A 456,374-nucleotide genomic window follows, 5' to 3' on the forward strand; every position below is an offset into this window, starting at 1 on the left:
TCTTGAAGGCCGCGAGCCGGTCGGCAATCTCCCGGCCGATCCGGCCCAGCCCGACAACTCCGGCCACCCCGCCCGAAGCCTTGCGGTTCAGTGGGAAATTGGCCGTCTCCCAGTGGCCCTCCCTGACCCAGGCGCCCCCCTGTTCCATCCGGCGGCATTGCATCAGCAGCATCGTCACCGCAAGGTCCGCCACATCGTCATTCAGGACGCCAGGCGTGTTGGTCACCGTGATGCCCCGCGCCGTTGCCGCGGCCACATCTATGGCATCGTATCCGACGCCGAAATTGGCGATCACCCCCAGCCCCGGCAGCAGGTCCATTTCCGCCCCGCCAAAGGCCGTGTGCCCCATATAGGCCACCGCAGAGATGCCTGCGCGCATGGCGGGTTCCAACCCCGCCACCTCGGCGATGCCGCCCAGCATCAGGGCGCCGAATTCCTGCTGCAATGCCTGCCGGTCATTGTCGTTGTAAGGGCCGATTGCCAGGGTCTGGGTCATGATCGCTCCTGCTTGCTCTGAAGGCGCCGGGCCAGCGCTGCCGGACGGCAGCGTACCGCCCCGCATTTTGCGACCCACTCGGCCATTTCTGCGCCTGTTCAACGCGTGTGATTTGGTATACCAAAGTACAAAACCGTGGAAAAGACAACAGTTCTTCAGGGATTTCGGTCCATGACCAGCATGATCTTCGCCGACAGCCAGCCCCCCCTGCGGGCAGAGCCGGCCTTTGGTATCCTCGCCGGCGCGCAGGCGCTGAACCGGTTTCCCGACCAGGCCCGTGTGGCCAGCCTGACGGGCACGTCCGTTGGCTTCCGGGGCGAAGGTCATGTCCGCTTTTCCCATGCCACTTCCACGGAAAACAGTGTCGACCCAATCCAACGGATCCGAACGATCCTTTGACAGGAGCCTGCCCATGCACACCCGCGTCTGCCGCATCCATGCCGCCCGAGATATCCGGGTCGAAACCGATCCCCTGCCCGAGCCCGGCCCCGCCCAGGTGATCGTCGCCATGGCGGCGGCAGGCATCTGCGGCTCGGACCTGCATTATTACCACGACGGCGGCTTTGGCCCGATCCGGGTGCGCGAACCGATGATCCTCGGCCACGAGGGCGCGGGCGTGGTCGCCGCCCTTGGCCCGGGCGTGACCGGTCTGGCGGTGGGCGACCGCGTGGCCGTCAACCCCAGCCGCCCCTGCGGCACGTGCAGCTATTGCGTCGAGGGGCTGACGACCCATTGCCTCAACATGCGGTTCTACGGCTCTGCCATGCGCTTTCCCCATGAACAGGGCCTGTTTCGCGACAAGCTGCTGACCGATGCCGCGCAATGCCACAAGCTGTCCGATCATGTCACGATCTCCGAAGGGGCCTGCGCCGAGCCTCTGGCGGTGTGCCTGCATGCCCGTCACATGGCCGGAGAGGTCAGGGGCAAGCGCGTTCTGGTCACCGGATCGGGGCCCATCGGGGTGCTCTGCGCCGCCGTCGCCGCCGAGGCCGGAGCCGCGGAAATTGTGGTGACCGACCTTCAGGACGCCCCGCTGGAGGTAGCCCGCCGGATGGGCGCCACCCGCACGGTAAATATCGCGCGCGAGGTCGAGGCGATGGCCGCCTATGCGGTCGACAAGGGCCATTTCGATCTGGTCTTCGAATGCTCTGCCGCCGCACCGGCCATACATTCCGCCATTGCCGCCCTGCGCCCTCAGGGCACCTATGTGCAGGTGGGGGTTACCGGCGACGTGCCGCTGCCCGTCAACCTGATCGTCGGCAAGGAACTGTGCCTTCAGGGCACCCAGCGGTTCCGGGCCGAAGAGTTTGCCGAGGCGGTGCGGCTCATCTCCTCCCGGCGCATCGACCTGCGGGCGATGATTTCGGGCAGCTTCCCGCTGGAACAGGCGGAAGAGGCGTTTCGGATGGCCGCAGACCGCAGCCGCGCGGTCAAGGTTCACCTGACCTTTGCCGACAGCTAGGCCCCGCCGATGACCCGAGCAGAGCTGAGGCTGGGGTTGATCGGCACGGGCATCGCCCTGTCCCGGACCCCGGCCATGCATATGGCCGAGGGCCGCGCGCAGGGGATCGCCACCCGCTATGACCTGATCGACCCCGACCGGATGGAGACGCCGCCGCCGCTGACCAGCCTGCTGGACCGCGCCGAAACCGAAGGCTACGCGGGTCTGAACATCACCTATCCCTACAAGCAGGAGGTGCTGTCGCATCTGCATCACCTGTCGCCTGCCGCCGCGGCGATCGGGGCTGCGAACACGGTGGTGTTCCGCGACGGCCAGCGGTTCGGGCACAATAGCGACGCCTGGGGCTTTGCCGAAGCGATGCGCAAGACCATGCCCGATATCCGGCTGGACCGGGTGTTGCTGATCGGTGCTGGCGGCGCCGGATCGGCGGTGGCCCATGCGCTGACCTCGCTGGGGGTGGGGCAGTTGCTGATCACGGATCGCGACATGCCCCGGGCGCTGGCGCTGGCGGCTGCCACCGGGGCCGGCGCGCTGGCCGGCTCCGAGATCACCCCGAACATGGCCGACGGGGTGGTGAACGCGACCCCCGTGGGCATGGCCAAACTGCCCGGGATGCCGATGGATCCTGCCCTGCTGGCGCCTGCGCAATGGGTGGTCGATATCATCTACTTCCCGCTGGAAACCGCCTTTTTGCGGGCGGCGCGGGCGCGCGGGTGCCGGGTGACGAACGGGCGCGCGATGGCGGTCTATCAGGCCGTCCGGGCGTTCGAGCTGTTTACCGGGCAGGTCGCGCAAGCCGGGCGGATGCAGGCCGTATTCGACGCGTTCGATCGCTAGATCACGTCCTGTGCCGCCCGCCGGCGCTTTCGCGGTGCCAGATATACAGGCCCGAGGCGATGATGATCGCGCCGCCACCCAGGGTCCAGACCGTGGGCCAGGTATTGAACACGATCACGCCGGCCAGCGCCGCCCAGAAAATCTGGCTGTAGATCAGCGGCGCAAGGATCGAGGCATCGGCCCAGCGATGCGCGGTGGTCGCCGCAACATGGCCGCACAGCCCGAAGGCTCCGATGGTGCAGAGAACCAGCCAGTCCAGCCCGGCTTCCGGCCAGATCGCGACCCTCAGCGCAAACGGTGCCAGCACCAGCGTGGCCAGCCCGCTGGCCCAGATCTGCTGGGTTGCGGTGCTTTCGATCCCGGTCAGCAGACGGGTCATGACGAAATACATCGAGGCCATCCCCAGCCCTCCCAGGCTGTAGAACATGGCCGGGTGGAACGCGGCCGACCAGGGCTGAACCACGATCAGCACACCAAGGAACCCGGTGCAGACGGCAACGATCCGGCGGATGCCGACACGTTCGCCCAGGATCGGTATGGCCAGCAGGGTGATCACGATCGGCCCGGCAAAGGCGATGGTCGCGGTCACCGTTATCGGCAGGTATTTCAGGGCCTGAAAGTTCAGGACGGTACTGCCCAGCAGAAAGAACGAGCGCAGGATTTGCCGCCCCGGCGCCTGCGAGCGGAAGGTGGCCGTTCCCTCGGTCGGCAGGTAATAGGCCAGCCCATACAGGAAATGGCCCAGATAGCGCGCAAAGACGATCTGAAGCACCGGCACCCCTGCCCCCGCCAGCCACTTGGCCGAGGTGTCGATGCAGGTAAACAGCACCGCCGCCAGCGACATCAGCACAACACCCGCGGCAACGCGGTCTTCGCGTGGCTCGATCAACCGCGCCTCATACCGTCATGCCGCCGTCGATGGCCAGGCATTGCCCGGTCATATAGGCGCTCTCGTCAGAGGCCAGATAGACGACAAGCGCGGCGATCTCGTCCGCCTCGCCCAGGCGACCCATGGGTTGGCGGGCAACGAATTGCGTCATCGCCTGTTCATAATTGCCGGTGGCGTGCAGGCGGTCATGCAGCGAGGGGCTGTCGACCGTGCCCGGTGCGATGCAGTTGCAGCGGATGCCCTGCGCGACATATTCCGCCGCGACCGCCTTGGTCAGGCCGACCAGTGCGGCCTTGGAGGTGCCATAGATAAAACGGTTGGGCAGGCCGCGCAGATGCGACGCGACCGAGGCGATGCCGACGATGGCACCCCGGCGGCGGTCCAGCATGGCCGGCAGCGCCGCCTGTATCGCATGAAAATGCGCCCGCACGTTCAGGTTCATGGCAGCGTCGAAATCGTCGTCCGTGGCCTCGAGCGGGCTGCCCGAATGCACCACCCCGGTGCAGTTGACAAGGATATCGGGCGCAGCCTCGGTCACCGCCTGTTGCAGCGCCGCCTTGTCCAGCGCGTCCAGCGCAAAGGCGCGGGACACATCGAGCCCATCGAGCAGGTCGCCGTTCCGGTCGGTGGCGATCACCCGTGCCCCCTCGCGCACCAGGGCCTGGGCCGAGGCCCGACCGATCCCCTGACCCGCAGCGGTGACAAAGGCCGTCTTGCCTGTCAGTCTCATTTCTTTTCCTCTCCAAGGTGGCGCACCATCCAGTCGATCATCTGCGGCACCATCAGGCCGCCGTCGCCACCGTCACGGGCTTCGCGCAGGGTGGCATCAGCGGCGATCGACATGCGACTGAAAAGCCCCATCTCCGTCGCCATTTGCCGGTAATAGCCGACATCCTTGGCGGCGTTTGCGACCGTGAAGGCCAGGTCGATCCTGCCACCGTTGGCATAGGCATTGATGAAATCCATCATGCCGGAATGGTTCGGCCCGGCGGCCATGACATTGTAAAGCGCCTGCCGTTCGATCCCGGTGGCATCCGCGATCGCGAATGCTTCGGCCATGGCGCAGGCGGTGGTCATGGAATAGCAGTTGTTGATGAGCTTGATCGTGTGCCCATTGCCAAGCGCACCAAGATGGAAGACGTTTTCGCCCAGCGTATGAAGCACCGGTTTCACCCGGTCGAACGTCGCCTTGTCACCCGAACACATGATGTTGAGAAGCCCGTCCCTGGCATGGGCCGGCGTGCGCCCCAGCGGCGCGTCGAGATAGGTTGCGCCCTTGCCGGCAAGATCGCCGCCGATCCGCCGGGTCGATGCGGGCAGAGAGGTGCCGAAGTCGATCACCACCTGCCCCTCTCGCGTGCCCGCCAGAACGCCGTCATCCCCGTAGATGCGGCTTTCGACCTGGGCCGAGGTGCCCATGCACAACATGACGATATCACTCGCCTCTGCCACGGCGCGGGCATGGGCCGCCTCGGTAGCGCCCCGCGCAAGGGCCGCCTCTACCCCGGTGCGGTCGCGATTGCCCAGAACGGTCACGGCATGGCCTGCCTTTTGTAGGCATTCCACCATGGCCGCCCCCATCAGCCCGAGACCGATGAACCCGATATGTGCCTTGTCCATGTTGTTCTCCTTCATATGCCAGAGTAGTCGCCGGGCACCTCATGCGCCCTCACCGGCCGTCCAAGCTTGCCCGACAGGGCCGCGGCCAGTGTCATTTCCAGGGCCGCGTTCCCATCGGTACCGGTGCACAGGACATCATCCTGCGCGCCCTCCAGGACAGCGGCAAAGCGGTTGATCTGTTCCAGCAGCGGATCGACCCTGGCAAACCCGGCCCCGGCCGCGCGGGCCAGCGGTTTGGACCATTCGATCTCGCCGGGGGCCGAGCGGCCCCAACGGGTGAGCGACGGAAACTCCAGCGCGCCCGCTGTGCCGGTAATGCGGATGTAATCCTGCCCGGAGACCGCGATGGCGGGGTTCTCGGCACAGGCGGCCTCGAACGACCAGGGCGAGGCGCCCGCGTCAGAGATCAGAAACGACCCCAGCGCCCCATCGGCAAAGCGAAACGCAAGCGCGGCGGTATCGGGAACCACCAGACCGCGCCGGGCAGAGGAGGTCAGCGCTGAGACCTCGACCATGTCGCCCACCAGAAAACGCAAAAGGTCGATCTCGTGGCTGAGATTGGTCATCAGCGGCCCCGCCCCGGCCTGCCGCCGCCAGTCCTCGGCATAATAGCTGTCGTGCTTGCGCAGGGACCACAGGCCCTGCAGGCCGACGAGATCGCCGATCCCGCCCAGCGCCTCGCGCGCGGCGCGGGAAAACGGATGGCAGCGGCGATGGTGCCCCACATAAAGCGGCAGACCGGCGCGATCAGCCGCACCCAGCAGCACGCGGGCATCGTCCATCGTGCCCGCCGTCGGCTTTTCGACCAGAACCGCCCAGCCCCGGCTCAGCGCGGCCAGCCCGGTTGCAAGGTGGTCCGGCGTGGGCGTGGCAACGATTGCCGCCCGGGTTTCCCGCGGCACCTCCTCCAGCGTGGCAACCGCGACAAGGCCGCTTTCGGCCAGGGCGCGGCGGCGGGTTTCGACGGGCTCGACCACAGCGGTCAGGCGAATTTGGGGCGACCGCCGCGCCACCTCGACATGACGCATGCCGACACACCCGGCACCGATCACGCAAAGGGGCAGCGGCGCACTCACATCACCGCCCCGATCTGCCAGGGCACGAACTCGAAATCACCCAGCCCCTGCGCCTCGGACTTGCTCTGCTCGCCCGAGGCCACGCGCAACCACATCTCATAGATCTCGCGGCCCACCTGTTCCACCGTGGCGCCGCCCGACAGGATGCGGCCTGCATCGACATCCATGTCACCGCTCATGCGGGTATACATCTCGGAGTTCGTGGCCACTTTGATCGTCGGCGAGGGCTTGGACCCGAAGGCCGATCCGCGCCCGGTGGTGAACACCACCAGGGTGCAGCCCGAGGCGATCTGTCCGGTGACCGAAGCCGGATCATAGCCGGGGCTGTCCATGAAGGTGAAGCCACGGGCCGTCACCGGCTCGGCATAGCGGTAGACACCATTCAGCGGCGTGGTGCCGCCCTTGGCGACCGCGCCAAGGCTCTTTTCAAGGATCGTGGTCAGGCCGCCCTTCTTGTTGCCCGGGCTTGGGTTGTTGTCCATCGAACCCTTGTTGCGTGCGGTGTAATCCTCCCACCAGCGGATCAGGTCCACCAGCTTGTCCCCGGTTGCGCGGTCGGCGGCGCGGGCGGTCAGCAGGTGTTCGGCGCCGTAGATCTCGGGCGTTTCGGCAAGCACCCCGGTGCCGCCCTGGGCGACCAGCAGATCGCAGGCATGGCCCACGGCGGGATTGGCCGTCACGCCGGACCAGGCATCGGAGCCGCCGCATTGCAGGGCGACCATCAGCTCGGAGGCCGGGCATGGGGTGCGGCGGGCCTGATTGACCAGCGGCAGCATGGTCTCGATCTTCTCGATCCCCTTGTCCACGGTCTTGCGCAGCCCGCCCATGTCCTGGATGTTCATGGCCTGGAACAGCGGCCCCGGGCTCAGGCCATAGGCCTCGATCAGCCAGTCGATCTGCATCATCTCGCAGCCCAGACCCGCCATCAGAACGCCGCCGATGTTGGGGTTGCGCGCATAGCCCCACATGACACGCTGAAGCGCCTCGAAGCCTTCGCTGCCCTGCCCCGCCATGCCGCAACCGGTGCCGTGCACAAAGGCGACGACCCCATCGACATTTGGATACGCGGCCAGCCTGTCGGGCGTGAAATGGCCTGCGATCATCCGCGCGGCTGTGGCCGAACAGTTCACGCTGGTCAGGACCGCGATATAGTTGCGTGTACCCACCCGGCCCGAGGGGCGGACGTAGCCCATGAAACTGTCGAGCGTGGCCACCGGCGCCACCGGGCGCAGGTTGGTCGAGAACTCGTATTCCGCCTCGACGTTCCGGAACTCGAGGTTATGGGTATGCACATGCGCGCCCGGCCCGATATCCCCGGCCGCGTAGCCGATGACCTGCGCGTATTTCAGCACCGCCTCTCCTCTGGCGATGGCCCTTGCCGCCATCTTGTGACCGCGCGGGATCAGCTCTGCCGCGCCGTCCTCTCCCGGGGCAAGCTGGGCGATGGCGGTGACAACATTGTCGGCGTCGGACAAGCGGACTGTGCGCATGGGGCGGCTTTCGCGTTGGAGAGCGGCGAAGCTCGAACGGCGGTGATGGTAGAGGGGCCGAAGCAATGCGCTCCGGCCCCTGCAAAGACGTCAAAGGAACAGCGTGACGATGTTCGGCCAGATCAGCAGAACCGCCAGCGCGCAGAGCTGCAACATGATAAACGGCAGGAACCCCCGGAAGATCGCGGTCAGCGAGATATGCGGCGGAGCCACCGATTTTAAATAGAACGCCGCCGGTCCAAAGGGCGGGGACAGGAAACTGACCTGCATGTTCATGCAGAAGACCACGCCGAACCAGATCGCCACATGGCGCGGTTCCAACTCTCCCAGGAAGCCGATTTCCGCGACCGGGAGTTTCAGCACGATCGGCAGGAAGACCGGCATGATCAGCAGCACGATGCCGACCCAGTCCATGAACATGCCCATGATGAGGAAGATCACCATCATCACCAGGATCACCCCCATCGTGGGCAGTTCCGAGGTCACGATCAGATTGGCGACAAAGGTCGGCCCGCCCGCCAGCGTATAGGCCGCCGCCAGCGATGCCGCGCCAATGGTCACCCAGATGATGGTGCCGGTGGATTTGAGCGTGCGCATCAGGCTGTCCCAGACCACATCAACCGTCATCTCGCGCCGGATCAGGCCGATCACGAAAACCGCGATGGTTCCCATGGCGGCCGCCTCGGTGATCCCCGTGATCCCGCCATAGATCGAGCCCAGCACCACGCCCACGACAACGATCGGAGCGACCAGACCCTTGCCCATGTCCCAGCCGAGGCTGGTGCGCTCCTTGCCCAGAAGCCGCGAGACGACAAACCCGATCGCGGCCACCACAAGCAGCTTAGCGATCCGGACCCGCAGCACCTCCCACATGGTGGTGACCCCGTCATCGGACATCGTTCCGCCGCTGAAGGCAGAGATCAGCAGGAGAAGACCGACGAAGAACAGCGCTCCGTAGGTGGCGAACTTGGCCAGGAAGGCCAGGAACAGCAGCGCCTTGACCCGGCCCGGCGGATCGTCGGGATCGGGTTCGGGCAGCGGCGCCAGCGAAGGATTCAGGTTGGTGCGGACAATGATGTAGATGATGAAGAACGAGGCCAGCATGAAGCCCGGCAGGAAAGAGGCCGTGAACAGCGCCTTGATCGAGGTTTCCGTCACCAGCCCGTAGAAGATCAGCACGATCGAGGGCGGGATCATGGTGCCAAGGCTGCCACTGGCGCAGATGGTGCCGATGGCGAGGTTCTGGTTATAGCCCAGCCGCAGCATCTGCGGCAGTGCGATCAGGCCAAGAAGCACGACTTCGCCGCCGATGATCCCCGACATGGCGGCCATGATGACGGCCATGATCGAGGTCACGATGGCAATGCCGCCGCGCGTGCGGCTGAGCCAGATGTTGAGCGAGCTGTACATGTCGCGCGCGATGCCCGAACGTTCCAGCAGCGCGGCCATGAAGATGAACAGCGGCACCGAGATCAGCACGTAATTCGTCATCTGCCGGTACACGGCCTGGGCCAGAACCGACAACGGTCCGCTGCCGAAACGCCCGAATGACGCTTCGGGCCCGAATTTCATCACGATCACCGCAACCGCAAGGAACGCCGAGGCAAATCCAAGCGGCATGCCGATCGCCAGCAGAATGAACATGCCGATCAGCAATATGATCGAGATGGTGGCTACATCGCCGACCTTCATCCAGGCGAAGAGTTCCAGGAATTCCATGTCACTTCTCCAGCGTCTTGCGGATGTGTTCGATTTCTGTCTCGTCGATGTCGTCGAGAGGCGAGTGATGTTCGGGTGCCTTGTGCCAATCGGCGATCAGATTCGAGATAGCCTGCAAGGCCACCAGCACGATGATGATCAGAACCGCCGGTTTGACGATGCCCGGAATGGGCGGGTCCCAGGCGGTGCCAAAGGTCTCCATCCGCAAGAAGCGGCGTTCGGCATCGGCGTAATTGCCCCAGACCAGGGCAAAGGTGAAGACAACGATCAGCAGAACCGAGACCACGTCGGATGTCTTCTGCGCCCAGCGGGGCATGATGTCATAGATCACGTAGATGCGGATATGGCTGCGCTGCTGCATGGCATATTGGCCGGCAAACAGGAAAACGAAGCTTGCGATCCACAGCGACAGCTCGTTGGCCCAAAGCGTCGGGCGCGAAAACACGTAGCGCGAGACCACCTCGTAGAACATCACAAGCACCACAAAGGCGATCATGATCATCGCGGCGCGCGAGGTCACAAGCGACAGGATGTCGAAGAACCCGTTGGCCTCTTCCTCGATGGCGCCGCGAATATCGGACAGGTACAGCGACGCGCAGAAGACCGACATAGCCAGGCTGAGCAGCATCAGCCAGACCAGCGGACGCCCCGAGGGTCGGATCATCTCGTGCATGCCATAGGCATCTTCAAAGAACAGCCTGCCAAGGACCAGCCCCAGAAAAACCAGGCCGGTCACCGCCATACTGGCCAGCATCGCGACGTATATCGGGGCGCGAAACCGGCCCAGCCAAACGCCTTCCTTCTCCATCTCTCACTCCCCACGAGTCATCAGACCGTTGCCCGGTCAGATTTTTTTGGAAAATCGGCAGGTACTGCCACGTCGGGGCCCGCCCTGCCCTGCGTGGCGCGGCCCGTTTCCAGGCCGCGCCCATTGGGCATCAGTTCAGCAGGCCCAGCTGTGTGAGATAGGACTTGTGGCTCGCCAGAAGGGCGCCGGCCTCGGGCGAACGGGTGCCCCAGTCGTCCCAGGCGGCCTGAGCGGCCTTGCGGAACTCTGCACGGTCTTCTGCGGACCAGTTGTGCAGCGTCACGCCTTCGGCGCGCAGTTTCGCAGCCGCGGCGTTGTTGTTCAGCTCGTTGGACAGGGCGATCTGGAAGCCCAGCTTCTGCCACGCGGTGTCAACGATGCGGCGCTGCTGGTCGGTCAGGCCGTTCCAGACATCCAGATTGCAGGCCAGGTGATCCGACGGCATCGAGTGGAAGCCCGGATAAGTGGCGTGTTTGACGATGTCGTACAGGCCCAGGCCCACGTTGTTGTAAAGGCCCGAGGCGTCGGCGCCGTCGATGATCCCGGTTTCAAGCGCGGTGAAGATTTCGGTGAAATCCATGACGATGGGCGAGGCGCCGAGTTTCTCGAAGATCTCGGTTTCCATGCCCGGGGGCGAGCGGAACTTCCAGCCCTTCAGGTCTTCGAAGCCGCGGATTGGCTTGGACGAAGACAACGATTCCTGGCCGTAGATGGCCCAGCCGATCAACTGCATGTTCTGGGCATTGTACAGCTCTTGAGCGGCGGCATAGCCGTCACCGAAATAGAGCCACGAATACTGCTGCCACGGGGTATCGTAGCCCCCCATGATATCGCCGACGAACTGGAACGCCGGGTTCTTGCCGGTCTGATAAGCACCACCGGTGGCATCGCAATCCAGGATGCCGTTGATTGCAGCATCAAAGGTTTCCGTCGTCGCCACAACCGAGGAGGAATAGAACATCTCGATCGTGATATCGCCCCCCGACATGGTCTGAACGTCGTCAGCCCAGATCGCCAGCTGCTTTCCGGTCGGGTGCTCGGTCGCATAGTGCGTCTGCACCCGCAGCGTGACCGGATCGGCCAACGCAGTTGTTGCCGCCAGGGCTGCTGCGCCTGCCGCTACGTAGATGAATTTTAGGCTCATGGTTATTCTCCTCCCTTGGCGACGTTCTATGGCCGCCGTTTCTGGTTCCCGCGCAAGGCGCGCTGACAGAGATGGTATACCATCTGCAAGGACGCTAGCGAGCAATGTCTCGACAATCAACTTCTTTTTGGTATACCAAATTTGGAATACCCATCGCACCGCTCATGTGGAACATCCCTTGGCAACGGGCTACTAATGACCGGAAAAAGCGTCCGTGAGGTCCCAATGACTGAAGAAATCCTTGCCGAAAGCATCGCTCTGCGCCTGCGCAGAGATATCCTGCGGGGCAAGCTTGTACCGGGGACGTCCATCAAGGAACGCGACAACGCCGCCGAGATGGGGGTCAGCCGTACACCGATGCGCGAGGCGATTCGCATTCTCGCCAACGAGGGGCTCGTACAGCTGCGGCCCTCGCGAAGCCCGATCGTAACCCAGCTGAGCCTGAATGAAGTGGTGAGTTTCATCGAGGTTCTGAGCGCTCTTGAAATGTTGGCGGTTACCCTGGCCTGCGAACGCGCCACCAAGATCGATATCGCCCATGTCCGCGGGGCGGAACGCAAGCTGGCGACCCAATATGACAGGATCGACCAGGTCGAACGGTTCGAGTTGGACATGGATTTCCATATCGCCCTCACCCGCGCCTCGCATAACCAGGCGCTGTCCGACACCCATATGAGCTATCTTCGCAGGCTCTGGTATGCCCGCTTCCAGTCGGCCCGAAACCGCCACACCAAGGACCGCGTCCTGCAACAGCACGCCGCTCTGGTCGATGCGATCGAACGGCGCGATCCCACCATGGCCCAGACGGAGCTGTCCAGCCATCTCGAGAACCTGCGGATCAACGTCCATGCCTATTTCGAACGCGCCGAGCGCGAACAACTGCAACTGAAAAACTCTGCCTGACCAGGCAGGAAAGCCCCCCAATTTCAGAGAGGTTTGACCAACATGAAGCTCCTCCGTTTCGGCCCCGCTGGCGCCGAGAAAACCGGCATGCTCGACGCCGATGGCAATGTGCGCGACCTGTCGGCCCATGTGCCCGACCTGTCCGGCGCCGCAGTGTCGATCGAGGCATTGGACGCCCTGCGCGCGATCGACCCGGCCACCCTGCCGCTGGTCGCGGATCCGGGCCGGATCGGCGCCTGCCTGTCATCGGTGCCGAACTTCTTCTGCATCGGGTTGAACTATGCCAAACATGCCGCCGAAACCGGCGCGACCCCGCCGTCGGAACCGATCCTGTTTTCCAAGACCACGTCCTGCCTGTCTGGCCCGAACGATCCGGTCATCATCCCACGCAATTCGGTAAAGACCGACTGGGAGGTGGAGCTGGGCGTCATCATCGGCCGCAGCGCGCTTTATGTGGACGAGGCCGACGCGCTGGATTACGTGGCGGGCTATTGCACCATCAACGATGTTTCCGAACGCGCCTTTCAGGCGGAAATGGGCGGCCAGTGGATCAAGGGGAAATCGGCGCCCAGCTTTGGCCCCATCGGCCCCTGGCTGGTGACCGCCGACGAAGTGCCCGATCCGCAGGCGCTGGACCTGCGCCTGTCGCTCAACGGCAAGGTGGTGCAGGATTCCAATACCGACGACATGATCTTCTCGGTTGCCCAGATCGTCTCGTACATGAGCCGGTTCATGCAGCTGCAGCCGGGTGATATCATCGCCACCGGCACTCCCTCGGGTGTCGGGCTGGGAATGAAGCCGCCCCTTTTCCTGAAACCCGGCGACACCATGGAACTGTCTGTGCAGGGCCTGGGCAGCCAGCGTCAGGTCGCGGTGGCCGCGGACTAGAACAGAACGCCGGCCCGGGCCCCCTGCCCCGGGCCGGCGCCGCTACCGAAGTCCCCCGGTCGAGCTTTGCCAGATCAGACGCGCCATGACCCGGCTCAGGGGATCAGAACGAATGGCCGTCGATCGGCAAGCGGCGGGACCCGGGAACAGCCAGCTGCACCGGTGGAACGGTCTGCAAAACGGCAGGATCGCACCTGTCACCGGCTCAAGCGACGCGCGCGCGATACGGGCGCGGAAGTACAGGCAGGCCCAAGCCGCGGCCATGACACATCAGGAAGAAACAATCCTGATAGGTCATGGCCCCGCCGCTTACCCGTCTTCGGCCAGGGGCCAGAGGGCGCGCAGGCTAAGGCGGGCTGGAACCTCCCGCCCTTCGACCAGCACCGAATAGGCGCCGGTTTCCAGATCGCGCCGTCCTCCACCCTCGGGCGGTGACACCATGCACAGGCCAATTGCGGAGCCGGCCGCGGCACTAAAGGCTCCGCTGGTGACAAAGCCGACGACCGCCCCGCCCTGCAGCACCGGTTCGTTATGATGCAACAGCGGCGTGCCCTCGGTCAGCCGGATCGAGCAGAGGAACGGACCCTTGCCAGCGGCCTTGCGTGCCAGACAGGCGTCGCGGCCGATAAAGGGGACCGCCTTGTCCGGCTTGCAGACAAAACCCAGCCCCACCTGATGCGGCGCCTCGGTATAGGCCATGTCATGGCCCCAATGGGCAAACCCAGCCTCGATCCGCAGCGCGTTCAGTGCCTCGCCGCCGACCAGCCGCAACCCCTGCGGCGCGCCGCTCGCCATCAGCACGTCGAACACATGTTCGGCGAAATCGGGGGTGACGAAAATCTCCCACCCCAGATCGCCGGTATAGGACAGCCGCTGGGCAAAGACAGGGGCATGGCCGATATGGAACCGGGCGAGGCTGTTGAACGGGAACGCGGCATCGGAAAGGTCGATATCCGCCACGTCGGCCAGAATCTGGCGCGATTTCGGCCCGCAAAGCGACAGGACCGCATAGGCGCTGGTGGCATCGCGCAGCCGCACATCCTCGTCGGGCCGGATCAGGTTGCGCAGGTGGTCGCGGTCGCGCCGAGTATGCGAGATCGCACTCATCACCATGAAACTGTCGGGGCCATGGCGGGCCACGGTCACATCGCTTTCGATGCCGCCATGGTCGTTCAGCATCAGCGTATAGGCCACCCGTCCCACCGGCAGGGCCATGTCGTTGGTGCAGGCGCGTTGCAGAAACGCCTCGGCGTCGCGCCCCTCGACCATCAGCTTGCCCAGCATGGAATAGTCGATCAGCCCCGCCGCGCCGCGCACCGCGCGCTGTTCGGCCTGGGCATGGTCGAACCAGCCGGGGCGATAGAACGAATGGTCATAGACGGGCGTTTCGCCACCGGGGGCAAACCATCCCGGGCGCTCCCAGCCCTGCACCTCGCCGTAAGCGGCGCCATGCGCCTTCATCACGTGGTAGAAAGGCGTGCGGCGCAGGCCCCGCGCGGATTGCCGCTGCCGTCCGGGCCAGTGCATCGCATAGGTCAGAACCAGCGTTTCCGGGCAGCGGTCGCGCAGATAGGGGTCACGCGCCTGCCACTCCTCGATCCGGGCCGGGTCCATTTCGGACAGGTCCATGGGGGGATGGCCGGTCATGATCCAGTCGGCCACCGCCCGGCCCGCGCCCGACCCTGACTGGATGCCGGTCGAGTTGACCCCTGCCAGCACGAAATACCCCTTCAGATCAGGGGCTTCGCCCAGGGTGAAGCGGCCATCATGGGAATAGCTTTCCGGGCCGTTGAAGAAGGTGCGGATGCCGGTCTCTTGCAGGATGGGCACCCGGTTCATGGCCAGGTCCAGCACCTCGATCACGTCGTCTTCGACAAAGGGCAGGCTGTCGAATTCGAAACTGTCGGGGATGCCGCCGGTGGCCCAGGCCTTGGCGTGGAAATGGGCGAAACCGAACAGCAGCTTGCCCGCATCCTCTTTCCAATAGGTGCCATCGCAATACGAGCGCAGCACCGGCAAGTCGGCAGGCAGGTCCAGGATCGGCTCGGTGACCAGATAATAGTGCTCGCAGGCATGGAGCGGCACGCCGACACCGTTCTGGCGGCCCAGATCACGCGCCCACATGCCGCCGCAGTTGACCACGAAATCGGCCATGATGGTGCCGTGATCGCTGCGCACCCCGGTCACGCGACCATTGGCGGTCAGCACCTTTTCGACCTTCACGTTCTCGCGGATCGTAGCGCCGTATTTGCGCGCGCCCCGGGCCAGCGCCTGGGTCAGATCGACCGGGTTGGCCGACCCGTCCGAAGGCATGTGGATGCCGCCCAGCACGCCCTCGGCATTCATCAGCGGCCAGCGTTCGGCGATCTCGGCGGTCTGCATGTAATGCGCCTCGACCCCGAACAGGCGCGCAAAATCGGCCTTGCGTTTCAGCTCGGCCAGGCGTTCCTCGTTCACCGCGATCGAGATCGAGCCAGATTGCCGAAACCCCGGATTCTGGCCGGTTTCCCTCTCGATCTCCTGCAACAGCTCGACACCGTAACTGGCAAAGGCGGTGGTGGCATGACTGCCCTGCAATTGCCCGACCAGCCCCGCCGCGTGCCAGGTGGTGCCGCTGGTCAGCGTCTTGCGTTCCAGCAGCACAACATCGCTCCAGCCGCTCTTGGCCAGATGATAGGCCACCGAGCAGCCCATGATGCCGCCGCCGATGATGACGACGCGGGCCTTGTCGGGAAGCGAAGCTGTCATGTGGTTGATCCTGTCTTGAATTTCGGAAGGGGGCGCAGGTCAGCCGGCCGCGAACAGCCGGCCGGCGCCCTCTGGCGCGCCGTCAAGGCCCGCCAGCCGCATCAGATGCCAGGCCAGAACCTGGTTCGAGGCGATCACCGGCTTGCCAAGCCGCGCCTCGGCCTCGGCGATCACGTCGAGTGCGCGCAGGCTGGTGCAGGAGACGAACACACCCTCCACCTCGTCACGCGCGCCGATGGTCACGGCGGCGTCAAGGATGCTCTGCGCCGAGATCCGGGCGACGGTGAAATCGTCGGACTGGTTGAACGAGGCGACAGCGGCGGTCTGGAACCCGGCGGCGCGCAGATTGGCCTGCATTTCCAGCGTCACCTCGGGCGGATAGGGTGTCAGCAGCGCGATGCGGCGTAGACCCAGCGCCGACAGCGCCGCCTTGCAGGCGGTGATCGGGTTCGAGGTGCGGGCGCCGGGGTGCTCGGCGCGGATCATCTCGTCCACCCGCGCCTCGCCGATCATCGTGGCACCCGAGGTGCAGGCATAGCCGATGGCGTCAAAGTCAAAGGAGGCAGGCAACAGCGCCGCCGTGCGCGGCAGATCGACCTGCATCTGGCGCAGGGTCTCGGGCGAGACCTCCATCGCGTTGGGGATCCGCGCATGATAAAGCGCCACGCCCTCCCCCCCGAACAGGTGGGCGAACTCGTGTTCGATGGTCTGATCGGTCTGCAGGACAATCAGGCCGATCCGGGCCCGCTGGCCAAGTCCGGCATCGGTTTCGAAGGCAAGCGTTTCGATGACCGACGGAGGGGAGGACGCGGCGTTTTGCATGGCTACATCATCGCCCCGGCGCCGGCGCCATCCGACCCCTCTTGCTGGGCAAAGAAGGACGTCCCCTTGGGCACCGCCGGCAGTTCCATCTGATAGGCCGTGCAGCGCACCCGGCCCGAGGCCTCGCCGCGCACCAGTTCATGGGTGAACCGGCTGGGCAGGTGGTTGGGGCTCAGCTCGATCGCGTCCTCGGCATAATAGGTGGTGATGTAGAGCGTGCGCGGCTGGTCCGACAGGTTCGGCGCCGAGCCATGCAGCAGACTGGCATGCATCAGGCAGACGGACCCCGCCTTGCCGGTGCATTTGACGATCCTGTCGCGCTGGGCCTCGACGATCTCGTCATCGACCGCGCCGGTGAACACACCGTTGTGCCAATGCGAATGGATCGGCCCCTTGTGGCTGCCCGGGATCACCTCAAGCGGACCGTTTTCCAGCGTCACATCGTCGATGAACAAGAGGCAGGTGATCATGTCGTCATTGGTCATCGGCTCGAACGGGAAATCCTGGTGCCATTTCACCTGGGTCGCCGATCCCGGCAGTTTCGAGTTCACCTTGCCATGATGAAAGCGCACGCCGGGCCCGATCAGCTCGGCGCAGTAGTCCACCGTGCGGGCCTTGCGCATGGTGTCGGCAAAGACCTCCGAGACCTCTTCGGGCGACTGCACCCGGCGCAGGGCGGGCTTGTCGGCGCAGTGGCCCGGTTGCAGATCGAACCGCGCCCGACCGTCCAGCGTTTCGCCGTAATCCTCGGTGCGCGCGCGGCTTTCCTCAACCCAACCCGCGAACTCGGCCCTGAGCGCGGCCAGTTCACCTGGAGAAACCGCATCTTCGACGACCAGCACGCCGTCGCGCCAGAACGCGTCCTTTTGTTCCTGTGACAACAGTCCCATCGTCTTTCCTCCCGTGTTGGTCCCGGCGGCGCCGGGGTTGATCCTGTCGGCACGATTTCGGTGCCATCTGTCCGAAGGTCCGGCCAGAGCCGTATTCAGCCTCTGTTCAACCGGTTGTCTCTGGTATATACCAGATTGACTTGATGTAACGGCGAGTCTGCCCATTCAGTCAAGTGAAAAAATTTTCCTTGCCCGATCTGGTATATACCAAATACCTTTGATGAAAACCGCGGGAATCAGATGAACGACGCAACACCCGATCAGCTCCGGACAGGACCATCGCGCGAAACGCCGCGATTTCAGCAGATCGTTCAGGACATCAAGCGGCGGATCGCCGATGGCAGCCTGTCGGAACATGCCGCCCTGCCTTCGGAACGGCGCATCGCCGAAGAGACCGGTATCAGCCGGATGACCGCGCGGCGCGCGCTTGATGCGCTCGAGGCCGAGGGGCTGGTCTATAGCGCGGACCGGCGCGGGCGCTTCGTCTCGCCCAAGCGGGTCAGCTATGATGTCTCGAACCTGGTCAGCTTCGTGGCCGACGCTGAAAGCCGGGGCACCGCGCTGGGGATCGAGGTGATCCGGGCACAGGAGGGCAAGGCCGATCCCGCCCTGGCGGCGCGGCTGGAGCTGGAACCGGGTGCTGCGATCCATGAATACACCCGCCTGTTCCGCCAGGACGGGCACGCGATCTTTGTCGAGACCGAATATGTGGATGCCAGACGGTGCCCCGATTTCCTGTCTCACGACCTGCATCAATCGACCACCCGCCTGCTCGAGTCGCAATACGACCTGGTGGCGCGTACCGGGGATATCGTGATCCGGATGCGCGGCGCCCATCCCGAAGAGACGCATTTGCTGGGACTGGCACAAAGCCAGTCGGGGATCGAGCTGACACAGGTGATCCGGGACGCATCCGGGCGCCCCTTCTGTTTTGGCCGCCAGTTCTGGCGCGGCGAAATGGCGGAGTTTTCCGCCCGGGCCATCGTTGGAGGATCTATCCATGGCTGACAGTCCCATGCGCGGATTTACCCCCGCGGAATTTCAGGCCCGCACGACACGGGCGCAGGAGAGAATGGCCGCCCAGGGGCTGGACGGCCTGCTGCTGATGAGCGAGCCGGACCTGCGCTATTTCAGCGGTTTTCACACGCTGTTCTGGCAAAGCCCGACCCGGCCCTGGTTCCTCTTCGTGCCCGCCAGCGGCAAACCGATCGCGGTGATCCCCGAGATCGGCGCCGAGCTGATGCGGCGCGGCTGGCTTGACGATGTGCGCACCTGGCCCGCGCCACGACCCGAAGATGACGGGATCAGCCTGCTGACCGAGCTGCTGTCACCGCTGGCCGCGCGCGGCGCGCGGTTGGGCGTGATGAAGGGGCACGAGACGCTGCTCAGAATGCCGCTGGGCGATTGGGAACGCCTGCTGGCCGCCCTGCCCGGTCTTGAGATCGCCGACGCCACCGGCCTGGTGCAGGGGCTGCGCATGGTCAAGACCCCGGCCGAGATCGAGAAGCTGGCGCATATCTGCGCCATCGGCTCGGCCACGTTCGAAGCGGTGCCACAGTTCGTGTCCGAGGGGATGCCGCTGGACGCCGTGTTCCGCGAGTTCCGCCGCACCGCCATCGGGCTGGGCGCGGATGACGCGCCCTATGTGGTCGGGGCCGCCGATCAGGGTGGCTATGCGGATGTGATCTCGCCCCCGACGCAGCAGCCGCTGCGGGCGGGCGATGTGCTGATGCTGGACACAGGCTGCACCTGGGACGGGTATTTCTGCGATTTCGACCGCAACTGGGCGATTGGGCAGGCCGATGATGCCGCGCGGCGGGCCTATGACGTGCTGTGGCGCGCAACTCAGGCCGGCATCGACGCCGCCCGCCCCGGCGCCACCTGCCGCGACCTGTTCCAGGCCATGTCCGCGGTCATCGCCGAGCTGGATGACAGCGGCGGCGATATCGGCCGGCTGGGCCACGGGCTGGGCATGCAGCTGACCGAACAACCCTCGCACGCGGCCTTCGATACCACCGTGCTGCAGGAAAACATGGTGCTGACCATCGAACCCTCGCTCAGCTATGGCGACGGCCTGATGATGGTGCACGAAGAGAACATCGTGGTGACCGATGGCACCGCGCGCCTGCTGAGCACCCGAGCGGCCACCGAACTGGCAATCTTGCGGTGAGCGGACCGTTCGCCTCCGACCCTCGCGGCGTCGCCTGCTGCGGTCGCCCGGGGCGGAGTGGGCGCTTCAAGAATTCTGAAATATCTTTCAGTTGTTTCAAATTGCCTTGAAGCACCCCACTCACTAGCCTCGATGCGGGTGTAAGCGTCCCAAGACCCGCAACTGGACAAGGCCAGGGACGAAAAAAACAAAAATCACCAACAGGAGAAGACCATGAACAATCCTATGAATTTGGCCAGAAGCGTCATCGCTGTTGCTGCGATGACCTCGGCATCGGCGGCTTGGGCCGAATGCGGCGAGGTCTCGCTGACCGAGATGAACTGGCCCTCGTCCCAGATCATCACCCATACCGCCAAGTTCCTGATGGAACAGGGCTATGGCTGCACGGTCGAACTGGTGCCCTCGGCCACCGTGACCTCGGTCGCCTCGCTTGCCGAGAACGGCGAGCCCGACATCGTGACCGAGCTTTGGCTGAACTCGGCCGGCGAGGCCTATCTCAAGCTCGAAGCCGAAGGCAAGGTCGAGCGTCTGGCCGAGGTGTTCAATCCCGGTGGCCTCGAAGGCTGGTGGATTCCCACGTATCTGGCCGAGGCGAATCCCGAGCTGACAACCGTTGCCGGCATCCTGGCCAACCCCGATCTGGTCGGCGGCCGGTTCAACAACTGCCCGGTGGGCTGGGGCTGCCGGATTGTCAACGACAACCTGATCACCGCGCTGGGCATGCGCGACAAGATGGAAATCTTCGACCACGGTTCGGGTGAAACGCTGGCCACCTCGATCGCGGCGGCCTACGAGGACAAGACCCCCTGGTTCGGCTATTACTGGGCGCCCACCGCGGTTCTGGGCAAATACCCGATGACCCAGATCTCGATCGGCGATATCGACATGGATGTGCACCTGGCCAACCAGTCGGCCGAAAATGCCAATCCGGGCGTGTCCGACTTTCCGCCGGCGCCGGTGCTGACCGTCGCGACCTCGGCCCTGACCGAACGGGCGCCTGACGTGGCCGACCTGATGCGCAATGTCAGCTTTGACATCGAGGTCATGAACGCCGTTCTGGCCTGGAAAGACGACAATGGCGCCTCGGCAGAAGAGGCGGCGGTCTATTTCCTGAGCAACAATTCGGACGTCTGGGCAGGCTGGGTCAATGACGCCGCCCGCGAGAAGCTGGCCGCCCTGATCAAGTAAGCGGCACCTGCCGCCGGGCTGCCCCATGTGGCCCGGCGGTTCAGACACCGGCAAACGCGCACCCGACACCATGCGGGATATGTCCGAGACAACCTTGAAAGGGGCTCGTTCTCATGGCCACCTATGATTTTCTGTTCAACAGCCTCGGCTTGCGCGATTGGTGCGATGCCGGCAAGACCGGCGAAGCGACGCTGTCGATGGCCGATCTGCTGGCCAAGGCCGGCGGCAAGACCGAGACAAGCCTGTTCAACCTGCCCTTTCCCTCGCTTGACGAGCTGAACAGGGCCTGCGCCGCCTTTGCCAAATCGCGCGATGTGACCAAGGGGGTCGAAGAGGGGTTTCTGGCGGCAAAGGGCGTATTGCGCTTCGTGCTGGACCCGCTGACCCAACCGCTGAGCTGGATGCTGGAATTCGCGCTCGCCACATTCGAGGCGACACCCTGGTGGATCATGATGCCGCTGCTGGCGCTGGTGGTCTTCTTTGCCTCGCGCTCGATGCGCCTGGTCGGGTTCGTCATGGCCTGCCTGATGTTCCTGGCCTTTGTCGATCACTATGACCACGCCATGCAGACGCTGGCGATCATCTTTGTCTGCGCCTTTCTCTGCGTGCTGTTCGGGGTGCCCATCGGCATCGCCATGTCACGCAACGACCGGCTGCAACGCATGACCATCCCGATCCTGGACATGCTGCAGACCCTGCCCTCGTTCGTCTATCTGATCCCGCTGATCTTTCTCTTTTCGGTGACCGAGCCAAAGCTCTACGGCATCGCCATCATCCTTTACGCCATCGTGCCCGTCATCCGCCTGACCGATCTGGGGATCCGGCTGGTGGACAGGGACGTGATCGAGGCCGCCGACAGTTTCGGCATGACCGACCGGCAGAAGCTGTTTGGCGTGCAGATCCCGCTGGCCCTGCCCAACATCATGGCCGGGGTGAACCAGACCATCATGATGAGCCTTGCCATGGTCGTCATCGCCTCGTTGGTCTCGGCGCCGGGCCTGGGGGTTCTGGTCCTGCGCGGCATCCGCAACCTTGAACTGGGCGTCGGCCTTGTGTCCGGCCTGGGCATCGTGCTGCTGGCGGTGATCCTGGACCGGGTCACCAAGGCCGCGCTCAACCGCGTCAACGCCGCGCAACAGCACTGAGGGACACGGGTATGAGCGACAATATCAAGGTTTCGATCCGCAACCTCTACAAGATCTTCGGGGCCGATCCGAAAGCGGCGCTGAAACATGTGCTGGAGGGCATGTCCAAGGCCGATCTGCTGAAACAGCACCGCCATGTTCTGGGGCTGCGCGACATCAATGTCGACATGCGCGAGGGCGAGATCACCGTGATCATGGGCCTGTCGGGCTCGGGCAAGTCGACGCTGATCCGCCACCTCAACCGCCTGATCGAGCCCACCTCGGGCGAGGTGCGGGTCGATGACAAGGACGTGCTGGCCTATGACGAGGAACAGCTGCGCAACCTGCGCCGCGAGGTCATGTCGATGGTGTTCCAGAAATTCGCCCTGCTGCCGCACAAGACCGTGGCCGAGAACGCGGGCACCACGCTGAAGGTGCGCGGCGTGGCCAAGCGGGATTATCTGGTCGAGGCCGACAAATGGCTGGATCGGGTGGGGCTGCATGGCTATGGCAACCACTATCCGCACCAGCTGTCGGGCGGCATGCAGCAGCGGGTCGGGATCGCGCGCGCGCTGACCTCGAACTCGCCGATCATGCTGATGGACGAGGCGTTCTCGGCGCTCGATCCGCTGATCCGCACCGACATGCAGGACCTGTTGCTGGAGTTGCAGACCGAACTGCACAAGACCATTGTCTTCATCACCCATGACCTGGACGAGGCGCTGAAACTGGCCGACCATCTGGTGATCCTGAAGGATGGCTATGTTGTCCAGCAGGGCGAGCCGCAGCATATCCTGCTCAACCCGAACGATCCCTATATCGAGGACTTCGTCAGCGACATCAACCGCGCCCGGGTGCTGCGGGTGCGCTCGATCATGACACCGCTCGACGGCCAGCCGGTGCCGCCCGATGCACATGGCGAGGTCGATTATGACGATACGCTGGAAAGCATGATTGCCCGCTCGGGCGGCGACACCTCGCACCGCTATGTCGTGATACGGGACAGCGCGCCGGTCGGCACTCTCGACATGACGCATCTGGTCAAGGCGCTGGTGCCCCGCGTGGCAACCGAGGCAAGCGCGCGAAAGGCCTGACGCGCCGGTGGTTCGCCCTCCATCGGGCCTTGCGACGTGGCAGATGAAAAAAACCGCCCCGGATGACGGGGCGGTCTTGATGTCTTTTCTGGGTCGAAAACCCGGTGGCGGTTAGCCGACCAGTTCGATGCCCGAGAAGAAATAGGCGATCTCGACTGCAGCGGTTTCCGGCGCGTCCGAACCGTGGACCGAGTTTTCGCCGACCGACTCGGCAAACTCGGCGCGGATGGTGCCGGGTGCCGCGTCGGCGGGGTTGGTGGCGCCCATCACTTCGCGGTTCTTGGCAATGGCGTTCTCGCCTTCCAGCACCTGCACCACGACCGGGGCCGAGGACATGAATTCGCACAGTTCGTCATAGAACGGGCGCTCGGCATGCACTCCGTAGAAAACGCCGGCCTGTTCCTTGGTCATGTGGATGCGCTTCTGCGCCACGATGCGCAGGCCGGCTTCCTCGAACTTGGCGTTGATCTTGCCGGTCAGGTTGCGGCGGGTTGCATCGGGCTTGATGATCGAGAAGGTACGTTCCAGTGCCATCGGGGCTCTCCTTGAATCTGGCGGCGCGCCTCTCGCGCCGAATGTATCGCGCGCCGCCTAGCACGATGGGGCACGCAAGGAAAGTGCCATGATGGCAAATCCCGGGCCTGAGACCGGATTGCCGGGTCAGGTGTCGGGCAAAGGCTCGCGCAGGTCGACCCAGCGCACATAGAGTACCGCCAGAAGACCCAGGAAACTTGACCCGGACATCAACCCCAATACGGCAAAGGGGGCATTCTCGGCCGATACGACGATCCCCGTAACCGTGGTCAGGACTGCCCCCAATGCAACCGTCAGCGCCCCGGACAACCCTGCGGCGCTGGCGGCCAGCCGGGGCCGGACCGACATCAGGCCCGCCACGGCATTTGCGTTGGTCAGGCCGTTGCCAAAGCCGACCAACACCGCCGACCCGAAGAACACCCAGACCGAACCCGCACCCGTCAGGAACAGGATCAGCCCTATTGCCGGGCCAGTTGACGCAATGATCCGCCCCAGGAGGATCATCGTCGTAAGCCGGGTGCGCGCCGCAATGCGACCGGTGACAAAGTTGCCTACCATGAAACCGCCCGTGATGATGCCGATCCCCAATCCCAACAGGGCCGGACTCAGATCGAACCAGGCGGCCGCCACCAGGGGTGCACCCGTTATGAACGCGTAGAATCCGCCGATCGAAAAGGAAGCGCAAAGCGCGTAGCCCCAGAACCGGCGCGACCGAAAGAGATGCGGATATTGCTGCCATTGCGCCTTGAAGGTTACGGACCGCTCGGTATTGGTCTCGCCAAAATCGACCCAAAGCAGCGCAAGCATCACCGCGCCCAGGATCGAATAGAGCACAAACCCCGCGCGCCAGCCGAACAGCATATCCAACGCGCCCCCCAGCATGGGGCCAAGCATGGGGGCCAGCGCCATCGCCATGGCGACATACCCCAGTTTGCTTGCCGCCTCGTTGGGCGGGTACTGATCGCGGATGGAGGCGCTGGAAGAGATCGGACCGGCCACCACAGCCGCCTGCAACAAACGAAAGCCCAGAAAGACCCAGATCGACCCAGCCAGCACGCAGCCGATCGACGCGACCAGAAAGATCGCCATGGCGATCAGCAGGACGGGCCTGCGGCCGAACCGGTCCGACAGCGGGCCGATGATCAGTTGCAGGATCGCCGAAACGCCGAGGTAACCGGCAATCGCAAGGTTGATCAGCCCATAATCAACCTCGAAATCCTGCCCCATGTGCGCAAGCGACGGCAGAAACATGTTCAACGTCAGCACCGAAAGCGCGGTGAGCAGAACAAGCGTGATCAGATGCGGCGGGTTGGATGCGTGGCGCATGAGCGGGTCCGGCGGTTTGGACGGTAAATCCGCGCTATCACGGTCGCGTGCGCCTGACCATCCCAAGCCGCTGGCGGCCCCCTCACCTGTCTGTTATGAGCGCGCCCATGTTGAGGATCGAAAACATCACTTACGCGGTCGAGGGCCGGCCGCTGTTCGACGGTGCCAGCGCCGTCATTCCCGATGGCCACAAGGTCGGCCTGGTGGGCCGCAACGGCACCGGCAAAACCACGCTGTTCCGGCTGATCCGGGGCGAGCTGGCGCTGGAAACCGGCACCATCGCCCTGCCCCGCCGCGCCCGCATCGGCGGCGTCGCACAAGAGGCGCCCGCCTCGGACGTGTCGCTGATCGACACGGTGCTGGCCGCAGATACCGAGCGCGCCGCGCTGATGGCCGAGGCGGAAACCGCCACCGACCCGATCCGCATTGCCGAAGTGCAGACCCGGCTGGCCGATATCGACGCCTGGAGCGCGCCGGCGCGCGCCGCTTCGATCCTCAAGGGGCTGGGGTTCGACGATGACGAACAGCTCAAACCCTGCTCCGATTTCTCGGGCGGCTGGCGGATGCGGGTGGCGCTGGCGGCGGTGCTGTTTTCCCAGCCCGACCTGCTGCTGCTCGATGAACCGACCAACTATCTCGACCTCGAAGGGGCGCTGTGGCTAGAAAGCTATCTGGCGAAATACCCCCATACGGTGATCATCATCAGCCACGACCGCGGGTTGTTGAACCGCGCCGTGGGCGCGATCCTGCATCTGGAGGACCGCAAGCTGACCCTCTATCAGGGGCCCTATGAACAGTTCGCCCGCCAGCGCGCCGAAAACCTGGCCCAGGCCCAGGCGATGGCCAAGAAGCAGGAGGCGCGCCGCGCGCATCTGCAATCTTATGTCGACCGCTTCCGCTACAAGGCGGACAAGGCCAAACAGGCGCAATCCCGCCTCAAGGCGCTGGCCCGGATGCAGCCGATCAGCAGCCCCCAAGAGGCCGCATTGCGCGCCTTCACCTTTCCCAAACCGGAGGAGATGTCGCCGCCGATCATCCATCTCGAAGGCGGGGTGACAGGATATGGGCAGACCGAGGTCCTGAAACGGCTGAACCTGCGCATCGACCAGGACGACCGGATCGCGCTGTTGGGCAAGAACGGTCAGGGCAAATCCACCCTGTCGAAACTGCTCTCGGACCGGCTGCCGCTGATGGCGGGCCGGATGACCCGCTCGCCCAAGCTCAGGATCGGCTATTTCGCCCAGCATCAGGTCGACGAGCTGTATGTGGACGAAACCCCGCTCGACCACCTGCGCCGTCTGCGCCCGGGCGAGACGCCCGCCAAGTGGCGGGCGCGGCTGGCGGGCTTTGGCCTTGGCGCCGAGCAGGCGGAAACCGCGGTGGGGCGGCTCTCGGGCGGGCAAAAGGCGCGCCTCAGCCTGCTGATCGCCACCCTTGACGCGCCCCATATGCTGATCCTCGACGAGCCGACCAACCACCTTGATATCGAAAGCCGCGAAGCGCTGGTCGAGGCGCTGACCGATTATACCGGCGCGGTGATCCTGGTCAGCCACGACATGCACCTGCTGACCCTTGTCGCCGACCGGCTGTGGCTGGTTTCGGACGGGTCGGTAAAACCCTTCGAGGGCGATCTTGAGGCCTATCGCGACTTCCTTCTGGCGCGCGACAAGCCGGAATCCCCCAAACCGGCAGAGGCCAAGCCCAAACGCGCCAGCCGCGACACGGTGCTGGCGCTGCGGGCCGAGCTGCGCAAATGCGAGGAGCGGGTCGAGAAGCTGAGCGAGATGCACGACAAACTGGCCGCCAAACTGGCCGATCCCGCGCTTTATGCCGATGACAAGGTCTCTGATCTTGAGGTCTGGAACCGCAAATATGCGGAACTGAAGGACGCGATGGAGCGGGCCGAGACCCTGTGGATGGAGGCGCAGGAGAAGCTCGACGCGGTGCAGGCGACATGATCGTCCGTCAGGCAGGCCCGGCCGATGCAGCCGCAATGAGCGCGGTGTTGCACCCCATCCTGACCGGCTGGAACAGCGCGCGCAGCGGTGATGCGGAGACGGTCCTGACCCGCTACATCGACGATCCCGACCGGCTGAGCTGTGCCGTGGCCTGCGAGGGTGAACGCATCCTCGGTTTTCAGTCGCTGAAACTCGCACGCGCCGGGAATGTTTACGACTTGCCCGCCGGCTGGGGCATCATCGGCACCTACGTCGCGGGTGATGCCGGCCGCCGGGGCATCGGGCGGGCGCTGTTTACCGAAACACTGGCCGCAGCGCGGCGCGCCGGGCTGGCCCATATCGACGCCACCATCGGCGCGGACAACGCGCAGGGCCTTCCCTATTACTCCGCTCTGGGCTTTCAGACCTGGCGCGAACTTGACGGCGCCGTTGGCAAGCGGTTCGACCTGAGCGCAACCGAGCAGACGGAGGGGACATGATCGACACCGCCTTTCTGATCACCGCATTCACCACGCTTTTCGTGGTGATCGACCCGCCGGGCCAGACGCCGATCTTCATGGCGCTGACCCAGGGTATGGACAGCCGCACCAAACGCGCCATCGCGCTGCGCGCCTGCCTGACGGCGGCGGGGATCCTGGCGATGTTCGCGGCCTTTGGCGAGGCGGTGCTGGGTTTTGTCGGCATCTCGATGCCCGCCTTTCGGGTCGCGGGCGGCGTGCTCTTGTTCCTCACCGCGCTCGACATGCTGTTCGAGCGGCGCACCAAGCGGCGCGAGGACCGGGCCGAGGCCGAGGAACACGCCGACCCCTCGGTGTTTCCGCTGGGCATACCGTTGATCGCCGGTCCCGGCTCGATCGCCACCATGATCCTGCTGGCAGGCCAGCATCCGGGCGCCGAGGGGCTGGCCACGGTGATTGCGGTCATGCTGGCGGTGCTGGCGGTGGTGCTGTTCCTCTACCTGATCTCGGGTCTGTTGGGGCGGCTTCTGGGCAAGACCGGGCTGAACGTGGTGACCCGCCTCTTGGGCATGCTGCTGGCGGCGCTGGCGGTGCAGTTCATCCTCGACGGGCTCAGGGCCTTTGGCTTTGCCAGCTGACACCCCATATCGGTAAGGACCCGACAGGAAAGGCCGCCCATGGACGCAGACAACACCGCCCACCTGATCTATCTGTCGCTGCTTGGCGCGGCGCTTGTGTTCTGGTTCATCAGCCACAACCGCGCCAGCCTGGGCAAAACGCTGCAAATGGCGCTGGCCTGGGTGTTCATCTTCGTGGGCGTGATTGCGGTGGTGGGCCTGTGGGGCGATATTCGCAGCACCGTCGCCGGCACGCCGCGCATCTCGGTCAGCGAAAACCGGGTCGAAATCCCGCGCAGCCCGGATGGCCATTACTATGCCACCCTCATTATCGAGGACAAACCGCTGCGTTTTCTGGTCGATACCGGCGCCAGTCAGGTGGTGCTGAGCCATGCGGATGCCGAACGGTTGGGCATCGACACATCCGCGCTCAACTACTTCGGGCGCGCCTATACCGCCAATGGCGAGGTGCGCACCGCGCCGGTGAAACTGGGCCGGGTGCAGCTGGGCGGGTTCACCGACCAGGGCGTCACCGCCTGGGTGAACGAGGGCGAGATGAGTGAATCGCTTCTCGGCATGGACTACTTGCAACGCTTCCGCAGTATCGAGATCGCGGGCGGAACATTGGTGCTGGCGCGCTGAACGGTCGCGGGCAGGCGCTTGCGTGACGCATCCGGCGCTGCCCGGACGCGCCATTCATGTGCATTCTGACGCCACCCTGCCCTGACCGGAGCCACCCGTATGAGCCATTTTCCCTATGACCTCACCGCGCCCATCGGCTGCGCCGCCACCCTTGGGCTGATCGTTTTGCAGGCCGACGAGACGGTAGAGCAGGATTTCCAGCGCCTCTTCGCGGCCCCCGATCAGGCGCTTTATGTCACCCGCATCCCCTCGGGCGCGGATGTGACGCCCGAGACCCTGCGCCAGATGGAACGCGACCTGCCGCACTCGGCCAGCCTGCTGCCGCCCTCGGTGGCCTTCTCGACGGTGGGCTATGCCTGCACCTCGGGCGCGACCATGATCGGGCCGGACCGGGTGGCGGAGCTGATCCGGGGCGCCTGCGACACACAGGCCAGCACCGATCCGCTGACGGCGGCGCGCGCCGCCCTGCGCGCGTTGGGCATCACCCGGCTGGGCATCGTGTCACCCTATGTGGCCTCGGTCGCCGAACCGGTGCGCCAGGCGCTGGGTGCCGCAGGGGTCGAGACACCCGAAACGCTCAGCTTCGGCGAGGCGAGCGAGGCGCGGGTGGCGCGGATCGACCCGGCCTCGATCCGGGCAGCGGCGCTGGAGCTGGGCCGGCGCGGCGGTCTGGACGGGCTGTTCCTGAGCTGCACCAACCTGCGCACGCTGGATGTGATCGACGAGATCGAAACCGAACTGGGCCTGCCTGTGGTCAGTTCAAACCTGGCGCTAGCCTGGCATATGGCCTCGCAGGCCGGGCTGACCCTGCCCGACGCGCCGGGGCGGCTGATGCGGCAGCTGGCGGGCTGAGGCCCCGCGTCAGTCCCGATCAAAGGCCGCTAGCATCGCCGCGCGCAGCCGTGCCACATCCGCATCGACGGGCGCGGCGGGGTCGCAAACGAAGGGGGCCAGCACCTCGACCCGGATTGCCCCGCCTTGCGGCAGAACCCGACCCCGTGGCAGCAACCGATCCGAGTCGTGGATGACGATGGGCCGAATGGTGCGGCCGCTGGCGCGCGCCGCCAGCACTGCGCCCGCCTTGAACGGGCCCAGCGTCTCGCCGCCGGTGCGGGTGCCCTCGGGGAACAGTACCACCGAGCGGCGCGCCGGCATCTCGCGCACCGCCGCGCTCAGCGTCTCCATCGCCAGACTGCCGTTCTTGCGGTCGATCTCGACCAGCCCGGCACCGGTGAAACCCGTGCGCAGCAGCGGATGGCGGCACAGCTCTTTCTTGGCGGCAAAGGTGAACCATTTCGCGTCCGGCACCGCATCCATCAGCGCAAACCCGTCCAGATGGCTGCGGTGGTTGATCACGATGATGCTGTCGCGATCCTGCGCCAGCGCGGCGCGCTCGGCCTCGGTGATCTCGACCCGGATGCCCAGCAGCCACAACAGCCGCGAACAGGCGCGCTTGACCAGCCGCCAGTACCAGCCGCGAAACCCGCGCCGCCGCGCACAAAGCAGCGGCACAAAGGCGATGACCAGGAAATAGAGCGGCCCCAGCAGGATCAGCACCACAAGCTTGATCAGGCGGACCGGCGCGGAGGCGGTTGCCGCGTCGCGGGAAACGGGGGTCTGTGTCATCTGGCCCTGTCAACGGTTCAGGCCCCGGCGGGGCGTTTGGGCCATGACAATGGACTGCGTGCGTACCGGCGGGCCAGTGTCACAACCTGCACTGGGCGCTTTGGGCCGCGACGGGCACGACCCTGCCCCTATCGGCCAGATCCCCGCAGATATCAACGAAAAACCGCAACAGGCGGCCCGGCGCGCTCAGCCGCCCGCCTCGGCCTTCTTCTCCCAGCGGCCCGATTCCTCGGACCAGTATTGCGCCGCGCAGCCCGCCGCCGTCAGCGCCCGCCACTGGCCACGCGCGGCCTCGACCGCGGCCGGATCGGTTCCGTCGAACAGGATGCAGACCCGTTCCAGCGCCGCCACCTCTTCGGGCGTGACGGCGGCGCCGTCGACGCTCATCACGCAGCGCGCGCCATTGGGCGCATCCGCGCCGGTGGTCAGCAGCACCGGCTGGTCGGCGTCATGGGCGCCCCCCGCCAGCCCATGCGGCAGGAACCCGTCATCGGGCCCCAGCCACAGCTTTTCGTCCAGCCAGACAAGCCGCCCCGGATCACTCCCCCGCACCGCCACCCGCCAGCCCGCGCCCAGTGCCTTGGTCAATAGCACCGGCAGCGTCGCCTCCAGAGGGTTGCGGGTCAGGTGATAGAAATAGGCGGCCCCCATCGGATCACTCCGCCAGCCGGTCCACCAGACGGTTCAGCGCCAGCACACCCCAGCCGGTCGCGCCCTTGGGCGCCATGTCGGTCTCGGCGGTGACCGAGGCGACCCCGGCGATGTCGAGATGGATCCAGGGCGTACCCTCTTGCACGAAGCGGGCCAGGAACTGGGCCGCGGTGATCGACCCCGCCGGGCGCCCGCCCACGTTCTTCATATCCGCGATGCGCGATTTCAACATGTCGTCATAGGCCTTGCCCAGCGGCATCCGCCAGGCGCCTTCGCCTTCGTCGCCCGCCGATTTCAGGAAGGCGTTGCACAGTGTATCGTCATTCGAGAACACGCCCGCATTCTCATGCCCCAGCCCGATGATGATGGCGCCGGTCAGGGTGGCAAGGTCGATCATGCCCGTGGGTTTGAACCGCTCCTGCGCGTACCACATCACGTCGCACAGAACGAGCCGCCCCTCGGCATCGGTGTTGATGATCTCGACCGTGTCGCCCTTCATGGACTTCACCACATCCCCCGGGCGGGTGGCCCGGCCCGAGGGCATGTTTTCGACCAGACCGACCAGGCCCACCACATTGGCCTTGGCCTTGCGCAGGGCGAGCGCGCGCATGGTGCCCGCAACCACACCGGCGCCGCCCATGTCCATGGTCATGTCTTCCATCCCGGCGGCGGGTTTCAACGAGATACCACCAGTGTCGAACACCACGCCCTTGCCCACCAGCGCCAGCGGGGCGGCATCCTTGTCGCCGCCCTTCCAATGCATCACGACCACTTTCGAGGGGCTGTCGGACCCCTGCCCGACGCAGAGCAGCGTGCGCATGCCCAGCTCTTCAAGCTTGTCCTCCTCCAGCACCTCGACCTCAAGCCCCAGCGCCTCCATCTCCTTGAGGCGGTTGGCGAATTCCGTGGTGGTCAGCACATTGGCCGGTTCGTTGACCAGATCGCGGGTCATGTGCACGCCCTCGGCCAGCGCCGCCAGAGGCGCATAGGCCGCAGCAATCTCCTCGGCCTTGTTATGGGCGATGGTGACGCTGGCGTCGGTGGCCTCGGCGGCCTCTTCCTCGGGCTTGGATTTATGGGCGGTGAAGTCATAGGCGCGCAGGGCGATGCCCAGCGCCAGCTGCTCTGCGCGCACCTGCCCGCCCGCCATCAGCAACAGCGGCTTGCCGCCCGCCAGCTTGGCCAGCGCGGCGCCGCCCTTGCGGGCGGTCAGCGCATCGGCGCGGCGCGGCAGCACCAGCACGTCCAGCGCCTCGGCGGCCATCCCGGCAGGCCAGGCCAAAGACACCACCTGCCCCGGCTTCAGCTTGGCGAACCGGTCGCTTTCCACCAGCCGCGCCAGCGCCCCGCGCGTCAGCCGGTTGGCACGGCGGGCACCCGGATCGAGCTTGCCCTCGGGCGGCACGATCACCGCGACGCGTCCGGTCGCGGCGGCCATCGCGTCCAGGTCGGGCATCTCGAAACGGATCGGGGTGGGGCTGGTCATTCGGTCTCTCCTCAACATCTGTCCGCCTAGAGGTAGCCTGCCCACCGCATCTTGGCCAGATAGCAGTTTTCCCCGCCGATCAATTGCATTAAGGTCCGGCCCATTCGACTGACCGTTCCGGGGGGATCGCAGTGTCACGAACCGGCAGAGTGCCGCTGTTGCCGCGTTGTGCGCGCCTTGGCGCGACACGGCCGATTCCCACCGTGCCTGCCCATGACTGCCGGGGCGCCGCATGATTCTGGACCGTTATTTCGCCCGCCGCTTCATCCAGAGCTTTCTGGTGATCGGGCTGGTGTTTCTGGGGCTGGTGCTGCTGATCGACCTGATCGAACAGCTCCGCCGGTTCGAGGGGTTCGAGGTGAGCATGGGCCAGCTTGTCGGGCTGACCCTGCTGAACGCGCCCGCCGCGATCAGCGAGATCCTGCCGCTCCTCATGATCCTGTCGACCATCGTCCTTTTCGTCGGGCTGGCGCGCAGTTCCGAACTGGTGGTGACCCGTGCCATCGGCCGTTCGGGCATCCGCGCGCTGGTGGGCCCGGTGCTGGTCGCGCTGGTGATCGGGCTCTTGGCGGTGACCACGCTGAACCCGATCGTGGCCGCGACTGCCGTGCGATATCAGACACTTGCGGACACGTATCGTAATGGCGGCCCCTCGGTCCTGTCGCTCAGCGACGAGGGCTTGTGGCTGCGTCAGGGCGATGCCGGGGGCCAATCGGTGATCCATGCCACCGGATTTGGCGGCGACGGGGTGACGCTGTTTGACGTGACCATCCTGAGCTATGCGCCCGACGGTAGCGCCCAGCGGCGCACGATCGCCGAAAGCGCCCAGTTGCAAGACGGCAAGTGGTTGTTACAAAAGGCCAAGGTCTGGCCGCTCAAGGTCGGGCAGAACCCCGAGGCCAACGCCGTGTATCACGACCGCATCGAGATGCCCACTTCGCTGACGCAAGAGCGTATCCGCGACAGCCTGGGGCGGCGCGAGACCGTGTCGATCTATGACCTGCCCCAGACCATCGAACAGCTGCAACAGGCCGGCTTCTCGACCAAGCGGCACAAGGTCTGGCTGCAGGTCGAGCTGGCCCGGCCCCTGTTCCTGGTCTCGATGGTGCTGGTAGGGGCGGCCTTTACCATGCGCCATACGCGGTTCGGCGGCACCGGTCTGGCGGTGCTGTCGGCGGTGTTGCTGGGCTTTACCCTCTACTTCACCCGCAATTTCGCGCAGATCCTTGGCGAAAACGGGCAGATTCCGGTGGCCCTGGCCGCCTGGGCACCGCCGGTGGCCGCGATCATGCTGACCTTTGGCCTCTTGCTGCATGCGGAGGATGGCTGATGCGGGCGCTGCTTTCGACCCTGCTGTCCGGCGTGGCCTGTCTGCATCTGGCCGGAGCGGCCGCGGCCCAGACCCTGCCCGCCACCCCGGCCGAACAGACCGAGGCGCAGCCCGCCGTTCTTGTGGCCGACAGCGTCTTCATCACCCCCGAACGGCAGCTGATCGCCGAAGGCAATGTCGAGGCGTTCCAGGGCGATATCCGCCTGCGCGCGCGCAAAATCACCTTTGACCGGCAATCGGGGCAGCTGAACATCGAGGGCCCGATCCGCATCGACCAGGGCGGTCAGATCACGGTGCTGGCGGATGCCGCCGAGCTGGACAAGAACCTGCAGAACGGCCTGCTGACGGGCGCGCGGATGGTGTTCGACCAGCAGCTGCAACTGGCCGCGCTGCAGATGACGCGGGTCGGTGGGCGCTATACCCAGCTGTACAAGACCTCGGTCACCTCGTGCCACGTCTGCGAGAACGGCAAGCCTCCGCTCTGGCAGATCCGGGCGCAGAAGGTGATTCACGACCAGCTCGAACAGCAGCTCTATTTCGAGGGCGCGCAGTTCCGGGTGCTGGATGTGCCGGTCTTCTACTTTCCGGCCATGCGCCTGCCCGACCCGAACCTGAAACGCGCCACCGGTTTCCTGATCCCGTCGATCCGCACCACCTCGCAGCTGGGCACCGGGGTCAAGGTGCCGTATTTCTTTCGCCTCGGCGATCACCGCGACCTGACGCTTACCCCCTATGTCTCGTCCAAGACCAAGACACTGAACCTGCGCTATCGGCAGGCCTTTGCCCGTGGCCGGATCGAGATCGAAGGCGCCTATACCCGCGACGACCTGATCCGGGGCGAGGATCGCGGCTATGTCTTTGCCACCGGCCAGTTCGACCTGCGCGACGATTACAAGCTGAAGCTTGGGGTACAGACCGTCTCGGACAACGGCTATCTGGCCGATTACGGCCTGCCCGAATACGACCGGCTGCGCAGCGAAGTCTCGATCGAACGGTTCCGCCGCGACAGCGCCTTTCGCATCGGGCTGATCCACTACGAGACCCTGCGCGACAGCGAGATCGAGGCAGAGATCCCCACGGAGATCTTCGACATCAATGCCGAGAAACGGTATTTCCCGACCGGCCTTGGCGGCGAGGTGCGTCTGGCCTTTGACGGCCATGCGCATCAGCGCCAATCCTCGGCCAATGTTGTCGGGCGCGATATCGCGCGGGCGACGCTGGATGCGGAATGGCTGCGCAGCTGGACCTTTGCCAGCGGGCTGCGCGCCGATTGGCGCATGGGCGTTGCGGTCGACGATTACCGGGTCTGGGACGATACCAACTATGCCAGCGGCACCCTGCGCAGCGCCCCGCGCGCTGCGCTGACCCTGCGCTATCCGATGGTCTATCGCGGAGCAACCGGCACCCATTACCTGGAACCCATTGCACAACTGGGCTGGAGCGATGTGTCCGGCGCGCCACTCCCCAATGGCGAGAGCAATTTTGTCGAGTTCGATCAGGGCAACCTGCTAGCACTCTCGCGTTTTCCCGCCAACGATCAGCGCGAGGAAGGCAAGCGCGCGGTATTCGGTCTGAACTGGGCGCGTTTCTCGACCTCGGGCTGGCAGGCCTTTGCCACCATCGGCCAGGTGTTCCGCAGCACCTCGGACCCGCGCTTCTCGAAATCCTCGGGCCTGGGCGGCACCGCCTCGGACCTGCTGCTGGCTGGCCAGATCACCCTGCCCCAGGGTCTGGGCCTGACCGCGCGCGGGCTGCTTGACGGCTCGCTCAACTTTTCCAAGGTCGAGGTGCGCGGCAGCTGGACCGATGACCGCACCAGTGTCAGCGGCAGCTATCTGTGGCTGGGCCGGGACCTGGCCGAGAACCGGGCGCTGGCGGTGTCCGAGTTCTGGTTCGACGGCAGCTACAAGGTGAACCCCTATTGGACCGCCTCTGCCAATATCCGCTACGATATCGAGGATTCGCGTGCCACCCGTGCCGGCATCGGATTTGCCTACCAAAACGAATGTGTCACGGTTAACATTTCGGTCAATCGCCGCTACACCTCTTCGACAAGTGTTGAGCCTTCGACCGATTTCGGATTTACCATTGCCCTGAGCGGCTTTGCCGTGGAAAGCGCAAACAAAGAATACAGGCGATCATGCAGCAAAACCTGACCACCCTGTCCCGATGCCTGGCCCGTATGATGGGCGCCGCCGCGCTGACCCTGACGCTGGCCGGTGGCCCCGTTGCGGCGCAAAGCCTGTTCAGCCCGGCGATCCGCGTCAATCAGGGCGTGATCACCCATTTCGAGCTGGAACAGCGCATCCGCCTGATGGAGGTGCTGCGCATCCCCGGCGATCCGCAGAAAGACGCCCGCCGCTCCCTGATCGAGGAAGCGCTCAAGATGCAGGCGGTCGAAGAGGCCGGCATCGAGGTCGCCCCCGAGGACGTGCAGCTGGGCATCGACGATTTCGCCGCCCGCGCGCGGCTGTCCACGGACGAGTTCCTGGCGGCTCTGGCCAACGAGGGGGTCTCGGCCGAAACGGTGCGCGATTTCGTCAGCAAGCAGATGGCCTGGCGCGACTATGTCAGCGCCCGTTTCCTGGCCCGCGCCCGCCCCACCCCGGACGAGATCGACCGCGCGCTGGGTCTGGGCGGCGGCGGTGGCTTGCAGGTGCTGCTCTCCGAGATCATCATCCCGATCACCCCGCAGACCGTGGATCAGGTCGACGAGGTGGCCCAACAGATCGCCGCGCTGACCAGTTACGAGGCCTTCTCCAGCGCCGCGATCCAGGTCTCGGCAGCCGAAACGCGCGAGAATGGCGGCCGCATGCCCTGGATCCCGCTGGCACAACTGCCCCCGGCGCTGCAACCGGTGATCCTCGAGCTTGAGCCGGGCGAGATCTCCGACCCGATCACCCTGCCCAATGCGGTGGCGCTGTTCCAGATGCGCGGCCTGCGCGAGGCCGCCGTGGGCACGCCGCGCTATGCCGCGATCGACTATGCCGCCTATCGCATGGCGGGCGGGCGCAGCCCCGAGACGCTGAAGGCCGCAACCGAGCTGCGCCAGCGCGTCGATACCTGCGACGACCTCTATGGCGTGGCCAAGGGCCAGCCGGCCGAGGTGCTGGAGCGGATCAGCGCCAAACCCGCGGAGATCCCGCAGGATATCGCGCTGGAACTGGCCAAGCTGGACCCGGGCGAAACCTCGCTGGCGCTGACCCGCAACAATGGCCAGACCCTGTTGTTCCTGATGATGTGCACCCGCACCCGCGATCTGGGCGGCGATGCCTCGCGCGAGGATGTGGCCAACGCCCTGACCCAGCAGCGCCTGCAGACCCTGGCCGAAAGCCTGGTGGAACAGCTGCGCGCCGACGCCATCATCACCGAGGAATAGGGCCATGCGCCCCATCGCGCTCAGCTGCGGCGAGCCCGCGGGGATCGGCCCCGAGCTTGCCGCCGCCGCCTGGTCGGCGCTGCGCGCGGACTGCCCCTTTGTCTGGATCGGCGATCCGGCACATCTGCCCAGCGGCACCCCGGTGACGCTGCTTGACGATCCGGCCCGGGCCGTGGCGGCCTCGGACAGCGCTTTGCCGGTGCTGGCGCTGCCCTTTGCCGCTCCGACCCAGCCCGGCCGCCCCGATCCGCGCAACGCCGCCGGTGTGATCGCCGCGATCGAACGGGGCGTGGCGCTGGTGCAGTCGGGTGCCTGTTCGGCGCTCTGCACCGCGCCCATTCACAAGAAGGCGCTGATCGACGGCGCCGGCTTTGCCTATCCCGGCCATACCGAATTCCTCGCCGCGCTCGCGGGATGTGACCGGGTGGTGATGATGCTGGCCAGCGATCAGCTGCGTGTGGTGCCCGCCACCATCCATATCGCCCTGTCCGAGGTCCCTCGCGCCCTGACCCCGGCGCTGCTGCGCGAAACGATCGAGATCACCGCCGCCGGGCTGCGCGACCGGTTCGCCATCGCCCATCCCCGGATCGCCGTGGCCGGGCTGAACCCGCATGCGGGCGAAGGCGGCGCCATGGGGCACGAAGAGATCGACTGGATCGCGCGGCTGCTGCAGGAGATCACGGGAGATTTCACCCTGACCGGGCCGCATCCCGCCGACACCATGTTCCACGCCGCCGCCCGCGCCCGTTATGACGCGGCGGTGTGCATGTATCACGACCAGGCGCTGATCCCGATCAAGACGCTCGATTTCGACCGCGGGGTGAACGTGACGCTGGGCCTGCCCTTCGTCCGCACCTCGCCCGACCATGGCACCGCCTTCGACATCGCCGGCCAGGGCATCGCCAATCCCTCCAGCCTGATCGAGGCGCTGAAGCTGGCGCAGCGCATGGCGGCAAGCGGCTAACCCTTTTCCGCCAGAAATACCCCTGCGAGAGGCATAAATCTCTGGCACTCCCCCCACGGCTGCGACTACACCCGATCCATCATGAGCGCCATCGACACCCTGCCCCCGCTGCGCGAGGTCATCGCCAGCCACCAGCTCTCGGCCCGCAAGTCGCTGGGCCAGAATTTCCTGCTCGACCTCAACCTGACCGCCAAGATCGCGCGGCAGGCCGGGGATCTGTCCGAATGTGACGTGCTCGAGATCGGCCCCGGACCGGGCGGGCTGACCCGTGGCCTGTTGGCAGAAGGCGCGCGCCGGGTGCTGGCGATCGAGAAGGATGCGCGCTGCCTGCCCGCGCTCGCCGAGATCGCCGCAGCCTATTCGGGCCGGCTCGAGGTGATCAATGGGGATGCGCTCGAGATCGACCCGCTGGCACATATGACCCCGCCGATCCGCATCGCCGCCAACCTGCCCTATAATGTGGGCACAGAGCTGCTGGTGCGCTGGCTGACCCCACGCGACTGGCCGCCCTTCTGGCAAAGCCTGACGCTGATGTTCCAGCGCGAGGTGGCCGAGCGGATCGTGGCGAAGCCCGGCTCCAAGGCTTATGGCAGGCTGGCGCTGCTGGCGCAGTGGCGGGCCGAGGCGCGCATCGTGATGTCGCTGCCGCCCGAGGCCTTTACCCCGCCTCCCAAGGTCTCGAGCGCGGTGGTCCATCTGACCGCCCTGCCCGAACCGCGTTTTCCGGCCGATGCGGCCATTCTCAGCCGCGTGGTCGCGGCTGCCTTCAACCAGCGCCGCAAGATGCTGCGCGCCGCGCTCAAAGGCCAGGCCCCCGATATCGAGGACCGCCTGCTCGCCGCCGGTATCAAACCCACCGAACGGGCCGAGCAGGTCCCGCTCGAAGCCTTTTGCGCCCTGGCGCGGGAACTGGCACGCTGAAACAGGCGGCGACAGAATTTCCCCGAAATTCTGTCACAGAAAATGTTCCATTTTCTGGGCGTTTTCCTTGCAGGAAAACGCCTCCTCTCGCTCAAACCTAAAACGCAAAAAAACGCCGCCTCCGGCAAGGAAACGACGTTTCAGGAATCTGAAGAAGCCGTGTGGCCCTACTCAGCCGCTTCGGCGGGCCCGCCCGGCTGTGGATCGGGCGTCTCGCCTTCTCCGGCGGCGGGTTTGCGCGCGCGCGGGCGGCGCGGGGTCTTCTTCTTGGGTTGTTCACCGGCCTCATCGGATGCAGGCGCATCCTCTTCGGCCCGGGGCGCGCGGCGCTTGCGGCTTTCGCCCTTGCTTTCCGGCGTCTCGACCAGACCGCTGGCCTCCTCGCCGGCATCGCTGCCACCCAGGTCGAGCACATCGGGCTGCGGCGCGCTGGAAGGATCGGCCACGGGCGCCGGGGCAATGCTGTCGCGGTCCTGGCGTTCGGCGCGTTCGCGATCCCGCTCTGCCTGGCGCTCGCGATTCTGGCGCTCCTGCTCTTCGCGGCGGGCATCGATCTCGCGCTGAGCCTCGCTCAGGAGGCGCAGGTAATGCTCGGCATGTTGCTGAAAGTTCTCGGCAGCCACCCGGTCATTTGCCAGCTGGGCATCGCGCGCCAGCTGGTTGTACTTCTCGATGATCTGCTGCGGGGTGCCACGCACCTTGCCCTCGGGGCCCGAGCTGTCGAATACGCGATTGACGACATTGCCGCCAGAGGGCCGGTTGCGGTTGTTCTTCGACCGCGAACGGGATTTGGACGATCTCATATGTTTAACGTCAGCCTTGTTGGTCTTTGCCGATGAACCCGTTCGACGCCGCTTGCGGTTGGTATTGCCGGACATCGACTGTTTGGGCTTGCTGTCGGGGATGCGCCAGAAGGGGCATCAAGTGCCGCGACACCCCTGAGTAAACACGTCCCGGCCCGCCAGACAAGGGGTTATGAGTAAAAATATCGGGAATTTAAGTCAAACTGGCACATTTGCGCCTCACCCATCCGGGTTAGCGCGGCAGATGCGCAGCCACCACCCGGTCGCGCCCGTCGAGATCCGGAATCACCCGCAACCCGGACAGGCCCGCCGCCTGAAACAGGCGCGAGACCGCCTGCGCCTGGGTCGGACCGATCTCGACCAGCAGCCGGCCGCCGGGCAACAGGTAATCGGGCGCACCCGCAGCGATATGGCGATAGGCGCCCAGCCCGTCGCCGCCATCGGTCAGCGCCAGTTCCGGCTCGTGCCGGCGCACCTCGGGGGCCAGCGCCTCCATCTCGCTCAGCGCGATATAGGGCGGGTTGGAAACGATCAGATCGAACCGCCCCTCGACCGCCCCGAACCAGTCCGAGCGGCGGATATCTGCGCGCGCCTCGACACGGTGCAGCACCGCATTGGCGCTGGCCTGCAGACAGGCGGCCTCGCTCAGATCGACGCCCAGACCGGTGGCGCTGGGCCGTTCGGCCAGAAGCGTGACCAGGATCGCGCCCGATCCGACGCCCAGATCCAGCACATGTTCAAATGGCGCGTTCAGCGCCGCCTCGATCAGGGTCTCGGTCTCGGGGCGCGGGTCCAGCACCTCGCCCGAGACCTTGAAACGGCGGCCATAGAAATCGCGCTCGCCCACCAGATGCGAGACCGGCACCCGCACCGCGCGCAGCGAGATCAGCTGGTCATAGCGTTCGGCGATCTCGGGGGCCAGGTCCTCGGGCGCGATCAGGGTCACCCGGCTCGCCTCGATCCGGGCGGCATGGGCCAGAAGCAGCCGCGCATCTCGGGCCGGGTCGGCCACGCCGGCGGCACGCAGGCGCGCGGTGGCGGCAACCATTGCCTGGGCGGCGGTCTGCCCGCTCATTGCCCCATCTCGGCCAGCATCCGCGCCTGCCCGTCGGCGGCCAGCGCGTCGATCACCTCGTCCAGATCGCCCTGCATCACCGCGTCAAGCTTGTAGAGCGTCAGGTTGATCCGGTGATCGGTCATCCGCCCTTGCGGGAAATTGTAGGTGCGGATGCGTTCCGACCTGTCGCCCGTCCCCACCTGTGCCGAGCGGCTGGCCGAGCGTTCTCTGTCCAGCCGCTGGCGTTCCAGATCGTAGAGCCGGGTCTTGAGCACCTGCATGGCGATCTCGCGGTTGCGGTGCTGCGATTTCTCGGAACTGGTGACCACGATGCCGCTGGGCAGGTGGGTGATCCGCACCGCCGAATCGGTGGTGTTCACGTGCTGCCCGCCCGCACCCGAGGAGCGCATCGTGTCGATGCGGATATCGCCCGGGTCGATCTGGATATCCACATCCTGCGCCTCGGGCAGCACCGCCACCGTGGCGGCCGAGGTATGGATACGCCCGCCGCTCTCGGTCTCGGGCACGCGCTGCACCCGGTGCACGCCGCTTTCGTATTTCAGCCGGGCAAAGACATTCTCGCCGCTGATCCGCGCTACCACTTCCTTGATGCCGCCCAGTTCGGTTTCCTGCAGCTCGATCAGCTCCAGCTTCCAGCCGCGCGCCTCGGCATAGCGTTGGTACATGCGCAGTAGATCACCCGCAAACAGCGCTGCCTCGTCCCCCCCGGTGCCGGGACGGATTTCCAGCATTGCGGGGCGGGCATCGGCGGCGTCCTTGGGCAAGAGCGCCAGTTGCAGCGCCTGTTCCGCCTCGGGCAGGCGCGCCTTGAGCAGCGGCAGTTCTTCCTCGGCCAACGCCTTCATGTCCGGATCCGACAGCATCGCGCGCGCCTCGTCCATGTCGGCGCAGAGCTGCCGCCAGGCGGCGATCTGCTCGACCACCGGGCGCAGGTCGGAATATTCCTTGGCAAGCGCAGCGATATCGCTGCCCGAGGCACCGTCGGCCATGGCGGCCTCCAGATACTGGAATCGCTGGGTGATCTGGTCGAGGCGTTCTTCTGGGATCATTGCGGCGGTGTCCGATATCCAGGGGCTTTGGTCAAGGGGCGCGTCTGTGCTAGGTTTGTCGCCATGACACGACTGTTTGCTCTTTTGCTGCTGCTTGCCCCCCCTGCGCTGGCCGATGTTGTCGGCCCCGGCGGCAAGACCATCGACTGTTATTGCACCGACACATCCGGCACCCGGATCGAGCTGGGCGAGACCATCTGCCTGATGGTCGACGGTCGCATGTTCATGGCGCAATGCCAGATGTCGCTGAACGTGCCGATGTGGCGCGAGGTGCAGCAGGGTTGCCTGTCTTCAGGCCTAGTGCCCGAGCGACGTCAGCCATTGCTCAACACGCGCGCGGTTTACCCCAAGATCTGAGCGTCCGAACCGGTTGCGGGCATGGATCAGCAACAGATCGCCCTGTTGCAGGGCGGTGGTATAATCGGGAAAGCCAAAGACGCGGGTGCGGGTGACATAGGTCACCATCCCCTCGGCCACCGAACCGGCCAGCACCCGCGTGCGCGGCGCCGTGCGCGCGATGGCGTCGAACCGGGCCAGGCCGTCCGCCCCGGTTTCGACCCGGCGCAGGACACCGCCCCGCATGTCGCGGTCGGCACTGATCTGCGGCGCGCGGTGCCAGCGCGCCGGGTCCGAGGGGGCCAGCCGGATCCAGACCAGACCCAGCACGGCCAGCGCGATCATCCCCCAGATCAGCATCCGCACCGCTCAGCGCGCCTGCACGCCGGGCAGCACGCAGAGCAGTTCATAAAGCAGGTTGGCCGCGGTCAGCGCGGTATTGCCCGAGGTGTCATAGGGGGGCGACACCTCGACCAGATCGCAGCCGACGATCTTCAGCCCCCTCAGCGACTGGATCAGCTCCAGCGCCTGCGGCGTGGTCAGCCCGCCGATCTCGGGCGTGCCCGTGCCCGGTGCATAGGCGGGATCCAGACTGTCGATATCATAGGTGACATAGACCGGACGGTCGCCGATATCGCGGCGAATCTCGGTGCCCAGATTGACCAGCGACTTGTGCCACAGCTCCCAGGCCGGGAACTGCTGAAAGCCCCAGCCCTGCGCCTCGGTAAAATCGGTGGCGGCGTAGCCCGAGCCGCGAATGCCGATCTGATAGGTCTTGTCGGGCTGGATCAGCCCTTCCTCATAGGCGCGGCGGAACACGGTGCCGTGGGTTTCACGCTCGCCAAACATCTGGTCGTTCACATCCGCATGGGCATCTACATGCACCAGCGCCACCGGGCCATGTCTGGCCGCGATGGCGCGCAGGATCGGCAGGGTGATCGAATGGTCCCCTCCCATCGCCACCGGGATCACGTCATGGGTCAGGATCGCGTCATAGCTCTCCTTGATGATGCGGAGGCTGTCGGCCAGCGAAAACGTGTTGATCGCCAGATCGCCGATATCGGCGATCTGCAAACTGTCGAACGGCGCCGCGCCCGTCGCCATGTTATAGGGCCGGATCATCGCGCTTTCCGCCCGGATCTGTTTCGGCCCGAACCGTGTGCCCGAGCGCCACGAGGTGCCGATATCCATCGGAATCCCCAGAATGGCCACATCCAGCCCATCAAGGGCCTGCGCTTGCGGCAGCCGCATGAAGGTATTCGGCCCCGAGAACCGGGCCAGATCATTGCCGCCGATGGGCTGGTTGAAATCGCTCATGGGCGCCCTCCTGCTGTCCAGGTGCAAGCTTTCCCAGATTTCCACACAACTGACAATTGCTGAAACAGGGCGGCGCCCGGCCCGCTATCCGCCCTCAAGGCCGATGGCACGGTTGAGTTCGGCCCCGAGATTTGCCGCGCTGTAGATCGGGAACGGCACCCGCTGGGACAGGTCCAGATCGCGGCGCAGCCAGTCGTGATCCTCCAGCTGTTTCAGCGACACCGAAAGCGCCCGGTCGGTGATCGGGGACAGGTCGGACCGGATCGCGGAAAACCGCCTGGGCTGTCCGGTCAGCGCCAGGATCGGCACCGTCCAGCTGCGCCGCAACAAGGCGTCCTGTGCGGTTCCGGAGACGGTGCCAATCAGCCGGGCCGCCATCGCGGCGGCCTCCTGCCCGGTTGCGGTCAGCCGGAATTCGGGCCGCAGCGGATGCCCGTGGCCGGGGTTGCGCTCGAGCAGCCCAAGCTGCGCGAGATGCGCAAGGCTTGCCGCAAAGGCGGTCCGCCCCGCACCGGTCGCGGCCAGCAATGGCGCCTGCCGCCCTGGCACGCCCCGATTCAGGTGGGCAAGGATCGGCAGAGACCAGGCCCGCGCGGTCAGCTTGACAAGCAGATTTATGTCCATAAAGTATAGTTACTATATTTCACACAAAGGATAAACCCCATGCCCCTCGCCACATTGGACAACACGATTACACTGGCGCTGTCGGTCCGGGACCGCCACGCCAGCGCAAAATGGTATCGCGAGACATTGGGATTCGAACTCATCCACCACATCGACGAGGCGGGGTGGAGCGAGATGCACACCTTGACCCCGGGCGTGACCCTGGGTCTGGGCGAACAGGCGGAACCGGCGCCGGGCAACAGCGTACCGGTGTTCGGCGTTGCCGATATCGCCACCGCCCGCGCCGCGATGGAAGCGGCGGGCATCCGCTTTGACGGCCCGACCGAGACGATCGAGGGCATGGTGAGCACCGCCACCTTCTATGACCCTGACGGCAATGCACTGATGCTGGCGCAGGACCTGACACAGAGCGCCTGACCCGCCCCCACTCTGGCAGCAGGGGCGGACAGACCGTGTTTCAGCCTGCGGCAGCCCCCCCGAGCTTGTTCCACCCCAGCAGGCAGATGATCTGGGTCGCCACATGCGCGCCCGCGATGGCGGTGGCGCCCGAGGGGTCGAAGGGCGGAGAGACCTCGACCACGTCGCCGCCCTTGATGTTGATCCCGGCAATGTCGCGCAGGATGATCTGCGCCTGGGCCGAGCTGAGTCCGCCCCAGACCGGGGTGCCGGTGCCCGGCGCAAAGGCAGGATCCAGCGCGTCGATGTCGAAGGTCAGATAAACCGGGCTGTCGCCCAGAATGGCGCGCACCTTCTGCGCCACGGCGGCGGGACCGCTTTCATGCACCTCGCGCGCGTCGATGATGTTGACGCCCAGGGTGTCCTCGTTGGTGGTGCGGATGCCGATCTGGACCGAGCGCGCCGGATCCACGATCCCTGATTTCACCGCCTTGTAGAACATGGTGCCATGATCGACACGGGACATGTCGTCATCGGCCCAGGTGTCGGTATGGGCATCGAACTGCAACAGCGACATCGGCCCGTATTTCTCGGCATAGGCCTTGAGAATGGGGAAACTGATATAGTGATCGCCCCCCAGCGTGACCGAGGCCACATCGGCAGCCAGAATGGTGCGGATATGATCGCTGAGCGTGTCGGGAAAGGCCGGGATATTGGCATAGTCATAGGCCACGTCGCCATAATCGACGATGGCCAGTTCGCTGAGCGCATCGAAGGGCCAGCCATAGGGCGCATCGGGCGATTGCAGGGCGCTGGCCTCGCGGATGGCACGCGGGCCCAGCCGGGTGCCGGGCCGGTTGGTCACCGCCTGATCGAAGGGCACGCCCGTGACCGCGATATCGACGCCGGTCAGGTTCTTGGTATAGAGGCGGCGCAGAAAGGATGTTGCCCCGCCAAAGGTGTTTTCAAAGGACAACCCCTTGAGTTCCGGATTGGTGAACGCCTCGTCCACCTGTTTCTTTGCATCTTCCAGCGCCACTTTCACTTGCTCCTTGCTGGGTTCCCGGCGGGTTGGCGACGCGCATGAACGTCAAGCCACCGGCTGTGCCTTTTCCACGATCCTCGCGAAAAAGGACGCCCCCACCGGCGCGATCTCGTCGTTGAAATTGTATTTCGGATGGTGCAGCCCGGCGCTGTCGCCCTGGCCGATGAAAAGATAAGAGCCGGGCCGTTTCTCCAGCATATAGGAAAAATCCTCGGCCCCCATCTCGCGCCCGCCATCCCCTACCACATTGGCCGCGCCCGACACCTCGCGCGCCACCTCGGCGGCAAACTCGGTCTTGGCGGCATCGTTGATGGTGGCGGGATAGCCCACCTGGTAATCCAGCTCGGCCGTAACCCCGTACGAGGCCGCCTGCCCGGCCACGATCTCGCGCATCCGGCGCATCACCATTTTCTGCACCGCCGGGTCAAAGGTGCGCACGGTGCCATTCAGATAGGCGGTGTCGGGAATGACGTTGTTGACGGTGCCGGTGTGGATCTGGGTGACCGAGACCACCAGATCGTCGAGCGCGTAATGGTTGCGGCTGACGATGGTCTGGATCGCCTGCGCGATGCCACAGGCCGCCATCACCGGGTCGATCGTCTCATGCGGCATGGCGCCGTGACCACCCCGCCCCTGGATATGGATCTCGAACGTGTCGACCGCCGCCATCAGCGGCCCCGGTGCGGTATAGAACGACCCTTCGGCATGGCCCGGCGCATTGTGCAGCGCATAGACCTGGGCGATGTCGAACCGGTCGAGGATGCCCTCGCGCACCATGATATCGGCGCCGCCGCCCTCTTCCTCGGCGGGCTGAAAGATCAGCGCCACCCGACCACTGAAGTTCCGCGTCTCGGCCAGATAGCGCGCCGCGCCCAGCAGCATGGTCGTATGCCCGTCATGGCCGCAGGCATGCATCTTGCCCGGATGGGTCGAGGCATAGGCGAGCCCCGTTTCCTCGGGGATCGGCAGCGCGTCCATATCCGCGCGCAGGCCGATGGTCGGGCCATCGCCCTGCCCGTTGATGATCGCCACGATCCCGGTCTTGGCGATCCCCTCGTGCAGCTCGTCCACCCCGAACTCACGCAGCCGCTCGGCCACGAAGGCCGCCGTCTGGTGGCAGTCGAATTCCAGCTCGGGGATGGTGTGCAGATGCTGGCGCCAGGCGGTCATGTCGGCGGCGAAATCAGCGATGCGGTTGATGACGGGCATGGGGGTGGACTCCGGGGCCTTGCTGCGGGATGCATGCATCTGACACAGGAACAAGGAGCGCCGCAATGCCCGATGACACGCTGATCCACGACCAGTCGGCCGGAATCGAGCGCTTGCTGGAGATCATGCGCCGCCTGCGCGATCCCAAGACCGGCTGCCCCTGGGATATCGAACAGGATTTCGCCACCATCGCCCCCTACACGATCGAAGAGGCCTATGAGGTCGCCGACGCGATCGAACGCGGCGCCTGGGACGAGCTGAAGGGCGAGTTGGGCGATCTGCTGTTCCAGTCGGTGTTTCACGCCCAGATGGCCGCCGAGGCGGGTCATTTCACCTTTCAGGACGTGGTGCGCACCATGTCCAACAAGATGGTCACCCGCCACCCGCATGTGTTCGGCGACGAGACCCGCGACAAGTCCGCCGAACAGCAGACCCGCGACTGGGAGGCGATCAAGGCCACTGAGCGGGCAGAGAAGGCGCAGCAAGGCGCGCTCGACGGGGTGGCGCTGGGCCTGCCCGCGCTGTTGCGCGCCTTCAAGCTGCAAAAGCGCGCAGCGCGCGTGGGCTTCGACTGGGGCGATGTGGGCCCGGTGCTCGACAAGATTACCGAGGAAAGCCGCGAACTGGTCGAGGCACGCGACAGTCTCGATGCCGATGCCATCGAGGATGAATTCGGCGACCTGCTCTTTGTCCTTGTCAACCTCGGCCGCCATCTCGGCGTCGAACCCGAGGCTGCGCTGCGCCGCACCAACGCCAAGTTCACCCGCCGCTTTGCCCAGATCGAAACGCGTCTGGCCGCTCAGGGCAAGACCCCCGAGAACAGCACGCTGGACGAGATGGACGCGCTCTGGAATGAGGTCAAGGCCGAGGAAAAAGCCCGCCCCTGACCCTTCATTGCGCGGCAAATACTCCGGAGGAGCGCCGCCAGGCACGCGGGCAGCGCCCCTGTCCCCCTCTGGACAGAGGCGCGCCTACCTGTCACCACTTGCCCGACAAGACCGGAGACGCCCATGCCCCCCCGCAAGATCATCATCGACACCGACCCCGGCCAGGACGACGCGGTTGCCATCCTGCTGGCGCTGGCCAGCCCCGACGAGCTCGAGGTGCTGGGCATCACCGCCGTGGCCGGCAACGTGCCGCTGCCGCTCACCGCAAAAAACGCCCGTATCGTCTGCGAACTGGCGGGCCGCGCTGATGTCGCCGTCTACGCCGGGTGCGACGCGCCCATCGCGCGCAAGCTGGTCACCGCCGAACATGTGCATGGCAAGACCGGGCTTGACGGCCCCGACCTGCCCGACCCGGTGATGCCGCTGCAAGAGGCGCATGCCGTCGATTTCATCATCGACACCCTGCGCGCCCATGCTCCGGGCACGGTGACGCTCTGCCCGCTGGGCCCGCTCACCAATATCGCCACCGCATTCACCCGCGCGCCCGACATTGTCTCCCGCGTGCAGGAGATCGTGCTGATGGGCGGCGCCTATTTCGAGGTGGGCAACATCACCCCCGCCGCCGAATTCAACATCTATGTCGATCCCGAAGCCGCTGATATCGTGTTCAAATCCGGTGCGCCGATTGTGGTGATGCCGCTCGATGTCACCCACAAGGCGCTTGTCACCAAGGCGCGCAACGATGCCTTCCGCGCGCTCGGCACCCCCGCCGGCATCGCCGTCGCCCAGATGACCGATTTCTTCGAGCGCTTCGACAAGGAGAAATACGGCTCCGAAGGTGCCCCCCTGCACGACCCTTGTGTCACCGCCTATCTGCTCAACCCCGATCTGTTCTCGGGCCGTCACATCAATGTCGCCGTCGAAACCACCTCGGAACTGACCCTCGGCATGACCGTGGCCGACTGGTGGCGGGTGACCGAGCGGGCGCCCAACGCGCTCTTCATCGGCGATCTCGACGCCGAGGGCTTCTTCACGCTGCTGACCGACCGTCTGGCGCGCCTATGAGCGCCGCCCTGCACCTTGCCCGCCCCGAGGATCTCGACCGGCTGACTGCCATGGTCGGCGCCTTTCATGCCGAAGAGGGCTTGCAAGGGTCCGAGGAGGCCCGCCGCGACGCCCTGCGCCCGCTGCTCGAAGGCATTCCGCATGGCTGTGTCTATCTGATCGGTCCCGCCCGCGCACCGCTGGGCTATATCATCGTCACCTTCGGCTGGTCGGTCGAATTCGGCGGGCTCGACGGGTTCATCGACGAAATCTGGCTGCGCCCCGCGGTGCGCGGCCGCGGTATCGCCAGCGAAGTGCTCGGCCAGCTGCCCAAGGCCCTGGCGAGCGCCGGCATGAAGGCGCTGCATCTCGAGGTCGACCGCCGCAACGAAGCGGCCCAGCGCCTCTATGCGCGCGCCCGGTTCCAGCCGCGCCCCGATTACATGCTGATGAGCAAACGCCTCTGACAGGCGTTCTGCGCTCGCGCACCGAATTTTCCCCTGACCTGCGCATGACCCGCGCCGCTAGGCTGCGAATGCAACAGCATCAAACAGGGAAACATCATGGAACAGATCATCGCACAGCTCGTCGGTGGCGCGCTCGGAGGCACCGGGGGCGGCAAACTGATGCGTCAGGCGGATATGGGCAGCATGGGCAACGCAATCGCCGGCGCGCTGGGTGGATTGGGTGGCGGTCAGCTTCTGGGCGGCCTGATGGGCGCGGGTGGCGCTGATCTTGGCGCCCTGGCCGGCAATCTGGTCGGGGGCGGTGTCGCCGGACTGGTGGTTCAACTGGTCGTGGGGCTGATCGTCAAGCGCCTGCGCGGCTGACCCCGCCACCGGGCCCAAGTGCTGCGACCTTCTCGGCAAGGTCGATGAAATCACCCGCGATCACGTCCCAATCGCTCTGCGCGATCAGATCCCGCACCTGTCCCGGCCCATGCTCGGTTGGCCGGGGCACGAATGCGGTCCGCAGCCCCGCCGCCCGCGCCGCGATCAGATCGTCGTTATGGGCGGCCACCATCATCACCGCCTCGGGCGGCAGGCGCAGCGCCGCGCAAGAGGCTAGGTAGACCTCGGGCTGCGGCTTGTACCCGCGCGCGATATCAGCCCCCAGGATGCAGTCCCAGGGCAAGCCGGCATGGCGCGCCAGGCGGGTCATCAAGGCGATCGAGCCATTCGAACAGGGCGCGATGATCACCTCGCGCTTGAGCCGCGTCAGCCCCGCCACCACATCCGGCCAGGGATCGAGCTGTTCCCATGCCGCGTTCAGCAGCACGCGGTCGGGGATCTCGACCGCAAACGACCGCGCTACGGTGTCAAGGTTTTCCAGATGCAACTCGTCCAGCGCCACATAGCCCCGCGCGCCTTCCCGGACCCGCGCCATCGCCGGGTCGTACTGCGCGCGCCAGGCGGTCGCAAACGCCTCGGCCTCAACGCCGGGCACAGCGGCTGCAACCGCGCGCGACACGGAGCCGCGCCAGTCCACGCAGGTACCGAACACATCAAACAGACAGGCCTGGATCAAAGGTTTCATGCCCCTATCCTTGCGCCCGATCCCGAGGCTCATCAAGCCCTGACGGGCTTTCCTCGCCGATCAGCCCCTACCACTTCTTTCTGGTCGGAAATACTCCGGGGGAGCCGCCCGAAGGGTGGCGGGGGCAGCGCCCCCACCATTTTTTCGCGAAAAAATGGCCACAGAAAATCTGCGATTTTCTGGTCGCCCCGCCTCAGCCGCGCAGGATAGAACGGCCGGCATATTCGGCCACTTCGCCCAGCGCTTCCTCGATGCGGATCAGCTGGTTGTACTTGGCCAGCCGGTCCGAGCGCGCCAGCGAGCCGGTCTTGATCTGACCGCAATTGGTCGCCACCGCCAGATCGGCGATGGTGGCATCCTCGGTCTCGCCCGACCGGTGGCTCATCACATTGGTATAGCGCGCGCGATGGGCCATATCGACCGCCTTCAGCGTCTCGGTCAGCGAGCCGATCTGGTTCACCTTCACCAGCATCGAGTTGGCGCATCCCCTGGTGATCCCCTCGGCCAGGCGCGCCGGGTTGGTCACGAACAGGTCGTCGCCCACCAGCTGCACCTTGCCGCCCAGACGGTCGGTCAGCGCCTTCCAGCCGGCCCAGTCATCCTCGGCCATGCCATCCTCGATCGAGATGATCGGATAGTCGGCGACCAGAGCAGCCAGATAGTCGACATTCTCGTCGCTGGACAGGGTTTTGCCTTCTCCGGACAGCACATATTTGCCGTCCTTGAAGTATTCGGTCGCGGCGCAATCCAGCGCCAGATAGATATCCTCGCCCGGCTTGTAGCCAGCCTTTTCGATCGACTTCAGCACGAAATCCAGCGCTTCGCGGGTCGAGGCGATATTGGGCGCAAAACCGCCCTCATCCCCGATCCCCGTGCTCAGCCCGGCCGCCGACAGCTCTTTCTTCAGCGTGTGGAACACCTCGGCGCCCATGCGCACGGCGTCGCGGATGTCTTCCGCCGCCACCGGCATGATCATGAACTCCTGGATGTCGATCGGGTTGTCGGCATGCTCGCCGCCATTGATGATGTTCATCATCGGCACCGGCAGCACCCGGGCCGAAGTCCCGCCCACATAACGGTACAGCGGCTGCGCGGTGAAATCCGCCGCCGCCTTGGCCACCGCCAGCGACACGCCCAGGATGGCATTGGCGCCCAGGCGGCCCTTGTTCTCGGTCCCGTCCAGTTCGATCATCGCCGCGTCGATGGCGACCTGCTCGGTGGCGTCAAAGCCCACCAGCTCCTCGGCGATCTCGCCGTTGACCGCGGCCACCGCCTCCAGCACGCCCTTGCCCATGTAGCGGCTCTTGTCGCCATCGCGGCGCTCGACCGCCTCATAGGCGCCGGTCGAGGCGCCCGAGGGCACGGCAGCGCGGCCCATGGTGCCGTCTTCCAGAACCACGTCGACCTCGACGGTCGGATTGCCCCGGCTGTCCAGAATCTCGCGCGCGTGAATATCGATGATGGTGCTCATGAAATCGGTCCCCGACTCTGCAATTGGATTGCCGCTCTCATAGCAGCCGCGGGGCGAAAGTAAACCATGACTGCTATCGCTAACACGCGCAAAAACGCGCAGTTAGGGCTAACACATCCCTGTTTGCGCCAACAGCGTCCAGCCCGCGATCAGGCCGGCACCGCCGCCAGTTCCCGCGCCAGACGCCGTTCGCGCAGAAATGTATAAAGCCCCGAGCCGATGATCAGCGCCCCGCCCGCCAGGGTGGGCCAGTCGGGCCGTTCGCCAAAGACCAGCACTCCGGCAAGCAACGAGAACAACAGCCGCGTATAGCGGAACGGCGTCACGACCGAGGCCTCGCCCACCCGCATCGCGGTGACGATGCCGTAATAGCCCAGAACCCCGAACAGGATCGCGCCCGCATAGGGACCCCAATGGCCCGGCTCGACGGGGACCAGCGCGGTTCCCGAGACCAGCAGTATCCCGGCCCCTCCAAGGATCAACGCCAGATAAGCCTGAAACGACACCACCGCCGAGGCCACATGCGCGTCGATCCGCCGGGTGATCAGATCGCGCGCCGCCACGCTGATGACCGAGGCCACGACAAGAAGCTGCGCAGGCTGGAACCCGGCCATGCCGGGGCGGATGATCATCAGAACGCCGACAAAGCCGACCGTGATGGCGCTCCAGCGGCGCCAGCCCACCTGCTCGCCCAGAAACAGCGCCGCCCCCATCGTCACCACCAGCGGCATCGCCTGGAACACGGCCGCAACGGTGGACAGATCGACCAGCGACAGAGCGGTGGCAAAGGTCAGCGCGCTTACCGCCTCGGTCGCGGCGCGGATCAGCAACAAGGGGGACCAGGCGGCGCGGCTGAACACCCGCTTGCGGGTTGCGACCGCCATTGTCAGGAAGGCGGCCGAGCAGAACACACCCAACACCAGCAGGATCTGCCCGATCGGCACCGTGACGGACAGTTTCTTGATGAACATGTCCTCGATCGAAAAGGCCGCCATCGCGGCGACAACCAGCAGGATGCCGTTTACGTTGTTCATGGGTGCAAAGCCTCTCGCGGGCCGCAAGGGGCCGGGTCTGGGCGCAGCCAAAGCGCATGTAGGCCATCACGGCAAGCGCAAACACCGCCGATGTCATCAAAAGACGTGGATCATCCCATCGCCCACCGTGATGGAAAGGACGACCGTCCCCCTGCCTGCCCCTGTGCCAGAAGGCCTATCTGCGCTACGCTAACAGGTATCTGACGGCAGCCCAATGGATTGGATGTGACATGACGCGCCTTCTAGCAACCGCCGCCCTGTGCCTTGCAACCGCGACCGCTGCGGCGGCCTGCCCCTGGGCGGGGGGCAATTTTGAGTTCCGCGAACACGGTATCTATGGCGATTTCGCGGTCAATGCCGGCTGCACCGAGCTGGTCTGGGACCGGCTGAGCAACGCCCCCGAGACCACCGCGCTGACCCGAAGCAAACATGGCTGGGCAGGCAAGCTCGCCAAGGCCGACGTGGAACTGCTCGACAATGGCGAGAACCTGCGGGTAACCGGCACCGGCGGCGCCATGCGTCAGGTCCGGGCAAAACGCGCCGACTGAATCCGCGCCGCCCCACCCGTCTGATTTCGCGTGAAACATTCCGGGGGAGCCTACAAAATTCGTCGAATTTTGTAGGCCGGGGGCAGCGCCTCCCTTTCAGCGTCTCCGAGGTGCCTATCCCTTGCGGATCGGCACCCCGTAAAGCTCCAGCTTGTGCCCCTTGAGCCGGTAGCCCAGCTTCTCGGCGATCCGTTCCTGCAGCGCCTCGATCTCGGGGTCGCAGAACTCGATCACCTCGCCGGAATTCATGTCGATCAGGTGGTCGTGATGGTCGCGCTCGGCATCCTCGTAGCGCGCGCGCCCATCGCCGAATTCCAGCCGGTCGAGTATCCCCGCCTCCTCGAACAGTTTCACCGTCCGGTAGACCGTGGCGATCGAGATCGCCGAATCCATCTTCGAGGCGCGCGCATACAGCTCCTCGACATCGGGATGATCGTCGCTCTCCTCCAGAACCCGGGCGATGACCCGGCGCTGGCCGGTCATGCGCAGGCCCTTGGCCTCGCAACGGGCGATGATCGGTTGGGACATGGGCGCATCCTGTCTCGGCATTCGGGAATCCCGTTTACATGCTGATGCGCCACAGGGCCAGCGGCGATTGGCGCAGGGCGGTTGACTTTTGCCGCGCAAACCTCCACATGGGCGCTAACGCCATTGTCCTCTGCCGCGTGAGCAGACCAGATAAGACGTGCGGGGAAAACCCGCCCGGCCCGCAAAGGAAGGGCCGCAACAGGACAGGCGCAACCGTTCCCACATTCACGCATGGGGCAAACCGCTGGACCGATCCGGGGCATGAGGCTGCCGGATCCGAGGCTCCGCGGACCCGCTCGTGACGCCGTGCCATTTGGGGTGCGGCGCGAAAGGATTTTTGTGAGCGATTTTGACATGATGGGGCTCGATGACGCCCTGGTGAGCCGGCTGACCGCCATGGGCATCACCGAACCGACCCCGATTCAGGCCCGTGCCATCCCCGAGGCGCTGAACGGCCATGACGTGATGGGCCTGGCCCAGACCGGCACCGGCAAGACCGCCGCCTTTGGCGTGCCGCTGATCACCCTGCTCAGCCGGGTGGGCCGCAAACCGGCGCGCGGCACCGTGCGCGGACTGGTGCTGGCCCCTACCCGCGAACTGGCGCAACAGATCGCCGAAACGCTGAAGGCGCTGACCGAGGATACCCCGCTCAAGGTGGCGATCGTGGTGGGCGGCGTGTCCATCAACCCGCAGATCAAGCGGCTGGAACGCGGCATCGACATCCTCGTCGCCACCCCGGGCCGCCTGATGGACCTGATGGAACGCCGCGCCGTCGATCTGGGCAGCTGTTCCTTCCTGGTGCTGGACGAGGCCGACCAGATGCTCGACCTCGGCTTCATCCACTCGCTGCGCAAGATCGCGGCGGTGCTGCCGAAAGAGCGCCAGACCATGCTGTTCTCGGCCACCATGCCCAAGCTGATGAACGAGATCGCCCAGAGCTATCTCAACAGCCCGCGCCGGATCGAGGTCTCGCCCCCGGGCAAGGCCGCCGACAAGGTCACGCAAGTGGTGCATTTCATCGCCAAGGCGGCCAAGACCGATCTGCTGATCGAGCTTCTGGACAGCCACCGCGACGAGCGCGCCATCGTGTTCGGGCGCACCAAATGGGGCTGCGAGAAGCTGGCCAAGACGCTGGAAAAGGCCGGTTTTGCCACTGCCGCCGTGCATGGCAACAAAAGCCAGGGCCAGCGCGACCGCGCCATCGCCGCCTTCAAATCGGCCGATGTACGGGTGCTGGTGGCCACCGATGTGGCCGCGCGCGGGCTCGACATCCCCGACGTGAAACATGTCTACAACTACGAATTGCCCAATGTGCCCGATGCCTATGTGCACCGGATCGGCCGCACCGCGCGGGCGGGCAAGGACGGCGCCGCGGTGGCCTTCTGCGCCCCTGACGAGATGGAGGAATTGGCCGCCATCCAGAAGGTGATGAAGAGCGCGATCCCGATCGCCTCGGGGCGTCCCTGGCAGCCGATCGAAGATCCGGCCAAACCGGCGGCCCGCAAGGGCCCCGGCGGCGCTGCCGGCAAGCCCGGCGGCGGCGGAGCCCGCCGCAACCGGCGCGGCGGCCGTGGCCGCAGCACCGCGCGCAAGGCAGCCTGATCGCCCAGGGTGCCGCCCAATCGGCGGCACCGCCCCCCTCAGGCGCGCGGAATGTCAAAACCCGGCAGCGCCAGTTCAAAGCCTTCGAACCGGAACCCGGGCGAGACGGTGCAGCTGACCAGCGTGTATTCGCCGGTGCTGCGCGCGGCCTGCCACCAGCCCGGCGGCACGATCAGCTGTGGCGCGCCCGCGTCCAGATCGGGCGTCAGCAGGTGATCGCTGGCGGGGCCGGTCTCGGTCTCGCTCATCGACAGGACCAGCGGCGCACCGGCATGCCAGAGCCAGATCTCGGTGGCATCGACCCGGTGCCAATGGCTGCGCTCGCCCGATTTCAACAGAAAATAGATGCAGGTGCCGCTGGCGCGGCCCGGATTCTCGGCGATCCAGGTCTGCCGGTACCAGCCGCCCTCGGGGTGCGGTTCCAGCTCCAGTCGGCGGATGATGTCTTCGGCGTGCATATCTGCGGTCATGGGGTCCTCGGTTGGGGCTGGTCTTTTGGTCCGTCCAGCATATCTTGGCCCCATGACAATCGCGATCCCCTTCGACAACAGCTATGCCCGCCTGCCGGGCGGCTTCTATACCGCGCAGGCCCCCCAGCCGGTGCGCGCACCACGCCTGGTTGCCTTCAACGCCGATCTGGCCCGCCTTCTGGGCATCGCCCCCGGCGAGGTCGAGGAGATGGCGCAGGTCTTTGCCGGCAACGCCGTTCCGCAAGGCGCCGAGCCGCTGGCCCAGCTGTATTCCGGGCACCAGTTCGGCAATTACAACCCGCAACTGGGCGACGGGCGCGCGATCCTGTTGGGCGAGGTGCTGGGCAGCGACGGTATCCGCCGCGACATCCAGCTCAAAGGCGCGGGCCGCACGCCTTATTCGCGCGGCGGCGACGGGCGGGCCTGGCTGGGCCCGGTGCTGCGCGAATATGTGGTGAGCGAGGCGATGGCCGCGCTTGGCATCCCGACCACCCGCGCGCTGGCGGCGGTCGAAACCGGCGAGACAGTGCGGCGCGAGAGCGCCCTGCCCGGCGCGGTGCTGACACGGGTGGCGCAAAGCCATCTGCGGGTGGGCACGTTCCAGGTCTTTGCCGCACGCGGCGAGATCGCGCATCTGAAACGGCTGACGGATTACGCCATCGCCCGCCACTACCCGGATGCCCAGGGGCCGATGGGCCTGCTTGCGGCGGTGCGTGATGCCCAGGCGCGGCTGATCGCGCGCTGGATGGGGGTGGGCTTCATTCATGGGGTGATGAATACCGACAACAGCTCGATCGCGGGCGAGACCATCGACTATGGTCCCTGCGCCTTCATGGATACCTATCACCCCGACACGGTCTATTCCTCGATCGACCGCTACGGGCGCTATGCCTATTCCAACCAGCCCGATATCGCGGTCTGGAACCTGGCACAGCTGGCGACCGCGCTGATCCAGCAGGCCGAGGACAAAGAGGCCGTCGTCGAAGAGGCGACAGAGATCGTGCATGCCATGCCTGAACTGCTGGAGCGCGCCTGGCTGGAGGTCTTCGCCGCCAAGATCGGCATTGCCCGGCCCGGTGAAGGAGACAAGGCGCTGGTGAGCGAGCTGCTCACCCGCATGGCACGCGAACAGGCCGATTTCACCAACACCTTCCGCGCCCTGGGCGCCCCGAGGGCGCGTGACCAGTTCACCGACCCCACCGCCTATGACAGCTGGGCCGAGGACTGGCGGCAGCGCCTGACGCAAGAGGCCACGCCCGAGGCGGTGATACGCGCCGCCAATCCCGCCTTCATTCCGCGCAATCACCGGATCGAACAGATGATCACCGCGGCGGTCGAAGGCGACTATACCCTCTTCGAACGGCTCAACACCGTGCTGGCCCGCCCCTACGCGGATCAGCCCGATCATATCGACCTGACCCGCCCCCCAAGCGCAAGCGAGATCGTCCCCGCCACATTCTGCGGCACCTGATCCTTCACTTCGTTCAAAATACTCCGGGGGGCCTACAAAATTCGACGAATTTTGTAGGCGGGGGCTGCGCCCCCTTTTCTGCCCAGGTCAGCGCCGGTTGATCAGAACGATGCCAGCCGCCACCAGTCCCAGCGCCAGCCAGACCAAAGGCCCCACCTGCTCGCCCAACAGCAGCCAGCCCAGGATCACCGCCAGCACCGGCGACAGAAAGCTGAACGAGGCAACGCCGTTGGCCCGGTAAACGGCCAGCAGCCGGAACCAGATCAGGAAGCCCAGGCCCACCACGCCAACCGCCTGAAACAGCAGCCCGGCCCAATGCAGCAGCCCGGGCGTTCGCAGCGTCTCGCCCGTCAGCGGCGCCAGCACCAGCAGCAGCGGCGCCGAAATCACCAGCTGGCTCATCAGCTGCATCTCTGCCGGCACCCGCCCCAGCGGCGTCAGGCGCACCCCCAGCGCGATCGCCGCCCAGCACATGGCGGCAAACACGGCCAGCGCGTCGCCCAACAGGCTGACATGCGCGGCGTCGCGCTCGAGCAGTGCCAGCACCACCCCGCCCATGGCCAGCATCAGCCCCAGCACCCGCATGCCCGACAGCCGTTCGCCAGGCAGCAGAAAATGTCCGCCCAGCGCGAGCCAGACCGGCATCGAATAGAACAGGATCGAGACCCGCGAGACCGAGGTCAGATCAAGCGCGGCAAACAGCGCCATGAACTCGACGGTAAAAAGCAGCCCGGTGATCAGAGCGCCCATGAGGGCGGCGCGCGGAAACACGATGGGTTTGCGCAACAGGCGCATCCAGATCAGCACAAAGACCAGCCCCAGGGCCGAGCGCAGCCCGGCCTGGAACAGCGGGCCAAAGCCACCGCCAGTGACCTTGATCACCACCTGATTGAAGGCCAGCAGCGCGGCAATGCCAATCAGGGCGACGGCTCCGGCCGCGTCGACGGGGCGTTTCTCTTCCATCCGCCCACAGGAAGGCCGGGTCCTGCACATGTCAAGCAGATCCCGCGAACGGACCCTTGCACCGCGCCGCCCACTGCCCCATGACGGGGGGACAGGATCCATGACCCGAGCGATGATGCACTCTCAGACGCTGCGCCTTGCCAGCTACAATATCCAGAAATGCGTGGGCCTCGACCTGCGCCGCCAGCCGCGCCGCATCCTGCAGGTACTCGACGCGATGGGCGCCCGTATCGCGGTGCTGCAAGAGGCCGACAAGCGCCTGCCACCCCGTCCCGCCGCACTGCCGCATTTCGTGCTTGAAGAGGCCGGCTGGCAGGTAGTCGACCTGGGCGGCGCCGGGTCGCTGGGCTGGCACGGCAATGCGGTGATCTGGAAAGGCGCCGGCATCACCCAGCTTGCAAGCGCCCATCACGACCTGCCGGGATTCGAACCGCGCGGCGCGGTGCGGGTCGAGTTCGACACCCCGATCGGGCCGCTGCGGGTGCTGGGGCTGCATCTGGGCCTGCTCCCGGCATCGCGGCGGGACCAGATCGTGCATCTGGCGCATGACCTCGAGCGGCTGCCGCCGATGCCCACGGTCTGGGCCGGTGATTTCAATGAATGGTCGCGCCAGCCGGTGCTGGATCATCTGGCGCCGATGCTGCGCTTCCTTCCGGCCCGGCCCAGCTTTCCTGCGCCGCGGCCGCTGGGTGCGCTGGACCGGATCGCGCACAGCCCGGAGCTGAGCGCCGTGGCGCATGGCGTCTTTGCCGAGCGTCCCGCCCCCATCGCCTCGGATCATCTGCCGGTCTGGGCCGATCTCACGCGTCCGGTCTGACAGCCCTCAAACGGTACAAAAGCTTCTTTCTGGCAGGAACTACTCCGGGAGGGCTGAAAAAATTCGTCGAATTTTTTCAGCAGCGGCAACGTCCCCGTCAGGCCTCGTCCGGCAGGCTGACCATGCCGCCACCCACCAGCGCGCCCACGCCGGTGGTGCCGGGGCACGAGGTTGACAGGCCGCGCGCGACCCGCACCGCCAGATAGGCGAAGGCCTGCGCCTCCAGCATGTCACCATCGAGGCCAACGCATTCGACCGGTTCAACGGCACAATCCAGGGACACTTGCAGCATCTCCATCAGCACCGGGTTGTGCCGCCCGCCGCCGGTGACCAGTACGCGGGCGGGCGGGCGCGGACAATGCTCCATCCCTTGCGCCACCGCAGCCGCGCACATCCCTGTCAGCGTTGCCACCGCATCGCTGTCGCTGAGTTCCGACACCAACCCGATCATCTCGGCAAAATCGTTCCGGTCCAGAGACTTGGGTGGCATTCTTGAGAAATAGGGCTCGGCCAGGAACAGCTCCAGCGCGCCGGTCTCCACCGTGCCACCCCGCGCCACCGCGCCGCCCTCGTCCATCGGCAGCCCCAGCCGCGCCTGCATCAGATCGTTGACCGGGGCATTGGCCGGCCCGGTGTCAAAGGCCAGAAGCGCGCCGGGCACCTCGGGCCGCTCAAATGACGGGTCCACATAGGTCAGGTTGCCCACCCCGCCCAGGTTCAGGAAACACAAGGGCTCGGTCGCACCGATCCACTTGGCGCAGGCAAAGTGAAAGAACGGCGCCAAAGGCGCGCCTTCGCCGCCCAGCTGCACATCGTCGCTGCGGAAATCCCAGACCACCGGCCGCCGCAGGGCGGCGGCCAAAGCCGCACCATCGCCGACCTGCAAGGTGCCGCGCCCGCGCGGCTCATGCGCCAGGGTCTGTCCGTGAAAACCCACCAGATCGACGCCCTCGAACCCGGCCAGCGCCTGCGCATGGGCGCGCGTCACCAGATCGCCCGCCGCCTCCACCTCGGGTCCGGCCCAACGCCCCAGTCCGGCGCGCAACACCGCGCGTTCCTCGGGCGAATAGGCGCGGTAGCCCACCGGCCCGAACCCAAAAATCGCCAGACCGTCGGTCTCGACCACCGCCGCATCGACCCCGTCCAGCGACGTGCCAGACATTGCCCCCAGCGCCGTCACCGGCCCCTCTCGCCCGATGGCCCTCTTCATGGCCTTTTCCTTTGTTCAACTGCCGCCTATAAGTGCCCCGCAATCCAACCCCGAGGCAAGACATGACCTACCATCCCAAATCGGATTTCATCGCGGTGATGATGGAGCGCGGCTTTCTTGCCGACTGCACCGATTACCAGGGCCTCGACGAGGCGCTGATGAAGGGATGCCAGCCCGGCTATATCGGCTTTGACGCCACCGCCAAGTCGCTGCATGTGGGCAGCCTCATTCAGATCATGATGCTGCGCTGGCTGCAAAAGACCGGGCACAAGCCGATCACCCTGATGGGCGGCGGCACCACCAAGGTGGGCGATCCGTCCTTCCGCGCCGATGAACGCCCGCTGCTGACGCCCGCACAGATCGACGACAATATCGCCGGGATCCGCAAGGTATTTGCCGCCTATATCGACTATGACAGCGGCGCCGAGAACGCGGCGCTGATGCTCAACAACGAAGAATGGCTCGACGATCTGAACTATCTCGATTTCCTGCGCGACATCGGGCGGCATTTCTCGGTCAACCGGATGCTGTCGTTCGAGTCGGTGAAATCCCGCCTCGACCGCGAACAATCGCTCAGCTTCCTCGAATTCAACTACATGATCCTGCAAGCCTATGATTTCATGGAGCTCAACCGTCGCTATGGCTGCATCCTGCAAATGGGCGGCTCGGACCAGTGGGGCAATATCGTCAACGGCATCGACCTGACCCGCCGGGTGATCGACCACGAGGTCTATGGCCTCACCTCGCCCTTGCTGACCACGTCTGACGGCAAGAAGATGGGCAAGAGCCAGGACGGCGCCGTCTGGCTCAACCCCGATATGCGCTCGCCCTACGAGTTCTGGCAGTTCTGGCGCAACACCACCGATGCCGATGTTGGCCGCTTCCTGAAACTCTATACCGAGCTTCCGGTGGGCGAATGCGACCGTCTGGGCGCGCTGGCAGGCTCCGAGATCAACGCCGCCAAGGTGATTCTCGCCAACGAGGTGACCGCGTTGTGTCACGGGGCCGAGGCGGCAGCGACGGCCGAGGCCACTGCCCGCGAGGTGTTCGAAAAGGGCGGTATCGGCGACGACCTGCCCACGCTCACCCTCGGCGCGGCCGACCTGCCCGCATCAATCGTGCAGCTGATCGTCAAGACGGGCCTGGCCAAATCCGGCAAGGAGGCCAAACGCCTCATCGCCGAGGATGGCGCGCGCCTGAACGACGCGCCGCTGACCGATGCCGGGATGATGATCGAAGCGGGCGATCTGGCCGCTCCGATCAAGCTCAGCGCCGGCAAGAAACGCCACGCATTGGTGCAGCTGGGCTGAACCACACCACCTGCGCCCGCCCCTTCATTCCGCCGGAAACACTCCGGTGGGAGGCGCCGACAGGCGACGGGGGCAGCGCCCCCGCCCAGGGGCAGGGTTCAGAGCAGCAGAACCAGCCACGGCAGCCCAACCAGCAGCAGCGACAGCAGGCAGGCCACAAGAAAGGCCGCGGCCCGCGTGATCCGGGCACCGGGGAGTATCTGGCGATAGACCTGTTTCATACCTCCAGTTAACCGGGCTTTAGGTTTCCAGCCCGTTAATGGGCATATGTTCGATGCCGCTCTGCCAGATACCGTTCCGCTTCAGCAAAGCGCCGAGTTTGCCGCAGCACTGTCGCTCTGCGGTCGGCGGGCGCTGCGGCTTGAGGATGGGACGCTGCTGCTCTGCCGGCCTATCGCCGGGGTGCCGTTGCTGTTGGCCAGCCGGGCACGGCTGGTTCCCGACACCCTGCCCGCCTTGCTGGCGCGCGCGCGCCTGCACCGGCGCGCGATCCTGCTGAACCCGGACGCGCCCAGCGCTGAGCTTGCCCGCCTTGGCGCGGTGCCGCTGGTCACGCCTGCCCATGTGGCCGAGCTGGACCTGACCGGCGACCTGCGCGCGGGGCTGCACCAGAAATGGCGCAACCGCCTGCGCCATGGCGAAGGTCAGGAGCTGATCGTGACTCGCCAAACCCTGCCCCAGACCCCCGACCACTGGCTGTTTCGGGCCGAGGCCGCGCAACAGCGCGCGCGCGGCTATCGCACCTGGCCGACCGAAGTGACTCTCGCCTATGGCAGGGCCAATCCCGGTGCGGCCAAACTGTTTACCGCCCGTCAGGGCAAGACGCCGGTGGCGGCGCTGGTTGTGCTGCGCCATGGCTCTGGCGCCAGCTATCACATCGGCCACAGCACCCCGGCGGGACGCGCGCTCAGTGCCCATAACCTGCTGTTGTGGCGGGCGATGACCTGGCTTGCCGCCAAGGGGGTTCGCCACCTCGACCTGGGCCCGGTCGACACCGAGACAACCCCCGGCCTGGCACGGTTCAAACTTGGCACCGGTGCCCGCGCCCGCCCCCTTGGCGGCACCTGGGCCTGGTGGCCGCCCCTGGGTAAAACGCTGCGTCCGCTGGCCCGGCTCGACCACGCGCGCATGTTTCAAAGCTGGACAGACACCCCCGCCCCGGATTATTGAACAGGTGTTCATATCAGGGAGAGGCCCATGCAACTCGACACAACCGCAGCCGTGATCACCGGCGGTGCTTCCGGCCTGGGCGAGGCGACCGCCCGCTATTTCGCCGAGAAGGGCGCCCAGGTCACCATTCTGGACCGCGACAGCGCGCGCGGTGAGACGGTCGCCGACGAGATCGGCGGGCATTTCGCCCAGACCGACGTGACCAGCGAAGACTCGGTCGCCGCAGCCATCGCTCACGCCATGGAGAAGATGGGCAAGATCACCGCCGCGGTGAACTGCGCCGGGATCGCCTATGGGATCAAGACGGTGGGCAAGGAGGGCGCGCATCCGCTCGACGCCTTTCAGCGCACCATCGACATCAACCTGGTCGGCAGCTTCAACGTCGCCCGCCTGGCCGCTGTCGAGATGGCCAGGAACGAACCCGAGCCGGATGGCGCGCGCGGGGTGATCATCAACACCGCCTCGATTGCGGCCTTTGACGGGCAAAAGGGTCAGGTGGCCTATTCCGCCTCCAAGGGTGGCGTTGTGGGCATGACCCTGCCGATGGCGCGCGATCTGGCCTCGACCGGGATCCGGGTGATGACCATCGCCCCGGGTATCTTCCTGACGCCGATGCTGATGGGCCTGCCTGACGAGGTGCGCGCCGGTCTGGCCGCCGATGTGCCCAACCCCGCCCGCCTGGGAGACCCGCGCGAATATGGCCGTCTCGCCGGGTTCATCGTCGAAATGGGCTATCTCAACGGCGAGGTGATCCGGCTGGACGGCGCCCTGCGGATGCGCTGAGCCTTTGGCCTGTGGCCGGGGTTACCCGGCCTCGGCCTTTTCTTCCAGCGCCAGCCATTCCTCTTCGAGGGCAGAGAGTTTCTCTTGCCGCTGCACCAGCGCCTCGGTCGCTTTCTGGAACTTGACCGGCTCGCGGGTGTAAAGCTCGGGGTCGGCCATCAGCTCTTGCAGCTTGGCGATCTCGGCCTCAAGTCGGGCGATCTCAGCCGGCAAGGCCTCGAGCCGGTGCTTTTCCGAGAAGGTCAGGCCCGATTTCACCTTCATCTCTTGCTTTATCTTTGGCGCAGAAGGCTTTGATTTCACGTCTTCCTTCGGCGCATCTTCGCCCCGCTGGGCGCGATAGTCCGACCAGCCGCCAGCATAGACCACGGCGCGGCCGTCGCCTTCCATCGCAACTGTCGTCGTGGCAACACGGTCCAGGAAATCACGGTCGTGGCTGACCAGCAGCACGGTGCCGTCGTAATCGTCCAGAATCTCCTGCAGCAGGTCGAGCGTTTCCACATCCAGATCGTTGGTCGGTTCGTCCAGCACCAGCACGTTCGAGGGTTTCGCCATCAGACGCGCCAGCAACAGCCGCGCCTTCTCGCCCCCCGAGAGCGACTTCACCGCCGCCCGCGCCTGACGTTCGTCGAACAGGAAATCCTTGAGATAGGCCACCACATGTTTGGGCTGGCCGCGCACCATGACCTGATCGGCCTTGCCCGATACGCGCATCTCGGGGTCGCTCGTCAGACTGTCCCAAAGGCTCATCTCGGGGTCGAGCTGGGCGCGGGTCTGGTCAAACACCGCGACTTCCAGATTGGTGCCCAACCGCACGGTGCCGGTATCAGGGTCTACCTGCCCCAGCAGCATCTTGAGCACGGTGGTCTTGCCCACCCCATTGGGCCCGACAAAGGCGACCCGGTCGCCGCGCAACACGGTCAGGTCCAGCCCGCGCAGGATCGGCTTGCCATCAAACGCCTTGGTCAATCCCTTCGCCTCGATCACCTTGCGGCCCGATTTCGGACCCGCATCCAGCGACATCGCCGCCGTGCCCTGACGCTTGATCTGCGCGGCGCGTTCGGCCCGCAGCGCCTGCAACGCGCGCACCCGGCCCTGGTTGCGCTTGCGCCGGGCGCTGATGCCTTCGACCGCCCAGCGGCTTTCGGATTTGATCAGCCGGTTCAGCTTGTGTCGGGCGGTGTCCTCATCCTCCCAGATCTTGTCGCGCCAGGCTTCGAAATCCTCGAATCCACGCTCTTGCCGACGCACCATTCCCCTGTCGATCCATAGGGTTGCACGTGTCAGTGCACGCAGGAACGCACGGTCGTGCGAGATCAGCACAAAGGCGGCGCGGGTGGCCGACAGCTCGCGTTCGAGCCAGCCGATCGCCTCGATATCCAGATGGTTGGTCGGTTCGTCCAGCAACATCAGCTCGGGCGCCTCGGCCATCAGCTTGGCCAGCGCGGCGCGGCGCCGTTCGCCGCCCGAGGCGGTTTCGATCGCGCGGGCGGGGTCGAATTTCAGCCCCTCACCGGCGCGCTCGACCTTGTAAAGCTCGCCCGGCTCCAGCGCGCTCGCGGCATAATCGCCCAGCGTGGCGAACCCGGACATGGTCGGGTCCTGCTCCATATAGCCGACCGACTTGCCGGGCGGGATCACGATCTCGCCCGCGTCCGCTTCGACCAGCCCGGCCATCACCTTCATCAGGGTGGATTTGCCCGACCCGTTGCGCCCGACCAGCGCCACGCGGTCACCCGGTTGAACCACCAGGTCGAGATCGGAAAACACCGGTTCGCCGCCGAAAGTCAGCGAGATACCGGTCATCTGCAACAGAGGAATACGTGCCATGCCCGCCAGCTAAACCGCGCCCCGCATGGCGTCAACGCCCCTTGTGCGTCCTCTAGCCAGCCACCGCCCGCAACAGCCGCTTGCGCGCGGGCGGGATGGCGCCGATCTCAAGCCCGGTAAACACGTGCAGCGTGTTCATCTGCCGGTCAACCACCGCGTGATCGCTGACCCAGCCGCCCATCAGCAGATAGGTCCTGAGCAGCGGCGGCATCCGCAGCATCGCCTTTTTGGCGTCGGGCTTGCGCCGCAGGCGGGCGGCGAATCGGAACACATCGGGCGCCTTGACCCGGGGCAGCCAGCGCTTGGGCGCCAGGTGGCGGTGTTTCAGCATTGCAAAGGCGTCGAGATAGTCGGCCGTCTCGGTGCCCGCGAAAGAGGAGCAGCCAAACAGCATCTGCACCCCGGTTCGGTCGACAAATGTGGTCATCGCGCCCCAGGCCACCCGCAGGATATCGGCGTCGTGATGATCGGGATGGATGCAGAAACGGCCCATCTCGACCATGCGCCCCTCGAAACTCTGCAACCCCGTCAGTTCGTAGAATTGCGCCGAATAGCTGCGCCCGATCTCGGCGCCGCCCTCCATCGTCAGCATCCGGAAACAGCAGACCAGCATGTCGCCCTGACGCATGTCCTCGACCAGCACATGATCGCAAAGCGCGTCGAAATGGTCCCGGTCAGGTGTTGTCGTGCGAAAGGCCAATGTGCGCAGCGCCTGCGCAGCGGCAACATCCTCGGGGCCCCGCGCCAGTCGCGCGCGATAGCGGCCCTTGCTCAACAGTATGGCATCCGGCATCACGCGGCCCTCCACTGAACAGGTCAAACCTAGTGGGCCGACCCCTAGCACACAAGACGTGACGCCGGGGTGACAGGTCTTGCCGATCAGTTGATCACATTGGCGGGGTTGAAACTGCCCAGGTTGCCCAGCAGCTGGCGGATAAAGGTCTTGTCCTCGACGCTGGAGCTGGTCACGCGCCGTTCCAGCGGGATGACCCGCCCGTCTTCCAGCCCGTAGCGCTCGATATTGCGGACCACGCCGCGCTGATCGAAGCTGATCGCCACCAGCTCGCGCGAGACAACCTGCGGCGCGCGGGCGCCATAGTGGCGCATGCGGCTGGCCACATAGTAATAGCCGCTTTCGTTCAGCAGACCCGAAGAACTGGGCGTGCCAACCGCCTCGACAACGCTGTCGCGGGTATCGACGCCGACCTGGATCGCGGCCAGCTCCTCGGCGGTGGGCACATAGCCGTGATTGCGGTAGATGGCGGTACAGGCAGTGAGCACACCGGCAGTGAGGCCGATTGCCACAATACGGAACACCGGTTTCAGCAGCCCTGCGGTCTTTGACATTCCTGCCCCCTTGCCTTGGCCTCGCGCGCCTTTTATCCCGATTACAGAAACCTTTGCTCCGGTTCAACAGACGAAAGCTCTTCTATGTCAGACGAAACCGTGTTGCGGGTCGCCGATCTGCCACAAAACAGCGTTACCTCTTTCGATCTGCGCCCTGCCCCCGCGCAGCTGGCCGAGATCGCACAACAGCTGGGCCTGGACGGGCTGCGCAAGCTGCGCTTCAGCGGCACGCTAAGGGCCGAGGGCAAGCGCGACTGGCGGCTTGAGGCCGATTTGGGCGCCACCGTGATCCAGCCCTGCGTGGTGACGCTGGACCCGGTCACCACCCGCATCGACACCCCTCTGACCCGGCTGTTTCTTGCCGATTGGGCCGATCCTGACGAAGAAGAGGCCGAAATGGCCACCGAGGATGACGAGGCCGAACCGCTGCGTGACACGATCGACCTGAACGCGGTGATGTGCGAGGCGCTGGCGCTGAACCTGCCGGCCTATCCCCGCAAGGAGGGCGTCGAACTGGGCCAGGCGGGGTTCACCGAGCCGGGCAAACAGGCGATGACGGACGAGGAAACCCGCCCCTTTGCCGGGCTTGCGGCACTACGCGAAACCCTCAAAAAAGACTCATGACAAGGGCGTTGAAACCTGCCATAGGGAGCGGTCAGAAAAACCCCTTGAACGTGGCGAGAATCGCAGTATTTTCGCGCGCTCAATCGGATTTAGGGTTGGACAAGGCGGGGGCTGCGGCCTAAACGCTCGTCACGCCTTCTGGGAAACGAAGAATGAAACCGGCCTGCGGCGCTGCCTGCGGCCCTTAGTTAAGACAAAGGTTGAGACAATGGCTGTCCAACAGAACAAAGTATCCAAATCGCGTCGCAACATGCGCCGTGCGCATGACGCCCTGGTTGCTGCCAACCCGAACGAATGCGGCAATTGCGGCGAACTGAAGCGCCCGCACCACGTCTGCGCCGCCTGCGGCCATTACGATGACCGCGAGGTTGTTGCCCAGGCCGACGAGATCGAGCTGGACGAAGACGCGGCCTAAGCCCGATCTGGAGCAGGCCACGGCATGACGGCTCAGCCCGATCAGACCGGCAGTGCGTCCGGACAGATCATCATCTCGGTTGACGCCATGGGCGGGGACGCGGGTCCCTCGGTCGTGGTGGCAGGCATTGCGAAATCGGCAAAGAAGAATCCCCAGGTGGGGTTCATTCTGCACGGCCCCGAAGACACGCTGAAGAAGCTGGTCGCCAAGCGGCGCGTTCTGGACGGACGCGTCGTTTTTCGTGATTGCCCCGATGTGGTCACGATGGAGGACAAGCCCAGCCAGGTCGTGCGCAACGGCAAGAACACGTCGATGTGGTCGACGCTGGAATCGGTACGCAACGGCGAAGCCGCCGGCGCGGTCAGTTGCGGCAATACCGGGGCGCTGATGGCGCTCAGCATGCTGCGGCTGCGGCGCCTGCCGGGGGTGACCCGCCCGGCCATTGCGATTCTGTTCCCCTCGGGCAATCCGCAGGGCTTCAACGTGCTGCTGGACGCCGGCGCCGATATCCGCGCCGATGCCCGCGACCTGCTGCAATACGCGCTGATGGGCGCCTCTTATGCCCGTAACGGCATGAACCTCCTCCGCCCCCGTGTCGGCCTGCTGAATGTCGGCACCGAGGAACACAAGGGCAAAGCAGAGCTGAAAGAGGCGCAGGCGCTGATCGCCGAGTATGCCGAACGCGCCAATTACGAATTCGTAGGATTCGTCGAAGGCAGCGACATACCCGGCAAGCGCTGCGATGTGATCGTCACCGACGGTTTTACCGGCAATGTGGCGATCAAGACCGGCGAAGGCACCGCCCGCATGATCGGCTCGCTGCTGCGCGAGGCGTTCAAATACTCGCCGCTCTCGCGGCTGGCCTCGCTGCTGGCGGTTACCTCGTTGCGGCGGCTGAGCAAGCGGATCGACCCGCGCCGGGTCAATGGCGGCGTGTTCCTGGGGCTGAACGGCACCGTGATCAAATCGCATGGCAGCGCCGATGACACGGGCATCTCGGCGGCTGTCAAGCTCGCGTTCACTCTCGCCCAATCAGGTTTTGCCGAGCGGCTGGCCGCCCGGGTTGCATCCGCCGCCGCCCTTACCCAAGATGAAGCGGCCCCCACCGGGGCTCAGGCAGAAAAACAAGAAAGCAGGTAAATTCCATGGCAGGCCGCGCAGTTGTCAAAGGTGTCGGGCACTATCTTCCCGAACGGGTCGTTCCCAACGCGGCATTCGAGAAAACCCTGGATACCACCGACGAATGGATCCGCAGCCGGTCGGGCATCGAACGGCGCCATTTCGCCGCCGAGGGCGAGACCACCTCGGATCTGGCCACCCGCGCCGCCGAGGCCGCGCTGGCCGACGCGGGGATCAGCGCCGAGCAGATCGACGCCATCGTTCTGGCCACGTCGACCGCCGACCTGACCTTTCCCTCGGCGGCCACGATGGTGCAGGCGCGCCTGGGCATGACCAACGGCTATGCCTTTGATGTGCAAGCGGTTTGCGCCGGTTTCGTCTATGCGCTGAGCAATGCCAACGCGCTGATCGTGTCCGGTCAGGCCAAGCGGGTCCTGGTGATCGGTGCCGAAACCTTCAGCCGCATCATGGACTGGACCGACCGTTCGACCTGTGTGCTGTTCGGCGACGGCGCCGGCGCGCTGGTGCTGGAATATGAAGAGGGTGAGGGCACCCCGCAAGACCGGGGCATCCTGTCGGTCGACCTGAATTCCGACGGCCGCTACAAGGACCTTCTGTATGTCGACGGGGGCGTGTCGACCCAGACCACCGGCCATCTGCGCATGCAAGGCAACCAGGTGTTCCGCCACGCGGTCGAGAAGCTGGCCCAGACCGCCGAGACCGCGCTGGACAAGGCCGGGCTGAGCAGCGCCGATGTGGACTGGATCGTGCCGCATCAGGCCAATATCCGCATCATCCAGGGCACCGCCAAGAAGATGGGCCTGCCGATGGACAAGGTGGTGGTGACCGTGCAGGACCACGGCAACACCTCGGCCGCCTCGATCCCGCTGGCGCTGTCGGTGGGCAAGGCGCGCGGTCAGATCAAGACCGGCGATCTGGTCGTGACCGAGGCCATCGGCGGAGGTCTGGCCTGGGGTGCGGTGGTTCTGCGCTGGTAGCGGCCTATCTTTCCCTCTGCAATTCATTGATATTGACAGGGAATTTCCTGACCCCCTATGCTTTGTCAGCAACAGGGGGTCGGCATGAGTGACAAAACTCTCACACGGATGGATTTGAGCGAGGCGGTTTTCCGCGAAGTGGGCCTGTCGCGCAATGAAAGCGCGCAGCTGGTGGAAAGCATGTTGAACCACATGTCCGACGCGCTGGTGCGCGGCGAACAGGTCAAAATCTCGTCCTTTGGCACTTTCAGCGTACGGGACAAATCCGCCCGGGTCGGGCGCAATCCCAAGACCGGCGAGGAAGTCCCGATTCAGCCGCGCCGGGTCCTGACCTTTCGTCCCTCGCACCTGATGAAGGAGCGGGTTGCCGCCGGAAACCGCAAGTAAAGCAAGGGGTCCGATCTCATGAGCAAATCACCCGATGCCTTTCGCACCATCTCGGAAGTCGCGGAATGGCTGGGGGTGCAGGCCCATGTTCTGCGGTTCTGGGAAAGCAAGTTCAACCAGGTCAAACCGGTCAAGCGTGCCGGCGGGCGCCGCTATTACCGGCCCGCGGACATGCAGTTGCTGGGCGGCATCAAGAAGTTGCTGCATGACGATGGCATGACCATCAAGGGCGTGCAGAAACTGTTGCGCGAACAGGGCGTGGCCCATGTCGCCGAGCAGTCGCAGGATCTGGAGGATTCGGCCACCCCTGCCCCGGAAAGCGGCGGCAACGTGGTCCGGTTCAAGGCCCAGCCCGCCGATATCGACGAGGCATTGCAGTTCGACATGGACCTGGGCGAGCCTGTGCCGACCGAAGTTCTGCAAAAGATCGTCTCCGATTCGGCCCCAGCGCTTGCGGACGAGGATGACGACGATTCAGAAGGCGATGTCGAAATTCTGAGCGCACCCCGGCAAGAGACCGCCGAGACACCCGAACCCGCCCAAGCCGACATGGCCGAGGAGGAGGAGGTGCAAGCGCCCCGCCCGCTTGCCATCGAGGTGGCCGATATCCCCGCCGATGATGTCATCGAGGCGGAGCCCGGCCCGCTGAGCGCGCTGGCCGATATCCATGTGCTGCCGGTGGCGGCGCAATCGGGGATCCGCCCGCTTGCCGCCGAATTGCAGGCCTGGCTGGATCGTCAGGCGGGATAAGAAAAAAGGGTATGTTTTCCTCTTGCCCCTGCCGGGAAAACCGGTATGTACACCACAACGTCGGGCTATGGCGCAGCCTGGTAGCGCGTCCGTCTGGGGGACGGAAGGTCGCAGGTTCGAGTCCTGCTAGCCCGACCAAATCACACCGACGTAACAAAAAATTGGCAGACCAGGGCCTCTGGACCGCGGAGGGAACGGGATGACCGGCGTGTGCCCGAACCAGCAGATCGAGGCAATGATCGCAGGCGGAGAGATCCGTGCCGAACCGCCGGTTCTGCCTGAACAGATCCAGCCCGCCAGCCTGGATTTGCGTCTGGGCACCGTGGCTTATCGCGTGCGCGCCTCGTTTCTGGCGGGGGCTGGCCACAGCGTTGCCGACCGTCTGGCCGAATTCGAAATGCACCGGATCGACATCAGCCAGGGCGCTGTTCTGGAAAAGGGCTGCGTCTATCTGGTGCCGCTGATGGAATCGCTGGCCCTGCCCGCTCAGATCAACGCCGTCGCAAATGCCAAGAGCTCGACCGGGCGGTTGGACCTGTTGACCCGCACCATCACCGATGGCGGTACCGAGTTCGATCGCATTCCCGCAGGCTATACCGGACCGCTTTACGCCGAGATCTGCCCCCGCTCGTTTTCCGTGCTGGTGCGGCCCGGCATGCGGTTGAACCAGATCCGGTTCCGGCGCGGCCAGGCGGTGCTGGACGATACCGCCCTGCGCGCGCTGCACGCCGAGATGCCATTGGTCGATGGCCCGGCGGTGATTCAGGATGGGTTGGGCTTTTCGGTCGATCTGCGCCTGCCCGGCAGTGATCTGGTAGGTTATCGCGCCAAGCCGCATACCGGCGTGATCGACCTGGACCGGATCGGCGCCTATGATCCGGCGGAATACTGGGAGGAAGTGCGCAGCCGCGATGGCCGCATCATCCTCGATCCCGGTGCGTTTTACATCCTCGTGAGCCGCGAGGCGGTGCATATCCCGCCGCTTTATGCCGCCGAAATGGCCCCCTATCTGGCGATGGTGGGCGAGTTCCGGGTGCATTACGCGGGGTTCTTCGACCCCGGTTTCGGCCATGCGCAGGCCGGTGGCGCCGGCTCGCGCGGGGTGCTCGAGGTGCGCTGCCACGAGGCGCCCTTTGTGCTGGAACACGGGCAGATCGTCGGGCGTCTGGTCTATGAAAAGATGGCCGAACAGCCCACGCAGCTCTACGGCGCAGGCATCGCGTCGAATTACCAGGGTCAGGGCCTGAAACTGTCAAAGCACTTCAAGACCCCCGCGTAACCCACTGTCTTTACAGCTCTTGTTCGTTTCGCGCCGCGCGGCGCGCCTGACGCATTTCGCGGATCCGTTCGCGTTCGGGGTCGGGTTCATGCTGCTCTGGCGGCGGTGCCTTGCGCGACTTGCGCCCCATGTTCGACACCGCGTCAAAGCCCGCATTGACGCCGCCATTCACCGCCCGGCGTATCACCGTGCGGATGACCATGTCGATCAGCTGGTTCACGTTCATGAGTTTTTCCTCGTTGCTGCCCGTGCAGAGACATAGCATCAAATTTGGGAAATTTCAGGGCCTCGGGATCAATCTTCTTCAAAAAGCTCTGGTTGGCCCGTGTCCTCGTCGCCCTCGTCGCGCGCCTCGCCGATCGGCAAGGAGCCGGGCGGGGGCCGGTTTTCAAGCAGTCCGGCGGCGCGCAGCTCTTTCAGGCCCGGCAGGTCGCGGGCGCTTTCCAGCCCGAAATGATCCAGGAAATGCGGCGTCACCACAAAGGTGACCGGACGGCCCGGTGTCATCCGGCGGCGGCCCAGCCGGATCCACTCCATTTCCAGCAACTGGTCGATGGTGCCCCGGCTGACCGAGACGCCCCGGATCTCTTCGATCTCGGCCCGGGTCACCGGCTGGTGATAGGCGATGATCGCCAATGTCTCGATCGCCGCGCGCGACAGTTTGCGGGTTTCGACCGTTTCCTTCTGCATCAGGAAACCCAGGTCGGGCGCGGTGCGGATGGCCCAACCCTCGCCCACCTGTACAACCCGCACGCCGCGCCCCTCATAGCGTTTGCGCAGCATCTCGAGCGCCTGGGCCGGGTCGCTGCCATGGGGCATGCGCGCGGCCAGATCCCCCACGCCCACCGGATCGGGGCTGGCAAACAGCACGGCCTCGACCATGCGCTCCTGCTCTGCCATTGGCGGCGCCTCGAACAGGCTTTCGGTGCGGTCCTCGGGCGCGTCGTTCATGTATCTATGTCTTTCTTGCGCAGATGGATCGGGGCGAACAGCTCGCTTTGCCGGATTTCCAGATGCCCCTCCTTGACCAGCTGCAACGAGGCGGCAAAGGTCGCCGCCGTGGCCGAGCGGCGGCGCACCGGGTCCTTGCCCCAGCCTTCGGGCAGATAGCTGGCCATATCGGTCCAGCTGCCGGCAAACCCGATCAGCCCGCGCATCCGTTCCAGCGCCTGTTCCATCGTATAGACCTTGTCACGATCCATCACAAAGGGGCGGAATTCGTCGCGGGTGCGGATGCGGGCATAGGCCTGCATCAGGTCCAGCAGCGAGGCGGAATAGGTCACGGTGCGGATACGGGCGATATCCTCGCCCTTGCCCCGGCGGAAAAAGTCGCGCCCCAGCTGGTCGCGCCCCATCAGGCGCGCGGCGGAATCGCGCATCGCCTGCAAACGCTCAAGCTGAAAGGCCAGGTGTGCGGCCAGTTCCTCGCCCGAGGGGCCGTCCTCGTCCGGGTCGGGAGGCAAGAGCAGGCGCGATTTCAGAAAGGCGAGCCAGGCCGCCATCACCAGGTAATCTGCGGCCAGCTCGATGCGCAGCGCCTTGGCGCGCTCAACAAAGGCCAGGTATTGCCGCGCCAGTTCCAGCACCGAGATCTTGCGCAGATCCACCTTTTGCGTGCGCGACAGGGTCAGCAGCACGTCAAGCGGGCCCTCGAACCCGTCCACATCGACGATCAGCGCCTCGGCGGCCAGCCGTTCGGCAACCGTGGTCTGGTCTTCGCTGAAGAGGTTATCCGTCATACACCTGCCCGCCCATGACGCGAGATAGTTCCGCCTCGGCGGCGGGGATGTCAAGTTCCCCGGGTGGCTGACGCAGGGCCAGTGCCCGTTCGGCCCGCGCCTGGGCCTGGGCACTCATCCGGCCGGCGGCCCCGGCAGCGGCGGCGCGCTCGGCCAGGGTCTGGTTGCAGACAAGCGCCACATCGCATCCGGCGGCCAGCGCCCGGGCGGTCTTGTCGGCGATCGAGCCGGCCAGCGCCTTCATCGAGATATCGTCGGTCATGATCAGGCCCTGAAACCCGATCCGCTCGCGGATCAACGCCATCATCACCGGCGAGATGGTGGCGGGACGCGGGTCGATCCGGTCATAGACCAGATGCGCCGTCATCCCCATCGGCATGTCGTTGAGCGCCCGGAACGGTGCAAAGTCGGTGCCGTCCAGCGCCTCGGCCTCCAGCGCCACATGGGGCAGGTCATGGTGGCTGTCCAGCGTGGCGCGGCCATGGCCCGGCATATGTTTGACCACCGGCAGGACGCCGCCGTCCAGATGCCCCTGCGCCACCGCGCGGCCCAGCCGGGCCACGGTTTCCGGGTCAGAGCCGTAACAGCGGTTGCGCAGAAAGGGATGGGTTTCGTCGCGCGCCAGATCCAGCATCGGGGCGCAATTGCTGTCGATGCCTACCGCGCGCAGCTCATGCGCGATCAGCCGGGCGCGCAGATACATCGCACGCTCGGCCCCAGTGCCAGCGCGTGCCACGTGATCGAGCGGGGGGAGCCAGTTGCGCGCCAGCGGCGGGCGCAGGCGCTGCACCCGGCCGCCTTCCTGATCGACGGTGATCACACAATCGCGGCCCACCGCTTCGCGCATCTCTGCGCACAACGCGCGAACCTGATCGGCACTGTCGACATTGCGGGCAAACAGGATGAAGCCAAACGGATCGGCCTCGCGAAACAGGGCCTTTTCATCGGTGCTGAGCCGCAGCCCCTCGGCATCGAGGATGGTGGCGCCGAAGCTCACCGGGTGGTGACCGGGATGCAGTCGGCGCGTTCCGCCACCAGGACCGAGCAGAAATGACGGGCCTCGGCCAGATCGCCAAACCCAGCTGCGCGCAGACGATAGAAGGTGCGCCCGCCGCTGGAGGCCTCCTGGATCACGCGCTGCTTGCCGTCGAGATATTCGCCGAAGCGGCCATTCAGCCGGTCCCATTCAGCGCGCGCAATTTCGGGGCTGTCATAGGCGCCCAGCTGGGCCAGGCGGGTGCCGACCGGCAGGCTGGCCGGGTCGAGATCGACGGCGGTGGCGGCGCCAACGGCGGCGGTCACTGCCGCATTCATCGCATCGCGCGCCTCGGTTGCGGTCGGAACCGAGCGTTGCGGCCGGGTCTGGGGACGCAGCGAGCGGGCCACGCCGGGTTCGTCCACCAGTGCAAGCTGCGGATTCTCGGCCAGCAGGTCGGCGGGGTCGATGGCCTCCAGCGGTTCGGGCAGTTCGATCGAGGCGGTACGGCTGGTGCCTTCGTCCAGCAATGCGGTTTCGCGCTCGGCCAGGGGCGCGGCGCCTTCGGTCAGTTCCGCCACCAGCCGATCGATGTCACCATTGCGGAAGGCCTCGACCGCTTCGGGATCGGCGGCGTCAACCTCAAGCGAGGCCGGGATCGCACGCAGGTCTTCCATCGGCAGGTCGTCTTCGCTGAGCGAGACCGGGCGCGGCGCCAGAACCAGCCGATCGGCGGGCGGCGCGGCGCTGCCCGCGGCGGCGACAGTGTTGACGGAAAGCCCCTGATGATCGGCGGGGGTGCCACCGGGATTGTCGGGCTGGATGCGCATCGGCCCTTCGACCGCGCGCACCACGGGCACGCCGCTGACATCGCGCATCACCAGCTTGTAGCCCCAGATACCGACCCCGACCACCAGCACCAGAGAGCCGACGGCGCCGGCGATACTCATCGCGCGCGCCAGTCCAGGGCGGCCCGGCGCATGGCCGTAATCCTCGCCCGTGTCCTCGTCCGGGATCTCGTCCTCGACATCCAGCCCCATGCCGGGCATCTGATAGCTATACCGCACCTGGTTCGGGTTCACGTGACCCGCGTAATCGAAACTCGCCATATCCGCCTCACTGCCCTGTCGCGCAACACGTTGGTCGCGCGAAGGTTTTCTTGTTCCTGCCTCGGGCCGACGGTTCGGGCGGTGATGTTTCGAGTTACCGCATCTCCTCCGCCGGAGTGACACCAAGAATAGCAAGGCCAGCCGAAATCACAACCGCCACCGAACGGGCCAGTGCGATTTTTGCCTGGCTTGTGCCCTCATCGCCATCCTGGATGAACCTGAGTTCGCTCACGTCGTTGCCCCGGTTCCAGAGCGCGTGGAAATCTCCTGCAAGTTCATAGAGATAGAAGGCGATCCGGTGCGGTTCGTTGGTGCGCGCGGCAATCTCGACCAAGCGTGGCCATTCTGCCAGTTTGCGCATCACCGCCAGCTCTGCCTCGTGCCCAAGAAGGCCCAGATCGGCCGCGCGCAGCGCCGTATCCGAGGTATCGATCCCGGCCTCGGCCGCGCGCCGCAGCACCGAGGATACCCGCGCATGGGCGTATTGCACGTAGAAAACCGGGTTCTCGCGGCTCTGCTCCAGCACCTTGTCGAAATCGAAATCCAGCGGTGCATCGTTCTTGCGGGTCAGCATGACAAAGCGCGTCACATCCGCTCCCACCTGATCGACCACATCGCGCAGGGTGACAAAGTTGCCCGCCCGTTTCGACATCTTGAAGGGCTCGCCATTCTTCCACAGCTTGACCAGCTGGCACAGCTTGATGTCGAGCGGCACGCGCCCGTCGGACAGGGCCGAAACGGCGGCCTTCATCCGTTTGACATAGCCGCCATGATCGGCGCCGAACACATCAATAAGTGCGTCGAAGCCTCTGGAAACCTTGTCATAATGATAGGCGATGTCGGGGGCGAAATAGGTCCATGCACCGTCCGACTTCATGATCGGGCGGTCGACGTCATCGCCGTGTTCGGTGGATTTGAACAGGGTCTGTTCACGCGGCTCCCAATCCTCGGGCAGCTTGCCCTTGGGCGGCTCTAGCGTGCCGCGATAGATCAGCCCCTTGGCGCGCAGACTGTCGATCGCCGCCTCGATCCGGCCAGTGCCGTAAAGCGACTTTTCCGAATAGAACACGTCCATCTTGACCCCGAGCTGGGCCAGATCGGCACGGATCAGCTCCATCATCGCGTCGGTGGCGAAATCGCGGATCGCTTCCAGCCAGACCTCTTCGGGCTGGCCGACATAGGCGTCACCCACCTTGTCCTTGAGCGCCTGGCCGACCTCGACCAGGTATTCGCCGGGATAGGTGCCGTCGACGAATTCCACCGCCTGTCCATGCGCCTCGAGATAGCGCAGATAGACCGAGCGGGCGAGCACGTCGACCTGGGCGCCGCCGTCGTTGATGTAGTATTCGCGCGTCACCTGATAGCCGGCGTAATCCAGCAGGCTGGCCAGCGCGTCGCCGAATACCGCGCCCCTTGTGTGGCCCACATGCAGCGGGCCGGTGGGGTTGGCGCTGACATATTCCACGTTGACCTTCTTGCCCTGCCCCATGTCCGAGCGGCCATAGGCGGTGCCGTCCAACAGCACGGTGCCCACGACCCGCTGCCAGACAGGCGCGGCCAGGGTCAGGTTGAGAAAGCCGGGCCCGGCCACCTCGGCCTTGGCCACGCGCGCATCGGCGGCCAGCCGGGCGGCCAGCGTCTCGGCGATGTCGCGAGGTTTCTGGCCGGCGGGCTTGGCCAGCACCATGGCGGCATTGGTGGCCATGTCGCCATGGGCGGCATCGCGCGGCGGTTCAACCGCCACATTGGCGAAATCGAGGCCCTGGGGCAGCGCGCCCTCGGCCTGCATCTGTTCCAGCGCCTCCAGAACGAGGCCGCGCATCTCGGTAAAGAGGTTCATCTCGGCATCCTTTTGATTGACTGGCGGTTTACCACGCAAGGCGGCAAGGTCAATGCAGCCTGGTGCGCGCGTCAGTGCCGGATCGGATCGCGCCCGGTCAGCCGCGCGTGGTCCTGCAGAGCAAAGCGGTCGGTCATGCCCGAGACATAATCGGACACGATCCGCGCCAGCGCGGTCTCGTCCGGGGCGGCATCGATCTCGCCATGCCAGTGCCTGGGCATCTGCCGGGGATCACCCAGATAGATCGGAAAGAGTTCCTCGACCACCCGCGCCACCTGTTCGCGCACCACCATCACCGAGGGCGCGCGATACATGCGGGTGAACAGGAACGCCCGGATCTGACGCAGATCGGACCAGAGCGCATCCGAAAACCGGATCACCGGGCGGCCCAGATGGCGGATATCGGCGACACTCTCGGCCCCCGACCCGGCCAGCGCCGCGCGCGAGGTGTCGATCACATCGGCCACCATGACACCGAACACGCGCCGCAGCGCCTCGTGCCGGCGGCGATAGGCATCGGTATCGGGATAGGTGCGGTCGACCTCGGCGTAACAGTCGCCGACGATGGGAAGTTCGGCAATCTCGTCATCGCTGAACAGCCCGGCGCGCAACCCGTCATGCAGGTCGTGGTTGTTGTAGGCGATGTCGTCGGACAGGGCGGCGACCTGCGCCTCGGCGCTGGCATGGGTGTCCAGTTCCAGATCAAAGGTGGCATTGCACTCCGCCAGCGCCCAGGGCAGCGCACCCGTGACTGGGCCGTTATGCTTGGCAATCGCCTCAAGCGTTTCCCAGGTCAGGTTCAGCCCGTCAAAGGCGGCGTAATGCCGTTCCAGCCGGGTGACGATGCGAATGGCCTGTGCGTTGTGGTCGAAACCGCCATAGGGCGCCATCAGCGCATGCAGCGCATCCTCGCCGGTATGGCCAAAGGGCGTGTGGCCCAGGTCATGGGCCAACGCCACCGCCTCGGTCAGTTCCGGGTTCAGCCCCAGCGCGCCCGCGATGGTGCGCGCCACCTGCGCCACCTCGATCGAATGGGTCAGCCGGGTGCGATAGCTGTCACCCTCATGCTCGACAAAGACCTGGGTCTTGTGTTTCAACCTGCGAAAGGCGCTGGCATGGATGATCCGGTCACGGTCACGCTGGAAACAGGAGCGAAAGCCGCTTTCCTCTTCGGGCACCAGCCGCCCGCGCGCCCGGCCCGGATCCGAGGCAAACCCCGCTCTTTTCAATGCTCTCGTCCTTGTCGCCTGTCCCTGCCCCCTCTATATTGCAGGCGACACCGGAAAGAAACCGTGGAGACCGCAATGCGCCTGCCCCCCAAAGTGACTGACCGCGCCTTTGCCCGGCTGGCCGAGATCGGCGCCGCGGATCAGGGCCAGGCGCTGCGCGTCGCGGTCGAAGGCGGCGGCTGTTCCGGCTTTCAATACGAGATCGCGCTGGATGCGCCCAAGTCCGACGACCTGGTGCTTGAGGGTCAGGGTCAGCGGGTGGTGGTCGATGCGGTGTCGCTGCCGTTTCTGGAAAACGCCGTCATCGACTTCTCCGAAGAGCTGATCGGCGCGCGGTTTGTGATCGACAATCCGAATGCCACCGCCTCGTGCGGCTGCGGCACCTCGTTCTCGATCTGAGCCTCAGGGATCAGTGCGCAGGCTCAGCTCCTCCTGCTCGCGGGTGGTGGGGGTCATCTGATCCCAGATCAGATAGAGGCCCGAGACCATCACGATGGCGGCGCCCAGCCAGGTCATCGGCGCGGGCCATTCGCCAAAGGCCAGCGCGCCCAGCGCCACCATCCAGACAAATTGCAGGTTCAACAGCGGCGTGACCACATAGGCCGCCAGCAGCCTGAGCGCGATCACCAGCAGCCAGCGCGCCAGGAACAACAGCGCCGCATAGGCCCCGACCCAGGCCAGATCCAGCATCGGCATCGGCACCCAGACAAAGGGCAGCGCCGCCGCCATGCTGAGCCCCAGCGCCAGGTTCGGATAAAACACCTGCGCCAGCGCATTGCTTTCATACCGGCCGATATAACGCGACAGGATCAGCGAGAAGGTGCCCGTCACCACCCCGCCCAGCGCCCAGAGATGCCCGGCCCCGATGGCACCGATTCCACCCGGCATCAGGCAGAGCACGCCGACAAACCCCGCCACCAGCGCAGCCCAGGCCGCCGGGCGGGCATGTTCGTCCAGCATCAGCCCCGACATCAGCGCCGCCATGATCGGCATCAGCCCGATAAAGACAAAGACATCGGCAAAGGGCAGCAGCCGGAAGGTATGGAAGAAGCAGAGCGAGGCCACCACCGTGGCCAGCGCCCGCAGCGCCATGGCACGCGGGCAGACGGTTTTCAGCGCGCGCGCCCGATTGCGCCGGGCCGCCGCCAGGCTGATCGCCGCAACGATGAGACCCGAGATCGCATAAAGCTGCGGCGCCGCATATCCTTGGGCGATAAGCTTGGTGATCGCATCGGCCGACGAGATCACCGCCGTGTAGGCCAGAACCAGCCCGCCCCCTGTCAGCGCCGCCCTCATCCCGCCACCCGCAAGCGGGTGCTGCGGGCAAAGCCGGCAAAGAAGGCGTCAAATCTTGGGCTGCTGGCCTCGGCCTCGGTCAGGATGTCATGGCCGGTTTCGCTGAGCTGTGCCGCAATTTGCGGCCGCATCCGGTGCCAGTCGCCGCTGCGCGCCGCGCCCATCCGGTAGATACATTCGGAAATCTCGCGCAGCGGACCGCCCCAGTTCGCCGCCCGGTGAAACGAAACCGGGCCTTGCGCCACCGCCTGCGCGGGCGCACCGCGCCCTGCCGCCAGCCCGGCCCAGGCGCAGACCAGATATTCGTGATAATCGTCCTGCATCTCGGCCTGCGCTCCGTTGCGAAGGGTGAATCCCCCCGTTGCACCCGCCAGCCAGTTTTCCCAGATCGGCGAGGGCGTTGCCCCAGCATAGCGCATTGCGACGCAGATTTCCGCCAAAAGATCCGCGTTTTGCTCGAGATAGGCCAAAAGCCCGGCAAATTCGAGGCTGACAAGCGCCTCTGACGGCAGGTCCGGAACGCGCCGCCCGTATTCGGACAGGTAGAAAACGATATGGGTCAGCTCATAAGCCGCCTTCTTGTTGGGCAGTGCAAAGGTGTCCGAGCGGGCGATGAAATCATGCAGGCGCCCGGTCAGGCCGGTATCGCGCGACACCAGCGTCACGCTACGCCGCGCCAGCAGGCGGCGCGCCTCGGCGCGTTGCAGGTCGGACAGCTCGGCCTCGGGCAGGCCCTGCCCGGCCACCCATTCGGCCAGTTCGGCGCCGGTCTCTCCCGCCATCCCCAGATCCTCCAGATCCAGGCAGATCGACAGCAGGAACCGGTAGTATTGCGGGAAGAAGCGCAGCCGCTCGGGCAAATCCCGGTAGAACAACAGATGCGGCGCCAGGGCCTCGGCGTCCGGGGTCTGGCCGGTGCATTCCAGGATGTTCAGAAGTTCGGCATTTTCCTTGAGCCAGAACACATCATCGGCGAACCGGCGATGGCTGGCAAACCCTTCGATCAGCGCCGCGAGCCCTCGAAGGGGCCCGAAGCTTGGGCGCCGGGCGCTCAGCTGGATAACGTTCGACATGAGAAATCTCCCCTGTTTCGCGGCGTCCAACAAACGCCCGGCCTGTCCCTTGTGCGCGCTCAGCTGCCCGACGAGAACATCTGGGTGCCTTCGCCCAGCTTCACGGCAACGGCGCCGGTCTTCTGGCAGCTGGTCGAGAACATCTGCACACCCTCGCCGGTGGTGGTGTCGCGGCCCGAGGCCTCGCAGCTGGTCGAGAACATTTGCACGCCCTCGCCGGTCGTGGTGTCGCGGCCCGAGGCCTCGCAGCTGGTCGAGAACATTTGCACGCCCTCGCCGGTCGTGGTGTCGCGGCCCGACGCCTCGCAGCTGGTCGAGAACATCTGTGCACCCTCGCCCATCAAGGCACTGGCCGAGGCCATCGGCGCGGATCCGGACGAAAACAGCCCGGTCACATCGCCGTCCATCATGCTGGCACCGTCTTTGATTTCGCCTTGGATTTGGTTGATCTTGAGCATGGCAGTCATTGGTCTGTCCCCCAGAGTTGGTGTTGATGACCCCCTCACGGTTGCAGGACTGCCAGTGTTCGAAAAGCTTTTTTTCAATCATACGTTGCAAAATAATGAGTTATCCACATTAAGGAAATAGGGCAAAAATGTGCCATCTAATAAAATTGCAGCCCACGGAAATCATTGAAAAATTTTTATCCACAGGCCTGAAATCCGGCCAATTGGGGCGGAATTGAGGCAACCTGACAGCGAATCACGATGGCGAATTCGCCTGTTCTTTGCGATCTGGCAGCCCTGGCACCGCTTGCCCCCGCCGCGCGGATCGGGGATAGATCAATCCCAGGCCAGCGCAGGAGACCCGGACATGAAGATCGCCACGTTCAACATCAACGGGATCAAGGCCCGCGCCGAGGCGCTGCCTGCATGGCTGGACAGCGCGCAGCCCGATGTGGCGCTGTTGCAAGAAATCAAGTCGGTGGACGAAAGCTTTCCCCGCGAGATGTTCGAAGAACGCGGCTATAACGTGGAAACCCACGGGCAAAAGGGGTTCAACGGGGTGGCGATCCTGTCCAAACTGCCGCTCGAGGATGTCTCGCGCGGGTTGCCGGGCGACGACAGCGACGAGCAGGCGCGCTGGATCGAGGCCACGGTGGTGGGCAAACAGGCGCTGCGCCTGTGCGGGCTGTACCTGCCCAATGGCAATCCGGTGGAGCTGACCGAAAGCGGCGATCCGGTGCCGGGCGGCAAATACGACTACAAGCTGCGCTGGATGGAGCGGCTGCAAGCCCGCGCCACCGAGCTGATGGCGGCCGAGGAACCGGCGCTGATGGCGGGCGATTACAACATCATCCCGCAGGCCGAGGATGCCAAGCGCCCCGAGGCCTGGCGCGAGGACGCGCTGTTTCGCCCCGAAAGCCGCGCCGCCTTTCGCCGTATCCTGAACCTGGGATTTACCGAAGCCTTCCGCGCGCGGGTGCAGGGACCGGGGCATTACTCGTTCTGGGACTATCAGGCCGGCGCCTGGAACCGCAATGACGGTATCCGCATCGACCATTTCCTGCTGACCCCGCAGGCCGCCGACCTGATGCGCGATTGCGGCATCGACAAGGAGGTCCGTGGCAGAGACAAGCCCTCCGATCACGTGCCGGTCTGGGTCGAGCTGGATATCTGAGCCGCTGGGTGGGCCGGGGGCGCTGCCCCCGTCGCGCAGGCGCGACTCCCCCGAGGTATTTTGGAACAGAAGAAAAGAGGGGTCCGGTCTAGGCGCCCCGGGTCACGTCGTGACGGTAGAGCCAGTCGAACTGGCGCACCATGCGGGCGGGCGCCAGCCTGCCACCCAGCGACAGGGCCAGATGCGCCGGGCCGCGCAGGGGGGCGCGCAGGTGGTACTTCCAGGCATTGCCGTTGGCCGCGGCGATCACCCGGCGCGCGCGCGCCTGGCGGCGGTCCTGATAGGCGGCAAGCCCCAGCTCGATCCCCGGTGCCTTGCCCAGCTCATCGGCCAGCACCCAGGCGTCTTCGAGCGCCATATTGGCGCCCTGCGCCATGAAGGGAAGGGTCGGATGGGCGGCATCGCCGACAAGCGTGACCCGGCCCCTATGCCAGGTCTCGGCCACCGGGTGGCGGAACAGGCCCCAGAGACCCGGGGCGCGCACCTGCGCCAGCAGCGCCGCCGGCAGTCCGGTGAAATCGGCAAAAGCGGCGCGCAGATTGGCGGGATCGTCGGACTGGCTCCAGCTTTCGGCGGTCCAGTCGGCGCGCTCCTGCACCGCGACCAGGTTGACCAGGCTGCCGCCGCGCAGCGGGTAGCAGACCAGATGCCGGCCTGGCCCCATGAAGACCCGCGCCTCGTCCGGCAGGCCGACCGTGTTGGGCACGGTGGCGCGCCAGGCGATCTGGCCGGTGAAGAAGGGTTTTGCCGCCCCATTGAGCGCGGCGCGGGCGCGCGAATGCAGCCCGTCGGCGCCAACCACCAGATCGGCGGTCAGATGGGCGCCATTGCACATGTGCAGGACCGGCGGCGATCCGGGGTCGACACGGTCCACTTTCTGCAAAAGCCGGACATTGACCCCCGCCCGGCGCACCGCCCCGGCCAGCAGGTCGATCAGATCGGCCCGATGCACGAAGGCATAGCGCTGATCGCCCGCATGGCGCATCAGGTCGAGCCGCAGCACCTCGCCCGGACGGCGGTAATCCGACAGCACCACCGCGCGGCCCCGGACCGAAATCGCCTCGAAGGCCGGACCCAGCCCGAGCGCGCCCAGAACAGCCGCACCATTGGGGCTGACCTGGATCCCGGCGCCCACCTCGGCGATGGCATCGGCCTGTTCCAGCACCGTGACATCGGCGCCGCGCGCCTTGAGCGCCAGCGCCGCCGCCAGGCCGCCGATCCCGGCACCCACCACGATGATCCTGGTTCCGAACATTCCCATGCGCCCCCTTTAACGCAAAAACGCCGGGGCGAAAGGCCCCGGCGTTTCCGCTGATTGTCGCAGGCCGCGACGTCAATCGTCGCGATGGACCTTTTCGCGGCGCTCGTGACGCTCTTGCGCCTCGAGCGTCATGGTCGCGATCGGGCGCGCATCCAGCCGCTTGAGCGAGATCGGATCGCCGGTGACCTGGCAATAGCCGTATTCACCCTCGTCGATGCGGCGCAGCGCGGCGTCGATCTTGGCGACCAGCTTGCGCTGGCGGTCGCGGGTTCTGAGTTCCAGTGCGCGATCGGTCTCTTCGCTGGCGCGGTCGGCCACGTCGGGAATATTGCGCGTGCCGTCCTGCAACCCTTCGATCGTATCGCGGCTGCCCGCCATAAGCTCGTGTTTCCAGTTGATCAGCTTGCGGCGGAAATACTCAAGCTGACGGTCGTTCATGAATGGCTCGTCTTCGGCCGGGCTGTAGTCTTCCGGCAGAAAGGATTCCGGCTTCATCTGTGCTCCCTCGGTCTGGCCAACAACGTCCGTTTCGGTAATATGTTCAGACATTCGGCTCCCCCTTCTGCCGCAGCGTTTATCCGACGAGCCGGGGATTGTCACTACACAAAGACATATGACCGCGGCCAAATCCCGCCCGCCCCCGCAACGCGTCGCATCCCCCGAAAACTATGCGCAAACCCTTGAATTTCGGTGAATTCCCCTGGCTGGCGCCCCTGCTTGCCGCAACATGACGTTACGACATATGACCTGGGCGGGCGGGTTTTGTCAGCATGAAGAGTGGAAACAGGGTGTTTCCAGCCGCCACCGCGACGCCGCGGCGCGCCTTGCCAAAGGGGAAGACGCGCTTTACCTCGGGGTCAAGACCGACCGGATGAGGGGCCGAGATGACTGCACGTTTCCAGGGAACCGCCGAATATGTGGCGACCGACGATCTGACCATTGCGGTGAATGCCGCCGTGACACTGGAGCGGCCGCTGCTGGTCAAGGGCGAACCGGGTACCGGCAAGACCGAGCTGGCCCGTCAGGTCGCCGGTGCGCTGGGGCTGCGGATGATCGAGTGGAACGTGAAGTCCACCACCCGCGCGCAGCAGGGCCTGTATGAATATGACGCGGTCAGCCGCCTGCGCGACAGCCAGCTGGGCGAAGAGCGCGTGCATGATGTGGGCAACTACATCAAGAAGGGCAAGCTGTGGCAGGCCTTTGATTCCGACGAGAAGGTGGTGTTGCTGATCGACGAGATCGACAAGGCCGACATCGAGTTCCCCAACGACCTGTTGCAGGAGCTCGACAAGATGGAGTTCCATGTCTACGAGACCGGGCAGACCGTCCGGGCCCGGCAGCGCCCCATCGTCATCATCACCTCGAACAATGAAAAGGAACTGCCCGACGCGTTTCTGCGGCGCTGTTTCTTTCACTACATCCGCTTTCCCGACGAGGCCACCATGCGCCGCATCGTCGAGGTGCATCACCCCGGCATCAAGGAATCGCTGCTGACCGCCGCGCTGACCCAGTTCTACGAGATTCGCGAGACGCAGGGGCTGAAGAAGAAACCCTCGACCTCCGAGGTGATCGACTGGCTGAAACTGCTGCTGGCCGAGGATCTGAGCGCCGAGGATCTGCGCCGTGACGGCGCCAATGCGCTGCCGAAGCTGCATGGCGCGCTGCTGAAGAACGAGCAGGATGTGCACCTGTTCGAGCGGCTTGCCTTCATGGCGCGCGGCAAGCGCTGATTCCGGGCGATTGGCGACGGATTGAGGGCGGTTCAACGCGAGCCGCCCTTTTTGTTTCCAAAAAAGTGGTAAACAGGGCCTTAATTGCCTGACGCGCGCTTGCCCCGACGGGGTCGCAGATGCCACCATGACCCTATTGCAGCGGTAACCAATCACCGCGCATTGGATTGACAGGTCTGGTATCGTTGAGCAGCAGTAACAAAATGACAGTCACAAGCGCCTTATCCCGCACCATCTCCCGCCCGCTTGTCCGGGCACTTGCTCTGGTCTCGGGCCTTGGCCTTGCCGCCTGCGATACCGTCCCGCTCGAGGATACGCCGACCCGGGCGCAGACCCCCGGTCTGTCGCTGGAGCCGATGAAAAGCTTTGGCGCCACCCGCGTGCAGCCACCGCAACGCTCGAACGGCAATATCGCCGCCGATTTCCTCGCCCTGCATTTCCAGCTGGAAAGCGGGCGCGACCTGCCCGTGTTCACCCGGTTCGAAACCCCGATCACCGTGCGCGTGACCGGCTCGCCGCCCGCCAGCCTGCAACCGGATCTGACCCGGCTGCTGGGGCGTCTGCGCAGCGAGGCCGGGATCGACATCCGTCAGGTCAGCGAGGCCGGCGCCAGTATCACCATCGAGGCCGTCAGCCGCGAGGAGATTGGCCGCGCCCTGCCCCATGCGGCCTGTTTCGTGGTTCCCAACGTTTCAAGCCTGGCCGAGTTCCGCCGCGACCGCCGCAAGGACAAGACCAACTGGGCCAACCTGCGCAAACGCGAGCGGCTGGGTATCTTCGTGCCCTATGACAGCAGCCCGCAGGAACTGCGCGACTGCCTGCACGAGGAACTGGCACAGGCGATCGGTCCGCTCAACGACCTCTACAGCCTGCCGGATTCGGTGTTCAACGACGACAATATCCACACCATCCTGACCGGGTTCGACATGCTGGTGCTGCGCGCCACCTATGCGCCCGAACTGCGCAGCGGCATGAGCCGCGATCAGGTCACCGCGGTGCTGCCCGACCTGCTGGGCAGGCTCAATCCGCGCGGCGTCACCGTGGCGGCGCGGCCGGTGGTCACGACCCCGCGTGCCTGGATCGACCAGGTGCAGGCCGCCCTTGGCCCGGGCGTGGCCTTTCAGACCCGTCTGGATGCGGCCAACCGCGCCGCGCAGATGGCCCAGTCCTGGGGTTGGACCGATCAGCGCCGTGCCTTTGGCCATTACATGCTGGGGCGGATGCTGCAAACCGCCGATCCTGACCTTGCCCAGCGCCATTTCCTGACCGCGATGCAGGTGCTGCAATCGACACCGGGCACACGACTGCACCAGGCCTATGTGACCACCCAGACCGCCGCCTTTGCGATCTCGCGGGGTGATGGCGCCGGGGCGCTGGCCCAGCTGCGCCCGATGCGCGACGTCGCCGCCCAGGCCGAAAACGCCGCGTTGCTGGCCACCCTGATGATGCTCGAGGCCGAGGCGCTGACGCTGTTGGGCAAAACCGACGCGGCGCGCGACCTGCGGCTGGACAGTGTCGGCTGGGCGCGCTACGGGTTCGGCTCTGACTGGGCGGTTCGGGCCAAGATGCAGGAGATCGCGTCGCTGAACCCCCGCAACGCACTGGGCGGCTAAGGCGGGTAAGAACGCATGATTGTCATCGCAGCGGCGCTGTTTGGCGCCCTACTTGGCGGGCTGACCGCCAAGCGACGTAACGGCACAACCGCGGATATCGCGCAATATGCGGCGGGCTACGCGATTGCCTTCGCGCTCCTCGGGATGATAGCAACATTGGTGATCCACCGTCTGATGGTCTGAGCCGATGTTCCTGCCCTTCTTCGAGAATTTGCGCAAAGCCGGGGTGCCGGTGTCGCTGCGCGAATACCTGACCTTTCTCGAGGGCATGAAGAAGGGGCTGGCCACCTACGATGTCGAGGCCTTCTATTATCTGGCCCGCGTGTCGATGGTGAAGGACGAGCGCAATATCGACAAGTTCGACCGCGCCTTTGCCGCCAGTTTCAAGGGGCTTGAGGATATCACTTTTGAACAGGTGATGGAGGCCGTCGATATCCCCGCCGACTGGCTGGAGAAGATGGCCGAAAAGCATCTGTCGCCCGAGGAGAAGGCCGAGATCGAGGCGCTGGGCGGGTTCGACAAGCTGATGGAGACGCTGCGTGAGCGGCTCAAGGAACAAGAGGGCCGCCACCAGGGCGGCAACAAGTGGATCGGCACCGCCGGAACCTCGCCCTTTGGCGCCTATGGCTATAACCCCGAAGGGGTGCGCATCGGCCAGAAGGAAAGCCGCCACCAGCGCGCGGTCAAGGTCTGGGACAAGCGCGAATTCAAGAACCTCGATGACACGGTCGAACTGGGTACTCGCAACATCAAGGTGGCGCTGAAGCGCCTGCGCCGCTGGGCGCGTGAGGGCGCGGCGATGGAGCTGGACCTGGACGGCACCATCCGCGCCACAGCCGAACACGGCTATCTGGACGTCAAGGAACGCCCCGAACGGCACAACGCGGTCAAGGTGGTGCTGTTTCTCGACGTGGGCGGCTCGATGGACCCGCATGTGAAAGTGGTCGAAGAGCTGTTCTCGGCCGCACGGTCCGAGTTCAAGCATCTGGAATACTACTACTTCCACAATTGCCTGTACGAAGGCGTCTGGCGCGACAACCGCCGCCGCTGGGACGCGCAGATCCCCACCCATGAGGTGCTGCGCACCTATGGTCCCGATTACAAATGCATCTTCGTGGGCGATGCCTCGATGAGCCCTTACGAGATCGCCTATCCCGGCGGCGCCAACGAGCATTGGAACCAGGAGGCTGGTCAGGTCTGGCTGGCACGCGCGCGCGAGCAATGGGCCAGCAACCTCTGGATCAACCCGGTGCCCGAGAAATACTGGGACTATACCCATTCGATCGGCATGATCCGCGAGATTTTCGACGACCGGATGGTGCCGATGACCCTGTCGGGGCTGGAACAGGGCATGCGGGTGCTGACACGCTGAGCACAAGCGGCCAAGCGGTCAGCCCCGGCTGTTGCTTTGTTCGATCAGAACGCCACGCCCACGCAAACCGGCTCTCCGGTCTCGGTGGCGGACAGGCTGTAGCCTTCGGGACAGACCGGATTGCCCAGCTTGTCGAATGCGGGGGCTTCAAGGATCTGAACCGGCTCGGGTTCGGGTTCGGAACAGCCCATCAGTGGCAGGGCAAAGGCAATCAAAAGGGTCAATCTGGTCATCATCGCTCGTGGTTCCTTGCATCAAAGCGCGCGGCTGCATCGGGCCGCCAGTGGCACGCTAGGCGCGGGCACTTTGATGCAACAAGCCCCCCGGTTGGACCCGGACAAAACCGGCGGAAACCCTGTCTGCGGTGGAGGATACAAGGGCAGAACTCTGCCCAGAAAAGCACCCTGCCCACCGGGCCGGCCCGTGATCGGCGGCTTGCCGCTTGCCCCGGGCCCCGGAACGCCCCATATCTGAACCATGTTGCGCGTCACCCCGATCCTGCTGGCGGTTCTCTACGCCTTTGCCATGTACCATTTCTCGGCCTGGCGGACCCGGCGCGAGCTGGATGCCCGCTCGACCGAGCTGGCCGACCCGGCGCTGAAACGGCTGACCGACCGGCTGGCGGCGGCCCTGGGCGTAGCCCGCGTGCCGGTGCATATCTACGAGATCGACCCGGTCAACGGGCTGGCCGCACCCGACGGGCGCATCTTCATCACCCGCGGGTTCTATCGCAAATATCAAAGCGGCGAGGTCACCGGCGAAGAGCTGACCTCGGTCATCGCGCATGAGCTGGGGCATGTTGCGTTGGGCCATTCGCGGCGCCGGATGATCGACTTTTCCGGCCAGAACGCCATGCGCACCGCGCTGGCCATGCTGCTGGGCCGGTTCATCCCCTTCTTCGGGGTCTGGATCGCCAATATGCTGACCACCCTGCTTGCCGCGCGGCTGAGCCGGGCGGACGAGTACGAGGCCGACGCCTATGCCGCCGCCCTGCTGACCAAGGCGGGTATCGGCGTGGCGCCGCAAAAGGCGCTGTTTCACAAGCTGGACGCGCTGACCGAACAGCGCGCCGGGGTGGCGCCCGCATGGCTGCTCAGCCACCCCAAAACGGCCGAGCGCATCGCCGCGCTCGACCGGCTCGAAGCGCGCTGGCAGGCGCATTGACCCCGGACCCGACCCGCATGCTCTATTCCCTGCTCGACCTTGCCCCGGTGCCCGAGGGCAGCGACATTCCCGAGGCGCTGGCCAACAGCGCCGATCTGGCCGCCCATGCCGAGGCCTTGGGCTATCACCGCTACTGGCTGGCCGAGCATCACAACATGCCCGGCATCGCCAGCGCCGCAACCGCGGTGCTGATCGGCCATATCGCCAGCCGGACCAGCACCATGCGGATCGGCGCGGGCGGCATCATGCTGCCCAACCATGCGCCCTACATGGTGGCCGAAGCCTTTGGCACTCTGGCGTCGCTTTATGGCGACCGCATCGACCTGGGCCTTGGCCGGGCGCCGGGCACCGACATGGCCACCGCGCGCGCGCTGCGCCGGGGTCTGTCACAACAGGACAGTTTCCCGCAGGATGTGATCGAGCTGATCGGCTTTCTCGGCCCCGAGGATCCAGAGGCGCGGGTGCGCGCCTTTCCCGGCCAGAACACCCATGTGCCGGTCTGGATCCTGGGGTCCAGCCTCTATGGTGCGCAACTGGCCGCGCAGTTGGGCCTGCCTTACGCCTTTGCCTCGCATTTCGCGCCGCAGGCGCTGGAGGAAGCGCTGCAGGTCTATCGCCGCAGCTTCCGCCCCTCGGTCTATCTGGGCCAACCTCATGCGATGATGGCAATCAATGTCTTTGCCGCCGAAACCGATGCCGAGGGGGTGCGCCTGCGCACCACCATGCAACAGGCCTTTGCCCGCCTCAGGTTGGGGCGGCCCGGCAAGCTGCCGGCACCGGTTGACGATATCGCCGCCCATCTGGATCGCGCCACGCTGGCCGGGGTGAATGCCGCGCTCAGCGTCTCGGCAGTGGGCAGCCCCGAGACGGTGCGCGCCGATCTGACCCACGTCATCGACCGTTATCAACCCGACGAAGTGATCCTGACCGGGCAAATCCACGATCACACCGCGCGCAAACGCTCGTTCGAGATCGCGGCCGGGATCCTGCGCTCACTCTGAGCGGTGGTGTTCCAGCGCCTTGCCCAGCCGGGGCAATCGTGCCTTCTTCATCAGACTGCGCAGGGTCCATGTCTCGCCCGACAGGCGGTTGGCCTCGTCCAGCACTTTTTCAGCCATGCGCGCGAAACCCGCAGGGTCGTCATTGAAAAATTGCAAAAGGAACGCATCCGGGTCGATCCGTTCCAGCCCTTCCTCGGCCAGGATATTGCGCGGGAAATCGGCGCGGTTGAGGGTCACGATCACATCCGCCGACCCGGCGATGGCGGTGGCCAGCACATGGATATCCGCCGGATCGGGCAGCCACAGCCGCGCCTCGACACCGGGCGCGGGCGGCACCTCGGCCCTCGGCCAGGCGGCGCGGGTCAGGGCGATCTCGGCGCGCGCCTGCGCCTCGCCCGCCGGTCCCAGCTTGACCGCCGCGCGCGCCCATTCCTCAAGGATGCGGGCCGACCAGAGCGGGGTGAAATGCCCCAGCCGCGCCGCGCCCAGCAGCATCTCGCGCATGACCGTGGGATAGATCACGCAAGTGTCGAGCACCGCTTTCACAGCCGGAAGAACACCGCCTTGAGATAACCGCTCTCGGCCAGTTGCGGCAGCTGCGGATGATCCGGACCGGCAAAGCCGGTATGGATCAGCTGCGCGCTGCGCCCGGCGCGGCCGATGCCGCGCACGCTGGCCTCGCGGAACCGCGACAGATCGGCGGCATGCGAGCAGGAGCAGAGACCCAGATAGCCGCCCGGTCGCACCAGCGCCGCGGCCAGCCGCGCCACCCGTTCATACGCGCGCAACCCCGCGTCCAGCGCCTGTTTCGAGGGCGCAAAGGCGGGCGGATCGCAGATCACCACGTCGAATGTCTCACCTTCCTCGGCCAGCGCGGTCAGCACGTCGAACGCGTCGCCCTGCCGCGTCTCGAACCGCCCGGCCAGACCCGAGGCAAGCGCCCCCTGCTCGGCCAGCGCCAGCGCCGGGGCCGACCCGTCGACCGCCAGCGCGCTGCCCGCACCGCCGGCCAGCATCGCCAGCGCAAACCCGCCCACATGAGAGAACACGTCGAGCACCCGCGTGCCCTGCCCCGCCAGCCGCGCGGCAAAGGCATGGTTCGGACGCTGGTCGTAGAACAGGCCGGTTTTCTGGCCGCCGGTCAGATCGGCCATATAGGTGGCACCGTTCATCAGCACCGGCACCGGCGCCGTGGGGGCGGCCCCGGCCAGCACCGCGTTCTGATCGTCCAGCCCTTCCAGCGCGCGGGTGCGCCCCGAGGCGTTCTTCAGTACCGTGCTGACACCGGTCACCTTGATCAGCGCCGCGCTCAGCAGCTCCAAATGCGCCTCGGCCCAGGCGGCGTTGGGCTGGATCACACAAGCCTCACCGAACCGGTCGATGATCACCCCCGGGAACCCGTCGGCCTCGGCATGGACGAGCCGGTAGAAGGGCGCATCAAACAGGCGCTCGCGCAGCGCCAGCGCCCGGGTCAGCCGCGCCTCGAACCAGGCGGCGTTCAACTCGGCCTCGGGATCGCGATCCAGCATCCGCGCCAGGATGCGCGAGCCGGGATTGACCGCCACCAGCCCCAGGGGCGCGCGGTTGTCATCCTCGAGCACCGCGACCGTGCCCGGCGCGATCTTGCGGGTGCGGCGGTCGGTGACCACCTCGTTGTCGAACACCCAGGGCGCGCCGTGACGGATGGCACGGGCGTTTGCCTTGGGCTTCAGGCGGATGCGGGGACGGTCAAAAACGTCAGAGGGCGCTGTCATGAGCGCCCTCTTAATCTCATTCCCGGTGGCTGGGAAGTGTCAGAGGCGATTCATCACCTGGATGATGCCCAGCGAGGCGTTCTTGTAGCCTTCGGGGTTGGTCAGCTCCTGCCGGATCACCTCGGCCAGATGGCCCGTGATGCGAACCTTCTGGGTCTGGCCGCGGGCCTCGGCATTGATCGCCTGCTGGCCGCCAAAGGCCTCGAGATCGGCGCGGACTTCGCGCGGCGGCATCAGCTGCGCGCCGGTGGCCGGGTCCTTGAGGACGATGTCAAAGGTGATCGCATGCACACCACCGGTGGTATAGCGCGCCTTTTCTGTCAGTGCGTGAAAGCGTTTGACGACGATTTCCAGATCGGCCTTGACCGGACCGCTCAGCGGGCTGACGCCGCGCACCATCGCGTCCTGCACGATCTTCTGCACCTGGGCGTGACGGTCGCCGATCGGATCCTCGCGCCAGACGATGTCGCCGCGCGGCAGATAGCTGTTGCGCTCGGAAACCTTCAGCGAGCGCGGCACCAGCACGGTGACCGAGTTGATCGAGACCGGCGCCTGTCCAGCGGCCAGAGCCGGGTTGCCCGGATCCTGGGTGGCAGCGCGGGCAACGCTGTCGGTCTGCGGGATCATCACCTGACCAACCGCTGCGGCGGGCTGGACCCGGTATTCCGGCTGAAGCAGGTCATAACCCGCCGGGGCCGCAACCGAGGTGTTCGGCAATTGTTCGTAAGGGGCGTTCCGGGTGGGAACGTCGACTGCCGTGCAGGCTGCAACCGACAGGCCCAGACCGGCAAGCAGGATCATCCGCATGGTTTTCATGTCTCTTCTCCTTTTTCGGGTCTGCGGCTCCCACAGCCATGCCCGTTTGAGGAGAATTTGCCCGGCAATTTGGGCAACTTTGCGTCAAATTCGGTACGTTTCAGAGATTGTTTCCGAACCGCGATCACTCAGTTTCTGGGCCGGCTCCGCCAGCCGCCGCGCCGGCGGGGGGCCTGCTCGGCGGCCAGACCGTCCTGCATGACGGCGGTCATCGGGTGGTCGGGCGCCTCGGCTCCATAGCGGCCGTGCAGGTCCGCCAGCGACGCGCGCTGGTCGCTGCCTACCGGCAGGCTAAGCGCCCAGTCCAGAAAGATCGTGCGGCATTCGGGGGCTGTGATCCCCTCGATCCGATAGGCCTCGTAGATCAACCCCTTGGGGTCATGCGGGTCACCCGTCTTCGGCATCCTCTGTTCCTCCCACCGCCGCGCCGATCAGCGCCGCTGCTTCGGCATATGTCGTCTCCAGCGCCGCTTGCAGCGACGCCATATCCTGAAACCCGGTGCTGCGGCAGAGGAAGGCCGCGCCGCCCTCGCCGATCCGCTCCGCGTCGATCATCTCGCCCGACAGCAGCCGCGCCGCCGTCTGTACCGACCAGCATAGGTCATAGGCGCGAGTCAGCGACTGCGCATCCGCGACATTCAACCATCCGGCGGCGACCGCACCTTGCAGGCCCTGCGCCACGTCACGCGCGGCGCTGCCCGACAACAGCGCGCCGGTCTGGGCCACCAGTTCGATATCCAGCATCCGGCCCGGCCCGGTCTTGGCGTCCCACACCCCGGCGGGCTGTTTCGCCGCCGCCAGCCGGGCGCGCATCTCACCCACCTCGCGCAGCACCTTGTCGCGGTCGGCGGGGCGGTTCAGCAGTTCCTGGCGAAAGCGCTCGATATCTTCGCCCAGCGCGACCGAACCCGCCACCGGGCGGGCGCGGGTCAGCGCCAGATGTTCCCACACCCAGGCCTCGTTCAGCTGATATTCGGTAAAGCTGGTCCAGCTGGTCGCCACCGGCCCCTGGGTCCCCGAGGGGCGCAGGCGCATGTCGACCTCGTACAGCCTGCCCTGCGACATCGGCGCAGTCAGCGCGGTGATCAGCGCCTGCGTGAGCCGCGCGTAATAGGGCCGGGTCGCCAGCGGGCGCGGCCCGTCCGAACCTTCGGCGTCTTCGGGGTCATAGATCACGATCAGGTCAAGATCGGATTGCGCGTTGATCCGCCCTGCCCCCAGCGAGCCCATGCCCAGCACCGTGGCGCCACGCCCGGGCGGGTTGCCATGTTTGCGGGCGAACTGCGCCTCGACCACCGGGAACAGCGCCGAGATCACCGCCTCGGCCAGTTCGGCATATTGCGCACCGGCTCGGGCGCCGTCTATCAGCCCGCGCAGGTGATGCACGCCGATGCGGAAATGCCATTCCTTGGTCCAGCGCCGCGCCATGTCGAGCCGGGTTTCATAATCGTCCTCGGCGGCCAGACGCTCGGCCAGATCGGCGCGCAGCGCCGCCCCGCCCGGCCAGTCGTCAAAGAACGAACCACCGATCACCGCATCAAAGACCGAGGCGTTGCGCGACAGAAAGGTCGCCAGCGTGTGGCTGGTGCCGACGATATCGACCAGCAGGTCGATCAGTTGCGGATTGGCCTCGAACAGGGAGAACAGCTGCACCCCCGCCGGCAGCCCGGCCAGGAACCCATCGAGCGCCAGCAGCGCCTCGTCCGGTTTCGCGGTGCGCGCCAGCCGCGCCAGCAATTCGGGCTTCAGCCGTTCGAAGATGCGCCGCCCCCGTTGCGAGCGCAGCGCCGGATAGGTGGGCCAGCGCGACAGGACATTGTCGTCAAACACCACCTCTGCCGGCATGGCAGGCGCCGGGGCAGCGCCGGTATCGGGGGCAAAGAAATCCTCGGTCAGCCCGTGCACCTCGGTCAGGCGCCGGGTCAGATCGGCCCGCAGTTCGGTGGCGTCGATCCCCATCAGGCAGGCCACGCGGGCAATGCCCTCTTCGGTTTGCGGAATGCGGTGGGTCTGGGCGTCATGCACCATCTGGATGCGGTGTTCGACCTCGCGATGGGCGCGGTAGTGGCGGGTCAGCGCCTCGGCCACCTCGGAGGGCACCCAGCCCTTGGCCGCCAATGCCGCCAACCCCTCGACAGTGCCGCGCAGGCGCAGGTCACGGTCGCGCCCGCCCGCGATCAACTGCCGGGTCTGGGTAAAGAACTCGATCTCGCGGATACCGCCCCGGCCCAGCTTCATGTCATGGCCCGCAATGGTCAGGGCGCCGCCGGTGCCCTTGTTCTCGCGAATGCGCAGGCGCATGTCATGGGCGTCCTGAATGGCAGCGAAATCCAGATGGCGGCGCCAGACAAAGGGGCGCAGGGTTTCCAGGAACCGCGCCCCCGCCGCCAGATCGCCCGCGCAGGGCCGCGCCTTGATATAGGCGGCGCGCTCCCAGGTGCGGCCAAGGCTTTCGTAATAATGCTCTGCCGCCTCCATCGCCAGACAGACCGGGGTGACCGCCGGATCGGGGCGCAGCCGCAGATCGGTGCGGAACACATAGCCATCGGCGGTCTTGTCGCTGAGCGTGGCGCAGAAATTGCGGGTGGCGCGCACCATACCCTGACGCGCCTCGAAGAAATCGTCGGGGTCATAGCGGGTTTCGTCAAACAGCACGATCAGGTCGATGTCCGAGCTGTAGTTCAGCTCATGCGCGCCCATCTTGCCCATGGCCAGGATCACCATCCCGGCGGCGGTCTCCACATCCGCCTCGGTCTGGCCCGGCAGTTTGCCGCGCCGGATCAGGGCGGCGATCTCGGCCTTGGCGGCCAGATCGGCGGCCAGCGCACCGAAATCGGTCAGCAGCGCGGTCACCTTTTCCAGCGGCCAGGCGCCCGCCAGATCGGCGAGCGCGGTCAGCAGCGCCAGCCGCCGCTTGGCCCGGCGCAGCCCCGGTTTCAGCTGATCGGGCGGCAGCGCGCGGGCAGCGGCCAGTTCGGCCGCCACCGCGGCATCGGCATCGTTCAGCGCGGGCGCCAGCCAGGCGGCCTCGGCCCGCATCAGCCCCATCAGATAAGGGCTGGTGCCCCCCGTCCCGGCCACCAGATCGGCCAGATCGCCCCCCAGATCGGGCAGCAGGGCGCGCGCCTCTGCCCCCAGATCGGGATCATAGGCACGGGGGAGTCGGGTGATGGCAAGGCGTGTACTCATGCGCCAAATAGCGCAGCCGCCCCACCCGCCGTCAATGCGTCAAAACTTGACCTTTGCCCCCTGTCTCGGGCAGCTCTGGGGCATGAGCAAAAGCCTGAAACGGGTGCGCGCGGCGCTTGAGGCCGCAGAGATCACCACCGAAATCCGCGAGACCGGCAATGCCCGCACTGCCGAGGACGCCGCCGCCGCTGTCGGCTGCGCGCTCAACCAGATCGTCAAATCCATCATCTTTCAGGCGCGCGACGGCGATGCGTTGGCGCTGTTCCTGACCGCGGGCGGCAACCAGGTCGACCCGGATGCCGCCACCGCCCTGTTCGGCAAGCCGCTGGCGCGCGCCGATGCCGATACGGTGCGGCGGAAAACCGGATTTGCCATTGGCGGTGTCGCGCCGGTGGGGCATCTGTCGCCGCCCAGGTGCTTCCTGGACCCCGCGTTGATGGGGTTTCCGCTGGTCTGGGCCGCCGCCGGCACGCCGCGACATGTGTTTGCCATAGCACCTGATCGGTTACACAGCCTGACCGGGGCACGGATCGCGGATTTCGTGAAAGTCGGTTAGGGCCCTGCCCTAGATCAGCGTCAGCGCCTGGCTGAGCAGCACCGCCCAGCATCCGCCGCCCAGCAGCACACCGGGCAACAGCCACCACCCCGACTGCATCCGGTTCTCCCGCTGCAGCCTGTCGTGGCTCGATCTGTTTGCGCCAGATGTCGGCATTGGGTCAGGTATACTTTCTGATAGGGGTGTGAACCTAAAGGACAGGAAAACCTATTGATATTGGACAATCAAGACTGCAATTCCCGCAAGAAGCACGAAGAGCCCGGGAGAACCCGGGTAACACCTTTGAAAACAAAGCATTAAGCAGGGCACACCAGCACCGAAAATAACAGAGCCGCTGTCTTTCAAACTCCGCAAAAATCGGCCGGCATCGCAAAGACGGCTGCTTTCTTTGTGCTAGCCCTTTCATCTGACAAAAATCAATTTAGAAGATTGTTAAATAAGGGAAATTCATCCTTCCATGAAGTTGAAGCATCTGATTGGAAAGCTACCCCAGCAGAGGCACGGAGAAGCGGCTTCATGCAAATAAAAATCCGCATATCCAAAGGGTTACTTGTCAAGTGAGTGCATCAACCCAGCCCGAAAGCTGGAAGCGAGTTCGAGCGCTTCAATCTCAGCCATCATGACAGTCTCTTTCACCAATAGGGAATTTACCTACCGCGAATCACCTAGGGGTTGCATTGCCGACCCAGACGCCTCTCTTCCTGCGCAGGAGCCAGATACTGGCCGACGAAGTGATCGGACGTGTCACCGCCGACGGCGCCTGCGAAACGCGAAAATACCACGATGCCATTGCTGACCACGGCGCGCATGCGTTCGGGTATTCTTGCGAACCAGTGGCTGTCATGCCCGAACTCCCACCCCGCAGGAATGCAAAGCAATGGAAGACATCACCGCCGGGGCGGCTGCACGAAACGAAGCACAGTGTGCCTCGAACTACCTCGGCCGGACGCTGTGGCGACGAAGGAGCGGATATCACCGCCGAAGCCGCCTCGAAACCAGGATGCATTGCGTGAAACTGCTGGGCCAGCAGCTCATGGCACGGGACCTCGATCGGCAGGTGGCCGAGCTTCAGGTCCGGATCGCCGTCCCAAATCTCTACACCGCGCTCGGCATTCCCGTCACAGTGGCCTTGGGATAAGTCCGCCCGGGGAAAGGGGCAGTCCGGCCATCAGCCAATTTGGGCAACCGAGCCATCTGAGGAAAGCTTTGCCCCCATTACATGTAGGGAGTACGGGTACATAAGATCTGAACCACCCTACTCGACCCTTCTCCCTATTCGGCATAGCTTCAACGCCAAATCCCGGTGACAGGTGAGATCATGGATACGCTTCTTTTCATCAGTTTTTTGACGGCGACCTTGTTGGTTGTTGTGGCTCTGTTGCACAAAGCCTCTGATGTCCGAGGTTCCCCTTTCCCGGACGGAAATAGCCCACGACCTCTATGACAGGGATGCCAAGCGCAGTGTAGGCGTTCATGACGGCGATAGGGAACTGAACGTCCGCGACCTGCCGGTCAAAGTCTCGAGCCATGAGTCGCTGCCCCAGCAGTTTCATGCAGTGCATCTTGGTTTCGGCACGGCCTCGTCGGTGGTATCCGCTCCTGTTTCGCCAGATCGCGCGGCCGAGGTATTTCGCCGCCCGTGGGGCCTCGTTTCTGGCTACCTCACCCGTGGTGACGGTCTTCAACGGCTTCGCATTTTTTCGAGGTGGGATGACAGCATGAGCACCGCGCTCGGCGATGGCGTCATGGCATTTTCGGGTATCATAGGCACCGTCTGCGGTAACGCTCGCAATCTCCTCCTCGGCCGGGATCTGGCTGAGCAGGTCAGGCAGGACAGGGGCATCGCCGATATGGCTCCCGGTGATCTCGACGGCCCGAACCTCCAGCGTATGCTCGTCGATCCCGAGATGGATCTTTCGCCAGACGCGCCGTTTGGCGCCGCCGTGCTTGCGCGCGTGCCATGCGCCTTCGCCCTCGACCTTGATACCGGTGCTGTCGATCAGCAGATGCAGCGGCCCCTTGGAGCCACGATACGGAATGTTGACGGCCAAGGTCTTCCGGCGACGGGACAGGGTGCTGAAGTCTGGCACCGTCCAGTTCAGGCCGATTAGGCGCAGCAGGCTCTCGACGAACCCGGTCGTCTGACGCAACGCCATGCCGAACAGCACCTTCTTGAAAGGCAGGTCTGGATGGCAGCATCGCTATAGCTCTTCTGGCGACCTCGCCTGCCTGATGGCGCGGCCTCCCAGCTCATCTCGGGGTCGAACCAGATCGTCAGCGAGCCACGGCGCTTGAGCGCTTCATTGTAGGCCGGCCAGTTCTTGGTCTTGTAGGTCGGGGGGGTCTGCTCATATCGACCAGCTACCAAGCTGGATTCACGAGATAAATCCCTCACGGGATTTGTGCAACAAAGCCTCTAGCCAGTCGACCGCACTTCGATCTTTCGCCCATAGAGAATTGCACCGCTTTCGATGAACGGCGGCTTGTCCCGCCGCGCTGTAGCGACGTCCTTCGAGCCGCCGCAGTGATGATATCTCTGCGAGCGCGCGCATCAAGAATTTGACACTTCCATTACGGGCTCAGACCCCGGTTTCGCCGTCGCTGGCACAAACCTCGGTTTCCAGGACGCGAACGGTGGCGATTTACCAGCGACGCAGCCGGATCAAGGGCCTGCACAAATTTTGGCGATGGCGGGTTCCCTGGCGCCCGCTACAACACCCTTTCTGCATGAGCATTCGGCGGCAAAGAGCTCAACCTGTGAATCCAGATCTCCTGCTGCGTGCGCTCGCAGCGTGAAAACCACTACATGAGCGAGATACCTCATACCGCAACGCAGCCGAAGCAGCGGCCATTGATGCGCAGCGCAGCGAAGAAGTCTGTGGCAAGGAACAGAGTGCGGACTTGTCTGTCATTCATCTTTCGTACTTCGCTGACGCAGTAACGCTTCTTGCTTGCGGCATGTCTATCGCTGCAATGCAGCCCATGTTGCAGAAGCGATCATTCCAGTATGAATTTTACTAATCCTGCGCGGCTCGGTAGCGCGATCCAGAACGGTGTCAAAACACGAGAGTAAGGGATACGTGCCCATGACAAGTCGCGCGCCAAGAGCAGCTTCGATAGTATCAAGGCCAGCGCATCTCATCTCTCCCGATGGCCTGTGCCCACGCCCGGCCTCTCCAGCGTTCAGAGATTGGCGACGGAAACCGCCGGGCGGCGCGCGGGCCAGTCCGTCGCGTCTTCCAACTGGGCCGACAGGTTCAGCAGAATATCCTCCCGTGCCAGCGACGTGGCAATCTGCACACCGGCCGGCAGCCCCTCGACCAGGCCGGTGGGCACGGTGATCGCGGGTTGGCCTGTCACGTTGAAAGGCGCGGTCGCGTTGAAGCGGCTGAAGAGCTCATCATAGAACCGCCGCGCGCTCCAGCCGGGATGGTTCTGGTCCAGCACGCCCAGCGGAATGGGCGGTGCGGCAAAGGGCGGCAGGATCACGGCATCGTAGCCTGCAAAGAACGCGCCCATCTGGTGACCGGTCATGCCCATGATCTGCACCGCTTCCATAATGTCTACCGCTGACATGGCCTGGCCGTCCTGGATCCCCTTCAATGTGCAGGTTTCGTACACATCAGTGCTTGCCGGAATGCCAAAAGCTGTTGTGAGCGTCTTGGAAGCAGCGGCCAGCGTGGCCATCCAGAACCGGTAGTTTGCCGCATGGAATTGTTCGTGTTCCAGCGGGACGTGGTCAATTTCCTCAACCGTGTGGCCAAGGTCAGCCAGAAGTTTCCCAACACGAACGACCTCGGCCGACATGCCCGCATCAGTTGGGGCCGCGCCCTGAAACCCGGTTGGTGCAATGGCTACTCTGAGACCCTGCATCGGGGTTTTGATGCTGTCGCTGTAGGATGTCACGGGGTTCGCCAGAGGAATGAATGATCCCGCCTCGGGGCCTGCAACAAGATCCAGCAATGCTGCGGCATCCCGTGTCGTTCTGGTCACCGCGAATTCGATCCCGAGCCCCAGAATGGCAAGCTGCGCATCTGGGCCGAGCGGCGTGCGCCCTCGGCTGGGCTTCAGCCCGACGACCCCACAACAGGCTGCTGGGATACGAATGGAACCACCGCCATCATTGGCATGTGCCATAGGCACAACCCCAGCGGCCACGGCAGCCGCCGCGCCGCCGCTGGAACCGCCGGTGGTGCGGGACGGATCCCACGGGTTACGGCTGGGCCCCGTTGCAACCGACTCAGTGGTGGCGTTGAAGCCGAATTCCGGCGTCGTGGTGCGCCCCAGCGTGTTTAGCCCCGCCGCCTTGAAGCGCCGCATCAACTCGCCATCGTGCGGCGCAACATACACATCGTTGTCCAGCAGCCGTGTGCCCATCCCCTGCGGCACTCCCGCCGCCGTCATCATGATATCCTTGATCAGGAAGGGCACCCCGGCGAAGGCGCCCGAACCATCACCCGCTATGGGGGGGGCGATGGTGTCCACCATGAAATTCAGCTGTGGGTTCACGGCGGCAATGCCACGTCGTGCTGCGTCGGTCAGCTCGTCTGCCGAGACCTCTTTGCGGGCGACCAGATCGGCCAACCCTGTGGCGTCATAGGATGCGTATTCGCTCAGCTTCATGTTCGTTTCTCCCGTCTTTGGGTCGACTGTTGTCGTTGCGTGGCTTTAGTCCGACGCCCCTGCATGGCCCAGCATTTCGACCATCCGGTCGCGCATGATGAATTTCTGTGGTTTGCCGGTGATGGTCATCGGCAGTTCTGTTACGATGCGGACATGACGGGGCACCTTGAAATGGGCGATTTGCCCCCGGCAATAGGTGCGAACGTCTTCGGCGGAAATCTCGCACCCGGGCTTGGCGACGACCCAGGCGCAGACCTCTTCGCCCATCCGCGCATCGGGGATGCCAAAGACCTGCACCTCCTTGATGTCGGGATGGCCGAACAGGAATTCCTCGATCTCGCGCGGATAGATGTTCTCGCCGCCCCGGATGATCATGTCCTTGACCCGCCCGGTGATGGTGCAGAACCCATCCGCGTCCAACACCGCCAGGTCGCCGGTATGCATCCAGCCATCACGGATCGCCTCGGCGGTTCGTTCAGGATCGTCCCAATATCCCTGCATCACCGAATAGCCGCGCGTGCACAGCTCTCCCTGAACGCCTACGGGCACCGTATTACCGGTGTCATCGACGATCTTGACCTCCAGGTGGGGGTGGATCCGGCCTACGGTCTCGCACCGCTTTTCTGTGCTGTCGTCGACAAAGCTCTGAAAGGACACGGGCGAGGTTTCGGTCATGCCGTAGCAGATCGTCACCTCGCCCATGTGCATCCGGTCGTTGACCTGTTTCATCACGTCGACCGGACAGGGAGACCCCGCCATGATACCCGTACGCAGCGACGACAGATCGCGCGATGTTGTCGCCAGTTCCTGCAACATCGCCACGAACATTGTCGGTACGCCATAGAGCGCGGTGCAGCGTTCCGCCTCGACCGTGTCCAATGTCTGGGCCGGGTCAAAGGCTTCGCCCGGAAACACCATTGCCGCGCCTTTGCTGACCGCCCCCAGCACGCCCATCACCATGCCGAAACAGTGATAGAGCGGCACCGGGATCGCCAGCCGGTCCCGTTCGGACAAGTTGATCCGGTCGGTCACGAACCGCGCGTTATTGACGATGTTGCGATGCGTCAGCGTGGCCCCCTTGGGCTGGCCGGTCGTGCCCGATGTGAACTGGATGTTGATCGGATCGTCCGGGTTAAGTGTCTTGTCGATATCCGGCAGACGGGCACGGTGTTCGGCACCGCCCATTCGGGCAATTTCGCCAAACGCCCATTCACCGCATTGGCCCGCGTTTTCACCCATGACGATGACATGCCGCAGATCAGGAAGCCTTGCGGTCCGCAGCCCGCCTTTGTCGCAGGATGCCAGTTCCGGCGCGAGGGTGCGGATCATTTCCACGTAATCCGAAGCCTTGAACGCAGGCGCCAGCACCAGCGCCTTGCAGCCCACCTTGTTAAGGGCATATTCCAGTTCGCTCAGGCGATAGGCCGGGTTGATGTTGACCAGGATCACGCCGATCCTTGCGGTGGCGAATTGCGTGAGAACCCATTCAACCCGGTTGGGCGACCAGATGCCGAGACGGTCGCCCTTTTGCAGCCCAAGCGCCAGAAACCCGCAGGCAAGGTCATCCACCGCTTGCGCAAACGCGTCGTAGCTCAGCCGCGCACCCGCAAAGATCAGCGCGTCGTTTGCCCCGCCGCGCGCGACGGTCGTGTGAAGCAATTGCGGGATCGTGGCATTGGACAGGTCCGGCTGGCTTGCTCCCTGAACATGGGAAAGACCATCCTGCGCTGCCAAACCGGCGTTTACGTTTTGCTGGGCCATCTCCTAAGCCTCCCAAGTTATTTCGCCACCGCACAGCGTTAGCGCGGCACGGGCCGTGTCGATTTCTTCTGATGCAAGCGCCTCGAGATCCCGATCCATCACGACGATATCGGCCTGCATGCCTGGCGCGATCCGGCCCAGGCGGTGTTCGTCGAACCCCGCATAGGCGCCACCTGCCGTATAGCCATGCAGCGCCTCCGTCAGCGACAGGCGATTGTCGGGGCAGTCATCATCCCACCTGGGGCGGGTCATGGCCGCCCTGACGCCGCGCATCGGATTGATATCCGACACCGGCCAATCCGATGAAAAGGCAAGCGGGACACCGTCGCTCAATAGGGCACGGACCGGAAAGGCCTGCGGCCAGCGCCCCTGACCAGCCTTGGTGCGCCACGGCTCCAGCGGAAAATCCATAGCACCAGGCGGGTGCGGCGGCTGCATGGAGGCCACGACGCCCAGTTCGCGCAGGCGATGGGCATCGTCGGGATGCAAGAGTTCGATATGCTCGATCCGGTGACGGCTGTCGCGTGCGCCATTGGCCCTGCGCGCGGCCTCGTACCCATCCAGCACGCGCCGGACGGCAGCGTCGCCAATGGCATGCACACTGATCTGCAGCCCGCGCCTGTCGGCCTCGACCGCCGCGGCGGTGAAGGCTTCGGCTGAATGCAAGGCCTCGCCGCACCACCCGGTGCGGTCGGCATAGTCCCCGACCAGAAACGCCGTGCCGCTGTCGATCACCCCGTCCATGAACATCTTGATCCGCCCGGACCGCAGCCGGTCAGAGCGATAGGTCTCGTGCATCCAACTGGCTTCGTCCAGAGAGCTCAGCGGTTTTTCCGGGGTCAGGTGAAACGGCACTTCGGTGCGGCAGATCAGTTCGCCCCGGTCTTCGAGTTCACGCAGCAGGGCAAGCTGATAGAGGTTGCCGTCCATGTTGTGCAGGCTGGTGAAACCGAAAGAGGCGCAGTATTTCAGCCCTTCCTTTATCACGCGCAGATCGTCATCGCGTTGGGCTGCTGTCAACTCAACGCTCGGTTCCAGCCCCATCAACCCGAGGTTTTCCCGCCCGCCGGAGGACCGCAGTGACAGCACCGGATCAATCGCCGCCTGTTCGCGCAATTCGCCAGTGGCGGTACCGTCCGGCCCCATGACAATTTCGTTGCCTGTGGGCAAATCGCGCCCTTGCAATATGCCCGCGCGCTCCAGCGCCGCCGTGTTGGCCCAGGCGGTATGATGGTCCCCCGCAATCAGGATGAACGGGCGGTCGCTCAGGATGTCATCCAGCAATTGCCGGGTCGTAGCAATTCCGTCACCGAAAAGGTTGTAATCCGCCGCCTTGCAGATCAGCAACGCCGCATCGGGGTTGGCCGCCGCATAGGGATGCAGCCTTTCCCGCAGCGCCGCCGCCCCGCGCACAGTGTCGAGATGCAGCATCCGCAGGCCAGCAGCCCCCAGAAACAGGTGCAGATGCGCCTCGACCATGCCGGGCATCACCGTGTTGCCCTGCGCGTCGAAGCGGCGGGTATCGGGGCCAGCCAACTCGGCGATCTCGTCCCGCCCGCCCACCGCAAGGATCGCCCCGCCCCGCAGGGCGACGGCTTCGGCGCGCGGTGCGGCTGCATTCATGGTAAGCACGCGGCCGTTTTCAATGATGAAATCGGCAGTGGTCATACTGTCGACCCTTCTTCATTTTTCGAAGCCTTTCGGCCCAGCATTTGGCGAAACTGCCGCACTGACCCGGCCAGCCCCTTGGGCATCACCACGACAAAGACGATCAGCGCCACCCCGAGGATGAGATCACGCGCATCGCCCATGCCCTTGGAGAACTCGATGATCAACATCATCGTGCCCGCCCCAATGATCGGCCCCCAGGTCGACCCGACGCCGCCAACGACGACCATCGACAACACGAACAGCAGCGTCGAGAAATCGAACAGGCTGGGCCCGGCGGCACGGAAGTGCCCGGCATAGATCGCCCCGGCCAGCCCGGTCAGAAAGGCCGAGATGGCAAAGGCCGCGATCTGGTATTTCCGGCGGTCGATGCCGCGGCTGCTGGCATAACCCACATTGTCGCGGATGGCGCGAAAGGCCAGGCCCAGCCGCCCGTGGATGATCACGACGATGCCCAGGATCGTCACGGCAAAGGCCAGCAGGGCGACATAGTAATTCCCCAGGATCCAGTTGCCCCGAAGCAGTTTCCGGAACCCGAAATCTTCGAACTGTGAGAAACCCGCCGCCCCGCCGAACATTTGCTGGCAGGAGTTGCGGACCATCGTGAAACACTCGGTCTCGGTGATGATCAGAACATGAACCATCCCGACGATGGCATAGGTCAGCAAGGCCACATAGGCACCCGTCAGGCGCAGGCAGGCCAGCCCGATGAAAAACGCAAGGATCGCCGAAACGACAGCTGCCAAAGGCAGGGCCGCCCAGATCGAAACGCCGAGGTAGGATGTGCCCATCGCGACGGAATAGGCACCGGTGGCGAAGAACAGCATCTGGGCCAGTGAAAAGACGCCGGCATGCCCCATCAGCAGGTTCCAGTTCATCGCGACCATCGCCCAGAGAAAGAACAGGATAACCTCGCCCAAAAGGTATCGCTGTGTCATGACCAGCGGCAGCGCGGCAAAGCCCGCGACGATCAGCACCGACACCAGAAGATGCCGTTTCAAGGAATGTGACTGGTTCATAGGCGCACCACCCTTTCCCGGCCAAAGAGGCCCTGTGGCCGCCAGATCAAGAGGAGGATGACCAGCATCAGCATGGTCGGAAATCCGAACCGCACACCGAAGTAATACCCGATCGCGGCCTCCAGCAGCGCGAGGCCAAAGGCGCAGACACCCGCGCCCCAGACATTGCCCAGCCCGGCGACCACGCAGATCACGAAGGCCTTCAAGAGAGGGTCACCCCCCATTTGCGGCGAAAGCGTCGCCTGTGTCGAAATCATCAGCCCCGCGACCCCGGCCAGCATCCCCGCCAGTGCCATGACCTGCAAAAACACCGTATCGGCCTTGACCCCCATCAGCATCGCGGCTTCGCGGTTCATCGCCGTCGCCCGAATTGCCCGGCCAAAGCGGGTTTTCATGAGCAGCCAGGCCGTCCCCAGGATCAACGCCAAAGCCACCGCAACATTGGTCAGCGCCTGAAGCGTGATGCTCACGCCGCCAAGCTGGGCAATGCCCTCGACACGCACGACCTGCGGATAGGGATACCCGCCGTAGATCTTGAGAACTATGTCCTGCAGCACGATCCCAAGCCCTGCTGTTGCGACCATGACGTTCATTCCGAAATCCGGCGAGCCCAGCATGAAGCGCACGATCAGAAGATGCGTCAGCACACCGATCACCGCACCTGCGGCCATCGCGGCAACAAATCCCAGAACCAAGGGCAGTTGAAATGCATTCGCCGCCGAATAGGCAACATAAGCGCCCAGCGTCATGAACAGCCCATGGGCCATGTTGAACATGCCCAACGTGCCAAAGATCAGCGACAGCCCGACCGAGGCCAGCGCATACATCGCGCCCAGGGTCACGCCTGTAAAGAAAATCTGGATGAGCACATCCATGGGTCAATGCCCTCCAAGATAGGTCTTGAGAATGTCGCCCGAGTCCCGCGCCTCGGCGGCGCTGCCCTGCCACACCACATGACCGGCATCCATCAGGCAAAGCCGGTCCGCGAAATGCATGAGGCGGCTGGGGTTTTCCTCGACCACCAGAAACGCCTTGCCACGGGCGCGCAACTGGTCCAGCGCCGCATAGATCTGTTCGATCACCAGGGGCGCGAGGCCAAGCGACGGCTCGTCCAGCATGATCAGCCGCGCATCTGCCATCAGGCCGCGGCCGATCCCCACCATGCGTCGTTCGCCCCCCGAAAGGCCGCTGGCAAGCTGGTTGCGTCGGTCCTTGAGCTTGGGGAACAGCTGGTAGACATCGGCCAGCCGCTGGGCGATCTCGACCTTGTCCGACGCCAGATAGGCGCCCATCAGCAGGTTGTCTTCGACCGTCATCTCGGTAAACAGCTGATCGCCTTGCGGGACGTGAATCAGACCAGCCTCGACGCGCTTGTTCACCGCCATCCGGCCAGCGTCCTGTCCGTCGAATGTGATCTTGCCACTACGAAGGGGAAGGAAGCCGGAAAGCGTCCGCAACAGAGTTGTCTTGCCGTGCCCGTTGGGGCCGATCAACGCCAGCACGCCTTGCTGCGGAACCTCGATCGAGACACCATGAAGGACAGGCCGGTTCAAGTAGCCCGACACCAGGTTCTCGCAGGATAACAGCTGGGTCATGCCATGCCTCCAAGCCCGGCGCTGCCCAGGTAGACTTCGGCAACGGTCTTGTCATTGGCCAGCCCGCCAGGCGTTCCGTCATAGATGATGCGGCCCTGATGCATCATGACTGCGCGGTCCGCGACAGCGGTCAGGAAACGCATGACATGTTCAATGAACACCAGCGTCATGCCCCGCGATTTGAGCCCCAGCATCAAATCGATCAATTCGTCAATCTCGGGCGGCGTCAGGCCGCCAACGGGTTCGTCCAGCAACAGGATGTCCGGCTCGCCGATCAGGGCGGTGGCGATCATCAGTTTCTTGCGCGCGAGGATGGGTATGCCTGCCACAGGGTCTGACGCGATATCGGCCAGCCCGATCTCGTCCAGAAGCACCTGGGTGGCTTGCTTGTCGGCCCGCGCCGTAAGAAGCCACCCGCCGGCGCTGCGGCGTCCAAAGGCGCGCGCGGCCAACAGGTTTTCAAACACCGTCATGTTGTCGAACCCGGAATTCAGCTGGAATGTCCGCGCCATGCCAAGCCGGCACAGACGGTGCGGCGCAAGACCGGTAATATCCTGGTCCCGAAAGCGAATTGTGCCTTCGGTCGTGCGGGTCAGCCCGCTGATCAGGTCGAAAAAGGTTGTCTTGCCCGCACCGTTGGGGCCGCCGATGCCGATCACCTCGCCACGGTCGACGGTGAAATCCACCCCGTCGACGGCCGCAAGAGCTCCGTAGCGCTTAGTCACGCCACGGAGTTCGAGGAAGCCATGTGCATCTTCGGCCATCAAGACCTCAGCCCTTCATCCAGGGCGGCATCTTGAACCCGGCCTTCTTGTAGGGCGCCGGTGCGATCAGCACGCCATCCTCGGCCTTGTCGAAGATCTGGCTGAAGATATGCGGCATGCCGAGGCTCGGGTCGTTGGTTTCGGTCGGATAGCTCCAGGCCGATTGGGTGTCGGCATGAAAACGCATCGTTCCGACCGGCCCGCGAAAGATCAGCGACCGCAACCGGTCGGCAACCGCCTTGTTTTGCACATCGTCATAAGGCGCGCCGGGCCCACCGGCGAGAGCGGCAGCAATGGAATAGGCATAAAGCGCCGAATAGGTCTGGCAGCCGCTGGCGGTCGAGGACAGGTCGCCATACCTTTCCTTGTAGGCCTTGGCAAAGGCATCGCCCATTTCGTCCTGCAAGGTGCCAAGAACGGTCGCGTAGGTCACACCGACCGAGTTGTCCCCGGCAATGTCGCGGAACGCGGCCAGCGAAGCGCCGTATTGCAGATAGACAAGGCTGTTCGTCGGGTCGGTCATGAACTGGTTCATGAACAGCGCCTGATCCTGCGGATAGAAATGCGTGACGACGATCACCGCCGGGGGATCGGCGCGCAGCTTGGCCAGTGTCGGGCCCCAGTCGGATACCGGAATGGCCACCGTCTCAAACAGCGAGACATCATAGCCATATTCACCAGCCCCATCGCGGATGGCATTGGCGATGTTAACCGAATAGATGCCCGGCCCGGTGATGATCGCGATCTTGTTGTTGGGGCGGCTGAATTCGCCATTGTCCTCGATATCCTTGAGGAACTTGAGGAAGCCGCCGCCATAGAGCGTCTCGGGCGGATCGTACTGGAAGGTGCCCCAATACCGGTCGGGATCGGATTTCACCATCTCGTCATGCACGGCCACGGTGTTGGCATGCATTGCGATAACGCCGGCATCGGCGGCCACGTCATGCAGCGCGGTGCCGTTTTCCAGGTTATAGCCCGCGATCAGCGCGCTGGCGTTGTCCCGGTCGATCAGCCGCTGGGCGGACTGGATGACAACATCGACCCCCTTGCTCTGGGTGTCGGCAAAGACCAGCTCGATCGGCCGGCCGAGAATGCCGCCAACCGCGTTGATCTCGTCCGCCGCCATCTGGATGCCGCGCTGGAATTCGATCCCGTCCGCGGCAACGATCCCGGTCAGCGGCGCCGGACAGCCGATCACCACCGGATCGGACGATTGCGCCTGTGCCGCGCTGTTGAGCCCGGCCAGCATCGCGGCCGAACCCGTGGCCATGCCAGCGGATTTCAGAAACCCGCGCCGGGTTTGGGTATGTTGCAACTCTTTGGTCATTTTGACCTCCCTGGATGTATCAGCTTGAGAAATGCGCGTCTTTCGCGCGCTTGATTGCGGCGGCCTGATCGTTGCTCAGGGCCTGACCGCCATAATTCGCGATGAAGTCGGCATAGGGATCGGGCAGCGTATCGGATGCGCCGCTCAGTTCTTCGAGAACCGCCAATCCGCAATAGGGAACATAGACAGGCGAATACCCGCCTTCATGCGTCACCACGATACGCCCCTGGCAATGCTTGTCGGCCAGCGTCATCACCTGGCGCGTCATCCAGCGGAAATCCTCGGATGACAGCATGCAGACGCCCAGCGGATCGACGGCCGAGGCATCGTAACCGCAAGGCAAAACAATCAGTTCGGGCGCGAACGCATCAAGCGCCGGAATGACGATCTGTTCGAATGCTTCGCGGTAGGCGCCCGAACCCGAACCCGGCGGCAGCGGAACGTTGATGTTGCTGTTGCCTGCGCCCTTGACCCCGATACCGCCCGAATCCAGCGGAAACAGGTTGTCCTGATGAAGCGATATGGTCAGCACGCCGGGATCGTCGAGGAACACGGCCTCGGTTCCGTTTCCGTGATGCACATCCCAGTCCACGACCGCGATCCGCGTGAGGCCATAGGTCTTCTGGACATGGCGGATGCCCAGAGCCGCATTGGCCAAGAGACAGAACCCCATCGCCAAATCCGGAAGTGCGTGATGCCCGGGCGGACGGCACAGAACATAGGCATTCTCGGCAGCGCCGGTCATCACCGCATCCATCGCCACGATCACGCCGCCCACGGCAAGGCGCGCGATCTCAAGGCTTGCGGGGCCGGCCGGGGTCAACTCTCCGGCATCACCACCACCCCTCTCGCAGACCGAGGCCAGATGATCGATGTGGCTTTGCGGGTGAACCATGCGGATCACTTCATCCGCCGCCCGCTTCGGCCGGAGATGAGACAGGTGCTCCCAAAGCCCCGTCGCCTGAACAAGGTTCTGAAGACGGCGCTTGGTTTCGGGATTCTCGAAATGCTCTGCCGGTTGAACGGTCAGGCTCGGCACCATCGAGCCGCACCAGTTCTGGGTGTCGTGCCAGTAATACAGCTCCGATGCGACAAGGGCTGTCCGGCGCGAACAGGTTGTATTTTCGTGAAACATGACGTCCTCCCACCTTTAGGTTCCACCACGGGAGAAAACGCACAATACCACCAGAGTAGTATTGATACCAAATTTCCTGATGATACAGTGGTATAAGAACTGGAGGGCAGCACAATTCTGCAAGGAAATTCCAATGAGTACGAGTTTTTTGGCCAGTTGTGCACCGCTCGCTCGATCGACGATTTCGCAAGCGTCGTGGTGCCGTTCTGTCGCGATGTCTTTGCGGTTCAAAGTGTTCTGGCGATCCGTTTCCACCCCAGCGGACCCCCTGAGCCACTGTTCAAATGGGTTCTGGAAAACCACCTCGAAGCGTTATTCGACCGGGACTACACCCGGTTTGGCTACCTGCTTGACCCGTTCTACAAACTGGCCGTGGAAACAGAAAACTGGGTGGCATGCCCCTTGCGTGAAATCGCACCGGACCGGTTCGAGACGAGCGAGTATTTCTCGAACTATTTCGGGCCGATGGGATTAGTCGACGACATGGGTTTTGTCGCTCGCGTCGACGACGACACATCGGTGAACATGTCCATTGGCCGCCATGCCGGGAAACGCCGCTTTCGGGCCAGCGAAATCGCAAGGTTCCGGTCGTTGTCGACGGTACTGGTGCCAAGCCTGCTGTCGGTTCTGGGCAAGCCGACAAAACGCAACCCGGGCGTCCCAGCCACGCTGGAGCATCGCTTTTTGACGATTTCGCAAAACGGAGAAAACGAGATTTCTGACCGCGAAGCCGAAGTGGCAACACTTATCGTGCAGGGTCATTCCAGCCGCGCCATCGGCTACAAGCTCGGGATATCAAGTAACACGGTCAAGGTGCACCGGCGCAATCTTTACAAGAAACTGAACATTTCATCGCAAAGCGAACTGTTTGGGTTGTTGACCCAAAATGCCTGACTGAAAGTCAGGGAACTCGGTGAAGCGTTTCGAGATTGATTTCGAGGGCGAGTCGGCTCCGACAATCCTGCAATATCAAAAAGTTACGAGTTCCGTACAATATCATAAAACTTAACCTTCTTCGATGCACAAAACCGCCTGCCCAGGGAACGGGCTGTTCGGCAGATCAAATCGGATTACCCGGCAGGCATTGGTTAAAGGTAGGCAATACAGAAACGCTCTTTGATCAACGCAAGGTCATGTTTGCCGGGCTTGTTTTGCCGGGACGTTTCGGCCCATTTCCCCGGAGGAAGACAAGTTGATCAGCTTTGCCTGCGTTTCTCGGACATTCTTCATATTATGCGTAACGCCTCTTGAGCAATGCACCGTATCGCCGGGCCCAAGAGTGTAATGCGCATCACCGATTCTGACCTCAAGCTGTCCTTCGATGGTGTGAAAGGTCTGGTCTTCTTATTTGTGATAGTGATCGGGATTGAACGCGCCCGGGGCGATGACGCCGTTGCTGATGACACGTTCGGCGTTCGTCGCGTCCTTGCCAAGCACCATCCTGGTGAACTCGTCCCCGGCCACCGTGTGTTTTTTTTGTTCCAGCCGGTCACGACAGGTTGTTACTCGGTTTCCGGCCTGCGTGCTGTCATCGCTTCTTCTCCTTCGGTTCAGGATGCGACAGTTCGAATATCAACTCCGAGACGCGCCGCTGCGCGTTTGAATTCGGACCTTGCCACGGCGCGGCGGTGCACCTCGTCTGGCCCATCGGCAAGCCGAAGCGCGCGTTGCGCGGCATACATCCACGCCAGCGGCGTGTCCTCCGACACACCCGCGCCGCCAAAGGCTTGAATGGCATCGTCAATCACCCGCGCCGCCATGTTGGGCGCGGCGATCTTGATCATCGCGATTTCGTCCTTTGCGGCCTTGTTGCCGACGGCGCCCATCATCCAGGCCGCCTTGAGGCAGATCAGGCGGGTCATCTCGATCTCTAACCGCGCATTGGCAACGCGCTCTTCCCAGACCGAATGCATGCCGATGGCCTTGCCGAAGGCATTGCGCGTAAGCAGGCGCTCGGTCATCAGTTCAAGCGCGCGTTCTGCCGCCCCGATCGAGCGCATGCAGTGGTGAATGCGCCCGGGGCCGAGCCGCCCCTGAGCAATCTCGAACCCGCGGCCTTCTCCCAGAAGCACGTTTGAAACCGGCACGCGCACATCCTTGAGCGAGACTTCCATATGCCCGTGCGGCGCATCGTCATAGCCAAAGACCGGCAGATGCCGTTCGACCGTCACGCCGGGTGTGTCTGCCGGGACAAGCACCATGGATTGCTGGGAGTGAACCGAGGCTTCTGGATCGGTCTTGCCCATCACGATGAAGATCTTACAGCGCGGATCGCCCGCGCCCGACGACCACCACTTGCGCCCATTGATCACATACTCATCCCCCTCGCGGCGGATATTGCATTCGATGTTGGTGGCATCGGACGAGGCCACATCGGGCTCTGTCATGAGAAAGGCAGAGCGGATTTCGCCATCCAGCAGCGGACGCAGCCAGCGGGATTTCTGCTCCTCGGTTCCGTAAAGAAAGAGGGTTTCCATGTTGCCGCTGTCCGGTGCGTTGCAATTGAACACCTCGGGCGCAATATGGCTGCGGCCTGTCAGCTCGGCCAGTGGCGCGTAGTCCAGCACCGACAGACCGGCACCAAACTCGGCATCGGGGAGGAAGAGGTTCCACAGCCCCGCGCTGCGCGCCCTGGCCTTCAGCTCTTCGATGATCGGCGGCACGTGCCAGCGCGAGGGCGCGGCGCCGTGCTGCTCGTGATATACCGCTTCGGCAGGGTAGACATGCGCGTCCATGAAGGCGGCGAGACGCTCGTGAAACTCTTTCGCCTTGGCAGAAGGTGCAAAATCCATTGTGGTCCTCTTTCGTTTCCGGGCAGGACTCAGCCGCGCGCGGCCAGTTCGGCAAGTTGCATCCGGTCGACCTTATCGACAGGTGTACGCGGCATCGCGTCGATCACGCTGACACGTTTGGGCACTTTGAAATCGGCCAGCCGCGCCTTGCACCAGCCTGTGATGTCGTCACTGGTCAGCGGCGAGGCCAGTTCGACAAAGGCATGCCCTACCTGCCCCCATTGTTCGTCATCGACGCCAAGAACGGCTGCCGCACGGATGGCCGGGTGAGCCTCCAGTGCGATCTCGATCTCGCGCGGATAGACGTTGAAGCCGCCGGATTTGTACATCTCCTTGCTGCGCCCACAGAAGACGAGGTAGCCATCTTCACGGACCATGGCCAGATCGCCCGTATGCAGGAAGCCATCGGCAGTGAACGCCGCCGCGCTGGCCTCTGCATTACCGAGATAGCCCGCAAACGGGTGCGGGTGCCTGATCTGCACTTCACCCTCTTCGCCGTCAGGCAGGGGCTGGCCGCTCTCATCCGCGATCCTCAGCTCCAGCCGAGGATCGGGTTTGCCGGTGGTGTTGAGCAGGACCTCGACATCGCGTGTCGGCGGTGTGAAGACGATGGGGCCGTTGCTTTCGGTCATCCCGTATTGCTGGGAGAAGAGGGCATCCGTCGCATTCAACAGCTTACGCAAAACGGCCTCGTTGATCGGCCCTGCGCCCCAGCTGATCGCCTTGACCGAAGACAAGTCGGACGTTGCAAAATCCGGGTGCTCGACCAGCCGCGCCAACATCGCAGGCACCCCGCTTATGATCGCCAGCTTTTCCGCGAAAGCCGTCCTGAGCGTGACGCCGGGATCAAATTGCTCGGACAGGATCATCTTGCCGCCCGACGCCATGGCAACGCCGATACCGCTGGCCAGAGCGCCGATGTGGTTCACCGGCAGGTCAATCAGCTGCGTTGGCGCAGGCAGGTTGAAGCGATCAATGTGCAGCGTGTGCGAACGGAAAGCGAGACCGGCATGGGTGATGAGCGCCCCCTTCGGCTTGCCGGTTGAGCCCGAGGTATAGATCACCACCGACGGGCTGTCCGGCTCGAGCGTTTCGGTTGCCTCGCGCCACCGGCGCAGCACCTCGTCGTATGGCAGCTTCTCGGGGAGAGCCGCGGGCGCGAAGGCGGGCGCGAAGCGCAGAACGCTGAAACCAAGATCGGTCTCATGGCTGGCCAGATCGTCCTCAAGGTCGCGCTTGCCGATGCGGGTCATCGACATCAGCACCTTCACGCCTGCGTCCGCGAGGATTTGCGCCTGCTCGCGACGCTGATAGCGCGGGTTGATCCCCATCCACGTCGCCCCGATGAGCCAGCAGGCCAGCAGCGACAGGATTGCTTCTGGACGCGGTGGAAACAGAGCCGCAACCCGATCACCCTTCTGCACGCCCTTGGAACGCAGCACCTCGGCTAGGGCGGCTGCATGCCCAGCCATGTCGCCAAAGGAAATGCGATGCGCACCAAACACCAGCGCTTCCTTGTCGGCCCCGGCCTCCAGAAACGGCTTCAGGGCATGAAGAAGCGATCTTGGGGGTGTCATGGTCATCCTCGTTTGTATGGCTCTCAGCCCGATTGCGCAGAAAGAAGAGCGTCCAGATGCGTGTCGATGAAACCGGTCCAGACCTCGCCGCTTCGGAAGGTCGGGTTCGAGGTGATCGCGATCAGGAAATCGCGATTGGTCGCCAACCCCTCGACATGGGTCGCGCGCAAAGCCGCGTTGATACGTTCCAGTGCCTCGTCGCGACTCTCTCCCCAGGCGATGATCTTGGCGATCATCGGGTCATAGAAAGGGGTAATCGTATCCCCCTCACGCACGCCAGTGTCGACGCGGACGCCGTCCATCCCGTCAGGCAGGGAAAACCGCTCTAGTGTTCCGGGCGAAGGGAGGAACTTCTTGGCAGGGTTTTCCGCGTAAAGGCGGCACTCGACGGCGTGCCCGCTTGGCGCACGATCTGCCAGATCGTCATGGATGTCATCACCCGCAGCCAGCCGAAGCTGCGCCGCGACCAGATCGGTGCCCGTCACCATCTCGCTGACGGGATGCTCGACCTGAATGCGGGTGTTCATCTCCAGGAAGAAGAATTCGCCGGTGTCGGCATCCATCACGAACTCCACCGTGCCCGCGCCGCTGTAATTCACCGCGCTCGCCAGCGCGCAGGCAACCTCACCCATACGCGCCACGATCGCACGGTCGAGCCCCGGCGCGGGGCTTTCTTCGACCACCTTCTGAAAACGCCGCTGGAGCGAGCAATCGCGCTCGTGAAGATGTACGGCGCGGCCATCGCCAAAGCCGAAGACCTGTATCTCGATGTGCCGCGCACGGGCGATGAACCGCTCGAGAAAAACCGATCCGTCACCAAAGCTGCGCGCGGCGGCAGACTGGGTGCGCTCGGCGATCTTGCGCAGCTTGGCCGGATCGTCCACGCGCTGCATCCCGATGCCACCGCCGCCCGCCGTGGCCTTGACCAGCAGGGGAAAGCCGACTGTTGCCCCGGCCTCTTCCACCCCGTCCAGCGCGCCTTCGGCAAAGCTGTCTGAGCCGGGCAAGACAGGCACACCGGCCTTGATTGCAAGCGCCCTTGCGCGACCCTTGTCGCCCATGTCTGCGATGGTTTCCGGCGCAGGACCGATCCATGTCAGGCCGGAATTCACAACGGCGCGGGCAAACGACGCGCTTTCCGACAGGAAACCATAGCCCGGGTGAACCGCCCCTGCCCCCTTTGCCCGGGCGGCTTCGATCAGTGCGTCCTGCCTGAGATAGCTTTGTGCGGCGGGCGGCGGGCCGAGGCTCACGGCCTGATCGGCCATCTCGACATGCAGCGCCCCTGCATCGGCCTCGGAATAGACGGCGACCGTCTCGATCCCAAGCGATCGGGCCGCCCGGATGATACGGCAAGCAATTTCCCCTCGGTTGGCAATAAGCAATCGCTTCATGGCGTCCTCACATCCGGAAGGTGCGGCCCTTGGGGCCAAGCTGATCGGCGATCAGTTTCCACGAGTCGTCCAGCCAGTCATTGAGCAGCGCGCGGGTGTCGCGCGGGTCGATGATGTCGGGAATGCGGAACTTCTCAGCCGTCAGAAAGGGCGATTCCATGTGGAAAAAGTGACCTTCGATCTCGGCAAGCCGCGCGGCCCTGGCCTCAGGATCAAGCGCATCGAGCTCCTTCTTGAACGCCGCTTCGGCCCCGCCATCCACCGGGATCGAGCCCCAGCGGCCCGAGGGCCAGGCATAATGCAGGTTGATGCCCTGAACCCGGCCGAACGTGCTGCCTGCGAGCCCATAACAACGCCGGGTGATGATCGCACACCACGGCACCTGGCTTTGCTCGATGGCCATGCAGACCCGGACTGATCCTTTGACCGCACCGCTGCGCTCGGCCTCGGGCCCGACGATGGTGCCGGGCTGGTCGACCATATGCACGATGGGCAGATGGAACGTGTCACAGAGGTCGATGAAGGCTTCCATCTTGGCTGCCGAGGCCTTGGTCATCCCGCCGCCATATTGCATCGGATCGGTGGTGATCACGCCCACGGGGCGCCCGCCAAGCCGCGCGAAACAGGTGACGACCGACCGACCATAGCCCTTGGTCAGTTCAAAGACCGAGCCCCTGTCGAACACCATGTCGAGGATTTTGCGCGATTTGTAGACCTTGCGCTTGTCGCGCGGGATGATTTCGATCAGCTCTTCCTCGCGGCGCTCTTTTGGGTCGTCGCTTTCGATGACCGGCGGCATCTCATAGACGCTGGAGGGCAGATACGACAGGAACCGGCGCGCCATCTCGAAGGCCTCCGCCTCGCTTCTGGCCTCGTTGCCCATCACGCCGCTTTCGCGGGTGTGGATCTTCGAGCCGCCAAGGTCTTCCTTGTCGACCTTGACGCCCATGCCACGCTCGACCACCGGGGGGCCGCCGGCAAACACCTGGCTGGTGCCCTTGACCATGACCGAGTAATGCGCGGTGGCCGCCTTGATCGCGCCCAACCCGGCGCAGGGGCCAAGCGCCAGGCCGACAATGGGGATCGTCCCCATCATGCGAGCCAGATTCCATGTCGGGTAGGCGGGTAGCTTGGTCGCAGCGTTCTGGTCGAGGATCTTCACGCTGCCGCCAGCGCTTTCCACAAGACGGATCAGCGGCATGCGCATCGCTTCGGCGTAGTTCTCGGCATAGATCCACTTCTCGGACACGGTGGCCTCGGACGACCCGCCCCGAATGGTCCAGTCATCCCCGTCGATCGAGACCTTGCGCCCGTCGATCGTTCCCCTGCCGATCACCGCATTGGCCGGGGTCACATCAACAAGGTTGTGATCCTTGTCATAGGTGGCCTTCCCCGTGAGCGCGCCAAGCTCGCGGAAGCTGCCTTCGTCAACCAGCATGTCGATCCGTTCGCGCACGGTAAGGCGGCCCGCATCGTGCTGGCGCTTCACCGCCTCAGCGCCACCGAGCTCTTTGGCGATCTCGCGGCGCCTGTTGATCTCGTCAACTTCCTTCTGCCAGCTCATTATCGCTCCCTTCCGACCTGTCGATTTGGGTGTGCCTCAAGACTACACAAAATAAGATTGTTGACAATAAGAATGATTTGAAAAGAATAAAAGCACGCGTTGGCGCCCTCGACCCGCGCGTAGTTGGATCATGGAGGCAACCCGATGAGTGATGAAACGATTGAATCCGAGATCGCCGGCACGGTCTGGAAGATCGAGGTCAAGGTGGGAGACACCGTCGAGGAAGAAGACGTATTGATGATCCTCGAATCCATGAAGATGGAGATACCCGCCGAGGCCACGTGCGACGGTACCGTCGCCGAGATCCTGGTGAGCGAGGGGGATGGCATCACGGAGGGTCAAGCGCTTGTGCGGATAACGCCGACACAATAAACTCGTCCAGATTGCGCAATTCAGTCATAGGGACGAGTAGATGTATCAGCAGACTACAGCACTGCATCGCGCGATGCTTGCCTCGCTTCGGCCCTCTCTCGCAGGGGGCAGCGAGGCTTTGTCGATTTCCGAGCAGATCGCCATGCAACTGGCCGACGAGATCGTCAACGAGAAATACAGCCCAAATGACCGCTTGCAGGAGATCGGGATATCCGAGCGCTACAAGGTCAGCCGTGGCCCCGTGCGTGAAGCGCTGCGCATCCTGGAGAATGCAGGTCTTGTGACGATCGCGCCTCGGCGTGGCGCCATCGTCACGCAACTGTCGGCGGAAGAGGTCGCCGATGTGTTCGACATTCGCGCCGTCCTGTCCGGGCTGGGCGCGCGGCGGCTTGCCGAGACACGCAGCCAGGATGACATCAAGATGCTGGAGCGTCAGCTTTCCGTGCTCAAGAAGCTCGCGAAGAAGTCAGGTTCCACGGCGGCGGCGGACTACGTTCATGCGGTGGTCGAGTTTGGCCTTTCGATCAGCGAGGCATCGGGCAACACACGCCTGAACTCGATGGTCACGCTGCTGTTCCATCAAACGTTGCGGTATTCGCGCCTTGGCCTGTCCTCACCCGAGAGACGGGCACATTCCTGCGAGAATTGGGCCGAGCTGGTCGATCATATCGTGCATGGCCGCGGTGAAGACGCTGAGAAGACCGCGCGCCGCCTGGTTGACCAATCCAAGATTCACGCGATCCGTTTGCTGAAGGACGAGGCAAACGCAGCGACGGATCAGATCCGGTAGAACCGCGCGGCCGTACCAGTTAGCATCTGCTCGCGTTCTTCTTCGGAGAAATCCGAGATGATCTCGCCATAGGCGCGCCATAGCCGCCCGTAATCCGACATCAGTTTGTCGACCGGAAAATTGGAGCCGAACATGATGCGTCCGGGGCCAAAGGCCTCGATGCAATGCATCGCAAACGGGCGGATGCTGTCCGTCGTCCATGCGTTGTCGACCATGCCGAAACCGCTGATCTTCATCGACACGTTCGGCAGTTCGGCCAAACGCGTCACGGCTTTGCGCCAGCCCTCGAGGTTCGCCTCGTCCCGCTCGGCCGGCATGAGGGCGTGGTCGATCACGATATTCAGGTCGGACAGGCCCTTTGCAATGTCTGCAAGCGCCGCGGCCTGATGGTGGTAAATCTGGGCATCGAAGCTCAGCCCCATGTCGGACAGACGTCTCAACCCCGCGGCCCAATTCGGATCGGCCAGATAGTCTTGCGGCGCTCGGTTGAGCTTGGGGTCGTCGTGGCGGTTCAGCACCTGCCGCACACCACGAAACCGGGCGCTTTCAGCATGCGCTTCGAGCACATCCCCGACGTCAGACGCCGAGAGATCGGCATAGCCGACGATGGCATTCGGCAGGTTTCCTGACCCCTCTTCACGCGCGACCTGCTCCAGCCAGCGCGTTTCTGCCACCGGGTTGGAAAAGTCGAAATTGGCCTGGACATGCACCGATTTGACGATGGTCAGATCCGCGTCCTGCGCATCGGCCAGCAAATCGGCGGGCTTGTAGTTACGCATGATCGCCGCGGTGTCGCCCCAGCCACGGTCGCCATGGTCTTCGGTATACCAAGGATAGTTCGCGCCGTTCAGCTCGACATCCCACAGGTGATGATGTGCGTCGATGAATTGCATTGTGTCTCCAGAGAATGCGAGGCCCGCCGGGAGGAAGCGGGCCCCGTGTTGATCCGGCTTACAGCGCGCCTGCCTCTTCGAGAAGCCCGATCAGTTCGCTCAGGCCCTGCTCTTCGAGAATGCGGCGTGCGAGCGCCGGATCATAGGTACCTTTCACCGCAACCCAGGCCTCGACGGCACCCTTCGACCATTCGGCGAGTTCGGCTTCGGTCGGAACATAGACAGACACCTTGTCCTGCATCGCGGCGATGGCATCCTTCTGCCACGCCAGGTCATAGTTCAGCGCTTCTCTGGCGATGTCGGCGGCCACCTTGTCGACAGCTTCCTTCGCCCAATCGGGCAGCGCGTCATAACGCTGCTTGCTCATCATGACCGGGCGGCCGCTATAGGAGCTTTCCACGCGGGTAACGAATTTGGTCACCTCATAAAACTTGGCCGCCGAAACGAAGACGTCCTGCAAATACATGCCCTGCACCACGCCGGACTGCAGCCCCTCGTAGAGCGAGGCCCAGGCATAGGGAATGGGCACCGCGCCCCAGCCCTGCACCAGATTGAACTCGGTCGGGCTTTTGGTCACGCGGATCTTGAGTCCCTTGAGATCGGAGGGCACGCGAACCTCGCGCTCGGTATTGACCACGTTGCGGAAGCCGCCAGATGAAACCGTTGCCAGCACATGAATGCCCATTTCACCGGCTGCTTGTTTGGCCAGTTCATCGCTCAACCAGCCGCGCATGATGGTCTCGGCTTCCTGCTGCCCCTTGAACAGGTAAGGCAGGTTCAAGATGTCGAACGTCTTGCCGAACGCGCCCATGTTGCCGGCCGAAACCGTCGTCATGTCGATCTGGCCCAGACCCAATTGCTCCATGCACGCGGCTTCGCTGCAAAGCGCGCCGCGCTGGTGAACTTCCAGATCGATCCGGCCATCCGAATACTTCTCGAGGTTCGGTTCGATCACTTCGGTCAGAAGCTTGCCGAAGCCCCATGTCGGCTGGCCGGCAACGCCGAAGACCAGTTTGATTTCGGCCTCGGCGATGGCCGCGCCGGCGGTCAGGGCAGCCAGCGCGCCGCCCAGAAGCGTTGCTTTCATCTTTCCAAATTTCATTTCATCCTCCTTGTCTTTGGTTTGGCGCGCCCTGTGCGCGCAGCCTTATGGAAATTCCTGATCGTCCATGTGCGGGGCCTCATCCAAGGGACGGAACAGCGACAGGATCGACGCCACCAGAATGCCCACGCCCGTGATCGGCAGGATCATCAGCGGATAGGATTTCGGCAGGTTGCCCAACTCCCAATAGGAGCCGAGAATGCGCGAGGCGGCCTCGTATCCCTTTGTCAACAACAGCAATCCGAACCCGGCAAAGGCCACGGCCCAGAGCTTGCGGAACCAGCGCCCGTAGTGGGCCGGGATCAGCTGATAGAGCGCCTCCATGGCGATGTTGGAACGTTCGCGCACCGCGATGATCAGGCCCAGGAATACCATCCAGACATTGGCGAACATCGCCAGCGTATCGCCCCAGAACGGCGGGTTCAGGAACACGGTGCGCATGATGACGGTATAGGCGATGAAAGCCACCATCAGCACCAGCATCGCGCCGCAGATCACCGGCAGGATGCGCAGGATGATGAAATCCGCGCCGTCGGATATACGCTTCAGGACAGGCATCTCACAGGAACCCCAACAAGGCCGGAAGAAAGAGCGTCAGCGGCGCCAGAAAGAGCATCAGCAACAGCACCAGGATCTCGACCGCGAGGAACGGTAGCAGGGCCGCAGCGGATTGTTCGAGCCTGCACCCGGCGATGGCCGTGGCGGTGAAATAGCACACACCGACAGGCGGCGTGACCGTGCCCAGCAGGAAGCCGACCACCACCACCAATGCGGCCTGGACGGGTTCGTAGCCCGCGGTCTCGCAGGCGGCGACCAGCAGGGGGCCCAGCACGATGATATTCGCCGCGGCATCCATGATCATCCCCGCCAGAAGGATAAGCCCGAGCAGCATGAGCGCGAAGAAGAACGGCGTTTCGGCGAAGCCGAGCAGCCAGTTCTGAAGCATTTCCAGCGCGCCCAGACGGGCCAGCAACCATGTGAACGGACCCGCAGCCGCGATGATGACAAAGACGGATGCCGACATCCGGACCGTGCGGTTCAGGGCGCCAAGGAACGAGGCCAAGTCGAGATCACGATAGACCACCGTTCCCAGGATCAGCGCCACCAGCGCGGTGATCGCCCCGGCCTCGACCGAACTGAACCAGCCACCGAAGATGCCGACCACGAGAATGAGCGGCACGCAGAGCGCCAGCGACGCGCCCCAGGCCGCGCTCAGGAACGCGCGAAACGTGAAGGGCTCGTCACCGCGCTCATGATCCTTGGCCTTGGCGATGATCCAGGCGGTCAGCATCAGCAGCAGACCGATCAGGATACCGGGCAGGATGCCGCCCGCGAACAACGCGCCCACCGACAGGTTGACCGAACTGGCCAGAACGATCATCGCGATGCTGGGCGGGATGATCCCGCCAATCGTCGATCCGATGGCCGTGATCGCGGCGGCATAGGCGGGCGTGTAGCCCTTGCGCTTCATGTCAGGGATCATGATCGTGCCGATGGTCGCGGTGTCAGCAACCGCCGATCCGTTCATGCCTGCAAAGAACATGCTCGCCACGATATTGACCTGCGCCAGCCCGCCGCGCATCCGCCCCACGATCACGCGGCTCAGCCGCATGATCCGCTGGGTCACCGAAGAGCCATTCATCAACTCGCCCGTCAGCATGAAGAACGGCACCGCCACGAGCGGGAAGTGCGCTATGCCCTCGTACATCTGATGTGGAACGGTCAGCAGCGGCGCGGCGTCGGTCAGCAGGATGTATGTGGTCGGCATCAGTATCATCGCCAGCGCCACCGGGGCCCCGAGCAGCACAAGCACGACAAAACAGACCACGAGCAGAACAATTTCCATCTGGCCCCTTCCCTCCCGTTTCGACACGTCTCGCGATGTCTGCGCCTACCGCTTGCGGAGTGCCTTTGATGAGCCTAAAGTGGAAACATAAAGATTGTCAACAATATTGGCTGAAGCCCGACCTGCCGGAAACCAACACGAGGAAACATGATGAAAGCGCTGATGAGCAAGACCCCTGGAGGCCCCGACAGCCTCAGCCTGGAAAACATCGCAGAACCTGTTCCTGGCAAGGGAGAAGTGCGGATCGCCGTCAAGGCGGTCGGACTCAACTTCCCCGATCTGCTGATCATCCGAGACCTTTACCAGTTCAAGCCCCCCCGCCCCTTCGCCCCTGGCTCTGAGCTGTCCGGCATCGTCGAAAGCACTGGCGAAGGCGTCACGCAGCTGAAGGCCGGCGACCGGGTGCTGGCCTTCTCAGGCTGGGGCGGGTTGGCCGAGCAGGTCGTGGTTCCGGAAAGCAGGATCTCCAGGATTCCCGACCAGATGCCCTTCGAGGACGCCGCCGCCTTCATGATGACCTATGGCACCTCCTATCATGCGCTCAAGGATCGCGCGGGACTGGGCCTGGGACAAACGCTTCTCGTGCTTGGCGCATCGGGCGGCGTCGGGCTGGCCGCAGTAGAGCTGGGCAAGATCCTCGGCGCGCGCGTGCTGGCGGCGGCATCGTCCGAGGACAAGCTGCAAACCGCGCTTGATGCCGGGGCCGATGACGGTCTGGTCTATCCGCTGGGTGAGATCAACAAGAAAGAGCTTTCCACGCGCTTCAAGGAGCTGTGCGGCAAATCGGGCGCTGATGTCATCTATGATCCGGTCGGTGGCGACTACTCCGAACCCGCCCTGCGCGCGATCGCCTGGGAGGGACAGTTTCTGGTGGTCGGCTTCCCGGCGGGCATCGCCAAGCTGCCGATGAACCTGCCGCTGCTCAAGGCCTGTAGCGTCACCGGCGTTTTCTGGGGCGCCGCCGTCGAGCGCAATCCCGCGCAGCACGCCGAAGCAACGGCGGAGCTTTTCGACTTTTACCTGAAGGGCAAGGTGAAGCCAAAGGTCGAAGTGATGCAAGGGCTCGAGAACGCCGCAGCCGCGCTCGAGAAGCTGTCGCAGCGCAAGGTGCAGGGCAAGCTCGTCGTCAGTCTGGGCTGAGACGCGATGATGGTAAAGCCCCTGCACGAATTCGACCGCTCCGAGCTCGGCTCCTACCTTGCCGCGCATGTCGAGGGGTTCGACGCGCTGGACAAAATCGAGCGTTTTGGCGGCGGGCAATCCAACCCGACCTACAAGATCACCAGCGGTGCGCGCACTTTTGTTCTGCGCGCCAAGCCCCCGGGCAAGCTGCTGGCCTCGGCGCATCAGGTCGACCGCGAATACCGCGTGCTACGCGCCCTGTCCGATACACCTGTCCCGGTGCCACAGGTCTATCACCTGAGCGGAGAGACCAGCCCGCTGGGAACGATGTTCTACGTGATGGAAATGCTCGATGGGCAGATCTTCTGGGACCCTGCCCTGCCAGAGCTGGCGCGTGACCGGCGCGGCGCCGTCTACACGCAACTGTCCAGGACGCTCGCCGCCCTGCACGATGTCGCCCCGACGCAGATGGGCCTGCGGGACTTCGGTGCTCCAGGTGACTACTTCGCGCGCCAACTGGCACGCTGGACCAAACAATATCGTGCCAGCACCGACGCGGAGAATCCGCTCATCGAACAGCTCATCGAATGGCTTGCGGCGCATCAACCCGAAGATGATGGACAGGTCAGCATCGTGCATGGCGACTTCCGGATCGACAATCTCGTCTTCTCCAAAGACGCCTCCCGCGTGATCGGCATTCTTGACTGGGAACTCAGCACCCTTGGTCATCCGATCGCCGATCTGGCCTATTTCTGCATGTGCCTGCGCCTGCCTCAGTCAGGCCTCGTGAAGGGCCTCGGATCGGCAAATCGCGATGACTTTGGCCTGCCCACCGAAGAGAGCATTGTCGCGCAGTATTGCGTGCAGCGCGGGATCGAGCCGCCAGCGTTCTGGACTTTCGCGCTGGCATTTTCGTTGTTTCGTCTTATCGCCATTGCGACCGGCGTACTGAAGCGCGCCCAGCAAGGGAATGCATCAAACCCCAGGGGAGAAGCAGAAACGCGGCGTATCATTGAAACGTTGACCAAGCTCGCAGGCGACGTGATCGCAGGTTAGCGTTCTTGCGAAAATGTCAGGGCAGGACTGACCCCACTAGCCACATGCCAATGCTGTTACTCCGAAATGAAACGGCTTTCCATTTCGACTTCCTGTTGCCGCATGAGCTTCCAGGCTGTTTTCATGTGATCCGTCATGATGGCTCGGGCCTTGTCGGCCTCGCCATTGCGTAGGGCAGCGATCAGTTGCTGTTGGTGGTCGCGCCCCTGTTTCCAAAGCTCGATGTTGGGCGGAGAATAGAGGCGGCGGTAAACCGTCAGATCTGTCAGCAAGTTCACCATGAAGTCGATAACAAACCCGAGAAGTGGGTTTTGAGACTGATTTGCAAGGATAGCGTGAAACCGCAGAGATGCGACATGCTGATCGCGTTCCTCATCAAGCGTTGCCGCGGGTTCGACGTATTCGGCTGTTGTTTTCTCAAGCAGATCAAGAGTGCTTTGGGACAACTTGCCAGCAAGTGAGGCAGCCAGTTCCGGTTCCAGAGTCAGGCGAAGCTGGTAAATGTCGCCGATGGTCAGGTCCTTGAAATAGAAATAGTTGCCCAATAGAGCCTTGGCGCGCTGTTGGCTGACTTCGTGTACGAAGCTGCCGCCGCCGGGCCCGGTGCGGGTCTTGATCAGCCCTTGCGCCTCGAGAATGCGCATCGCCTCGCGGATCGTCCCTTTTGCCATGCCAAAGCGTTCAATCAGCTCGGCCTCGCCGGGAAGCCGATCACCGGCCTGCAACCCCTGCTCCACAACCCAATCCTTGATCGCTTCGGCGACCTGCACGGGGCGGCTGATCTTGGGTTCAGCCTTCGAGCGGGTGGTGGCAGGCGGCAAGTTGATCTTCTCCCATTTCAGTCAGCTTTGGCTCATCGGCGCGGCAAATTTCCGTGGCGCGGGGGCAGCGGCCCGCGAAGGCACAGCCCGGCGGCGGATTGAGCGGATCGGGCAGCTCCGATCCTTTCTGCTCGGGCGCGGTGAGCGGTTTTCCAACCACCGGCGCGCTGTCCGCGAGAAGCCTTGTATAAGGGTGTCGGGGCTTTGCAAAGATATTCTCGGCGCGGCCGATCTCGACCACGGCGCCAAAATACAAGACGACAATCCGATCACTGACGGCCTCGACGACGGCAAGGTCATGGGTGATGAAAAGATAGGTCAGCCCGAATTGCGCCTTCAGGTCCGCCAGCAGGTTCAGCACCTGCGCCTGCACCGACACATCCAGCGCAGAGACCGGCTCATCCAGAATGATGATCCGTGGATTGGCCGCCAGCGCCCGGGCGATACCGATCCGCTGCGCCTGCCCGCCGGAAAACTCGTGCGGGTAGCGGTCAAGAAACTCTTCGCGCAGGTTTACGCTAGCGAAAATCTCGCTGATGCGCCTGTCCCGCTCGGGTTTTGGCATCCCGTAGAGCCGCCTGAGTGGGGCCTCCATCACCTGACGTATCGTCTTGCGCGGGTTGAGTGAGCTTTGCGGGTCCTGGAACACATATTGGATCAGCTTTCCGAACTCTGCCGGATCGGCATTGTCCAGCGCGCGCCCCTCGATCTCTATCGAGCCTTCGCTCGGCTCCAAAAGCCCCACGAGCATCCGTGCCAAAGTGGATTTTCCGCAGCCGGATTCGCCGACCACGCCGAGCGTCTCGCCGGTGGCCACCTCAAAGCTCATGGGCCGCACCGCACGCACCCCGGGCGGGGCCGAACCGAAGATCGGCTTTTTCAAAGGGAAGGTCTTGGCGAGATTGGTGACTTTCAGCGCGGGCATCAGACGGCCACCTCCGGGTAGAGGCAGCGCACGGCGCGGGGCGCGGTGCCTTTCAGTGCAACATCCCCGGCGCGGCAGCTCTCCTGCGCCTTGTCGCAGCGCGGGGCAAAGGCGCAGCCCTCGGGCAGGTTGTCGACCACCGGCGGCAGGCCGGGAATGGCCGCCAGCTCGCGCCGCCCGCCGCCAAGCTCGGGCACACAGGCGATCAGGCGTTTGGTATAGGGGTGTGCCGGGGCTTCCAGCACGGCCTGCGTCGGCCCTTGCTCCACAATCCGCCCGGCATACATGACCGCCACCCGGTCACACAGCTGTGCCACGACCCCGAAGTCATGAGTGATGAAAATGATCGCCAATCCCCTGTCGCGGCGCAGGTCGTCGAGCAGCGACAGGATCTGCGCCTGCACGGTAACATCGAGCGCTGTCGTTGGCTCATCCGCGATGATCACATCGGGCTCATTGGCGAGCGCCATGGCGATGCCAACCCGTTGGCGCATGCCACCGGACATCTCATGTGGATAGTTGTCTACCCGAGACTCGGCATTCGGAATACGCACGTCTTTCAGGAGTTGGATCGCGCGCGCGCGTGCCTCGGCATTCGAAACCTTGTGATGCGACTGAATCGCCTCGGCCAGTTGTTGCCCGATGCGGTACAGCGGATGCAGGGTCGAGAGCGGGTCCTGGAAGATATAGGCCACCCGGTCGCCGCGCCTCTGGCGCAGGGTCTCATAGGGTGCACCGATCAGGTCTTCGCCCTGAAAACGCACCGCGCCCCCGGTGATCACGCCGGGCGGCGAGGCCACGAGGCCCATGACCGACAGCGCCGTGACGGATTTGCCCGAGCCGCTTTCGCCGATGACGCCCAGGCATTCCCCGGGCTTTACCGCCAGCGAGACGCCGCCCACGGCCCGATAGATGCGGTCGCCCACATGGAACTGAGTTTCAAGTTCCTGTATGGCCAGAAGATCGTCGGTTGCGGCGGGGATGTCGCCCTGGCGCTCGACAAGCGTGGTCGCCCGCGGCCGCGACAGCGCACCCGAGCGCAGCCGTGGGTCAAGCGCATCGCGCACCCCGTCGCCCAGCAGGTTGATCGACATGACGATCAGGAAGATCATAATGCCCGGCACGATCGAGGTATGCGGGTGCGAGATCATCGCTGACCGGGCTTCGCCCAGCATCGAGCCAAGATCGGCCTGCGGTGGTTGCGATCCGAGGCCGAGGAAGCTGAGGCCGGCGGTCTCCAGGATCATCCAGCCCACCGTGGTCGACATGGCGATGACGATGACCGGCAGGACATTCGGCAAAAGCTCGGTCAGAATGATCCGCGCGTGTCCCATGCCCGCCAGCCGCGCGGCGTCGATGAATTCGCGCCCCGCGAGGCCCACGGTAATACCGCGAATATTCCTGGCAAAAAAGGGCACGTTTACGGCGGCCACCGCAATCAGCGCGTTCATCAGCCCGGGGCCAAGGGCGGCCACAATGGCCAGCGCCAGCAGGATGTAGGGAAAGGCCATCAACATATCGACGATGCGCATGATGATGTTGTCCACGCGCCCGCCGAAATAGCCCGCGACGATGCCGATGGTCGATCCGATCGTGGCCGCGACAAGCGCCGCGGCAATCCCGACGGCAAGGCTCAGGCGGGTGCCATGGAGCAATCGGCTGAGCAGGTCGCGGCCCAGATGGTCGGTGCCCAGCAGGTGGCCCTCGGAGAACGGGCGCTTGAACCGATCGGCGGTGGCGGTCACATCCGGGTCCTGCAGCGGCAGGAAGGGCGTGAGCAGAACCAGCAGAAGGATCGCGCCGAGCACCACCGCCCCCATGGCGGCCAGACGGTTGCGGAACAGAAGCTTGAGAAAGAGGTTCATGTCTTGATCCTCGGATCAAGCAAGCTTTGCGCCACGTCCACCGCGATGTTGAACAGAACATAGCAGGCTGCCACAAAGACCACACCGCCCTGCACCAACAGAAGGTCACGTTTGAGGATCGCATCAACCAGCATGCGGCCCACGCCGGGCCATTGGAACACGATTTCGATATAGACCGCGCCCGACAGGACAAAGCCCGCCTGAATGCCAAGCACGGGGATGATCGACACCATCGCCGCACGCAAGGCATGGCCCATGATCACGCGCCGTTCGGGCACGCCCTTGGCGCGGGCGGTGCGGATGTAATCCTGCCGCAAGACCTCCAGCATGGCCGAACGCGCAAGTCGCGCGATGACACCTGTCGCAACCGCCGCCAGCGCAAGCGCGGGCATGATCAGGTGTTTGAGCAGATCGGGCAAGTCTCCGCCGCCATAGATCGCATACATGCCTGACACTGGCAGCCAGCGCAGGTTCACCGCGAAGAGAAGGATCATCATCATGCCAAGAAAAAAGGACGGCACCGAGATGCCGATAAGAACCACGAAGGTGATCGCCTTGTCGGCGAAGCCATACTGGCGCGCAGCGGAAACCACCCCGGCAAGGATTCCAAGCAGCGCGCACAGGACAAAAGCGGTGCCCGCCAGGATCATCGTGGCATTGAACCGTTCGAGGATTTCGTCAAGCACGGGCCGGTTGAGCGAGAAGGAACGCCCGAAATCGCCGGTCAGCATATTGCCGAGCCAGATGACGTAACGCTGGACCATTGGCTTGTCGAGGCCAAGATCGCGGTTCAGCTTTTCGACATTTTCAGGGGTGGCGTATGAGCCAAGGATCGCTGTTGCCGGATCGCCGGGAATGAGCGACATGATCAGGAAAACGATGATCGTGATGCCCAGAAGAACGGGTATGGCCGAGATCAGACGTTTGATTATGTAGCTGCCCATCTCTGCCCCCCGGTTGGTTTGTTTCCGGGGCCGGCAACAACCGGCCCCGGAACTACAGGCTTAGTTTTTCACGACGCCCTGCAGGTGCAACAGGAACGACGGCTCAAGGCCGAAATTCTCGACCCGGTCACTTGTCACGGCGTTCTGTTTCCAGTTGGCCACGAACACCCAGGGGGCATCTTCCTGCACGATGGTCTGCATCTCGCGGTATAGCCGTGCGCGCTCGTCCTGATCGGTCGCCGTACGGGCCGCTTCAAGCAGTTCATCCACCTTCGGGTTGGCGTAGTAGCCCGAGTTGAAGCCGCCCTTGTCGGGCCATGCTTCTGACCGAAGCGCCAGATAGGGCAGCGTGTCCGGATCGTTGGTCATCCATGCCATTTCGGCCATGTCCGCTTTACCCTCGAGCCCAGGGTTCACCTCGCCCAGGAACGTGTTCCATTCGTAGGTTTCGATCTTCACGTTCAGACCCACGGCCTGAAGATCGGCTTGAATGGCGGTGCCCATCGGCACCGGGTCAAGCATGCCCGAACCACCCTCGGTCACGAAAAAGGTCAGTTCCGCACCCTCGGCACCCGCCTCGGCGATGAGCGCCTTGGCTTTTTCAGGGTCATAGGGATAGGGATCAAGCGCCTCGTTGTAAGCCCAGGCAAAGGCTGGCGGTGTCGGACCTGCGGCAACGGTGGCCGTACCTTCCAGCACGTCGTTGACGATCGCTTCCTTGTTGATCGCATAGTTCGCAGCCTGGCGCACACGCTTGTCAGCAAACGGGCCTTCCTTGGCGTTCAGGATCAGGAACCACACATGCGGGCCGGCCTGTTCGGCGACGCTGAAGCCATCGCCCTGGAACTGACCCAGCGACGTGGGCGGCACTTCGACCATCATGTCGATGCCGCCTGCCAGCATCTCGGCTACGCGGGTGTTGGCGTCGGTGATCGGGCGAAAGACCACGGCCTGCGTGCCCGCCACTTCCCCCCAATAGGTGTCATTGCGCTCTACCACGACAGCTTCGTTCGAGCGCCATTCGGCAAACTTGAACGGTCCGGTGCCAGAGGGATTACGCCCGAACTCCTTGCCATGCGCTTCGACCGCTGTAGGCGAAACCATCAGGCCCGTGGGATAGGCGAGGTTCGACAGGAACGGCGCATATGGTGCGTTGAGCGTGAACTTCACCGTCATGTCGTCGACGGCTTCGGTCTTTTCGACCGCACCGAAGAAAAACGACAGCGGGAATGGCCCCGTGTCGTGGAATGGGTGATTCTCATCCAGCATCCGGTCGAAGTTGAATTTCACCGCCTCCGCGTTGAAGGGCGTTCCATCGTGGAAGCTGACACCCTCGCGCAGTGTAAAGGTGTATTCGGTGCCATCCTCGCTGATGTCCCAGCCCGTCGCCAGCGCCGGTTCCACTTCGAGAGTGCCGGATTTGTAGCGGGTCAATCCCTCATAAACATTCACAAGAATTCGAAAATCATTGACTGCGGTCACGGCTGCCGGGTCGAGCGATTTCGGCTCGGCGATCTGGCCGACGATCAACACTCCGGGGGGTGTCTGTGCGCTCGCCGATCCGCTCAGCCCGCCTGCGACAAGCGCCGCCCCAACAGCGGCCATCAGGCCGCGGCGGGACCAGGATAATGGTGTCATCTCATGTTCTCCCTGTTGATGTTCTGCGTTGATAATTATCATGATAAATTGCAATCGTCAATTTATCATGATAAATGAAGGGAGATTGGCTAAGGTGAGACATGACTTTTTCAATTCTTGCACATGACCCCGAAACCGGTGCCATCGGAGGCGCCGCAGCAACCGGCAGCCTTTGCGTCGGCGGCTGGGTGCTTCGCGGTGATCTGAACGCGGGCATGTCCGCAAGCCAGGGCGCGGCACCCTCCACCTTCTGGGGAGAAGAGGTGTTGCAACACCTGCGCGACGGATCGCACCCCGAAGACGCGGTAAACCATGTTACGTCCCAAGACAGCGGCCGCGCCTACCGGCAGCTTGCCGCGATGGACCTGCTTGGCAATGCGGCCGCTTTTACCGGTTCGGAAAATCAGGACATCAAAGGCAGTGTCACATTCGCCAGCGGCATCGCGTCAGGCAACATGCTGGGCGATAACTCTGTTCTTGGAGCGATGACCGAGGCCTTTGTCGCTTCGGACCTGACTTTCGAGCGCCGTCTGCTGGCAGCGCTCATAGCGGCCGAGGGTGCGGGAAGCGATTTCCGTGGTCTCTTGTCCGCCGCTATGCTGGTGCTGCATCCCGATCGCCCGCCCGTGACCTTGCGGATCGACTACCACCCCGACAACCCGATCGGCGCTTTGGAACAGCTCTATCAGAAAGCCACAACTGGCGACTATGCCGATTGGGCCAGGCAGGTGCCAGTTCTGTCAGACAAGGAGCGTATCCTTGACTGACTGGGGCGCACGGGCCCAGGCGTTGCTGAAAGACCTCGCGGCCTGCTCTGAAGCCGGTCCGGGCGTGACCCGCCTGCCATTTACACCCGAACATCGCGCGGCTTGCGATCTTCTCTGGACACATATGGAAGCGACGGGCCTGACCGTCACTCTCGACGACGCCGGAACTCTGGTCGGCAGGTACGAAGGCCCGCCGGACTCGAAGACCCTCTTGATGGGGTCTCATCAGGATTCGGTGCGGGAAGGCGGCGCTTATGACGGGATAATGGGAGTCGTGCTCCCTCTTTTGGCGCTTGCAAAACTGCGCGCGGAAGCGGTGCATCTGCCGTTTTCGGTCGAGGTGCTTGCCTTTGCGGATGAAGAGGGAGTCCGTTTTCCAACGGCATTGGTCGGATCACGTGCGCTGGCGGGAACCTTCGACCCGGCGGTACTGTCGATGCAGGATGCAAGGGGCGTCACCTTGCACGACGCGATGACCTCTTTTGGATTGAACCCCGACCGGATCGGCGCCCTGAGGCGCGACCCTGCTGACGTGATCGGGTTTGTTGAAACACATATCGAACAGGGCCCGGTTCTCGAACAGGCGGCGCAGGCCATTGGCGTCGTCACCGCGATCTGCGGGATCGAGCGCCACCAGATCGTGGTAACCGGGGAAACCGGCCACGCGGGCACGCTGCCCATGTCCGGACGTCGCGACGCGCTTGTCGCAGCCGCCGCCATCGTCACCGAAGTTGACCGGTTGGGGCAAACCATCCCCGACCTGCGCGCGACTGTCGGTGCGTTATCCGTCGAACCAAACGTCGTCAACGCCGTGCCGCGCCGCGTGACCCTGACCGCCGAATTCCGGTCGCCTGACGACGCGACCCGCCGCAATACCGGCGCAATGCTGCACCGGTATGCCCAGGAACTGGCAGCGCAAAAACAGCTGAAAATAAAGGCCGAAAGGACGTATTCCCAGGTTGCCCAGCCAAGCGACGGCGCGCTGTCCGCGCAATTGCTCCAAGCCGCCCGACAGGCCGAAGAACATGGCCCTCTTCTGCCATCTGGTGCGACCCATGACGCATCTGCCATGGCCGACCTTTGCCCGATCGCCATGTTGTTTGTCAGGTGCCGTGACGGGGTCAGCCACAAACCCGAAGAATTTGCTTCCGCGGATGACATGGGTTCGGCGATTGCAGCTCTTGCCGCTTTTTTGCGGACATTGAACCCTCAAACCGACTAGAGCCGGGACGTTTCTAAACTGTATCCCACTGCATGAAGCTACAGGACCAGGCCGGGTCATGTGGTCGGTCGACTTACCCAAAGTCTCGATCGCAGAATTCAATCTGCTGAGTAAGTTTATTTGGAACTCCACTGGAAATGACAAGATTGGTGGTCCGGTTCGGTGAAATGTGTGACATCACCGAAAGGATACCGCCGCAAGTGCACAGTATTGCTGCGAGAGCATTTGGGTGTCAGCACAGGACTGTTTCGTCCGCGACCTGTGAATCCGCCTTTTGATCTGTGCTCCGATCTGCGCGAATGGCCGATCTCACGCTTCTGTGGCGCCAGCAAGTCGAGGTCGCCAAGGCGATAATGAATAAACCACGGCTTCTTATCCTCGATGAAGCAACCTCGGCTTTGAGCGCCTCGGTCGTTGAAAGCGTTTTCGACCTCGTGCGCGAAGAGCACGACAAGGGCACGTCCGTTCTGCTCATCTCGCACCACTTCCATGAGATCGAAGCGCTTGAGGACCGGATTTCAGTCTTCCGCAACAGACAGCGTGTGGCGACCTTTCGGAAAGGTGCCCACGATTACAGTGAGATCATAGACATGATGGTCATCCGAACAAAAGGATGTTGCGCTGGCCTATATCCCCGAGGACCACAAGACCGAAGGGCTCATTCTGGATCAGAGTATTCAGGAAAACCTCGAACTGGCCGCGCTTGGCCGGCGTGTTCTGGATGCGACAGACCCCGGTCTTTATGCTGCATCGCTTTATCAGCTTGCTCTGAAACACGGCAGGCTTGATCTGCCGGTTTCATCCTTGTCGGGAGGCAACCGGCAGAAAGTCGTTCTGTCGAAATGGCTTGCGATCAAACCACGATGCCTGCTGCTGGCCGACCCGACCCGGGGGCTCGACGTCAAGACCAAGACCCAGATCTATTCCATCCTGTGTCAGTTGGCCGATCCGGACACGGTGATCCTGCTCCTGAGCATCGGCTACGAAGAACTCATCCAGCTTTGCGGTGAAACCCACGTATTTTCGACGGGGAAATCGTTGCCTCGCTCAGCGGTGACGACCTGACGCCTCAAAACATCTTCGCCGCCGCGGTGAACTTGGCCAAACCCGTTCGGGCCGCCCATGCTTGACTATGTAAGATCGAACCGCCGCGAGGTCGTGGCCGGCGTGGTGCTGATCATCCTTCTGACGACGTATTTGGCGACGCATCCGAGTGGCGCCTCGACCTATGTGATGACGATCTCGGCCAACCAATACGTGATCCTCGGGCTGGCTGCCAGCGCGCAGTTTTTCGCCGTCGTCTTGCGGGGGATCGACCTCTCGGTGGGGGCCCGCGATGGCGCTGACCAATTGTCTCGCTTCCTATTTGCTGGACGGCTCTGCCTTGGGCATAGCCTCAGGTATGGTGGCCGCCGTGGGCGCCGGTGCGCTCTGCGGGTTGCTCAATGGCGTCATCATCGCTTTTAGCCGCATTCAACCCATCGAGGTGACCTTGCCACGGCCTCGATCTTTGTCGCCATCGCGCTGCTGCTCAGACCAACACCGGGGGGAGCGGTCAATTATGGTCTTGCCGACGCCATGACATTGGATGTTCTCGGCATCGCCACCGCGATTGTCATTACAGTCGTTGCGGTTCTGGTGTTTTGGCTGGCTTTCCACCGCACGGGTCTTGGTCTTGGCCTGCATGCGCTTGGGTCGTCCGAGCAGGCCGCGTTTCAATCAGGCATCAATACCAAATTCATCCGCCTTTGCGGCTTTCACGCTGGCGGGACTTTTCGGCGGGTTTGCGGGGCTCTACTACAGTTTCGTCACCACCACGAGGGATGCCGGCATTGGGCCAGGTTTCACCCTAATTTCCATCGCGGCGGTTGTTCTTGGCGGCGAGCTCCTGCGCGCGCAACAAGCTGGAGGCGTTTTCGTGACATTGCTTGGGCTGGCCGTCCTGAACACCGGCGGCTTAAACCACAAGGGTGGATCCAGTACCCTCAAGATCACCATGGCCTCGGGCGATCTTTTGGGCCTCCCGGTCAGCTTCCTGATCTGGATCGCGATTTCGCTTGCGCGGCCATGGTTGCTGACCCGCACGCCCTTGGGGCGCTATCTACGCTCCATCGGTTACAACGAAAAGGCCACGTTCCTGTCGGTCATGCAGATCGGCAATGCCTTGCGCAACATCATATTCGGGGTCATCATTCTGGTCATGCTGTTGTTCCAGACATTGCGAAAAGAAGCCACGGCATGACCGAACCATGCTACGTAATGGTCGATCAGCGATTTGACGAATTCGTGGATACCGCGCGGGCACCCGAGCAGATTGTCCATGGTTTTGCCTGGACCGAAGGGCCGGTCTGGCTGGACGGCGCGCCGTTTTTCAACGACATCGCGAACAAGCGGATGATGCGCTGGACAAAACAGGCGTGCGCCGAGGTTGCACTCGACAACAGCGAGTTTGCCAACGGCAATACACTGGATGGTGCCGGCCAGGTGGTGTCCGGCGAACACGCTGGGCGCCGGGTGATCCGGCGGCCTGACCCGACAGACCCGAGCGCGGTCGAGGTCATCGCAGAGCGGTCCGAGGGCAAGCGCCTGAACTCCCCCAACGAGGTTGTCGTTCGTTCGGATGGTTCGGTCTGGTTCACTAATCCGCCCTACGGCATCAATTCCGATATCGAAGGTTACCCGGCCGAAAGCGAAATCGGGGGCTGTTTCGTGTTCTGCCCCGACCCCGACGGCACGCTGCACGCCGTCGCAACCGAATTCGACAAGCCGAACGAGCTGGCCTTTTCCCCCGACGAATGCCGCCTTTTTGTTGCCGATTCCGGGGCGATCCGGGGGGCTATCTTTCCGGGTATCGACGACGACCTGCCGCATCATGTCCGGGTCTTCGATGTGGATGGCGTGACACTTTCCAACGGTCGTGTCTTTGCCGTGGTCGCTCCGGGCGCGCCGGACGGGTTCCGCGTCGATCACGAGGGCTATGTCTGGACCTCGGCACTCGACGGCATCCATTGCCTGTCGCCTGAGGGTGCGTTGATTGGCAAGATCTGGCTACCTCGGCAAACATCCATCATCTGCTTCGGCGGCCCGCCCGGTCAGACGATGTTCATCACGTCCTCGGACAAGGTGTATCGGGTGGAAAGCACCCGGCGCGACGCCGCCCACGCCTTGCGAGACCGCGAAAGGAACGCAGAATGAGCATGAATATCGCCGTCTTCGGACTTGGCTCCATGGGATATGGCATGGCGCAGTCCTGCCTACGGGCCGGGATCGGCGTCCATGGGTTCGACGTTGTCGCCGAGCAGGTGGCGCGTTTTGTCAAAGAAGGCGGTTCGGCAGCTGCCTTTGCCGAGGTTGCCCGGTCGCTCGACGCGGTCGTCGTGGTGGTTTTGAATGCCGCCCAGGTCGAACAGGTCCTCTTCGGCGAGGACGGTGTGGTGACCCAGATGCGCGAAGGGGCGGTTGTGCTGGCCTGTGCGACGGTTCCGCCGGAATTCGCCAAGGAGATGGAGCGGCGCTGCGCAGAGAAGGACGTGCTCTACCTGGATGCGCCGATTTCGGGTGGCTCGCTCAAGGCCGCACAGGGCCGGCTTGGTATCATGGCGTCCGGATCCGCCGCCGCCTTTGCTGCCGCCGAGCCCGTTCTAGAGGCAACAGCGGAAACAGTCTTTCGCCTCGGCGATGCCGCCGGGGCCGGCTCGGCCATGAAGGCCGTCAATCAGTTGCTGGCTGGCGTCCATATTGCCGCCATGGCCGAGGCGCTGACCTTCGGGATGACCCAGGGCGTTGCCCCCGATACCTTTCTTGATGTCATCAGCAAATGCGCGGGCACATCCTGGATGCTGGAAAACCGCGCGCCCCATGTGATAGCCGGCGATTACGCCCCGCACAGCCAGGTGAACATCTGGCCCAAGGATCTGGGCATTGTCCTGGACGCGGCAAAGGCTGCAGGATTTGAGGCCCCCATCACCGAGACCGCGCTGGCGCGCTACCGGCAGGCCGTGGATATGGGGCTGGGCGGCGAAGACGATGCAGCGGTTGCCAAGGTGTACGCGGCGCAAGCCAAGCTGACATTGCCGGGGGCTCAATCATGAAGCTGGGATGCATCGGCGATGACTTCACCGGGTCCAGCGATCTGGCCAATACACTGGCCAAGCAGGGCATGCGCGTGGTGCAATATTCCGGTATCCCGTCGCGGGATGCTGATGCTGGCGTAGAAGCGGTTGTGGTGTCGCTGAAATCACGCTCCATCGACCCGGCAGAGGCGGTGGCGCAGTCTCTGAAGGCGCTGGACTGGCTGCGCGCGCAAGGCTGCTCGCAGTTCTTCTTCAAATACTGCTCAACCTTCGATTCAACGCCGCAAGGCAACATCGGGCCGGTGGCCGACGCCCTTGCCGAGGCGCTGAATGCGGATCGGGTCATCATATGCCCGGCCTTTCCCGGCACCGGGCGCTCGGTCTATCAGGGCCATCTTTTTGTGAACGACCGGCTTCTGAATGAGTCGGGCATGGAACATCATCCGCTGACGCCGATGACGGATGCCGACCTGCGGCGCTGGATGGCATCGCAGAGCAAATTCTCCATCGGACACGTAAGCGCGCAGGCGGTCTTCGCCGGGCCCCGAGCCATTACCGAGGCTCTGGACGCGGAACACGCCGCAGGCAAAAGGCACATCGTCGTCGATGCGATCCGCGACGCGGATCTCATGGCCATCGGCGCGGCCGCCACGGATCTCAAACTGGTGACAGGCGGATCGGGTGTTGCGCTTGGCCTGCCGCGCAATTTCGGCTGCACACCGGGCGTTCCGGAGTGGCGCGGGCAGCATGGCCCCGTGTTGGCGCTGTCGGGGTCCTGCTCGATGGCGACGCGCGCGCAGGTTGCCCGCCACGCGGCCAGATACCCGGTGCGCGACCTGCGCGCCGAAGACGTGATCGAAAACCGTGTTGCCCCTGCCGATGTGCTCGACTGGGCGCTCAAGGCGGATGGCGTGCCGCTGGTCTACAGCTCGGCCGATCCCGCACAGGTCAAAGCCGTTCAGGACCGTTTCGGTCGCGAAAGGGCCGCCGCCGCAATTGAGCATTTCTTTGCAGAGCTGGCGCGCCGCGCTGTTGACGCAGGCGTGACACGGATCATCACCGCAGGTGGCGAAACCTCGGGCGCAGTGGTCGAGGCGCTTGACCTCGAGGAACTGATCATCGGGCCCGAGATTGACCCCGGCGTGCCTGCGCTGCGTGCCGGTCCGGACCTTGTGGTCGCGCTCAAGTCGGGCAATTTCGGCGCGGAAGATTTTTTTGAGAAAGCTGCGGGGGTCCTTGGCGCATGAGTGAAACGAGGCTACGCGAGGACCTCTGCCGATTGGCCGCATCCCTTTTTGATCGCGGCCTGACGCATGGCGCGACCGGGAATATCTCGGCGCGGACCGAAGACGGCGGTCTGCTCGTTTCCCCGACCGGGACAAGTTTCGGGCGGCTGGACCCGGCGCGCCTGAGCCGGTTTGACGCCGGCGGCCGGCTGATCGAAGGCGACCCGCCGACCAAGGAGATGCCGCTGCATTCCGCGTTCTATGACACGCGCAGCACCGCCGGAGCGGTCGTTCATCTGCATTCCTGTCATTCGGTCGCCCTGTCGCTTCTGCCGGACATTGACGAGGACAGCTTTCTGCCTCCACTCACCCCCTATGCGATCATGCAACTGGGCCGCGTGAAGCTGTTGCCGTTCTTTGTCCCGGGCGACCCGGCGATGGGCGACGCGGTGCGCGGGCTTGCCGGAAAACGCTCTGCCGTGATGCTTGCCAATCATGGCCCGGTCGTCGCAGGCAAATCCGTCGAGGCGGCCTGTAACGCCATCGAGGAACTGGAGGCAACGGCGCGCCTTGCGCTGATGATGCGTGGCCTTCCGGCCCGTGCGCTGTCGTCCGAACAGATCTCGCGGGTTGTCAGCAAATTCGATGTGGAGTGGGATGAATGACCGCCTTTTCTGCCAATCTTGGATTTCTTTGGGTCGACCGGCCCCTACCGGACGCGATCCGTGCAGCGAAGGCGGCCGGGTTCGATGCGGTCGAGTGTCACTGGCCCTACGAAACCCGTGCCGAGGACGTGAAGGCGGCGCTGGACGAAACAGGCTTGCCAATGCTCGGCCTGAACACGATCCGTGGCAACCCGGGCGAAAACGGCCTTGCCGCGTTGCCGGGCCGTGAGGACGAGGCACACGCCGCCATTGATCAGGCGATCCGCTATGCCGATGCGGTGGGCGCGGGTGCGGTTCATGTCATGGCCGGTTTTGCCGCCGGCCCGCAGGCGCGTGCCATGTTCGAGCGTAATCTCGATTACGCGACATCGCGAACCGACCGCACGATCCTGATCGAACCGCTAAACAGGCACGACGCGCCGGGGTACTTCCTGCAGACCACCGGGCAAGCACAAGAGATCATCAAATCCGTCAGCGCGCCCAACCTGAAGCTGATGTTCGATTGCTACCATGTAGGCCGGACCGAAGGGGACATACTGACCCGCCTCACCGAGCTTTTGCCGTTGATCGGCCATATCCAATTCGCATCGGTTCCCGATCGGGGCGCACCGGATCATGGCGAGTTGAATTATGCCGAGATATTTTCGCATATATCAAAACTCGGATGGACGACGCCGCTTGGGGCTGAATTCAAGCCTCGCGAGACAGACGAGATCACGCGCTGGCTCACCTCGTTTCGATCGGGTGGTTAGGCTCTTGCCGGTGCATGCCGGGCATGGAGCCCTGATGCACAAGCGCTGAAAGATATGCCAAATGCCGCTGCAAGCTTTTCCGGAAGTGCCAGACGACCTCAAAGCCGCTATCGAAACCACCCGGTTGGCTTTCGACACGTTCTGAACCGGCGGCACCTGTTCGTCTCTGGTGCCCAATTCTCGTCGGGGAAGCGTTTGCGGGCTGTTAGATGATCGGCGAACGGTACCCGATGATCGCTCTTGATGTGGCCGGGCAAAAGTTGCACCGCACAAGGGTTTGCGGTCTTGCGGCAGCTCTCTGCGGCCTTGGCTCGGCAAAGCGAATGCGTGCCGTAGCCGAACGGTTCCAGTCCAATTGCCGACACGCGATCTCGAACAGTTCACCCATGCTGACGCGTTGAAACATGCGGCCTTTCGCAGAGAGGCGCCACAGGGCACGGCCCAGGTATGGCGACGCGTTGACCGCTTCGTTCCGGGCGATGGCGCCCGCGCTGGTGGGCTTGCAGGGTTGGGCGTTCTTGCGGGGCGCGATGACGGCGCGCGCTACACGCATCACTCAAGCTGGTGCGCTGCCTACATAGACCGGGGGCTGTCTGGTTCTGGAACATCATTGGTCGCGCGGACAAAGACCCGATTGTCAGCGACAGGAAGCGAACCGAACGCGCAATGCCTGGAAACAACGAATTTCCTCCACAGATATCCATGGCTCATGGCAGAGATTGACCGATCCTCTGCCATGCTGTGATGCGGCCCGCCGGAACCTGTTTTCGCTACAGTTGCAGGATTTGGACAAGGCCGAGCGGCCGATGAGCGGGCGGTTCTGACCTACCCTTTTTCCATTTGAATGGCCTCGGCAGATAACTGACGAAGCGTTCCAAATCAGCCGTCAACGGTTGTGGTGCGCCCATGTTCATCCTATGTATGCGCCATCTGAAATGGAGATTTCATGTCCCGGTAAGGAAGGGAGGCAGAGTGCCTCCCGGTGCACATAGAAGACCTGAAACAACCCCGTCGCTCTGAAGCCGACGGCCTGTTCTGATGTGCACATTCGTTTCTTACTATCAGCGCCCAAGCAAGGATTGGGCACGAGACATGAAAGTGGATACCCCCATGACACGGGATTACTCGAATTTCCTGCCGCAGCGTGCACGCGACGGCGGATCACAAGCCAGCCTCAGCCCTCTTCAGGCGCTGGGATGGCAACCATTCTTTGCCCAGCAAGTCAGCGTGGACGATATGATCGCGACACCCCCCGTTCGTGTTGTCGAAGTGCATCGCAGTGGGCTGCACGTTCTGGGTGACGACATTGATACGACCCTTCCGCCCAGGGCCGATGTAACTGTCGGGGACTGGCTGATGCTGGATCCTTCGCACCCGCGATCCAGTCGGGCGCTGGAGCGCACAAGCCTGATCAAGCGACGCGCGCCTGGCACCGACCGGCAGGAACAACTGATCGCGGCGAACATCGATACGGTCTTTATCGTCACCTCCTGCAATCAGGACTTCAAGGTGGCCCGACTGGAACGCTATGCCGCGCTTGCGTTCGAGGCACGGATCACGCCTGTCATCGTCGTCACCAAGACCGATCTTGTGACCGATGCGCAAAGCTATATCGACGCGGCCCGCGCGGTGTCGGAGATGATTGAGGTGGTCGCCCTTGATGCGCGCGGTTCAGCCCCGAAAGCGGATCTTGCGGCCTGGTGCAAGCCCGGCAAGACAGTGGCGTTCCTCGGCTCGTCCGGCGTTGGCAAATCGACGCTGGCCAATGCGTTGCTCGACAGCCAATTCATCGAGACCCAGACCATTCGCGAGGATGACGCAAAGGGGCGACATACGACAACGCGGCGCGAGCTTCATGCGATGCCCAATGGCTGTCTGATCCTGGACACTCCCGGCATGCGGGAATTGCAGCTCACCGATGCGGCGGACGGGATCAATGATCTCTTCGCCGATATCCAGGAGCTGGCCACGCAGTGTCGATTCAACGACTGTCAGCACGAGACCGAGCCGGGATGCGCTGTTCTGAAGGCCGTTGACGAGGGCGTTCTGGATGCCCGTCGGCTTGGCAGATGGCGCAAGCTGATGGCGGAGGACGCGTTCAACTCCGCAAGCCTTGCGGAACGCAGATCGCGCGACAAGGCGTTCGGAAAAATGGTGCGCGGCGTCAAGAAGATCAAAGATGTCAGGAGGTGAGACGATGACGCAGTCGAAAGCGGGACAGATCGTATGGCACGACCTTTTCACATCGGACAGGGCGCGTTCGATGGCATTCTACCAGCACGTCGCCAGCTGGACGTATCAGATCGAGCGGGCGACGGATTTTGCCTGGGGTGGCGGCGAGAAGGATTTCGTCCTTGCCCTCTCCGGGGACGAAGCGGGTGCGGGGTTCGCCGAGACGCCTTCGGGCCAGCAAAACGGCTGGATCGCTTACATCGAGGTTCCCGATGTGGACGCGGCGGTCAGCCGCGTCGTTACGCTCGGAGGCAAGATCGTTCGGGAGCCGTTCGAGGTTCCGGGCGTCGGGCGCAATGCGCTCGTGCGCGATCCACTCGGCGCAATCGTGGGGATTTCGCTGTCCCGGCACAGCTTCCCCGTGCCGCGCCGGCAGTTCGGCCCTGAGATGTATGTCAGCAACGGCAATGACTTTCCGCAGACGTTCTATGCCGACCTCTTCGGATGGCAGGTCTCTCCCGAGCGGGTCAAGGATCGTGTCGCCCTCCTCGGGCCCGGGGGTGATCTTGTTGCGACCCATCATGCCGCGACCTTGCCAGCCGGTTCAAACTCTGTTTGGGTCCCGTGCATCAAGGTCGCTTCAGTCTCCGATGCCTTCCGTGCGGCTGAAACCAAAGGCGCGCGTCCGGCTTCCTTGGAAGTGAATGAAACCGTTCAAGTCCATGATCCCATCCTGTGTGATCCAGACGGCGCGCCGTTTGTTCTCGGCGTCACTCAGACAACCACTTTCTAGCATCTCACCTCTTCGTCACGGTTGCCGCAGAACGGACATTGGTCCGCTCTGCGGCAACCGTTCCTCCAGGGTTCAGTGCTGACCTCGCACCGAACCGCGCCGGGTTTTCCGTTTGTTTCTGCCTTGGCTGGCGGGATGTCTCCGATAGGTTCCAGCAGGCGGCAAGTGTCGAACCAGTCGACCTGTCCGTCGTCAGAGCTGTTGGGCCAGTTAGCGGCCTGATCCAAGGGAGGGTCTGGCGCATCTGGTTGGTGTGATCATGCGGCGGGTTTACAATGAAGCAAGCGCCGGATTTCGATGGTCTTCCGTTTGATCCTTTCTCGGCTTTGCAGGATCGCGTGACTGCGTCCGAAGTAGAGGTCGGCCGGTGTGAGGTTCTGCAGGTTCTCGTGATGGCGTCGGAGGTTGTAGTTTCCAACGAAGACATCGATCCGTCGGTAAAAGGCTGCAAGCTTCGCATTCAGTAACCCGCGTGATCTGGCTCAGCCGGAGAGGATGCTGCCGATCAGGGGCGGATCGGACGGGCAAACTGCTTCGACGGCGACCACCCCGTCCCGGTTATGCCATCGGTCCGCGAACGCCGCGCTGCGAGTTAGAAAGCTTCCGAAGTACAGAGCTTCAAACAGGGTTCAATCGCTGCTCAAACGGGGGCGAACCGCACAAAAACCGTTTGCTGCAAATATCTCTGTCAAAGTTTGCAAGAATCCGTGTCCGCTATCAATCACTAAACCACTCAGGAGGGGCTGATCACTGGATCGCGCCCTTTCGCCGGATCGCACCGCTTAATGTAAATCTTTTTCACATTCCCTCTTGCATTGCCTGCGAGGCTGCCCCAAATGGGTAATGTGAAAGACATTCACATCACTGATCTGGAGACCCAAAATGACCATGATGACCGACCCCGTCGCCGCCCCGTCAAATCCGGGTTGGCTGCATCGAAGCGAAGCCTGGCTGGACAGCAAGGGCAAAGGCGCCTGGATCGCCGCCATGGTCCTTGGCTTCATCTTCTTCTGGCCCCTCGGCCTTGCCCTTCTCGCCTATATGATCTGGAGCAAACGCATGTTCAGCAAATCCTGCACCCGCCGCAAAGCCTGGAGCCATCACGGCATGCGGGCGATGTCGACCACCGGCAACAGCGCCTTTGACGCCTACAAGGCCGATACGCTGGCCCGCCTGGAACGCGAGCAGGCCGATTTCGAGGCCTTCCTGCACCGCCTGCGCGAGGCCAAGGACAAGGCCGAGTTCGACGATTTCATGGACGAGCGTGTCCGCAAGGCCCGCGATGACGAGCGCAGCAGCAAGGGTCGCGATGACGACAGCGACGACGCCTGAGCCCGACCGGCCGCCCCTTAGCGGGGCGGCCATCCCCTGCACACGGATCCTGCCCCGATGACCCACCTTCCCCATCCCGACCATCAGCCGGAATTCTATCAAAGCATCCCGGCCAAACGCTTTTTTGCCTGGGTGTTCGACACCTGCGTGATCCTGATGCTCAGCCTTGTGGTGGTGTTGCTCACTGCCTTTGTCGGCGCCTTTGTCTGGCCCCTGCTCTATCTGGTCGTGGGCTTTGTCTATCGCGTCGCCACCATCGCCGGCGGCTCGGCGACCTGGGGCATGCGCTTTGTCGGGATCGAGCTGCGCGATGCCTATGGCGCCCATCTGAACGGAGGCCAGGCGCTGGCCCATACCGCGGGCTATACCGTCAGCATGGCGCTGCCTCTGCTTCAGGTGATCTCGATCCTGATGATGTTGACCGGATCGCGCGCCCAGGGCCTGACCGATGCGGTGCTGGGCACCGTGGCGCTGAACCGGCGGGCTTACGCTTAACTCTTGTGACTTTGGTCACTTGGCGGGTCCCGGATGGGTTGTTATCATCCGCTTTCAGGAACAGACGGGACCCTCATGCGCCACACCCTGCCGATCGCGCCGCAATTCTATGTGACCGCTCCGCAACCCTGCCCCTATCTGGCGGGCAGGATGGAGCGGAAACTGTTTACCGCGTTGCAGGGCGAAGGTGCCGAGCGTCTGAACAATGCGCTGTCACAACAGGGGTTCCGCCGCTCGCAGAACGTACTTTACCGACCGTCCTGCGCCGATTGCGCCGCCTGCCTGTCGGCCCGGATCGACGTCTCGGCCTTTCGTGCCAGCCGCAGCCAGAAACGCGCAATGCGCCGCAACGCGCATCTGACCCGGCGCGCCACCTCACCCTGGGCCACCGACGAGCAATACGAACTGTTCCGCCGCTATCTGGACAGCCGCCATGCCGATGGCGGCATGGCCGACATGGACGTGTTCGAGTTCGCCGCGATGATCGAGGAGACCCCGATCCGCAGCCGGGTGATCGAATATGCCCATCGCGACACTCGTGCATTGATCGGGGTCAGCCTGACCGATGTGCTCGATGACGGGCTCAGCATGGTCTATTCCTTCTACGACCCCGATCTGCACCGGGACTCGCTGGGCACCCATATGATCCTCGATCACATCGCCATCGCGCGCGAGGCGGGGCTGCCCTATGTCTATCTCGGCTACTGGGTGCCCGGCAGTCCCAAGATGGGGTACAAGTCGCGGTTCTCAGGACTCGAAATCTATCTGGGCGGCCGCTGGCAGGCGATGACCGACCCAGAGGCGCATGACGCCATCCGCCATCCGCTGTCGACCGATCCGATCGCCGAACAGGTGGCCAATATCCAGCTGCCCGACCGCTGGCCCACCGGTGACTGAGCGGATGCGGCTGTTTGCGCTCTCTCTGGTCGTGCCGGATTACGACGCGGCCATCACCTTTTATTGCGGCGCGCTCGGTTTCCATCTGGATCAGGACGAGGATCAGGGCAACGGCAAGCGCTGGGTTCGGGTGTCTCCTCCCGGGGGCGGTGCCTCGCTGATCCTGGCTCGCGCCGTCAACCCGCGCCAGACCGCTGCCATCGGCAACCAGACCGGCGGGCGCGTCGGCTTCTTCCTGGAGACCGACGATTTCGCCCGTGACCATACTGCGATGCTGGCCAAGGGCGTCCAGTTCGAGGAAGCGCCCCGCCACGAACCCTATGGCATTGTGGCGGTCTGGCGTGACCCGTTTGCAAACCGCTGGGACCTGATCCAGTTCACCTGAGCGGCCCCTGCTCTTCCTCTTGCCCGAAACATCCCGGGGACGAATTGCCCCAGAGGGGCATGGAGGATGAACTGCCCCAGAGGGGCATGGGGGGATGAATTGCCCCGAAGGGGCAAGAAGGGGCAGCGCCCCTTGACCATCACTCAAAAAGCAAAGGGGGCCCAAAGGCCCCCTTTTCCGTTTGATAGCACCCCGGTCAGTTCGGAATCAGCGCCGGTACGATGGTCACGATCGAGGGGAAGCTCCACAAGATCGCGATCCCGACCACCTGGATGATCACGAAAGGCACGATACCGCGATAGATATGGCCCGTGGTCACCTCCTTCGGTGCCACCCCGCGCAGATAGAACAGGGCAAAGCCGAATGGCGGGGTCAGGAACGAGGTCTGCAGGTTCACCGCCACCATGATGGTGACCCATTTCGGATCGAAGGACCCGCCATAGATCACCGGCCCCACGATCGGGATCACGATATAGATGATCTCGAGGAAATCGAGCACGAAACCCAGGATGAACAGCACCAGCATCACGATCAGGAACACCGTGAACTCGTTGTCAAAGCTCTTCAGGAACTGCTGGATGTAATGCTCGCCACCAAAGCTGATCACCACCAGGTTCAGCAGCTGCGAGCCGATCAGGATGGTGAACACCATCGAGGTCACCTTGGCCGTCTCGCGCACGATGGGCGTCAGCACACCGCCTGCAAACAGAACCCAGCAGCCGAACAGCAGCCCGCCCAGCGCATAGATATAGGTGGCATAGGCAAAGATGAAGGCGATCCAGGTCTCGACGCTGACACCGTCCTGATTGATCCGCAGGTCGAAATTCACCCCGATCAGTAGGCAGATGATGATGGCGAAGGTCGACCAGATGATCACATTGCCCGTACGGCCCTCGTCCTTCAGCTTGCGATAGGCCGCCAGCATGATGGCCCCGCCCGCGCCCAGCGCCGCCGCCGGCGTGGGGTTGGTGATGCCGCCCAGGATCGAGCCCAGCACCGCGATGATCAGAACCAGCGGCGGGAACACCACCCGGATCAGATCATTGCCGGTACAGCGGATCGCCGCCGCCTTGCAGCCATAGAGCGCCAGCGCCAACGGCACGAGCAGGATCAGCACCGTCACCCCCGGAGAGGTCAGCGGCCCGATGAACAGGATATCGGCCAGCAACATCAGCACCAGGCCAAGCCCGCCCACCAGCAGCGGTTTCGGGTCGCGCGAGGGCGCGATGCCCCGGCCCACCACCAGCGTCAGCCCCAGCAGCACCGCGATCACCGCGACACCGGTGCCGATCGGCGCGGCATCGGCGATTTTGGTGGCGCGCGCCTCGGCGATCTCCTCCGCGCTCAGGCGGTGCGATTCCTGCACCCCGCCCGCGGCGTCGATCGACTCCTGCTCGGCCAAGGCCGCGTCCCAGGCTTCCTGCCCGTGCAGCGCGATCATCGAGGCCTTGCATTCAGGTCCCACATTGGTGCGCAGGCTGGCGCTCTTGGAACTGTCCGAGAAGGTCGAGACGGTCACGTCCTGACTGCCCACGACACCAAGGCTGCCCAGCAGCAACACCCCGGCGATCAGCGCCACCGGCGCGCCCAGCAGCCAGGTAAAGCCCTCGCCGCGGGTGATCGGCTCACCCGAGCCACCGCCCATTGCAACCGCCGGCGCCTTGTCGGGATTGAGCAACGCATAGCCAAAGGCATAAAGCGCATAGAGCAGCGCCAGCAGGATGCCCGGCAGCAGCGCCGCCTGGAACAGGGTGCCCACCGACACCACCGCAGGCTCGCCCAGGAAGGTCAGCGCGTCGGTACAGCCCGCCTCGATGGCGCGGGTTTCCTGCGCGGTCGAATAGAGGTCACCCGCGAGCGTCCCCAGCAGAACGATCACGATCGAAGGCGGAATGATCTGCCCCAGCGTTCCTGAGGCCGCGATCACACCGGTCGCCAGTTCCGGCGAGTAGTTGTTGCGCAGCATGGTGGGCAGGGCCAGAAGGCCCATGGTCACAACCGTTGCACCGACGATCCCGGTCGAGGCGGCCAGAAACGCACCCACGACCACGATCGACACAGCCAGACCGCCGGGCAGCGGGCCAAAGACACGCGCCATGGTGGTCAGCAGATCGTTGGCGATCTTCGAGCGTTCCAGGGTGATCCCCATCAGCACGAACATCAGCACCGCCAGCAGGGTCTCGATGGACTGGCCGGCCAGCACCCGCTCGTTCATCCGGTTGACGATGAAGGACACGTTGCGGTCCATCGCCGTTTCCCAGCCGCCCTTGAACACATGTTCGGCGATGCGGGGCAGTTCAGGGTATCTGAACACCGAGATCGCATCGGGTTTGACCCCGGCTCCGATCAGCTCTGCATAGGCCTGCGACGAGGTGTCGATGGCCTGGTGGATCAGCAGTCCCGCGCTGTCCAGCGCGGCGATGATGCCGAATGAGATGATGCCGGCGCCGCCGATGGCAAAGGCCACCGGAAATCCCGACAGGATGCCCCCGAAGAGGCAGAGAAAGACGATAATGAGGCCGACTTCGACGCCATCAAGACCGAATAGCATGTCCCCAGTTCCTATTCTTAATGCGTGCCTTCATAGGCCTCTTCGCCCTCGCCAAGACTATCCTTGTCGAGGAATTTACCCGCGCTGCCCTCGCCTTCTACGAATTCGAGCCAGGAGCGGTAGAAAAAGGCGACTGCGTGGATGAACACCATGGCGGCAAATGTGACCAGCAGGATCTTGAACAGGAAATACCCGTTGAACCCGTTGGGACTGAACCCGATGGTTTCCACGTTCCAGCGCAGCGCCCGGGACTTCATCAGCAGACGGTCAAGCTGGTCGCTGGCCGAAGGGTTCGGAACGATCAGGTGGCGCCACAGGAAGTACCAGCCGTAAAGCCAGGTCACCACCGCCATCGGCATCATGAAGAGAAGCGATCCGGCCATGTCCACCACCCGCTTGCCGCGATGGCTGAGGCCGGAATAGATCAGGTCGACGCGGACATGGCCGCCCTGCACAAAAGTGTAGGTGGCGCACAGGCAGACCACCATGGCGTTGTAAAGCTTCAGCTCTTCGGACCACCAACTGACGTCCAGCGTCACCGGGATGCCAAAGCCGAAGGACAGATCGGGTCGCGCAAACACGCGCTGCATGAACACGATGATGATCTGTTGCAGCACCATCAGCAGGCCCGCCCAGGCAAAGAAGCGCCCGGTTGTGTTGGCAAAGCCTTCGAGCAAACGCACCATCCCCCACATGAAGGGGCGGAAATACATGCCGATGGCCGTCAGGATCAGCACGAAGGTGAAGATCACGAAGAAGAATTCGACCGAGCCGCCATAATAGACAAAGCGCATGATCGAGGCCTTGTCGGACCAGTCCAGCCAGAGCTGCGGATGGGTCACCGCGTAGCCGAAATTATAGAATGCTTCGGCGATGTTCTGAAACAGCCAGATCAGACCGTTCCATAGGGCGCCGAAAAAGGAGAGACCGTTATCGTCCTGCATGATGTCCCCGATTCAGGAGTGCCGGATCGTCCTGCGGATCATCGCCGCAAGGTCCTGGCAAAGCGGAGGACCCCCGCCCGAAGGCGGGGGATCCGGTTTTCGCCGCGTGGCGGGATTAGCCCAGAACGCGGTCGCGCTGTGCGGTGTAGACGCCCGACGACATGTTCAGCCATGCCGACGAGGATTTCATCGACGCCATTGCGCTGTCGTGGATCTTCTTGAACAGCTCATCGCCCATGTTTTCGGCCATGACGTCCTGGCTGGCCTTGCCGAAGGCATCCCAGACGCTGTCGGGGAATTCCAGGACCTTGACGCCGCCGGCCTGCAGACGCTGCAGGGCCGAGCCGTTGTTGGACAGGAACTGGGCCAGGTTCCACTGGTGGCATTCGCCAGCCGCAACCTCGATGATCTTCTGATGCGCGGGGCTCAGGCTCTCGAACACTTCGCGGTTGGTTGCCACCGACAGACCCGCACCCGGCTCGTGGAAGCCGGCGGTGTAATAGGTCTTGGTGATTTCCTGGAAGCCGGCCTTTTCGTCCGCCCAGGGGCCGATCCACTCGGTGCCGTCGATGGCACCCGAGCTCAGCGCCTGATACACTTCCGAACCCGGAATGTTCTGCACGCTTGCGCCCAGCTTGCCCAGCGCCTTGCCGCCCAGACCCGGCATCCGGAACTTCAGACCGTTGAAATCTTCGGGGCCATTGATCTCTTTCGAGAACCAGCCGCCCGCCTGCGCGCCGGTGTTGCCCGCCAGGAAGGATTTCAGGCCGAAGATCTGGCCCAGTTCGTCATGCAGTTCGTGGCCACCGTCGTGATAGTACCAGTTCACCAGTTCCTGCGCGGTCATGCCGAACGGCACGGCGGTGAAGAACGCATAGCCCGGGTGCTGACCGACGAAGTAATAGTCGGCGCCGTGATACATGTCGGCCTGGCCCGAGGAGACGGCGTCGAACACTTCGAACGCGCCCACCAATTCGCCGGCGGCCTTCAGGTCCACGGTCAGGTTGCCATCGGACATGGCGGTGATGTTGTCGGCGACGCGCTGTGCCGAGTCATGCACACCGGCCAGACCGCGGCCCCAGGTGGTGACCATGGTCAGGGTCCGCTTGCCCTGCGCATAGGCCGGAGCGGCCAGAGCGGTGGTGGCGGCCGCGGCAGCGCCGCCCATGGCCGAGGTTTTCAGAAAAGAACGACGATCCATAAGAGTATTTCCTCCCCTTGCAAGTCATGGACGCCCGCCGGGTCATCCCGGTGGGCGGATCGTTTCCAGTGCCGCAAAGGTAACGAGCGATGATCCGCTCTGTGAATACCTATTACTACGTAGCGGCGCGGAAAAAATTGGCCAATGACCTTGAAATCCACTGTTTTTCAGGCACCGGGCGACCGCAAAAGCGTGGATCGGCCGGTCAGGACTTGATCGCATGCTTTGATTTTGCCGGCGGATTTGCGTATCGATTCGCCATGCACCGCCTGCGCAGCCTGATCCGACCCAACTATGCCCAGAAGATCTCTCTTCTGGCGACGCTGCCGCTGGTGTTGGCGGTGGCCGCCATCGCGGCGCTGGTGGCCTATCAGGCCCGCACCCTGGCCGAGCGCGAAATCCAGGCGCTGGAACGGCAGCTGTTGCAGGCCAAGAAGGCCGAGCTGCGCAACTATGTCACCCAGGCGCGCAACGGGTTTGCCCATATCTACGGCCCCGCCGCCCCTGACGACGCCGAGGCCAAGACCCGGGTCGCGCAGATGCTGGCGGCGATGATCTACGGTCAGGACGGCTTCTTTTTCGTCTACGACTACGAGGGCAAGAACCTGGTCAGCCCGCGCCAGACCGAATTCATCAACCGCAACTGGGAGGGGCTGACCGACAGCAAGGGCGTGCCGGTGGTGGACGAGTTCATCCGCCTCGCCCGGCAGGGCGCGGGCTGGCATTCCTTCATGTGGGAAAAACCCTCGACCGGGGAAGAGGCACAGATGGTGGCCTATGTGGTGGGCCTTCAGGACTGGCGCTGGGCGGTGGGCACCGGGGTGTTCATCGACGATGTGCTGGCCTCGGTCGCCGCCGCCCGGGCCGAGACCCAGGCCCGGGTGCGCCGCACCTTTCTCTATATCGGGGCCATCGCGCTGGCGGCGCTGCTGATCGTGTTCGGCTCGGGTATGGTGATCAATATCCGCGAGCGCCGCCTGGCCGATGCCAAGCTCAAGGAGCTGACCCAGCGGGTGTTCGACGCACAAGAGGAAGAGCGCGGCCGGGTAGCGCGCGAATTGCATGACGGCATCAGCCAGATCCTGGTCGGGGTGCGCTATGCGCTGGACAATGCCCGCCGACGGCTGGCGCGCGGCGACCACGAGGGGGCGGAACCGCCGCTGGACAAGGGGATCGACAATCTGGGCAGCGCGATTTCCGAGGTGCGCCGCATCAGCCGCGACCTGCGCCCCGGTGTACTCGACGATCTGGGACTGGGGCCCGCACTGAAATCGCTGACAGACGATTTCCGCGAACGCACCGGCATCGCCACCGATTTTACCACCGTGGTGTTTCGCAACCGACTGGACCAGAACAGCAAGATCGCGCTTTACCGCATCGCGCAGGAGGCGCTGACCAATATCGAGCGCCACTCCGGCGCCACCCATGTCTCGATCGACCTGCGCGGCCACAAGAAGGGCGCCACCATGCGCATCTCGGACAATGGCCGTGGCATCCGCTCGACCCCGGGCAGGCCCGGCCCCGGCCTGGGCCTGCGCAACATGCAGGAACGGATCGAACAGCTTGACGGCAACCTGCGCATCCTGTCATCACGCGGCGCGCAGTCGGGCACCGTGATCGAGGTCAGCCTGCCGCTGAGCCACCTGTTGCCGCCCCAGGAGGAGCCGGCGTCGAAAAGAAAGGCCCTGCCATGACCGACACCCCCGTCCGCGTGCTTATCGTCGACGATCACCCGATGGTGGCCGAAGGCATCCAGGCGATCCTGGAGAGCTATGACGACATTCAGGTGATCGGAACCGTGGGCGACGGGCGCGAGGCGGTCGGGCGCAGCCTGGCGCTACTGCCCGATGTCATCCTGATGGATCTGAACATGCCGGGCCTGGGCGGGCTGGGCGCCACCGAGATCATCCGCGAACAGATGCCCGACACCCGGATCCTGATCCTGTCGATGCATGACAGCCCCGAATACATCTCGACCGCGCTCAGCCATGGCGCCATGGGCTATGTCCTCAAGGACGTACCCACCGAAGAGATCAAGCAGGCCATCGACGCGGTGATGCGGGGCGAGCGCTACCTGTGCACCGGCGCCAAGGGCTCGCTGGAACCCAAGGAAGGCGAAGAGGCGCGCGAGGCGCTGACGGGGCGCGAACAGACCATTCTGCTGCAACTGGCACAGGGCAAGTCGAACAAGGAAGTGGCCATCGCGCTCGATATCTCGGTGCGCACGGTGGAAACCCACCGCAAGAACATCAAGCGCAAGCTGGGAATCTCGTCAACCGCCGGACTGACCCGCTATGCGCTGGAACATGGCGTGTTGCAGGGCACCGGCGGCGGGCTCTGATCCCGGGCCAGCAGGCCGGTCGTCAGCACCGCGCACAGGGTCCGCACCGCGTCCGGGTCCGGCGTCTTGCGGTCGAGTTGGCGCAGCCCCTGCCCTTCGAGCGTGTCCAGGATCATCAGCGCCAGCGCGCGGGTATCGTCCAGATGCCGGAACCGCCCCGTGGAAACGCCCCGCTCAAGACAGCCCATCAGCGCTGCTACCAGCTGATGACGGTTGCCGTCGAACACCTGTGATATGGTCGGGTTGCGCAGCGCCTCGGCCATGAGCTCGAGACCAAGCAAGGCGTTTTCCGGACGCGCGGCATAAGCGGCATAGGCCCATATGAACCGCTCCAGTGCCGCATATGGCTCTTCCGGATCCGACAGCATGTCCACAAACGCGGCAAGCTCGCGCCCCTCAAGCTCGGCGATGAAGGCCAGAACCGCCTCTTTTCCGGCGAAGTGATTGTAGAGATTGCCCAGGCTGACACCCGCTTGCCGGGCAATGTCGCGAATGCCTGTCTGATGGTACCCCCGCTCAAGAAAACAGGTCACCGCGGCGGTGACGATCTCGATCTTGCGCGGGTGCATCCGCCCTGCCGCGCCGGCCTCTTCTGTCTCCATCTTGACGCTCCTGTTGAGAACACCTAACTCAATGAACGATCGTTCATTCATAGCATCCGGGCCTTCGCAAGGGAAGAACCGGTCGTGGGCCGATCACGCGCAGTTGACCCAAACAGGATCCGGATCATGACAGCCCACAGCTCACGCCTCGCAGGTCTTGATCTGGCCCGCTATCTTGCCTTTGTCGGGATGGTGATCGTCAACTTCAAGATCGCCATGGGGGCCGAAGGCGGCGCCGGGCTGCTTGCCCAGCTGACCGGCGCGCTCGAAGGGCGCGCTGCCGCCACCTTTGTTGTGCTGGCCGGGATCGGGCTGGGCCTGTCCCATCAGCAGCATGCCGCCCAGACCACCGCAAGCACGGTGCGGCGAGCGCTGGTGCTGCTGGCGCTTGGGCTTTTGAACATGACGGTGTTCGAGGCGGATATCCTGCATTACTACGCCTTCTATTTCCTGTTCGGCGCCTTGCTGCTGCCGCTTGGCAGCGCCAGCCTGGCCGCCCTTGTGCTGGGCCTGAACGCCCTGTTCGTGGGGCTGTGTTTTACCCTTGATTACGACGCGGGCTGGGATTGGCAGACCTATACCTATACCGGCTTCTGGACGCCGACCGGCTTTCTGCGAAACCTGATGTTCAATGGCTGGCATCCGGTTGTGCCCTGGCTTGGCTTTCTGCTGTTCGGCATCCTGCTGAGCCGCATGCCCCTGGCCGAGCGCAGGACCCAGCGAGGACTGATCGCGGGCGGGTTTGTCGCCCTGGCCCTGGCCGAGGCGCTGAGCGCTCGGCTGGCGGTCGCGCTGGCGACACTGAACCCAGGTCTGGCGCTGCTGGCGGGGACCGAGCCGGTTCCGCCCGGCCCGCTCTATTCGATGGCGGGCATCGGCGCGGCCTGCATAGTGGTCGGGGCCTGCCTGATCGGGGCAGAGCTGGCACCGGGCAAGGCCCTGTTGCGCATTGTCGGACCAGCGGGGCGGCAGACGCTGACGCTTTATCTTGCGCATGTGCTGGTCGGGATGGGGGTGCTGGAGGCGATGGACCTGCTGGGCGGCCAGAGCGTAGCAGGCGCCACCGCCGCGGCCCTGCTGTTCTGCGCGGCGGCAACCGTCTATGCCCTGCTCTGGTCGCGCGCGTTCGGGCGCGGCCCCGTCGAAGCCCTGTTGCGACGGATCGCGGGCTAGCGGCGCGGCGCCTCACCGACTCGCCTTGAAAAAGCACCCTCCTGCCAGCCATGTCACCTGTGCCCTCTTCTGAAAATTTGCGGGATGCGACGTTTTGCGCAACATTCTTTCGCAAAACGGGGTCCGTAAACAGGATCCAGGCTCAATTGGCTGTTGACGCCCCCTGCCCTCGCCCATAATGTCCCCGCCAAGCATGAAGGAGCCGCAGGCAATGACCGCGCTAGTCGTAATCGTAGGAACCACGCGCATGGGCCGGTAACGGTAAGCCATAATCGAACCCATGCGCCTCCGAAAGTTCGGGGGCTTTTTTTATGCTGAATCGAGAAGACGCATGTCGCCAATGGAGCAAAGCAGATGACACGTGAGATGACCGGCGCAAAGATGGTGGTCCAGGCCCTCAAGGATCAGGGCGTGGATACGGTATTCGGCTATCCGGGCGGCGCCGTCCTGCCGATCTATGACGAGATCTTTCTGCAAAACGACATCCGCCACATCCTGGTGCGGCACGAACAGGGCGCAGTGCACGCGGCCGAAGGATATGCCCGCTCGACCGGCAAGCCCGGCGTTGTGCTGGTGACCTCGGGCCCCGGCGCCACCAACGCGGTGACCGGTCTGACCGATGCGCTTCTGGACTCGATCCCGCTGGTGGTGCTGACCGGACAGGTGCCGACCTTCATGATCGGCTCGGACGCCTTCCAGGAAGCCGACACCGTGGGTATCACCCGCCCCTGCACCAAGCATAACTGGCTGGTCAAGGAAACCGACAAGCTGGCCAAGACCATCCACGAGGGGTTCCACGTGGCCACCTCGGGGCGGCCCGGCCCGGTGCTGATCGACATCCCCAAGGACGTGCAGTTCGCAACCGGCCAGTACCAGGGCCCCAAGGGCCTGACATCCCATTACAACCCGCCCGTCAAGGGCGACATGGAGGAGATCACCGAGCTGGTCGCCGCCATCGAAAAGGCCAAGCGCCCGGTGTTCTATACCGGTGGTGGCGTGATCAACTCGGGTCCGGCGGCCAGCCAGCTGCTGCGCGAGCTGGTGGATGCGACCGGCTTTCCGATCACCTCGACCCTGATGGGTCTGGGCGCCTACCCGGCCTCGGGCAAGAACTGGCTGGGCATGCTGGGCATGCACGGGCTTTACGAGGCGAACATGGCCATGCATGGCTGTGACCTGATGATCAATATCGGCGCCCGGTTCGACGACCGGATCACCGGCCGCATCGACGCGTTCAGCCCGAAATCGAAGAAGGCCCATATCGACATCGACCCCAGCTCGATCAACAAGGTGATCCGGGTCGATATCCCCATCGTCGGCGATGTGGGTCATGTGCTGGAAGACATCCTGAAGGTCTGGAAAGCGCGCGGGCGCAAGACCAATGCCGAAGCAGTGCAGAAATGGCAGGCCCAGATCACCGAATGGCGCAAGGTGAGCTGCCTGACCTACAAGCCCTCGGAAAAGACCATCAAGCCGCAATACGCGCTGGAGCGTCTGGAGGCGCTGACCAAGGGGCGTGACCGCTATGTCTGTACCGAGGTCGGCCAGCACCAGATGTGGGCGGCGCAATACCTGGGCTTTGAGGACCCGAACCGTTGGATGACCTCCGGTGGCCTGGGCACCATGGGCTATGGCTTCCCCGCCTCGATCGGCGTGCAGATGGCGCATCCCGACGCTCTGGTGATCAACGTGGCGGGAGAGGCGTCGTGGCTGATGAACATGCAGGAAATGGGCACCGCCGTGCAGTACCGTCTGCCGGTGAAACAGTTCATCCTCAACAACGAACGTCTGGGCATGGTGCGCCAGTGGCAGGAACTGCTGCATGGCGAGCGCTATTCGCAATCCTGGTCCGAGGCGCTGCCCGATTTCGTGAAACTGGCCGAGGCTTTTGGCGCCAAGGGCATCCTGTGCAAGGACCCCGCCGATCTGGACGATGCGATCATGGAGATGCTGAACTATGACGGGCCGGTGATCTTCGATTGCCTTGTCGAAAAGCACGAGAACTGCTTCCCGATGATCCCGTCGGGCAAGGCGCATAACGAGATGCTGCTGGGCGATGCCGAGACCCAGGGCGTGATCCAGGCCGGCGGCGCGGTCCTCGTCTGACAAAATCCTGCGAATTTTGTCGGCCGCGCCCGATGGCGGCCGGCACCCTCCATTCTGAAAGGGACGCACATGTCTGCCCTACACATCAAGAAAGGCTCGTCGAGCCACTCCGCCTACAACCTGCGCCCGACATTCTCGGACGTGGCCGAGCGGCACACCATCGCCCTTCTGGTCGAGAACGAGCCGGGTGTCCTGGCGCGCGTCATCGGCCTGTTCTCGGGACGTGGCTACAACATCGAAAGCCTGACCGTCGCCGAGGTGGACCATACCGGCCACCTGAGCCGCATCACCATCGTGACCACCGGAACCCCGCAGGTGATCGAACAGATCAAGGCGCAGCTGGGCCGGATCGTCTCGGTCCGCGACGTGCATGACCTGACGGTCGAGGGCCGCTCGGTCGAGCGCGAACTGGCAATGCTCAAGGTGGTGGGCAGTGGCGACAAGCGGGTCGAAGCGCTGCGTCTGGCGGATATCTTCCGCGCCAATGTGGTCGACAGTACCCTGTCGAGCTTTGTCTTCGAAATCACCGGCGCACCGGAGAAGATCGACGCCTTCGCCGATCTGATGCGGCCGCTCGGCCTTGCCGAAATCGCACGCACAGGTGTCGCGGCACTGCTGCGCGGCGACTGATTGCCAGCTGGTCAGGCGTGGCAGGCTTCGCCGTTGGGCAGCCTGTCGCGCTTGCGCCCGGCAGGGCCCGAAAACGGGATCACCTTGGCAACGGGCCCTTCCGGGGCCGCGCCGCCAGTTCCCTCCGTTTCCGCCTCGCGCAGCAGATCGGGCAAGCCGCGATAGCTTCCCTGATCGATCAGGCGCGGATTGAATGCCAAACGCTGCTTGCGTTCGGTCACCAGATCGAACTGGACCCAATCCCCCACATCCAGACTGACCGGCGCCTGAGCGTCCGTCCGCCGGTAGAACGCGAGGTCCCCATGGTCCTCGCACCAGATGACCGCTTTTTGGTCATCGCTGTCGCTCCAGAGTACTACACCAAACATATCCCGTCCCAATGACTTGTTTTCTTTAGATTGAGCGAATTAACACGACTCAAACATGGTAAAATGCGTGTCTGGCTATTGCTTTTTGTGTCGGGACCGGTAGCCTCCTGACACTCTTTCGCGTCCATTATGACGCTAAATAGTGTCAATTTGTGTGTATCGACCGAAGGGACTCACCACTCAACCCTTCACGTTTCGGTCTAAATGAACAATTCTGTTTCGGGACCCTATGACAAAGACAACCAGGACACCGGCGGAACTCCGCAACATGTTCGGCGAAAACTTGCGCCGACTGTCCCGCCGTTACCCCTCCATCTCCGAACTGTCGCGACAGCTCGGGATCAACCGCACTCAATTCAACCGCTACTTGTCAGGAGAGAGCTTTCCCCGCCCCGATGTGCTGGATCGGATTTGCAACTTCTTCGATGTCGATGCCCGCATCCTGCTGGATCCGGTCGATGCCATCCCGGCATCCGACCAAATCCTGTCGGGGCCGGCGCTGGCAGAGTTTTTCGGCCCGGACGTCACCCGGCTGGACGAGGACGATTTTCCAAGCGGCTTCTACCGGTTCACCCGGCGCAGTTTCGTCAGCGAGCGCAAGTTCGTGCTGGGGCTGGTCTATGTGTTCCGCGAGAACAACGCGACCTATATCCGGGGCTACGAGGCGCTTGAGGCGATGCGCCAGCAGGACCTGCCCGACGATCCCCGCACCCGAGAGTTTCGTGGCTATGTCACCCGCGAGGATGACGGGGTGACACTGTTGATCTCGCGCCGCAATGCGATGACCTTCTCGTTCAACTACCTGTCGCGTGTGGCCTCGTTCGAAAACAATTTCTGGGTCGGCTATGTGTCGCGCTCGGTGCGCGAACCGGTCAGCGGCCACCGCATCACGCGGATGGTGTACGAGCATCTGGGCCGCGACAGGTCGGCAATCTGGAAAACCGCCCGGCAGGCCGGATTCATCGACGCGGAAGATCTGTTGCCCTTTCACCGGCGCCTGTTGCGCCCGGACGAACCGTTCCGCTGACACCTGGGGGTGCAGGGCCTGCCGACCGCGCGATCCTTTGCTCAGGTCCCCGCATCGTCGCGGGTGACCTGCCGGTAGAGATGCCAGGAGGCATGGCCCAGCCAGGGCAGCACAAGAAACAGGCCGAGAAATCCGGGCAGCATGGCAACAAAGGTCATCACCGCCAGGATCACAGCCCAGGCCAGCATCACCGCCGGGTTCGCGGTGACAAAGCCGAAACTGGCGATCATCGCGGTCACGAAATCCAGCTCGCGATCCAGCAGCATCGGGATCGACATCACCGTGATCATGTAAAGCAGCGCTGCAAAACCGGCGCCCACAACCGTGCCCATGGCCAGCATCATCAGCCCGTTGGGGCTGAGGAAGACCTCCATCGAGCTGGAAACATTGGTCATCGTCGACAGGCCCAGGAACAGGGCAAAGATCATGTGGCCCAGAAAGAACCAGAACATGAACACCAGCACCATGATGGCGCAGATCGAGGGCAGCTGACGGCGGCTTTGCAGGATCACGACGCCAAAAATCTCGGCAAAATCCAGCGGTTCGCCCTGCTCCAGCCGGTGCGACACCTCATAGAGGCCAACGGCTGCGAAGGGGCCGAGCAACGGAAAGCCGATCGCCGCCAGCACCAGCCAGAAGGTGGTGCCGGTCCAGATCGTGATCCAGGCCATCAACAGGCCTGACATCACATAAAAGCCCGAGAACAGCACCCCGAACAGCGGCGCGCGCAGATAGTCGCGCAGCCCCGCCGCCAGCGCCTGACGCAGCATGGCCATGTTGGCCGGATGCATCGGCGGCACACCAAAGGGTTTCTCGATCATGCCGGCACCTCCTGTCTCATCTTGCCTGTGCTCACATACCGGGGTGCCGCTGCGGCCAGGTCGTGGCCGCGTGATAGGCCTCTCCAAGCGCCAGCAGCGCCGCATCACCGCCGCGCGGCCCGAAGATCTGCACCCCCATCGGCAGCCCCGCATCGCCGAACCCCGCCGGCATCGCCAGGCTGGGCAGGCCGATCAGGCTGACCGGGGTCACCACCTGCATCCAGCGGTGATAGGTGTCCATCGCCTGCCCCGCGATCTCGGTCGGATAGGGCCGGTCCAGATCAAAGGGCCAGACCTGCGCCGAGGGCAGGATCAGCGCATCATAGCTTTCAAACAGCTCTGTCGCGCGCATGAACCAGGCCGAACGGGTCACGCTGGCGCGGTCCACCTCCATCGCCGACAGGGCGAGGCCCCGGTCCAGCTCCCATTGGGCGCTGTCCTTCAGCTGGGCACGTTTCTCGGACAGGGGCGCCAGACCGGCCCCGACGCTCCAGGAACGCAGGGTGATCCAGCTCTCCCACAGCGCCTCGGCGTCAAAGGGCGGCGGCACTTTCTCGACCGTACAGCCAAGGTCGGAGAAGATCTTCAACGCCGTCTCGCAAAGCGGCAGGATGCCCGGTTCGGTGGGGAAGGCCCCGCCCCAATCACCCAACCAGCCGAGGCGCAGACCCCGTGTCGCAGCCGGACGCAGCGGCGCGACCGGCGCGCTGTCAAAGCCGTGCGGCTGGCGCGGATCAGCGCCCGAGATCACATCGAGCAGGATCGCGATATCGGCCGGGCTGCGCCCCATCGGCCCCAGCGTCGCCAGCTGATGCAGAAAGGTGTCGCCCAGCGGCTCGGAGGGCACCCGCCCCCAGCTGGGCCGGAACCCGTAGACATTGCACCAGGCCGCCGGGTTGCGCAGGCTTCCCATCATGTCCGACCCATCCGCCAGCGCAGTCATGCCGGTGGCCAGCGCAACCGCCGCCCCGCCCGAGGAGCCGCCGCAGGTCAGGTTCGGGGCATAGGGGTTGCCGGTGGCGCCATAGACCGGGTTGAACGTGTGCGAACCCAGGCCGAACTCGGGCACATTGGTCTTGCCGATCAGGATCGCCCCCGCCGCGCGTATCCGCGCCGCGATCAGGTCGTCCCGCTCGGGCACGTGGTCGCGGAAGAGCGGCGAGCCATGGCTGCTGACGATCCCCGCCGTCTCGACCAGATCCTTGACCGCGATGGGCAGGCCATGCAGTGCGCCGCGCGCCTCGGGCGCCACCGCATCCGCCGCCCGCGCTTCGGCCAACAGCTCGTCGGTCGGGCGCAATGCCACGATGGCGTTCAGCTCGGGATTGACGGCGGCGATCCGCGCCAGCGTCGCCTCCATCACCGCCTCGGATGACAACTGCCGGCTACGCAGCGCCCCTAGAATATCACTGGCAGAAGAACGGATCACATCCATGCGGCGGCGCCTCCCTAGGCTGGTTTCGAACCGAGCCTAGCGACGCCGGGGCGGCATTTAAACCCACTGTTTGCATGTATCTTTTCTGCAACCGCCCGCTTCCCGGCTGGCCGGCCCTGCGATAGGATCGGCCCATGCGACTTGCCCATGTCTGCCTCATCGCCCGCGATGCCCCTGCCCTGGCCGAATTCTACTGTGCCGCGCTGGGCTGTTCGCCCCGGCGGCCCGCCACCCGGCTGAGCGGTGCCTGGGTCGGGCACGGCATCGGCCTGCCCGAGGCCGAGATCCTGTCGATCTGGCTGAACCTGCCCGGTGGCGATGCGCCCTTCCTCGAAATCCAGCACTTCGCTTCGACACGAGATCACGCGCAGCCCCAGCCTGACACGCCGGGCTTGCGCCATCTGGCCTTTGTAACCGCCGATATCGAGGCCACGGCCCGCGCCATCCTGGCCGCAGGCGGCAGCCAGCAGGGTAAGATCACCGATCTCGGCAGCGCCGAGCACCCCGGCCGCGCCCTGTACATGCGCGATCCCGAGGGCAATCTGATCGAGTTGGAACAGGGCTGAACCCGCCCCTTCATTTCGCAAGAAATAAACCGAGGGAGCCCAAAAAAATTCGACGAATTTTTTTGGCGGGGGCAGTGCCCCCTGCCCGGCCCGCCTCAGTCTTCGGACTGGGCGTCGGCGCGGCTTTTGCCGGAAACCTTCATGGCCAGCGTCGCCGCCATGAACCCGTCCAGAGCACCGTCGAGAACCCCCTTGGTATCGCTGGTCTCGTGTCCGGTGCGCAGGTCCTTGACCATCTGATAGGGCTGCAACACGTAGGACCGGATCTGGTTGCCCCAGCCGGCATCGCCCTTGGCCTCATGCGCGGCGTTGATCTCGGCGTTGCGGCGGTCCAGCTCCTGCTGGTAGAGCCGCGATTTCAGCGCCTTCATGGCGATGTCGCGGTTCTGGTGCTGCGATTTCTCGGAACTGGTCACCACGATGCCGGTCGGGATGTGCGTGATCCGCACCGCCGAGTCCGTCGTGTTCACGTGCTGCCCGCCCGCGCCGGATGACCGGTAGGTATCGATGCGGATATCGCTGGGGTTCACCTCGATCTCGATATTGTCGTCGACCACCGGATAGACCCAGACCGAGCTGAACGAGGTGTGCCGCTTGGCCGCCGCGTCATAGGGCGAAATCCGCACCAGCCGGTGCACGCCGCTTTCCGATTTCAGCCAGCCATAGGCGTTGTGGCCGGAAATCTTGTAGGCCGCCGATTTGATCCCGGCCTCGTCGCCCGCGCTCTCGGATTGCAGTTCGACCTTATAGCCCTTCTTCTCGGCCCAGCGCACATACATCCGCGCCAGCATCGAGGCCCAGTCGCAGCTCTCGGTCCCGCCGGCACCCGCGTTGATCTCCAGAAAGGTGTCATTGCCATCGGCCTCGCCGTCCAAGAGTGCTTCCAGCTCCTTCTCGGCGGCGCGCTCGCGCAGAGCCTTCAGCGCCGCCTCGGCATCCTTGATCACATCCTGGTCGTCTTCCATTTCGCCCAGTTCGATCAGCTCGATATTGTCGGCAAGATCGGTCTCGATCCCCTTGTAGATGTCCAGCGCATCGACCAGCGTCTGACGCTCGCGCATCAGTTTCTGCGCGTTTTCGGGATTGTCCCACAGGTTCGGATCCTCAACACGCGCGTTGAACTCCTCCAGCCGATGCTGCGCGGTCTCCTGATCCATCCGCTGTGCAAGCAGGCGCAGGGATTTCTGGATATCGGTGACAACGTTCTGGATTTCGGCGCGCATAAGGGACTGTCCTGCATTTCGTCTTGCCGGCGGGTGATACCTTAGGCCAGCGCCGTGGACAAGCGGCAACGGCGGCCTGGCGGCTTTGCCCGCGCCCGCCCAGATACCCTGAATTTGACATAAATCCGCGCCAACTCGGTCCAATCGGGGACAATTTTCTTAACCAGTACATTCAATGCTCGCTCGCAGGCCGCGATTTTTCGGGGTCACGCCAACAATTGGGATGTACGAATGCCGCAGGGATACCTTGTCACCTTGGGGGACGGGTCGCTTAACCCGAACGATGTGATTGGTGGTGGCCTGACCACCTTCAGCACCGACACCGCATTGGGTGCCGGGTCCTGGACCTGGTCCGGCACGGCCGGCGGCACCAGCTATTTCAACGAGGTCGAGCCGGGTTCGTATTACCTGTCCACCGATGGCAATGTCTATTTCGTACCCGATTACGGGCCGGTCGACAGCATCAGCTCGGCCAGCGCGACAACGGCACCTGCCTACAGCAGCAATGACGGCATCGTCTCTGGCACCGACGCGGGTGAGGTGATCGACGCGGGCTATACCGATACCGATGGCGACCAGATCGACAATGGCGGCCCCACGAGTGACACGGTCGACGCCGGCGGCGGCAACGATACCGTCAGCGCAGGCGGCGGCGCCGACAAGGTCATCGGCGGCGAGGGCGATGACAGCCTGATGGGCGGATCGGGCGGTGATACGCTGATCGGCGACGCCGATCCGTCAGCCCTTGCCCCCGATCCGGTGACCATCGACATCACCAACTATGCCGATACCGGCAGCGGCTTTACCGTCACCGCGCAAAACGTGGTCGGCGGCGCGCTGACCAGCGCCAGCAGCGCCAATATCGGCACCTACAGCGGCGGCTTCGGGGCCAGCGGCACCATTTCCGACAGCGACAGCGCGGTCTCGGCCCAGATCGGCTATGACAAGGCCTCGGGCCTGTCCGAGAATGTCACCATCACCTTTGACAACGGCGCCAGCGAGGCCTCGTTCGACTTCGCCCACCTCTATACTGCCGGTTATGCCGAGGTCGGGCATTGGGCGGTCTACAACGACGGTACCCTGGTGGCCGAGGGTGATTTCACCGAACAGGGTTCCGGCAGCGGCAGTGGCACCATCTCGATCTCGGGCGTCGGCAGTTTCGACACTCTGGTGCTGACCGCGAAACCGCAGACCGATGGGACCGACGGGTCGGACTATACCGTGACCGGCGTTACCTTTACCCCCCTGCCCGAAGAGGTCATCCCCGGCAACGACACACTGGATGGCGGCCTGGGCGACGACCTGCTGGACGGCGGCGGCGGCGATGACAGCCTGATCGGTGGTGCCGGGTCCGACAGCCTGACCGGTGGCGCCGGCAATGACACCCTGATCGCAGCCGAGGGCGACAGCGTGCTGGGCGGCAGCGGCGACGACCTGATCCAGATCACCGATCTGTCCGAGACCGGGTCCGGCACCATCACCATCGTCGGCGGCGATGACGGTCAGACCGATGGCGATACGCTGGATTTCCAGGGCAATCTCGACTGGGGTTCACTCAACATCACCAGCACCGACACGGTGACCGGCGCCATGAGCGGTTCGGCGCTGTTGGCCGACGGCACCGTGGTCAATTTCTCGGGCATCGAGAACATCATCTGCTTTGCCGCCGGCACCCGCATCGAGACCGACCGGGGTGGCCGCGCGATCGAGGATATCGCGGTGGGCGATCTGGTGCTGACCCGCGACAACGGCTTGCAACCGGTGCGCTGGACCGGGCGCCGCAGCGTTCCCGGCAAGGGACGGTTCGCCCCCATTCGCATCGCCAGCGGCAAGCTGGGCGCGCTGCGCGATCTCCTTGTCTCGCCACAGCACCGCCTGTTGCTGAGCGGCTATCAGGCATCGCTGCTGACCGGCCAGACCGAGGTGCTGGCCGCCGCTGTCCATCTGCGCGACGATCGCCATATTCGCCGCGCGCCCTGCCCGACGGTGACCTATGTCCACCTGATGTTCGACCGGCATGAGATCATCTATGCCGAAGGCGTCGCCTCGGAGAGTTTCTTTCCCGGCAGCCTGGGATTGGAGGCGCTGGCCGAACCGGCCCGCGATGAGCTGTTTGCGCTCTTCCCCGAATTGCGCAGCGGCTGTGGCGGTTTCGACGAAACCGCGCGGCTCTGCCTGCGCCAACACGAGGCCTCGGTTCTGGCACGCGCCTTGCTTCAGTAAAGCCCGCCGGAACTGACAGTGCCGAAATTCGCCTTGGGCCCCACCGTGGTGACCGCCCCGGTCGAGGTGCGCACCTGCTGGCCGGATTGCTGCACCTCTTCGAACAGCGGCAGGTTCGATCCCATGGCAAAGCCACCGTCATAGGTCAGACCAAAGATCGGCTCTTCGCCGTCGCGGAAGTACTCGGCCACTACATACTCGCCCGAAGCGTCATCGGGCAGACGCGCGCCGGTGAAACGGTCGATCTTGATGAAATGCCCGCCCGGCGGAATTTCGAAGGGGCCGCCGCCGAATTTCTTGACCGCCTCGGTCATGAAACTCTGGAACACCGGGCCGCACATGCCGCCCCCCGACGCCCCCCGGCCCAGCGGCTGCGGCCGGTCATAACCGATATAGCAGCCGGCCACGATATTCGATGTGAAGCCGATGAACCACACATCCTTGGCATCGTTGGTGGTGCCGGTCTTGCCCGCGGTGGGCACCGGCAGCTTGACCGTGCCACTGGCGGTGCCGCGCTCGACCACGCCGCGCATCATCGAGGTCAACTGATAGGCGGTGATCGCATTCATCACCCGCTCGCGGTTGGTCACGATGCGCGGGGCCTGATCCGGCTCCAGACGGTCCGACAGGCAATCAACGCAGTCACGCTGGTCGTGGCGATAGATGGTCTTGCCGAACCGGTCCTGGATCCGGTCAACCAGGGTCGGCTCCACCCGCTCGCCGCCATTGGCGAACATGGCATAGGCGGCCACCATCTTGTAAAGCGTGGTCTCTTCCGATCCCAGCGCGTTGGCCAGGAAGGGGCCCATGTGGTCATATACCCCGAACCGTTCGGCATAGCCCGCCACCACCGGCATCGACACCTCTTGCGCCAGTCGGATGGTCATCAGGTTCCGCGACCGTTCGATCCCGGTCCTGAGCGGTGTCGGTCCGTAGAACTTGTTGGACGCGTTCTTGGGTCGCCACAGGCCTTGGGGCGTATTCACCTCGATCGGCGCGTCAACCACGATGGTCGCCGGGCTGTAGCCGCTGTCCAGCGCCGCGGCATAGACAAATGGCTTGAAGCTCGACCCGGGTTGGCGCAGCGCCTGGGTGGCGCGGTTGAACACCGAGTCCTGATAGCTGAACCCGCCCTGCATCGCGAGCACCCGGCCGGTATTGACGTCCATCGCCATGAACCCGCCCTGCACCTCGGGCACCTGGCGCAGCGACCAGTCCTCGTCCGCCTTGCGCACCAGCACCACGTCGCCCAGCTTGAAATTATCCTTGAAGCTGCCCTTCATCCACTTGATGTCCGAGCGCGGCACACGCCCCTTGGCCGGGCCGTCCTCGACCCCGACGCTCAGGTCCTGTTCGCCCACGCCCAGCACCACCGCCGGATGCCAGCGCCCGCCCAGATCGACGTCGCGCGCCACCTCGGTCGCGGCCAGTTCAGCCCGCCAGACCTCTTCATCGCCCAGCTTGGCCGGTTCGATGCTCTTGCCGGTGCCGTGCCACTTGCCGCGCCCGCGATCGTACTTCTGCAGGGCCTCGCGCAGCGCCTTGGCCGCCTCCACCTGCATCTCCTCGTCGATCGAGGCGCGCACGGTGAAGCCGCCAGTAAAGAATTCTCCCTCGCCGAAATCCTCGCTCAGCTGGCGCCGGATCTCGTCGGTGAAATAATCGCGCGGCGGCAGGGCGGTGCGGAAACCTTCGAAATCGCCGTTCTGAACCGAGCGCAGCGGCATCTCGCGCTCGGCCTCATAAGTGGCCATGTCGATATAGCCGTTCTCGCGCATCTCGCGCAGCACATAGTTGCGCCGGTCCAGCAGCCGCTGGCGCTCGCGCACCGGGTGATAATCCGACGGCGCCTTGGGCATCGCAGCCAAGGTCGCGGCCTCATGCGGGGCCAGTTCCGCCAGGGTCTTGTTGAAATAGGTCTGCGCGGCCGCCGTCACACCATAGGAGTTCTGGCCGAGGAAGATCTCGTTCATGTACAGCTCGAGGATCTGTTCCTTGTTCAGCGTCTGCTCCAGCCTTGCGGCCAGGATGATCTCCTTGATCTTGCGCTCGGCCTTGCGGTCGCCCGACAAGAGGAAGTTCTTCATCACCTGCTGGGTGATGGTCGAGGCGCCGCGCACATTGCTCCCGCGCGAGCGCACCGCCTCGATCCCGGCAGCCGCGATCCCGCGCAGGTCATAGCCCTGGTGGGTATAGAAATTCTTGTCCTCGGCCGAAATGAAGGCCTGCTTGATCAGATCGGGGATTTCGTCCGCCGGGGTGAACAGGCGCCGTTCTTTGGCAAACTCGTCGATCAGCTGCCCCTCGCCCGAATAGATCCGGCTGATCGTCGGCGGCTTGTACTGGGCCAGCGATTCGTGGCTGGGCAGGTCGCGGCCATACATCCAGAACACGCCCCCGATGGTCAGCGCGACCATGAAAACACCCAAGGTGACGAGGCTGAAGATCGCCCCGAAGAAAGAGAGGATGAACCGGATCACTTAGGCTGCCTTTTTACCGCGGTGGCTTCTATATAGGCTTCTCGCGCGCCATGGTCAAAACGCCCGGCACAGTTTTGCCGCCACGTGCCGCTTTCTTCTGTTGAAAAATACCTCGGGGTCCGGGGCAGCGCCCCGGTTCCTCCCCCAAGGCACGCGCTATTGGCGGACCAGCCCGCGCCGTTCCAGATCGGCCTGGCGCCAGTTTTCCAGCCCGTTGCGGATGCCTGCCGCCATTGCGGCGCGCCACTTCGCGTCTTGCAGGTTCTTCAGATCGCGCGGACTCGACAGAAAGCCGATTTCGATCAGGACCGAGGGGATATCGGCGGCCTTCAGCACCGAGAACGACGCCCCGCGCAGGGGGCGGCGGTTCATCGGCCCGCCCTGCTGGGTCATGCCATCGACCAGCGCGCGCGCCAGCGCCTCGGTGCGCGGCCGGGTCTCCTGGCGCGCCAGATCCAGCAGCACATCGGTCACCCGGTCGTCGGTGGCGCTCAGATCGACGCCCGAGAGCAGGTCGTCGCGGTCGTGCCGCTCGGCCAGTTTGGCCGAGGCGATGTCCGAGGCCTCCTGCGCCAGCACATGCACGGTCGCGCCATGGGCCAGCCCCTCGCTCAGCGAATCCGCATGCAGCGAGATGAAGACATCCGCCCCCGCCTCATGGGCCAGCGCGATGCGCCGTTCCAGTGACACGAAATGATCGCCGTCGCGGGTCAGCACCACCTCGAACCCGCCCGAGCGCAGCAGTACCTCGCTGAGTTCGCGGGCAAAGCGCAGCATCAGGTGCTTTTCCACCACGCCCTCGATCTCGGCCCCCGGGTCGATGCCGCCATGGCCGGGGTCGAGCACCACCCGCAGCGGTGCATCCGCACCGCGCTCGGGCAGCGCCGGCAGGGCCTCGGGCGCGGGCAGGTCCCAGCGCGGGTCTTGCGGCGCACCGGCACTGGCGGCAAAGCTTTCGTCATCCGACGCGCGCAAGGCAACCTCCAGCCGGGCACCGCCGGTGGCCTCGTCCACCACCATCGCCACCTGATCAACTGCCAGCGGCGAAGCCAGTTCCAGCACCATCCGCGACCAGCCGGGCAGATAGGTGCCGAATTGCAGGGCGCTCACCAGATCGCTTTGATCGAGTGCCTCGGCACTCAGGCCGGTCCAGTCCACCTCCTGGAAATCCAGCACCAGCCGGCGCGGCGCATCCAGCGTGAACAGCCGATAGGGCACCCCCTGGCTCAGCCCCAGCACCAGCCGCAGCCCGCCGCGCGGCACCGTTTCGATGCGGCTTTCATCGGGCCGGATCCGGGCCAGGCCGCTGAAATCCTGCGCCAGGGCCGGCAGCGCCGCCCAGATCAGCGCCAAACAAAGGAAGATCCTGCTCATGGTTCTGCTTTCTCTCGCCCGTGATGATCACGATAGCGCGCTGCACAGCCCGTGCAAACCGTCATCCCCGGGCCTGCATGAAGGCTTCGAGCCGGTCCAGCCCTTCCTCGATATCCGCCGTGGCGCGCGCATAGGAAAAGCGCAATGTGCCCGCCCCGCGCTCGGGGTCGAAATCCAGCCCCGGCGTCACCGCCACACCCGCCTTTTCCAGGATCTCGGCGGCAAAGGCCCGGCTGTCATCGGTCAGATCCGAAACATCGGCATAGACATAGAATGCCCCGTCGGGCGGCGCGATACGGGTGAACCCGGCCTTGGGCAACCGCTCCAGCATCAGCTTGCGGTTTGCCTTGTAAACATCCAGATTGGCTTGCAATTCCGCGTCGCAATCCAGCGCCGCCAGTGCTGCGACCTGGCTGGCATGGGGGGCGCAGATGAACATATTCTGGGCGATCCGTTCGACCACGCGCACCTGATCCTCGGGCACCACCATCCAGCCCACGCGCCAACCGGTCATCGAGAAATACTTCGAGAACGAATTGATCACATAGCACTCGTCGGTCAGCTCCAGCGCGGTCACCGCCTTGGCCTCGTATTCGATGCCGTGATAGATTTCGTCGCTGATGAAACTGGCGCCCTGCGCCTGCGCCGCCTCGATCAGGGCACCCATGGCGGCATGGTCCAGCATGGTGCCGGTCGGGTTGGCCGGTGAGGCGACCATCAGCCCGGCCAGATCAAGCCCGGCAAAATCCGCAGGCACCGGTTGCAGCCGGTTTTCCGGCGCCGTGGGCAGATCAACCGGCACCAGCCCCAGCGCCCGCAGGATCTGGCGGTACGAGGGGTAGCCCGGCGCACCGATCCCCACCCGGTCGCCGCTGTCGAAAAGCGCGGTAAAGGCCAGCAGGAATCCGCCGGAGGATCCGGGCGTGATCACCACCCGACCGGGGTCCAGATCGACCCCGTACCACTCGCCATACAGCCGCGCGATGCGTTGGCGCAGCGCCGGCAGGCCCAGCGCCACGGTATAGCCCAAAGCGTCTGTTTCCAAGGACTTGGCCAATGCCTCGACCGCGCCCCTGGGGGCGCCGGTGCCCGGCTGGCCCACCTCCATGTGGATGATGCGGCGCCCGGCCTCTTCGGCACGGCGGGCGGCCTCCATCACATCCATCACGATAAAGGGATCGACGGCGGATCGGCTTGAGTTTTTCACGGCAATCTCCCAATGTGCGGCCATGGCTTTTGACCGCGTATCCCGGCTGGCGTCAATCCCGGCCCTGGTTCTGGTGACCGCGCTCTGGCTGGTCACGGCCGGTACCGCATCGGCCATCACCCTGTTGCGCGATCCCGATATCGAAAACGGGCTGGAGGAGCTGGCCTTTCCCATCCTGCGCGCCGCCGGGCTGAACCCGCGCCGGGTCAAGCTGTTGGTGGTGGATGACAGTTCGCTCAACGCTTTTGTGCTGGATCACAATGCCATCTTCATCCATTCCGGCCTGATCCAGAAGGTCGCCCGCGCCGATATCTTGCAAGCGGTGATCGCGCATGAGGCAGCCCATATCGCCAATGGCCATATCGCCCGACGGATCGGCAATTTCGAGAATGCACAGACCCTGTCCAAGCTGGGCCTGGCCCTGTCCCTGATCGCGGCGGCGGCCGGCAGCGGCGATGCGGCCGCCGGGATCGCCGCAGGCACGCAAAGCTCGGCCCTGCGCGGGTTTCTGAAACATACAAGGGCCGAGGAGTCGGCGGCGGACAACTCCGCCGCCAGCTATCTGCGCTGGTCCGACATATCGCTGCGCGGGCTGGTCGACCTGCACCGCACCTTTGCCGGGCAGGAATTGCTCAGCGTCGGGCGGCAGGACCCCTATATGCAGTCCCACCCGCTGACCCGCGACCGCATCCGCAATGCCGAGGCCTTCTTGCAATCCTATGGCGACAAGGCCCCCGGGAACCCCAATGCCGAATACTGGTTCGCGCGCGTGCGTGGCAAGCTTTCGGCCTTTTCGCGCAGCTCGAAATGGACATTGGGTCGCGCCGCCGAAGAGCAGCATCGCGACATCCGCCTGATGCGCGAGGCGATCGCCTGGCACCGCGACCGCAATCTGGCCCGCGCCCGCGCCGCCATCGACGGCGCCATCGCGCTGCGCCCCGAGGATCCTTACTATGTGGAACTCAAGGGCCAGATCCTGATGGAACACCGGCAGACCCAATCCGCCGTCGCCACCTATAAACAGGCGGTGGACCTTGCCCCCAACAACGCGCTGATCCTGGCGGGGTATGGTCGCGCGCTGCTGAGCGCCGGACAGGACCGCGCCGCGCTGGACGTGCTGGAACGCGCCCGCGCCCGCGAATATCGCGACCTGCGCATGTTGCGCGATCTGGCCGTTGCCTATGCCAAGCTTGGCAATGACGGCATGGCCTCGATGGTGACCGCCGAACGCTATGCACTTCAGGGTCGGCCCGAAGACGCCCTTATTCACGCCAAACGCGCTGTTGGCGCCCTGCCCACCGGATCCCCTGGTTGGCAACGGGCGCAGGATGTGCTGTTGGCATCGGAACGCTCAGTAAAAAGGAAGAGATGATGCTCCGCCATATTGCCCCGGCCGTGACGGCCCTGTCGCTGCTGTCGGCCCCGGTCCAGGCGCTGGATCTGTCCGACATGACCCCCGACCAGCGCGCCGCCTTTGGCGAGCAGGTCCGTGCCTATCTGCTGGAAAACCCCGAGGTGATCATCGAGGCGGTCAACCTGCTGGAACAGCGCAAGGCGCAGGAAGAGGCCCAGCAGGATCTGGAACTGGTGCAGGTCAATGCCGAAGAGCTCTTCAATGACGGCTATTCCTGGGTCGGCGGCAACCCCGACGGCGACATCACCCTTGTCGAGTTCATGGATTACCGTTGCGGCTATTGCCGCCGCGCTGTGCCCGAGGTGGACGAGCTGCTGAAGACCGACGGCAATATCCGCCTGATCATCAAGGAATTCCCGATCCTGGGCGAGGCCTCGCTGGCCTCGTCGCGCTTTGCCGTCGCCACCCTGATCGTGGCCGGACCGGATGCCTATAAACAGGTGCATGACGCGCTGCTCGACTTTACCGGCGAGGCCGACGAAGTGGCGCTGGGCCGTATCGGCGAAGGGTTGGGGCTCGACACCGACGCCATCCTGGCCGAGATGGAAAGCGAAGAGGTCACCCGGCGCCTGGCCGAAACAAGGGCGTTGGCGCAGCGGCTGAACATCTCGGGCACGCCGTCTTTTGTGATGGAAACCGAGATGCTGCGCGGCTTTCTGCCCGCCGATCAGATGCGGCAGATCGTCGACGCGCTGCGCGCCGAACGCAGCTGAGGCAGCAAGCGCGCACCAGCCGAACCAAAGAAACCCGGTCTAGACATTCGTGAATGTCTAGACCTGTCGCTCAATAGATGCCCAGCCTGTCAAGCAGCTGCAGGCTGAGAGCCATCCGCTGCGGCGCATCGTCAGGTGCGTTCATGTCGATGTTGAGCGCAAAGCTGTAGATACGCGCGCCCTGAGCGACCCAGCCGACGAACCAGCCAGTGTCCGGGTCCGGGGCGGTCGTCCAACCCTTCTTGCCGTGAAGCACCGCCCCGTTGCGCGTCTCGATCATCGAGATCTCGTGCACGATCCGTTGCGTCCGCTCTGAAAAGGGCAGCCTCATGCGCGCCAGATCGGCCATGAAGCGAGCCTGTTCCACGGCACTGATCCTGAGCGGTCCTTTCAGCCAGAAGTGTTCCACATCGTGACCAAGCTCGGCATTGCCATAGGACAGCGCCGTCAGCCATTGGGGATACCGCGACAGGCCGATCCGCCGCGCCAGATGTTGAAACACCGGCACATTGGACACCGCAAAGGCCTCGCCGATCGTCATGTCGTGTTCCCATGCGCTCACCGGCTGCGGGCTCCCTCCGTAAGGAAGCAGCTCGTTTTCGTCAGCAACCGCACCGAGTTCCAGCGCGATCAGGCTGTTGGCGAATTTGAAGGTCGATGCCGGTATGAACCGCTCATCGGCACGGTCGCGATTGACCACCTGCATTTGGTCCAAGGTGACATCGAACAGGACGAAGGTGCCGGAAAGACTGGCCTCTTCGAACACATCCATCAAATCGGCGCGCTCGACCACCGTCTGCGCCGAAGCCGCAGAGGCAAAAGCGAAGCCCGCAAAAACAAGAGAAAGAAGCAATTTCATCTGGGGGTCACCCTGTCGATTTCTCACATCATCGCGCGAGACGATCCAGCCGCGCCGCCTTACATGTTCCGCGCTGCGCCTGTCGATCGGCACGCTGGGGCTATGCCTCATGTATCAAATTGAGACAACCAGAAATGACCAATCCGGCGCCGCGAAATGCCCCGAAAATGCCCAGATCTTCGTGATGGGCGTCACCGGGTTGTTAACCTTTTTCGGGCTAGGCTCGGGGCATGGATATGACGACCCTTGCCCCCCTTGCGGGCCTGTTGCCCGCCGCCGGATTCTTTGCGCTGTGGTATCTCACTGCCCGCAGATTGCGCCTGTCGCAGTTCCACATCCGGCAACAGACGGACCGGATTAAGGACCTGCGCCGCACGCTTGAAGGTCTGGATCTGGAACTGTCGATGAAAGAAGCCCGGATCGCGCGTCTGTCGCGCGATCTGAGCCAATCAAGGAACCGGCCCGGCGCCCCAATGGCCCGCGCCGGATAAGCGAAACCTACTCCGCCGCTTCGGCGGCGGAGGCGGCGTCGAGCGCGGCGGCCTTTTTCTCGACCTCTTCGACGATATGGTCGATCATGCGCTCGTTGGACATCTTGTGGCTGGCCTTGCCCGCCAGATAGACCATGCCCGACCCGGCGCCACCGCCGGTAAAGCCGACATCGGTCATCAGCGCCTCGCCCGGGCCGTTCACCACGCAGCCGATGATCGACAGGCTCATCGGCGTCTTGATGTGCTCCAGCCGCTTTTCCAGCGCCTCGACCGTCTTGATCACGTCAAACCCCTGCCGCGCGCAGCTGGGGCACGAGATGATGTTGACGCCGCGATGGCGCAGACCCAGTGACTTGAGGATCTCGTAGCCGACCTTGACCTCTTCGACCGGATCGGCGCTGAGACTGACGCGGATCGTGTCGCCGATCCCCATCCACAGCAGGTTCCCCAACCCAATAGCCGATTTGATGGTGCCGCTGACCAGCCCGCCCGCCTCGGTGATGCCGAGGTGAATGGGCGCGTCGGTGGCCTCGGCGATGCCCTGATAGGCGGCGGCCGACAGGAACACGTCGCTGGCCTTCACGCTGATCTTGTACTCGTGGAAATCGTTGTCCTGCAGGATGCGGATATGCTCCAGCCCGCTTTCCACCATCGCCTCGGGGCACGGCTCGCCGTATTTCTCCAGCAGGTGCTTTTCCAGGCTGCCGGCGTTCACCCCGATACGGATCGAGCATCCATGATCGCGCGCGGCCCTGATCACCTCGCGCACCCGGTCCGGGCTGCCGATATTGCCGGGGTTGATGCGCAGACAGGCCGCACCCGCCTCGGCCGCCTCGATCCCGCGGCGATAGTGGAAATGGATATCGGCCACGATGGGCACCGGGCTTTCGCGCACGATCTCGCGCAGGGCCCGCGCGCTGGCCTCGTCCGGGACCGAGACCCGTACGATATCCGCCCCCGCCTCGGCCGCCGCCTGCACCTGGGCCACGGTGGCGGCCACATCGGTGGTCAGCGTGTTGGTCATGGTCTGGACCGAGATCGGCGCATCGCCCCCGACAGGCACATTGCCCACCATGATCTGGCGCGATTTGCGGCGATAGACATTGCGCCAGGGGCGCACGGGATTGTGGGACATGGGGCCAAACCTGTTCAGCGGGACGGGTTGCCCCCTAGATAGGCCCCCGCGCCGGTGGCGGCAAGCGGATCAGTCCGCCGCGGCCTGTTGGGGCTGGGTGTTCTGCGCCTCGGCCACCAGCAACTGGCGCAGGGCAAAGTTCTGTTCGGCTTCCAGGTCGGCGATCTCAAACCGCTCGAAGACGGCATCCATGGACAGTTGAACGTTCTTGGTGACGGTGCCGCGCGGACCCACGGGGCCAAAATGCGCGCCGTTCATGGCAAAGTAGACGGCGCCCGATTCGCCAACCCGCAGGGTCGGCGGCTCTTCGGTCAGCGGGATCTCATAGATGCTGCCCTGCTCGACCGTGCCCAGCGTGCCTTCGAAGATCACGCTGCCATCGGCAGCGGTGACCCGCATCCAGGCCGGGCTGACAGCAACGATCTTGAGCGTCGGTTCGAGGTCTTCGACGACCTGCGGCAACAGCGCCTCGACCGCGCGCTGGGTGGCGCTCAGCTGTATTTCGGGCAGTTCGGGGGCCTGGAAGTTGCCCACGGTGCGCGGGTCCAGCGTTGCGATCGGCGCATCGCGGGCCACCAGCACCGGAACATCCAGCGCCTGCGGGCGATAAAGCCGATCCAGCGCCTCGACCGAGGGGGGCGCCATCGCGGTTTCCAGCGTGCCACCGGCGCCATTCAGCGGATCGAGATCGGACAGCACCAGCGGCGCCTGTTCGACCGGCGCCACCTGCACCTGCTGCACTTCTTTCAGAACCGACCAGCCGCCATAACCGATGCCGCCGATCAGCGCGGCCAGCACCAGGATCGAGCCGATGGCACGCGGTTCGATCTGCGACAGAAGGGAGTCGCGGCCCGGTGCAAAGGGTGTGTTGGGCGCGATGAAGGGATCGTTGCTGACAGGACGACGCTGCGCTGGGATACCGGGTTTCTTGACGCTCGAGGCCTGGGCCGACATGCCATGCGCCACCTCGAACCCGCTTTCGGCGCAGAACTGGGCGAAACAGTCATCCGGGTTCATGCCCAGATAGCGGGCATAAGAACGGACATACCCGGCGATGAAACCGGGTGTGTCAAAGGCGGATGGGTCACAATTTTCGATGGCGGCGATATAGTTGGCCTTGATCCGAAGCTCGCGCTGCACATCAAGCAGCGACTTGCCCATGGTGGCGCGTTCGCCCCGCATGGTATCGCCCAGACGCAATTCGAAATCGTCGAAGCCGCGCGGCTTCTCCTCTTCTACGTCTGCCGACTTGCGCTGAGACCTGCGCCCGATCATCCTGCCGCCCCAAGTTAGCTGTCAGATATGCCTGACAGCGCCGGGAATCGTCCCCATAACGATTCGTCCGTGCCTGTTGTTACCTCAACCCTAACATAGGGCAAAGGATTTGCACACGGGCGCGTGACTTTACCCGGCCAGTTCGGCGCGATTCAGCGCACAATGGGACCAAAGCGCGTCCATTGCATGCACCAGCTTGTCGACCTCCTTGGGCCCGTGCACCGGCGAGGGGGTAAAGCGCAGACGCTCGGTTCCGCGCGGCACGGTGGGGAAGTTGATCGGCTGCACATAGATGCCGAAATCTTCCAGCAGCATGTCGCTCAGCTTCTTGGTGTGGACCGGGTCACCCACGATCACCGGCACGATATGGCTGCCGTGGTCGATCAGCGGCAGGCCCAGCCCCTTGAGCCGCAGTTTCAGGATGCGGGCCTGGGTCTGGTGCTGATCGCGCAATTCCTGCGCGCCTTTCAGATAGGCGACCGAGGCCGCCGCCCCCGCCGCAACCGCAGGCGGCAGCGAGGTGGTAAAGATGAAGCCCGGCGCATAAGAACGTATCGCATCGCACATTTTCGCGCTGGCGGCGATATAGCCGCCCATCACGCCATAGGCCTTGGCCAGGGTGCCGTTGATGATGTCGATGCGATGGGCAAGGTTGTCGCGCTCGGTCACGCCGCCACCGCGCGGACCATACATGCCGACCGCGTGCACCTCGTCGATATAGGTGAGCGCGCCGAATTCGTCGGCAAGGTCGCAGATGTCCGCGATCGGGCCGAAATCGCCATCCATCGAATAGACCGATTCAAAAACGATGAGCTTGGGAGCGGCCGGGTCGTCGGCGGCCAGCAGCTCGCGCAGATGCGCCACGTCGTTATGGCGGAAGATGCGCTTGGCGCCACCATTGCGGCGCACACCCTCGATCATCGAGGCATGGTTGAGCGCGTCGGAATAGATGATCAGGCCGGGGAACAGCTTGGGCAGGGTGCTCAGCGTCGCGTCATTGGCGATATAGGCCGAGGTGAAAAGCAGCGCCGCCTCCTTGCCGTGCAGATCGGCCAGCTCGGCTTCGAGCCGTTTGTGATAGACGGTGGTGCCCGAAATGTTGCGGGTGCCGCCCGAACCGGCGCCAGCGGCGACCAGCGCCTCTTGCATCGCGTCCAGTACGACCGGGTTCTGGCCCATGCCCAGGTAATCGTTGCCGCACCAGACGGTGATCTCTTTCTCGCTGCCGTCCGGACGGGTCCAGACCGCGTGCGGAAAATGGCCCTTGCGCCGTTCGATGTCGATGAAGGTGCGATAGCGGCCTTCGTCGTGAAGCTTCTGAATGGCGGCGTCGAGTTTAACCGAATAGTCCACCGGATCCTCCTTCGTATCGTGCGGCCGGGTTGCGGCAGGTCAGGGTCTGCGCCACATTCGCGTTCGTGAATGGATATCTGCGGCGCATCATTTTTTCAACTGTCTACATCCGGCCCCGATGTCGCAGCCTTGACTTGGGTCAATTAGACCGCCGCTTTTACGGGGACAAGGTGGGGAGCGCCCCGATAGGCGCAAAAAACGGCAAAAGGGTGCCGTAAACCTTGCGTGCGGTTTCCCATCGGGAACGGCGGCCACTGGACAGGGCGGGCGGGACTGCTAGGCTCCGCCCCGAATATCCCGCAAGACAAGGAACCGCCCGATGTCCCTCGACGACGTCCTCTCGCGTATCGACGCCGACCTGCCCGCCGCTATCGAGCGGCTGATGGAACTGCTGCGCATCCCCTCGATCTCGACCGATCCGGCCTATGCCGAGGCCTGTGATCAGGCCGCCGACTGGCTGGTGGCCGATCTGGCCGGGATCGGTATCGCCGCCGAAAAGCGCCCCACCCCGGGCCGCCCGATGGTGGTGGGTCATGTGGAGGCCGATCATGACGACGCCCCGCATGTGCTGTTTTATGGCCATTACGACGTGCAGCCGGTCGACCCGCTGAACCTGTGGACCAGCCCGCCCTTTGAACCGCAACTGGAAGACACCCCGAACGGGCGCGTGATCCGGGGCCGCGGGTCCTCGGACGACAAGGGCCAGTTGATGACCTTTGTCGAGGCCTGTCGCGCCTGGAAGGCGGTGCATGGCACCCTGCCCTGCCGCATCACTTTTTTCTTCGAGGGCGAGGAAGAAAGCGGCTCTCCCTCGCTGGTGCCCTTCCTTCAGGCCAATGCCGAAGAGTTGAAGGCCGATATCGCGCTGGTCTGCGACACCTCGATGGTATCGCGCGGGGTGCCCTCGATTGCCGCCCAGCTGCGCGGCATGCTCAAGGATGAGTTCACCATCACCGGGCCGCGCATCGACCTGCATTCGGGCCATTACGGCGGCCCCGGCCTGAACCCGCTGCGCGAGCTGTCGCGCATCGTGACCTCGTTCTATGACCAAGAGACGGGGCGCGTTGCGGTCGAAGGCTTTTACGAAGGCGTGCACGAGGTGCCAGCCGAGCAGCTGCGCCAATGGGAAAGCTGCGGCTTTGACGAGAGTGAGTATCTGAACTCGGTCGGCTATAGTCAGGCGCATGGCGAACAGGGCTATTCCACGCTGGAACAGCAATGGGCGCGCCCGACGCTTGAGGTCAACGGGCTGTGGGGCGGCTATAACGGCGCGGGGTCCAAGACGGTGATCCCGGCCCAGGCCCATTGCAAGATCACTTGCCGGCTGGTCGGCGATCAGGACCCCGACAAGCTGCGCGTCGCGATCCGCAAACATGTCGAGGCACAGCTCAGCCCCGATGCAGGGGTGATCTGGGACAACGATCTGGAAGGATCCAAAGCCTCGGTGATGAACATCGCCCGCCCCGAGATGGAGGCCGCCCGCGGCGCGCTGTCCGACGAATGGGGCCGCGAGGCGGTGTTCACCGGCATGGGCGGCTCGATCCCGGTGGTCGGCTTCTTCAAGTCGGTGCTGGGGCTCGATTCGATGCTGGTGGGCTATGCCAATGACGACGACGCCATCCATTCGCCAAACGAGAAATACGATGTGGAAAGCTTCCACAAGGGTATCCGCTCGTGGGCGCGGATCCTGGATGCGCTGACCCGCTGATCAGCGCGACACAACCCGTGGGGCCGGCTCAGGCGCAGTCGGCCCCGCCAAACCGGACGGGCAGCATGTAAAGCTCGTCATATTCGGGCCTGTGGAAATGCCACAGCCCGTCGCCGCGCTGCTCCCAGGTGGAATACATGATCTCGCGCACATGGCTGAGGTCAAAGCTTTCAACCACCGGGCGCCGCTCGAAGGCGCTGAACACCGCATCGTCGTCGCGCCCGTCGGCGAACCATTTCGGGTTGGTGCGCACGGTGCCGTCACCGGCCACCTCCTTCTGTTTCTCGATGAAGGCGTTGCGGCGGTTGAGCGTTTCGACATAAAGCCCATAGTCGCAATACTTCATATGGAACATGTAGAGGAAATCCGGCATGTTCAGCTTTTCGTATTCGGCGTAATGGCCGCCCCGCCCGATCTTGGCGGGGCGCGATACGATACAGGGCTTGGCATAGTGCAGCGCCACCTGCGCGTGGCGGCGCGGGCCCAGGATACCGCCGCCGATATCGTCCTTTTCGCGGTCGCGCAGATGCACGATCTCAAGCCCCATCGCGGTATAGACGGTTCGCCCCGGTGCATCGTCAAGCCAGGTGCGCAGGTTCATCCCCGTCGCCGGATCGACCACCACGAATTCATCCACGTCGCAGACCAGCACATGTTTGTACCATTGCCTGAGCGCGTTCTTGAGATGGTTCTTGGTGCGCCAATGCAGCATGGTGAACTGGCTTGTCTCGATCGCGGGCACCGGAAAGATGTTGCAGCCCTGCGCCAGCTCGCGCACCAGCGGCTCGTCCCCGTGGCTGATGATATAGAGGTTGTTGCGCCCGAAAAGCCCGCCGTAATACTGCACGAAGCGGGTCAGAAAATACGCGTCGTCCCGACAGATCGTCACAACCGCCGTGTTCGAGTCCACCTTCACCAGAAACACCCCTGCCCGTTTTCCAAGGCGATACAGGAAAGCGCGCCCCACAGGCAAGAGGCGGCGGCGCACAAGGCACCGATCACCACGGAAATCAACGTTCTGTGAAAGAAGTGGCGCGGTTGACGGGGCTCGAACCCGCGACCCCCGGCGTGACAGGCCGGTACTCTAACCAACTGAGCTACAACCGCGCATTTCCTGCCCTCCGGGCCGGTCCCGGAACCTCCGGGAGGGGATCATCAGTGGCGCGGTTGACGGGGCTCGAACCCGCGACCCCCGGCGTGACAGGCCGGTACTCTAACCAACTGAGCTACAACCGCACACTGTGATCTGTCGTTCCCTGCGGAACGTTGGGGTGTATTATGGCGCGGCTCGGGCATCGTCAAGCGGGTTTCTCACTTTTTTACCCACGCGCCTGAAATTTGTCGGCACCCGCCCGGGGGTGCGGGGCGGATACCCTTTCAGTTCAACCGCTTACCGCGTCATTGGCCGGCATCCCGCCGCGCTCAGCGCGTCGGCAGCGGGGTGAATTCGCCGTCATCGCCGGGCGGCAGACGGAACCGGCCATGGCGCCAATCCCCGGCCCGCCAGGCTTCTTTTGCCGCGTCGATCCGCTCTTTCGAGCTGGCCACGAAGTTCCACCAGATATGGCGCGGCCCGCCCAGCGTGGCACCGCCCAGCAACATCAACCGTGCCCCCTGCGCCCCGGCTTTCAGGCTCAGCCGGTCGCCGGGGCGGAACACCATCATCCGGCCCGCCTCAAAGCTCTGCCCCGCCACCTCGACCGACCCTTGGGTGACATAGACACCGCGGTCCTCGTGATTGTCGGGCAGCGGCAGGGCGGTGCCGGGCGCCAGCTGCGCGTCGGCATAGAACATTTCAGAGGTGGTGGCGACCGGCGCACTCGCCCCCCAGGCGTCGCCCAGCACCAGCCGCACCTGCTTGCCCTCAGCCTCGAGCAGCGGCAGCGCGCTGGCGGGGGTATGTTCGAAACTGGCGTCGGTCTCTTCCAGATGTTCGGGCAGCGCCACCCAGGTCTGAATCCCGAACATGCTGAGCGGCGCCTGCCGGGCCGGGCCGTCGGTGCGTTCGGAATGGGTGACCCCGTTGCCCGCCACCATCCAGTTGACCGCGCCCGGCTCGATCCACTGATCGGTGCCCAGGCTGTCGCGGTGATGCAGCCGCCCCTTGTAAAGATAGGTGACGGTGGCCAGCCCGATATGGGGATGCGGGCGCACGTCGATGCCCTGCCCGGTCAGAAACTCGACCGGGCCCATCTGGTCGAAGAAGATGAACGGCCCGACCATCTGGCGGCGTGGTGCCGGCAAGGCGCGGCGTACCTCGAACCCGCCCAGATCGCGGGCACGCGGTACAATCACCGTCTCGATCGAATCCACCCCGTCGCCCAGGGGGATATCGGCATCCAGCAAGGGGTTCCAGCTCATCTCGGGCCTCCGTTCGGTTGGGATGAGGCTAAGGTAGCAGCTGATGCAAAATGCACAATTCGGAGCAATCTGCGTCTTTATGTGCGTTATTGCACAATTTTAGGTGGGGCTGCGGAACAGGCGGGTGGACGAGAACATCGCCTCCAACTCCTCGATCCGCTCCTTGCTTTCTTCCCAGCGCGCGCCCTGCACTTCGGCGATCAGCGCCTCGACGATCAGTTGCAGCGCGATGGTGCTGTCCCAGCTCGACGGCGCCTCGACCAGCCCGTTGAAGGTCAGGTCCGCCACCCGCCCGATGGGCGAGCCCCACTGATCGGTGAACAGGATGACCGTCACCCCGCGCTCGCTCGCAATCTGGGCCAGTTTCTCCAGATGCGCCTCGTAACGGCGGATGTCGAAGATCACCAGGACCGAGCTCTGATCCATGTCCAGCAGGTACTGCGGCCAGACATTGGCCGAATTGCCCAGCATGGTGACATTGGGCCGGATGATCTGCATGTGGTTATACAGATAATCCGCGTTCGAGCGGGTGATGCGCCCGCCCACAACGTAAAGCGGACGTGACGTATCGGCCAGAATCGCTGCGGCGCGGTCGAACAGTGCGGTGTCGGTCCGCTCCAGCGTGTGGCGCATATTGGCCCAGACCACCTGTGCAAAGCGCATCAGAGGATGTTCGGCGCCCTCGTCCACCACCCAGCCATCACGTTTCGAGATCGGCTTCTTGATCTGCGCCGCCACTTCCTCGCGCAGCGCGTCCTGCAGCGCGGGAAACCCGTCAAAGCCCAGCTTGCGGGCCATGCGGATCACGGTGGGGGTCGAGACACCGGCGGCAACGGCCAGCTTGGTGATCGATTGCAGCCCCCCCATCGGATAATCCTGCAACAGGATCGAGGCCAACTGACGTTCGGACCGGGTCAGTTGCTCGGTCTCGTCCTGAATGCGTTGCTTGACCAGTTTCGATGTGCCGGGCACGGGCCGCCCTTTGTTCTAACGTTTTTTACAGGTTATCCGTTTCTGTAATCATGTCTACAGAAATTTTATTGACAGAGACACAGAGGTTGTAACCAATGTTACACATGTCAAGCGATGCCGAATCTCCTTTGCTCTCCCCTGTCGAAGGCCCGCCCGCGCGGGTGCTGAACGCCCGTGGTGCCGGGCGCGGCGTGCTGGTGTGCGAACATGCCAGCCGGTTCATCCCTGCCGCGCTGTCGGGTCTGGGCCTGTCGCCCGAGGCGGCCTGCTCGCATGCGGCCTGGGATATCGGCGCCATGGATCTGGCGGTAGAGCTGGCGGGCGCACTGGACGTGCCGCTGGTCTTTTCGCGGATCAGCCGGCTGGTCTATGACTGCAACCGCCCACCCGAACGCGCCGATGCCATGCCCGCGCAAAGCGAGATCTACACCATTCCCGGCAATGCGGATCTGACTCCTGCCCAGCGCGCCCAACGCGCCGATGCGGTCTATCATCCGTTCCGGCAGTTGTTGTCGGCAACGCTCGACACCCGCGCCGCGCCGCCGGTGCTGGTCACCCTGCACAGTTTCACCCCCGTCTATCAGGGCCGCACGCGCAGTGTCGAACTGGGCATCCTGCATGACAGCGACGACCGCGCCGCCCAGCTGCTGCTGACGGCCGCGCAGGGATCGGGCCTCAGGGCCGCGCTGAACGAGCCCTATTCCGCCACCGATGGCGTGACCCATACGCTGCGCGAACACGCCATCGCACGGGGCCTGCCCAATGTGATGATCGAGGTCAGGAACGACCTGATCGACACGCCCGCAGGCGTCAACCGCATCACCGGGCTGCTGGCCCCGATGCTGGCCGGGATGATCGACACCCTGGCTCCGTCAGAGGCAGAAGCATGATCGGAGGCATCCCGAAATGACCGCGCTGCGCGCCTATATCCGCATCGTCGACCGGATGAACCGCTGGATCGGGCGGCTGGTCATGTATGGCATCTTCGTGATGATGGCGATCCTGCTGTGGTCCAGCTTTTCCAAGGTCGGCAGCGATCTGGGCTTTGATATCAACCCCTCGCTCTGGACGCTGGAAATGGCGCAATTTGCCATGGTCGCCTATTACATCCTGGGCGGCCCCTATTCGATCCAGATGGGATCGAATGTGCGGATGGACCTGCTCTATGGCGAATGGTCGGACCGGCGCAAGGCCTGGACCGACGCGATCACCGTGCTGTTCCTGATCTTCTATCTCGGCGTGCTCCTTTATGGCGGCTATGACAGCCTCAGCTATTCCTTCCAGTATGGCGAGCGCAGCCCGACCGCCTGGCGCCCGGTGCTGTGGCCGATCAAGACCATCATGTGCGCGGGCCTCTTTCTGATGCTGCTGCAAGCCCTGTCCGAACTGGCCAAGGACATCCTGCGGATCCGTGGCGAACACATCCCGCGCGAGGTGATCTGAGATGTCCTATGAATTGATCGCCATCCTGATGTTTTCCACCATGATGGTGATGCTGATGACCGGCCAGCGCGTGTTCGGCGCCATCGGTTTTGTCGCGGTGCTGGCCTCGCTGCTGTTGTGGGGCGACCGGGGCGGGTATGACATCGGCTTTTCGGCGGCGATGAAGCTGATGAAATGGTATCCGCTGCTGACCCTGCCGATGTTCATCTTCATGGGCTACGTGCTGTCGGAATCCAAGATCGCCGACGATCTCTACAAGATGTTCCATGTCTGGATGGGCGGCCTTAACGGCGGGCTGGCCATCGGCACCATCGGGCTGATGGTGCTAATCTCGGCGATGAACGGGCTGTCGGTGGCGGGCATGGCCATCGGTGCCACCATCGCCCTGCCCGAGCTGTTGAAACGCGGCTACGACAAGAAGATGGTCACGGGGGTCATTCAGGCCGGGTCCAGTCTGGGGATCCTGGTGCCCCCTTCGGTGGTGCTGGTGCTTTACGCGATGATCGCGCGCCAGCCGGTGGGCCAGCTGTGGCTGGCGGGCGTGTTGCCGGGCCTGATGATGGCGGCCATGTTCATCCTCTATATCGCGATCCGCTGCCGGCTGAACCCGGCCCTTGGCCCGGCGCTGTCACCCGAGGAGCGTGACGTGCCGATGGGCGAGAAACTGCGCCTGTTGCGCGCGGGCCTGCTGCCGCTGGGTATCTTTGCCGCGATGATGGTGCCCTTTGTCAACGGCTGGACCTCATTGGTGGAAAGCTCGGCCATCGGCGCGCTGACGGCCTTTCTGGCCGCCGTGTTCAAGGGCCGGATGAACCGTCAGGTGTTCGAGACCTCGGTCCGCTCCACCTTGGGTATCTCGTGCATGTTCATGTGGATCATCCTGGCCGCACTTGCCTTTGGCGCGGTGTTCGATGGGCTGGGCGCGGTCAAGGCGATCGAGGATCTGTTCACCGAGCGGCTGGGGCTGAACCCCTGGGTCATCCTGATCCTGATGCAGCTCAGCTTCATCATCATGGGCACCTTTCTAGACGATACCGCGATGCTGGTGATCGTGGCGCCGCTGTACGTGCCGCTGGTGGGCGCGCTGGGGTTCGACCTGATCTGGTACGGCGTGCTTTATACGATCACCACCCAGATCGCCTATATGACGCCGCCGTTTGGCTATAACCTGTTCCTGATGCGGGCCATGGCGCCGCCCGAGATCACCCTGCGCGACATCTATGGCTCGATCCTGCCCTTCGTGCTGGTGATGACCCTGGCGCTGGCGATCATCATGATCTTTCCGCAGATCGCGCTGTGGCTGCCCGAGACTGTCTACAACAAGTGATCCCGGAATGAACCGGGGCATCCAATCCACCCTTTTGCAATTGGGAGAGAACCGATGACCACAAGACGCAAGTTTATCACCACCGCCGCCGTTGGCGCGGCGGCCGCGCCGCTCGCCACCCCGGCGCTGGCGCAATCGACGATCAAATGGCGCATGCAGACCTATGCGGGCCCGGCGCTGGCCGCCCATGTGATCGACCCCGCCATTGCCATGTTCAACAAGATCGCCGGCGACCGCATGCAGATCGAGCTGTTCTATGCCGATCAGCTGGTCCCGACGGGCGAGCTGTTCCGCGCTATGCAGCGCGGCACCATCGACGCGGTGCAGTCCGATGACGACTCGATGGCCTCGCCCACCGAGGTCACCGTGTTCGGCGGTTATTTCCCCTTTGCCTCGCGCTACTCGCTGGACGTGCCGGTGCTGTTCAACCAGTACGGGCTGAACGAGATCTGGGACGCGGAGTATTCCAAGGTCGGCGTCAAGCATATCAGCGCCGGCGCCTGGGACCCCTGCCATTTCGCCACCAAAGACCCGATCAACAGCCTGGCCGACTTGAACGGCAAACGCGTCTTTACCTTCCCCACCGCCGGCCGCTTCCTGGCACAGTTCGGCGTAGTGCCGGTCACCCTGCCGTGGGAAGATATCGAGGTCGCGGTGCAAACCGGCGAGCTTGATGGCATCGCCTGGTCGGGCATCACCGAGGATTACACGGTCGGCTGGGCCGATGTGACCAATTACTTCCTGACCAACAATATCTCGGGCGCCTGGGCCGGCAGCTTCTTTGCCAACATGGACCGCTGGAACGAACTGCCCGAGGATCTGCAAACCCTGTTCCGGGTCTGCTGCGATCAGTCGCATTACTATCGCCAGTGGTGGTATTGGGGCGGCGAGGCAAGCCTGCGCGTCAATGGCACCAAGATGCAGCTGACCTCGATCCCGGATGCCGAATGGGCGCAGGTCGAAGCGGCGGCAGTCAAGTTCTGGGACGAGATCGCGGCGGAATCCGAGACCAAGGCCAAGGTTGTCGAGATCTTCAAGAAGTATAACGCCGACATGGCCAAGGCCGGGCGGCCCTATCGCTACGGCTAAATCACAGACCCGGCCCGCCGCCCCTTGCGGCGGGCCGGTCTCCGCGACAGAATTTTCGACGAAAATTCTTGACCCCACCCAATCCAAAGGTCGTGACATGCTCACATTCGAAACGCTGAAAGCCCAGGTTGCCGCAGGCACCGTCGACACGGTTCTGGTCTGCCTGGTCGACATGCAGGGCCGCCTGATGGGCAAGCGGTTCCATGCACAGAACTTCCTCGACAGCGCCTATGAGGAAACCCATTGCTGCAACTACCTGCTGGCCACCGATCTGGAGATGGCCACGCCGGACGGCTATCGCGCCACCTCGTGGCAGGCCGGCTATGGCGATTACGTGATGAAGCCCGATCTGAGCACGCTGCGCCCCCTGCCCTGGCTCGAAGGTACGGTGATGGTGCTGTGCGACGTGCTGGATCACCACAGCCATGAACCGGTGCCACATTCGCCGCGCCAGGTCCTGAAGGCGCAGATCGCCCGCGCCGAGGCGCTGGGGCTGACGCCGATGATGGCGACCGAACTGGAATTCTTTCTGTTCGAGGGCACGTTCGACGAGATCCGCAAGACCGGCTATCGCAACCTGACCCCGATCTCGGGCTATAACGAGGATTACCACATCCTGCAGACCAGCAAGGAAGAGCATGTGATGCGCCCGCTGCGCAACCATCTCTTCGCCGCCGGCATCCCGGTCGAGAACACCAAGGGCGAGGCCGAGGCAGGCCAGGAAGAACTGAACATCCGCTATGCCGACGCGCTGGCCTGTGCCGATCACCACACGATCGCCAAACATGCCACCAAGGAGATCGCCCATCAGCATGGCCATGCCGCCAGCTTTCTGCCGAAATGGCACCATGACCGGGTCGGCAGCGCCAGCCATGTGCACCTGTCGCTGTGGCGCGGGTCGGAACCCGCCTTCTACGACAAGGATGCACCGCACGGGCTGAGCGAGCTGGGCCGCCAGTTCTGCGCCGGGATGATCCGCTATGCGCCCGACTACACCTTCTTCCTGGCGCCTTACGTGAACAGCTACAAACGCTTCATGAAGGGCACTTTTGCGCCCACCAAGACCGTCTGGTCGGTGGACAACCGCACCGCCGGGTTCCGCATGTGCGCCGAAGGCACCAAGGGTGTACGGATGGAATGCCGCATCGGCGGCTCGGACCTGAACCCCTATCTGGCGCAGGCGGCCCTGCTGGCGGCAGGCCTGCAAGGCATCGAGGAGAAGCTGGAGCTGGCGCCCCCCACCAGCGGCGATGTCTATGACAATGCCGAGGCGGGCGAGATCCCGCGCAGCCTGCGCGATGCGGTCGGCACGCTGGACGGCTCGGCCATGCTGCGCGCGGCGATGGGCGATTGGGTGATCGACCATTACACCCGCTGCGCCCAATGGGAGCAGGAGGAATTCGACCGCGTGGTGACCGATTGGGAAATCGCGCGCGGTTTCGAGAAAGCCTGAAGCGGTGGGCAAATGGGGGGCCAGCCCCCCCACGCCCCCCGGAGTATTTTGAACCAGAAAGAAGACAGGGGTGGCTTATGCCCCCCGAAACTGGAGTTCGGTCATGACAAGAACCGTGCAATGCATCTCGCCGATCGACGGATCGGTCTATCTGGAGCGGCCCGCGGCCACGCGTGAGGCGGCCATGGACGCCGCCGAGCGCGCCCGCGCCGCGCAAGCCGCTTGGGCAGCACGCCCCCTGGCCGAGCGCGTGGCGCTGGTGCTGGCGGCGGTGGCCGAGGTGGGCAAGACCACCGACCGCATGGCGGTGGAACTGGCCCATCAGATGGGCCGCCCGGTCCGCTATGGCGGCGAGTTCGGCGGTTTCAACGAGCGCGCCACCTATATGGCCCGGATCGCCGAAAGCGCGCTGGCGCCGCTGGTGGTCGAGGACAGCGACGCCTTTCTGCGCAAGATCGAGCGCGAGCCCTTTGGCGTGGTGCTGGTGGTGGCGCCCTGGAACTATCCCTATATGACCGCGATCAACACGGTCGCGCCCGCGCTGATGGCGGGCAATACGGTGATCCTGAAACATGCCGCCCAGACCCTGCAGGTGGGCGAGCGCATGGCTGAGGCATTCCATGCTGCGGGCATCCCCGAGGATGTGTTCCAGAACATCGTGCTGGACCATGACACCACCGCCGAGCTGATTTCTCGCCGCAAGGTCAATTTCGTCAATTTCACCGGCTCGGTCCGGGGCGGTCAGGCGATGGAACGCGCCGCCGCCGGCACCTTTATCCCCGTCTCGACCGAGCTGGGCGGCAAGGACCCGGGCTATGTCCGCGCCGATGCCGATCTGGATGCCGCTGTCGACACGCTGATCGACGGGGCCATGTTCAACTCGGGCCAGTGCTGTTGCGGGATCGAGCGGATCTATGTGCATACCAGCCTGTTCAACGCCTTTGTCGACAAGGCGGTGGCGCTGGTGAACAGCTACAAGCTGGGCAATCCGCTGGACCCCGAGACCACCATCGGGCCGATGGCCAATGTCCGCTTTGCCCAGGTGGCGCGCGACCAGATCGAGGATGCCATCGCCAAGGGCGCAACCGCCCATATCGAGCGGTTCGCACAGGATGACGGCGGCGCCTATCTGACGCCGCAGATCCTGACCAATGTCACCCATGACATGGAGATCATGCGCGAAGAGACATTCGGACCCGTCGTCGGCATCATGCCCGTCGCCGATGACGAAGAGGCGATTGCGCTGATGAACGACTGCCAGTTCGGGCTGACCGCCTCGATCTGGACCCGCGACACCGCCCGCGCCAACGAGATCGGCAGGCGGCTGGAAACCGGCACCGTGTTCATGAACCGCTGCGATTACCTTGACCCCGCGCTTTGCTGGACCGGCTGCAAGGATACCGGTCGCGGCGCAGGCCTGTCCGTGCTGGGCTTTCACGCCCTGACCCGTCCCAAATCCTATCACCTGAAGAAGGCTTGAAGCCCATGAAACTTGTTGGCAACTGGTCCTATCCCACCGCCATCCGCTTTGGCGCGGGGCGGATCGCCGAAATCGCCGAGGCCTGCAAGGCCGCCGGTATCTCCAAACCGCTGCTGGTCACCGACAAGGGGCTGGCCGCGATGGAAATCACCACCCGCACGCTCGACCTGATGGAGGCCGCGGGCCTGGGCCGGGCGATGTTTTCCGAGGTTGATCCCAACCCGACCGAGCGCAATGTCGAGGCCGGGTTGAAGGTCTATCGCGAGGGCGGCTATGACGGGGTGATCGCCTTTGGCGGCGGCTCGGGGCTCGATCTGGGCAAGACGCTGGCCTTCATGGCAGGCCAGACCCGCCCGCTCTGGGATTTCGAGGATATCGGCGACTGGTGGACCCGCGCCGACCCGGCAGGCATTCACCCGATCGTCGCCGTGCCCACCACCGCCGGGACCGGATCGGAAGTGGGCCGCGCGGGCGTGATCACCAATTCCGACAGCCATGAGAAAAAGATCATCTTCCACCCGCTGATGCTGCCCAAGGTGGTGATCTGCGACCCGGAACTGACCGTGGGCATGCCGAAATTCATCACCGCCGGTACCGGGCTTGATGCCTTTGCCCATTGCGTCGAGGCCTATTGCTCGCCCCATTACCACCCGATGAGCCAGGGCATCGCGCTGGAAGGCATGCGACTGGTCAAGGAATACCTGCCCCGCGCCTATGCCGATGGGTCCGACCTTGAGGCGCGCGCGCATATGATGTCGGCCGCCGCCATGGGCGCCACCGCGTTCCAGAAAGGGCTGGGCGCCATCCATGCGCTGTCGCACCCCATCGGCGCACATCACCACACCCACCACGGCACCACCAACGCGGTCTGCATGCCCGCCGTGCTGCAATTCAACCGCCCCGCTGTCGAGGGCGTGCTGGCACAGGCCGCCGCCTATCTGGGCATCGCGGGCGGGTTCGACGGGTTCGCGGCCTATGTCGACGAGTTGAATACCTCGCTCGGCATCCCGAAAACCCTGACAGACCTGGGCGTCAAGGATCCCAACCTCGACGTGCTGGTGCGCGACGCGCTGAACGATCCCTCGACCGGCGGCAACCCGGTAACGATGACGGCAGAGAACACCCGCCCGCTGCTGGAATCGCTGTTCTGATCCGCGCGCCGGGCGGGGTGCTTTGCCCCTGCCCGGCAGTACCGGACCTGACGCCAACAGGATTCCGCCCGCATAATCAAGGACCTTTACCTGATTCGGCGTGATGTATATGATTCCGCCAGAGAGCGCGCAAAGCGCCCGCGCACCCCTGCGCATCAGGCATAGGAGCAGCAGCATGAAACTCCGCGTGGCAGCGGCGGTACTGGCGGTCGGCCTGGCCCCAGCCAACCTTTCGGCACAGAGCCTTGTCGGCGCCAATGTCGACATCAACCACTATCAGTTCACCAGCAAGTCGAAGGGCGCGCGACAGGCGCTGCAAGGTTCGTTCGAACTGGGTCTGGGCAGTTCGGTCTCGACCCAGCTTGACGTCGGGTATTACAAGTTCGACCAGATCGGCGGCAGCGGCCGCAGCGCCACGCTGCATGGCATCTACCAGTTCGGCTATGGCGGCGCCGTGGGCGGGTTCTGGGGGACCGAGGATGGCGGCGGCATCGACCGCAACTTCTATGGGCTCGAAGCGGTCTATGATTTCTCTGCAATCCGGCTTGAGGGGTATTTCTCGCGCGGTCGTGTGCAGGGGGCCAATGCCACCCTGCTGGGCGGCAAGATCAGCAGCGATGTGGGCAGCGGCCCGCTGAGCCTGAACGCCAGCGTCGATTTCATGGACAACAAGAGCGGCGCCAACATGACCCGCATGGCCATCGGCGCCGATTACGGCCTGGGCAGCGGCGTCAACCTTTATGGCGAGATCGGAACCGGCAATGCCCGGGTGGCCAATTTCAGCAACAACGACGCCTTTGTCGGGGTCGGCCTGCGGTTTGACCTGGGTGAGCGTCCCGGCACCACGTTCGGGCGCCGCGCCCTGCTCGACCGCCTGCCCGGCCTCTGATCCGGTACAACCGCGCAAATGGCCCCTTCTGGAACACCCAGTGGGGGCCATTTTCTTTGGTAAGTCACATCAGGTACCTGACGCAACCGCATGCGACACAACGAAAAACCGCCGAGTTTTCACTCGGCGGCTCCGAATTCTGGTGGGTGATAAGAGATTTGAACTCCTGACATCTTCGATGTGAACGAAGCGCTCTACCACTGAGCTAATCACCCGTGAGGCAGGCTTTTAGCGTCACTCGGCAGCCTCTGCAAGAGGGTCCGCATCAAGTTTTTCGACTTCTTCCTCTGCCTGGGTGCTGCGGCGCAATTTGCAGATGATCACCTGCCCGTTGCCCTTGTCCGCCGAGCGGTTCACCTTGAGTTTGCCCAGCGGTTGCAGGTTCAGGTCGCGCTCTTGCGAGATCGCCTCGCCCAGGATCGCAAGCATCGCCTCGACAGCGGGTTTGACGAACTTCTTCTTCACGTCCGAGCGCGCAACGACCAGGTCGATCAACTCGCGCTTGCGCAACTCGTTGCCGCTGTCCTGGTCGTCGTCATCCTCGGCGCGCACCACTTCGGGCAGCGGCGTGTCCAGCGCTTCGGCGATGTCGACCGGCATCATCTCTGCCTCGGCCGGCTCGGCCTCTGTCGGGGCGGCCGCGGTCTTGGCCGCAGTCTTGGCGCCGGTGCTGCGGCGGGTGGTGGTTTTGCGCGTGGTGGTTGCCGTCCGTGTACTGCGTTTTGCCATTTGGTGCCCCGTTGTTTTGTTTTCGGCAGCTTAGCCAGTTGTTTCCGATCTGGCTACATTCACGCAAAAAATAGTTGAAAACAGGTGTCCGCATACAACAAAGGCGGGCTCTGGGCCCGCCTTTGCCGGTAATGTCTGCGCCGTTCAGTGCGCCGTGGCCGAGGCCCCGTCACCGCCCGGCAGTGCCGATTTGGCGGCGGCCGCCTCTTCCTCGGCCGCCTCGTCCCATTCGATCGCCTCGGGCTGGCGTACCAGCGCCTGTTTCAGCACCTCGGACACATGCGCGACGGGGATGATCGTCAGCCCCTCTTTCACATTGTCCGGGATCTCGGGCAGGTCCTTTTCGTTCTCTGCCGGGATAAGCACCGTCTTGACGCCACCGCGCAGGGCCGCCAGCAGCTTCTCCTTGAGCCCGCCGATGGCCAGCACGTTGCCGCGCAGGGTGACCTCGCCGGTCATGGCGATGTCCTTGCGGACGGGCGTCTGGGTCAGCACCGACACGATCGAGGTAACCATGGCGATACCGGCACTGGGGCCATCCTTGGGCGTCGCTCCCTCGGGCACGTGCACGTGGATGTCCCAGCGGTCCAGCCGGGGCGGTTTCACCCCGATGGCGGGCGCGATCGAGCGCACGTAAGAGGCCGCCGCGTCGATCGATTCCTTCATCACCTCGCCCAGCTTGCCGGTGGTCTTCATCCGGCCCTTGCCGGGCAGGCGCAATGCCTCGATCGACAGAAGATCGCCGCCGACGCTGGTCCAGGCAAGCCCGGTGACCACACCGATCTGGTCATCCTTCTCGGCAAGACCGAACTTGAACCGGCGCACACCCAGGAAATCCTCGAGATTCTCGGAGGTTACCGAGACTTTCTCGGCCTCTTTCTTGAGGATCTTGGTCAGCGCCTTGCGGCAAATCTTGGCCACTTCGCGTTCCAGGTTCCGCACTCCCGCCTCGCGGGTGTAATAGCGGATGATGTCGGTCAGCGCCCCATCGGACAGCTCGAACTCCTTGGCCCTCAGACCGTGGTTCTTGGTCTGCTTGGGCAGCAGGTGGCGCTTGGCGATCTCGCGCTTTTCAACCTCGGTATAGCCCGCCAGCGGGATGATCTCCATCCGGTCCAGCAGCGGCCCAGGCATGTTATAGCTGTTGGACGTAGTCAGGAACATCACGTTCGAGAGGTCGTATTCCACCTCGAGATAGTGGTCCATGAAGGTGTTGTTCTGTTCCGGATCCAGCACTTCGAGCATCGCGCTTGCCGGGTCGCCCCGGAAATCCTGACCCATCTTGTCGATCTCGTCGAGCAGGATGAGCGGATTGGTGGTCTTGGCCTTTTTCAGCGCCTGGATGATCTTGCCCGGCATCGAGCCGATATAGGTCCGGCGGTGACCGCGGATCTCGCTCTCGTCACGCACCCCGCCCAGCGAAATGCGGATGAACTCGCGCCCGGTCGCCCTTGCGACCGATTTGCCCAGCGAGGTCTTGCCCACGCCCGGAGGGCCGACAAGGCACAGGATCGGCCCCTTCAGCTTGGCCGAGCGCTGCTGCACCGCCAGATACTCGACGATGCGTTCCTTGACCTTTTCCAGACCGTAATGATCTGCATCCAGCACGCCCTCGGCGCGGCCGAGATCCTTTTTGACGCGGGATTTGACGCCCCACGGGATCGACAGCAGCCAGTCGAGATAATTGCGCACCACGGTGGCCTCGGCCGACATGGGTGACATGTTCTTGAGCTTTTTCAGCTCGGCCTCGGCCTTTTCGCGCGCCTCTTTCGACAGTTTGGTGGCGGCGATCTTGTCTTCCAGCTCGGCGATCTCGCCGGCACCTTCTTCGCCATCGCCCAGCTCGCGCTGGATCGCCTTCATCTGTTCGTTCAGATAATATTCGCGCTGGGTCTTCTCCATCTGGGATTTGACCCGGGTCTTGATCTTCTTCTCGACCTGCAGAACGCTCATCTCGCCCTGCATCAGGCCATAGACCTTCTCCAGCCGCTCGCTGACGGACAGGGTTTCCAGCAGGTCCTGTTTCTGACCCACCTCGATGCCCAGATGGCCCGCGACCAGATCGGCCAGCTTGGCCGGCTCGGTGGTTTCGCCGACAGCGGCCAGCGCCTCTTCGGGGATGTTCTTGCGCACCTTGGCATAGCGTTCGAATTCGTCACCCACGGTGCGGATCAGCGCCTGGGTGGTGGTCACGTCGCCGGGGATCTCGGTCAGGTATTCGGCGCGCGCTTCGAAGAAGACGTCGTTTTCCAGAAATCCGGTGATCTTGACCCGTGCCTGCCCCTCGACCAGCACCTTGACGGTGCCATCGGGCAGTTTCAGCAGCTGCAGCACATTGGCCAGCACGCCGGTGCGGTAGATGCCGTCGCTGTCGGGATCGTCGATCCCGGGGTCGACCTGGCTCGACAGCAGGATCTGCTTGTCTTCCTGCATCACCTCTTCCAGCGCCCGCACCGATTTCTCGCGGCCGACAAAAAGCGGCACGATCATATGCGGGAACACCACGATGTCGCGCAGCGGCAGGACGGGGTAAGAGGCGTTCAGAGGCTCTTGCATGCTCTATCCTTGTTCATTGGCAAGATGGCACCGGCCCCTGTTCTAGGCGACCCCCGGCCATCTCCTGTCTCGGGCTGATAAGGTGGGGTGAGTCCCCGTCCGTTTCAACCGGACCCGTAAATTGGTGCCGCGCACAATGACGCGACTGCCAGCGGACCGCAAGTCTGCAAAACCGCCGCCGAGGCGGATTCCTGCGGGACGGCGGGCGGGGCGATCTGCGCCAGGGCGCAGGAGCGCCGTATCGCCGTTCCCGCCCCAGCCCTCAGTGGCGCAGGAAACTGACCAGACGGCGGGCATGGGTCTCGGCCCCGTCACTGCCGCGCCCCTGCACGGTCAGCACACCGCCCAGCCGGTCCTCGTCCAGCAGTGCCAGCTGGACATGCAGCCACAGATGGGTGCCGTCCTCGTCGATCCGCTCCTGCTCGAATTCCAGCCGCAGCATCCCATCGGTGCCGCAATCGGGGGCAAGCCCCAGCCTGTCGAAATCCAAGTCCCGCTGGGCTCCATCAACGGGTACCGGCACGATCTGATTGTCGGCATCAGCCAAGCGCACCTCGGCCTCGCCAAACTGCGCCATGTTGGCAAAGACGGCGCCATCGCGATAGAGCATGGCCATCATCTCGTGCCCCATGGGCGGTATCGGCATCTTCATCTCGTTGGCGCCCATTTTCATCATCATCAGGCCGGGTCCGTTATGTACCCGCCAGGCCCCCTCCAGCAGCGGCGCCACGATCTCGGGGTAATCCTGCGCGCCCAGCGCGCAGCCATCCAGCTCGGCCGCGCCAGCCAATCCGCCCCAAATACACATCACCGCAGACATCAATCGCTTCACGGCAAACTCCTTTGTTTTCAAATCAATGCGGAGCGCAGCTAGCAATGTGTCCGATCCGGTTTCAAGTCCGGCAAACCCGACCTTTCGCCTTTGGCCGCCCCGTTGGGCAGCCAAAGGGAGCGGCCTGTTTCAGGCCGTCTGCAACACCGGGTAATCGGTATAGCCTTCGTCGCCGCCGCCGTAATAGGTGGCGGTATCGCCCATGTTCAGCGGCGCATCGGCCGCAAGCCGTTCGACCAGGTCGGGATTGGCGATATAGGGCCGGCCAAAGGCGACCAGATCCACCGCGCCCGTTTCGGTCCGCTCCAGCGCGCTGGCGCGGTCATAGCCGTTATTGCCCATATAGGCCCCGGTCCAGAGCTGGCGCAGATCGTCGAACGCGCCGTCGCGGGCTCCGCCGGTCTGGCCCTCGATCATGTGCAGATAGGCCAGCCCATAGCTGTCCAGCCGCTTGATCACCGGCGTATAGGTGGCGACCGGATCGCTCTCGGATATGCCGTTCACCGTGGTGAAGGGCGACAGCCGGATGCCGACATTGCCCGGCTCCCAGACCGTCAGCACCGCCTCCAGCACCTGAAACAGGAAACGGGCGCGGTTTTCAACCGATCCGCCATAGTCGTCCTGCCGCTGGTTGGCGCCATCCTTGAGGAACTGTTCGACCAGATAGCCATTGGCGGCATGGATCTCGACCCCGTCGAATCCCGCCTCGCGGGCGCTTTGGGCGGCATGGGCGTAGTCGGCAAGGACACGGGCGATCTCGTCCGTTTCAAGCGCGCGCGGGGTCGAGGTCGTCTCAAACCCGGCATGGGTGAATGTCTTGGCCTCTGCCGCAATCGCCGAAGGCGACACCGGCGCCTGCCCGTCCGGCAACAGCGAGCTGTGCGAGATGCGGCCCACATGCCAGAGCTGGATCACGATCTTGCCGCCCCTGGCATGAACGGCGTCGGTGACCTTGCGCCATGCGGCAACCTGTTCGGGGGTGTGGATGCCCGGCGTCTGGATATAGCCCTTGCCCTCGGCGCTGATCTGCGCGCCTTCGGTGATCAGCAGCCCGGCGCTGGCGCGCTGGGCATAATATTCCGCATGCCGGTCGAACACGGTTCCGGCGGTGTCATCGGCCCGGTTGCGGGTCAGCGGTGCCATAACGACCCGGTTCTTCAACGCGATATTGCCCGCCTTGAGGGGGGTAAAGAGTGTCTCGCTCATCGTGGGATCTCCTGTGCTGCTCCGGCGGCGGCGATGGGAGACGCAGCCGGTGCAGCCCGAGCTATGCCCTCGAGACCGATCCGCAAGGGCAGAGCACCCGGCCCCGTGAGGGCTGCGCGGAAGGAAATCTGCAGATGGCGCCGAAGCGCGGGCCTTTGTTTCTTGCCCGCGTAGGGCAAAACATTATCCCACCATAGGGACAAGAAACGGGATAACGTTTTCTTCACAACTCTGCCATGCCGCTGATGCATGGCCGCCGAGGGGCGCCCGCGCTCAGAGCGGCTCGATATCGCCCTGCGCCCGCCCGGCGTGGAACGCGGCCTCCCAGGCCTCGAACGTACCGCCTGCGATGGCCTCTCGCATGCCCTGCATGATCTCCTGGAAATAATGCAGGTTGTGCCAGGTCAGCAGCATCGAGCTGATGATCTCCTGACTGCGGAAGACGTGATGCAGATAGGCGCGGCTGTAATTGCGGCAGGCTGGGCAAGTGCAGGCCTCGTCCAGCGGGCGCGGGTCGTCCATGTGCCGCGCGTTCTTGATGTTGAGAACCCCGTGCCGGGTAAACACCTGCCCGGTGCGGCCCGAGCGGGAGGGCAAGACGCAATCCATCATGTCAATGCCCCGCTTGACCGCGCCGACGATATCATCGGGCTTGCCCACCCCCATCAGATAGCGCGGCTTGTCCTCGGGCAGAAAGCCCGGCGCATAGTCGAGACAGTCAAACATCGCCGCCTGCCCCTCGCCAACCGCGAGGCCGCCAACCGCATAGCCATCAAAGCCGACGCTCCTCAGCGCTTGCGCGCTTTCCTCGCGCAGGTCCTGCTCCAGCCCGCCCTGCATGATCCCGAACAGGGCATGCCCCGGACGATCGCCAAAGGCCTCGCGCGAGCGTTCGGCCCAGCGCATCGAAAGCCGCATGCTCTCGGCGATGCGGTCGCGGTCGGCCGGCAGTGCGGGGCATTCATCGAAACACATGACGATATCGCTGCCCAACAGGCGCTGGATCTCCATCGAGCGTTCCGGGGTCAGTTCGTGCTTGGACCCGTCGATATGGGATTTGAAGGTCACGCCCTTTTCGGTCAGCTTGCGCAACCCCGCCAGCGACATCACCTGAAAGCCGCCGCTATCGGTCAGGATCGGGCGGTCCCAGTTCATGAACCTGTGCAAGCCCCCCAGCCGGTCGATCCGCTCGGCGGTGGGCCGCAGCATCAGGTGATAGGTATTGCCCAAGAGAATATCGGCACCGGTGGCGCGCACGCTTTCGGGCATCATCGCCTTGACCGTCGCCGCCGTCCCCACCGGCATGAAGGCCGGTGTGCGCACCCCGCCGCGCGGCGTATGGATCACGCCGGTACGCGCCTTGCCATCGCTGGCATGCAGGTCAAAAGAGAAACGCTCGCTCATCTCATCCTCGCGGCTCGGGTCAACCGGGCAGGCTTTGCCCCAAGCGCGCCGGCAATGCAAGCGGCGCGCCCGATTTCCCCTTTGCGCGGCGAACCATACAGCCCATACCTGTATTGAATGACGGCAACACACGCCCCATATGTATACCATAGTACACAATAATCAGGGACACAGCATGACCGAAGACCAGATCATCGGCCTTCTCAGCCAGAACATCATCTATCTCGCCGCCGCGATCTTTATCATCGTGGTCATCCTCAAGGGTATCCGCATCGTGCCCCAATCCGAGAAATTCGTGGTCGAACGGTTCGGACGGCTGCATGCGGTGCTGGGGCCAGGCATCAACTTTATCGTGCCCTTCCTTGATGTGGTCCGGCACAAGATTTCGATCCTTGAGCGGCAATTGCCCACCGCCAGCCAGGACGCGATCACCAAGGATAACGTGCTGGTGCAGGTGGACACATCGGTGTTCTACCGGATCACCGAACCGGAAAAGACGGTCTATCGCATCCGCGACGTGGATGGCGCCATCTCGACCACCGTGGCCGGGATCGTGCGGGCCGAGATCGGCAAGATGGACCTGGACGAGGTGCAATCGAACCGGGCGCAACTGATCTCGACCATCAAATCCTCGGTCGAGGATGCGGTTGACGATTGGGGGATCGAGGTCACCCGGGCCGAAATCCTGGACGTGAACCTGGATCAGGCCACCCGCGACGCCATGCTGCAACAGCTGAACGCCGAGCGGGAACGCCGCGCTCAGGTGACCAAGGCCGAAGGCGCCAAGCGGGCGGTCGAACTGAATGCCGATGCCGAGCTTTACGCCGCCGAACAGACCGCCAAGGCCCGCCGCATCGAGGCCGAAGCCGAGGCCTATGCCACCGAGGTCGTGGCCCGCGCCATCGCCGCGCACGGGCTGGAGGCGGCGCAATACCAGGTGGCGCTGAAACAGGTCGAGGCGCTGAATGCGCTGGGTAATGGCGCCGGAAAACAGACCATTATCCTGCCCGCCAATGCGCTGGAGGCCTTTGGCGACGCGTTCAAACTGCTGAAAGGAGGCAAGTGATGTCGGATGCGCTCTGGTCGGTATGGTGGCTCTGGATCGCCGGTGCGCTGGCACTGGGTGTGGTCGAGATGCTGCTGCCGGGCTTCATCTTCCTGGGTTTTGCCATCGGCGCTGCACTGACTGGGCTGATGCTGCTGGCGGTGACCCCGTCGCTGCCGGTGCTGCTCTTGGTCTTCGCCGCGCTGTCACTGGCCGCATGGCTGCTGCTCAGACGCAGCTTTGCATTGCCCACGGGCCAGGTGAAAACCTTCAAGGACGATATCAACGGGTGAGGCGCAGGAGTTTTCCGGCACGGAAAACAAGCCGGAAAAATTCAATTTTTCCGGCCCCCACCCAGCAACAAGGGGTGCCCTGCCCTCTGGACGGCCCCGGCCCCATTCCCTATATAATCGCTCAGGAAACAAGCCGAGGCCCAGATGACCCACGCGACAGAACCCATGGAAGGCGCGCCGCTGATTGCGCCCTCTTCCGTCGACCACGACCTGTACGAGCCGGTGGTCGAGGCCTGCCGCACGGTCTATGACCCCGAGATCCCGGTCAATATCTTCGAACTGGGTCTGATCTATACCGTCGAGATTTCGGATGAGAACGAGGTCCGGGTGATCATGACCCTGACCGCACCCGGTTGCCCCGTGGCTGGCGAGATGCCCGGCTGGGTGGCGGCAGCGGTCGAAAGCGTGCCCGGCGTCAAATCGGTCGAGGTCGAAATGACCTGGGACCCGCCCTGGGGCATGGAGATGATGTCGGACGAGGCGCGGCTGGAACTGGGCTTCATGTGATCGGCGCAGGGCGGTTATCCACAGAAAACCGGCCCCTGTTACAAAACCTTTACCCGACCGTCATGCTGTGTTGATCCGCCTGTTACAGGCCTCGGCCAGCCTTGCCCGCGGCCGTGGTCCGGATCCCATCCACTCCCGGACCAGACATCATCACCGGCCTCGGGTCCTGCCCTACCCCCATCGTGGGATCCACACCAGAACGGGCCGCTCTTGCCCGAGAGCGGCCCCCTTTCTTTCAGCCACCCTTGAGCCAGGCCCCCAAGCGCCCTAGATTAGGGGCAACGCGCGACAATGGAGATTTTCATGTTCGGCATTCCCGGCAAGCAGGCGGTGACCATGACCCCCCGGGCGGCGACCCAGATCGCCCGCCTGATGGACAAGGGCGGCCATACCGGGCTGCGCATCGGCGTCAAGAAAGGCGGCTGTGCCGGCATGGAATACACCATGGATTATGTGGATCAGGCCGATCCGCATGACGAGGTGGTCGAGCAGGACGGCGCCCGCATCCTGATCGCACCGATGGCGCAGATGTTCCTGTTCGGCACCGAGATCGACTATGAGGTCTCGCTGCTGGAATCCGGCTTCAAGTTCAAGAACCCCAATGTGGTCGATGCCTGCGGCTGCGGGGAATCGATCAAGTTCGACGAGTCGCTCGCCAGCCGCTGATCCGGCCCGCGCCCCACACCCCGCCCGCCGCGATTGTCACGCCGCGCCACCGATGCTATCGGGGGCCGAGATTTCACAAACAGCGATTTTGGGAGAGAGCAATGCGGCGCAAACTTGCAGCAGGGAACTGGAAGATGAACGGCACCGGCGCCGCGCTCGACGCGCTGGAGGCAATTGCCGGGGCGCATTCCGCCGCCGCTGTTGATCTGCTGATCTGTCCGCCCGCCACGCTCCTTTACCGCGCTGCACAGGTCGCAGAAGGCAGCCGGGTGCGGATCGGCGGCCAGGATTGCCACGCCGTCACCGCAGGTGCCCATACCGGCGATATCAGCGCCATGATGCTAGCCGACGCCGGTGCCAGCGCCGTCATCCTTGGCCATTCCGAACGCCGCGCCGATCATGGCGAGACCGACGCGCAGGTCTGCGACAAGGCGCGCGCGGCGCTTGAGGCCGGGCTGATCGCCATCATCTGCATCGGCGAGACCCTGGCCCAGCGCGAGGCGGGCCAGACGCTCGACGTGGTCTGCGCGCAACTGGCCGGTTCGGTGCCCGACGGGATCGACGGCACCCGGGTCGTGGTCGCCTATGAGCCGGTCTGGGCCATCGGCACCGGGCTGGTGCCGACGCTGGAACAGATTGCCGAGGTTCACGACACCCTGCGCCAGCAGCTGATCGGGCGGTTCGGGTCGGAGACCGCCGAGGCGATCCGCCTGCTTTATGGCGGCTCGGTCAAGCCGGGCAACGCGGCCGAAATCTTTGCGGTTTCGAACGTGGATGGCGCGCTGGTCGGCGGCGCCAGCCTGACTGCCGCCGATTTCTCGCCCATCGTCAGCGCGCTGGAACAGGCGGCGGGCTGACACCGCCCTTTGCCCCTTGTCCGCGCCGGATGGTCAGGGGATCATGCGCGCATGACATCACAAATGCTCGTTGTGCGGCAGGCGTCGCATCAGGACCTGCCGCAATTGTTCGACCTCTACCGGCACCTCAACCCCGAGGATGTGCCGCCACCCGCGCCGGATGTGGCGCGGGACATCTTGAACCAACTGTGCCGCTACGAAGGCAGCGCCATCTTCCTGGGCGAGGTCACGGGCACCTTGGTCGCCTCCTGCACCCTGATCGTCATTCCCAACCTGATGCGGGGCGGCAGCCCCTATGGGCTGATCGAGAATGTGGTGACCCATGGCGATTTCAGAAAACGCGGATTCGGCAAGGCACTGCTTGATCATGCCTCGGCGGCGGCCTGGCAGGCGGGGTGCTACAAGCTTATGCTGCTGACCGGGTCGTCCCAGCCCGAGGTGCTGCGCTTCTATCAAGGCGCCGGGTTCGAACAGTCCAAAACCGGATTTCAGAAACGGCGCGTTCCGCCACGCCCCGAGGGGTGAGCTTCGGCCCCGCGCCCTCAGGCCCCAAGCATCAGCTTGAGGGCAAAGCCGATCAGAACCACCCCCGACACCTGCCGGAACCGGTCATATCGCGCCTGGGTCATGACAGATCGGCGCAGCAGCTGCGCCAGCGCCGAATAGGTGCCGAGCGACAGGATCGACAGGGCGCAATAGCTGGCGATCAGCAGCGCGGCCTGCGGCGCCAGGGGCTGCGCCGGGTCCAGAACCTGCGGAAACAGCGCGATGTAGAACAGCAGCGCCTTGGGATTGCTGGCCGCCAGCAGAAAGGCCTCGGCAAACAGTGCATGGGCGCGCACGGCGGGCCCGTCCGCCTCAGCTGACAGAATTTTTTCCCGCTTGACCAACAGCTTGACCCCAAGCCAGACCAGATAGGCGATGCCGATCCAGCGGAACGCCTGCCACCACAGAGGGGAGGCCATGGCAAAGGCGGTGATCCCCGCCGCGCAAAGCGTGCCGCCCAGCGCAAGGCCCAGCGCATTGCCCAGGATCGTCGGCACCACCCGCCGGGCACCCAGCTGAAGCGCCCGCCGCAGCGTGTTCAGGTTGGCAGGCCCCGGCGTGACGATATTGACCGCCGATACCATCGCAAATGTTGTCCAAAGCGCCCAGCTCATCCCCTTGCCTTCCGTGTTGAGGTCACCGCGTTCAAGTTAGCGACTTCCATCAACAAAGTTCTTTCTATATCAAAACTACATCGGCTTATTTCCCTCCATTACCGAGGTGGATTATCAAAATGACTTTCACCGAAGAACCCGCACTCGATCCCCTTGATCGCGCGATTCTGGCCGCTCTGGTGCAGGATGCGCGCAGCGGCTGGAGCGAGCTTGCCGCGCAGACGGGTGTCTCGGCTCCCACCATCCGCGAGCGGGTGCGGCGCCTGATCGACAGCGGCGTGATCCGGGGCTTTACCGCCGAAATCTCGCCCCAGGCGCTGGGATACCGGCTGGAGGCGGTGGTTCGGTTTCGCCCCCTGCCCGGTAAACGGCACATCCTGGAACAGCGGATTCAGGAAACCGATCGGATCGTGCAATGTGACAAGGTCACCGGCGAGGACGGCTTTGTCGCGCGCATCCTGCTGCGCGATATCGGCGAACTGGACCCGCTTCTGGAAACCTTTGCGCGGATGGCAACGACCCATACGTCCATCGTCAAGTCCAGCCCGGTCCGAATGCGACCGCCCGCCTTTTGAGCGGCGCAGGACAAGACTGGACCAAGACGCGCGCAGCTGCCTATCCTGCCGGTGACACATAAGGGGATCGCCATGACGGGCGCGAGCGAGCCGGGCCGATTGGGACAGCTTTACGCGACACACGCGGCGCGGTGGCACGCGTCGATCACCAGGCTCGGCTATCCCGATGCCTATGCGCGCCTGACCCGCTGCGACCTGCAGCGCCGCGCGGCCCCTGCCCGGCAGGTCCTGGATGCCGGGTGTGGCACCGGCGCTTTTGCCGAGGCCTATCTGTCGCAAAGCCGCGGGGCGAAGCCCGCCCTGACCGCCCTCGACCCCTCGCCCGAGATGCTGGATCAGGCCCGCAGCCGGCTTGCCCCATGGCAACCCGACTGCCGGCAGGGGCAGCTGGAGGATCTGACACGCCTGAGCGCCCGTTTCGACACCGTGCTGTGTGCCCATGTGGTCGAGCATGTGGCCGATCTGGGCGCGGCGCTGGAGCAATTGCGCGCGGCCCTTCTGCCGGGCGGCAGCCTGCTGCTCTCGGTCAGCAAGCCGCATTGGTGCACGGCGCTGCTGCGCTGGCGCTGGGGCCACCGCGCCTATCGTCCCGAACAGGTCTGTGCCGCCCTCGCCCATCACGGATTTGGCCAGATCGAGCCGGTTCGCTACGTCAAGGGGCCACCCTCGCGCACCAGCTGCGGCTATCGCGCGGTGCGGAAATGAAAAGGGCGGCCCCGAAGGGCCGCCCTTGCGCCGCGTCTGCGGCTGTTACTTGATGATGATCTCTGGCCCCATCAGCGCGTTGGGCAGCACCGTCGACAGCCAGGGAACATAGGTCACCAGGATCAGGAAGACGAACAGCACGGCCAGGAAGGGCAGCGCCGCGCGCACCACGCTCATCATCGGCATCCCCGCCACGCCCGAGGTCACGAACAGGTTCAGACCCACCGGCGGCGTGATCATCCCGATCTCCATGTTCACCACCATGATGATGCCCAGATGGATCGGATCGATCCCCAGTTCGATGGCGATCGGAAACACCAGCGGCGCCACGATGACCAGCAGGCCCGAGGGCTCCATGAACTGGCCGCCGATCAGCAGGATCACGTTGACCACGATCAGGAAGGTGATCGGACCCAGACCCGCCGACAGCATCGCATTGGCCACATGCTGGGGCACCTGCTCGTCGGTCAGCACATGTTTCAGGATCAGCGCGTTGGCGATCACGAACATCAGCGTCACGGTCAGCTTGCCCGCCTCGAACAGGGTGTTGCGGGTGTCCTTGTGAAAGAACGCCCCCACCAGTGCGAGCGGCCGGGTCAGCAGGCTCTTGCGCACGCCCCCGTTGTTCTCTGCCGCCAGCGGCCCCATGTCGCGATAGACGAAAGAGGCCACCAGGAAGGCATAGACCGAGGCCACCGCCGCCGCCTCTGTCGGGGTAAAGATCGCCTTGGTGATGCCGGGGATGCCGTAGATACCCACCATGATCACCACGATCAGCATTAGACCCCACAGCGCATCACGGAAACTGTCACCGATCTCGCCCCAGCCCGCCCAATCGCCCTTGGGCATGCCCTTGATCGTGGCCATGACATAGATCGCCACCATCAGCATGACACCGGCCAGAATGCCCGGAATGACGCCGGCCAGGAACATCCGGCCCACCGAGACCTCGACCGAGGCGGCATAGACCACCATCACGATCGAGGGCGGGATCAGGATGCCCAGCGTGCCCGCGTTACAGATCACACCAGCGGCGAATTCCTTGGTATATCCCGCCTGTTTCATCGCCGCGATGACGATGGACCCGATGGCCACCACCGTCGCCGGGGACGAACCTGACAGGGCGGCAAACATCATGCAAGCAAACACGCCCGAGATGGCAAGACCGCCGCGCAGATGGCCTACACAGGCGATGGCAAACCGGATGATCCGCTGCGCCACCCCGCCCGTGGTCATGAAGGACGAGGCGAGGATGAAGAAGGGGATCGCCAGCAGGGTGAAATGTCCCTCAAACGCCTGGAACAGCGTCTGCGCCACCGAGGCGAGCGAGCTGTCCGAGAAGATCAGCAGGAACAGGACCGAGCTGAAACCGAGCGCAACCGCGATGGGCACCCCGATCAGCAGGAACCCCACCACCATCACAAAGAGAAGCACCACGTCCATCAGTCATCCTTCCCCAGTTGCTCGCGAACTTCTTCCAGTTCGTCCTCGGCCTCGTGGCTGGCGATCATGCGGTCCTGGCCACCGGTCCAGATGCTGCGGGCCACTTGCAGGAACCGCCACAGCAGCAGCCCCATGCTGAGCGGCAGCACCAGATAGGGCACCAGCCGCGGCAGTTTCTCGTATTCGTCGCCCTCGTTGAACACGGTCTCCATCCAGCCCAGGATCGCCGGATGCGGGATGTCGTTGGTCTCGTACCAGCCCTTGGGCCGGAACTCGTCCTCGAACCCGGTCGGAAACACGCGCCCGGTGGTCTGCGGCAGGTTGGCGAAGTTGGACCAGTAGTCCCACGACCCCTTGAGCAGCAGCAGCGTGAACAGGATGCAGACGGTGATCGAGATCATCGCCATCACGCTGCGCCCCTTGGGCGACAGCATGTTGATGACCGCATCGACCCCCAGATGGGCGTTCTTCTTGACGGCATAGCTTGCCCCCAGCAGCACCAGCCAGCCGAACATGAACACCGTCAGTTCCAGCGCCCAGAGAATATTGTGATTGAACACGTAGCGTGCGACCACATTGGCAAAGGTAATCACCGTCATGCAGCCCAGCAGCACCGCGATGATCGTCTCTTCAATGCGATCCACCCAGCTTTCGCTTTTGTGCGGATGCATGTCCCTCGTCCCTTGTTTGTATGAAAAAGGGCGCGGACAGTCCTGCCCGCGCCCCGTCAGGCTACACCCTGATTACATCGAGGCGTTGATGGCCTGGGCGGCGTCGATCGACTCCTGGCCCACGTCGTCCACGAACTTGTCCCAGACGGGCTTCATGGTATCGACCCATTCCTGACGCTGTTCGGCAGTCAGCTGGCGCACCACGCCGCCGGCGGCCAGGATCGCGTCACGGGCCTCGTTGTTGACCTTGGTCGATTCCGCGTTGCGGGCATTGGTTACCTCTGTGAGGATGGTCAGGAACTGGTCGCGCACACCCGCATCCAGGCTGTCCAGCCAGTCGACCGAGGTCACCACCAGATAGTCGATGATGCCGTGGTTGGTCTCGGTGGTGCCGTCCTGCACCTCAAAGAACTTCTGGCCATAGATGTTGGACCAGGTGTTCTCCTGCCCGTCGACAACGCCCTGCTGCAGCGCGCCATAAACTTCGGAGAAGGCCATCTTCTGCGGGCTGGCGCCCATCGCTTCCATCTGCGCGACCAGCACATCCGAGGACTGCACGCGGAACTTAAGCCCGTTGGCATCGGACGGCACCAGAAGCGGCTTGCTCGCCGACATCTGCTTCATGCCGTTGTGCCAGTAGGCCAGGCCCTGAAGGCCACGCTTCTGCATGCTGTCGAGCAGCGCCTGACCGGCATCCGAGGTCTGGAACGCGTCCACCGCATCCACGTTCTTGAACATGAAGGGCAGATCGAAGAGGCGGAATTTCTTGGTGAATTTCTCGAATTTCGACAGCGAGGGCGCGGCCAGCTGCACATCGCCCTGCAACATCGCCTCGAGCACCTTGTCATCATTGTACAGGGTCGAGTTCGGATAGACCTCCATGCACATGGTGCCGTTCATCTCGGCATTGACGCGCTCGGCCAGAAGCGAGGCAGCGATCCCCTTGGGGTGCTTGTCGGTATTGGTCACGTGGGCGAATTTCACCACGATCTCGCCATCGTCGCAGGCGGCGATGGCGGCACCGGCGGTGACGGTCAAGGCCAGCGCGGTAGCGGCGGTTGTCAGGAATTTCATGTCTTTTGTCCTCCCAAAAGTCTGTCACATGCTCCTCGGACGCCAGAGGCGCCACATGGGGGCAGTGAAACGAATCGCCCGGCAGCGCTCAAGACATCTCGCCACGGGTCGGAAGAATGTGAATTTATGAAATAAATTCAGAAAGTTGCGAGTGCTTCCGATTCGAATTCAGAGCGGCGACAAAAGCCGTTGTGCAGGATCTCGCACAGCTCTGCGCAGCCTTGTGCGGATTTTCGCACAAGGTTGCGAATCGCACGCCACCGCTTGCCCGGGGCGTTGGCCAAGAAAATTCGTCGAATTTTCTTGGCGCCTGCCGCGATCGCGTTGCTAGCGGCGATAGGCTTCGGGCTTGATGCCGTAGCGGGCCAGCTTGTCGTAAAAGGTCTTGCGCGGCAGTTTCAGCGCCTGTGCCGCCTCGACGGCGCGGCCGTTGTGGCGCCCCAGCGCCGCGATCAGCAGCGTGCGTTCCACCCGTGCCATCTGCTCGGCCAGCCCCAGCTCGGCGGCCTCGCTCACCTCCTCGGGCATGCCCAGCACGAAACGCATGGCCGCCGACATCAGCGAGCGCGCGTTACCGGGCCAATCCTGCGCCATCAGCGCCGCAAGATGGTCGGGCGTCACGGCAGGCGTGGCGATGCCGGCCTGTTCCGCCGCCTGCATCACGTAATGGCGAAAGATCACCGGGATATCCTCGGGCCGTTCCGCCAACGCCGGAATGCGTACTTGCATCCCCTCCAGCCGATAGAACAGGTCGGCGTTGAAACTCCCCTTCCCCACCAGCGCGGCCAGATCGGCGGTGCTGCCCGCCAGCAGCCTTGCGCCACCGGCCTGTTCCATCTCTTCCAGCAGCGCGTATTGCGCCGCCTGCGAGAGGGCCGAAACCTCGTCCAGGAACAGCGAGCCCTGCGCGGTCTCGGAGCTGAGCCGGGACAGCTCGGCCGCGTCCAGCCCGGCTGCGGCCCGTTTGACAAAACCGCCCAGCGCGCGCGGAGACATCAGGTGGATCACCTCGGCCACTTTGGAAATACCGCTGCCCGCCGGACCGGTCACCAGCACCTCGGCACCGGTGGGGGCGACGCCGCGCACCCGCTCGCGCAGTGCCTCGGCCCGGGCCGAAGTGCCAAACAGCATCCGCGCCGCCGGATCCCCCCGGTCAAGCTGCCGTTTCAGCGCCCGGGTCTCTAGCACCTGCGCGCGCGCCGCCATGGCGCGCGCGATCACCGCCAGCAGGTCGGCGGCGGCACAGGGTTTTTCCAAGAAATCAAAGGCGCCATCCCCCATGGCGCGCACCGCCATCGGTATGTCCCCCTCGCCGGTCAGCAGGATCACCGGCAGATCCGGGTCGATATCCTGCGCATAGGACAGCAGGTGGAACCCGTCGCGCCCAGGCATACGGATATCGGACACGATGACCCCGTCGAAAGTGGCAGTGATATGATCCTTGGCCGCGACAAAGGACCCGGCCGTCTGAACCGCGTAATCGGCCAGATCCAGCGTCTGCCCCAGCGCCTCGCGCACCGCCGCGTCGTCATCGACCAGCAGGACCTTTCCGATCATGCCGCTGCCTCCTCTTGCCAGGGGTCAAGCTCGACCGTGAATTCGGCGCCGCTGCCGGTATTGCTGCCCCGGATATTGCCGCCAAAGCTTTGCACCAGCCCGTAAGAGATCGACAGACCCAGGCCCATCCCCTCGGAACTGCCCACCGCCTTGGTGGAATAGAAGGGTTCGAACACCTTCTCGGGTTCCTTCAACCCCGGGCCGCAATCCTGTACTCGCACCAGCAACCGGGGGCCGGTCTCGATCGCGATGCGGATATGGCGCCGGTCCTGATCCATCATCGCATCGGCGGCATTGGTGATCAGGTTGACAAAGACCTGGGTCAGCCTCACCTCGCCGCCGCGGGCAGAGACCGGGCCGACGGTGCCCGGGTTCCAGTCGAGCGTCACCGCATGCTCACGCAGCCGCGCCTCGGTCAGTTCCACCGCCGCCTCGATCACCTGCACCAGATCGACCCGGCCCACCGGTTCGCTCTCGTTGCGGGCGAATGCGCGCAGGTTCTTGATGATCCGCGCCATCCGCGCCGCCATGTCCGAAATGCGGCCCAGGTTTTCGCGCGCCTTGTCGGTCTTGCCCCGTGCCAGAAAGGCGGTGCCGTTATCGGCAAATTGCCGGATCGCCATCAGCGGCTGGTTCAACTCGTGGCTGATACCCGCCGACATCTGCCCCAGCGCGCTCAGCTTGCCAGCCTGCACCAGTTCGGCCTGGGCGCGCTTCAGCGCCGCCTCGGCCTCTTGCCGTTCGGCCACCTCGCGGCGCAGCGCGCTGTTGGCGGCGGTGAGCGCCCGGGTACGCTGGGCCACCCGGCTTTCCAGAACCTGATTGGCCTCGGACAGGGTGCGGCGACGCTCGGTCGCCAGAAAAAGCATGGCGCCAAAGGCCAGGCAGATCGCCGCCACCGCCGCCGCCTGCAATCCGGCGATGCGGCGGGCAGGCGCCACGTCGACCAGCACCTCGCCCGTCATGCCGATCACCGGCAGCGGCCGGGTCATGTGCAGGGCCCGTGCTGGCAGATAGGGCCCCCAGTCAAGCCGCCAGATCTCGTGCCCGCCCACCCGGTAAGCGGCGAATTCATGTGCCGGTCCCTTGGCGGGCGCCAACCCGGCCTTGCCGGCGGGGCGGGTCCAGAACAGCAGTTCCGAGCGGTTGGAGACGAATACCTCGCCCCGGTCATCGGTAAAGAACACGGCGGGCGTATTGCCGCGCCAGGTCTGTTCGATATCGGCCACATCGGCGATCACGATCAGGGCGCCCATCACCCGGCCATCCGCGCCAAAGGAGGGCGCGGCATAGGCATAGGCGCGGCGGAACGCACCGGGCAACAGCCCGTGTTCGCTGCCAAGCGCGCCATGCATGGCGCGGCGAAAGGCGGGCCAGCGCGCCACATCCTTCCCCGCTGCCCCATGCGCCGAGGCCAGAACCCGACCGTCGGGCGCAGCAAACAGCACGTCCAGCGCGGCGGTCTTGTCGGCGACCTCCAGCAGCAGCGCCTGCGCCGCGGGACGGCGGACGGGCTGCTCCAGCCCCTTGAGCGCGGGATGTTCGGCCATCAGCACGGCCAGTTCCTGATAGACCTGCAACTGTGTACCCAACCGGTCGCTGGCCAGTTCCAGATCGGCCTCGGCCCGGCGGGCCAGCTGGCTTAACGCCTGACCATAGCCATAGGTCCAAACACCGGCGGCCAACAGGGCCACCGCCGCCAGAAACCCCGAAATGACCCACCAGCGCCGCATATCCTAGGGTCTTGCACCCTCGGGCGGCCAAGGCAAGAGGGCAGCGCGCCCCCTCACAGCGGCAGGACGGTGGTGGATTTGATCTCCTCCATCGACAAGAGCGCGGTGACATTGTGCACCCGCACCTCGGAGATCAGCGCCTGATAGAAGGCATCATAGGCGCGGGCATTCTTGACGCGCACCTTGAGGATATAGTCGATATCGCCCGCCAGCCGGTGCGCCTCCTGCACCTCGGGGCGGTCCTGAAGCGCCTTGAGGAACTGTTGCTGCCATTCCGCCTCGTGTTCCGAGGTGCGGATAAGGACAAAGAAACAGGCCTCGAATCCCAGCGCCTCGGGGTCGAGGATCACCGTCTGCTGACCGATCACGCCAGCCCCCTTGAGCTTGCGAATGCGATTCCAGACCGGGGTCTTGGAACTGCCGACCCGGCTGGCGATCTCGTCCAACGACTGGCTGGCATCGCGTTGCAGCTCGACCAGAATTTTCCGGTCCGTTTCGTCAATGCGCACTGACATTCTGGTTTTTCCTCAAAATCCGAACTCATGTCCCTTGCTGCCACCAGCGCGGAACGAATGTCCTTATTTGGCGCGGCATATGGAGCTTGATAGGGAATATTTCCTATATTGAGAGGCAAGTCAAACAGGAGACAGGTCGCATGACAGCCTCGCGCATATACCCGGGTTCCGGACATGTCGATTTTGTCGGCGCAGGTCCCGGCGATCCCGATCTGCTGACGGTCGCGGCGCTCAAGGCGTTTGCGGCGGCGGATGTGGTTCTGCATGACCGGCTGATCAGCGATGCGGTGCTGGCACTGGCGGGTGAAACCGCCACGCTGGTCGATGTGGGCAAGGCCGGGTTCGGCCCCTCGTGGAAGCAGGGCGACATCGACGCGCTGCTGGTGGACCATGCCAGCCGCGGCGCCCGGGTGGTGCGGCTGAAATCGGGCGATCCGACCGTGTTCGGACGCCTGGATGAAGAGATCGACGCGGTCTCGGCCGCCGGGATCAGCTGGCGCATCGTGCCGGGCATCACCGCCGCCTCGGCGGCGGTGGCGGGCATCGGGCAGAGCCTGACCCGGCGCGGGCGCAACAGCGCGGTGCGCTTTCTGACCGGCCATGACATGCAAGGCTTTGCCGATCACGACTGGACGGCCCTGGCCCGCCCCGGCGCGGTGGCCGCGATCTATATGGGCAAGAAATCGGCCCGCTTCGTTCAGGGGCGGCTGATCATGCACGGCGCCGACCGCGCCACCCCGGTGACGCTGGTGGAAAACGCCTCTCGCCCGGATCAGCGGGTGCTGGCCACCACGCTTGATCGCCTGCCCGCCGATCTGGCCGCCGCCGAGATGGACGGCCCCGCCCTTACCTTTCTGGGTCTGGCCCCGCGCGATGCGGCGACCGCCCTCAGCACGATCAACAAGGAGCTTGCCTGATGGCCCGCGCATTCACTCCCAAGGTTGTCACCGCCAATGACCTGCTCGATGGCGACGTGATCTATCAGACCGCCGATGACCGCTGGTCGCGCGTGCTGTCCGAGGCCGAGCTGATCACCGACGAGGCGCACGCGCAGCTGCGGCTGCTGGACGCCTCGCGCCAGGCCGCCCGCGTCGTGGGCGCCTATCTGGCCGATGCCCGCCCCGGCCCGAACGGCCCTGAACCCGTACATTTTCGAGAGGATTTCCGCCGGACCGGCCCGTCCAACTATGCCCATGGCAAGCAGGAAACCTCTCCGCAGCCCCGGACCTGAGCCACAGGCCCTTCCCCCCTCAAAAGGCCCCGGCTCCGGGGCTGCACCCAAGGACAGCCAGACATGTATCGCTATTCCGAATTCGACACCGCCTTTCTTGCCGAGCGCAACGCCCAGTTCCGCGCCCAGGTGGAACGCCGCATCGACGGCTCGCTGACCGAAGACGAGTTCAAGCCGCTGCGCCTGATGAACGGGCTCTACCTGCAACTGCACGCCTATATGCTGCGGGTGGCGATCCCCTATGGCACGCTGAACGCGGCCCAGATGCGGCAGCTGGCGCTGCTGGCAGAGAAATGGGACAAGGGTTACGGCCATTTCACCACCCGCCAGAACATCCAGTACAACTGGCCCAAGCTGCGCGACGTGCCCGACATGCTGGACGCGCTGGCCGAGGTCGGGCTGCACGCGATCCAGACCAGCGGCAACACCATCCGCAACGTGACCGCAGACCATTTCGCCGGTGCCGCGGCGGATGAGGTGGCCGACCCCCGCCCCTATGCCGAACTGCTGCGCCAGTGGTCGACCGACCATCCCGAGTTCCAGTTCATGCCGCGCAAGTTCAAGATCGCCATCACCGGATCCGCCAATGACCGTGCGGTGATCAAGGCGCATGACATCGGCCTGCAACTGGTGGTGCGCGACGGCGTACTGGGCGCCCGCGTCATCGTTGGCGGCGGGCTGGGCCGCACGCCGATGATCGGGCAGGAGCTGAGCCCCTTTGTCGCCTTTGACGATCTGCTGGCCTATCTCGAAGCCACCGTTTCGGTGTGGAACCAGATCGGGCGGCGCGACAACAAGTACAAGGCACGCATCAAGATCACCGTTTTCGAGCACGGGATCGAGGCGATCCGGGCTCGGGTGAACGAGCGGTTCGTCAAGGTGCGTGGCCGGTTCAAGGGCGCCGACATGGCGCTGCTGGACGAGATCAAGGGGCATTTCGCTCCTCCGTCCTGGCGGACGTCCTCGCTGGCGCCGTTCGAAGCGGCCTATGCCAAGGATCCGGTGTTCCGCTCCTGGGTCGATACCAATATCGCCGCCCACAAGCAGGCCGATCATGCCATTGTCACCATCTCGCTCAAGGCGCATGGCGCCACCCCGGGCGACGCCACCGCCGAACAGATGCGGGTGATGGCCGATCTGGCCGAGCGCTATGGTTATGACGAGCTGCGCATCAGCCACGAGCAGAACGTGATCCTGCCGCATGTGCACAAATCCGACCTGCCCGCGATTCATGCCGAGCTGGCCGCAAACGGGCTGGGCACCGCCAATATCGGCCTGATCAGCGATATCATCGCCTGCCCCGGCATGGATTACTGCGCGCTGGCCACTGCCCGCTCGATCCCCGTGGCACAGGAGATTGCCACCCGCTTCGAAGAGCTGAAGCTGGAGCATGAGATCGGCGCGCTCAAGATCAAGATCTCGGGCTGCATCAATGCCTGCGGCCATCACCATGTGGGCCATATCGGCATCCTCGGTCTCGACCGGGCGGGCGTCGAGAACTATCAGATCACCCTTGGGGGCGACGCCACCGAAACCGCCGCCATCGGCGAGCGGACCGGCCCCGGCTTTGCCTATGACCAGATCGTTCCGGCGGTTGAACGGATCGTGGAAACCTATCTGGATCAGCGGCGTGACCGCGAGGAGAGCTTTATCGAGACCTATCGCAGGGTTGGCATGGCGCCGTTCAAGGCGGCGCTGTATCCCGAGGCCCGCGCCGATGCCGCTTGACGAGATCCAGACGGAACTGGGCCGCGACCGGAGCGTTTTGACGCAGAAGGTCGCGGCGCTCAACGCCCGCTACAAGCATCACAGCGCCACCGATGTCATGCACGGGGCGCTACGCGAGGCGGGCGATATCGCACTGGTGTCAAGCTTTGGCGCGGAATCGGTGGTGTTGTTGCACATGGCGGCGGTGATCGACCGCCAGGTGCCGGTGTTGTTCATCGACACCCAGATGCTGTTTGCCGAAACGCTGGTCTATCAGCAGGAGGTGAGCGAGCGTCTGGGCCTGAAGAACGTGCAGGTGATCCGCGCCGCCGAGGATGACGTTGCCCGCGACGACCCCTATGGCGCCCTGCGCCTGCGCGATACCGATGCCTGCTGCACCCTGCGCAAGACGATCCCACTGCAACGAGCGCTGTCGGGCTATGACGGCTGGATCACCGGGCGCAAGCGGTTTCAGGCCGGCACCCGCGCCGCGCTCGACTTCTTCGAGGTCGAGGACGGCACCGGCCGGATCAAGGTCAACCCGCTGGCCCATTGGGCCCCCGAGGACGTGCGCGCCTATATGGAGGAAAACCGCCTGCCCCGGCATCCGCTGGTGGCACAGGGATACCCCTCGATCGGCTGCGCACCCTGCACGTCGCCGGTGGCGCCCGGAGAGGACCCGCGCGCCGGACGCTGGCGCAACCAGAACAAGGAAGAATGCGGCATCCATTTCGTCGATGGCAAGATGGTGCGCAACGGAGACAAGACATGACTGTGATCGTGACCGACCAGGGCTTTCAGCCCGAAGACTGGACCGACGGATTCGTCGCCCTGGGCGATGTGGCCAATGACGTGGTGGCGCTGGACGTGCCCGCCGATGCCGACCCCGACACGCTGGCCACGCGGTTGGACCGGGTGCGGATGGTACGGGTGGATTTCCCCTCGTTCGCCGATGGGCGCGGCTTTACCATCGCACGCACCCTGCGCCTGCACGGTTATACCGGGCGGCTGCGGGCCAAGGGCCATGTGCTGGCCGATCAATATGCCATGGCGCGGCGCGCCGGGTTCGACGAGGTCGAGATTGACGCGGCCCTTGCCGATCGCCAGCCCGAGGCGCAGTGGCTGGCCCGGGCCGACTGGCAGGCGCATGACTATCAGGCCCGTCTGCGCGGCTGACCTGACGTCCAATTTCGTTAGTACGCTAATGAAAATGGGGAGACATTCCCCTTTTCATGATGTATGTCAAAGACTAGAGAGAGGCGCCGGCTTACCGCACCGGTGACATGAAACATGACCGAGATGAGACCCGTGACCGAAGCCGCTGCCATCAAGGCCCCCACCCTTCCCGACTCCCAGACCGTAACGCAAGTGAAACACTGGACCGACCGGTTGTTCTCGTTCCGTGTCACGCGCCCCGCCAGCCTGCGCTTCCGCTCGGGCGAATTCGTGATGATCGGGCTGTTGGGCGACAATGGCAAACCGCTTCTGCGCGCCTATTCCATTGCCTCACCCGCCTGGGACGAAGAGCTGGAATTCTACTCGATCAAGGTGCAGGACGGGCCGCTGACCTCGAAGCTTCAGCATATCCAGCCCGGGGACGAGATCATCCTGCGGCCCAAGCCGGTGGGCACGCTGGTGCATGACGCGCTGTTGCCCGGCAAGCGCATCTGGTTCTTTGCCACCGGCACCGGTTTTGCACCCTTCGCCTCGCTTCTGCGCGAGCCGCAGACCTATGAGGATTATGACGAGGTCATCATCACCCATACATGCCGCGAGGTGGCGGAACTGGAATATGGCCGCCAGCTGATCGAGGAGATCCGCCAGGACGAGCTCTTGGCCGAACTGATGGGCGAAGGCTTTGCCGACAAGATCCGCTATTACCCCACCACCACCCGCGAAGAGAGCCCGCGCATGGGCCGCATCACCGAACTGCTCAAGGACGGCACCGTATTCGCCGATCTCGGCATCGACGGCGGCATCAAGGCGGAAACCGACCGCGCCATGGTCTGTGGCAGCCTTGCCTTCAACCATGACATCAAGGCCATTCTCGAAGGGTTCGGCCTGACCGAAGGCGCCAATTCCGACCCGCGCGAGTTCGTGATCGAAAAGGCCTTTGTGGGCTGAGTTTCGGCCCGGGTCGCGGCCCGGGCCAACCCGAACGGCACATATCCCCTTTTTTAAGGGTCTGCCCGCCGATGCCGCTTGAAACGCGGGGCGGGCCGGTTTACCTTCCGGCCTCGAATTTCTGGCAACAACAAAGGAATATTCCCATAGCCCGCAGACCCCACAACGCGCCGCCGCAACGCGACACCGGCCCGCGCGTCAATGACAAGATCCGTGCCTCCGAAATCCGCCTGATCGGCGCAGATGGTGAAAATGTCGGTGTCGTGCATCCCGCCAAGGCCATGGCCATGGCCGAGGAAGCCGGGCTCGATCTGGTCGAGATTTCCCCCAATGCCACGCCCCCGGTCTGCAAGATCATGGACTTTGGCAAATACAAGTACGAGCAGCAGAAGCGCGAAAGCGAAGCGCGCAAGAAGCAGAAGATCATCGAGGTCAAAGAGGTCAAGTTCCGCCCCAACACGGACACGCATGACTATGAGGTCAAGATGCGCAACGTGTACAAGTTCCTGGAAAACGGGGACAAGGTGAAGGTTACACTGCGCTTTCGCGGGCGCGAGATGGCGCACCAGAACCTGGGTCGTGAATTGCTGGAACGGGTGGCGGAAGACGTCAAGGAAATGGGCAAGATCGAGAATATGCCCAAGATGGAAGGCCGTCAAATGATCATGATGATCGGCCCGTTGCCGCAGAAGTAATCCTGCACGCAGCGCAAAGGTCTACCCCCGCCGCATCCCGGCGGGGTTTTCTTTTGGGCACGGGCAAAATCTCGCCAGAGATTTTGCTTGCAGAGTTTGCTTTGGCAAACTCTGTTGCCGGCGCGCCGGGTGGGTTGCCCTCGGGGTGGAAGGGCCGATCCGCTCCGCGATGGCTCGATCCGCCCTACGGGCGTCCTCGCCCCACAAGCCCGCTTAACCCGTCAAGCGGTCTGCGAATCCGTTTTTGGCCCGCTCTCTGAAGCGCCCGCGCGCCCTGCACGAGGTTGTGGGCGGGTCGGGATCTCCTTGAGTAGTCCGCCGACCCCCATCGCGGCGATGTCGCGGCCTGTCACCGGCACCCCGCAGGCCACCCGTGACAGCACCCAATCCGCGCCGTTCAGCGCAGGTGAACGGGCACAGCCCGGCAGGCCGATCACCGGACGCGCCCCGAGCGCGCCCAGAAACAGCAGGTTACCCGGATCGACCGGCATGCCGAACCGCTCGACTGCGCCGCCCGCCGCGCGGAGGGCGGCGGGGGCCACATCCTCGGGGTCCGAGGTGGCCGAGCCGGTGAGGATCAGCACCATGTCACCGGAGATTTCCGAGATCGCCGCCGCCAGGTCGCCACCGCGATGGGGCACCAGCCGCAGGTCGTCGAGTGTCAGGCCCAGCGCCTCGACCCGGCCCCGGATCGCAGCGATACCCTTGTCATTGGGCGGGCCGCCCGGGATCTCGGTGACCACCAGCCCCGCGCTGCGCAGTACCGGCGAGGCCAGGCGGATCGCACCCCGCGCGGCCTCTACCGCGCGGGTCACATCGGCCTGAGGCACCGCATAGGAGATCACCTTGATCGTGGCCACCATGCCGCCCGGCCCCATCTGCTGATGCTGCGGCACCGTGGCCACGGTGATCATCGGATGCACCAGGTTGAAGCGCTCGATCGCGGCCACGTCGAGGCAAACCACCCCCGGCCCCTCGGCCAGCAAGTTGACGCGACCGGTAAAGGGCGCGCTCACCCGCAGCCCGGCGGCGCCCGGATCGGGCGCCAGCGCGGCGGCCAGTTGCCGAGCGGCGTCATCCTCGTGACAATCGCCGGGGTCAAGCCGCGCCACGATCACCTCGGCGATGCCCGCCTGAGCCAGCTGTTCCAGATGCCCGGGTTCCAGCCGCAGCCCCTTGCGCAGCTTCTTCGGCCCCGCCTGCACCGAATGGGCCAGGATCGCACCGTCGGCCCCGGCAACCGGGACGGGGCCGAACCTCATGCCCGGCCCCGCAGTACAGCCGTCATTTGCGCCAGGATCGCCACCGCGATCTCGGCCGGGCCCGCCGCCCCGATATCGAGGCCGACGGGCCCGTGAATGCGCCCGATCTGTGCCTCGGTGAACCCGGCCTCCTGCATCCGGGCAACCCGTTTCGCATGGGTCCGGGTGGAGCCCAGCGCGCCGATATAGAACACATCCGCGGCCAGCGCCGCCTCAAGCGCGGGATCGTCCAGCTTGGGGTCATGGGTCAGCAGCACCAGCGCGGTGCGCGCATCAAGACCCAGCTTTGCCACCGCCTCGTCGGGCCAGTCATGCAGGATGGTCTCGCCGGGAAAGCGCGCGTCGCTGGCAAAGGCCTCGCGCGGGTCGATCACCACCGGATCATAGCCCGCGATACGCGCCATTGGCACCAGCGCCTGGGCGATATGCACCGCGCCCACGACGATCAGCCGCAGGGGCGGGTTGTGCACGGCGACAAATGTCCGCCCATCCTCGTCGAAGCCGGACCGGTCCATTCGCATCCGTTCAGGATAGGCATCACGCACCAGCGCCCTGGTGCCGCGCGCGGTATCGACCACATAGGCCAGCGCCTGACGGGAGGCGCGGGCGGCGACCAGCTCGGCCAGCATCACCTCGGACAGGACCTGGCCCACCGGCTCGACCAGCACGCGGATGGTGCCGCCACAGGCCAGACCCACGGCAAAGGCGTCCTCGTCGCTGACCCCGAATTCCAGCAGGCGCGCCTGACCTTCCTCCAGCGCCTCCAGCGCCTCGACGATCACCGCGCCCTCGACACAGCCGCCCGAGACCGATCCCTCGATCCGGCCATCGCCGCCGATCACCAGTTGCGCGCCCACCCGGCGCGGGGCGCTGCCCCAGGTTTCCACCACCGTGGCCAGGGCTGCGCCCAGCCCTTGGCGGTGCCAGGCCAGCGCGGTTTCGGGTGCGTTGTCAAATCGTTCCATAGATGCCTCCACCCGATCAGTATGGCGCGCGGCGCGGCCATTTCAATGGGGCGAAAGTAGGGGCAAGTCAGCGCGCGTCGCAAATAAATTGCGGCCCGGCGGGAACACAAACGCCGGGCCGCGCATGCATGGCCAGGGAAGAATGCGCGAGAGCCATGCAAACGGAAGTGAAGGAGCGCCTATTCGGCCGGCGCCGTGCGCGGCACGCCCTCCCCCATCAGCCGGTCCGGCAAGGCAAAGGCCAGCGCGACAAACCCCAGCCCCAGAACCAGCCCAAGGATGTCGCCCGGCAGCGTGGTCAGCCCCTCGTATTTGGCGCCCGGCACGCTGCCCAGCGTCACCGCGCCGCCCGCGATCTTGTCGAGCAGGCCGCTCGCCTTCCACGCCGGATAGGTCACCATATAGGCGGCAGCGCCCAGCAGGCCACCGGCGATGAAGAACAGCGCATCCTTGCGGCCCGAGGCCGCCGCGACCACGCCGGTGCCGGGGCAATAGCCCGCCGCAGCCCAGCCCGCACCCAGCATCAGACCGCCCAGAAAGACGCCCAGATAGGCGGTCTTGACCGACATGTGACCCACATCGACAAGGCCCAGCATCTGGCCACCGAACATCAGTGCCGAACCGGTGCCGATCGCCAGCAGGATCGCCTTGGCCAGGCGCAGATCGGTCAGGTTCAGCATGCGGTTGATCACGTTCGGGTTGGCGGCGCCGACCCGGTCCAGCACGGCGCCGAATGCGGCCCCGATCACGATTGCGAGAATGATCGACGTCATGGCTCAGACCTCCTTGCGAAACATCAGGATGGAAACGGGAATGGCGGCGGCAAAGGCCCCGGCGGCAAAGATGTACCCGCTGAGCGCCGTCTGCATCATGCCCGACATCATGTGGCCCGAGGTGCAGCCCCCGGCCAGGCGTGCACCGTAGAGCACGATGAAACCGCCCAGAAAGGCCACCGCATAGCGCTTGACCGCGCTGTCGCCGAAATTGGCCCGCCAGAGCGCGGGGATTGCCCGTTCGGCCCGATCCAGCCCGCCGCGCGCCATCAACGACAGGAACCCGCCCAGCATCATCGCCAGCACGAAGACAAAGGAGTAGTTGAGCGGATTGGCCACCGACTTGGCATATTTGCCGCCCGACTTGGCCAGATAGGCATTGGTCGAGGTATAGCCCTCCTCGGTCTTGGTCACGAGGTCCGTCATCACCGCATCAGCCAGGATGCCGTCGAGAATGACGAACTGGGTCGACACCCCGATGGGTTTGACCAGCAGCACGGCGGCAAAGAAGACCAGCCCCAAGAGCAGCCCTCCGATTTTCCAGTTGAGTGTCATGGGTCTCCCCTCTTGCAGAGTCACATTCTGCATTACGAATACATTACATATTCGATTTCCGGCATGACATAGATCAAATGGACCCGGGCCGTTTCAACCTGCGTCCTGGGGATCGGCCTAACGGGAAAGCTCGGCGTCGATCTCGCGGCTGAGCGCGTTGGCCCGGTCGGCGATCTTGTCCAGCAGGCCGATCCGCGCGATCTGGTCCTGCCGCCCGGTCCAGAGGCCCGGCGGATAGCCCAGCCGCCCCGCCAGCGCCACCACCTCGGACCAGGCCTGATCGAGAAACGGATCGACCTGCGCGCGGCTCAGCCCCGTTGCCGATTGCACCGTATCGCTCAGCGCCACCGACAGCCGGATCGCCCGATGCAGCGCCGGGGGATGGCCTCGATCATAGCGCGCCGGGGCGTCCGGCGCGGCCCGGTCGAGCAACATGAACAGGGTGACGATGCCGCTCAGATGCAGGTAAAACTCGCTGGTCATATGGTCGGGATCGGCAAAGCGTGGCGCCTCCCCTTTGGTCCAGCCGGCAAAGCCGGTGGCGTTCAGGCACATGTCGACCGCACTCAGATCGGCATCGAATTCCAGCAGCTGCACCAGTTCACCCTTCGCCCCGGCGCCTGCCGCCATCGCCAGCCCCTCGTCGACAAAGCCCTGCCCACCCGCCGCACGCAGGCGGGCGATATGGTCTCGCCCGTGATGGGCGATCTCGTGGAAATAGATGAATTCGACGGCGCGGCCATAGGCCTCCTTGAGATAGGACAGCGGGTCGGTGCCATTGCCGCCCCTCACCTCTGGGAACAGCAGCACCCCGCCCGGCGCGGGCGGCGGCGGGCGCAGATCAGCGACCTGCCAGCCGAAGCGATCGGCCAGGAAACGGGAACTGCCAAGCAGCATGTGCAGCGCGTTCCATAGACCCCGTAACAGCCCGCCATGCAGGTACACCGCGCGCCGGGCGCCTGCCTGAATGGCGCGGGCATTGACCTGATCAGACCCCGGCAACAGCCAGGTCTGGCAGCGCTGCAGACGCGGCCAGACCCGGTGCTGCCGCAGAAAGGGCTGGTTGACGGCGATGACATGCCCGGCCAGCGCCAGCGCCGGATCATCGCCCTGCCGCGCGGTATCCGGGTCGAGCGCGCCACCGGCGCCGGTGGCATAGGGATAGGCTGTCCAGAAGGCGCGGTCGCTGTCCCGCAGCGCGCTCACCCGGCGAGCGCCGCCATCAGCCGCGCCTTTTCGCCCATATCGTCGGCTTGCGAGATCACCTCGGCCAGTTCCTCGAGCGAGGCGATGGAATGGCCCGCGCGAAAGCTGTCCACATGGGGCAGCATGGCGCGGATGCCGCGCGCCTTGGGGGCGAACTCGGACCAGCGCAACAGCGGGTTCAGCCAGATCAGCCGGCGGCAGGACAGGTGCAGGCGCTGCATTTCGGCGGCCAGCGCATCTGGGTCGTCGCGGTCGAGCCCGTCGGTGATCAACAGCACCACCGCGCCCTGCCCCATCACCCGGCGCGACCAGTCGCGGTTGAAGGCGTGCAGGCAGGCGCCGATGCGGGTGCCCCCTTCCCAATCCTGCGCCTCGGCCCCGGCGGCCTTGAGCGCGGCATCGACATCGCGCTGGCGCAGGTGGCGGGTGACATTGGTCAGGCGCGTGCCAAAGGTAAAGGCATGCACCTTGGCCCAGCCCTGCCCCTTGGCATTGGACACCGCATGGAGAAAATGCAAAACCATTCGGCTGTACTGACTCATCGACCCTGAAATATCGCAAAGCACGATCAGGTTCGGCCAGCGCAGTCGCGGCTGCGCCTTGGCGATGTCGCGCAGCTCGCCGCCCCGGCGCATGGCGGCGCGCAGGGTGCGGGCGCGGTCGATGCGGGGGCCAAGCTGCGCCGCCTGCCTGCGACGTGACGGGATCGGTTTCACCGGCAGCGTCAGGCGGGCCAGCATCCGCTTGGCGCGGGCCACCTCCTCGGTGCTCATCTGCTCGAAATCCAGCGTCTTGAGCTTTTCCTCGGCGGACATGGTGAGCGAGGCGTCGACCTCGATCAGGGTCTCCTCGCCCTCCTTCTCGGGTTCGGGTTCGGGCAGTTCGGGCTGGATACCGTCAAGCAGCGCTTCGGCGGCGCGTTTCTCGGCCGCCTGGGCGCTGCGCTCCTCCTGCACACCGCGAATGGCGGGCAGCATCATCGACATCATATGTTCCAGATAGCGCGGGTCACGCCAGTAGAGGCGGAAGACCTGGGCAAACACGGCGCGATGCTCGGGGCGGTTCACGAAGCAGGCGTGCAGCGTCCAGTAGAAATCGCGCTTCTCGGTGAACCCTGCCGCTTCGACCGCGCGCACCGCGTCGATGACGCGACCCGGCCCGATCGGCAGACCCGCCTTGCGCAGGGCCCGGGCGAAATGGGTGATGTTATGGGCAAGCCGCGGGTTTTCCGGCAGCGCCAGCGGGGCATATTCAGGCATGACACCCGCCCACGGCGTTTCGATCGGCCGCTTTTCGTGTTATACTGGCACCATTCTTCACGACCAAAATCCGTTTTTCACCCTGCATTCAAAGGAAAGACCATGAGCGATCTGATCTCTACACATGCCCTGCTGGCGCCCGAGGCACAGCATCCGCAACGCTCGGACCTGTGCATCGAGCGCGTCGGCGATACCGCCGCGTCCGCCGGTTTCAATCCCGGCCTGGAGCGCGCGGCGGACCTGACCGAGACCAGCGTCTCGGGCTTTGCCGAGGCGCGCGAGGCCAGCGCCGCCGGAATGGCCGATGACGAGCTGGACGCGCTGATGAACCCGACCGGATTCCAGACCGAGGTGGTGATCGGCTTTGACGACCGGATCCGCATCAGCCCCGCCAACCGCTGGCCCTGGGCGGTGCATGGCCATATGGAGATGACCTTTCCCGATGGCCGCCGCTTCATCGGCTCGGGCACGATGATCAACCGTCACCACGTGCTGACGGCGGGCCATTGCGTGTTTTCCCGCGACAATGGCGGCTGGGCGACCGAGGTGATCTTTCAGGCCGCGCGCGACGATGGCGCGCTGCCCTTTGGCACCAGTTCGGCGGTGCGGCTGCTGTCGGTGGCGGGCTGGACCAATGGCGAGAACCCCGAGTTCGACATGGGGATGCTGATCCTGGGTGACGAGCTGGGCGAGCGCACCGGCTGGCATGGCATCGTCACCGGGCCGGAGGCGATGCTGTCGAACCACCGCGTCAACGTTTCGGGCTATCCCGGCGACAAGGGCGGGCGCACACTGTGGACCCACAAGGACGTGATCAAATCGGTGACCGACACAAAGGTGTTCTATGACATCGACACTGCCGGCGGCCAGTCCGGCTCGGGCGTATGGTCGGTCTGGGACGGGCACGCGGGCGAGAAGGTCTGCGCCATCCACACCACCGGCTCGCAATCGGGCAATGGCGCGGTTCGGATCAACCGGGACAAGTTCGATCGGATCATCGGCTGGATGGCGCGCCATTGAGGCGGGCGAAGTCGCGGGACAGCGCCTAGCCATGGGTACAGCGCGGGGGCTCTGCCCCCGCACCCCCGGAGTATTTCGGACCAGAAAGAAGCATCAGGCCGGTTCCAGCGAGGCCTTGGCCTGATCGAGGATGCGCTTGGCTTCGGAGCCTTGAAGTTTCTGGATGTCGTCCTGGTATTTCAGGATCGCGCCCAGCGTGTCGGCGATCACTTCCGGGCTCAGATCGATCACATCGAGCGCCAGCAGGCACTTGGCCCAGTCGATGGTTTCGGCCACGCCGGGTTTCTTGAACAGATCCTCGGTGCGCAGGGTCTGGACGAAGGCAACCACCTGACGGCTGAGCGTCTCGGCGGCCTCGGGCGCGCGGGCATGCAGGATCTCGATCTCGCGGTCGAAATCGGGGTAGTCGACCCAGTGATAGAGGCAGCGCCGCTTGAGCGCGTCATGCACCTCGCGCGTGCGATTCGAGGTGAGGATGACGATGGGCGGCTCGGGGGCCTTGACGGTGCCAAGCTCGGGGATAGTGACCTGGAAATCGGAAAGCGCCTCGAGCAGGAAGGCCTCGAAGGGTTCGTCGGTCCGGTCAAGCTCGTCGATCAGCAGGACGGGCGCGCCCGCCGGGTCGGGGCGCATGGCCTGCAGCAGCGGGCGTTCGATCAGAAACTCGTCCGAGAATAGCTCGGTCTGGAGCGCGCCGCGGTCGGCGCCGCCTGCGGCCTCGGCGGTGCGGATGGCGACCATCTGCGCGGCAAAGTTCCAGTCATAAACCGCCGAGGCGGCATCGAGACCTTCGTAACATTGCAGACGGATCAGGCGGCGGCCCAGCGCGGCGGCGATGGCCTTGGCAATCTCGGTCTTGCCGACCCCCGCCTCGCCTTCGAGAAAGAGCGGCCGGCCCAGACGCAGCGACAGGAACACCACCGTGGCCAGCGCCCGGCCGCAGACATAGCCCTGTTCACCCAGCATCTGCTGCACCGCGTCGATGGATGGCGCCTGTGTCATGTCTGTCCCCGCTCTCTGTGTTGCGCCCAATGGGGCATCACCGGCGCGCTGCCGTCAAGCGGCACAAGGGCGGTTTTGCGACACAAAGACTGCGACGATAGTCTAAGTCTTAGGGGTCTGTTGACGCTTGTGCGCGCAAATGTCATGACTTTGGAAACAATTGGGGGGCGGCAAAACCGCTCGCAAACAGGCGATGGCAGCAACAATTTCCAGGACGGCCCCGGCGGCCAAGGCGGGCCGATGCGGATAACGGCGGTGACCTGCGTCAAGAACGAAGGGCCGTTCCTGCTGGAATGGATCGCCTTCAACCGGCTGATCGGGGTTACCGATTTCCTGTTCTATTCCAATGACTGTTCCGACGGCACCGACCGGCTGCTGGATGCGCTGGCCATGGCCGGCCCCGATCTGGCCGACCTCTGCGGCAACGTGGTGCATCTGCCCAACCCGGCAGAGGGGCGCAATTACCAGATGGAGGCGCTGAAGGATGCCGCCCATCGCACCGTGGTGCAGGCCGCCGACTGGGTCTGGATCGCCGATGTGGACGAATTCCTCAACATCCATGTGGGCGACAACACCATCCCCGCGCTGATCGCCGCCTGCGGCGACCCCACGGCGATCTCGGTTCATTTCCAATTCTTCGCCAATGACGGAATCGACGGGTTCGAGGACCGGCCGGTGATCGCCCAGTTCACCCGCTCTCACAATCCCGACATCTGGTGCGGCGAGACCGCGATCGAGGTGAAATCGCTGACCCGGCGCGACTTTCCCTTGCAGTATTTCGGCGCGCACCGCCCCTTTTTCAGCAAGAAGCAGGGCAAGAAGAAGGGGCTGGCCTGGGCCGATGGCTCGGGCCGTCAGGTGCCGCATAAATTCCTGGTCGCGGCCAATCCGCGCCGCATCCGCAAGTTTCCGGCCAAGGGCGCGCGCAACTTCGCCACGCTCAACCATTACGCGCTGCGCTCGCTGGACAGCTACCTGGTCAAGAACGACCGGGGCGATGTGAACCGCGAGAACCGGGCCTTTGACGACAGCTATTGGCGCGAGCGCAACGATCCGGCCTGGCAAGAGACCAGCATCGCACGCTACCTGCCCGCGCTGGAGGATGCCTTGGAGCGGATCAAGGCGCATCGCGAGATCGGCGCGCTGCATGACGAGGCGGTGCGCCTGCACCGCGAGAAATGCGCCGCCCTGCTGAACCAGCCCGCCTATCGCGAGATGCAGGCGCAGCTGCGCGCCGCCTCGACCTTGCCACCGGACGAAGAGGCGCTGTTGCAAGAGATGGGAATGCTGTGATGGCGCGTCTCAGGGTGATCAATCTGGGCCTGCCCAAATCGGGCACCACCACGCTGGGCGTGGCGCTGCGCGCCTCGGGGCTGAAAGTGGCGGACTGGAAGGTGCGCAAGTTCCAGTCGGCAAACCCGGAGGTGGCGCGCCATTTCCTGGGCGATCTGATGTATCGTGGCTATTTCGAAACCGGCGACCCCCTGCATCTGCTCGACGAGTTTGACGCGATGACCGAGATCAACGTGGTGGGCGGCGAGCTGAACCGCTGGCCGCAAACCGATTGGGGCCTGCTGGAGGCGATTATCGAGCGGCATCCGGGGGCGAAATTCATCCTGTCCTATCGCGACCCCGAGGCGCAGGCCAACAGCATGATCCGCTGGACCAATCTGGGCCGCAAGCGGCTGCGCATCTTCGATGTGCCGGGTCTGCCGGGTAAATTCGGCCGTGCACCCGCAGATATCGTGCGCTGGATCGACGGGCATAACCGGTTCTGCCGCCGGGTCTTCGCGGGCGATCCCCGATTTCTGGAATATGACATTCTCGACCCCGAGGCCCCGGCCCGGATCGGCGCCTTTCTCGGCCTGCCGATCCGCTGGTGGGGCACCGTGAACGAGAACCCCGAAACCGGCGCCGAGACCGTCACCGAAACGGTGTCCGAGCCAGACGCGGCCCCGAGCGAGGATCAGACCAGCTGATGCGTATCGTCCTTCATATCGGTCCCGAGACAACGGGTGCGGACCGCATCCAGTCGATCCTGTCGGACAAGCGCGAGGGGCTGAAATCGCAGGGCGTGCTGTTTGCCCGCAGCCCAGGCAACCGCAATCACATGCGGCTGTATATGTCGGTGAGCGATCCCGAGCACGTGGACCCGTTCCGCTATAATCGCGGCTACGCTGCGCCCGAGGCGCAGGAGCAGCTGCGCGAGGCAATGATCGAAGGGCTGCGCGCCGAGATCGCCGCCAGCCGCCCCGACACGCTGATCCTGTCGGCGGCGCAGATGGCCAGTTCGTTCCACCGCCCGTCCGAGGTGGCGCGGCTGCGCGACCTGCTGGCGCCGCTGTCCAATGACATCCAGGTGGTCGCCACGGTGAGCGACCCGGCGCGCATGCTGCTGGATCACTATGCCGCCCAGGTCTCGGAAGGCCGTGCCACGCCGCTGGAGCAGGAGCTGAACCTGATCGGCGCGCCCGGCTGGTGGCAGGCGGCCACGGCGGCGATGCCCGCCATCGACCCGATCCGTGGCATCTTCGAAGAGACCCAGGGGCCGGCCTTCTGGCTCGATCTGGTCGGGCTGGTGGCCCTGTGGGAGGCAGGCTTTGGCGCCGGAGCGGTGCGGCTGTTTTCACACGACCCCGCCGATCTGGCCAGCCCCGGCGCGACCGAGCTGGTGCGCGAGATGTTCGGCATCACACGCGGCATCGGGCGGGCCGAACCCGCCTTGCCCGCCCCCTTGCCCTCGGCCGCTACCCTGTCGCGCCAGCGCCGGTTCAACGAGATATTGCTGCGCTACATGGCCAGCGGCGACAAGGTGGTGAGCCGTCAACTGTGGCGCAGCCTGCTGGACGAGCTGGTTGTTGACGGGACGCCCCCGACACCTGACGGGCTGGCCGCGATCTCGACCCGGTTCGAGGCTGCCAACAGCGCCCTGATGCTGGATCACCCGGGGATGAACGAGGATCAGTTCACCCCGCCCCCCGCCGCCGACTGGGTCGAGGCCGACCCCGAGCGCGGCTTTCGCGCCTCGCAATACCTGCTGGCGGCGCGCTGGCGGATCGACAAGCTGAGCGCCGAGCAGCTGGCGCTCAGGGCCGAGCAACTGGCGGTCGCACCCGCAGAAACCGCGCCGGCGCCCCCCGCCGCTCCGCAGGTCGAGGCCGAAAGCGACGACAGCCTGAGCGAGACCGCCCGCCGGCTGATGCCGCCGCTGGCGGTGCAGAATTTCGAGAAGCTGCGCAAATCCTCCTATGCGCCACATAACCGGATCGGCGCGGTGGACGAGGAACAGCTGGCCGCTTCCTTTTCTCCCGCCAAACCGCGCAAGCTGGCCAAGGGCAAGACCGGCAATCTGATCGTCGGCTGCATGAAGAACGAGGCGCCCTATATCCTCGAATGGGTGGCCTATCATCGGGCCATCGGGGTCGACAATTTCCTGATCTACACCAACGATTGTTCCGACGGCACCAGCGAGATCCTCGACCGGTTGCAGGCGCTTGGCGTGCTTCAGCATCGCAACAACGACAACTGGAAGGGCAACTCGCCCCAGCAGCACGCGCTGAACCAGGCGCTGAAGGAACCGGTGCTGAAAAACAGCGACTGGATCATCCATATCGACGTGGACGAGTTCATCAATATCCGCTGCGGCAACGGCACGCTGGACGATTTCTTTGCCGCCGCCCCCGACGCCACCAACGTGGCGATGACCTGGCGGCTGTTCGGCCATAACGGCGTGACCGAGTTGAAGGACGAATTCGTCATCGACCAGTTCGACGCTTGCGCCCCGAAATACTGCCCCAAGCCGCATACGGTCTGGGGGTTCAAGACCATGTTCCGCAATATCGGCGCCTATGAGAAGATCAGCTGCCACCGGCCCAACAAGTTGGACGAAGCCTTTGAAACCAAGGTGAAATGGGTCAATGGGTCGGGTCAGGACATGACCGGAGAGGCATTGAAATCAGGCTGGCGCAACTCCAAGAAATCCATCGGTTACGACCTGTTGCAGCTCAATCATTACGCCCTGCGCAGCGCCGAGAGTTTCCTGGTCAAACGTCAGCGCGGCCGCGCCCTGCATGTGGATCGCTCGATCGGGCTGAACTATTGGATCCGGATGGACTGGAACGACCACCGCGATGTCACGATCAAGCGCAACCTGCCCCGGATGCGCGCCGAATACGACCTCCTGATGCAGGACGACACCCTGCGCGACCTGCACGCGGCGGGGCTGGACTGGCACCGGGCCAAGGCCGCTGAGCTGCATGGCATGCCCGAATTCGAAGACCTGTATCGGCAGGCCCTCGAGGTGCGGCTGAGTGGCACCGAACGGGTCGCCTATGCGCTGGCCCTGGATGTGGAGAGCTGAGCCATGGCAGACGGACCTCAGACCAATGAAGGCAAGTTCCTGACCTCGCGCGGGATGCGCTTTCCACTCGATACCGACATCCTGCCGAAACGGGTGCGTCTGTTGCTGCGCACCGACGGCTACGAGGCCAAGGAGGCGCGCGCCGCCTATCGGATGATGAAAGAGGGCGACGTGGTGATGGAGCTGGGCGCGGGCATCGGATTCATGTCGACCCTGATCGCCAGCAAGACCCGGGCCGCCGAGGTGCATTGCTTCGAGGCCAATCCGCGCCTGATCCCCTATATCGAGGCGGTACATGCCGCCAATGGCGTGACCAACGCCCATATCCACCATGCGCTGTTGGGGGACAAACCCGGTCGGCGCACATTTTATCAGCGCAGCTCGATCCTGGACAGCTCGCTTGCGCCGCTGCCCGAGGATGACGAAACCGTGGAAAAGGTGCAGGTGCCTGTGCGCGGCGCCGCCAAGGCGATGGCCGATATCCGTCCCAGCGTGCTGGTCTGCGATATCGAGGGGGCCGAGGTGGACCTGCTGCCGCAGCTTGACCTTTCGGGCCTGCGCGCGGTGCTGATCGAGCTGCACCCGCAATGGGTGGGCAAGGAAGGCGTTGCACAGGTTTTCGAGGCAATGCGCCGCGCCGGACTGGTCTTCTTCCCGCGCTGGTCCCAAGGTAAGGTTGCGGTGTTTCGCAGCGATTGGTGAGGGCGCATGCGCAGTCTGGCGGTTCTGACGGTTCGCAACGAGGCAGCGTTTCTGCTGGAATGGCTGGCCCATCACCAGGCCCTGGGATTCACAGATTTCCTTATCTTTTCAAATGACTGTCAGGATGGCACCGACCAGATGCTGGACCGTCTGGCGGAAATGGGCCAACTGGTCCATCTGCGCAATGACGGTCCCTATGACAAGGGCGGCATCCAGTTCACCGCGCTCAAGGCCGCCGCGCGCCACAAGCTGGTGAAACAGGCCGACTGGATCCTGCCGCTGGATGTGGACGAATTCGTCAATATCCACGTCGGCGATGGCAGCCTGTCCGCCCTGTACGAGGCCCTGCCACACGCCACCGCGATCACGCTGACCTGGCGCTTGTTCGGCAATTCTGACACGCCGCGCTATGTCGATGCGCCGATAACCGAGCAATTCACCCGATGCGCGCCCGAGATCATGTACTGGCCCTGGCGCGCCTCGATGTTCAAGACGCTTTATCGCAACGACGGCACCTATCGCAAACTGGGGGTGCACCGCCCGCGCAGCCCGGTGCCCGAACGGCTGGAAACCTCGCACTGGTATGACGGGCATGGCCGCCCGCTTGAGGAGATGTTCCGCGAGAACCGCATCTTCTCCAGTTATGGCCGCCCCAATTACGGGCTGGTGCAGCTGAACCACTATCCGCTGGGTTCAATGGAAAGCTTTGTGCTCAAGGCCGATCGCGGCCGCGCCGTGCATTCCGAACACATGCTGGACGTGGATTACTGGGTCGAGCGCAATTTCAACACCGACAGTGACGATTCGATCCTGCGCTATGGTGAGCGCAGCGCACCGTTGCGCCAGGCCCTGTTGGCCGACCGCAAGCTGGCCCGGCTGCATCAGCGTGCGGTGGAATGGCGCCAGAAACGCTTTACCGAGTTGATGAAGCAGGAACCCTATCGGGCGCTGTTCGCCCGGTTGCTGATGACGCCGCCCTCGCGCCTGATCAGCGCCGCCTCGGCCCGCACGCTGGTGGGTTTCGCCAATCTGGGCCGCATGGAAACCGCCGACGACGGTCCGGAAAACGACCCGAAACCGGCCTGAGTTTTGCCCAATTTAGCCTCATTTCCCGTCTAGATCCTGTGTTCGAAACCAGCCCGTCACGAGGCCGGAGTATCGAGGACCAGTTATGCAGGACGCAAAGACGAGCATTGACGAATCCATCGCCGGATTCCGTCGTGAGGTGTGGAAGCAGAAGCTTCTGGAACAGGCCGAGGCCGAGGGCATGGCCCAGGAACTGGGCGCACGCCACTTTGCCACCTTCATCGACCGCGATGCCACACTGCTGGTAACCTTCGAGACCGCCGAGGGTATTCGGTCGATCTCGGAAACCCATCAACCCTTTGGATTCGAACTGGTCAAATCCAAGGGCTGGTCGCATCTGTGCATCATTTCGGATGGTGACACCTGGTTTCGCGATCCCAAGGTCTATGGCTTTTTCGACCGGTTGATCGACGATGGCTTCTTTGAGGATTTCGACCAGGTCGTGTTCTATGGCGCCGGTCCCTGCGGATATGCTGCGGCGGCGTTTTCCGTGGCCGCACCGGGCGCCACCGTGGTGGCGGTGCAGCCCCAGGCAACGCTGGATGCGCGCATGACCGAATGGGACGACCGGTTCACCGAAATGCGCCGGGTCTCGTTCACCGACCGCTATGGCTATGCCCCCGACATGCTGGATGCGGCTGACCATGCCTTTGTCCTTTATGACCCGGCCGAATCGCTTGATGCGATGCATGCAACGCTGTTTGCGCGTGACAATGTCACCCGTTTGCGCATGCGCTACATGGGCGCCGAGTTGCAGGCGCGGCTGCTCGACATGAACCTGCTTTACCGCATCCTGCTGATGGCAGGCACCGGCAAGCTGAATGCCAAGAGCTTCTTCCAGATCTATCGCGCGCGACGGTCTTATCCCCGCTATCTCAAGGGGCTGGTGGCCGTGCTTGACCGACAGAACCGGCCCTATCTGAACATGGTGCTGTGCCGCAACGTGATCGCCCGGATGCCGGCGCGCCGGTTCCGGCGCCGCCTAGAAGAGCTGGAAGAAGACGCGCGTGTCGGCAAGTTCGCACCGCCCCCCGGTCAGGCCTGAGCCCGCAACAACCGCTTGCGCACGTGATGGCGCCAGGCATGGGTGATCCGCAGCCAGAACAAGAGCAGCGGTGTCAGCCAGCCGGCCTCGACCTCGATCCGGTCGATCAGCCGCGCCCCCGCCCCGGCGGGGAGCACCTCCAACGTATGTATCAGGCGCCGCAACCCATGGCCCGATTCCTCGGACACCATACGCCGGGTGGTGGCATCATACAGGGTGACCTCCATCCGATAGGGCTGTGACGGGAAAAGGCCCAGCAGCGACAGATCGACATCGATCACCTGCCCCTGATGCACCGGGCCCGAGGGCAGATGATCCAGCCGCATCCAGGGGTGAATCACCGCATCCAGCGTGTCCAGATCAGTGACGAGGCGAAACAACCGATCGGGATCGGCATCGTAGATATGATCGAGTGTCAGAGTCCGGCGCATATTGTCCCCCAGAGCCTCAAGACTGCCGCGCGACCGCGCACCTGAGAACCGCGCAAATTGCCTCGCCCCCTTTCCCGAATGCCGCACCTGTGCTAGCGGGGCGGCATGACCCAGAGCCTCACGATCCGCCGCCCCGACGACTGGCACCTGCATCTGCGCGACGGCGCCATGCTGGCCGCCGTCCTGCCCGAAACCGCGCGCCATTTCGCTCGCGCCATCGTCATGCCGAACCTGGTACCGCCGGTGGTGACCGGGGCGCAGGCGGCCGCCTATCGCGACCGGATCCTGGCGACGCTGCCCAAGGGCATGAATTTCGAACCGCTGATGACGCTCTACCTGACCGAGCAGACCGATCCCGACGATCTGGCCGCGGCGCACACCAGCGGGCTGATCACCTCGGTCAAGCTCTACCCGGCGGGCGCCACCACCAATTCCGCGAGCGGCGTGAAGGATTTTGACAAGGTACGTCCGGTGCTCGAACGCATGGCCGAAATCGGCTGTCCACTCTGCGTACATGGCGAGGTCACGGATCGCGAGATCGACATTTTCGACCGCGAGGCGGTGTTCATCGACCGGGTGCTTGACCCGATCCGCCGCGCGACACCGGGGCTGCGCGTGATCATGGAGCATATCACCACAAAGGATGGGGCCGATTACGTAGCCGCCAACCCCGAGGGTCTGGGGGCGACGATCACCGTCCAGCACCTGATGTTCGACCGCAATGACATGCTGGTGGGCGGCATGCGCCCGCATTACTACTGCCTGCCGATCCTCAAGCGCCGCCATCACCGCGAGGCGCTGGTCGCCGCCGCCACGTCGGGCGATGCGCGGTACTTCCTTGGCACCGACAGCGCGCCCCATCCGACCCACGCCAAAGAGGCCGAATGCTGCGCCGCGGGCTGTTTTACCGCGCCAATCGCGCTGTCCTGCCTTGCCCATGTGTTCGAGGAAGCGGGTGCATTGGACAAGCTGGAAGGCTTCACCTCGCTGAACGGTCCCGCCTTTTATGGCCTGCCTGTCAATGCCGACACGATCACGCTCAGCAAGGCCGACCCGCTTGACATCCCCAAGACCCTGCCCGCCGGAGAGCATACCGTCACCGTGTTCGATCCCGGTGTCCCACTGCATTGGAGGGTGACGAGGTAACAAATTCTTCGACGAAGAATTTGTCCCAGAATTTTACTTAAAATTCTGGTCCCGCCCTTGAAAAACGGAACCTGACCATGATCCCTGCCGCCTACCCGACCCGCGAAGAAATCGCCCGCCTGACCGCCCGCATGCTGCTGGAAATCGGCGCGGTGAATTTCAACACGAAAGAGCCCTATATCCTGGCCTCGGGCTTGCCCTCGCCCAGCTATATCGACTGCCGCAAGCTGATCTCCTTCCCGCGCATCCGCTCGACCCTGATGGATTTCCTGACCGTCACCGTGATGCGCAACGCAGGGTTTGAGGCCTTCGACAATATCGCCGGCGGCGAGACGGCGGGCATCCCCTTTGCCGCCCTGGTGGCCGAACGTATGGCGCTGCCGATGACCTATGTGCGCAAGAAACCAAAAGGTTATGGCCGCAACGCCCGCATCGAGGGCGCCATGAGCGAGGGCCAGCGGGTGCTGCTGGTCGAGGATCTGACCACCGATGGCGGCTCCAAACTCTCCTTTGTGGATGCGATCCGCGAGACCGGGGCCAGCTGCGGCCACACGGCGGTGATCTTTTACTACGACATCTTCCCCGAGACGGAAAAGACTCTGGGCGATCACGGGGTTGCGCTGCATTACCTCTGCACCTGGTGGGACGTGCTGGCCGAGGCCCGCGCGCAAAAGGCCTTTGACGAGGTCACGCTGAGCGGGGTCGAGGCGTTTCTCAAGGATCCGCGCGCCTGGCAGGCCGCCAACAAACGCTGACGCCCGACGCGACGGCATCCGGGCGGCTCTTGGCCGAAAGATGCTGCCGCCCCACCAGATATTGACGCACCCCCTACTGATCCTTCAAGATACGGGGGTGCGGAGATATGCACAGCATATCCCCAGAAAACATACAACTTGGCCGACTCGCGACGCTCGGCTATGACCTCTGACCCAAGAGGCGGTAGAGCAGACATGAACGAGATCACCACAATCGGACAGGCTTCGGCCGAGGTCCAGAATGCCGATACCATGCCGCATTCGGTCGAGGCCGAACAGCAGCTCTTGGGCGCGATTCTGACCAATAACGATCTTTATGACCGGGTCGCCCAGATCATCGGGCCCGAGCATTTCTATGACCCGGTACATGCCCGCATCTGGGAGGTCGCCGCCGCCCGCATCGCCAAGAACACGCTGGCCTCGCCGGTGACACTGAAATCCTTCATGGCCGAGGATGCGGGCCTGGCCGAGCTGGGCGGGGCCGCCTATCTGGTCAACCTTGCCGGCGCCTCGATCAGCGCATTCGCGGTGCGCGACTATGCGCAGATGATCTATGACCTTGCGATCCGGCGCGAGCTGATCCGGCTGGGCCGCGACATCTCGGACAAGGCCGCGCGTGTCGATGTGGCCAGCGAACCCAAGGAACAGATCGTCGAGGCCGAACAGAAGCTCTACAAGCTTTCCGAGCAGGGCCAGACCGACAGCGGGTTCAAGAGCTTCCTCAAGGCGGTGACCGAGGCGGTCAACGTCACCAACCAGGCCTATCAGCGCGGCGGTGGCATGGCCGGGATCTCGACCGGGCTGAACGACCTCGACAAGCAGCTGGGCGGGCTGCACCCCTCTGACCTGATCATCCTGGCCGGCCGCCCGTCGATGGGCAAGACCTCGCTGGCGACCAACATCGCCTTCAACGTGGCCAAGGCCTATAAGCGCGGCCAGCGCCATGACGGAACCGAAGGCGCGATTGATGGCGGCGTGGTCGGCTTCTTCAGCCTGGAAATGAGCGCCGAGCAGCTGGCGGGCCGGGTTCTGGCCGAGGCCTCGGAAATCTCGAGCCACAAGATCCGTCAGGGCGACATGACCGAGGACGAGTTCCGCCGCTTCGTCAACGCCGCCAAGGATCTGGAGGCCTGCCCGCTGTTCATCGACGACACCCCGGCCCTGCCGATCAGCCAGCTGGCCGCCCGCGCGCGGCGGCTGAAGCGGACCCATGGGCTGGACCTGCTGGTGATCGACTATTTGCAGCTGTGCCGGGGCATGGCCGACAACCGGGTGAACGAGATCGCCGAGATCTCGATGGGGATGAAGGCCATCGCCAAGGAGCTGAACATTCCGGTCATCGCCCTGTCCCAGCTCTCGCGTCAGGTGGAAAACCGCGACGACAAGCGCCCGCAGCTCAGCGACCTGCGGGAATCGGGCTCGATCGAACAGGATGCCGACGTGGTGATGTTCGTGTTCCGCGAGGAATACTACAAGGAACGCGAGAAGCCCGGCGATCACGAGCTGGACCGCATGGAAGAGTGGAAAACCGCGATGGAGCGGCTGCACGGCAAGGCCGAGGTGATTGTGGGCAAGCAGCGTCACGGCCCCATCGGCACGGTCGAGTTGAGCTTCGAGGCGCAGTTCACCCGCTTTGGCAACCTGGTCAAACCCTGGCAACAGGGCGGCCAGATCGAGCAGTACTGATCCGCGCGATCAGGCGCCGGGCGCTGCCAGCGCATTGCGAAACAGGATCGCGCGCTTGTTGTCGGTCCGGGCATAGAGCGCGATATCCATCGGGATCCGCCCATAGCCCGGCGACAGGATGACCACCTCGCCCGAGATGATCTGATCGTGGATCAGCGAGTGCGGCACCCAGGCGGCGCCGATCCCCGAAAGCACGAGCTGCGCGATGCCCACCGAAAAGGTGCTTTCGACCACCACCGGCCCATCCAGCGACAGGGCCGCGTCCTTGTTGTAATGCGACACGATCTGCCCGAACAGGCTGCCCTTGGGATAGCTGATGCGGGGCGTGTCGGGGGGCAGGACATTGCCGTCCTTCAGCCGGTGCCGCAACGCGCCCCCCACCACCGGCACAAACGCGTCGCGACGCCAGACATAGCGGGTCACCGAACTGTCAAACGGCGCCAGCGGCAGCACGCGATAGTCATAGCCCACCAACACATCGACCTCGTGCCTGAGGAACATCGACATCGCCTCGTCCTGGTTGCGCGTGTGCAGGCGCACATGCCAGCGGGTTCCGGCGCTGTTGGCAACCCGGATCAGCTCGGGAATGGCCGAGACCGACAGCGAGTGCTGGGTGACCACATGCAGCACATCCGCGCCGCCTTCGGGATCCTTCAGCTGCCCCTGAACCTGCTGGAGCTGCGAGAGCAAGGCGCGGATCTGCGGCTCGCATTTCGCCAGCGCGGGCGACAGTTCGACCCGGTTGGCACCGCGCACCAGCAGGTCGGTGCCGATCCATTGTTCAAGCGACCGGATGCGCCGCGAAAAGGCGGGTTGGGTCACGTTGCGGCGCGCTGCGGCGGCGGTCAGATTGCCCTCTTCCAAGAGGATGAGCGCATCTTCCAAAAGTCTCGTATCCATGCCTCAGCCATATCGGATGTATGGGCAGCATGCAAATTCGGCATTATTCAAACCGATTTCTCCTCTCTACCCTGAGAAAAAATATGCCAATCCAGGGGGGCATCGTGAAGACGTTTGTGGATGCGCCCGTTTCAGGGGCGGTGGACGATCAGGCATTGCTGCGCCGCGCATTGGAGCGGTTCGCGCGTATCCGCCTGGGGCATCTGCCGAGTCCGCTGGAACCGCTGGACCGGCTGAGCGAGGCGCTTGGCGGTCCGCGCATCTGGGTCAAGCGCGACGACTGCACCGGCCTGTCCAGCGGCGGCAACAAGACCCGCAAGCTGGAATTCCTGATGGCAAGCGCGTGCGAGGCCGGCGCCGACACGATCATCACCCAGGGCGCGATCCAGTCCAACCATGCCCGCCAGACCGCCGCCGCCGCGGCGCGGCTGGGCCTGCATTGCCACCTGTTGCTGGAAGACCGGACCGGCGCCGCGGACCTGGCCTATACCCTGAACGGCAATGTGCTGCTTGACCGGTTGCACGGCGCCACGATCTCGCGACGGGCCGGCGGGTCGGACATGGCGGCCGAGATGGAGCGGCTGGCCGCGACGTTGAGGGGCAAGGGCAAGCGCCCCTATGTCATTCCCGGCGGCGGATCGAACCGGGTGGGTGCCCTTGGCTATGTCAATTGCGCGCTGGAACTGAGCGAACAGGCCCTGAGCATGGGCCTGGACATCGACGCGCTGATCCATGCGACGGGCAGTTGCGGCACGCAGGCCGGCCTGGTCGCGGGCCTGGCCGGCCTGTCCTGGAACACCCATCTGCTGGGGATCGGCGTGCGCGCGCCGCAGGAGCGGCAAGAGGCCATGGTCTTTGATCTGGCCTGCGAGACCATGGATTACCTTGGCATGGGAATACCGATCGTGCGCTCGGGCGTGCGGGCCAATTGCGACCATGTCGGGCCGGGCTATGGCCTGCCGACCGAGGCCATGTGCGAGGCGGTCAGGATGCTGGCGCGGCTCGAGGGTCTGCTGCTTGACCCGGTCTATACCGGCAAGGCCATGGCGGGCCTGATCGACCTGACACGGCAGGGATATTTCGACGGGATGGCGAATATCGTCTTCCTGCATACCGGCGGCAGTGCGGCGCTTTTCGGGTATCCGGAAATCTTCGGACTGCCGGGATACCAACCATAAGACCAACAAAGTTCAACAAGGAGACCAAGACATGAACCTACTGAAACCCATCCTTGCGGGTGCCGTCGCGCTGGGCCTGGCCCTGCCGGTCGCCGCGCAGGACCGCACCGGCACGCTGGCAAAGATCGACGCCTCGGGCGAGATCGTCATCGGGCACCGCGAAAGCTCGGTCCCCTTTGCCTATCTGGACGAGAACCAGAAACCGGTCGGCTATTCGATTGACCTGTGCATGAAGATCGTCGAGGCGGTTTCGGCCGAGCTGGGCAAGGAGCTGTCGATCAAGTACGTGCCGGTCAACCCCAAGACCCGGATCGCACTGATGGCCAATGGCACCATCGACCTGGAATGCGGCTCGACCACCAACAACCTGACTCGTCAGGAACAGGTGGAATATCTGCCCACGACCTTCATCACCGGCACCAAGCTGATGGTGCGCAAGGGCTCGGGCATCAGCTCGGTCGCCGATCTCGACGGCAAGGCGGTGGCACTGGCACAAGGCACCACCAACGAGCGCGCGGTCAAGGCCGCGATCGAGACGATGGGTCTGGATGTAAAGGTTCTGCCGGTGCGCGATCACGCCGAGGGCATGCTGTCGCTGGAGACCGACCGCGTCGATGTCTATGCCACCGACCATATCCTGCTGTTCGGCCTGATCGCCAAGTCCAAGACCCCCGACGCGTTCGAGGTGGTGGGCGATTTCCTCTCCTTTGACCCCTATGCCCTGATGGTGCGCCGCGACGACAGCGCCTTTGAGCTGGTGGGCAAGAAGGCCCTGGCTGCCGTGTTCCGCTCGGGCGAGATCGACGCGATCTATGCCAAGTGGTTCGATCCGCTGGGCGTCGGCCAGACCGACCTGCTGAAGGCCGCCTTTCAGCTGAACGCACTGCCGGAATAAGCCCCCCCTTGCGGCAAGGCGCAAGCCCCGCGCGGGGCTTGCGCGCCGACCACAGGAAGAACCGTCATGAACTATAACTGGAACTGGGGGGTCCTCTTCGAGGAGGAATATCTCGGCTGGCTGATCTCAGGCGTCGGGTGGACCTTTTCGGTCGCCCTGGTGGCCTGGGTTCTAGCGCTGGCCGTCGGTATCCTTGTCGGGGTCGGGCGCACCCTGCCTTCGCGGCCTGTCGCCCTGCTCTGCACCACCTATGTCGAGATATTCCGCAATGTGCCGCTGCTGGTGCAGCTCTTCCTGTGGTATTTCGTCCTGCCCGAGATCGTTCCCAGCGACATGGGCCGATGGATGAAGCGCGACATGCCCAACCCCGAATATGTGACGGCGGTGGTCGGTCTGGGGCTCTATACCGCCAGCCGGGTGGCCGAACAGGTCCGCGCCGGTATCAACGCGGTGGGCGGTGGCTTGACCAGCGCGGCCTATGCCAACGGGCTGTCGACCGCGCAGACCTATCGCTATGTCCTGCTGCCGATCTCGTTCCGTCTGATCGTGCCGCCGATGACCTCGGAATTCCTGACCATCTTCAAGAATTCCTCGCTGGCGCTGACCATCGGTCTGTTGGAACTGACCGCGCAGAGCCAGCAGATCGCCGAGTACACGTTCCAGGGCTTCGAGGCCTTTACCGCCGCCACCGTGATCTATGTGGTCATCGCGCTCTGCGCGACGGTGATCGCGCAGATCCTCGAACGGCACACCAAGATCCCCGGCTTTGTAGGAAAGGCATGATCCATGGGTGATTTCGATCTTTCCGTCATAATCGACAACCTGCCCTTTCTCTGGCAGGGGTTGCAGCTGTCGCTGCTCCTGACCTTTCTGGCCGTTGTCGGTGGCATCGTGCTGGGCACGCTGCTGGCGCTGATGCGCCTGTCGGGCATCCTGCCGCTGTCGCTGCTGTCGGCCGGCTATGTGAACCTGATCCGCTCGGTGCCGCTGATCCTGGTGATCTTCTGGTTCTATTTCCTGGTGCCGCTGGCGCTGGGACGGCCGATCGGCGGCTTCTACTCGGCCCTGATCGCCTTTGTGATGTTCGAGGCCGCCTATTACTCGGAAATCATCCGGGCGGGCATCCAGTCGGTTCGGCAGGGCCAGGTGCATGCCGGGCAAGCGACCGGGCTGAACTACTGGCAGATCCAGCGCTATGTGGTGCTGCCGCAGGCCTTTCGCAACATGGTTCCGATCCTGGTCACCCAGGGCATCATCCTGTTTCAGGACACCAGCCTGGTCTTTGTGGTCAGCCTGCGCGACTTCATGACCGTGTCCTCGATCGTCGCCCGCACCGAGGGCCGGCTGGCCGAGATGTACGTCTTTGCCGCGCTTGTCTATTTCGTCATTTGCTTTGCCGGATCGCTGTTTGTCCGGCGCCTTCAGAAAGCCAAAACCGCATGATCGATATCCAGAACATTTCCAAATGGTATGGCACCTTCCAGGTCCTGACCGACTGCACGACCTCGGTCACAAAGGGTGAGGTGGTCGTGGTCTGCGGGCCATCCGGGTCGGGCAAGTCGACCCTGATCAAATGCGTCAACGGGCTGGAACCGGTGCAGCAGGGCAAGATCACGGTCGAGGATTTCGAAGTGACCGCCAGGGGCACCAACCTGACCAAGCTGCGCGCGCGGATCGGGATGGTGTTCCAGCATTTCGAGCTCTACCCGCATATGAGCGTGCGCGAGAACCTGTGCCTGGGTCAGCAAAAGGTGCTGGGCCGCAGCCGCGACGAGGCCAATGCCAAGGCTGAGGCACTGATCGACCGGGTCGGCCTGTTGCCCCATATCGACAAGTTTCCCGGCCAGCTATCGGGCGGTCAGCAGCAGCGGGTTGCGATCAGTCGCAGCCTGGCGATGGACCCGATCGCGATGCTGTTTGACGAGCCGACCTCGGCGCTCGATCCCGAGATGATCAACGAGGTGCTCGACGTTATGGTCGAACTGGCCCGCGAGGGGATGACGATGATGGTGGTGACCCACGAGATGGGCTTTGCCCGCAAGGTGGCCGACCGGGTGATCTTCATGGACGAGGGGCACATCATCGAGGATCGCCAGACCGAGGCGTTCTTTGGCAATCCCGAAAGCGACCGGGCCAAGGATTTCCTGAGCAAGATCCTCAATCACTGAGGCGGGGCGTCACGTCCCGCTCCCCTTCCCCGATGGCACATGGCGCACCGCCAGTGCCACGGGGGGCGGTGGTACCTCTGCCGCAGCGGGGTCTTGCTCGGTCGTCACGTCAGCTACAGGCTCATCCCCGTTCAGCCCATGCCGCCTGCAAAATCGCGCGCGCGGGCAGAGATCGCCGCCTGAACACAGGCCCGGGCCAGCACCTCGGTCGGATCGATCAGGCGGATCGCGGCAGGCGCGGGCAGGTGCACAAGCGGCAGTTCGGTACATCCCAGAATCGCGGCCTGCGCGCCCTGCCCGGTCATCGCTGCGATGACCTGCGCCAGCTGAGCGGCGCAGCGCCCCGTGGTAAAGCCCGCCTTGACCCCGGAGGGACCATAGATCACCTCCATCACCATCTCTTGCATCCCGGCGTCGGGCAGGACCGGGTCCAGCCCCTGATCGCGCAAGGCGGATTGATAAAGGCCGCTCTGGATCGTGCCGCTGGTCGCCAGCACCGCAACCTTGCCTATCTCGGGGTGCAGTGCACCGATGAAACGCGCCGTTTCGGTCAGGATACTGATGATTGGAATGTCGAGGTTCTTCTGGATGCGGTCGACAAAGGCATGCGCCGTATTGCAGGGGATGGCGATGGCCTGGGCGCCGGCGCGTTCCAGCTTCTTGCAGGTCGCATAGAGCGCCAGCGTCGGGTCGGGGCCGCCCTTGACCAGGTTCTCGGTCCGGTCGGGGATTTGCGGGTTCTGCTCGACAATCAGCTTGATATGGTCCTGATCGCGCTCTGCCGCGGTGCCCTCGACGATCTTTTTCAGGAAATCGACCGTCGCCGCCGGCCCCACGCCGCCCACCACCCCCACTTTGAACACCGCAGGACGTCGCCCGCTGGTCTGCGCCAGCGCGAACCGGGCGTAAATCTGGTTCACGTCAAGGATCGGGGCATCGGCGATGACATCGCCCGCCCCGAAGATCACCGGCAGTTCGGTCATTCCCGGGATGATGACCTCGGCCCCTTGGGCCAACAACGCGGCCACCGCGCGCCGGATCGCGGGCAGAACCTCGGGCAGCGGCCGCCCGGCCTTGAACCCGCCCGGCCCATAGATTGCCTCGAGCAGAGCGGCCTCAGTGCCGGCATCGGGATACAGCACCTGCTGGTCGGCGGTCAGCATCCGCTGGAAAAAGCCGTTGCGACGCACATAGGGCGTGGTGAGCACGCCGATGCGGCGCGCCGCGCCATGGTGGCGCGCCAGCTCTGCAACAATCGCATCGCCGATCGAGATCAGCTCGATGGGCAGTTCGGCAGCCAGTTCCTCAAGAAAGGTATGGGTGATGAAACAGGGCAGCAGCGCGGCGTCGCACCCGTTCTGCTCCATGCGGGTCAGCGTGTCGAACACATAAAATTTCCGGTGGGTCGGCAGGTAGTCCGGGCGCGAAACCGGGATCGGTTCGCTCAGCGGCTTTTGCTCGAACAGAATCTCGCGGTGATCGCTCTCGGATTTCACCGGTGTCGCCGCCACCAGTTTGTTGAGGATATCGGCGCCCCCGCGGGCCCCCAGCCCGCCAACGATACCCAGTTTCAGGCGGCCGTTCCTCATAGCAGAGAATCCACCAACGCCGCGTCCAGCCCCTGTTTCAGACAAGCCTCGCGCAGGGTGATCCCTTCGGCCCGGGCGCGTTTGGACACTTTGGCCGCCGCATCATAGCCGATGACCGGCGCCAGCAGCGTCGCCAGCACCAGACTGCCGCCCAGCAGCTCGGCACAGCGTTTCTCATCCGCCCGGATCCCCCGCACGCAGCGATTGTTGAGCACGTTCATGCCCCCCGTCAGCGTCGTCATGGTTTCCATGACCTTGTAAAAGATCACCGGCTCCATCGCGTTCAGCTGCAATTGCCCGGCCTCGGCCGCCATGGTCACGGTCAGGTCGTTGCCGATGGCCTGATAGCAGATCTGGTTGACCACCTCGGGGATCACCGGATTGACCTTGCCCGGCATGATCGAGGACCCGGCCTGTGCGGGGGGCAGGATGATTTCCCCCAGCCCGGCGCGCGGGCCCGAGCTGAGCAGGCGCAGGTCGTTGCAGATCTTGGAAAGTTTGATCGCCACCCGTTTGAGCGCGCCTGAAAACATCACGAAGGCGCCAAGATCCGAAGAAGCCTCGATCAGGTCGCGGGCCGGAGACAGCGCCAGCCCCGTGATATCGGCCAGTTTCTCTACCACGAGCGGGCCATATCCCTCGGGCGTGTTGATCCGGGTGCCGATGGCGGTGCCGCCCAGATTGACCTCGGCCAGCAGTCGGCCCAGATCGGTGATCCGGTCGATATCTTCGGCCAGAGTATTGGCAAAGCTGTGAAATTCCTGCCCCAAGGTCATCGGCACCGCGTCCTGCAACTGGGTACGGCCCACCTTGTTGATATGGGCAAACTCATCACCCTTGTCGTGAAAGGCCTGAACCAGATCGCGCAGCGCCGCACTCAGCACCCGCGCCTTGGACAGCGTCGCAAGACGGATCGCCGTGGGATAGACATCGTTGGTCGATTGCGAGCGGTTGACGTCGTCATTGGGATGCAGGTGGCCATAGTCGCCGTAGCTGCCGCCCAAAACGATCAGACCCAGGTTGGCGATCACCTCGTTGGCATTCATGTTGGTCGAGGTCCCGGCCCCACCCTGCATCACGTCGACGCAAAACGCCTCGTGATGCTGACCGGCGATGATCCGGTCGCAGACCGATGCGATCACCGCCGCCTTGTCCGGGGTCAGCGCGCCCAGTTCGGCGTTGGTCAGGGCGCAGGCCTTTTTGACCTGCGCCAGCGCCACCACGATTTCGGGATAGTGGCTGATCGGTATTCCGGTGATCGGGAAATTCTCGATCGCGCGTTGGGTTTGTGAGCCCCAGGGCGCGCCCTGGGGGATGGTGCAGGCGCCGATACTGTCATGTTCGGTGCGGCTGGCGGTGGTGTCCATTCAAGGCGACTCACAAGATCTGGCTGAGAAACAGTTTGGTGCGCTCGTCCTGGGCATCGTCGAAGAAACTGTCCGGCGGGCCATGTTCCACGATCACGCCCCGATCGGTAAAATAGATGTAATCGGCCACTTCGCGCGCAAACCCCATTTCATGAGTCACCAGGATGCAGGTCATGCCCTCGGCGGCCAGTTCCTTGATCGTGAGCAGCACCTCCTTGACCGTCTCGGGGTCGAGCGCGGCGGTGACCTCGTCAAACAGCATCACATCGGGCTGCATCGCCAGCGAACGCGCGATGGCGACGCGCTGCTGCTGCCCGCCCGACAATTCGCCCGGATAGGCATCTTCCTTGCCCTCAAGGCGCACCTTCTTCAGCAGGGCACGCGCGCGGTTTTCGACCTCGGCCTTGTTCTCCTTCATCACCAGAACTGGCGCCATCATGATGTTCTGCAGCGCGGTCTTGTGCGGGAACAGGTTGTATTGCTGAAACACCATGCCGATCTTCTTGCGCAGTTCCAGCTTGTCGAGCCTGGGATCGTGCACCTCTTGCCCCTCGACGGTGATCGAGCCCTCCTGAATGTCGTTCAGGGCGTTGATACAGCGGATCAGCGTGGATTTGCCCGACCCCGACGGGCCGATGATACAGATCACCTCACCCTTCATGATGTCCATGTCGACACCCTTGAGCACCTCGAGCGTACCAAAGGATTTGCGGACACCGCGGATCGACACGATCGGGTCTTCGGGGGGCCAGGTGGCAGTTGCGGTCATGTGAGGCACCTCAGAGTTTGACGGCGAATTTGCGTTCCAGGCGCAGGGTCAGCCGCGCGATCGGATAGCAATAGGCAAAGAACAGCAGCAGCACGAAGCCATAGAAGGGCATCAGCAGCTCGGGTCGGTTTTCCTCGGCCACGATGGCCTGGCGGGTCAGGTTCATCACCTCTTCGACACCCAGGATCGACACCAGCGGGGTGGCCATGGTCAGGATCGCGTACCAGTTCATCCAGGGCGGGATCATCCGCTTGAAACATTGCGGCAGGATGATCCGCCACATGGTCTGCTGCCGGGTAAAGGCCAGCGCCTCGGCCGCCTCCCATTGAGTGTTGGGCACAGACCGGATCGCGCCGCGCACGATTTCCGAGATATTGGCCATGATCGGCAGCGACAGCCCCACCACCGCCTTGATCCAGGCCGGTACGAAATAGGCCTTGCCAAAGATCGTGACCTCGAAGGGCAGCGCCAGCATCACGATGAACAGGATCACCAGCCAGGGCGAGTTGCGAAACAGCTGGGTGATGAACCAACTGATCCGGCGCACCGGGCGCAGCAACGAGATCTGGCAAAGCCCCAGCAACACGCCGACACCAGTTCCGATGATCAGGCAAAGGAACGAGATCAGGATGTTGAACAGGAAACCTTTGGTGATCAGAAACGGGGCCCAGCGCCACAGGGCATGGAACGGGCGCACCGCCTCGCCCGATTGCGCCAGCGCCAGCGATGGCCAGAGCGCGCAGAGAAAGAAGAGCGCAAAGGGGATCCAGACAGGCACTGCCGCCAGGACGCGGACCGGCGTCATCGTGTCCTGGTTCAGGCGGGCCTGATCCAGGGGTCTCAGCACGGCCATGGGAGAGTGAGTGGTCATCGGTATGTCCTCAGTTGCCATAGCCGGGGATCGCCAGGTGACGCTCCCAGCGGTTCATGCCCAGAACCATGATGCCGACAAGGCCGATATAGACGACAAAGAGCAGCAGCATGGCCGGATACTGGGCCGAAGGGTAGTCGTTCCAGATCGTCACCGCCTGATAGAGCAGTTCCGGAACGGCGATGGCGAAGGCTTGAGTGGTGGTCTTGATCAGGTTGACGAGATTGTTGTTGAGCGCCGGCAGGCTGACCCGAAAGGCAAGCGGCAGGATCACGTGTGAATAGGTCTGCAGGCGCGTCATCCCCAGCGCCTCGCTGGCCTCGATGGTCGCATCCGGTACCGCCTCGATACCTGATCGAAAGATCTCGACATTGAAGGCCCCGGCAAAGAAGGACAGCGAAATGATCGCCCAGCCGACGTTCGAGATGATGGGCACCTCCAGCCAGCCATCGGGCGAATAGGTCGGGGTCAGCTGGCCCAGAGCGAAATAGAAGAACAGCAGTTGCACAAAGGGCGGCGTGTTGCGGAACAGCTGGATGTATCCCTGCACCAGATTGCGCAGCAGCCGCCGTTTCGACCCCTGCAGCCAGGCGCCGACAACCCCGATGATGACGCTGAAGACAAGGCAGGCCAGCGACAGGATCACCGTGTATTGCAGGCCTGTCCAGATCTTGCCGGCCTGTACGGGCTGATAGAAGAAGACGAAATTCCACCTGGGGTAATCTTCGGCCAACTGGCGGAAGAACTCTGAGAAAGCATCAAGCATGAGCGGTCCTGAAATTGGCGCCCCGCGCCGTCGGGAGAGATGCGGCACGGAGCTGGGCGGCCGGCTTAGTCAGCCAGCCAATCGGCAAAGCGCGCATGCTGCTCGGCCAGATAGGCGGTTGCCTGGATGCCCCATTTCTGTTCCAGCGCGACCAGCTCGCCCGACTGATGCCAGGAGTACTGCATGCCCGACATGAAACGGCCAAAGACACAGTCACGCTCGGCGATCGGCACGGCCAGCCCCCAGGGATTGTTATCCTCCGAGACCAGCGGCATCTCGAATTCGTCATAGTGACCCGAGGCCAGATCCGCCGCGATCGAGCTGTCGTCATAGACCCAGGCGATGCATTTCTTGTCGCGCAGCGCCTGCAACGCCTCGGCATTGCTGCCAAACGCTATGATCTGGGCGCCATAGCGCTGTTCGACGATCTGGTTGTAGAATGCCCCCTGCTTGCCGCAGACCGGGCGGTTCTTCAGGTCGGACCATGCGGTGACGCCCAGCGCCTTTGGGGTCATTACATTGGTGCCCGAGGAATAGTAGTTCGGACCGACGATACCGACGATCTCGCGCCGGTCCTTGCGGTCGGACATGGTGGCGATCATCAGGTCGATCCGCCCGCCTTCCAGAAACTGCATCCGGTTCGAGGATTCGACCGCGACCAGTTCCAGCGCGACCCCCAGCGTGTCGGCCACTTGCCGGGCCATGTCGGCCTCCATGCCGATGATGCCGCCAGTCTGGTCGCGATACCCCCAGGGGCGGGTGTCGGCCTTGACCCCCACGACGATGGTGCCGCGCTGGGCGATCTTGTTCCAGGTCTCGTTGGTGCACTGCTCAGCCATTGCGGCGCCGGTGCTCATCAACATCGCGGCAATGGTCGTGCCGCCGACAAAATTATTCATGTTTTCCTCCGTGTTGGACGGCGCTGCGGGCGCCGCGTCGGTCACGGCTTGCGGGTGCCGTGATCCGGGGCAGACCATCGGATATGCAGCGCGGGCAACGCCACGACAAACGGCGCAAGACCGTTGCAATATTTGCAACAGCCTTCCGGCATACGCTGGGGTACACTTGGCACAACAGAGGGGCGGAGATGATGGAACTCGATTGGCTGGAAGATTTTGTTGCCCTCTCCTCAGCGGGCGTTTTTGCAAAGGCGGCTGACGCGAGAAACATCAGCCAATCGGCGTTCACACGGCGGATCAAGAACCTGGAATACTGGGTCGGCACACCGCTGTTCGACCGCAGCGTGCACCCGGTCACCCTGACCCAGGCGGGCGAATCCTTTCGCCCTGTGGCGCTCGACATGATCAACACGCTCAACACCGCCCGGGCCGAGGCCCGGGGGTTGGCGCGGCGCGAGGATGCGGTGCTGGATTTCGCCGCGCTTCATACGCTGGCAATTTCCTATTTCCCGCGCTGGCTGAACCGGATAAGCGGCGCGATCGGCCCGATCCGGACCCGCGTGGTGGCCGAGAACTTCTCGGGCTGCGTCGAGGCGATCCTGTCGGGGTCGAGCGATTTCATGCTGTGTTATCATCACCATACCGTGCCGATGATCGCCGATGACGCGCGCTATCCCTCAATCAGGATCGCCGAGGATCGGATGATCGCGGTCAGTTGCCCGGGTCTGGACGGCCAGCCCCGGTTCACCCTGGACGGGACCGACACGATCCCGCTGCTCTGTTACACCCGCGACAGTTTCCTGGGAAAGATGACCAACCAGATCATCGACCGGGCCGGACTGCGCGCACGCTGTGACTTTCTCTACGAGAACTCGGTCGGCGAGGCGCTCAAATCCGCCTGTGTCGAGGGGCTGGGCATCGCCTGGCTGCCAATGGCCGCTGTCGAACGCGAGCTGAGCGAGGGCCGCCTGATCCGGGTCAGCACCGAAGCGGCCGAGAACCCGATCTCGATTCGCCTGTACCGGTCGATGGAACGCAGCCGGCGCGAGGTTGAACGGTTCTGGTCCTACGCTTCGAGCCTTTGATCAGAGAGAGCGGCAGGCTTGACCCGGCCCGCGCCCGGCGCCACTGTTACCCAATGAGCGCCTGTTTCTTCCCAGTGCCCCGCCGGGTGATCCTCGCCCGGCATTTCGGCCATCGCCGCAAACGCTTTGCCGGATAGCAGAGGGTCATTGATGCCCTTTCCCCCTAACCGCAACGCGAGACGAACATGAGCGAATTTACCCATATCCCCACGATTGCGCTGGGTACGCGCCCGGACGCCGAGATCGCGGCCGAGTTCCGCGCCGCCTATGGCAGCACCGGTTTCGGCTATGTCACCGATCATGGCATCGACACCACCCTGACCGAGGCGCTGTTCGAGGCGTCGCGCCGGTTTCACGCGCTGCCGCTGGCGACCAAGATGGCCATCGCGGTCGACCGCAGCCATCGCGGCTATATCCCGATCAACAGCTCGACCGACGTGAACTCGACCCTCGCCACCGTGACCAAGCCGAACCAGTCGGCCAGTTTCATGATGATGCGCGAGGATGCGGTGGCAGACCCGGACGAATATCTGTCAGGCCCGAACCGCTGGCCCGATCTGGAGGGGTTCCGCGACACGCTGGAACGCTATAGCGCCGCGATGAGCGCGTTGGGCCGCAGGTTGATGGCCATCGCTCTGGACGCCGCCGGTGTCAGCGACCCGTCCATCCTGTCGGCCTTTGACCGCCCCACCCTGTGGCTGCGCCTGCTGCATTATCCGCCCCAGCCCCCGGCCAGCCCCGACGACCTCTACGGCTCGGCTCCGCATACCGATTTCGGCTGTCTGACCCTTCTGGCGCAGGACGGTGTCGGCGGGCTTCAGGTGCGCACCCCGGCGGGCCATTGGGTCGATGTGCCCCACCGCCCCGGCGCGCTGGTGGTCAATGTGGGCGACATGCTGCACCGGATGTCGAACGGCCGGCTCAGATCGACCCCGCACCGGGTGATCAACACCTCGGGCCGCGAGCGGTTCAGTTGCCCGTTCTTCTACGATCCGCATGTGAGCACGGTGATTGAACCACTTCCGGGAACCGGTGCGCCAAAATATCCACCTCTGGTTTTTGGCGATTTCCTCAGATCCGAGCTTGAAGCCGCCTATGACGCCCACAAACCCGCGTGCGCAGCTGCCAATTCCCCTTGACCCCCGCGCCCCCCATGGCATGAACAGGGGCATGAGTACCGCACATCTGACCATCGACCTCGACGCGCTTGCCGACAACTGGCAGGCGCTGAATGCCCGCACCACCGCCGAGACCGCCGCCGTGGTCAAGGCCGATGGCTATGGGCTGGGCGCCGCCCGCGTCGCCGCCCGGCTGGCCCGGGCCGGGGCGCGCACATTCTTTGTCGCCGCCGCCGAGGAAGGCGCCGCCGTGCGCAAGGCGGTGGGGCCGGACCCGATGATCGGTGTCTTCTCGGGTCATATGGAGGGCGACGCCGGTATCCTGCGCGCCAACCGGCTGACCCCGATGATCAACTCGGTCGACCAGATGCTGCGCCATGTGGAACAGCTGCCCGGCCACCGCTTTGGCGTTCAGCTCGATACCGGCATGAACCGGCTGGGGCTCGAACCCGAGGACTGGGCGCAGCTGCGCGAGATCGCGCTGCGCCAGAACCCGGCCCTGGTGATGTCGCACCTGGCCTGCGCCGATGAGCCAGGTCATGACATGAACCGCAAACAACTGCGCCTTTTCAAGGAGATGACGGACGGCATCAAAGCGCCACGTTCGCTGGCCGCCACCGGAGGCATCCTGCTTGGGCCCGACTATCACTTTGACCTCTGCCGCCCGGGTGTCGGGCTTTATGGCGGTGAACCGTTCGACGAGGCCAAGGCGGTCGTCACCCTCGATCTGCCGGTGATCCAGGTGCGCGACCTGGCCGAGGGCGAGACGGTGGGCTATGGCAACAGCTGGACCGCCCCGCGCGCCTGCCGCATCGCCACGGTGGCGGCGGGCTATGCCGACGGGCTGCATCGCGCAATGGGCCGCGGGATCACGCTGTTCGCCGGCAAGACAGCCTGCCCGGTGGTGGGCCGCATCTCGATGGATCTGATCACGGTCGATGTCAGCGGTCTGGATCATGAACCCGCCAGCCTGCAGCTGCTGAACCGCCTGCAGACGGTCGATGACCTGGCCGAGGCCGCCGGCACAATCGGCTATGAAATCCTCACCTCGATGGGGCGCCGCTATCGCCGCAGCTATGTCAGCTGCTCGGCCAGCGCCGACCGCGCCGTCGAATCGATCCGCGACAAGCTGCGTCGCCGCCCCGACCTGTTGCCGCAGAGCCTCGCGGAATGAGCCCGCTTGCCCTTTTGGCGCGGCTGGGCCGGTTGGCCCTGTCGGTTCTGGCCAGCTTTGGCCGGGTAACCCTGTTTGCGCTGGACGCGGTCAGCCATATCCTGCGCCCGCCCTATTACCCGCGCGAACTGGCGATCGCGCTGCTGAACATCGGCTGGCTGTCGCTGCCCGTTGTCGGGCTGACCGCCATCTTTACCGGCGGCGCGCTGGCGCTGCAGATCTATGCAGGCGGCGCCCGGTTCAACGCCGAGGCGGTGGTGCCCCAGATCGTCGCCATCGGCATGGTGCGCGAACTGGGCCCGGTGCTGGTGGGGCTGATGATCGCGGCGCGTGTCACCTCCTCCATCGCGGCCGAGATTGCCACGATGAAGGTGACCGAGCAGATCGACGCGCTGGTGACACTGTCGACCCATCCGATGAAATACCTGACCGCGCCCCGGGTGCTGGCGGCGCTGATCACGGTGCCGCTGCTGGTCGGCATCGGCGATATCATCGGCATCATGGGCGGCTATACGGTGGCGGTGCAGAACCTCGGCTTCAACGCCGCCGCCTATCTGCAAAACACCGTCGATTTCCTGGAAACGCGCGACGTGGTCTCGTCGCTGGTCAAGGGCGCGGTCTTTGGCGTCATCGCCGCACTGATGGGATGCTACTACGGCATGAACTCGGGCCGCGGCGCCCAGGGCGTGGGCCGCGCCACCAAGGGCTCGGTCGAGGCGGCCGCCGTGCTGATCCTGGCCGCCAACTTTGTACTCACGGGGGTGTTCTTCTCGATATGATCCGGATGGAGAATGTCCACAAGGCCTTTGGCCCCAACCGTGTGCTGCAGGGGATGAACCTCGAGGTGCCGCGCGGCACCTCGATGGTGATCATCGGCGGGTCGGGCACCGGCAAGTCGGTGGCCCTGAAATGCGTGCTGGGGCTGATCAGGCCCGACAGCGGCAAGATCTATGTCGATGGCAAGGATGCCGCCGATACCGGCGACCGCGATGCCTTTCTGGCCCGCTTCGGGATGCTGTTCCAGGGCGGCGCCCTGTTTGATTCGCTGCCTGTCTGGCAGAACGTGGCCTTTCGCCTGCTGCGCGGCTCGCTGAAACGCCCGACCGACGAGGCGCGCGAGATCGCGATCGAGAAATTGCGCCGCGTCGGCCTGAAACCGGATGTGGCCGACCGGCTGCCCGCCGAGCTGTCGGGCGGCATGCAGAAACGTGTGGGCCTCGCCCGCGCCATCGCCGCCGAGCCCGAGATCATCTTCTTTGACGAACCGACGACGGGCCTCGACCCGATCATGGCGGGTGTGATCAACGAGTTGATCCGCGAGATCGTGACCGAAATGGGCGCCACCGCAATGACCATCACCCATGACATGACCAGCGTGCGTGCCATTGCCGACAATGTGGCCATGCTGCATGGCGGGGTGATCCAATGGACCGGCCCGGTGGCGCAGATGGACGACAGCGGCGATCCCTATCTGGATCAGTTTATCCACGGCCGTGCCGAAGGTCCGATCGAGGCGGTGCGGTGACCGGCCCGGCAGAAAATTCTACGAATTTTCCGGGCCACCGCCTCAAATCGCCGTTGCCCCTCCGCCTCGCCACCCTCTCACTGCTGATCCTCTACCCCGTCGCCTGGTTCGCACCGTTGATGCGGGCGGGCCTGCTGCCGATCTTCGGCCTCTCCGAGATCAGCGTGATCACCGGGCTGCAAAGCCTCTGGGCTTCGGATGTGGCGCTGGCGCTGATCGTCACCGCATTCGCGCTCTTCGCCCCCTATCTCAAGACCATCGGTACCGCCCTGATCCAGTGGAACCTGCTCGACCCCCGTGCCCAACCGGCCCTGCATATCCTGGGCAAGCTCGCCATGGCCGATATCTTCCTCATCGCGCTCTACATCACCCTGGCCAAGGGCATCTCTTACGCCACTATCGAAGCCGCCTGGGGCCTCTATCTCTTCACCGCCTGCATCCTCGCCTCCATCGCGCTGGGCCTCCTCACCGAACGCCAAATCCGCAAGGCAACCCGCTAAGGCCCCGCCCCCCGCATCCGATCAGAAGAACGACCAAAATCGCCTTCTTTCTGGTCCGAAATACTCCGGAGCGCGAGGCAGAGCCTCGCAAGACACCGCCGCGACAGCGGCGCCCGGCCCAACGCCCGCAGGCGTCCCGCCAGGGGCGTCCGAGGGGGGCGGGAGCGCTTGCGCTCTTGAGATGGCGCGACAGACAGGGCACTAAGCGTATATGGCAAAACCCTCTTTCTCCTGCTCCGCCTGCGGGGCGTCCTTCACCAAATGGTCGGGCCGCTGCGAAGGCTGCGGCGACTGGAACACCATCAGCCAGGATGCGGGCCTGTCGGCCGGTCCGGCCAAGAAATCGCTCGGCGCCAAGAGGGGCCGGGCCGTCACCCTCACCGATCTCGCCTCCGAAGAAGCCCCGCCGCCGCGCGCGATGTCGGGGATCGGGGAGCTGGACCGGGTATTGGGCGGTGGTCTGGTGCCCGCCTCGGCGATCCTGGTGGGCGGCGATCCGGGTATCGGCAAATCCACCCTGCTGTTGCAGGCGGTTGCCGCCTTTGCCCGCAAGGGATTGAAAACCCTCTATGTCTCGGGCGAAGAGGCCAGCGCCCAGGTGCGCATGCGCGCGCGCCGACTGGGGCTGGCGGATGCGCCGGTGCAACTGGCCGCCGAGACCAACCTGCGCGACATCCTCACCACGCTCGAGGCCGAGAAACCGGGTCTTGTCATCATCGATTCGATCCAGACCATGTGGGCCGACAATGTCGACAGCGCCCCGGGCAGTGTCTCCCAGGTGCGCGCCTCGGCGCATGAGTTGACCACATTCGCCAAGCGCACCGGCATTTCGGTCATCATGGTCGGCCATGTCACCAAGGACGGTCAGATCGCCGGCCCCCGCGTGGTCGAGCACATGGTTGACACCGTGCTGTACTTCGAAGGCGAGCGCGGCCACCAGTTCCGCATCCTGCGCAGCGTCAAGAACCGTTTCGGCGCGGCGGATGAGATCGGCGTGTTCGAGATGACCGGCGCCGGGCTGGCCGAGGTCACCAACCCCTCGGCGCTGTTCCTCAGCGAGCGCGGCGCGCCCAGCCCCGGCTCGGTGGTCTTTGCCGGGATCGAGGGTACCCGCCCCGTTCTGGTCGAGTTGCAGGCCCTTGTCGCCCCCTCGCCCCACAGCCAGCCGCGCCGCACGGTGGTGGGCTGGGATGGCGGGCGCCTCGCGATGATCCTCGCGGTGCTCGAGGCGCGTTGCGGCATCCCCTTTGCCGGGCTCGACGTCTATCTGAACGTGGCGGGCGGGCTGAAAATCTCGGAGCCCGCTGCCGATCTGGCCGTGGCCGCCGCGCTTCTCAGCGCGCGCGAGGACCGCGCGCTGCCCGGCGACACGGTGATTTTTGGCGAAATTTCCCTCTCGGGCGCGCTTAGACCCGCAAGCCAGACGGAAAACAGGTTGAAAGAAGCGCAAAAACTTGGTTTCACCTCAGCCATCGCTCCGGCGGGCGGCAAGACCGGCACCCTCGAGGGGCTGACGATGACCCGCCCCACAGATCTGGTCGGCTTTGTCGGCGAGTTCTTCGGAGCCGGATAACACCGCCCCCAAGGGGCAGCAAGGAACGGACAGGCGAGGGCCATGGAAGGTTTCACCATCATCGACGGGGTCGTTGCCCTGATCATCGTGCTTTCGGCGCTGTTGGCCTATGCGCGCGGGTTCGTGCGCGAGGCCATGGCCATCGCGGGCTGGATCGCGGCGGCGGTACTCGCCTTTCTGTTTGCCCCCAAGGCAATGCCGCTTATCCGCGAATTGCCGGTGGTGGGCGAGTTCCTGACCGACAGCTGTGAATTGTCGGTGATCGCCGCCTTCGCCGCCGTGTTTGCACTGGCGCTGGTGGTGGTCAGCTTCTTCACGCCGCTGTTCTCATCGCTGGTACAGCGCTCGGCGCTGGGCGGGCTGGATCAGGCGCTGGGCTTCATCTTTGGCGTGGCGCGCGGCGTGTTGCTGGTGGCGATTGCCTTCTTTGTCTACGACACCGTGATGACCGGGCAGAATTTCACCATCGTCGATGAAAGCCGCTCGGCCCAGGTCTTTGCCCGCATGACCGGCAAGATTGAGGAACAGAACCCCGAGGCCGCGCTGGGCTGGGTCACCCAGCAATACGAAGGTCTGGTCGGCACCTGCGCCCAGTAACCGCTCGCCCATAGCGCGAATCGCGTCCCTACGCCCGCCCGGCCCTGCCGAGCGGGCTTTCTCTTGGTTAACGGGACCTTACCCCACGTTCTCGGAGGCAGGGGAATCCCGCCGCGCGCACCAGGACTGTCGCGGCTTGGGCAACTGTTCTCGGATTTGGCCTTAATCGTGTCGAAAATTCGGCGGAATTCGGACGCCATTCTGGCAGCAGTCCAGAACAGACCTCAATGACAGGAGGACCTACCGATGCTTCTCTCTCATGAAACCGCCTTTGCCCGCTTTACCGCCGTCACCGCCACCATGGCACCACCGGCCCCGGGCCTGCCCGCCGGCACCATGCTGGAGACCGAAGCCGGCTGGAGCCCGGTCGAGGAAATCCGCCCCGGCACGCGCGTTGCGACCATCGATGGCGGCTTTTGCCAGGTGATTGCCGCCCATGCGGTACCCCCTGCGCCGGCGCCGCTCTGGCGCATTCCCGGCGGCACGCTGGGCACCTGCTCGGACCTGTTGCTGCCCGAGGGCCATTTTCTGGCCTTGAACGGCCCCGATTGCCGCCACCTGTTCGGCCTGCCCACGGTACTGGCCCCGGTGGCCGCGCTGGCCGGGTTCGAGGGTATCCACAGATTGCCCGCCCGCCCCCTGCCCGCCCATTCCCTGCGCTTTGCCGAAGAGGAAGTGGTCTGGGCCCAGACCGGCGCCCGCATCCTGATGCCCGGCGAGGCCCCCGGCCGTCATTTCCAGCGTCTCGATTACGGCCAGACCCGCGCCCTGCTGATGCTGCGCAGTGGCGGCAATCTGGCGCCCGACCTCGCGGCCTGAGCCGTTCGCCACCTGTCGGGGCAGTCTGGCCCCGGGTGTCACGAAAGAATTTATGATCCTTTCGTGACACCCGGAGCCAGAGGCAGTATGTGGGGCCTGACACGTAACGGAATCGGAGCTGCCCGCCGTGCATAGCCGCCAGATGCCCGCCCCTCGTTTTCCCATCGCCCATCCCTTTGATGACGACAAGCTGCGCGAGGAATGCGGGATATTCGGGGTGATCGGAGTTCAGGACGCCGCCAGTTTCGTGGCTCTTGGCCTGCATGCCCTGCAACACCGGGGACAAGAGGCGGGCGGTATCGTCACCCATGACCCCGAACAGGGGTTCAACTCGGCCCGCCGCTTTGGCTATGTCCGCGACAACTTCACCTCGCAATCGGTGATGGAAACCCTGCCCGGCCCGCTGGGCATCGGCCATGTGCGCTATTCCACCGCCGGGTCCAAGGGTCAGACCCAGATCCGCGATGTGCAGCCCTTTTTCGGCGAGTTTGCCATGGGCGGCGCGGCGATTGCCCATAACGGCAACATCACCAATGCCAATGCCCTGCGCCGCGAACTGATCGAGCGCGGCTCGATCTTTCAAAGCTCTTCGGACAGCGAATGCATCATCCACCTGATGGCGCGCTCCTTGCAGCGCACCATCCCTGAGCGGATGGAGGATGCGCTGCGTCGGGTCGAGGGCGCGTTTTCGGTGGTGGCGATGACCCGGACCAAGCTCATCGGCGTGCGCGACCCGCTGGGCGTGCGCCCGCTGGTTCTGGGCAAGGTCGGTGATGGCTGGATTCTGTCCTCGGAAACCTGCGCGCTGGATATCATCGGCGCCGAGTTCATCCGCGAGATCGAACCGGGCGAGATGGTGGTGATCACTGCCGAGGACGGGGTGCAGAGCCATTTCCCCTTCCGCCCGCAACCGTCCAAGTTCTGCATCTTCGAACATGTCTATTTCTCGCGCCCCGATTCGATCCTGGGCGGGCGCAGCGTGTATGAGACGCGCGAGGCGATCGGCCGCGAACTGGCCAAGGAAAGCCCGGTCGAGGCCGATCTGGTCTGTCCGGTGCCCGACAGCGGCACCCCGGCGGCGATCGGTTTCTCGCTGGAAAGCGGCATTCCCTATGCGATGGGGATCATCCGCAATCAGTATATGGGCCGCACCTTCATCGAGCCCACCGAGCAGATCCGCAACATGGGCGTGCGTCTGAAGCTGAACGTGAACCGGGCGCTGATCCGGGGCAAGCGGGTGATCCTGGTCGACGACTCGGTGGTGCGCGGCACCACCAGCCGCAAGATCAAGGACATGATCCTGGATGCCGGCGCCAAGGAGGTGCATTTCCGCATCGCCAGCCCGCCCACCGCCTGGCCGTGTTTCTATGGCGTCGACACGCCCGAGCGCGAGAAGCTGCTGGCAGCCACCATGAGCGAGGACGAGATGCGCACGCATCTGGGGGTGGACAGCCTGAAGTTCATCTCTCTCAATGGACTCTACCGTGCAGTGGGCGAGACAAATGGCCGTGACAACGCCTGCCCGCAATATTGCGACGCCTGCTTCTCGGGCGAATACCCGGTGCGGCCCTCGGACATGATCGAAAAGGGCTTCTCTCTGAAAGCCGCCGAATAGGCCTGGTGCAACGGCCAAAGAAAATTCGACGAATTTTCTTGGCCCCCCTCACCGGCGGGAAAATGCCGGAACCGGGGATGTGCGCTTTTGTTCCGCCTGCGCGCCTGATAGAGCGCGCTGTCGGATAACAGAGCAGGCAAGATCATGGCAAACGGCATCGTCGAAGAGGCCGCCACCCAGGCGGCGAAAATCCGTGCAAACGGCCTGACCGTGCTGGGCGTGTTCGGCCCCAAGGATGATCTGCGCGCGCTGGTGCGCCTGCCGGGTGGCAAGATCGAGGAAGTCTCTCCGGGCGACCGCACCCGGGCGGGCGAGGTGATGGGCATCGACGCCGAGGGGCTGATGCTGCGGCATGGTGGCCAGACCCGGCGGATCGGCATCGCCGGGGGCTGAACCCTCTTGACGAGGCGCCGTCGCGCCGTCAAACCGCCGCCATGACACAAGAGACCAAACTGGCCCTGATCACCGGTGCCTCGCGCGGGCTGGGCGCTGCCCTGGCCGAGGCGCTGGCCCCCACCCATCACATCGTTGCCGTCGCCCGCACTTCGGGCGCGCTGGAAGAGCTGGACGACCGTATCAAGGCCTGCGGCGGCAGCGCCACGCTGGCGCCGATGGACATCACCGATCCGGCCGCGATGGCGACGCTCTGCCGTGGCATCCACGACCGCTGGGGGCAGCTCGATCTGTGGCTGCACACCGCCATCCATGCGGCCCCGTTGAGCCCGGCGGTATTCGTCGATCCCAAGGACTGGAGCAAATCCGTGGCGGTGAATGCCACCGCGACCTCGGTCCTGATCCCCTATGTGGCGCCACTGCTGGGAGAGACCGGCCAGGCGGTGTTCTTTGACGACCCCAAGGCGGGGGCCAAGTTCTATGGTGCCTATGGTGCCAGCAAGGCCGCGCAGATGTCGCTGGCGCGCAGCTGGGCGGCTGAGACCGAACGCACCGGCCCGCGCGTGACCATCGTTAAACCTGCACCCATGGCCACTGCCCTGCGCGCCCGGTTCCACCCGGGCGAGGATCGCGCGGCGCTGACGCCCTGTTCGGACGAGGCCGCGCGGATCGTGGCGCTGCTCTGAGCCGGGCGGGCGGTATCGCCTCCGACGGGAGTATTTTCGGCGGACTGAAGGGGCTTAGCGCAGTGCGATGCCCTGACGACCGGCCAGATCGGTGAAGAACTGCCAGGCCACCCGACCCGAACGGGCGCCGCGCGTGGCCTGCCATTCGATCGCCTCGGCGCGCAGGGTGTCGGGTGCCACGCTGACGCCATAGGCGGCGCAATAGCCATCGATCATCGCCAGGTATTCGTCCTGGTCGCAGGGGTGGAATCCCAGCCAGAGGCCGAAGCGGTCGCTGAGCGAGACCTTCTCCTCGACCGCCTCGGAGGGGTTGATGGCGCTGGAGCGTTCATTCTCGATCATGTCGCGCGGCATCAGGTGGCGCCGGTTCGAGGTGGCATAGAACACCACATTCTCGGGGCGCCCCTCGATGCCGCCATCCAGCACCGCCTTGAGCGACTTGTAATGCTGGTCGTCATGGCTGAACGACAGGTCATCGCAGAACAGGATGAAACGCTCTGGCGCGGCGCGCAGGTGGTTGAGCAGGCGCGCGACCGAGGGCAGGTCCTCGCGTTGCAACTCGACCAGTTTCAGGTTCGGAAACTCGGGTTGAAGCGCGCCGTGCACTGCCTTGACCAGGCTTGATTTCCCCATCCCCCGCGCGCCCCAGAGCAGGGCATTGTTGGCGCCATGGCCGGCGGCAAAGCGGCGGGTATTGTCCAGCAGCGTATCACGCGCGCGGTTGATGCCCACCAGCAGGTCCAGATCGACCCGGTTGACATCGCGCACCGGCTCCAGCCGCTCGGGCGCGACATGCCAGACAAAGGCGGGCGCGACGGCAAAATCGGGCGCGCGCAGCGGGGCGGGGGCCATCCGCTCGAGGGCATCGGCGATACGGTTCAGCGCGTCTTCGGTCATCGTGCTCTCCCTTTTCGTCCGGCACAGAAACCATGTTCCGGCAGGGGCGGCAAGATGGCGTAACAAAAACGCCCGGGCCAATGCCCGGGCGCTGTCTGGATCATGCCCCCCCCCACGCTTATTCCTTGCGCTCCTCGGCTTCCTCCGCGTCAAACTCGGCCATCAGCGGGTCGTCGAACGCCTCTTCGTCGTCATAATACCCTTCGGCCCGCAGCTGCGCCTCGCGCTTCTTCTCGACGCGGGCCACCAGGAAGATAGAGACCTCGTAAAGCCCATAGACCACCACGAACAGGATGACCTGGGTCACCACATCGGGCGGGGTCACCAGCGCGGCCAGGGTCAGGATCGCCACCATGGCGTATTTGCGCACGCTGCCCAGCCCCTCGGCACTGACCAGCCCGGCCTTGCCCATCAGCGTCAGCAGCACCGGCAACTGGAAGCACAGGCCAAAAGCCATGATGAATTTCAGCGTGATATCGAGCGATTCGTTGACCTTGCCGAAGAAGGTGATCTTGACCCCATCGGTGGTCTCGGGAACCACAGCCACATCCGAGGGCACGGTGCCGCCACCGCCCGTCAGCAGGTTGGCAAAGATCGAGCTGACGTCGGCAAAGCCCAGAAAGAACTGCATCGCCAGCGGCGTGACCACGAATTGCGCAAAGGACGCGCCCAGCAGGAACATGAAGGGCGAGGCGACCAGAAACGGCAGGAACGCCCCCTTTTCCGAGCGATACAGCCCCGGCGCCACGAAACGCCACAGCTGATAGCCAATCACCGGAAAGGACAGCGCAAAACCGAACACCATCGAGATGCGGAACAGCGTGAACAGGTATTCCTGCGGCGAGGTGTACTGCAGCGTCGGCGAGGGATCGCCCAGGTCACGCAGCGTCGCCTCGATCGGCGCCAGAAGGAACTGCAGGATCGGCTCGGCCACCGTAAAGGCCAGCACGATCCCCACGATAAAGGCCAGAACCGCCCGGATCAGCCGGGTGCGCAGCTCGGCCAGATGCTCGATCAGCGGGGCCGAGGTATCGTCGATCTCGTCGGTCTTGCTCATGTCTCGGGTCCGGGTTTCAGGGCGGCCTCGGCATCCTTGGCCTTTTCAAGCTCGGCCGTGGCCTCGCGCAGGCGCCGCTCGGCGGCAACGCGCGCGGTGGCGGCCTGGATCTTCTTGGCCTGCTCGGCCCGCTCGGCCGCAAGCTTGCCGGTCTCGCTATCGGGATTGTATTTGGTCGGGTCCAGATCGGTCTTGAAATCGGTGGCCGCCTTGCGCACCCCGTCCAGCGCCGCGTCGACCGGATTGGTCGCCGCCTTCAGCCCCTTGGAGATGTCCTTGACCCCCGCCTCGTCGGCGGCGTCGTTCATCGCCCGGCTGAATTCGCGCGCCAGCCCGCGGGCCTTGCCGACCCAGCGCCCGACATTGCGGAACAGCACCGGCAGGTCCTTTGGCCCCACGACGATCAGTGCCACGACGCCGATCACCAGAAGCTCGCTCCAGCCCAGATCGAACATGCGCGGTTACGCCTTGTCCTTGTCGGCCTCGGGGGTGACGTCCTTGGCCGTCTGCGCCACGTCCTCTTCCAGCTCCTTGCTGCCGTCACTCACGCCTTTCTTGAAGGCGGTGATGCCCTTGCCGACCTCGCCCATCAGCGAGCTGATCTTGCCGCGTCCGAACAGGACCAGCACCACAACGGCGATAAGCAGAAGGCCGGGAAGACCGATATTGTTGAGCATGTGATCTCTCCTTGATGTCCTCAGGGCCAGGCGGCCCGCGCAAATGTCTCTGCCCCGGTCTACCCCTCTGCCGCGGGCCCGCAAAGCGGGACGCGACACGCCGACCCCAGCAAAGGCGGAAAAAACCGGGTGCAGACGATTTGTCGAAACTCAACTGACAGGTTTATGTCAGTTGATTACGCGTAAACCCGGCCCATCGCAACATGGACCAAAGGAAACTGACCATGACCCGTACCGCAGAAATCGTCACCTTCGCGCTGGCGCCCGGTGTCACCCAAGAGGCGTTCGTGGCGCTGAGCAAGGACACCGAAACCTTTGTGCGCGCCCTGCCCGGCTTTGTGGACCGCAAGCTCAGCCAGGGTGCCGATGGGCGCTGGACAGATTACGTGATCTGGACCGATGCCAATGCCGCCGCCGCCGCAGCCAAGGCCTTTGAAACCGCCGAGTGCGCCGCCGCGCTGATGGGGGCGATCGCGCCGGACAGCGTGTCGATGCGCCATGAAACGGTGCTCTGGCGGATGTAGGCACCCCGGTCAGGGCGCTCAGTTGCGCCTTGACCACCGCCCCCCGCCCGCGCGAAGGGTAGGCCATGCGCCGCACCGACCGCCTGTTCGACATCATCCAGATCCTGCGCGACGGGAAGCTGCACCGCGCACGCGACATCGCCGCGCGGCTCGAGGTCTCGGTCCGCACCATCTATCGCGACATGGACACGCTGGTTGCCTCGGGTGTGCCGGTCGAGGGCGAGCGCGGCGTTGGCTATATGGTGCGCGAACAGATCACCCTGCCGCCGCTGAACCTGACCCCCGAAGAGCTTGAGGCGCTGAATCTCGGCATGGCCATCGTGGCCGAAGCCGCCGATCCCGAGTTGAAGGCCGCCGCCCAGCGCCTGGCGGAAAAGATCGACGCGGTCCTGCCGACCCAGACCATCGCCGAGGCCGATGCCTGGAAATTCGCGGTCTACCCTTTCGCCGATGCCGCCCGCGGGCTGGCGCATATGGCGCCGATCCGCGCCGCGATCAAGGCGCGCCAGAAGCTGCGGCTCGTCTATCGCCGCATCGACGGGGAACTGACCGAGCGCACCATTCGCCCGCTGCACATGGAATACTGGGGCCGGGTCTGGACTGTCACCGCCTGGTGTGAGCTGCGCGCGGGCTTCCGCGTGTTCCGCATCGACCTGATCGAAACGCTCACCCCCCTGCCCGAACTCTTTCGCGACGAGCCGGGCAAGACCCTGGCCGATTACCAGCCCTGAGCGCCTGCAGAGGGAGCGGCCCCCGTCCCGCGGACTCCCCCCAAGTACTTTGGGCGAAATGAAGGGGCGGGCGCCGCTGCGGCTTCTTTCTGGTCGAAAATACTCCCGCCGGAGGCGCGGGCCGCAAGGCCCGCATTGGTCATTTCAGATAGGGTTCGGGATCGAAACTGTCGAAACCCTTGCGCACCTCGAAATGCACATAGGCATTGTCGCCACCGCGCAGCCGGGCGATCTTCTGGCCACGCGAGACCGTATCGCCCTTGTTCACTTCGATCCCGTCCACATTGGCATAGACCGTCAGCAGGTTGTCGGCGTGGCGGATCACCACGATCGGCACCTGGTCGGCATCCGCAGTGATCGCCGCAACGGTACCGGCCTCGGCGGCGCTGACCGCGCTCCCCGGGGCGCCGGCGATGTCGATCCCGTCATTCTTGCCCTTGGAATAGGGGCGCACGATCTTGCCCTTGACCGGGAAACCCAGGCGCGCATTGCTACTGGCGGTGGGTTGGCCGACCGAGACATCGGGCTCTGCCGGTTTGGCGGCGGGCACCTTTTCCTCGGGCAGCGGCTTGGTTGCGCTGGGGGGGGTCGGCGTGGCCGATCCGGCCCCGGGCGCGCTGACCGCAGCGGTGGTGGTGGTGGCTGCGGCCGGTTTGGCGGCGGATTTCGGGGCTGGCTGGTCCTTGACCGGGATCAGCAGATATTGACCCTCGCGGATGGTGAAATCGGGGCCAAGCCCGTTCCACTCGCCCAGCGCCTTGACCGGCACCTGATAGAGCCGCGAGATCGTATAGGCGGTTTCGCCGCGCTCGACCTTGTGGCGCACCGGTTCGGGCGCGGCGGGTTTCGGGGCCGGGCTGGCCGCTGGCTTGGCCGGTTCCAGCGCGGTGGTCTGGACCGGGGTTGTATCCGGAGCCTGGTCGATGGCACTGCCGGCCAGGCTGGCGATATCGACATTGTTGCCCTGCCCGACCGGCTCGGTCACCCGTCGCGGCAGCGCCAGAACCTCGCCCTCGCGCAGCCCATCGGTGGGTTGCAGCCCGTTGAAGCGAGCCACCTCGCCCACCGGCAGGCCGACCCGGTCCGAGAGTGTCGCCACCGTATCGCCGCGCTTGGCCACGGCCACCTGGTAGTTCGGGTAAGAGATCACGCCGCGCTCATCCGGTTTCGGACGTGCGGCGGTGCGCGCCGATTGCGCTGCTTCGGTGGTATTGAAGGCGCCGATCTGGCCGCGCAGGTCATAGTCCAGCGGCGCCTCGCAGGCGGCCAGCAGGGCCAGCGCGGAAAGGCCCATCAGCGGGCGTGGCAGGGTCCGGAACAAAACGCTCATCTCTCAATCCTCAATGCCGCCCCCCATGTGGTCCGGGGGTTTGCGTCGTACAATCCTGTCAGGCGCGGGAAATCCCCGTCACCCATCCTTGCCCAACCCTTCGAGCAATGGCACGAACCGGACCGGGCGCAATTCATCATAGTCAAAGCCCTGTTCGGTGCGGCGCACCCGGATCAGGGTCTGAACCGTGTCCGACTGCCCCACGGGCAAAACCATGATACCCCCGATCTTGAGCTGCGCCAAGAGCGGGCCGGGCGCATCCTCGGCGGCGGCGGTGACGATGATGCGGTCAAAGGGCGCCTGATCGGGCAGACCAAAGGATCCGTCGGCGGTCATGGTGGTGATATTGACCAGCTGCAACTGCTGGAACACCAGCTGCGCCGCGCGCACCAGCCGGGCGTGGCGGTCGACCGTATAGACCCGCCGCGCCAGCTTTGCCAGGATCGCCGCCTGGTAGCCCGAGCCGGTACCGACCTCGAGCACCTTGTCACGCGGATTGACCTCCAGCGCCTGGGTCATCAAACCGACAACCGAGGGCTGGCTGATGGTCTGACCACAGGCGATGGGAAGGGGCATATCCTCATAGGCGCGCCCGGAAAACAGGCCCCGCACGAACAGGCCGCGATCCACCTCTTCCATCGCCGCCAGCACCCGCTTGTCGGTCACCCCCTTGGATCGGAGAGCAAACAGGAACTGCATCTTGGTTTCGGGATCGGGTCCGCTCATAGGGTCGCCTGCAAGGCCTCCAGCGCATCATCGGCGGTCAGGTCCGCGCGCATCGGCGTGACCGAGACATAGCCGTCGAGATTGGCCGCCGCATCAGTGCCCGGCGCGGTACGCTGCTGCTGATCGCCACCCTTGATCCAGAGGAACCGCTTGCCCGAGGGCGACAGATGCGGCTCGGCGGAAAACCGCGTACCTTCGCGAAACCCCTGCCGCACCGCCCGGAGTCCCTTGACCTCGGCGGCCGGGACGGGCGGGAAATTGACGTTGTAGAACAGCCGGTAATCGGGGCGTTCCTGGGGCCAGGTGTCAAGGATGCGCCGGATCACCTGAACCCCGTGGCTCTGGGCGATTTCGAACGGATCGGTGCGCCCGTAATTGCGCGGGCCGAAGAATTGCGACAGGGCGATGGCGCGCAGGCCCTGCAACGCCGCCTCCATCGCGCCCCCGAGCGTGCCCGAGTAGAGCGCGTTCTCGGCCGAATTGTTGCCCCGGTTCACGCCAGAGAGGACCAGATCGGGCGGCGCGTCCTTCATCACGTCATGCAGGCCGGCCAGCACACAATCGGCCGGAGACCCCTCGGCCGCAAAGCGGCGCTCGCCCATCCGTGCGATCAGCATCGGATGGGTGTAGCTGATGCAATGGCCGACGCCGGATTGTTCGAAGGCGGGCGCAACGGTCCAGACCTCGCCCCCCGGCCCCGCCAGTTCCAGCGCCACCTGCTCCAGCGCCGCAAGCCCCGGCGCGTTGATCCCGTCGTCATTGGTGATGAGTATGCGCATGTCGCCCCGACCTGTTTGGCCCTTGATAGACGCCGCTCCACCGCGCGGCAAGCGCGCGGCGAGCGAGTGTTGCATAGCTGCGGCACCTGTGCCCCGCCTGCCATGCACGACCCTTGGACGAATTCGCGCCAAGAGCGCGGCGCAGGCCCAGAATTTCCCCGAAATTCTGGTACAAAAAATGGGACATTTTTTACCACCGCCCCGGGCGCGCTCAGCGCTTGCGATCCGCCGGGAATACGAAACAGCGGTCGCGACGGATGGTCAGCCACATCACCCGCCCGGTTTCCGGGATGAACACGTTGGGGACCGTGGCCTTAAGCAGCGAGCCGTCGAAATCCATACGGAACTCCACGAGGCTCTCGCTGCCCAGGAACCGCGCCCGCTCGACCACCCCGCGCGCCGCCACCCCGTCGCTGGGCGTCGGCAGCGGCCCCTTGCCGCCCCGGTCGAAATCCAGCTTCACATGCTGGGGGCGAAACACGATATCGACCTCGGTATTGTCGGGAAAGCCCGGCGCCAGGAACTGACCAAAGGGCGTCTGCGCCAGCGCGCCGGTCACATTGGCCCGCAGCACATTGATATCGCTGAAAAAAGCAACCGCCGCCCGGTCCGCCGGCCGGGTATAGACGTTATACGGCGCGCCTTGCTGCACGATCCGACCGCCGCGCATCAGCGCGATCTCGTCGGCCATGCGCATCGCCTCTTCCGGCTCATGCGTGACCAGCAGCACCGCCGCATCCTCTTCCTTGAGCAGCGCGAGCGTATCGTCACGAATTCCGTCGCGCAGCCGGTTGTCGAGACCCGAGAACGGCTCGTCCATCAGCATGATGCGCGGTCGCGGCGCCAGGGCGCGAGCCAGCGCCACCCGCTGCTGTTCACCCCCCGACAGCTGATGCGGATAGCTGTCGATATGACCGCCCAGCGACACCCGCGCCAGCAGCTCCTCGACCCGGGCGCGCTTCTCCTCGCGGCTGCCTTTCAGGCCAAAGGCCACGTTGCCCGCCACGCTCAGATGGGGAAACAGCGCGAAATCCTGAAACATCAGCCCGATTTCACGCCGCTCTGGCGGCACGCGGAAGACGGTGTCGCAAATCAGCTTGCCATCCACATAGATCTCGCCGCTGTCCTGCATCTCGACCCCGGCGATCATCCGCAGCGTGGTGGACTTGCCGCAGCCCGAGGGACCCAGCAGACAGGTCACCTGCCCCGCGCGAATGTGCAGCGACACGTCATCCACCACCCGGCGCCCGTCAAAGACGCGCACCAGATTGCGGATCTCCAATCGTGGAGGTGTCTGTCCTGCCGTCACCTGCCGGGCCTCGCTGCCTATCCCAAGCCTTTTGGTCGGGAGTTAGCCCGGGGATAACAACCCCGCCCCCGCTGTGCAAGGCGGGACGCGTCAGCAGCAGCCCCCGGATGCGGCCGGCGCCACGGGTGAGAGACCGTTGAACGGCGAGGCGCCACCGCACCCGGCAAAGATGCCGTAATGGGTCGAGAAATCGCCGATGAACTGGAAATGCGGCGCAAACCGCGACTCGGCCAGCATCCGCCAGCTATTGCCGCAGACCGGAAACACCTTGCCGGTCTCGATGACATGATGGTCATCCAGCACGAATTCATGCGGCGCATGCGGCACTGTGCCCTTGTAGATCACCGCCTGCCCGTAATCCTCGCAATCGGGCTCCAGCCCGGCAAGGTTGAACAGCCGATAGGTCGCCGACAGGAAACGGATCGGGCCGACCCGGCGTTCCAGTTCGGGGTTCTCGATGGTCAGCAGCCGGCTCTCGACCATGCGCGGATCGCCAAAACCCGCGCCGCGCGCCAGACTTAGGAAATCGTTCCAGTAAAGCGCGCCCGACAGGCATTCGCCATAAAGCACCTCATCGCGCGCCAGCGCCTCGGGGATGCGCCGGTCGGCATAGACATCCGAGAAATACATCTCGCCCCCCGGTTTCAGCAGCCGCTGCGCGCCACGCAGCACTGCCGCCTTGTCGGTGGCCAGGTTCAGCACGCAGTTCGACACGATGATGTCGAACGAACCCGGCTTCAACGGCAGGTCGTCCAGCTTTTCGATATAGCCCTGGTGAAACTCTGTATTGGGGGCGGCATGGCCGAAGACCTCGGCATGATAGGCCCGATGGGCCTGCGCCACCTCCAGCTGTGCAGGCGTCATGTCGACGCCGACCACCGCGCCGCTTTCGCCCACCAGCGCCGAGAGCGCATAGACATCGCGCCCGGCACCACAGCCCAGATCGAGGATGCGCGCGCCTTCCAACGCCAGCGGCGCGATCAGCCCGCAACCGTAATAGCGGGCCATCACCTCGTCATGCAGCTTGCCCAGCACCGGCTTCAGATGCGCCGGCACCGCGTCGGGTGTACAACAGGCGTTGGTCTGCAGATCGGCGCTGCTTTGCAGCACCTCTCCGTAATAGTTCTGCACCGCCTCGTGGTTCATGTGATGCCCTCCAGCTCCATTCGCCCCTGACCTAACGCGCACCCGCGCATCAGGCAACATCCCGGCCGTCTTGGTGAAGCAAGCGTGAACGCCGCTTCATTTCGCCCAAATCATTCCGGGGGAGTCCGCAGGACGGGGGCAGCGCCCCCATCCCCCGCTCACCCAAGCAGATCAAAGCTTCCAGCCGCGCGCACCCGGCCATTGACCTGCACCTCGACCCGGTGCGGGCCGGGCACCAGGGTAAAGGTGCTGGCATCCCCCTTCAGCTTGTGGCGCTTACTCAATTGCAACCGGCCACCGGACAGCCGGGCCTGTTTCAGCTTGTGCACCTTGGCCGAGACCTTGCCGCCCGGGCGCTGGAAATGCAGGATATAGTCCACCAGCACCGGCACATCGCGGGCGCCGCTCAGGGTCACGCCGATCTCGACCGCGTCGCCGATCCGGGCCTCGCCGGGCAGGCTCAGTTGCACGTCAAGCGCCACATCGGGATCATAGCCCAGCGCCGCCATGGCGCCCGGATGGCCGGCCTTGACCAGGCCGCGCAGCGCGTGGCCGGTCATCCAGGACAGCTCCTCGGGCCGTTGCCGCCCCTCCTCGCGCCAGCCGCCAAGCCGGGTCAGCACCAGATCCGGCGCCTTTTTGGCGATGTCGTTCAGGTGATTGGCCACCGACCGGGTGACATAGCGCGTGGGATCGCCGTGCAGCCGGTCAAGCAGCGGCAGCGCGGCATCCACATCCAGCGACACCCCCAGACCCCAGGGCAGCCGCGGGCGGGTGCCCTCGCTGACCAGCCGACGCACGTGATAGCTGTCGTGATCGCACCAGCGCTCCATTTGGGCCAGCACCTGATCGGGCCAGCGGTTCAGAAAGGGGCGGATCGCCCATTCCATCGAAAACCGCTGCGTCAGCTCTGCCAGCAGGTCAAGCGCCGGTTCGGGGTCTTCGATCCCGACCGCCGCCACCCATTCCCCAAGCGGGGCAAAGATGAAATCGCCGAAATCGTCATCCGACAGCGTGGGGTCCAGCGGCGGCGGCAGCGCCCGCAGGATCACCGGCGCCACCTCAGGCAAGGCGCCCGGCACCGCCTCGGCCAGGCAGGTGGCGATCCAGTCGATGCGCGCCTTCAGCTCCAGTTCGTGCAGCCGTGCCATGACCCGGGCCTGAAACCCGGGTGCGTCAAAGCCGGGACCGTCGAACAGCCCGGCCAGATAGGCCACCTTGTCCGCGTTGAACAGCTGATCCTTGAGCGAAAATCCCTGTGTCATGCGTTACATCGTCAGGTTGGTGCCGCCGCCATCGAGCAGCAGGTTCTGGCCGACGATGAACCCCGCATGCTGCGAACAGAGAAAGGCGCAGGCGGCGCCGAACTCGGCGGGAGTGCCATAGCGCCGGGCGGGGATGGTGGCGGCGCGCTCGGCCCGCGCGGCGTCGAGCGAGATGCCCTTTTGCTCTGCCACCGGGCCGTCCAGCGCATTGGCGCGATCGGTGGCATGGATGCCGGGCAACAGGTTGTTGATCGTCACGCCATGTGGCGCCACCTGACGCGAGGTGCCCGCGACATAGCCGGTCAGCCCGGTGCGGGCCGCATTGGACAGGCCCAGCGCCGGGATCGGCGCGCGCACCGATTGCGAGGTGATGTTGACCACCCGGCCCCAGCCCTTGTCGATCATGCCGGGAAGGAGCGCCTTCATGAAGGCGATGGGGGTCAGCATGTTCGCGTCAAGGGCGCGGATGAAATCGCCGCGGTCCCAATCCGACCAGAGACCCGGCGGCGGGCCGCCGGCATTGGTGACCAGGATATCGACTCCTCGGGCCGCCTCGATGACCTGCGCTTGCCCCTCCTCGGTGGTGACGTCGCAGGCAACCGTTGTGACCGCCACCCCATGCACGCGGCGAATGGATTCGGCGGCCGCCTCCAGCGCCTCGGCGCCGCGCGCGTTCATCACCAGATCGACACCCGCGGCGGCCAGCGCCTCGGCACAGCCCAGCCCCAATCCCTTGGAGGACGCACAAACCAGCGCCCGCTTGCCCGAAATCCCCAGATCCATCTCACGCTCTCCCCTGTTGGTCGCGGCAGTCGGAGCTAACATCATTTGCCCGCACTTCACCACCCGACCGACCGATCCGCGCCACAATTTTACGGCACGCTCTGTTGCAGCCCGCATGCGGGTGCTAGATATGCCGCTGAACAGATCCTGTTGGTAACCATAATTTCCGGACCGTTTCCGTGACCCGCTACGCCCCGACCCAATCCGTTCCCGTCTACCGCGCCGAGGATTTCCCGGTGACCAGCGGCGCCAATCTTGGCGACGGAATCTCGCCCATGGACGAGCTGATGCTGGACGATGTCTATGGCATGGCCCCCGGCGCGCGCAGTTGGCGCCTGGGGCTTGAGACGATGGACAACGGCGCGTTCCGCATCGCTGGCGATACCGAACTGGGCCAGCCCGGGGCCGAATTGCATCTGGATTGCGCGCTAAGCCTGATGAGCCCGGACGGCCAGACCACCGATGCCATCGTGCTGGTCGAACTGGACGAAACCGGCCATATCGCCGATCTCTATCTGCTGCCGCTGGCGCCACTGGTGCCCAAGACCGACTATACGCTGGTCGGCATGGATCGCGCGCGCGCGCGCCAGAAATTCGCCCAGGTCGCCTGTGTCTCGTTCACCCGCGGCACCCATATCACCCTGGGGTCCGGCGCCCAGGTGCGGATCGAGGATCTGAAGGTGGGCGACCGCGTGCTGACCCGCGATGACGGCGTGCGCGAGGTACGCTGGATCGGCCAGACCACGGTGCGCGCCGTGGGTGATTTCGCCCCCATCGTGATCCGCGCCGGAACGCTCAACAACGAGAACGATCTGGTGGTCAGCCCCGATCACCGGCTTTTCGTCTATCAGCGGCGCGACGAGATGGGTGTCGGTCAGCCCGAACTGCTGCTCAAGGCCCGGCATCTGGTCAATGGCGATACCGTCTTTGTTCAAGAGGGCGGATTTGTCGACTATTTCCAGCTTCTGTTCGACCGCCACCACATCATCTACGCCGAGGGGATCGCGGCCGAGACCATGCTGCTTGACCCGCGCACCCGGCCCGCGCTACCGCAAGAGATGCTGGAACAGGTCAGCCCGCTGCTGGATCAGCATGGCAGCGGCGACAGCCACGGGATGGATGTGGCCAAGGCGCTGCTGGACCGGCCCGACGTCATCGACCTGCTGAAACGCGCCTCGACCAAGCGCTGAGCGCGCCACGCGCTGGTCGGCCTGCGCCTGCCTCACGCGATTGCGAAGCCCGCGTCACCTCAGGTGGCTTGAGCCATCTGGCGCCGCCGCCTATCCTGCCCCGACCCGTGAACAGGAGAAGACCTGATGCCGCTGCGCCCCTTGCCCCTTGTTGTCGCCCTGCTGAGCGCCAGCGCCGCCCTTGCCCATAGCGGCGTCAGCAATCCGGCGGTCAAGGCACGGATGCATACGATGATGCAGATCGCCGACAACACCAAGGTTCTGGGCGACATGGCCAAGGGCAAGACCGCCTTTGACGCCGAGGCCGCGCGCGCCGCCGCCGCCGCCATCGCCGCCCATTCGGCCAGCGTAACAGCGCTGTTCTCCGCCGAGGAACAGGACCCGAAATCCGAGGCCCTGCCTGCGATCTGGCAGGACTTCGAGACGTTCAGCCGCAAGTCCGAAGCGCTGACGCTGGCCGCCGCCGAGGCGGCCGGCAGCATCCAGAGCGAGGCCGATCTGAAACCGGCATTGGCGGGGATCGGCGGCGCCTGCAAATCCTGCCACATGGATTTCCGCAAACCCCAATAAACGCGCGTTCTTGTCAGGGCCGCGCAACCTGATATACGCGCCCCCATGTTGGATATCGCCTCGAACCGCCCCGCATTGCCGCCCGAGATCGCGCGGCGCCGCACCTTTGCCATCATCTCGCATCCCGATGCGGGCAAGACCACGCTGACCGAAAAGTTCCTGCTGTTCGGCGGCGCGATCCAGATGGCCGGACAGGTACGCGCCAAGGGCGAAGCGCGGCGCACGCGGTCGGACTTCATGCAGATGGAAAAGGACCGGGGTATCTCGGTCTCGGCCTCGGCAATGTCGTTCGATTACAAGACCTTCCGGTTCAATCTTGTGGATACGCCCGGCCACTCGGACTTCTCCGAGGACACCTACCGCACGCTGACGGCGGTGGATGCGGCGGTGATGGTGATCGACGGCGCCAAGGGGGTCGAGAGCCAGACGCAGAAACTGTTCGAGGTCTGCCGGCTGCGCGACCTGCCGATCCTGACCTTCTGCAACAAGATGGACCGTGAAAGCCGCGACACGTTCGAGATCATCGATGAGATCCAGGAGATGCTGGCCATCGACGTGACGCCCGCCAGCTGGCCGATCGGCCAGGGCCGGGATTTCATCGGCTGTTACGATATCCTGCGCGACCGGCTGGAACTGATGGACCGCGCCGACCGCAACAAGGTCGCCGAAAGCATTGAAATCAATGGGCTTGATGACCCCAAACTGGCGCAGCACGTGCCCGCGCATCTGCTGGAACAGCTGCACGAAGAGCTGGAGATGGCGCGCGCGCTGTTGCCCGAACTCGACCCGCAAGCAGTGCTCGAAGGGCATATGACGCCGATCTGGTTCGGCTCGGCCATCAACTCGTTCGGGGTCAAGGAACTGATGGACGGGATCGGCAGTTACGGCCCCGAACCACAGATTCAAAGCGCCGAACCCAGAAAGATTTCACCTGAAGAAACAAAGGTTTCCGGGTTCGTCTTCAAGGTTCAGGCGAACATGGACCCCAAGCATCGCGACCGGGTCGCCTTTGTCCGCATGGCCTCGGGCCATTTCAAGCGCGGCATGAAGTTGACCCATGTGCGCACCAAGAAACCGATGGCGGTCTCGAACCCGGTGCTGTTCCTTGCCTCGGACCGGGAGCTGGCGGACGAGGCCTGGGCCGGCGATATCATCGGCATCCCCAACCATGGCCAGCTGCGCATCGGCGACACGCTGACCGAGGGCGAGGCGCTGCGGGTGACCGGCATCCCCTCGTTTGCACCGGAACTGTTGCAGGGCGTGCGTGCGGGCGATCCGATGAAAGCCAAGCATCTGGAAAAGGCGCTGATGCAATTTGCCGAGGAAGGCGCCGCCAAAGTGTTCAAGCCTATGATCGGCTCGGGCTTTATTGTCGGCGTCGTGGGGGCGCTGCAATTCGAGGTTCTGGCCAGCCGGATCGAGCTGGAATACGGGCTGCCGGTGCGCTTTGACGGCTCGCAATTCACCTCTGCCCGCTGGGTCGCAGGGGACAAGGCGGCGCTGGACAAGTTCATCAACGCCAACAAGCAGCACATCGCCCATGACCATGACGGCGACACCGTCTATCTGACACGCCTGCAATGGGATATCGACCGGGTGATCCGCGACTATCCCGAGCTGAAGCTGACCGCGACCAAGGAAATGATGGTCTGACGATTGCGCCCGGCCCTTGCGGCCGGGGTCCATCCGGTGGTGTGATCAGGCCAGGTAGCGGCAAACCCGCCGCAGGCAATCCGCCACCTGGGACATATAGTCGACATCGTAGCCCGCGTCGTTTTCCAACACGCTCAGCAGCGCGCAGGAGGTGCCGGTTTCGCTGTCCACAAGCAGGAACTGGCCGCCGTAACCGGCATGGCCCAGCAAGCGCCCGTCGGTCATCAGATGCCCGCAGTACCGTAACCAGTCGCGCGGTGGCGACAGGCTTGGCGCCGCGCGTCCCAGACAGGAGCGCAGGAAATCGGCGTTCGGATAAGCCCTGTCGCCCGAGAGCCCCGCAAACAGCAGCCCGAACCGCGCCAAATCTCGGGCGCTCAGGCAGCCGCCACCGGAAAATGCGGGCAGCTGTTCGGGGCTGAGGCTGATGTGAAACGCGCCCTCATAACCCGCCGCATCGGCGATTTCCTCGACCAGTCGGGTCAGCGGCAGTGGCGACACCGCCGCCGCGATCAGGGTCAGCACATCGGTATTGGCCGATTTGTATTCGGCAAAGGCAGGTGGCGGACCGGGCCGGAACCCGGTGATCCCTGCGGCGAACTGGGTCAGGCTCGGCTCGGGCATACCCTCGGGTGGCAGCCGCCAGCCAAGCGCGATTTCCTCGGTATAACAATTCGATAGAGGATCAGAATAATCCTCGGAAAAGTCGTTGTGCACCGCCATGTTCAACAAAGCCCACACCGGGGCGTCTGCATAGCCACTGCCAATATCCGGCAGATAGTCAGAAACCGGCGCATCGAGCGATACCAATCCCTGCGCCAGCAGCTGGCCAAAGATCAGGTGGATATGCAGCTTGGTCACCGACTGGATCGAATGCGGGGCGGTGGGGCTGAAATCCTCCGCCGCGGCCTCGAAGATCAGAGCGTCCCCACGCAGACAGCAAAAGGCGGAGAAAGCGGGATGTGCCAGCAGCGCCCGCAGTTCCGGCAGGGCAGCCGGCAGGTCGATCGGGGACGGCGCCAGCGGCAGCACGTTGCGCGACCGCACCATCAGCGCGCGCCGGAACAGGCGGTGCGCGTTATGGAAACCGTGGCGGCGATGGGCGGGACGGTTCCAGCGTTGCTTGTTGCTGTCATCGACGGCCAGATCCGGGTTGGGGATACGCACGGGCATGGCTATTGCCCGGCCACGCGATGCAACAGCACGTCGATGGCCACCACCCGGTCAGGATAGACAAACAGCGGGTTGATCTCGACCTCGGCGATCTCGGCGCAGTCTTGCAGATAGGCGCGCGTAAGGGCGTAAATATCGTCGGCAATCCGCGCCAGATCAGCGGCAGGGCGCCCACGATAGCCGCCGAGCAGCGGGGCCAGACGCAACCCCTCGAGCCCGCGCTGCACATCCGCGACGCTGCAAGGCAGAAGCAGCGTCACCGCATCGCCCAGAAGCTCGACCAGAACACCGCCACTGCCAAGAACCAGCGCATGCCCGAATTGCGGATCGCGGCGCAGGGTCAGGATCAGTTCGGCCAGCGGGGGCGGCGACATCGCCTCGACCAGGAAACGGTCGGTGAGCGCATCCGGGTCATAGGCGGCAACCGCGCCGGGCATTTGCGCAAGCGCCGCCCTCAACTCCGACTGGTCGGCAACGTTCAATGCCACAGCCCCGGCCTCGGTCTTGTGGGCCAGGCGCGGGCTCATCATCTTGAGCGCGACCGGAAAGCCGATTTCCGCTGCCGCGCTCTCCACTTCCCGGGCAGTAACGCTACGGCCCTCGGGCACCGCACACCCTGCCCCGCGCAGCCAGTCCTTGCCGATATCTTCGGTCTGCCCAACCAAGTTGGCTGGGACCAGCGGTGGCAGCAGTGGCGCGGGCTTGGCGGACAGGATCCGCGCCCGCGCCGCGCTCCACCCTGCCGCATCACGGATCGCGTTCAGAGCCTCGTGAATGCCCTGCATCGGCGCGACACCCTGCTCGATCAGCATCTGGCGTGTCTCGGCATCCATGTTCTCGGGAATGGTGGCCAGGATCGCGGCGGGCACCTGTTGTTCGGTGGCGGCGCGGGCAAAGGCACCGGCGTCGTTCAGATAGAACACCTTGGACTCGTCCAGCCCGGCGGCGGGATAGTCCTGTACCAGAACCGTGAAATCAGGCGTCACCGCTTCCAGCGTCCGGGAAAACACCGGATAGGTATGTTCGCCCTGACCCCAGATCGGCGTGGTATAGTCCAGCGGATTGGACACTGTGGCAATCTCGGGCAGCAGGGCCTTCAGTTCGGTGCGATGTGCCCCTTCGACGGCCGGAAAGCTGAGCCCGATCCTTTCGGCGTGATCGGCCAGCATCGTGGCCCCACCGCCCGAACAGGTGAACCCCGCCACCCGCGCACCGCGCGGCGCACCGGTCACGCACAAGAGCTTGAGCGTTTCCAGAAACTGCGACGGGTTGCTGACCGAGATCACGCCGCAGCGGGCAAAGAGCGCCTCGTAAAGCTCGTTTGCCCCGGACAGCGAGCCGGTATGGCTGATCGTCAATGCGGCACCGATGCGGGAACTGCCGGATTTCAGCGCCACCACCGGCACACCGCGTTCCAGCGCCCGCAGCGCGGTGCGTTCGAACCGGGCGACATCCTGCAAACCCTCGATATGCAGGCCGATGGCGCGCACTACGGGGTCACTCGCAAAAGCGTCCAGAAAATCCTCGAGCCCCAGAACCGCCTGATTGCCCGCCGACACCATATAGGCCATCGGCAGCGAGCGTTGGCTCATGGTGATATCGGACGAGAACATGCCCGATTGGGTGATGATCGCCGCACCATATCCCGGCGACCAGCCGCCATGTTCAAACGACCACAGCGCCGAATTGCCCACATAGTTGATCAGCCCGTAACAATTGGGCCCGATCAGCGCCATGTCGCCCGCCGCTGCGATCAGCGCCCGCTCGGCGGCCGCATCGCCGGTTTCCTTGAACCCGGCGGAAAAGCAGACCACACCACCCACACCCATCGCCGATAACTGCCCCAGCGCGCCTGTAACAGCGGCGGCGGGAATGGCCAGATAGACCGCATCGGGGGCCTCGGGCAGATCTGCGATGGTGGGCACGCAAGCCACCCCTTCCAGCACGTCGCGCTTGGGGTTCACCGCCCACATCCGCCCGGCAAAGCCGCGCCTGCGCGCCTCGCGAATGGCAATCGCCGCGTCGCGCCCGCCGACAAAGGCGATATGGCGCGGGGTCAGCAGGCGCCGGAAATTCTCACGCTGCGCCGGTCTCATGCACCAAGTGGCCTCAGCATCGAACGGGTGATGATATGGCGCTGGATCTCGCTGGTGCCGTCCCAGATCCGTTCCAGCCGGCTGTCGCGCCAGAGCCGCTGGACCGGCAATTCCTCCATCAGCCCCATACCGCCGAAGATCTGCACCGCGTCATCGGCGATCCGGCCCAGCATTTCCGAGCAGAAGACCTTGACCATGGCAGCATCCTGATCGGCCATCCGGCCGGCCCGATGGCGGGCAACCGCATCCGTCACCATCAGGTTGGCCGCACGCAGGTTCATCGCCCCGTCGGCCAGCCGGAATCCGGTGGCCTGGAAGGACCCGATCGGCTGGCCGAACTGGCGGCGATTGGCAGCCCATTCCGTCGCCATGTCCAGTATGCGCTCGGCCTTGCCGCAGCAGGACGCCCCGACCCAGATGCGCCCCATACCCAGCCATTGACCGGCGATCTCGAACCCCCTGCCCTCTTCTCCCAGGATCTGGCCGGGGCCAAGCCGGACATTGTCGAAATGCAGTTCGAACGTCTTGTAGCCGCGATAGCTGACCGATCTGGTGCCCTCGCGACAAACGAAACCGGGTGTGCCTACGTCGACCAGAAAGGCGGTGACGCGCTTGCGAGGCCCGCGCGGGGTGTCATCGGCACCGGTGGCGGCAAAGACGATGGCGAAATCGGGCATGCAGGGGCCCGAGATGAAATGCTTGGACCCGTTCAGGATCCAGTCATCGCCGTCCCGGCGGGCGTTGGATTTCATGCCCATCGCATCCGACCCGGCGTCGGGCTCGGTCAGGGCGAACAATTCGCGCTTCTCACCGCGCACGCAGGGCAGCAGGTATTTCTCGCGCTGGTCGCCCTCGCAGGCCAGCAGGATCTCGGTCGGGCGCGCGGCCCAGCTGTGCAGGGCGTGCGTGGTCTTGCCGAATTCCTGCTCGATGATGCGCTGCGCCGACAGGTCAAGACCGCCGCCGCCAACCTCTTCAGGCAGGTTGCAGGCAAAAAGGCCAAGCTCATGCGCGCGCGCCTCGATCTGGCGGCCGATCTCTTCGGGCACTTGGCCCAGGCGGTCGACCTCGTCCTCGTGCGGCATCATTTCGGTGTCCACGAACTTGCGGACCGTGGCGGTCAGCAATTCGTGTTCATGGCTGGTTTCCATATTCATGTCGGAACCTTTCTCAGCTTCTGCTCTGACCCGCGTTACGCCGCGACAGGATCGCCGAGACGACAAAGGCGATGATCGTGATGGCGATCAGAACCACGGCCGCGGCGGCCACGGTGGGGTCGGTGTTCTCGCGGATGCCGTTCCACATGCGGCGCGGCAGGGTGTAGACGCTGAACTTGGAGATGAAGAGCGTCACGACGATCTCATCCCAGCTCAGGATGAAAGCAAACAGGGCCCCGGCAAAGACACCGGGCCGGATCGAGGGCAGGATGACCCGCCGCATGGTCGTCCAGTTCGATGCGCCCAGGTTTTTTGACGCCTGTTCCAGCCTTGGGTCAAAGGTGGCGAGCGAGGCGCTGACGGTGATCAGTACCATCGGCGCGGCCAGGATCGTATGGGCCAGGATCAGGCCCGGATAGCTGTCCAAGAGGCCCAGCGGGATCCAGAGCCGGTAAAAGGCCATGGCCGAGATGATCTGGGGAATGATCAGCGGCAGCAGCAGGAAGGCGCGCACAAGCTCGCTGTATTTCGACGAAACCCGCCACAGGCCGATGGCGCAGAGCGTGCCCAGAAAGGTCGCCAGAACCGAAGTCGACAGCGCGATGACCCCGCTCTGGAAGAAGCTCGATAGCCATTCCTCACTGGTGAACAGGTTCTGGAAATGCCGCAAAGACAGCTCGTCGCTGGGCATCGACAGGAACCGTTTGGGCGTCAGCGAGACCGGGATGGCGATCAGCGCCGGTGTCACCAGGAACAGCAGCAGCACCCAGGCGCCGGCGCGGTTGAAGAGCGAGAACAGGCCAGGTCTCATCGCGTGCTGCCCCCGAAAACAGCGCTAAGCTTCATGAAGCGCGACATGATCCAGAGCATGGCCAGAACCCCCGCCAGCATCAGCGCCGCCAGCATCGCCGCCGTGCCCCATTTCAGGGTGACGAGAAGCTGGACCGAGATGTATTCGGCCACCATCAGCACCTTGCCCCCGCCCAGCACCGCCGGGGTGACGTAGAACCCGAGGCTGAGGATGAACACCAGAAGGGTCGAGGCCACGATACCCGGCAGGGTCAGCGGCAGGTAGATGCGCCAGAAGGTCTGGCTGCCGCTGGCGCCAAGATTGCGCGAGGCATCCATGACCCGGCTGTCGAGCGATTGCATGCTCACCAGCAGCGGCAGCACCGCATAGGGGATCATGTAATGCACCATGCCGATCAGCACCCCCAGCTCGTTGCGCATAAAGGCGATCGGTGCCGAGACCAGGCCAAGTGTCTCAAGCGTGTTGTTGATCAGCCCGCTGCGCCCCAGCAGCATCAGCCAGGAAAAGGTCCGCACCAGGATCGAGATCCAGAACGAGACCAGCAGCAGGGTCAGCATGTAATTCTTCTGCCGCTGGTGGCAGTGCACCATGGCATAGGCAATGGAATAGCCCAGCGTCACGCTGAACACGGTCGTGATCACGCAGATGCGCAGGGTGGTCCAGACGATCCGCAACAGCGAGTCGCTTTCATAAAGCATGCGATAATTGCCCAGCCCCGGCTCGGGATCGGTCACGCTCAGCCACATGATGTTCAGGATCGGGCCGAGATACAGCGCGACCACAAGCACCAGAAGCGGCGCGATGATGGCCCAGCCGGGATGGATATGTCTTGCCACTGCGTTCATGTCCGTGTTCCGAAGGGCCGCGCCTACCACTGGCGACAGGCGCGGCCTCAGGGTCCTAGCTGATCGCCTCGAGGAAGGCGTTCACCGCGTCACCGCCATTCTCGCCCCACCATGTCGGGTCGTTGTAGACGATCTTGTCGATGTTCATCGCCGAGGTGATCGCATAGGGCTGCTGATCCTCGGGGATTTCGCCAAAGGCCGCCGGGTTCGACGGGGTCATGCCAAGGCAGTCGAGCAGCATGAGCTGCGCCGGCACCTCCTGCGCGGTGGCGATGAACTGCATCACCGCCTCGCGGCCCGCCGGGTTGCCCTTGGGCACGATATAAGCGCCGGGCATGGCCATGGCTTGGTTGTTGACCAGCTTGAAACGGCCATCGGTATCGTTCTCGATGTTGCGGCCCCGGTTCTGCCAGATCATGGCCATGGTGACCTCGCCGTTGACCACCATCGAATGCACTTCGGAACCCGAGCCCCAATAGATGCTGTCATCCTTGATCGACTTGATCTTGTTCAGCGCCCGCTCCATGTCGAGCGGATAGAGCGCGTCACCGGCGACGCCATCGGCCATCAGCGCCGCCTCGAGAGAGCCGTTGGCCCATTTGTACAGCGACCGCGTGCCAGGGAAATTGGCGGTGTCAAAGAAGTCCTTCCAATCCTTGGGCGGGTTGTCGCCATAGGCCTCGGTGTCATAGACGAAGGCATATCCGTACAGGATCACCGAGACCCCGTGTTCCAGCGCATAGCCCGGCAGGGTCTTGTCCTTGCTGACGATGGAATAGTCGATCGGTTCCAGATGCCCGGTCGGCCCCAGCGACACCGCGTTGAACAGGTCGGCATCGGCCACATCGGCGGTCACGTTGCCGCTGTCCACCATCTCCTTGATCTTGCCTTCGAGCGGGCCGGAAGTGTCGAATTTCACCCCTTTGCCGGTGGCCGCGGTAAAGGCCTCGCCAATGGCCGAGCCGTGGCATTCGACCGACTGGCCACCCCAGTTCCACATCACCACATGGTCGGCCGCCGCCTGCGCGTCGCCCGCCAGTACGGCATTCATGGCGATACCCGAGGCACCGCAAAGCGCCAGAAAGGTGCGCCGGTCCATGCGCCCTTCCTTGTAGGCATGGGCGCTTTCGGTGAGCATTTCCTTCATGAATTGCTTGTCTTGCATTTCGTCCTCCGTGTCAGATGCCCAAGGCCTTGCCGGGCGATTGTTATGACGCCTTGATCGGCGTTCTTTGGGTGCTCGTTCAGCTTTCCTTCAGGTCCACCGCCGCCGCGTCCTGCCAGCTCAGCTCGACGGTCTCGCCCTCGTGCAGGGGCTGCTGGTTGCGCCAGACGTCGATATCCACTTCGATCTGTTCGGCCTCGGTGGTTTCGACGATGATCCGCTGCATCGACCCGAAATAGGTGATGCTGGTAATAGTTCCCTTACGCCGGGCCTGCGGGTGACCGGTGCCCAGGTGAATGTCGATCTTCTCGGGGCGCAGCGCATAGGTCTGGCCGTTCTGTTGAACAAAGTTCGACTTGCCCAGGAAACTGGCGGCAAAGCGGGTTGCGGGCCGCTCGTACAGCTCTTGCGGAGAGCCCACCTGTTCGATGGCCCCGTCCCGCATGATGACGATGCGGTCGGACATCGACAGCGCCTCTTCCTGGTCATGGGTGACGTAGATGAAGGTCGTGCCGACGCGGCGGTGAATGTCCTTGAGCTGTTCCTGCACCTCGACCCGCAGCTTCTTGTCGAGCGCGCCCAGCGGCTCGTCCAGCAGCAGGACCGGCGGCGCGAAACACAGCGCCCGCGCCAGCGCCACGCGTTGTTGCTGACCGCCCGACAGCTGGCCGGGCTTGCGGTTGGCGAAATCCTGCAACTGCACCAGTTCCAGCATCTCGTCGACACGGGTCCGGATCTCGGCCTCGGGACGTTTGCGCACGCTCAGCGCATAGCCGATATTGTCGCGCACCGTCATATGCGGGAACAGGGCATAGCCCTGAAACACCATCCCGAAGTTGCGTTTTTCCGCCGGCACATTGGCAATCGAGCTTCCGTCCAGCGCGATGTCACCGCTGGTGATGTCCAGAAACCCCGCGATCATCATCAACAGCGTCGTCTTGCCCGAGCCCGAAGGGCCCAGCAGGGTCAGGAACTCTCCCTTGCGGATTTCCAGATCGACCGCGTTGACCGCCCGGAACGTGCCAAAATACTTCGACACACCCGCGATCCGCAGACTGCCGCCAGAGAACGCCTCGGCCATCTACCCCTCCGCCCCGCGCAGGTTCAGCTTGGCGCGGGCCTCTTTCGGTGTCAGCAGGCGCGCGCCCATGCGTTCGATGATCTCGCGCGCACGGGTCACCAACTGGCCGTTGGTCGCCAGTACGCCACGGTCGAGATAGATGTTGTCCTCCAGCCCGACGCGGACATTGCCGCCCAGCGCCACGGCGGCGGCGGCCATCGGCATCTGGCCACGCCCGATGCCGAAACTGGCCCAGCTGGCCCCCTCCGGCAGCTGCGATTTCATCGCCACCATGGTTTCGACATCCTGATCCGCGCCCCAGGGAATGCCCAGGCACAATTGGAACATCGGCGGCGCGTCGATCAGCCCCTCGGCGATCATCGCCTTGGCAAAACGGATATGGCCCAGATCGAACACTTCCAGTTCGGGCTTGACCCCCCATTCCTGCACCAGCGCCGCCATTCGGCGCAGCGTCGGCGGGGTCGAGATATAGATCATGTCGGTATCCGAGAAATTCAGCGTCCCGCAATCCAGCGAACAGATATCGGGGCGGCATTCCTCGACATGGGCCAGTCGCGCCTCGGGGCCGATCATGTCGGTGCCCGGTCCGGGCATGGCCGGGTTGGCGGGGTCGGAAATCCAGTCGCCCCCCATGCCGGCAGTCAGGTTGATCACCACGTCGGTGCCGCTGTCGCGCACGCGGTCGACAATCTCCTTGAACAGTTTCGGATCGCGCGACCCCTGGCCGGTTTCCGGGTCGCGCGCATGGAGATGGACAATGGCCGCACCGGCCCTGGCGGCCTCGATCGCCGCCTCGGCAATCGCCTTGGGCGTGACCGGGACATGCGGGCTTTTGCCGGTTGTGTCCCCGGCACCGGTGACGGCGCAGGTCAGCACGACTTCGTTGTTCATGCGATTTTTTCCCTGTTGTTTTTTCCAGTTTGCTGGCCGGATCCCTCCAAAAACTGTCGATTATTCGCCGCATTTAAGGTGTCGATGTCGAAAAATATTGATAAGATGCAAAGAAATGTAACCACAGGAAACAGCATGCAGCTCGACTTGTTGCCCCCTCAGGACAGAGGCCAGGTCCATTCGGTTTTCGTGGTGGTGCCGCGGTTCAACCTGACGACGCTGATCACGATGATCGAAACCATGCGGATCGGGAATTACCTGTCCTCCGAGCGGCTGTTCTCGTGGGAGGTGACCTCGTTCGACGGGCTGAACCTGGGCGCCAGCAATGGCGTGCGGGTGCATCTGGATGTCGAGCCGGACCAGACCGCGCCGGCGGATCAGGTCTTTGTCCTGGCCAGCTGGGGCGGCGAGCATTATCAGAACAAGGCGCTGGCCTCGTGGCTGCGCAAGCGCGCCCGCCAGGGCGAGCGCATCTGCGCGGTCGAACTGGGCTGCTATCTGGTCGCCCGCGCCGGGCTGATGGATGGCAAGGAGGCGACGACTCATTGGTCCTGGATCAACGGGTTTCAGGAGAAGTTCGACCAGATTTCCGTTGTAGAACAGCTATTTACCATCGACGGGCGGATCCTGACCTGTGCCGGTGGCATGGCGGGCGTCGATCTGATGCTACGGTTGATCGAGCAGTCGCACGGGGCAGGTTTCTCGGGCGAGATCGCCGACCAGATGCTGCACAACCCGATCCGCAAGGGATCGTCCTCGCAGCGCCGGACCATGGGGCGCGGGACCGAGTCGATCCTGCCGCTGGTGCGGCAGGCGATGACCCTCATCGAACGCAACATCGAAGAGCCGCTGACCGTGCCCCAGATCGCCGCCGCGCTGGACGTGTCACAGCGCCAGCTGGAGCGGCAGTTCAAGAAACACGTGGGCTGTACCGTGGTTCAGTTCGGCCTGCTGCGCCGCTTGCAGAACGCGCGCGTCCTGCTGATCGCCACCGAACTCAGCGTGCGCGAAATCGCCACCGCCTCCGGCTTCAACACGCTGTCGCATTTCTCGTATTCGTTCAGCAAGTTCTTCGGGCGGCGGCCGTCGGATTATCGCGAGGCCTGGCCCTCGAACGAGGCGGCCCCGACATGGCCCGGCACGCTGTCGGATTTCCTGCATGCGATCAACTCGGGGGACAAGCGCTCTAAGGCGCCTCTCGCGCCGCGCGAAGGGCATTGAGCACGGCGACGATCTCGCGGTCGCGCTGGGCCGCCATGTCGGCAAAATGCCGGTCACCGGCGACGGCGTTGCAGCCATCGACCATACGGTCGCGCAACTCCTGCGTCAGTTCGGGCGCCTCAAGACGGGTCCAGGGCAGTTTCAGCGCCGGGCCGAACTGATCCAGATTGGTGGCCATGCCACCCGCACCGCAAGCGACGTGAAACGCCATGCATTGCCCCTGGCTGACCATGCGCGGCGCCGGTCCGTTCATCAGCGCGATGTCGATATCCTCGGGCGTGGCCTCGCCATTGGCGACCATGTGCAGCGCCTCGCGCCACAGCGCCTCTTGCAGCCGCGTCGCCACGAAACCGGGGATTTCCTTTTTCATCATCAGCGGCGCCTTGCCCGCGACACGATAGAATTCACCGGCCCACTCTACCGCCGCCGGGTCGGTTCTCTCGCCGCCGACGATCTCGACCAGCGGCAGCAGATAGGGCGGGTTGAACGGATGCCCGATCACCGTGCGCCCGGGCGTTTCGCAGTTGGCCTGAATGTCGGTCATCATCAGGCCCGAGGTCGAGGAGCCGATCACCACATTCTCGGGCACGATGCGCCCCAGCCGGTGATAAAGCGCCTGTTTCATCGCCAGATTCTCGGGCGCGCTTTCCTGGATGAACCCCGCCCCCGCGACCGCCGCATCGAGGTCATGGACGACGCGCAGCCGGTCCAGCGACGCGCCCGGAGCAAGCCCCAAAGCGGTCAGGCTGATCCAGGCGGTATCAAGGATGGTGCGAAACGCCCCCTCCTCGGCCCTATCGTGCAGATAGCTGGTGACGTCATAGCCGCGCGCCAGGAAATGCGCGGCCCAACCGCCGCCGATAGGACCGCCACCGATGCTGGTAACACGGGTGATGGAGGTCGGATCTGGATACTTCATTCGCCCTTGAACCTCGGTTCGCGTTTCTCGACGAAGGCGGCCACGCCTTCGGCCGCATCGTCGGATTTCAGCATCTTGCGATAGGTCGGCATCGGGTCGGTGCGCATCTTGTGGAATGCCTGTTCCAGCGGCACGCATTCGATCTCGCGTTGAACCTCTTTCACCGATTGCATCGCCAGCGGCGCCGACCAGGCGATCGAGGCCGCCCATTCGCGGGCCGCATCCATCAGTTGTTCCTTGGGAACCACCTTGTTGACCAGACCGTAATGGGCGGCCTCGGTCGCGGACATGCGGCGGCCCAGCAGGAACATCTCCATCGCGATGTTGTGCGGGATACGCCGCGGCAGACGTTGCAGCGCGCCTGCGTCCGGCACGATACCCAACGGCATTTCCGGCAGGCCAAACTCCACGTGATCGGCGGCGATCAGCAGATCGCAGGCCATCGCCATCTCAAACCCGCCGCCGATGGCCAACCCGTTGATCGCGGCGATCACCGGCTTGTTCAGCGCCCAGTTTTCGGTCAGGCCGGTAAATCCGCCAAAGCCGTAGTCGTCACTCTCCCACCAGTTATCAAGCTGCATCTCGCCCGCGTTCAGCGCTTTCAGATCCCAGCCCGCGCTGAAGATCTTGTCGCCGCCACCGGTCAGGATCGCACAGCGCAATTCCTTGTCCTCGTGCAATTCCTGAAACGCAGCCGCCAGCGCCTGACTGGTTGGTACGTCGATGGCGTTGACCTTGCCGCGCGACAGCGTGACCTCAAGAACATGGCCGTCACGGCGGGTGCTGACGCCCTCACTCATCGGGGGAACCTCCATCACCGGAACTCCGGCATGACTTCGTCGCAGAACATCCTGAGCGATCGTTTCTGCGCGTCATGATCCAGCCCCATCGAGGCGTAATAGATGAACTCGTTCACGCCCAGGTCCTCGTACCGTTTCAGCTTGCCGATGGCGGTTTCAGGCGATCCGAACATCAGGTTCTCTTCCAGCATCTCGGGGTCGTATTGCTCGCGGCCCGCGATCTGGTCCAGCGGCAGCGCGGCGGGGAAGCCGTTGACCACGTCGCCGGCATTGCGGAACAGGTTCTCGAACTGCGACAGCAATCGCCGGATGGCGTCCAGCGCCTGCTGGCGGTCGGCGGCATTGTCATAGATGCAGGCATGACGCATCAGCGCGAAACGCGGCGACCATCCGTTATCGGCCTTGGCGATGGCCTCGTCCAACTGCCGCTTGTAAAGCTCTGCCTCGGCAAAGGGCCGGGTCAAGGGCCAGCAGTTGATATGGCAGCGGTTGCGCACCGCATAGTCATAGGTGATGGGCGAACGCGCGGCGACCCAGACCGGCATGTCGGCCTGCACGGGCTTCGGCACCGAGGTCGAGGTCGGGAACTGCCAGAATTCGCCGTCATGGGCATAATCACCCTGCCAGAGCGCGCGCACCGCCGGCAGCATCTCCTGCATATAGCGCCAGGCATCGGATTGCTTGAGCCCCGGTTTCATCCGGTCGAACTCACGCTGATAGGCGCCCGAACCGATGCCGAATTCCAGCCGCCCGCCGCTGATCAGGTCAAGAAACGCCGCCTCGCCCGCGAGGTTGATGGGGTGCCAATAGGCCGCCGTGGCCACGGCAGTCCCCAGCCGGATTTTGCTGGTCTCTCCGGCCCACCAGGTCAGGATCTGGAACGGGTTCGGCGCGATTGTCATCTCGATGGCGTGATGTTCGGCGGCCCAGACGATCTCGAAACCGCCCTCTTCGGCCATTTGCACCATTTCAAGCGTGTGACGCGCGACATCGTTCATGTCGAGACTGTCGTCGATCCGCTCCAGGTTGATGGCAAGTTGGAATTTCATTGTCCGTGTTCCTTTCCGGGCTCTGGCTCAGCGCATGACAAAGGGGTTGGCCATGGGTTCGTCGGATGTGTTCATCCACACCGTCTTGGGCCGGGTGTAATCGTAGATCGCCTGGAACCCGCTTTCGCGGCCATAGCCGGACCCCTTGATGCCGCCAAATTCGGCGATGGGAGAGACCACGCGATAGGTGTTGACCCAGACGATCCCGGCGCGCACGGCACCGGCCATCCTGAGCGAGCGGGCGCTGTCGCGGGTGAATATCCCCGCCGCCAGCCCGTGTTCGGAATCATTGGCCAGGGCCAGCACCTCTTCTTCGGTGCGAAACCGCTGGACGCTCAGGACCGGGCCGAACAGTTCGGTATCGACGATGCGCAGGTCCTGGCGCGGGCAGTCGATGATCGTCGGCTCATAGAACAGGCCACCCAGCCCCTCGGGCTGCTTGCCGCCGGTCAGCACGGTGCCGCCCTCGGCCTGCGCATGGGCGACCTCGCGCTGGATATGCGCCAGCTGCCCGTCGGTGCAAAGCGGCCCCATCTGGGTCTCTTCCGCCAGCGGATCGCCGATCACGATGGCACGCGCCTGCGTCACCATCCGATCCAGGAACTCTTCGGCGATGTCCTCGTGCAGGTAGAGCCGGGATCCGGCGACACAGCTTTGCCCCGTGGCGCCAAAGATGCCCGCGATCGAGGCGTTGACCGCGCTTTCGATATTGGCATCCTCGAACACGATGAAGGGCGACTTGCCCCCCAGTTCCAGCGAGACCTCGGCAAAGTTGCGCTTGGCGTTTTCCAGCACATGGCGCGCGGCATTCGGCCCGCCGGTGAAGGAAACCCGTGCCACCAGCGGATGCCCGGTCAGCGCCCGTCCGCAGGGTTCGCCATGCCCGGTGACGATGTTCACGACCCCGGGCGGGAAACCGGCCTCTTCGATCAGCTTTCCGAATTCCAGCATCGCCGCGCTGGCATGTTCCGAGGCCTTCAGAACCACGGTATTGCCCGCCGCCAGGGCCGGGCCGATCTTGACCGCAACCAGGAACAGCTGGCTGTTCCACGGCACCACCGCAGCCACCACGCCCAGCGGCTCGCGCTTGGTAAAGACGAACATGTCCGGCTTGTCGATGGGCAGCGTTTCACCGCTGACCTTGTCGGCGCAGCCTGCGAAAAAGTGAATGAACTCGGCGATGTATTTCGCCTGCCAGCGGGTTTCCTTGAGCATCTTGCCGGTATCCACCGACTCGATCCGCCCCAGTTCCTCGGACCGGTCGGCCAGCAGATCACCCAGCCGGCGCAGGAGCTTGCCGCGCTCGGTCGGCGTCATCCTCGCCCATGGCCCCGAGGTAAAGGCGCGATGCGCCGCCTCGACCGCCCGGTTCACATCCGCCTCGGTGGCCTCGGGGATCCGGCACCACACCTTGCCGTCGGCGGGGTTTGTGCTGTCAAACAGCGCCCCGTCCGAGGCATCGACCCAAGCGCCGTCGATCAGCATCCGATAGCTCTGGATATCGGCCATCTCGGTCCTCCCTTTTTTCTCTCGTCTCATACAAAGCGGCGAATCACCGGCGAGTTGTGCGAAAAATCGGCATCCATGTGTCGAAAATTCTCAAGTTGAGGATTGGGGATCAGGGCAGGCTGGCCGCAAAAGGAGATGCGAACGTGACCAGCAGCAAGAAACAGGTGATCGGCGGCCCGCTTGAAATCGGCGGCAGGGTGCTGTCGCTGTCCCGCGCCATCCGGGCCGGCGATTTCGTCTTTCTCACCGGCCAGATCCCGATGCGGGACGGTGTGCCGATTACCACCGGCTCGGTCGAGGAACAGACGCGCGCCGTGCTTGACGACATCACCGCCACCCTCGCGCTTGCCGGGTGTACCCGCGACGATGTGGTCAAGGCGATGGTCTGGCTGCGCGCCCGCAGCGATTTCCCCGGCTTCAACGCGGTTTACGGCGAGTATTTCCCGCACGACCCGCCGACCCGCTCGGCCGTGGTCAGCGACCTGCTGGTCGATGTCCGGGTCGAGGTCGAGGTGATGGCCTATAAGCCGTTGGGGGGAGAGGGCTAATGCCGATAGCTCCTGACGGCAGCACCTACGAGATTGCCGGCCCGGTAGATGCGCCCTGCGTGGTGCTGGTCCACGGCCTGGGGCTGAACCGGGCCTGCTGGCAATGGACCAGCCCGGCGCTGACGGATGGCTATCGCGTGCTCAGCTATGACCTTTACGGCCATGGCGACTCGGTTGATCCGCCCGAGCCCCCCAGCCTGTCGCTCTTTTCGCGCCAGTTGCAGGGCCTGCTCGATCACTGCGGTATCGCGGATGCGGTCATTGTCGGCTTCTCGCTGGGCGGCATGATCGCGCGCCGGTTCGCGCAGGACTGCCCCGACCGCGCGCGCGCGCTGGCCCTCCTGCATTCTCCGCACCAACGCAGCGCGCAGGCGCAGGCCGCGATCCTGGCACGGGTCGAGCAGGCCCGCGATCAGGGCCCGCAATCAACGGTCGAGGCGGCGCTGGAGCGCTGGTTCACCGAAGGTTTCCGCAGGGCCAACCCCGCGATGATGGAGACCGTGCGCGGCTGGGTCACGGCAAACCGCAAGGAGGTCTATCACCGGATCTACCGGGTTCTGGCCGAGGGGATCGACGAGATCACCGCCCCTGTCCCGCCGCTCAGCTGCCCCGCATTGGTGATCACCGGGGACGAGGATTATGGCAACGGCCCCGAGATGACCCGCGCCATCGCCGCCGAGATCGCGGGCGCGCAGGCGCTGATCCTGCCGGGGCTGCGCCACATGGCGCTGGCCGAGGATCCGGGCGCCATCAACACCCCGCTGCGCCGATTTCTGGACAGCTTGCCAAAGGGGGTAACCAAATGAGCAGCACCCTCCTCAAGGGGATACGCGTGCTGGATCTCAGCCGCATGTTGTCCGGCCCCTATTGCAGCATGTTCCTGGCCGATCACGGCGCCGAGGTCATCAAGATCGAAGGCGGCAGCGGCGACACCAGCCGCAACAACGGCCCCTATCGCGCCGATGATCCCGGCCATGACTGGGCGGGCTATTTCGTCAGCCTGAACCGGGGCAAGAAAAGCATCCGGCTGGACCTGAAATCGCTCGAGGGCAAGGCCGCCTTTCGCAGGCTGGCGACGACGGCGGATGTGGTGCTGGAGAACTTCCGGCCCGGCGTGATGGACCGTCTCGACCTCTCTTATGAATCTCTCGCCGAGGCCAATCCCCGGCTGGTCTATGCCGCCATTCGCGGCTTTGGCGATCCGCGCACCGGGGCCAGCCCCTATGCCGACTGGCCGTCCTATGACGTGGTGGCGCAGGCAATGGGCGGGCTGATGGCGATGACCGGCCCCGATGCCGATACGCCCACCAAGGTCGGCCCCGGCATCGGCGATATCTTTGCCGGCATGATGATGTCCTTTGGCATTCTCGCCGCCCTGCGCGAGGCCGAGGCGACCGGCAAGGGCCGTTTCGTCGACGTCGCCATGTATGACGCGATGATCTCGATGTGCGAGCGCATGGTCTATCTGCACGACATGACCGGGCAGGTGCCGGGCCCCGAGGGCAACGGCCACCCGCTGCTGGCCCCCTTTGGTGTGTTCCCCGCCGCCGATGGTCAGGTGGCGCTGGGTATTGTCGATGACAGTTTCTGGCAGAAGCTGACCGCGATCATGAACCTGCCCGACCTGGGCAGCGATGCGCGGTTCTCCTCCCGCGCCGGGCGGTCCGCCAATGCGGGCGAGATCAACCGGGTCGTCTCGGGCTGGACCGCCACCCGCAGCAAGGCAGAACTGACCGCGCTGCTGGGCGGTCAGGTGCCCTTTGGCCCGCTCAACACGGTGGCCGATATCGCCGCCGATCCCCATGTTGCGGCGCGGCAGATGCTGGCGCGCATCCCCCATCCCGAACCCGGACATGCCCCCTGGACCGTGGCCGCCAACCCGCTGCGCTTTGCCGGACAGGTGGCGCCCCCGCTGCCCGCCCCGCCCCGGCTGGGCGAGCATGACGCGCTGCTCGACACGCTGGCAGACAGCGCGCCGCTGGACGAGGATGCAAGGCGCGACCTGCGCCGTGCCTTCGGGCAGTTCGCCACCGGGGTGACCGTGCTGACCACCCGGCAAGAGGATGGAACACCCCGCGGCTTTACCGCCAATTCGTTCACCTCGGTCTCTCTCGACCCGCCGCTGCTGCTGGTCTGCCTCGCCAAGACGGCGCACAGCTGCGATGTCTTTGCCCAGGCGCCACATTTCGCGGTCAACATCCTGTCGGACGCACAGAAAGAGATTTCGGGCCTCTTCGCCTCACGCTCGACCGAGAAGTTCGCCGGCACCCATTGGCATCCGGGCCCGCATGAACTGCCGCTGATCAACCGGGCGCTGGCGACATTTGCCTGTGCGCGGCACAAGCTGGTCGATGCAGGCGATCACCTGATCCTGATCGGGCGCGTGCTGAACCACGCGGTGACCGAGGGCAAACCGCTTGGGTTCCACAACGGCGCCTATTTCGACCTCGGGCTGGAGAACCGGCTGGCCGACGCGGCAACCAAGGACGCAAACGGGATCATCGCCGCCGTCCTGGCCGATGGCGCGCGGATCCTGCTGGAAGTGACACCCGACGGCACGCTGACGGTGCCCAAGGCGCCCCCGCGCGACAACACGGTTGCCGGGTTCCTGCGGCACATGGACAGCCGTGGCCTGACGGCCCGCCTCGACCACCTTTATGCCGTGTTCCAGAACAGCCAGACCGGCGCGCATTCGATCGTCTATCACGGCACGGTCAGCGGCACCGCGCCACCCGGCATGCGCTATCACGATCTGGCCGCGCTGCCGCTGGATCAGGTCGCCAACGACACCGAACGCTCGCTGCTGGCACGCTATCAGCGCGAATACCGCCATGGCAGTTTCGGGATTTACCACGGCACCGAACGCAGCGGCATCGTCCATTCGATCGCCGATCACACCGAATACACCGTTTGACAGGAGAGACCCAATGCTTCCGGAACTGAGAAAAGTCGTCACTTTCGACGAAGATATCCACACCGAGGGCGGCCGCGCCGCCGACCCGGTCCTGCGCATGATCGGGGTCGCGGCAGTGGTGACCAACCCCTGGGCCGGGCGCGGTTTTGTCGAGGATCTCTCGCCCGAGATCCGCCGCATGGCGCCGGTTCTGGGCAAGATGCTAACCGACCGCCTGATCGCGCTGGCCGGATCGGGCGACGCTATCGAGGCCTATGGCAAGGCCTGCATCTCGGGCACCGATTGCGAGATCGAACACGCCTCGGCGCTGATCCACACGCTGCAATTCGGCAATTTCTACCGCGAGGCGGTGGGCGCAAAGAGCTATCTTGGCTTTACCAACACACGCGGACCGGCCAACACCCAGATCCAGATCCCGCTGATGGACAAGCACGATACCGGCCGCCGCTCGCATTACCTGACGGTGCAGTTCTCGATCTATGACGCGCCCGCCTGTGACGAGTTGGTGGTCGCACTTGGCGCCGCAACGCGCGGGCGACCGCATCACCGCATCGGCGACCGTTATTCCGATCTGGCCGCGCTGGGCCGCGACGTGCAGGACCCTGCCGGCGTCGAACCGAAGAAATAGCGCGCAAAGCGCACCCTTGGCGGCGGCCCGGTAAGCCCGACGCTGCCGCCGAACGGGGACGATGCCTACTCCGGCGTTCCGGTAAAGGCGAGGTTCTCGGCCATCTGTTCGTCCAGTTCCAACAGGCGACGACGAGCAGCGACGTGGGTGCGTTCGGCCCGGCGCTGTGCATCGGTCAGCGCCGACAGCACAGCACTCCCGCCGAACCGCGTCACGAAGCTGCTGTAGCGACCCCCGAACTCGGGCAGCAGCGAGTCCTCGGCGGACAGGATCGCCTCTGTGCTGCCGGGATCGCCCTGCCGTCCGGCACGACCCGCGAGCTGGCGGTCGATCCGGCGAGAGCTATGCTTCTCGGTCATGATGACATGCAGGCCGCCTGCCTTGCGGGCCTCGGCGTCGAGAATAATGTCGGTTCCGCGCCCGGCCATGTTGGTGGCGACGGTGACCGCCCCGGCCCGGCCCGCCTCGGCGACCACGGCCGCCTCATCTGCGTCCTGCGCGGCGCTGAGGACCCGGTGTGGCACTCCGAGCGCGTGCAGCGCGGCGCTGGCGGCCTCGGAGGCCGCAACGGTACGGGTGCCTATCAGCACCGGTCGACCACTGGCCGATAATGCCTTGGCGCGCTTGGCAACCCGCGCCCATTTGGTTGCGGCGCGGGTCGAGACCTGGGTTTTCCACGTCCGGCGGCGCGAGCGTTTATGGGTCGGGATACGCACCACGGGCAAGTCATAGACCGACCAGAATTCGTCCGCCGCCTCTGTCGCGGTCCCGGTCATGCCGCCAAGGTGGATGTAGCGTCGAAAGAAACGCTGAAAAGTGATCTGCGCGAGCGTGACCCGGCGAGAGGTGATTTCCACGCCTTCCTTGGCCTCGACCGCCTGGTGCAGCCCCGCCGACCACGAGCGGTCGGGCATGATGCGCCCCGTGAACTCGTCGACGATCTCGACCTTGCCGTCGCGCAGGATGTAGTGCTCGTCGCGCTGATGCAGGCGAATGGCGCTGATCGCCGTGCGCACCGCATCTTCGCGGATCGGCGCGGGCCGCCATGCGGGGGGCATCCGCTCGGCCAGATCTGCAAGGCGGTCACATCCGTTACGGCTCAGTTCGACCGCATGGCGCAGCCGATCAAGGCGATAGTCTCGCCCTTCCTTCAACTCGGCGGCAATGGCGTGGGCGGCGCGGGCGGCCTCGGCTTCGACCTCCGCATCCGCCGGAGGCACCGAGAGGATCAGTGGCGTGCGCGCCTCGTCGATCATCACGCTGTCGATCTCGTCCACTATGGCGAATTGCAATCCGGGCAACAGCAGGCCGGTCCCGTCGAAAAACGCGCGGGTGCGCAGGCCGATGTCCCCTGCCCGCCCGCCCATGGCGACACGGTCGCGCAGGAAGGTAAAGGCAACCTCCTTGCCCGAGGCATAGACAATATCGGCGGCAAATGCCGCGCGGCGTTCCTCTGGCGTGCAGCCCGGCTCGACTGCGGCGCAGGTCAGGCCCAGGCGGGCATAAAGACCCCGCATCGTATCGGCATCGCGGCCAGCGAGATAATCGTTCGCGGTGATGACATGCACGCGCCGACCCGCCAGCGCGGCAGTTCCGGCGGCAAGCGTGATGGCGAGGGTCTTGCCCTCGCCGGTCTGCATCTCTGCCACCGCGCCGTTCAGCACCGCACGAGCGCCAAGTATCTGGGTCGCATAGTGACGCTGACCAAGTTCGCGCCCCGCACATTCGCGGATCAGCGCGAAACTGCGGACCAGCAGCGCCTCACCCGGATGCGCGCGCGCCGCGCGCATGCCGTAGGCGGCGGCGCGCACCTCGCCTTGCAACCGGTCGTCTGACATTTGCGCAAACGCCTTCCCGCGACGCAGGACGCGCCACGCGAAGAACCTTGACGGCCGGGCCCGTCTGCGACGACGCGGAAGCGTGGTGTATTTCTCGATCCAGCGGTCAAGCTTCGACTTCGCCGGTTCGGCGGGTGCGCGCGGATAGAAAGCGCCTGGGGCCTGGCCGGGAAAGGTATCAGACATTGAGGTCCCGCAAGAAAATCTGCCGTACCGCGCGCAAAAGCTGTGTCCCCAATGGTGCCGAACCGTGGTCAAAGCGTACCGACACACGCTCACCGAGAGCGGTCAGCGGGCGCTCGTCCGTTGGCTCGACATCCATGACAAAGACGGTTCCGACGGGTGTCAAAGGTTTATCCGCGGTCGGATCGATCGCGATCGGGCCACCTGCCTCGGTTGCCAAGGCGGCGCTTGGCAAAACCGGGACGGCGGCGGGAGTTCCTCGGGTCAGCAGCGCAGGCACCGGCTCCAGTGGCGCGCTGGTCAGGCGCATCTGCACCGCCTCGATATTGCGGCGAACCAGATCGATCTTGGCCTCGGGAATGACCACGCGCACGATACCCGGCTCGGATCCGATGACCCAGGCCAGTTCCTCGCCCTTGCGGACATAGCGACCGACAAGGTCGTCGCCGGCCGGCAGCAGCAATCGGCCGGCCACCGGTGCGGTCACGATCTGCTCGCCCCGACGCTCGACCGCCAAGGCACGCTCTTCCTCGGCCAGCGCCAGTTCCTGTGCGATCATGTCGGCACGTACCCGGTCGTTGATCAGCGCATTGAACCGGCGCAGGCGCAGCTCTTCGATCCGGGCCTCCATCTGCCGCACGCGAGCGTCCAGCAGCGGGTTGCTGACGCGCAAGATCGGATCCCCCGGCGCCAGCGTATCGCCCGGACGCGCCAGCAGTTCCTCGACAAAGCCCTCCGCGCCGCTCAGCGCCCGGGCATTTTCTGGCGCGCGGATCACGCCACTGACAATGGTGGCAGAGGGCACGGGCTGCACGAAAAGCGCCCAGACCACCGCCAGAACCAGGGCCATCGTGACCGTGACCGCGCGAAAGCGGTGCCCCTCCAGACGCGGGCTGCCAAGGACGAAGCGAATGCCGCGCACCGCCGGAACGATCAGCAGTAGAACACCTGCCCAGAAGGCCAGCAGCAGGCCGATCTCGAAGAACATGCCCGCCACCAGCAACATGATCGTCAGCATGATCATGTAGCGGTAGATCAGCGAAAGCAGGCCGTAGACGGTAAACCAGGTCGCCTCTCCGCGCGCCATCGCCGGCGAGACGGCGTTTTTCATCCCGAAGAGATAGCGCTGTGCCAGGTATTGCAGGTGCTGGGTCGAGCGGGTGCCGAGGTTGGGGATCTCGATCAGGTCGGCGAGAACGTAATAGCCGTCGAACCGTAGCAAAGGGTTGCCGTTGAAGAACACGGTCGAGAGCCCTGCCAGCAGCATTACGTTCATTGCGGCAGCCCTGAACAAGCCCGGTTCCATCTGCACCCACAGCAGGGCCGCGCCACCGGCAAGGAACAACTCCACCACGATCCCCGCCGAGGCGACCCCCGCGCGCTGCCATTTCGACCGGAAAGCTGAAGAGGCCGAAGCGTCCACGTATGGCACGGGCATGAACACCAGGAACATGATCCCGATCTCGTGAACCTCGCCGCCCCAGTGGCGGACGGCATAAGCGTGGCCCAGTTCGTGCACCGCCTTGACCAGTGGATAGACCGTGAGGATCAGCAGCAGATTGCCTGCCGTCAGCGCCCGGTCGGCGATGTTGGACTGGAGTGCATCGATGTTCTGCAACGCGGCAAACAGGCCACCACAGACCACCGCCAGCCAGACCAGCGCACCGAACCAGGAAAAGAACGGCCGCACCAGCCAGCCGGTTGCGCGAACGAAGTTGTCGGGGTCCAGCACCGGCACCCGGATGGCGAGCGGGTTGCGCAGGCTGGCGAGACGTTTCTTGCGACTGTCGGTGCGGCCACGTTGAACCACCTGCTCCATGTCGGGCGGGATCGCGGCGTGCAGCACGTCGGAGCGGTGCAGGCGGATCAGCAGCTGGATGACCTCGTCCTGGGCAGGCAGGTCATCGCCCAGAGCCTCGGCGGCGGCGCGCCAGATCTCTTCCATCGTCCGGCGACCGTTCATCAAGCCCACAAGGCGCCAGGCGGCTTCGGACAAGCGCAGATAGGCGCCGCTGGCGTGATCTTCGACGACGTACCAGACCTCGCCCCGGAACACGGCCCGATGTACCTCGGCATGCGTTCGAAGGCGCGGCGTCAGGTCGGCGACACGATACCAGGTCTGGCTGTGCAGCGTTCCGCTCACGGCAGCCAGCGCCAGATCGCCATCCGCGCCCAGTTCCGCAGGCCATGCGTCCAGATCATCAGAAGCGGGCGTTCGTCCACCGTGATCTTGGCGATGCCTTCCATGCCGGGGCGCAACAGGTTGGTCTGTTCGGGCAGTTGCGCATCGACGCGGAACACGTTGCGCCCGTCTTCGACCCCCGCGACAGATGTGACGCGCCCGGTCTCGACCCCGAAGGTCCGACCGGGCAGCGCAGTCAGAATGACCTCGCCGGCCAGCCCCTCTCCCACCAGCGCAAGATCGCGCTCGTCCACCGACAACACGATACGGTAAGCGTCCAGCGGGGCGATCTCGTACAGCACCTGTCCGCGCGAAACCGGTGCGCCGACGGATTGGTCCAGATCGCCCGAAAGAACCACCCCGTCGAACGGCGCGCGCAGCTGCGTCCGGGCCAGACGTTCCTCGAGCAGCGCGATCTCGGCCTCAGCCTGACTGATTTGCGTAGCGGTGATACCGATGGCGGCACGGTCGCGATCGGCAAGCGCGGTCTCGTATTCGCGCTGACGCTGGGCACGAACGGTATTCCAACGCGCGATCTCCAGCCGCAGGTCGCGGTCGTCAAGCGTGGCGAGGATGTCGTTCTCTGCCACGATGTCGCCGGGGATCGCGGCGGCAGAGGCGACATACCCGTCCAGCGGCGATGCCACGACGCGCCGAATCTCGCCCTCGACCCGTGCATCGGCGGTAATGTGGAATGGAACAGCGGTTGTCCAGGCAAACCACAGCGCAACACCCGCCAGCAGGATCGCCGCCTTCAACCCGGCCTTGCGGGGGCCAAGGACGGCGGCACCAAAGCGGCCGATCTCTGCCACCACCTTGACCGGCAGAGCGCGGTCGTTCAGTCGCTTTTCCTCCAACACGGGGCCAAGGATACCCGCGACCGCCTCGACAAGTTCGACCTCTTCATCGCGGAACGGGTTGTTGCCGCCGCGTTCCAGCACCATCGCCCCGGTCACCCGGCCATCACGGCGCAGCAGTACCGTCAATACCGCGCGCGGCACGCCCGAGTGGATCAGTTCCTGGTGCGCGGCTGTCAAGGTCAGCGTGTTGTCGCTATCCTGCGGCATCCGGATCGGCTCGCCCTGATCGATCGCCTCGTCCATCGCGTCGGCGATCCGCTGGACAAGCTCCGAAGAGCGCTGAAAGTTGCCGCTGTGGGACAGCGAAACCACTTTGGAGCGTCGGCGGTGCCGGCGACCAAGCGCCACACGGTCACAAGCGAGACGGTCACAGAAATCGGTGACAGCCGTGGCGGCGGCTACGGACCAGCGCGGTTCGTCCAGGGCCCCGGCCAGCAGTTCGACAGCGGCACGCGCCCTGGCCTGGCTGAGCGCACCTTCGTTCAGGTCGCGGACCACGAGACGGAGTTCCATGGCCGGCAGCGCCCATTTCACCTCGTCCACCACCCGGCGCAGATCCAGATCGGCGCGGACCGCAAGCTGGACCGCAATCACCCCGAACAGCGCGCCATCGCGCAGCACCGGAACGCCAACGGCGCAGCAGGTCTTGCCATGTTCCTGATAACCGCTTTTCACGATTGGTTTGCGCTGTGCGATGGTCAGATCCACGGCGGAAGACAGACCTTCGCCCGGTTCCGCCTCTGCCGGTGCGTGGGCGGCCAGCTGGAATGGCCCGGTGTCGCGCGGGCCCAGCGCCAGAACCACAATGTCGGCATTCAGACGCTTGCACAATTGATCCGTCCAGGCGGCCAGGGCCGTCTGTTCATCCGGATGTACCGAGGACACCTGCGCGGGCTCTTGCCCGCGCTCCCCCGGCCCGGCCGTCGTTTCAAAGTTTGATCGCGAGTCCAAGGCTGTCTCCTGCTGGAACGATCCTGCCAATTTGGCACAAAGTCAAATATTTTCAGTTGTTTGGTACCAGTGCCCAACACTGCTCCACCAAAGCCAGGCGATTACACCGGGAGGTCGCGCGGACATTGGTTTCATGGGAAAGAACGGCCCCCCGCACCAAGCGGAAGGCCGGATCGCAGGGCCGTTGCACCGAATATGCAATGAGCCTCAGAGCGCGAAGTGCGGCGCCCCGCCCGCCGGAGGTCTACCGAACGTACTGGTCTCGTCGTCATAGACCAGGTAATCGCTGGTTTCCGGCGTCGACAGATCATCCAACAGCCATGGGACATAGATCTTGGACTGCGTGACGATGTCCAGATAGCTCTGGCTGCGGCCATGCTGATCCAGATCGGCCCCCAGTTCGTTCCAGTCGACGAACATGTCCTTCTGATCGTTCATGACGGCTCTGGACCCACTGGCGAGCGCCTCGTTCGTCCAGGCGATGACCTGCGGTGCAGAGGCCGGATAACCGACCAGGACGCTGGTGGCGTTGAGCAAAGCAGCGACAGCGTGGCGGATCAGGGCATTCTCGCCACCCCCCGTCAGGCCCAACGCATCGACCAGGGTCACGTCAGCAAGATGGGCATAGCTGACGGGAATGTCGAATACGGTGTCCAATGTCTGCTGCGGATCGTAGATCAGCGTCCCATCCGAGGTTGTCGGCCATGCAGAGGCGCCGTGCTGCGTGGCGTTGTTCTTCCAGAAGCCCGGTGTCAGACCGGCGGCCTCTCCCTGATCCACCCCGTAGTGATGCGCCAGATCGGTGTCGGTGATCGAGCGATCCTCGCCTGCAAACACCGCGGCGGCATTGCCATAGGCACCGGTCGTGGCCGAGGCATCGACCGCGCCTTCCGAGGTGAACAGCCAGGTCTCGCCCGCATCCAGCATCCCGTCGTTGTCGGTGTCGCCATCGACATAGATCGCGGCAAAATCGTCGCTGGTATCGTCCGGCGTGCCCGCGTCATCAATCACCCCGGTAAGCTTGTCCAGAACCACCTCGCCAGCCCCTTCGTTGGTGACAAGATAGGTCCAGATCAGCGGCGTGCCTTCGACAAACAACGGTCCCGGCGCATCGTTTGCGTCTTCGAGTTCGGTGGGCGCGTAGACGTTGACGGCATTGACCGCCTTGACCAGTTTCACCTGGTCCGCAACACCAGTAAGACGCGCATTGTCGGTGGCCGACACCTGCTGGTTCGAGGCACTGACCGCAACCGCGGTGGCGATGTTCTCATAGTCTCCTTCCGGCGCGATGCCCATCGAGGAGAACAGCCATGTCTCGCCCGGATCGAGCAGACCATTGCCATCGTCGCCGGACACGTAGACCGGCGCGAAGTCGTCGGACGCATGGTTCGGCGTGCCAGCATCGTCGGTCAGGCTCACGACACTCACCGCCACATCACTGGTGTTGGACAGAAGATAGGTCCAGGTCACATCCTGCCCGGCACGGACCAAGGCGGGGATCGTGTCGGCGTCCTCTTCCTTGGTCGGCTCCAGCGGATCGACCGCATTCACCGCTTTTTCCAGCGAGATTGCGGGCGTGCCCGGTGGCGGAGTTCCGTGATAGTGGGCCAGGTCGCTGTCCGTGACCTGCGCGCCCGAGGCATCGGTCGCGGTGACGATCGCAACGTTGACGTAATCGCCCGGCGTCACGATACCGACGGCGCGATAGAGCCAGGTCTCGTCAGTGTCGAGCAGCCCGTTGTTGTTGGCATCACCCGAAACAAAGGCCGGCGCGAAATCGTCGGAACCGTCGCCCGGCGTGCCGGCATCGTCGATCAGTGTTCCGACGGCAAGCGCGCCGCCGCCCGTATTCCCGACAAGGTAGGTCCAGACGACCGCGTCGCCTCCGACAAGTTCCGGGCCATTCAATGCATTGGCGTCTTCGGCAACGGTCGGGTTCCACGGATCGACCGCGTTGACAGCCTTGACAAGCGTCACTGACGAGCCGCCAGGAACCCTGGTGCCGGTGTGGTGGTTCACGTCGGTATCGGTCGCTTCGCGGCCATAGGAGTCACTGACCGTGACCCTGACCTCGTTGACATAAGCGCCGTCGGCGGCGACGCCGCCCAGGGACGCCAGCCAGGTCTCGCCAGGATCCAGCATACCGTTGCCATCATCGCCGGAAACATAGACCGGCGTGCGGTCATCCGAAGTGTCGTTCGGCGTGCCGGCGTCATCCACGATGCTGTCCAACGAGACCGAAACGGCGCCGTCATTGGTGATCAGGTAGGTCCACAATACGGCAGACCCCGTCTCCAGCACCGGACCGGGCCCGGTATCGGCGTCCTCAGCCGCGGTGGGGTTGAAGGGATCCAGCGCATTGATCGCCTTTTCGATCGTGACGGACGGCGGCGGGTCGGTGACCACGACGCCCACGTGATGGTTGCCGTCCGAGTCCGTCGGTGTCGCGCCCCGCGACCCGCGCGCCGTTACGGTGGCGACGTTTGAATAAGGCCCTGCCACGACGGTGTGATCACCGACGCCTTCGGACGTGTACAGCCACACCTCGCCCGGATCGAGACGCCGGTTTTCATTGGCATCGCCCGCGACGTAAGTCGGAGTGAACCGGCCGCCATTCGATGCTGTGTCGCTGATCGATACCCGGTGAAGCGACTCGTCCCCGGTGTTCGACACGAGATAGGTCCAGATCACATCGGTCCCGACAGAAAGCACGACGGCCTCGGCGGCGGTGTCCGCATCCTCGGCATCGGTCGGGGACCAGGGATCTGCGGCGTTGATCGCCTTTTCGATCTGGAGCCCCACCTCGATGGTGCCGGGCTCGGCCGGACCGGACGGGGTGGAACCGGCGGCCGTTTGCAGCGGCACGCGAACGGTGTCGTTCTCGGGCCCACCGGCGCTGTCAAAGGCGCCCCGGCCGTTTCCGGGCTGCGGATCACGCGGGGCACCGTGCTGGTCACCCCATTCGGGATCCTGCGGCGTGACCATGGCGATCAGGTCATAGGCCTCGGCCCGGCTGGTCGCGGCGCCCGTGGCCTCGGCCAGGTCCAACAGGAACTCGACGGCATGCGGCGATGGCAGCCGGTTTACCGTGGGCGCACCGAACCGCGAGAAGGGAACGATGAAACTGTTGTATTCGCCGGTCCAGTCGAACATCCGATCGGTACCGGTGTTGGCGATCAGAACATCGCGCCCGCCGCCGCCAAAGGCAAAATCAGCCGCACCGCCGGTGGTTTGTGGCGAAACCGCACTGTCCGAAGTGTCGTTCCGGCCGCCGTTTGTACCCAGGTTATCGTCAAGCTGGAGATAGTCGTCCCCCCAGCCGCCGAACATCCGGTCATGGCCGGTGCCGCCAAACACCACGTCGTTGCCGTCGCCGCCAAAGATCGCGTCCTTGCCATCCTCGATCAAGTTGCCGTCGTCATCGAAGGTCCGGAAGTTCAGGAAGTAATTCTCGATGATCGGGCGCGGGTCGTCCGGGTCATAGAAGGTCTGGTAGCTGCCCGTCGTACGATCATAGAACTCGGTCAGGATACCGCTGTCCGGCTCGTACAGCATCGGTGTATTGGCGATCGGCCGGGTGTCGTTGTGGAAGATCGGCAGCGCCTCGGCGCCCGAAGCCGCATCATCACCGGCGCCGGCATGGATGAAGTCGTCGCCCAAACCACCGTAGATGATGTCGTTGCCGCCCTCCTTGGGCAGGATCGCGTCGACAGTGATCTTGAGGTAACCATTCAGATCCACCTCTGCGCCGATCCAGGGTCCGGGGATCGAAAGCGTCCGCTGCGCCTCTGCCGAAATGCCGTTGAGCGGCTCGGCCAGGCCGTTGCGGCTGACCCGGATCACACCGTCGTCGCCAAGCAGACCGTCTTCGCCGGTCCCGCCGAAGATACGGTCGTCACCGGTGCCGCCGATGATCTGGTCATCGTGCCCGTTGCCATAGCCCACGTCGTTGCCGGTCATCAGGTAGATGATGTCGTCGCCGTCCTCGCCATAGACAAGGTCGCTGGCGCCAAGGCTGCCGACATCGGTGCCCGGCGTGTAGTCCAGCTGAACCACGGCACGCGGGATCAGGCGGATGTCGCTGCGCAGGTGCACCTGCGAGGGATCGACCGTATTGTTCCCGATGTCGGAGGTCCTGTCGTAGTTGTAGATCAGCCAGACGTTGGGACCACCGACGAGGTCGAAGATGTTGCCGTTATCGCCGACGATCACATCCGCGTCGCGGCCATGCTCCGACGGGGCGCCCAGCATGCTGTTTGCATCTGTGCCAAGGATGTCGATGGCGATCTGGGTCCCTGCCCCGCCAAAGATCACGTCAGACCCGTCCGGGCGCTGCTCGGGTGTTACGAGCGTGTACAAGGAAGAGCTGCCGCCAATCAGGTCGTCCTGGCCCAGGTTGCCAAAGATCAGGTCGTTGCCGCCACCACCTTCGACATAGTCGTCGCCATCGGTTTCGGCCTCGAACGAAGGCACGTGCACAAGCGTGCCGTCCGCGTCGCGTGTCGCCGACACCGCGAGGTCGAGGATCGCGCCGTCGCCCTGGACGGAGTCATCCCCGAGTTGCGCAAAGATCTTGTCGTGCGAGGCACCACCCGCGATGTCGTCATTGCCGAACTGACCATCGTTGCGCGCCTGATAGGCAACGTCGTGATAGAGCTCGGTAATCTCGAAGGCGGTCCAGGGCGATCCCGCGTGGCGCGGGTCATCGAACAGCGTTACCGTGTCCACGTTGGCCGAGCCATCGCGGTTGTAGATCGTCGACCCGGTCAGGCGCACGATGCGCGCATCCTGATCCTGGTACTGCCCCACCGCGCGCTGCGCCAGCGTGACATTGTCGCCAAAGATCAGATCCTGTTCGGTGCCACCGTCGATCCGGTCGCCGTTCGGCACTCCCTGCACGACCCGGTTCGCGCCACCGATCAGGATATCGCGCCCGGCATCGCCAAAGATCAGGTCATCACCGCCGTTGTCGATCTCTGAGCTGGCGATCGTTACGATGTACTCATAGGCCGTGGTCCGGATTCGCAGCGGCGGTTCGGTCACGTCGATCCGACCGTGGTCGCCAAAGACGACATCGTCGCCCATGCCGCCGAAGACGGAATCGTCGCCCACGATCATGGCATCGCCCGCCTCGGAAATCAGTGCGCCCGCAACCGGGATGGTCAGGATAGGCCCGGCCAGCGCGCGCTTTTCAGCGTTGGTCAGGGTATCGTCGTTGTAGAGGGTCAGATCACCGAAGATGTCGACGTTGAAGCCGCTGTCGCCCCAGATCTGATCCACGCCCTGCTGGCCGAAGATCGCGTCGTTGCCACCGCCGCCGGCCAGATGGTCGCCCTCGCGGCTGCCCATGATCAGGTCGTCGTTGCCGCCGCCATAGGCGGTCACCTTGCCCGCGCCGCCGCCCGCAGTGATCCGCGCCTGACGCAGACCGTCGGGCAGAACCGCGCCGTCTTCCAGCGTCAGGGTGAGGCCATCGGCGGATATCTCAGCGATGCGATAGCTTGCGGTCGCGCCATTGGTCAGCTCGACCTCGATCGCGCGCCCTTGGCGGAAGCCCGCATCCAGCCAGCTCGACGTTGCCTGGATGGTCAGGGCCGCGGCGTCAAAGGTCATCTCGCCGGCCAGCTCTGCGAAGACCAGGATTTCATCCTTGCCCGCGATCAGGAACGGATCGGCCAGCGGCATGACAAAGCTGGCCCGGATGTCGGCCAGCGCCTCGGAGGTGAACGGCGGGAAGGGCCGTTCGCCGAAGTTGTGGCCGTTGTTGTTTTCGCCCGAGCCGGAATAGAACAGGCCATCCTGCGATGTGTCGCCATAGATCACCAGGAGCGATTCCGAGCCGCCGCCGCCGTCGACCATGATCAGGTCACCGCCGTCCTCGGTCCGGTTGCCGCCGCCGTGGATCATGGTCAGGCCGCCATGGATCGCGGTCTCGCCGCCCTGGCCCGAGGTGGTGGGTTGCAGCGTACCGTCAATCCGCAGGGCATCGTTGCCCTTGCCCATCATGATGTTCAGGATCTCGATGCTGGACAGCAGCGGATCGGTGACGAAGTTTCCGCTCGTGTCCACCACCTGAGTGCCCCAGGAGATGCCGCCGGGCACCGTGGTGGGTTCACCAAAATCGGTTTCCTCGAAGTTGAGTTCGAGGGCCATGCCGAAGCCGGTCAGACCGGTGGGTGTCAGCACACCGGACTTGTCCTCCTGCGAGGCGTCGTCGAAAATGTTCAGGACGTCGATCTGCGCAAACTCGTCGGGCTGCGGGCCGATGTCGACGGCCTCGCCCGGCGTCTCGCCCGGCAGGATGATTGCCGGGATCAAGGTCCGGTCCGCACCGGTCGCACCACCCTCGACCGATACCGGCCCCTGGATGTTGGTCAGCCGGTGCACGGACGAGAACGACATCTTGTTCTGCAGATAGACCGGCAGGGTATAGTCCTGGTTGGCTTCGACGGTGATCTGCACCTCGGTCGCCCAGTTGCTGTCGTCGAACTGGATGGCATCGGCGACGCGAACGACACGAACGTTGCCGGTGCCCACGGTCAGCGAGCCGGATGAGGTCAGACGCAGGAACTCGCGCCCCTGATCATCGATCTCCACCAGCGCGATCTGGTACAGTCCCGCATTCGGCCCGCTGTCGATGCGGATCTCGTGCCCCGGCAGGAAGCCGTCGTCGTACCAGCTGTCGCCGTCGGTCCGCGTGATGGTGTCACCGTCGACCGTGACGCCGTTCTCGGTGACGGTTTCGTCGCCAAAGATCACCTGCCCGTTGAACAGCATGCTGATGGACACTTCGCCCAGCGAGACATTTGTGTCCGCGCCGCCGGTAAAGCTGGCACCGGCAAGCGTGATCGAGGTGTCGGTGACCGCGATGACCTCGTAGTATTCTTCGGTGCCGGTGTCGTTCGCGGTGCTGCCGGAAATCGCGATGCGCGCGCCCACATAGAGGTTGGCATCCACAAAAGAGCCCAGATCGGTGCGGGTGATCGTATCGCCCGAGAAGGTGACCGGACCATCGAAGAACTCGGCCACTTCGAAAGTGCCGACATCGACGTCCCGGATCAGTCGGTTGCTGTTGTCGGAAGTGTCGATGGCGCTGACGATGGACGCCTGCCCGTCGGTCAAGAGCGGGATCGTCACAACCTCACCCGCGTTGGGGGCAGAGGTCAGCCGGATGGTGTAATCGTCATCGGCAAGGGGTGTCACCAGGGTGTCACCCGCGCTTTCGGTGATCACCACGCCCGGGGTGTCGTTGTCCAGGACCTTGACGCCAAGAACCTGGCTAGCGGCATCATCGAATGCGCCCCCCGTCGAGGTGACCGTCGCCTGGATCTGAAGACCACGCGGATCCTCGGGTTTGCTGTCGTCGATGGCGGTCAGGGTAACGTATTTGACGCTATCCCAGTCCGAGCTGTCGAAAGTGATCGTGGGCGTGTCGAACGCCAGCTGCGCATCCGTACCCGGTGCGAACAGCTCGGCCAGCGAGATAGTGACGGTCTCGCCCGGATCGGGCGCACGGCTGAGCGAGATCCCGACCCGGTCGGTGAACCCGTCGGGCCCTTCGAGAACGCGTGTGTCGGTTCCATCATGCGTCAGGATCACGTCGGCCTGATCGTTGTCCAGAATCGTGACCTCGACGTTGCGCACGGCAAGGCCGTCGTACAGATCGACGGCGTCTTGATCGGCGCCGTTTTCATTGATCGCCTGAACGCTATGGCTGATGACGATCTTGCGTTCGCCCTCTTCCAGACTGTCATCCGAGGCGGCAATCCAGACGGTCTGCGCGTCGGACCAGTTGGTCGAGTCGAAAACCAGAACGACATCGCGGGTCGGAACCTGTTCGTCGGTCCCGTTGACCGAAACCGTGTCGAAGTAATCGCCCTCGGAGGCGCCGATCAGGACCGAGTCGCCCTCGTCCGGCAAGCCATCGTTGTTGCGATCCAGCAGAATGCGCGGCGCCTCGGTCGGGTCCCAGGCATCCTCGTCGTCCGACGAACGCGCTGCCGAAACGGTGATATAGACCCTGGTGCCGACCGCAATGGCCTCGTTGAGCGAGATCTCATAGCGGTCGCCGAAATCTCCTTCGCGAACAACGGAATAACCGTCTTCATCGCCGTTCTCGTCGAGCTCACGAATGCTGACGGGACCGCTGCCGTCCCCCGCCACGGTCATCTCGACGCCTTCGATGGACAGGCCTTCGTAGCGGCCGTCGCTGAGGACATCGTGGTTGATGACAGAGCTCTGCCCTTCCAGTCCGGCGCTGCTGATCTGCTCGGTCACATCGCTGGCGATGTTGATCACATCGCTGCCGAGGTTGCCGACGATGCGCACGGCAACACCGATGGGGGTGGACAGGACAAAGAAGTCGTCGTCGCCCTCCAGGCCATCGACTTCAAGCACCTCGATATTCTCGAAATTGACGTTCAGGCCGCCGCCAAAGACGCCATCTTCACGGATCACAAAGGCGTCGCCGAACTCGGTGCCCAGAACGATGACCTTGTCATATCCGGCGCCGCCATCGATGGAGACCGGGGCGTTGAGGTTGTAGGTTACCTGGTCCTCGCCGGTGCCGGTGTTGATGATGTTGCGGCCCTCGACCGAGTACTGGTCGAGGATCGGGTCAAAGTTCTCATCGGCCAGCGCAAAGGCGCGCACGACGAAAATATCGTTGCCCGCGTCGCCTTCCAGACGGATCTCTGCCTTGTTCGAATAGACGGTGAATGTGTCGCCGCCGTCGCCACCCTTGGCGACCAGAGACTGGGACGGGCCCGCGGTGATATAGCCGCGGGTGGTGCGGATAATCTCGGCAGGCTCATCGCCGGGGGCCGCATTCAGGTGGAAGGCCGCGCCCTCGGGATTGTTTGCGTCCAGAACGCCGTGGAACTGGCCGATCTGGAAGCGGTCTGCCCCTGCCCCGGCATCGAGCGTGGTGATCGTGCTGTTGCCGTCGACGGCGAACATGTCGTCGCCTTCAAGGCCATAGACGGTCAGTCGGCCGTTGACCGCACGGTCATAGTTGACCCGTTGCACGTTGGACGGGCGATCGCTGGAGGTCTGCGCCTGGTCGATGGCGTTGTCCAGCGAAGTGTCCGTGCCGTTCGGATTGGCATGCATCAGCGCTACAAAGCTTGGCCGGTCGGCGGTGCGGTTTTCGATCGACGTGATCTCGCGCAGCAGGAACAGGTCGGAGCCAGTCGAGCCCGTAATCGCCAGCGTGTCGGTGCCGTCATCCGGTGCGCCGGTGTCGAGCACGTTGATCAGATAGTCGCGCTCTTCGCCGTAGGTGCCGGTGGTGTTGATGACATAGACGTCGGTGCCTTCGGCCCCGTCGAGGTCAAGCGTGTCGCGATAGCCATTGTCGCGATAGGTGTCCATCGTCATCAGCGTGTTGACGGTGATCTCGTCCTCGTCGCCAGCCGTGCGGATGAAGCCTTGGGCAATCAGCTTCAGCGAATTGACGGTGATGATGTCCACATCGTCGCCGGATTGCAGCAGGAACTGGTCGCCGTTCTGATTGCCGCGGGTCTGGATGGTTCCTGTCAGCTCGGCGTTGCTTCCATAGCCGGCGTCGGCATCGGTGCCCGACCGGGACGCGCCGGTGCGGGTGGTGTCGAGCTGCATCGTTACCGTCTGGCCAGCGATCACCAGGCTGTTGGCCTCCATCGAGAGGTTGTCGCCGACCCAGAGGTCCACTGTGTTGAAGGCATCCACGCGGGCGCTATCAAAGCTTTGCACCGCGTTCTGCACGACCAGGCGAGTGCCGTTTTCCAGCAGATACAGATCCTCTGCTGGGGATGACACGTCGCGCGGCAGGATGCGCGGCACTTGTGCATGACCGTAAGGCGACGCCGGCAGGGTCGGCGTGGCGGGCGTATCCGGAATGGTCAGCCGTACAGCACCGCCTGTCGACAGGGCGTAAAGCAGATTCAACTCGTTCGCCGTCTCTGTCAGATAGACGCCAGTGTCGCCATCAGCGGTCACCACACCGGACCAGTCGCCCAGAATACCGGAATCGATATCGAAATCGTCCGAGGACAGACCGATGGAGCCGCCATCGGCCAGCAGATCGACGTTGCGACCGGTGACGTTGTCGTCTTCGCCGGCACCGGAGTTCGAGTCGAGGATGGACCCCGCGCGGGTTGTCAGCGTGACGTCGCCCAGTTCGGAATCCACCGTGTTCACGCGCATGTTGCCAGCGGTCTCTGTGATCCGGATGGTGCGCTGGGCATCTGCGGTCAGGACACCGCTCTGCGACACGTTCAGAACGCTGTCGACCAGATTGGTTTCCAGGAAATCCGCGTCGGTACCGACGCCACCGGTGCGGGCGGTCATGGTGATGTTGACGCCGCCGACGTCCCATGGATCGGGGCTGCCGTCGGTGGGATCGGAATCGAGGATGTGGCGCGGTGCCTCCAGCGTCACATCACCAGCGGACGAGTCGATCCGTCCGACGCGCAGATCGTCGAGGTCACCGCTCAGCACGGCGTCGATCTCGGTCAGAACGACATCACCGTTGGTGGCGGCATCGATGTAGTGTGCACCATCGCCATCGGTGTCGCCCTGGCGGATATTGGTATTCGCGACGATCCGGACGGTGTTGTCGCCCGGCGCGCGTACGGTGGAGCCATCTGGATCGGTCCCATTGGCCGTAATCCGGCTGCCCGCCTCGATCAGGTCGAAGTCCCAGGTGGTGACGGCCAGCTCGGTCGCCGTGGCGGAATAGCCCGCACCGGGTCCGAGATCTCGGTTCACGGTATCCGGATCATCGTAGAAGAACTGATAGTAGGTGCCATTGTCTCCGGTATCGCCAGTGACGAGAACACCCTGGCTCTGACCATCCACATCCTCGCGAACGGCAGACCGCAAGGCAAGTGACGCCTCGGTCGCCGCCGCCACGATGCCGACCGCCACGGTGGCTGTGGTCTGTGTGGTGTCGCCGGTACGGAGGCGCAGGCCAAGATCCATCCAGATGCTGTCGCCCGACGCTGCATACAAAGCTTCGTTCTCGCTGGCGACGCGGGTCAGATCCACCTTGATCGCCGTGCCATCGAGTCCGATGTCGCCCGAGGTCGCCTCGATCCCGTGGAACAGCGAGACGATACGGGTCGCGGTCCCGGCGGTAATCGAAGAGGCGCGGGTCAGTGTCAGCCTATCGCCGTTCACCTCGGCCACCTGGTGTACCTCGTCACCGACGCGGATCAGGCCACGTTCCCCGATCCCCATGGCGGACCAGTCCCCACCATCTGTCCGCACCAGCTCGACCGCGCCCGAGGCCCCGGTTTGCGCGGTGACTTCCAGTTCGGCTACCGTGTGGGACATGAACTCTGTATCGCGGAAGCTGCGCGCCAGGTCGGCATCGCCCATCGTATTGGTACGGATGACCGCGCCCTCGGTCAGGATGTCGCCACCCGTGTTCAGGATGCGGGTCTCGCCCAGCGGGTTCTCAATTGAGGCGCCGTCGACGTTGCTCCCGGCAAGAACGATGTTTCCTGCCCCAAGATTGCGGATGTCGATCAGGGCGTTGCCATAGTTTTCCTTGATCGAGAACTGCATGGCGCTTTCGACAGTATCCAGGTCGACCAGCAGCACGCGGGCATGACCGGCCTCGGCGATCATGTCGATCCGGTTCACCACCAGATCGTAATTGGACAGGTTGGTCAGCCGCACTTCGCCAAACCCGCGCAACACGCGCAGTTCGGCCCAGTGTTTGCCATCGAAATTTCCGTTCTCCTGGCTGATGCTGCCAAGCGGCGCATTGAAAACAACCGACCCAAGGTTCGCGGCGATGATGTCATCAACGACGATCTGGTCGCTCCCGTTGAAGTCGCTGAACGCATCCGAACCGACCTCGGGCAATACGAATGCACCGCTGTCATTCAACAGTCTGACGTTATAGGCCCGGACCACATCACCGCTGGCGTCAACCACCAGTTCCGGTGACGGGCCCGCGCTGATTTCGATATCAGAATCCCATTCGATCAAGTCGCCGGTGACACTCACGTAGACTGCGAGGTCATTGTAACCCGGATAGGTGTTCAACGCGCTGGGCGGAACGTTGTCGACATGGACATTCTCACCGCCGATCAGACGCGGCGCAGCAAAGATGGTCGCACCGGCATCGCCATCGATAACGGTACGCGTGCTTGCAGAACCAAAGGTTTCGCCGGTCCCGGCGCCAATCCCCCAGAACACCGCCCGATAGTCGCTATCGTAGCTGTAGCTCGCCCGATTGACTTCAAAATCGACACCGCGGCGACCCTGAATCAGGGTTCCATCGGTCAATTGGTCCTTGCCTGCAAGCAGGCTGCCTTCGATCAGCACCGCGGAATCATAGTCGAAGTCACTATCGGACTCGGCGCGCGTGCCGCCGAACAGGCCCCCGGCCTCGGCCCGGGCATAACTGTCCATGGTCAGATCGCCAGACAGCGAACTGGAGGTCGGGTTGTCGAAGATGCCCATGTTGGCACTGACATCAACGGTTTCGGCATCGATCGTGGCGCCATCACCAATGACCGAATTCGAACGGGCAGTCAGATCATTTTCCACATAGGCACCGGCGCCGGCGATCAACCCGCCACCGTCGGCTATGACCTCGGCCGTATGGTCGAAATCAAGCTGTGAGTACTGGCGGTAATTGCCTGCCGCCTCGATCGTGACGTCCTGCGCCTGCACTTCGGTCAGTTCCGTGACCGCGCTGTCGATGCTCAGGATCGTGGCTGAAGTCCCCTCTGTTGTGCCCCCTGTGATGCGGGTCAATTTGCCCACCGCGGTGGTCGAATAGCTGGTGGCGATCTGATCGCCATCCGAATTCTGAACGCTGAGGAGACCGCCCGCGATATTGCTGACCACAAGGTCGAGGCTGGTGTCAGTCAGCGAGTAGAGGGTCACATCGCCGCGCGCACGGACGAGGTCCGCGTTGATGTAGGCCTGCGCCATCACATCCGCGCCGGAATCGGCAACGGGGAAGGTGAACCCGATTCCAGCGCCGCCGCCCCCGCGCGCCTCGGCCTTGGTCTGACCGTCAAACGCAACGAGAACGGCCTCGCGGATGTCGCGGCCCTCGGTCGTTTCCAGGCCCATGCCCGTGGCATCCGTCGGATTGCCGGGAAGCGCATCCAGAATGACACGGAACTCGTGCCGGCCTTCGACAGGCGCGCCCAGGTTCACCTCGACCCGTTCCAGCCGGTTCGCATTGGACAGGGCCTGAACAACCACGGAGCCGTTTGCCAGAATGACGTTCACGGTGCCCGCAAAGGACATCGTGTTGCCCGACGCGTCGCGCAGGACAAAACCGTCAGCCAGTGCGCCGCCGTTGCTGGTAACGCTGTAGGTCGTCCCTTGATCCAGCCCGATGATCGGCAGGTCGGCAGCCCTGGTCAGCGACTGCACCGCGTCGTTGCTGGCCGAGCGGGTCAGCGCGATCGGAGTGATCGCGATGTTGTTTGAGGAGTCGTTTGGATCCGTGTAACCCACGGATTCGAAATATGTTTCCGCCAGCTGAATACGATAGGCGTCAACCACTATGACATAGTATCCACGGCCGGAGATCAGCCCGCCGACGGGCGTTCCGCCATTCTCGACCTCGTACACGACCAAGTCGCCGTTGGCAAAACCGTGCCCCTCGTACACATCGTCGCGGTTGAGGTCGGTGCCCAGATAGATCGTGTTGTTGTCCGTGGTGAGAAGCTCGCCGCTGCTGTTCGTGTCCGGCGTTTCAGCGCTGCCCTGAAGGTCGACGAACGAAGCCTCGAAGCGCTTGGTCGTCCCGGTGTTCGAATAGGTCACCAGATCATTTGCCGCAAAGGGCATCGTGGCCGGATCGATAACGCCGGACGAGATGTTTCCGCCCGAGAACGTCAACCGGTCGGTGCTGGGGTTGAAATCCGAGGTTGCCAGACGGATGGTGAATTCGTCCACCACGCGCACCTGATAGGTCGCGTCGGCGGTCAGCCCGCTGATCGGCGCGCCGCTGGGTTTGTAGACGACCTGCATGTCGTCCTTGAAGCTATGCGCATAGGCAAACCGGATGGTATCGCTGAGTGCATCCACCTGCGCCGCACCCTCAGGCGCCGCCTGGTAAATCAGATGGGTACCGGTCGACGCGGTCAGGTTCACCGGCGTGCCAGTGCCGTTCTCGGCATCGGACTGGTTCGTGTACAGCTCGATCGCGTTCAGGTTCGCATCGACCACGCGGACGTAATACAGCTGCCCGGCGGGCGCCACGGCAGCTGCGCCGCCCGGATCGTAACCGACAAGCTGGCCGGTATAGAGATCGGACGAAGCCCCCAGATAGATGCGGTCGGCGGCGGCATCGACGCCCACCGGCGCCTCGACATCGAGGAGGCCGTTCTGCGAGGTGGTGTCCTGGGCTTGCGCCTCGGTCTCGTAAAGCTCGATCACGAAGTCATTGATCGCACGGACATAAGCCATGCCGCTGGTGGCGGCATCGCTGGACACGGTATCGCCGGTCGCAAGCCCATGGGGCGAGATGAAGGTGATCTGGTCAGTGCCCGCATCGACCTGGGAAATCGCCGCCGAGACACCGATCACCGGCAGGTCGGCCGCAGTCGCCAGGAAACTTTCCGAGGCATCGACGGTCAGCGCCGCGCCGAAACGGAAATTGTCGGTCGGATCGGGCGAGTTTCCGGCGATCTCCATCACCGTATAGGTGCCGTTTGCCGATCCCGCCCCGGTCAGGGCGACGGCATCGCCTTCCTGCAGCCCGTGCCGTTCAAAGTTGATGGTGTTATTGCTGTCGTCCATCGTCAGCGTGTTCGACGGCGGGTTGGCATTCCCATCCTCGACCACCGCACCCACGGTGACGTCATCCGCGATGATCACACCATTGTCGCCCAGGAAGGCCTCGACGTCATTCTTCGCATAGGCATCCGACACCGAGGCCCCGACAAGGATCACACCCCCGCCATAGGCGCTGGCCTTGCCCTTGGCTTCGCCAACGATGTTCGACGCGGTCACGATAAGGTCACCGGTCAGGTCCAGCGAGGCGCCGTCGCCTGTGTAGGCGGCGGTGCGGGTGTAGGTGTAGGCGCTGGTTTGCGCGCCTCCCCCGCCAATCAGGGCTCCGGTACCGACCAGCACGTCCGAGAACGTGCCTGCCTGGCTGGTGGCCTCGACCGTGACATTGCGGCCGGTCACTTCGACGTTGTCGCCAATCCAGGCGAACGAGCCACTGCTCAGGTCGGAATCCGACAACAGGACCGAAATGGCCAGCCCGCCGCCCGATCCCACGTCACCATCGACAGCGGCATAGTCGAACGAGGTGATGCTTTTCACCGTCAGGTCACCGGTCAGGTCAATGACCGCCCCGTCGCCGATCCAGGCATCGGCATTCGAGTATGCCGAGTTGTCGGCAGACCCCACATAAGCGGTACCGGTGCTGCCTGCACCGCCGGCAATGCTGACGGCCACGACCAGAAGATCGACGGACGCCTTCCTTTGCTCTGCATTGGCAGTGACCGTCAGATTGTCGGCCCCGATATCGGTACCCGCGCCGACATAGGCTTCCATTGTCGTGGTGACATAGGCGGTGGGAATGAGCGCGGCGATGGCAATCGCCCCCCCCGATCCACCATGGGTGTAAGCGTAACTGTCGCTGTTCTCGATCGCGGTGATGGTGACGTCGCCGCCATTGATCATCGTTGTGGCGGCGGCGTTGCTTCCAGGCGTGGTGCCATCCCCGGGGCCGAAGCTGGCCGATGTTTCCCCCATGATGGCGCTGTCAGCCGAACCGCCGCTGCCGGTGATCGCGGCGACGCCCGCAGCAAGCACTTCGCTGTCGGCATCGCGGAAAGCGTCGGCGGTGACGGTCAAGGCACCGCCGGTGATCTGGGTGCTTTGGCCAACATTGGCAATGACGTCAGTGTTTATGGTCGTGCTGGCCAGCAGCGCCGTGATCGACAAGCCGCCGCCCGAACCGCCATCCGACAGGGTCTCGGCGAAAGCCTCGGACACGGCCTGCACGGTGGTGCCGCCCGCCCCGATCGTCAGCGTGGTGGGAACTGTTGACGACGCCCGGTCGCGATCGGCCCCCACGGTGGCACGGGTGGTGCCGGTGATCGTCGCCACGGCATTCGAACCCGCGCCGGCCAGCAGGCCGACGGCGGCACCGGTGATCTCGGCATAGGCGTCCAGATAGCTGTCGGCGTCGACGATGAGGGCACGGGCGGTGATGATCGCTCCTTCGTCCACGATGGCCAGGATATCGCCGGAAATGTTGACCCCCGACAGCGAGGCACTGATCGCGCCGCCGCCGACGGTGACCGCGGTCGCGTCGACATCGGCATAATGCGTGGCGTCGGCATCAACCTCGACTTTACCCGAGCCTTCCTCGGTACCGTTCGCGGTGACTGTCTGGCGCGCGCTCCCCTCGGGGAGACCGATCAGCGCCTCGACGCTGCGGCTGACCATCACGTTGCCGCTGGCGCCCTCTTCCGCATCGGGCGCGGCACCGATCCCGGCGCCGGTGAGCAGGCCGACGCCCACAGAGATCAGGCTGACGTCCGCGGTGGCATTGCTGACCGAGGTCACCCGAACATTTCGGCCGGTGACAATGGATGTACCGGTGATTCCGCCCCGCACAAGGCCGGTGACCTCGGCACTGGCCAGCATGACGGAAATCGACACCGCGCCAAATGCACCGCCCTGCGCGGTGGCATAAGCCAGTGTGTCGATCTGCGCGTCGACGACAACATCGCCTGCGCTCGCCGTGACTGTGGAGCCGTCGATCAAGGCGGTCACGTCGCTGTTCACCAGCGCCTCGGCGGATACGCCCGCACCCGAAATTGAGATCGGGACAACGGCGATGGATGCAGCAGTGCCCGTGGACTTCATCACGTTTTGTTCGGCATAGGCATCCACGGTGACGTCGGCGGCGGCGGTAACGGTGCTGGCCTGTACAATCTGGGCGGTCACATCACGGTCGATCTTGTTCTCGATCGCGACGCCTGCCCCGGCAAGGCCTGCGAGGCTGATCGAAACGGTGACGCCGATGGCCTCGCTGTCGAGCGAAGTGTCATCCGAGGCATCCACCGTCACGTCACCTGTGGCATTGACGGTGCTGCCGTCGATCGACGCGGTAACGGACCCAAGCGCTTGGTTTTGCACGATGACCACGGCAGCGTTCACGGTGATCGAGATCAGCGAGATCGCAGCAGAGACGGATACGGCGACGGTGGTGTCATCGAAGGTGACGTTGGAATCCGCCTGAACCCGGACATCCCCGGAAAGGTTATCGGTGATTTCGGTATCTTCGTCGGCGCCTGTAGCAGCAACGGTCGAGTTGGTGATGTTGGCGTCCAGCGTCGAGTTGAGCGTGTTGTACACCCCTGCCCCGGCGCCCGAGACGGATACGGAAACGCCATCCTTCAGGTTCAGCGCGACGCTGAACGCGAGAGAGGCGGCGACCCCGATGCCATCCATGGTCGAGACATCCTCGGCATAGACGTCGACGGCGCCGCCAGAGACGCGCGGCACGCCGGTGCTGTCGGTGGAATCGACGATCTCGGCCGTGATCGTGTTGCCGATGGTATTGGCGACATAACCGCCCGCGCCGCTGATCGCGATGGCGGTTTGTTGGCCGATTGAAATCGAGGCGGCAGCGCCCACTGAAATCGACTCGATGGACGCGGTGCTCCTGGCGTGCACGCTGATCGTGTCGCGCGCCTGAACCGTGGAATCCGAGATCCGCGCGGTCACCACATTGTCGATATCGTTGACCGACACGAAGGCGGCCAGAGCGATCGAGATCGCCGGATCGCCGAAGGACAGGCTGATCGCGCCGCCGTCGGCGCTGGCAAAGATATTGGCCTGATCATAGGCCAGAACATCGACCTTGCCGACCTTGTCGCCGTCGTTCACCCCTGCAACGGTGCTGTCTGCGGTGATCTCGGCGACGATCGTGTTGTCGATGTCATTAAAGGCGAAACCGCCTGCAAGGCTCGCCGAGATCGAGGCGTCGCCGGGGCTGATGGCGACCGCGCCCGCCACACCGATGGCGATGGCGTTGATCGTCGCATCCTCGGTCGCGTCATAGTCGAAGTCGGCAATCCCGGCGAGCTGGTCCTGCGCGTTCTGCGAAGTGGTCGGTACCGTACTGGCGCTGACTGTCACATCGCCTCTGGTCAGGATGTCCGACCCCGAAACCCGGGCCACAATGCCGTTCTCTATCTCATTGACCGAAACCGAAGCGGCGATGCTTGCAGCAACCGCTGTTCCGCCACTGGCTACGGCCAGGGTAAATGACCCGGCCAATGCGAAAGTGTCGATGGTCGAGCCATCCTGCGCCAGAAGTGTCGCGTTGCCGCCGCCGCTGCTGGTGAAGGAGGAATCCGTCAGGGATGCCTCGGTATCGAAGCCGATCCGGCTGATCGCAACGCTGCCCGCGCCAGAGAAACCGATGGCGGTACTGTCGGTGAGGCCGATATTGGCGGACACCGATACGCCCAGCACGAATGTGTCGATATCGGCGCCGGAAATCGCGCCGATGGACAGGGCGCCATCATCCGTCGTCAGCGTGGAACCGTTGACCGTCGCACCCACGTCGGGGGTGGTGACATCCGCGAGCCCCTGAATATCGTTGACCGCCACGGCGATGCCGAGCGAGACCGACGCGGTCGAACTGAGGCCCAGCGCGATCCCGACGCCGCCCGCGTCGGCCTTGATCTTCGAGGTCTCGCCCAGACCGCCCTCGATGCGGATGCCCTTGTCGCCGCCGGTGATCGTGGCGCCGTCGACATCGGCCAGCGCCCGGATGCGCAGCCGGTTGCCCGACCCGGTCCCGGCCAAGGCAATCGCGGCATCCCCCTGTGAGGCGGTTCCCGCCCCGGCGATTGTCAATGCGGTGATCTCGGCCGTCAGGTCGGCCTGAATGACGACGTCATCGTCGCCGGTGTTCAACACGGTGCCCGCGGTAATCGCCGCGCCATCCACGATGGCCATCGTATCCGAGCTGAGGTCGTTGATCGCTATCGACAGGCCCAATCCGCCCGCAAAGCCACCACCGCCGCTGCCGGCAAGGGCCAGTGCCAGCCCAAATCCGCCCGCGTCGGCGTCGATCTTGGCATTTTCCTTGGCGCTGACCGTCACCGCGCCCTTGGTCGCGGTCAGTTCGGTCTCGTTATCGTCCTCGGTCACCTCGGCATAGACGACGGTGTGCAGGTTGTTGACGGATACGGATCCCACGCCACTGAACGCATAGGAACTGCCGCCAGAACTGTTCGAGATCGCCAGCGCTACACCGTATGTGTAATTCTCGATCTCGGACTGGTTGTCGGCCTTGACGGTTATGTCGCCGTCCATAACCTCGATAACGGAATCGTGCACACGGGCAATGACCTCGAACGGCTCATCCTCGGTGCCGATTTCGTTGACGCTGATGGCAATGCCGACCGCGGCAGAGGTGCTGCTGCCGCTGACGCCGCCGGAATAGGAGAATGCCAGCGCACCGGAAATCGACAGGATGTCGGGCGCGGCCGTGGCCAGAACCTGGGACGACCCCTTGTAGACGGTAGCGTCGGAATCCGACATGTAGGACCGCACCTTGCCCGACAGCAGGTTGACGCCGACCGAAATGGCAACACCGGCCGAAATGGTGCTGTTGCTTTGCGAGGTGGTGACCGCGCCGCCCAGGCTGCCGGCAAGCGAGAAGATGTCGCCCACCCGGAACGCGTCGATGATCATGCCACCGTCGCCGGTTGCCTCGACGCTGCTATCGTTGGGGTCCGGGTCCTCGGTGATCGAAAAATCGGTGCCCAGAACCAGTGCCTCGGTGTCGCCTGACACAGTGTTGACACTCACGGCGCCCGCGACGCCAACCCCGGTCTGGGTTCCCGAATTACCGGTCTGCCCGCGCGAAACGGCAAGCGCAAAAGAGCCAGACACAGAAACCACCTGGGTTTCGTTGTTCGACGTGACTTCCAGAGAGCCGGCCTTCACCTGCCCCGCGTCTGTGATCGCGGCGCGCGTGGTGTCCTTGACGAAGTTCAGCGCAACCGAGCCAGAGATGCCCACCCCGGTGGTGACCGGGTTCTCCACGGGCGTATCGCCGAACAAAATGCCCAGAGACACGCCGTCGAGCGGATCGTCAGATCGGTCGGGATGCTGTTCATTGGACTGGATGGCGCCCGCAATCGAAAAGCCCCAGATCGCGCCGTCGTTGATTGCCCGGACCGATAGCTTGCCATCAAGGTCGAGGTAATTGGCGCTCGCCGCCGTATAGGATGCCTCGGCGTCCGGCTCCTCGGGGCCGATCACGGCGCGCGTGTTGCGGGTCACGTCGTTGACCGCGATCGACACGCCGACGCCGACGGATTCCCCCAGAAAAAGGCCGCCGGTGATGCCGATATGGGTATCCAGCGAACCGGCATACAGACGCGCATCCTCGCCCGTCACACGGGCGCGGTTGCCCAACTGGACCAGCGTGTCGCTGTTCTGCTTGATGACCGAGATGGTGCCGCCGACCCCAAATCCCGAATCCGAGGCTGCGCCGGACTGGGCAAAGCCCAGGTTGAACAGCGCCTCTTCGGCCTTCATGTTGAAGCCGCCCGAGCGGCCGGTGAAGATCCGCGCGTTGTCCTCGACGATTGCGTGCGTGGTGTTGTCCACCAGCTTGACGTAGAGCGTTGCGCCAATACCGCCCTTGCCACCACTATTGCCAGCGACGCTGGGCGACTCCGTGTCGAACGGCGTCCCGCCGTCGAAGGACGCGCCGCTGCTGGACACGTACAGATCATTCAGGCCCAGCGAGCCAAACGACCAGCCGAAGATCCCGGCCATGTCGATCTGCTGCATATAGGACGTAGCCTCGACCGAGACGACCTCCTGACCGAAATAGGGATCGGTTTCGTCCGCGTTGAACGAGGCGTCCTGGTTGATCAGCGCGCCGTCCTTCACAGTGGCAATCGCCGTCGTATCCTGAACCTGGAAGTTGATCGAACCGGCAACAGAGACGTTGTCCCCTTTCGAGGTCGAGGACGACCACGTGTTCAGGAAACTCGACAATCCAAAGGTATCGTCGACATATTGCGTGATGGCGCCGTAACCCTCGGTCTTGAACATGTCGACCACCTCGCCCGCCGTGGTCGGCAGGAACTGGTCAAGCGTCTGGGCAAAAGGATAGGTCACACCGGCAATCACGCGGGTCGCCCGCTTGGCGTCCATCTCGGCGCCGCCGTGAATTGTCGCCTGCGCGTCGTTGTCGGTGATCGTCAGAATGACCGCCGCGCTGATCGTGTTCGGAGCACTTTGCTCTCCGGTCTCGTTTTCTTCCTGCGGTTCGGTACTCGACTGTGCGAACGCCTTGTTCAGGTGTTCGATCTCGGCCTTGACCTCCAGATCTTCACCAGACGAGATCCGCGCCGTCGGATGCACGTTCACCGACACATCGTGATCGTTATAGGCAAAGGCCAGCGCGACCGCCGCGCTCAGGCTGTTGGGGCTGGCGCCAGCGCTGTTCATGGCCGAGTTCGACGAAGACTCGGTCGAAATGCGTCCCATCATGGAAGAGAAGATGTTCCCCAGCGCCGAATCGTTGAGGTTGTAGCCATCGGGGGAGTTCGAGCCGTTGGAATCCGCGGAACTGAGGCCCGCGCCGGCCTCTGTCGTGGTCTCGACCTCCAGCTTGGCGCCGATACCGACGCCGGTGGCGAAACCCGCATCCAGAATATGCGCGGCCCGAAGGGTAAAGTCGTCGCCGGTCACATTGCCAAGCTCGATCGCGACGCCCGCATAAGCCTCGTTCTCGGTCTCGGCAAGCTGGATGGTCTGGCCGTCGGCCCCATAGAAAGAGCGGGCGCCGCCATCCAGATTGAACTGGTTGGTGCCGGTAATGACATAGTAGGTATTGCCGCTGACCAGCCCTTCGATTTCAGAGCCCGCGGCCGCCTCGTAGATCACCGCCTGCCCCAGCGGATAGGTCTGGTCGAGAGTGGTGAAATCGGTTCCGGATCCGGTCAGGGCGCCGTTCGACAGTTTGATCTCGCCCTTCTCGGAATCGACGTCGGCGCCGGTGAACGACTTGTTGTTGGTCGCCGGATAAAGCGGGCTGCTCGCCGTACCGTTGAACTCGACCAGGTCGACGGCATCGCCCCGGAACACGCTGTCCTCGAACTTGGCCAGCTGGATATAGTTTGGATCGGCCGAATCCTTGAGCACGTAATAGGTCGCACCGTCGATCAGGCCGCCGATGTTCTGTCCGCGGCTGGAGGTGTAGACGACCGTATCCTCGGTCGCCAGCGCGTTCGGACCGACAAAGATCCTGTTATTTTCAAGATCGACATAGCCGCGCTCGCCCGGTGCTGCGAGCGGATCGAACTCCAGCTTGACCACCGCGCCCGGTTCGTTGCGGCTGATGACCGTGCCATGGATGTTGGTGTGAACATCGGCATCCGACAGCTCGATCGCCAGCGCCGCCCCGGCCGCACCGGAAGCGAACAGGCCAGAGGTGGCCGAGGCCTGCGAATCCACCGAACCGCCCGCCAGCAGATTGGCCGTCAAACCCGCCTCGATCGTCGCACCCTCGGCAACCGTCAGCGTCGAAGACAGGGTGGACCGCGCCACCGCCAGCGACAGCGAGACCTGGCTGCTGGAAGACGTCGGAACGGTGCCAAGGCCTGTATTGGTCTCGACTGACATGTTGGCGGTCGAAGAGGCGTCGGAGGTGACGACGACGAAACCGTCGGAATAGATGTTGGCGTCGCCGATATCGACATCGGCATTGGCCGTTGAATCCGCCCAGCCGAGACTGGCGATCGAGAAGCCCGCCGAGCCAGAGGCGTTGGTGACGGCGTTGGCATAGATGCCCACCGCGGAATGGCCGACAATATTGGCGCCGTCAGCAACCGTAACCTTGGCGTCGGTCTTTTTAACGAGGATCTGGAACGGCAGGCCCAGAACCGACGTGACCTGACCCAGCAGCGGGCCGACCAGATTGGTGTCCAACGCTGACGAGATTTCCAGCTGTTCAGCATAGCCGCGCTCTTCGGCCTGGGCGATCAGGTAGACGCCGCCCGCCTCGATGCTGGCATTCTCTCCGATGTCGACGGCAGCGTATTTGGGGATACCCGGAAAGATCGGCGACAGGTTTTCCAGCTCGGCCGTGCCCAGACGGCGGCTGCGGAACTCGATAAACCCGTCTTCCGAGGTGTCGCCGGTGATCGAGACGTTGTCGTTCACCGTGATCGTCTCGGCAATGACCTGCATCGACCCGCTGCTGCCAAGGTCGATGCTGCCCGAGAAGGTCACGTCATCTTCGCCGCTGTCGCCCAGAAAGGTCTCTGCCCCCTCGTATTCGCCGTAAATGTACAGCGATGCGTCCCAGTTGGCCGAAAGACTCTCGACTGTCAGTGTATCGGACCCGGATTTCAGGTTGATGGTCAGCGAATTGGTCGGGTTGACGAAGGTGATGTTCTCGAATGTCGGTGTGAATCCACCGGTTGTGCCGATGTACATAGTGCCCGCATTGAAGGAGTTCAGCACTGCATCGTCGTCATAATCCGTCAGGTCGATCACCAGATCGTCCGAGGCGGAATTCTGTGTGATCGGTTCCAGCCCCAGATAGACCAGCGCGGTGCCGTCCAGCAGGATCTGACCATCGTTGGCCGTCGCGGCCTGATAGGACACGCTGGAATAGCTGCCATCCAGAACGAGGCTGTCAAAATCGCCATCACCGCCATCGATGGTGATGCCTTTGCGCATCTCGCTGGCCGCGAGATAGAACGTGTCGTCGCCCTGGGTGCCAGCCAGCACCTCGATGCCGCTGAACGCGATATCGAACGTCGCAACTTCTGCGTCATTGCTGTCGCGCAGCGTGACCGACGCCACGCCCGACGCGCCCTCTTCGGTGACATCGTCGATGTGCCAGTCGGTATAGGTGCGCAATCCGTTCTCCAGATCGCCTCCGACGACTCGCAAAGTGTCGGTACCTTCTCCACCTTCGACTTCAAAGAGCGGCAAATTCGATGATTGTTTCGAAATTTCGAACAATGAAAGGGCGTCTATCTCGATCCGGTCGTCTTTTTCCGTCGAGATTACACGGATCTGAGAGCTCAGCGGGACCGTATCAACCCCGCCAAAAGCCTGCGCAATTTGTGCGCCACTGGAGTTCAAGGCGCGCAGGGCGGCCCCTGATTCTGACTGGAATCCCTCAAGTCTCAGGGCAGCCGTATCAACCTGCATCGCGTCCGCCATCGAGACCGCGAAATCAGCTGCCAGCAAGAGCCTTGGCTCAAGTTGCTCCACATGAACTTTGCGCCCGCTAGTCCCTGATTTCCGGGCAAATAGTGACCGGCTGTCGCGTCGCGAACCAGGTATCTTCAAGCCCCGAATGAAAGGGAACGACATAGCTACAAAACCCCCCTGACCACGACACTTCATTTGTTTTTCGTTTGACAAAGCATCGCGTGGCAAAACGCCTATTAATGCTAAAAAGCTTAGACAAAACCGAGGCTTTTGGCTACTAATTACTTTGGGGGCCATATCGTTCAGGGAGAAGAAACAATGACATTTGAGGGGGTTGATTAACCATGCCCGTGCAGCAACTTTTCTACAAAACGGCCGTCCCGGTCAGCGCCAAACGGCATGGCGATCTTTCGATCAGCAGTGGAAAGACGTACGCTTTCGCACGTCACACCAATTCCATCCCGCTCACCGCGCTTGAATTCGGCCCCGCCGCCGGCACTCATCCGATCGTGTTCGCCGGAACCGGCGAGGACGTGGTGCCTGCGATCATCGTAGGCACCCGCGAAGACGAAAACCTGGCCGTAGACGCCGACGGAAACTGGCAGGGCACTTACATTCCCGCCTTCGCGCGGCGCTATCCGTTCATCTTCTCGCTGGACAAGGACAAGAACCAGTTCACCTTGCTGGTCGACGAAGAGTTCGAGGGGGCGAACCGCGACGGTCGCGGCGAGCGCCTGTTTGACTCGGAGGGCGAACAGACCGGCTACCTGAAATCGGTCCTCAAGTTCCTTCAGGACTATCAAGCCGGTTTCGCCCGCACACAGGCGTTCTGCAAGCGACTGAAAGAGCTGGATCTGCTGGTGCCGATGCAGGCTGAATTCTCGCTGGGTGCCGGCCAGAAGCGGACGCTGGGCGGTTTCCAGGTCGTCGACCGGGAAAAGCTGAAAGCACTCTCCGGCGAGGTCCTGGCCGATCTGTGCCGCAAGGACGAGCTGGAATGCATCTATCTGCACCTGTCGTCGATGCGCCATTTCCGCCAGATGCTGGAGCGTGCCAACACCGAAGCCTCTGAGGCAGAACCGGAAACCGACGCCGCAGACGTGGCCGAACCGATGGCCGAGACCTGACGCCGGCCATGCGCACGGCCATCTACTTTGCGGCGGCTTTGGCCGCCGCGCCCTGCAGCGCTCAGGTCTATGACTGCGTGATCGATCCGTCCGAGACCGTCGATGTCGCCGGCGCATCCGGCGGTGTCGTCGCACGGGTGCATATCGAGCCCGGCGAAAAGGTCGAAAGGGGGCAGCTCCTCGCCAAACTGGACTCGACCATTCAGAGTGCCACGGTCGCGATGCTGCGTCTGCGCGCCGACGACACGTCGGAGATCGAGGCGCAGAAGACTCAACTTGCCTTCCTTGAGGCGCGGCTGGGGCGAACTCAGGAACTCTCGACGCGGGGCGTCGTCAGCCGAGAGGTTCTGGAAGAAATCCAGACCGCCGTCGAAGCCGCCCGGTCGGTTCTGATCCGCGTCGAGCTCGCCCGCCGCTTAGCGATGGAAGAGCTGAAGCGCGCCGAGGCGGTCCTGTCCCTGCTTGAGATCCGCAGTCCGATCGACGGGATCGTGTTGGAGCGATACTTCGACGACGGCGAATACCTGCCCCTCGAAGGGCGCTTTGCGACAATCGTCCAGCTCGACCCGCTGGATGTGGTCACCTTCTTGCCGGTCGCGGAATACGGCACGATACAGGAGGGTGACATGGCACAGGTCCGCCCGGCCCCGCCCGTTGATGGAGTCTATCAGGCCGAGATCCAGCGCATCGACCGGGTGTTCGACGTGGCCAGCGGCACCTTCGGCCTGCATCTTCGGCTGGACAATCCTGACCTTTCCATTCCCGCCGGGCACCGTTGCAAGGTCGCCTTTGGCAGCGAGATCGGCACAAGCTCGTCGGACTGAGGCATCTTGCAAGGGCTGTCAGGCGGATTGTACGGGCTTCGGCCTCCCGGCGACTGCAAGAGGATCAGACCTTTCGGGCGGGACCGCCGGGTATAAGCCTCAGTGAAGGCTCGCCTGAAACGTCGTCGCGGTCAGCGAAACATGCGCGCCCAGCGGCGGGTGCAGCTCGAACGCCTTCGGTTCGCGCGCGAAGTTCCAGAGCCGGAACAGGGACCATTCCGAACGCCGCGCCTCGGCCACGGCCAGTTCGTTGCGGCTGATGTGGAACGGCGTACGCTCCCAGCCGTTTGTCGTCTTCACCTCGATCAGGCGCGGACTACCATCCAGCGCGAAGCTGGCGATATCGTAGCCGGCTCCGTCGCCATCCTCCTCCGACACCCACCGGACATTCCGCGCAAGGTCGTCGCGGCCTGCTGATTTCAGAGTTGCACGTTCGTGCGCCAGCACGCGCTCCTCACCGGCACGGCCGAGGGCGCGGTTTCGCTCGTCTCTCGCCGCAACATCGAATTTGCGGGCGATGTGCAGCATCTGCTCCAACTCCTGCGGCGGCGGCTGGTTCGACAGCGTAGGCGGCGGCCCGATCCAGATCGGCCGGACCTCCGCTAGGCCAGTCGGCGCTCGTGTACCCGAATGGCGACCGAGCCAAGCCGGGTTCAGCGCCAGCCAACGCGCCACGGCGTCAACCAGCGTCATCTGGAAATTGAAGGCAGGCTTGTAGCCCGGGATCCAGTCCTCACCCAGCCCCTTCAGCACGGCGCTGATGTTCTGGTGCTTGAACTCGACCGATCCCTCGGACCGATCGTTCAACAGCGGCAGAAGCCCACGCCGGTGCTCAGCCTTGTTGTAAGGGCGGCCAGAGACGTCGTCGGCCAGCATCGCGAAGTAATCCGCAACGATCAGGTCGTTCTCTTGATCTGTCCAGGCCCCGTTCGACATCGCGCCAGGCTAGGGGCAGAAACTGCGTTTGTCATCAGAGACTTCGCGCAAAACTTCCAAGACATACCAACGACCACGCCGCCCGTGTCGCGTCTCCGCCTGCTTCGAGACAGGCCGGAACCAGCGAAACAGGGGCGCAGCGCGACCTCATCAGTTCACTGAATTACATGGGGATTTTGAATCCGTCTCGCCGAGAGCGGAGGGCGGGTGGAAAGAGACGGTGGGCGTTGGGAGACCAATCTCGCGTGGCTGGGCCGTCTCCGAAGGGCGGATGGTCCCTGCAAACCCCTTTGGCACATAAAGAAAAAGGCCCCGCGAGGGACCTGTTTTCGGGTTTGCAATGTGCAAGTGGCGGAGGGGATGGGCCCGATGTCCAACCTTCTCCACTTAAGCACCTGTTTTGACGTGCATTATTTCCAGATGACGCGTTCGTCTGCAGTGGACTGTCTCTCACCAATCTTGTGCTTTGGCGCCGCCAGATCGACGCCTTGCTACACCATGGCTCGCGGCACCACGAACCCTGACTCAATCCCGAAAAGGCCGGGCTAGGCCTTGGCCCAGTACTTCGCCTCGAAGCCGACGTTTTTTCTGCCTCACCGGGAAAAGCCAAACACTCGCCCGATTGCGTGGGTGCAGGTCGGTAGCACAACGCCCTCGACCTGACGGCCGCCAAAGCGCGACCCTGCCGCTCGCCCTATCGGGCGAGCGGAACCTGAAGCGGAACTGAACACGGCTCAACCCGGAAAGGAGCACGATGACGACGAAGCGCACCAGCTACCACTCCACCAACGGCAAGTTCACCGGCAAGACTGTGACGGAGAGCAGCGGCGGCTACACCAAGTCCACCAGCTACCAGGCGACCGGCAGCGGCCTGTCCCGCACGATCATGGGCCCGGGTTGGAAGGCGACGTCGACCACCACGACCGATCCGAAGGGCAATACGCGCACGACCAAGTACTGACGACGCCGCTTTACCAAGACGGGGGAGCCGCCGAAAGGCGGCTCCCTTTCGTTTCACAACGTCGGCATGGGACAAAGCGCGAGGGGTGTCTCACCTTCGACGTTCGCTCGGCACCGGCCCGAGCCATTCATTTAAGATCGGTAACCAACTCCGGGAAATCTGCTCCACCCCCCCGATCACGTCATCGAAGCAACCGTTTCGAGGAAAGGGCTACGGATGACCGTTCAAGTTGGAAGCCAGAACGACAAAGGACCGGGCGCGCCCCGGAAGCTCACCTTCGAGCGCCGTCTCGCTGCTCGGCTTACCGGGACGAGCAATGAAGAACTCGCGGCTGCGCCGGACGACGAAGTCAAGACCGTGCGGCTTGCCGGCCTGTCGCTGATCCTGATCAGCCTGCTGTCCATGCTGGGCTGGTGGGTGGCCCTTGGCATCGCGCGGGGCAGCTTTGCCTTCGTCCACCTGCCTTGGGCCATCCTTGCGGGGATGATCATCTTCTCCATCGACAGGGCCATGCTGCGCTGGATTTGGTCGCACGCGGGCCGCAAATTGGCGAAGACGCTCGGGTTCGCCGCCGAAGCTGACGAAACCCTGTTGGCCAGGGCGATGCATCTGCTGCTGCGGGTCGCCGTCACGCTGATCGTGTCTCTGACGCTGGCAAGCTTCTTCGATATCGCGCTCTTCCGGGCGGATACGTCGCGTTACCTCCAAGACGAGACGCGCCAGATCAACGGGTCCTTGGCAATGGCCGCGGCCGAACGGGTCGACGGCATGATCGCCGCCAAACGCGACGAGATCGAACGTCTCGACGGCGAGGCCGCCGCGATCATTTCCGATGCACGTCAGGCCGCGATGATGGCGCAGACGGCTGTCGCCGCTCAACTCGAAGCGCTGGCGACCGAACGTGCGGCGCTTCTGGCCAACCTCGGCGAGGTTAACCGCGCGCTCTCCTGTTACAATCAGGACGCTGCCGCCGAACGCCTTGGGCAGGCCCGCTGCGATGGTGCCGATGCGGTGAGGGGCGAAGGCGACGCATATGCGTTTGCCAACGAGATGGCGGCGCTCAAGCAGGCGGAGCGCCAGTCCATCGAGGCGCGGATCGCCGAAATCGACATCGCTCTCCAGCGCCTCGGGGAGATCGATGCCGGTGCAAGCCTGCCCGCGGCTGCCCAGAACGTGCTGAACCAGATTGCGGCGGAACGTGCCCGTGTCGACGGCGAGCTTTCCGCGCTGATCCAGGATCGCGAGCGTGCCATCCAGGTAAGCGTGGCTGCCGATCCCGCCTATGTGCCGCCTCCGGAAGGTCTGATCGCGCATGGTGAAGCCCTCGACGACCTGACCGCCCAATCGGCCTGGCTGGCGATGCGCATCAAGCTTGTCTTCTTGTGCATGGTGATCCTCGACCTCGGCGCGGTGCTCGTCTTGTCGATGATGCCTGCCCCCCGCACGATCGTTCTGGGCGAATACCTGACGGCCCATGTGCGGATGCACCAGAAGATGGCCAAGTCGGAACAGGCGATCGCTGATGCCATCGAGCAGACGCTTGAGGCGCGGACCCGGAAGGCAACGGCCGAACATGCAGCCGACGAAAAGGTGAGCCGTATGCACAACGACATGTGGATGCGCCGCGCCGCCAACAACGAGGTGAACGCCAACGTTGAGAAGCTCCTCCGCCGGGTCGTCTGACCCGGCGGCGAGATGTCGGATCTCGAGGCGCACAACTTTCTTCTAAGCGCCGCGGGAAATCGATCGAGCACGCCCGATTACGTCAACAGATGGCGGCAGTGCGCCATCCACGGCCGCAACAAGGCGGTCCTGCCCTGCGGCCCTCCGGGACCGTAGGGAACCCGAAGGGAAGCCAAGCAACTGTCGACATATGGAGATCGAAATGACCGACGACCCGACGAACCCGAAGAAGTCGATGACGCCGCACAGGCTGAACATGAACGACGAGATGAGCACCTCGATCACCAACGCGATCGATCAGCTGGCGACCGACGGTTCGCTCTATACCCGTTGGCGCTTGCGCGGCGTGCGTAGCCGTGAGGCGCTCAAGCTGGCCGAGTCGGCGCTGAAGGAGAGCATGGCTGCCAAGAACAGGACTTTCGTGGTGGCGGTGGGCCTGGCCGAGGACCTCGCCCGCAAGCTTCTGCTGTCCGACGCGTTGCGCAACACCGAGGCCGTCGAGCGCGAGATCACCCACACGATCAACGACGCGCTGCGCAACTTCGAGGGCCTCGTGACCCAGCGCGAGCAGGCCGCCTACATGGTCGAGCTCGAGCGGATCGCCGAGGCGCAGCGGCTCCTGGACGCGGGCAAGCTGAGCCAGCAGCGGTTCGAGCAGCTGGTGAAGAGCATCAACGACAGCACGGACAAGATCGTGCTCGGCGTGCACGAGACCACGCGCGAGATCCTGGCCAACCTCCGGGCCCGGTTCAATTCGGCCCTGCGGCAGCTGGGCGAGGCGGCGTGATGGCTCGCCTCATCCTCTTCGTCGCGGCCGTCGTCCTTGTCGCGATGCTGCTGACGGGCGGATTCAGGGAGGGGCCTCTCGGCCCCTCCACCACTGCCTCGATCGAGGCCCTCGAGGCCGACCCCGGGCAGTGGGAGCGCAAGCAGGTCCGCGTTACGGGCACGGTCGGCCAGCGCATCGCCGTCGCTGGCTTCGGGGGCTTCGTCCTGACGGACGAGGCGGGACGCGAGATCCTCGTCGTCGGCCAAGCCAACCCGGCCAGCCCTGGGCAGCCCATGACGGTCGAGGGCCAGTTCGTCACCGCCTTTGTCATGGGCGAGATGAGCATGCCGGCCATCATCGTGGGGGCCGATTGATGATGATGCCTGTTCCTGCGACGTGCGGTTTCGCCACGGCCTCCTTCATGGCCGTGTCAACTGACTTAAGCGGCGTCGGGAACATGACTGTAGAACAGAGCCCTCCAGCACCACTCGATCATTCGGGTTTTGCCCCGTGTAAGGCCCGTGATAGTCTGCGCCACGGGTGTGACATGGATCGCGCCATCATCAAGAAAGGATCGGATCAAGAGCACAACGAACATCATGCGAACAGGTCGCGCCACCGCTCATTGGTGGTGGATGACGACAGGTTCGGACTCAAAGAGTACGAAAAAATCTACGTCCGCATGCCCGCGGCCACGAACAAGGCCGACGTGGTGATGCACGACCTTCATGCCTACTCCGGCGATGCTGCCAAAGGCCTGTTGGTCCCGTTTAACCCTAGCTGCGCCGTTTATGGCGCGTCGCCTCTTACGAAAGAAACTGCAAACCGCACTTATAGGATGACAGCAATGAATGATTTCTCTGGTAGGCCTGAGCAGCCTCCGTCCGAGTCGGAAGTTCAAGCCTTTGTTTCTGAAGTGAAGAAATACCACAGTGAGTTTCTTCGCGCATATTGCCTCAAAAAAGATCAGAGGCTCGATCCTGACAAGTTTACCTCCGATGTCCTAAACTCGGTTCAGCGCAGATATTTTGATACTGAGTCCTTCCGGGTAGAAGTTTCTGAGAAGGGCATTCGCGAACTCCGCAACATCCGTTATTTCTGGGGGATCGTCCGCAACACTTTCCGAGAGCATCAGAGAAAGCATTACAATGCCATGCCGAGGGAAACCACGCTCTCGGAGACCATCTGGCTTCGTTTGCTGCTTTGCCGGGAGGATGGGACGGTCTTCCCACTGGTGCGCAGCGGAATGTCCCTCGAAGAGCGGCGCTGGCTCGAAAAACTCGGGGGAAAAAAGATGAAGAAGGTGCGCCGTGTCGCCGCCCCTCGGGGCTCCGCTGTTTGGGCCCTCGACGAAGCAAAGGCCCCGCTGACCTTAGCGCTGACGGCTAGGGGAGAAGGAGGAGGAGAGAGCGACCTAGAAAAACTCCTCGCGCGCCGATACATCGAGAAGGTTCCTGTCGCTGATCCCGCACAAATGTGGAAGTCGATTAACGGTGTGCCCTATGGCCTTCGACTGAGCAGTCTGGGACGATCTTACATCGAGCAACTTGGCACTGCCGCCACGCTCATCAGCATTCACGCTCGCGGGAAAGACGAAGAGAAAGTCCTGGCGGACGGCATTGATCGACCGCAGGAGGATCTCGACGACTACTACTCCACAAGTTGGTACGTCGGGTTGGACCTCAGCCTCAACGATGTTCTAGCCGTTGCAGTTGAGCGTCTTGGCATGCCGAAGATTCACGCACGAATCTACCTGCTGCGTAAGGTTGGCGACCCTCCCGAGGAGGGAAAGTGGCCTCGTCGGCGCATTGCAGACGCAGTAGATCTTCACCCTCGCAAAGTGGAGCGGATTGAGGATGCATGGGACGAACACTTCAAGAATCCGGAAGTGCACGAACTGATGAGAAAGATACTCAGCCGTGATTAGTCGCGGTCATACCCTGCCTTCGCCTCAGAGGGTTCAAGGGAAAGAGGACGGAAATGGACAAATGACGAAGAAATCCCTCGAAAAGTATGAAGCGGAAGAGCGTTTGAAGAGCTTGTTTCTCGAGACTCGGCTTGGCTTGGAGCTTGACGATTTTATGGAAGAGCTAGTCCCAGCCGACGATCCGTGGTGGGGCGCACATGAAGGGCTTGACCTTGAAGACAAGGCGTCCGAAAATTCGCCTATCGCCTTGCCTTGGCGTAATCGCTTGTCTTCCGGGATCGTCACGGTGAGCGATTGGGCCGGTCTGGCGATACGGAATCTTGCGCTTGGTTTTGGCCATGTTGGCACGACGAAGCAGGTACTTTCTGCGACTATAGCCGCTGCGACTAAGGCGCCCGCCGATTATCGTAGCTGGAAACAGGGAGACATCTGGCTCACTCTTTCCGTAGCAAAGACCAAGCCGTTCCTCGTTACTTTGCATATCGACGAAGGGCCTGTTCTCAAAATCATTCGCATGATTTGGGTCGACATGGTCTCTATCGAGTCTGATCCGCTCCAGCCACCCGTTCTACGCAGCTTCGATGTGACACCTACGTCTGACGAACGCACCTTCACGGTTGTATCGAGGGCCGCTGAAGTCGGGCGCAGGCTCAGCGCAATCCTGGCTGCCGAGAAAAAGGGAACGCACGACGCCCGGCTGCTCCTGCCTTTTGTGGAATGGGACTAAGCCTTTGGATGATCGTGTCGCCATCGCCGAAGACCAATCGGTGCCACCCTTTCGCGAAGTTGAGATCCTGAGCAAGTCGTGGCTGCACGACCAGTCGATCGCCTTCGCAGCTACACTGTTGGGCGAAGTTGACATCAGCCTCGAAGCGCGGGCTCTTGCCGCTGCGGAATTCATCGCCGCCTCCATCGACCGGTTTTCGAACGGGCTGGTATCGGATAGTACGCTCGCTCTCGTCACCACGATTGACAGGGATTATTGCGATGCCGAGAAACTGAGTTTCTGGGGTTTCGAGCGACTTCCGGAGTGCGCGGCAGCGCTAGAAGAAGCTAAAAAAGTCGCTCAAGCCGAACTGGCTCGACGCGACGCAGTCGCCACCCGCAACCTGAACCGCATGCTCATTTCCCATGCGGTCTACCTGCTCAAGCGTCCCCACCTGCCGGCCGTGAGGTTCCTGACGTGGCTCAATCGGGCCGTTCCCGCTTCAGTGCCGGGGGTGAAACGGATCCTCAGAGATCTTCAACACCCTGACTCGCCTCGCCGCGAGGCAATCGAAGCAGTCCTGCAAAAGGTTCGCGACACGACGCTTCAAAGCCGTGATCGCCTCGATTACTTGGACGAGCTACACGAGCTTGTCCTTAGCAGTGCCTTTGAGCAACGCGATGTTGCTGTGGTCTGGTGGACCCGCATCTGCATGGCTTATCGTAGCAGCCTGTTCTGTTGGCCCCTGCTGGCAGAGCAGGGGCCATCAGAACAGGACGGCCAGAGTGGTTCGAGGTCAACGCGTTTGCGCGGACTGAGCCTTCCGATATCGCTGTTCGTCATCGAGGATGGCAAATCGGACTGGAAGCCCAGGCCCAACCCCGGTGGCCAGAAGATCTGGTTCAAGTACAAACTCTCACGCAAGGAAGAGAGCGGTCATAAGGAACCACGGTTTCGCCCCCCAGAGGGAAGACTGCCCGCGCACATCAACGGCTACTTATTTGGTTTCACGGCTGACTGGTGGCAGGCATTCAATGTCGGTCTGGACGTCGCAAAGAAGCTCTGGAACAGTCAGAATGGCCGCCTTCGGTTTGCCGATCCGGTTGCGGCTGAACAAAAGCTCAAGGCGAGCTTGAACGTCGATCTTCGCGCGGCCTGCGATATCGTAGACACGGTCTTGTCCAAGGTTTCCGACAAGGAATGGCAAGGGCAGAACGAAGAGACACAATTCTTCACGGTCTCAGACCGCAGTGCTGAAGCTTACTGGGTCCAGTGCGTGTTGTCGCTCATGCTACCATCAGGCGACCTGCCGATGGGCGTCTGCACGGGTACCGTTAACTACAGGAACAACGAGTACGAGATCGGAATCGTCGAGGGCGTGGCGGCGAAGCTCGAGTACGCCAACCGGGCAGGCTTTCCTCGGGCGATCGTTCCAGGGGTTTCCCGCGATTACTACGACGCTGACCCGTTCAGTGACGACGAAGTCGATGACGATGCCGAGAAGAAGAGCGATCCGGCCGATATAGTCGGCGTTTCGCCGGCGAGCGCTGATCCTGGCATTCAGCCAGAAGTCTCCAATCTTCCTGAAGAGTCGACCAAAGAGGAGCGCATCAAACGCGAACTGAAGGATTTCCTCGGTCGGCTTCGGGTCGCAGGCTCTCGGAAGACCATCGAGGTCAACTTCGCGCTTACGGCACGAGCCGCAGCAGACGCTATGCAGCCTGCCGGCTGGCGCCGCACTAATTTCCTGCGAACCCCAGAGTTCCAGAGGATGTTTAGCCGAACCCAGCGAAGGTTGTTCATGCGTGATGCCCTGCGCGACCGGACGATGTCGCGTCGGCTGAAGCGGTCTGATGTCATGGCCTACCAGGAAAACCCGTGGCGAAGCGAAGAGGAGCAACGTCTCGAAAGACTGGACAGTGAGTTGCAGTCCCGCACTGGCCGAACCGTCAAGCACATCACGCGCGAGACCATCCGCAAAATCGTACCTGGCACGTCGGTCGATGAGGCCCTTGGGGCATGGGCGGCGTGGAAGGACAACCAGGTTCGCAGCGGCACTGGAAACGACTACAGAGGACCTGGTTTAGGGGTTGTGACGCTGCGTACGGCCGAGGGAGACACCGAAACCAGGGTCTGGACGGCGTTGGCAGAGATTCTTGTCGCTGACGAAGTCTGGTGGGAAAGGTTTCAATGGGCTGATCTGCCTCAATCTGCGGATCTACTTGCCCGCCTCCTCTGCAATCATCACGCCGATCCCGAGATCTGTGAGGAGTCCGCCCCCGACCTTCTGTTCGTTTTCGACGACCGAGGTTTCGCAACAGAGCGAACGAACCAGATCTTCCCGTCAGAGTTTCATCATCAGTTCATCGACTTGCTGAACCCTCGTCTTCGGACAAACAACAAGTTCGACTACTTGGACGCGGCGCTAAAGAAGTATTCGCAGGGTGATCGGGAGCTTGAAACTCGGGTGATCGTCGTCTTGAGCGAGGACGCGCCAATAGCCGAGGCACCACTTCTAGACGACATCGAGTTGCCCGATACACAGCGAAAGCTGCTCGAGTGCCTCGCTATCTTCAGGTTTGGGTGCAGCCGTCACTCGGGTTTTTCCATGGCCAACTTCGACACCGCCCGCGACGATCAGCTTGACTGGCCAAGCTATGAGGCGGTGCTAAGTGGCCTCAGGCGGCGACGGCTGATAGCCATAACGCGCAATGTCATCTATCTGACCCGAATGGGGCGCAGTTTGGTGGGCGCTGGCACGCTTACTGCAGACCCGATGAGACAAGCCCTTGTGCATCGGCAAGCAGCGCTCTCCCTTTGCCCAATTCTCAGTCCTGCGGGCGCGCGCATCGCCACGAACCGTGACAGGCAACTAGAACCGGAAAACGTCCTTGAGGCGACTTGGCATCTTGAACAGGCCTTTCGACTCGTGCCTTGGCGTTTCAGAGGTCTGATAGCGCCTCGCGACGGGTTGCCGTCTGTTACGGACTCGCAGGCGCTCCTGACATTTCTGCGCACGATGCCAGATTGGGACACCGTCAAGCGTCTGCGGGTAAATACCGCCACCCGAGCGGAGAGTGTCGAGCTCTGTCATGAGCTGCTGAAGTCACAGAAAGACGTTCTTCAGCACGAACCTCCGTCGCTCGTGGTTGGCCTGACCATCGAAACCATGGGGCGGGTCTTCAAGAACGAGGTACAGCGCGAGTCGTCCATCGAGCAGAAGGTCACCGAGATCGTAACCTTGGTGGACAATGCGATTGCCCGCCTTAAAGAGGAGCATTTGTCACCGACGGAGTGGCGCAGACGGCTGCGACACCTGCTGTCTAGACAGCTCTTTGCGCTACGAATGTTGGGGTTGCCTCTGAACGATCCAATCCTCGCACCGGCCCGATCCTACATCGACACTGCCGTGACCGAGATCTTGAAGCCTAGTTTTCTTGAAGGACTTGGTGCAGGGCGCGAAGGCCTGGATGACTTCCCGATCTCCCAGGATTGCTGGCGTATGCTCTGGTCGGACGGCAACCGGGGGTCGACCCCGAACCAAACTCTGACTCTGGTCCAGCGTTCGCGCTACGCATACGCAGCGGCACGCGCAAATCTGAGCAAGATCAGGTCCGACGGCAGCGGGCGGGATTCATGGGACGAACCCTGGATCGCCTATTTCACCCAGGCTCGACCCGAAGACATCGAGCCGAAGCAGATCGCTGCGCCGCTGAACACCTGGTGGTCAGAATACGGCGTAACCGAGGAAGCGTCGCAGGCTTTCGGCCGACGCGTTCTGGACATGCAGCCGCATGCCCAGAAGACCAAGCGCGGGGAATGGCGGGAGCGCTGGCTGTCAGAGCTAGACACAGCCTCTGGCAACCTCTGGCGGTATGTCGTCGCAGACGAGAAAGCGGCGCGCCTTGTCGGGGCGCCTGTTGCTCCCGCCCTACGGCTCATCCGTGTGCTTGCCGTGCAGGAAGTGCTGCCGGCCTGGCGCTTCGTGAAAGACGCAGGACCCGAGTGGCTGCAACGCTGGCCAGTCCTCGCGGGCACGAAGCCAGGGCCGCATTGGCCCCCAACTGCAAATGGTAGCTATGGCTTCGTCGCCAACGAGTGGTCGGCACTTGCCCGCGCAGTCATCGGACACAAGACGGGCTGGGCTGCCATGCTTGCCTCGTTACGTCTGTTGCCCGACAACTCGGCAAGGTTGGCCCTCTTGCAGTCATGGCTCTCTTGCTGCCGATCGCTCGGGATCAACACGCTGACTGGTCGTGACCCTGAGAACCTGAGACAACTGGGGCACGGACTGGAGATCTCTGGCGACTTTGGCAAGCACCTCTACTTCGCCCGAGAGTACGTCGCCCGCTTCCTTGATGTCGGACCAGTCGGTGCAGACCTCCTGCAAGACCCTGACGATTGCGCGCTGCTGAGAGATTTCGTCTCTCAGATCAACCAATTCATGGCGTAGCCTATGGAAGAAGCGGGAAATCCGCACGACGCCCCCGATTGAAGTAGTAGCCCGCCCCGGAAATGGCGGGCCAACCTTCAGGAGGCGGCCATGCCGGACGATATCGGGAAGACCCTCGCTCAGCGCGCACGTGACTGGGGCGCGACGAACACTCGGATAGAACACGGCGGCAAACACCCGCGCCTTGTCGGCGACTACCTAGGCCAGCCTTTCGTTTTCGTGTTCCCCGGCAGCACCGGCGATTGGCGGGCCGTCCTGAACTGCGTGTCGGACCTTCGACGCGTGCTCGGTGTCGAACGGGAGCAACCCAAAGCAGTACGACCCGCCAAGGCGCGCCGTTCCGGTATGACGCAAAAGAGTCGCGCGCAGCCTCGCTCGGCCGAAGCCATCCAGCGCAAGGACCGGTACTACGCACCGTTGGCGCAGATCCGGGACAGCATGTGCCGCGACAGCGATCCCGGCCGCAATTCGGACGCAGACGGCTGGCACGCAGTCGCACTCCGCACCCCGTTTTTCGGGCGCCGTCCGCGCTTCATGAAGGCCTGATGCCCCCGCAGACGACGGCTCGCCGCGCGATCCGCGCGTCAAGCCGGAGACGGACATGCGGGAAACCGCGTCAGCGCCCCCGATTACATTCATGTCGCCGCCCTAGAACACGAAAGGAGCATCAAGATGCCTGGAGAAGATGAGGTAGTATCGGCCGCAGTACGCGATAGCCTCCTGCTGAGCGAACTGCGCGAGTACTCTCAGTGTGCCCGTCACTTGTCGTTTGGCCTGTCGATGCGCCGCGCGATGGTCGATGCGCTGGCCAGCGCAGCCCAGCGCGCCAGTGCGGTATCCATCCAGCCGCTTTCCATGGAGCCCCCCGCCTTGGCTGTCCGCCGGGGAGCCGACGATGTCTAAGCGACCGCCTATCCCAGGCGGCGATGGTTTTCGTCGTCTTGCCAATGCGAACGACGGGGAGGGTGCGGTGGGACTGCATGCGCATGCTGAAGCTTGCCCTGTCGCCAAGGGTCTGGTCCGCGAAGTCGCGATGCGCCAGCGCTCTGGATCAGTACGGCCGACAATTTCACTGACCAACCGCCATCAACTTCTCCGCGCACTGCTCGCCCCCGGTGTCGGCGCGGCTACTCAGCAAAACTTGCGTAGCCCGCCTGCTTCGCAGCGGTGAGCCAATGGTTCCGGTATATTTCACGACTACTGAGCACAGAGGATGATGTTCGGAACACGCTCAATAATCCGTCTCCACATAAACCCCCGAGCAATCATAGGCGACCGCCGCCGTTGTTGCGCCGTTGTTCATGAAGTTCCTGGGGCTCAGGAGTTGCGTCGCGGCGGGGATATCGGTGTCGAGCATGACCTCGACCACCGCCCCGCTTACCTCCTCGACCACCCGGACGCCGATCTCGCTGCTGTTCGGGGCTGCGAGGAGCGTCAGGGTCAGGACGTTCGTCGTGCTCGCGACAGGGAAACTCGCACCGCGATCGGTGAGCGTGGGCGCGCCGGAAGCGTCGTTCTGGACAAGTTGCCAGTTCGTGTGGGTGCCGCGCTGGAAGCCGATGCCGATACAGTTCACCACGGCCGACAAAGTCAGGGTCGTGGCCAGCGCTGTCGTCGATCCGTAGAGGCCGAAGAAGCCCATGCCGGTCACCTGCAGGGTGACGAGCGAGAGCCGATTGACATAGGTGAAGCCGCCCAGCCCGTCCGCGTTGCCACGCCAGCAGACCCAGCCGGCCGAGCGTTCCTCGGCTGCCGCATCGGCGGTGGCGGCGCTGGTCACGCGCCAGCGTCGCATCGAGGTCGAAAGGTTGGAGGTGGCGAGCGTCGGCGTGGCGACGGTGCCGACGGCGGTGCGGGGCATACCGTCGGTGTTCACGGTCGTGCCGGTGGACGGCGCCCAGGTCGCGATCCGGTTCACCCCGAAATGCGGCTGCAGCGGAAAGAAACGGCCGGAGGGGCGCTGGACGTCGAGCCATCCGGCCCCGGCGCGGTCGCGGGCATAGAGGGCGAGCTTGCCGGTCGGCGGCGGCGTGGGCACGGCGTCGAGCGCCGGGAGCACCACGGGCTCGGGCATCTCGACCCGGCCCGTTGTGCGGTCGATGCGGATCGCCTCGTAGAAGGCTATGGCGTCCGGGCTGACCTTGACGCTGAAATCGTCGCTGCCCAGAAGTCCGATCAACGCCCGGGCCGAAAAGCCGGTCTTGAAGGCGAAGGCAGCGTCGTTCCCGGCTGCGGCCTTGTTGACCGTTGCCTCGATCCCGGCACCTGCGTTGTTCAGCAGTACTGCGGGCGTGTTGACCGACAGCCGGTTGTAGCTGTCGGCCGTCGCCCCGCCGAGGCCAAGAAGCTGGGCGGTCAGGTTCGCCTGGGGCATGCCGACCTGCGTGACGGCGTTGGCGAAGGTCACGGTCGGCGTGTTAACCACCGTCGTTCCGTTCGCGCCCGAGCTCGCCGAGCCGATATTGACGACCGTATTCGAGCCCGAGGCACCGCCGGTGCCGAGGTTCACGGTCTTGGTGAGGCCGGTGGTCGTCGCGCCGGTGCCGAGCCCGTAGGTCGCGGTGCCCGTGGCCGTGCCGATGGTTGCGGTTGCGCCCGAGACCGTGACGGTGCCGGAGGCCGTCAGCGTGCCCGAGAAGGTCTTGTTGCCGGTGAAGGTCTGGGTGCCCGCGAGGATCGCCAGTTCGGAAGACGTGTTCGGAAACGTGTAGCTGCGGGTCGTGCCGGTGGAGATGCCCGAAAGCGAGAAGACCGCCTTCTTCGTGGGATCGGCGTCGTTGACGAGGCTGAATACGGCGTCAGAGATGTCGCTTGGCTCGCCCACGACCTCCCAGGCGGCCCCAGTCCAGACGAGCAGCATGGCCTCGTCCTCGACCCATGTCCGCCAGCCGGTCCGGGGCGGCAGCCGCAGCCAGGCGCCGTCGGTCCAGAGGGCGATGTTCAGATCCCAGCCTGCCCAGTCGCCAGTGGCACCCGAAGCGACTATGTAGCGGTCGCCATCGGCGGGGCTTCCCGGCGGTGCGGTTGGGTCCCGGTCGAGGACGGAGAGCTGCACGAGCCCGTCGAGGATCCGCAGCGCCTCGTTATGGCTGACGTGCTTCTGGGCCTGTGCTGCAAGGATGTAGGGCAGCAGGAGATGTGTCGTGGCGTCGGACATGGGATGGCCTTCAGAACGTGAGCGTGACGGTTTTCGGCGCGCCCCGCCCGACACGGGCGGAGAGCTGGTAGATGCGGATGTCGAGCGTATCGCCGGGGCCGAGCGGCGCGCCCCAATCGGCGGTCTGCTGGGCCGCGGTGTAGAGCGCGCTGGTGATGGCCGTGCTCAGCACCCGCTTCACCGTGGCGCCGTCGAGGATCTCTACCTCATAGGCTTCCAATTCCTCGGCTAGCGGCACCTCCAGCCCGCCCCAGCTGTCGGCGGCGAGTGCGCGGGATCGTCGCGTCCAGCGGATCGTCAGATCGCCGGGAATGCGCGGACTACGCCACGGCTGTTCGACATGGGCGATGGAGAACGGCCGCAGGCCGGCGCCCGCGGGCGTGAAAGCCTGCGCGACGTAGGTCTCGTCGCTGACGGGGCGGCTCGCCGGGCCGATGCGCCAGTTCCACGGGATGCCGAGATCGGGCTCGGCGATTGGTAGCGTGGCGAGGCTGTCGTCGAGCACCACGACGCGGGCGCCAACCGGCGCAGGGTTACCCATCGCACCTTCCGTACCGCGCTGGCCACGCAGGAGACGTGTCAGCCGATACCGACCGGGCGCCAAGAGTTCCGCCGCGCCCGCCTGCACGATCTCCCAGACCCCCGGCGCGGTTTCCACCGCCAGCGCGTTCGCCACGCCGAACAGGGTCAGGTCCGTGACGCTTTCCAGCGTGCCGGTCAGCAGATCGACTACCAACACGTTGCCGATGTCGAAGCGCGACGTCGGCCCCGCGTAGAGGTCCGAGACCAGCGTCCCGATCCGGGCGCGACTACCGAACGTGGTCAGCAGCTCGAAGCCATCCGTCGAGGGGCTGCGGAACACCGCCATCTCGCCGGGCCAGGGAACCGCGTGCGCCGCCGCGAAAGGCCGATGCGCGGGCTGATCTTCGGTCAGCTGCGGCAGATCAAGGAGGACCGCTTCTGGCGCACCGAAGACGACCGCCTGCGACAGCACCGAAGGTCGCGGAGCGCCGGGCGGCAGGTCGTAGGCCTCCCGATCCTGGCGCACCGCCTCGATGCCGCGCGCGTCGGCATCGGCAATCGATATGAGCCGCAGCGGGATTGATCGGCCGTCGTGGGCGAGCGTCAGCACATCGGTCGGGTCAAGCGCGAGCCGCGAGGGCGGCAGGCGAAACACCGCGCTCTCGCGACCGGTCCAGGCTTCCATCAGCGCGCGTCGGCAGCGACGCTCCGCTTCCTCGGGCGGCACCGCCATGGGGAAGCTCTCCGAGGCGATGCGCGTCGTGTCGACAGTGATGCGCCGGGCCTCGACCTGCGCCGCCTCGTAATCCTCGTCGGCGCGGGCCACCTGCCATTTGAGGGCCTGGGGCAATTCTGTCTCCTGGCCACGGGTCAGTTCGAGAACGTCGCCCTCGCGCGCGGCGACGAAATCGTCGGGGGTGACGCTTGCCACCGCCGCCCGCCCACGCGTGACGAAGCGAATCACGCCCTCGGTCTCCACGGCATCGAAGCCAAAATGCCGCGCCAGCGTGGTGATCGAGGCGCGCGGACTTTCCAGCGCGCCGATCACATAGCCCTCGACCGCTCCCCAAAGGCCGGTGACGTCGATGCGGTCCCCCTGCAGTCCCGCGCGCAGGCAGAGATGCCGCACAAGCGCGGCGAGCGACACCGCCCCGAGGCGGCCGGTCAGCCAATGGCCGAGCCGCCAGTTGGGGCCGTCGGTCCAGACTTCGGTCAGTTCGGGAAAGAACGGGTACGGCCGTGCGTCCCAGGTCCAGGCTGCGCATTCCGGCACATTGACCATCCGGCCGCCGTAGACCGAGGACAGTGGGTTGTTCGCGGCCTCACCCCAGAACAGGAAAGTTGCCTCGAGATACGCGCGCTGGATCGTGTCGTCGCGCCAGCCCCGCGAGAAATACGGTGTGAAGCTCTCCGACGATTTTGGGTCGAAGAACACGTTCGGCTGGTTGGTGCCGCGGTCGATGGCCGGACAGCCGAGTTCGGTGAAGCGGATGGGTTTTGACTGCGGCACCCATGCGGTTGGCGTGCCGCTCTCCACGCCGCTCGGGCGGTCGTAATGCGCGTTCGACCACCAGCTGCGCATATCCTTGTAGCGGAAGACCCATAGCTTGCCCGCGCCACCGTCCGTGATTGGCGTGCGCACCTGCGCCGACCGATCCGCCGCAGATGCATAAAACCAGTCGAAGCCTTCGCGGCCCGCGATGTTCGCCTGCAGATAGGCCCGGTCGTAGATCGCGGGCCAGCCTTCAGCCGCGTCCGCATGCCCGAACCCGTCGCGCCAGTCGGAGAGCGGCATGTAGTTGTCGATGCCGACGAAACCGATGTTGGCGTCCGACCAGAGCGGGTCGAGGTGGAAATGGACGTTGCCGCTGCCGCCGCCCGGATGGTGGCCGAAGTACTCCGACCAGTCGGCCGCGTAGCCGATCGCCGTGCCAGCCCCGAGAATGGCCCGCACATCGGTGGCGAGCGCCTTCAATGCGGTGACGGCAGGATAGGCGCTCGCACCCGAGCGGATGGTGCTCAGGCCGCGCATCTCCGAGCCGATCAGGAAGGCATCGACCCCGCCCGCCACCGCGCAGAGATGGGCGTAGTGCAGCATCATGCGGCGTAGGCCCCAATCGCCGGACGGGCCGGTCCAGGAGACGGTCTCACCCGAGATCGCGAAGTCGGAAGGGTTGGCGCTGCCGAAGAAGCCGACACCTGGCTCGACGCCGTGGCCGTCTGGTCCACGCTCCCGGCATAGCCCGCCGCGGGCGAACAGGTGATCCGGCCGCGCCAGGGGAATGTGGGCTGGCCCGTCTCGGCGGCGTTGTCGGAATACGGGTTCGGCAGCGTGTTGCCGGGCGGGACATCCATCAGGATGAAAGGATAGAAGGTCACGCGCAGCCCGCGCGCCTTCATCTCTCGGATCGCCTGCACCACCGCGAAGTCGGCGGGCGTGCCGCCATAGACCGGGCGATCCTTGGCGTCGCGACTGACGAGGAAGGTATCGGCGCGGCTGACGCCATTGACCGACCAGCCGACTGGAGTCGTGGATTTGGTCTCAACCTCAACGCCCGGACGCAGCTTGCAGGAACCAGCGCGCAGATCGTCCCCGAACCATGCCACGGCGAGGCTGACGCTCTCGACAGCAGGTGCCATGGCCTGCAGGCGGTCTAGCGCCACGACCATGTCGGCGGTGTCGGGCAGAGCGTTCAGGTTTTCGGCCTGCGTCGCGCCGCTCGAGGACTTGCGGATGGCCTGCGTGGCATATGTGAACTCGCCCGAAGCCGGGATCATCGTGACGGCGCGGGTCAGCCCCTCGGCGGTGTCAGGGTCGGCGAGCGGCCGGAACACCTCGAAGGACAGCTGCGGCAGGCGGTTGCCGTAGGTCGAGAGCGCCAGTTCCTCGAAAACAACATAGGCCGTGCCGCGATAAGCGGGCGTGTTCGCCGCCCCCATCTTGGCCGAAATGAACGGATCGGCCGCCTGCGCCTCGTCGCCCGGATACCAGCGCCAGGTGACGCCGGAGAGGTCCATGGGTTTGCCGTCCGCCCATACGCGCCCGATGCCGGTGATCGGGCCTTCACACAAAGCGACGGCGAACGACGCATAGTACAGATACTCGGTGGTCTTGACCTTGCCGCCCCCGCCGCCCTTGCCACCGCCCTGCGTGGTGGTCTTCGTCTCCTCGCGGAAATCGGTGGCCCAGATGATGTTGCCGCCGATCCGCATCCGGCCGTAGAGCCGCGGGATCACCGCCCCCTCGCTCGAGGATGTGATGCGCAAGCTATCGAGCCGCGCGCCTTCGATCCGCTGGGTCGGTGCGAGCGAGGACACGATCCAGCTGTCGACGACCGAGCCGATGGTGGACCCGATGAAGCCGCCGATGGTCGCCGCGCTGACGCCGAGGATCGCGCCACCGATCGAGCCGCCGATGGCGGCACCGGCTGCGCCGAGAATGAGGGTGGCCATGTCGAGGTCTCAGCGTTGCGGAAACAGGAAAGCGAAGGCGATGCGCCGCCGCCAGGCTGCCGTGAGCGGTTCCTCGATCACGCCCAGCCGCTCGTATGCATGGAGGAAGGTATCGGGCCCGGTCAGGATCTCGACATGCTTGGCGACGGCGCGGGGCTTCATGCGGAACAGTACCAACGCGCCGGGACCGGCGTCGGCGGGCGACATCTCGATCATCATGCGTCGGGCGCCGATCGCCAGCACCTCGCGCGGTCCGGTCTCGCCCCAGTCCCGGCTGTAGGGCGGGATCGGGAACGGCTCAGGGCCTACGACTTCGCGCCAGACCCCTCGGGCGAGACCAAGGCAGTCGCAACCGACGCCGCGCAAGCTCGCCTGGTCGTGATACCGCGTGCCGAGCCAAGACCGGGCTGCCGCGATTACCTTGTCAGGATCGGCGGTGTTCACAGCACGCCTCCGTCGTGACCACCGTCCTTGGTGGCATAGCGCAGCACCGCGTCCTGGCCGGGGATATGCGGGAAGCCCCGGAAACTGGAGGTGTTGGCGAACTTGGCGCCGCAGGTCTCGATCCGCTTGTCGCAGCCTGCGCGGATGGTGAAGGCGTCGCCTTCGGCGATGGCCCGCACCGGCGCTTCGAGCAGGGTCATCACAGCGATACCGTCCTCGACGTCATAGCTTAGGCTCCAGACCCATTGATTTCATACTTCTGGCGTGATTCAGGCTCCGCAAGGAGATCTGATCGATGAGCAATCTGTATTGGCTGACCGACGCCCAGATGGAGCGCCTGAAGCCGTTCTTTCCCAAGAGCCATGGCAAGCCCCGCGTCGATGACGCGTCGCGTCCTCAGCGGCATAATCTTCATCAATCGCAATGGGTTGCGTTGGTGTGACGCGCCGAAGGAATACGGCCCGGCCAAGACCCTCTACAACCGTTGGAAACGCTGGAGCGACAACGGGGTCTTCGCCCGGATCATGGTGGGCCTGGCCACCGAAAGCGCCGAGCACAAGACGATCATGATCGACGCGACCTATCTCAAGGCACACCGCACTGCGTCGAGCCTGTGCGTGAAAAAGGGGGGCGCGGGCGCCAAATCGGGCGCACCAAAGGCGGTATGAACACCAAGCTGCACGCCGTTGCCGATGCCAAGGGGCGGCCGATCGGGTTCTTCATGTCCGCCGGGCAGGTCAGCGATTATACCGGCGCCGCGGCTCTTCTGGGCAGTCTGCCGAAGGCGGGTTGGCTGCTGGCCGACAGGGGCTATGACGCCGATTGGTTCAGAGAAGCGTTGAAAGACAAGGGGATAAAGGTTTGCATCCCCGGCCGGAAATCCCGCAAGAAGGCCGTCAAATACGACAAGCGGCGCTACAAACGGCGCAACCGGATCGAGATCATGTTCGGCCGGTTGAAGGATTGGAGGCGCGTCGCCACCCGATACGACCGGTGCGCGGAAACGTTCTTCTCCGCGATCATGCTAGCCGCAACCGTTTTGTTCTGGTTATGACCCGAGAACGAGTCCTGAGCCTACCGGATGCTCAGCAACCGCGCCTACATCGGTGACGCGGTCCACAAAGGCGAAAGCTATCCCGGCGAGCACGACGCGATAATCGACCGCGAAGCGTGGGATCGCGTCCACGCCATCCTGCAGGAAAGCCCCCGCAAGCGTACCGCCCGGACTCGCGCCGACACGCCCGCACTGCTAAAGGGACTACTCTTCGGTCCCGATGGCGCCGCGTTCTCGCCGACCCATACTCGCAAGGGCGACAGGCTCTACCGCTACTACGTCAGCCAGACGGTGCTGAAGCACGGTGCCGGGTCATGCCCCGTGGGCCGCTTGCCAGCAGGGGAGATCGAGGCTGCGGTCATCGACCAACTCCGTGCAGTATTCCGCCAGCCGGAGATCGTGGCGGGGACGTGGAAAGCTGCACGCGTCCACGCCGACGGCATAACCGAATCCGACGCCCGCGCGGCCCTGCAGCAGCTCGATCCGCTGTGGGACGAACTGTTCCCCGCCGAGCAGGCACGCATCGTGACTTTGCTGGTAGAGCGCGTCGACATGCGCACAGACGGGTTGAACGTCCGGCAGCGCGTCGATGGGCTGAGCGGCCTCGCGCGCGAGATAATGTCCGGCGGGATCGGAGAAGCCGCATGACACGCGGCATGCCGATCCCCGAGACTGTCACGCTCCACATCCCGTTCCGCGTCGTGAAACGCGGCGGGCGGAAGGAGATGCAATTGCCGGACAGCGCCGCGCAACCGCGGCGGACTGACAACACACTCGTCAAGGCACTGGCGCGCGTGTTCCGCTGGAAGCGCATGCTCGAGTCGAGCGAGTACGCAACGGTCGCCGAATTGGCCGAGCGCGAGGGCATCGCATCCTCCTACATGACCCGCGTCCTGAGCCTAACCCTGCTCGCGCCCGACATCGTTGAGGCGATCCTGGACGGCAAGCAGGGGCCGAACGTGACGCTAGGGAGCGTTCTTCGGCCCTTCCCGCTTGACTGGAGCGGTCAGCATGACGCGATGGGAGCGGCCTCATCGAACGAGGACGACAAGCCTGTCCTTTCCTCGCGCTGTTCAATCGGCTAGTAGAATCGGAGGTTTGGGGCATCCAGCACGGTGTGCGAGGCCCCGCACATTCATTCCATGACCGGGGCGACTTTGGCAAAATTAACTCTCGAAAAACTTGAACGCCACCTGTTCGCGGCCGCCGATATCCTTCGTGGCAAGATGGATGCGTCGGAGTTCAAGGAGTACATTTTCGGAATACTGTTCCTGAAGCGATGCTCCGACGTGTTCGAGCAGCAGCGCGAGAAGATTCTGAAGGAACAACGTGCGCTTGGCCGGTCAGAAACGGAGGCCCTGCAGCGCGCAGATCATCCGTCCTCCTACACCAAAACCTTCTTCGTTCCTCCAGTCGCCCGCTGGGACAGACTCTTGAACGACGTCCACGCCAACGTCGCCAACGAGTTGAACAAGGCCCTCGAGGGGCTGGAAAACGAGAACCACAACGCCTTGAGGGGCGTGCTGGGGCACATCAATTTCGCCCGGAAGGTTGGCGAGTCGGAGATTCCGGACGAGCGGCTTCGCCGTCTCATCAGTCACTTCAACAAGTATCGCCTGCTCGACGAGGACTTCGAGTTTCCCGACCTCCTTGGCGCAGCCTACGAATACCTCATCAGCGAGTTTGCGGACTCTGCCGGAAAGAAGGCTGGCGAGTTCTATACGCCGCGCGGCGTAGTGCAGCTGATGGTCCGTATCCTCGATCCGCAGGGCGGCACATCGCTCTACGACCCCACCTGCGGCAGCGGCGGCATGCTGAACCAGGGCTACGAATACGCCCTGCAGCACGACGGCCGGCGGCTGAGCCTCTATGGCCAGGAGGACAACGGCGCGGTCTGGGCCATCTGCCGGATGAACCTACTCCTCCATGGCATCCCTGACGCCGACATTCGGAACGGCGACACGCTCGTCGATCCGAAGCATATCGAGGACGGCCACCTCATGCGATTCGACCGGGTGATCGCCAATCCGCCCTTCAGTCAGAACTACAGCAAGCGCGGGATCCAGTTCGGCGACCGCTTCCGCTTCGGCTGGTGCCCCACCACGGGCAAGAAGGCTGACCTGATGTTCGCCCAGCACATGCTGGCCAGCCTGAAGCAGACCGGGAAGATGGCTGTGGTGATGCCGCATGGCGTGCTGTTCCGTGGCGGCGAAGAGAGGAAAATTCGGATCGCTCTGCTCGAAGAGGACTGCATCGAGGCCGTGATCGGCCTGCCGCAGAACCTCTTCTACGGAACCGGCATCCCAGCCTGCATCCTTGTGATGCGCCACCCGGACGGGAAGCCGGACGCGCGCAAGGGCAAGGTGCTCTTCATCAACGCGGACCGCGAGCATCGCGAAGGGCGCGCGCAGAACTTCATCGACCCGGAGCACATCGAGAAGATCGTCAGCGCCTACGACGCGTTCGCTGACGTGCCCGGCTTCGCGGCGGTCATCGACAACACCGCCATCATCAAAGACGAAGCTGGCAACCTGAACATCCGGCGCTATGCCGACAGCAGCCCACCGCCCGAGCCCCACGACGTGCGCGCCCACCTTCATGGGGGCGTGCCGAAACGGGAAATCGAGAGCATCCGCCCGCATGCTCAGGCACAAGGCTTCGACGTCGACACGCCGTTCGTCGACCGCGATACCGACTACGCCGAGTTCGCTGATGCCGTCGAGAAGCGTGCCGATATCAGGGCCCAGGTCGAATCAAACCCCGGCGTTGCGACGCGGCAAGGTGAGATGGTCGCGGCCTTCGATACCTGGTGGTCGTCGGCGCGGACCGGGTTGGCCGAGCTTCCCGAAACCAAGCGCCTGATGCCGCTGCGTCGCGAGATGCTCGACAGCTTCGAGCCCGCCATGCTGCCGGTCGGCTGCCTCGACCGCTATGCGCTGATGGGCTCCATCGCGGGCTGGTGGGACGAAATCCGCTACGAGCTGCGCGTCATCGTCGAGAACGGGTTCGCCGAACTGGTCGACGGCTGGGTCGAGACATTGCGCTCGGCGCTGGAGGATGAAGACGCCGATGACGACGAGGACAGCGACGCCAAGAAGACCGTCAAGGTCACGCTGGAGGAGCTGCTCGCCCATCCCTTCGTGCGCCATCGCATGGCGGACTACGTCACCGAGCTGTCCGCTGCGCAGGCTGAGGTGGAGCGGATCAAGGCCGAGAAGGAAGCCTGGGAGACCGGCGACGGGGTCGAGGGCGCCGAGGACTGGCTGGACGGAGCCGAGGAAGGCAGCAACCTCGCCAAGGAGCTGGAAAAGCGGCGCAAGGAACTGCGCGCCGAAATGAAGGACGACGACAAGCGCCGGAAGGAGCTGGTGAAGACCACGGGCACCGGCAAGCCGTCCAAGGGCTCCATCGACTGGATGCGCGCGCAGGGCATGGATGTGCGGGAGTTCGAGGCCGAACTGACAGCGATCGAACACCGCCTCGCCCCGCTGGTCGAGGAGGCGGAGACCATCGACGCCATGCTCGCACCCTATGAGGCGATCAAGGAAGAGCTGAAGGAAGCGCGCGCCACGCTGCGGCGGCTCAAGGCGGCGTTCGTCGAGCGGCTGACGGCCGCACGAGCCGAACTGGACGACGACGATTGTCGCGAACTGGTGCTCGACATCGACCGCGAGCGACTACTCGACCGGCTTGAGCGCGCCCGCGTCCGCCGCGTCGGCGCTCTGGTGGCCGACTTGGAGCGTCTCTGGGACAAGTATCGCGTCAGCCTCGCGAGGATCGGGAGCCGGAGGGCGGACGCGACGGCGCGGCTTGATGGATACCTGAAGGAACTCGGGTATGCGTGAAGATCCCACGATCAGGATAGGAGACCTAGCCGATGGGATCAGGGGTGTCTCTTATCGCCCAGAGCATCTGCAAGAGGACTTTGGACGGGATCGAACGGTTCTTCTTCGCTCCACGAATATCCAAGACGGGCAGCTAGATTTCACATCGATACAGATCGTGCCGAGCTACTTGGTAAAACCCGCTCAGTCTGTTGGAGAGGGCGACCTTGTCGTTTGCATGTCGAACGGATCGAAGGCGCTTGTTGGCAAGGCGGCGCGATACAAGGGCGAGTACGGCGCGCCGCTCACTGTGGGAGCCTTCTGCTCAGTATTTCACCCGAAGACCGAGAGCGATTCCGCGTTCCTGCGTCACGTATTTCAGGGTGAGCAGTTTCGGCGAAGCATCGACATCATTCTTTCGGGAAGCGCAATCAACAACCTCAAGAACAGTGACGTCGAAGGGATTTCAATAAGGGCCCATAGCCCGACAGAGCGAGCGACGATCGCGGACATCCTCGATGCCATCGATGACGCGATCCTCGAAACTGACACGGTGATCGAGAAGCTCCTTCTAGTACATCAGGGGCTTGTTCACGACTTGACCACTCTCGGCTTGAGCAAATCAGGTGAGATCAGGCGCGCAGATCAACTTGAGGAATTCCACGAAACCGACTTGGGCCCGCTCCCACACTCATGGTGCGTGAAGTCAATTGGGCGCATGGCCAAAGACTTGGCTCTTGGAACGGCCGCGCGGGGTGCGAACGATGGACAGGATCAGCTGCGGCTTCTGAAGATGGGCAACCTTGGCTGGGACGCACTGGATACTTCGACTTGCGAGCTGATCGATGTCGACCGAGTTGTCCATTGGAAGGATGCCCTTCTCCTAGACGGCGATCTTCTTTTCAATACGCGGAACACGCCTGAGCTTGTCGGAAAGACAGCGGCATACGACCAAGACGACCAAAGGACGGTCTGCGACAATAATATCCTTCGTATTCGCTTTCCCTCCGAAGAGATGGATGGCCGTTTTGCAGCAGCCTACATGGCGAACGGGCGCGGAAAGTCGAGACTCATGACCCTCGCCACAGGAACGACATCGGTTGCGGCCATCTATTGGAGAGATTTGCGAGACTTCCAATTGCCGGTCCCTCCGCGTGAAGAACGAGAAGAGATTGTCCGGCGACTACAGGTCTCACGGGACACGATCCGTCGGGAAAAGGAGTCCCGCGTAAAGCTCTCCAACCTCCGCGAAGGTCTGCGCGATGACCTCCTCACCGGCCGTAAGCCTGTGGTGGCCATTCGTGAGGCTGCCGAATGAGCCAACAGGACCGTCTGGACGAATTGAATGTCGTCGAACGCCCGCTCCTGCGCCAGCTGGGCGTCATGGGTTGGACCCATGTCGAGGGCGCCGACGAGGACCCAAGCACCGGTCGCAAGGACTATCACCTGCTCGGGCGCGACACCTTCCAGCAGACGCTGTTGCGCGACCGGCTCGAGGCCGCGCTGCGCCGCCTGAACCGCAACGACGACGGGTCCGAATGGCTGGATGAACGCCGCATCAGCCAGGCGATCTCGCTGCTCGAGCGGCCGACCTCGCGGGACTTCATCGCGATCAACGAGGAGCTGCACGACAAGATCGTGCGCGGCGTCAATGTCTCGGGCCCCGATGGCGAGCACGAACGCCGCGTGCGCTTCATCGGCTTCGAGCCGGGCGACGAGAACGAATTCGTCGCAGTCAACCAGTTCCGCGTGGACCCGCCCGGCGCAGTCGGTGACCGCGGGTACATCGTGCCGGACATCGTGCTGTTCGTGAACGGCCTGCCGCTGGTGGTGATCGAGGCCAAGAGCCCCGCTGTCACCGACCCCATCGCGACCGCCATCGACCAGATGCGCCGCTACGCCAACCGGCGCGTGCCCGAAAAGAACGAGGGCGCGGAGCGGTTGTTCTGGACGAACCACCTGCTCGTCGCCACCGACTACTACGACGCCCGCGTCGGCTCGGTCACCGCCCGACCGGACGACTTCCTCCCATGGCGCTCGGTCAAGCCGGTCGGCATCGAGCAGACGCGCGCCGCGATGGACGAGGTGTGCGGCGAGATTGGCAAGGCGCCGGGCACGGAACTGGTGCAGCAGGAGGTTATGGCGGCGGGCCTGCTGCGGCCGCAGTACCTGCTCGATGCGCTGCGCTCGTTCACCGTCTACATGACGACGGACGACGGCGTCCGCATCAAGGTGGTGCCCCGCTATCAACAGTTCCGTTCGGTGCACATCGCGCTGCAGCGCCTGCAGGAGGGCAAGACCCGCCGTCAGGATGGCATGAGCGACCGCCGCGGCGGCATCATCTGGCACACCCAGGGCTCGGGAAAGAGCCTGACGATGGTGTTCCTGGTCAGGAAGCTCCGGACGATCGCGGCGCTCCGACGGTTCAAGGTGGTCGTGGTCACCGACCGCACCGACCTGGAGGATCAGCTGTCCAAGACGGCGAAACTGGCCGGCCAAGTCATGCGGGTCGCGCGGAACGCCGATGGCGCGAAGACGCATCTTGGCCGGCAGGAGCCGGACCTCGTGTTCGTCATGATCCAGAAGCTGCAGGAGCGGAACGGCGAAGGCGATGAGCAGGAGATCGTGTTCGCGGCCGAGAACGACGAGCAGCCTGACGCCAAGGGCGAGAACCTGCTGCCAGCCAAGACCGACGAGCTGCGCTCCGGCAAACTGGTCGCGAAGATCGGCGAGCGAAAGGCGTTCCCCGTCTTGAACGAGAGCGAGGACGTCCTCGTCCTCATCGACGAGGCGCACCGCTCGCACACCAGCGGGCTCCACCAGAACCTCCTCGACGCTCTGCCGAACGCCGCGCGCATCGGGTTCACCGGGACGCCGATCGAAGAGAAGAACAAGAAGAAGACGCGCGAGATCTTTGGCACCTACATCGATCGCTATCTCCTCCGGGACGCAGAGGCCGACGGCGCCATCGTGAAAATCCTCTACGAGGGGCGGGAGCTGAAGGCCGACGTCACGGACAAGGGCACGCTGGACGGCTTGTTCGACGCCACCTTTGCCGGAAAATCGGCCGACGAGCGCGAGGCGATCAAGGACCGCTACGCAACGCGTGCGCGTGTCCTCAACGCGGCTGACCCGCTGAAGGCCAAAGCGATCGATGTGCTCCGGCACTACATCGTCAACATTCTCCCCAATGACCTCAAAGCGCAGCTCGTCGCAGCGAGCAGGGAGTTGGCGGTCCAGTACGTCGACGCCTTGAATGACGCCCGCGACGAGATCGTTGCCGCCATCGAGGGCGCTGCAGACATCCTGAAGGATATCGCTCCGGAAGACGCGCAGGAGGCTGGCGGCGACGTGGCATTCCTCTCCACGGCGCTGCCCTATCTGGGCGCGATCAAGGCGCTCGAGTTCGCGGCGGTCATATCCGTGGACCACAACGACCTACCCCATCTGAAGGCCTGGGGCGGTGTTTCAGAGACGAAGCAGCGCATCGAACGCTTCAAGAAGCCGCTGTCCCAGGACGCGCTCGCGATCCTGGTGGTGAAAAGCAAGCTGCTCACCGGCTTTGACGCCAAGGTCGAACAGGCGATGTATCTCGACCGGGCCATATCGGGCGCCGAGCTACTGCAAGCCATCGCTCGCACCAACCGGACGGCGGGGGAGGCCAAGCGCTTCGGTATCGTCGTCGACTACTACGGTGTCGGAAAGAACCTCGCGGACGCTTTGGCGATCTACGACGCGGAAGACCAAAGCGATCTGACCGGCGGCATCGGAAAGCCTGAAGACCTCTTGCCGGAGCTGCGGCAAGTGCGTGACGCAGTGGTCAAACACTTCTCCGATGTCGGGATAACCCTCGGGTCCGACCTGCAAGCCTTCGTCGACGCATGCGTGGCCAAGCTGAAGGACCAGAAGTTCCGGGCTCAGTTCCTCGTTCTCGTCAAGAAACTCGTCGGCTTGTTCGCTGCCCTCATGCCGCGCCCCGAGGCACGGCCATTCACGCGTGACGTGAAGATTTTTGCGTTTATCGCCAAGGCTGCGGCCAACCTTTACCGCGATCGTTCGCTCGACGCCCGGGGGGTCGCCCACAAGGTTCAAGCCATGCTCGATGCCTTCATCGCGGCGCACGGCATCGATCCGAAAGTACCTCCAATCGAGATCCTAGACCCGAACTTTGCCGCCGAGGTGGCGCGAAAACCGAGCGGTCGGGCGAAGGCGGCGGAAATGGAAAACGCCTTGCGCCATCACATCTCGATTTCCTTCGAGAAGGACCCTGCGAAGTACAAAACGCTCAGCGATCGCCTTGAGGGCATTCTCACGAGCCACCACGAGGACTGGGATGAGATTGCCCGGCAACTTCAGGCGCTGATCGACGAAGCTACCGCTCGCTCCGATGGCGGCTTCTCGGTCCACGGTCTTGAACCTCATACCGAAGCTCCGATCTTCGGCATCCTCCGCCTGCGCTATGGCAATGATGATCGAGATGCGGACTTGGCAGAGCTTTCCGCTAAGATCGTTCAGCACTTACGAGAGGAAAGCGCTGTCTCAGGGTTCTGGGACAATCCGGTAAGCCAAGAGGAGGCCAGGCGCTGGATTTTCCAGCATCTCGACAACTGCAGCATCTTCGATTTCGGTGACTTGGACGCGATTGCTTCCGACTGCATGGGGGTAGCGAGGGCGAACCGAGCGGCATTTACGTCATGAGCGAAACGATCGAGATCGACGAGCTCGTCTTCTCAGTTAAGCGAAGCACAAGGCGGAGAACGGTCGGCGTTACGGTCGAACGAGACAAATCTCTCGTTGCCCATCTCCCGCAGGGAGTAGCGCTAGATGTGGCGACAAGGCTTATAGCCTCAAAGCTATTATGGGTTCACCAAAAGCTCGCTGAGCACGGCGAAACTGCGCGCGACGACGTTTTCCGGATCCCAGAGTTTGTGGATGGTGAAGGCTTCCATCTGCTTGGGAAGCACTATCGCCTCAAACTCGTCGATGTTCCCAAGAACGTGACCGGTGTGCCGAGCGTCAGGTTCGAGGGCGATCGGATTCTGTTGCGGCGAGAGCAAGCTGCCTCGGGGGGCAAGCGGATTGAAGAATACTATACTAGGGCGGCACATCCTTACCTGAATGAGACTGTTCAGAGGTGGAAGAGAATCGTTGGTGTGGAGCCCGGGCGCTTCGTCCAGGTAATGGATCTTGGATACAGGTGGGGCTCATGCAGCGAGGACGGGACATTGAACTTCCACTGGCGGACAATGCAGCTGCCACCCAGGATCATCGAATATGTTGTCGTGCACGAGCTAGTGCACATCAAGGTTCCAAACCATTCAGAAAAATTCTGGAAAATGATCGGTTCAGTCATGCCAGACTATGAAAGCCGTAAAGCTTGGCTGAAGCAAAAAGGTGGCGAACTTTGAAGGCATTGGCACAAAATCGTGTGTTCTTTGACGCCCATTCTAAATTGGCGGCATAATTCAATCATTCGGTCACCTTCATGAAGCCCCGCTCGATCAACATTTTCCTTCTCGACGGCGATCCGAACGGCATTCGGGTGGCACAGATCTCGATGTCAACTATCCAAGCCATTGCCTTTCGACGCAATCAGCTACGTCGGGTTCGGGAAGCTTTCCCGGAGATCGAACGGCCAGGCGTCTACATCCTCATCGGTGCCGATGAAGACGCGCAGGACAGGCAGCTTGCGTATATCGGCGAGTCCGAAGGCGTCGGCGCACGACTATCGTATCATAACTCGAATGAGGCCGGTCGCGATGCCAAAGGATTTTGGACCGACACGGTCGTGCTAATCAGCAAGGACGAGAACCTGACCAAGAGCCACGCGCGCTATGTCGAAGCCTGCCTGATCCGGGGCGTCGTTAGCAATCCCCGCTGGACCCTGCCCAACACGCGCACGCCGTCTGACGACGCGGGCAAGCTACCACTCCCCGACCGCGCAGCCATGGACGAGTTCGTGGATCAGACAAAAACGCTGGTTGGAGCCCTGGGCTGGGATCTCTTCCGAGAAGTCCGCGGTCGAGCACCGGAGCAGACGGCAGGGCGAGAACTGCCAGAGGCTGAAATCCATGAAAGCCCTCGGTTCTTCTTCCGAGGCGAGGGCTTCGCGGCAGAGATGGAAATTGGGCCCTCCGGGGATTTCGTCGTCGCAGCAGGTTCGAGGGCAAGGGTCCGGACGACGCGAACAATACCGAGAGGGACGGTCACGCTCCGGAACACTCTGGTCGAGAAGGGTGTCCTCCGCGAGGAAGGCGATTTTCTTGTCTTCACAAGCGCCTACAGCTTCACGTCTGCCTCTGCCGCAGCTGCGGCGGTCATTGGTGCGAGCGCCAATGGCCGGATCCTCTGGAAGCTCCCGGACGGACGCAATTACGCTGACTGGGAAGCCTCTCAAGGCATGTCAGACTGCGCCTCCGAGTGAGGCCGCCAAGGCGGTAGCAAGTTGGAATTCTGTTCCATCTCGCTAACGCCACCCACGTCGAACCGCTTCGCGGACGATCTCAAAAAGTTTTCCGCTTTCAGTTACTTGCAAGAAATTCACCAAATCCGCGCAGTCATGAGGTCCGGAGAATATCGCCCCTAAGAGACCGCTTCCGGGCCGCCCGGCGCCGACGGCGGTGCTCAGCCCCTCCCGCATAACCCTCGAAAACAACGAGAAAATCCGGCCGTAGCCGGATCGGGAGAACGCTTTCGCGAGGGCAAGTGGCGGGGAGACAGGGATTCGAACCCTGGGATGGCTCTCACCATCAACGGTTTTCAAGACCGCCGCATTCGACCACTCTGCCACCTCCCCGGTCGCATTCCCTCTAAGCGCTCGCCCGCGGCGAGGCAAGAGGGCCATCGGGAAAACTTGCCGAAGCCTGTGCAGCAGGCTTTCAAAGGGCAGGTCTGCGCGTTATGATCCGCCCCAAAGCGGGCCCCTGCGCCCGCAGCAGCGCAACGACCGGACAACCGGCAGCGGGGCCGCGCGCGCCCCGGATACAGGCAAGGAAACGTACGACATGCACCGCAAGAGCCCACCCGCCCGCCCGCTGACCCGGTTACCGGCCCTGGGGCTTGGCCTGTTGTTGCTGGCCGGTTGCGAAGAAGGCGCCAACCTGTCCCTGTTCCAGCCAAAGGACAAGGAGGCCGCCACCAGCAGCGAAACCCGCAGCACCAAGCTGGTCGAGCGCGATGTCGAAGCACCCGAGGTGTTCCAGGTGACCGAGGCCGGTCTGTGGGACGGGCGCCCCTCGCTGGGCGGTGTCTGGGTGGCGCATCCCGACGTCAAGGAACCCGAGCGGGTGATCATCCGCAACGCCACCAACGACAAGTTCGTGATCGGCGCCCTGTTCCGGCGCGAGCGCGAGATTCCCGGCCCCCGCATCCAGGCCTCGTCCGATGCCGCCGCCGCGCTGGGTATGCTGGCCGGTGCCCCGGTCGAGTTGAACGTGACCGCGCTGCGCCGCGAAGAGGTGCAGGAAGAACCGCCGCTGGACGAAACCATCGCCCAGGCCGATGCGGTCGAACCGCTGCCCGAAGTGGCCGAAACCACGCTTGACCCGGTGGCCGGTGCCGCCGCCGCGATCGAGGCGGCCGCCCCCAGCCCGGCTCCGGCCGCAGCCCCCGCTCCGGCAACGCCGCCCAAGCCCAAGGCGCAGGCCTCCTCGCTGGACAAACCCTATATCCAGATCGGCATCTTCAGCGTCGAGGCCAACGCCAAGAGCGCTGCCGATCAGATGCGCTCGGCGGGCATGGTACCGACGATCCGGCAAGAGACGACCAGCGGCAAGAGCTTCTGGCGTGTCGTGGTCGGCCCCGCCCAGTCGAAATCCGAACGCACCGCGCTTCTGAAACAGGTTCAGGGCACCGGGTTTTCGGACGCCTATGCAGTGAAGAAATAAGACGGGAGGCTTTCCCAGTGCCGTTTACCATCCGCTCCGCCCTGCTGGCCCTGGGCATGGCCCTGACCGCCCTGCCCGGGTTCGCCTATGACACCTCGGCCCGCGCCGCCTATGTGCTGGATCAAAGCACCGGCACCGTGTTGCTGACCAAGAACGCCGACGAAGCGCTGCCGCCCGCGTCGATGTCCAAGCTGATGACGCTCTATGTCACCTTCGAGGCACTGCGCGACGGGCGCCTGACCCTGGACGAGCGCCTGCCGGTCTCGCAGCACGCGATGAGCTATGGCGGCTCGACCATGTTCCTCAATACCACCGACCGGGTGCGGGTCGAGGACCTGCTGCGCGGCATCATCGTGCTCAGCGGCAACGATGCCTGCGCGGTGATCGCCGAGGCGCTCAGCCCCGATGGAACCGAGGCCGGGTTTGCCCGCTTCATGACCAAGCGCGCCCAGCAGATGGGCATGACCCGCTCGACATTTGCCAATTCCAACGGCTGGCCGGCGGCGGGGCATCTGATGTCGGTGCATGATCTCGCGGTGCTGGCGAACCGGCTGATCACCGATTTCCCCGAGTACTACCCGCTGTTTGCCGAGACCGAGTTCGCCTTTGACGGCCGCGCGCCGTCGAATGTGCGCAACCGCAACCCGCTGCTCAAGCTCGATATCGGGGCCGACGGACTCAAGACCGGGCATACCGCCGAGGCGGGCTATGGCCTAGTGGGGTCGGCCCGTCAGGGCGACCGCCGGGTGATCTTCGTGCTCACCGGTCTCGAGAGCGAGGCCCGTCGCGCAGAGGAGGCCGAAGCGATCGTGAACTGGTCCTTTCGCCACTTTGCCACCAAAACCGTCGCCCGCGCCGACGCCCCGGTCGCCCAGGCCCAGGTCTGGATGGGAGCAAAACAATCGGTAGGTCTGGTGCCGGCCGAGGATCTGAGCCTGCTGCTGCCGGTCCTGTCCGACAAGCGGATCGAGGCCGAAGTGGTCTATGACGGCCCGATCAACGCGCCCATCGCCAAGGGCCAGCAACTGGCCGAACTGGTGATCAAGCCCGACGACCTGCCCGAAATCCGCCGCCCGCTGGTTGCGGCCGAGGCGGTGCCGGCGGGTGGCTTCGTTGTGCGGATCAAGACCGCCGCCAACCTGCTGCTGCGCCAGCTCAACGCCGGACCGGCGGAGGCGATGTGAGCGGTACAGGACTGTTCCTGACCTTCGAAGGTATCGACGGATCGGGTAAATCCACCCAGGCGCGGCTGCTGGCCGAGACCCTGCGCGCGGCGGGCCATGACGTGGTGCTGACGCGCGAGCCGGGCGGCTCGCCCGGGGCCGAGGAAATCCGCCGTCTGGTGCTTGAAGGCGATCCCGACCGCTGGTCGGCGGAAACCGAGATCCTGCTGTTTACCGCCGCCCGGCGCGACCATCTGGAACGCACCATCGAACCGGCGCTGGCCGCGGGTCGCGTGGTGATCTGCGACCGTTTCGCCGACAGCACCCGCATGTATCAGGGTCTATCGCGCGGCGATCTGCGCCAGCTGGTCGACCAGCTGCACGCGCTGATGATCGGGCGCGAGCCGGACCTGACCCTGTTGGTTGACATGGATCCCGAAACCGGCCTGAGCCGTGCCAAGGGCCGACAAGGCAGCGAGGAACGGTTCGAGGATTTCGGCCCCGAGCTGCAACAGCGCATGCGCGCCGGATTTCTCGACCTGGCGCGGGAATATGCCCACCGGTTCCGCATCATCGACGGCAATCGCGACATGGACAGCGTGGCGGCGGATGTGACAGAGATCGTTCTGACCCATCTGAACCGGACCCGATGACCGACGAGATCCCAGCCCCGGACCAGGCGCCCGGCGCGCCGCATCCGCGCGAGACGCCCCGCCTGTTTGGCCAGGACGCCGCCGAACAGGCGTTCCTGAGCGCCTATGGCTCGGACCGGCTGCATCACGGCTGGCTGCTGACCGGGCCCGAGGGGGTGGGCAAGGCAACGCTGGCCTGGCGCATCGCGCGCTTTCTGCTGGCCACACCGCCACAATCCGACGACGGGCTGTTCGGCGCCCCGCCCCCGCCCGATACGCTCGACATCGACCCCGAACACCCGGTTGCGCGCCGGATGCAGGCGGGGGCCGAACCCGGGCTGGCGGCGATCACCCGCTCGCTTAACGATCAGGGGCGCCTGCGCGCCGAGATCGTGGTCGAGGATGTGCGCAAGCTGGGCCGCTTCTTCGGTCTCAGCGCGGCCGATGGCGGGCGGCGCGTGGTGATCGTGGACAGCGCCGACGAGATGAACACCAGCGCCGCCAACGCGCTGTTGAAGATGCTCGAGGAACCGCCCGCGCGCACCACGCTGCTTCTGGTTTCACACCAACCCTCGCGCCTGTTGCCGACCATCCGCTCGCGCTGTCGCACCCTGCGCCTGACACCGCTGTCGCCCGCCGACATGCAATCGGCGCTGGAACAGGCCGGCGCCGGGACCGAGGTGATGCCCGAACATCTGGCCGCACTCGCCTCTGGCTCGGTCGGGCGGGCGCTGCGGCTGCTGAACCTCGATGGTCTGGCGCTTTATGCCGAGCTGATCGCGCTTCTGGATACGATGCCCCGACTCGACCGCCCGCGCGCGCTGGCGCTGGCCGAGGTTGCCGCCGCGCGCGGCGCGGCCGAACGGTTCGACCTGCTGCTGGGGCTCATCGACATCGCGCTGGCACGGCTGGCGCGCAGCGGGGCCACCGGCATGCCCCCCCAGCCCGAGGCCGCGATGGGAGAGGCGCAGGTTCTGGCCCGCCTCGCCCCCGACCCCGACAGCGGCCGCCGCTGGGCCGATGTGGCGGCCACCATCTCGGCCCGGGCCCGGCACGGGCAGGCGGTGAACCTTGACCCCGCAGCGCTTGTCCTAGATACGGTGTTCAAGATGCAGGATACCGCCAGCTGGGGCCGATGAGCACGACCGACACCACACCCGAGATCACCGACAGCCATTGCCACCTCGACTTCCCCGACTTCGAGGGGCAGCTGGACGAGATCGTGGCCCGCGCCGCGCGGGCTGGCGTGACCCGCATGGTGACGATCTGCACCCGGCTGAAGAACGAACCCGCCGTGCGCGCCATTGCCGAGGCGCATGCGCCCGTCTTCTATGCCGCCGGCACCCACCCGATGAGCGCCGCCGAGGAACCCATGGCCACGGTCGAGGAGCTGCTGGCGCTGGCCCGGCATCCGAAATTCGTCGGCATCGGCGAGACCGGGCTCGACTATCACTACACCGCCGACAGCGCCGAGGTGCAGCAGCGCTCGCTGCGCGTTCACATCCGCGCGGCGCAGGAAACCGGCCTGCCGCTGATCATCCACGCCCGTGCCGCCGATGACGACATGGCCCGCATCCTGGCCGAGGAATACCAGCGCGCGCCCTATTCCTGCGTGATGCACTGTTTCTCCTCCTCGCCCGCGCTGGCGCGAGCCGCACTTGATCTGGGGTTCTACCTGTCGATGTCGGGCATCGCCGCCTTTCCCAAAAGCCAGGAGTTGCGCGATATCTTCGCCGCCGCACCGCTCGACCGTCTTCTGGTCGAGACCGACGCCCCCTATCTGGCGCCGCCGCCCCATCGCGGCCGGCGCAACGAACCGGCCTATACCGCTCATACCGCACGGGTCGGGGCCGAGCTGTTCGGGCTGGATTACGCCGATTTTGCCGCCCGCACCCAGGCCAACTTCGACCGGCTGTTCACCAAGGCTGCCCGTTTCAAGGCCGCCGCATGAGCGACGAGCTGCGCTTTACCATCCTGGGCTGCGGCTCGTCCGGGGGAGTGCCGCGCCTGGGCGGCCATTGGGGCGACTGCGACCCGACCAATCCGCGCAACACCCGTCGCCGCTGCTCGATGCTGGTCGAGCGTGAAAGCGACGCAGGCGTGACAACCGTGCTGATCGACACCACGCCGGACATGCGCAGCCAGCTTCTGGATACCGGCACCGGGCGGCTTGACGCGGTGGTCTATACCCATTCCCATGCCGATCATGTGCACGGGATCGACGATCTGCGCATGATCGTGTTCAACATGCGCGCCCGCATTCCCGTCTGGGCCGATGGCGATACCCAGAACGCGCTGCTGTCGCGCTTTGGCTATGCCTTTGTGCAACCCGATGGCTCGCCCTATCCGCCCATCCTGAAGATGAAGACCATCGCGGGCCCCTTCGAGGTGGACGGCCCCGGTGGGCCGATCGCCTTTCGCCCGTTCCGGGTCGGCCATGGCTCGATCGACAGTCTGGGCTTTCGCATCCACGACCTGGCCTATCTGCCGGACGTGGCCGAGATCTATGACGCGGCCTGGGCCGAGTTGCAGGATCTCGATTGCTGGGTGCTGGACGCGCTGCGCCGGACCCCGCACCCGACGCATGCGCATCTGGACAAGTCGCTGGACTGGATCGCACGCGCCGCGCCCCGCCGGGCGGTGCTGACCAACATGCATATCGACCTGGATCACGACACTGTGGCCGCCGAAACCCCCGATCACATCACCCCCGCCTATGACGGGATGGTGATCCGCTACGCGCTCTGAGGCCGCCCTGCTGACGCGCCCTCATATGCCACCGCAACAAAGGGCAGGCTAGGCCATGTTCCAGGCGCTGATAGATGTGGTTCTGCCGGTTTTCCTGGTGATCGGCGCGGGGTACTGCACCACCTTTGCCGGATATTTCAAACCCGAGCATATCGACGGGGTGATGCGGTTCACCCAGGGCTTCGCCATCCCCTGCCTGCTGTTTCGCGCCATTGCCAATCTGGATCTGAACGCGGGCTTTGACCCGGCGTTGCTGGCCAGTTTCTACATGGCGGCGTTCTTATGTTTCACCGCGGGCCTGCTGGGCGCCCGGCTCCTGTTCAACCGCGATTGGGAAGACAGCGTCGCCATCGGCTTTTGCTGCCTGTTCTCGAACTCGGTCCTCTTGGGCCTGGCCATCACCGAGCGCGCCTATGGCCCCGAAAACCTGGTCGGCAACTATGCCATCATCGCCATCCACTCGCCCTTTTGCTATGCGCTGGGGATCACCACGATGGAGGTGATCCGCAATCGCGGGCGCGGCGGGCGCAAGATGGTGACCTCGGTCCTGAACGCCATGTTCCGCAACGTGCTGATCCTGGGGATCGCGTTGGGCTTTATCGTCAATCTCAGCGGGATCTCGCTGCCCCAGATCGCCGATGACGCGCTGTCGCTGATCATCCGCGCGGCGCTGCCCGGCGCGCTGTTTGCGCTGGGTGGTGTGCTGGTACAGTACCGGCCCGAGGGCGACACCCGCGTGATCGTCTATATCTGCGCCATCTCGCTGCTGCTGCATCCCGGTCTGGTCTGGCTGTTCGGCTCGGCGCTGGCGCTGCCGCAGGACCTGTTCCGCTCAGGCGTGCTGAACGCGGCCATGGCGCCGGGGTTCAACGCCTATATCTTTGCCAATATCTATGGCCGCGCCAAACGGGTCGCCGCCTCGTCGGTGCTGGTGGCAACCGCTGCCTCGATCCTGACCGTGTGGATGTGGTTGATGCTCTTGGGGTGAGTTGGGTTGACTTCGCCGTCCCGCGCCCCACAACTCGGACCATGACAGAGACAACCGCCCTGATCGTCGCCCACGGCCAGCCCTCGGACCCGGACCCGGCCGAGGCCGCGCTGGCCCGCTTTGCCGCCCGCGTCGCCGCCTCGGCGCCCGGGTTGAGCGTGCATTCGGCAACCCTGGCCGCTCCGGGCCGGCTGGAGGCCGTGCTGGAAGGGCTGCCCGAAACGGTCCCCATCTATCCCCTGTTCATGGCGCGGGGCTGGTTCGTCACTTCGGCCCTGCCGCGCCGTCTTGGCGGGCGTGCGAATCCGATCCTCGATCCGCTGGGGATCGACCAGGGCCTGCCCGCCCTGATCGCCGCGCATCTGGCAAAGGAGCTGGACCAGCGCGGCTGGCCCCTGGCCGACAGCGCGCTGGTTCTGGCCGCCCATGGTTCGGGGCGCAGCCGCAACCCAAGCGCGGTGGCCAATGGCTTTGCCGAGCAGCTCCAATCCCATCTGGGGCTGGCACGCCTGTCCGTGGGCTTTGTCGAAGAGACGCCCTCGATTACCGAGGCTGCCCGGAGGCATGGCGCGATGTCGCTTTGCCTGCCGTTCTTCGCCTGCGCCGGCGGCCATGCGAACGAGGACGTGCCGCAAGCGCTGGAACAGGCGGGTTACGCCGGTGATCTGCTGCCGGTATTGGGCGAGCTGCCGCCTGTTCCGGCGCTCATCGCGCGCCGGATTTCCGAGGCGGGCCGCTAGGCTCAGTTGCCGCTGGTCGAGGCCGAGAAGACCGGGATCGCCGGCGCCGCCGCGGCCGAGGTCGAAGCTTCGTTAAGCACCGCCACCCGCTCGGACGTCTGACCCAATACGCCGGACCCGCTCTGCGCCGCGTTCAGCGCCAGCCGCATCCACTCGCCAGCCCGCGCCATACCGACCGGAGCGCCAAAACCCTGACGCAGCTGGTGGCTGACCACCTCGCCATAGCCAAGCTGCCCGGCCGAGGCCAGCAGCGTCGCCGAGGCCAGCGCCATTTCCGCGTTATCGGTACGATAGCCGACGCCGAGGCAGATCTTGCCGCCCGAGATCAGGCTTGCCATCGGCTGGCCGGAATTCTGCAGGAAGGCCGAGGTTGCGGCGACCACCTCGGAGGGGGCCTTGGTATCGATCCCGACCATCTGCGGTGCCATCGCCTGGGCCAGGCCGGCGCATTGCTGCTCGACCTGCACGGCGGTCATGTTAGGTATGGTCACCTCAATCTGGCTCGCCTCGGTCATCGCCTGGCTGCGCGCCTGGCAGAATTGCTCGTTGAGCGCAAAAACCGGTTCACGCACCTGTCCCGGACGGCTGGGACCGCCGTTCGAGGTGGTCAGCAGATTGACCTCGTTGCAATGGGCATTGATCGAGACAGGCCCTGGCTGGGCAAAGCCGAAATTGGGCAGGGCCGCGCCGGTCGCCGCACGGGCAGTGACCACTTGGGAGGGCTGAACGGCCTGTGGCGCCGTCATCGCCATATGGGTCTGGGGCTGCACCGGTTGCACACCTTGCGGGGTCTGGATACCCAGCTGCTCGTTGCGATAGGTGCGCAGCAGCCCCCCCTGCCCCTGGCTGGCCAGGATCTGGTTATAGGGGGCCACATGGGCGCTGGCCAAAGCGCGCTGATGCGAGGTCAGCAGGAAGCCGCGCTCGTGATCGTCCAGATAGCCGTCGATCGGATAGCCCATATCGGACTGGAAATGCGAAATACCGGAACGGCTGCGCCGACCCAGAGACCCATCGACGGTGCCGACATTATAGCCGAAATAGTTCAGCGCGCTCTGCACTTCGCGGTTCTGCTGGCGCTGGGCCGAGGAGACACCGCTCGATTGATAGGTCCTGCGCTGGGTCTGCTGGCGCTGGCGCTGCTTGTTCTTGTGAACCTCGTTCACGATCAGGCCGCCCAGCAGGGCGCCTCCGATCAGCGCCGCAGCCTCATCGGCCGCCGCCCGCTGGGCCGGTACCACCACCATGCTGGCAGCTACGAAAGATGCACATAGGCGTCGTTTCATCATGTCAATGACCTTTCCCTCTTGCCATTGACCGCGCGTAGTCGGGCGCGCAACGGCCCGGTTTCGAAAATGACCTAAACTGGATCAATGCGACCAAACCTAGGGCACAAAGTCAAGGTGGTTGTGTTGCGGCCGGCCTGTCGCTGAGCATCAACTTGCCAGGTTGCGGGCGCCGCCTTGCCCGGCCCCCGCCTCTTCCTGCGAGCGTGGCGTGGCCGCCCGCTCGAGCGGCTCGAGCGAGGTCGAGGACTGGCCGGACTCATAGAAGCGATGCGTCGCACGCCCGGCGCGCTTGGCAGCGTAAAGCGCCAGATCGGCGGCATGCAGCAGGGTCGAGGCATCGGGCCGCGCGAATTGGGTGGACAGGACCGTGCCGACACTGGCCGAGATGCGGCACTCCTCACCGTTGAAGGGGATCGGCTCCTCCAGCCGGTCGATCAGTCGCCGGGCGATGCTGTCGAGCCGTTCACGTTCTTGCAGGTGGTTGAATATCAGCACGAATTCATCGCCGCCGATCCGCGCCACGGTATCGTCGCCGCGAGTCTCTTCGACCATCACGCGGGCCACATGTTGCAGCACGTGGTCACCGGCGGCATGGCCCAGCGTATCATTGACCGATTTGAAATAGTCGAGATCCAGATGCATGAGTGCGAAAGGCGTGGTTCCGGCGAGCAGCCGCGACAGGATGTGATCCATCGCGCGGCGGTTCTTGAGCCCGGTGAGCGTATCGGTATAAGCCTGCTCCTCGGCGGCGATCATCGCGCCCTGAAGGCGCAGGTTCAGCTTGCGCGAGGCCTCCATCGCTGCCGATTTCGCCTCGACCAGATAGAGCAGCTCGATGGCAAGGTCGGTGCCCGAGAAATCGGCGCTGGTCAGCGCATAATCGCGCACCGCGTCCAGGATCGAGATACCGAAGGACAGGTTGACGATCGCGCCGTGTTCGCCCGGGAGCGGCACGATCAGCCCCTTGAGCGCGGTGCGTGGCTCGTCACGCAGGCTCAGATGCAGCTTGGCGCCGGAACTGGCCATCAACGCCGGCACCGTCGCCACCGAGCGTGGGCGCAGCAGTTCGAAGGTCTCCAGAAACTTGGCCCCCTGCATCGGCTGATCGGGCCGCAGTTTCTGCAAGGTGGGTCCGACCCGGGTCATCCGGCCGGACCGGTCCAACAGCACAAACATAGGACAGAGCCGTTCCAGAAGAACGGCGAGGTCTTCCATCTCGATCATCCCGCGCGCGCCCCCAATTCGAAACTGCGCCCCTCGGCAAAAGCGGTCTCGATCAGCGTGATCTCGATCACCTCGGCCTTGCCCCGGGCACCGGCGTGTTCCAGCATCACCAGCGCGCCGTAATCATCGGCCATGGCGCGCAGCACGCCCATCATCACATTGGCATAGCCAGGCAGGCCCGCATGGCAGGTCAGGCTGAACCGGCCGCCCGATTCCTCACGCAGTTCCAGCGCGGGCAGGTGCAGGTCGGAGACCGCCAGCCGCGCGCGGTCGGGCAGATCATCCAGTGAGTGCAGGAACTCCAGATAGGTGACGCCGCCAAAGCGCAACAGACGACGCAGCGCCTCGGTATTGGGGTTGGACACCAGATAGGTGCCCAGATCCTCCAGAACCTCGCGCTGCGGGCGCCCCAGCTCCAGGCAAAGCTCGTGCAGGACCCGGCGCGAGGTCTCGTCCTCGTAAACAAGCATCGCCTCGAATTCGACAAAACCCAGATGCGCAGCCTCCGTCACCCGGATCCAGCGGCTCTGCCCATAGGTGTTGCATACAAAGGATTGTATGGCCCTGTTGATCAGCCCATGCATGGATGGTCCCCTAACGCTTGCCCTTACTGTCGCATTCGAAACATTAACAAAGCGCCAACAGCGCCCTGTCTTTACCTTGAATTGCTCCTAATCTCGCGGTGATATCAGCACGCCACCGATGGCCAGCGCCTGCTGACCAGAGGGGACGATGGCAAACTCGCCGTCCAGCGCCTGCATCAGCAACAACTGCTCGGCGGCAAGTTCATCGCCCTGACGCGGGTCACCGGCCGGGCGCAGGAACAGATCTCCGGCCGCGTTGCGCCGCAGATGGGTGGCCCGGACCAGCCCCAATTCGTCCAGGTAAAGCACGATCGCCTGATCCCCGGCCGGAGCGACCGGGCTGAAGGCGCCGCGCATCAACACGCAGCCCGGCCGCCCGTCGGGCAGCGGGCGGGCGCACCCGTCGCGCCAGATTTGCAACTGATGCTGGGGAAGACCACCCAGTTCCGCTTCGCTCAGAACCGCCCCGATCGGGCGCACCTGCATCCGCGCCACCAGTTCAGGCACCAGATCGGCGTTCGGCGACAACTCGGGCGTCTCGAACAGATAGCGACTGTCCACCTCGCGGGCGCGGTCCAACGCGCGGATCAGCCCTGCATCCTCGCGCGCAACCGCCAAAGCGCGCAACTGCGCCAGCCCGACCTGCCCAGCGTGGCCCCAGTCATGGGTCATCTCCCAGATCGGCAATTCGGCGCGCCCGGCCCGTGCGTCGGCATACCGCGCGACCTGGCTTGCCGTCGAAATGCGCAGGCTGTCCAGAAGCGGCGTCAGCCACAGGGCGGCGGCGACAAGCAGCAGGACGGCCATGGTCACGTTGAACCGGCGCAGACGCGCGGTCCAGTCGCCACCGCGCAACGCCAGCAGGCAATAGCCCAGGCCATAGATGGCCATCAGCCCCGCGCTCAGCGCCGCGAACAGGCGCGCGGGTGTCCAGCCATAGCCGATCACCCGGATGCCCAGCGCCCAGATCGCCAGCGCAATCGGCAATGGCAGCAGGATGGCCAGCGCCCGCGTGCTGGCCCGCAACCCGGGAGAGGCCACCGCATGCGCCTCGTCCCGGTCAAGCGCGGTCGAGATCAGCGTGATCGCCGCGGCCGCGGTGGCCAGCAGGATCATCGCCGAAGACAGATCGCCAAACAGCGCGTTCAATCCCCTGAGCGGCAGCGCCGCCAGAAACAGCGCCATCACGCTCAGCAGCACCGGCAACAACAGCCGCAAGAGGCGCAACACCGGATAGGGAGAGACCCTGCCCCGGACCTCGTGGATCACAGCAAGGGCAAAGCCCAGCACCGCGCCGCTCAGCGCATAGAACAGCACCGCCTCTTCCAGGATCAGGTCGATCACCCCGACCCCAACCAGATCAAGCAAGGCATCCGACAGCAGCAGAACGCCCCAGAACAGGCCAACGAACACCCAGGCCAGCACAAAGCGCAGCGCGGTTTCCCAGGTGGCGGCGAACAGGCTGGCATAATCGAACATGCGGCCCCGCCCCTCGGCCCGGACCACCAGGAAAGGCAGTGCGATAAAGACGAAGCCCACCAGCGCCAGCACCAGTTGCGGATGCTGCAACAGGCGCGAGGCCGGTTCGAACCGGCCGGCAACGGACCAGGTCAGCAGGGTGGCGGGCAGCGACAGCCACAGGCTGATCACGCTACCCCGGACAAGGCCGACCGGGCCGGCCAGCGCCAGTGTTGCGCCCGCGTGCACCAGCACCAGGCTGAGCAGGCAGAGCCAGACCCGCTCGGGCAGGATGTCGCGGCCCCAGACCTCGGCCAGCGCCCAAAGCGCCAGCGCGGCCAGTGTCCCGGCGACGGCCTGCGCCAGCCGGTCCCGTATCGCCACCGCCACATCCAGATCCGTCATGCTCGCCTCTTGCGCCTGCCCGGCTCGAGTTTAGAGGGCCAGCGCAGCGAATGCCAACGGCAAAGAGGCCCGAGCAGAGCCATCAGAAATCGGTCGGCGCGCCCCCTTCGGCCTTGCGGCGGGCCACGAAATCGGCCAGCTCCTCGCGGACGCCTTCGTCCATCGGCGGGGATTCGAAACTACCGATGATCTCCTTGAACAGGTGATGGGCGCGCTCGGGCGTCCAGATGGCCCCTGCCGCCTCCCAGCCCTCGTAATTCTTCCAGTCGCTCAGGAACGGCTGGTAAAAGGCGGTGCTATAGCGGTCCTGCGTGTGCTGGATGCCAAAGAAATGCCCGTCATTTCCCACCGCGCGGATCGCATCCAGCGCGATGTCGTCCGGCGTGGTGGCATAGGTTTCGGGCTCCATATAGCGCTGGATCTGCTGGAGCACCTCGCAATCCATGATGAACTTCTCGGGGCTGGCGATCAGCCCGCCCTCGAGCCAGCCAGCAGCGTGATAGACCATGTTGGTCCCCGACTGCACCGCCGCCCAGAGCGAATTCGACGTCTCCCACATGGCCTGTCCGTCGGGCACATTGGCGGCGCAGACTCCGGAGGAGCGCACCGGCAGCCCGTAGAACCGCGCCATCTGGCCGGTCATCTGGGTCGCGCGCATGTATTCCGGGGTGCCAAAGGCGGGCGCGCCCGATTTCATGTCCACATTGCTGGTAAACGTCCCGATCACGCAGGGAATGCCGGGGCGCACATATTGGAACAGGGCAATGGCGCACAGCGCCTCGGCCAGCGATTGCGCCACCGCACCCGCCATGGTCACCGGCGCCATCGCACCCGCAAGCGTGAAGGGCGTCACCACGATCGCCTGTCCGCGCCGGGCCAGCCGCAGGCAGCCGTCGATCATCGGATGGTCGTGTTTCAGCGGCGAGGTCGAGTTGATGTTGGTATACATCCGTGGCGTCGCCTCGAACTCCTCGTCGCTGAGGCCGCTGGCGATGCGCACCATCTCCATCACGTCCTCGACCCGCTCCTTGCCGAGGCTATAGGCATGCATCACCTTGTCCGAGATCGTGAGCTTGTCATAGAGCACGTCGAGATGGCGGACCGAGGCGTGGATATCCACCGGCTCCACCGGATAGCCGCCCGCGAAATGGATGCAGTTGAAGTACTGGGTCAGTTTCAACAGGTTCCGGCATTGCTCGCGATTGCCCGGCACCTTGCGGCCGATCTCCATGTCCCAATAGTTGGGCGGCGAGGAAACATTGCCGAACAGGATCACATTGCCGCCGATCTTGAGCGTGCGATCGGGGTTGCGCGGGGTCAGGGTGAACTCGCGCGGCGCCTTGGCCACCATCTCCATCACCCAGTCGCGGCCCATGCGCACAATCTCGCCGTCAACCTTGCACCCCGCCTGTCGGAACAGCGCCAGCGCCTCTTCGTTGTAAAAGGCGACGCCGATCTCTTCGAGGATGCGCATGGCACCGTCATGGATCGCCTCGACCCCCTCGGGGGGCAGCGGTTCGGTCGGGCGGTCGGTATTGACCGGCAGGCGCCACGGCATCTGCTCGATGACGGCCTTGCCCCTGCGGGCGGCGGCGCCGGCGCGGCCACCGCCGCGGCGTTTGCGGGTGTCGGTATCAACCATGGGACCCTCCTGAGATTTTGGTCAGGTTCCCATCTTGCGGGGGCAAAGCCGCTCTATCTACGACACGGAGCGTCGCTTTTGGTCAGCGCAGCGCCGTATCGGCGCAAATTTTTGCGTCAGTGCCCCAACCAGTCACCGATATGGCCGATATGGGGCAGGACCACATCGGCATGGGGTGCCAGGTCCTGGGGCCCGGCAAGCCCGGTCAGCACCGCCACCGTGGTCATGCCCGCCGCGCGCCCGGCCATCATGTCATGGGTGCTGTCCCCCACCATGGCCACCCGCGCCGGGTCCAGCCCGATCAGGTCGGCAAAGGCCAACAGCTGCCCCGGCCCCGGTTTGGCGCCATGGCCGCTGTCGAACCCGGCGATGAAATCGAACCGGTCCGCCACCCCGACCGAGCCCAGATGCGCCCGCGCCGGGGCCTCGCCATCATTGGTGGCAACCCCCAGCCTGAGACCGCGCGCACGCATCGCGTCAAGGAAGGGCGCCAGCGGCACCGCCTCGACCTGAGGGGCACGGGCGCTTTCCTCGTTGATCATGTCGACCAGCGCCGCATGGCTGTACCCCGGCAGTTCGGGCAGCAGTACCTCGGCGATCTCCCCCGGGGTGCCGGCGATCACCACGCTGTCGCGGGCATAGCGCGCGGCGTCGAAGTCGAAACCGATCCGCGCGCCCAGCTCTGCCGCGCGCGCCGCGTCGCCTTCGCCGATGCGGATCAGAAAGGCACGCCCGAACGCGCCCCAGGTGGCGGCAAAGTCGAACAGGGTACCGTCCTTGTCGAACAAGAGCGCGTCGATCGGCATGGGCAAAAGCTCCGTCAGAATGTGTCTGGTCTGTCTGGGTCAGGTCCAATGCATTTCGTCGCCGCCCAGAACGGCGCGCGCCTGCATCGGCTGGTCATAAGCAATGCCCTGTTCATCGCAAAAGGCAATGACCCAGGCGTCATCCATTGTCAGGAAATCCAGCACCGAGGCCAGGAATTGGCGATCCCCCGCCCGCGCCCGCAGATCGCCGATATCGGCCCCGGTCGAACCAAGGAAGACTGGCAACAGCTCCTCGTTCGTCACCAGCCAGGCCAACGCCTGCAAGGCCAGCGTTTCGGCGGCATCGGCGGAAATTCGCATGAGAGCTCCGGCTGCAGGCGGATGGAAAGGGTTTGTTAACCTGTCTCATAAACACTTTGACAAGAATTGGAAACAACAGTCGAAGGGCGAATGCCGTGCAGGGAACGATACTGATCCTCGACGGTGTCTCTACCAACCGGATCATGCTCAAGGTGCAGTTGTCGGCAGCCTGGTACCATGTGGTGCAGACCGACCGGTTGGAGGGGATAGGCGCGTTGCTGCGCCGGGTGCGCCCGGATCTGATCCTGTGCGCGATGACCCTGCCCGACGGCACCGCGATGGATGTCAAACGCGCGCTGCTGGCCGATGAGAGCCTGGCCGGTATCCCGATGATCGCCATCGCCGGGCAGAACGACCATACCGCCCGGCTGAGCGCGCTGGAAAGCGGCATCGAGGATGTGCTGTCCCAGCCCTATGACGATGTGGTGCTGCTGGCCCGGGTCCGCAGCCTGATCCGCGCCCATGCCGGGCTTGAGGAACTGCGCCAGCAAAGCGGCGCCCGCGACATGGGATTTGCCGAAGACACCGCGGCGTTTCGCGGCCCCGCCCGGATCGCCGATATCGCGCTGGTTACCCAGACCCCGGGCACCGGCGCCATCTGGCGCAGTCGGCTCAAGGGGCATGTGGCGCATCGCATCGACCTGCACCGGATGGAGGATATCCAGCACCTGCTGCGCGACCGCGAACCCGATGTGATCGTGCTCGAGCTGAGCGATGGCACCACCGGGCTGCGCCTGCTGGCCGATCTGCGCGCCCGCGGCAGCACCCGCAATGCCGCGATCCTGGCCATTCCCAACCCGGCCAATGCGCATCTGGCCGCCGACGCTCTGGACCGGGGCGCCGACGATGTGATGCCCGGCGGGTTTGCCCTGCGCGAACTGGTGCTGCGGCTGGAAACGCTGCTGCTGCGCAAGGCCCGCGCCGACCGCTATCGCAGCACGCTGAACGCGCGGTTGCAGGCGGCGCTGACCGACCCGATGACCGGGCTTTCGAACCGCCGCCACGCCCTGCCCGAGCTGGACCGCATCCTGCACGAGGCGACCGAGACCGGACAGCCCTTTGCGGTGATGCTGGCCGATCTGGACCATTTCAAGGGGATCAACGACCGTTTTGGCCATCCCGCCGGCGACGCGGTCCTGATCGAGACCGCGCGCCGCCTGCGCAGCCAGATGCGGCCCGGCGACCTGCTGGCCCGGATCGGCGGAGAGGAATTTCTGATCGTGCTGCCCGGCCTCTCGCAAACCCAGGCGCTGGGCGCCGCCTCGCGGCTCTGTTCCCGGATCAATGGCGAGCCTTTCGTGGTGCCGGGGCAACTCCGCCCGGTTCCGGTCACCACCAGTATCGGGCTGGTCACCGTGGCCCCGGCTGCAGGTGCAGCGCAGCTGAGTGCCGGAGAGCTGATCGCCCATGCGGACCGGGCGCTTTATCGGGCCAAGGATACTGGGCGCAACAGGGTCTCGCTGGCCGATGCGGCTGCGGCCTAGTTCCGCTCGCGCCGGGGAAACCCGTGCATCCGCATCCGCTCGATCCGGTCGGCATAAGCGGCGCGCGTGCCCTGGTCCATCGAGGCGATCCGGTCGATCAAGGCCGCACGCATGGCGCCATGGCTCTCGGCCCGGCGCGTCTCATGCGTGGCCAGCAGCGCGGCGAATTGCGCGGGATCGAAGGGCGAGGCCCTGAGCGCCGCCGCAAGCTCGGCCATCTCCTGTGCCCGACGCGCCTTGCGCCCATCGAGCCGCCCATGAATGTGCTGGCGCAACTGGTCGCGATCCGCTTCGGGCAAGGCACGATAAAGCGTCGCCGCCATCGGCAAGGGCGGTCTGTGCCCGTGATCGCCGCCATAGCGCCACATCGCGCCCGCCGCCAGACCGATCACCAGCAGGTTCAGCGCCAGCGAGCCCAGCAGCAACAGGCGCAGCGGCCAGCCCAGCGTCTTCTTTTCCTCACTCATTCACCCTTCCTCGCTGATGAAATCGGCCAGGTCGTAGAAGCCCAGCGTCTCGGTTTCGCTCTCTAGACCCAGCACCAGTTGCGCCGGGTCAGGCAGAAATTCGGGTGGCGCAACACCGATCCAGACCCCCGCCGCGCAGGCGGTCGCCAGACCGCCCATGCCACGCCAGCCCCCCAATGCGGCGAGCAGCCCGCGCCAGGCGTCTTGGGCGACGGCCGCAGGCCGCGCAGCCGGTCGGGCCAGGCTTGCCTGCACTCCGGCCGCATCGGCCAGCATGCGCTGCGCCAGTGCCTCGGGCAGATCATCCCGCCCCGCGCGCGCCGCGTGCAGCATCCGGTCCAGATCGCTCATGTCATCGCTCATCTTCATACCCCAAAGCTGCGCGCTGGCCAGCCAGATGCCCGGCAAGCGCCCGTTTCCCTCGTGCGGTCAGGCTTTCAACCGCCTCGACCCCGATCCCCATGATCTCGGCGATCTCGGGGTTGGACAGTTCCTCGATATGGCGCAGGACCACGGCCTGACGTTGCCGATCCGGCAGATGCATCAGCGCCGCCTGCAATGCGTCGACCCGCGCCGCCTGTTGCAGCACCTCCAGCGCCGGGGGCGCCGTATCGGGCGGTTCGGGCACTGCGTCCAGATCGACCGCTTTTGCGCGCCGCTTGCGGTCCAGGCACAGGTTCAGCACCACGCGATAGAGCCAGGTGCTGACCCGGGCCCGCCCGGCCTGCCAGTCGGGCGCCGTCCGCCACAGGCGCAGCATCGCCTCTTGCGCGACGTCCTCGGCCTCGGCCCGGTTGCCCAGCACCCTGAGCGCCACCGAAAAGGCACGCGGCCCCAGACGCTCGGTCAGAAGGCGCGCGGCCCGGGGGTCGCCCTGGGCAAACAGCGCCAACAGCGCCTCGTCCGCCGGGCCGGCGGCCTGTGCCGGCCCGTCTGTCGAAGCGCGTCCATCCATCGGACTCAGTTCTTTCTGTTACCGTCGCACCAGGCCTTCATGCCGTGGCGCCCATGACCCCGGGCCTGCATTTCCGAGAATTCCTGTTCCGAGATCGCCCCGTCGCCATCGCTGTCCATCTTGTCGAACATGCGGCCGGCCTTGCGGCCCGCGCCCGGCTTGGGTATCTCGTCCTGGCTCAGCGCGCCATCCTTGTTGGCGTCATGCCGCTCCAGCATCCATGCGACGCGCTCCTTGGCACGGGCCATGGCCTGCGCCTCCATCTCTGCCTGGCTCAGCTTGCCATCCCCATCGGTATCGGCACCAGAGAACATGGCGGCACGGTGGCCCTGCATCTCTTCGAGGGTGATCTTGCCGTCGCCATTGGCGTCGATCTCGGAGAAGTCATGGCGCATCCCGCCCCCCGGACCCATCGCCAGCGCCGAACTGGCGCCAAGCGCGACACCGCCCAGAAGGAGGGCCGCGATAAAGCCTGCATGTTTCATGTCGGTTTCCCTTGCTCGCCGACGGCCCCGTGCCGCCGTTCCTGATCATGAAACGGCCCAGCAGCGAAACTCCGTCGCAGGCGCTGACATTATTTTGCCATCGCCGGCATACCGGGGTAAAGATGCCTTGCGCCCGCCCCTTTTTGCGACATGCCGACGCAAGGACCGCATGGCCCCTTTCCGCGGCCCCCAAAGCGGCCCAGATTGACGGGCAATCGCTGAAAGAGAGACCCAATGACCGATCAGACCCTCTGCGCCGACACCGACCGCCCGACCTGGCCCGCCGTCCTGACGGGCTTTCGCGGTCGTTGCCCCAATTGCGGCCAGGGGCGGCTGCTGCATTCTTATCTGAAGGTGAACGACCAGTGCAGCGAATGCGGCGAGGAATACCTGCATCATCGCGCCGATGACGGCCCGGCCTATCTGACCATCCTGCTGGTGGGCCACCTGATGGCGCCGCTGCTGTTGGTGGTGTTCGAGACCTGGCGGCCAGCCCCGATGACCTTGTTCAGCATTTTTGCGCTTGGATGCGTGAGCTTGTCGCTCTACCTTCTGCCTCGACTGAAGGGGATGGTGGTGGCCTATCAATGGGCGCGCCGGATGCACGGGTTCGACAAGAGCCGCTGATCCCCGGCCCGGCAGGAGGGGACATGACAGAGCAGCAGGACAAGACGGCAATCCGCAACGCGGCCACGGTGATCGTGCTGCGCGACCGGCTGGACAATCCCGCGATCCTGATGGGACAGCGCGGCGCCAAGGCGGCGTTCATGCCCAACAAGTTCGTGTTCCCGGGTGGCGCGGTGGATGCCGAGGACGCGCGGGTGCCGCTCGCAAGCCCCCTGCCGCCTGTCTGCGCCGACCGGCTGACCGAAAAGGCGCCCCAGAGCTTGGGCCATGCGCTGGCGGTGGCCGCGGTGCGAGAACTGTGGGAAGAGACCGGGCTGATCCTGGGCCGCCCCGGTGACTGGCCCGGCATGGTGCCCGCCGATTGGCAGAGCTTTGCGGCGACCGGCAACCTGCCGGCGGCCGAAGCGTTGCAGTTCGTATTCCGGGCGCTGACCCCGCCCGGTCGGCCGCGCCGGTTCGATGCGCGGTTCTTTCTGGTCGATGCGGGGGCGATCTCGGGCGATCTGGACGATTTCACCCATGCCTCGGACGAGCTGTCGCACCTGCAATGGATCCCGCTGAAAGAGGCGCGCCGCTTCGATCTGCCCTTCATCACCGAAGTGGTGCTGGCCGAGGTTGCGGGCCGGGTGACAGATCCCGAACCGCCCGCCTCGGTGCCCTATTTCCACAACAACGAAGAGGCGAGCCTGTTCCTGCGCCTGCGCGGCTATCCGATGCCCGAGACCGGGTAACCCGGCCTTGGCTTGGCGCGGCAAGATTTGAATTCAAATCTTGCCCACAAGGTCTTTCTCAAGACCTTGTCCCGCGCCCGGTTCAGCGCATGCGACTGATCACCACCGTCACTTCGGGCTTCTTGCCGATCTCCGCCTGGGCGGTCTGGCGCGCGATACGGCGCAACGCCTCTTCCAGGCGGTCGTCGTCGCGCAGGGTCTTCTGGTTCGAGCGCATGAGGAACTGGTTCAGGTCCTCCTCCATCACATCCACCAGCGGCGCCTTTGAGCTGCCGATCTCGGGCAGACCCATGATGTCGCACCAGGGTTCGCCCAGCGGTTCGTCCTCTTCGTCCAGGATCACCGTGACGGTCACATGCCCGTTCAGCGCCATCCGGATCCGGTTGCGGATCACCCCGTCAAGCGCCCCCACCTGCACGGTACCGTCCAGATAGGTGCGCCCGGTCTCGACATGGGCGGCCACCTTCGGGGCGTTGCCGCTGAGGTCCAGCATGGTGCCGTTCACCGCAACCACACCCTGACGTCCGCCCGCTTCGGCCAGGCGCGCATGTTCGCGCAAATGCCGGTGCTCGCCATGCATCGGGATCACCATCTGCGGGTCGATCAGCGCATGTACCCGCGCAAGGTCGGGGCGGTTGGCATGGCCCGAGACATGGTAACGGCCCGAGCTGTCATCGACCACGTCGACGCCCTTTTCGCTGAGCTGGTTGATGATGCGGATCACTTCCTTCTCGTTGCCCGGAATGGTCTTGGACGAGAACAGGAACAGGTCGCCCTCGGCCAGTTCCAGCCCGCGATACTTGCCGCGTGCCAGCTGGGCGCTGGCGGCGCGGCGTTCGCCCTGGCTGCCGGTCACGATCAGCATCAGGTGATCGCGCGGGATGTCCTGCGCCTCTTCCGGGCTGATCACGGGGGGGAACTCGGTCAGCACGCCGGTTTCCATCGACGCCTCGATCATCCGCCGCATGGCGCGGCCCAGAAGGACAACCGAGCGCCCGGCGCGGGCGCCCGCCTCGGCCAGGGTGCGCACCCGCGCCACGTTCGAGGCGAATGTGGTCGCCACCACCATGCCGCTGGCACCTGCCACCAGTTTCTCGATCTCAGGGCCGACTTCGGATTCCGAGCGGCCCGGATTGGGCGAGAACACATTGGTCGAGTCGCAGACCAGCGCGCGCACCCCGCTCTTGCCGACCGAGCCCCAGAGTTCGGGGTCAAAGGCCTCGCCCACCACCGGGCTGGGGTCGAGCTTGAAATCGCCGCTATGCACGATCCGGCCCGCTGGCGTGTCGATGACCAGCGCAGCACTTTCGGGAACCGAATGCGAGACCGGCAGGAAGCCGACGGTAAAGGGGCCCGCCTGCACCTGTTCCGGCCAGGCCGAAACCGTCTGCACCGCCTGTTCGGGCAGGCCCAGTTCGGACATCTTGCGCCGGGCGATATTGGCGGTAAAGGCGCGCGCATGGATCGGCTTGCGCAACTGATCATAAGTATGGGCGACCGCGCCCACGTGATCCTCATGCGCGTGGGTGATGAACACCGCCTCAAGCCGGTCGACATTCTCTCGCAGCCACGAGATGTCGGCCCAGATCAGATCCACCCCCGGCGTCGTGTCCATATCGGAGAAGGCGACACCCATATCGACCAGGATCAGCCGCTCCTTGCCCGGCTTGCCATAGCCATAGACATAGGCATTCATGCCGATCTCGCCGGCGCCTCCCAATGGAAGGTAGATCAATCTCTCGCGGCTCATACGGTCCCGTTTTCCTTGTTATGGCGATGGATCACGGTCAGCCCGTGCATCGTCAGATCGTCTTCGAAGATATCGAACAGAATTTCGCTTTGCTGGAACAGCGCCGCCAGCCCGCCGGTGGCGATCACCTGCATGTCGCGGTCGCGTTCGCCCTTGATACGGGCACAGATTTCCTTGACCAGCCCGACATAGCCCCAGAACACGCCCGATTGCATGCAGGCCACGGTATTGGTGCCGATCACCGCCTGCGGCTTGGCGATATCCACATGCGGCAGCGCCGCCGCCGCCATATGCAGCGCCTCGAGGCTGAGGTTCACGCCAGGCGCGATCACGCCGCCCACATAGGCGCCATCGTCATCGACCACGTCGAATGTGGTGGCGGTGCCGAAATCGACCACGATCTTGTTGCCGCCATGGCGGTCATAGGCAGCCGCGGCATTGACCAGCCGGTCGGGGCCGACGGCGGTGCCCGCATCGACACGCGGCTGCACCGGCAGCAGGCAGTCGGGCTTGCCCACCACCAGCGGACGGCAGCCAAAGAACCGGTCGGCAAAGACGCGCAGGTTGAACACCACGCGCGGCACCGTCGACGAGATGATCACATCGGTAATGTCGGTCTCGATCCCGTAATGTTTGATCAGGGTCGAATACCAGGTGAAATAGGCATCCGCCGTGCGCGCGTGATGGGTCGAGGTCCTGAGCGTGCACAGGAATTTCTCGCCATCCCAGATCGAGAAGACGGTATTGGTATTGCCGCAGTCAATGGCCAGAAGCATGGCCCTGTCTCCCCTAGAAATAGACCTCTGCCGCCGGGATGCTGACCCGGCCCTGGGCGGTGTTTAGGACAAGGTTGCCCTCGGCGTCCACCGTTTCAAAGGTGCCAACGGTTTGCGACGTTGCGGTGCGGGCGGTGATCACCTCGCCCAGGCGCGCGGCACGGGCCAGCCAGGCGCTGCGGATCGGGGCAAAGCCATAGGTCAGGAATTGCGTCTCGTACCGGGCAAAGGCGGCGGCCAGTTCGGTCAGGAACAGCTCTGGTTCCACCTGCGCGCCCGTCTCCGAGACCAGCGAGACCGGGCGGACCGCGCCCGGCTCGACCGCGTCGGCGCCGGGGGCATCGGCCAGGTTGACGCCGATACCGATGGCCAGATGGGCCACCCCACTGCCATGGCCGGTGCTTTCCAGCAGGATGCCCGCCAGCTTGCCGCCATTCAGCAACACGTCATTGGGCCATTTCAGCGCCAGCCCCTCGGCCCGGCCGGTCACCGCCACACAGGCATCAAACAGTGCCAGCGCCGCGACAAAACTGCGCAGCGCCGCTTGCTTGGCCTCGCCCACCGGGCGCATCACCAGCGTTGCCGCCAGGTTGCCCTGCGCCTGGGTCCAGGCCCGGCCCCGCCGGCCGCGCGCAGCGGTCTGGCGCCGCGCCATGATCCATTCCGGTCCCGACAGGGTCGGTGCGATCCGGGCTGCCTCGTTAAGGGTACTGTCGACCTCGTCCAGTACCCGCTTGCCATAGCCTTGAGGCCAATCACTCATTGCGCAAAAAGGCCCGGTCCACGGACCGAGCCCCCCCTTTGTTGGTTGTGAGACGGGATCAGTTGACAAGTGTCGCCGCCGCCGCGGCGGCTGCCCCCTCGACCCCGAACTGATAGAACAGACCGACCAGCATCATCGCCGCCGATCCCATCAGCGCCACCCACAGCACGGGCGAAGACCGAGTGTCGATCGGCTCTTCGTTCTCGGCCCCGAAATACATGTAGAACACGATGCGCAGATAGTAGAAGGCACCGATGACCGAGGCGATGGCCGAGGCCACGACCAGCCCCATCAGCCCGGCGTCGATACCGGCCTGCCACACGCCCAGCTTGGCGAAGAAGCCCAGCATCGGCGGCACACCCGCAAGGCTGAACATCAGGATCAGCACTGCCAGCGCCTTACCCGGGTCGCGGCGCGAGAACTGGCGCAGGGCGTCGATATCGACAACCGGCTGACCGTCCCGCTCCATCATCAGGATAAAGGCAAAGGTGCCGATGTTCATGGTGACATAGATCGCCATATAGATCAGCATCGCCTGCACACCGGCCTGGGTACCCGCGGCCAGACCGATCAGGGCATAGCCCATATGCGCGATGGACGAGAACGCCATCAGACGCTTGATGTTGCGCTGGCCGATCGCGGCCACAGCGCCCAGGAACATGCTGAGCACCGAAAGCACCACAAGTACCTGTTGCCAATCGCTGACCGCATTGCCGAAGGCATCGAACATCAGACGCGCGAACAGGCCCATCGCCGCAACCTTGGGCGCGGTGGCAAAGAAGGCGGTGATCGGGGTGGGTGAGCCTTCGTAGACATCGGGCGTCCACATGTGGAAGGGCACCGCCGAGACCTTGAACGCCAGACCCGAGATCAGGAAGATCAGGCCAAAGAGCAGCCCGATCGAGACCTCGCCATGATGGGCGCTGGCCAGGATGCCCGAGAACAGCGTGGTCCCGGTATAGCCATAGACCAGCGAGGCGCCATAGAGCAGCAGGCCCGAGCTGAGCGCGCCCAGCACGAAGTATTTCAGGCCCGCCTCGGTCGATTTCACACTGTCACGGCGCAGCGAGGCCACGACGTAGAGCGCCAGCGATTGCAGCTCCAGCCCCATGTAAAGGGACATCAGGTCGCCGGCGCTGACCATCATCATCATGCCGACGGCGGCCAGCGCCACCAACAGCGGGTATTCGAACCGCAGCAGCCCGCGGCGCGCCATGTAATCCTGGCTCATCAGCAGGACGGCACCGGCCGACAAGAGGATCGCCACCTTGGCAAAGCGGGCGAATGCGTCATCGACGAACATGCCGTTGAATGCCACGCGGGTGCCGCTGTCCTGGGTCGCGATCCAGATCGCCAGCACCGCCATCAGCGCCGCCGTGGCCCAGACCAGCGCCGGTCCCATCCCGTCCTTGGTGGTATAGACCGCCCCCAGAAGCGCCGCCATCGCATAGAGCGCCAGAACGATTTCGGGCAGGATAATGTACAGATCAGCCTGGATCATTTTCCCAAAGCTCCCTTAATGCGATGCGACCTGGGTCGCGGTCTCGGCCGCGGCCAGGGCCGTGTCAAAGTTCGAAATCAGCGCAGCGGTCGACGGCCCGATGATATCGGTGACCAGCGCGGGATAGACCCCCAGCAGGATGGTCATCACGATCAGCGGCGCAAAGATGGCGCGCTCGCGCGAGGTCATGTCGGTGATCGCCTTCAGGCTTTCCTTGATCAGGTCCCCGAACACCACACGGCGATAGAGCCACAGCGCATAACCCGCCGAGAAGATCACGCCCGAGGCGGCAACCGCCGCGACCCAGGTGTTCTTCTGGAAGGTGCCCATCAGGGTCAGGAATTCACCGATGAAGCCGCTGGTGCCCGGCAGGCCTACATTGGCCATGGTGAACAGCATGAACACGCGGGCATAGGTCGGCATCCGGTTCACCAAACCGCCATAGGCGTCGATGTCGCGGGTATGCATCCGGTCATAGATCACGCCGACACAGAGGAACAGCGCCGCCGAGATGAAGCCGTGGCTGAGCATCTGAAAGATCGCCCCGTCGACACCCTGCTGGTTGGCGGCAAAGATGCCCATGGTGACAAAGCCCATATGCGCAACCGAGGAATAGGCGATCAGCTTTTTCATGTCCTCCTGCACCATCGCCACAAGCGAGGTGTAGACAACCGCGATGGCCGAGAGCCACAGGATCAGGTCTGTCATCACTTCTGCCCCCACCGGGAACATCGGCAGGCTGAAGCGCAGGAAGCCGTAACCCCCCATCTTCAACAGGATCGCGGCCAGCACCACCGAACCGGCGGTCGGCGCCTGCACGTGAGCGTCAGGCAACCAGGTATGCACCGGCCACATCGGCATCTTGACCGCAAAGCTGGCGAAGAAGGCCAGGAACATCAGGGTCTGCGCCCCGCCCAGCACATGCACGCCAAGCAGGCTGAAGCTCTCGGACGAGAACTGATGCTTCATCAGCAGCGCGATATCGGTGGTGCCGGCATCCACATACATGGACACCATCGCCACCAGCATCAGCACCGAGCCGAGGAAGGTGTAGAGGAAGAACTTGAAGGAGGCATAGATGCGTTCCTTGCCGCCCCAGATCCCGATGATCAGGAACATCGGGATCAGGCCCGCCTCGAAGAACAGGTAGAACAGCACCAGGTCGAGCGCCATGAACACGCCCAGCATGAGCGTTTCCAGCAGCAGGAAGGCGATCATGTATTCCTTGACGCGGGTCGTCACCTCCCAGCTGGCCAGGATGGTCAGCGGCATGATGAAGGTGGTCAGCAGCACGAAGAGAACGCTGATCCCGTCGACGCCCATCTTGTATTTCAGCCCCATCAGCCATTCGCCCTCTTCCACCATCTGGAAGCCGGTGTCGGCCGGATCAAAGCCGGTATAGATGCCGATGGACACAAGGAAGGTCACGGTCGTCGCAAACAGCGCCACCCATTTGGCATTGCGCTGGGCTGCAGCGTCCTCGCCCCGCAGGAACACGGCCAGGATTGCCGCGGCCAGGGCCGGGATGAAGGTGACAATGGAAAGGATGTTGTCCATCAGTGTGCGCCCCCGCCGATCGACATCCAGGTGACCAGGGCAGCGATGCCCAGAACCATCCAGAAAGCGTAAGTAAAGATGTAGCCCGACTGCGCCTTGCCCGCGAGGCGGGTGAAATAGGGCACCACGCCCATTGCGACGCCGTTCAGGAAGCCGTCGATCGTGCCGCCGTCACCGCGTTTCCACAGGAGCCGACCCAGGGCCAGCGCCGGGCGGACAAAGATAGCGTCGTAGATCTCGTCGAAATACCACTTGTTCTTGAGGAACAGGTAGAGCGGACGCTGATTGGCCGCCAGCCGCTTGGGCAGCTCGGGATTGACGATGTAGAACAGGTAGGCCAGCGCCAGACCCAGTACCATGGCGATGAAGGGCGAGACCTTGACCCATTTCGGGGCCGCGTGGGCATCGTCCAGCACATGGTTGTCGGGACCGAAATACAGCGCCCCGTCGCCCGGTGCCCCGGCAAAGGCTGCGTGATGCGCGCCCTCGGCCACCGCGTGGGCCGCTTCTCCGCCGTGACCGGCGTCGTCGCTGCCATGGGCCGCCTCGCTGGTGGTGACGGTGTCACTGTCCGAGGCGCCATGGGCCGCGTCCTGGCCACCCGCCGCGGCCTCGGCCACGGGGATGCCATAGAACTTGCCCACCTGATCCGCATGGCCAAAGAAGTTGCCGTACCAGATCATGCCTGCAAACACCGCGCCCAGGCTGAGCACGCCCAGCGGCACCAGCATCACCTTGGGGCTTTCATGGGCGTGATCATGGGTATGCTTGTCGCCCCGCGCCTCGCCATAGAAAGTCAGGAACATCAGCCGCCAGCTGTAGAACGATGTCATGAACGCGGCGATCACCAGCAGCCAGAAGCCATAGGCCGACCCGCCTGCATAGGCGCTTTCGATGATCGCGTCCTTGGACAGGAACCCGGCAAAGCCGATGGTGGTCAGCGGGATGCCGACACCGGTGATGGCCAGCGTACCGATCATCATCGCCCAGAACGTATAGGGGATTTTTTTGCGCAGCGCGCCATAGTTCGTCATGTCCTGCTCGTGATGCATCGCATGGATGACCGAGCCGGCGCCGAGGAACAAAAGCGCCTTGAAGAAGGCATGCGTGAACAGGTGGAACATCGCCGCCGAATACATGCCCACACCCGCGGCCACGAACATGTAGCCCAGCTGCGAACAGGTCGAATAGGCGATCACCCGCTTGATGTCGGTCTGCACCAGACCCACGGTCGCGGCAAAGAACGCGGTGGTGGCGCCCAGCACGGTGATGAACCCGGCCGCACCCGGCGCAAATTCATAGAGCGGCGACATGCGGCAGACCAGGAACACACCCGCGGTCACCATGGTCGCCGCGTGGATCAGCGCCGACACCGGGGTCGGGCCTTCCATCGCGTCGGGCAGCCAGGTGTGCAGGATCAACTGCGCCGACTTGCCCATCGCGCCGATGAAGAGCAGCACGCCGATCACCTCGGCCGCGTTCCATTCGCGCCACAGGAAGGTCAGCTGCGTTTCGGCCAGCGTCGGCACGGCCGCGAAGATATCCGAGAAGTTGATGCTGTCGACCAGGAAGAACAGGGCAAAGATACCCAGCGCAAAGCCGAAGTCACCTACCCGGTTGACGATGAAAGCCTTCATCGCCGCCGCATTGGCGCTGGGTTTGCGATAGTAGAACCCGATCAGCAGGTACGAGGCGACGCCCACGCCCTCCCAGCCAAAGAACATCTGCACCAGGTTGTCCGCCGTCACCAGCATCAGCATGGCGAAGGTGAAGAAGGACAGATAGGCAAAGAAGCGCGGTTTGTAGCTTTCGCCGGTGCGCCACTGCGGGTCGTGATCCATGTAGCCAAAGCTGTAGAGATGCACGAGTGCGGAGACGGTGGTGACCACGATCAGCATGATCGCGGTCAGCCGGTCAAGGCGGATCGACCACGAGGTCGAGAGCGACCCGCTCTCGATCCAGCGCAGGATCTCGATCTGCTGGGTGTGCCCGTCAAAGCCCAGAAAGACGATCCAGCTGAGCGCGCAGGCCAGGAACAACAGGCCCGTGGCAGTCCACATGGCGGCCTTTTCGCCGATGAACTTCCAGCCGAACCCGCAGAGAATGGCGCCCACAAGCGGGGCAAAGAGGATGGTTGTTTCCATGATCCCTTACCCCTTCATCACGTTGACGTCTTCGACGTCGATGGTGCCGCGGTTGCGGAAGAAACAGACGAGGATGGCCAGACCGATGGCGGCCTCGGCGGCGGCCACGGTCAGCACGAAGAGCGTGAAGACCTGCCCGACCAGATCGCCCAGAAAGGACGAAAAGGCCACCAGGTTGATGTTCACCGCCAGAAGCATCAGTTCGATGCTCATCAGCAGAACGATCACGTTCTTGCGGTTCAGGAACAGACCGAAAATGCCGATGACGAACAACGTCGCCGCGACCGTTAGATAATGTTCAAGTCCGATCATTCGTCCATCCTGTCCTTCGCGCGGCACCGAAATCTTGCAAAGATTTCGGGCCGATTTTTTTGCAAAAAATCGGGTCGCTCACAGCCCCTGCCCCGGTTTCACGTCCTTGAGTTCCATCGCTTTGGCCGGGTCGCGCATCATCTGCGCGACGATGTCCTGGCGCTTGACGTCCTGACGGTGGCGCAGGGTCAGCACGATCGCGCCAATCATCGCCACCAGCAGGATCAGACCGGCAAGCTGGAACAGAAGGAAATACTGGTCATAAATGATAAGGCCCAGGGCCTCGGTATTGTGGCGATCCGCCGGCATCGGCTGGGCCAGATGCCCGGCCGCGCCTTCGGCGGTTTCCCAGGCGCCATAGGCCATGACAAACTGCATCAGGATCACCAGCCCGATCAGCAAGGCCAGTGGCATATAGCGCGCCATCTCGGCCTTCAGCTCGGCGAAATCCACGTCCAGCATCATGACGACGAACAGGAACAGCACCGCGACCGCGCCCACATAGACGATGACCAGAAGCATGGCCACGAACTCGGCCCCCAACAGCACGAACAGCCCCGCCGACGAGATGAAGGCCAGGATGAGCCACAGAACCGAATGCACCGGCTGGCGGCTGATCACGGTGAACAGCCCGCCGGTGATGGCGCTGATGGCAAAGAGGTAAAACGCAAACACGCTCATTGATCATCGTCCCCATTATCGCCCATGACCTCTTGCGCCAGGTTCAGCGCACGGGTCATGGCCGGAATGCCGGCAAAGACCGACATCTGCCCGATCGTTTCCACGATCTCTTGTTTCCTTGCCCCCGCTTCCAGCGCGTGGCGCACGGTCTGGCGCACGGCCGTATCGGCCTGCGCACCCTGACAGGTCAACCCTGCCAGCGTCAGCAGCAGCCGGGTCTTGGCATCCAGCCCGTCCTTGTTGACGGTGTTGCCGAACATCAGCTCCATCACCTCTTTGGGCATGGTGGGCCACATCGCCTCGAACCCCTTGAAGGCCTCGGAGGGCGAGAAATTCTCGAAGCCCGGGTTGACCGCCTTGGCCATGGCCTGGCTCTGCTCAATCAACTGCTCGAACAGTTTCGACATGTCGGTCATGCAACACCTCTTTTGGCTTGTGGTTTGCCCATCCCGACCTCGGCCAGAAAATACCCCAGGAACGATCCCGGATCGGCCTCGCGCTCTTCCATCTGACCGCGGATTCTGCTGCCCCAGAGATGCACCGCCCAGGTGCGCTCGCTGAAGGAACGCGCGGCCACTTCGTAGGGGTCCCAGAACTGGCTCTTGTTCGAATACTGGATCGGAAAGATCACATCCTCGGCCAACGCCTCGCCGGTCCGGTTATGGATCTGCAACAGATGCCGCAGCACGAAGGGGCCGCTATAGCGGCGCGCATGCATCTGGCCGCGATGCATCGGCGTGTCGGTGCGGCGCAACTCGCGGATACGGGCATTGACCTGCGCGCCATAGAACGGCTGCGGCTCGGGGAATTCGTCTTCGACAGCGGCGATATAGTCGAGCAAGACCGGATCGTCGGGGGCGAAATACATGGTCGTGTTGGCGGGCAGATTGTCGTTGACCGCAAAGAACGAGCGTCGGATATCCGGGAACCGGTTCGAGACGGGCAGGAAATCGCTGTCGACCCAGGCCATGTTTTCCTGCCGGATCATGTGCAGACGGAAGATATCTGCCGCCATGGCACCCGGCAGGGCGCGCGCGCCTTCGACGGCGCGGTCCGAGAGGTCCCGCTCCATCACCTCACGAGCATCCCGGAAGGGGATGTCCGAAGGCAGGTTTTCCGGTCTCTGATACCCGAACAGGGTCACATCCCAACCGGCCCGGACCATGTTCAGCATGCACATGGTCTCCATCCGCGGCAGGCGCGGGCCAAGCCAGAGCGTCCCCAGCGGCGGGGTCGTCTTGCCAGGGGCAATGGACAGGGTATCCGGCAGGACGGGTTTCATCGGTAAGGCGCGTCCAGTTCGAGGTTGCGGGCGATCTCTGCCTCCCAGCGGTCGCCGTTCGACAGGAGTTTCTCCTTGTCATAGAACAGCTCTTCGCGGGTTTCGGTGGCGAACTCGAAATTCGGTCCCTCGACGATGGCATCGACCGGGCAGGCCTCCTGGCAGAAGCCGCAATAGATGCATTTGGTCATGTCGATGTCATAGCGCGTGGTGCGGCGGGAACCGTCCTCGCGCGGTTCGGCGTCGATGGTGATCGCCTGCGCCGGGCAGATCGCCTCGCACAGTTTACAGGCGATGCAGCGCTCTTCGCCATTCGGATAGCGGCGCAGGGCGTGTTCACCCCGGAACCGAGGGGACAGCGGGCCCTTTTCATGCGGGTAGTTGATGGTCGCCTTCGGGGAGAAGAAATACTTCAGGCCCAGCTTCATGCCGACCCAGAAGTCTTGCAGCAGGAAATACTTGGCAGCGCGGGTGTAGTCGATTTGGGTCATTTCTTCATCTCCCGCTCTCCTTGTTGCAGAGCGTCAATCTGCTTGGTCACCGTTTCCAATGCGGCGCAAGGATCAGACACGTTGATTTGCACGTCTTTCCTGATGCTTCCCAAGGGGAGGCTTTCATGTCCTTCGGAACACGCCCGCTCCAGCTGAGATTGCAGAGTGCTCAGCATTTCGATTTTCAGATCGATATCTACGCCATCTGACATATCAGCCTCCTACGCTCCAACGGGCGAATGCACCCCAGAACCAGTCGAATTTTGCCGCAAAGGCCACGAAGACCACCCAGACGAGGCTGAACGGCAGGAACACTTTCCAGCCCAACCGCATCAGCTGGTCATAGCGGTAGCGGGGCGTGATGGCCTTTACCATCGCGAAGATGAAGAAGAAGAACGCCATCTTGGCGACCATCCATAGCACGCCATCGGGCAGGCCTGGGATCGGCGACAGCCAGCCGCCGAAGAACAGCAGCGAGGTCAGCGCGCACATCAGGAAGATGGCGATGTATTCGCCTGCCATGAACAGCAGGAAAGGCGTGGCCGAGTATTCGACCTGATAACCGGCGACCAGTTCCGATTCCGCCTCGGGCAGGTCGAAGGGCGGGCGGTTGGTTTCGGCCAGCGCCGAGATGAAGAACAGGAAGACCATCGGGAAATGCGGCAGCCAGTACCAGCCGAAGAAGCCCCAGCCGGTATCCTGCGCCCGCACGATATCGCCGAAGTTCATCGACCCGGTCGACAAGATCACCCCGATGATGATGAGGCCGATCGAGACCTCGTAAGAGATCATCTGCGCGGCGGACCGCAGGCTGCCCAGGAACGGGTATTTCGAGTTCGAGGCCCAGCCGCCCATGATCACGCCGTAAACCTCGAGCGAGGAGACGGCGAACACATAGAGGATGGCGACGTTGATATCGCTCAGCACCCAGCCATCGTTGAACGGGATCACCGCCCAGGCGATCATCGCCAGCACAAAGGATGTCATCGGCGCGAGGATGAACACCGTCCGGTCGGCGCCGGCGGGAATGACCACTTCCTTGACCACATATTTCAGCGCGTCGGCCACCGATTGCAGCAGGCCGTAGACGCCCACCACGTTGGGGCCCCGGCGCATCTGGACCGCGGCCCAGATCTTGCGGTCGCCATAGACGAGGAAGAGAAGCGAGATCATCACAAAGGCAACGACCGCAAGCACTTGTGCCAGGATGATCAGGGCTATGCCGCCTGGGGTGTCAAAGAATTCAGCCATAGGTCCTCACACCGTGGGTATTCCGTTTTCGGCGCAGTGCGCGACCACGACTTCGGCGTCGATGGTCTTTGCCCCGCGCGGCAGGGATGGCGAGATGGTGTAAACAGCATCCGCCGCCCACACGCCACCCTTTTCGTTCACATTCGTGCGCAAATGGCGCGCAAAGCCGTAGCCCCGGATCAGGGCATACTGGGCCGCCGCGCATTCGGCATAGTCATCCAGATCGGCAACGCTGCGCGCGCCGCTCATCCGCACCCCGAATTGCACCAGATCACCTTCCAGCAGCGCGGTTTCGACACCCATGTATTGGGGCGCGAAACGCGACACCTGATCCTGCGCCGGGTCGGCGCAGGCCATCAGGGCCAGGGGCGATATGAGCGCGAGACGGGTCATTCTGCGGCGATCTTCTCCGCCCGGCGCGCCTTGGCGGCGGCCGAAAGTTCCGCCATCAGGGCGCTGGCCCGGGCAATCGGGTTGGACAGATAGAAATCGTCCACCGCGATGCGGAAGCTGGCCGTGCCCAGCGGGCCCTGTTCCAGCGCCTCGACCGCGTTTTCCGGCACCTGGTCGATCTGCGCCAGATGCGGCACCTCAGCCACCAGCGCCTGACGCAGCTGCGCCAGCGAATCAAAGGGCAGCGTCGCGCCCAGCTCGGCGCTCAGCGCCCGCAGGATGGCCCAGTTTTCCTTGGCCTCGCCCGGAGCAAACCCCGCGCGCATCGCCAGTTGCGGGCGCCCTTCGGTGTTGACGAACAGGCCGTTTTCCTCGGTATAGGCGGCGCCGGGCAGGATCACGTCGGCGCGATGTGCGCCCCGGTCGCCATGGCTGCCCTGATAGATAACAAAGGCTCCGGCGTCGATTTCGACCTCGTCGGCACCCAGGTTATAGATCACCTCGGCCCCGTCGATCGCGGCCTCGATGCCGCCCTCGGTCACCGCGCCGATATCCATGGCCCCCACACGACCCGCCGCGCTGTGCAGCACCAAAAGGCCCGAGCCCGAGATTTCGGCCATCTTCTGCGCCGCGGCCAGAACCGCCAGACCATCGGCCTCGCGCAGGGCGCCCTGCCCCACGATCACCAGCGATTTCTTGTTGTCGCGGGTCTCGTCCGAGACGCCCTCGGCGATCATGTCGGCCAGCGCCTGCCGGTCGGTGCCGGCATGATAATAGTCATAGGTCAGATCGGCGGCGGGGCCGATCAGCGCCACTTCGGCGCCGCGGCTCCAGGCCTTGCGGATACGCGCGTTCAGCACCGGCGCCTCGTCGCGCGGGTTGGTGCCGATCAGCAGGATCATATCGGCGTCGTCGATATCCTCGATGGCGGCGGTGCCCACATAGGCGCCCCGGTTGCCGATCGGCAGGCGAGCATTGTCGACGCGGCATTCCACCTTGCCGCCCTGCCCCTCGACCAGCTGTTTCAGTGCAAACGCGGCCTCGACCGGGACCAGATCGCCAATCAGGCCGGCAAGTTTCTTGCCCTTCATCGCGGTAGCAGCGGCGCTCAGCGCCTCGGGCCAGGTGGCGGGCTTCAGCTTGCCATCGATACGCACATAGGGGCGGTCGAGCCGCTGGCGGCGCAGCCCGTCCCAGACGAAACGGGTCTTGTCGCTGATCCACTCTTCGTTCACGCCGTCATGGTTGCGCGGCAGGATGCGCATCACTTCGCGCCCCTTGGTATCGACGCGGATGTTCGACCCCAGCGCATCCATCACGTCGATGCTCTCGGTCTTGGTCAGCTCCCAGGGCCGGGCGGTGAACGCATAGGGTTTCGAGGTCAGCGCCCCCACCGGGCAAAGGTCGATGATGTTGCCCTGAAGGTTCGAGTCCAGCGTCTGGTTCAGATAGCTGGTGATCTCGGCATCCTCACCCCGGCCGGTCTGGCCCATCTGGGTGATGCCCGCCACCTCGGTGGTGAAGCGCACGCAGCGCGTGCAGCTGATGCAACGGGTCATCGCGGTGCCGACCAGCGGGCCCAGATCCAGATCGTCCACCGCGCGCTTGGCCTCGCGGAAGCGGCTGAAATCGACGCCATAAGCCATCGCCTGATCCTGCAGGTCGCATTCGCCGCCCTGATCGCAGATCGGGCAATCCAGCGGGTGGTTGATCAGCAGGAATTCCATCACGCCTTCGCGGGCCTTCTTGACCATGGGCGAGTTGGTCTTGACCACCGGCGGCTGGCCTTCCGGCCCCGGGCGCAGGTCGCGCACCTGCATCGCGCAGGAGGCCGCCGGTTTCGGCGGGCCGCCCACGACCTCGACCAGGCACATCCGGCAATTGCCAGCGATCGACAGACGCTCGTGATAGCAGAAGCGCGGCACCTCGATCCCGGCCACTTCGCAGGCCTGAATCAGGGTCATCGCGCCCTCGACTTCGATCTCGTGCCCGTCGATGTTGATCTTGCGGAGGTCAGACATGATCTAATTCGCCCTCAGTAGCGCGCCGATTGCGCTGTTGTTCGAAATTTCCAGCCGGCCCAGTCGGCACAGGTCGCCCGGCTTGTCATAGTTGAGGCCCAGTTTGGCCATGTATTGCCGTCCGCGGTCGCGGAACCGTTCCTTTTCGACGTCGCTGTCCAGCACGGCGCGGATCTCGCTGTCGGAATAGCCCAGTTCGTTGGCGCGGGCGCGCAGGCGGCGGATCTCGCCGATCCCCTTGAACAGGCGCCCGTCGATCTCGTCGCAGTTCTTGCGGATCTCGTTGGCGACCACGATGGTAAAGATGCCGTCGGCGATCTCGGGCACCTCGCGCAGGGGCGGTTTGGCCGCAGCGGCCGAGGCTGCGATGGCAAGGCTTGCGGCAGCGGTCAGGATGGATTTGAGCATGGCATGTCCTTTCGGTCTGGAAGATCCAGACCGATGCACGCCGGGCCTGTTATTCAATAACAGCGCGCCCGATCGGCAAGGATATGCCAACCGCCCGTTCATGGCCGCTGACAGGTGCCCTGAAAGGTCATCTTGTCCCCCTCGATCCGCAACTGCGCGGGCTCGCTGTCGGGGCCGACCTGCCAGTCGATCTTGGAACTGCCGTAATTGGCGATGCAATACGAGATGCCGCCATGGCGACCCGCCTCGCGTGCGTCGTCAAACGACTGGCTGACCTTGTCCACCGTCACCGTGAACACCGACAGCGTCGCCTTCTTGTCGACCGGCTTGGCCTTGACCGGAAAGAAATGCCCGCCAAACAGAAGCCGGTTCTCGCGCTTGGTGCTGTTGCAGGCCGCGGTTGCGGCGACCGCACCGATCAACAAGGCCAGAGCGGCCCTTTGGGGGAAGCGAGAGGCAGTGGGGTTGCTCATCACGTTCACTCCGCCGCCATCGCGCCCATGCGGCCCGATTTCTGTGCCTTGATGCGATCCTCGATCTCGTCGCGGAAGTTGCGGATCAGGCCCTGGATCGGCCAGGCCGCCGCATCGCCCAGGGCGCAGATGGTGTGGCCCTCGACCTGCTTGGTCACGTCCCAGAGCATGTCGATCTCTTCCGGCTCGGCCTCGCCGCGCACCAGACGGTCCATCACCCGCATCATCCAGCCGGTGCCCTCGCGGCAGGGGGTACACTGGCCGCAGCTTTCATGCTTGTAGAATTTGCTGAGGCGCCAGATCGCCTTCACGATATCGGTGGATTTGTCCATCACGATCACCGCCGCCGTGCCCAGGCCCGAGCCCAGTTCGCCGCGCAGGTAATCGAAATCCATGATCGCGTCCTTCATCTTTTCCCCGCGCACGCAGGGAACCGAGGAGCCGCCCGGGATCACGGCCAGCAAGTTGTCCCAGCCGCCGCGAATGCCGCCGCAATGGGTCTCGATCAGTTCCTCGAACGAGATCGACATCGCCTCTTCGACCACGCAGGGGTTGTTCACATGGCCCGAGATGGCAAACAGCTTGGTGCCGGCGTTGTTCTGGCGGCCAAAGCCCGCGAACCATTCCGGTCCGCGCCGCAGGATGGTGGGCACGACGGCGATGGATTCGACGTTGTTGACCGTGGTCGGGCAGCCATAAAGCCCCGCACCCGCCGGAAAGGGCGGTTTCATCCGGGGCATGCCCTTCTTGCCCTCGAGGCTTTCGATCAGCGCGGTTTCCTCGCCGCAGATATAGGCGCCCGCACCGTGATGCAGGTAGAGGTCGAAATCCCAGCCGGATTTGGCGGCATTCTTGCCCAAGAGACCCGCGTCATAGGCCTCGTCAATCGCGGCCTGCAGCGCCTCGCGCTCGCGGATGTATTCGCCGCGAATGTAGATATAGCAGGCGTTTGCGTTCATCGCGAAACTGGCGATCAGGCAGCCTTCGATCAGCGTATGCGGATCGTGGCGCATGATCTCGCGGTCCTTGCAGGTGCCCGGCTCGGATTCGTCGGCATTGACCACCAGATAGGACGGGCGGCCATCGCTTTCCTTGGGCATGAAGGACCATTTCAGACCGGTCGGAAAGCCCGCGCCGCCGCGCCCGCGCAGCCCGCTGTCCTTCATCTGCTGGATGATCCAGTCCCGCCCCTTGCCGATGATGCCGGCGGTTCCGTCCCAATGGCCGCGTGCCATTGCGCCTTTCAGCGTGCGGTCGTGCATCCCGTAGAGATTGGTAAAGATCCGGTCCTGATCCTTCAGCATGCTTCCTGCCTACCTTTGGCTATCCTGACGCAGGCGCCAGAGTTGAAAAATGTTGATCACCGCATAGATGAACCCGGCAAGCGCCGCGAAATCGATCAGCAGCGCATATCGGCCCGGCAGCCCAAGCGCCGGACCGATGAACATCGACAGGACAAGCCACAGCACCATGGTCACCGCAATGACCAAGGCGATATGGCGACCCTTGCGGGCAATGACCTGTTCCAGTTTCTCGTCCATGTTTCCAGTGCGCGCCACGGATCACGTCGTGGCACTGTTTCCTTCATATCGCCACGTGCCCTTGCGCGCGGCCAGTTCAGCTTCGCCCGGCAAGGCCTTGGAGGGCTGAACCAAATTCATCTCTTCCGCGGCCTCGGCCTGGGCCGCGACCGGCTCGGGTTCCGCTGCCGCGCTTGCCACCGGCGCTTGTTCCACCGGCGCTTGTTCCATCGGCGCCGGGGCGCTTGGCGCGGCCTCGGCCGGGGTTTGCGTGGCCAGTTCGGCCCGCTCCTGGGCCTCCTGCACCGCGCCTGACATCCGTCCGCCAAGGTAACCGCCAGCGGCAAAGGCCACCACACCGGCGATAACGGCGGTCGTGACACTTGTCTGACCAAACACCAGGATCACCCCTGCGACCACGAGCCCGCCATAGGCCGCCCGTTTCCAGACACGCGCGGTGTCTGCCGTTCTATCTTTCGTGGTCGTCATGGTGTGGTCTCCTTGTTGTCAGTTATTCGTCGTAGATTCCGTCCTTCTTCGCCCGTTTGGCAAATTCCGTTTCCTCGCCCGCCGCCAGTTGGCGGGCCTGTTCGATCCAGCCGTCGCGTTCGATCCGGCCCTTGAATGTCAGGCGGGCATCGACCCAGGCCACCTGGGCCGGGGTCCAGGCCGCGACCTGGTCGAAATGGTAAAAGCCCAGCTCGTTGAGCAGACCTTCGAGCTTGGGCCCAACGCCCTTGAGCAGCTTGAGGTCGTCGGCCCCGCCCTCGCGCGCGGCGGACAGGGTCAGCGGCTGTTCCTCGCCGGCATCGCCGGTTGCGTCCGCTTGGGCGACCTCTGCCGCAGGTGCTTCATACCGCCAGCTTCCCTTGCGGGCGGCCAGCTCCTCTTGACCCGGCAGCGCGGCCGAGGGTTTCAGCACCGGTTCGGCCTCGGGCTTGGGCGCGGGTTTCGCCTCGGCCTTGGGGGTCTGCTTGACCGCCGGTTTCGGGGCGGCGGGTGCGGGCGGCGGGCTGACCTTGCCCGCGCGGCTGGCGACGGTTCCGTCCTTGCCGATCCAGGGCGTCAGCAGCGGCACTTCGGTGCCGTCGATCCGCTTGACCGTATCGCCGATATCGGTGGCCAGTTGCACGCTGGCATTATAGCGGGTCTTGCCACTGTCATATTCGGTCAAGCTGGTCAGACCCTTGAGCGGTTCCGACGCGTAACGCCCGTTCTGGGGGCCGGGCACCGGCACCTTGCCAGCAGCCAGCTCGTCCAGAAGCTCGCCGAACCGCTTGGCGGTCAGGTCTTCGTAATAATCCTTGCCGATCTGGGCCATGGGCGCATTGGTGCAGGACCCGAGGCATTCAACCTCTTCCCAGCTGAACTTGCCATCGGCGGACAGGGTATGCGGCTTGTCGGCGATCTTTTCCTTGCAGACCGCGATCAGATCCTCGGCGCCGCAGATCATGCAGGACGTGGTGCCACAGATCTGGATATGCGCCACGGTTCCAACCGGTTGCAGTTGGAACATGAAGTAGAAGGAGGCCACTTCGAGAACCCGGATATAGGCCATGCCCAGCATATCGGCGACCGCTTCGATGGCGGGCCGGGTCAGCCAGCCCTCCTGCTCCTGTGCGCGCCAGAGCAGCGGGATGACCGCGCTGGCCTGACGGCCTTCGGGAAACTTGGTGACCTGCGCCTCGGCCCAGGCCAGGTTGGCGGGCGTAAAGGCAAAGCTGTCGGGCTGTTCGGGATGCAGACGGCGTAGCATTGTGTTCTTGTCCTTCTCGTTCCCGTTACGCGGCGCAGGGACCGGTGTTGATCCGGATGGTATTGCCATCCGCCACCCGTTCCGCCTTGCCCCTAGACAGATAATTCGCGGTGATCGCCAGCGTCTGCTCGCGGCTCAATCCCGCCTGAAAATCCACCGCGCCGTATTGGCGCTCGTCCCGCAGCACGCAGCCGACACTGGCCACGGCGTCCAGATAGTCGGCGCGCATTTCACCGGTGATCACGCCGGTGTTACCCTCGCCCGTGGGCGCAACCTCACAGGCGGCCAGCCCGGCCAGCATGCCCATCCCGGTCAAAATGGATCGCATCGGGCTCATCTGTCGATCTCCCCGAACACGATGTCCATGGTGCCGATGATGGCGGCGACGTCGGCCAGCTGGTGGCCCCTGGCGACATGGTCCATCGCCTGAAGATGCAGATAGCCCGGCGCCCGGATCTTGGACCGGTAGGGTTTGTTGGTGCCATCGGCGACCAGATAGACGCCAAACTCGCCCTTCGGCGCCTCGACGGCGGCATAGACCTCGCCCGCGGGCACGTGGAACCCTTCGGTATACAGCTTGAAGTGATGGATCAGGCTTTCCATCGAGGTCTTCATGTCGCCGCGCTTGGGCGGCGTCAGCTTGCCGCGCGCCAGCACGTCACCGGGGCAGTCGCGCAGCTTGGCGATGGCCTGACGGATGATCGAGATCGACTGGCGCATCTCTTCCATCCGGCACAGGTAGCGGTCGTAACAGTCGCCGTTCTTGCCCACCGGCACCTGAAACTCGAACTCGTCATAGCATTCATAGGGCTGCGCGCGGCGCAAATCCCAGGCCAGGCCCGAGCCGCGCACCATCACGCCGGAAAAGCCGTATTGCAGGATCTCTTCCTCGCTCACCACGCCGATATCGCAGTTGCGCTGCTTGAAAATGCGGTTCTCGGTCAAGAGACCGTCGATATCGTCGAGCACGTTGGGGAAAGTATGGCTCCACGCCTCGATATCGTCCAACAGCGCGTCGGGAAGGTCCTGATGCACGCCGCCGGGCCGGAAATAGGCCGCGTGCAGGCGCGCGCCACAGGCCCGCTCGTAGAACACCATCAGCTTCTCACGCTCTTCGAACCCCCACAGCGGCGGGGTCAGCGCGCCCACGTCCATCGCCTGGGTGGTCACGTTCAAGAGGTGGTTCAGGATGCGGCCGATTTCCGAATACAGCACCCGGATCAGGCTGGCGCGGCGCGGCACCTCGACACCCGTCAGCTTTTCAATGGCAAGACACCAGGCATGTTCCTGGTTCATCGGCGCCACATAGTCGAGCCGGTCGAAATAGGGCAGGTTCTGCAGATAGGTGCGGCTTTCCATCAGCTTTTCGGTGCCGCGATGCAACAGCCCGATATGAGGGTCGCAGCGTTCGACGATCTCGCCGTCAAGCTCCAGCACCATCCGCAGCACACCGTGCGCCGCCGGGTGCTGGGGGCCGAAGTTGATGTTGAAGTTGCGGATCTTCTGCTCGCCCGTCAGCGCGTCCTCGAAGCCCTTGCCGCCATCCATCATCTGTCTCTCCTGTCCGGGCGCCCTGCCCGGCTTGTCGTGTCGTACCGGCCCTGTCGGGCGCGGCCCATGCGGGCGTCAGCGACGCGCCCGCGCATTCCGTTTTGCCGCGGCCCGCACGCGGGCGCGTTCCGCTTGAGCCGCCTTGGCCGCCGCCCCTGCCAGAGCCAGCCCCAGCGCCGCCAGCGCGGCCAGTTCCCCCAGGATCGTCAGCATGTCAGCGTCGCTCCATCTCTTGCAGCTTCATGGCCATGATCCACAGCAGCACGATGACCACCGGCGAGATCACACAGGCAAAGGCCCAGTTCCGGTTGATCCCGAAATGCGGCAGCAGCTTGATCATCGGGATGACCGTCGCAACCACCAAAGCAATCCAGATCAGGAACTCCATGGCTTACCCCTCTTTCTTCTCGTCTCCCGGAAGGATGTAATCGGCGCCTTCCCAGGGGGACATGAAATCGAACTGCCGGTATTCCTGAACCAGGCTGACGGGTTCGTAGACCACCCGCTTTTCCGCCTCGTCATAGCGGACCTCGGTATAGCCGGTGGTCGGGAAATCCTTGCGCAGCGGATAGCCCCGGAACCCGTAATCCGTCAGGATGCGGCGCAGGTCGGGGTGGCCGGTGAACAGGATGCCGAACATGTCGAACACCTCGCGCTCGAACCAGTTGGCCGAGGGGTGCACATCGGTGATCGACGGCACCATGTCATCCTCGCGGATCGAGACCCGCAGGCGGATGCGCTGGTTCTGATACATGCTGAGGAAGTGATAGACCACGTCGAACCGCTTGGCCCGTTCGGGATAGTCAACGGCGGTGATATCGACCAGCGTCGAAAAGCGGCAGCTGCTGTCCGAGCGCAGGAAATCCACGAAATCGACCAGGTTCGACGGCGCCACATCCACGTTCAACTCGCCAAAGGTCACATCCCAGGACAGGATGCAATCGGCGCGTTTCAGCTCCAGATGGGTGCCCAGTTCTCTGAGTGCGTCGCTCATCAGGCTCTCTCCTCAGCGCACGATGGTGCCGGTGCGGCGGATCTTGCGTTGCAGCTGCAACAGACCGTACAGCAGCGCCTCGGCGGTCGGAGGGCAGCCGGGCACATAGATGTCGACCGGAACGATCCGGTCACAGCCGCGCACCACGGAATAGCTGTAGTGGTAATAGCCGCCACCATTGGCGCAGGAGCCCATCGAGATCACGTAACGCGGTTCGGGCATCTGGTCATAGACCTTGCGCAGCGCGGGCGCCATCTTGTTGGTCAGCGTGCCGGCCACGATCATTACGTCCGACTGGCGCGGCGACGCACGCGGCGCGATGCCGAACCGTTCGGCGTCATAGCGCGGCATCGAGGTATGCATCATCTCGACCGCGCAGCAGGCCAGACCAAAGGTCATCCAGTGCAGCGAGCCGGTACGCGCCCAGTTGATGATATCCTCGGTCGAGGTCAGCAGAAACCCTTTGTCCTGCAACTCGGCGTTCAGGGCCTGGGTGGCGACTTCCTTGTCGACGCCCGCGGTGTTGGCACCCGTCATCACTGCCATTCCAGCGCCCCTTTCTTCCATTCATAGGCAAAGCCGATGGTCAGCACGCCCAGGAACACCATCATCGACCAGAAGCCCACATCGCTCATGTCCTTGAAGCCGACGGCCCAGGGAAACAGGAAGGCGATTTCCAGATCGAAGATGATGAACAGGATCGAGACCAGATAGAACCGGACGTCGAATTTCATCCGCGCATCATCGAATGCGTTGAAGCCGCATTCATAGGCGCTGACCTTTTCGGGATCGGGATTGCGGACCGCCAGCACGACGGCGGCGAGAATCAGGACAAGGCCCAGGCCAGCGGCGACGGCCAGAAACACCAGGATCGGGAGGTATTCCCGCAACAGCTCTTCCACGAGTGGCTCCTTTCCTGCGCGCCCAGTCGGGGACGCGCCGTCAATTGGCGTGTTGACTGGACCTTCTCTACCCGCGCCCGACCAGAGGGTCAACTGAACGAACGCGTCCTGCCGCGCTTATTTCGACGCGGCAGGTATCGGTTTTCAGGCAAGTTTTCAGACAGGTGCCCGCGAGGGGTGGGCGATCAAACCTGAGTGTTCCATGCAGGTTTGCGCTTGTCGAAGAAGGCACCGATTCCCTCGCGGGCCTCGTCGGTCTCCCAGCGGTCGACCAGCGCCCGGATCGTGCGGTCGATGACGGCGTCATCGACGCGCGGTCCCAGATCGCGGATCAGCGCCTTGGCCGAGGCGACGGCGCCGGGCGCGCAGGCCAGATAGGGGGTGACCTCGGCCTCGATCGCGGCGGCAAGCCCATCGGCGGGCACGGCGCGGGCCAGAAGACCCAGTTCCACCGCTTCGGCGGCCCCGAACAGGCGCCCCGACATGAAGACGCGGCGCGCGCGCGCCTCGCCCATGCGAGCAATGACATAGGGGCCGATGGTGGCGGGGATGATGCCCAGCCGGGTCTCGGTCAGGCCCATCTTGAGCGTGTCGACCCCGATGGCGATATCGCAGACGCTGGCCATGCCGACACCGCCGCCAAAGGCGTTGCCCTGCACCGCGCCGATCAACGGCTTGGGCAGGCTGTTGAGCGCCTGCAGCATCTCGGCCAGCTTGCGTGCCTCGACAAAGCGGGTTTCGGCATCGGCAGCCATCTGCGCCTGCATCCAGCCCAGATCGCCCCCGGCGCAAAAGCTCTTTCCGGCGCCGGTCAGCACCACGACACGCACCGCGTCGTCCGCGGCTAGCCCGGCGGCGGCGGCGCTGAGATCGGCCAGCATCTGCGCCGACATGGCATTGTGTTTCTCCGCCCGGTCGAGCGTCAGGGTGGCAACCCCGCGCGCATCCGTGTCGATGGTGATGGTTTCGTACATGACCTCTCCTTCAGAACCGTTTTCCGGCACGGAAAACGGGCCGGAATTCTTGCAGAATTCCGGGTCTCACCCGGTGCGCATGGCCCGCGCCATATCCGCCGCTTCGGCGATCACATCCATGTCGAGCCCGGTCTGATAGCCCAGCCGTTCCAGATGCGCCGCAACCGCCTCGGTCGCCACATTGCCCGCCGCGCCCGGCGCATAGGGGCAGCCGCCCAAGCCGCCCACGGCAGCATCGAAGACCCGCACGCCCAGCGCCAGCGAGGCGTCGATATTGGCCAGCGCCCGCCCTGCCGTGTCGTGGTAATGCCCCGCCAGCCGCGAGACCGGCACCCGCTCGCGCACCGCCAGCAGCATGCGCGCGATCTTGTCCGGCGTCGCCTGCCCGATCGTGTCGCCCAGCGAAATCTCGTAACAGCCGAGCGCGAACAGCCGGTCGGCCACCTCGGCCACCTTCTCGGGCGCCACTGCCCCGTCATAGGGGCAGTCGGTCACGCAAGAGACATAGCCCCGCACCGGCAGGTCGATATGGCGCGCGGCCTCGAGAATCGGTTCGAACCGCGCGATGCTCTCTTCGATGGAGGCGTTGATATTGGCCTTGGAAAACCCCTCGGACGCCGAGGCAAACACCGCGATTTCATCGGCGCGCGCCGCCAGCGCATCCTCGTAGCCGCGCATGTTCGGGGTCAGCGCCGCATAGCGCACGCCCTCGGCGCGGGTGATCCCGGACAGCACCTCGGCAGACCCGGCCATCTGCGGCACCCATTTCGGCGAGACGAAGCTGGCCACCTCGATCCGGCGGAACCCGGCGCGGCTGAGGCAATCGACCAGCGCCACCTTCTCCGCCACCGGAATCTCGCGTTTCTCGTTCTGCAGGCCGTCACGCGGCCCCATCTCGAAGATTTCGACCCAGTCGCCCATCGCCGCACTCCCGTCCCGTTGCGCTCAGTTCATTCGCTCCAACGCCGCATGTTCGCGGCGGCGCGTCAAGCCTCTTCCTCGACCAGACGCACCAGCGCGGCACCGGCCTCGACCTGGGCGCCAGCCTCGGCCAGCACTTCGGCCACCACCCCGTCGCGGGCAGCCAGCAGCGAATGTTCCATCTTCATTGCCTCCAGGATGGCAAGACGGTCGCCCTCCTGCACCGCCTGACCGGCCGCGGCAAACACCGCCTTGACCAAGCCCGGCATCGGCGCCAGCACCACATTTGTGTCGCCACCGGCGCTGCTGTCGCGCTCAAGCGGGTCGATGATGTCGAAGGGCAGACCATAGCCGTCGAACACTGTGGCAACCCCACCCGCGACCGAGACATCGGGCATCGCCCGCCCGCCGATGCGCCAACGCCCGTCGTGCCGTTCGGCCACCACCTGATCCGCGCCGACCTGCCAGAGCTGACGATTGCGCCCCTCGACCTGCACATCGACAGCAAGCTCCTCGCCCTGCCAGCCAAGCGTGATCGCCCGGTGCAGCGGCGCCCAGAGGGTAAAGCCCTGTTCGGCCTGATCCCCGGCAAGGCCCAGCACCGCCATGGCGGCTGCGGCCACATGGCGCGGCTCGGGCGCGGGGGCCGCGACCAGCGCGTCGATATCGCGCCCGATCAGGCCCGTATCCACATCGCCAGCAGCAAAGCCCGCATGCCGGGTCAGCGCACCAAGAAAGGCCAGGTTAGTGACGGTGCCGCCCACCTGGGTACCCGCGAGCGCCCGGTCGAGCCGCGACAGCGCTACTGCGCGGGTCGGCCCGTGCACGATCACCTTCGAGATCATCGGATCGTACCAGGGGCTGATGGTGTCGCCCGCACGCACGCCGCTGTCGGCGCGGCAGCCCTCGGGAAAAGCCAGATGACTGAGCGTGCCGGTGGCGGGCAGAAAGCCCTTGGGCACGTCCTCGGCATAAAGCCGCGCCTCAAAGGCATGGCCGGTGATGGACAGCTCCTCCTGCCGGGCGGGCAGGCTCTCGCCCGCAGCGACACGCAGCTGCCATTCCACCAGATCGACGCCGGTGATCGCCTCGGTCACCGGATGTTCGACCTGCAGGCGAGTGTTCATCTCCATGAACCAGAACCGGTCGGCACGCAGCCCGTCGGAGGCATCGACGATGAATTCCACAGTCCCTGCACCCTTGTAGCCGATGGCCTCGGCGGCGCGCACGCCCGCCTGCCCCATCGCGGCGCGCATCTCCTCGGTCATCCCGGGCGCGGGCGCCTCCTCGATCACCTTCTGGTGGCGGCGTTGCAGCGAGCAGTCGCGTTCGAACAGATGCACCGCATGGGTGCCGTCGCCGAATACCTGCACCTCGATATGGCGCGGCTTGGAGACGAATTTCTCGACCAGCACCGCGTCATTGCCAAAGGCGGTGCTGGCCTCGCCCCGCGCGCTGTCAAGCGCGGCGGCGAAATCCTGCGGACGCTCGACCAGGCGCATGCCCTTGCCGCCGCCGCCCGCGACCGCCTTAATCAGCACCGGGTAACCGATGGTATCGGCGGCGCCCGCCAGATGTTCGGGATCCTGATTGTCACCGTGATAGCCGGGCACAACGGGCACGCCCGCCTCGTGCATCAGCGCCTTGGCGGCGTCCTTGAGGCCCATGGCCCGGATCGCGCTGGCCGAGGGACCGATGAAGGTAAGCCCCGCCGCCTCGACCGCGTCCACGAAACCGGGGTTCTCGGACAGGAAGCCATAACCGGGATGGATGGCCTGGGCACCGGTTTCCAAAGCGGCGGCGATGATCACATCGCCCTTGAGGTAGCTGTCGGCGGGCGCAGGGCCGCCGATATGCACCGCCTCATCCGCCATCGCCACATGTTTGGCACCGGCATCGGCATCGGAATAGACCGCAACACAGGCGACGCCCATGCGCTGCGCGGTTTCCATAACACGGCAGGCGATCTCGCCGCGATTGGCAATCAGGATCTTGTCAAACATCTGCGGCCTCCTTGACGGTCAGCCGCACCATTCCGATCGCTTGCCGCCGGAATAGGGACGGGCATGACCCGCATTGATCATAAGAGTTGATAGTCGTTTCCCGTCCACAAAGACCTGCGCAAGGCGCCGCTGGTAGCGGTCTGACCCCTGCAAAACGATGGTTGTCTCGCTGGACGTCAGCAAAACATAGCGAAGGTACCAGGTCGCCGCAGTCCCCCGCGCCAGTTCCGAGAGACAGCTCGAGCTGAACACCTCGGGCGTGTCGAAGCCCAACAACCGAACCTTTTGTACCCCGCGGGACGGGCACCAGATGCGCACCGTGTCGCCATCTGTAACCGAGACGATTCGACACTCGTCTGACTGAACGATCTGTCGAACCGCTATTGCGCTGTCCGGCAGCAGCTGGAGCAGCACAAGCCCAGCCGCGGCGGCTACCATAACCGCCCGCAGATAGACGCGCGGATCGAGAGGGGACCGCCGCCGTTTCTTTGGCAGCAAACCCATATCGAGCTTCGGCGTTTTTCGATAGCCGCGGCTGTAGGGAAGAACTCTGCCTTTGCGTGCCACCGAAAACCCCACGATCATCAGCCGGAATTCGCAACCCACATATCACATGCGTCACGGACAACTCTACCTCTGGCATTGCAACCTTCTGTCCCATGTTGCGCGCCTTACATCCGGAACACGCCGAACCGCGTGTCCTCGATCGGTGCATTGAGCGCGGCGCTCAGCGACAGGGCCAGCACATCGCGGCTCTTGCGAGGGTCGATGATGCCGTCGTCCCAAAGCCGGGCGCTGGCATAAAGCGGATGCGACTGGCGCTCGAACATCTCGAGCGTGGGGCGCTTGAACTCGGCCTCTTCCTCGGCCGACCAGCTGCCGCCCTGCCGTTCGATCCCGTCACGCTTGACGGTGGCGAGCACACCTGCCGCCTGCTCGCCGCCCATGACCGAGATGCGGCTGTTGGGCCAGGTCCACAGGAACCGGGGCTGATAGGCGCGCCCCGCCATGCCATAGTTGCCCGCCCCAAACGAGCCGCCCACCAGCATGGTGATCTTGGGCACGGCTGTAGTGGCGACCGCCGTCACCATCTTGGCGCCGTGGCGGGCGATGCCTTCGTTTTCATATTTTCGGCCCACCATGAAGCCGGTGATGTTCTGCAGGAACACCAGCGGGATCTTGCGCTGGCTGCAGAGTTCCACGAAATGCGCCGCCTTCTGCGCCGCCTCGCTGAAGATCACGCCGTTGTTGGCGATGATGCCGATCGGGCAGCCCTTGAGATGGGCGAAACCGCAGACGATGGTCTCGCCAAAGCGCGGCTTGAACTCGTCAAAGCGCGAGCCGTCGACCAGCCGCGCGATCACCTCGCGGATGTCATAGGGGGTTTTCAGATCGGCGGGCACCACGCCCAGGATCTCCTCGGGGTCATATGCCGGTTCTTCGGGGCTGGCCCAGTCCACCGTCAGCGGCTTGCGCCGGTTGAGCGAGCGCACGGCGCGCCGCGCCAGCGCCAGCGCATGGGCGTCATCCTCGGCCAGGTAATCGGCAACGCCCGACAGGCGGGTGTGCACATCACCGCCGCCCAGATCCTCGGCACTGACCACCTCGCCGGTGGCCGCCTTGACCAGCGGCGGGCCGGCCAGAAAGATGGTGCCCTGTTCCTTGACGATGATGGTGACGTCGGACATCGCGGGAACATAGGCGCCGCCTGCGGTGCACGATCCCATCACAACGGCGATTTGCGGGATGCCCTTGGCGCTCATCCGGGCCTGATTATAGAAGATGCGGCCAAAGTGGTCGCGATCCGGGAACACCTCGTCCTGGTTGGGCAGGTTGGCGCCGCCACTGTCCACCAGATAGATACAGGGCAGGTTGTTTTCCTCGGCGATCTCCTGCGCGCGCAGGTGCTTCTTGACCGTCATCGGGTAATAGGTGCCGCCCTTTACCGTGGCGTCGTTGCAGACGACCATGACCTCCTGCCCCTCGACCCGGCCGATCCCGGCGACGACACCGGCGGCAGGGGCCGCGTTGTCATACATGTCAAAAGCGGCAGTGGCGCCGATTTCGAGGAACGGAGAGCCCGCGTCGAGCAGGTTGGCCACCCGGCGGCGCGGCAGCATCTTGCCCCGGCTTTCGTGGCGGGCACGCGATTTCTCGCCCCCGCCCAGGCGCGCGGCCTCGGCCGCCGCCCCGATCTGCGCCAGCGCATCCAGATGCGCGGCACGGTTCGCCTTGAAGCCCTCGGAGGCGGGCATGGCCTTGGATGTGAGTTTCATGGATTGGCCTCCAGTTCTGCCGCTGCGCGGCGCTTCAATTCCTTGCGGATCACTTTGCCTGTCACCGTCATCGGCAGCGCGTCCAGAAACGCCACCTCGCGCGGGTAGGAATATTGGGCGAGCCGGTCCTTGACCCAAGTTTGCAACTCTTCTTCGCTGGCCCGGGCGCCGGGTTTCATCACCACATAGGCCTTGACGATCTCGGTTCTGAGCGGATCGGGCTTGCCCACCACGCCCACCGTCGCAACGCCCGGATGGGTCAGCAGGCAATCCTCGATCTCCGCCGGGCCGATGCGGTAGCCGGCCGAGGTGATCACGTCATCCTCGCGCCCCACGAAACGGAGGTAGTCGCCCTCCCACACGCCCCGGTCCCCGGTCACCAGCCAGTCGCCCCGAAACTTCTCGGCGGTGGCTGCCGGGTTGCGCCAGTATTCCAGCAGCATCGAGGCCGAACCGCGCCGCACGGCGACATCGCCCTCACCCCTTGTGGGCTGGCCCGTGTCGTCGATCACCGCCACCTCATGCCCCGGCACCGGCTTGCCGATACAGCCCGGGCGCACCGGGAAATCGGCGGCGCAGGACGACACGGTCATATTGCACTCGGTCTGGCCGTAGAATTCGTTGATCGTCAGGCCAAAGGCGCCCTCGCCCCAGGCCAGCATCTCGGCCCCCAACGGCTCGCCGCCCGAGGCGACCGAGCGCAGGCCAGGAAGCGCCTGATCCGCCGCCTTGAGCATGCGGAGCGCGGTGGGCGGAAAGAACACGTTCCTGACCCCGCCCTGTGCAATCACATCGGCGCAGGCTTCGGCGCTGAACTTGTCCAGCCGCGCAGCCACCACCGGAATGCCCAGCGCCAGCCCCGGCATCAACACATCGAACAGACCGCCGATCCAGGCCCAGTCGGCAGGCGTCCACAGGCAATCGCCGGGGCGCAGGTGGTTGTGGCTGATCGAGACCCCCGGCAGGTGCCCGGTCAGCACCCGGTGACCATGCAGCGCGCCCTTGGCCCGGCCCGTGGTGCCCGACGTATAGATCAGCACCGCCGGATCCTCGGGCCGCGTATCTGCCTGCGGCACCGGTTCGCCGGGCAGCCCGATCTCGGCCGCCATCAGCGGGGTCGCCAGATCGCCCAGCAGGGTCGCGCCCTCGGCATCGGTCAGCACCAGCCGCGCGCCCGCATCCTCCAGACGGCTGCGCAGCGCGTCCTGCTGGAACAGCTTGAACAGCGGCACCGAAATGGCGCCGATATGCCAGAGCGCCAGATGCGCCGCCGCGCACCAGGGCGACTGGCTGAGCAGCACGCCGACCCGGTCACCCGGCGCCACGCGCGGCAGCAGCGCCCGCGCCAGCCCCTGCACCATGCCGGACAGGTCCCCATGGGTGATGTCGCGCCGCGCGGGCCCGGTCAGGTCGATGATCGCCAGTGCACCCGCAGGTTGCGACAGGCACTGACGCGCCATGTTCAGACGCTCGGGCAGGTCCCAGCCGCCATCAGGGCGCAACCCCGGTATGCGCGCCGCGAATGTCATTGGAGGCGCCCCCGGAAAACCCCATGCGCAGAGGGGGTTCGAAACGTGTTTCTCAAATAAATATAATTGGTTACGCGGCGGAACCTAACCGAATCTTGATCCAGATCAGGGAAGTCGCATGTGTTCGGGCGCAGAACCGGGGCGTCAACTAAACCAAAGGTACTCTCATGACACGTATGGCTGCTGCCCTGGCGCTTTCCACCGCTCTTGCCACCCTGGCCGGACCGCTCGCGGCCCAATCTCAGGGCGACTGGACCGTCGGTCTTGGTGTGGGCTATGTGAACCCCAAATCCAACAACGGCACCATGGCCGGCGGCATCGCCACGGTGGATGACAACACCCGCCCGATCTTTACCGTCGAATATTTCATCCGCGACAATCTGGGCATCGAGTTGCTGGCCGCAACGCCGTTCAAACATGACGTTTCGATCAGCGGCATCGGCTATGCCGGCAATGTCAAACATCTGCCGCCCACCCTGTCGCTGAACTATCACTTCCCGACCAATTCCGCTTGGAAGCCCTATCTGGGGGTCGGTGTGAACTACACCACCTTCTTCGAGGAAAACTCGCCGCTTGGTACGCTGAAACTGGATGACAGCTTTGGCGTCGCCGTCAACGCGGGCGTCGACTATCAGATCAGCGACCGGGGCGCGCTGCGTCTGAACGCACGCTGGATCAACATCGAATCCGACGCCACGCTGAACGGTGCCGCGATCGGCACGGCCGAGATCGACCCGCTGGTGATCGGCATCCAGTACGTGCATCGGTTCTGATCCTCCCCTCGGCAAGACAGACGGCCCGCAAGCTCCCTCGGCTTGCGGGCCGTTTGCGTTTTCAGAGCACCGTGTTCATCAGCTCGCGGCCGATCAGCATGCGACGGATCTCCGAGGTGCCGGCGCCGATCTCCATCAGCTTGGCATCGCGGAAGATGCGGCTGACCGCGCTGTCGGACAGGAAGCCGGCACCGCCCATCGCCTGCACCGCCTGATGCGCCTGCACCATCGCCTGTTCGCTGGCATAAAGACAGCAGGCGGCGGCGTCCTGACGGGTCACGTCGCCCCGGTCACAGGCCTTGGCCACCTCATAGATATAGGCGCGGGCCGAGTTCATCGCGGTATACATGTCGGCGATCTTGCCCTGCATCAGCTGGAACGAGCCGATCGGTTTGCCGAACTGCTTGCGCTCGGCCATATAGGGCATGATCTCGTCCAGACAGGCGGCCATGATGCCGGTGCCGATGCCCGCAAGCACCACGCGTTCATAATCGAGACCCGACATCAGCACGGCAACGCCGCGCCCCTCCTGGCCCAGCACGTTTTCAAACGGCACTTCGACATCCTCGAACACCAGCTCGGCGGTGTTCGAGCCGCGCATGCCCATCTTGTCGAAATGTTTCGAGGTCGAGAATCCCTTCATCGACTTTTCGATCAGAAAGGCGGTGATGCCCTTGCTGCCGGCCTCGGGGTCGGTCTTGGCATAGACCACCAGCGTATCGGCGTCGGGGCCGTTGGTGATCCAGTACTTGTTGCCATTCAGGCGGTAATGGTCGTTGCGCTTTTCCGCGCGCAGCTTCATCGACACCACGTCCGATCCGGCGCCCGCCTCGGACATGGCCAGCGCGCCCACATGCTCACCCGAGACCAGGCCCGGCAGGTACTTGCGCTTTTGCTCGTCGTTGCCGTTCAGCTTGATCTGGTTGACGCAGAGGTTGGAATGCGCGCCATAGCTGAGGCTGACCGAGGCGCTGGCGCGTGCGATCTCTTCCACCGCGACCACATGGGCAAGGTACGACATGCCCGCGCCGCCGAACTCTTCCGGGACCGTGATGCCGAGCAGGCCCAGATCGCCCATTTCGCGCCACAGCTCGTTGGGAAACTCGTTGGTCTGGTCGATCTCGGCGGCCATCGGGCGGACCCGCTCCTGCGCCCAGCGATGCACCATATCGCGCAGCGCGTTCACGTCCTCGCCCAGATCGAATTGCATGGTAGCTGCGAACATCGCGCTCTCCTCTCCGCATTAATGAACAACTGTTCAATAACCGCGATACCAGCGTTTGCCCCACCCGTCAACGATTCCTGCATATGAGCCATAACAGCAAAGGCGCCGCCCCTTGCGGAACGGCGCCTTTGCGGCCTTGCGGCGTTTCAAGATGTCAGGACTGGTAGACCGCCCCCACCTCGGCCCGGATGATGCGCGCGATCAGGTCGCAATCCTCCAGGCTGAAGGTCAGCGGCACCCGCATGTCGATGATCCCGGCCAGCACCCGGTCGCTGGCAGGCATCGGCGCGCTGTCGGCATAGCGCCAGCTGTCATAGCGCGAGGTAAAGCCCACAGGCTCGGGCGTGCCGAACCATTTCAGCTCGACCCCGCGGGCGGCGCAGCGGCGCAGCGCCTCCTGCACCTTCTCCGCCACCCAGTCGAGCAGCAGGAACTGGATGGACGAGCCGACATAGGTCTCGACATCGGGCCGCTCGATCACACTCAGGCCCGGTGTGCCGCGCAGCCCCGCCTCGATCCGCTGATAGCGCTCGTTCCAGCGTGCCACTTGCGTGGCAAGCGCGCGCAGCTGCGGCCGCAGGATGGCGGCGCGCAGATTGTCCATCCGGCCCGAGATGTTGGGGGTGTGATACTTGATCCGCTCGAACACTTCGGGCCCCGGCGCCGCCAGATGGCGCTCGTACAGCATGTACGAGCCCGACATCATCACCGCGCGCGCCGCGATCTCTTCGTCATCGGTAACCAGCAGCCCGCCCTCGCCCGAGTTCACATGCTTGTAGGTCTGGCATGAATAGCAGCCGACCGCGCCCTGCCGCCCCGAGGGCACCCCGTTCCACGCCGCGCCCATCGTATGGGCGCAATCCTCGATCACGGTGATCCCGGCCGCGTCGCAGATCTGCATCAGCCGGTCCATGTCGCACAGATGTCCGCGCATATGGCTGAGCATCAACACCCGCGCCACACCCGCCTTGGCGGCCAGATCGTCAAGGTCGATGGTCAGGCTTTCGGTTACGCCCACGAATACGGGCCGCGCCCCGACCGAGGCGATGGCGCCGGGCACCGGCGCAAGCGTAAAGGCATTGGTCAGCACCGCATCGCCGGGCTTCACCCCCACAGCGCGCAACGCGGTGGCCAGCGCATAGCCGCCCGAGGCCACCGCCAGGCAATAGCGTGCGCCGGTCTGGGCTGCGAATTCCTGTTCCAGCAGGGCGGTTTCGCCCAGCTCGCCCTTGGCCAGGTTGTAACGATGCAGCCGGCCATGGCGCAGCACCGCCAGCGCCGCCTCGATTGCCTCGTCCGGAATGGGTTCCTGCTGGGTGAAACTACCCGAGAATATCTCTGTCATGGCGTGTATCTGAGGCGGCGCCCGACAGGTGGTCAAGAGCCGAGATGCAGTTTTGCAAAGGCCAAATCCAGTTTTATCCGATCAGCCGGGTCACCACGTGCGGCAGGTCCTCGAACCGCTCCAGCAGCGCTTCGGGTTCCAGTGCCGCCATGTCGTCGCCCGAGGGGCCGAAGGTCACCAGGATCGAGGGCACGCCGGCGGCGCGCGCGGTGTTGCGATCGGTGTCGCTGTCACCCACCAGCACACAGGCCGCCGGATCGCCCCCAGCCGCCCGCGCGGCGGCGCGCAGCGGTTCAGGGTCGGGTTTGCGTACCGGCAGCGTGTCGGCGCCGATCAGGGCGGCAAAGGCGTCGCGCACCCCCAGCCGTTGCAACAGCAGATCGGCCAGCGCCTCGGGCTTGTTGGTGCAGATGCCGACCCCGTATCCCGCCCGTCGCAGTTCTTCGACCGCGTCCATGGCGCCGGGATAGAGAAAGCTGTGATGGTCGATCGCGCCGCGATAGGCCTCCAGCAGCACCGGGTAATAGCGCTCGACCGTGGCGGCGTCATAGGCGCCCACCCTCTCCAGCCCGCGCGTCAGCATCATCCGCCCCCCGCGCAGCGCGATGCCTGCATCCTGTCCCGGCACCAGCACATCGCCCAGCCCCATGTCACGGAAACAGTGATTGGCCGCGGCCAGCAGGTCGCCCGAGGTATCGGCCAGCGTGCCGTCCAGATCGAAGATCACCGTGCGCATACCGCCCCTTTCCGGGCGATGCTCCGCCCTGTCCGTATCTGCCCGCCTGCACTATCGCTTGCGCCTGTGTGTCCAGCGGATAAAACGGGCGCCAGGAAAACTAAAGAGAAAACGCATTATGAGCACCGCATTGGTCATTCTCGCCGCAGGCAAGGGAACCCGGATGAAATCCGACCTTCCCAAGGTTCTGCACCCCATCGCCCACGCCCCGATGCTGGTCCATGCCATGCGCGCCGGCGCCGTGCTGGAACCCGCGCGCACCGTGATCGTGGCCGGCCATGGCGCCGAGGCGGTGCGCGCCGCCGCCCTGGACGAGGATGAGGGCGCCACGGTCGTCCTGCAAGAGGAACAGCTGGGCACCGCCCATGCCGTCGATCAGGCCCGTGCCGCGCTGGAAGGGTTCGAAGGCGATGTGGTCGTGCTTTATGGCGACACGCCCTTTCTGCAGCCCGACACGCTGGAACGGATGCTGGCGGCGCGCAAGACCCATGATCTGGTCATCCTCGGCTTCGAGGCCGCCGATCCCGCCCGGTATGGCCGGCTGGTGATGCAGGGCGACAGTCTGGAACGGATCGTCGAATTCAAGGAAGCCACCGAACAGGAACGCGCGATCCGCTTCTGCAACTCGGGCCTTCTAGCCTGCAACGCGGAAACCCTGTTCGCTCTGATCGCTGCCGTGGGCAACAACAATGCCTCGGGCGAATACTATCTGACCGACGTGGTCGAGATCGCGCGCAAGCAGGGGCTGGCGGTGACCGCAGTGGCCTGTGACGAGGCGCAGACGCTGGGCGTCAACTCGCGCGCCGATCTGGCGGCGGCGGATGCGATCTTTCAGACCCGTGCCCGCGCCGAACTGCTGGATCTTGGCGTCACCCTGATGGCGCCCGAAACCGTCTATCTGGCTGCCGATACGGTGATCGGGCGCGACACCGTGATCGAACCCAACGTGGTGTTCGGCCCCGGCGTGACGGTGGAAAGCGGCGCCACCATCCGCGCCTTCTCGCATCTCGAGGGCTGTCATGTCAGCCGCGGCGCCGTGGTCGGCCCCTATGCCCGTCTGCGCCCCGGCGCCGAGTTGGCCGAGAACGCCCGCATCGGCAATTTCGTCGAGATCAAGAATGCCGAGATCGGCGAAGGCGCCAAGGTCAACCACCTGACCTATATCGGTGATGCCAGCATCGGCGCGGGCAGCAATATCGGCGCCGGGACCATCACCTGCAACTATGATGGCGTGATGAAGCATCGCACCACGATCGGCGCCAATGTCTTTATCGGCTCGAACACGATGCTGGTGGCCCCGGTCACCCTGGGTGACGGCGCGATGACCGCGACGGGCACCGTGGTCACCCGCGATGTCGAGCCGGACGCGCTGGCCAAGGCCCGCGTCAAGCAGGAGAACAAGCCCGACCGCGCGCGCAAGCTGTTCGAGATGCTGCGCGCCAAGAAGGCCAGCAAGCAGAAAGAAACCTGAGCCGCGTCCCGCCCGCGACAGGTCTCCGGGTCGACCGGCCTCTGTGCCGGTGACCCTCTCTCCGGTCAAAGGATACTGCCATGCTTACGTCCTATCTCGATCAGATCCGGGCCCATGCCGACGCCGAACGCGCCGTCGAGATGGCCGCCTATCACAAGGTGGCGCGCACCTATCTGGGGGTCGCCAACCCTGTATTGAACGATCTGAGCCGGGACTGGCGGCGAGCACTGGACCTGCCCGACCGGCTGGCGCTGGCAGATGCGCTCTGGCAGAGCGACATTCACGAGGCGCGCGTGACCGCCGCCAAGCTGCTGACGCAGGCGCGCATTCGCCCCGACGTCGCCGTCTGGGACCTGCTGCAAGGCTGGCTGCCCGATTTCGACGCCTGGGCAATTGCCGATCATGCGGCGATGGCAATGCAGAAACGGCTGGTGGCCGATCCGGCGCGGCTGGACCAGGTCGAGCACTGGACCCGCTCGGACCATATGTGGACCCGGCGCGCCGCGCTGGTGGCCACCCTGCCCTGGGCCAAGATGAGCAACCCCAAACCCGCCGATACCGCCGCGCGCGATCGCATCCTGGGCTGGGCGGCGGGCTATGTTCCCGACCGCGACTGGTTCATCCAGAAAGCGGTGGCCTGGTGGCTGCGCGACCATTCCAAGCACGACCCCGAGGCGGTGCGCGTCTTTCTGGCCGAACACGGCCCCGCCATGAAGGCATTCGCCCGCAAGGAGGCGGGCAAATACCTGAAAACTCAGTTGGAATAGACGTCGAGTTCCACCAGTTCGTCGATCGGCGCCAAGAGCGCGCGCATCGCCTCGAGCGACAGGCGGCTGCCGCTGCCCGGATCGCCGCCCGCGGGAATCAGGGTGACATGGGCGGTGGCGCCGGTCTTGCGCACCACCACGCGGCCATTGCGCTCCTGCTCGACCAGCGCGGTTTCCATCCAGCGCCCGGGAATCGTCGGATCGCCCAGACCGGCCACGGTCTGGCGCGCACCCTCCCATCCGGGCCGGATGTCATCGCCGGGTTGCGCGGTAGGCGCGGCCTCGGCTTCGGGCGTGGCGGTTTCGGGTGCCTCGTCGGTCGCGGGCGCGGCCTGCGGCGCGGCGGCGGTTTCCGGGGCCTTGTCGCCCCCGAACAGCTTGTCGGTGGTGGCGCGCACGCGGTCACAGCCCGCCAGCGCCACGAGGGAAATCAGAACCAGGTATCTCATGCCCGAACCCTAGCGCCAGAGAGCGGGCCTGCGCCAGCCCAAACCCACATCGCCCTTGCCGCTGGCACCTACCCGCTTTACCTATGTCGCATGACAGCTCCACTGATCGACCCTTTCGCGCGTGCCATCACCTATCTGCGTGTCTCCGTCACGGACCGCTGCGATTTTCGCTGCGTCTATTGCATGTCGGAAAACATGACCTTTCTGCCCAAGAAAGATCTTCTGACGCTGGAAGAACTGGACCGCATGTGCTCGACCTTTGTGCGCATGGGAGTGGAAAAGCTGCGCATCACCGGCGGCGAGCCGCTGGTGCGCCGCGATATCATGACCTTTTTCAACGGCATGACCCGGCATCTGGAGAGCGGCGCGCTGAAAGAGCTGACGCTGACCACCAATGGCTCGCAATTGGAACGCTTTGCCGATCAGCTTTATGCGGCGGGCGTGCGCCGGGTGAATGTCTCGCTTGATACGCTGGACGATCAGAAATTCGCCGATATCACCCGCTGGGGCCGGCTGCCGCAGGTGCTGCGCGGCATCGACGCGGCCCAGCGCGCGGGCCTCAGGATCAAGATCAACGCGGTGGCGCTCAAGGGCTTCAACGAGGAAGAACTGCCGCGCATCACCCAATGGTGTGCCGAGCGTGACATGGACCTGACCTGGATCGAGGTCATGCCGATGGGTGATATCGGCAACGAAAACCGGCTGGGCCAGTTCTGGTCGCTCAAGGACGTGCGCGCGGAATACGAAAACCATTACCGCGTCACCGACCTGTCCGAACGCACCGGCGGCCCGGCGCGCTATGTGCGGCTGGAGGAGACCGGGCAGAAGATCGGCTTCATCACCCCGCTCAGCCATAATTTCTGCGAAAGCTGCAACCGGGTCCGCCTGACCTGCACCGGCGAGCTGTACATGTGCCTCGGCCAGGAAGACATGGCCGACCTGCGCAAACCGCTGCGCGATCATCCGGGCAGCGAGGAACCGCTGGAACAGGCGATCCGCGCCGCCATCGGGCTGAAGCCCAAGGGCCATGATTTCGACTATTCCCGCCAGCAGGTCGACGGCAGGATGTCCCGGCATATGAGCCATACAGGCGGCTGACGCATGTCCGGCCCCGGCCTGACGCCGACCCCGCTCTATCACCTGTACCGCGCGGCTTCGGCTGTGCTGGTCCCTTTCGTCTGGCGTACGGTCCGCAAGAAGCTGAGCCGCGCCGATGTGCCGCTGGAGCGTCAACACGAACGGCTGGGCCATGCCAGCCAGCCGCGCCCCGCCGGGCAACTGGTGTGGTTCCATGCCGCCAGCGTCGGCGAAAGCCTGTCGGTGCTGCGCCTGATCACCCGCATGGGCGAGCGGATGCCGAACCTCGAATTCCTGATCACCTCGGGCACGCCCACCTCCGCCGATCTGATCGCGCGGCGGATGCCGCCGCGCTGCCGCCACCAGTTCGCGCCGCTCGACGGGCCCGGCCCGGTGGCGCGGTTCTATCGCCACTGGCGCCCCGACGCGGCGGTGTTTGTCGAAAGCGAGCTTTGGCCGCGCATGATCGTCGAGGGCGCGCGCGCGGGCGTGCCGCTGGCGCTCTTGAACGCCCGCCTGTCCGAAAAATCGGTGCGCGGCTGGCAACGCTTCCCCGATACCGCGCGCTTCCTGCTCGATCGTTTTCGCCTTTTCCTGACCCAGAACCAGCAGACCGCCGACAACCTGATCGCCATGGGCGCCGATCCCGCGCGGGTCACGCCCGGCACCAACCTCAAGGCGATGGCGGGGCCGCTGCCGGTCGATACCGCCCTGCTGGCCGAGATGCGCGCCGCCATCGGCGCGCGTCCGGTGTGGGTGGCCAGTTCCACCCATCCGGGTGAGGAGGAGGTGGTGCTGGAAGCGCATCGCCAGCTGTTGGCCGACCACTCCGATCGGTTGCTCCTGCTGATCCCGCGCCATCCCGAGCGGGGCGCCGAGGTGTCGGCGCTGGTGACGGCTGCCGGGCTCAGCGTCGCCCGCCGCAGCAGCGGCGAGAGCATCACCTCGGGCACGCAGGTCTATCTGGCCGACACGCTGGGCGAAACCGGCACCTGGTACGCATTTTGCCCGCTGGTCTTCCTTGGTGGGTCGCTGCGCGAGATCGGCGGCCACAACCCGTTCGAACCAGCCCAGGCGGGCGCGGCGGTGATCACCGGGCCCGGCTATTTCAACTTTGCCGAAACCTACCTCCCGCTCATTGCCAGCGGCGGCGCCGTCGAGGTGACCACCGCCGCGACTCTGGCCGATGCCGTGCGCCACTGGCTGGACGATGCAGAGGCGTTTGACACCGCCCGCACCCAGGCCCGCGCACTGGTCGCCGCACAGGAAACCGCGCTGGAGGGCGTCATCGACACGCTGACAACCCGGCTGGAGCTTGGCTGATGCCCGATCTCTTCGTCACCAATTTCAACCGCAACTTCACCGGTGTCTCGGCCACGGCGGCGAATGTCATCCGCCAGCAGGTCGCGACCCATGATCTGGCGCTGGTGGGGCACGCCCTGCCCGGCTGTCCCGCGCCGATCAGCGCCCGCGCTGCCCGCGCGCTGTCACGCACACCGCCGCCGGGCAAGCCCTTTGCCATCTGGCACGTGCGCCGCAACCCTGAAATGCAGACCGCGATCTGGGCGCGCGATGTGCTGCGCCTGCCGATCCGCATCGTCTTTACCTCGGCCGCGATCCGGCGGCATTCGGCCTTTCCGCGCTGGCTGATCAGCCGGATGGATGCGGTGGTGGCCACATCCGACGCGGCGGCAAGTTTTGTCCCGCATGTGCGCGCGGTGGTGCCCCATGGCGTCGATACCGACCGCTTCACCCCCGCCCCCGACCGCCCCGCCGCCTGGGCGGCGCAGGGCTATGGCGGCAGCTTCGGCATCGCCACCATCGGGCGCGTGCGCCCGGAAAAGGGCACCGACCTGTTTGTCGAGGCGATGCTGCGCCTTTTGCCCGACATGCCGGGCGCGGTGGCGCTGGTGGTCGGCCGCGCCACCAAGGAACACCAGAAATTCGCCCTGACGCTCAAGGACAAGGTGCAGCGCGCCGGCATGATCGACCGCATCCGTTTCATCGACGAGGTACCGCCCGACCGCCTGCCCGACCTGATGCGCGCCCTGTCGCTGGTGGTGCAACTGCCGCGCTACGAGGGCTATGGCATGGTCCCGCTCGAGGCGATGGCCTCGGGCGTGCCCTTTGTCGGCTCGGATACCGGCTTCTTTCGCGAGTTCTCGGCCCAGGGCCGCGCTGGACGCGTGGTGCCGCTGGAAAACGCAGGCCTCGGGGCCGAGGCCGCCCGCGCCCTGCTGGCTGACGAGGATGTCCACGGTGCCGCCGCGCTGGCGGCCCGCGAAATCGCGGTGGAGAGTTTCAGCGCCGCGCGCGAGGCCGCGGGGATCGAGGCGGTCTATCAACAGCTCTGGTCGCAAGCCGCCCCCGGGGCCTGACCCGGCCCGTTGCGCAAAGGGCAGGCAGGACGGCTGATTTCCAACCCGCGCCCCGGTCCGTTTGCGTGAAAAAATTGACTGCTCGGTAAAAAAATGCTCCGCTTCCCGCAAAAAGCAGGAGAGGATCATGAAAAACACATCAATCACACGCAGGGTCATGCTCGCGGCGGCAGTTGCGGCCTCGGCCCTGATGACGGCGGGGGCGGCGGCGGCCGAAAAGGTCAAGGTCGCGGCCATCTACACGCTGCCGGTCGAGCAGCAATGGATCAGCCGCATTCACAAGGCGCTGAACACTGCCGCCGACCGGGGCGACATCGTCTATGCCTTTTCGGAAAACGTCGCAAATACCGACTATGAAAGGGTAATGCGCGAATATGCCGAACAGGGCGTACAGCTGATCGTGGGCGAGGTGTTCGGTCTGGAGCGCGCCGCGCGCAAGGTGGCCAAGGACTATCCCGACACCGCCTTTCTGATGGGATCGTCCTTCGGGCCGGTGGCGCCGAATTTCTCGGTCTTCGACAACTGGATCCACGAACCCAGCTATCTGACCGGCATGGTTGCCGGTGCCGCCACCGAATCGAACGTGATCGGCATGGTCGGCGGCTATGCCATCCCCGAGGTGAACCGGCTGATGCATGCGTTCATGGACGGCGCGCGCTCGGTCAACCCGGATGTCAGGTTCATCGTCAATTTCATCGACAGCTGGTATGATCCGCCCAAAGCCAAGGAAAGCGCCTTTGCCATGATGGATGCGGGCGCGGACGTGATGTATGCCGAACGCTTCGGAGTTTCCGATGCCGCGGTCGAGCGCGGGGTCAAGGCGGTCGGAAACGTCATCGACACCTCGGGCGATTATCCCGGCACCATCGTCGCCTCGGCGCTGTGGCATATGGAGGCCACCATCGACAAGGCAATCGCCAATGTCGCCGGCGGCAGTTTCGAGGCCGCCGACTACGGCCAGTACAGCTTCATGGCCTATGGCGGCGGCTCGCTGGTGCTGGACGAGAGCCTGGTGGCGCCGGAAACCGTCGCGGCGGTCAGGGCCAAGGAAGCCGAGATTCTGGATGGTCTGTTCCGTGTCAACGTGAACGACGACCGCCCGGTCTCGGACAACTGATGAAAGCAGGGCCGGCGGGCGCGACCGCCGGCCCGTTTCCCCATGACAGATAGAACGGTTCTCAGGCTCAACGGGCTCAGCAAGCGCTTTGGCCCGGTGGTGGCCAATGACGATGTCAGCCTGTCGCTGGCGCGCGGCGAGGTGCTGGCGCTGCTGGGCGAAAACGGCGCGGGCAAGACCACGCTGATGAACATGCTGTTCGGGCATTACCTGCCCGACGCGGGAACGGTCGAGGTGGCGGATGAGGCCGGGCAGCTTGCGCCCCTGCCGCTGGGCCATCCGCAGGCGGCGCTGGCCGCCGGCGTGGGCATGGTGCACCAGCATTTCACCCTGGCCGAGAACCTGAACGCGCTGGACAACATCACGCTGGGCGCCGAGCCGCTGCGCGCGATCCGCCGCGACCGGCGCGGCGCGCGGACGCGGATCGAGGCGATCATGGCCCATAGCGGGCTCAAGGCGCCGCTGAACGTGCCGGTGGGCCGCCTTTCCGTGGGCGAGCGGCAGCGGGTCGAGATCCTCAAGGCGCTTTATCGCGATGCCCGCATCCTGGTGCTGGACGAACCCACCGCGGTGCTGACCCCGCAAGAGGCCGATACGCTGTTTGCCAGCATCAAGGCGATGACGGCCGAGGGGCTTTCGGTGATCTTCATCTCGCACAAGCTGCGCGAGGTGCTGGCCTTTTCCGACCGGATCGCGGTGCTGCGCCATGGGCGCAAGGTGGGTGAGATGGCAACCTCTGCGGCCGACGAGGCGGCGATTGCCCGCATGATGGTGGGCGCCGACACGCCGCGCATCGCCCGCAGCGCCATGGCGCCGGGTGCACCGGTGCTGCATCTGCAGGGGGTTTCGGTTGCGGGCCGGTCCCAGCGCGACAGTCTGAAACAGGCCAATCTGACGGTACATGCCCATGAGATCCTTGGCGTCGCGGGTATCTCGGGCAACGGGCAAAGCGCGCTGGCCAACGTGATCTCGGGCCTTGCGGTGCCTGCCGCCGGGCATATCCGGGTGGATGGGAGCGAGATCCCCCGCCCCTCTCCCGCCAGGATGGTGCGCGCCGGTGTCGGGCGCATCCCCGAAGACCGCCATCACGAGGGCATCGTCGGCGCCATGAGCGTGGCCGAGAACATGGTGATCGAACGGCTGGACGACACGCAGGTGCAATCGCGCGGGCTGCTGCGCCGCGAGGCCATCGCGGCCCATGCCGACGAACTGGCCCGCGCCTATGACGTGCGTGGCCCCGGGGTCACGGCGCCCGCGCGGCTGCTCTCTGGCGGCAATATCCAGAAGCTGATCCTGGCGCGGGTGTTCGAACGCGCGCCCCGGCTGATCCTGGCCAACCAGCCGACGCGTGGTCTGGACATGGGGGCGGCGGCCGAGGTCGGGCGGCGCCTGCTCGAAGCACGCGAACGCGGCGCCGGGATCGTGCTGATCTCGGAGGATCTGGACGAAATCCTGGGCCTGGCCGACCGGGTGGTGGTGATCCGCGACGGCCAGATCGTCGAGACCGGCAGCCATGACCGCGAAAGGATCGGATTGATGATGGCAGGAGAGGCAGCATGATCCGGATCGAACCGCGCGCAAACAGGTCGCGCGCCATGGACCTGGGCATTCCGGTGCTTTCGGCCGTGATTGCACTGGCCTTTGCCGCCATTCCGCTGCTGGCGGCCGGGGCCAACCCGATCACCGCTTATGGCGAGATGGTCAAGGGCGTCTTTGGCTCGGTCTTTGCCGTGTCCGAGATGCTGACCCGGGCAACACCGCTGATCTTTACCGGGCTGGCGGCCGCACTCGCCTTTCGCGCCAAGCTCTGGAACATCGGGGCCGAGGGGCAGCTTTACCTTGGCGCCATGGCCGCCGTGGCGGTCGGCGCCGGCTGGCTCGACCTGCCGGGGCTGCTGCTGGTGCCGCTGATCGTGATCCTGGGCGCTTCGGCCGGGGCGGCGGGCATGGCGGTGCCGACCTACCTGAAATCGCGCTTTGGCGCCGACGAGGTGGTGACCACGCTTCTATTGAACTTCATCATCCTGATCTTCCTTCAAATGATGCTCGAAGGGCCGCTCAAGGACCCGATGGGGCTGGGCTGGCCGCAATCGGCGCCGATTCTGGATCAGGGCATGCTGCCGCCGCTGATGGAGCGGATGCGGGTGCATTCCGGTCTGATCCTGGCGCTGGTATTGGCCGGGGTGGCGCAGTTCATGCTGGCACGCTCGGTCTGGGGGTTCCGGCTGCGCGCGGTGGGCGAGAACGCCGCCGCCGCCCGCCATGCCGGGATCAACGTGAAGCGCTCGCTGTTTGGCGTGGCGATCATCTCGGGCGGGCTGGCCGGGCTGGCCGGGGTCAGCGAAGTCGCGGGTCTCAAGGGCTATCTGACCGCCGACCTGTCGCCCGGCTTTGGTTATACCGGTATCGTGGTGGCCATGCTGGCGGGCCTGTCGCCGGTGGGGGTGGTCATCGCCGCCCTGTTCATTGCCTCGGTCTTTGTCGGCGCCGACAGCATGAGCCGGGCGATGGGCGTGTCCTCGTTCCTGGCCGATCTGGTGGTGTCGATGTCGCTGCTCTGTGTGCTGGTGGGCGGCTTCATCGCGCGCTACCGGATCATCCGCTCGGGCACGGGAAGGGCCGCGTCATGATGGACCTGCTGAACATCCTGATGAGCGAAAGCTTCTGGGCGGCAAGTCTGCGGATCGCGACCCCGCTGATCTTCGGCGTGCTGGGCGCACTGATCTGCGAGCGCGCGGGCGTGCTGAACCTTGGCATCGAGGGGATATTCGTGGTCGGCGCCATGTGTGGCTGGATGGCGGTCTGGCTGGGCGCCGGCTTGTGGGGCGGCGTGCTGGTGGCGGCGCTGGCAGGGGCCTTCTTTGGCCTGTTGCACGCAATTCTGACCGTTCCGCTGGGCTTGTCGCAACATGTCTCGGGCCTTGGCATCACCCTGTTTGCCACCTCGGTCAGCTATTTCACCTATCGCACCGCGCTGCCCAATGTGTCGTCCCCGCCGCGGATCGAGCCGTTTCAGCCGCTGGACCTGCCGATCCTCTCCGACCTGCCTTTCCTCGGGCCGGTCCTGTTCCAGCAGACGGCGCTGACCTGGCTGGCGATCGCGATGGTGGGGCTGGTCTGGTACGTGCTGAACCGCACTGCGCTCGGGGTGGCGATCCAGGCGGTGGGCGACAATCCCGACAGTGTCGATGCACAGGGCCTGTCGGTCTATGGGCTGCGGATCGGCGCCATCGTGGCGGGATCGGCGCTGATGGCGCTTGGCGGTGCCTTCCTGACCATGAGCGCGTTTGACGCCTTCTTTTTCGGCATGGTCAACGGGCGCGGCTGGGTCTGTATCGCGCTGGTGATCTTTGCAAGCTGGCGGCCGGGCAAGGCGCTGCTGGGGGCGCTGCTGTTTGGCGCCTTCGATGCGCTTCAGGTCCGCCTGCAGACCGAGATGGGCGCGCTGGTCCCGGGACAGGTGTTCCTGATGGCGCCCTATATCCTGTCGATCATCGCCCTTGTCATTGCCGCGCGCTCTGCCGACTATCCGCGCGCATTGCTGCAACCCTGGTTCAAGGGCCAAAGATAGGAGCCTGCCATGTTCGACCTGATCGTCAAGAACGCCAATCTGCCCGACGGGCAGAGAGGCGTCGATATCGCCTGCAAGGATGGCCTGATCGCCGCTGTCGAACCCGGCATCACCGCCGAGGCGGGCACGGTGATCGAGGCGGGCGGCAATCTGGTCTCGCCGCCCTTTGTCGATCCGCATTTCCACATGGACGCGACCCTGTCGCTGGGCACGCCGCGCATGAATGTCTCGGGCACGCTGCTCGAGGGGATCGCACTGTGGGGCGAGTTGAAGCCGATCCAGTCGGTGGATGACATCATTGCCCGTGCCCTGCGCTATTGTGATCTGGCGGTGGCCAAGGGGATCGGCGCGATCCGCAGCCATGTGGACACCTGCGACGATGAGTTGAAAGGCGTGCAGGCCCTGCTCGAGGTGCGCGAGCGGGTCAAGGACCGGCTCGACCTGCAACTGGTGGCCTTTCCCCAAGACGGGGTGCTGCGCGACCCGACCGCGATGGCCAACACGGTGCGGGCGCTGGACATGGGCGTCGACGTGGTGGGCGGCATCCCGCATTTCGAACGCACCATGGCCGATGGTGCCGAAAGCGTGCGCCTCTTGTGCGAGATCGCGGCCGAGCGCGGGTTGATGGTCGACATGCATTGCGACGAGAGCGACGACCCGCTCAGCCGCCATATCGAGACGCTGGCCTATGAGACCCAGCGCCTCGGCCTTCAGGGCCGTGTGGCGGGTTCGCACCTGACCTCGATGCATTCGATGGACAACTACTATGTGTCCAAGCTGATCCCGCTGATGGTCGAGGCTGGCGTTCACGCCATCCCCAACCCGCTGATCAACATCATGTTGCAGGGCCGGCATGACAGCTATCCCAAGCGGCGCGGCCAGACCCGCGTGCGCGAGTTGCGCGATGCGGGCATCACCGTGGGCTTCGGCTCCGATTGCGTGATGGATCCGTGGTATTCGCTGGGCCGGGCCTGCATGCTCGACGTCGCCTTCATGGGGCTGCATGTGGGGCAATTGTCCAGCCGCGCCGACATGGATTGGTGCTTTGACGCGGTCACCGAGAATTCGGCCCGGATCATGGGTCTCGCGGGTTATGGGCTGGGTAAGGGCTGTCATGCGAATTTCGTGCTGTTGCAGGCCCGCGACCGGATCGAGGCGATCCGCCTGCGCGCCCATCGCCTGGCCACCATCCGCAAGGGCGCGGTGATCTGCCGCTCGGCCCCGGTCACCCATGAACTGGCCGGCGCGGGTGGCTGGTCCGGGCTGGACGAGACCACCTTTGCGCCGCCTCAGTCCGGTTGAGTATTTGCGCGCCCTGCCCCCTCGACCCGTACCTTGCCGATAGAAAGAGGAATGGACGATGAACCGGCTGGATCACCTGACCGTCATCGCGCCGACCCTGGCCGAAGGGGTCGCGCATGTCCGCGACTGCCTTGATCTGGACGTGCCGTTTGGCACGCGTCACCTGTACATGGGCACCCACAATCACCGGCTGCAACTGGGCGATCGGGTCTATCTCGAGATCGTGGCCGTTGATCCGGCGGGCCATGCGCCGGAACGCGCGCGCTGGTTCGGCCTGGACGATCGCGCGCGGGTGCGCGCCGATTGGGATGCGGGCCGCAGGCTGCGCGGCTGGGTGGCCAGTACCGATGAAATGGGCTTGGTCCTGTCTGCCCATCGCCGGGTCTTCGGGTCAGAGGTCGGCCTGCCGCCGCAGAACCCGGAGTTCGGCTTTTCCATTCCACAGGACGGGTCGCTGCCGCTGGACGGGGCGGCGCCCTCGTTCATCGACCATCGCGGCGATCCGACCCGGATGGAGGAAATTCCCGATCTGGGCGCGCGGCTGATGTCCTTTCACCTGACCCATCCCGACCCGGTCGGGATCGAACAGCTGTATCAGGCGCTCGCCATCGAGCGGGCGCCAAGCGTCACCCAAGGCCCCGACCTGCGTTACCGCGCTCAGATCGCAGTCCCCGGTGGCCTCAAGCTGCTGACCTGAGGGCCTTGCCGGTAAAGGGAGAGGCGGCGCCTCTCCCTTTTGCCCGGGTCAGGCGGCGGGCATCCGCTGTTCGACGATCCCGGCCCACCAGCTGCATCCCGCCGGAATGGCCTCGTCGTTGAAGTTGTATTCGGGGTGATGCACCATCGCGGTATCGCCATTGCCGACCAGGATATAGGCGCCGGGGCGCTCTTCGAGCATATAGGCGAAATCCTCGCCGCCCATGACCAGCGCCGCCTCGTCGCAGCCGCCCGAGACGTCGCGCGCCACCTTGGCGGCAAATTCGGTCTGCTCGTCCGAGTTCACCATCACTGGATAGCCCCGGATATAGCGGATATCCGCGGTACCGCCGAAAGTGGCCGCGATGCCCGCGCAGATCTCGTGAATGCGCTTCTCGGCCAGATCGCGCATTTCCTTTGACATGGTGCGTACCGTGCCCTTGATCTGCACCCGCTGCGGGATCACGTTGAACGCCTTGGAGGAGGTTTCGAACGAGGTGACCGAGACCACCACCTGATCAATCGGGTCGGCGTTGCGGCTGGCGATGGTCTGCAGCGCCAGCACCGCCTGTGCCGTCATCACCGTGGTGTCGATCGTGTCATGCGGCTTGGCCGCATGACCGCCGCGCCCCTCGAAGGTGATGTCGAACTGGTCGGTGGCGGCAAAGAAGGCACCGGGCCGGATCGCGAAACTGCCCACGGGCGCGCCGGGCCAGTTGTGCATGCCGTAAACCTCCTGGATGTTCCAGCGGTCCATCATGCCATCCTCGCACATCTCGCGACCGCCGCCGCCGCCCTCTTCGGCCGGCTGGAAGATCACCACCACGGTTCCATCGAAATTGCGGGTCTCGGAGAGGTACTTGGCCGCACCCAGCAGCATGGCGGTATGGCCGTCATGGCCACAGGCATGCATGGCATTGGGTGTCTTCGAGGCATAGTCGAGCCCGGTCTGCTCATGGATCGGCAGCGCGTCCATATCGGCGCGCAACCCGATCACCTTGCCCTTGCTGTCGCTCTTGCCCTTGATGATGCCGACAACGCCGGTGCGGCCGATGCCGGTGACCACCTCGTCACAGCCGAACTCTTGCAGTTTTTCGGCAACCAGCGCGCTGGTCCGGTGGGTTTCGAACAGGATTTCCGGGTTTTCATGGATGTCCCGGCGCCATTCGGTGATCTCGGATTGCAATTCTGCAAAGCGGTTCTTGACGGGCATGGTGTTTCCTCTTGCGTCACATCAGGGGTTAAGCGGCATCCGCTGCTCGGCCAGCGTGGCGAACCAGCTGCATCCGGCGGGGATGGCCGCGTCGTTGAATTCATAGGCGGGGTGGTGCAGATCGGCGCTGTCGCCATTGCCCAGAAAGATGAAGGCGCCGGGGCGTTCGGCCAGCATGTCGGCAAAATCCTCACCCCCCATCACCGGGTCGATCTCCAGCGGTGCCTGGCCGGTCACCGCCCGGGCCGCCTCGGCGGCATGGGCTGCACCGGTGGCCGGGTTGCTGGTGACCGGCACCAGCTGCATGTATTTCAGCTCGACCGTTGCGCCATGCGCCTCGGCTGTGGCGCGGGCCACCTCGGCGATGCGGGCGCGGATCAGCGCCTGCACCTCGGGGTGCAGATAGCGTACGGTGCCCTTGATCAGCGCGCTGTCGGCGATCACGTTATGGGCGTCGCTGTCGGTGCGCAGCGAACAGACCGACAGGACCGCCGGTTTCAACGGATCGACATTGCGCGCCACCACCTGTTGCAGCGCAACCGTCAACTGCGCCGCCGCCAGCGTGGCATCGGCGGTCAGATGCGGCATCGCCCCGTGTCCGCCTCTGCCTTGCACCTTTATTTCAAAGAAATCCGTGGCCGCCATCATCGGTCCCTCGCGCAGGGCGAACTGGCCCGCAGGCAGGCCGGGCCAGTTGTGCAGGCCATAGACCTCGCTCACGCCGTGCCTGTCCATCACCCCGTCGGCCAGCATCGCCTTGGCGCCGCCGCCGCCCTCTTCGGCGGGCTGGAACAGCAGCACGACCGTGCCGTCGAAATTGCGGGTCTCGGCCAGATATTGCGCCGCCCCCAGCAGCATCGCCGTATGGCCGTCATGGCCGCAGGCATGCATCTTGCCCGGATGGGTCGAGGCATGCGGCAACCCGGTCGCCTCGGCAATCGGCAGCGCGTCCATATCGGCGCGGAACGCCATCACCCGGCCCGAGCCGGTGGCCCGCCCCTGGATGACACCGACAACCCCGGTCTGCCCGACCCCGGTTTCCACGACGTCGCAACCAAAGGCGCGCAGCCGCTCGGCCACCAGGGCGCTGGTGCGGCGCTCTTCGAACCGGATCTCGGGATGGGCATGGATGTCACGGCGCCATTCGGCGATCTGATCCTGCAACTCGGCAAATCGGTTTCTGACCGGCATCGGCTGGGTCCTTCTCAGGCGGCGGGCATGCGGCGTTCGACCATTTCGGCGAACCAGCTGCATCCGGCCGGGATGATCTCGTCATTGAAATCGTATTCGGGATGATGCAGCCCTGCGCTGTCGCCATTGCCGATCATAATGAAGGCGCCGGGGCGGGCCTCTAACATGAAGGAGAAATCCTCGCCCCCCATCACCATGCGCGCCTCACCACAGCCGCCCGAGACCACCGTGGCCACCTCGGCGGCGAAACGTGTGGGCTCCTCGGCATTCACCGTCACCGGCACGCCGCGCTCGTAATTCACATCGGCCTTGCCGCCAAAGGTCGTGGCAACACCCTGAACTACCTCGCTCAGACGCTGTTCGATCAGGTCGCGCATATCGCCCGAATGGGTGCGCACGGTGCCCCGGATGGTGGCCGCCTGCGGGATCACGTTGAAGGCCTTGGACGAGGTCTCGACCGAGGTCACCGAGAGAACCGCCTGCAGGATCGGGTCGGTATTGCGCGACACCACGGTTTGCAGCGCAACGATCATCTGCGACAGCATCACTGTTGTGTCGACCGTATCGTGCGGCTTGGCGGCGTGGCCGCCACGCCCTTCGAGATGGATTTCGAACGTGTCGGCAGCGGCCAGCAGCGGCCCGGGCCTTATCTTGAACTGACCGGCGGCCAGGCCCGGATTGTTGTGCATGGCATAGACCTCCTGCACGCCGAACCGGTCCATGAGGCCGTCCTTGACCATCGCCTCGGCGCCATTGCCGCCCTCTTCGGCGGGTTGGAAGATCACCACCACCGAGCCGTCGAAATTGCGCGTCTCGGCCAGGTATTTGGCCGCACCCAGCAGCATCGCGGTATGGCCGTCATGGCCGCAGGCATGCATCGCACCGGGGATGGTCGAGGCATGCGCCAGCCCGGTCTGTTCCTGCATCGGCAGCGCATCCATATCGGCACGCAGCCCCACGACCCGCCCCGCCGTATCCGTCTTGCCCCGGATCACGCCGACAACGCCTGTGCGACCGATGCCGGTGACCACCTCGTCACAACCAAACGACCGCAGCTTGTCCGCCACCATTGCCGAAGTCCGGTGGGTTTCGTACAGGATCTCGGGGTGCTGGTGGATGTCCCGCCGCCAGCCGGCGATTTCGTCCTGCATTTCCGCCAGGCGGTTCTTGATGGGCATCTCGTTCTCTTCCCTGTCTTTCCTGACCGCTCAGCGCGCGGGCATGCGGCGCTCGACCATCTCGGCATACCAGCTGCTGCCCGCCGGGATCGCCTCGTCATCGAAATTGTAGGCCGGGTGATGGCATTGTGCCGTGTCCCCGTTGCCTAGGAAGATATAGGCGCCGGGCCGTTCTTCCAGCATATAGGCGAAATCTTCGCTTGGCATGATCGGGTCAACGGCATCATCAACCGCGCCGGAGACCGCCAGCGCGGCCTCGGCGGCATATTGCGTTTCGGCCTCGCTGTTGATGGTGGCGGGATAGCCGGGCGTCCAGATCACCTGAGCCGTGGCGCCATAGGCCGAGGCGATATCCTCGGCCACGCGGCGCACGCGCGCCTCGGCCAGGGCACGGTATTCGGGGTCCAGCGTGCGCACCGTCCCGCACAGCCGCGCGGTATGGGCGATGATGTTCGAGGCGACGCTGTCGGTTTCGAAGGTACCGACGGTCAGCACCACCCGCTTGATCGGGTCCACGTTGCGGGAGACGATGGAATGCAGCGAGACCACGATCTGCGAGGCCACAAGCGTGGTGTCGATGGCGTCATGCGGGGCGGCGGCATGGCCGCCCTTGCCGGTCACCATGATCTCGAACTCGTCGGACGAGGCCAGAAGCGCCCCGGGCCGGATCGCGAACTGCCCGACCGGCAGGCCCGGCGCGTTGTGCATGCCGTAAACCTCCTGGATGTTCCAGCGGTCCATCATGCCGTCCTCGCACATCTCGCGCCCCCCCGCGCCGCCCTCTTCGGCGGGCTGAAAGATCAGAACCGCGGTGCCGTCGAAATTGCGGGTCTCGGCCAGGTATTTGGCGGCACCCAGCAGCATCGCCGTATGCCCGTCATGGCCGCAGGCATGCATCTTGCCCGGGACGGTCGAGGCATAGTCGAGCCCGGTCGCCTCGATGATCGGCAGCGCGTCCATATCGGCGCGCAGCCCGATCACCCGGCCCGCCGTGTCGGTCTTGCCCTTGATGGTGGCGACAACCCCGGTGCGGCCGATGCCGGTGGTGATGTCATCGACCCCGAACTCGCGCAGGCGCTCGGCCACAAATGCGGCGGTCTGGTGCACGTCGAACATCAGCTCGGGATGGGCATGCAGATGTCTGCGCCATCCGGTGATTTCTTCTTTCATGTCTGCAAGACGGTTCTTGATCGGCATTTATTGCTCTCCTTGCCGGACACATCCGGGCACCTGATACAAACGAATGCGCCGCGTCCCGGAGTTCCGGGGACACGGCGCGGCAAATCGGGGGTGGGCGGCTGCGCCGGTGCGCCGACCTGTTGAGGTCCATCCTGTTACGCCCGGTCGCACCTGCATTGTCCTTACTCCGACAATCGATCCAGTAATCGCGCCATGAAGCCATGGCCCGCGTCGAACTGGGCGACGGTGATGAATTCGTTGGGCTGATGCGCCTGGGCGATATCGCCGGGCCCGCAGATCACCGCGGAATAGCCCGCCTCCTGGAACTGACCGGCCTCGGTGCCATAGCTGACGACGTGGCCCGCATTGTCGCCAGTCAGGGCGCGCACCAGCATCTCGGCCTCGCCCTCCTGCTCGGGGACCAGCGGCGGCACGTGGAACTGTTCGGAGAGATCAATCCGCGCCTCGGGGTGCACCGCCTGCATCTGCGCCTCGACCTCGCGCGCCACCGCGAAATAGGCGTCGCGCCACCGCTCCTTTGCCTCGCCGGGTACGATCCGGAAATCCATCGCAAAGCGGCATTCCTTGGCGGTGATATTATGCGCCGTCCCGCCCGAGATCATGCCCACATGGCAGGTGGTCCAGGGCGGATCGAACATCGCCGCCAGCGCCGAGGGCGTCGCCGCGCGGTTTTCGGCATTGCGGTGATTGGCCCAGTCGATCAGCGGCGCCGCGGCCATGATCGCGTTGACCCCGGTATGCATGATCGAGCTGTGCACCTCGAAGCCCAGCACCCGGGTGTCATAGCCAAAGCCGCCCTTGTGACCGGTCACCGCCTGCATCATCGAGGGCTCGCCCACGATCACCGCGCTGCCCTTGGGCAGGTGGTTCTGCATCTCGACGATCATCGGCGGCGCGCCGGTACAGCCCACCTCCTCGTCAAAGCTGAGTGCCAGTTGCAGCGGGCGTTTCAGATCGCGATAGCGCCCCTCGACCAGCGCCCAGATCGCCAGCGCGTCAAAGCCCTTCATGTCGCAGGTGCCGCGCCCGAAATACTTGCCGTCGCGCTCGACCACGGTGAACGGGTCGCTGTCCCAGGGCTGGCCGTCGACCGGCACCACATCGGTATGGCCCGACAGCACCACGGCCCCCTCTTCCCAGGGGCCGACATGGGCAAACAGGGCCGCCTTGTGGGGCTGCTCGGGATCGACCCAGCGATGCGCGGTGATGCCGTGTCCGGCCAGATAGGTCTCGACCCAGTCCACAAGCGGCAGGTTGGTATCGCGGCTGACAGTCGGAAAGGCGACAAGCGCGCCCATGATCTCGACCGGCGACAGGCGTTCAGTCATGGGTCAGTGTCCGCCCTGCCCCGCATGGATCGCGTCGCGGTCGACCGTATAGCCCGCCCATTCGCCATCCAGCACGTAATGGCCCGGCTCGACCTCGATATAGCGCGACGGTTCGGGCTCATAGCCGATCGGATGGATGGGCGAGGGAATCGGTTTGAAGTTCAGGTCCTTTTCGGACTTGCGCCGGCGCGGGTCGGCGATCGGCACCGCCTTCATCAGGGCCTGGGTATAGGGGTGCTGCGGGTTTTCGAAGACGCGCACGCGCGACCCCAGTTCGACGATACGACCCAGATACATGACGCCCACATGGTGGCTGACCCGTTCGACCACCGCCATGTCATGGCTGATGAACAGATAGCTGAGCCCCAGATCGGCCTGCAATTCCATCATCAGATTCAGCACCTGCGCCTGCACCGACACATCCAGCGCCGAGACCGCCTCATCCGCGACGATCAGCTTGGGGTTCAGCGCCAGTGCGCGCGCAATCGCGATCCGCTGCCGCTGGCCGCCCGACATTTCATGCGGATAGCGGCGCATGAAGCTGCGCGGCAATTGCACGCGGTCAAACAGCGAGGCGACCCGGTCCACCAGCTCCGACCCGCTGGCGACGCCATAGTTGCGCATCGGCTCAGCCACCTGCTCCAGCAGCTGCATCTGCGGATTGAGCGAGGCGAACGGGTCCTGAAAGATCATCTGCATGTCGAGCCGCGCCTTGCGCAGCCCCGACTGATCCAGCTGCATGATATCGACCCCGTCCAGATCGATCTCGCCCGCCATCGGTTCGACCAGCCGCAGGATCGAGCGGCCGGCCGAGGACTTGCCGCAGCCCGATTCGCCGACCAGGCTGAGAGTCTGCCCCTTGTTGAGGGTGAACGAGACATCCTCGACCGCATGCACATTGGCCACGGTGCGGCGGAAGAAGCCGCCCTTGACCGGAAAGCGCGTGGTCAGCCCCTTGACCGTCAGCAGCGGGCTTTCGGTGCCTATGATCGGCTCGATCCGCTGATCGGCGACCCCCATCAGCTTCATCGGCTCGGGCGCCGCCTTGCCATGCATCTCGCCCAGCTTGGGCACGGCGGCCAGCAGCGCCTTGGTATATTCGTGCTGCGGGTTCTCGAAGATCTCCTCGACCGTGCCCTCCTCGACCTTGTTGCCGCGGAACATGACCACGACACGGTCGGCCATCTGCGCCACCACCGCCATGTCATGGGTGATGAACATCACCGCGGTGCCGGTCTCGCGTTTCAACCGGTCCATCAGCGCCAGGATCTCGGCCTGGATGGTCACGTCGAGCGCGGTCGTGGGTTCATCGGCGATCAGCAGGCGCGGCTCGCAGGCCATCGCCATCGCGATCACCACCCGCTGGCGCATGCCGCCGCTGAGTTCGTGCGGATACTGCTTCAGTCGCCGCTCGGGCTCGGGGATGCGCACCTGACGCAGCAGTTCCAGCGCGCGTTCCTCGGCCTGGGACTGGTTCATGCCCTTGTGCACGCGCAGCCCTTCGGTCAGCTGACGCCCGACGGTAAAGACCGGGTTCAGCGCCGTCATCGGCTCTTGAAAGATCATCCCGATCTCGTTGCCGCGAATGTTGCGCATGTAATCCTGGTCGGCGGTGGCCAGATCCAGCTCGCCGCCATCGCGCCGGTCAAACAGCAGCTGTCCGCCGGCGATATCGCCGCCGCCGAATTCCACCAGCCGCATCAGCGACAACGAGGAAACCGACTTGCCCGAGCCTGATTCGCCGACGATGCAGACCGTTTCGCCCGGATTGATCTCGAACGAGACATCCTCGACCCCAACAACGGGGCCATCCTTGGTCTGGAACTCGACCCTGAGCTTCTTGATCTGTGCAATAGGCTGATCCAGCACGCGCGCGCTCCCCTTGGTCGCCCTTATTGGTTGTCGGCAAACGCTAAGGCCCTCTCGGGGGAGGAGTCAAACCCATTGACCGTTTTCCCGACGGCAAGGCTTGCAATTTTCCAAAACTCTGTTTCGATACAACCCGTAACCGTTCCGGGGGGAGCCTGGTTCATTCGCGTAACGCGAATGGATAAGGAATTGACTTTCAAATGCTTACCCACCGGACGGCAACACCCAAGACCGCGGTCAACCGCGGGAAAATCACGACACATCCGTGTCCAACAAGGAGTGTAGTATGAAACTCAAGACCCTTTTGATGGGTGCAATCGCCAGCGCGGCCCTTGCCCCGGCAGCTTTTGCCGAACGTGGCTCGGACGGCAATGTCAGCATCATCTACTGGCAGGCGCCCTCGATCCTGAACCCGTTCCTGTCGGGCGGTACAAAGGATGTTGAATCCGCATCGCTGGTCATCGAACCGCTTGCGCGCTACGACGAAAACGGTGGCATGGTGCCCTTCCTGGCAACGGAAATCCCCACCGTCGAGAATGGCGGCGTCAGCGCCGATCTGACCTCGATCACCTGGAAGATCGCGCCCGGCATCAAGTGGTCGGACGGCAGCGCCTTTACCGCCCATGACGTGAAATTCACCGCCGATTACTGCATGCATCCCGAAGGCGGCTGCGCGCAGCTCACCAAGTTCGAGGGCGTGACCTCGGTCGAGGCGCTCGACGACATGACCGTCAAGGTCACCTTCGACAAGCCGACCCCGTTCCCCTATGGCCCCTTCGTGGGTGGCGAAAGCCCGATCATCCAGAAAGCCCAATTCGAGAACTGCATGGGCGCCAAGGCCCCCGAATGCACCACCGAGAACTTTGGCCCGATCGGCACCGGCCCGTTTGTCGTCACCGAGTTCAAGCCGAACGACGTGATCACCATGAAGGCCAACGACAACTATCGTGATCCGGCCAAACCGGCCTTTGCCACGCTGACCTTCAAGGGCGGCGGCGATGCCACCGCGGCCGGTCGTGCCGTGATGGAAACCGGCGAGTTCGACTATGCCTGGAACCTGCAGCTGGCCCCCGAAGTGATCCAGCAGATGCAGGCGGGCGGCAAGGGCACCCCGGTCGCAGGCTTCGGCCCGCTGGTCGAGCGTATCATGCTGAACCAGACCAACCCCTCGCCCGCGCTGCCCGAAGGCGAGCGTTCGACCGCCAAGCATCCGCATCCGTTCCTGCAGGATCCGGCTGTCTACAAGGCGATGTCGATGGCCATCGACCGGCCGCTGCTGGTCGAGATCGGCTATGGCCAGGCCGGCAAGGTCACCTGCAACTGGGTCCCGGCACCTGCGGCCGTGAACTCGGACACCTTCACCTGCGACACTCAGGACATCGAAGGCGCCAAGAAGCTGCTGGATGATGCCGGCATCGTCGACACCAATGGCGACGGCGTGCGTGAAAAGGACGGCGTGCCGCTGAAAGTGGTCTACCAGACCTCGACCAACGCCGTGCGTCAGGACTTCCAGGCTCTGATCAAGGAGTGGTGGGCAGAGATCGGTATCGAATCCGAGCTGCGCAACATCAACGCATCGGTGTTCTTCGGTGGTGACCCGGGCTCGCCCGACACCTTCCAGAAGTTCTATGCCGACGTGGAAATGTATGCCAACACCTTCAACGGCACCGACCCGCAGTCCTATCTGGCCAACGGCCTGTGCGACAAGGCGCCCAAGCCCGAAAGCCAGTGGCAGGGTGAGAACATCAGCCGCTTCTGCAACGAAGAGTATGATGCGCTGCATGCCGAGCTGACCAAGACCGCCGGTGCCGAGGCGCGCGCGGAGATTGCCAAGCGCCTGAACGACATCATGGTCGAAAACGGCGGCATGATCCCGCTTGTGCACCGTGGCCGTCTGTCGGCCCACTCCAACACGCTGGGCGGTGTTGTCCTGAACGTGTGGGACAGCGAGCTGTGGAACGCAGCCGACTGGTACCGCATCAAGTAACGCCATAATCGAACAGCCGCGTCCCGATCGACGATCGGGGCGCGGCGACTTGGCATCCGTCCCAACAAAAAGACTCGTAAACAAAGGCGCACCCGAATGCTGACCTTCACCATCCGCCGTCTGGTCCTGGCCGTCCCGACGCTTTTGTTCATCAGTCTTGTGATATTCCTGCTGCTGGAACTTGCCCCCGGCGACCCGATGGCACAGGTGCCGCTGACCGTGCCGCCCGAGGTCAAGGAAAAGATGCGCGAGGCGCTGGGCCTGGGGCAGCCGATGCACATCCGGTTCTGGAAATGGATCGTGCAGTTCTTCTGGATCGAACCGCAGGTGCTGATCGACCACTACTTCGGCACCGCCTTTTCCGAGGGCAAGCTGCGGGTGATCTCGTGGCAGACCCGCTCGCCGGTGATGGATATCGTGGTCCAGCGTATCCCGCAGACCCTGTGGGTGGTCGGCACCGCCTATCTGGTCGCCATCATCATTGCCCTGCCCATCGGCATCTATTCCGCCTATCGGCAATACAGCTGGTTCGACCAGCTCGGCACCTTTGTTTCGATGGTCGGTTTCTCGGTGCCGCCCTTCTTCTCGGGCGTGCTGGTGATCGTGATCTTCTCGGTCCAGCTGGGCTGGTTCCCGTCGATCTATGACACCACCCATGTGGTCAACAGTTGGGACAGTTTCGTCTACCAGCTCAAACAGATGATCATGCCGGTGATGGTGCTGGCCTTGCAGATCACCGCACAGCTTTCCCGCTTCATGCGCGCCTCGATGCTGGACAACCTGAACCAGGACTATGTCCGAACCGCCCGCGCCAAGGGGCTCAGCGAATATGTCGTGGTCATGGTCCATGTGCTGCGGAACTCGATGATCCCGGTGGTGACCGTGATCGCGCTGGGCATCCCGTCGATCTTTGGCGGCGCCATCATCACCGAGCAGGTGTTCAAGGTGAACGGCATCGGCCAGCTTCTGATCGGCGCGCTGCAGGCCAATGACCTGCCGATGGTGCAGACCCTGACCTTTATCTTTGCCGTGCTGATCGTTCTCTTCAACCTGATCGCCGACGTTCTTTACGGCATCCTTGACCCCCGGATCCGCTATGACTGAGTTGAGCCAACCCCAACCCACCAATCCGCCGCGCAGCCAGTGGTTGGATGTGTGGGACCAGTTCCGCCAGCACAGGGGCGCCATGATGGGGGCGACCCTGTTCTTCCTGATCGTCGCGGCAGTCTATCTGGGCCCCTACCTCTGGGATCTCGACCCAACCAAGACCGCGATCCGCGAGCGCAACCAGGGCCCCAGCCTGGCCCATCCCTTTGGCACCGACCAGTTGGGCCGGGATCTGCTGGCCCGGATGATGGCGGGCGGCGCGACCTCGGTTTCGGTGGGGATCACCGCGATGCTGCTGTCGCTGTTCCTCGGCTCTTTCGTCGGGGTGCTGGCGGGCTTCTTCCGCAAGCTCGACGGGCCGCTGATGCGGCTGACCGACCTGTTCCTTGCCCTGCCCCTGTTGCCGCTGCTGCTGGTGATGATGCTCTTGTTCCGCGAGCCGCTGAACGCCGCCTTCGGCCTGGAACGGGGGATATTCATCCTGATCGTCTCCGCCATCGGCATCACCTCGTGGATGCCCACGGCGCGGATCGTGCGCGGCGACGTGCTGGCCCTGAAAGAGCGCGAGTTCGTGCTGGCGGCCCGCTCGATCGGGACCACGAACACACGGCTGATCACCCGGCATATCCTGCCCAACGTGCTGTCACCGATCATGGTCTCGGCAACGCTGGGCATCGCCACCGCGATCATCACCGAAAGCGCGCTCAGCTTCCTTGGCCTTGGCTTTCCGCCCGACTTTCCGACCTGGGGGCGGTTGTTGTTCGACGGCGTCGACTATCTGCAACAATTCCCCGAGCGGGTGATCTGGCCCGGGCTGGCGATCTCGCTGACCGTGCTCAGCGTCAACTATCTGGGCGATGGTCTGCGCGACGCGCTCGACCCGCGCATCCGGGGCCGCTGAGGTCAAATAAGAACGAAACAGGGGCCGCCCCATGCCCGGGCGGCCCCTTTGTTTTGCCCGGCCCATGCGGGCAGAACAGGGTCGCGGCAATTTCGGGCAAAGCGGAATACCCTCCCACGCGAGAACAGCTGTACACATTCAGATACACTTGATTGTCGGATCAGACGGCTGCATTTGGGAAAATATTCTCAATTCTCCGTGAGGCCGCCATGTTCGAGTCCCTTGGTTTCGAAGAGACCACCGCAAAAGAGATCAGCGTTCTTCTGGGCCTGTCGCTTGGCGTTCTGTTCGGCCTTCTGGCCGAGCGGACGCGGTTCTGTTTCCGTCGCGCCGTAGTAGGCGAGGACGCGCGTCAGGCCGCCGGTGTCTGGTTCACCGCGCTCGCCGTGGCGATCCTGGGCACTCAAGCATCGGTGGCGTCCGGGCTGATCGGCTTTGCCGATCACCGGCTCCTGAGCTCGGACCTGCCGGTGCTGGCGGTGGTGCTGGGCGGGCTGATGTTTGGCGCCGGCATGGTGCTGACGCGCGGCTGCATCTCGCGCCTGACCGTGCTGGGCGGCACCGGCAACTTGCGGGCGCTGACAGTGCTGCTGGTCTTTGCCGTCGTGGCCCATGCGATGCTCAAGGGCGTACTGGCACCGCTGCGCACCAGCCTTGGCGCGGTGACCGTCGATCTGGGCGAGACCGTATCGCTGGCCGCCCTGCCCGGCGGCGCAGCACTCTGGACCGCCCTGCTGGCCCTCGCCTCGCTGCTGATCGCAGCGCGCTCGGGCAATCGGGCGCTCCCCTTGCTGGGCGCCGCCCTGATCGGCCTTCTGGTGCCGCTGGGCTGGGTCGGCACCGGCTATGTCCTGTTTGACGAATTCGACCCGATCACGATGGAAAGCCTCTCCTTCACCGCCCCCGCCGCCGATACGCTGTTCTACACCATCGCCTCGACCTCGATCGCACCGGGCTTCGGCACCGGACTGGTGGGCGGCGTGCTGCTGGGCGCGCTGGCGGCGGCGCTGCTGTTTGGCAGCTTCCGCTGGCAGAGCTTCGACAGCCCGCGCCAGACCGGCCGCTATCTGGCCGGCGCGACCCTGATGGGCATGGGCGGTGTGCTGGCGGGCGGCTGCACCCTGGGCGCCGGGCTGGCGGGCATTCCCACGCTCAGCCTTGCCGCGCTGCTAGCGCTGACCGCCATCGCGCTGGGCGCCCGCCTGACCGATGCGGCGCTTAATGCAGCTTCTTCCGGATCCGCCGGATACCCAGCCACACCAGGCCAACAACCGGCAGAGTGACCAGCGCGATCAGGGCCTTCTTGTCGACCCCGTACCACTCTGACAGTGGCAACAGGAAGGCCGATACCAGCGAGACCGCATAATAGCTGACCGCAACCACCGACAGGCCCTCGACCGTGTGTTGCAGGCGCAAAGCCAGGTCGGCGCGGCGGTCCATGCTTTCCAGCAGCGCCTGGTTTTGGGCGCTGCGTTCCACATCAACCCGGGTGCGCAGCAGGTCACCGGCGCGGATCGCCCGGTCCGACAGCCGCTTGAGGCGCCTCTCGGTGGATTTCACCGTCCGCATCGCCGGTTCGTAACGACGCAGCATGAAATCGGCGAAGGTCTGGCGCCCGCCGAACCGCTCTTCCCGCAGCGAGGCGATACGCTGGTTCACGATGGCCTCGTAGGCGCCGGTGGCACCCAGCCGGAACTCGGACCGCGCGGCCATGGTCTCGAGCTCGGCAGAGGTTGACAGAAGCTGCGGCAACAGGTCCTCGGCGGGGTGCCCCCCATCGGTCATCTTCACCATCAGCCCGGTCAGGCCCGAGTCCAGCTCACCCAGCTTGGGCCCCAGCGCCTTGACCCGGGCAAAACCCAGCATCGACATCGCCTTGTAGGTCTCGATCTCGCACAGGCGCTGGATGATACGGCCGATCCGGCGCTCGCCCGTATCCGGGGCCACGAAGACGGCAAATCGCATATGCCCCGCCGGGTCGATGCGGAAATCGCCTGCGGCCACCGCCGCCCGGTCCAGCACATGCGCCACCGCCAGGCTTTCGGGCACGAACCAGTCGGCCAGAGCGGCGACGATATCGGCCTCGGGCAACTGCTCCTCGACCCTGAGCAGGGCCGAGGTCACCCGCTGGCCTGGCGCGGCGGCCAGCCAGTCGGGCGGAAAGACCTCGAAATCGGCCGGGTTGAACGGGCGGTCGCTGACACCGGTGGCGAAGGCGGTATAGGTCACGAACTCTGTATGGCTTTCCCATTTCAACCAATGCCGCCCGATCTGGCCCGCGTAATGGGTCGCGCCCGGCTGCGGATGCGGCGCGCCGTGCCGGTCGAGCAGGTCGATCAGATGCGCCCGATCCGCCTTGCGGTCGCGCCCCACCGCCGCATCCGGCTGCTTGACCGCCAGATAGGCCACCGTGCAGGGCGCGCGCGAAATGGGAAAGGGCCGCGCGTGCAGCTCGTTGGCCAGCGCAAAGCGCAAGGGATGGTCCTGAATGGGCGTCATGGGGCTCTCCGGTATCGGCGCACTATACGCGACCGAAGAGACACCGTAAATATTTATTTATTTCAGTTAGTTACTGGATACATTCGCATACATCCCTCCCGAAATCGCGATGTTTGTCGAAAAGTTGGACCAGCCATGAAAAAGGGGCGCCACCTGGGCGCCCCTCTACCTGAGTTCTCGGCCTGATCAATCGATCATCGGCAGAAGCTTGTCCAGCGACTGCTTGGCGTCGCCATAGAACATGCGCGTGTTCTCTTTGTAGAACAGCGGATTCTCGATGCCCGAATAGCCGGTGCCCTGCCCGCGTTTGGAGACAAACACCTGTTTCGCCTTCCAGCATTCCAGCACCGGCATACCGGCGATGGGGCTGTTGGGGTCTTCCTGCGCGGCCGGGTTCACGATGTCATTCGAACCGATCACGATGGCCACATCGGTATCGGGGAAGTCCTCGTTGATCTCGTCCATCTCCAGCACGATGTCATAGGGCACCTTGGCCTCGGCCAGCAGCACGTTCATGTGCCCGGGCAGACGGCCTGCCACCGGGTGGATGGCGAAACGGACGTTCTTGCCCTTGGCGCGCAGCTTGCGGGTCAGTTCGCTGACCGATTGCTGCGCCTGCGCCACCGCCATGCCATAGCCGGGGATGATGACGACACTGTCGGCATCGTTCAGCGCGGCGGCCACGCCCTCGGCGTCGATGGCGATCTGTTCGCCCTCGACCTCCATCGCCGGGCCCGTGGTGCCGCCAAAGCCGCCCAGGATCACCGAGATGAACGACCGGTTCATCGCCTTGCACATGATGTAGGACAGGATCGCACCGCTTGAGCCCACCAGCGCGCCGACCACGATCAACAGGTCGTTTCCGAGGCTGAAGCCGATGGCCGCCGCCGCCCAGCCCGAATAGCTGTTCAGCATCGACACCACCACCGGCATGTCCGCGCCGCCGATGCCCATGATCAGGTGATAGCCGATGAAGAAGGCCGCCAGCGTCATGATCAGCAGGGGCAGGAACCCACCCGAGTTGAAGTACCAGATCAGGCAGATCAGCGATAGCGCCGCCGCACCGGCGTTCAGCATATGACCGCCCGGCAGCTTGGTCGCGGCCGAGGTGACCTTGCCCGCCAGCTTGCCATAGGCGACCACCGAACCGGTAAAGGTCACCGCCCCGATGAAGATGCCCAGGAACAGCTCGACCCGCAGAATGTTCTGCTCGACCGGGCTCTTGTGCGCCAGAAGCGCGGCAAAGCCCTCCAGCCCGTGACGGGCCTCTTCGGTCATCGACAGGACATTGCCCAGCTCGAAATGCGCATTGAAGCCGACAAAGACGGCAGCCAGACCGACGAGGCTGTGCATCGCCGCGACCAGCTGCGGCATCTCGGTCATCTGCACGCGCTTGGCGACATAGGTACCGATGATGCCGCCCGCCGCGATCAGGATCAGCGACAGCAGCCACAGGCCCGAACCGGGGCCGATGAGCGTGGCGAAAACCGCCAGCGCCATGCCCGCAATGCCGTACCAAACGGCGCGCTTGGCGCTTTCCTGGCCCGACAGGCCACCCAGTGAAAGGATGAAAAGAACAGCCGCAACGACATAGGCGGCAGTGGTGAATCCGAATTCCATTGCCCGCTACTCCTTACGATTTCTGGAACATGGCGAGCATGCGCCGGGTGACGAGGAAGCCGCCGAAGATGTTGATCCCGGCCATGAAGACCGACAGGCCGGCCAGCAGGATCACAAGGAACGACCCCGACCCGATCTGCATCAGCGCGCCCAGGATGATGATCGACGAAATGGCGTTGGTCACGGCCATCAGCGGCGTGTGCAGCGAATGCGAGACGTTCCAGATCACCTGGAAGCCCACGAACACCGCCAGCACAAACACGATGAAGTGCTGCATGAAGCTCGCCGGGGCCACCAGACCCACCAGCAGCAGCAACAGGCCGCCCACGGTCAGCAGCGTCACCTGGTTCTTGGTCTGCGCCTTGAAGGCCGCAACCTCTTGCGCGCGCTTCTCCTCGGGGGTCAGCTCTTTCGGCTTCTCCTTGGACTTGGCCGCAATCGCCTGAACCTTTGGCGGTGGCGGCGGGAAGGTGATGTCACCCTCAAACGTCACCGTGGCGCCCCGGATCACGTCGTCTTCCATGTTGTGGTTGATCTGGCCGTCCTTTTCCGGGGTCAGGTCAGTCATCATGTGACGGATGTTGGTGGCATAAAGGGTCGAGGCCTGCGCCGCCATCCGGCTGGGGAAGTCGGTGTAACCGATGATGGTGACGCCGTTTTCGGTGACGATCTTCTCGTCCTTGACGGTCAGCTTGCAGTTGCCGCCCTTTTCAGCCGCCAGGTCCACGATGACCGAGCCGGGCTTCATCGCCGCGACCATGTCCTCGGTCCACAGCTCCGGTGCCTCGCGGTTGGGGATCAGCGCGGTGGTGATGACGATGTCCATCTCGGGCGCCAGTTCGCGGAACTTGGCCAGCTGGGCCGCAGCGAATTCCGGGGACGAGACCGAGGCATAGCCGCCGGTGGCGGCGCCATCCTGCTGCTCTTCCTCGAAATCGAGATAGACGAACTCGGCGCCCATCGACTCGACCTGCTCGGCCACTTCGGGCCGCACGTCGAACGCATAGGTGATCGCACCCAGCGAGGTCGAGGTCCCGATGGCGGCCAGACCGGCCACACCGGCGCCCACGATCAGCACCTTGGCAGGGGGCACTTTGCCCGCCGCCGTCACCTGACCGGTGAAGAAACGGCCAAAGTTGTTGCCCGCCTCGATCACCGCGCGGTAGCCCGCGATATTGGCCATCGAGGACAGCGCGTCCATCTTCTGGGCGCGCGAAATACGTGGCACCATTTCCATGGCGATCACATTGGCGCCCTTGGACTTGGCCGCCGCCATCCCGTCTTCGTTCCCGGCCGGGTTGAAGAACGAGATCAGCGTCTTGCCCTTGCTCAGCCGCTTCAGCTCGGTGGCGTCGGGCTGGCGCACCTTGGCAACGATATCGACCTCTTTCCACAGCGCCGCTGCGGTCTTGATGATCTCGACGCCCGCCGCCTCATAAAGCGCATCCGAGAAGCCCGCGGCCGCACCGGCCCCGCTCTCGATCGCGCAGTCATAGCCCAGCTTCTGCAGTTGCACAGCAGAATCCGGCGTCATCGCGACGCGGTTCTCGCCCTCGAAAATTTCCTTTGGTGTGCCTATTTTCACCAGTCAGGTCCCCCTATTCGGCCCGGAAATCGGACGCGCCACAGTTAGGTTTGCAAAGCAAAGATGTATCTTGCGCAATTTTATTTCGCAAGCGCAGCATGCGCGACGTTGGGTCCGAACCTGTCATGTCCTAAATCCAGCGCCGCGTTTTTTGTGTGTATCGGGCGAAATCCGCCCGGAATTGCCGTCGGAGGCGGTTCTCCTCAGGCACGATGAAGCGTTTTTCCAGCAGCCAGACAAAGACCGGCACCAGAACCAGCGAGAGAACCGCGTCCAGATGCAGAATCACACCGGCCAGAAACAGCACATCGCCCAGATAGATCGGATTGCGGCTGCGCTTGTAGATGCCGCTCTGCACCATGGCAGCGGGGTCGCGGTGCGGAATGATCGTGGTGTGGTGGCGGCGCAATTCGACCACCGCCAGCAGCATCAGCAGCACCCCGCCCCCGATCAGCAGACCGGCGATCAGGTCGGAGAGCCCGCCGTCCAGCGACAGGCCAAAAGAGAAGTAACGCTGTTGGGACCAGGCCACGGCAATGAAAGCCGCCAGCCATACCGGCGGCAGGTCAACGCGATGCATGGCCGTTCCTTTCCGGGCATCCACCCGAATATCCCCAAGCGCTCATGGCGCACCTCTAACCGGTTGCGACGGGATTTGCAAAAAAACCGACCAGCCTGCGACAATTAGGGAGGCCACGGCGGCGCAGCAGCCACAATTCGGGCGGGTGTTCCGGTTTTCGGACAGGATCGGAACGGGCGTTCCCGGGATTACTCCCATTCCATCTCGGCAAAGACGCGGCCGGCGTTCTTGGTGGCCAGTTCCTCGAATGTGTCCAGATTGCGCCAACGCTCCTGATCCACGTAATAGGCGCCCGCCAGATCGCCACCCTCTTCGATATGGGCGCCGATCTTCTCGCGCAGGTCGACAAGATAGTCATAGGTATAGCGCCGCACCTGATCCAGATTGGTCGGATGGCCATGGCCCGGGATCACATAGGTGGGGGCCAGCGGCTCCATCCTGGTTTCCCAGGTTTCCAGCCAGCAGCTGGTGCAGGTATGTTCAAAGATCGGCAGCATCCGCTCGTGAAAGGCGATATCGCCCGCGATCAGGATCTTCCATTCCGGGATCCAGACCTGGATATCGCCCGGATCATGCGCCGGACCCATATGCATCACCTCGATCGACACGCCGCCGAGCGTCAGGTCATAGCGGTCTTCGAAGGTCACATTGGCATGTTCCACCCGCGTGCCCTCGGCCCGGTCGCGGTTGTAGCGCTCCATCCCCATCAGGATGAAATCGCCGTTCTGGGTGGTTTCCTCGACCGCATCCACATGGGCGAGAACATCGACCCCCAGATCGCGCCAATAGCTGTTGCCCAGCATGGCATGGCCCTGCCCGTTCTCGTTGATGACCAGAACCACGGGCTGGTCGGTGACCTGCTTGATCTCGTCATGCAAGGCAGCGGCCAGCCGGGCCGAGGCGCCGGCATTGATCACCACCACGCCCTCATCCGTCACGATGAAGGACAGGTTGTTGTTATGTCCCGCATTTTCATAGGTCGGCGGCGCGGTGGCACCGATGGCCGAGAAGACATGCGGGATCACCTCCACCGGTTTGGAGTAGAGCTCGGACTGTGGATACTGGTCGGCGATATCCTCGCTGGCGGCCGCCGCAGCGGCGGTGAGTATCAGCGTCGTGGCCAGAAATCGTGTCATGTCACTCTCCTCCCAATGAATCATTCATATGTTTGCATAGGACGGAACGGAACGATACGGAACCCCTTGTCACAGGGTGGCGCGCCGATAGGCTGATCCGGCGAACAGGGAGGACCCGCAATGCATCTGAACGGCAAACATGCGCTGGTGACCGGTGGCGGCACCGGCATCGGTCTGGCGATTGCGCAGGCACTGGCCGCCGAGGGCGCCCAGGTCACCATCACCGGACGCCGGGCCGAGGTGCTGGAGCAGGTGGCAACCGAAGGGCTGCATCCGATGGCGATGGATGTGCGCCACGAAGAGGAGGTTGTCACCGGCGTCGCGCGCGCGGTCGAGGCGCGCGGCCCGATCCAGATCTGTGTTGCCAACGCCGGGATCGCCGTCGGCAAGACCCTGCAAAAGACCGACATGGCATTCTGGCGCGATATCATGGCAACCAATCTCGATGGCGCGTTCCTGACCATCCGCGAAAGCCTGCGCTCGATGCTGGAAACCGACTGGGGCCGGGTGATCACCGTCGCCTCGATTGCCGGGCTGCGCGGCGCGCCCGGTGCGGGCGCATATGCGGCCTCCAAGCACGGCATGATCGGGCTGACCCGGACCTATTCCGAGGAGTTCATGGGAACCCCCTACACGTTCAACGCGCTTTGCCCCGGATATGTGGACACGCCGATCGTCGAACGCAATACCGCCTCGATCTCGCAGCGCACCGGGATGGCGGCCGATGACGCCCTGCAACTGATGGTGAACCAGAACCGGCACAAGCGGCTGATCGCCCCCGAAGAGGTGGCCGCCGCCGCCCTGTGGCTGGTGCGACCGGGTTCGCAGAGCATCAACGGCCAGTGCATCGAGATCGCCGGCGGTCAGACCTGAGCCGGTATCGCATTTTGGCGCGGGCGGTTGTGAAATTGGAATACCGCCCGCGCAGATCATTCTAACCGCTTGTTTTCAAAAACATCCCCCAGACGCAGGGCGGAACCGCCCCGCGCCCTTCCCCCCTTGCGCATGGGTTCATTCCCCAACAAAAGCTGGACAGACCGGGCGGCGATGCGTATCCCTGCCCTAGATGCTTTAGGCTTAAAATATCCATGCGAGGACTCATGACCGACTTTGCCGCCACCAAGGCCATGTTCGACCTGCCCCAGGGGGTGCTCTATCTCGATGGCAACTCGCTGGGGCCGCTGCCGCGCGCCGCGGCGGCACGGGTCCAGCAGGCGGTGACCGACGAATGGGGCCAATTGCTGATCACCGGTTGGAACAAGGCCGGATGGATGGCGCAGCCCAGCGAGCTGGGCGACCGCATCGGCCGGCTGATCGGCGCCGAGCCGGGCCATGTGGTCACCGGCGACACCCTGTCGATCAAGGTCTATCAGGCGGTTGCCTCGGCGCTGGAGCTGACCCCGGGCCGCAAGGTGGTGCTGTCGGACAACGGCAACTTCCCCACCGACCTCTACATGGTCGAGGGGCTGCTGCGCTCGATGGGGCCGGACTATGAGCTGCGCGTGGTCGCCCCCGAAGCGGTCGAGGCGGCGATCACCGACGAAATCGCAGTGCTGATGCTGACCGAGGTCGATTACCGAACCGGGCGCAAACATGACATGGCGGCGCTGACCGCGCGCGCCCATGCGGCAGGCGCGTTGACGGTCTGGGATCTGGCCCATTCCGCCGGTGCGCTTCCGGTCGATCTGGCCGGATGCGACGCCGATTTCGCGGTCGGCTGCACCTATAAATACCTCAACGGCGGCCCCGGCGCGCCTGCCTTCATCTATGTCGCCCCCCGCCATGCGGACCAGGTGCGCCCGGCGCTGTCGGGCTGGCTGGGCCATCAGGCGCCGTTTGCCTTTGACCTCGACTATCGCCCCGGCGCCGGGATCGAGCGGATGCGGGTCGGCACCCCGCCGGTGATCCAGATGGCGGCGCTGTCGGCGGCGTTGGATGTCTGGGACATGGCCGACATGGCCGACGTGCGCGCCAAATCCATTGAACTGACCGAGTTGTTCATCGCCGGGGTCGAGGCCGCCTGCCCCGATCTGGAGCTGGCCAGCCCGCGCGACCCCGCCCAGCGCGGCAGTCAGGTCTCGTTCCGCTTTGCCGAAGGCTATGCCGCCATGCAGGCGCTGATCGCGCGCGGGGTGATCGGCGATTTCCGCGCCCCCGACATCATGCGGTTCGGCTTTACCCCGCTGTTCATCGACGCAGGTGATGTAAAGGCCGCCGTGGCGATCATCGCCGATGTGATGCAGAACCGGCTGTGGGACAACCCGGAATACAAGACCCGCGCCCGGGTAACCTGAGCGCGGATTACCCGCGCATCAGCCCGGCGCCCAGGATCTGCGCCAGCTGCGCGGTGCGGGCCTTGTAGGTCTCGAAATCCGGGGCGGTCATCTTGACCCCTTTCAGGGCGGCGGCAATGGTCGCCGCCACCTCTTCGACATCGCCATGCAGCGCGACGCGACGCGCCGCTGCCTCGCGCGTCAGCCAGGCGGCATAGAGCGCGCGCAGCCCCGCCTCTCCTGCATCAACGATATCGGGCGCGGTCGAGCTGCCGGCATCCAGCAACTCCACCCCATGTGGCGAATCGAGCAGCGCAACTACCGTCTGACCATGGGCAATAAAGGCACGTTCCAGCACCTCGGGCACCGACCCGCCCGCGCCCAGCGCGCCCTGCACCGCCTCGGCGGTCAGGTCATAACAATACTGCACCACCGCGCGAAAGATCGCCTCTTTGTTCTTGTAACACAGATAGACCGCCGGCCGTGACATGCGGGCGCCACGCGCTATGTCGTCCATCGAGGTCTTGCGGAACCCATAGGCGGCAAAGGCCTGCCAGGCGGAGTCGAGGATCGCCTTTTGCCTTGGATCGAAATCTGCGTCTTTCATGTCCGATCCCTGACAGTTTTTCCGGATTTTGTCAATTGACACCCTGACATATTTCACTCACTTTGTCAGAAACCTTGTTGGCAATCCGCCAAGCCACCGCGACAGCAAAGCGAGGACCACCATGGCCACTTCCCTGACCGTCAACGGAGAAACGCATCGGGTCGACCTGCCCGACGATGTCCCGCTCTTGTGGGTGCTGCGCGACGAGATCGGGCTGACCGGTACCAAGTTCGGCTGCGGTGTCGCCGCCTGCGGCGCCTGCACCGTGCATATCGACGGCGAGGCGGTGCGCAGCTGCCAGGTCGCGCTGGGTGATGTCTGGGGTCAGGTTACCACCATCGAAGGCACCGGCACGCCCGAGGCGCTGTCGGTGCTGCAACAGGCCTGGGTCGACCATCAGGTGGCCCAATGCGGCTATTGCCAATCGGGCCAGATCATGCAGGCCGCCGCGCTGCTGGCAGAGAACCCCGCCCCCAGCGACACCGAGATCGACGAAGCGATGCAGGGCAACCTGTGCCGCTGCGGCACCTATCCCCGCATCCGCGCCGCCATCCACGGCGCCGCTGCCAAGCTGAAGGAGGTCTGACCCATGGCCCGTCTTGGCAAGATTGTCCGCCGTACCTTTCTGATCGGCTCCGCCGCCATCGTCGGCGGAGTGGCCTTTGGCGCCTATTACGTCTCGCGCCCCGCCCCCAATCCGCTGAAGCCCGGCCCGGGCGAGGCCGCGCTCAACCCCTTTGTGCTGATCGACCAGCAGGGCGTGACCCTGTTTGCCCCGCGTGCCGAGATGGGTCAGGGCGTGATGACCACCTGGGCCGCGCTGATCGCCGAGGAGCTGGACGTGATCCCCGAGCAGGTGCGCGTGCTGCATGGCCCGGCGGCAGCGGCCTATTACAACAGCGCCCTGCTGGGCGACGCCCTGCCCGGCAAGGGTTATGATACCTCGAATTTCCAGCACAGCCTGGGCGAGGCGCTGGGGGTGATCGGCAGAACGCTCAGCCTGCAGGTCACCGGCGGTTCGACCTCGATGAAAGACGGGTTCGTGCGAATGCGCGAGGCTGGCGCCAGCGCCCGCGAGACCCTGAAGCAGGCCGCCGCCAACCGGCTGGGCGTGGCGCGCGATACCCTGCGGACCGAGGCGGGCGCGGTAATCGCTGCCGATGGCAGCCGCATTCCCTATCCCGACCTGGCCGAGGACGCGGCCAAGCTGGACCCGGTCGAGGCGCCGCTGCGCGACCCGTCGGAATGGCGCTATCTGGGTCGCACCCTGCCCCGGCTCGACATGGTGGCCAAATCCACCGGCACCGCCGAATTCGGGGTCGATGTGCGCCTGCCGGGGATGAAATTCGCCAGCGTGCGGATGAACCCCAATCTGGGCGGCGGCATGAAGGGGTTTGACGACAGCGCCGCGCGTGCCATGCCCGGGGTCGAAAAGGTGGTCGATCTGGGCGGTGGCGTTGCGGTCATCGCCTCCAACACCTGGCTCGCGATGCAGGCGGTCGAGGCGATCGCGGTCGAATGGGAGACCGCGCCCTATCCGCCCGAGACCGACGCGATCTTTGCGCAGATCGCCCGCGCCTTTGACGACAGCCCCAACTCGACCATGCGCGACGACGGCGATGTCACCACCCTGCCCGAGGGCGCCACGGTGATCGAGGCCGAGTACAGCGCCCCCTATCTGGCCCATGCCACGATGGAGCCGATGAACGGCACCGCGCTTTATACCGGCGACCGGCTGGAATTCTGGGGCGGCAACCAGGCGCCGACCTTCATGCAGATGAAGATCGCCGAGGCCGCGGGCCTCGATACCGAGGCGGTCGAGGTGCACACCACCTATCTGGGCGGAGGCTATGGCCGCCGGGCCGAATTCGATTTCGGCGTGATTGCCACCCGGGTGGCGATGGCCCTGCCCGGCGTTCCGGTGCAGACCACCTGGAGCCGCGAAGAAGACATGCGCCATGATTTCTACCGCCCCGGCGCGCTGGCCCGGATGCGCGGCGCGGTCAAGGACGGCAAGGCGGTGATGATCGATGGCCGGCTGGCCACGCAATCGCCCTCGCGCCAGGCGATGACACGGGTCACCGGCATGCCCGGCGCCGGCCCTGACAAGGTGCTGGTCGAAGGCTTCTTCAACCAGCCCTATGCGGTGCCCAATTACCGGATCAGCGGTCATATCGCCGATCTGGCCATTCCGGTCGGTTTCTGGCGCTCGGTCGGGAACAGCCATAACGGCTTTTTCCACGAGACCTTTGTCGACGAGATGGCCCATGCCGCCGGGCGCGACCCGCTGGAGTTCCGGCTGGAGCTGATGCGCGCCGAACACGCCCCCTCGGCCGGGTGTCTCGAGGCGGTGCGCGAGATGTCGGGATGGACCGGCAAGACGCCCGAGGGCGTCGGGCGCGGCGTTGCCTTTACCTATAGTTTCGGCACCTCGGTGGCACAGGTCATCGAAGTGGTGGACGAAGGCGGCACGATCCGCATCGCGCGCGCCTGGATCGCCTGCGACATCGGTCTGGTCCTCGATCCCGAAACGGTCAAGGCGCAGATGTTCGGCGGCATGGTCTATGGCCTGTCGGCGGCGGCCCATGGCAGGATCACCTTTGCCGGTGGCGCTGTGGAACAGGGCAATTTCCCCGATTATGACGCATTGCGCATGCACAGCGCGCCACAGGTCGAGGTTCGCGTTTTGGAAACAAACCGCCATATGGGTGGCGCGGGCGAACCCGGCACCCCGCCCGCGATGCCCGCCCTGGGCAATGCCTTGTTCGACCTGACCGGAAAACGCGTGCGCAGCATGCCTTTTGCCGAGCATTTCAACCTGTTGGTCTGAGCTGAAACCCGGTCCGCATCCTGCTGGATAAGGATCGGGTTCACCACATTTTTACCTCAATTTGTTTCCAGATCAGACAAAATCCGACCCCGGATTTGCCATGTCACCCCACTATTCCTGACTTTGGCAGCAAGAATTCCGGTTCTGCCGCCCCAAAAAAGCAAGGAATAGGCGGTCTTGTGCCGCGATTGAGGTGAACCCATGCCCAGCGGCTATCTCGTCACGCTTGGTGCCGATCAGGACCTGTCGCTTGCCGCCAGTATCGGCGGCTCGCTGGTCAGTTTCACCACCGCACAATCGCTGGGCGCGGGGCAATGGTCCTGGACCGGCGACTATGCCGGCACCCCCTATTACAACGAGCTTGAACCGGGTCAGTATTATCTGGCCACCAATGGCAATGTCTATTTCGTGCCCGATCTGGGGCCGGTCACCAACCTGACCGAGGGGAGCGCGACCGCCGCCCCCTTCTATTCGCCCGAGAACAAGGTGCAGGGCACCAACGGCGCCGACAACATGGACAGCGGGTTTGTCGATCGCAACGGCAACTCCATCGACAGCGGCGATGGCTCGGACCCGGATGGCAACAATGACGAGGTCTACGGCCTTGGCGGCAACGACACCATCCAGTCGGGCCTGGGCGCCGATACGGTCTATGGCGGGTCGGGCGGCGACCTGATCGACGGCGGAGACGGCGACGATGTGCTTTTCGGTGACGGCCCCACGCCCACGACCGAGGCGCTGAACTGGTTCGCCGAAGGGGCCGATGGCACCAACCTGTCGGCTGGGTTCACCCAGACCACCGGCCAGATGGACGTGTCGGTCTCGTTCACCAATACCGGCAACAACAACCCTCTCTTTCAGGTCGAAACCACCGACCAGATCTATGTGAACGGCGGCGAGGATTTCAACAATCACTCCTCGCTCTATCTGTTCGGCAATGGCGATGGCGCCACCTCGACCACCACGATCGACTTTGCAGCCAACGCAAATTACGACGTCCAGAACGAGGTCGAGGATGTGGTGTTCCGCATCAACGATGTCGACTGGGCATCGGGCAACCACCGCGACATCATCACGGTCAACGCCTTTGACGCCGATGGCAACCCGGTCGCGGTCACCCTGACCCCCACCCCCACCGGCACCGGCGTCGACACCGTTTCGGGCAACACGATCACCGCGGGCAGCCTGAGTGACAGTCCCGATAGCGCCACAGGATCGGTGCTGGTCGAGGTGGCGGGCCCGGTGCAGTCGATCGAGATCATCTATTCCAACGCGCTGTCGGGCACTCAGGCGATCTGGGTCAGCGACATCTATTTCACCCCTATCGCGGCCCCGGGTGGCAATGACACCATCGACGGCGGTCAGGGCAATGACACCCTTGCGGGTCAGGCGGGCGACGACCTGCTCGACGGTGGTCAGGGCGCGGATCAGGTGCTGGGCGGGGCTGGCAACGACACCGTTGCCGCGGCTCAGGGTGATACGATCGACGGGGGCGACGGAGACGACCTTTTTGTCCTTTCCGATCTGGGTGAAATCGGCAGCGGCACCATCAGCATCGTCGGTGGCGAAGGTGACGAGACCGATGGCGATACGCTCGACCTCAACGGGATCGCCGACCGCAACACGCTGAACCTGACCAGCAACGTGCCCGGCGAGCTGGCCGGTACCGTCGAACTGACCGATGGCACCCTGGTCAGCTTCTCGAACATCGAGAACATCATCTGTTTCACCCCCGGCACGCTGATCGCCACCGCCCATGGCCCGCGCGCCATCGAGACGCTGCGCCCGGGCGATCTGATCGTGACCCGCGACCACGGGCTGCAACCGCTGCGCTGGGTCGGCAGCCGCACGGTGGCGGCGACGGGCAACCATGCCCCGATCCGTCTGGACCCGACCCTGCTGCAAGGCGCCAGCGCGCCCCTGTTGGTCTCGCCCCAGCACCGCATGTTGTGGAGCGGATCGCGGGCGCAGATGTATTTCGGCGAGAGCGAGGTACTGGTGGCCGCGACCCATCTGCTGGGCAGCCCCGCCGCCCGCCGGGTAGAGGGCGGCTTGGTCACCTACATGCACCTGATGCTGGACCGGCACGAGGTGATCTATGCCAACGATGCCGCAACCGAGAGCTTCTTTCCCGGCGACGAGGGGCTGGGCGCGCTCAGCGACCGGGCCCGTCAGGAAGTTTTTGACCTGTTCCCCGAATTGCGCAGCCATGCGGGCGCCTTTGGCGATACCGCGCGGCTCTGCCTCAAGGCGCATGAGGCACGCATCCTCGCGGCGTAGACGAGGCAGCGGTCAAGCCCACTCATACGGCACCAAAGGCCTGTCGCATCCGAAGGACTGAGGCGACCTTGGCAGCCGCATCTTTCTTGCGGCAAGTCAGCAGCCGCCCGAGGCCCAGGACCGGACGTTGCAAAGCCGGGGTCAGATTGACGCCCCTTGGCGGCTTTGTTGCAGAGGTTTCACCAAGGCGCAGCCACCCGAGGAATGCAGGCGGTCAGAGGGCTGTCATGAGCAAACTCAAGCCCGCCCCTCCGCCGCCGGGTTATCGGCTGAAAACCAATCGGCCTACCATGTCTGAGGGAAGCTGACCGGACCTTCCGGCAGATGTGTCGCGTGAACAGATAGCCCGCGGCAAAGATCGCGCACCAGGCTTAGCGCTGCGGTCAGCTCAGTATTCGAAAACGCCGACAGAACCGCCAGCGCGTCGGCCCGGCATCCCGCGCTGATCGCGGTTTCCGCGACCCGAATATGCGACAGAACCAAAGCAGACAGCCGGTCCTCGCGACGGGCGAACGCCGCATGAACCGGGTTGAGTGTCTCCTCGCCCAGCAACTGCATCAGATACATCAACTGCTTGCTTTGCTGAAAGGCGCCGACCGAGATCTCATTGGCCTGCGGGACAACTGAAATCGTATCATGACCGCCGCTGACGGCTTTGCGGGTATCCTGAAACCGATGGGATTCTCCGCTCGTCAGATAGCGGTGCAGCCCGTATTCCGGCGGTATGCGGTCCTGCCCCAGAAAGACCGGAGAAAACGGCGCGGCAAGTGCGCCGCAGGCCGCATGCCACATCATCGCAAGGGCTGGATCGGCGGCACGCGCAAGCGGCACCACCTGTCCATATCCAGCCGTGTCGCCGGTCAACCTCTCGGTCCGCACCGCCCAGATCATATCGTCCAGTCCGATCTTTTCCGGCCGCGCGGCGCGTTTGGTCATCTCGGCTTCTATCCACCGGATACCGTCCCATCGCCCCTTGCCATCGCCATAGATCGCATTGGCATCAAACGGACCGCCATCATACCACCCGCGATCACGGGCAAAGCTGACAAAATTGGGGGACCACATGAAATCCGGATGGTCACGATCGTCGACCGGCACCTCAAGCACATAGCCGGGGCGCGAGGCGCGGATGCTGTCCGGGCCAAGCCGCTCGGCCACCCAGAGCCCCTGCCCGCCCGCGAACTGGATCATCACCCAGGCCTCGTCCTCGTCGGCAAAGAGGTGCGAGTTCCCGCCATAGGTGGCCTCGCCATATTCGGCAATCAGCGCGGCGCAGAGATCAACGGCACCACGGGCGCTTGTGGCACGTTCCAGCACCGCGCGGGCAAGGTCAGAATAGTTGAACCCGGTCTGATCCCGGGGTGTCATTTCGCGCAACTCGGCCCGCGAGGTCGACCAGACGTCGCGCACGGCAACGCCCGCCTCGTTCACACCGCCATTGGTGATCGGCGCGGGCACGCCCAGATAATAGGAATAGCTGACCCGCATGTGGCGCAGCGTATGGCGCGCCTGTGGCACAGTGATCCGCCGGCCGGGCATATCCGCCTCTGGCCCGACCCCGACCTCGATGCGCGCGCCATCGCCGTGGTCGGCAGCGGGCACAATCTCCAGCCAGTGTGACGACGGCTCGTCACCATAGCCCGCCAGCCAGGCGTGGCCGGTGCGGCTGTGGTTCTTGCCCACATAGATTGCATAGCTCATGCCGGTTCACCGACTTTCATTGTGGTGTCTCGATAGACCCGGATGCCGCGCCGCCAGGTCTCGCTGACCCTGATCGCGCCAATCGCACCGGATGTTGTCAGCGGATTATCGTCGAGTATGGCCAGTTCCGCCAGCTTTCCAACCTCCAGCGACCCGCGCTCTTTCTCGCGAAAGACCTGCCAGGCCGCGTCGATGGTATGGGCGCGCAGGGCCGACAAGGGCGACTGGCGTTGATCGGGGCCCAGCACCCGCCCGCCCTGCGTGCGGCGGGTGACTGTCGTCTCGATCAGTTCCAGCGGCCGCGTCGGCGTGACCGAGGCATCGTTGTGGATCGTGAAACGCACGCCTTCGGCCTCGGCCCATCCGGTGGGCGAGATATCCTGCGCCCGCCGGGGCCCGAGGATCTCTTCGTGATGCTGATCCCCCCAGAACCAAACATGGGCCGGGAAAAAGCTGACGCTCACGCCAAGCGCCCTGCAGCGAACGATCTGGTCTCGGCGCATCACCTGCCCATGGATGATCGTATGGCGGTGATCGTCGCGCGGGTGATCCGCCTGCGCCGCCGCAACCGCATCAAGGAACATGTCAGAGGCCGCGTCGCCGTTGCAATGACAGTGGACCTGGAACCCGAGGCGATGCAGTTTCCTGACCTCCGAGAACAGCAGATCGCGGCTCATGTAGGCCAGCCCTGTCTCCTCCGTTCCCAGATAGGGCGCGGTCAGAAAGGCCGTGCGCATCAGGAACGACCCATCGGTCAACAGCTTTCGCGGCCCCAGCGTGATCGCCCCTTCGGGCCAGTCGCGTCCGATCCCGGTTTGCGAGAATTCGGGCTCGATCTCGGCGACCGGCAGCAGGATCAGGTCGATGCCCGGATCGACTTGCACGGCAACCTTGTGGAACAGGTCAAGCAGCGGTTGGGCGGTCCAGGAGTTCTGCGCCAATGTCACGCCCTGGGCCAGGTACTCCGCCCGCGCCGCCGCAAAGCAGCACGCAAATGAGGCTTCATCCAGCAGGAAATGGGTATCGCCCATCTCGCCCATGGCCGAAAGACCCTCGATCCCGCCGGTCAACCGCCCCGAAGCGTCGCGCAGATAGCGCCCGCCCTCGGGGTCGGGGCTGTCCTGCGTTATGCCTTGGCGGGCCAGCGCCATGGAATTGGCGACCCCGCAATGTCCCGAGGAATGGATCACCCAGATCGGGTGATCGGGCGATACCGCGTCCAGCTCGTCCCGCGTCGGCATCCGCCGCTCGGCCAGTTGGCTGTCGTCCAGACCGGCACCCATGACCCACTCTCCCGGGGCGGTTTGCGCGGCCTTCGCCGCCAGCCGGGCAAACAGATCGGCCAGGCTGCGGCAGCCGGTCCGGGGCGACAGGTCGGCCCGCAGCAAGGCGACGATCGCGCTGTCGGGGAAATGCCCGTGCGGGTCGATGAAGGCCGGGATCAGCGTGCGCCCGCCCAGCTCCTGCAAGGTGGCATCCGGCAAGGCCTGCCTGACTTGCGCGAGTGTTCCGACCGCGACGATCCTGTCGCCGAAAACCCCGACCGCTTCGGGACGGGTATCGCCTGCATCCATACTCAGGATCGGACCGCCGGTGAAGATGAGGCCGCTCATGCGGGAACCGCCTTGTGATTTGTCCAAACAGCCGGGAAATGGCAGCGATGCGCGCCCGCGTCACCGACCTGCCAGTCAGGCATCTGGCTGGAACAGGAGGCCTGCGCAAAGGGGCAGCGGGTGTGAAACTCGCACCCTTTGGGGCGGCGCAGGATGCTGGGCGGCTCGCCCTGCAATTCGATCCGCATCAGCTGCGCATCGGGATCGGGCTCGGGGTTGGCGGCCAACAGGGCAAGCGTATAGGGGTGTTGCGGGGTGGCGAATACCGTGTCGGTATCCCCCTCCTCGACCAGCTTGCCCAGATACATGATGCCGACACGGTCGGTGATATGGCGCACAACATTCAGGTTGTGGGTGATGATCATGATCGCAAGACCCAGCTCGTCCTGAAGCCGGCCCAGCAGATTGAGCATCTCGCCCTGGATCGACACGTCCAGACCGGCCGTCGGCTCGTCCGCGATCAGCAGTTTCGGATCCAGCGCCAACGCCCGCGCGACGCCCACACGCCGCGCCTGCCCGCCCGAGATCTGATAGGGATAGCGCGCGGCAAACTCCGGCGGCAGGCCGACCATGGCCAGAAGCCGCCGCGCCTCGGCATCCAGATCACGATCCTTCATGCCCTGAATGCGAAAGGGTTCGGTGATCAGCGACTTGATCGACAAACGCGGCGACAGCGAGCCGATCGGATCCTGGAACATCATCACGATCTCGCGGCGCAGCTTGCGGAACTGCGCCTCGGGCAGGTCGCGCAGCTCTTGCCCGCGATAGCGGATCGACCCTGCAGAGGCATGATGCAGACCCGCCACCGCGCGCGCCAGCGTGGTCTTGCCCGAGCCGCTTTCGCCAACGATGCCATAGGTCTTGCCCTCATCGATGGTCAGGCTGACGCCCGAGACCGCATCGATGCTGCCGGCATCACGAAACAATCCGCCCCGCACACCGAAACGCACCACGACATCGTTCAGTTCCAGCAACGCGCTCATGCCCTCACCTCGGCCTTGATCAGATGACAGGCCGCCCGGTGACCGGGCGACGCAAACTGCGGTTCGGGCCGCACCGCACAGGCGGCGTGGCGCTGCGGGCACCGCGCGGCAAAGACACAGCCTCCGGGCAAGTTCACCAGATCGGGGATACTGCCCGGTATGGTCGGCAGGTTGCGGGTCTTTTCCCTGATATGGCCGGGGTCGCATTCCAGCAGGGCGCGGGTATAGGGATGGGCCGGGGTGTGGAACACATCGCGCACCGATCCGGCCTCGATCACCTCGCCCGCATACATCACGACAACCTCGTCGCACAGTTCGGCGATCACGCCCAGATGGTGCGAGATGAACAGGATCGAACAGCCGATGTCATCCTGCAATTCCCGCAGCCGCTTGATGATCTGCACCTCCAGCGTCGCGTCCAGCGCCGTTGTCGGCTCGTCCGCGATCAACAGAGATGGTTTCGCCATCAGCGCCATGGCAATGGCGATCCGCTGGCGCATGCCGCCCGAAAACTCGAACGGGTACTGGTTCAGCCGCGCCTCCGGATCGGGGATGCCCACCAGCGCCAGCATCTCGGTCGCGCGCTTGCGCTTTTCGGCTTTTGTCAGCCGGTCGCGATACTGGATGTCCATCATCTGGCGTCCGACCGTCAGCACCGGGTTGTGGGTCTGCATCGGATCCTGAAACACCATGGAAATCTCGGTGCCGCGCAGGCCGCGCATCTGCGCCGCGCTCCTGCCCAGCAGGTCCTCGCCCCTGAACATCACATCCCCGGCAGCGACCCGCGCATTGGGCGCCATCAGCCGGATGATCGCTGAAATCAGCGTGGACTTGCCGCAACCGGATTCTCCGACGATGCCGACGATCTTGCGCTCGGGCACGATCATGGACACATCGCGCAGCGCCTTCAGCTCTCCGCGCGGGGTGGCATAGCTGACCGAGAGGCCCTGAATATCGAGAACGGCCATCACTTGCCCCCCTTGCCGCGCAGTTTCGGGTCGACCACATCGCGCAGCGCTTCGCCCAGAAAGGTAAAGCCGATGGTGGTCAGGATCAGCGGAATGCCCCCCGCGATGATCAGCCAGGGCGTGTTGCGGATCAGGTTATAGCCGTCATTGAGCAGCGATCCCCAGGACGGTGTCGGCGGTTTCACCCCCATGCCGAGAAAGGACAGGCCCGCCTCAAGCCCGACCACCGTCGGGATATCCATCGCCGCCAGCACCGCCAGCGGCCCCAGCACGTTGGGCAGGATATGCACGGCCATGATCCGGGGCGTCGAGGCGCCCAGCGATTTCTCGGCGGTGATGAATTCGGCCTCTTTCAGCGACTGGGTCAGGGTGCGCACCACCCGGCCATAGGTGGGGATCGAGGTCACCATGATCACAACGATCACCGTGTTCAGGCTGGGCCCGACCAGCGCCACTACGGCCAGCGCGAACATGACGGTGGGAAACGACCGGATGGTGTCGAACAAAAGCACGATCAGGTTATCCAGCCATTTCGGCCCATAGCCAGCGATCATCCCCAGCAGCAGGCCGAAAAAGATCGCCCCGCCAATGGTCGGAAGCGCCACCTGAAGCGCCACGCGCCCACCCCAGATCA

Annotated in this window: 408 protein-coding genes, 5 tRNA genes and 9 pseudogenes (2 of these 422 only partly in view); 194 read left to right on the forward strand and 228 right to left on the reverse strand. The window is 64.4% G+C overall.

What is annotated here, in order from left to right; all coding sequences use genetic code 11:
* Positions 1–496: the 5' portion of a 2-hydroxyacid dehydrogenase gene (locus SPO_RS12305; protein ID WP_011048131.1), read on the reverse strand. 446 nt of this gene lie to the left of the window's left edge; the window shows 496 of its 942 coding nt (coding positions 1–496); the start codon lies at positions 494–496; the stop codon falls past the left edge of the window.
* 171 nt (positions 497–667) lie between these two features.
* Here SPO_RS12305 and SPO_RS12310 point away from each other — a divergent pair, with 171 nt between their 5' ends.
* The 3 genes from SPO_RS12310 to SPO_RS12320 are packed head-to-tail and all read left to right on the forward strand — an operon-like array spanning position 668 to position 2,795.
* Positions 668–895, forward strand: coding sequence for a hypothetical protein (locus tag SPO_RS12310; protein WP_044028404.1), 228 nt, complete (start codon positions 668–670; stop codon positions 893–895).
* A gap of 13 nt (positions 896–908) precedes the next feature.
* Positions 909–1,958 carry an L-idonate 5-dehydrogenase gene (locus SPO_RS12315; RefSeq protein ID WP_011048133.1) on the forward strand — a complete coding sequence of 350 codons (1,050 nt, stop codon included), beginning with the start codon at positions 909–911 and terminating at the stop codon, positions 1,956–1,958.
* A gap of 9 nt (positions 1,959–1,967) precedes the next feature.
* Entirely contained in the window at positions 1,968–2,795 is an 828-nt protein-coding gene (locus SPO_RS12320) for a shikimate dehydrogenase (RefSeq protein WP_011048134.1), read from the forward strand.
* 1 nt (position 2,796) lies between these two features.
* Here SPO_RS12320 and SPO_RS12325 read toward each other — a convergent pair whose 3' ends face one another.
* The 8 genes from SPO_RS12325 to SPO_RS12360 form a co-directional block, all read right to left on the reverse strand.
* Positions 2,797–3,684 (reverse strand): DMT family transporter, encoded by an 888-nt coding sequence (locus SPO_RS12325; RefSeq protein ID WP_011048135.1) that lies wholly within the window; start codon positions 3,682–3,684, stop codon positions 2,797–2,799.
* Positions 3,685–3,691: 7 nt separating this feature from the next.
* Positions 3,692–4,414 (reverse strand): SDR family oxidoreductase, encoded by a 723-nt coding sequence (locus SPO_RS12330; protein WP_011048136.1) that lies wholly within the window; start codon positions 4,412–4,414, stop codon positions 3,692–3,694.
* Positions 4,411–5,304 carry an NAD(P)-dependent oxidoreductase gene (locus SPO_RS12335; protein ID WP_044029257.1) on the reverse strand — a complete coding sequence of 298 codons (894 nt, stop codon included), beginning with the start codon at positions 5,302–5,304 and terminating at the stop codon, positions 4,411–4,413. The genes SPO_RS12330 and SPO_RS12335 overlap by 4 nt, the downstream gene beginning before the upstream one ends.
* Before the next feature lie 11 nt (positions 5,305–5,315).
* A complete protein-coding gene (locus SPO_RS12340) occupies positions 5,316–6,332 on the reverse strand; it encodes a Gfo/Idh/MocA family protein (RefSeq protein ID WP_144084000.1) in 1,017 nt (338 codons plus the stop codon).
* A gap of 44 nt (positions 6,333–6,376) precedes the next feature.
* Complete coding sequence (locus SPO_RS12345; RefSeq protein ID WP_011048139.1) at positions 6,377–7,870, reverse strand: UxaA family hydrolase; 1,494 nt, start codon at positions 7,868–7,870, stop codon at positions 6,377–6,379.
* Positions 7,871–7,960: 90 nt separating this feature from the next.
* The gene (locus SPO_RS12350; RefSeq protein WP_011048140.1) at positions 7,961–9,589 is read right to left on the reverse strand and encodes a TRAP transporter large permease; all 1,629 of its coding nucleotides are present in this window, start codon (positions 9,587–9,589) and stop codon (positions 7,961–7,963) included.
* A 1-nt stretch (position 9,590) separates the two neighbouring features.
* Positions 9,591–10,397, reverse strand: a complete 807-nt coding sequence (locus SPO_RS12355) for a TRAP transporter small permease subunit (protein WP_044028406.1) — start codon at positions 10,395–10,397, stop codon at positions 9,591–9,593.
* Positions 10,398–10,527: 130 nt separating this feature from the next.
* On the reverse strand, positions 10,528–11,541 hold the full coding sequence (locus tag SPO_RS12360; RefSeq protein ID WP_044028408.1) for a TRAP transporter substrate-binding protein: 1,014 nt from the start codon (positions 11,539–11,541) through the stop codon (positions 10,528–10,530).
* 225 nt (positions 11,542–11,766) lie between these two features.
* On the opposite strand from SPO_RS12360, the gene SPO_RS12365 reads away from it, so the two are divergent.
* Positions 11,767–12,444, forward strand: a complete 678-nt coding sequence (locus SPO_RS12365) for a GntR family transcriptional regulator (RefSeq protein ID WP_044028410.1) — start codon at positions 11,767–11,769, stop codon at positions 12,442–12,444.
* 42 nt (positions 12,445–12,486) lie between these two features.
* A complete protein-coding gene (locus SPO_RS12370) occupies positions 12,487–13,332 on the forward strand; it encodes a fumarylacetoacetate hydrolase family protein (protein WP_011048144.1) in 846 nt (281 codons plus the stop codon).
* Between the two features lie 309 nt (positions 13,333–13,641).
* Here the strand turns inward: SPO_RS12370 and SPO_RS12375 are convergent, their stop codons facing one another.
* From SPO_RS12375 to SPO_RS12385, 3 genes are read right to left on the reverse strand one after another with little or no spacing between them, the layout of a single operon-like run.
* Positions 13,642–16,080 (reverse strand): GcvT family protein, encoded by a 2,439-nt coding sequence (locus SPO_RS12375; RefSeq protein ID WP_011048145.1) that lies wholly within the window; start codon positions 16,078–16,080, stop codon positions 13,642–13,644.
* A gap of 39 nt (positions 16,081–16,119) precedes the next feature.
* On the reverse strand, positions 16,120–16,902 hold the full coding sequence (locus SPO_RS12380; protein WP_011048146.1) for a maleate cis-trans isomerase family protein: 783 nt from the start codon (positions 16,900–16,902) through the stop codon (positions 16,120–16,122).
* 2 nt (positions 16,903–16,904) lie between these two features.
* A complete protein-coding gene (locus SPO_RS12385) occupies positions 16,905–17,792 on the reverse strand; it encodes a phytanoyl-CoA dioxygenase family protein (protein WP_011048147.1) in 888 nt (295 codons plus the stop codon).
* A gap of 240 nt (positions 17,793–18,032) precedes the next feature.
* Here SPO_RS12385 and SPO_RS12390 point away from each other — a divergent pair, with 240 nt between their 5' ends.
* From SPO_RS12390 to SPO_RS12410, 5 genes are all read left to right on the forward strand, one after another.
* Positions 18,033–18,800, forward strand: coding sequence for a GntR family transcriptional regulator (locus SPO_RS12390; protein WP_011048148.1), 768 nt, complete (start codon positions 18,033–18,035; stop codon positions 18,798–18,800).
* Positions 18,793–19,962: a M24 family metallopeptidase gene (locus SPO_RS12395; RefSeq protein WP_044028412.1), complete on the forward strand. Its 1,170-nt coding sequence runs from the start codon at positions 18,793–18,795 to the stop codon at positions 19,960–19,962. The genes SPO_RS12390 and SPO_RS12395 overlap by 8 nt, the downstream gene beginning before the upstream one ends.
* 261 nt (positions 19,963–20,223) lie before the next feature.
* Positions 20,224–21,150: an ABC transporter substrate-binding protein gene (locus tag SPO_RS12400; protein ID WP_144084001.1), complete on the forward strand. Its 927-nt coding sequence runs from the start codon at positions 20,224–20,226 to the stop codon at positions 21,148–21,150.
* A 113-nt stretch (positions 21,151–21,263) separates the two neighbouring features.
* Positions 21,264–22,295, forward strand: a complete 1,032-nt coding sequence (locus SPO_RS12405) for an ABC transporter permease (protein WP_011048151.1) — start codon at positions 21,264–21,266, stop codon at positions 22,293–22,295.
* Between the two features lie 11 nt (positions 22,296–22,306).
* Positions 22,307–23,368: a quaternary amine ABC transporter ATP-binding protein gene (locus tag SPO_RS12410; RefSeq protein WP_011048152.1), complete on the forward strand. Its 1,062-nt coding sequence runs from the start codon at positions 22,307–22,309 to the stop codon at positions 23,366–23,368.
* Positions 23,369–23,479: 111 nt separating this feature from the next.
* On the opposite strand, the gene ndk is transcribed toward SPO_RS12410, so the two are convergent.
* Both ndk and SPO_RS12420 read right to left on the reverse strand, forming a co-directional pair.
* Positions 23,480–23,902, reverse strand: coding sequence for a nucleoside-diphosphate kinase (ndk, locus tag SPO_RS12415; protein ID WP_011048153.1), 423 nt, complete (start codon positions 23,900–23,902; stop codon positions 23,480–23,482).
* A gap of 126 nt (positions 23,903–24,028) precedes the next feature.
* The gene (locus SPO_RS12420) at positions 24,029–25,228 is read right to left on the reverse strand and encodes a Bcr/CflA family efflux MFS transporter (RefSeq protein ID WP_044028417.1); all 1,200 of its coding nucleotides are present in this window, start codon (positions 25,226–25,228) and stop codon (positions 24,029–24,031) included.
* Between the two features lie 107 nt (positions 25,229–25,335).
* Between SPO_RS12420 and SPO_RS12425 the strand changes: the two genes are divergently transcribed.
* From SPO_RS12425 to SPO_RS12445, 5 genes are all read left to right on the forward strand, one after another.
* Positions 25,336–27,186, forward strand: coding sequence for an ABC-F family ATP-binding cassette domain-containing protein (locus SPO_RS12425; protein WP_011048155.1), 1,851 nt, complete (start codon positions 25,336–25,338; stop codon positions 27,184–27,186).
* Positions 27,183–27,665 (forward strand): GNAT family N-acetyltransferase, encoded by a 483-nt coding sequence (locus SPO_RS12430; protein WP_044028419.1) that lies wholly within the window; start codon positions 27,183–27,185, stop codon positions 27,663–27,665. The genes SPO_RS12425 and SPO_RS12430 overlap by 4 nt, the downstream gene beginning before the upstream one ends.
* Positions 27,662–28,282 (forward strand): MarC family protein, encoded by a 621-nt coding sequence (locus SPO_RS12435; protein WP_011048157.1) that lies wholly within the window; start codon positions 27,662–27,664, stop codon positions 28,280–28,282. The genes SPO_RS12430 and SPO_RS12435 overlap by 4 nt, the downstream gene beginning before the upstream one ends.
* Positions 28,283–28,321: 39 nt before the next feature.
* Positions 28,322–28,903 carry a retropepsin-like aspartic protease family protein gene (locus SPO_RS12440; RefSeq protein WP_011048158.1) on the forward strand — a complete coding sequence of 194 codons (582 nt, stop codon included), beginning with the start codon at positions 28,322–28,324 and terminating at the stop codon, positions 28,901–28,903.
* A 99-nt stretch (positions 28,904–29,002) separates the two neighbouring features.
* Positions 29,003–29,755, forward strand: a complete 753-nt coding sequence (locus SPO_RS12445; protein WP_011048159.1) for a maleate cis-trans isomerase family protein — start codon at positions 29,003–29,005, stop codon at positions 29,753–29,755.
* A gap of 9 nt (positions 29,756–29,764) precedes the next feature.
* On the opposite strand, the gene SPO_RS12450 is transcribed toward SPO_RS12445, so the two are convergent.
* The 3 genes from SPO_RS12450 to SPO_RS12460 form a co-directional block, all read right to left on the reverse strand.
* Complete coding sequence (locus SPO_RS12450) at positions 29,765–30,529, reverse strand: lysophospholipid acyltransferase family protein (RefSeq protein ID WP_011048160.1); 765 nt, start codon at positions 30,527–30,529, stop codon at positions 29,765–29,767.
* Positions 30,530–30,715: 186 nt separating this feature from the next.
* On the reverse strand, positions 30,716–31,180 hold the full coding sequence (locus SPO_RS12455) for a DNA polymerase III subunit chi (RefSeq protein ID WP_011048161.1): 465 nt from the start codon (positions 31,178–31,180) through the stop codon (positions 30,716–30,718).
* A 4-nt stretch (positions 31,181–31,184) separates the two neighbouring features.
* Positions 31,185–32,666: a leucyl aminopeptidase gene (locus SPO_RS12460; protein ID WP_011048162.1), complete on the reverse strand. Its 1,482-nt coding sequence runs from the start codon at positions 32,664–32,666 to the stop codon at positions 31,185–31,187.
* A 232-nt stretch (positions 32,667–32,898) separates the two neighbouring features.
* Here SPO_RS12460 and lptG point away from each other — a divergent pair, with 232 nt between their 5' ends.
* From lptG to rsmA, 5 genes are all read left to right on the forward strand, one after another.
* On the forward strand, positions 32,899–33,996 hold the full coding sequence (lptG, locus tag SPO_RS12465; RefSeq protein WP_011048163.1) for an LPS export ABC transporter permease LptG: 1,098 nt from the start codon (positions 32,899–32,901) through the stop codon (positions 33,994–33,996).
* Positions 33,996–36,152, forward strand: coding sequence for an LPS-assembly protein LptD (locus SPO_RS12470; protein ID WP_011048164.1), 2,157 nt, complete (start codon positions 33,996–33,998; stop codon positions 36,150–36,152). Before lptG ends, SPO_RS12470 begins: the two co-directional genes overlap by 1 nt.
* Positions 36,137–37,375, forward strand: coding sequence for a peptidylprolyl isomerase (locus SPO_RS12475; protein ID WP_011048165.1), 1,239 nt, complete (start codon positions 36,137–36,139; stop codon positions 37,373–37,375). The genes SPO_RS12470 and SPO_RS12475 overlap by 16 nt, the downstream gene beginning before the upstream one ends.
* A 4-nt stretch (positions 37,376–37,379) precedes the next feature.
* Positions 37,380–38,339, forward strand: a complete 960-nt coding sequence (pdxA, locus tag SPO_RS12480; RefSeq protein WP_011048166.1) for a 4-hydroxythreonine-4-phosphate dehydrogenase PdxA — start codon at positions 37,380–37,382, stop codon at positions 38,337–38,339.
* Between the two features lie 81 nt (positions 38,340–38,420).
* Complete coding sequence (gene rsmA, locus SPO_RS12485) at positions 38,421–39,260, forward strand: 16S rRNA (adenine(1518)-N(6)/adenine(1519)-N(6))-dimethyltransferase RsmA (RefSeq protein ID WP_011048167.1); 840 nt, start codon at positions 38,421–38,423, stop codon at positions 39,258–39,260.
* 167 nt (positions 39,261–39,427) lie between these two features.
* On the opposite strand, the gene SPO_RS12490 is transcribed toward rsmA, so the two are convergent.
* The 3 genes from SPO_RS12490 to prfA form a co-directional block, all read right to left on the reverse strand.
* The gene (locus SPO_RS12490) at positions 39,428–40,063 is read right to left on the reverse strand and encodes a DUF4167 domain-containing protein (protein ID WP_044028427.1); all 636 of its coding nucleotides are present in this window, start codon (positions 40,061–40,063) and stop codon (positions 39,428–39,430) included.
* Positions 40,064–40,295: 232 nt separating this feature from the next.
* Positions 40,296–41,138 carry a peptide chain release factor N(5)-glutamine methyltransferase gene (gene prmC, locus SPO_RS12495; protein WP_044028429.1) on the reverse strand — a complete coding sequence of 281 codons (843 nt, stop codon included), beginning with the start codon at positions 41,136–41,138 and terminating at the stop codon, positions 40,296–40,298.
* Positions 41,135–42,190 (reverse strand): peptide chain release factor 1, encoded by a 1,056-nt coding sequence (gene prfA / locus SPO_RS12500; protein WP_011048170.1) that lies wholly within the window; start codon positions 42,188–42,190, stop codon positions 41,135–41,137. Before prfA ends, prmC begins: the two co-directional genes overlap by 4 nt.
* A gap of 63 nt (positions 42,191–42,253) precedes the next feature.
* Between prfA and SPO_RS12505 the strand changes: the two genes are divergently transcribed.
* The gene (locus tag SPO_RS12505; RefSeq protein ID WP_044028431.1) at positions 42,254–42,547 is read left to right on the forward strand and encodes a hypothetical protein; all 294 of its coding nucleotides are present in this window, start codon (positions 42,254–42,256) and stop codon (positions 42,545–42,547) included.
* On the opposite strand, the gene SPO_RS12510 is transcribed toward SPO_RS12505, so the two are convergent.
* From SPO_RS12510 to SPO_RS12520, 3 genes are all read right to left on the reverse strand, one after another.
* The gene (locus SPO_RS12510; protein ID WP_044028433.1) at positions 42,488–42,886 is read right to left on the reverse strand and encodes a DUF1499 domain-containing protein; all 399 of its coding nucleotides are present in this window, start codon (positions 42,884–42,886) and stop codon (positions 42,488–42,490) included. The genes SPO_RS12505 and SPO_RS12510 overlap by 60 nt on opposite strands.
* Before the next feature lie 9 nt (positions 42,887–42,895).
* Complete coding sequence (speB, locus tag SPO_RS12515) at positions 42,896–43,843, reverse strand: agmatinase (RefSeq protein ID WP_011048173.1); 948 nt, start codon at positions 43,841–43,843, stop codon at positions 42,896–42,898.
* 84 nt (positions 43,844–43,927) lie between these two features.
* Complete coding sequence (locus tag SPO_RS12520) at positions 43,928–44,467, reverse strand: winged helix-turn-helix transcriptional regulator (protein WP_011048174.1); 540 nt, start codon at positions 44,465–44,467, stop codon at positions 43,928–43,930.
* A gap of 39 nt (positions 44,468–44,506) precedes the next feature.
* Between SPO_RS12520 and SPO_RS12525 the strand changes: the two genes are divergently transcribed.
* The gene (locus SPO_RS12525) at positions 44,507–44,884 is read left to right on the forward strand and encodes a VOC family protein (RefSeq protein ID WP_011048175.1); all 378 of its coding nucleotides are present in this window, start codon (positions 44,507–44,509) and stop codon (positions 44,882–44,884) included.
* Between the two features lie 40 nt (positions 44,885–44,924).
* Here the strand turns inward: SPO_RS12525 and speB (SPO_RS12530) are convergent, their stop codons facing one another.
* Together speB (SPO_RS12530) and SPO_RS12535 are read right to left on the reverse strand one after the other, a co-directional pair.
* A complete protein-coding gene (gene speB / locus SPO_RS12530; protein WP_044029261.1) occupies positions 44,925–45,902 on the reverse strand; it encodes an agmatinase in 978 nt (325 codons plus the stop codon).
* A 51-nt stretch (positions 45,903–45,953) separates the two neighbouring features.
* On the reverse strand, positions 45,954–47,117 hold the full coding sequence (locus SPO_RS12535; RefSeq protein ID WP_011048177.1) for a M20 aminoacylase family protein: 1,164 nt from the start codon (positions 47,115–47,117) through the stop codon (positions 45,954–45,956).
* Between the two features lie 65 nt (positions 47,118–47,182).
* Here SPO_RS12535 and mazG point away from each other — a divergent pair, with 65 nt between their 5' ends.
* The 4 genes from mazG (at position 47,183) to SPO_RS12555 (ending at position 49,878) form a co-directional block, all read left to right on the forward strand.
* Positions 47,183–48,004: a nucleoside triphosphate pyrophosphohydrolase gene (mazG, locus tag SPO_RS12540; RefSeq protein WP_011048178.1), complete on the forward strand. Its 822-nt coding sequence runs from the start codon at positions 47,183–47,185 to the stop codon at positions 48,002–48,004.
* 123 nt (positions 48,005–48,127) lie between these two features.
* Positions 48,128–49,069: a nucleoside hydrolase gene (locus SPO_RS12545; RefSeq protein ID WP_011048179.1), complete on the forward strand. Its 942-nt coding sequence runs from the start codon at positions 48,128–48,130 to the stop codon at positions 49,067–49,069.
* Entirely contained in the window at positions 49,066–49,515 is a 450-nt protein-coding gene (locus tag SPO_RS12550) for a GNAT family N-acetyltransferase (RefSeq protein ID WP_011048180.1), read from the forward strand. The genes SPO_RS12545 and SPO_RS12550 overlap by 4 nt, the downstream gene beginning before the upstream one ends.
* Positions 49,516–49,611: 96 nt before the next feature.
* Positions 49,612–49,878, forward strand: a complete 267-nt coding sequence (locus SPO_RS12555) for a hypothetical protein (protein WP_044028435.1) — start codon at positions 49,612–49,614, stop codon at positions 49,876–49,878.
* Here the strand turns inward: SPO_RS12555 and SPO_RS12560 are convergent.
* The 3 genes from SPO_RS12560 to SPO_RS12570 form a co-directional block, all read right to left on the reverse strand.
* The gene (locus SPO_RS12560; RefSeq protein ID WP_044028437.1) at positions 49,859–50,584 is read right to left on the reverse strand and encodes a haloacid dehalogenase type II; all 726 of its coding nucleotides are present in this window, start codon (positions 50,582–50,584) and stop codon (positions 49,859–49,861) included. The two genes, SPO_RS12555 and SPO_RS12560, sit on opposite strands and share 20 nt — an antisense overlap.
* Positions 50,585–50,777: 193 nt before the next feature.
* Positions 50,778–52,055, reverse strand: coding sequence for a phosphopyruvate hydratase (gene eno, locus SPO_RS12565; RefSeq protein WP_011048183.1), 1,278 nt, complete (start codon positions 52,053–52,055; stop codon positions 50,778–50,780).
* Positions 52,056–52,204: 149 nt separating this feature from the next.
* Positions 52,205–53,089, reverse strand: a complete 885-nt coding sequence (locus tag SPO_RS12570) for a DMT family transporter (RefSeq protein WP_044028439.1) — start codon at positions 53,087–53,089, stop codon at positions 52,205–52,207.
* 230 nt (positions 53,090–53,319) lie between these two features.
* On the opposite strand from SPO_RS12570, the gene SPO_RS12575 reads away from it, so the two are divergent.
* A complete protein-coding gene (locus tag SPO_RS12575) occupies positions 53,320–53,637 on the forward strand; it encodes a hypothetical protein (protein WP_011048185.1) in 318 nt (105 codons plus the stop codon).
* Positions 53,638–53,751: 114 nt separating this feature from the next.
* On the opposite strand, the gene SPO_RS12580 is transcribed toward SPO_RS12575, so the two are convergent.
* Entirely contained in the window at positions 53,752–54,165 is a 414-nt protein-coding gene (locus tag SPO_RS12580) for a Fur family transcriptional regulator (protein WP_011048186.1), read from the reverse strand.
* A 339-nt stretch (positions 54,166–54,504) separates the two neighbouring features.
* Between SPO_RS12580 and SPO_RS12585 the strand changes: the two genes are divergently transcribed.
* Positions 54,505–55,767 carry a DEAD/DEAH box helicase gene (locus SPO_RS12585; RefSeq protein ID WP_030003227.1) on the forward strand — a complete coding sequence of 421 codons (1,263 nt, stop codon included), beginning with the start codon at positions 54,505–54,507 and terminating at the stop codon, positions 55,765–55,767.
* Positions 55,768–55,805: 38 nt separating this feature from the next.
* Here the strand turns inward: SPO_RS12585 and SPO_RS12590 are convergent, their stop codons facing one another.
* Positions 55,806–56,225: a cupin domain-containing protein gene (locus SPO_RS12590; protein ID WP_044028442.1), complete on the reverse strand. Its 420-nt coding sequence runs from the start codon at positions 56,223–56,225 to the stop codon at positions 55,806–55,808.
* A gap of 64 nt (positions 56,226–56,289) precedes the next feature.
* Here SPO_RS12590 and SPO_RS12595 point away from each other — a divergent pair, with 64 nt between their 5' ends.
* Positions 56,290–57,708 carry a protein adenylyltransferase SelO gene (locus SPO_RS12595; protein WP_044028445.1) on the forward strand — a complete coding sequence of 473 codons (1,419 nt, stop codon included), beginning with the start codon at positions 56,290–56,292 and terminating at the stop codon, positions 57,706–57,708.
* 87 nt (positions 57,709–57,795) lie between these two features.
* On the opposite strand, the gene SPO_RS12600 is transcribed toward SPO_RS12595, so the two are convergent.
* Complete coding sequence (locus SPO_RS12600) at positions 57,796–58,671, reverse strand: DMT family transporter (protein WP_044028447.1); 876 nt, start codon at positions 58,669–58,671, stop codon at positions 57,796–57,798.
* 100 nt (positions 58,672–58,771) lie between these two features.
* Between SPO_RS12600 and SPO_RS12605 the strand changes: the two genes are divergently transcribed.
* Positions 58,772–59,488 carry an endonuclease/exonuclease/phosphatase family protein gene (locus tag SPO_RS12605; RefSeq protein WP_051420362.1) on the forward strand — a complete coding sequence of 239 codons (717 nt, stop codon included), beginning with the start codon at positions 58,772–58,774 and terminating at the stop codon, positions 59,486–59,488.
* 97 nt (positions 59,489–59,585) lie between these two features.
* Here SPO_RS12605 and SPO_RS12610 read toward each other — a convergent pair whose 3' ends face one another.
* A complete protein-coding gene (locus SPO_RS12610; protein ID WP_044028451.1) occupies positions 59,586–60,698 on the reverse strand; it encodes an anhydro-N-acetylmuramic acid kinase in 1,113 nt (370 codons plus the stop codon).
* 62 nt (positions 60,699–60,760) lie between these two features.
* Between SPO_RS12610 and tyrS the strand changes: the two genes are divergently transcribed.
* On the forward strand, positions 60,761–62,008 hold the full coding sequence (gene tyrS / locus SPO_RS12615) for a tyrosine--tRNA ligase (protein ID WP_011048192.1): 1,248 nt from the start codon (positions 60,761–60,763) through the stop codon (positions 62,006–62,008).
* A 98-nt stretch (positions 62,009–62,106) separates the two neighbouring features.
* Here the strand turns inward: tyrS and SPO_RS23435 are convergent, their stop codons facing one another.
* Positions 62,107–62,229: a hypothetical protein gene (locus tag SPO_RS23435; protein ID WP_011048193.1), complete on the reverse strand. Its 123-nt coding sequence runs from the start codon at positions 62,227–62,229 to the stop codon at positions 62,107–62,109.
* A gap of 46 nt (positions 62,230–62,275) precedes the next feature.
* Here SPO_RS23435 and SPO_RS12620 point away from each other — a divergent pair, with 46 nt between their 5' ends.
* Together SPO_RS12620 and SPO_RS12625 are read left to right on the forward strand one after the other, a co-directional pair.
* Positions 62,276–63,178 (forward strand): GNAT family N-acetyltransferase, encoded by a 903-nt coding sequence (locus SPO_RS12620; protein WP_011048194.1) that lies wholly within the window; start codon positions 62,276–62,278, stop codon positions 63,176–63,178.
* A 27-nt stretch (positions 63,179–63,205) separates the two neighbouring features.
* Positions 63,206–63,961, forward strand: a complete 756-nt coding sequence (locus SPO_RS12625; RefSeq protein WP_011048195.1) for a 3-hydroxyacyl-CoA dehydrogenase — start codon at positions 63,206–63,208, stop codon at positions 63,959–63,961.
* 21 nt (positions 63,962–63,982) lie between these two features.
* Here the strand turns inward: SPO_RS12625 and SPO_RS12630 are convergent, their stop codons facing one another.
* The 3 genes from SPO_RS12630 to SPO_RS12640 all read right to left on the reverse strand — a co-directional run bounded on the left by SPO_RS12630 (position 63,983) and on the right by SPO_RS12640 (position 67,138).
* Entirely contained in the window at positions 63,983–65,791 is a 1,809-nt protein-coding gene (locus SPO_RS12630; RefSeq protein ID WP_011048196.1) for an ABC-F family ATP-binding cassette domain-containing protein, read from the reverse strand.
* Between the two features lie 52 nt (positions 65,792–65,843).
* Complete coding sequence (locus tag SPO_RS12635; RefSeq protein WP_051420363.1) at positions 65,844–66,584, reverse strand: GNAT family N-acetyltransferase; 741 nt, start codon at positions 66,582–66,584, stop codon at positions 65,844–65,846.
* 86 nt (positions 66,585–66,670) lie between these two features.
* The gene (locus tag SPO_RS12640) at positions 66,671–67,138 is read right to left on the reverse strand and encodes an outer membrane protein assembly factor BamE (protein ID WP_011048198.1); all 468 of its coding nucleotides are present in this window, start codon (positions 67,136–67,138) and stop codon (positions 66,671–66,673) included.
* Positions 67,139–67,222: 84 nt separating this feature from the next.
* Here SPO_RS12640 and SPO_RS12645 point away from each other — a divergent pair, with 84 nt between their 5' ends.
* From SPO_RS12645 to SPO_RS12680, 8 genes are all read left to right on the forward strand, one after another.
* Positions 67,223–67,762, forward strand: coding sequence for a YceD family protein (locus SPO_RS12645; RefSeq protein WP_044028455.1), 540 nt, complete (start codon positions 67,223–67,225; stop codon positions 67,760–67,762).
* Between the two features lie 208 nt (positions 67,763–67,970).
* Positions 67,971–68,177, forward strand: coding sequence for a 50S ribosomal protein L32 (gene rpmF, locus SPO_RS12650; RefSeq protein ID WP_011048200.1), 207 nt, complete (start codon positions 67,971–67,973; stop codon positions 68,175–68,177).
* 24 nt (positions 68,178–68,201) lie between these two features.
* On the forward strand, positions 68,202–69,317 hold the full coding sequence (plsX, locus tag SPO_RS12655) for a phosphate acyltransferase PlsX (RefSeq protein ID WP_011048201.1): 1,116 nt from the start codon (positions 68,202–68,204) through the stop codon (positions 69,315–69,317).
* 5 nt (positions 69,318–69,322) lie between these two features.
* The gene (locus tag SPO_RS12660; RefSeq protein ID WP_011048202.1) at positions 69,323–70,294 is read left to right on the forward strand and encodes a beta-ketoacyl-ACP synthase III; all 972 of its coding nucleotides are present in this window, start codon (positions 69,323–69,325) and stop codon (positions 70,292–70,294) included.
* A gap of 84 nt (positions 70,295–70,378) precedes the next feature.
* On the forward strand, positions 70,379–70,681 hold the full coding sequence (ihfA, locus tag SPO_RS12665; protein ID WP_011048203.1) for an integration host factor subunit alpha: 303 nt from the start codon (positions 70,379–70,381) through the stop codon (positions 70,679–70,681).
* Between the two features lie 18 nt (positions 70,682–70,699).
* Complete coding sequence (locus SPO_RS23300; RefSeq protein WP_011048204.1) at positions 70,700–71,431, forward strand: MerR family transcriptional regulator; 732 nt, start codon at positions 70,700–70,702, stop codon at positions 71,429–71,431.
* Positions 71,432–71,492: 61 nt separating this feature from the next.
* A tRNA-Pro gene (locus SPO_RS12675) sits at positions 71,493–71,569 on the forward strand.
* 61 nt (positions 71,570–71,630) lie between these two features.
* Complete coding sequence (locus SPO_RS12680) at positions 71,631–72,710, forward strand: 2'-deoxycytidine 5'-triphosphate deaminase (protein ID WP_011048205.1); 1,080 nt, start codon at positions 71,631–71,633, stop codon at positions 72,708–72,710.
* Between the two features lie 10 nt (positions 72,711–72,720).
* Here the strand turns inward: SPO_RS12680 and SPO_RS12685 are convergent, their stop codons facing one another.
* The 7 genes from SPO_RS12685 to SPO_RS12715 all read right to left on the reverse strand — a co-directional run bounded on the left by SPO_RS12685 (position 72,721) and on the right by SPO_RS12715 (position 79,603).
* Positions 72,721–72,936 (reverse strand): hypothetical protein, encoded by a 216-nt coding sequence (locus SPO_RS12685; protein ID WP_030003228.1) that lies wholly within the window; start codon positions 72,934–72,936, stop codon positions 72,721–72,723.
* A gap of 68 nt (positions 72,937–73,004) precedes the next feature.
* Positions 73,005–73,661, reverse strand: coding sequence for an SMC-Scp complex subunit ScpB (gene scpB / locus SPO_RS12690; protein WP_011048207.1), 657 nt, complete (start codon positions 73,659–73,661; stop codon positions 73,005–73,007).
* A complete protein-coding gene (locus SPO_RS12695) occupies positions 73,658–74,449 on the reverse strand; it encodes a segregation and condensation protein A (protein WP_044028457.1) in 792 nt (263 codons plus the stop codon). Before SPO_RS12695 ends, scpB begins: the two co-directional genes overlap by 4 nt.
* The gene (nagZ, locus tag SPO_RS12700; RefSeq protein WP_011048209.1) at positions 74,439–75,446 is read right to left on the reverse strand and encodes a beta-N-acetylhexosaminidase; all 1,008 of its coding nucleotides are present in this window, start codon (positions 75,444–75,446) and stop codon (positions 74,439–74,441) included. Before nagZ ends, SPO_RS12695 begins: the two co-directional genes overlap by 11 nt.
* On the reverse strand, positions 75,443–76,534 hold the full coding sequence (locus SPO_RS12705) for an SPOR domain-containing protein (protein WP_044028459.1): 1,092 nt from the start codon (positions 76,532–76,534) through the stop codon (positions 75,443–75,445). Before SPO_RS12705 ends, nagZ begins: the two co-directional genes overlap by 4 nt.
* Positions 76,535–76,628: 94 nt before the next feature.
* Complete coding sequence (gene argS / locus SPO_RS12710; protein WP_011048211.1) at positions 76,629–78,374, reverse strand: arginine--tRNA ligase; 1,746 nt, start codon at positions 78,372–78,374, stop codon at positions 76,629–76,631.
* Between the two features lie 71 nt (positions 78,375–78,445).
* Complete coding sequence (locus SPO_RS12715) at positions 78,446–79,603, reverse strand: deoxyguanosinetriphosphate triphosphohydrolase (protein WP_011048212.1); 1,158 nt, start codon at positions 79,601–79,603, stop codon at positions 78,446–78,448.
* A gap of 75 nt (positions 79,604–79,678) precedes the next feature.
* Here SPO_RS12715 and SPO_RS12720 point away from each other — a divergent pair, with 75 nt between their 5' ends.
* Positions 79,679–80,002 carry a HesB/IscA family protein gene (locus SPO_RS12720; RefSeq protein WP_011048213.1) on the forward strand — a complete coding sequence of 108 codons (324 nt, stop codon included), beginning with the start codon at positions 79,679–79,681 and terminating at the stop codon, positions 80,000–80,002.
* Between the two features lie 3 nt (positions 80,003–80,005).
* Here SPO_RS12720 and SPO_RS12725 read toward each other — a convergent pair whose 3' ends face one another.
* The 3 genes from SPO_RS12725 to SPO_RS12735 are packed head-to-tail and all read right to left on the reverse strand — an operon-like array spanning position 80,006 to position 82,439.
* A complete protein-coding gene (locus SPO_RS12725) occupies positions 80,006–80,899 on the reverse strand; it encodes a DMT family transporter (RefSeq protein WP_011048214.1) in 894 nt (297 codons plus the stop codon).
* Positions 80,896–81,972, reverse strand: coding sequence for a DUF6902 family protein (locus SPO_RS12730; protein WP_044028462.1), 1,077 nt, complete (start codon positions 81,970–81,972; stop codon positions 80,896–80,898). Before SPO_RS12730 ends, SPO_RS12725 begins: the two co-directional genes overlap by 4 nt.
* Before the next feature lie 59 nt (positions 81,973–82,031).
* Positions 82,032–82,439, reverse strand: a complete 408-nt coding sequence (locus tag SPO_RS12735; protein WP_144084002.1) for a DUF6749 family protein — start codon at positions 82,437–82,439, stop codon at positions 82,032–82,034.
* Between the two features lie 346 nt (positions 82,440–82,785).
* On the opposite strand from SPO_RS12735, the gene xth reads away from it, so the two are divergent.
* A complete protein-coding gene (gene xth / locus SPO_RS12740; protein ID WP_011048216.1) occupies positions 82,786–83,592 on the forward strand; it encodes an exodeoxyribonuclease III in 807 nt (268 codons plus the stop codon).
* 88 nt (positions 83,593–83,680) lie between these two features.
* Here the strand turns inward: xth and SPO_RS12745 are convergent, their stop codons facing one another.
* Entirely contained in the window at positions 83,681–84,853 is a 1,173-nt protein-coding gene (locus SPO_RS12745) for an FAD-dependent monooxygenase (protein WP_044028464.1), read from the reverse strand.
* A 72-nt stretch (positions 84,854–84,925) separates the two neighbouring features.
* Positions 84,926–85,402: an RNA polymerase-binding protein DksA gene (gene dksA, locus SPO_RS12750; protein WP_011048218.1), complete on the reverse strand. Its 477-nt coding sequence runs from the start codon at positions 85,400–85,402 to the stop codon at positions 84,926–84,928.
* Between the two features lie 335 nt (positions 85,403–85,737).
* Here dksA and SPO_RS12755 point away from each other — a divergent pair, with 335 nt between their 5' ends.
* The 4 genes from SPO_RS12755 (at position 85,738) to SPO_RS12765 (ending at position 89,568) form a co-directional block, all read left to right on the forward strand.
* Positions 85,738–86,583 (forward strand): AAA family ATPase, encoded by an 846-nt coding sequence (locus SPO_RS12755; RefSeq protein WP_011048219.1) that lies wholly within the window; start codon positions 85,738–85,740, stop codon positions 86,581–86,583.
* Positions 86,584–86,786: 203 nt separating this feature from the next.
* Positions 86,787–88,196, forward strand: a complete 1,410-nt coding sequence (locus SPO_RS12760) for a DUF2927 domain-containing protein (RefSeq protein ID WP_051420365.1) — start codon at positions 86,787–86,789, stop codon at positions 88,194–88,196.
* Positions 88,197–88,211: 15 nt separating this feature from the next.
* Positions 88,212–88,379 carry a hypothetical protein gene (locus SPO_RS22570; RefSeq protein WP_011048221.1) on the forward strand — a complete coding sequence of 56 codons (168 nt, stop codon included), beginning with the start codon at positions 88,212–88,214 and terminating at the stop codon, positions 88,377–88,379.
* 4 nt (positions 88,380–88,383) lie between these two features.
* Positions 88,384–89,568: a vWA domain-containing protein gene (locus tag SPO_RS12765; protein WP_011048222.1), complete on the forward strand. Its 1,185-nt coding sequence runs from the start codon at positions 88,384–88,386 to the stop codon at positions 89,566–89,568.
* A 44-nt stretch (positions 89,569–89,612) separates the two neighbouring features.
* Here SPO_RS12765 and SPO_RS12770 read toward each other — a convergent pair whose 3' ends face one another.
* Positions 89,613–89,801 carry a hypothetical protein gene (locus SPO_RS12770; RefSeq protein ID WP_158454176.1) on the reverse strand — a complete coding sequence of 63 codons (189 nt, stop codon included), beginning with the start codon at positions 89,799–89,801 and terminating at the stop codon, positions 89,613–89,615.
* Between the two features lie 244 nt (positions 89,802–90,045).
* Here SPO_RS12770 and SPO_RS12775 point away from each other — a divergent pair, with 244 nt between their 5' ends.
* Both SPO_RS12775 and SPO_RS12780 read left to right on the forward strand, forming a co-directional pair.
* Positions 90,046–90,732: a M48 family metalloprotease gene (locus SPO_RS12775; RefSeq protein ID WP_011048224.1), complete on the forward strand. Its 687-nt coding sequence runs from the start codon at positions 90,046–90,048 to the stop codon at positions 90,730–90,732.
* A 17-nt stretch (positions 90,733–90,749) separates the two neighbouring features.
* On the forward strand, positions 90,750–91,733 hold the full coding sequence (locus SPO_RS12780; RefSeq protein ID WP_044028468.1) for an LLM class flavin-dependent oxidoreductase: 984 nt from the start codon (positions 90,750–90,752) through the stop codon (positions 91,731–91,733).
* Here the strand turns inward: SPO_RS12780 and SPO_RS12785 are convergent.
* The 5 genes from SPO_RS12785 to SPO_RS12805 form a co-directional block, all read right to left on the reverse strand.
* Positions 91,725–92,279, reverse strand: coding sequence for an RSP_2648 family PIN domain-containing protein (locus SPO_RS12785; RefSeq protein WP_011048226.1), 555 nt, complete (start codon positions 92,277–92,279; stop codon positions 91,725–91,727). The two genes, SPO_RS12780 and SPO_RS12785, sit on opposite strands and share 9 nt — an antisense overlap.
* Positions 92,276–93,487, reverse strand: coding sequence for an RSP_2647 family RNA methyltransferase (locus SPO_RS12790; protein ID WP_011048227.1), 1,212 nt, complete (start codon positions 93,485–93,487; stop codon positions 92,276–92,278). The genes SPO_RS12785 and SPO_RS12790 overlap by 4 nt, the downstream gene beginning before the upstream one ends.
* A 39-nt stretch (positions 93,488–93,526) precedes the next feature.
* On the reverse strand, positions 93,527–94,303 hold the full coding sequence (locus SPO_RS12795; protein ID WP_011048228.1) for a DUF6778 family protein: 777 nt from the start codon (positions 94,301–94,303) through the stop codon (positions 93,527–93,529).
* A 128-nt stretch (positions 94,304–94,431) separates the two neighbouring features.
* Positions 94,432–94,707: a hypothetical protein gene (locus tag SPO_RS12800; RefSeq protein ID WP_011048229.1), complete on the reverse strand. Its 276-nt coding sequence runs from the start codon at positions 94,705–94,707 to the stop codon at positions 94,432–94,434.
* Positions 94,691–97,492, reverse strand: coding sequence for a glutamine-synthetase adenylyltransferase (locus SPO_RS12805; RefSeq protein ID WP_011048230.1), 2,802 nt, complete (start codon positions 97,490–97,492; stop codon positions 94,691–94,693). Before SPO_RS12805 ends, SPO_RS12800 begins: the two co-directional genes overlap by 17 nt.
* Before the next feature lie 82 nt (positions 97,493–97,574).
* Here SPO_RS12805 and SPO_RS12810 point away from each other — a divergent pair, with 82 nt between their 5' ends.
* Both SPO_RS12810 and SPO_RS22575 read left to right on the forward strand, forming a co-directional pair.
* The gene (locus SPO_RS12810) at positions 97,575–98,048 is read left to right on the forward strand and encodes a YbaK/EbsC family protein (RefSeq protein WP_011048231.1); all 474 of its coding nucleotides are present in this window, start codon (positions 97,575–97,577) and stop codon (positions 98,046–98,048) included.
* 710 nt (positions 98,049–98,758) lie between these two features.
* A pseudogene (locus tag SPO_RS22575) lies at positions 98,759–99,186 on the forward strand (IS5/IS1182 family transposase); the annotation flags it as partial.
* Positions 99,187–99,475: 289 nt separating this feature from the next.
* On the opposite strand, the pseudogene SPO_RS12820 reads toward SPO_RS22575, so the two are convergent.
* The 10 genes and pseudogenes from SPO_RS12820 to SPO_RS12865 form a co-directional block, all read right to left on the reverse strand.
* Positions 99,476–100,416, reverse strand: a pseudogene (locus tag SPO_RS12820) (IS5 family transposase); the annotation flags it as partial.
* An 815-nt stretch (positions 100,417–101,231) separates the two neighbouring features.
* Entirely contained in the window at positions 101,232–102,671 is a 1,440-nt protein-coding gene (locus SPO_RS12825) for an amidase (RefSeq protein ID WP_011048234.1), read from the reverse strand.
* 45 nt (positions 102,672–102,716) lie between these two features.
* Positions 102,717–104,432 carry an AMP-binding protein gene (locus SPO_RS12830; protein ID WP_011048235.1) on the reverse strand — a complete coding sequence of 572 codons (1,716 nt, stop codon included), beginning with the start codon at positions 104,430–104,432 and terminating at the stop codon, positions 102,717–102,719.
* 3 nt (positions 104,433–104,435) lie between these two features.
* Positions 104,436–106,100, reverse strand: coding sequence for an amidohydrolase (locus tag SPO_RS12835; RefSeq protein ID WP_011048236.1), 1,665 nt, complete (start codon positions 106,098–106,100; stop codon positions 104,436–104,438).
* On the reverse strand, positions 106,097–107,101 hold the full coding sequence (locus SPO_RS12840) for a branched-chain amino acid ABC transporter permease (protein ID WP_202807073.1): 1,005 nt from the start codon (positions 107,099–107,101) through the stop codon (positions 106,097–106,099). Before SPO_RS12840 ends, SPO_RS12835 begins: the two co-directional genes overlap by 4 nt.
* A 14-nt stretch (positions 107,102–107,115) precedes the next feature.
* Positions 107,116–107,994 carry a branched-chain amino acid ABC transporter permease gene (locus tag SPO_RS12845; protein WP_011048238.1) on the reverse strand — a complete coding sequence of 293 codons (879 nt, stop codon included), beginning with the start codon at positions 107,992–107,994 and terminating at the stop codon, positions 107,116–107,118.
* 3 nt (positions 107,995–107,997) lie between these two features.
* Positions 107,998–108,714 carry an ABC transporter ATP-binding protein gene (locus SPO_RS12850; RefSeq protein ID WP_011048239.1) on the reverse strand — a complete coding sequence of 239 codons (717 nt, stop codon included), beginning with the start codon at positions 108,712–108,714 and terminating at the stop codon, positions 107,998–108,000.
* Positions 108,711–109,478, reverse strand: coding sequence for an ABC transporter ATP-binding protein (locus SPO_RS12855; RefSeq protein WP_011048240.1), 768 nt, complete (start codon positions 109,476–109,478; stop codon positions 108,711–108,713). Before SPO_RS12855 ends, SPO_RS12850 begins: the two co-directional genes overlap by 4 nt.
* Before the next feature lie 7 nt (positions 109,479–109,485).
* Positions 109,486–110,805: an ABC transporter substrate-binding protein gene (locus SPO_RS12860; protein ID WP_011048241.1), complete on the reverse strand. Its 1,320-nt coding sequence runs from the start codon at positions 110,803–110,805 to the stop codon at positions 109,486–109,488.
* 19 nt (positions 110,806–110,824) lie between these two features.
* Positions 110,825–111,940, reverse strand: a complete 1,116-nt coding sequence (locus SPO_RS12865; protein ID WP_011048242.1) for a class II histone deacetylase — start codon at positions 111,938–111,940, stop codon at positions 110,825–110,827.
* A gap of 156 nt (positions 111,941–112,096) precedes the next feature.
* Here SPO_RS12865 and SPO_RS12870 point away from each other — a divergent pair, with 156 nt between their 5' ends.
* Positions 112,097–112,834, forward strand: coding sequence for a helix-turn-helix transcriptional regulator (locus SPO_RS12870; protein WP_011048243.1), 738 nt, complete (start codon positions 112,097–112,099; stop codon positions 112,832–112,834).
* A gap of 237 nt (positions 112,835–113,071) precedes the next feature.
* Here the strand turns inward: SPO_RS12870 and SPO_RS23505 are convergent, their stop codons facing one another.
* The 5 genes from SPO_RS23505 to SPO_RS12890 form a co-directional block, all read right to left on the reverse strand.
* The gene (locus tag SPO_RS23505) at positions 113,072–113,263 is read right to left on the reverse strand and encodes a cupin domain-containing protein (RefSeq protein ID WP_084790984.1); all 192 of its coding nucleotides are present in this window, start codon (positions 113,261–113,263) and stop codon (positions 113,072–113,074) included.
* Positions 113,264–113,490: 227 nt separating this feature from the next.
* Positions 113,491–114,732 (reverse strand): acyl-CoA dehydrogenase family protein, encoded by a 1,242-nt coding sequence (locus SPO_RS12875; protein ID WP_011048245.1) that lies wholly within the window; start codon positions 114,730–114,732, stop codon positions 113,491–113,493.
* Between the two features lie 29 nt (positions 114,733–114,761).
* Entirely contained in the window at positions 114,762–116,315 is a 1,554-nt protein-coding gene (locus SPO_RS12880) for a class I adenylate-forming enzyme family protein (RefSeq protein WP_044028473.1), read from the reverse strand.
* Between the two features lie 17 nt (positions 116,316–116,332).
* Positions 116,333–117,703 (reverse strand): acetyl-CoA carboxylase biotin carboxylase subunit, encoded by a 1,371-nt coding sequence (locus tag SPO_RS12885; protein ID WP_011048247.1) that lies wholly within the window; start codon positions 117,701–117,703, stop codon positions 116,333–116,335.
* Between the two features lie 7 nt (positions 117,704–117,710).
* Positions 117,711–119,267, reverse strand: a complete 1,557-nt coding sequence (locus SPO_RS12890; protein WP_011048248.1) for an acyl-CoA carboxylase subunit beta — start codon at positions 119,265–119,267, stop codon at positions 117,711–117,713.
* A 144-nt stretch (positions 119,268–119,411) separates the two neighbouring features.
* Here SPO_RS12890 and SPO_RS12895 point away from each other — a divergent pair, with 144 nt between their 5' ends.
* Positions 119,412–119,639, forward strand: a complete 228-nt coding sequence (locus SPO_RS12895) for an acetyl-CoA carboxylase biotin carboxyl carrier protein subunit (protein ID WP_011048249.1) — start codon at positions 119,412–119,414, stop codon at positions 119,637–119,639.
* A 40-nt stretch (positions 119,640–119,679) separates the two neighbouring features.
* Positions 119,680–120,429, forward strand: coding sequence for a GntR family transcriptional regulator (locus SPO_RS12900; protein ID WP_011048250.1), 750 nt, complete (start codon positions 119,680–119,682; stop codon positions 120,427–120,429).
* Here SPO_RS12900 and SPO_RS12905 read toward each other — a convergent pair.
* Genes SPO_RS12905 through SPO_RS12920 form a run of 4 tightly spaced genes read right to left on the reverse strand, consistent with a single transcriptional unit; the run spans position 120,417 to position 124,270 of the window.
* Entirely contained in the window at positions 120,417–121,322 is a 906-nt protein-coding gene (locus SPO_RS12905; RefSeq protein ID WP_011048251.1) for an amidohydrolase family protein, read from the reverse strand. The genes SPO_RS12900 and SPO_RS12905 overlap by 13 nt on opposite strands.
* A gap of 58 nt (positions 121,323–121,380) precedes the next feature.
* On the reverse strand, positions 121,381–122,424 hold the full coding sequence (locus SPO_RS12910; RefSeq protein ID WP_011048252.1) for a TRAP transporter substrate-binding protein: 1,044 nt from the start codon (positions 122,422–122,424) through the stop codon (positions 121,381–121,383).
* 45 nt (positions 122,425–122,469) lie between these two features.
* Positions 122,470–122,982: a TRAP transporter small permease gene (locus tag SPO_RS12915; RefSeq protein WP_011048253.1), complete on the reverse strand. Its 513-nt coding sequence runs from the start codon at positions 122,980–122,982 to the stop codon at positions 122,470–122,472.
* A gap of 1 nt (position 122,983) precedes the next feature.
* Complete coding sequence (locus SPO_RS12920; protein ID WP_044028476.1) at positions 122,984–124,270, reverse strand: TRAP transporter large permease; 1,287 nt, start codon at positions 124,268–124,270, stop codon at positions 122,984–122,986.
* 150 nt (positions 124,271–124,420) lie between these two features.
* Between SPO_RS12920 and SPO_RS12925 the strand changes: the two genes are divergently transcribed.
* Both SPO_RS12925 and SPO_RS12930 read left to right on the forward strand, forming a co-directional pair.
* Positions 124,421–125,410: an NADPH:quinone oxidoreductase family protein gene (locus SPO_RS12925; RefSeq protein WP_044029268.1), complete on the forward strand. Its 990-nt coding sequence runs from the start codon at positions 124,421–124,423 to the stop codon at positions 125,408–125,410.
* A gap of 9 nt (positions 125,411–125,419) precedes the next feature.
* The gene (locus tag SPO_RS12930) at positions 125,420–126,448 is read left to right on the forward strand and encodes a phosphotransferase (protein WP_230981739.1); all 1,029 of its coding nucleotides are present in this window, start codon (positions 125,420–125,422) and stop codon (positions 126,446–126,448) included.
* Between the two features lie 56 nt (positions 126,449–126,504).
* Here the strand turns inward: SPO_RS12930 and SPO_RS12935 are convergent, their stop codons facing one another.
* Genes SPO_RS12935 through SPO_RS12955 form a run of 5 tightly spaced genes read right to left on the reverse strand, consistent with a single transcriptional unit; the run spans position 126,505 to position 132,641 of the window.
* Positions 126,505–127,218, reverse strand: a complete 714-nt coding sequence (locus SPO_RS12935; RefSeq protein WP_011048257.1) for a FadR/GntR family transcriptional regulator — start codon at positions 127,216–127,218, stop codon at positions 126,505–126,507.
* A gap of 19 nt (positions 127,219–127,237) precedes the next feature.
* Positions 127,238–128,194 (reverse strand): ABC transporter ATP-binding protein, encoded by a 957-nt coding sequence (locus tag SPO_RS12940; protein WP_011048258.1) that lies wholly within the window; start codon positions 128,192–128,194, stop codon positions 127,238–127,240.
* Entirely contained in the window at positions 128,194–130,059 is a 1,866-nt protein-coding gene (locus SPO_RS12945; protein ID WP_011048259.1) for a dipeptide/oligopeptide/nickel ABC transporter permease/ATP-binding protein, read from the reverse strand. Before SPO_RS12945 ends, SPO_RS12940 begins: the two co-directional genes overlap by 1 nt.
* A complete protein-coding gene (locus SPO_RS12950) occupies positions 130,056–131,003 on the reverse strand; it encodes an ABC transporter permease (protein ID WP_011048260.1) in 948 nt (315 codons plus the stop codon). Before SPO_RS12950 ends, SPO_RS12945 begins: the two co-directional genes overlap by 4 nt.
* 60 nt (positions 131,004–131,063) lie before the next feature.
* On the reverse strand, positions 131,064–132,641 hold the full coding sequence (locus SPO_RS12955; RefSeq protein ID WP_044029270.1) for an ABC transporter substrate-binding protein: 1,578 nt from the start codon (positions 132,639–132,641) through the stop codon (positions 131,064–131,066).
* 101 nt (positions 132,642–132,742) lie between these two features.
* Here SPO_RS12955 and SPO_RS12960 point away from each other — a divergent pair, with 101 nt between their 5' ends.
* From SPO_RS12960 to SPO_RS22235, 4 genes are all read left to right on the forward strand, one after another.
* Positions 132,743–133,408, forward strand: a complete 666-nt coding sequence (locus SPO_RS12960; RefSeq protein WP_011048262.1) for a DUF1028 domain-containing protein — start codon at positions 132,743–132,745, stop codon at positions 133,406–133,408.
* Positions 133,401–134,630: a Zn-dependent hydrolase gene (locus tag SPO_RS12965; RefSeq protein ID WP_011048263.1), complete on the forward strand. Its 1,230-nt coding sequence runs from the start codon at positions 133,401–133,403 to the stop codon at positions 134,628–134,630. Before SPO_RS12960 ends, SPO_RS12965 begins: the two co-directional genes overlap by 8 nt.
* 804 nt (positions 134,631–135,434) lie before the next feature.
* Positions 135,435–135,695, forward strand: coding sequence for a hypothetical protein (locus SPO_RS22230; protein ID WP_051420368.1), 261 nt, complete (start codon positions 135,435–135,437; stop codon positions 135,693–135,695).
* Positions 135,696–135,752: 57 nt separating this feature from the next.
* On the forward strand, positions 135,753–136,097 hold the full coding sequence (locus SPO_RS22235; RefSeq protein WP_051420369.1) for a hypothetical protein: 345 nt from the start codon (positions 135,753–135,755) through the stop codon (positions 136,095–136,097).
* Between the two features lie 6 nt (positions 136,098–136,103).
* On the opposite strand, the gene SPO_RS23305 is transcribed toward SPO_RS22235, so the two are convergent.
* Positions 136,104–136,316 carry a hypothetical protein gene (locus SPO_RS23305; RefSeq protein WP_051420370.1) on the reverse strand — a complete coding sequence of 71 codons (213 nt, stop codon included), beginning with the start codon at positions 136,314–136,316 and terminating at the stop codon, positions 136,104–136,106.
* Between SPO_RS23305 and SPO_RS23510 the strand changes: the two are divergent.
* The 6 genes and pseudogenes from SPO_RS23510 to SPO_RS13000 form a co-directional block, all read left to right on the forward strand.
* Positions 136,269–136,373 (forward strand): annotated as a pseudogene (locus SPO_RS23510) (hypothetical protein); the annotation flags it as partial. The gene SPO_RS23305 and the pseudogene SPO_RS23510 sit on opposite strands and share 48 nt — an antisense overlap.
* Before the next feature lie 495 nt (positions 136,374–136,868).
* On the forward strand, positions 136,869–137,825 hold the full coding sequence (locus SPO_RS23315) for an SMP-30/gluconolactonase/LRE family protein (RefSeq protein ID WP_011048264.1): 957 nt from the start codon (positions 136,869–136,871) through the stop codon (positions 137,823–137,825).
* Positions 137,822–138,721 (forward strand): L-threonate dehydrogenase, encoded by a 900-nt coding sequence (gene ltnD, locus SPO_RS12985; protein ID WP_011048265.1) that lies wholly within the window; start codon positions 137,822–137,824, stop codon positions 138,719–138,721. Before SPO_RS23315 ends, ltnD begins: the two co-directional genes overlap by 4 nt.
* Positions 138,718–139,950 carry a 3-oxo-tetronate kinase gene (gene otnK / locus SPO_RS12990; protein ID WP_011048266.1) on the forward strand — a complete coding sequence of 411 codons (1,233 nt, stop codon included), beginning with the start codon at positions 138,718–138,720 and terminating at the stop codon, positions 139,948–139,950. Before ltnD ends, otnK begins: the two co-directional genes overlap by 4 nt.
* Entirely contained in the window at positions 139,947–140,594 is a 648-nt protein-coding gene (locus tag SPO_RS12995; RefSeq protein WP_011048267.1) for an aldolase, read from the forward strand. Before otnK ends, SPO_RS12995 begins: the two co-directional genes overlap by 4 nt.
* Positions 140,591–141,346: a hydroxypyruvate isomerase family protein gene (locus tag SPO_RS13000; RefSeq protein WP_011048268.1), complete on the forward strand. Its 756-nt coding sequence runs from the start codon at positions 140,591–140,593 to the stop codon at positions 141,344–141,346. The genes SPO_RS12995 and SPO_RS13000 overlap by 4 nt, the downstream gene beginning before the upstream one ends.
* 424 nt (positions 141,347–141,770) lie before the next feature.
* Here SPO_RS13000 and SPO_RS22920 read toward each other — a convergent pair.
* Positions 141,771–141,896, reverse strand: a pseudogene (locus tag SPO_RS22920) (IS5/IS1182 family transposase); the annotation flags it as partial.
* 560 nt (positions 141,897–142,456) lie between these two features.
* Here SPO_RS22920 and rsgA point away from each other — a divergent pair.
* Both rsgA and SPO_RS13015 read left to right on the forward strand, forming a co-directional pair.
* Positions 142,457–143,539 (forward strand): ribosome small subunit-dependent GTPase A, encoded by a 1,083-nt coding sequence (rsgA, locus tag SPO_RS13010; RefSeq protein WP_011048270.1) that lies wholly within the window; start codon positions 142,457–142,459, stop codon positions 143,537–143,539.
* Positions 143,540–143,543: 4 nt separating this feature from the next.
* Positions 143,544–144,311, forward strand: a complete 768-nt coding sequence (locus tag SPO_RS13015) for a VOC family protein (RefSeq protein ID WP_144084004.1) — start codon at positions 143,544–143,546, stop codon at positions 144,309–144,311.
* A 257-nt stretch (positions 144,312–144,568) separates the two neighbouring features.
* Here SPO_RS13015 and SPO_RS23325 read toward each other — a convergent pair.
* Positions 144,569–144,745: pseudogene (locus SPO_RS23325) on the reverse strand (IS3 family transposase); the annotation flags it as partial.
* 448 nt (positions 144,746–145,193) lie between these two features.
* Between SPO_RS23325 and SPO_RS13025 the strand changes: the two are divergent.
* From SPO_RS13025 to SPO_RS13040, 4 genes are all read left to right on the forward strand, one after another.
* Positions 145,194–145,643 (forward strand): DUF2852 domain-containing protein, encoded by a 450-nt coding sequence (locus tag SPO_RS13025; RefSeq protein ID WP_011048272.1) that lies wholly within the window; start codon positions 145,194–145,196, stop codon positions 145,641–145,643.
* A gap of 57 nt (positions 145,644–145,700) precedes the next feature.
* Positions 145,701–146,138: an RDD family protein gene (locus SPO_RS13030; protein ID WP_011048273.1), complete on the forward strand. Its 438-nt coding sequence runs from the start codon at positions 145,701–145,703 to the stop codon at positions 146,136–146,138.
* 75 nt (positions 146,139–146,213) lie between these two features.
* Positions 146,214–147,035 carry an arginyltransferase gene (locus tag SPO_RS13035; protein WP_011048274.1) on the forward strand — a complete coding sequence of 274 codons (822 nt, stop codon included), beginning with the start codon at positions 146,214–146,216 and terminating at the stop codon, positions 147,033–147,035.
* A 4-nt stretch (positions 147,036–147,039) separates the two neighbouring features.
* The gene (locus SPO_RS13040; RefSeq protein WP_011048275.1) at positions 147,040–147,420 is read left to right on the forward strand and encodes a VOC family protein; all 381 of its coding nucleotides are present in this window, start codon (positions 147,040–147,042) and stop codon (positions 147,418–147,420) included.
* 196 nt (positions 147,421–147,616) lie between these two features.
* Here SPO_RS13040 and SPO_RS13045 read toward each other — a convergent pair whose 3' ends face one another.
* From SPO_RS13045 to SPO_RS13055, 3 genes are all read right to left on the reverse strand, one after another.
* On the reverse strand, positions 147,617–149,971 hold the full coding sequence (locus SPO_RS13045; RefSeq protein ID WP_011048276.1) for a TRAP transporter large permease: 2,355 nt from the start codon (positions 149,969–149,971) through the stop codon (positions 147,617–147,619).
* Between the two features lie 17 nt (positions 149,972–149,988).
* Positions 149,989–150,915 (reverse strand): TRAP transporter small permease subunit, encoded by a 927-nt coding sequence (locus tag SPO_RS13050; protein ID WP_044028481.1) that lies wholly within the window; start codon positions 150,913–150,915, stop codon positions 149,989–149,991.
* A gap of 115 nt (positions 150,916–151,030) precedes the next feature.
* Positions 151,031–152,116, reverse strand: a complete 1,086-nt coding sequence (locus SPO_RS13055; protein WP_011048278.1) for a TRAP transporter substrate-binding protein — start codon at positions 152,114–152,116, stop codon at positions 151,031–151,033.
* Positions 152,117–152,376: 260 nt separating this feature from the next.
* Between SPO_RS13055 and SPO_RS13060 the strand changes: the two genes are divergently transcribed.
* Positions 152,377–153,810, forward strand: coding sequence for a cache domain-containing protein (locus tag SPO_RS13060; RefSeq protein WP_044029274.1), 1,434 nt, complete (start codon positions 152,377–152,379; stop codon positions 153,808–153,810).
* The gene (locus SPO_RS13065; protein ID WP_011048280.1) at positions 153,807–154,457 is read left to right on the forward strand and encodes a response regulator transcription factor; all 651 of its coding nucleotides are present in this window, start codon (positions 153,807–153,809) and stop codon (positions 154,455–154,457) included. Before SPO_RS13060 ends, SPO_RS13065 begins: the two co-directional genes overlap by 4 nt.
* On the opposite strand, the gene SPO_RS13070 is transcribed toward SPO_RS13065, so the two are convergent.
* On the reverse strand, positions 154,409–155,059 hold the full coding sequence (locus SPO_RS13070) for a TetR/AcrR family transcriptional regulator (protein ID WP_051420374.1): 651 nt from the start codon (positions 155,057–155,059) through the stop codon (positions 154,409–154,411). The genes SPO_RS13065 and SPO_RS13070 overlap by 49 nt on opposite strands.
* 126 nt (positions 155,060–155,185) lie before the next feature.
* Here SPO_RS13070 and SPO_RS13075 point away from each other — a divergent pair, with 126 nt between their 5' ends.
* From SPO_RS13075 to ilvN, 3 genes are all read left to right on the forward strand, one after another.
* On the forward strand, positions 155,186–156,232 hold the full coding sequence (locus SPO_RS13075; RefSeq protein WP_044028483.1) for a heparan-alpha-glucosaminide N-acetyltransferase domain-containing protein: 1,047 nt from the start codon (positions 155,186–155,188) through the stop codon (positions 156,230–156,232).
* A gap of 354 nt (positions 156,233–156,586) precedes the next feature.
* Positions 156,587–158,338 carry an acetolactate synthase 3 large subunit gene (locus tag SPO_RS13080; RefSeq protein WP_011048283.1) on the forward strand — a complete coding sequence of 584 codons (1,752 nt, stop codon included), beginning with the start codon at positions 156,587–156,589 and terminating at the stop codon, positions 158,336–158,338.
* A 69-nt stretch (positions 158,339–158,407) separates the two neighbouring features.
* Positions 158,408–158,968 (forward strand): acetolactate synthase small subunit, encoded by a 561-nt coding sequence (gene ilvN, locus SPO_RS13085; RefSeq protein ID WP_011048284.1) that lies wholly within the window; start codon positions 158,408–158,410, stop codon positions 158,966–158,968.
* 11 nt (positions 158,969–158,979) lie between these two features.
* Here ilvN and SPO_RS22255 read toward each other — a convergent pair whose 3' ends face one another.
* On the reverse strand, positions 158,980–159,336 hold the full coding sequence (locus SPO_RS22255; RefSeq protein WP_051420375.1) for a hypothetical protein: 357 nt from the start codon (positions 159,334–159,336) through the stop codon (positions 158,980–158,982).
* A gap of 229 nt (positions 159,337–159,565) precedes the next feature.
* On the opposite strand from SPO_RS22255, the gene SPO_RS13095 reads away from it, so the two are divergent.
* On the forward strand, positions 159,566–160,363 hold the full coding sequence (locus SPO_RS13095) for a helix-turn-helix domain-containing protein (protein ID WP_011048286.1): 798 nt from the start codon (positions 159,566–159,568) through the stop codon (positions 160,361–160,363).
* A 41-nt stretch (positions 160,364–160,404) separates the two neighbouring features.
* Here SPO_RS13095 and SPO_RS13100 read toward each other — a convergent pair whose 3' ends face one another.
* Positions 160,405–161,184, reverse strand: coding sequence for a DUF2189 domain-containing protein (locus SPO_RS13100; protein ID WP_011048287.1), 780 nt, complete (start codon positions 161,182–161,184; stop codon positions 160,405–160,407).
* A 31-nt stretch (positions 161,185–161,215) separates the two neighbouring features.
* On the reverse strand, positions 161,216–162,619 hold the full coding sequence (locus SPO_RS13105; RefSeq protein ID WP_011048288.1) for an amidase: 1,404 nt from the start codon (positions 162,617–162,619) through the stop codon (positions 161,216–161,218).
* A gap of 134 nt (positions 162,620–162,753) precedes the next feature.
* On the opposite strand from SPO_RS13105, the gene SPO_RS13110 reads away from it, so the two are divergent.
* A complete protein-coding gene (locus SPO_RS13110; protein WP_011048289.1) occupies positions 162,754–163,185 on the forward strand; it encodes a VOC family protein in 432 nt (143 codons plus the stop codon).
* Between the two features lie 95 nt (positions 163,186–163,280).
* Here SPO_RS13110 and prfB read toward each other — a convergent pair whose 3' ends face one another.
* A complete protein-coding gene (prfB, locus tag SPO_RS13115) occupies positions 163,281–164,408 on the reverse strand; it encodes a peptide chain release factor 2 (protein ID WP_011048290.1) in 1,128 nt (375 codons plus the stop codon).
* Between the two features lie 231 nt (positions 164,409–164,639).
* On the opposite strand from prfB, the gene SPO_RS13120 reads away from it, so the two are divergent.
* Positions 164,640–166,631, forward strand: coding sequence for a Hint domain-containing protein (locus SPO_RS13120; protein WP_011048291.1), 1,992 nt, complete (start codon positions 164,640–164,642; stop codon positions 166,629–166,631).
* On the opposite strand, the gene SPO_RS13125 is transcribed toward SPO_RS13120, so the two are convergent.
* From SPO_RS13125 to SPO_RS13135, 3 genes are all read right to left on the reverse strand, one after another.
* Positions 166,625–169,111, reverse strand: a complete 2,487-nt coding sequence (locus tag SPO_RS13125) for a penicillin-binding protein 1A (protein WP_011048292.1) — start codon at positions 169,109–169,111, stop codon at positions 166,625–166,627. The genes SPO_RS13120 and SPO_RS13125 overlap by 7 nt on opposite strands.
* Positions 169,112–169,267: 156 nt before the next feature.
* Positions 169,268–170,485, reverse strand: a complete 1,218-nt coding sequence (locus SPO_RS13130; RefSeq protein WP_011048293.1) for an N-acetylmuramoyl-L-alanine amidase — start codon at positions 170,483–170,485, stop codon at positions 169,268–169,270.
* Between the two features lie 61 nt (positions 170,486–170,546).
* Positions 170,547–171,692 carry a pyridoxal phosphate-dependent aminotransferase gene (locus SPO_RS13135; protein WP_044029277.1) on the reverse strand — a complete coding sequence of 382 codons (1,146 nt, stop codon included), beginning with the start codon at positions 171,690–171,692 and terminating at the stop codon, positions 170,547–170,549.
* Positions 171,693–171,714: 22 nt separating this feature from the next.
* On the opposite strand from SPO_RS13135, the gene SPO_RS13140 reads away from it, so the two are divergent.
* Positions 171,715–173,064, forward strand: a complete 1,350-nt coding sequence (locus SPO_RS13140) for a M48 family metalloprotease (RefSeq protein ID WP_011048295.1) — start codon at positions 171,715–171,717, stop codon at positions 173,062–173,064.
* Complete coding sequence (locus SPO_RS13145) at positions 173,061–173,819, forward strand: DsbA family protein (protein WP_011048296.1); 759 nt, start codon at positions 173,061–173,063, stop codon at positions 173,817–173,819. Before SPO_RS13140 ends, SPO_RS13145 begins: the two co-directional genes overlap by 4 nt.
* Before the next feature lie 70 nt (positions 173,820–173,889).
* Here the strand turns inward: SPO_RS13145 and blaOXA are convergent, their stop codons facing one another.
* Positions 173,890–174,678: a class D beta-lactamase gene (gene blaOXA, locus SPO_RS13150; RefSeq protein WP_011048297.1), complete on the reverse strand. Its 789-nt coding sequence runs from the start codon at positions 174,676–174,678 to the stop codon at positions 173,890–173,892.
* A gap of 230 nt (positions 174,679–174,908) precedes the next feature.
* Here blaOXA and SPO_RS13155 point away from each other — a divergent pair, with 230 nt between their 5' ends.
* The gene (locus tag SPO_RS13155; protein WP_011048298.1) at positions 174,909–175,169 is read left to right on the forward strand and encodes a hypothetical protein; all 261 of its coding nucleotides are present in this window, start codon (positions 174,909–174,911) and stop codon (positions 175,167–175,169) included.
* A gap of 7 nt (positions 175,170–175,176) precedes the next feature.
* Here SPO_RS13155 and ispG read toward each other — a convergent pair whose 3' ends face one another.
* From ispG to hemA, 3 genes are all read right to left on the reverse strand, one after another.
* Positions 175,177–176,304 carry a flavodoxin-dependent (E)-4-hydroxy-3-methylbut-2-enyl-diphosphate synthase gene (gene ispG / locus SPO_RS13160; protein WP_011048299.1) on the reverse strand — a complete coding sequence of 376 codons (1,128 nt, stop codon included), beginning with the start codon at positions 176,302–176,304 and terminating at the stop codon, positions 175,177–175,179.
* Positions 176,305–176,373: 69 nt separating this feature from the next.
* Positions 176,374–177,579 carry a helix-turn-helix domain-containing protein gene (locus SPO_RS13165; RefSeq protein WP_030003230.1) on the reverse strand — a complete coding sequence of 402 codons (1,206 nt, stop codon included), beginning with the start codon at positions 177,577–177,579 and terminating at the stop codon, positions 176,374–176,376.
* Positions 177,580–177,708: 129 nt separating this feature from the next.
* Positions 177,709–178,932 (reverse strand): 5-aminolevulinate synthase, encoded by a 1,224-nt coding sequence (hemA, locus tag SPO_RS13170; RefSeq protein ID WP_011048301.1) that lies wholly within the window; start codon positions 178,930–178,932, stop codon positions 177,709–177,711.
* A 319-nt stretch (positions 178,933–179,251) separates the two neighbouring features.
* Here hemA and SPO_RS13175 point away from each other — a divergent pair, with 319 nt between their 5' ends.
* Positions 179,252–180,640, forward strand: coding sequence for a M20/M25/M40 family metallo-hydrolase (locus SPO_RS13175; protein ID WP_011048302.1), 1,389 nt, complete (start codon positions 179,252–179,254; stop codon positions 180,638–180,640).
* A 28-nt stretch (positions 180,641–180,668) separates the two neighbouring features.
* On the opposite strand, the gene SPO_RS13180 is transcribed toward SPO_RS13175, so the two are convergent.
* The 5 genes from SPO_RS13180 to SPO_RS13200 all read right to left on the reverse strand — a co-directional run bounded on the left by SPO_RS13180 (position 180,669) and on the right by SPO_RS13200 (position 183,973).
* A complete protein-coding gene (locus SPO_RS13180) occupies positions 180,669–181,556 on the reverse strand; it encodes a glycosyltransferase family 2 protein (protein WP_158454177.1) in 888 nt (295 codons plus the stop codon).
* A 114-nt stretch (positions 181,557–181,670) separates the two neighbouring features.
* Positions 181,671–181,747: transfer RNA gene (locus SPO_RS13185), tRNA-Asp, on the reverse strand.
* A gap of 52 nt (positions 181,748–181,799) precedes the next feature.
* Positions 181,800–181,876 (reverse strand) — tRNA-Asp (locus SPO_RS13190).
* A gap of 186 nt (positions 181,877–182,062) precedes the next feature.
* On the reverse strand, positions 182,063–183,001 hold the full coding sequence (locus tag SPO_RS13195) for a pirin family protein (protein WP_011048304.1): 939 nt from the start codon (positions 182,999–183,001) through the stop codon (positions 182,063–182,065).
* A gap of 99 nt (positions 183,002–183,100) precedes the next feature.
* On the reverse strand, positions 183,101–183,973 hold the full coding sequence (locus SPO_RS13200) for a MurR/RpiR family transcriptional regulator (protein ID WP_011048305.1): 873 nt from the start codon (positions 183,971–183,973) through the stop codon (positions 183,101–183,103).
* A 104-nt stretch (positions 183,974–184,077) separates the two neighbouring features.
* Between SPO_RS13200 and SPO_RS13205 the strand changes: the two genes are divergently transcribed.
* From SPO_RS13205 to SPO_RS13240, 8 genes are all read left to right on the forward strand, one after another.
* Positions 184,078–184,863, forward strand: coding sequence for an N-formylglutamate amidohydrolase (locus SPO_RS13205; protein ID WP_051420377.1), 786 nt, complete (start codon positions 184,078–184,080; stop codon positions 184,861–184,863).
* 16 nt (positions 184,864–184,879) lie between these two features.
* Positions 184,880–185,416, forward strand: coding sequence for a TRAP transporter small permease subunit (locus SPO_RS13210; protein WP_011048307.1), 537 nt, complete (start codon positions 184,880–184,882; stop codon positions 185,414–185,416).
* 1 nt (position 185,417) lies between these two features.
* Positions 185,418–186,743 carry a TRAP transporter large permease gene (locus SPO_RS13215; protein ID WP_011048308.1) on the forward strand — a complete coding sequence of 442 codons (1,326 nt, stop codon included), beginning with the start codon at positions 185,418–185,420 and terminating at the stop codon, positions 186,741–186,743.
* A 54-nt stretch (positions 186,744–186,797) separates the two neighbouring features.
* Positions 186,798–187,832, forward strand: coding sequence for a TRAP transporter substrate-binding protein (locus SPO_RS13220; RefSeq protein WP_011048309.1), 1,035 nt, complete (start codon positions 186,798–186,800; stop codon positions 187,830–187,832).
* A 97-nt stretch (positions 187,833–187,929) separates the two neighbouring features.
* Positions 187,930–189,285, forward strand: a complete 1,356-nt coding sequence (locus SPO_RS13225) for a glutamine synthetase family protein (RefSeq protein WP_011048310.1) — start codon at positions 187,930–187,932, stop codon at positions 189,283–189,285.
* Positions 189,286–189,388: 103 nt separating this feature from the next.
* Complete coding sequence (locus tag SPO_RS13230; protein ID WP_030003231.1) at positions 189,389–190,765, forward strand: aldehyde dehydrogenase family protein; 1,377 nt, start codon at positions 189,389–189,391, stop codon at positions 190,763–190,765.
* Positions 190,766–190,770: 5 nt separating this feature from the next.
* Positions 190,771–191,916, forward strand: a complete 1,146-nt coding sequence (locus SPO_RS13235; protein ID WP_011048312.1) for an iron-containing alcohol dehydrogenase — start codon at positions 190,771–190,773, stop codon at positions 191,914–191,916.
* Positions 191,917–192,091: 175 nt separating this feature from the next.
* Positions 192,092–192,805 carry a porin gene (locus SPO_RS13240; RefSeq protein ID WP_044028487.1) on the forward strand — a complete coding sequence of 238 codons (714 nt, stop codon included), beginning with the start codon at positions 192,092–192,094 and terminating at the stop codon, positions 192,803–192,805.
* Positions 192,806–192,945: 140 nt separating this feature from the next.
* Here the strand turns inward: SPO_RS13240 and SPO_RS13245 are convergent.
* The 6 genes from SPO_RS13245 to tgt form a co-directional block, all read right to left on the reverse strand.
* A tRNA-Val gene (locus SPO_RS13245) sits at positions 192,946–193,020 on the reverse strand.
* Between the two features lie 19 nt (positions 193,021–193,039).
* On the reverse strand, positions 193,040–193,534 hold the full coding sequence (locus SPO_RS13250) for an HU family DNA-binding protein (RefSeq protein WP_030003232.1): 495 nt from the start codon (positions 193,532–193,534) through the stop codon (positions 193,040–193,042).
* Positions 193,535–193,678: 144 nt separating this feature from the next.
* Positions 193,679–196,090 (reverse strand): endopeptidase La, encoded by a 2,412-nt coding sequence (lon, locus tag SPO_RS13255; RefSeq protein WP_011048315.1) that lies wholly within the window; start codon positions 196,088–196,090, stop codon positions 193,679–193,681.
* A 262-nt stretch (positions 196,091–196,352) separates the two neighbouring features.
* Positions 196,353–196,910, reverse strand: a complete 558-nt coding sequence (locus SPO_RS13260) for a hypothetical protein (RefSeq protein WP_044028489.1) — start codon at positions 196,908–196,910, stop codon at positions 196,353–196,355.
* Positions 196,911–197,051: 141 nt separating this feature from the next.
* Positions 197,052–198,128 (reverse strand): alkene reductase, encoded by a 1,077-nt coding sequence (locus SPO_RS13265; RefSeq protein WP_011048317.1) that lies wholly within the window; start codon positions 198,126–198,128, stop codon positions 197,052–197,054.
* Between the two features lie 273 nt (positions 198,129–198,401).
* The gene (gene tgt, locus SPO_RS13270) at positions 198,402–199,532 is read right to left on the reverse strand and encodes a tRNA guanosine(34) transglycosylase Tgt (protein WP_011048318.1); all 1,131 of its coding nucleotides are present in this window, start codon (positions 199,530–199,532) and stop codon (positions 198,402–198,404) included.
* A gap of 175 nt (positions 199,533–199,707) precedes the next feature.
* Between tgt and SPO_RS13275 the strand changes: the two genes are divergently transcribed.
* The 6 genes from SPO_RS13275 to SPO_RS13300 all read left to right on the forward strand — a co-directional run bounded on the left by SPO_RS13275 (position 199,708) and on the right by SPO_RS13300 (position 203,425).
* Positions 199,708–200,598, forward strand: coding sequence for an SPFH domain-containing protein (locus SPO_RS13275; RefSeq protein ID WP_011048319.1), 891 nt, complete (start codon positions 199,708–199,710; stop codon positions 200,596–200,598).
* Positions 200,598–200,870 (forward strand): NfeD family protein, encoded by a 273-nt coding sequence (locus SPO_RS13280; protein ID WP_011048320.1) that lies wholly within the window; start codon positions 200,598–200,600, stop codon positions 200,868–200,870. Before SPO_RS13275 ends, SPO_RS13280 begins: the two co-directional genes overlap by 1 nt.
* Positions 200,871–201,014: 144 nt before the next feature.
* The gene (locus tag SPO_RS13285) at positions 201,015–201,377 is read left to right on the forward strand and encodes an SUF system Fe-S cluster assembly protein (protein WP_011048321.1); all 363 of its coding nucleotides are present in this window, start codon (positions 201,015–201,017) and stop codon (positions 201,375–201,377) included.
* Between the two features lie 303 nt (positions 201,378–201,680).
* Positions 201,681–202,043, forward strand: coding sequence for a HesB/IscA family protein (locus SPO_RS13290; protein ID WP_044029280.1), 363 nt, complete (start codon positions 201,681–201,683; stop codon positions 202,041–202,043).
* Positions 202,044–202,144: 101 nt separating this feature from the next.
* Positions 202,145–202,900, forward strand: coding sequence for a triose-phosphate isomerase (gene tpiA, locus SPO_RS13295; RefSeq protein WP_011048323.1), 756 nt, complete (start codon positions 202,145–202,147; stop codon positions 202,898–202,900).
* A gap of 51 nt (positions 202,901–202,951) precedes the next feature.
* Complete coding sequence (locus SPO_RS13300; protein WP_044028492.1) at positions 202,952–203,425, forward strand: GNAT family N-acetyltransferase; 474 nt, start codon at positions 202,952–202,954, stop codon at positions 203,423–203,425.
* A gap of 17 nt (positions 203,426–203,442) precedes the next feature.
* On the opposite strand, the gene SPO_RS13305 is transcribed toward SPO_RS13300, so the two are convergent.
* Positions 203,443–204,060: a LysE family translocator gene (locus tag SPO_RS13305; RefSeq protein ID WP_011048325.1), complete on the reverse strand. Its 618-nt coding sequence runs from the start codon at positions 204,058–204,060 to the stop codon at positions 203,443–203,445.
* A 119-nt stretch (positions 204,061–204,179) separates the two neighbouring features.
* Between SPO_RS13305 and SPO_RS13310 the strand changes: the two genes are divergently transcribed.
* Positions 204,180–204,635: an Lrp/AsnC family transcriptional regulator gene (locus tag SPO_RS13310; protein ID WP_011048326.1), complete on the forward strand. Its 456-nt coding sequence runs from the start codon at positions 204,180–204,182 to the stop codon at positions 204,633–204,635.
* 72 nt (positions 204,636–204,707) lie between these two features.
* Positions 204,708–205,340: a class I SAM-dependent methyltransferase gene (locus SPO_RS13315; protein WP_051420378.1), complete on the forward strand. Its 633-nt coding sequence runs from the start codon at positions 204,708–204,710 to the stop codon at positions 205,338–205,340.
* Positions 205,341–205,385: 45 nt separating this feature from the next.
* Here the strand turns inward: SPO_RS13315 and SPO_RS13320 are convergent, their stop codons facing one another.
* The 6 genes from SPO_RS13320 to SPO_RS13345 form a co-directional block, all read right to left on the reverse strand.
* On the reverse strand, positions 205,386–206,783 hold the full coding sequence (locus SPO_RS13320; RefSeq protein ID WP_011048328.1) for a TRAP transporter large permease: 1,398 nt from the start codon (positions 206,781–206,783) through the stop codon (positions 205,386–205,388).
* Positions 206,783–207,454 (reverse strand): TRAP transporter small permease, encoded by a 672-nt coding sequence (locus tag SPO_RS13325; protein WP_011048329.1) that lies wholly within the window; start codon positions 207,452–207,454, stop codon positions 206,783–206,785. Before SPO_RS13325 ends, SPO_RS13320 begins: the two co-directional genes overlap by 1 nt.
* A gap of 72 nt (positions 207,455–207,526) precedes the next feature.
* Positions 207,527–208,528, reverse strand: a complete 1,002-nt coding sequence (locus SPO_RS13330) for a DctP family TRAP transporter solute-binding subunit (RefSeq protein WP_011048330.1) — start codon at positions 208,526–208,528, stop codon at positions 207,527–207,529.
* 327 nt (positions 208,529–208,855) lie between these two features.
* A complete protein-coding gene (locus SPO_RS13335) occupies positions 208,856–210,085 on the reverse strand; it encodes a sigma-54-dependent transcriptional regulator (RefSeq protein WP_011048331.1) in 1,230 nt (409 codons plus the stop codon).
* Positions 210,082–211,818 (reverse strand): sensor histidine kinase, encoded by a 1,737-nt coding sequence (locus SPO_RS13340; protein ID WP_011048332.1) that lies wholly within the window; start codon positions 211,816–211,818, stop codon positions 210,082–210,084. The genes SPO_RS13335 and SPO_RS13340 overlap by 4 nt, the downstream gene beginning before the upstream one ends.
* A gap of 53 nt (positions 211,819–211,871) precedes the next feature.
* On the reverse strand, positions 211,872–212,333 hold the full coding sequence (locus SPO_RS13345) for an Lrp/AsnC family transcriptional regulator (RefSeq protein WP_011048333.1): 462 nt from the start codon (positions 212,331–212,333) through the stop codon (positions 211,872–211,874).
* A 140-nt stretch (positions 212,334–212,473) separates the two neighbouring features.
* Between SPO_RS13345 and cobA the strand changes: the two genes are divergently transcribed.
* The 7 genes from cobA (at position 212,474) to infC (ending at position 218,090) form a co-directional block, all read left to right on the forward strand.
* Positions 212,474–213,250, forward strand: a complete 777-nt coding sequence (cobA, locus tag SPO_RS13350; RefSeq protein WP_011048334.1) for a uroporphyrinogen-III C-methyltransferase — start codon at positions 212,474–212,476, stop codon at positions 213,248–213,250.
* Entirely contained in the window at positions 213,250–213,564 is a 315-nt protein-coding gene (locus SPO_RS13355) for a DUF2849 domain-containing protein (protein WP_011048335.1), read from the forward strand. Before cobA ends, SPO_RS13355 begins: the two co-directional genes overlap by 1 nt.
* A 63-nt stretch (positions 213,565–213,627) precedes the next feature.
* Positions 213,628–215,292 (forward strand): nitrite/sulfite reductase, encoded by a 1,665-nt coding sequence (locus SPO_RS13360; protein WP_011048336.1) that lies wholly within the window; start codon positions 213,628–213,630, stop codon positions 215,290–215,292.
* Positions 215,282–216,043 carry a phosphoadenylyl-sulfate reductase gene (locus tag SPO_RS13365; protein WP_011048337.1) on the forward strand — a complete coding sequence of 254 codons (762 nt, stop codon included), beginning with the start codon at positions 215,282–215,284 and terminating at the stop codon, positions 216,041–216,043. Before SPO_RS13360 ends, SPO_RS13365 begins: the two co-directional genes overlap by 11 nt.
* Entirely contained in the window at positions 216,040–216,447 is a 408-nt protein-coding gene (locus SPO_RS13370; protein ID WP_011048338.1) for a DUF934 domain-containing protein, read from the forward strand. The genes SPO_RS13365 and SPO_RS13370 overlap by 4 nt, the downstream gene beginning before the upstream one ends.
* Positions 216,448–216,561: 114 nt before the next feature.
* Entirely contained in the window at positions 216,562–217,395 is an 834-nt protein-coding gene (locus tag SPO_RS13375) for a ferredoxin--NADP reductase (protein ID WP_011048339.1), read from the forward strand.
* Positions 217,396–217,541: 146 nt separating this feature from the next.
* Positions 217,542–218,090 carry a translation initiation factor IF-3 gene (infC, locus tag SPO_RS13380; protein WP_011048340.1) on the forward strand — a complete coding sequence of 183 codons (549 nt, stop codon included), beginning with the start codon at positions 217,542–217,544 and terminating at the stop codon, positions 218,088–218,090.
* 221 nt (positions 218,091–218,311) lie between these two features.
* Here the strand turns inward: infC and SPO_RS13385 are convergent, their stop codons facing one another.
* The 6 genes from SPO_RS13385 to SPO_RS13410 form a co-directional block, all read right to left on the reverse strand.
* Positions 218,312–219,352: a molybdopterin-binding protein gene (locus tag SPO_RS13385; RefSeq protein WP_011048341.1), complete on the reverse strand. Its 1,041-nt coding sequence runs from the start codon at positions 219,350–219,352 to the stop codon at positions 218,312–218,314.
* Entirely contained in the window at positions 219,349–220,317 is a 969-nt protein-coding gene (locus SPO_RS13390; protein ID WP_044028495.1) for an XdhC family protein, read from the reverse strand. Before SPO_RS13390 ends, SPO_RS13385 begins: the two co-directional genes overlap by 4 nt.
* A 179-nt stretch (positions 220,318–220,496) precedes the next feature.
* Complete coding sequence (locus tag SPO_RS13395; RefSeq protein ID WP_011048343.1) at positions 220,497–221,090, reverse strand: YeeE/YedE thiosulfate transporter family protein; 594 nt, start codon at positions 221,088–221,090, stop codon at positions 220,497–220,499.
* A gap of 3 nt (positions 221,091–221,093) precedes the next feature.
* Positions 221,094–221,645, reverse strand: a complete 552-nt coding sequence (locus SPO_RS13400; RefSeq protein WP_044028496.1) for a YeeE/YedE thiosulfate transporter family protein — start codon at positions 221,643–221,645, stop codon at positions 221,094–221,096.
* 117 nt (positions 221,646–221,762) lie between these two features.
* Positions 221,763–222,851, reverse strand: a complete 1,089-nt coding sequence (locus SPO_RS13405) for a hypothetical protein (protein WP_011048345.1) — start codon at positions 222,849–222,851, stop codon at positions 221,763–221,765.
* The gene (locus tag SPO_RS13410) at positions 222,848–224,110 is read right to left on the reverse strand and encodes a vWA domain-containing protein (protein WP_011048346.1); all 1,263 of its coding nucleotides are present in this window, start codon (positions 224,108–224,110) and stop codon (positions 222,848–222,850) included. The genes SPO_RS13405 and SPO_RS13410 overlap by 4 nt, the downstream gene beginning before the upstream one ends.
* 102 nt (positions 224,111–224,212) lie before the next feature.
* Here SPO_RS13410 and SPO_RS22260 point away from each other — a divergent pair, with 102 nt between their 5' ends.
* Positions 224,213–225,130 carry a trypsin-like serine peptidase gene (locus tag SPO_RS22260; protein WP_051420379.1) on the forward strand — a complete coding sequence of 306 codons (918 nt, stop codon included), beginning with the start codon at positions 224,213–224,215 and terminating at the stop codon, positions 225,128–225,130.
* 93 nt (positions 225,131–225,223) lie between these two features.
* Here the strand turns inward: SPO_RS22260 and SPO_RS13420 are convergent, their stop codons facing one another.
* On the reverse strand, positions 225,224–226,132 hold the full coding sequence (locus SPO_RS13420) for an AAA family ATPase (protein ID WP_011048348.1): 909 nt from the start codon (positions 226,130–226,132) through the stop codon (positions 225,224–225,226).
* Between the two features lie 240 nt (positions 226,133–226,372).
* Between SPO_RS13420 and SPO_RS13425 the strand changes: the two genes are divergently transcribed.
* From SPO_RS13425 to SPO_RS13450, 6 genes are all read left to right on the forward strand, one after another.
* Positions 226,373–227,425 carry a glycosyltransferase family 2 protein gene (locus SPO_RS13425; RefSeq protein ID WP_044029283.1) on the forward strand — a complete coding sequence of 351 codons (1,053 nt, stop codon included), beginning with the start codon at positions 226,373–226,375 and terminating at the stop codon, positions 227,423–227,425.
* Positions 227,425–228,111, forward strand: coding sequence for a sulfotransferase (locus tag SPO_RS13430; protein WP_044028498.1), 687 nt, complete (start codon positions 227,425–227,427; stop codon positions 228,109–228,111). Before SPO_RS13425 ends, SPO_RS13430 begins: the two co-directional genes overlap by 1 nt.
* Entirely contained in the window at positions 228,111–230,492 is a 2,382-nt protein-coding gene (locus tag SPO_RS13435) for a glycosyltransferase family 2 protein (RefSeq protein WP_011048351.1), read from the forward strand. The genes SPO_RS13430 and SPO_RS13435 overlap by 1 nt, the downstream gene beginning before the upstream one ends.
* Positions 230,493–230,495: 3 nt before the next feature.
* Entirely contained in the window at positions 230,496–231,194 is a 699-nt protein-coding gene (locus tag SPO_RS13440; protein WP_011048352.1) for an FkbM family methyltransferase, read from the forward strand.
* A 6-nt stretch (positions 231,195–231,200) separates the two neighbouring features.
* Positions 231,201–232,280 (forward strand): glycosyltransferase family 2 protein, encoded by a 1,080-nt coding sequence (locus SPO_RS13445; RefSeq protein WP_011048353.1) that lies wholly within the window; start codon positions 231,201–231,203, stop codon positions 232,278–232,280.
* A gap of 85 nt (positions 232,281–232,365) precedes the next feature.
* Complete coding sequence (locus SPO_RS13450) at positions 232,366–233,325, forward strand: hypothetical protein (protein WP_011048354.1); 960 nt, start codon at positions 232,366–232,368, stop codon at positions 233,323–233,325.
* Here SPO_RS13450 and SPO_RS13455 read toward each other — a convergent pair.
* Positions 233,316–233,756, reverse strand: coding sequence for an SRPBCC family protein (locus SPO_RS13455; RefSeq protein ID WP_044028501.1), 441 nt, complete (start codon positions 233,754–233,756; stop codon positions 233,316–233,318). The two genes, SPO_RS13450 and SPO_RS13455, sit on opposite strands and share 10 nt — an antisense overlap.
* 105 nt (positions 233,757–233,861) lie before the next feature.
* On the opposite strand from SPO_RS13455, the gene pyrC reads away from it, so the two are divergent.
* The 3 genes from pyrC to SPO_RS13470 all read left to right on the forward strand — a co-directional run bounded on the left by pyrC (position 233,862) and on the right by SPO_RS13470 (position 237,343).
* The gene (gene pyrC, locus SPO_RS13460; RefSeq protein ID WP_011048355.1) at positions 233,862–234,902 is read left to right on the forward strand and encodes a dihydroorotase; all 1,041 of its coding nucleotides are present in this window, start codon (positions 233,862–233,864) and stop codon (positions 234,900–234,902) included.
* Positions 234,903–234,979: 77 nt separating this feature from the next.
* On the forward strand, positions 234,980–235,657 hold the full coding sequence (locus tag SPO_RS13465) for an orotate phosphoribosyltransferase (protein ID WP_011048356.1): 678 nt from the start codon (positions 234,980–234,982) through the stop codon (positions 235,655–235,657).
* 195 nt (positions 235,658–235,852) lie between these two features.
* Positions 235,853–237,343, forward strand: coding sequence for a replicative DNA helicase (locus tag SPO_RS13470; protein ID WP_011048357.1), 1,491 nt, complete (start codon positions 235,853–235,855; stop codon positions 237,341–237,343).
* 9 nt (positions 237,344–237,352) lie between these two features.
* Here SPO_RS13470 and SPO_RS13475 read toward each other — a convergent pair whose 3' ends face one another.
* Positions 237,353–238,243, reverse strand: a complete 891-nt coding sequence (locus SPO_RS13475) for a LysR family transcriptional regulator (protein ID WP_011048358.1) — start codon at positions 238,241–238,243, stop codon at positions 237,353–237,355.
* Between the two features lie 140 nt (positions 238,244–238,383).
* Between SPO_RS13475 and SPO_RS13480 the strand changes: the two genes are divergently transcribed.
* The 5 genes from SPO_RS13480 to SPO_RS13500 all read left to right on the forward strand — a co-directional run bounded on the left by SPO_RS13480 (position 238,384) and on the right by SPO_RS13500 (position 242,484).
* Entirely contained in the window at positions 238,384–239,421 is a 1,038-nt protein-coding gene (locus SPO_RS13480) for a D-cysteine desulfhydrase (RefSeq protein ID WP_230981807.1), read from the forward strand.
* A 31-nt stretch (positions 239,422–239,452) separates the two neighbouring features.
* Positions 239,453–240,316 (forward strand): amino acid ABC transporter substrate-binding protein, encoded by an 864-nt coding sequence (locus SPO_RS13485; RefSeq protein WP_011048360.1) that lies wholly within the window; start codon positions 239,453–239,455, stop codon positions 240,314–240,316.
* A 66-nt stretch (positions 240,317–240,382) separates the two neighbouring features.
* Positions 240,383–241,099, forward strand: coding sequence for an amino acid ABC transporter permease (locus SPO_RS13490; protein ID WP_011048361.1), 717 nt, complete (start codon positions 240,383–240,385; stop codon positions 241,097–241,099).
* Between the two features lie 3 nt (positions 241,100–241,102).
* Positions 241,103–241,759, forward strand: coding sequence for an amino acid ABC transporter permease (locus tag SPO_RS13495; protein ID WP_011048362.1), 657 nt, complete (start codon positions 241,103–241,105; stop codon positions 241,757–241,759).
* The gene (locus SPO_RS13500) at positions 241,756–242,484 is read left to right on the forward strand and encodes an amino acid ABC transporter ATP-binding protein (RefSeq protein ID WP_011048363.1); all 729 of its coding nucleotides are present in this window, start codon (positions 241,756–241,758) and stop codon (positions 242,482–242,484) included. The genes SPO_RS13495 and SPO_RS13500 overlap by 4 nt, the downstream gene beginning before the upstream one ends.
* Before the next feature lie 131 nt (positions 242,485–242,615).
* On the opposite strand, the gene SPO_RS13505 is transcribed toward SPO_RS13500, so the two are convergent.
* From SPO_RS13505 to SPO_RS13530, 6 genes are all read right to left on the reverse strand, one after another.
* The gene (locus SPO_RS13505; protein ID WP_011048364.1) at positions 242,616–244,073 is read right to left on the reverse strand and encodes an aspartate/glutamate racemase family protein; all 1,458 of its coding nucleotides are present in this window, start codon (positions 244,071–244,073) and stop codon (positions 242,616–242,618) included.
* Complete coding sequence (locus tag SPO_RS13510) at positions 244,070–245,440, reverse strand: aspartate ammonia-lyase (RefSeq protein ID WP_011048365.1); 1,371 nt, start codon at positions 245,438–245,440, stop codon at positions 244,070–244,072. Before SPO_RS13510 ends, SPO_RS13505 begins: the two co-directional genes overlap by 4 nt.
* 10 nt (positions 245,441–245,450) lie before the next feature.
* On the reverse strand, positions 245,451–246,209 hold the full coding sequence (locus tag SPO_RS13515) for an amino acid ABC transporter ATP-binding protein (protein ID WP_044028503.1): 759 nt from the start codon (positions 246,207–246,209) through the stop codon (positions 245,451–245,453).
* 10 nt (positions 246,210–246,219) lie between these two features.
* Positions 246,220–247,080 carry an amino acid ABC transporter permease gene (locus SPO_RS13520; protein WP_144084009.1) on the reverse strand — a complete coding sequence of 287 codons (861 nt, stop codon included), beginning with the start codon at positions 247,078–247,080 and terminating at the stop codon, positions 246,220–246,222.
* Between the two features lie 10 nt (positions 247,081–247,090).
* Entirely contained in the window at positions 247,091–247,846 is a 756-nt protein-coding gene (locus tag SPO_RS13525) for an amino acid ABC transporter permease (RefSeq protein ID WP_044028507.1), read from the reverse strand.
* A gap of 65 nt (positions 247,847–247,911) precedes the next feature.
* Entirely contained in the window at positions 247,912–248,745 is an 834-nt protein-coding gene (locus tag SPO_RS13530; RefSeq protein ID WP_011048369.1) for a transporter substrate-binding domain-containing protein, read from the reverse strand.
* A 188-nt stretch (positions 248,746–248,933) separates the two neighbouring features.
* On the opposite strand from SPO_RS13530, the gene SPO_RS13535 reads away from it, so the two are divergent.
* The 12 genes from SPO_RS13535 (at position 248,934) to SPO_RS13590 (ending at position 259,830) form a co-directional block, all read left to right on the forward strand.
* The gene (locus SPO_RS13535; RefSeq protein WP_158454178.1) at positions 248,934–249,830 is read left to right on the forward strand and encodes a LysR substrate-binding domain-containing protein; all 897 of its coding nucleotides are present in this window, start codon (positions 248,934–248,936) and stop codon (positions 249,828–249,830) included.
* A gap of 185 nt (positions 249,831–250,015) precedes the next feature.
* Positions 250,016–250,969: an isopenicillin N synthase family dioxygenase gene (locus tag SPO_RS13540; RefSeq protein ID WP_011048371.1), complete on the forward strand. Its 954-nt coding sequence runs from the start codon at positions 250,016–250,018 to the stop codon at positions 250,967–250,969.
* Between the two features lie 31 nt (positions 250,970–251,000).
* A complete protein-coding gene (gene alr, locus SPO_RS13545; protein WP_084790996.1) occupies positions 251,001–252,122 on the forward strand; it encodes an alanine racemase in 1,122 nt (373 codons plus the stop codon).
* Positions 252,119–252,901: an MlaE family ABC transporter permease gene (locus tag SPO_RS13550; RefSeq protein ID WP_011048373.1), complete on the forward strand. Its 783-nt coding sequence runs from the start codon at positions 252,119–252,121 to the stop codon at positions 252,899–252,901. Before alr ends, SPO_RS13550 begins: the two co-directional genes overlap by 4 nt.
* Positions 252,898–253,647: an ABC transporter ATP-binding protein gene (locus SPO_RS13555; protein ID WP_011048374.1), complete on the forward strand. Its 750-nt coding sequence runs from the start codon at positions 252,898–252,900 to the stop codon at positions 253,645–253,647. Before SPO_RS13550 ends, SPO_RS13555 begins: the two co-directional genes overlap by 4 nt.
* A gap of 53 nt (positions 253,648–253,700) precedes the next feature.
* Entirely contained in the window at positions 253,701–254,147 is a 447-nt protein-coding gene (locus tag SPO_RS13560; RefSeq protein WP_044028509.1) for a paraquat-inducible protein A, read from the forward strand.
* A gap of 211 nt (positions 254,148–254,358) precedes the next feature.
* Positions 254,359–255,720: a DNA repair protein RadA gene (gene radA / locus SPO_RS13565; RefSeq protein WP_011048376.1), complete on the forward strand. Its 1,362-nt coding sequence runs from the start codon at positions 254,359–254,361 to the stop codon at positions 255,718–255,720.
* A 42-nt stretch (positions 255,721–255,762) separates the two neighbouring features.
* Positions 255,763–256,317, forward strand: coding sequence for a CvpA family protein (locus SPO_RS13570; protein WP_011048377.1), 555 nt, complete (start codon positions 255,763–255,765; stop codon positions 256,315–256,317).
* Between the two features lie 246 nt (positions 256,318–256,563).
* Positions 256,564–257,136 carry a Hint domain-containing protein gene (locus tag SPO_RS22265; RefSeq protein ID WP_011048378.1) on the forward strand — a complete coding sequence of 191 codons (573 nt, stop codon included), beginning with the start codon at positions 256,564–256,566 and terminating at the stop codon, positions 257,134–257,136.
* A 142-nt stretch (positions 257,137–257,278) separates the two neighbouring features.
* Positions 257,279–258,751 carry an amidophosphoribosyltransferase gene (gene purF / locus SPO_RS13580; protein WP_011048379.1) on the forward strand — a complete coding sequence of 491 codons (1,473 nt, stop codon included), beginning with the start codon at positions 257,279–257,281 and terminating at the stop codon, positions 258,749–258,751.
* Between the two features lie 144 nt (positions 258,752–258,895).
* Positions 258,896–259,144 carry a hypothetical protein gene (locus SPO_RS13585; protein ID WP_011048380.1) on the forward strand — a complete coding sequence of 83 codons (249 nt, stop codon included), beginning with the start codon at positions 258,896–258,898 and terminating at the stop codon, positions 259,142–259,144.
* 41 nt (positions 259,145–259,185) lie between these two features.
* Positions 259,186–259,830, forward strand: a complete 645-nt coding sequence (locus tag SPO_RS13590) for an SDR family NAD(P)-dependent oxidoreductase (RefSeq protein ID WP_011048381.1) — start codon at positions 259,186–259,188, stop codon at positions 259,828–259,830.
* A gap of 54 nt (positions 259,831–259,884) precedes the next feature.
* On the opposite strand, the gene SPO_RS13595 is transcribed toward SPO_RS13590, so the two are convergent.
* From SPO_RS13595 to SPO_RS13610, 4 genes are all read right to left on the reverse strand, one after another.
* Positions 259,885–260,727, reverse strand: coding sequence for an ATP-binding protein (locus SPO_RS13595; RefSeq protein ID WP_011048382.1), 843 nt, complete (start codon positions 260,725–260,727; stop codon positions 259,885–259,887).
* 118 nt (positions 260,728–260,845) lie between these two features.
* Positions 260,846–261,784, reverse strand: a complete 939-nt coding sequence (gene tatC / locus SPO_RS13600) for a twin-arginine translocase subunit TatC (RefSeq protein WP_011048383.1) — start codon at positions 261,782–261,784, stop codon at positions 260,846–260,848.
* The gene (gene tatB / locus SPO_RS13605; RefSeq protein ID WP_011048384.1) at positions 261,781–262,239 is read right to left on the reverse strand and encodes a Sec-independent protein translocase protein TatB; all 459 of its coding nucleotides are present in this window, start codon (positions 262,237–262,239) and stop codon (positions 261,781–261,783) included. Before tatB ends, tatC begins: the two co-directional genes overlap by 4 nt.
* A 6-nt stretch (positions 262,240–262,245) precedes the next feature.
* Positions 262,246–262,461: a twin-arginine translocase TatA/TatE family subunit gene (locus SPO_RS13610; protein WP_011048385.1), complete on the reverse strand. Its 216-nt coding sequence runs from the start codon at positions 262,459–262,461 to the stop codon at positions 262,246–262,248.
* A 224-nt stretch (positions 262,462–262,685) separates the two neighbouring features.
* Between SPO_RS13610 and SPO_RS13615 the strand changes: the two genes are divergently transcribed.
* Positions 262,686–262,985: a hypothetical protein gene (locus SPO_RS13615; protein WP_011048386.1), complete on the forward strand. Its 300-nt coding sequence runs from the start codon at positions 262,686–262,688 to the stop codon at positions 262,983–262,985.
* A 65-nt stretch (positions 262,986–263,050) separates the two neighbouring features.
* Positions 263,051–263,716: a helix-turn-helix transcriptional regulator gene (locus SPO_RS13620; RefSeq protein ID WP_011048387.1), complete on the forward strand. Its 666-nt coding sequence runs from the start codon at positions 263,051–263,053 to the stop codon at positions 263,714–263,716.
* 139 nt (positions 263,717–263,855) lie between these two features.
* On the opposite strand, the gene SPO_RS13625 is transcribed toward SPO_RS13620, so the two are convergent.
* From SPO_RS13625 to SPO_RS13655, 7 genes are all read right to left on the reverse strand, one after another.
* A complete protein-coding gene (locus SPO_RS13625; protein WP_011048388.1) occupies positions 263,856–265,046 on the reverse strand; it encodes a LysM peptidoglycan-binding domain-containing protein in 1,191 nt (396 codons plus the stop codon).
* Positions 265,047–265,124: 78 nt separating this feature from the next.
* A complete protein-coding gene (locus SPO_RS13630) occupies positions 265,125–265,772 on the reverse strand; it encodes a protein-L-isoaspartate(D-aspartate) O-methyltransferase (protein WP_011048389.1) in 648 nt (215 codons plus the stop codon).
* Positions 265,769–266,551 carry a 5'/3'-nucleotidase SurE gene (gene surE / locus SPO_RS13635; RefSeq protein ID WP_011048390.1) on the reverse strand — a complete coding sequence of 261 codons (783 nt, stop codon included), beginning with the start codon at positions 266,549–266,551 and terminating at the stop codon, positions 265,769–265,771. The genes SPO_RS13630 and surE overlap by 4 nt, the downstream gene beginning before the upstream one ends.
* Positions 266,552–266,762: 211 nt before the next feature.
* Positions 266,763–267,833, reverse strand: coding sequence for an ABC transporter ATP-binding protein (locus SPO_RS13640; RefSeq protein ID WP_044028514.1), 1,071 nt, complete (start codon positions 267,831–267,833; stop codon positions 266,763–266,765).
* Positions 267,834–267,950: 117 nt separating this feature from the next.
* Positions 267,951–269,006: a methyltransferase domain-containing protein gene (locus tag SPO_RS13645; RefSeq protein ID WP_011048392.1), complete on the reverse strand. Its 1,056-nt coding sequence runs from the start codon at positions 269,004–269,006 to the stop codon at positions 267,951–267,953.
* Positions 269,007–269,164: 158 nt separating this feature from the next.
* Positions 269,165–270,271, reverse strand: a complete 1,107-nt coding sequence (locus tag SPO_RS13650; RefSeq protein ID WP_011048393.1) for a hypothetical protein — start codon at positions 270,269–270,271, stop codon at positions 269,165–269,167.
* Between the two features lie 3 nt (positions 270,272–270,274).
* Positions 270,275–271,054 carry an SDR family oxidoreductase gene (locus SPO_RS13655; RefSeq protein ID WP_011048394.1) on the reverse strand — a complete coding sequence of 260 codons (780 nt, stop codon included), beginning with the start codon at positions 271,052–271,054 and terminating at the stop codon, positions 270,275–270,277.
* 179 nt (positions 271,055–271,233) lie between these two features.
* Here SPO_RS13655 and SPO_RS13660 point away from each other — a divergent pair, with 179 nt between their 5' ends.
* The 3 genes from SPO_RS13660 (at position 271,234) to SPO_RS13670 (ending at position 274,467) form a co-directional block, all read left to right on the forward strand.
* Positions 271,234–272,244 (forward strand): Hint domain-containing protein, encoded by a 1,011-nt coding sequence (locus SPO_RS13660; protein WP_011048395.1) that lies wholly within the window; start codon positions 271,234–271,236, stop codon positions 272,242–272,244.
* Between the two features lie 126 nt (positions 272,245–272,370).
* Positions 272,371–272,814, forward strand: a complete 444-nt coding sequence (locus tag SPO_RS13665; protein ID WP_011048396.1) for a c-type cytochrome — start codon at positions 272,371–272,373, stop codon at positions 272,812–272,814.
* A gap of 45 nt (positions 272,815–272,859) precedes the next feature.
* On the forward strand, positions 272,860–274,467 hold the full coding sequence (locus SPO_RS13670; protein ID WP_011048397.1) for a peptide chain release factor 3: 1,608 nt from the start codon (positions 272,860–272,862) through the stop codon (positions 274,465–274,467).
* A gap of 45 nt (positions 274,468–274,512) precedes the next feature.
* On the opposite strand, the gene SPO_RS13675 is transcribed toward SPO_RS13670, so the two are convergent.
* The 8 genes from SPO_RS13675 to SPO_RS13710 all read right to left on the reverse strand — a co-directional run bounded on the left by SPO_RS13675 (position 274,513) and on the right by SPO_RS13710 (position 283,686).
* Positions 274,513–275,640, reverse strand: a complete 1,128-nt coding sequence (locus tag SPO_RS13675; protein ID WP_011048398.1) for a serine hydrolase — start codon at positions 275,638–275,640, stop codon at positions 274,513–274,515.
* A gap of 2 nt (positions 275,641–275,642) precedes the next feature.
* Positions 275,643–277,736 (reverse strand): acetate--CoA ligase family protein, encoded by a 2,094-nt coding sequence (locus SPO_RS13680; RefSeq protein WP_011048399.1) that lies wholly within the window; start codon positions 277,734–277,736, stop codon positions 275,643–275,645.
* A complete protein-coding gene (locus tag SPO_RS13685) occupies positions 277,733–278,893 on the reverse strand; it encodes an acyl-CoA dehydrogenase family protein (protein ID WP_011048400.1) in 1,161 nt (386 codons plus the stop codon). Before SPO_RS13685 ends, SPO_RS13680 begins: the two co-directional genes overlap by 4 nt.
* Positions 278,894–278,906: 13 nt before the next feature.
* Positions 278,907–279,704, reverse strand: coding sequence for an ABC transporter permease (locus SPO_RS13690; protein ID WP_011048401.1), 798 nt, complete (start codon positions 279,702–279,704; stop codon positions 278,907–278,909).
* Positions 279,701–280,549 carry an ABC transporter permease gene (locus tag SPO_RS13695; RefSeq protein ID WP_051420381.1) on the reverse strand — a complete coding sequence of 283 codons (849 nt, stop codon included), beginning with the start codon at positions 280,547–280,549 and terminating at the stop codon, positions 279,701–279,703. Before SPO_RS13695 ends, SPO_RS13690 begins: the two co-directional genes overlap by 4 nt.
* Positions 280,550–280,604: 55 nt before the next feature.
* Positions 280,605–281,696 (reverse strand): extracellular solute-binding protein, encoded by a 1,092-nt coding sequence (locus tag SPO_RS13700; protein ID WP_230981742.1) that lies wholly within the window; start codon positions 281,694–281,696, stop codon positions 280,605–280,607.
* Between the two features lie 97 nt (positions 281,697–281,793).
* Positions 281,794–282,795: an ABC transporter ATP-binding protein gene (locus SPO_RS13705; RefSeq protein WP_011048404.1), complete on the reverse strand. Its 1,002-nt coding sequence runs from the start codon at positions 282,793–282,795 to the stop codon at positions 281,794–281,796.
* The gene (locus tag SPO_RS13710) at positions 282,796–283,686 is read right to left on the reverse strand and encodes a 3-keto-5-aminohexanoate cleavage protein (RefSeq protein WP_011048405.1); all 891 of its coding nucleotides are present in this window, start codon (positions 283,684–283,686) and stop codon (positions 282,796–282,798) included.
* Positions 283,687–283,821: 135 nt separating this feature from the next.
* On the opposite strand from SPO_RS13710, the gene SPO_RS13715 reads away from it, so the two are divergent.
* Complete coding sequence (locus SPO_RS13715; protein ID WP_011048406.1) at positions 283,822–284,907, forward strand: GlxA family transcriptional regulator; 1,086 nt, start codon at positions 283,822–283,824, stop codon at positions 284,905–284,907.
* Here the strand turns inward: SPO_RS13715 and SPO_RS13720 are convergent.
* From SPO_RS13720 to SPO_RS13735, 4 genes are read right to left on the reverse strand one after another with little or no spacing between them, the layout of a single operon-like run.
* Positions 284,873–285,826: a 3-hydroxyacyl-CoA dehydrogenase NAD-binding domain-containing protein gene (locus SPO_RS13720; protein WP_011048407.1), complete on the reverse strand. Its 954-nt coding sequence runs from the start codon at positions 285,824–285,826 to the stop codon at positions 284,873–284,875. The two genes, SPO_RS13715 and SPO_RS13720, sit on opposite strands and share 35 nt — an antisense overlap.
* Positions 285,823–286,626 carry a carnitinyl-CoA dehydratase gene (locus SPO_RS13725; RefSeq protein ID WP_044029292.1) on the reverse strand — a complete coding sequence of 268 codons (804 nt, stop codon included), beginning with the start codon at positions 286,624–286,626 and terminating at the stop codon, positions 285,823–285,825. Before SPO_RS13725 ends, SPO_RS13720 begins: the two co-directional genes overlap by 4 nt.
* 14 nt (positions 286,627–286,640) lie before the next feature.
* The gene (locus SPO_RS13730) at positions 286,641–287,675 is read right to left on the reverse strand and encodes an LLM class flavin-dependent oxidoreductase (RefSeq protein ID WP_011048409.1); all 1,035 of its coding nucleotides are present in this window, start codon (positions 287,673–287,675) and stop codon (positions 286,641–286,643) included.
* Positions 287,676–287,702: 27 nt separating this feature from the next.
* Complete coding sequence (locus SPO_RS13735) at positions 287,703–289,184, reverse strand: aldehyde dehydrogenase (RefSeq protein ID WP_011048410.1); 1,482 nt, start codon at positions 289,182–289,184, stop codon at positions 287,703–287,705.
* Between the two features lie 143 nt (positions 289,185–289,327).
* Between SPO_RS13735 and SPO_RS13740 the strand changes: the two genes are divergently transcribed.
* From SPO_RS13740 to SPO_RS13755, 4 genes are read left to right on the forward strand one after another with little or no spacing between them, the layout of a single operon-like run.
* On the forward strand, positions 289,328–289,732 hold the full coding sequence (locus SPO_RS13740) for a RidA family protein (RefSeq protein WP_011048411.1): 405 nt from the start codon (positions 289,328–289,330) through the stop codon (positions 289,730–289,732).
* Positions 289,732–290,538 carry an alpha/beta fold hydrolase gene (locus SPO_RS13745; RefSeq protein WP_011048412.1) on the forward strand — a complete coding sequence of 269 codons (807 nt, stop codon included), beginning with the start codon at positions 289,732–289,734 and terminating at the stop codon, positions 290,536–290,538. The genes SPO_RS13740 and SPO_RS13745 overlap by 1 nt, the downstream gene beginning before the upstream one ends.
* Positions 290,535–292,646, forward strand: a complete 2,112-nt coding sequence (locus SPO_RS13750) for a CoA transferase (protein ID WP_011048413.1) — start codon at positions 290,535–290,537, stop codon at positions 292,644–292,646. Before SPO_RS13745 ends, SPO_RS13750 begins: the two co-directional genes overlap by 4 nt.
* A gap of 13 nt (positions 292,647–292,659) precedes the next feature.
* Positions 292,660–293,274, forward strand: a complete 615-nt coding sequence (locus SPO_RS13755) for an amino acid synthesis family protein (RefSeq protein WP_011048414.1) — start codon at positions 292,660–292,662, stop codon at positions 293,272–293,274.
* A gap of 65 nt (positions 293,275–293,339) precedes the next feature.
* Here SPO_RS13755 and SPO_RS13760 read toward each other — a convergent pair whose 3' ends face one another.
* The 4 genes from SPO_RS13760 to SPO_RS13775 form a co-directional block, all read right to left on the reverse strand.
* Positions 293,340–295,298: a preprotein translocase subunit SecA gene (locus SPO_RS13760; protein WP_011048415.1), complete on the reverse strand. Its 1,959-nt coding sequence runs from the start codon at positions 295,296–295,298 to the stop codon at positions 293,340–293,342.
* Positions 295,291–297,438 carry a M50 family peptidase gene (locus tag SPO_RS13765; protein WP_011048416.1) on the reverse strand — a complete coding sequence of 716 codons (2,148 nt, stop codon included), beginning with the start codon at positions 297,436–297,438 and terminating at the stop codon, positions 295,291–295,293. Before SPO_RS13765 ends, SPO_RS13760 begins: the two co-directional genes overlap by 8 nt.
* Entirely contained in the window at positions 297,435–299,288 is a 1,854-nt protein-coding gene (locus SPO_RS13770) for an HlyD family efflux transporter periplasmic adaptor subunit (protein WP_011048417.1), read from the reverse strand. The genes SPO_RS13765 and SPO_RS13770 overlap by 4 nt, the downstream gene beginning before the upstream one ends.
* A 207-nt stretch (positions 299,289–299,495) precedes the next feature.
* Positions 299,496–323,777: a DUF7507 domain-containing protein gene (locus SPO_RS13775; RefSeq protein ID WP_011048418.1), complete on the reverse strand. Its 24,282-nt coding sequence runs from the start codon at positions 323,775–323,777 to the stop codon at positions 299,496–299,498.
* 47 nt (positions 323,778–323,824) lie between these two features.
* On the opposite strand from SPO_RS13775, the gene SPO_RS13780 reads away from it, so the two are divergent.
* Together SPO_RS13780 and SPO_RS13785 are read left to right on the forward strand one after the other, a co-directional pair.
* Positions 323,825–324,607: a SapC family protein gene (locus SPO_RS13780; RefSeq protein WP_011048419.1), complete on the forward strand. Its 783-nt coding sequence runs from the start codon at positions 323,825–323,827 to the stop codon at positions 324,605–324,607.
* An 8-nt stretch (positions 324,608–324,615) separates the two neighbouring features.
* On the forward strand, positions 324,616–325,431 hold the full coding sequence (locus SPO_RS13785; protein ID WP_011048420.1) for an efflux RND transporter periplasmic adaptor subunit: 816 nt from the start codon (positions 324,616–324,618) through the stop codon (positions 325,429–325,431).
* A gap of 99 nt (positions 325,432–325,530) precedes the next feature.
* Here SPO_RS13785 and SPO_RS13790 read toward each other — a convergent pair whose 3' ends face one another.
* On the reverse strand, positions 325,531–326,367 hold the full coding sequence (locus SPO_RS13790; protein ID WP_011048421.1) for a DUF3883 domain-containing protein: 837 nt from the start codon (positions 326,365–326,367) through the stop codon (positions 325,531–325,533).
* A gap of 754 nt (positions 326,368–327,121) precedes the next feature.
* Here SPO_RS13790 and SPO_RS13795 point away from each other — a divergent pair.
* The 8 genes from SPO_RS13795 to SPO_RS13830 all read left to right on the forward strand — a co-directional run bounded on the left by SPO_RS13795 (position 327,122) and on the right by SPO_RS13830 (position 337,412).
* Positions 327,122–327,328, forward strand: coding sequence for a hypothetical protein (locus SPO_RS13795; protein WP_044028519.1), 207 nt, complete (start codon positions 327,122–327,124; stop codon positions 327,326–327,328).
* A 216-nt stretch (positions 327,329–327,544) separates the two neighbouring features.
* Complete coding sequence (locus SPO_RS13800) at positions 327,545–329,011, forward strand: DUF4407 domain-containing protein (RefSeq protein ID WP_044028521.1); 1,467 nt, start codon at positions 327,545–327,547, stop codon at positions 329,009–329,011.
* 202 nt (positions 329,012–329,213) lie between these two features.
* A complete protein-coding gene (locus tag SPO_RS13805; RefSeq protein WP_144084011.1) occupies positions 329,214–329,798 on the forward strand; it encodes a hypothetical protein in 585 nt (194 codons plus the stop codon).
* The gene (locus tag SPO_RS13810; protein WP_044028523.1) at positions 329,798–330,154 is read left to right on the forward strand and encodes a hypothetical protein; all 357 of its coding nucleotides are present in this window, start codon (positions 329,798–329,800) and stop codon (positions 330,152–330,154) included. The genes SPO_RS13805 and SPO_RS13810 overlap by 1 nt, the downstream gene beginning before the upstream one ends.
* A 173-nt stretch (positions 330,155–330,327) precedes the next feature.
* Positions 330,328–331,707 (forward strand): hypothetical protein, encoded by a 1,380-nt coding sequence (locus SPO_RS13815; protein WP_144084012.1) that lies wholly within the window; start codon positions 330,328–330,330, stop codon positions 331,705–331,707.
* Between the two features lie 61 nt (positions 331,708–331,768).
* The gene (locus tag SPO_RS13820) at positions 331,769–332,434 is read left to right on the forward strand and encodes a hypothetical protein (RefSeq protein WP_030003235.1); all 666 of its coding nucleotides are present in this window, start codon (positions 331,769–331,771) and stop codon (positions 332,432–332,434) included.
* Positions 332,435–332,438: 4 nt separating this feature from the next.
* Entirely contained in the window at positions 332,439–336,866 is a 4,428-nt protein-coding gene (locus SPO_RS13825; protein WP_044028530.1) for a hypothetical protein, read from the forward strand.
* A gap of 90 nt (positions 336,867–336,956) precedes the next feature.
* Positions 336,957–337,412: a hypothetical protein gene (locus SPO_RS13830; protein ID WP_044028532.1), complete on the forward strand. Its 456-nt coding sequence runs from the start codon at positions 336,957–336,959 to the stop codon at positions 337,410–337,412.
* 685 nt (positions 337,413–338,097) lie between these two features.
* Here SPO_RS13830 and SPO_RS13840 read toward each other — a convergent pair.
* The 4 genes and pseudogenes from SPO_RS13840 to SPO_RS13855 form a co-directional block, all read right to left on the reverse strand.
* On the reverse strand, positions 338,098–340,023 hold the full coding sequence (locus SPO_RS13840; protein ID WP_011048428.1) for a DUF2793 domain-containing protein: 1,926 nt from the start codon (positions 340,021–340,023) through the stop codon (positions 338,098–338,100).
* Between the two features lie 10 nt (positions 340,024–340,033).
* A pseudogene (locus SPO_RS13845) lies at positions 340,034–343,998 on the reverse strand (baseplate multidomain protein megatron).
* A 9-nt stretch (positions 343,999–344,007) separates the two neighbouring features.
* Complete coding sequence (locus tag SPO_RS13850) at positions 344,008–344,442, reverse strand: NlpC/P60 family protein (protein ID WP_011048429.1); 435 nt, start codon at positions 344,440–344,442, stop codon at positions 344,008–344,010.
* Positions 344,439–344,657: pseudogene (locus SPO_RS13855) on the reverse strand (phage BR0599 family protein); the annotation flags it as partial. The gene SPO_RS13850 and the pseudogene SPO_RS13855, both read right to left, overlap by 4 nt.
* A gap of 80 nt (positions 344,658–344,737) precedes the next feature.
* On the opposite strand from SPO_RS13855, the pseudogene SPO_RS22590 reads away from it, so the two are divergent.
* The 8 genes and pseudogenes from SPO_RS22590 (at position 344,738) to SPO_RS13900 (ending at position 355,744) form a co-directional block, all read left to right on the forward strand.
* A pseudogene (locus SPO_RS22590) lies at positions 344,738–345,496 on the forward strand (IS5-like element ISSpo7 family transposase).
* Between the two features lie 21 nt (positions 345,497–345,517).
* Positions 345,518–346,144, forward strand: a pseudogene (locus SPO_RS13870) (recombinase zinc beta ribbon domain-containing protein); the annotation flags it as partial.
* On the forward strand, positions 346,141–346,581 hold the full coding sequence (locus SPO_RS13875) for a hypothetical protein (RefSeq protein ID WP_051420383.1): 441 nt from the start codon (positions 346,141–346,143) through the stop codon (positions 346,579–346,581). The pseudogene SPO_RS13870 and the gene SPO_RS13875, both read left to right, overlap by 4 nt.
* A 57-nt stretch (positions 346,582–346,638) precedes the next feature.
* Positions 346,639–349,341 (forward strand): HsdM family class I SAM-dependent methyltransferase, encoded by a 2,703-nt coding sequence (locus SPO_RS13880; protein ID WP_011048432.1) that lies wholly within the window; start codon positions 346,639–346,641, stop codon positions 349,339–349,341.
* On the forward strand, positions 349,334–350,638 hold the full coding sequence (locus tag SPO_RS13885; protein ID WP_011048433.1) for a type I restriction-modification system subunit S: 1,305 nt from the start codon (positions 349,334–349,336) through the stop codon (positions 350,636–350,638). Before SPO_RS13880 ends, SPO_RS13885 begins: the two co-directional genes overlap by 8 nt.
* Complete coding sequence (locus tag SPO_RS13890; protein WP_011048434.1) at positions 350,635–354,018, forward strand: type I restriction endonuclease subunit R; 3,384 nt, start codon at positions 350,635–350,637, stop codon at positions 354,016–354,018. The genes SPO_RS13885 and SPO_RS13890 overlap by 4 nt, the downstream gene beginning before the upstream one ends.
* Entirely contained in the window at positions 354,015–354,728 is a 714-nt protein-coding gene (locus tag SPO_RS13895; protein WP_011048435.1) for a SprT family zinc-dependent metalloprotease, read from the forward strand. Before SPO_RS13890 ends, SPO_RS13895 begins: the two co-directional genes overlap by 4 nt.
* Before the next feature lie 77 nt (positions 354,729–354,805).
* Positions 354,806–355,744: a GIY-YIG nuclease family protein gene (locus tag SPO_RS13900; protein ID WP_011048436.1), complete on the forward strand. Its 939-nt coding sequence runs from the start codon at positions 354,806–354,808 to the stop codon at positions 355,742–355,744.
* A 282-nt stretch (positions 355,745–356,026) separates the two neighbouring features.
* On the opposite strand, the gene SPO_RS13905 is transcribed toward SPO_RS13900, so the two are convergent.
* Positions 356,027–356,116 (reverse strand) — tRNA-Ser (locus SPO_RS13905).
* 208 nt (positions 356,117–356,324) lie between these two features.
* On the opposite strand from SPO_RS13905, the gene SPO_RS13910 reads away from it, so the two are divergent.
* From SPO_RS13910 to SPO_RS13945, 8 genes are read left to right on the forward strand one after another with little or no spacing between them, the layout of a single operon-like run.
* Positions 356,325–357,206 (forward strand): SPOR domain-containing protein, encoded by an 882-nt coding sequence (locus SPO_RS13910; RefSeq protein ID WP_011048437.1) that lies wholly within the window; start codon positions 356,325–356,327, stop codon positions 357,204–357,206.
* 56 nt (positions 357,207–357,262) lie between these two features.
* Positions 357,263–358,390: a D-alanyl-D-alanine carboxypeptidase family protein gene (locus tag SPO_RS13915; RefSeq protein ID WP_051420451.1), complete on the forward strand. Its 1,128-nt coding sequence runs from the start codon at positions 357,263–357,265 to the stop codon at positions 358,388–358,390.
* The gene (gene tmk / locus SPO_RS13920; RefSeq protein WP_011048439.1) at positions 358,387–359,022 is read left to right on the forward strand and encodes a dTMP kinase; all 636 of its coding nucleotides are present in this window, start codon (positions 358,387–358,389) and stop codon (positions 359,020–359,022) included. Before SPO_RS13915 ends, tmk begins: the two co-directional genes overlap by 4 nt.
* On the forward strand, positions 359,019–360,140 hold the full coding sequence (locus SPO_RS13925) for a DNA polymerase III subunit delta' (protein ID WP_011048440.1): 1,122 nt from the start codon (positions 359,019–359,021) through the stop codon (positions 360,138–360,140). The genes tmk and SPO_RS13925 overlap by 4 nt, the downstream gene beginning before the upstream one ends.
* The gene (locus SPO_RS13930) at positions 360,137–360,952 is read left to right on the forward strand and encodes a TatD family hydrolase (RefSeq protein ID WP_011048441.1); all 816 of its coding nucleotides are present in this window, start codon (positions 360,137–360,139) and stop codon (positions 360,950–360,952) included. Before SPO_RS13925 ends, SPO_RS13930 begins: the two co-directional genes overlap by 4 nt.
* Positions 360,949–361,749, forward strand: a complete 801-nt coding sequence (locus tag SPO_RS13935) for an MBL fold metallo-hydrolase (RefSeq protein WP_011048442.1) — start codon at positions 360,949–360,951, stop codon at positions 361,747–361,749. The genes SPO_RS13930 and SPO_RS13935 overlap by 4 nt, the downstream gene beginning before the upstream one ends.
* A gap of 55 nt (positions 361,750–361,804) precedes the next feature.
* Positions 361,805–362,737 (forward strand): AEC family transporter, encoded by a 933-nt coding sequence (locus tag SPO_RS13940; protein WP_011048443.1) that lies wholly within the window; start codon positions 361,805–361,807, stop codon positions 362,735–362,737.
* Positions 362,738–362,778: 41 nt separating this feature from the next.
* Entirely contained in the window at positions 362,779–363,477 is a 699-nt protein-coding gene (locus tag SPO_RS13945) for a sirohydrochlorin chelatase (RefSeq protein WP_044028541.1), read from the forward strand.
* Positions 363,478–363,479: 2 nt separating this feature from the next.
* Here SPO_RS13945 and SPO_RS13950 read toward each other — a convergent pair whose 3' ends face one another.
* From SPO_RS13950 to SPO_RS13980, 7 genes are all read right to left on the reverse strand, one after another.
* A complete protein-coding gene (locus tag SPO_RS13950; protein WP_051420384.1) occupies positions 363,480–364,724 on the reverse strand; it encodes a peptidoglycan-binding domain-containing protein in 1,245 nt (414 codons plus the stop codon).
* 189 nt (positions 364,725–364,913) lie between these two features.
* A complete protein-coding gene (locus SPO_RS13955) occupies positions 364,914–365,990 on the reverse strand; it encodes a GGDEF domain-containing protein (RefSeq protein WP_144084013.1) in 1,077 nt (358 codons plus the stop codon).
* Positions 365,987–366,574: a heme NO-binding domain-containing protein gene (locus SPO_RS13960; protein ID WP_011048447.1), complete on the reverse strand. Its 588-nt coding sequence runs from the start codon at positions 366,572–366,574 to the stop codon at positions 365,987–365,989. Before SPO_RS13960 ends, SPO_RS13955 begins: the two co-directional genes overlap by 4 nt.
* A gap of 87 nt (positions 366,575–366,661) precedes the next feature.
* On the reverse strand, positions 366,662–368,437 hold the full coding sequence (locus SPO_RS13965; protein WP_011048448.1) for a DUF4153 domain-containing protein: 1,776 nt from the start codon (positions 368,435–368,437) through the stop codon (positions 366,662–366,664).
* Between the two features lie 82 nt (positions 368,438–368,519).
* Positions 368,520–370,079 carry a trimethylamine methyltransferase family protein gene (locus tag SPO_RS13970; protein WP_011048449.1) on the reverse strand — a complete coding sequence of 520 codons (1,560 nt, stop codon included), beginning with the start codon at positions 370,077–370,079 and terminating at the stop codon, positions 368,520–368,522.
* A gap of 116 nt (positions 370,080–370,195) precedes the next feature.
* A complete protein-coding gene (locus SPO_RS13975) occupies positions 370,196–370,885 on the reverse strand; it encodes an HAD family hydrolase (protein ID WP_011048450.1) in 690 nt (229 codons plus the stop codon).
* Positions 370,886–370,924: 39 nt separating this feature from the next.
* Positions 370,925–371,206 carry a DUF3572 domain-containing protein gene (locus tag SPO_RS13980; protein WP_011048451.1) on the reverse strand — a complete coding sequence of 94 codons (282 nt, stop codon included), beginning with the start codon at positions 371,204–371,206 and terminating at the stop codon, positions 370,925–370,927.
* Positions 371,207–371,301: 95 nt separating this feature from the next.
* Here SPO_RS13980 and SPO_RS13985 point away from each other — a divergent pair, with 95 nt between their 5' ends.
* Entirely contained in the window at positions 371,302–372,690 is a 1,389-nt protein-coding gene (locus SPO_RS13985) for a diguanylate cyclase (RefSeq protein WP_011048452.1), read from the forward strand.
* Here the strand turns inward: SPO_RS13985 and SPO_RS13990 are convergent.
* From SPO_RS13990 to SPO_RS14005, 4 genes are read right to left on the reverse strand one after another with little or no spacing between them, the layout of a single operon-like run.
* Entirely contained in the window at positions 372,687–373,157 is a 471-nt protein-coding gene (locus tag SPO_RS13990; RefSeq protein ID WP_011048453.1) for a periplasmic heavy metal sensor, read from the reverse strand. The two genes, SPO_RS13985 and SPO_RS13990, sit on opposite strands and share 4 nt — an antisense overlap.
* Positions 373,158–373,520 carry a hypothetical protein gene (locus tag SPO_RS13995; RefSeq protein ID WP_044028543.1) on the reverse strand — a complete coding sequence of 121 codons (363 nt, stop codon included), beginning with the start codon at positions 373,518–373,520 and terminating at the stop codon, positions 373,158–373,160. It abuts the gene before it with no gap.
* Entirely contained in the window at positions 373,510–374,112 is a 603-nt protein-coding gene (locus SPO_RS14000; RefSeq protein WP_011048455.1) for an RNA polymerase sigma factor, read from the reverse strand. The genes SPO_RS13995 and SPO_RS14000 overlap by 11 nt, the downstream gene beginning before the upstream one ends.
* Positions 374,113–374,117: 5 nt before the next feature.
* A complete protein-coding gene (locus SPO_RS14005) occupies positions 374,118–374,597 on the reverse strand; it encodes an EF-hand domain-containing protein (RefSeq protein WP_011048456.1) in 480 nt (159 codons plus the stop codon).
* 234 nt (positions 374,598–374,831) lie between these two features.
* On the opposite strand from SPO_RS14005, the gene SPO_RS14010 reads away from it, so the two are divergent.
* Both SPO_RS14010 and SPO_RS14015 read left to right on the forward strand, forming a co-directional pair.
* Positions 374,832–375,224 (forward strand): DUF983 domain-containing protein, encoded by a 393-nt coding sequence (locus SPO_RS14010; RefSeq protein ID WP_011048457.1) that lies wholly within the window; start codon positions 374,832–374,834, stop codon positions 375,222–375,224.
* Between the two features lie 23 nt (positions 375,225–375,247).
* Positions 375,248–375,955: an NUDIX hydrolase gene (locus SPO_RS14015; RefSeq protein WP_011048458.1), complete on the forward strand. Its 708-nt coding sequence runs from the start codon at positions 375,248–375,250 to the stop codon at positions 375,953–375,955.
* 82 nt (positions 375,956–376,037) lie between these two features.
* On the opposite strand, the gene SPO_RS14020 is transcribed toward SPO_RS14015, so the two are convergent.
* The 34 genes from SPO_RS14020 to SPO_RS14180 all read right to left on the reverse strand — a co-directional run bounded on the left by SPO_RS14020 (position 376,038) and on the right by SPO_RS14180 (position 406,184).
* Positions 376,038–377,705: a ribonuclease J gene (locus SPO_RS14020; RefSeq protein WP_011048459.1), complete on the reverse strand. Its 1,668-nt coding sequence runs from the start codon at positions 377,703–377,705 to the stop codon at positions 376,038–376,040.
* A complete protein-coding gene (locus SPO_RS14025) occupies positions 377,702–378,481 on the reverse strand; it encodes a type III pantothenate kinase (RefSeq protein WP_011048460.1) in 780 nt (259 codons plus the stop codon). The genes SPO_RS14020 and SPO_RS14025 overlap by 4 nt, the downstream gene beginning before the upstream one ends.
* A gap of 13 nt (positions 378,482–378,494) precedes the next feature.
* The gene (locus tag SPO_RS14030; RefSeq protein ID WP_011048461.1) at positions 378,495–379,244 is read right to left on the reverse strand and encodes a biotin--[acetyl-CoA-carboxylase] ligase; all 750 of its coding nucleotides are present in this window, start codon (positions 379,242–379,244) and stop codon (positions 378,495–378,497) included.
* A 58-nt stretch (positions 379,245–379,302) separates the two neighbouring features.
* Positions 379,303–380,745 carry an NADH-quinone oxidoreductase subunit NuoN gene (nuoN, locus tag SPO_RS14035; protein WP_011048462.1) on the reverse strand — a complete coding sequence of 481 codons (1,443 nt, stop codon included), beginning with the start codon at positions 380,743–380,745 and terminating at the stop codon, positions 379,303–379,305.
* 15 nt (positions 380,746–380,760) lie between these two features.
* On the reverse strand, positions 380,761–382,302 hold the full coding sequence (locus SPO_RS14040; RefSeq protein WP_011048463.1) for an NADH-quinone oxidoreductase subunit M: 1,542 nt from the start codon (positions 382,300–382,302) through the stop codon (positions 380,761–380,763).
* Entirely contained in the window at positions 382,302–384,446 is a 2,145-nt protein-coding gene (gene nuoL, locus SPO_RS14045; protein ID WP_011048464.1) for an NADH-quinone oxidoreductase subunit L, read from the reverse strand. The genes SPO_RS14040 and nuoL overlap by 1 nt, the downstream gene beginning before the upstream one ends.
* Positions 384,447–384,452: 6 nt before the next feature.
* Positions 384,453–384,758 carry an NADH-quinone oxidoreductase subunit NuoK gene (gene nuoK, locus SPO_RS14050; RefSeq protein WP_011048465.1) on the reverse strand — a complete coding sequence of 102 codons (306 nt, stop codon included), beginning with the start codon at positions 384,756–384,758 and terminating at the stop codon, positions 384,453–384,455.
* Positions 384,759–384,836: 78 nt separating this feature from the next.
* Positions 384,837–385,439 (reverse strand): NADH-quinone oxidoreductase subunit J, encoded by a 603-nt coding sequence (locus tag SPO_RS14055; RefSeq protein WP_011048466.1) that lies wholly within the window; start codon positions 385,437–385,439, stop codon positions 384,837–384,839.
* The gene (locus SPO_RS14060; RefSeq protein ID WP_011048467.1) at positions 385,436–385,855 is read right to left on the reverse strand and encodes a carboxymuconolactone decarboxylase family protein; all 420 of its coding nucleotides are present in this window, start codon (positions 385,853–385,855) and stop codon (positions 385,436–385,438) included. The genes SPO_RS14055 and SPO_RS14060 overlap by 4 nt, the downstream gene beginning before the upstream one ends.
* Positions 385,852–386,721, reverse strand: coding sequence for a hypothetical protein (locus SPO_RS14065; protein WP_011048468.1), 870 nt, complete (start codon positions 386,719–386,721; stop codon positions 385,852–385,854). Before SPO_RS14065 ends, SPO_RS14060 begins: the two co-directional genes overlap by 4 nt.
* The gene (nuoI, locus tag SPO_RS14070) at positions 386,718–387,212 is read right to left on the reverse strand and encodes an NADH-quinone oxidoreductase subunit NuoI (RefSeq protein ID WP_011048469.1); all 495 of its coding nucleotides are present in this window, start codon (positions 387,210–387,212) and stop codon (positions 386,718–386,720) included. Before nuoI ends, SPO_RS14065 begins: the two co-directional genes overlap by 4 nt.
* On the reverse strand, positions 387,209–387,424 hold the full coding sequence (locus SPO_RS14075) for a hypothetical protein (RefSeq protein WP_011048470.1): 216 nt from the start codon (positions 387,422–387,424) through the stop codon (positions 387,209–387,211). The genes nuoI and SPO_RS14075 overlap by 4 nt, the downstream gene beginning before the upstream one ends.
* Position 387,425: 1 nt before the next feature.
* Entirely contained in the window at positions 387,426–388,463 is a 1,038-nt protein-coding gene (gene nuoH, locus SPO_RS14080; protein WP_011048471.1) for an NADH-quinone oxidoreductase subunit NuoH, read from the reverse strand.
* Positions 388,464–388,469: 6 nt separating this feature from the next.
* Positions 388,470–388,856 (reverse strand): hypothetical protein, encoded by a 387-nt coding sequence (locus SPO_RS14085; protein ID WP_011048472.1) that lies wholly within the window; start codon positions 388,854–388,856, stop codon positions 388,470–388,472.
* Positions 388,853–390,877 (reverse strand): NADH-quinone oxidoreductase subunit NuoG, encoded by a 2,025-nt coding sequence (nuoG, locus tag SPO_RS14090; RefSeq protein ID WP_011048473.1) that lies wholly within the window; start codon positions 390,875–390,877, stop codon positions 388,853–388,855. The genes SPO_RS14085 and nuoG overlap by 4 nt, the downstream gene beginning before the upstream one ends.
* Before the next feature lie 3 nt (positions 390,878–390,880).
* Entirely contained in the window at positions 390,881–391,285 is a 405-nt protein-coding gene (locus SPO_RS14095) for a DUF5333 domain-containing protein (protein ID WP_044028547.1), read from the reverse strand.
* A 98-nt stretch (positions 391,286–391,383) separates the two neighbouring features.
* Positions 391,384–391,758: a hypothetical protein gene (locus SPO_RS14100; protein ID WP_044029300.1), complete on the reverse strand. Its 375-nt coding sequence runs from the start codon at positions 391,756–391,758 to the stop codon at positions 391,384–391,386.
* A 5-nt stretch (positions 391,759–391,763) separates the two neighbouring features.
* The gene (gene nuoF / locus SPO_RS14105; protein ID WP_011048476.1) at positions 391,764–393,062 is read right to left on the reverse strand and encodes an NADH-quinone oxidoreductase subunit NuoF; all 1,299 of its coding nucleotides are present in this window, start codon (positions 393,060–393,062) and stop codon (positions 391,764–391,766) included.
* A gap of 9 nt (positions 393,063–393,071) precedes the next feature.
* Positions 393,072–393,299, reverse strand: coding sequence for a DUF5337 domain-containing protein (locus SPO_RS14110; RefSeq protein WP_044028549.1), 228 nt, complete (start codon positions 393,297–393,299; stop codon positions 393,072–393,074).
* A gap of 21 nt (positions 393,300–393,320) precedes the next feature.
* Complete coding sequence (locus SPO_RS14115) at positions 393,321–393,767, reverse strand: hypothetical protein (protein ID WP_011048478.1); 447 nt, start codon at positions 393,765–393,767, stop codon at positions 393,321–393,323.
* 22 nt (positions 393,768–393,789) lie between these two features.
* Positions 393,790–395,034, reverse strand: a complete 1,245-nt coding sequence (locus tag SPO_RS14120; protein WP_011048479.1) for an NADH-quinone oxidoreductase subunit E — start codon at positions 395,032–395,034, stop codon at positions 393,790–393,792.
* 25 nt (positions 395,035–395,059) lie between these two features.
* On the reverse strand, positions 395,060–395,371 hold the full coding sequence (locus tag SPO_RS14125) for a hypothetical protein (protein WP_011048480.1): 312 nt from the start codon (positions 395,369–395,371) through the stop codon (positions 395,060–395,062).
* Positions 395,368–396,582 carry an NADH-quinone oxidoreductase subunit D gene (locus SPO_RS14130; protein ID WP_144084070.1) on the reverse strand — a complete coding sequence of 405 codons (1,215 nt, stop codon included), beginning with the start codon at positions 396,580–396,582 and terminating at the stop codon, positions 395,368–395,370. Before SPO_RS14130 ends, SPO_RS14125 begins: the two co-directional genes overlap by 4 nt.
* A 78-nt stretch (positions 396,583–396,660) precedes the next feature.
* Positions 396,661–396,798 carry a hypothetical protein gene (locus SPO_RS23210; RefSeq protein WP_011048482.1) on the reverse strand — a complete coding sequence of 46 codons (138 nt, stop codon included), beginning with the start codon at positions 396,796–396,798 and terminating at the stop codon, positions 396,661–396,663.
* A gap of 1 nt (position 396,799) precedes the next feature.
* Positions 396,800–396,973 carry a hypothetical protein gene (locus SPO_RS23215; protein WP_044028554.1) on the reverse strand — a complete coding sequence of 58 codons (174 nt, stop codon included), beginning with the start codon at positions 396,971–396,973 and terminating at the stop codon, positions 396,800–396,802.
* A gap of 3 nt (positions 396,974–396,976) precedes the next feature.
* A complete protein-coding gene (locus SPO_RS14140; RefSeq protein WP_011048483.1) occupies positions 396,977–397,579 on the reverse strand; it encodes an NADH-quinone oxidoreductase subunit C in 603 nt (200 codons plus the stop codon).
* Between the two features lie 12 nt (positions 397,580–397,591).
* Positions 397,592–398,125, reverse strand: a complete 534-nt coding sequence (locus SPO_RS14145; protein WP_030003237.1) for a NuoB/complex I 20 kDa subunit family protein — start codon at positions 398,123–398,125, stop codon at positions 397,592–397,594.
* The gene (locus SPO_RS14150; RefSeq protein WP_011048485.1) at positions 398,116–398,481 is read right to left on the reverse strand and encodes an NADH-quinone oxidoreductase subunit A; all 366 of its coding nucleotides are present in this window, start codon (positions 398,479–398,481) and stop codon (positions 398,116–398,118) included. Before SPO_RS14150 ends, SPO_RS14145 begins: the two co-directional genes overlap by 10 nt.
* A gap of 185 nt (positions 398,482–398,666) precedes the next feature.
* Positions 398,667–399,455 (reverse strand): crotonase/enoyl-CoA hydratase family protein, encoded by a 789-nt coding sequence (locus tag SPO_RS14155; RefSeq protein WP_011048486.1) that lies wholly within the window; start codon positions 399,453–399,455, stop codon positions 398,667–398,669.
* Between the two features lie 66 nt (positions 399,456–399,521).
* Positions 399,522–400,376 (reverse strand): hydroxymethylglutaryl-CoA lyase, encoded by an 855-nt coding sequence (locus tag SPO_RS14160; protein ID WP_011048487.1) that lies wholly within the window; start codon positions 400,374–400,376, stop codon positions 399,522–399,524.
* Between the two features lie 65 nt (positions 400,377–400,441).
* The gene (locus tag SPO_RS14165) at positions 400,442–402,379 is read right to left on the reverse strand and encodes an acetyl/propionyl/methylcrotonyl-CoA carboxylase subunit alpha (RefSeq protein ID WP_011048488.1); all 1,938 of its coding nucleotides are present in this window, start codon (positions 402,377–402,379) and stop codon (positions 400,442–400,444) included.
* Positions 402,380–402,397: 18 nt separating this feature from the next.
* On the reverse strand, positions 402,398–402,964 hold the full coding sequence (locus SPO_RS22270; RefSeq protein ID WP_011048489.1) for a thermonuclease family protein: 567 nt from the start codon (positions 402,962–402,964) through the stop codon (positions 402,398–402,400).
* A gap of 86 nt (positions 402,965–403,050) precedes the next feature.
* On the reverse strand, positions 403,051–404,655 hold the full coding sequence (locus tag SPO_RS14175) for a carboxyl transferase domain-containing protein (RefSeq protein ID WP_011048490.1): 1,605 nt from the start codon (positions 404,653–404,655) through the stop codon (positions 403,051–403,053).
* The gene (locus SPO_RS14180; protein ID WP_011048491.1) at positions 404,652–406,184 is read right to left on the reverse strand and encodes an AMP-binding protein; all 1,533 of its coding nucleotides are present in this window, start codon (positions 406,182–406,184) and stop codon (positions 404,652–404,654) included. Before SPO_RS14180 ends, SPO_RS14175 begins: the two co-directional genes overlap by 4 nt.
* A gap of 167 nt (positions 406,185–406,351) precedes the next feature.
* Between SPO_RS14180 and SPO_RS14185 the strand changes: the two genes are divergently transcribed.
* Positions 406,352–406,957, forward strand: coding sequence for an OmpW/AlkL family protein (locus SPO_RS14185; RefSeq protein WP_011048492.1), 606 nt, complete (start codon positions 406,352–406,354; stop codon positions 406,955–406,957).
* 61 nt (positions 406,958–407,018) lie between these two features.
* Here the strand turns inward: SPO_RS14185 and SPO_RS14190 are convergent, their stop codons facing one another.
* The 3 genes from SPO_RS14190 to SPO_RS14200 all read right to left on the reverse strand — a co-directional run bounded on the left by SPO_RS14190 (position 407,019) and on the right by SPO_RS14200 (position 410,263).
* Positions 407,019–408,182 (reverse strand): isovaleryl-CoA dehydrogenase, encoded by a 1,164-nt coding sequence (locus tag SPO_RS14190; RefSeq protein WP_011048493.1) that lies wholly within the window; start codon positions 408,180–408,182, stop codon positions 407,019–407,021.
* A 154-nt stretch (positions 408,183–408,336) separates the two neighbouring features.
* Positions 408,337–409,527, reverse strand: coding sequence for a DegT/DnrJ/EryC1/StrS family aminotransferase (locus tag SPO_RS14195; RefSeq protein WP_011048495.1), 1,191 nt, complete (start codon positions 409,525–409,527; stop codon positions 408,337–408,339).
* Between the two features lie 73 nt (positions 409,528–409,600).
* A complete protein-coding gene (locus SPO_RS14200) occupies positions 409,601–410,263 on the reverse strand; it encodes an HAD-IA family hydrolase (protein WP_011048496.1) in 663 nt (220 codons plus the stop codon).
* A gap of 118 nt (positions 410,264–410,381) precedes the next feature.
* Here SPO_RS14200 and glmU point away from each other — a divergent pair, with 118 nt between their 5' ends.
* Together glmU and SPO_RS14210 are read left to right on the forward strand one after the other, a co-directional pair.
* Positions 410,382–411,734, forward strand: coding sequence for a bifunctional UDP-N-acetylglucosamine diphosphorylase/glucosamine-1-phosphate N-acetyltransferase GlmU (gene glmU / locus SPO_RS14205; protein WP_011048497.1), 1,353 nt, complete (start codon positions 410,382–410,384; stop codon positions 411,732–411,734).
* Positions 411,735–411,814: 80 nt separating this feature from the next.
* The gene (locus tag SPO_RS14210; protein WP_011048498.1) at positions 411,815–412,501 is read left to right on the forward strand and encodes a DNA alkylation repair protein; all 687 of its coding nucleotides are present in this window, start codon (positions 411,815–411,817) and stop codon (positions 412,499–412,501) included.
* Here the strand turns inward: SPO_RS14210 and SPO_RS23115 are convergent.
* Entirely contained in the window at positions 412,489–412,950 is a 462-nt protein-coding gene (locus tag SPO_RS23115) for a hypothetical protein (RefSeq protein WP_044028557.1), read from the reverse strand. The two genes, SPO_RS14210 and SPO_RS23115, sit on opposite strands and share 13 nt — an antisense overlap.
* A 90-nt stretch (positions 412,951–413,040) precedes the next feature.
* On the opposite strand from SPO_RS23115, the gene moaA reads away from it, so the two are divergent.
* The 9 genes from moaA (at position 413,041) to SPO_RS14260 (ending at position 423,092) form a co-directional block, all read left to right on the forward strand.
* Complete coding sequence (gene moaA / locus SPO_RS14220) at positions 413,041–414,048, forward strand: GTP 3',8-cyclase MoaA (protein ID WP_011048499.1); 1,008 nt, start codon at positions 413,041–413,043, stop codon at positions 414,046–414,048.
* A gap of 3 nt (positions 414,049–414,051) precedes the next feature.
* Complete coding sequence (locus SPO_RS14225) at positions 414,052–415,350, forward strand: 3-deoxy-D-manno-octulosonic acid transferase (protein WP_011048500.1); 1,299 nt, start codon at positions 414,052–414,054, stop codon at positions 415,348–415,350.
* Complete coding sequence (locus tag SPO_RS14230) at positions 415,350–416,405, forward strand: glycosyltransferase family 4 protein (RefSeq protein ID WP_011048501.1); 1,056 nt, start codon at positions 415,350–415,352, stop codon at positions 416,403–416,405. The genes SPO_RS14225 and SPO_RS14230 overlap by 1 nt, the downstream gene beginning before the upstream one ends.
* Positions 416,406–416,532: 127 nt before the next feature.
* Positions 416,533–417,522 carry a BMP family protein gene (locus tag SPO_RS14235; RefSeq protein ID WP_044028559.1) on the forward strand — a complete coding sequence of 330 codons (990 nt, stop codon included), beginning with the start codon at positions 416,533–416,535 and terminating at the stop codon, positions 417,520–417,522.
* A gap of 42 nt (positions 417,523–417,564) precedes the next feature.
* A complete protein-coding gene (locus tag SPO_RS14240) occupies positions 417,565–419,082 on the forward strand; it encodes an ABC transporter ATP-binding protein (RefSeq protein ID WP_011048503.1) in 1,518 nt (505 codons plus the stop codon).
* Positions 419,079–420,152 (forward strand): ABC transporter permease, encoded by a 1,074-nt coding sequence (locus SPO_RS14245; protein ID WP_011048504.1) that lies wholly within the window; start codon positions 419,079–419,081, stop codon positions 420,150–420,152. The genes SPO_RS14240 and SPO_RS14245 overlap by 4 nt, the downstream gene beginning before the upstream one ends.
* Complete coding sequence (locus SPO_RS14250; protein ID WP_044028562.1) at positions 420,152–421,093, forward strand: ABC transporter permease; 942 nt, start codon at positions 420,152–420,154, stop codon at positions 421,091–421,093. Before SPO_RS14245 ends, SPO_RS14250 begins: the two co-directional genes overlap by 1 nt.
* Positions 421,094–421,102: 9 nt before the next feature.
* Positions 421,103–422,395 (forward strand): amidohydrolase family protein, encoded by a 1,293-nt coding sequence (locus SPO_RS14255; RefSeq protein ID WP_011048506.1) that lies wholly within the window; start codon positions 421,103–421,105, stop codon positions 422,393–422,395.
* 58 nt (positions 422,396–422,453) lie between these two features.
* Positions 422,454–423,092: a VOC family protein gene (locus SPO_RS14260; RefSeq protein WP_011048507.1), complete on the forward strand. Its 639-nt coding sequence runs from the start codon at positions 422,454–422,456 to the stop codon at positions 423,090–423,092.
* A 48-nt stretch (positions 423,093–423,140) separates the two neighbouring features.
* On the opposite strand, the gene SPO_RS14265 is transcribed toward SPO_RS14260, so the two are convergent.
* The 6 genes from SPO_RS14265 to SPO_RS14290 form a co-directional block, all read right to left on the reverse strand.
* Complete coding sequence (locus tag SPO_RS14265) at positions 423,141–424,304, reverse strand: M20 aminoacylase family protein (RefSeq protein ID WP_011048508.1); 1,164 nt, start codon at positions 424,302–424,304, stop codon at positions 423,141–423,143.
* A gap of 21 nt (positions 424,305–424,325) precedes the next feature.
* Positions 424,326–425,495 carry an amidohydrolase gene (locus SPO_RS14270; RefSeq protein WP_011048509.1) on the reverse strand — a complete coding sequence of 390 codons (1,170 nt, stop codon included), beginning with the start codon at positions 425,493–425,495 and terminating at the stop codon, positions 424,326–424,328.
* Positions 425,496–425,509: 14 nt separating this feature from the next.
* A complete protein-coding gene (locus SPO_RS14275; RefSeq protein ID WP_011048510.1) occupies positions 425,510–426,673 on the reverse strand; it encodes a M20 aminoacylase family protein in 1,164 nt (387 codons plus the stop codon).
* A gap of 30 nt (positions 426,674–426,703) precedes the next feature.
* The gene (locus SPO_RS14280) at positions 426,704–427,870 is read right to left on the reverse strand and encodes a M20 aminoacylase family protein (protein ID WP_011048511.1); all 1,167 of its coding nucleotides are present in this window, start codon (positions 427,868–427,870) and stop codon (positions 426,704–426,706) included.
* A gap of 164 nt (positions 427,871–428,034) precedes the next feature.
* Complete coding sequence (gene argE, locus SPO_RS14285) at positions 428,035–429,201, reverse strand: acetylornithine deacetylase (protein ID WP_011048512.1); 1,167 nt, start codon at positions 429,199–429,201, stop codon at positions 428,035–428,037.
* Positions 429,202–429,204: 3 nt separating this feature from the next.
* The gene (locus tag SPO_RS14290) at positions 429,205–431,070 is read right to left on the reverse strand and encodes an ABC transporter ATP-binding protein (RefSeq protein WP_011048513.1); all 1,866 of its coding nucleotides are present in this window, start codon (positions 431,068–431,070) and stop codon (positions 429,205–429,207) included.
* A gap of 286 nt (positions 431,071–431,356) precedes the next feature.
* On the opposite strand from SPO_RS14290, the gene SPO_RS14295 reads away from it, so the two are divergent.
* The 4 genes from SPO_RS14295 (at position 431,357) to SPO_RS14310 (ending at position 436,348) form a co-directional block, all read left to right on the forward strand.
* Complete coding sequence (locus SPO_RS14295) at positions 431,357–433,057, forward strand: peptide ABC transporter substrate-binding protein (RefSeq protein WP_044028564.1); 1,701 nt, start codon at positions 431,357–431,359, stop codon at positions 433,055–433,057.
* Positions 433,058–433,153: 96 nt separating this feature from the next.
* Positions 433,154–434,161, forward strand: coding sequence for an ABC transporter permease (locus tag SPO_RS14300; RefSeq protein ID WP_011048515.1), 1,008 nt, complete (start codon positions 433,154–433,156; stop codon positions 434,159–434,161).
* Entirely contained in the window at positions 434,154–435,065 is a 912-nt protein-coding gene (locus SPO_RS14305) for an ABC transporter permease (protein WP_030003238.1), read from the forward strand. The genes SPO_RS14300 and SPO_RS14305 overlap by 8 nt, the downstream gene beginning before the upstream one ends.
* Before the next feature lie 209 nt (positions 435,066–435,274).
* Entirely contained in the window at positions 435,275–436,348 is a 1,074-nt protein-coding gene (locus SPO_RS14310; protein ID WP_011048517.1) for a YeeE/YedE family protein, read from the forward strand.
* Here SPO_RS14310 and SPO_RS14315 read toward each other — a convergent pair.
* The 5 genes from SPO_RS14315 to SPO_RS14335 all read right to left on the reverse strand — a co-directional run bounded on the left by SPO_RS14315 (position 436,284) and on the right by SPO_RS14335 (position 442,485).
* Entirely contained in the window at positions 436,284–437,564 is a 1,281-nt protein-coding gene (locus SPO_RS14315) for a DUF3422 family protein (RefSeq protein ID WP_011048518.1), read from the reverse strand. The genes SPO_RS14310 and SPO_RS14315 overlap by 65 nt on opposite strands.
* Before the next feature lie 186 nt (positions 437,565–437,750).
* Positions 437,751–439,184: an NAD(P)(+) transhydrogenase (Re/Si-specific) subunit beta gene (locus SPO_RS14320; protein ID WP_011048519.1), complete on the reverse strand. Its 1,434-nt coding sequence runs from the start codon at positions 439,182–439,184 to the stop codon at positions 437,751–437,753.
* 13 nt (positions 439,185–439,197) lie between these two features.
* Positions 439,198–440,769 (reverse strand): Re/Si-specific NAD(P)(+) transhydrogenase subunit alpha, encoded by a 1,572-nt coding sequence (locus SPO_RS14325; RefSeq protein ID WP_011048520.1) that lies wholly within the window; start codon positions 440,767–440,769, stop codon positions 439,198–439,200.
* Between the two features lie 130 nt (positions 440,770–440,899).
* The gene (locus SPO_RS14330; protein WP_011048521.1) at positions 440,900–441,349 is read right to left on the reverse strand and encodes a methyltransferase family protein; all 450 of its coding nucleotides are present in this window, start codon (positions 441,347–441,349) and stop codon (positions 440,900–440,902) included.
* Positions 441,350–441,537: 188 nt separating this feature from the next.
* Complete coding sequence (locus SPO_RS14335) at positions 441,538–442,485, reverse strand: MBL fold metallo-hydrolase (protein WP_011048522.1); 948 nt, start codon at positions 442,483–442,485, stop codon at positions 441,538–441,540.
* Positions 442,486–442,605: 120 nt separating this feature from the next.
* Between SPO_RS14335 and SPO_RS14340 the strand changes: the two genes are divergently transcribed.
* Complete coding sequence (locus SPO_RS14340) at positions 442,606–443,358, forward strand: SDR family NAD(P)-dependent oxidoreductase (RefSeq protein ID WP_011048523.1); 753 nt, start codon at positions 442,606–442,608, stop codon at positions 443,356–443,358.
* Between the two features lie 227 nt (positions 443,359–443,585).
* Entirely contained in the window at positions 443,586–444,779 is a 1,194-nt protein-coding gene (gene kynU, locus SPO_RS14345; protein ID WP_044028567.1) for a kynureninase, read from the forward strand.
* Positions 444,780–444,786: 7 nt separating this feature from the next.
* Here kynU and SPO_RS14350 read toward each other — a convergent pair whose 3' ends face one another.
* Positions 444,787–445,365 (reverse strand): TetR/AcrR family transcriptional regulator, encoded by a 579-nt coding sequence (locus SPO_RS14350; RefSeq protein WP_011048525.1) that lies wholly within the window; start codon positions 445,363–445,365, stop codon positions 444,787–444,789.
* Positions 445,366–445,486: 121 nt separating this feature from the next.
* On the opposite strand from SPO_RS14350, the gene SPO_RS14355 reads away from it, so the two are divergent.
* The 3 genes from SPO_RS14355 (at position 445,487) to SPO_RS14365 (ending at position 450,475) form a co-directional block, all read left to right on the forward strand.
* The gene (locus SPO_RS14355; RefSeq protein ID WP_011048526.1) at positions 445,487–445,951 is read left to right on the forward strand and encodes a (2Fe-2S)-binding protein; all 465 of its coding nucleotides are present in this window, start codon (positions 445,487–445,489) and stop codon (positions 445,949–445,951) included.
* Between the two features lie 3 nt (positions 445,952–445,954).
* On the forward strand, positions 445,955–448,195 hold the full coding sequence (locus SPO_RS14360; protein ID WP_011048527.1) for a xanthine dehydrogenase family protein molybdopterin-binding subunit: 2,241 nt from the start codon (positions 445,955–445,957) through the stop codon (positions 448,193–448,195).
* A gap of 201 nt (positions 448,196–448,396) precedes the next feature.
* Positions 448,397–450,475 (forward strand): Hint domain-containing protein, encoded by a 2,079-nt coding sequence (locus SPO_RS14365; protein ID WP_011048528.1) that lies wholly within the window; start codon positions 448,397–448,399, stop codon positions 450,473–450,475.
* Positions 450,476–450,760: 285 nt separating this feature from the next.
* On the opposite strand, the gene SPO_RS14370 is transcribed toward SPO_RS14365, so the two are convergent.
* The 5 genes in view from SPO_RS14370 to SPO_RS14390 are tightly spaced (each overlapping or abutting the next) and all read right to left on the reverse strand, a layout consistent with a single transcriptional unit that may run on beyond the window.
* On the reverse strand, positions 450,761–452,176 hold the full coding sequence (locus tag SPO_RS14370) for a C69 family dipeptidase (protein ID WP_011048529.1): 1,416 nt from the start codon (positions 452,174–452,176) through the stop codon (positions 450,761–450,763).
* The gene (locus SPO_RS14375; protein WP_011048530.1) at positions 452,173–453,789 is read right to left on the reverse strand and encodes an amidohydrolase; all 1,617 of its coding nucleotides are present in this window, start codon (positions 453,787–453,789) and stop codon (positions 452,173–452,175) included. Before SPO_RS14375 ends, SPO_RS14370 begins: the two co-directional genes overlap by 4 nt.
* Positions 453,786–454,772 (reverse strand): ABC transporter ATP-binding protein, encoded by a 987-nt coding sequence (locus tag SPO_RS14380; protein WP_011048531.1) that lies wholly within the window; start codon positions 454,770–454,772, stop codon positions 453,786–453,788. The genes SPO_RS14375 and SPO_RS14380 overlap by 4 nt, the downstream gene beginning before the upstream one ends.
* Positions 454,769–455,740: an ABC transporter ATP-binding protein gene (locus SPO_RS14385; RefSeq protein WP_044028569.1), complete on the reverse strand. Its 972-nt coding sequence runs from the start codon at positions 455,738–455,740 to the stop codon at positions 454,769–454,771. Before SPO_RS14385 ends, SPO_RS14380 begins: the two co-directional genes overlap by 4 nt.
* Positions 455,740–456,374, reverse strand: partial view of an ABC transporter permease gene (locus tag SPO_RS14390; RefSeq protein ID WP_011048533.1) — the 3' portion only. It continues 244 nt past the right edge of the window; only the last 635 of its 879 coding nucleotides appear in the window; the start codon falls outside the window, past its right edge — the gene reads right to left on this strand; the stop codon is at positions 455,740–455,742. Before SPO_RS14390 ends, SPO_RS14385 begins: the two co-directional genes overlap by 1 nt.

This window comes from Ruegeria pomeroyi DSS-3 (assembly GCF_000011965.2).
Classification (GTDB): domain Bacteria; phylum Pseudomonadota; class Alphaproteobacteria; order Rhodobacterales; family Rhodobacteraceae; genus Ruegeria_B; species Ruegeria_B pomeroyi.

What these genes read in the sequence shown, in the direction of transcription:
- SPO_RS12310 (WP_044028404.1), top strand. Translation starts at nt 668, where the DNA reads ATGACCAGCATGATCTTCGCCGACAGCCAGCCCCCCCTGCGGGCAGAG.
- SPO_RS12315 (WP_011048133.1), top strand. Translation starts at nt 909, where the DNA reads ATGCACACCCGCGTCTGCCGCATCCATGCCGCCCGAGATATCCGGGTC.
- SPO_RS12320 (WP_011048134.1), top strand. Translation starts at nt 1,968, where the DNA reads ATGACCCGAGCAGAGCTGAGGCTGGGGTTGATCGGCACGGGCATCGCC.
- SPO_RS12330 (WP_011048136.1), bottom strand. Translation starts at nt 4,414, where the DNA reads ATGAGACTGACAGGCAAGACGGCCTTTGTCACCGCTGCGGGTCAGGGG.
- SPO_RS12335 (WP_044029257.1), bottom strand. Translation starts at nt 5,304, where the DNA reads ATGGACAAGGCACATATCGGGTTCATCGGTCTCGGGCTGATGGGGGCG.
- SPO_RS12340 (WP_144084000.1), bottom strand. Translation starts at nt 6,332, where the DNA reads ATGCGTCATGTCGAGGTGGCGCGGCGGTCGCCCCAAATTCGCCTGACC.
- SPO_RS12345 (WP_011048139.1), bottom strand. Translation starts at nt 7,870, where the DNA reads ATGCGCACAGTCCGCTTGTCCGACGCCGACAATGTTGTCACCGCCATC.
- SPO_RS12350 (WP_011048140.1), bottom strand. Translation starts at nt 9,589, where the DNA reads ATGGAATTCCTGGAACTCTTCGCCTGGATGAAGGTCGGCGATGTAGCC.
- SPO_RS12355 (WP_044028406.1), bottom strand. Translation starts at nt 10,397, where the DNA reads ATGGAGAAGGAAGGCGTTTGGCTGGGCCGGTTTCGCGCCCCGATATAC.
- SPO_RS12360 (WP_044028408.1), bottom strand. Translation starts at nt 11,541, where the DNA reads ATGAGCCTAAAATTCATCTACGTAGCGGCAGGCGCAGCAGCCCTGGCG.
- SPO_RS12365 (WP_044028410.1), top strand. Translation starts at nt 11,767, where the DNA reads ATGACTGAAGAAATCCTTGCCGAAAGCATCGCTCTGCGCCTGCGCAGA.
- SPO_RS12370 (WP_011048144.1), top strand. Translation starts at nt 12,487, where the DNA reads ATGAAGCTCCTCCGTTTCGGCCCCGCTGGCGCCGAGAAAACCGGCATG.
- SPO_RS12375 (WP_011048145.1), bottom strand. Translation starts at nt 16,080, where the DNA reads ATGACAGCTTCGCTTCCCGACAAGGCCCGCGTCGTCATCATCGGCGGC.
- SPO_RS12380 (WP_011048146.1), bottom strand. Translation starts at nt 16,902, where the DNA reads ATGCAAAACGCCGCGTCCTCCCCTCCGTCGGTCATCGAAACGCTTGCC.
- SPO_RS12385 (WP_011048147.1), bottom strand. Translation starts at nt 17,792, where the DNA reads ATGGGACTGTTGTCACAGGAACAAAAGGACGCGTTCTGGCGCGACGGC.
- SPO_RS12390 (WP_011048148.1), top strand. Translation starts at nt 18,033, where the DNA reads ATGAACGACGCAACACCCGATCAGCTCCGGACAGGACCATCGCGCGAA.
- SPO_RS12395 (WP_044028412.1), top strand. Translation starts at nt 18,793, where the DNA reads ATGGCTGACAGTCCCATGCGCGGATTTACCCCCGCGGAATTTCAGGCC.
- SPO_RS12400 (WP_144084001.1), top strand. Translation starts at nt 20,224, where the DNA reads ATGACCTCGGCATCGGCGGCTTGGGCCGAATGCGGCGAGGTCTCGCTG.
- SPO_RS12405 (WP_011048151.1), top strand. Translation starts at nt 21,264, where the DNA reads ATGGCCACCTATGATTTTCTGTTCAACAGCCTCGGCTTGCGCGATTGG.
- SPO_RS12410 (WP_011048152.1), top strand. Translation starts at nt 22,307, where the DNA reads ATGAGCGACAATATCAAGGTTTCGATCCGCAACCTCTACAAGATCTTC.
- ndk (WP_011048153.1), bottom strand. Translation starts at nt 23,902, where the DNA reads ATGGCACTGGAACGTACCTTCTCGATCATCAAGCCCGATGCAACCCGC.
- SPO_RS12420 (WP_044028417.1), bottom strand. Translation starts at nt 25,228, where the DNA reads ATGCGCCACGCATCCAACCCGCCGCATCTGATCACGCTTGTTCTGCTC.
- SPO_RS12425 (WP_011048155.1), top strand. Translation starts at nt 25,336, where the DNA reads ATGTTGAGGATCGAAAACATCACTTACGCGGTCGAGGGCCGGCCGCTG.
- SPO_RS12430 (WP_044028419.1), top strand. Translation starts at nt 27,183, where the DNA reads ATGATCGTCCGTCAGGCAGGCCCGGCCGATGCAGCCGCAATGAGCGCG.
- SPO_RS12435 (WP_011048157.1), top strand. Translation starts at nt 27,662, where the DNA reads ATGATCGACACCGCCTTTCTGATCACCGCATTCACCACGCTTTTCGTG.
- SPO_RS12440 (WP_011048158.1), top strand. Translation starts at nt 28,322, where the DNA reads ATGGACGCAGACAACACCGCCCACCTGATCTATCTGTCGCTGCTTGGC.
- SPO_RS12445 (WP_011048159.1), top strand. Translation starts at nt 29,003, where the DNA reads ATGAGCCATTTTCCCTATGACCTCACCGCGCCCATCGGCTGCGCCGCC.
- SPO_RS12450 (WP_011048160.1), bottom strand. Translation starts at nt 30,529, where the DNA reads ATGACACAGACCCCCGTTTCCCGCGACGCGGCAACCGCCTCCGCGCCG.
- SPO_RS12455 (WP_011048161.1), bottom strand. Translation starts at nt 31,180, where the DNA reads ATGGGGGCCGCCTATTTCTATCACCTGACCCGCAACCCTCTGGAGGCG.
- SPO_RS12460 (WP_011048162.1), bottom strand. Translation starts at nt 32,666, where the DNA reads ATGACCAGCCCCACCCCGATCCGTTTCGAGATGCCCGACCTGGACGCG.
- lptG (WP_011048163.1), top strand. Translation starts at nt 32,899, where the DNA reads ATGATTCTGGACCGTTATTTCGCCCGCCGCTTCATCCAGAGCTTTCTG.
- SPO_RS12470 (WP_011048164.1), top strand. Translation starts at nt 33,996, where the DNA reads ATGCGGGCGCTGCTTTCGACCCTGCTGTCCGGCGTGGCCTGTCTGCAT.
- SPO_RS12475 (WP_011048165.1), top strand. Translation starts at nt 36,137, where the DNA reads ATGCAGCAAAACCTGACCACCCTGTCCCGATGCCTGGCCCGTATGATG.
- pdxA (WP_011048166.1), top strand. Translation starts at nt 37,380, where the DNA reads ATGCGCCCCATCGCGCTCAGCTGCGGCGAGCCCGCGGGGATCGGCCCC.
- rsmA (WP_011048167.1), top strand. Translation starts at nt 38,421, where the DNA reads ATGAGCGCCATCGACACCCTGCCCCCGCTGCGCGAGGTCATCGCCAGC.
- SPO_RS12490 (WP_044028427.1), bottom strand. Translation starts at nt 40,063, where the DNA reads ATGAGATCGTCCAAATCCCGTTCGCGGTCGAAGAACAACCGCAACCGG.
- prmC (WP_044028429.1), bottom strand. Translation starts at nt 41,138, where the DNA reads ATGAGCGGGCAGACCGCCGCCCAGGCAATGGTTGCCGCCACCGCGCGC.
- prfA (WP_011048170.1), bottom strand. Translation starts at nt 42,190, where the DNA reads ATGATCCCAGAAGAACGCCTCGACCAGATCACCCAGCGATTCCAGTAT.
- SPO_RS12505 (WP_044028431.1), top strand. Translation starts at nt 42,254, where the DNA reads ATGACACGACTGTTTGCTCTTTTGCTGCTGCTTGCCCCCCCTGCGCTG.
- SPO_RS12510 (WP_044028433.1), bottom strand. Translation starts at nt 42,886, where the DNA reads ATGCTGATCTGGGGGATGATCGCGCTGGCCGTGCTGGGTCTGGTCTGG.
- speB (WP_011048173.1), bottom strand. Translation starts at nt 43,843, where the DNA reads ATGAGCGATTTCAACCAGCCCATCGGCGGCAATGATCTGGCCCGGTTC.
- SPO_RS12520 (WP_011048174.1), bottom strand. Translation starts at nt 44,467, where the DNA reads ATGGACATAAATCTGCTTGTCAAGCTGACCGCGCGGGCCTGGTCTCTG.
- SPO_RS12525 (WP_011048175.1), top strand. Translation starts at nt 44,507, where the DNA reads ATGCCCCTCGCCACATTGGACAACACGATTACACTGGCGCTGTCGGTC.
- SPO_RS12535 (WP_011048177.1), bottom strand. Translation starts at nt 47,117, where the DNA reads ATGCCCGTCATCAACCGCATCGCTGATTTCGCCGCCGACATGACCGCC.
- mazG (WP_011048178.1), top strand. Translation starts at nt 47,183, where the DNA reads ATGCCCGATGACACGCTGATCCACGACCAGTCGGCCGGAATCGAGCGC.
- SPO_RS12545 (WP_011048179.1), top strand. Translation starts at nt 48,128, where the DNA reads ATGCCCCCCCGCAAGATCATCATCGACACCGACCCCGGCCAGGACGAC.
- SPO_RS12550 (WP_011048180.1), top strand. Translation starts at nt 49,066, where the DNA reads ATGAGCGCCGCCCTGCACCTTGCCCGCCCCGAGGATCTCGACCGGCTG.
- SPO_RS12555 (WP_044028435.1), top strand. Translation starts at nt 49,612, where the DNA reads ATGGAACAGATCATCGCACAGCTCGTCGGTGGCGCGCTCGGAGGCACC.
- SPO_RS12560 (WP_044028437.1), bottom strand. Translation starts at nt 50,584, where the DNA reads ATGAAACCTTTGATCCAGGCCTGTCTGTTTGATGTGTTCGGTACCTGC.
- eno (WP_011048183.1), bottom strand. Translation starts at nt 52,055, where the DNA reads ATGAGCACCATCATCGATATTCACGCGCGCGAGATTCTGGACAGCCGG.
- SPO_RS12570 (WP_044028439.1), bottom strand. Translation starts at nt 53,089, where the DNA reads ATGAACAACGTAAACGGCATCCTGCTGGTTGTCGCCGCGATGGCGGCC.
- SPO_RS12575 (WP_011048185.1), top strand. Translation starts at nt 53,320, where the DNA reads ATGACGCGCCTTCTAGCAACCGCCGCCCTGTGCCTTGCAACCGCGACC.
- SPO_RS12580 (WP_011048186.1), bottom strand. Translation starts at nt 54,165, where the DNA reads ATGTCCCAACCGATCATCGCCCGTTGCGAGGCCAAGGGCCTGCGCATG.
- SPO_RS12590 (WP_044028442.1), bottom strand. Translation starts at nt 56,225, where the DNA reads ATGCACGCCGAAGACATCATCCGCCGACTGGAGCTGGAACCGCACCCC.
- SPO_RS12595 (WP_044028445.1), top strand. Translation starts at nt 56,290, where the DNA reads ATGACAATCGCGATCCCCTTCGACAACAGCTATGCCCGCCTGCCGGGC.
- SPO_RS12600 (WP_044028447.1), bottom strand. Translation starts at nt 58,671, where the DNA reads ATGGAAGAGAAACGCCCCGTCGACGCGGCCGGAGCCGTCGCCCTGATT.
- SPO_RS12605 (WP_051420362.1), top strand. Translation starts at nt 58,772, where the DNA reads ATGACCCGAGCGATGATGCACTCTCAGACGCTGCGCCTTGCCAGCTAC.
- SPO_RS12610 (WP_044028451.1), bottom strand. Translation starts at nt 60,698, where the DNA reads ATGAAGAGGGCCATCGGGCGAGAGGGGCCGGTGACGGCGCTGGGGGCA.
- tyrS (WP_011048192.1), top strand. Translation starts at nt 60,761, where the DNA reads ATGACCTACCATCCCAAATCGGATTTCATCGCGGTGATGATGGAGCGC.
- SPO_RS23435 (WP_011048193.1), bottom strand. Translation starts at nt 62,229, where the DNA reads ATGAAACAGGTCTATCGCCAGATACTCCCCGGTGCCCGGATCACGCGG.
- SPO_RS12620 (WP_011048194.1), top strand. Translation starts at nt 62,276, where the DNA reads ATGTTCGATGCCGCTCTGCCAGATACCGTTCCGCTTCAGCAAAGCGCC.
- SPO_RS12625 (WP_011048195.1), top strand. Translation starts at nt 63,206, where the DNA reads ATGCAACTCGACACAACCGCAGCCGTGATCACCGGCGGTGCTTCCGGC.
- SPO_RS12630 (WP_011048196.1), bottom strand. Translation starts at nt 65,791, where the DNA reads ATGGCACGTATTCCTCTGTTGCAGATGACCGGTATCTCGCTGACTTTC.
- SPO_RS12635 (WP_051420363.1), bottom strand. Translation starts at nt 66,584, where the DNA reads ATGCCGGATGCCATACTGTTGAGCAAGGGCCGCTATCGCGCGCGACTG.
- SPO_RS12640 (WP_011048198.1), bottom strand. Translation starts at nt 67,138, where the DNA reads ATGTCAAAGACCGCAGGGCTGCTGAAACCGGTGTTCCGTATTGTGGCA.
- SPO_RS12645 (WP_044028455.1), top strand. Translation starts at nt 67,223, where the DNA reads ATGTCAGACGAAACCGTGTTGCGGGTCGCCGATCTGCCACAAAACAGC.
- rpmF (WP_011048200.1), top strand. Translation starts at nt 67,971, where the DNA reads ATGGCTGTCCAACAGAACAAAGTATCCAAATCGCGTCGCAACATGCGC.
- plsX (WP_011048201.1), top strand. Translation starts at nt 68,202, where the DNA reads ATGACGGCTCAGCCCGATCAGACCGGCAGTGCGTCCGGACAGATCATC.
- SPO_RS12660 (WP_011048202.1), top strand. Translation starts at nt 69,323, where the DNA reads ATGGCAGGCCGCGCAGTTGTCAAAGGTGTCGGGCACTATCTTCCCGAA.
- ihfA (WP_011048203.1), top strand. Translation starts at nt 70,379, where the DNA reads ATGAGTGACAAAACTCTCACACGGATGGATTTGAGCGAGGCGGTTTTC.
- SPO_RS23300 (WP_011048204.1), top strand. Translation starts at nt 70,700, where the DNA reads ATGAGCAAATCACCCGATGCCTTTCGCACCATCTCGGAAGTCGCGGAA.
- SPO_RS12680 (WP_011048205.1), top strand. Translation starts at nt 71,631, where the DNA reads ATGACCGGCGTGTGCCCGAACCAGCAGATCGAGGCAATGATCGCAGGC.
- SPO_RS12685 (WP_030003228.1), bottom strand. Translation starts at nt 72,936, where the DNA reads ATGAACGTGAACCAGCTGATCGACATGGTCATCCGCACGGTGATACGC.
- scpB (WP_011048207.1), bottom strand. Translation starts at nt 73,661, where the DNA reads ATGAACGACGCGCCCGAGGACCGCACCGAAAGCCTGTTCGAGGCGCCG.
- SPO_RS12695 (WP_044028457.1), bottom strand. Translation starts at nt 74,449, where the DNA reads ATGACGGATAACCTCTTCAGCGAAGACCAGACCACGGTTGCCGAACGG.
- SPO_RS12705 (WP_044028459.1), bottom strand. Translation starts at nt 76,534, where the DNA reads ATGGCGAGTTTCGATTACGCGGGTCACGTGAACCCGAACCAGGTGCGG.
- argS (WP_011048211.1), bottom strand. Translation starts at nt 78,374, where the DNA reads ATGAACCTCTTTACCGAGATGCGCGGCCTCGTTCTGGAGGCGCTGGAA.
- SPO_RS12720 (WP_011048213.1), top strand. Translation starts at nt 79,679, where the DNA reads ATGCGCCTGCCCCCCAAAGTGACTGACCGCGCCTTTGCCCGGCTGGCC.
- SPO_RS12725 (WP_011048214.1), bottom strand. Translation starts at nt 80,899, where the DNA reads ATGAGGGCGGCGCTGACAGGGGGCGGGCTGGTTCTGGCCTACACGGCG.
- SPO_RS12730 (WP_044028462.1), bottom strand. Translation starts at nt 81,972, where the DNA reads ATGTCGAACGTTATCCAGCTGAGCGCCCGGCGCCCAAGCTTCGGGCCC.
- SPO_RS12735 (WP_144084002.1), bottom strand. Translation starts at nt 82,439, where the DNA reads ATGACTGCCATGCTCAAGATCAACCAAATCCAAGGCGAAATCAAAGAC.
- xth (WP_011048216.1), top strand. Translation starts at nt 82,786, where the DNA reads ATGAAGATCGCCACGTTCAACATCAACGGGATCAAGGCCCGCGCCGAG.
- SPO_RS12745 (WP_044028464.1), bottom strand. Translation starts at nt 84,853, where the DNA reads ATGGGAATGTTCGGAACCAGGATCATCGTGGTGGGTGCCGGGATCGGC.
- dksA (WP_011048218.1), bottom strand. Translation starts at nt 85,402, where the DNA reads ATGTCTGAACATATTACCGAAACGGACGTTGTTGGCCAGACCGAGGGA.
- SPO_RS12755 (WP_011048219.1), top strand. Translation starts at nt 85,738, where the DNA reads ATGACTGCACGTTTCCAGGGAACCGCCGAATATGTGGCGACCGACGAT.
- SPO_RS12760 (WP_051420365.1), top strand. Translation starts at nt 86,787, where the DNA reads ATGACAGTCACAAGCGCCTTATCCCGCACCATCTCCCGCCCGCTTGTC.
- SPO_RS22570 (WP_011048221.1), top strand. Translation starts at nt 88,212, where the DNA reads ATGATTGTCATCGCAGCGGCGCTGTTTGGCGCCCTACTTGGCGGGCTG.
- SPO_RS12765 (WP_011048222.1), top strand. Translation starts at nt 88,384, where the DNA reads ATGTTCCTGCCCTTCTTCGAGAATTTGCGCAAAGCCGGGGTGCCGGTG.
- SPO_RS12770 (WP_158454176.1), bottom strand. Translation starts at nt 89,801, where the DNA reads ATGACCAGATTGACCCTTTTGATTGCCTTTGCCCTGCCACTGATGGGC.
- SPO_RS12775 (WP_011048224.1), top strand. Translation starts at nt 90,046, where the DNA reads ATGTTGCGCGTCACCCCGATCCTGCTGGCGGTTCTCTACGCCTTTGCC.
- SPO_RS12780 (WP_044028468.1), top strand. Translation starts at nt 90,750, where the DNA reads ATGCTCTATTCCCTGCTCGACCTTGCCCCGGTGCCCGAGGGCAGCGAC.
- SPO_RS12790 (WP_011048227.1), bottom strand. Translation starts at nt 93,487, where the DNA reads ATGACAGCGCCCTCTGACGTTTTTGACCGTCCCCGCATCCGCCTGAAG.
- SPO_RS12795 (WP_011048228.1), bottom strand. Translation starts at nt 94,303, where the DNA reads ATGAAAACCATGCGGATGATCCTGCTTGCCGGTCTGGGCCTGTCGGTT.
- SPO_RS12800 (WP_011048229.1), bottom strand. Translation starts at nt 94,707, where the DNA reads ATGCCGAAGACGGGTGACCCGCATGACCCCAAGGGGTTGATCTACGAG.
- SPO_RS12805 (WP_011048230.1), bottom strand. Translation starts at nt 97,492, where the DNA reads ATGAGTACACGCCTTGCCATCACCCGACTCCCCCGTGCCTATGATCCC.
- SPO_RS12810 (WP_011048231.1), top strand. Translation starts at nt 97,575, where the DNA reads ATGAGCAAAAGCCTGAAACGGGTGCGCGCGGCGCTTGAGGCCGCAGAG.
- SPO_RS12825 (WP_011048234.1), bottom strand. Translation starts at nt 102,671, where the DNA reads ATGAAGCTGAGCGAATACGCATCCTATGACGCCACAGGGTTGGCCGAT.
- SPO_RS12830 (WP_011048235.1), bottom strand. Translation starts at nt 104,432, where the DNA reads ATGGCCCAGCAAAACGTAAACGCCGGTTTGGCAGCGCAGGATGGTCTT.
- SPO_RS12835 (WP_011048236.1), bottom strand. Translation starts at nt 106,100, where the DNA reads ATGACCACTGCCGATTTCATCATTGAAAACGGCCGCGTGCTTACCATG.
- SPO_RS12845 (WP_011048238.1), bottom strand. Translation starts at nt 107,994, where the DNA reads ATGGATGTGCTCATCCAGATTTTCTTTACAGGCGTGACCCTGGGCGCG.
- SPO_RS12850 (WP_011048239.1), bottom strand. Translation starts at nt 108,714, where the DNA reads ATGACCCAGCTGTTATCCTGCGAGAACCTGGTGTCGGGCTACTTGAAC.
- SPO_RS12855 (WP_011048240.1), bottom strand. Translation starts at nt 109,478, where the DNA reads ATGGCCGAAGATGCACATGGCTTCCTCGAACTCCGTGGCGTGACTAAG.
- SPO_RS12860 (WP_011048241.1), bottom strand. Translation starts at nt 110,805, where the DNA reads ATGACCAAAGAGTTGCAACATACCCAAACCCGGCGCGGGTTTCTGAAA.
- SPO_RS12865 (WP_011048242.1), bottom strand. Translation starts at nt 111,940, where the DNA reads ATGTTTCACGAAAATACAACCTGTTCGCGCCGGACAGCCCTTGTCGCA.
- SPO_RS12875 (WP_011048245.1), bottom strand. Translation starts at nt 114,732, where the DNA reads ATGGATTTTGCACCTTCTGCCAAGGCGAAAGAGTTTCACGAGCGTCTC.
- SPO_RS12880 (WP_044028473.1), bottom strand. Translation starts at nt 116,315, where the DNA reads ATGACCATGACACCCCCAAGATCGCTTCTTCATGCCCTGAAGCCGTTT.
- SPO_RS12885 (WP_011048247.1), bottom strand. Translation starts at nt 117,703, where the DNA reads ATGAAGCGATTGCTTATTGCCAACCGAGGGGAAATTGCTTGCCGTATC.
- SPO_RS12890 (WP_011048248.1), bottom strand. Translation starts at nt 119,267, where the DNA reads ATGAGCTGGCAGAAGGAAGTTGACGAGATCAACAGGCGCCGCGAGATC.
- SPO_RS12895 (WP_011048249.1), top strand. Translation starts at nt 119,412, where the DNA reads ATGAGTGATGAAACGATTGAATCCGAGATCGCCGGCACGGTCTGGAAG.
- SPO_RS12900 (WP_011048250.1), top strand. Translation starts at nt 119,680, where the DNA reads ATGTATCAGCAGACTACAGCACTGCATCGCGCGATGCTTGCCTCGCTT.
- SPO_RS12905 (WP_011048251.1), bottom strand. Translation starts at nt 121,322, where the DNA reads ATGCAATTCATCGACGCACATCATCACCTGTGGGATGTCGAGCTGAAC.
- SPO_RS12910 (WP_011048252.1), bottom strand. Translation starts at nt 122,424, where the DNA reads ATGAAATTTGGAAAGATGAAAGCAACGCTTCTGGGCGGCGCGCTGGCT.
- SPO_RS12915 (WP_011048253.1), bottom strand. Translation starts at nt 122,982, where the DNA reads ATGCCTGTCCTGAAGCGTATATCCGACGGCGCGGATTTCATCATCCTG.
- SPO_RS12920 (WP_044028476.1), bottom strand. Translation starts at nt 124,270, where the DNA reads ATGGAAATTGTTCTGCTCGTGGTCTGTTTTGTCGTGCTTGTGCTGCTC.
- SPO_RS12925 (WP_044029268.1), top strand. Translation starts at nt 124,421, where the DNA reads ATGAAAGCGCTGATGAGCAAGACCCCTGGAGGCCCCGACAGCCTCAGC.
- SPO_RS12930 (WP_230981739.1), top strand. Translation starts at nt 125,420, where the DNA reads ATGGTAAAGCCCCTGCACGAATTCGACCGCTCCGAGCTCGGCTCCTAC.
- SPO_RS12940 (WP_011048258.1), bottom strand. Translation starts at nt 128,194, where the DNA reads ATGCCCGCGCTGAAAGTCACCAATCTCGCCAAGACCTTCCCTTTGAAA.
- SPO_RS12945 (WP_011048259.1), bottom strand. Translation starts at nt 130,059, where the DNA reads ATGAACCTCTTTCTCAAGCTTCTGTTCCGCAACCGTCTGGCCGCCATG.
- SPO_RS12950 (WP_011048260.1), bottom strand. Translation starts at nt 131,003, where the DNA reads ATGGGCAGCTACATAATCAAACGTCTGATCTCGGCCATACCCGTTCTT.
- SPO_RS12955 (WP_044029270.1), bottom strand. Translation starts at nt 132,641, where the DNA reads ATGACACCATTATCCTGGTCCCGCCGCGGCCTGATGGCCGCTGTTGGG.
- SPO_RS12960 (WP_011048262.1), top strand. Translation starts at nt 132,743, where the DNA reads ATGACTTTTTCAATTCTTGCACATGACCCCGAAACCGGTGCCATCGGA.
- SPO_RS22235 (WP_051420369.1), top strand. Translation starts at nt 135,753, where the DNA reads ATGCTTGACTATGTAAGATCGAACCGCCGCGAGGTCGTGGCCGGCGTG.
- SPO_RS23305 (WP_051420370.1), bottom strand. Translation starts at nt 136,316, where the DNA reads ATGCAGGCCAAGACCAAGACCCGTGCGGTGGAAAGCCAGCCAAAACAC.
- SPO_RS23315 (WP_011048264.1), top strand. Translation starts at nt 136,869, where the DNA reads ATGACCGAACCATGCTACGTAATGGTCGATCAGCGATTTGACGAATTC.
- ltnD (WP_011048265.1), top strand. Translation starts at nt 137,822, where the DNA reads ATGAGCATGAATATCGCCGTCTTCGGACTTGGCTCCATGGGATATGGC.
- otnK (WP_011048266.1), top strand. Translation starts at nt 138,718, where the DNA reads ATGAAGCTGGGATGCATCGGCGATGACTTCACCGGGTCCAGCGATCTG.
- SPO_RS12995 (WP_011048267.1), top strand. Translation starts at nt 139,947, where the DNA reads ATGAGTGAAACGAGGCTACGCGAGGACCTCTGCCGATTGGCCGCATCC.
- SPO_RS13000 (WP_011048268.1), top strand. Translation starts at nt 140,591, where the DNA reads ATGACCGCCTTTTCTGCCAATCTTGGATTTCTTTGGGTCGACCGGCCC.
- rsgA (WP_011048270.1), top strand. Translation starts at nt 142,457, where the DNA reads ATGACACGGGATTACTCGAATTTCCTGCCGCAGCGTGCACGCGACGGC.
- SPO_RS13015 (WP_144084004.1), top strand. Translation starts at nt 143,544, where the DNA reads ATGACGCAGTCGAAAGCGGGACAGATCGTATGGCACGACCTTTTCACA.
- SPO_RS13025 (WP_011048272.1), top strand. Translation starts at nt 145,194, where the DNA reads ATGACCATGATGACCGACCCCGTCGCCGCCCCGTCAAATCCGGGTTGG.
- SPO_RS13030 (WP_011048273.1), top strand. Translation starts at nt 145,701, where the DNA reads ATGACCCACCTTCCCCATCCCGACCATCAGCCGGAATTCTATCAAAGC.
- SPO_RS13035 (WP_011048274.1), top strand. Translation starts at nt 146,214, where the DNA reads ATGCGCCACACCCTGCCGATCGCGCCGCAATTCTATGTGACCGCTCCG.
- SPO_RS13040 (WP_011048275.1), top strand. Translation starts at nt 147,040, where the DNA reads ATGCGGCTGTTTGCGCTCTCTCTGGTCGTGCCGGATTACGACGCGGCC.
- SPO_RS13045 (WP_011048276.1), bottom strand. Translation starts at nt 149,971, where the DNA reads ATGCTATTCGGTCTTGATGGCGTCGAAGTCGGCCTCATTATCGTCTTT.
- SPO_RS13050 (WP_044028481.1), bottom strand. Translation starts at nt 150,915, where the DNA reads ATGCAGGACGATAACGGTCTCTCCTTTTTCGGCGCCCTATGGAACGGT.
- SPO_RS13055 (WP_011048278.1), bottom strand. Translation starts at nt 152,116, where the DNA reads ATGGATCGTCGTTCTTTTCTGAAAACCTCGGCCATGGGCGGCGCTGCC.
- SPO_RS13060 (WP_044029274.1), top strand. Translation starts at nt 152,377, where the DNA reads ATGCACCGCCTGCGCAGCCTGATCCGACCCAACTATGCCCAGAAGATC.
- SPO_RS13065 (WP_011048280.1), top strand. Translation starts at nt 153,807, where the DNA reads ATGACCGACACCCCCGTCCGCGTGCTTATCGTCGACGATCACCCGATG.
- SPO_RS13070 (WP_051420374.1), bottom strand. Translation starts at nt 155,059, where the DNA reads ATGGAGACAGAAGAGGCCGGCGCGGCAGGGCGGATGCACCCGCGCAAG.
- SPO_RS13075 (WP_044028483.1), top strand. Translation starts at nt 155,186, where the DNA reads ATGACAGCCCACAGCTCACGCCTCGCAGGTCTTGATCTGGCCCGCTAT.
- SPO_RS13080 (WP_011048283.1), top strand. Translation starts at nt 156,587, where the DNA reads ATGACACGTGAGATGACCGGCGCAAAGATGGTGGTCCAGGCCCTCAAG.
- ilvN (WP_011048284.1), top strand. Translation starts at nt 158,408, where the DNA reads ATGTCTGCCCTACACATCAAGAAAGGCTCGTCGAGCCACTCCGCCTAC.
- SPO_RS22255 (WP_051420375.1), bottom strand. Translation starts at nt 159,336, where the DNA reads ATGTTTGGTGTAGTACTCTGGAGCGACAGCGATGACCAAAAAGCGGTC.
- SPO_RS13095 (WP_011048286.1), top strand. Translation starts at nt 159,566, where the DNA reads ATGACAAAGACAACCAGGACACCGGCGGAACTCCGCAACATGTTCGGC.
- SPO_RS13100 (WP_011048287.1), bottom strand. Translation starts at nt 161,184, where the DNA reads ATGATCGAGAAACCCTTTGGTGTGCCGCCGATGCATCCGGCCAACATG.
- SPO_RS13105 (WP_011048288.1), bottom strand. Translation starts at nt 162,619, where the DNA reads ATGGATGTGATCCGTTCTTCTGCCAGTGATATTCTAGGGGCGCTGCGT.
- SPO_RS13110 (WP_011048289.1), top strand. Translation starts at nt 162,754, where the DNA reads ATGCGACTTGCCCATGTCTGCCTCATCGCCCGCGATGCCCCTGCCCTG.
- prfB (WP_011048290.1), bottom strand. Translation starts at nt 164,408, where the DNA reads ATGCGCGCCGAAATCCAGAACGTTGTCACCGATATCCAGAAATCCCTG.
- SPO_RS13120 (WP_011048291.1), top strand. Translation starts at nt 164,640, where the DNA reads ATGCCGCAGGGATACCTTGTCACCTTGGGGGACGGGTCGCTTAACCCG.
- SPO_RS13130 (WP_011048293.1), bottom strand. Translation starts at nt 170,485, where the DNA reads ATGAGCAGGATCTTCCTTTGTTTGGCGCTGATCTGGGCGGCGCTGCCG.
- SPO_RS13140 (WP_011048295.1), top strand. Translation starts at nt 171,715, where the DNA reads ATGGCTTTTGACCGCGTATCCCGGCTGGCGTCAATCCCGGCCCTGGTT.
- SPO_RS13145 (WP_011048296.1), top strand. Translation starts at nt 173,061, where the DNA reads ATGATGCTCCGCCATATTGCCCCGGCCGTGACGGCCCTGTCGCTGCTG.
- blaOXA (WP_011048297.1), bottom strand. Translation starts at nt 174,678, where the DNA reads ATGAAATTGCTTCTTTCTCTTGTTTTTGCGGGCTTCGCTTTTGCCTCT.
- SPO_RS13155 (WP_011048298.1), top strand. Translation starts at nt 174,909, where the DNA reads ATGGATATGACGACCCTTGCCCCCCTTGCGGGCCTGTTGCCCGCCGCC.
- ispG (WP_011048299.1), bottom strand. Translation starts at nt 176,304, where the DNA reads ATGTCCCACAATCCCGTGCGCCCCTGGCGCAATGTCTATCGCCGCAAA.
- SPO_RS13165 (WP_030003230.1), bottom strand. Translation starts at nt 177,579, where the DNA reads ATGATCGGGCGCAGGTCTCAGCGCAAGTCGGCAGACGTAGAAGAGGAG.
- SPO_RS13175 (WP_011048302.1), top strand. Translation starts at nt 179,252, where the DNA reads ATGTCCCTCGACGACGTCCTCTCGCGTATCGACGCCGACCTGCCCGCC.
- SPO_RS13195 (WP_011048304.1), bottom strand. Translation starts at nt 183,001, where the DNA reads ATGAGCTGGAACCCCTTGCTGGATGCCGATATCCCCCTGGGCGACGGG.
- SPO_RS13205 (WP_051420377.1), top strand. Translation starts at nt 184,078, where the DNA reads ATGTCAAGCGATGCCGAATCTCCTTTGCTCTCCCCTGTCGAAGGCCCG.
- SPO_RS13210 (WP_011048307.1), top strand. Translation starts at nt 184,880, where the DNA reads ATGACCGCGCTGCGCGCCTATATCCGCATCGTCGACCGGATGAACCGC.
- SPO_RS13215 (WP_011048308.1), top strand. Translation starts at nt 185,418, where the DNA reads ATGTCCTATGAATTGATCGCCATCCTGATGTTTTCCACCATGATGGTG.
- SPO_RS13220 (WP_011048309.1), top strand. Translation starts at nt 186,798, where the DNA reads ATGACCACAAGACGCAAGTTTATCACCACCGCCGCCGTTGGCGCGGCG.
- SPO_RS13225 (WP_011048310.1), top strand. Translation starts at nt 187,930, where the DNA reads ATGCTCACATTCGAAACGCTGAAAGCCCAGGTTGCCGCAGGCACCGTC.
- SPO_RS13230 (WP_030003231.1), top strand. Translation starts at nt 189,389, where the DNA reads ATGACAAGAACCGTGCAATGCATCTCGCCGATCGACGGATCGGTCTAT.
- SPO_RS13235 (WP_011048312.1), top strand. Translation starts at nt 190,771, where the DNA reads ATGAAACTTGTTGGCAACTGGTCCTATCCCACCGCCATCCGCTTTGGC.
- SPO_RS13240 (WP_044028487.1), top strand. Translation starts at nt 192,092, where the DNA reads ATGAAACTCCGCGTGGCAGCGGCGGTACTGGCGGTCGGCCTGGCCCCA.
- SPO_RS13250 (WP_030003232.1), bottom strand. Translation starts at nt 193,534, where the DNA reads ATGGCAAAACGCAGTACACGGACGGCAACCACCACGCGCAAAACCACC.
- lon (WP_011048315.1), bottom strand. Translation starts at nt 196,090, where the DNA reads ATGCAAGAGCCTCTGAACGCCTCTTACCCCGTCCTGCCGCTGCGCGAC.
- SPO_RS13260 (WP_044028489.1), bottom strand. Translation starts at nt 196,910, where the DNA reads ATGTCTGCGGTGATGTGTATTTGGGGCGGATTGGCTGGCGCGGCCGAG.
- SPO_RS13265 (WP_011048317.1), bottom strand. Translation starts at nt 198,128, where the DNA reads ATGAGCGAGACACTCTTTACCCCCCTCAAGGCGGGCAATATCGCGTTG.
- tgt (WP_011048318.1), bottom strand. Translation starts at nt 199,532, where the DNA reads ATGAGCGAGCGTTTCTCTTTTGACCTGCATGCCAGCGATGGCAAGGCG.
- SPO_RS13275 (WP_011048319.1), top strand. Translation starts at nt 199,708, where the DNA reads ATGACCGAAGACCAGATCATCGGCCTTCTCAGCCAGAACATCATCTAT.
- SPO_RS13280 (WP_011048320.1), top strand. Translation starts at nt 200,598, where the DNA reads ATGTCGGATGCGCTCTGGTCGGTATGGTGGCTCTGGATCGCCGGTGCG.
- SPO_RS13285 (WP_011048321.1), top strand. Translation starts at nt 201,015, where the DNA reads ATGACCCACGCGACAGAACCCATGGAAGGCGCGCCGCTGATTGCGCCC.
- SPO_RS13290 (WP_044029280.1), top strand. Translation starts at nt 201,681, where the DNA reads ATGTTCGGCATTCCCGGCAAGCAGGCGGTGACCATGACCCCCCGGGCG.
- tpiA (WP_011048323.1), top strand. Translation starts at nt 202,145, where the DNA reads ATGCGGCGCAAACTTGCAGCAGGGAACTGGAAGATGAACGGCACCGGC.
- SPO_RS13300 (WP_044028492.1), top strand. Translation starts at nt 202,952, where the DNA reads ATGACATCACAAATGCTCGTTGTGCGGCAGGCGTCGCATCAGGACCTG.
- SPO_RS13305 (WP_011048325.1), bottom strand. Translation starts at nt 204,060, where the DNA reads ATGAGCTGGGCGCTTTGGACAACATTTGCGATGGTATCGGCGGTCAAT.
- SPO_RS13310 (WP_011048326.1), top strand. Translation starts at nt 204,180, where the DNA reads ATGACTTTCACCGAAGAACCCGCACTCGATCCCCTTGATCGCGCGATT.
- SPO_RS13315 (WP_051420378.1), top strand. Translation starts at nt 204,708, where the DNA reads ATGACGGGCGCGAGCGAGCCGGGCCGATTGGGACAGCTTTACGCGACA.
- SPO_RS13320 (WP_011048328.1), bottom strand. Translation starts at nt 206,783, where the DNA reads ATGGACGTGGTGCTTCTCTTTGTGATGGTGGTGGGGTTCCTGCTGATC.
- SPO_RS13325 (WP_011048329.1), bottom strand. Translation starts at nt 207,454, where the DNA reads ATGCATCCGCACAAAAGCGAAAGCTGGGTGGATCGCATTGAAGAGACG.
- SPO_RS13330 (WP_011048330.1), bottom strand. Translation starts at nt 208,528, where the DNA reads ATGAAATTCCTGACAACCGCCGCTACCGCGCTGGCCTTGACCGTCACC.
- SPO_RS13335 (WP_011048331.1), bottom strand. Translation starts at nt 210,085, where the DNA reads ATGATCGGAAAGGTCCTGCTGGTCGATGACGACGCGGCGGTGCGCGAG.
- SPO_RS13340 (WP_011048332.1), bottom strand. Translation starts at nt 211,818, where the DNA reads ATGCGGCGCTGGTGGGTCATTTCGGGGTTTCTGGCGGCGGTGGCCCTG.
- SPO_RS13345 (WP_011048333.1), bottom strand. Translation starts at nt 212,333, where the DNA reads ATGTCAGTGCGCATTGACGAAACGGACCGGAAAATTCTGGTCGAGCTG.
- cobA (WP_011048334.1), top strand. Translation starts at nt 212,474, where the DNA reads ATGACAGCCTCGCGCATATACCCGGGTTCCGGACATGTCGATTTTGTC.
- SPO_RS13355 (WP_011048335.1), top strand. Translation starts at nt 213,250, where the DNA reads ATGGCCCGCGCATTCACTCCCAAGGTTGTCACCGCCAATGACCTGCTC.
- SPO_RS13360 (WP_011048336.1), top strand. Translation starts at nt 213,628, where the DNA reads ATGTATCGCTATTCCGAATTCGACACCGCCTTTCTTGCCGAGCGCAAC.
- SPO_RS13365 (WP_011048337.1), top strand. Translation starts at nt 215,282, where the DNA reads ATGCCGCTTGACGAGATCCAGACGGAACTGGGCCGCGACCGGAGCGTT.
- SPO_RS13370 (WP_011048338.1), top strand. Translation starts at nt 216,040, where the DNA reads ATGACTGTGATCGTGACCGACCAGGGCTTTCAGCCCGAAGACTGGACC.
- SPO_RS13375 (WP_011048339.1), top strand. Translation starts at nt 216,562, where the DNA reads ATGACCGAGATGAGACCCGTGACCGAAGCCGCTGCCATCAAGGCCCCC.
- SPO_RS13385 (WP_011048341.1), bottom strand. Translation starts at nt 219,352, where the DNA reads ATGAGGTTCGGCCCCGTCCCGGTTGCCGGGGCCGACGGTGCGATCCTG.
- SPO_RS13390 (WP_044028495.1), bottom strand. Translation starts at nt 220,317, where the DNA reads ATGGAACGATTTGACAACGCACCCGAAACCGCGCTGGCCTGGCACCGC.
- SPO_RS13395 (WP_011048343.1), bottom strand. Translation starts at nt 221,090, where the DNA reads ATGACGTCGATCATTCTCGCAATCGTGATCGGGGCCGCATTCGGCGCC.
- SPO_RS13400 (WP_044028496.1), bottom strand. Translation starts at nt 221,645, where the DNA reads ATGACACTCAACTGGAAAATCGGAGGGCTGCTCTTGGGGCTGGTCTTC.
- SPO_RS13410 (WP_011048346.1), bottom strand. Translation starts at nt 224,110, where the DNA reads ATGCCTGAATATGCCCCGCTGGCGCTGCCGGAAAACCCGCGGCTTGCC.
- SPO_RS22260 (WP_051420379.1), top strand. Translation starts at nt 224,213, where the DNA reads ATGAGCGATCTGATCTCTACACATGCCCTGCTGGCGCCCGAGGCACAG.
- SPO_RS13420 (WP_011048348.1), bottom strand. Translation starts at nt 226,132, where the DNA reads ATGACACAGGCGCCATCCATCGACGCGGTGCAGCAGATGCTGGGTGAA.
- SPO_RS13425 (WP_044029283.1), top strand. Translation starts at nt 226,373, where the DNA reads ATGCGGATAACGGCGGTGACCTGCGTCAAGAACGAAGGGCCGTTCCTG.
- SPO_RS13430 (WP_044028498.1), top strand. Translation starts at nt 227,425, where the DNA reads ATGGCGCGTCTCAGGGTGATCAATCTGGGCCTGCCCAAATCGGGCACC.
- SPO_RS13435 (WP_011048351.1), top strand. Translation starts at nt 228,111, where the DNA reads ATGCGTATCGTCCTTCATATCGGTCCCGAGACAACGGGTGCGGACCGC.
- SPO_RS13440 (WP_011048352.1), top strand. Translation starts at nt 230,496, where the DNA reads ATGGCAGACGGACCTCAGACCAATGAAGGCAAGTTCCTGACCTCGCGC.
- SPO_RS13445 (WP_011048353.1), top strand. Translation starts at nt 231,201, where the DNA reads ATGCGCAGTCTGGCGGTTCTGACGGTTCGCAACGAGGCAGCGTTTCTG.
- SPO_RS13450 (WP_011048354.1), top strand. Translation starts at nt 232,366, where the DNA reads ATGCAGGACGCAAAGACGAGCATTGACGAATCCATCGCCGGATTCCGT.
- SPO_RS13455 (WP_044028501.1), bottom strand. Translation starts at nt 233,756, where the DNA reads ATGCGCCGGACTCTGACACTCGATCATATCTACGATGCCGATCCCGAT.
- pyrC (WP_011048355.1), top strand. Translation starts at nt 233,862, where the DNA reads ATGACCCAGAGCCTCACGATCCGCCGCCCCGACGACTGGCACCTGCAT.
- SPO_RS13465 (WP_011048356.1), top strand. Translation starts at nt 234,980, where the DNA reads ATGATCCCTGCCGCCTACCCGACCCGCGAAGAAATCGCCCGCCTGACC.
- SPO_RS13470 (WP_011048357.1), top strand. Translation starts at nt 235,853, where the DNA reads ATGAACGAGATCACCACAATCGGACAGGCTTCGGCCGAGGTCCAGAAT.
- SPO_RS13475 (WP_011048358.1), bottom strand. Translation starts at nt 238,243, where the DNA reads ATGGATACGAGACTTTTGGAAGATGCGCTCATCCTCTTGGAAGAGGGC.
- SPO_RS13485 (WP_011048360.1), top strand. Translation starts at nt 239,453, where the DNA reads ATGAACCTACTGAAACCCATCCTTGCGGGTGCCGTCGCGCTGGGCCTG.
- SPO_RS13490 (WP_011048361.1), top strand. Translation starts at nt 240,383, where the DNA reads ATGAACTATAACTGGAACTGGGGGGTCCTCTTCGAGGAGGAATATCTC.
- SPO_RS13495 (WP_011048362.1), top strand. Translation starts at nt 241,103, where the DNA reads ATGGGTGATTTCGATCTTTCCGTCATAATCGACAACCTGCCCTTTCTC.
- SPO_RS13500 (WP_011048363.1), top strand. Translation starts at nt 241,756, where the DNA reads ATGATCGATATCCAGAACATTTCCAAATGGTATGGCACCTTCCAGGTC.
- SPO_RS13505 (WP_011048364.1), bottom strand. Translation starts at nt 244,073, where the DNA reads ATGAGGAACGGCCGCCTGAAACTGGGTATCGTTGGCGGGCTGGGGGCC.
- SPO_RS13510 (WP_011048365.1), bottom strand. Translation starts at nt 245,440, where the DNA reads ATGGACACCACCGCCAGCCGCACCGAACATGACAGTATCGGCGCCTGC.
- SPO_RS13515 (WP_044028503.1), bottom strand. Translation starts at nt 246,209, where the DNA reads ATGACCGCAACTGCCACCTGGCCCCCCGAAGACCCGATCGTGTCGATC.
- SPO_RS13520 (WP_144084009.1), bottom strand. Translation starts at nt 247,080, where the DNA reads ATGACCACTCACTCTCCCATGGCCGTGCTGAGACCCCTGGATCAGGCC.
- SPO_RS13525 (WP_044028507.1), bottom strand. Translation starts at nt 247,846, where the DNA reads ATGCTTGATGCTTTCTCAGAGTTCTTCCGCCAGTTGGCCGAAGATTAC.
- SPO_RS13530 (WP_011048369.1), bottom strand. Translation starts at nt 248,745, where the DNA reads ATGAATAATTTTGTCGGCGGCACGACCATTGCCGCGATGTTGATGAGC.
- SPO_RS13535 (WP_158454178.1), top strand. Translation starts at nt 248,934, where the DNA reads ATGATGGAACTCGATTGGCTGGAAGATTTTGTTGCCCTCTCCTCAGCG.
- SPO_RS13540 (WP_011048371.1), top strand. Translation starts at nt 250,016, where the DNA reads ATGAGCGAATTTACCCATATCCCCACGATTGCGCTGGGTACGCGCCCG.
- alr (WP_084790996.1), top strand. Translation starts at nt 251,001, where the DNA reads ATGAGTACCGCACATCTGACCATCGACCTCGACGCGCTTGCCGACAAC.
- SPO_RS13550 (WP_011048373.1), top strand. Translation starts at nt 252,119, where the DNA reads ATGAGCCCGCTTGCCCTTTTGGCGCGGCTGGGCCGGTTGGCCCTGTCG.
- SPO_RS13555 (WP_011048374.1), top strand. Translation starts at nt 252,898, where the DNA reads ATGATCCGGATGGAGAATGTCCACAAGGCCTTTGGCCCCAACCGTGTG.
- radA (WP_011048376.1), top strand. Translation starts at nt 254,359, where the DNA reads ATGGCAAAACCCTCTTTCTCCTGCTCCGCCTGCGGGGCGTCCTTCACC.
- SPO_RS13570 (WP_011048377.1), top strand. Translation starts at nt 255,763, where the DNA reads ATGGAAGGTTTCACCATCATCGACGGGGTCGTTGCCCTGATCATCGTG.
- SPO_RS22265 (WP_011048378.1), top strand. Translation starts at nt 256,564, where the DNA reads ATGCTTCTCTCTCATGAAACCGCCTTTGCCCGCTTTACCGCCGTCACC.
- purF (WP_011048379.1), top strand. Translation starts at nt 257,279, where the DNA reads ATGCCCGCCCCTCGTTTTCCCATCGCCCATCCCTTTGATGACGACAAG.
- SPO_RS13585 (WP_011048380.1), top strand. Translation starts at nt 258,896, where the DNA reads ATGGCAAACGGCATCGTCGAAGAGGCCGCCACCCAGGCGGCGAAAATC.
- SPO_RS13590 (WP_011048381.1), top strand. Translation starts at nt 259,186, where the DNA reads ATGACACAAGAGACCAAACTGGCCCTGATCACCGGTGCCTCGCGCGGG.
- SPO_RS13595 (WP_011048382.1), bottom strand. Translation starts at nt 260,727, where the DNA reads ATGACCGAAGACGCGCTGAACCGTATCGCCGATGCCCTCGAGCGGATG.
- tatC (WP_011048383.1), bottom strand. Translation starts at nt 261,784, where the DNA reads ATGAGCAAGACCGACGAGATCGACGATACCTCGGCCCCGCTGATCGAG.
- tatB (WP_011048384.1), bottom strand. Translation starts at nt 262,239, where the DNA reads ATGTTCGATCTGGGCTGGAGCGAGCTTCTGGTGATCGGCGTCGTGGCA.
- SPO_RS13610 (WP_011048385.1), bottom strand. Translation starts at nt 262,461, where the DNA reads ATGCTCAACAATATCGGTCTTCCCGGCCTTCTGCTTATCGCCGTTGTG.
- SPO_RS13615 (WP_011048386.1), top strand. Translation starts at nt 262,686, where the DNA reads ATGACCCGTACCGCAGAAATCGTCACCTTCGCGCTGGCGCCCGGTGTC.
- SPO_RS13620 (WP_011048387.1), top strand. Translation starts at nt 263,051, where the DNA reads ATGCGCCGCACCGACCGCCTGTTCGACATCATCCAGATCCTGCGCGAC.
- SPO_RS13625 (WP_011048388.1), bottom strand. Translation starts at nt 265,046, where the DNA reads ATGAGCGTTTTGTTCCGGACCCTGCCACGCCCGCTGATGGGCCTTTCC.
- SPO_RS13630 (WP_011048389.1), bottom strand. Translation starts at nt 265,772, where the DNA reads ATGAGCGGACCCGATCCCGAAACCAAGATGCAGTTCCTGTTTGCTCTC.
- surE (WP_011048390.1), bottom strand. Translation starts at nt 266,551, where the DNA reads ATGCGCATACTCATCACCAATGACGACGGGATCAACGCGCCGGGGCTT.
- SPO_RS13645 (WP_011048392.1), bottom strand. Translation starts at nt 269,006, where the DNA reads ATGAACCACGAGGCGGTGCAGAACTATTACGGAGAGGTGCTGCAAAGC.
- SPO_RS13650 (WP_011048393.1), bottom strand. Translation starts at nt 270,271, where the DNA reads ATGACACAGGGATTTTCGCTCAAGGATCAGCTGTTCAACGCGGACAAG.
- SPO_RS13655 (WP_011048394.1), bottom strand. Translation starts at nt 271,054, where the DNA reads ATGGATCTGGGGATTTCGGGCAAGCGGGCGCTGGTTTGTGCGTCCTCC.
- SPO_RS13665 (WP_011048396.1), top strand. Translation starts at nt 272,371, where the DNA reads ATGCCGCTGCGCCCCTTGCCCCTTGTTGTCGCCCTGCTGAGCGCCAGC.
- SPO_RS13670 (WP_011048397.1), top strand. Translation starts at nt 272,860, where the DNA reads ATGTTGGATATCGCCTCGAACCGCCCCGCATTGCCGCCCGAGATCGCG.
- SPO_RS13675 (WP_011048398.1), bottom strand. Translation starts at nt 275,640, where the DNA reads ATGCCCGTGCGTATCCCCAACCCGGATCTGGCCGTCGATGACAGCAAC.
- SPO_RS13680 (WP_011048399.1), bottom strand. Translation starts at nt 277,736, where the DNA reads ATGAGACCGGCGCAGCGTGAGAATTTCCGGCGCCTGCTGACCCCGCGC.
- SPO_RS13685 (WP_011048400.1), bottom strand. Translation starts at nt 278,893, where the DNA reads ATGAATATGGAAACCAGCCATGAACACGAATTGCTGACCGCCACGGTC.
- SPO_RS13690 (WP_011048401.1), bottom strand. Translation starts at nt 279,704, where the DNA reads ATGAGACCTGGCCTGTTCTCGCTCTTCAACCGCGCCGGCGCCTGGGTG.
- SPO_RS13695 (WP_051420381.1), bottom strand. Translation starts at nt 280,549, where the DNA reads ATGAACGCAGTGGCAAGACATATCCATCCCGGCTGGGCCATCATCGCG.
- SPO_RS13700 (WP_230981742.1), bottom strand. Translation starts at nt 281,696, where the DNA reads ATGAAGGAAATGCTCACCGAAAGCGCCCATGCCTACAAGGAAGGGCGC.
- SPO_RS13705 (WP_011048404.1), bottom strand. Translation starts at nt 282,795, where the DNA reads ATGGCCGAGGCGTTCTCTGGCGGCAGTCTGCGGATCGCGGGTGTGTCG.
- SPO_RS13710 (WP_011048405.1), bottom strand. Translation starts at nt 283,686, where the DNA reads ATGAACAACGAAGTCGTGCTGACCTGCGCCGTCACCGGTGCCGGGGAC.
- SPO_RS13715 (WP_011048406.1), top strand. Translation starts at nt 283,822, where the DNA reads ATGCAGCTCGACTTGTTGCCCCCTCAGGACAGAGGCCAGGTCCATTCG.
- SPO_RS13720 (WP_011048407.1), bottom strand. Translation starts at nt 285,826, where the DNA reads ATGAAGTATCCAGATCCGACCTCCATCACCCGTGTTACCAGCATCGGT.
- SPO_RS13725 (WP_044029292.1), bottom strand. Translation starts at nt 286,626, where the DNA reads ATGAGTGAGGGCGTCAGCACCCGCCGTGACGGCCATGTTCTTGAGGTC.
- SPO_RS13730 (WP_011048409.1), bottom strand. Translation starts at nt 287,675, where the DNA reads ATGAAATTCCAACTTGCCATCAACCTGGAGCGGATCGACGACAGTCTC.
- SPO_RS13735 (WP_011048410.1), bottom strand. Translation starts at nt 289,184, where the DNA reads ATGGCCGATATCCAGAGCTATCGGATGCTGATCGACGGCGCTTGGGTC.
- SPO_RS13745 (WP_011048412.1), top strand. Translation starts at nt 289,732, where the DNA reads ATGCCGATAGCTCCTGACGGCAGCACCTACGAGATTGCCGGCCCGGTA.
- SPO_RS13750 (WP_011048413.1), top strand. Translation starts at nt 290,535, where the DNA reads ATGAGCAGCACCCTCCTCAAGGGGATACGCGTGCTGGATCTCAGCCGC.
- SPO_RS13755 (WP_011048414.1), top strand. Translation starts at nt 292,660, where the DNA reads ATGCTTCCGGAACTGAGAAAAGTCGTCACTTTCGACGAAGATATCCAC.
- SPO_RS13760 (WP_011048415.1), bottom strand. Translation starts at nt 295,298, where the DNA reads ATGTCTGATACCTTTCCCGGCCAGGCCCCAGGCGCTTTCTATCCGCGC.
- SPO_RS13775 (WP_011048418.1), bottom strand. Translation starts at nt 323,777, where the DNA reads ATGGCCCCCAAAGTAATTAGTAGCCAAAAGCCTCGGTTTTGTCTAAGC.
- SPO_RS13780 (WP_011048419.1), top strand. Translation starts at nt 323,825, where the DNA reads ATGCCCGTGCAGCAACTTTTCTACAAAACGGCCGTCCCGGTCAGCGCC.
- SPO_RS13785 (WP_011048420.1), top strand. Translation starts at nt 324,616, where the DNA reads ATGCGCACGGCCATCTACTTTGCGGCGGCTTTGGCCGCCGCGCCCTGC.
- SPO_RS13790 (WP_011048421.1), bottom strand. Translation starts at nt 326,367, where the DNA reads ATGTCGAACGGGGCCTGGACAGATCAAGAGAACGACCTGATCGTTGCG.
- SPO_RS13795 (WP_044028519.1), top strand. Translation starts at nt 327,122, where the DNA reads ATGACGACGAAGCGCACCAGCTACCACTCCACCAACGGCAAGTTCACC.
- SPO_RS13800 (WP_044028521.1), top strand. Translation starts at nt 327,545, where the DNA reads ATGACCGTTCAAGTTGGAAGCCAGAACGACAAAGGACCGGGCGCGCCC.
- SPO_RS13805 (WP_144084011.1), top strand. Translation starts at nt 329,214, where the DNA reads ATGACCGACGACCCGACGAACCCGAAGAAGTCGATGACGCCGCACAGG.
- SPO_RS13810 (WP_044028523.1), top strand. Translation starts at nt 329,798, where the DNA reads ATGGCTCGCCTCATCCTCTTCGTCGCGGCCGTCGTCCTTGTCGCGATG.
- SPO_RS13815 (WP_144084012.1), top strand. Translation starts at nt 330,328, where the DNA reads ATGGATCGCGCCATCATCAAGAAAGGATCGGATCAAGAGCACAACGAA.
- SPO_RS13820 (WP_030003235.1), top strand. Translation starts at nt 331,769, where the DNA reads ATGACGAAGAAATCCCTCGAAAAGTATGAAGCGGAAGAGCGTTTGAAG.
- SPO_RS13830 (WP_044028532.1), top strand. Translation starts at nt 336,957, where the DNA reads ATGCCGGACGATATCGGGAAGACCCTCGCTCAGCGCGCACGTGACTGG.
- SPO_RS13840 (WP_011048428.1), bottom strand. Translation starts at nt 340,023, where the DNA reads ATGTCCGACGCCACGACACATCTCCTGCTGCCCTACATCCTTGCAGCA.
- SPO_RS13875 (WP_051420383.1), top strand. Translation starts at nt 346,141, where the DNA reads ATGACACGCGGCATGCCGATCCCCGAGACTGTCACGCTCCACATCCCG.
- SPO_RS13880 (WP_011048432.1), top strand. Translation starts at nt 346,639, where the DNA reads ATGACCGGGGCGACTTTGGCAAAATTAACTCTCGAAAAACTTGAACGC.
- SPO_RS13885 (WP_011048433.1), top strand. Translation starts at nt 349,334, where the DNA reads ATGCGTGAAGATCCCACGATCAGGATAGGAGACCTAGCCGATGGGATC.
- SPO_RS13890 (WP_011048434.1), top strand. Translation starts at nt 350,635, where the DNA reads ATGAGCCAACAGGACCGTCTGGACGAATTGAATGTCGTCGAACGCCCG.
- SPO_RS13895 (WP_011048435.1), top strand. Translation starts at nt 354,015, where the DNA reads ATGAGCGAAACGATCGAGATCGACGAGCTCGTCTTCTCAGTTAAGCGA.
- SPO_RS13900 (WP_011048436.1), top strand. Translation starts at nt 354,806, where the DNA reads ATGAAGCCCCGCTCGATCAACATTTTCCTTCTCGACGGCGATCCGAAC.
- SPO_RS13910 (WP_011048437.1), top strand. Translation starts at nt 356,325, where the DNA reads ATGCACCGCAAGAGCCCACCCGCCCGCCCGCTGACCCGGTTACCGGCC.
- SPO_RS13915 (WP_051420451.1), top strand. Translation starts at nt 357,263, where the DNA reads ATGGCCCTGACCGCCCTGCCCGGGTTCGCCTATGACACCTCGGCCCGC.
- SPO_RS13925 (WP_011048440.1), top strand. Translation starts at nt 359,019, where the DNA reads ATGACCGACGAGATCCCAGCCCCGGACCAGGCGCCCGGCGCGCCGCAT.
- SPO_RS13930 (WP_011048441.1), top strand. Translation starts at nt 360,137, where the DNA reads ATGAGCACGACCGACACCACACCCGAGATCACCGACAGCCATTGCCAC.
- SPO_RS13935 (WP_011048442.1), top strand. Translation starts at nt 360,949, where the DNA reads ATGAGCGACGAGCTGCGCTTTACCATCCTGGGCTGCGGCTCGTCCGGG.
- SPO_RS13940 (WP_011048443.1), top strand. Translation starts at nt 361,805, where the DNA reads ATGTTCCAGGCGCTGATAGATGTGGTTCTGCCGGTTTTCCTGGTGATC.
- SPO_RS13945 (WP_044028541.1), top strand. Translation starts at nt 362,779, where the DNA reads ATGACAGAGACAACCGCCCTGATCGTCGCCCACGGCCAGCCCTCGGAC.
- SPO_RS13950 (WP_051420384.1), bottom strand. Translation starts at nt 364,724, where the DNA reads ATGGTGGTGGTACCGGCCCAGCGGGCGGCGGCCGATGAGGCTGCGGCG.
- SPO_RS13955 (WP_144084013.1), bottom strand. Translation starts at nt 365,990, where the DNA reads ATGATCGAGATGGAAGACCTCGCCGTTCTTCTGGAACGGCTCTGTCCT.
- SPO_RS13960 (WP_011048447.1), bottom strand. Translation starts at nt 366,574, where the DNA reads ATGCATGGGCTGATCAACAGGGCCATACAATCCTTTGTATGCAACACC.
- SPO_RS13965 (WP_011048448.1), bottom strand. Translation starts at nt 368,437, where the DNA reads ATGACGGATCTGGATGTGGCGGTGGCGATACGGGACCGGCTGGCGCAG.
- SPO_RS13970 (WP_011048449.1), bottom strand. Translation starts at nt 370,079, where the DNA reads ATGGTTGATACCGACACCCGCAAACGCCGCGGCGGTGGCCGCGCCGGC.
- SPO_RS13975 (WP_011048450.1), bottom strand. Translation starts at nt 370,885, where the DNA reads ATGCCGATCGACGCGCTCTTGTTCGACAAGGACGGTACCCTGTTCGAC.
- SPO_RS13980 (WP_011048451.1), bottom strand. Translation starts at nt 371,206, where the DNA reads ATGCGAATTTCCGCCGATGCCGCCGAAACGCTGGCCTTGCAGGCGTTG.
- SPO_RS13990 (WP_011048453.1), bottom strand. Translation starts at nt 373,157, where the DNA reads ATGAGTGAGGAAAAGAAGACGCTGGGCTGGCCGCTGCGCCTGTTGCTG.
- SPO_RS13995 (WP_044028543.1), bottom strand. Translation starts at nt 373,520, where the DNA reads ATGAGCGATGACATGAGCGATCTGGACCGGATGCTGCACGCGGCGCGC.
- SPO_RS14000 (WP_011048455.1), bottom strand. Translation starts at nt 374,112, where the DNA reads ATGGATGGACGCGCTTCGACAGACGGGCCGGCACAGGCCGCCGGCCCG.
- SPO_RS14005 (WP_011048456.1), bottom strand. Translation starts at nt 374,597, where the DNA reads ATGAAACATGCAGGCTTTATCGCGGCCCTCCTTCTGGGCGGTGTCGCG.
- SPO_RS14010 (WP_011048457.1), top strand. Translation starts at nt 374,832, where the DNA reads ATGACCGATCAGACCCTCTGCGCCGACACCGACCGCCCGACCTGGCCC.
- SPO_RS14015 (WP_011048458.1), top strand. Translation starts at nt 375,248, where the DNA reads ATGACAGAGCAGCAGGACAAGACGGCAATCCGCAACGCGGCCACGGTG.
- SPO_RS14020 (WP_011048459.1), bottom strand. Translation starts at nt 377,705, where the DNA reads ATGAGCCGCGAGAGATTGATCTACCTTCCATTGGGAGGCGCCGGCGAG.
- SPO_RS14025 (WP_011048460.1), bottom strand. Translation starts at nt 378,481, where the DNA reads ATGCTTCTGGCCATTGACTGCGGCAATACCAATACCGTCTTCTCGATC.
- SPO_RS14030 (WP_011048461.1), bottom strand. Translation starts at nt 379,244, where the DNA reads ATGAGTGATTGGCCTCAAGGCTATGGCAAGCGGGTACTGGACGAGGTC.
- nuoN (WP_011048462.1), bottom strand. Translation starts at nt 380,745, where the DNA reads ATGATCCAGGCTGATCTGTACATTATCCTGCCCGAAATCGTTCTGGCG.
- SPO_RS14040 (WP_011048463.1), bottom strand. Translation starts at nt 382,302, where the DNA reads ATGGACAACATCCTTTCCATTGTCACCTTCATCCCGGCCCTGGCCGCG.
- nuoL (WP_011048464.1), bottom strand. Translation starts at nt 384,446, where the DNA reads ATGGAAACAACCATCCTCTTTGCCCCGCTTGTGGGCGCCATTCTCTGC.
- nuoK (WP_011048465.1), bottom strand. Translation starts at nt 384,758, where the DNA reads ATGATCGGACTTGAACATTATCTAACGGTCGCGGCGACGTTGTTCGTC.
- SPO_RS14055 (WP_011048466.1), bottom strand. Translation starts at nt 385,439, where the DNA reads ATGAGCGTGTTTGCGTTTTACCTCTTTGCCATCAGCGCCATCACCGGC.
- SPO_RS14060 (WP_011048467.1), bottom strand. Translation starts at nt 385,855, where the DNA reads ATGACCGACATGTCGAAACTGTTCGAGCAGTTGATTGAGCAGAGCCAG.
- SPO_RS14065 (WP_011048468.1), bottom strand. Translation starts at nt 386,721, where the DNA reads ATGAAACCCGTCCTGCCGGATACCCTGTCCATTGCCCCTGGCAAGACG.
- nuoI (WP_011048469.1), bottom strand. Translation starts at nt 387,212, where the DNA reads ATGACCCAAATCGACTACACCCGCGCTGCCAAGTATTTCCTGCTGCAA.
- SPO_RS14075 (WP_011048470.1), bottom strand. Translation starts at nt 387,424, where the DNA reads ATGTCAGATGGCGTAGATATCGATCTGAAAATCGAAATGCTGAGCACT.
- nuoH (WP_011048471.1), bottom strand. Translation starts at nt 388,463, where the DNA reads ATGGCTGAATTCTTTGACACCCCAGGCGGCATAGCCCTGATCATCCTG.
- SPO_RS14085 (WP_011048472.1), bottom strand. Translation starts at nt 388,856, where the DNA reads ATGACCCGTCTCGCGCTCATATCGCCCCTGGCCCTGATGGCCTGCGCC.
- nuoG (WP_011048473.1), bottom strand. Translation starts at nt 390,877, where the DNA reads ATGTCTGACCTCCGCAAGATCAACATCGACGGGCACGAGATCGAAGTC.
- SPO_RS14095 (WP_044028547.1), bottom strand. Translation starts at nt 391,285, where the DNA reads ATGCTCAAATCCATCCTGACCGCTGCCGCAAGCCTTGCCATCGCAGCC.
- SPO_RS14100 (WP_044029300.1), bottom strand. Translation starts at nt 391,758, where the DNA reads ATGAGCAACCCCACTGCCTCTCGCTTCCCCCAAAGGGCCGCTCTGGCC.
- nuoF (WP_011048476.1), bottom strand. Translation starts at nt 393,062, where the DNA reads ATGCTGAAGGATCAGGACCGGATCTTTACCAATCTCTACGGGATGCAC.
- SPO_RS14110 (WP_044028549.1), bottom strand. Translation starts at nt 393,299, where the DNA reads ATGGACGAGAAACTGGAACAGGTCATTGCCCGCAAGGGTCGCCATATC.
- SPO_RS14115 (WP_011048478.1), bottom strand. Translation starts at nt 393,767, where the DNA reads ATGACGACCACGAAAGATAGAACGGCAGACACCGCGCGTGTCTGGAAA.
- SPO_RS14120 (WP_011048479.1), bottom strand. Translation starts at nt 395,034, where the DNA reads ATGCTACGCCGTCTGCATCCCGAACAGCCCGACAGCTTTGCCTTTACG.
- SPO_RS14125 (WP_011048480.1), bottom strand. Translation starts at nt 395,371, where the DNA reads ATGAGCCCGATGCGATCCATTTTGACCGGGATGGGCATGCTGGCCGGG.
- SPO_RS14130 (WP_144084070.1), bottom strand. Translation starts at nt 396,582, where the DNA reads ATGGATGGCGGCAAGGGCTTCGAGGACGCGCTGACGGGCGAGCAGAAG.
- SPO_RS23210 (WP_011048482.1), bottom strand. Translation starts at nt 396,798, where the DNA reads ATGCTGACGATCCTGGGGGAACTGGCCGCGCTGGCGGCGCTGGGGCTG.
- SPO_RS23215 (WP_044028554.1), bottom strand. Translation starts at nt 396,973, where the DNA reads ATGGAGTTCCTGATCTGGATTGCTTTGGTGGTTGCGACGGTCATCCCG.
- SPO_RS14140 (WP_011048483.1), bottom strand. Translation starts at nt 397,579, where the DNA reads ATGAGCGACGCACTCAGAGAACTGGGCACCCATCTGGAGCTGAAACGC.
- SPO_RS14145 (WP_030003237.1), bottom strand. Translation starts at nt 398,125, where the DNA reads ATGGCAGTGATGACGGGTGCCAACACCGCGGGCGTCGACAAGGAAGTC.
- SPO_RS14155 (WP_011048486.1), bottom strand. Translation starts at nt 399,455, where the DNA reads ATGTACGAAACCATCACCATCGACACGGATGCGCGCGGGGTTGCCACC.
- SPO_RS14160 (WP_011048487.1), bottom strand. Translation starts at nt 400,376, where the DNA reads ATGGGCGACTGGGTCGAAATCTTCGAGATGGGGCCGCGTGACGGCCTG.
- SPO_RS14165 (WP_011048488.1), bottom strand. Translation starts at nt 402,379, where the DNA reads ATGTTTGACAAGATCCTGATTGCCAATCGCGGCGAGATCGCCTGCCGT.
- SPO_RS22270 (WP_011048489.1), bottom strand. Translation starts at nt 402,964, where the DNA reads ATGATCGTGGGGTTTTCGGTGGCACGCAAAGGCAGAGTTCTTCCCTAC.
- SPO_RS14175 (WP_011048490.1), bottom strand. Translation starts at nt 404,655, where the DNA reads ATGAAACTCACATCCAAGGCCATGCCCGCCTCCGAGGGCTTCAAGGCG.
- SPO_RS14180 (WP_011048491.1), bottom strand. Translation starts at nt 406,184, where the DNA reads ATGACATTCGCGGCGCGCATACCGGGGTTGCGCCCTGATGGCGGCTGG.
- SPO_RS14185 (WP_011048492.1), top strand. Translation starts at nt 406,352, where the DNA reads ATGACACGTATGGCTGCTGCCCTGGCGCTTTCCACCGCTCTTGCCACC.
- SPO_RS14190 (WP_011048493.1), bottom strand. Translation starts at nt 408,182, where the DNA reads ATGTTCGCAGCTACCATGCAATTCGATCTGGGCGAGGACGTGAACGCG.
- SPO_RS14195 (WP_011048495.1), bottom strand. Translation starts at nt 409,527, where the DNA reads ATGACAGAGATATTCTCGGGTAGTTTCACCCAGCAGGAACCCATTCCG.
- SPO_RS14200 (WP_011048496.1), bottom strand. Translation starts at nt 410,263, where the DNA reads ATGCGCACGGTGATCTTCGATCTGGACGGCACGCTGGCCGATACCTCG.
- glmU (WP_011048497.1), top strand. Translation starts at nt 410,382, where the DNA reads ATGAGCACCGCATTGGTCATTCTCGCCGCAGGCAAGGGAACCCGGATG.
- SPO_RS14210 (WP_011048498.1), top strand. Translation starts at nt 411,815, where the DNA reads ATGCTTACGTCCTATCTCGATCAGATCCGGGCCCATGCCGACGCCGAA.
- SPO_RS23115 (WP_044028557.1), bottom strand. Translation starts at nt 412,950, where the DNA reads ATGAGATACCTGGTTCTGATTTCCCTCGTGGCGCTGGCGGGCTGTGAC.
- moaA (WP_011048499.1), top strand. Translation starts at nt 413,041, where the DNA reads ATGACAGCTCCACTGATCGACCCTTTCGCGCGTGCCATCACCTATCTG.
- SPO_RS14225 (WP_011048500.1), top strand. Translation starts at nt 414,052, where the DNA reads ATGTCCGGCCCCGGCCTGACGCCGACCCCGCTCTATCACCTGTACCGC.
- SPO_RS14230 (WP_011048501.1), top strand. Translation starts at nt 415,350, where the DNA reads ATGCCCGATCTCTTCGTCACCAATTTCAACCGCAACTTCACCGGTGTC.
- SPO_RS14235 (WP_044028559.1), top strand. Translation starts at nt 416,533, where the DNA reads ATGAAAAACACATCAATCACACGCAGGGTCATGCTCGCGGCGGCAGTT.
- SPO_RS14240 (WP_011048503.1), top strand. Translation starts at nt 417,565, where the DNA reads ATGACAGATAGAACGGTTCTCAGGCTCAACGGGCTCAGCAAGCGCTTT.
- SPO_RS14245 (WP_011048504.1), top strand. Translation starts at nt 419,079, where the DNA reads ATGATCCGGATCGAACCGCGCGCAAACAGGTCGCGCGCCATGGACCTG.
- SPO_RS14250 (WP_044028562.1), top strand. Translation starts at nt 420,152, where the DNA reads ATGGACCTGCTGAACATCCTGATGAGCGAAAGCTTCTGGGCGGCAAGT.
- SPO_RS14255 (WP_011048506.1), top strand. Translation starts at nt 421,103, where the DNA reads ATGTTCGACCTGATCGTCAAGAACGCCAATCTGCCCGACGGGCAGAGA.
- SPO_RS14260 (WP_011048507.1), top strand. Translation starts at nt 422,454, where the DNA reads ATGAACCGGCTGGATCACCTGACCGTCATCGCGCCGACCCTGGCCGAA.
- SPO_RS14265 (WP_011048508.1), bottom strand. Translation starts at nt 424,304, where the DNA reads ATGCCCGTCAAGAACCGCTTTGCAGAATTGCAATCCGAGATCACCGAA.
- SPO_RS14270 (WP_011048509.1), bottom strand. Translation starts at nt 425,495, where the DNA reads ATGCCGGTCAGAAACCGATTTGCCGAGTTGCAGGATCAGATCGCCGAA.
- SPO_RS14275 (WP_011048510.1), bottom strand. Translation starts at nt 426,673, where the DNA reads ATGCCCATCAAGAACCGCCTGGCGGAAATGCAGGACGAAATCGCCGGC.
- SPO_RS14280 (WP_011048511.1), bottom strand. Translation starts at nt 427,870, where the DNA reads ATGCCGATCAAGAACCGTCTTGCAGACATGAAAGAAGAAATCACCGGA.
- argE (WP_011048512.1), bottom strand. Translation starts at nt 429,201, where the DNA reads ATGACTGAACGCCTGTCGCCGGTCGAGATCATGGGCGCGCTTGTCGCC.
- SPO_RS14295 (WP_044028564.1), top strand. Translation starts at nt 431,357, where the DNA reads ATGAAACTCAAGACCCTTTTGATGGGTGCAATCGCCAGCGCGGCCCTT.
- SPO_RS14300 (WP_011048515.1), top strand. Translation starts at nt 433,154, where the DNA reads ATGCTGACCTTCACCATCCGCCGTCTGGTCCTGGCCGTCCCGACGCTT.
- SPO_RS14305 (WP_030003238.1), top strand. Translation starts at nt 434,154, where the DNA reads ATGACTGAGTTGAGCCAACCCCAACCCACCAATCCGCCGCGCAGCCAG.
- SPO_RS14310 (WP_011048517.1), top strand. Translation starts at nt 435,275, where the DNA reads ATGTTCGAGTCCCTTGGTTTCGAAGAGACCACCGCAAAAGAGATCAGC.
- SPO_RS14315 (WP_011048518.1), bottom strand. Translation starts at nt 437,564, where the DNA reads ATGACGCCCATTCAGGACCATCCCTTGCGCTTTGCGCTGGCCAACGAG.
- SPO_RS14320 (WP_011048519.1), bottom strand. Translation starts at nt 439,184, where the DNA reads ATGGAATTCGGATTCACCACTGCCGCCTATGTCGTTGCGGCTGTTCTT.
- SPO_RS14330 (WP_011048521.1), bottom strand. Translation starts at nt 441,349, where the DNA reads ATGCATCGCGTTGACCTGCCGCCGGTATGGCTGGCGGCTTTCATTGCC.
- SPO_RS14335 (WP_011048522.1), bottom strand. Translation starts at nt 442,485, where the DNA reads ATGACACGATTTCTGGCCACGACGCTGATACTCACCGCCGCTGCGGCG.
- SPO_RS14340 (WP_011048523.1), top strand. Translation starts at nt 442,606, where the DNA reads ATGCATCTGAACGGCAAACATGCGCTGGTGACCGGTGGCGGCACCGGC.
- kynU (WP_044028567.1), top strand. Translation starts at nt 443,586, where the DNA reads ATGACCGACTTTGCCGCCACCAAGGCCATGTTCGACCTGCCCCAGGGG.
- SPO_RS14350 (WP_011048525.1), bottom strand. Translation starts at nt 445,365, where the DNA reads ATGAAAGACGCAGATTTCGATCCAAGGCAAAAGGCGATCCTCGACTCC.
- SPO_RS14355 (WP_011048526.1), top strand. Translation starts at nt 445,487, where the DNA reads ATGGCCACTTCCCTGACCGTCAACGGAGAAACGCATCGGGTCGACCTG.
- SPO_RS14360 (WP_011048527.1), top strand. Translation starts at nt 445,955, where the DNA reads ATGGCCCGTCTTGGCAAGATTGTCCGCCGTACCTTTCTGATCGGCTCC.
- SPO_RS14365 (WP_011048528.1), top strand. Translation starts at nt 448,397, where the DNA reads ATGCCCAGCGGCTATCTCGTCACGCTTGGTGCCGATCAGGACCTGTCG.
- SPO_RS14370 (WP_011048529.1), bottom strand. Translation starts at nt 452,176, where the DNA reads ATGAGCTATGCAATCTATGTGGGCAAGAACCACAGCCGCACCGGCCAC.
- SPO_RS14375 (WP_011048530.1), bottom strand. Translation starts at nt 453,789, where the DNA reads ATGAGCGGCCTCATCTTCACCGGCGGTCCGATCCTGAGTATGGATGCA.
- SPO_RS14380 (WP_011048531.1), bottom strand. Translation starts at nt 454,772, where the DNA reads ATGAGCGCGTTGCTGGAACTGAACGATGTCGTGGTGCGTTTCGGTGTG.
- SPO_RS14385 (WP_044028569.1), bottom strand. Translation starts at nt 455,740, where the DNA reads ATGGCCGTTCTCGATATTCAGGGCCTCTCGGTCAGCTATGCCACCCCG.